The organism is Janthinobacterium sp. LS2A (genome assembly GCF_036543145.1).
GTDB lineage: Bacteria > Pseudomonadota > Gammaproteobacteria > Burkholderiales > Burkholderiaceae_D > Janthinobacterium > Janthinobacterium aestuarii.
On the sequence record NZ_JAZHPB010000002.1, the window covers coordinates 229,327 to 688,800 of the forward strand.

Annotated in this window: 407 protein-coding genes, 5 tRNA genes and 5 pseudogenes (1 of these 417 only partly in view); 179 read left to right on the forward strand and 238 right to left on the reverse strand. The window is 62.7% G+C overall.

Translation table 11 applies throughout. The features are described from left to right. Positions 1 to 57: 57 nt before the first annotated feature. From V3C40_RS06835 to pepN, 3 genes are all read right to left on the reverse strand, one after another. A tRNA-Thr gene (locus V3C40_RS06835) sits at positions 58 to 133 on the reverse strand. A gap of 117 nt (positions 134 to 250) precedes the next feature. Then, complete coding sequence (locus V3C40_RS06840) at positions 251 to 1,252, reverse strand: class 1 fructose-bisphosphatase (protein ID WP_034747152.1); 1,002 nt, start codon at positions 1,250 to 1,252, stop codon at positions 251 to 253. A 142-nt stretch (positions 1,253 to 1,394) separates the two neighbouring features. Beyond that, a complete protein-coding gene (pepN, locus tag V3C40_RS06845; protein WP_331776977.1) occupies positions 1,395 to 4,049 on the reverse strand; it encodes an aminopeptidase N in 2,655 nt (884 codons plus the stop codon). A gap of 197 nt (positions 4,050 to 4,246) precedes the next feature. Between pepN and V3C40_RS06850 the strand changes: the two genes are divergently transcribed. Further along, entirely contained in the window at positions 4,247 to 4,876 is a 630-nt protein-coding gene (locus V3C40_RS06850; protein ID WP_072455660.1) for a DUF4136 domain-containing protein, read from the forward strand. Positions 4,877 to 5,187: 311 nt separating this feature from the next. Here the strand turns inward: V3C40_RS06850 and V3C40_RS06855 are convergent, their stop codons facing one another. The 4 genes from V3C40_RS06855 to V3C40_RS06870 all read right to left on the reverse strand — a co-directional run bounded on the left by V3C40_RS06855 (position 5,188) and on the right by V3C40_RS06870 (position 10,287). Then, positions 5,188 to 6,177, reverse strand: a complete 990-nt coding sequence (locus V3C40_RS06855; protein ID WP_034747141.1) for a quinone oxidoreductase family protein — start codon at positions 6,175 to 6,177, stop codon at positions 5,188 to 5,190. 23 nt (positions 6,178 to 6,200) lie between these two features. Then, positions 6,201 to 6,590: a methylglyoxal synthase gene (locus tag V3C40_RS06860; RefSeq protein WP_092608131.1), complete on the reverse strand. Its 390-nt coding sequence runs from the start codon at positions 6,588 to 6,590 to the stop codon at positions 6,201 to 6,203. A 28-nt stretch (positions 6,591 to 6,618) separates the two neighbouring features. Then, positions 6,619 to 7,539, reverse strand: coding sequence for a DMT family transporter (locus V3C40_RS06865; protein ID WP_319990811.1), 921 nt, complete (start codon positions 7,537 to 7,539; stop codon positions 6,619 to 6,621). 264 nt (positions 7,540 to 7,803) lie between these two features. Beyond that, on the reverse strand, positions 7,804 to 10,287 hold the full coding sequence (locus tag V3C40_RS06870; RefSeq protein ID WP_331776978.1) for an alkaline phosphatase D family protein: 2,484 nt from the start codon (positions 10,285 to 10,287) through the stop codon (positions 7,804 to 7,806). A 143-nt stretch (positions 10,288 to 10,430) separates the two neighbouring features. Between V3C40_RS06870 and V3C40_RS06875 the strand changes: the two genes are divergently transcribed. The 12 genes from V3C40_RS06875 to V3C40_RS06930 all read left to right on the forward strand — a co-directional run bounded on the left by V3C40_RS06875 (position 10,431) and on the right by V3C40_RS06930 (position 21,512). Then, the gene (locus tag V3C40_RS06875) at positions 10,431 to 11,156 is read left to right on the forward strand and encodes a YebC/PmpR family DNA-binding transcriptional regulator (protein ID WP_034747129.1); all 726 of its coding nucleotides are present in this window, start codon (positions 10,431 to 10,433) and stop codon (positions 11,154 to 11,156) included. Positions 11,157 to 11,216: 60 nt separating this feature from the next. After that, positions 11,217 to 12,485 (forward strand): phosphoribosylamine--glycine ligase, encoded by a 1,269-nt coding sequence (gene purD / locus V3C40_RS06880; RefSeq protein WP_046686096.1) that lies wholly within the window; start codon positions 11,217 to 11,219, stop codon positions 12,483 to 12,485. Positions 12,486 to 12,610: 125 nt separating this feature from the next. Continuing rightward, positions 12,611 to 13,420: a hypothetical protein gene (locus V3C40_RS06885; protein ID WP_331776979.1), complete on the forward strand. Its 810-nt coding sequence runs from the start codon at positions 12,611 to 12,613 to the stop codon at positions 13,418 to 13,420. A 70-nt stretch (positions 13,421 to 13,490) separates the two neighbouring features. Further along, on the forward strand, positions 13,491 to 15,041 hold the full coding sequence (locus tag V3C40_RS06890) for a class I SAM-dependent methyltransferase (RefSeq protein ID WP_331776980.1): 1,551 nt from the start codon (positions 13,491 to 13,493) through the stop codon (positions 15,039 to 15,041). Between the two features lie 107 nt (positions 15,042 to 15,148). Beyond that, on the forward strand, positions 15,149 to 16,063 hold the full coding sequence (gene hemF / locus V3C40_RS06895) for an oxygen-dependent coproporphyrinogen oxidase (RefSeq protein ID WP_331776981.1): 915 nt from the start codon (positions 15,149 to 15,151) through the stop codon (positions 16,061 to 16,063). After that, on the forward strand, positions 16,060 to 16,731 hold the full coding sequence (gene nadD / locus V3C40_RS06900; protein WP_302622640.1) for a nicotinate-nucleotide adenylyltransferase: 672 nt from the start codon (positions 16,060 to 16,062) through the stop codon (positions 16,729 to 16,731). Before hemF ends, nadD begins: the two co-directional genes overlap by 4 nt. Next, positions 16,732 to 17,421, forward strand: a complete 690-nt coding sequence (gene rsfS / locus V3C40_RS06905; protein ID WP_058050453.1) for a ribosome silencing factor — start codon at positions 16,732 to 16,734, stop codon at positions 17,419 to 17,421. A gap of 6 nt (positions 17,422 to 17,427) precedes the next feature. Then, a complete protein-coding gene (gene rlmH / locus V3C40_RS06910; protein ID WP_034747108.1) occupies positions 17,428 to 17,898 on the forward strand; it encodes a 23S rRNA (pseudouridine(1915)-N(3))-methyltransferase RlmH in 471 nt (156 codons plus the stop codon). Between the two features lie 8 nt (positions 17,899 to 17,906). Further along, positions 17,907 to 18,527, forward strand: a complete 621-nt coding sequence (locus V3C40_RS06915) for a Maf family protein (protein WP_072455678.1) — start codon at positions 17,907 to 17,909, stop codon at positions 18,525 to 18,527. Between the two features lie 43 nt (positions 18,528 to 18,570). Then, entirely contained in the window at positions 18,571 to 20,034 is a 1,464-nt protein-coding gene (rng, locus tag V3C40_RS06920) for a ribonuclease G (RefSeq protein ID WP_034747098.1), read from the forward strand. 2 nt (positions 20,035 to 20,036) lie between these two features. Beyond that, the gene (locus tag V3C40_RS06925; protein WP_331776982.1) at positions 20,037 to 20,813 is read left to right on the forward strand and encodes an AraC family transcriptional regulator; all 777 of its coding nucleotides are present in this window, start codon (positions 20,037 to 20,039) and stop codon (positions 20,811 to 20,813) included. A gap of 75 nt (positions 20,814 to 20,888) precedes the next feature. Further along, positions 20,889 to 21,512: a LysE family translocator gene (locus tag V3C40_RS06930; protein WP_331776983.1), complete on the forward strand. Its 624-nt coding sequence runs from the start codon at positions 20,889 to 20,891 to the stop codon at positions 21,510 to 21,512. On the opposite strand, the gene V3C40_RS06935 is transcribed toward V3C40_RS06930, so the two are convergent. The 3 genes from V3C40_RS06935 to V3C40_RS06945 all read right to left on the reverse strand — a co-directional run bounded on the left by V3C40_RS06935 (position 21,488) and on the right by V3C40_RS06945 (position 23,708). Further along, positions 21,488 to 22,027 (reverse strand): hypothetical protein, encoded by a 540-nt coding sequence (locus tag V3C40_RS06935; RefSeq protein WP_230518487.1) that lies wholly within the window; start codon positions 22,025 to 22,027, stop codon positions 21,488 to 21,490. The two genes, V3C40_RS06930 and V3C40_RS06935, sit on opposite strands and share 25 nt — an antisense overlap. A gap of 66 nt (positions 22,028 to 22,093) precedes the next feature. Then, positions 22,094 to 22,573 (reverse strand): hypothetical protein, encoded by a 480-nt coding sequence (locus tag V3C40_RS06940; RefSeq protein WP_051990820.1) that lies wholly within the window; start codon positions 22,571 to 22,573, stop codon positions 22,094 to 22,096. Positions 22,574 to 22,682: 109 nt separating this feature from the next. Next, positions 22,683 to 23,708 (reverse strand): LacI family DNA-binding transcriptional regulator, encoded by a 1,026-nt coding sequence (locus V3C40_RS06945; protein WP_051990818.1) that lies wholly within the window; start codon positions 23,706 to 23,708, stop codon positions 22,683 to 22,685. A gap of 207 nt (positions 23,709 to 23,915) precedes the next feature. On the opposite strand from V3C40_RS06945, the pseudogene V3C40_RS06950 reads away from it, so the two are divergent. The 4 genes and pseudogenes from V3C40_RS06950 to V3C40_RS06965 all read left to right on the forward strand — a co-directional run. Next, positions 23,916 to 25,154 (forward strand): annotated as a pseudogene (locus V3C40_RS06950) (malic enzyme-like NAD(P)-binding protein); the annotation flags it as partial. Between the two features lie 252 nt (positions 25,155 to 25,406). Beyond that, positions 25,407 to 26,621 (forward strand): O-antigen ligase family protein, encoded by a 1,215-nt coding sequence (locus V3C40_RS06955; RefSeq protein ID WP_331776984.1) that lies wholly within the window; start codon positions 25,407 to 25,409, stop codon positions 26,619 to 26,621. Positions 26,622 to 26,671: 50 nt separating this feature from the next. Next, positions 26,672 to 28,405 carry a lipid A export permease/ATP-binding protein MsbA gene (gene msbA, locus V3C40_RS06960; protein ID WP_331776985.1) on the forward strand — a complete coding sequence of 578 codons (1,734 nt, stop codon included), beginning with the start codon at positions 26,672 to 26,674 and terminating at the stop codon, positions 28,403 to 28,405. Positions 28,406 to 28,440: 35 nt separating this feature from the next. Beyond that, positions 28,441 to 29,541, forward strand: a complete 1,101-nt coding sequence (locus V3C40_RS06965) for a glycosyltransferase family 9 protein (protein WP_331776986.1) — start codon at positions 28,441 to 28,443, stop codon at positions 29,539 to 29,541. A 15-nt stretch (positions 29,542 to 29,556) separates the two neighbouring features. Here the strand turns inward: V3C40_RS06965 and V3C40_RS06970 are convergent, their stop codons facing one another. The 4 genes from V3C40_RS06970 to V3C40_RS06985 all read right to left on the reverse strand — a co-directional run bounded on the left by V3C40_RS06970 (position 29,557) and on the right by V3C40_RS06985 (position 33,941). After that, entirely contained in the window at positions 29,557 to 30,168 is a 612-nt protein-coding gene (locus tag V3C40_RS06970) for a response regulator transcription factor (RefSeq protein WP_034747069.1), read from the reverse strand. Further along, entirely contained in the window at positions 30,155 to 31,750 is a 1,596-nt protein-coding gene (locus V3C40_RS06975) for an ATP-binding protein (RefSeq protein ID WP_331776987.1), read from the reverse strand. Before V3C40_RS06975 ends, V3C40_RS06970 begins: the two co-directional genes overlap by 14 nt. A gap of 119 nt (positions 31,751 to 31,869) precedes the next feature. Then, the gene (locus V3C40_RS06980; protein WP_331776988.1) at positions 31,870 to 33,258 is read right to left on the reverse strand and encodes an ATP-binding protein; all 1,389 of its coding nucleotides are present in this window, start codon (positions 33,256 to 33,258) and stop codon (positions 31,870 to 31,872) included. Then, a complete protein-coding gene (locus tag V3C40_RS06985; protein ID WP_034747063.1) occupies positions 33,255 to 33,941 on the reverse strand; it encodes a response regulator in 687 nt (228 codons plus the stop codon). The genes V3C40_RS06980 and V3C40_RS06985 overlap by 4 nt, the downstream gene beginning before the upstream one ends. Positions 33,942 to 34,098: 157 nt before the next feature. Between V3C40_RS06985 and V3C40_RS06990 the strand changes: the two genes are divergently transcribed. From V3C40_RS06990 to V3C40_RS07000, 3 genes are all read left to right on the forward strand, one after another. Next, a complete protein-coding gene (locus V3C40_RS06990; RefSeq protein WP_331776989.1) occupies positions 34,099 to 34,920 on the forward strand; it encodes a MipA/OmpV family protein in 822 nt (273 codons plus the stop codon). A 152-nt stretch (positions 34,921 to 35,072) separates the two neighbouring features. Continuing rightward, complete coding sequence (locus tag V3C40_RS06995; RefSeq protein ID WP_331776990.1) at positions 35,073 to 36,074, forward strand: VirK/YbjX family protein; 1,002 nt, start codon at positions 35,073 to 35,075, stop codon at positions 36,072 to 36,074. A 117-nt stretch (positions 36,075 to 36,191) separates the two neighbouring features. Then, complete coding sequence (locus tag V3C40_RS07000) at positions 36,192 to 36,422, forward strand: DUF6139 family protein (RefSeq protein WP_034747058.1); 231 nt, start codon at positions 36,192 to 36,194, stop codon at positions 36,420 to 36,422. 61 nt (positions 36,423 to 36,483) lie between these two features. Here the strand turns inward: V3C40_RS07000 and dnaE are convergent, their stop codons facing one another. After that, entirely contained in the window at positions 36,484 to 40,023 is a 3,540-nt protein-coding gene (dnaE, locus tag V3C40_RS07005) for a DNA polymerase III subunit alpha (RefSeq protein ID WP_070301316.1), read from the reverse strand. 137 nt (positions 40,024 to 40,160) lie between these two features. Here dnaE and V3C40_RS07010 point away from each other — a divergent pair, with 137 nt between their 5' ends. After that, positions 40,161 to 41,057: a sulfurtransferase gene (locus tag V3C40_RS07010; RefSeq protein ID WP_331776991.1), complete on the forward strand. Its 897-nt coding sequence runs from the start codon at positions 40,161 to 40,163 to the stop codon at positions 41,055 to 41,057. 42 nt (positions 41,058 to 41,099) lie between these two features. Here V3C40_RS07010 and V3C40_RS07015 read toward each other — a convergent pair whose 3' ends face one another. The 14 genes from V3C40_RS07015 to rfbB all read right to left on the reverse strand — a co-directional run bounded on the left by V3C40_RS07015 (position 41,100) and on the right by rfbB (position 54,547). Continuing rightward, positions 41,100 to 42,107: a hypothetical protein gene (locus V3C40_RS07015; protein WP_331776992.1), complete on the reverse strand. Its 1,008-nt coding sequence runs from the start codon at positions 42,105 to 42,107 to the stop codon at positions 41,100 to 41,102. Then, entirely contained in the window at positions 42,104 to 42,655 is a 552-nt protein-coding gene (locus V3C40_RS07020; RefSeq protein WP_331776993.1) for a serine O-acetyltransferase, read from the reverse strand. The genes V3C40_RS07015 and V3C40_RS07020 overlap by 4 nt, the downstream gene beginning before the upstream one ends. Next, entirely contained in the window at positions 42,652 to 43,800 is a 1,149-nt protein-coding gene (locus tag V3C40_RS07025; RefSeq protein WP_331776994.1) for an NAD-dependent epimerase/dehydratase family protein, read from the reverse strand. The genes V3C40_RS07020 and V3C40_RS07025 overlap by 4 nt, the downstream gene beginning before the upstream one ends. A 40-nt stretch (positions 43,801 to 43,840) precedes the next feature. Continuing rightward, a complete protein-coding gene (locus V3C40_RS07030; protein ID WP_331776995.1) occupies positions 43,841 to 44,548 on the reverse strand; it encodes a glycosyltransferase family 2 protein in 708 nt (235 codons plus the stop codon). 17 nt (positions 44,549 to 44,565) lie between these two features. Next, positions 44,566 to 45,474, reverse strand: coding sequence for a glycosyltransferase family 2 protein (locus V3C40_RS07035; protein WP_331776996.1), 909 nt, complete (start codon positions 45,472 to 45,474; stop codon positions 44,566 to 44,568). Positions 45,475 to 45,482: 8 nt separating this feature from the next. Further along, the gene (locus V3C40_RS07040; protein WP_139143260.1) at positions 45,483 to 46,562 is read right to left on the reverse strand and encodes an EpsG family protein; all 1,080 of its coding nucleotides are present in this window, start codon (positions 46,560 to 46,562) and stop codon (positions 45,483 to 45,485) included. Continuing rightward, positions 46,490 to 47,590, reverse strand: coding sequence for a glycosyltransferase family 4 protein (locus V3C40_RS07045; RefSeq protein WP_331776997.1), 1,101 nt, complete (start codon positions 47,588 to 47,590; stop codon positions 46,490 to 46,492). The genes V3C40_RS07040 and V3C40_RS07045 overlap by 73 nt, the downstream gene beginning before the upstream one ends. A 114-nt stretch (positions 47,591 to 47,704) precedes the next feature. Then, a complete protein-coding gene (locus V3C40_RS07050) occupies positions 47,705 to 48,955 on the reverse strand; it encodes an O-antigen translocase (RefSeq protein ID WP_070301307.1) in 1,251 nt (416 codons plus the stop codon). Positions 48,956 to 48,962: 7 nt separating this feature from the next. Further along, complete coding sequence (locus V3C40_RS07055; protein ID WP_331776998.1) at positions 48,963 to 50,066, reverse strand: DegT/DnrJ/EryC1/StrS family aminotransferase; 1,104 nt, start codon at positions 50,064 to 50,066, stop codon at positions 48,963 to 48,965. Positions 50,067 to 50,068: 2 nt separating this feature from the next. Beyond that, positions 50,069 to 51,067, reverse strand: a complete 999-nt coding sequence (locus tag V3C40_RS07060; protein WP_070301305.1) for a WxcM-like domain-containing protein — start codon at positions 51,065 to 51,067, stop codon at positions 50,069 to 50,071. Between the two features lie 93 nt (positions 51,068 to 51,160). Next, positions 51,161 to 52,030: a dTDP-4-dehydrorhamnose reductase gene (gene rfbD, locus V3C40_RS07065; RefSeq protein ID WP_331776999.1), complete on the reverse strand. Its 870-nt coding sequence runs from the start codon at positions 52,028 to 52,030 to the stop codon at positions 51,161 to 51,163. Beyond that, the gene (gene rfbC / locus V3C40_RS07070; protein WP_331777000.1) at positions 52,027 to 52,578 is read right to left on the reverse strand and encodes a dTDP-4-dehydrorhamnose 3,5-epimerase; all 552 of its coding nucleotides are present in this window, start codon (positions 52,576 to 52,578) and stop codon (positions 52,027 to 52,029) included. Before rfbC ends, rfbD begins: the two co-directional genes overlap by 4 nt. Before the next feature lie 2 nt (positions 52,579 to 52,580). Next, the gene (gene rfbA / locus V3C40_RS07075; protein ID WP_070301302.1) at positions 52,581 to 53,477 is read right to left on the reverse strand and encodes a glucose-1-phosphate thymidylyltransferase RfbA; all 897 of its coding nucleotides are present in this window, start codon (positions 53,475 to 53,477) and stop codon (positions 52,581 to 52,583) included. Beyond that, entirely contained in the window at positions 53,474 to 54,547 is a 1,074-nt protein-coding gene (gene rfbB / locus V3C40_RS07080) for a dTDP-glucose 4,6-dehydratase (RefSeq protein WP_331777001.1), read from the reverse strand. The genes rfbA and rfbB overlap by 4 nt, the downstream gene beginning before the upstream one ends. Positions 54,548 to 55,568: 1,021 nt before the next feature. Here rfbB and V3C40_RS07085 point away from each other — a divergent pair. Both V3C40_RS07085 and V3C40_RS07090 read left to right on the forward strand, forming a co-directional pair. Then, a complete protein-coding gene (locus V3C40_RS07085; RefSeq protein ID WP_331777002.1) occupies positions 55,569 to 56,675 on the forward strand; it encodes an MraY family glycosyltransferase in 1,107 nt (368 codons plus the stop codon). Positions 56,676 to 56,981: 306 nt separating this feature from the next. Beyond that, positions 56,982 to 58,214 (forward strand): lipopolysaccharide biosynthesis protein, encoded by a 1,233-nt coding sequence (locus tag V3C40_RS07090; RefSeq protein WP_331777003.1) that lies wholly within the window; start codon positions 56,982 to 56,984, stop codon positions 58,212 to 58,214. Between the two features lie 211 nt (positions 58,215 to 58,425). Here the strand turns inward: V3C40_RS07090 and V3C40_RS07095 are convergent, their stop codons facing one another. Continuing rightward, on the reverse strand, positions 58,426 to 59,970 hold the full coding sequence (locus V3C40_RS07095; RefSeq protein WP_331777004.1) for a DEAD/DEAH box helicase: 1,545 nt from the start codon (positions 59,968 to 59,970) through the stop codon (positions 58,426 to 58,428). Positions 59,971 to 60,344: 374 nt separating this feature from the next. On the opposite strand from V3C40_RS07095, the gene V3C40_RS07100 reads away from it, so the two are divergent. Then, positions 60,345 to 60,563 carry an oxidoreductase-like domain-containing protein gene (locus V3C40_RS07100; protein ID WP_331777005.1) on the forward strand — a complete coding sequence of 73 codons (219 nt, stop codon included), beginning with the start codon at positions 60,345 to 60,347 and terminating at the stop codon, positions 60,561 to 60,563. Positions 60,564 to 60,573: 10 nt separating this feature from the next. Here V3C40_RS07100 and V3C40_RS07105 read toward each other — a convergent pair whose 3' ends face one another. Further along, entirely contained in the window at positions 60,574 to 62,259 is a 1,686-nt protein-coding gene (locus tag V3C40_RS07105) for a methyl-accepting chemotaxis protein (RefSeq protein WP_331777006.1), read from the reverse strand. A gap of 480 nt (positions 62,260 to 62,739) precedes the next feature. Between V3C40_RS07105 and V3C40_RS07110 the strand changes: the two genes are divergently transcribed. From V3C40_RS07110 to V3C40_RS07135, 6 genes are all read left to right on the forward strand, one after another. Further along, on the forward strand, positions 62,740 to 63,459 hold the full coding sequence (locus tag V3C40_RS07110; protein WP_034747863.1) for a Crp/Fnr family transcriptional regulator: 720 nt from the start codon (positions 62,740 to 62,742) through the stop codon (positions 63,457 to 63,459). Positions 63,460 to 63,530: 71 nt separating this feature from the next. Beyond that, entirely contained in the window at positions 63,531 to 64,136 is a 606-nt protein-coding gene (locus tag V3C40_RS07115; RefSeq protein ID WP_331777007.1) for a glutathione S-transferase, read from the forward strand. Positions 64,137 to 64,255: 119 nt separating this feature from the next. Further along, entirely contained in the window at positions 64,256 to 64,747 is a 492-nt protein-coding gene (locus tag V3C40_RS07120; RefSeq protein ID WP_331777008.1) for a DUF4265 domain-containing protein, read from the forward strand. Between the two features lie 258 nt (positions 64,748 to 65,005). Then, complete coding sequence (locus tag V3C40_RS07125) at positions 65,006 to 65,398, forward strand: STY0301 family protein (protein ID WP_331777009.1); 393 nt, start codon at positions 65,006 to 65,008, stop codon at positions 65,396 to 65,398. A gap of 158 nt (positions 65,399 to 65,556) precedes the next feature. Then, positions 65,557 to 66,270: a YjjG family noncanonical pyrimidine nucleotidase gene (locus tag V3C40_RS07130; RefSeq protein ID WP_331777010.1), complete on the forward strand. Its 714-nt coding sequence runs from the start codon at positions 65,557 to 65,559 to the stop codon at positions 66,268 to 66,270. 97 nt (positions 66,271 to 66,367) lie between these two features. Continuing rightward, complete coding sequence (locus V3C40_RS07135) at positions 66,368 to 66,844, forward strand: DUF2726 domain-containing protein (RefSeq protein ID WP_331777011.1); 477 nt, start codon at positions 66,368 to 66,370, stop codon at positions 66,842 to 66,844. A gap of 16 nt (positions 66,845 to 66,860) precedes the next feature. On the opposite strand, the gene V3C40_RS07140 is transcribed toward V3C40_RS07135, so the two are convergent. The 12 genes from V3C40_RS07140 to V3C40_RS07195 form a co-directional block, all read right to left on the reverse strand. Next, the gene (locus V3C40_RS07140; protein WP_331777012.1) at positions 66,861 to 67,196 is read right to left on the reverse strand and encodes an FKBP-type peptidyl-prolyl cis-trans isomerase; all 336 of its coding nucleotides are present in this window, start codon (positions 67,194 to 67,196) and stop codon (positions 66,861 to 66,863) included. 817 nt (positions 67,197 to 68,013) lie between these two features. Beyond that, positions 68,014 to 68,577: a hypothetical protein gene (locus V3C40_RS07145; protein ID WP_331777013.1), complete on the reverse strand. Its 564-nt coding sequence runs from the start codon at positions 68,575 to 68,577 to the stop codon at positions 68,014 to 68,016. Positions 68,578 to 69,436: 859 nt separating this feature from the next. Next, positions 69,437 to 69,664 carry a hypothetical protein gene (locus tag V3C40_RS07150; protein WP_331777014.1) on the reverse strand — a complete coding sequence of 76 codons (228 nt, stop codon included), beginning with the start codon at positions 69,662 to 69,664 and terminating at the stop codon, positions 69,437 to 69,439. A gap of 345 nt (positions 69,665 to 70,009) precedes the next feature. Beyond that, entirely contained in the window at positions 70,010 to 71,305 is a 1,296-nt protein-coding gene (locus V3C40_RS07155; protein WP_331777015.1) for a type II secretion system protein GspD, read from the reverse strand. Further along, the gene (locus V3C40_RS07160; RefSeq protein WP_331777016.1) at positions 71,302 to 72,456 is read right to left on the reverse strand and encodes a zonular occludens toxin domain-containing protein; all 1,155 of its coding nucleotides are present in this window, start codon (positions 72,454 to 72,456) and stop codon (positions 71,302 to 71,304) included. The genes V3C40_RS07155 and V3C40_RS07160 overlap by 4 nt, the downstream gene beginning before the upstream one ends. Position 72,457: 1 nt before the next feature. After that, complete coding sequence (locus V3C40_RS07165; RefSeq protein ID WP_070345888.1) at positions 72,458 to 72,760, reverse strand: hypothetical protein; 303 nt, start codon at positions 72,758 to 72,760, stop codon at positions 72,458 to 72,460. Positions 72,761 to 72,770: 10 nt separating this feature from the next. Beyond that, complete coding sequence (locus tag V3C40_RS07170; protein ID WP_331777017.1) at positions 72,771 to 73,202, reverse strand: hypothetical protein; 432 nt, start codon at positions 73,200 to 73,202, stop codon at positions 72,771 to 72,773. Positions 73,203 to 73,204: 2 nt separating this feature from the next. After that, complete coding sequence (locus V3C40_RS07175; RefSeq protein WP_331777018.1) at positions 73,205 to 74,740, reverse strand: hypothetical protein; 1,536 nt, start codon at positions 74,738 to 74,740, stop codon at positions 73,205 to 73,207. Positions 74,741 to 74,807: 67 nt separating this feature from the next. After that, positions 74,808 to 75,023 (reverse strand): major coat protein, encoded by a 216-nt coding sequence (locus V3C40_RS07180; RefSeq protein ID WP_331777019.1) that lies wholly within the window; start codon positions 75,021 to 75,023, stop codon positions 74,808 to 74,810. Positions 75,024 to 75,324: 301 nt separating this feature from the next. Next, positions 75,325 to 75,774, reverse strand: a complete 450-nt coding sequence (locus tag V3C40_RS07185; RefSeq protein ID WP_331777020.1) for a hypothetical protein — start codon at positions 75,772 to 75,774, stop codon at positions 75,325 to 75,327. A 278-nt stretch (positions 75,775 to 76,052) separates the two neighbouring features. Continuing rightward, complete coding sequence (locus V3C40_RS07190) at positions 76,053 to 76,388, reverse strand: hypothetical protein (RefSeq protein ID WP_102294180.1); 336 nt, start codon at positions 76,386 to 76,388, stop codon at positions 76,053 to 76,055. Between the two features lie 22 nt (positions 76,389 to 76,410). Then, positions 76,411 to 77,823, reverse strand: coding sequence for a replication initiation factor domain-containing protein (locus tag V3C40_RS07195; protein WP_331777021.1), 1,413 nt, complete (start codon positions 77,821 to 77,823; stop codon positions 76,411 to 76,413). A 478-nt stretch (positions 77,824 to 78,301) separates the two neighbouring features. Between V3C40_RS07195 and V3C40_RS07200 the strand changes: the two genes are divergently transcribed. Together V3C40_RS07200 and V3C40_RS07205 are read left to right on the forward strand one after the other, a co-directional pair. Continuing rightward, complete coding sequence (locus tag V3C40_RS07200; protein ID WP_331777022.1) at positions 78,302 to 78,856, forward strand: hypothetical protein; 555 nt, start codon at positions 78,302 to 78,304, stop codon at positions 78,854 to 78,856. Next, the gene (locus V3C40_RS07205; protein WP_331777023.1) at positions 78,837 to 79,844 is read left to right on the forward strand and encodes a phage integrase; all 1,008 of its coding nucleotides are present in this window, start codon (positions 78,837 to 78,839) and stop codon (positions 79,842 to 79,844) included. The genes V3C40_RS07200 and V3C40_RS07205 overlap by 20 nt, the downstream gene beginning before the upstream one ends. Positions 79,845 to 79,942: 98 nt before the next feature. Here V3C40_RS07205 and V3C40_RS07210 read toward each other — a convergent pair whose 3' ends face one another. From V3C40_RS07210 to ybiB, 8 genes are all read right to left on the reverse strand, one after another. Next, positions 79,943 to 80,713, reverse strand: coding sequence for a TIR domain-containing protein (locus V3C40_RS07210; RefSeq protein WP_331777024.1), 771 nt, complete (start codon positions 80,711 to 80,713; stop codon positions 79,943 to 79,945). 139 nt (positions 80,714 to 80,852) lie between these two features. Beyond that, positions 80,853 to 80,931, reverse strand: a tRNA-Ile gene (locus tag V3C40_RS07215). Positions 80,932 to 81,040: 109 nt separating this feature from the next. Further along, on the reverse strand, positions 81,041 to 83,281 hold the full coding sequence (gene rpoD / locus V3C40_RS07220; protein WP_034746980.1) for an RNA polymerase sigma factor RpoD: 2,241 nt from the start codon (positions 83,279 to 83,281) through the stop codon (positions 81,041 to 81,043). A 464-nt stretch (positions 83,282 to 83,745) separates the two neighbouring features. Further along, positions 83,746 to 85,542, reverse strand: coding sequence for a DNA primase (gene dnaG / locus V3C40_RS07225; protein ID WP_034746977.1), 1,797 nt, complete (start codon positions 85,540 to 85,542; stop codon positions 83,746 to 83,748). 129 nt (positions 85,543 to 85,671) lie between these two features. Further along, positions 85,672 to 86,124 (reverse strand): GatB/YqeY domain-containing protein, encoded by a 453-nt coding sequence (locus V3C40_RS07230; RefSeq protein ID WP_034746974.1) that lies wholly within the window; start codon positions 86,122 to 86,124, stop codon positions 85,672 to 85,674. A 190-nt stretch (positions 86,125 to 86,314) separates the two neighbouring features. Next, positions 86,315 to 86,527 carry a 30S ribosomal protein S21 gene (rpsU, locus tag V3C40_RS07235; RefSeq protein WP_008451879.1) on the reverse strand — a complete coding sequence of 71 codons (213 nt, stop codon included), beginning with the start codon at positions 86,525 to 86,527 and terminating at the stop codon, positions 86,315 to 86,317. A gap of 183 nt (positions 86,528 to 86,710) precedes the next feature. Next, a complete protein-coding gene (locus tag V3C40_RS07240) occupies positions 86,711 to 87,925 on the reverse strand; it encodes an NAD(P)/FAD-dependent oxidoreductase (RefSeq protein ID WP_072455135.1) in 1,215 nt (404 codons plus the stop codon). A 56-nt stretch (positions 87,926 to 87,981) separates the two neighbouring features. Continuing rightward, a complete protein-coding gene (ybiB, locus tag V3C40_RS07245; RefSeq protein WP_331777025.1) occupies positions 87,982 to 88,974 on the reverse strand; it encodes a DNA-binding protein YbiB in 993 nt (330 codons plus the stop codon). 158 nt (positions 88,975 to 89,132) lie between these two features. Here ybiB and V3C40_RS07250 point away from each other — a divergent pair, with 158 nt between their 5' ends. Beyond that, positions 89,133 to 89,810: a hypothetical protein gene (locus V3C40_RS07250; RefSeq protein WP_319990780.1), complete on the forward strand. Its 678-nt coding sequence runs from the start codon at positions 89,133 to 89,135 to the stop codon at positions 89,808 to 89,810. Positions 89,811 to 89,952: 142 nt separating this feature from the next. Further along, positions 89,953 to 91,014: a 3-deoxy-7-phosphoheptulonate synthase gene (locus tag V3C40_RS07255; RefSeq protein WP_290603517.1), complete on the forward strand. Its 1,062-nt coding sequence runs from the start codon at positions 89,953 to 89,955 to the stop codon at positions 91,012 to 91,014. A 131-nt stretch (positions 91,015 to 91,145) separates the two neighbouring features. Here the strand turns inward: V3C40_RS07255 and V3C40_RS07260 are convergent, their stop codons facing one another. Then, positions 91,146 to 91,553, reverse strand: coding sequence for a nitrite reductase (NAD(P)H) small subunit (locus V3C40_RS07260; RefSeq protein WP_072455133.1), 408 nt, complete (start codon positions 91,551 to 91,553; stop codon positions 91,146 to 91,148). A 210-nt stretch (positions 91,554 to 91,763) separates the two neighbouring features. On the opposite strand from V3C40_RS07260, the gene tsaD reads away from it, so the two are divergent. After that, positions 91,764 to 92,804 (forward strand): tRNA (adenosine(37)-N6)-threonylcarbamoyltransferase complex transferase subunit TsaD, encoded by a 1,041-nt coding sequence (gene tsaD, locus V3C40_RS07265; protein WP_331777026.1) that lies wholly within the window; start codon positions 91,764 to 91,766, stop codon positions 92,802 to 92,804. Here the strand turns inward: tsaD and eutC are convergent, their stop codons facing one another. The 21 genes from eutC to ybaK form a co-directional block, all read right to left on the reverse strand. Then, positions 92,805 to 93,578: an ethanolamine ammonia-lyase subunit EutC gene (gene eutC, locus V3C40_RS07270; protein WP_331777027.1), complete on the reverse strand. Its 774-nt coding sequence runs from the start codon at positions 93,576 to 93,578 to the stop codon at positions 92,805 to 92,807. Positions 93,579 to 93,586: 8 nt separating this feature from the next. Further along, positions 93,587 to 94,975 (reverse strand): ethanolamine ammonia-lyase subunit EutB, encoded by a 1,389-nt coding sequence (locus tag V3C40_RS07275; RefSeq protein ID WP_331777028.1) that lies wholly within the window; start codon positions 94,973 to 94,975, stop codon positions 93,587 to 93,589. 74 nt (positions 94,976 to 95,049) lie between these two features. After that, a complete protein-coding gene (locus V3C40_RS07280) occupies positions 95,050 to 96,513 on the reverse strand; it encodes a TIGR01777 family oxidoreductase (RefSeq protein WP_331777029.1) in 1,464 nt (487 codons plus the stop codon). Continuing rightward, complete coding sequence (locus V3C40_RS07285) at positions 96,510 to 97,151, reverse strand: DUF4166 domain-containing protein (protein WP_331777030.1); 642 nt, start codon at positions 97,149 to 97,151, stop codon at positions 96,510 to 96,512. The genes V3C40_RS07280 and V3C40_RS07285 overlap by 4 nt, the downstream gene beginning before the upstream one ends. Next, the gene (locus tag V3C40_RS07290) at positions 97,148 to 97,702 is read right to left on the reverse strand and encodes a GbsR/MarR family transcriptional regulator (protein WP_034746943.1); all 555 of its coding nucleotides are present in this window, start codon (positions 97,700 to 97,702) and stop codon (positions 97,148 to 97,150) included. Before V3C40_RS07290 ends, V3C40_RS07285 begins: the two co-directional genes overlap by 4 nt. Before the next feature lie 67 nt (positions 97,703 to 97,769). Continuing rightward, on the reverse strand, positions 97,770 to 98,888 hold the full coding sequence (locus tag V3C40_RS07295; protein ID WP_331777031.1) for a fatty acid desaturase family protein: 1,119 nt from the start codon (positions 98,886 to 98,888) through the stop codon (positions 97,770 to 97,772). Continuing rightward, complete coding sequence (locus V3C40_RS07300) at positions 98,885 to 100,000, reverse strand: sterol desaturase family protein (protein ID WP_331777032.1); 1,116 nt, start codon at positions 99,998 to 100,000, stop codon at positions 98,885 to 98,887. The genes V3C40_RS07295 and V3C40_RS07300 overlap by 4 nt, the downstream gene beginning before the upstream one ends. After that, complete coding sequence (locus V3C40_RS07305) at positions 99,997 to 100,620, reverse strand: phosphatase PAP2 family protein (protein WP_331777033.1); 624 nt, start codon at positions 100,618 to 100,620, stop codon at positions 99,997 to 99,999. Before V3C40_RS07305 ends, V3C40_RS07300 begins: the two co-directional genes overlap by 4 nt. 14 nt (positions 100,621 to 100,634) lie before the next feature. Then, the gene (locus V3C40_RS07310) at positions 100,635 to 101,939 is read right to left on the reverse strand and encodes a F390 synthetase-related protein (RefSeq protein WP_331777034.1); all 1,305 of its coding nucleotides are present in this window, start codon (positions 101,937 to 101,939) and stop codon (positions 100,635 to 100,637) included. Next, positions 101,936 to 102,766 carry an MBL fold metallo-hydrolase gene (locus V3C40_RS07315; RefSeq protein WP_331777035.1) on the reverse strand — a complete coding sequence of 277 codons (831 nt, stop codon included), beginning with the start codon at positions 102,764 to 102,766 and terminating at the stop codon, positions 101,936 to 101,938. The genes V3C40_RS07310 and V3C40_RS07315 overlap by 4 nt, the downstream gene beginning before the upstream one ends. After that, positions 102,759 to 103,796, reverse strand: a complete 1,038-nt coding sequence (locus tag V3C40_RS07320; protein WP_331777036.1) for an NAD-dependent epimerase/dehydratase family protein — start codon at positions 103,794 to 103,796, stop codon at positions 102,759 to 102,761. Before V3C40_RS07320 ends, V3C40_RS07315 begins: the two co-directional genes overlap by 8 nt. A 10-nt stretch (positions 103,797 to 103,806) precedes the next feature. Further along, positions 103,807 to 104,787, reverse strand: coding sequence for a 3-oxoacyl-[acyl-carrier-protein] synthase III C-terminal domain-containing protein (locus V3C40_RS07325; protein WP_070301275.1), 981 nt, complete (start codon positions 104,785 to 104,787; stop codon positions 103,807 to 103,809). A 49-nt stretch (positions 104,788 to 104,836) separates the two neighbouring features. Next, the gene (locus tag V3C40_RS07330) at positions 104,837 to 105,745 is read right to left on the reverse strand and encodes an ion transporter (protein ID WP_070301274.1); all 909 of its coding nucleotides are present in this window, start codon (positions 105,743 to 105,745) and stop codon (positions 104,837 to 104,839) included. Between the two features lie 80 nt (positions 105,746 to 105,825). Next, positions 105,826 to 107,577, reverse strand: a complete 1,752-nt coding sequence (locus V3C40_RS07335) for a cation:proton antiporter domain-containing protein (protein WP_034746925.1) — start codon at positions 107,575 to 107,577, stop codon at positions 105,826 to 105,828. Between the two features lie 112 nt (positions 107,578 to 107,689). Next, complete coding sequence (locus V3C40_RS07340; RefSeq protein ID WP_331777037.1) at positions 107,690 to 108,922, reverse strand: metal-dependent hydrolase; 1,233 nt, start codon at positions 108,920 to 108,922, stop codon at positions 107,690 to 107,692. Between the two features lie 102 nt (positions 108,923 to 109,024). Continuing rightward, positions 109,025 to 110,686 carry a GDYXXLXY domain-containing protein gene (locus V3C40_RS07345; protein WP_219327860.1) on the reverse strand — a complete coding sequence of 554 codons (1,662 nt, stop codon included), beginning with the start codon at positions 110,684 to 110,686 and terminating at the stop codon, positions 109,025 to 109,027. Continuing rightward, complete coding sequence (locus V3C40_RS07350; RefSeq protein ID WP_331777038.1) at positions 110,683 to 111,642, reverse strand: DUF2157 domain-containing protein; 960 nt, start codon at positions 111,640 to 111,642, stop codon at positions 110,683 to 110,685. Before V3C40_RS07350 ends, V3C40_RS07345 begins: the two co-directional genes overlap by 4 nt. A 39-nt stretch (positions 111,643 to 111,681) precedes the next feature. Next, a complete protein-coding gene (locus V3C40_RS07355; RefSeq protein WP_034746917.1) occupies positions 111,682 to 111,972 on the reverse strand; it encodes a DUF427 domain-containing protein in 291 nt (96 codons plus the stop codon). A 70-nt stretch (positions 111,973 to 112,042) separates the two neighbouring features. Further along, a complete protein-coding gene (locus V3C40_RS07360; protein WP_034746914.1) occupies positions 112,043 to 112,702 on the reverse strand; it encodes a DsbA family oxidoreductase in 660 nt (219 codons plus the stop codon). 89 nt (positions 112,703 to 112,791) lie between these two features. Beyond that, positions 112,792 to 113,436: a glycerol-3-phosphate 1-O-acyltransferase PlsY gene (gene plsY, locus V3C40_RS07365; protein WP_235194155.1), complete on the reverse strand. Its 645-nt coding sequence runs from the start codon at positions 113,434 to 113,436 to the stop codon at positions 112,792 to 112,794. 97 nt (positions 113,437 to 113,533) lie between these two features. Next, on the reverse strand, positions 113,534 to 114,025 hold the full coding sequence (gene ybaK, locus V3C40_RS07370; protein ID WP_034746908.1) for a Cys-tRNA(Pro) deacylase: 492 nt from the start codon (positions 114,023 to 114,025) through the stop codon (positions 113,534 to 113,536). A gap of 37 nt (positions 114,026 to 114,062) precedes the next feature. Between ybaK and V3C40_RS07375 the strand changes: the two genes are divergently transcribed. Then, positions 114,063 to 115,034: an endonuclease/exonuclease/phosphatase family protein gene (locus V3C40_RS07375; RefSeq protein WP_319990768.1), complete on the forward strand. Its 972-nt coding sequence runs from the start codon at positions 114,063 to 114,065 to the stop codon at positions 115,032 to 115,034. Positions 115,035 to 115,038: 4 nt separating this feature from the next. Here V3C40_RS07375 and V3C40_RS07380 read toward each other — a convergent pair whose 3' ends face one another. Continuing rightward, a complete protein-coding gene (locus tag V3C40_RS07380) occupies positions 115,039 to 117,573 on the reverse strand; it encodes a sensor domain-containing protein (protein WP_331777039.1) in 2,535 nt (844 codons plus the stop codon). Between the two features lie 392 nt (positions 117,574 to 117,965). On the opposite strand from V3C40_RS07380, the gene V3C40_RS07385 reads away from it, so the two are divergent. From V3C40_RS07385 to V3C40_RS07400, 4 genes are all read left to right on the forward strand, one after another. Continuing rightward, entirely contained in the window at positions 117,966 to 119,198 is a 1,233-nt protein-coding gene (locus V3C40_RS07385; protein WP_331777040.1) for an efflux RND transporter periplasmic adaptor subunit, read from the forward strand. A 3-nt stretch (positions 119,199 to 119,201) separates the two neighbouring features. Further along, positions 119,202 to 122,318 carry an efflux RND transporter permease subunit gene (locus tag V3C40_RS07390; protein WP_331777041.1) on the forward strand — a complete coding sequence of 1,039 codons (3,117 nt, stop codon included), beginning with the start codon at positions 119,202 to 119,204 and terminating at the stop codon, positions 122,316 to 122,318. 362 nt (positions 122,319 to 122,680) lie between these two features. Then, positions 122,681 to 123,400 (forward strand): MgtC/SapB family protein, encoded by a 720-nt coding sequence (locus V3C40_RS07395; protein ID WP_205412515.1) that lies wholly within the window; start codon positions 122,681 to 122,683, stop codon positions 123,398 to 123,400. Positions 123,401 to 123,402: 2 nt separating this feature from the next. Beyond that, positions 123,403 to 123,711, forward strand: coding sequence for a hypothetical protein (locus tag V3C40_RS07400; RefSeq protein ID WP_331777042.1), 309 nt, complete (start codon positions 123,403 to 123,405; stop codon positions 123,709 to 123,711). Here V3C40_RS07400 and V3C40_RS07405 read toward each other — a convergent pair. Both V3C40_RS07405 and V3C40_RS07410 read right to left on the reverse strand, forming a co-directional pair. Next, positions 123,703 to 125,100, reverse strand: coding sequence for a sensor histidine kinase (locus V3C40_RS07405; RefSeq protein WP_331777043.1), 1,398 nt, complete (start codon positions 125,098 to 125,100; stop codon positions 123,703 to 123,705). The two genes, V3C40_RS07400 and V3C40_RS07405, sit on opposite strands and share 9 nt — an antisense overlap. Next, entirely contained in the window at positions 125,093 to 125,773 is a 681-nt protein-coding gene (locus V3C40_RS07410) for a response regulator transcription factor (protein ID WP_331777044.1), read from the reverse strand. Before V3C40_RS07410 ends, V3C40_RS07405 begins: the two co-directional genes overlap by 8 nt. A gap of 226 nt (positions 125,774 to 125,999) precedes the next feature. Between V3C40_RS07410 and V3C40_RS07415 the strand changes: the two genes are divergently transcribed. From V3C40_RS07415 to V3C40_RS07425, 3 genes are read left to right on the forward strand one after another with little or no spacing between them, the layout of a single operon-like run. Further along, positions 126,000 to 127,133, forward strand: coding sequence for an efflux RND transporter periplasmic adaptor subunit (locus V3C40_RS07415; RefSeq protein WP_331777045.1), 1,134 nt, complete (start codon positions 126,000 to 126,002; stop codon positions 127,131 to 127,133). After that, positions 127,126 to 130,230: an efflux RND transporter permease subunit gene (locus V3C40_RS07420; RefSeq protein WP_331777046.1), complete on the forward strand. Its 3,105-nt coding sequence runs from the start codon at positions 127,126 to 127,128 to the stop codon at positions 130,228 to 130,230. The genes V3C40_RS07415 and V3C40_RS07420 overlap by 8 nt, the downstream gene beginning before the upstream one ends. Then, positions 130,217 to 131,494, forward strand: coding sequence for a TolC family protein (locus tag V3C40_RS07425; RefSeq protein ID WP_331777047.1), 1,278 nt, complete (start codon positions 130,217 to 130,219; stop codon positions 131,492 to 131,494). The genes V3C40_RS07420 and V3C40_RS07425 overlap by 14 nt, the downstream gene beginning before the upstream one ends. A 69-nt stretch (positions 131,495 to 131,563) precedes the next feature. Here V3C40_RS07425 and V3C40_RS07430 read toward each other — a convergent pair whose 3' ends face one another. From V3C40_RS07430 to V3C40_RS07455, 6 genes are all read right to left on the reverse strand, one after another. Further along, the gene (locus V3C40_RS07430; protein WP_034746874.1) at positions 131,564 to 131,761 is read right to left on the reverse strand and encodes a hypothetical protein; all 198 of its coding nucleotides are present in this window, start codon (positions 131,759 to 131,761) and stop codon (positions 131,564 to 131,566) included. Positions 131,762 to 131,841: 80 nt separating this feature from the next. Then, complete coding sequence (gene xerD, locus V3C40_RS07435) at positions 131,842 to 132,759, reverse strand: site-specific tyrosine recombinase XerD (protein ID WP_442907232.1); 918 nt, start codon at positions 132,757 to 132,759, stop codon at positions 131,842 to 131,844. Then, positions 132,756 to 133,256 (reverse strand): methylated-DNA--[protein]-cysteine S-methyltransferase, encoded by a 501-nt coding sequence (locus V3C40_RS07440; protein ID WP_331777048.1) that lies wholly within the window; start codon positions 133,254 to 133,256, stop codon positions 132,756 to 132,758. Before V3C40_RS07440 ends, xerD begins: the two co-directional genes overlap by 4 nt. 425 nt (positions 133,257 to 133,681) lie before the next feature. Further along, complete coding sequence (locus tag V3C40_RS07445) at positions 133,682 to 134,962, reverse strand: TRAP transporter large permease (RefSeq protein ID WP_034746868.1); 1,281 nt, start codon at positions 134,960 to 134,962, stop codon at positions 133,682 to 133,684. Next, positions 134,959 to 135,531 (reverse strand): TRAP transporter small permease, encoded by a 573-nt coding sequence (locus V3C40_RS07450; RefSeq protein ID WP_034746865.1) that lies wholly within the window; start codon positions 135,529 to 135,531, stop codon positions 134,959 to 134,961. Before V3C40_RS07450 ends, V3C40_RS07445 begins: the two co-directional genes overlap by 4 nt. 116 nt (positions 135,532 to 135,647) lie before the next feature. Then, positions 135,648 to 136,640 carry a TRAP transporter substrate-binding protein gene (locus V3C40_RS07455; protein ID WP_374106839.1) on the reverse strand — a complete coding sequence of 331 codons (993 nt, stop codon included), beginning with the start codon at positions 136,638 to 136,640 and terminating at the stop codon, positions 135,648 to 135,650. A 136-nt stretch (positions 136,641 to 136,776) separates the two neighbouring features. Here V3C40_RS07455 and V3C40_RS07460 point away from each other — a divergent pair, with 136 nt between their 5' ends. Together V3C40_RS07460 and V3C40_RS07465 are read left to right on the forward strand one after the other, a co-directional pair. Beyond that, positions 136,777 to 138,789 carry a sensor histidine kinase gene (locus V3C40_RS07460; RefSeq protein ID WP_331777049.1) on the forward strand — a complete coding sequence of 671 codons (2,013 nt, stop codon included), beginning with the start codon at positions 136,777 to 136,779 and terminating at the stop codon, positions 138,787 to 138,789. 39 nt (positions 138,790 to 138,828) lie between these two features. Further along, positions 138,829 to 139,413, forward strand: coding sequence for a response regulator transcription factor (locus tag V3C40_RS07465; protein WP_070301256.1), 585 nt, complete (start codon positions 138,829 to 138,831; stop codon positions 139,411 to 139,413). Between the two features lie 167 nt (positions 139,414 to 139,580). Here the strand turns inward: V3C40_RS07465 and V3C40_RS07470 are convergent, their stop codons facing one another. From V3C40_RS07470 to V3C40_RS07480, 3 genes are all read right to left on the reverse strand, one after another. After that, positions 139,581 to 140,087: a carboxypeptidase-like regulatory domain-containing protein gene (locus V3C40_RS07470; RefSeq protein WP_072455108.1), complete on the reverse strand. Its 507-nt coding sequence runs from the start codon at positions 140,085 to 140,087 to the stop codon at positions 139,581 to 139,583. 133 nt (positions 140,088 to 140,220) lie between these two features. Continuing rightward, positions 140,221 to 141,048, reverse strand: coding sequence for a siderophore-interacting protein (locus V3C40_RS07475; RefSeq protein WP_331777050.1), 828 nt, complete (start codon positions 141,046 to 141,048; stop codon positions 140,221 to 140,223). Positions 141,049 to 141,070: 22 nt separating this feature from the next. After that, positions 141,071 to 141,724: a PadR family transcriptional regulator gene (locus V3C40_RS07480; RefSeq protein ID WP_331777051.1), complete on the reverse strand. Its 654-nt coding sequence runs from the start codon at positions 141,722 to 141,724 to the stop codon at positions 141,071 to 141,073. Between the two features lie 113 nt (positions 141,725 to 141,837). Between V3C40_RS07480 and V3C40_RS07485 the strand changes: the two genes are divergently transcribed. Continuing rightward, on the forward strand, positions 141,838 to 142,215 hold the full coding sequence (locus tag V3C40_RS07485; protein WP_319990756.1) for a DUF3052 family protein: 378 nt from the start codon (positions 141,838 to 141,840) through the stop codon (positions 142,213 to 142,215). A 7-nt stretch (positions 142,216 to 142,222) separates the two neighbouring features. Here the strand turns inward: V3C40_RS07485 and queG are convergent, their stop codons facing one another. Next, positions 142,223 to 143,314, reverse strand: a complete 1,092-nt coding sequence (gene queG / locus V3C40_RS07490; protein ID WP_331777052.1) for a tRNA epoxyqueuosine(34) reductase QueG — start codon at positions 143,312 to 143,314, stop codon at positions 142,223 to 142,225. Positions 143,315 to 143,392: 78 nt separating this feature from the next. On the opposite strand from queG, the gene tsaE reads away from it, so the two are divergent. Genes tsaE through V3C40_RS07505 form a run of 3 tightly spaced genes read left to right on the forward strand, consistent with a single transcriptional unit; the run spans position 143,393 to position 146,093 of the window. After that, positions 143,393 to 143,881 (forward strand): tRNA (adenosine(37)-N6)-threonylcarbamoyltransferase complex ATPase subunit type 1 TsaE, encoded by a 489-nt coding sequence (gene tsaE, locus V3C40_RS07495; RefSeq protein ID WP_034780043.1) that lies wholly within the window; start codon positions 143,393 to 143,395, stop codon positions 143,879 to 143,881. Beyond that, positions 143,845 to 145,242 carry an N-acetylmuramoyl-L-alanine amidase gene (locus V3C40_RS07500; protein ID WP_331777053.1) on the forward strand — a complete coding sequence of 466 codons (1,398 nt, stop codon included), beginning with the start codon at positions 143,845 to 143,847 and terminating at the stop codon, positions 145,240 to 145,242. The genes tsaE and V3C40_RS07500 overlap by 37 nt, the downstream gene beginning before the upstream one ends. A gap of 14 nt (positions 145,243 to 145,256) precedes the next feature. Next, on the forward strand, positions 145,257 to 146,093 hold the full coding sequence (locus V3C40_RS07505) for a D-hexose-6-phosphate mutarotase (protein WP_331777054.1): 837 nt from the start codon (positions 145,257 to 145,259) through the stop codon (positions 146,091 to 146,093). Here V3C40_RS07505 and V3C40_RS07510 read toward each other — a convergent pair. Both V3C40_RS07510 and V3C40_RS07515 read right to left on the reverse strand, forming a co-directional pair. Beyond that, complete coding sequence (locus V3C40_RS07510) at positions 146,090 to 147,121, reverse strand: carbonic anhydrase (RefSeq protein WP_034746833.1); 1,032 nt, start codon at positions 147,119 to 147,121, stop codon at positions 146,090 to 146,092. The two genes, V3C40_RS07505 and V3C40_RS07510, sit on opposite strands and share 4 nt — an antisense overlap. 157 nt (positions 147,122 to 147,278) lie before the next feature. After that, a complete protein-coding gene (locus V3C40_RS07515) occupies positions 147,279 to 147,929 on the reverse strand; it encodes a VTT domain-containing protein (RefSeq protein ID WP_046686184.1) in 651 nt (216 codons plus the stop codon). 248 nt (positions 147,930 to 148,177) lie between these two features. Between V3C40_RS07515 and V3C40_RS07520 the strand changes: the two genes are divergently transcribed. From V3C40_RS07520 to V3C40_RS07560, 9 genes are all read left to right on the forward strand, one after another. After that, entirely contained in the window at positions 148,178 to 149,116 is a 939-nt protein-coding gene (locus tag V3C40_RS07520) for a peptidylprolyl isomerase (protein WP_331777055.1), read from the forward strand. 69 nt (positions 149,117 to 149,185) lie between these two features. Then, positions 149,186 to 151,093 (forward strand): DNA mismatch repair endonuclease MutL, encoded by a 1,908-nt coding sequence (gene mutL / locus V3C40_RS07525; RefSeq protein WP_331777056.1) that lies wholly within the window; start codon positions 149,186 to 149,188, stop codon positions 151,091 to 151,093. 98 nt (positions 151,094 to 151,191) lie between these two features. After that, positions 151,192 to 152,139, forward strand: coding sequence for a tRNA (adenosine(37)-N6)-dimethylallyltransferase MiaA (miaA, locus tag V3C40_RS07530; RefSeq protein WP_331777057.1), 948 nt, complete (start codon positions 151,192 to 151,194; stop codon positions 152,137 to 152,139). A gap of 365 nt (positions 152,140 to 152,504) precedes the next feature. Further along, positions 152,505 to 152,581 (forward strand) — tRNA-Met (locus V3C40_RS07535). A 59-nt stretch (positions 152,582 to 152,640) separates the two neighbouring features. Continuing rightward, positions 152,641 to 152,717: transfer RNA gene (locus V3C40_RS07540), tRNA-Met, on the forward strand. A gap of 182 nt (positions 152,718 to 152,899) precedes the next feature. Beyond that, on the forward strand, positions 152,900 to 153,427 hold the full coding sequence (locus tag V3C40_RS07545; RefSeq protein WP_319990750.1) for a sigma-70 family RNA polymerase sigma factor: 528 nt from the start codon (positions 152,900 to 152,902) through the stop codon (positions 153,425 to 153,427). Continuing rightward, positions 153,424 to 154,410 carry a FecR family protein gene (locus tag V3C40_RS07550; RefSeq protein WP_331777058.1) on the forward strand — a complete coding sequence of 329 codons (987 nt, stop codon included), beginning with the start codon at positions 153,424 to 153,426 and terminating at the stop codon, positions 154,408 to 154,410. Before V3C40_RS07545 ends, V3C40_RS07550 begins: the two co-directional genes overlap by 4 nt. 79 nt (positions 154,411 to 154,489) lie before the next feature. Continuing rightward, positions 154,490 to 156,970 carry a TonB-dependent siderophore receptor gene (locus tag V3C40_RS07555; RefSeq protein WP_331777059.1) on the forward strand — a complete coding sequence of 827 codons (2,481 nt, stop codon included), beginning with the start codon at positions 154,490 to 154,492 and terminating at the stop codon, positions 156,968 to 156,970. 119 nt (positions 156,971 to 157,089) lie between these two features. Beyond that, positions 157,090 to 158,658 (forward strand): histidine-type phosphatase, encoded by a 1,569-nt coding sequence (locus tag V3C40_RS07560; RefSeq protein WP_331777060.1) that lies wholly within the window; start codon positions 157,090 to 157,092, stop codon positions 158,656 to 158,658. A gap of 60 nt (positions 158,659 to 158,718) precedes the next feature. On the opposite strand, the gene V3C40_RS07565 is transcribed toward V3C40_RS07560, so the two are convergent. From V3C40_RS07565 to V3C40_RS07595, 7 genes are all read right to left on the reverse strand, one after another. After that, on the reverse strand, positions 158,719 to 160,005 hold the full coding sequence (locus V3C40_RS07565) for an MFS transporter (RefSeq protein WP_070301241.1): 1,287 nt from the start codon (positions 160,003 to 160,005) through the stop codon (positions 158,719 to 158,721). Positions 160,006 to 160,560: 555 nt separating this feature from the next. Then, positions 160,561 to 160,884, reverse strand: a complete 324-nt coding sequence (locus tag V3C40_RS07570; RefSeq protein ID WP_331777061.1) for a thioredoxin family protein — start codon at positions 160,882 to 160,884, stop codon at positions 160,561 to 160,563. Positions 160,885 to 160,902: 18 nt separating this feature from the next. Continuing rightward, positions 160,903 to 161,598 carry a fumarylacetoacetate hydrolase family protein gene (locus tag V3C40_RS07575; RefSeq protein ID WP_331777062.1) on the reverse strand — a complete coding sequence of 232 codons (696 nt, stop codon included), beginning with the start codon at positions 161,596 to 161,598 and terminating at the stop codon, positions 160,903 to 160,905. Between the two features lie 77 nt (positions 161,599 to 161,675). Then, entirely contained in the window at positions 161,676 to 162,971 is a 1,296-nt protein-coding gene (locus V3C40_RS07580) for an MFS family transporter (RefSeq protein ID WP_070301475.1), read from the reverse strand. A 153-nt stretch (positions 162,972 to 163,124) separates the two neighbouring features. Beyond that, positions 163,125 to 164,327 carry a 3-oxoadipyl-CoA thiolase gene (gene pcaF, locus V3C40_RS07585; RefSeq protein ID WP_331777063.1) on the reverse strand — a complete coding sequence of 401 codons (1,203 nt, stop codon included), beginning with the start codon at positions 164,325 to 164,327 and terminating at the stop codon, positions 163,125 to 163,127. A 41-nt stretch (positions 164,328 to 164,368) separates the two neighbouring features. Further along, positions 164,369 to 165,010, reverse strand: coding sequence for a 3-oxoacid CoA-transferase subunit B (locus V3C40_RS07590; RefSeq protein ID WP_331777064.1), 642 nt, complete (start codon positions 165,008 to 165,010; stop codon positions 164,369 to 164,371). A gap of 10 nt (positions 165,011 to 165,020) precedes the next feature. After that, positions 165,021 to 165,719 (reverse strand): 3-oxoacid CoA-transferase subunit A, encoded by a 699-nt coding sequence (locus V3C40_RS07595; protein WP_219327888.1) that lies wholly within the window; start codon positions 165,717 to 165,719, stop codon positions 165,021 to 165,023. A gap of 165 nt (positions 165,720 to 165,884) precedes the next feature. Between V3C40_RS07595 and V3C40_RS07600 the strand changes: the two genes are divergently transcribed. Further along, positions 165,885 to 166,712, forward strand: coding sequence for an IclR family transcriptional regulator domain-containing protein (locus tag V3C40_RS07600; protein ID WP_331777065.1), 828 nt, complete (start codon positions 165,885 to 165,887; stop codon positions 166,710 to 166,712). Between the two features lie 16 nt (positions 166,713 to 166,728). Here V3C40_RS07600 and V3C40_RS07605 read toward each other — a convergent pair whose 3' ends face one another. Genes V3C40_RS07605 through V3C40_RS07620 form a run of 4 tightly spaced genes read right to left on the reverse strand, consistent with a single transcriptional unit; the run spans position 166,729 to position 168,844 of the window. Beyond that, entirely contained in the window at positions 166,729 to 167,586 is an 858-nt protein-coding gene (locus V3C40_RS07605; protein WP_331777066.1) for a ChaN family lipoprotein, read from the reverse strand. A gap of 42 nt (positions 167,587 to 167,628) precedes the next feature. Next, positions 167,629 to 168,060, reverse strand: a complete 432-nt coding sequence (locus V3C40_RS07610) for a DUF6691 family protein (RefSeq protein ID WP_072455088.1) — start codon at positions 168,058 to 168,060, stop codon at positions 167,629 to 167,631. Beyond that, complete coding sequence (locus V3C40_RS07615; protein ID WP_331777067.1) at positions 168,057 to 168,482, reverse strand: YeeE/YedE family protein; 426 nt, start codon at positions 168,480 to 168,482, stop codon at positions 168,057 to 168,059. The genes V3C40_RS07610 and V3C40_RS07615 overlap by 4 nt, the downstream gene beginning before the upstream one ends. 8 nt (positions 168,483 to 168,490) lie before the next feature. Further along, a complete protein-coding gene (locus V3C40_RS07620) occupies positions 168,491 to 168,844 on the reverse strand; it encodes an ArsR/SmtB family transcription factor (protein WP_034746789.1) in 354 nt (117 codons plus the stop codon). 334 nt (positions 168,845 to 169,178) lie between these two features. Between V3C40_RS07620 and V3C40_RS07625 the strand changes: the two genes are divergently transcribed. After that, entirely contained in the window at positions 169,179 to 169,586 is a 408-nt protein-coding gene (locus V3C40_RS07625; protein ID WP_331777068.1) for a PEP-CTERM sorting domain-containing protein, read from the forward strand. Positions 169,587 to 169,656: 70 nt separating this feature from the next. Here the strand turns inward: V3C40_RS07625 and V3C40_RS07630 are convergent, their stop codons facing one another. The 4 genes from V3C40_RS07630 to V3C40_RS07645 are packed head-to-tail and all read right to left on the reverse strand — an operon-like array spanning position 169,657 to position 172,400. Beyond that, positions 169,657 to 169,836, reverse strand: a complete 180-nt coding sequence (locus tag V3C40_RS07630; RefSeq protein ID WP_034746783.1) for a hypothetical protein — start codon at positions 169,834 to 169,836, stop codon at positions 169,657 to 169,659. After that, entirely contained in the window at positions 169,833 to 170,234 is a 402-nt protein-coding gene (locus V3C40_RS07635; RefSeq protein WP_072455085.1) for a DUF3224 domain-containing protein, read from the reverse strand. The genes V3C40_RS07630 and V3C40_RS07635 overlap by 4 nt, the downstream gene beginning before the upstream one ends. Further along, positions 170,234 to 170,821 (reverse strand): DUF1697 domain-containing protein, encoded by a 588-nt coding sequence (locus V3C40_RS07640; RefSeq protein WP_331777069.1) that lies wholly within the window; start codon positions 170,819 to 170,821, stop codon positions 170,234 to 170,236. The genes V3C40_RS07635 and V3C40_RS07640 overlap by 1 nt, the downstream gene beginning before the upstream one ends. A gap of 13 nt (positions 170,822 to 170,834) precedes the next feature. Then, entirely contained in the window at positions 170,835 to 172,400 is a 1,566-nt protein-coding gene (locus tag V3C40_RS07645) for a sensor histidine kinase (RefSeq protein ID WP_331777070.1), read from the reverse strand. A 207-nt stretch (positions 172,401 to 172,607) separates the two neighbouring features. On the opposite strand from V3C40_RS07645, the gene V3C40_RS07650 reads away from it, so the two are divergent. Together V3C40_RS07650 and V3C40_RS07655 are read left to right on the forward strand one after the other, a co-directional pair. Beyond that, entirely contained in the window at positions 172,608 to 172,946 is a 339-nt protein-coding gene (locus V3C40_RS07650; RefSeq protein WP_072455083.1) for a hypothetical protein, read from the forward strand. Beyond that, on the forward strand, positions 172,943 to 173,788 hold the full coding sequence (locus tag V3C40_RS07655; protein WP_070301229.1) for an HDOD domain-containing protein: 846 nt from the start codon (positions 172,943 to 172,945) through the stop codon (positions 173,786 to 173,788). The genes V3C40_RS07650 and V3C40_RS07655 overlap by 4 nt, the downstream gene beginning before the upstream one ends. 152 nt (positions 173,789 to 173,940) lie before the next feature. Here the strand turns inward: V3C40_RS07655 and V3C40_RS07660 are convergent, their stop codons facing one another. Next, a complete protein-coding gene (locus tag V3C40_RS07660) occupies positions 173,941 to 174,267 on the reverse strand; it encodes a hypothetical protein (protein WP_034746769.1) in 327 nt (108 codons plus the stop codon). Positions 174,268 to 174,929: 662 nt separating this feature from the next. On the opposite strand from V3C40_RS07660, the gene miaB reads away from it, so the two are divergent. From miaB to V3C40_RS07715, 11 genes are all read left to right on the forward strand, one after another. After that, positions 174,930 to 176,297 (forward strand): tRNA (N6-isopentenyl adenosine(37)-C2)-methylthiotransferase MiaB, encoded by a 1,368-nt coding sequence (gene miaB / locus V3C40_RS07665; protein ID WP_139091229.1) that lies wholly within the window; start codon positions 174,930 to 174,932, stop codon positions 176,295 to 176,297. Beyond that, entirely contained in the window at positions 176,294 to 177,358 is a 1,065-nt protein-coding gene (locus tag V3C40_RS07670; RefSeq protein WP_034746759.1) for a PhoH family protein, read from the forward strand. Before miaB ends, V3C40_RS07670 begins: the two co-directional genes overlap by 4 nt. Continuing rightward, positions 177,342 to 177,806, forward strand: a complete 465-nt coding sequence (ybeY, locus tag V3C40_RS07675) for an rRNA maturation RNase YbeY (protein WP_331777071.1) — start codon at positions 177,342 to 177,344, stop codon at positions 177,804 to 177,806. Before V3C40_RS07670 ends, ybeY begins: the two co-directional genes overlap by 17 nt. Positions 177,807 to 177,810: 4 nt before the next feature. Continuing rightward, positions 177,811 to 178,233, forward strand: a complete 423-nt coding sequence (locus V3C40_RS07680; RefSeq protein ID WP_070301226.1) for a DUF4259 domain-containing protein — start codon at positions 177,811 to 177,813, stop codon at positions 178,231 to 178,233. Between the two features lie 117 nt (positions 178,234 to 178,350). Beyond that, positions 178,351 to 179,229: an HlyC/CorC family transporter gene (locus V3C40_RS07685; protein WP_034746750.1), complete on the forward strand. Its 879-nt coding sequence runs from the start codon at positions 178,351 to 178,353 to the stop codon at positions 179,227 to 179,229. Between the two features lie 16 nt (positions 179,230 to 179,245). After that, on the forward strand, positions 179,246 to 180,826 hold the full coding sequence (gene lnt, locus V3C40_RS07690; RefSeq protein WP_331777072.1) for an apolipoprotein N-acyltransferase: 1,581 nt from the start codon (positions 179,246 to 179,248) through the stop codon (positions 180,824 to 180,826). A 145-nt stretch (positions 180,827 to 180,971) separates the two neighbouring features. Beyond that, on the forward strand, positions 180,972 to 181,889 hold the full coding sequence (gene glyQ / locus V3C40_RS07695; protein ID WP_034746745.1) for a glycine--tRNA ligase subunit alpha: 918 nt from the start codon (positions 180,972 to 180,974) through the stop codon (positions 181,887 to 181,889). Between the two features lie 39 nt (positions 181,890 to 181,928). Continuing rightward, positions 181,929 to 184,031, forward strand: coding sequence for a glycine--tRNA ligase subunit beta (glyS, locus tag V3C40_RS07700; protein ID WP_070301224.1), 2,103 nt, complete (start codon positions 181,929 to 181,931; stop codon positions 184,029 to 184,031). Beyond that, complete coding sequence (gmhB, locus tag V3C40_RS07705) at positions 184,031 to 184,618, forward strand: D-glycero-beta-D-manno-heptose 1,7-bisphosphate 7-phosphatase (protein WP_331777073.1); 588 nt, start codon at positions 184,031 to 184,033, stop codon at positions 184,616 to 184,618. Before glyS ends, gmhB begins: the two co-directional genes overlap by 1 nt. Positions 184,619 to 184,634: 16 nt before the next feature. Continuing rightward, positions 184,635 to 185,375 (forward strand): lysophospholipid acyltransferase family protein, encoded by a 741-nt coding sequence (locus V3C40_RS07710; protein WP_034746739.1) that lies wholly within the window; start codon positions 184,635 to 184,637, stop codon positions 185,373 to 185,375. Between the two features lie 44 nt (positions 185,376 to 185,419). Then, positions 185,420 to 186,343: a M48 family metallopeptidase gene (locus V3C40_RS07715; RefSeq protein WP_034746736.1), complete on the forward strand. Its 924-nt coding sequence runs from the start codon at positions 185,420 to 185,422 to the stop codon at positions 186,341 to 186,343. Between the two features lie 102 nt (positions 186,344 to 186,445). On the opposite strand, the gene waaA is transcribed toward V3C40_RS07715, so the two are convergent. The 4 genes from waaA to V3C40_RS07735 form a co-directional block, all read right to left on the reverse strand. Next, positions 186,446 to 187,720 carry a lipid IV(A) 3-deoxy-D-manno-octulosonic acid transferase gene (gene waaA, locus V3C40_RS07720; RefSeq protein ID WP_331777074.1) on the reverse strand — a complete coding sequence of 425 codons (1,275 nt, stop codon included), beginning with the start codon at positions 187,718 to 187,720 and terminating at the stop codon, positions 186,446 to 186,448. Between the two features lie 18 nt (positions 187,721 to 187,738). After that, a complete protein-coding gene (gene waaC, locus V3C40_RS07725) occupies positions 187,739 to 188,761 on the reverse strand; it encodes a lipopolysaccharide heptosyltransferase I (protein WP_331777075.1) in 1,023 nt (340 codons plus the stop codon). Positions 188,762 to 188,765: 4 nt separating this feature from the next. Then, the gene (locus V3C40_RS07730; RefSeq protein WP_331777076.1) at positions 188,766 to 190,148 is read right to left on the reverse strand and encodes a phosphomannomutase/phosphoglucomutase; all 1,383 of its coding nucleotides are present in this window, start codon (positions 190,146 to 190,148) and stop codon (positions 188,766 to 188,768) included. A gap of 103 nt (positions 190,149 to 190,251) precedes the next feature. Further along, the gene (locus tag V3C40_RS07735; RefSeq protein ID WP_070301219.1) at positions 190,252 to 190,560 is read right to left on the reverse strand and encodes an H-NS histone family protein; all 309 of its coding nucleotides are present in this window, start codon (positions 190,558 to 190,560) and stop codon (positions 190,252 to 190,254) included. Positions 190,561 to 190,741: 181 nt separating this feature from the next. Here V3C40_RS07735 and V3C40_RS07740 point away from each other — a divergent pair, with 181 nt between their 5' ends. From V3C40_RS07740 to V3C40_RS07775, 8 genes are all read left to right on the forward strand, one after another. Further along, positions 190,742 to 190,876, forward strand: a complete 135-nt coding sequence (locus V3C40_RS07740; RefSeq protein ID WP_331777077.1) for a hypothetical protein — start codon at positions 190,742 to 190,744, stop codon at positions 190,874 to 190,876. 124 nt (positions 190,877 to 191,000) lie between these two features. Further along, the gene (locus V3C40_RS07745; RefSeq protein ID WP_331777078.1) at positions 191,001 to 191,840 is read left to right on the forward strand and encodes a symmetrical bis(5'-nucleosyl)-tetraphosphatase; all 840 of its coding nucleotides are present in this window, start codon (positions 191,001 to 191,003) and stop codon (positions 191,838 to 191,840) included. A gap of 93 nt (positions 191,841 to 191,933) precedes the next feature. Further along, positions 191,934 to 192,854, forward strand: a complete 921-nt coding sequence (locus V3C40_RS07750) for an AraC family transcriptional regulator (protein ID WP_331777079.1) — start codon at positions 191,934 to 191,936, stop codon at positions 192,852 to 192,854. Between the two features lie 129 nt (positions 192,855 to 192,983). Then, positions 192,984 to 193,538, forward strand: a complete 555-nt coding sequence (locus V3C40_RS07755) for a carboxymuconolactone decarboxylase family protein (RefSeq protein ID WP_331777080.1) — start codon at positions 192,984 to 192,986, stop codon at positions 193,536 to 193,538. Position 193,539: 1 nt separating this feature from the next. Continuing rightward, entirely contained in the window at positions 193,540 to 194,625 is a 1,086-nt protein-coding gene (locus V3C40_RS07760; protein ID WP_331777081.1) for an acyl-CoA dehydrogenase family protein, read from the forward strand. Then, positions 194,622 to 195,416, forward strand: a complete 795-nt coding sequence (locus V3C40_RS07765; RefSeq protein ID WP_331777082.1) for an ABC transporter ATP-binding protein — start codon at positions 194,622 to 194,624, stop codon at positions 195,414 to 195,416. The genes V3C40_RS07760 and V3C40_RS07765 overlap by 4 nt, the downstream gene beginning before the upstream one ends. 17 nt (positions 195,417 to 195,433) lie before the next feature. Next, complete coding sequence (locus V3C40_RS07770) at positions 195,434 to 196,678, forward strand: ABC transporter substrate-binding protein (RefSeq protein ID WP_034746706.1); 1,245 nt, start codon at positions 195,434 to 195,436, stop codon at positions 196,676 to 196,678. Between the two features lie 2 nt (positions 196,679 to 196,680). Further along, positions 196,681 to 197,445, forward strand: coding sequence for an ABC transporter permease (locus V3C40_RS07775; protein WP_070301214.1), 765 nt, complete (start codon positions 196,681 to 196,683; stop codon positions 197,443 to 197,445). Here the strand turns inward: V3C40_RS07775 and V3C40_RS07780 are convergent. From V3C40_RS07780 to V3C40_RS07805, 6 genes are all read right to left on the reverse strand, one after another. Beyond that, positions 197,442 to 198,188, reverse strand: coding sequence for a lysophospholipid acyltransferase family protein (locus V3C40_RS07780; protein ID WP_331777083.1), 747 nt, complete (start codon positions 198,186 to 198,188; stop codon positions 197,442 to 197,444). The genes V3C40_RS07775 and V3C40_RS07780 overlap by 4 nt on opposite strands. 146 nt (positions 198,189 to 198,334) lie before the next feature. After that, a complete protein-coding gene (locus V3C40_RS07785) occupies positions 198,335 to 199,636 on the reverse strand; it encodes a dihydroorotase (RefSeq protein ID WP_128141937.1) in 1,302 nt (433 codons plus the stop codon). A 24-nt stretch (positions 199,637 to 199,660) separates the two neighbouring features. Beyond that, positions 199,661 to 200,626, reverse strand: coding sequence for an aspartate carbamoyltransferase catalytic subunit (locus V3C40_RS07790; protein WP_034746695.1), 966 nt, complete (start codon positions 200,624 to 200,626; stop codon positions 199,661 to 199,663). Continuing rightward, positions 200,619 to 201,143 carry a bifunctional pyr operon transcriptional regulator/uracil phosphoribosyltransferase PyrR gene (gene pyrR / locus V3C40_RS07795; protein WP_034746692.1) on the reverse strand — a complete coding sequence of 175 codons (525 nt, stop codon included), beginning with the start codon at positions 201,141 to 201,143 and terminating at the stop codon, positions 200,619 to 200,621. The genes V3C40_RS07790 and pyrR overlap by 8 nt, the downstream gene beginning before the upstream one ends. A 39-nt stretch (positions 201,144 to 201,182) precedes the next feature. Then, positions 201,183 to 201,581 carry a Holliday junction resolvase RuvX gene (ruvX, locus tag V3C40_RS07800; RefSeq protein ID WP_257620213.1) on the reverse strand — a complete coding sequence of 133 codons (399 nt, stop codon included), beginning with the start codon at positions 201,579 to 201,581 and terminating at the stop codon, positions 201,183 to 201,185. After that, positions 201,578 to 202,180 carry a YqgE/AlgH family protein gene (locus tag V3C40_RS07805; RefSeq protein WP_034746689.1) on the reverse strand — a complete coding sequence of 201 codons (603 nt, stop codon included), beginning with the start codon at positions 202,178 to 202,180 and terminating at the stop codon, positions 201,578 to 201,580. Before V3C40_RS07805 ends, ruvX begins: the two co-directional genes overlap by 4 nt. A 386-nt stretch (positions 202,181 to 202,566) precedes the next feature. Between V3C40_RS07805 and V3C40_RS07810 the strand changes: the two genes are divergently transcribed. Beyond that, complete coding sequence (locus tag V3C40_RS07810) at positions 202,567 to 204,030, forward strand: cryptochrome/photolyase family protein (protein WP_331777084.1); 1,464 nt, start codon at positions 202,567 to 202,569, stop codon at positions 204,028 to 204,030. Positions 204,031 to 204,095: 65 nt separating this feature from the next. Here the strand turns inward: V3C40_RS07810 and V3C40_RS07815 are convergent, their stop codons facing one another. The 6 genes from V3C40_RS07815 to V3C40_RS07840 all read right to left on the reverse strand — a co-directional run bounded on the left by V3C40_RS07815 (position 204,096) and on the right by V3C40_RS07840 (position 213,363). Continuing rightward, complete coding sequence (locus tag V3C40_RS07815; RefSeq protein WP_331777085.1) at positions 204,096 to 209,381, reverse strand: hybrid sensor histidine kinase/response regulator; 5,286 nt, start codon at positions 209,379 to 209,381, stop codon at positions 204,096 to 204,098. A 41-nt stretch (positions 209,382 to 209,422) separates the two neighbouring features. After that, the gene (locus tag V3C40_RS07820; RefSeq protein WP_331777086.1) at positions 209,423 to 211,660 is read right to left on the reverse strand and encodes a methyl-accepting chemotaxis protein; all 2,238 of its coding nucleotides are present in this window, start codon (positions 211,658 to 211,660) and stop codon (positions 209,423 to 209,425) included. Further along, positions 211,660 to 212,277: a chemotaxis protein CheW gene (locus V3C40_RS07825; RefSeq protein ID WP_331777087.1), complete on the reverse strand. Its 618-nt coding sequence runs from the start codon at positions 212,275 to 212,277 to the stop codon at positions 211,660 to 211,662. The genes V3C40_RS07820 and V3C40_RS07825 overlap by 1 nt, the downstream gene beginning before the upstream one ends. A 26-nt stretch (positions 212,278 to 212,303) precedes the next feature. Beyond that, complete coding sequence (locus V3C40_RS07830; protein ID WP_034746677.1) at positions 212,304 to 212,669, reverse strand: response regulator transcription factor; 366 nt, start codon at positions 212,667 to 212,669, stop codon at positions 212,304 to 212,306. Between the two features lie 34 nt (positions 212,670 to 212,703). Further along, on the reverse strand, positions 212,704 to 213,126 hold the full coding sequence (locus V3C40_RS07835) for a response regulator (RefSeq protein WP_070301208.1): 423 nt from the start codon (positions 213,124 to 213,126) through the stop codon (positions 212,704 to 212,706). Between the two features lie 84 nt (positions 213,127 to 213,210). Next, entirely contained in the window at positions 213,211 to 213,363 is a 153-nt protein-coding gene (locus V3C40_RS07840) for a rubredoxin (protein ID WP_010401308.1), read from the reverse strand. A gap of 96 nt (positions 213,364 to 213,459) precedes the next feature. On the opposite strand from V3C40_RS07840, the gene thiD reads away from it, so the two are divergent. Together thiD and hemL are read left to right on the forward strand one after the other, a co-directional pair. Further along, positions 213,460 to 214,317, forward strand: a complete 858-nt coding sequence (gene thiD, locus V3C40_RS07845; protein WP_034746671.1) for a bifunctional hydroxymethylpyrimidine kinase/phosphomethylpyrimidine kinase — start codon at positions 213,460 to 213,462, stop codon at positions 214,315 to 214,317. Positions 214,318 to 214,362: 45 nt separating this feature from the next. Continuing rightward, positions 214,363 to 215,652: a glutamate-1-semialdehyde 2,1-aminomutase gene (gene hemL / locus V3C40_RS07850; protein WP_331777088.1), complete on the forward strand. Its 1,290-nt coding sequence runs from the start codon at positions 214,363 to 214,365 to the stop codon at positions 215,650 to 215,652. Positions 215,653 to 215,658: 6 nt separating this feature from the next. On the opposite strand, the gene V3C40_RS07855 is transcribed toward hemL, so the two are convergent. The 9 genes from V3C40_RS07855 to mpl form a co-directional block, all read right to left on the reverse strand. Further along, entirely contained in the window at positions 215,659 to 216,375 is a 717-nt protein-coding gene (locus tag V3C40_RS07855; RefSeq protein WP_331777089.1) for an HAD family hydrolase, read from the reverse strand. A 273-nt stretch (positions 216,376 to 216,648) separates the two neighbouring features. Then, complete coding sequence (gene corA, locus V3C40_RS07860) at positions 216,649 to 217,614, reverse strand: magnesium/cobalt transporter CorA (protein ID WP_034746658.1); 966 nt, start codon at positions 217,612 to 217,614, stop codon at positions 216,649 to 216,651. A 222-nt stretch (positions 217,615 to 217,836) separates the two neighbouring features. Then, positions 217,837 to 218,562, reverse strand: a complete 726-nt coding sequence (gene mtgA / locus V3C40_RS07865) for a monofunctional biosynthetic peptidoglycan transglycosylase (RefSeq protein WP_331777090.1) — start codon at positions 218,560 to 218,562, stop codon at positions 217,837 to 217,839. Next, on the reverse strand, positions 218,559 to 219,386 hold the full coding sequence (gene aroE / locus V3C40_RS07870) for a shikimate dehydrogenase (RefSeq protein WP_331777091.1): 828 nt from the start codon (positions 219,384 to 219,386) through the stop codon (positions 218,559 to 218,561). Before aroE ends, mtgA begins: the two co-directional genes overlap by 4 nt. 11 nt (positions 219,387 to 219,397) lie before the next feature. After that, complete coding sequence (locus V3C40_RS07875; protein ID WP_331777338.1) at positions 219,398 to 220,255, reverse strand: energy transducer TonB family protein; 858 nt, start codon at positions 220,253 to 220,255, stop codon at positions 219,398 to 219,400. A 137-nt stretch (positions 220,256 to 220,392) separates the two neighbouring features. After that, the gene (locus V3C40_RS07880) at positions 220,393 to 222,480 is read right to left on the reverse strand and encodes a ribonuclease catalytic domain-containing protein (RefSeq protein WP_331777092.1); all 2,088 of its coding nucleotides are present in this window, start codon (positions 222,478 to 222,480) and stop codon (positions 220,393 to 220,395) included. Between the two features lie 2 nt (positions 222,481 to 222,482). Next, positions 222,483 to 223,097, reverse strand: a complete 615-nt coding sequence (locus tag V3C40_RS07885) for a chorismate--pyruvate lyase family protein (protein ID WP_331777093.1) — start codon at positions 223,095 to 223,097, stop codon at positions 222,483 to 222,485. Continuing rightward, positions 223,094 to 223,678: a YqiA/YcfP family alpha/beta fold hydrolase gene (locus V3C40_RS07890; protein ID WP_331777094.1), complete on the reverse strand. Its 585-nt coding sequence runs from the start codon at positions 223,676 to 223,678 to the stop codon at positions 223,094 to 223,096. The genes V3C40_RS07885 and V3C40_RS07890 overlap by 4 nt, the downstream gene beginning before the upstream one ends. Further along, positions 223,675 to 225,051, reverse strand: coding sequence for a UDP-N-acetylmuramate:L-alanyl-gamma-D-glutamyl-meso-diaminopimelate ligase (gene mpl / locus V3C40_RS07895; RefSeq protein WP_331777095.1), 1,377 nt, complete (start codon positions 225,049 to 225,051; stop codon positions 223,675 to 223,677). Before mpl ends, V3C40_RS07890 begins: the two co-directional genes overlap by 4 nt. A 115-nt stretch (positions 225,052 to 225,166) precedes the next feature. Here mpl and V3C40_RS07900 point away from each other — a divergent pair, with 115 nt between their 5' ends. The 8 genes from V3C40_RS07900 to V3C40_RS07935 all read left to right on the forward strand — a co-directional run bounded on the left by V3C40_RS07900 (position 225,167) and on the right by V3C40_RS07935 (position 232,113). Next, positions 225,167 to 225,805: a hypothetical protein gene (locus V3C40_RS07900; protein WP_072455056.1), complete on the forward strand. Its 639-nt coding sequence runs from the start codon at positions 225,167 to 225,169 to the stop codon at positions 225,803 to 225,805. 19 nt (positions 225,806 to 225,824) lie between these two features. Then, positions 225,825 to 226,379 carry a TlpA family protein disulfide reductase gene (locus V3C40_RS07905; RefSeq protein ID WP_034746631.1) on the forward strand — a complete coding sequence of 185 codons (555 nt, stop codon included), beginning with the start codon at positions 225,825 to 225,827 and terminating at the stop codon, positions 226,377 to 226,379. Positions 226,380 to 226,461: 82 nt separating this feature from the next. After that, on the forward strand, positions 226,462 to 226,899 hold the full coding sequence (aroQ, locus tag V3C40_RS07910) for a type II 3-dehydroquinate dehydratase (protein WP_034746628.1): 438 nt from the start codon (positions 226,462 to 226,464) through the stop codon (positions 226,897 to 226,899). 91 nt (positions 226,900 to 226,990) lie between these two features. Further along, entirely contained in the window at positions 226,991 to 227,455 is a 465-nt protein-coding gene (gene accB / locus V3C40_RS07915; RefSeq protein ID WP_034746625.1) for an acetyl-CoA carboxylase biotin carboxyl carrier protein, read from the forward strand. Positions 227,456 to 227,556: 101 nt separating this feature from the next. Further along, the gene (gene accC / locus V3C40_RS07920; RefSeq protein ID WP_034746622.1) at positions 227,557 to 228,972 is read left to right on the forward strand and encodes an acetyl-CoA carboxylase biotin carboxylase subunit; all 1,416 of its coding nucleotides are present in this window, start codon (positions 227,557 to 227,559) and stop codon (positions 228,970 to 228,972) included. Then, the gene (gene prmA, locus V3C40_RS07925) at positions 228,969 to 229,913 is read left to right on the forward strand and encodes a 50S ribosomal protein L11 methyltransferase (protein WP_058048306.1); all 945 of its coding nucleotides are present in this window, start codon (positions 228,969 to 228,971) and stop codon (positions 229,911 to 229,913) included. The genes accC and prmA overlap by 4 nt, the downstream gene beginning before the upstream one ends. A gap of 8 nt (positions 229,914 to 229,921) precedes the next feature. Then, positions 229,922 to 231,163, forward strand: coding sequence for a DUF3426 domain-containing protein (locus V3C40_RS07930; RefSeq protein WP_331777096.1), 1,242 nt, complete (start codon positions 229,922 to 229,924; stop codon positions 231,161 to 231,163). An 11-nt stretch (positions 231,164 to 231,174) separates the two neighbouring features. Continuing rightward, entirely contained in the window at positions 231,175 to 232,113 is a 939-nt protein-coding gene (locus V3C40_RS07935) for a carbohydrate kinase family protein (protein ID WP_331777097.1), read from the forward strand. Between the two features lie 107 nt (positions 232,114 to 232,220). On the opposite strand, the gene V3C40_RS07940 is transcribed toward V3C40_RS07935, so the two are convergent. Beyond that, positions 232,221 to 232,754, reverse strand: coding sequence for a YggT family protein (locus V3C40_RS07940; RefSeq protein ID WP_034746613.1), 534 nt, complete (start codon positions 232,752 to 232,754; stop codon positions 232,221 to 232,223). A 253-nt stretch (positions 232,755 to 233,007) separates the two neighbouring features. Between V3C40_RS07940 and V3C40_RS07945 the strand changes: the two genes are divergently transcribed. Together V3C40_RS07945 and V3C40_RS07950 are read left to right on the forward strand one after the other, a co-directional pair. Beyond that, positions 233,008 to 233,364, forward strand: a complete 357-nt coding sequence (locus V3C40_RS07945; protein WP_331777098.1) for a hypothetical protein — start codon at positions 233,008 to 233,010, stop codon at positions 233,362 to 233,364. Between the two features lie 32 nt (positions 233,365 to 233,396). Next, the gene (locus tag V3C40_RS07950; RefSeq protein ID WP_331777099.1) at positions 233,397 to 234,131 is read left to right on the forward strand and encodes a hypothetical protein; all 735 of its coding nucleotides are present in this window, start codon (positions 233,397 to 233,399) and stop codon (positions 234,129 to 234,131) included. A gap of 762 nt (positions 234,132 to 234,893) precedes the next feature. Here the strand turns inward: V3C40_RS07950 and V3C40_RS07955 are convergent. Further along, positions 234,894 to 235,814, reverse strand: a complete 921-nt coding sequence (locus V3C40_RS07955) for a LysR family transcriptional regulator (protein ID WP_331777100.1) — start codon at positions 235,812 to 235,814, stop codon at positions 234,894 to 234,896. Positions 235,815 to 235,936: 122 nt separating this feature from the next. Between V3C40_RS07955 and V3C40_RS07960 the strand changes: the two genes are divergently transcribed. After that, a complete protein-coding gene (locus V3C40_RS07960) occupies positions 235,937 to 236,266 on the forward strand; it encodes a nuclear transport factor 2 family protein (RefSeq protein WP_331777101.1) in 330 nt (109 codons plus the stop codon). A gap of 148 nt (positions 236,267 to 236,414) precedes the next feature. Here the strand turns inward: V3C40_RS07960 and V3C40_RS07965 are convergent, their stop codons facing one another. The 6 genes from V3C40_RS07965 to V3C40_RS07990 form a co-directional block, all read right to left on the reverse strand. Continuing rightward, on the reverse strand, positions 236,415 to 237,566 hold the full coding sequence (locus V3C40_RS07965; RefSeq protein WP_034746600.1) for a ribonucleotide-diphosphate reductase subunit beta: 1,152 nt from the start codon (positions 237,564 to 237,566) through the stop codon (positions 236,415 to 236,417). A gap of 224 nt (positions 237,567 to 237,790) precedes the next feature. Beyond that, positions 237,791 to 240,742 (reverse strand): ribonucleoside-diphosphate reductase subunit alpha, encoded by a 2,952-nt coding sequence (locus V3C40_RS07970; RefSeq protein WP_034746597.1) that lies wholly within the window; start codon positions 240,740 to 240,742, stop codon positions 237,791 to 237,793. A 392-nt stretch (positions 240,743 to 241,134) separates the two neighbouring features. Continuing rightward, on the reverse strand, positions 241,135 to 241,746 hold the full coding sequence (gene ampD, locus V3C40_RS07975; protein ID WP_331777339.1) for a 1,6-anhydro-N-acetylmuramyl-L-alanine amidase AmpD: 612 nt from the start codon (positions 241,744 to 241,746) through the stop codon (positions 241,135 to 241,137). Beyond that, on the reverse strand, positions 241,724 to 242,803 hold the full coding sequence (locus V3C40_RS07980) for a sigma-54 dependent transcriptional regulator (protein ID WP_331777102.1): 1,080 nt from the start codon (positions 242,801 to 242,803) through the stop codon (positions 241,724 to 241,726). The genes ampD and V3C40_RS07980 overlap by 23 nt, the downstream gene beginning before the upstream one ends. Positions 242,804 to 242,915: 112 nt before the next feature. Continuing rightward, a complete protein-coding gene (locus tag V3C40_RS07985) occupies positions 242,916 to 243,176 on the reverse strand; it encodes a PP0621 family protein (protein WP_034746591.1) in 261 nt (86 codons plus the stop codon). Continuing rightward, complete coding sequence (locus tag V3C40_RS07990; protein ID WP_046684240.1) at positions 243,173 to 243,976, reverse strand: cytochrome C assembly family protein; 804 nt, start codon at positions 243,974 to 243,976, stop codon at positions 243,173 to 243,175. Before V3C40_RS07990 ends, V3C40_RS07985 begins: the two co-directional genes overlap by 4 nt. A 331-nt stretch (positions 243,977 to 244,307) precedes the next feature. Between V3C40_RS07990 and V3C40_RS07995 the strand changes: the two genes are divergently transcribed. Beyond that, positions 244,308 to 244,847 carry a hypothetical protein gene (locus tag V3C40_RS07995; protein WP_331777103.1) on the forward strand — a complete coding sequence of 180 codons (540 nt, stop codon included), beginning with the start codon at positions 244,308 to 244,310 and terminating at the stop codon, positions 244,845 to 244,847. 69 nt (positions 244,848 to 244,916) lie between these two features. On the opposite strand, the gene V3C40_RS08000 is transcribed toward V3C40_RS07995, so the two are convergent. Then, positions 244,917 to 245,906, reverse strand: a complete 990-nt coding sequence (locus V3C40_RS08000) for an ABC transporter substrate-binding protein (RefSeq protein WP_409929618.1) — start codon at positions 245,904 to 245,906, stop codon at positions 244,917 to 244,919. A gap of 175 nt (positions 245,907 to 246,081) precedes the next feature. Next, positions 246,082 to 246,969, reverse strand: coding sequence for a LysR family transcriptional regulator (locus V3C40_RS08005; RefSeq protein WP_331777104.1), 888 nt, complete (start codon positions 246,967 to 246,969; stop codon positions 246,082 to 246,084). A gap of 133 nt (positions 246,970 to 247,102) precedes the next feature. Between V3C40_RS08005 and V3C40_RS08010 the strand changes: the two genes are divergently transcribed. Then, a complete protein-coding gene (locus V3C40_RS08010; RefSeq protein WP_331777105.1) occupies positions 247,103 to 248,305 on the forward strand; it encodes an MFS transporter in 1,203 nt (400 codons plus the stop codon). Positions 248,306 to 248,358: 53 nt separating this feature from the next. Here V3C40_RS08010 and V3C40_RS08015 read toward each other — a convergent pair whose 3' ends face one another. The 8 genes from V3C40_RS08015 to V3C40_RS08050 form a co-directional block, all read right to left on the reverse strand. After that, on the reverse strand, positions 248,359 to 250,353 hold the full coding sequence (locus V3C40_RS08015) for a MacB family efflux pump subunit (RefSeq protein ID WP_331777340.1): 1,995 nt from the start codon (positions 250,351 to 250,353) through the stop codon (positions 248,359 to 248,361). A 5-nt stretch (positions 250,354 to 250,358) separates the two neighbouring features. Next, complete coding sequence (locus tag V3C40_RS08020; RefSeq protein ID WP_331777106.1) at positions 250,359 to 251,546, reverse strand: efflux RND transporter periplasmic adaptor subunit; 1,188 nt, start codon at positions 251,544 to 251,546, stop codon at positions 250,359 to 250,361. 91 nt (positions 251,547 to 251,637) lie between these two features. Then, positions 251,638 to 251,979 (reverse strand): DUF3325 domain-containing protein, encoded by a 342-nt coding sequence (locus tag V3C40_RS08025; protein WP_331777107.1) that lies wholly within the window; start codon positions 251,977 to 251,979, stop codon positions 251,638 to 251,640. Next, positions 251,976 to 253,679 carry a PepSY-associated TM helix domain-containing protein gene (locus tag V3C40_RS08030; protein ID WP_331777108.1) on the reverse strand — a complete coding sequence of 568 codons (1,704 nt, stop codon included), beginning with the start codon at positions 253,677 to 253,679 and terminating at the stop codon, positions 251,976 to 251,978. The genes V3C40_RS08025 and V3C40_RS08030 overlap by 4 nt, the downstream gene beginning before the upstream one ends. Continuing rightward, complete coding sequence (locus V3C40_RS08035; protein ID WP_331777109.1) at positions 253,676 to 253,939, reverse strand: hypothetical protein; 264 nt, start codon at positions 253,937 to 253,939, stop codon at positions 253,676 to 253,678. The genes V3C40_RS08030 and V3C40_RS08035 overlap by 4 nt, the downstream gene beginning before the upstream one ends. A gap of 128 nt (positions 253,940 to 254,067) precedes the next feature. Then, a complete protein-coding gene (locus tag V3C40_RS08040; protein WP_331777110.1) occupies positions 254,068 to 256,266 on the reverse strand; it encodes a TonB-dependent siderophore receptor in 2,199 nt (732 codons plus the stop codon). 94 nt (positions 256,267 to 256,360) lie between these two features. Next, positions 256,361 to 257,368 carry a FecR domain-containing protein gene (locus V3C40_RS08045; RefSeq protein ID WP_331777111.1) on the reverse strand — a complete coding sequence of 336 codons (1,008 nt, stop codon included), beginning with the start codon at positions 257,366 to 257,368 and terminating at the stop codon, positions 256,361 to 256,363. Further along, positions 257,365 to 257,874, reverse strand: coding sequence for a sigma-70 family RNA polymerase sigma factor (locus tag V3C40_RS08050; RefSeq protein ID WP_331777112.1), 510 nt, complete (start codon positions 257,872 to 257,874; stop codon positions 257,365 to 257,367). The genes V3C40_RS08045 and V3C40_RS08050 overlap by 4 nt, the downstream gene beginning before the upstream one ends. 239 nt (positions 257,875 to 258,113) lie before the next feature. Between V3C40_RS08050 and ffh the strand changes: the two genes are divergently transcribed. Further along, positions 258,114 to 259,481 carry a signal recognition particle protein gene (ffh, locus tag V3C40_RS08055; RefSeq protein ID WP_034746567.1) on the forward strand — a complete coding sequence of 456 codons (1,368 nt, stop codon included), beginning with the start codon at positions 258,114 to 258,116 and terminating at the stop codon, positions 259,479 to 259,481. A gap of 345 nt (positions 259,482 to 259,826) precedes the next feature. Further along, on the forward strand, positions 259,827 to 260,222 hold the full coding sequence (locus V3C40_RS08060; RefSeq protein WP_071650146.1) for an SWIB/MDM2 domain-containing protein: 396 nt from the start codon (positions 259,827 to 259,829) through the stop codon (positions 260,220 to 260,222). Between the two features lie 147 nt (positions 260,223 to 260,369). Here the strand turns inward: V3C40_RS08060 and V3C40_RS08065 are convergent, their stop codons facing one another. Then, positions 260,370 to 260,987: a lytic transglycosylase domain-containing protein gene (locus V3C40_RS08065; RefSeq protein ID WP_070301185.1), complete on the reverse strand. Its 618-nt coding sequence runs from the start codon at positions 260,985 to 260,987 to the stop codon at positions 260,370 to 260,372. After that, positions 260,984 to 262,723: a proline--tRNA ligase gene (locus V3C40_RS08070; protein WP_331777113.1), complete on the reverse strand. Its 1,740-nt coding sequence runs from the start codon at positions 262,721 to 262,723 to the stop codon at positions 260,984 to 260,986. Before V3C40_RS08070 ends, V3C40_RS08065 begins: the two co-directional genes overlap by 4 nt. Before the next feature lie 204 nt (positions 262,724 to 262,927). Between V3C40_RS08070 and V3C40_RS08075 the strand changes: the two genes are divergently transcribed. Continuing rightward, positions 262,928 to 263,560, forward strand: a complete 633-nt coding sequence (locus tag V3C40_RS08075; protein ID WP_034746553.1) for an RNA pyrophosphohydrolase — start codon at positions 262,928 to 262,930, stop codon at positions 263,558 to 263,560. A 100-nt stretch (positions 263,561 to 263,660) separates the two neighbouring features. Here V3C40_RS08075 and mqo read toward each other — a convergent pair whose 3' ends face one another. Further along, complete coding sequence (gene mqo, locus V3C40_RS08080) at positions 263,661 to 265,259, reverse strand: malate dehydrogenase (quinone) (protein WP_070301183.1); 1,599 nt, start codon at positions 265,257 to 265,259, stop codon at positions 263,661 to 263,663. Between the two features lie 442 nt (positions 265,260 to 265,701). Between mqo and V3C40_RS08085 the strand changes: the two genes are divergently transcribed. Then, positions 265,702 to 266,124: a DUF1841 family protein gene (locus tag V3C40_RS08085; protein ID WP_034746547.1), complete on the forward strand. Its 423-nt coding sequence runs from the start codon at positions 265,702 to 265,704 to the stop codon at positions 266,122 to 266,124. Here V3C40_RS08085 and V3C40_RS08090 read toward each other — a convergent pair. From V3C40_RS08090 to nirK, 3 genes are read right to left on the reverse strand one after another with little or no spacing between them, the layout of a single operon-like run. Continuing rightward, a complete protein-coding gene (locus V3C40_RS08090; protein WP_331777114.1) occupies positions 266,121 to 268,400 on the reverse strand; it encodes a nitric-oxide reductase large subunit in 2,280 nt (759 codons plus the stop codon). The two genes, V3C40_RS08085 and V3C40_RS08090, sit on opposite strands and share 4 nt — an antisense overlap. A 14-nt stretch (positions 268,401 to 268,414) precedes the next feature. Next, positions 268,415 to 269,092: an iron-sulfur cluster repair protein YtfE gene (gene ytfE, locus V3C40_RS08095; protein WP_034746535.1), complete on the reverse strand. Its 678-nt coding sequence runs from the start codon at positions 269,090 to 269,092 to the stop codon at positions 268,415 to 268,417. Between the two features lie 26 nt (positions 269,093 to 269,118). Then, complete coding sequence (nirK, locus tag V3C40_RS08100) at positions 269,119 to 270,603, reverse strand: copper-containing nitrite reductase (RefSeq protein WP_331777115.1); 1,485 nt, start codon at positions 270,601 to 270,603, stop codon at positions 269,119 to 269,121. Between the two features lie 150 nt (positions 270,604 to 270,753). Here nirK and norR point away from each other — a divergent pair, with 150 nt between their 5' ends. Then, on the forward strand, positions 270,754 to 272,310 hold the full coding sequence (gene norR, locus V3C40_RS08105; RefSeq protein WP_331777116.1) for a nitric oxide reductase transcriptional regulator NorR: 1,557 nt from the start codon (positions 270,754 to 270,756) through the stop codon (positions 272,308 to 272,310). A gap of 14 nt (positions 272,311 to 272,324) precedes the next feature. On the opposite strand, the gene V3C40_RS08110 is transcribed toward norR, so the two are convergent. Both V3C40_RS08110 and V3C40_RS08115 read right to left on the reverse strand, forming a co-directional pair. Beyond that, positions 272,325 to 272,666, reverse strand: a complete 342-nt coding sequence (locus V3C40_RS08110; protein ID WP_034746527.1) for a c-type cytochrome — start codon at positions 272,664 to 272,666, stop codon at positions 272,325 to 272,327. An 11-nt stretch (positions 272,667 to 272,677) separates the two neighbouring features. Continuing rightward, a complete protein-coding gene (locus V3C40_RS08115) occupies positions 272,678 to 273,007 on the reverse strand; it encodes a c-type cytochrome (protein WP_034746524.1) in 330 nt (109 codons plus the stop codon). Positions 273,008 to 273,240: 233 nt separating this feature from the next. Here V3C40_RS08115 and V3C40_RS08120 point away from each other — a divergent pair, with 233 nt between their 5' ends. From V3C40_RS08120 to V3C40_RS08155, 8 genes and pseudogenes are all read left to right on the forward strand, one after another. Continuing rightward, positions 273,241 to 274,110: an AAA family ATPase gene (locus tag V3C40_RS08120; protein ID WP_034746522.1), complete on the forward strand. Its 870-nt coding sequence runs from the start codon at positions 273,241 to 273,243 to the stop codon at positions 274,108 to 274,110. Between the two features lie 9 nt (positions 274,111 to 274,119). Further along, positions 274,120 to 274,758, forward strand: coding sequence for a GNAT family N-acetyltransferase (locus V3C40_RS08125; protein WP_034746520.1), 639 nt, complete (start codon positions 274,120 to 274,122; stop codon positions 274,756 to 274,758). Beyond that, positions 274,752 to 275,921 carry a vWA domain-containing protein gene (locus V3C40_RS08130; protein ID WP_331777117.1) on the forward strand — a complete coding sequence of 390 codons (1,170 nt, stop codon included), beginning with the start codon at positions 274,752 to 274,754 and terminating at the stop codon, positions 275,919 to 275,921. Before V3C40_RS08125 ends, V3C40_RS08130 begins: the two co-directional genes overlap by 7 nt. Positions 275,922 to 276,234: 313 nt before the next feature. Beyond that, positions 276,235 to 277,422 (forward strand): cation:proton antiporter, encoded by a 1,188-nt coding sequence (locus V3C40_RS08135; RefSeq protein WP_034746513.1) that lies wholly within the window; start codon positions 276,235 to 276,237, stop codon positions 277,420 to 277,422. Next, on the forward strand, positions 277,423 to 278,553 hold the full coding sequence (locus V3C40_RS08140) for a YbdK family carboxylate-amine ligase (protein WP_070301178.1): 1,131 nt from the start codon (positions 277,423 to 277,425) through the stop codon (positions 278,551 to 278,553). 217 nt (positions 278,554 to 278,770) lie between these two features. Beyond that, positions 278,771 to 279,253, forward strand: a pseudogene (locus V3C40_RS08145) (sigma-70 family RNA polymerase sigma factor); the annotation flags it as partial. Positions 279,254 to 279,442: 189 nt separating this feature from the next. Continuing rightward, entirely contained in the window at positions 279,443 to 280,087 is a 645-nt protein-coding gene (locus V3C40_RS08150; RefSeq protein WP_331777342.1) for a FecR domain-containing protein, read from the forward strand. 95 nt (positions 280,088 to 280,182) lie between these two features. Then, the gene (locus tag V3C40_RS08155; RefSeq protein ID WP_331777118.1) at positions 280,183 to 282,654 is read left to right on the forward strand and encodes a TonB-dependent siderophore receptor; all 2,472 of its coding nucleotides are present in this window, start codon (positions 280,183 to 280,185) and stop codon (positions 282,652 to 282,654) included. On the opposite strand, the gene V3C40_RS08160 is transcribed toward V3C40_RS08155, so the two are convergent. Next, entirely contained in the window at positions 282,655 to 283,734 is a 1,080-nt protein-coding gene (locus V3C40_RS08160) for an alginate lyase family protein (RefSeq protein ID WP_331777119.1), read from the reverse strand. Next, a complete protein-coding gene (locus tag V3C40_RS08165; protein ID WP_331777120.1) occupies positions 283,731 to 284,738 on the reverse strand; it encodes a gamma-glutamyl-gamma-aminobutyrate hydrolase family protein in 1,008 nt (335 codons plus the stop codon). Before V3C40_RS08165 ends, V3C40_RS08160 begins: the two co-directional genes overlap by 4 nt. A gap of 219 nt (positions 284,739 to 284,957) precedes the next feature. Here V3C40_RS08165 and V3C40_RS08170 point away from each other — a divergent pair, with 219 nt between their 5' ends. From V3C40_RS08170 to V3C40_RS08180, 3 genes are read left to right on the forward strand one after another with little or no spacing between them, the layout of a single operon-like run. Continuing rightward, positions 284,958 to 285,257 (forward strand): hypothetical protein, encoded by a 300-nt coding sequence (locus tag V3C40_RS08170; RefSeq protein ID WP_235194154.1) that lies wholly within the window; start codon positions 284,958 to 284,960, stop codon positions 285,255 to 285,257. Beyond that, a complete protein-coding gene (gene dapA / locus V3C40_RS08175) occupies positions 285,254 to 286,291 on the forward strand; it encodes a 4-hydroxy-tetrahydrodipicolinate synthase (RefSeq protein WP_331777121.1) in 1,038 nt (345 codons plus the stop codon). The genes V3C40_RS08170 and dapA overlap by 4 nt, the downstream gene beginning before the upstream one ends. After that, positions 286,269 to 286,811 (forward strand): division plane positioning ATPase MipZ, encoded by a 543-nt coding sequence (locus V3C40_RS08180; RefSeq protein ID WP_331777122.1) that lies wholly within the window; start codon positions 286,269 to 286,271, stop codon positions 286,809 to 286,811. Before dapA ends, V3C40_RS08180 begins: the two co-directional genes overlap by 23 nt. 55 nt (positions 286,812 to 286,866) lie before the next feature. On the opposite strand, the gene V3C40_RS08185 is transcribed toward V3C40_RS08180, so the two are convergent. The 7 genes from V3C40_RS08185 to kdpF all read right to left on the reverse strand — a co-directional run bounded on the left by V3C40_RS08185 (position 286,867) and on the right by kdpF (position 295,945). Continuing rightward, positions 286,867 to 287,616: a TorF family putative porin gene (locus tag V3C40_RS08185; RefSeq protein WP_331777123.1), complete on the reverse strand. Its 750-nt coding sequence runs from the start codon at positions 287,614 to 287,616 to the stop codon at positions 286,867 to 286,869. A 132-nt stretch (positions 287,617 to 287,748) separates the two neighbouring features. Further along, positions 287,749 to 288,447 carry a two-component system response regulator KdpE gene (gene kdpE, locus V3C40_RS08190; protein ID WP_331777124.1) on the reverse strand — a complete coding sequence of 233 codons (699 nt, stop codon included), beginning with the start codon at positions 288,445 to 288,447 and terminating at the stop codon, positions 287,749 to 287,751. After that, entirely contained in the window at positions 288,444 to 291,185 is a 2,742-nt protein-coding gene (locus V3C40_RS08195) for a DUF4118 domain-containing protein (RefSeq protein WP_331777125.1), read from the reverse strand. Before V3C40_RS08195 ends, kdpE begins: the two co-directional genes overlap by 4 nt. 185 nt (positions 291,186 to 291,370) lie before the next feature. Beyond that, complete coding sequence (gene kdpC, locus V3C40_RS08200) at positions 291,371 to 291,946, reverse strand: potassium-transporting ATPase subunit KdpC (protein WP_331777126.1); 576 nt, start codon at positions 291,944 to 291,946, stop codon at positions 291,371 to 291,373. Between the two features lie 10 nt (positions 291,947 to 291,956). Continuing rightward, positions 291,957 to 294,041: a potassium-transporting ATPase subunit KdpB gene (gene kdpB / locus V3C40_RS08205; protein ID WP_331777127.1), complete on the reverse strand. Its 2,085-nt coding sequence runs from the start codon at positions 294,039 to 294,041 to the stop codon at positions 291,957 to 291,959. A 9-nt stretch (positions 294,042 to 294,050) separates the two neighbouring features. Continuing rightward, positions 294,051 to 295,856 carry a potassium-transporting ATPase subunit KdpA gene (gene kdpA / locus V3C40_RS08210; protein WP_331777128.1) on the reverse strand — a complete coding sequence of 602 codons (1,806 nt, stop codon included), beginning with the start codon at positions 295,854 to 295,856 and terminating at the stop codon, positions 294,051 to 294,053. Beyond that, entirely contained in the window at positions 295,856 to 295,945 is a 90-nt protein-coding gene (gene kdpF, locus V3C40_RS08215) for a K(+)-transporting ATPase subunit F (protein WP_034746483.1), read from the reverse strand. The genes kdpA and kdpF overlap by 1 nt, the downstream gene beginning before the upstream one ends. A 462-nt stretch (positions 295,946 to 296,407) precedes the next feature. Between kdpF and V3C40_RS08220 the strand changes: the two genes are divergently transcribed. The 5 genes from V3C40_RS08220 to V3C40_RS08240 all read left to right on the forward strand — a co-directional run bounded on the left by V3C40_RS08220 (position 296,408) and on the right by V3C40_RS08240 (position 304,705). Continuing rightward, entirely contained in the window at positions 296,408 to 298,405 is a 1,998-nt protein-coding gene (locus tag V3C40_RS08220) for a DNA topoisomerase IV subunit B (protein ID WP_034746481.1), read from the forward strand. Then, positions 298,405 to 300,114: a molecular chaperone HscC gene (locus V3C40_RS08225; RefSeq protein WP_072455025.1), complete on the forward strand. Its 1,710-nt coding sequence runs from the start codon at positions 298,405 to 298,407 to the stop codon at positions 300,112 to 300,114. The genes V3C40_RS08220 and V3C40_RS08225 overlap by 1 nt, the downstream gene beginning before the upstream one ends. Positions 300,115 to 300,126: 12 nt before the next feature. Then, entirely contained in the window at positions 300,127 to 301,926 is a 1,800-nt protein-coding gene (locus V3C40_RS08230) for a J domain-containing protein (protein ID WP_331777129.1), read from the forward strand. Positions 301,927 to 301,974: 48 nt separating this feature from the next. Further along, positions 301,975 to 304,329, forward strand: a complete 2,355-nt coding sequence (parC, locus tag V3C40_RS08235; RefSeq protein WP_034746475.1) for a DNA topoisomerase IV subunit A — start codon at positions 301,975 to 301,977, stop codon at positions 304,327 to 304,329. Positions 304,330 to 304,516: 187 nt separating this feature from the next. Beyond that, positions 304,517 to 304,705 (forward strand): helix-turn-helix domain-containing protein, encoded by a 189-nt coding sequence (locus V3C40_RS08240; protein ID WP_034746472.1) that lies wholly within the window; start codon positions 304,517 to 304,519, stop codon positions 304,703 to 304,705. On the opposite strand, the gene V3C40_RS08245 is transcribed toward V3C40_RS08240, so the two are convergent. The 13 genes from V3C40_RS08245 to V3C40_RS08305 form a co-directional block, all read right to left on the reverse strand. Then, complete coding sequence (locus tag V3C40_RS08245; RefSeq protein ID WP_331777130.1) at positions 304,702 to 305,049, reverse strand: hypothetical protein; 348 nt, start codon at positions 305,047 to 305,049, stop codon at positions 304,702 to 304,704. The genes V3C40_RS08240 and V3C40_RS08245 overlap by 4 nt on opposite strands. Before the next feature lie 13 nt (positions 305,050 to 305,062). Continuing rightward, entirely contained in the window at positions 305,063 to 307,360 is a 2,298-nt protein-coding gene (locus V3C40_RS08250; protein ID WP_331777131.1) for a M43 family zinc metalloprotease, read from the reverse strand. Between the two features lie 164 nt (positions 307,361 to 307,524). Beyond that, a complete protein-coding gene (locus V3C40_RS08255) occupies positions 307,525 to 308,001 on the reverse strand; it encodes a hypothetical protein (protein WP_070301165.1) in 477 nt (158 codons plus the stop codon). A gap of 214 nt (positions 308,002 to 308,215) precedes the next feature. After that, a complete protein-coding gene (locus V3C40_RS08260; protein ID WP_331777132.1) occupies positions 308,216 to 309,439 on the reverse strand; it encodes an acetate/propionate family kinase in 1,224 nt (407 codons plus the stop codon). Then, positions 309,436 to 310,851, reverse strand: a complete 1,416-nt coding sequence (locus V3C40_RS08265) for a bifunctional enoyl-CoA hydratase/phosphate acetyltransferase (protein WP_331777133.1) — start codon at positions 310,849 to 310,851, stop codon at positions 309,436 to 309,438. The genes V3C40_RS08260 and V3C40_RS08265 overlap by 4 nt, the downstream gene beginning before the upstream one ends. A gap of 9 nt (positions 310,852 to 310,860) precedes the next feature. Then, complete coding sequence (locus tag V3C40_RS08270) at positions 310,861 to 313,125, reverse strand: DUF3141 domain-containing protein (protein ID WP_331777134.1); 2,265 nt, start codon at positions 313,123 to 313,125, stop codon at positions 310,861 to 310,863. Positions 313,126 to 313,172: 47 nt separating this feature from the next. After that, on the reverse strand, positions 313,173 to 314,297 hold the full coding sequence (locus V3C40_RS08275; protein WP_034746452.1) for an ABC transporter permease: 1,125 nt from the start codon (positions 314,295 to 314,297) through the stop codon (positions 313,173 to 313,175). A gap of 1 nt (position 314,298) precedes the next feature. After that, on the reverse strand, positions 314,299 to 317,043 hold the full coding sequence (gene rbbA, locus V3C40_RS08280) for a ribosome-associated ATPase/putative transporter RbbA (protein ID WP_331777135.1): 2,745 nt from the start codon (positions 317,041 to 317,043) through the stop codon (positions 314,299 to 314,301). Between the two features lie 2 nt (positions 317,044 to 317,045). Continuing rightward, positions 317,046 to 318,119 carry an HlyD family secretion protein gene (locus tag V3C40_RS08285; protein ID WP_331777136.1) on the reverse strand — a complete coding sequence of 358 codons (1,074 nt, stop codon included), beginning with the start codon at positions 318,117 to 318,119 and terminating at the stop codon, positions 317,046 to 317,048. An 18-nt stretch (positions 318,120 to 318,137) separates the two neighbouring features. Then, positions 318,138 to 319,586 (reverse strand): efflux transporter outer membrane subunit, encoded by a 1,449-nt coding sequence (locus tag V3C40_RS08290; RefSeq protein ID WP_331777343.1) that lies wholly within the window; start codon positions 319,584 to 319,586, stop codon positions 318,138 to 318,140. A 10-nt stretch (positions 319,587 to 319,596) separates the two neighbouring features. After that, positions 319,597 to 320,379, reverse strand: a complete 783-nt coding sequence (fabI, locus tag V3C40_RS08295) for an enoyl-ACP reductase FabI (RefSeq protein WP_331777137.1) — start codon at positions 320,377 to 320,379, stop codon at positions 319,597 to 319,599. After that, a complete protein-coding gene (locus V3C40_RS08300; RefSeq protein ID WP_139143248.1) occupies positions 320,376 to 320,561 on the reverse strand; it encodes a hypothetical protein in 186 nt (61 codons plus the stop codon). The genes fabI and V3C40_RS08300 overlap by 4 nt, the downstream gene beginning before the upstream one ends. Before the next feature lie 428 nt (positions 320,562 to 320,989). Beyond that, positions 320,990 to 322,432 carry an IgA Peptidase M64 gene (locus V3C40_RS08305; protein ID WP_331777138.1) on the reverse strand — a complete coding sequence of 481 codons (1,443 nt, stop codon included), beginning with the start codon at positions 322,430 to 322,432 and terminating at the stop codon, positions 320,990 to 320,992. A 195-nt stretch (positions 322,433 to 322,627) separates the two neighbouring features. Between V3C40_RS08305 and V3C40_RS08310 the strand changes: the two genes are divergently transcribed. Together V3C40_RS08310 and V3C40_RS08315 are read left to right on the forward strand one after the other, a co-directional pair. After that, positions 322,628 to 323,230, forward strand: a complete 603-nt coding sequence (locus tag V3C40_RS08310) for a TetR/AcrR family transcriptional regulator (protein ID WP_034746440.1) — start codon at positions 322,628 to 322,630, stop codon at positions 323,228 to 323,230. Between the two features lie 8 nt (positions 323,231 to 323,238). Next, positions 323,239 to 324,435, forward strand: coding sequence for a DUF418 domain-containing protein (locus V3C40_RS08315; RefSeq protein WP_331777139.1), 1,197 nt, complete (start codon positions 323,239 to 323,241; stop codon positions 324,433 to 324,435). 8 nt (positions 324,436 to 324,443) lie between these two features. Here the strand turns inward: V3C40_RS08315 and V3C40_RS08320 are convergent, their stop codons facing one another. The 3 genes from V3C40_RS08320 to V3C40_RS08330 all read right to left on the reverse strand — a co-directional run bounded on the left by V3C40_RS08320 (position 324,444) and on the right by V3C40_RS08330 (position 329,637). Continuing rightward, positions 324,444 to 325,697: a cyanophycinase gene (locus V3C40_RS08320; protein ID WP_070301465.1), complete on the reverse strand. Its 1,254-nt coding sequence runs from the start codon at positions 325,695 to 325,697 to the stop codon at positions 324,444 to 324,446. A gap of 149 nt (positions 325,698 to 325,846) precedes the next feature. Beyond that, positions 325,847 to 328,642, reverse strand: a complete 2,796-nt coding sequence (locus tag V3C40_RS08325; RefSeq protein WP_331777140.1) for a TonB-dependent receptor — start codon at positions 328,640 to 328,642, stop codon at positions 325,847 to 325,849. Between the two features lie 32 nt (positions 328,643 to 328,674). Continuing rightward, positions 328,675 to 329,637, reverse strand: coding sequence for a MurR/RpiR family transcriptional regulator (locus tag V3C40_RS08330; RefSeq protein ID WP_219327956.1), 963 nt, complete (start codon positions 329,635 to 329,637; stop codon positions 328,675 to 328,677). A gap of 238 nt (positions 329,638 to 329,875) precedes the next feature. Here V3C40_RS08330 and V3C40_RS08335 point away from each other — a divergent pair, with 238 nt between their 5' ends. Continuing rightward, on the forward strand, positions 329,876 to 331,012 hold the full coding sequence (locus V3C40_RS08335) for a succinylglutamate desuccinylase/aspartoacylase family protein (protein ID WP_331777141.1): 1,137 nt from the start codon (positions 329,876 to 329,878) through the stop codon (positions 331,010 to 331,012). Positions 331,013 to 331,021: 9 nt separating this feature from the next. Continuing rightward, a complete protein-coding gene (locus tag V3C40_RS08340) occupies positions 331,022 to 332,410 on the forward strand; it encodes a YfcC family protein (protein WP_034746426.1) in 1,389 nt (462 codons plus the stop codon). Between the two features lie 132 nt (positions 332,411 to 332,542). On the opposite strand, the gene V3C40_RS08345 is transcribed toward V3C40_RS08340, so the two are convergent. Continuing rightward, positions 332,543 to 333,493 (reverse strand): GSU2403 family nucleotidyltransferase fold protein, encoded by a 951-nt coding sequence (locus tag V3C40_RS08345; RefSeq protein WP_034746423.1) that lies wholly within the window; start codon positions 333,491 to 333,493, stop codon positions 332,543 to 332,545. 343 nt (positions 333,494 to 333,836) lie between these two features. Further along, a complete protein-coding gene (locus V3C40_RS08350; protein WP_034746421.1) occupies positions 333,837 to 334,043 on the reverse strand; it encodes a hypothetical protein in 207 nt (68 codons plus the stop codon). Positions 334,044 to 334,308: 265 nt separating this feature from the next. Here V3C40_RS08350 and argH point away from each other — a divergent pair, with 265 nt between their 5' ends. Next, a complete protein-coding gene (gene argH / locus V3C40_RS08355) occupies positions 334,309 to 335,706 on the forward strand; it encodes an argininosuccinate lyase (protein WP_099376466.1) in 1,398 nt (465 codons plus the stop codon). Between the two features lie 52 nt (positions 335,707 to 335,758). Here argH and V3C40_RS08360 read toward each other — a convergent pair whose 3' ends face one another. Continuing rightward, on the reverse strand, positions 335,759 to 336,415 hold the full coding sequence (locus V3C40_RS08360) for a hypothetical protein (protein WP_034746413.1): 657 nt from the start codon (positions 336,413 to 336,415) through the stop codon (positions 335,759 to 335,761). Positions 336,416 to 337,088: 673 nt separating this feature from the next. Here V3C40_RS08360 and V3C40_RS08365 point away from each other — a divergent pair. From V3C40_RS08365 to V3C40_RS08425, 13 genes are all read left to right on the forward strand, one after another. Beyond that, complete coding sequence (locus tag V3C40_RS08365; RefSeq protein ID WP_331777142.1) at positions 337,089 to 339,620, forward strand: M4 family metallopeptidase; 2,532 nt, start codon at positions 337,089 to 337,091, stop codon at positions 339,618 to 339,620. 248 nt (positions 339,621 to 339,868) lie between these two features. After that, positions 339,869 to 341,062 carry a type II secretion system F family protein gene (locus tag V3C40_RS08370; RefSeq protein ID WP_331777143.1) on the forward strand — a complete coding sequence of 398 codons (1,194 nt, stop codon included), beginning with the start codon at positions 339,869 to 339,871 and terminating at the stop codon, positions 341,060 to 341,062. Between the two features lie 10 nt (positions 341,063 to 341,072). Continuing rightward, on the forward strand, positions 341,073 to 342,770 hold the full coding sequence (locus tag V3C40_RS08375; RefSeq protein WP_331777144.1) for a GspE/PulE family protein: 1,698 nt from the start codon (positions 341,073 to 341,075) through the stop codon (positions 342,768 to 342,770). Further along, positions 342,757 to 343,545 (forward strand): hypothetical protein, encoded by a 789-nt coding sequence (locus tag V3C40_RS08380; RefSeq protein WP_331777145.1) that lies wholly within the window; start codon positions 342,757 to 342,759, stop codon positions 343,543 to 343,545. Before V3C40_RS08375 ends, V3C40_RS08380 begins: the two co-directional genes overlap by 14 nt. After that, entirely contained in the window at positions 343,536 to 344,078 is a 543-nt protein-coding gene (locus tag V3C40_RS08385; protein ID WP_331777146.1) for a hypothetical protein, read from the forward strand. Before V3C40_RS08380 ends, V3C40_RS08385 begins: the two co-directional genes overlap by 10 nt. Then, positions 344,066 to 344,686: a type 4a pilus biogenesis protein PilO gene (gene pilO / locus V3C40_RS08390; RefSeq protein WP_331777147.1), complete on the forward strand. Its 621-nt coding sequence runs from the start codon at positions 344,066 to 344,068 to the stop codon at positions 344,684 to 344,686. Before V3C40_RS08385 ends, pilO begins: the two co-directional genes overlap by 13 nt. Beyond that, complete coding sequence (locus V3C40_RS08395; protein WP_331777148.1) at positions 344,683 to 345,222, forward strand: hypothetical protein; 540 nt, start codon at positions 344,683 to 344,685, stop codon at positions 345,220 to 345,222. Before pilO ends, V3C40_RS08395 begins: the two co-directional genes overlap by 4 nt. Continuing rightward, complete coding sequence (locus V3C40_RS08400; protein ID WP_331777149.1) at positions 345,219 to 347,120, forward strand: secretin and TonB N-terminal domain-containing protein; 1,902 nt, start codon at positions 345,219 to 345,221, stop codon at positions 347,118 to 347,120. The genes V3C40_RS08395 and V3C40_RS08400 overlap by 4 nt, the downstream gene beginning before the upstream one ends. After that, the gene (locus V3C40_RS08405) at positions 347,117 to 347,587 is read left to right on the forward strand and encodes a type II secretion system protein (RefSeq protein WP_331777150.1); all 471 of its coding nucleotides are present in this window, start codon (positions 347,117 to 347,119) and stop codon (positions 347,585 to 347,587) included. The genes V3C40_RS08400 and V3C40_RS08405 overlap by 4 nt, the downstream gene beginning before the upstream one ends. Positions 347,588 to 347,592: 5 nt before the next feature. Next, complete coding sequence (locus V3C40_RS08410) at positions 347,593 to 347,976, forward strand: type II secretion system protein (RefSeq protein WP_331777151.1); 384 nt, start codon at positions 347,593 to 347,595, stop codon at positions 347,974 to 347,976. Beyond that, positions 347,963 to 348,499, forward strand: coding sequence for a type II secretion system protein (locus V3C40_RS08415; protein ID WP_319990651.1), 537 nt, complete (start codon positions 347,963 to 347,965; stop codon positions 348,497 to 348,499). Before V3C40_RS08410 ends, V3C40_RS08415 begins: the two co-directional genes overlap by 14 nt. Positions 348,500 to 348,544: 45 nt before the next feature. Beyond that, complete coding sequence (locus tag V3C40_RS08420) at positions 348,545 to 349,768, forward strand: M24 family metallopeptidase (RefSeq protein WP_331777152.1); 1,224 nt, start codon at positions 348,545 to 348,547, stop codon at positions 349,766 to 349,768. Positions 349,769 to 350,070: 302 nt separating this feature from the next. Then, positions 350,071 to 351,306, forward strand: coding sequence for a glycosyltransferase family 4 protein (locus V3C40_RS08425; RefSeq protein WP_331777153.1), 1,236 nt, complete (start codon positions 350,071 to 350,073; stop codon positions 351,304 to 351,306). Positions 351,307 to 351,322: 16 nt separating this feature from the next. Here V3C40_RS08425 and V3C40_RS08430 read toward each other — a convergent pair. The 18 genes and pseudogenes from V3C40_RS08430 to paaA all read right to left on the reverse strand — a co-directional run. Then, a pseudogene (locus tag V3C40_RS08430) lies at positions 351,323 to 352,267 on the reverse strand (acyltransferase family protein); the annotation flags it as partial. A gap of 119 nt (positions 352,268 to 352,386) precedes the next feature. Further along, entirely contained in the window at positions 352,387 to 354,438 is a 2,052-nt protein-coding gene (gene paaZ / locus V3C40_RS08435) for a phenylacetic acid degradation bifunctional protein PaaZ (protein ID WP_331777154.1), read from the reverse strand. 101 nt (positions 354,439 to 354,539) lie between these two features. Further along, a complete protein-coding gene (paaY, locus tag V3C40_RS08440) occupies positions 354,540 to 355,154 on the reverse strand; it encodes a phenylacetic acid degradation protein PaaY (protein ID WP_034746376.1) in 615 nt (204 codons plus the stop codon). A 77-nt stretch (positions 355,155 to 355,231) separates the two neighbouring features. After that, complete coding sequence (locus V3C40_RS08445) at positions 355,232 to 355,963, reverse strand: ABC transporter ATP-binding protein (protein ID WP_080698401.1); 732 nt, start codon at positions 355,961 to 355,963, stop codon at positions 355,232 to 355,234. Next, entirely contained in the window at positions 355,963 to 356,718 is a 756-nt protein-coding gene (locus tag V3C40_RS08450; RefSeq protein ID WP_331777155.1) for an ABC transporter ATP-binding protein, read from the reverse strand. The genes V3C40_RS08445 and V3C40_RS08450 overlap by 1 nt, the downstream gene beginning before the upstream one ends. Position 356,719: 1 nt before the next feature. Beyond that, the gene (locus V3C40_RS08455; protein ID WP_331777156.1) at positions 356,720 to 357,703 is read right to left on the reverse strand and encodes a branched-chain amino acid ABC transporter permease; all 984 of its coding nucleotides are present in this window, start codon (positions 357,701 to 357,703) and stop codon (positions 356,720 to 356,722) included. Further along, complete coding sequence (locus V3C40_RS08460; RefSeq protein WP_034780386.1) at positions 357,700 to 358,578, reverse strand: branched-chain amino acid ABC transporter permease; 879 nt, start codon at positions 358,576 to 358,578, stop codon at positions 357,700 to 357,702. The genes V3C40_RS08455 and V3C40_RS08460 overlap by 4 nt, the downstream gene beginning before the upstream one ends. Positions 358,579 to 358,663: 85 nt before the next feature. Then, positions 358,664 to 359,815 (reverse strand): ABC transporter substrate-binding protein, encoded by a 1,152-nt coding sequence (locus V3C40_RS08465; protein WP_070301131.1) that lies wholly within the window; start codon positions 359,813 to 359,815, stop codon positions 358,664 to 358,666. A 90-nt stretch (positions 359,816 to 359,905) separates the two neighbouring features. Further along, complete coding sequence (pcaF, locus tag V3C40_RS08470) at positions 359,906 to 361,111, reverse strand: 3-oxoadipyl-CoA thiolase (protein ID WP_331777157.1); 1,206 nt, start codon at positions 361,109 to 361,111, stop codon at positions 359,906 to 359,908. A gap of 22 nt (positions 361,112 to 361,133) precedes the next feature. Then, positions 361,134 to 362,462, reverse strand: coding sequence for a phenylacetate--CoA ligase PaaK (paaK, locus tag V3C40_RS08475; protein WP_034746368.1), 1,329 nt, complete (start codon positions 362,460 to 362,462; stop codon positions 361,134 to 361,136). A gap of 67 nt (positions 362,463 to 362,529) precedes the next feature. Next, positions 362,530 to 362,955, reverse strand: a complete 426-nt coding sequence (paaI, locus tag V3C40_RS08480; RefSeq protein WP_425324010.1) for a hydroxyphenylacetyl-CoA thioesterase PaaI — start codon at positions 362,953 to 362,955, stop codon at positions 362,530 to 362,532. Between the two features lie 22 nt (positions 362,956 to 362,977). After that, the gene (gene paaH, locus V3C40_RS08485) at positions 362,978 to 364,546 is read right to left on the reverse strand and encodes a 3-hydroxyacyl-CoA dehydrogenase PaaH (RefSeq protein ID WP_331777158.1); all 1,569 of its coding nucleotides are present in this window, start codon (positions 364,544 to 364,546) and stop codon (positions 362,978 to 362,980) included. Position 364,547: 1 nt separating this feature from the next. Further along, positions 364,548 to 365,339: a 2-(1,2-epoxy-1,2-dihydrophenyl)acetyl-CoA isomerase PaaG gene (gene paaG / locus V3C40_RS08490; protein ID WP_034746364.1), complete on the reverse strand. Its 792-nt coding sequence runs from the start codon at positions 365,337 to 365,339 to the stop codon at positions 364,548 to 364,550. Positions 365,340 to 365,431: 92 nt separating this feature from the next. Continuing rightward, positions 365,432 to 366,511 carry a 1,2-phenylacetyl-CoA epoxidase subunit PaaE gene (gene paaE, locus V3C40_RS08495; protein ID WP_219327979.1) on the reverse strand — a complete coding sequence of 360 codons (1,080 nt, stop codon included), beginning with the start codon at positions 366,509 to 366,511 and terminating at the stop codon, positions 365,432 to 365,434. Positions 366,512 to 366,552: 41 nt separating this feature from the next. Next, positions 366,553 to 367,086, reverse strand: coding sequence for a 1,2-phenylacetyl-CoA epoxidase subunit PaaD (paaD, locus tag V3C40_RS08500; RefSeq protein ID WP_072454984.1), 534 nt, complete (start codon positions 367,084 to 367,086; stop codon positions 366,553 to 366,555). Beyond that, complete coding sequence (gene paaC, locus V3C40_RS08505; protein ID WP_257620220.1) at positions 367,086 to 367,853, reverse strand: 1,2-phenylacetyl-CoA epoxidase subunit PaaC; 768 nt, start codon at positions 367,851 to 367,853, stop codon at positions 367,086 to 367,088. Before paaC ends, paaD begins: the two co-directional genes overlap by 1 nt. Then, on the reverse strand, positions 367,853 to 368,137 hold the full coding sequence (paaB, locus tag V3C40_RS08510) for a 1,2-phenylacetyl-CoA epoxidase subunit PaaB (protein WP_034746356.1): 285 nt from the start codon (positions 368,135 to 368,137) through the stop codon (positions 367,853 to 367,855). Before paaB ends, paaC begins: the two co-directional genes overlap by 1 nt. 28 nt (positions 368,138 to 368,165) lie before the next feature. Continuing rightward, entirely contained in the window at positions 368,166 to 369,155 is a 990-nt protein-coding gene (gene paaA, locus V3C40_RS08515) for a 1,2-phenylacetyl-CoA epoxidase subunit PaaA (RefSeq protein WP_034746354.1), read from the reverse strand. A gap of 267 nt (positions 369,156 to 369,422) precedes the next feature. On the opposite strand from paaA, the gene paaX reads away from it, so the two are divergent. Further along, positions 369,423 to 370,352: a phenylacetic acid degradation operon negative regulatory protein PaaX gene (paaX, locus tag V3C40_RS08520; protein ID WP_331777159.1), complete on the forward strand. Its 930-nt coding sequence runs from the start codon at positions 369,423 to 369,425 to the stop codon at positions 370,350 to 370,352. 97 nt (positions 370,353 to 370,449) lie between these two features. Here the strand turns inward: paaX and V3C40_RS08525 are convergent, their stop codons facing one another. After that, on the reverse strand, positions 370,450 to 370,704 hold the full coding sequence (locus tag V3C40_RS08525; protein WP_331777160.1) for a hypothetical protein: 255 nt from the start codon (positions 370,702 to 370,704) through the stop codon (positions 370,450 to 370,452). 141 nt (positions 370,705 to 370,845) lie between these two features. Here V3C40_RS08525 and V3C40_RS08530 point away from each other — a divergent pair, with 141 nt between their 5' ends. Together V3C40_RS08530 and V3C40_RS08535 are read left to right on the forward strand one after the other, a co-directional pair. After that, positions 370,846 to 371,970, forward strand: a complete 1,125-nt coding sequence (locus tag V3C40_RS08530; protein ID WP_034746346.1) for a M14 family metallopeptidase — start codon at positions 370,846 to 370,848, stop codon at positions 371,968 to 371,970. A 382-nt stretch (positions 371,971 to 372,352) separates the two neighbouring features. Further along, the gene (locus V3C40_RS08535; RefSeq protein WP_331777161.1) at positions 372,353 to 374,056 is read left to right on the forward strand and encodes a methyl-accepting chemotaxis protein; all 1,704 of its coding nucleotides are present in this window, start codon (positions 372,353 to 372,355) and stop codon (positions 374,054 to 374,056) included. Positions 374,057 to 374,093: 37 nt separating this feature from the next. On the opposite strand, the gene pmbA is transcribed toward V3C40_RS08535, so the two are convergent. Next, positions 374,094 to 375,446 (reverse strand): metalloprotease PmbA, encoded by a 1,353-nt coding sequence (gene pmbA, locus V3C40_RS08540; RefSeq protein ID WP_219327983.1) that lies wholly within the window; start codon positions 375,444 to 375,446, stop codon positions 374,094 to 374,096. Between the two features lie 96 nt (positions 375,447 to 375,542). Here pmbA and yjgA point away from each other — a divergent pair, with 96 nt between their 5' ends. From yjgA to V3C40_RS08555, 3 genes are all read left to right on the forward strand, one after another. Then, complete coding sequence (gene yjgA, locus V3C40_RS08545; RefSeq protein ID WP_034746337.1) at positions 375,543 to 376,142, forward strand: ribosome biogenesis factor YjgA; 600 nt, start codon at positions 375,543 to 375,545, stop codon at positions 376,140 to 376,142. Positions 376,143 to 376,218: 76 nt separating this feature from the next. Next, positions 376,219 to 376,848, forward strand: coding sequence for a molybdopterin adenylyltransferase (gene mog, locus V3C40_RS08550; RefSeq protein WP_058048219.1), 630 nt, complete (start codon positions 376,219 to 376,221; stop codon positions 376,846 to 376,848). Then, positions 376,845 to 377,513 (forward strand): alpha/beta hydrolase, encoded by a 669-nt coding sequence (locus V3C40_RS08555; protein WP_072454978.1) that lies wholly within the window; start codon positions 376,845 to 376,847, stop codon positions 377,511 to 377,513. Before mog ends, V3C40_RS08555 begins: the two co-directional genes overlap by 4 nt. Positions 377,514 to 377,568: 55 nt before the next feature. Here the strand turns inward: V3C40_RS08555 and V3C40_RS08560 are convergent, their stop codons facing one another. The 5 genes from V3C40_RS08560 to V3C40_RS08580 all read right to left on the reverse strand — a co-directional run bounded on the left by V3C40_RS08560 (position 377,569) and on the right by V3C40_RS08580 (position 383,293). Next, positions 377,569 to 379,122 carry a S1C family serine protease gene (locus V3C40_RS08560; RefSeq protein ID WP_331777162.1) on the reverse strand — a complete coding sequence of 518 codons (1,554 nt, stop codon included), beginning with the start codon at positions 379,120 to 379,122 and terminating at the stop codon, positions 377,569 to 377,571. Positions 379,123 to 379,226: 104 nt separating this feature from the next. Continuing rightward, complete coding sequence (locus V3C40_RS08565; protein WP_331777163.1) at positions 379,227 to 379,793, reverse strand: carboxymuconolactone decarboxylase family protein; 567 nt, start codon at positions 379,791 to 379,793, stop codon at positions 379,227 to 379,229. Next, positions 379,793 to 380,641: a fumarylacetoacetate hydrolase family protein gene (locus V3C40_RS08570; protein WP_331777164.1), complete on the reverse strand. Its 849-nt coding sequence runs from the start codon at positions 380,639 to 380,641 to the stop codon at positions 379,793 to 379,795. Before V3C40_RS08570 ends, V3C40_RS08565 begins: the two co-directional genes overlap by 1 nt. After that, positions 380,586 to 381,926: an MFS transporter gene (locus tag V3C40_RS08575; RefSeq protein ID WP_331777165.1), complete on the reverse strand. Its 1,341-nt coding sequence runs from the start codon at positions 381,924 to 381,926 to the stop codon at positions 380,586 to 380,588. The genes V3C40_RS08570 and V3C40_RS08575 overlap by 56 nt, the downstream gene beginning before the upstream one ends. Positions 381,927 to 381,928: 2 nt before the next feature. Next, complete coding sequence (locus V3C40_RS08580; RefSeq protein ID WP_331777166.1) at positions 381,929 to 383,293, reverse strand: KamA family radical SAM protein; 1,365 nt, start codon at positions 383,291 to 383,293, stop codon at positions 381,929 to 381,931. A gap of 282 nt (positions 383,294 to 383,575) precedes the next feature. Between V3C40_RS08580 and V3C40_RS08585 the strand changes: the two genes are divergently transcribed. Continuing rightward, positions 383,576 to 384,034, forward strand: a complete 459-nt coding sequence (locus V3C40_RS08585) for a cache domain-containing protein (protein WP_331777167.1) — start codon at positions 383,576 to 383,578, stop codon at positions 384,032 to 384,034. Between the two features lie 68 nt (positions 384,035 to 384,102). After that, positions 384,103 to 385,797: a methyl-accepting chemotaxis protein gene (locus tag V3C40_RS08590; RefSeq protein WP_331777168.1), complete on the forward strand. Its 1,695-nt coding sequence runs from the start codon at positions 384,103 to 384,105 to the stop codon at positions 385,795 to 385,797. On the opposite strand, the gene V3C40_RS08595 is transcribed toward V3C40_RS08590, so the two are convergent. Continuing rightward, the gene (locus V3C40_RS08595) at positions 385,794 to 386,372 is read right to left on the reverse strand and encodes a DNA-3-methyladenine glycosylase (RefSeq protein WP_331777169.1); all 579 of its coding nucleotides are present in this window, start codon (positions 386,370 to 386,372) and stop codon (positions 385,794 to 385,796) included. The genes V3C40_RS08590 and V3C40_RS08595 overlap by 4 nt on opposite strands. Before the next feature lie 290 nt (positions 386,373 to 386,662). Here V3C40_RS08595 and V3C40_RS08600 point away from each other — a divergent pair, with 290 nt between their 5' ends. Both V3C40_RS08600 and V3C40_RS08605 read left to right on the forward strand, forming a co-directional pair. Then, positions 386,663 to 387,529 carry an HDOD domain-containing protein gene (locus tag V3C40_RS08600; RefSeq protein ID WP_331777170.1) on the forward strand — a complete coding sequence of 289 codons (867 nt, stop codon included), beginning with the start codon at positions 386,663 to 386,665 and terminating at the stop codon, positions 387,527 to 387,529. Between the two features lie 107 nt (positions 387,530 to 387,636). Beyond that, positions 387,637 to 388,851 (forward strand): hypothetical protein, encoded by a 1,215-nt coding sequence (locus V3C40_RS08605; protein ID WP_331777171.1) that lies wholly within the window; start codon positions 387,637 to 387,639, stop codon positions 388,849 to 388,851. A gap of 190 nt (positions 388,852 to 389,041) precedes the next feature. Here the strand turns inward: V3C40_RS08605 and V3C40_RS08610 are convergent, their stop codons facing one another. Together V3C40_RS08610 and V3C40_RS08615 are read right to left on the reverse strand one after the other, a co-directional pair. Continuing rightward, complete coding sequence (locus V3C40_RS08610; RefSeq protein ID WP_331777172.1) at positions 389,042 to 389,461, reverse strand: hypothetical protein; 420 nt, start codon at positions 389,459 to 389,461, stop codon at positions 389,042 to 389,044. A gap of 122 nt (positions 389,462 to 389,583) precedes the next feature. Next, entirely contained in the window at positions 389,584 to 390,084 is a 501-nt protein-coding gene (locus V3C40_RS08615) for a DNA-deoxyinosine glycosylase (protein ID WP_331777344.1), read from the reverse strand. 475 nt (positions 390,085 to 390,559) lie between these two features. Between V3C40_RS08615 and V3C40_RS08620 the strand changes: the two genes are divergently transcribed. The 4 genes from V3C40_RS08620 to V3C40_RS08635 all read left to right on the forward strand — a co-directional run bounded on the left by V3C40_RS08620 (position 390,560) and on the right by V3C40_RS08635 (position 393,341). Next, the gene (locus tag V3C40_RS08620) at positions 390,560 to 390,988 is read left to right on the forward strand and encodes an Mpo1 family 2-hydroxy fatty acid dioxygenase (RefSeq protein ID WP_331777173.1); all 429 of its coding nucleotides are present in this window, start codon (positions 390,560 to 390,562) and stop codon (positions 390,986 to 390,988) included. Between the two features lie 137 nt (positions 390,989 to 391,125). After that, positions 391,126 to 391,575: a glycine zipper 2TM domain-containing protein gene (locus V3C40_RS08625; RefSeq protein WP_034746298.1), complete on the forward strand. Its 450-nt coding sequence runs from the start codon at positions 391,126 to 391,128 to the stop codon at positions 391,573 to 391,575. Positions 391,576 to 391,893: 318 nt separating this feature from the next. Next, positions 391,894 to 392,838: a DMT family transporter gene (locus V3C40_RS08630; protein WP_331777174.1), complete on the forward strand. Its 945-nt coding sequence runs from the start codon at positions 391,894 to 391,896 to the stop codon at positions 392,836 to 392,838. Next, entirely contained in the window at positions 392,835 to 393,341 is a 507-nt protein-coding gene (locus V3C40_RS08635; RefSeq protein ID WP_331777175.1) for a GNAT family N-acetyltransferase, read from the forward strand. The genes V3C40_RS08630 and V3C40_RS08635 overlap by 4 nt, the downstream gene beginning before the upstream one ends. Before the next feature lie 222 nt (positions 393,342 to 393,563). On the opposite strand, the gene V3C40_RS08640 is transcribed toward V3C40_RS08635, so the two are convergent. Further along, positions 393,564 to 393,701, reverse strand: coding sequence for a hypothetical protein (locus V3C40_RS08640; RefSeq protein ID WP_161781466.1), 138 nt, complete (start codon positions 393,699 to 393,701; stop codon positions 393,564 to 393,566). Positions 393,702 to 393,921: 220 nt separating this feature from the next. Between V3C40_RS08640 and V3C40_RS08645 the strand changes: the two genes are divergently transcribed. Then, entirely contained in the window at positions 393,922 to 394,101 is a 180-nt protein-coding gene (locus V3C40_RS08645) for a hypothetical protein (RefSeq protein WP_034746290.1), read from the forward strand. Between the two features lie 11 nt (positions 394,102 to 394,112). On the opposite strand, the gene V3C40_RS08650 is transcribed toward V3C40_RS08645, so the two are convergent. The 12 genes from V3C40_RS08650 to ada form a co-directional block, all read right to left on the reverse strand. After that, the gene (locus tag V3C40_RS08650) at positions 394,113 to 395,558 is read right to left on the reverse strand and encodes a glycine betaine ABC transporter substrate-binding protein (RefSeq protein WP_331777176.1); all 1,446 of its coding nucleotides are present in this window, start codon (positions 395,556 to 395,558) and stop codon (positions 394,113 to 394,115) included. 69 nt (positions 395,559 to 395,627) lie between these two features. Continuing rightward, positions 395,628 to 396,854, reverse strand: coding sequence for an imidazolonepropionase (gene hutI, locus V3C40_RS08655; protein WP_331777177.1), 1,227 nt, complete (start codon positions 396,852 to 396,854; stop codon positions 395,628 to 395,630). A gap of 12 nt (positions 396,855 to 396,866) precedes the next feature. Then, the gene (locus V3C40_RS08660) at positions 396,867 to 397,442 is read right to left on the reverse strand and encodes a HutD/Ves family protein (protein ID WP_319990620.1); all 576 of its coding nucleotides are present in this window, start codon (positions 397,440 to 397,442) and stop codon (positions 396,867 to 396,869) included. After that, entirely contained in the window at positions 397,442 to 398,818 is a 1,377-nt protein-coding gene (locus tag V3C40_RS08665) for a formimidoylglutamate deiminase (RefSeq protein WP_331777178.1), read from the reverse strand. The genes V3C40_RS08660 and V3C40_RS08665 overlap by 1 nt, the downstream gene beginning before the upstream one ends. Further along, the gene (hutG, locus tag V3C40_RS08670; protein ID WP_331777179.1) at positions 398,803 to 399,591 is read right to left on the reverse strand and encodes an N-formylglutamate deformylase; all 789 of its coding nucleotides are present in this window, start codon (positions 399,589 to 399,591) and stop codon (positions 398,803 to 398,805) included. Before hutG ends, V3C40_RS08665 begins: the two co-directional genes overlap by 16 nt. 20 nt (positions 399,592 to 399,611) lie before the next feature. Further along, positions 399,612 to 401,171, reverse strand: coding sequence for a histidine ammonia-lyase (gene hutH / locus V3C40_RS08675; protein ID WP_046684340.1), 1,560 nt, complete (start codon positions 401,169 to 401,171; stop codon positions 399,612 to 399,614). A gap of 8 nt (positions 401,172 to 401,179) precedes the next feature. After that, a complete protein-coding gene (gene hutU / locus V3C40_RS08680) occupies positions 401,180 to 402,889 on the reverse strand; it encodes a urocanate hydratase (protein ID WP_072454965.1) in 1,710 nt (569 codons plus the stop codon). 126 nt (positions 402,890 to 403,015) lie between these two features. After that, positions 403,016 to 404,695, reverse strand: a complete 1,680-nt coding sequence (locus V3C40_RS08685; protein ID WP_442907233.1) for an amidohydrolase — start codon at positions 404,693 to 404,695, stop codon at positions 403,016 to 403,018. 52 nt (positions 404,696 to 404,747) lie between these two features. Beyond that, the gene (locus V3C40_RS08690; RefSeq protein ID WP_072454963.1) at positions 404,748 to 405,374 is read right to left on the reverse strand and encodes a GNAT family N-acetyltransferase; all 627 of its coding nucleotides are present in this window, start codon (positions 405,372 to 405,374) and stop codon (positions 404,748 to 404,750) included. 134 nt (positions 405,375 to 405,508) lie between these two features. Then, positions 405,509 to 407,164: a mechanosensitive ion channel family protein gene (locus tag V3C40_RS08695; protein WP_331777181.1), complete on the reverse strand. Its 1,656-nt coding sequence runs from the start codon at positions 407,162 to 407,164 to the stop codon at positions 405,509 to 405,511. 75 nt (positions 407,165 to 407,239) lie between these two features. Then, positions 407,240 to 407,929 (reverse strand): 2OG-Fe(II) oxygenase, encoded by a 690-nt coding sequence (locus tag V3C40_RS08700; RefSeq protein ID WP_442907234.1) that lies wholly within the window; start codon positions 407,927 to 407,929, stop codon positions 407,240 to 407,242. Next, the gene (gene ada / locus V3C40_RS08705; protein ID WP_034746256.1) at positions 407,926 to 408,981 is read right to left on the reverse strand and encodes a bifunctional DNA-binding transcriptional regulator/O6-methylguanine-DNA methyltransferase Ada; all 1,056 of its coding nucleotides are present in this window, start codon (positions 408,979 to 408,981) and stop codon (positions 407,926 to 407,928) included. Before ada ends, V3C40_RS08700 begins: the two co-directional genes overlap by 4 nt. A gap of 228 nt (positions 408,982 to 409,209) precedes the next feature. On the opposite strand from ada, the gene hutC reads away from it, so the two are divergent. The 9 genes and pseudogenes from hutC to V3C40_RS28340 all read left to right on the forward strand — a co-directional run. After that, a complete protein-coding gene (gene hutC / locus V3C40_RS08710) occupies positions 409,210 to 409,929 on the forward strand; it encodes a histidine utilization repressor (RefSeq protein ID WP_034746253.1) in 720 nt (239 codons plus the stop codon). Between the two features lie 331 nt (positions 409,930 to 410,260). Beyond that, positions 410,261 to 413,584: a PAS domain S-box protein gene (locus V3C40_RS08715; RefSeq protein WP_331777182.1), complete on the forward strand. Its 3,324-nt coding sequence runs from the start codon at positions 410,261 to 410,263 to the stop codon at positions 413,582 to 413,584. A 70-nt stretch (positions 413,585 to 413,654) separates the two neighbouring features. After that, entirely contained in the window at positions 413,655 to 414,113 is a 459-nt protein-coding gene (locus V3C40_RS08720) for a response regulator (RefSeq protein ID WP_051990864.1), read from the forward strand. Positions 414,114 to 414,427: 314 nt separating this feature from the next. Further along, positions 414,428 to 414,754 (forward strand): thioredoxin TrxA, encoded by a 327-nt coding sequence (gene trxA, locus V3C40_RS08725; protein ID WP_034746251.1) that lies wholly within the window; start codon positions 414,428 to 414,430, stop codon positions 414,752 to 414,754. Positions 414,755 to 414,909: 155 nt separating this feature from the next. Further along, positions 414,910 to 416,172 carry a transcription termination factor Rho gene (gene rho, locus V3C40_RS08730; protein WP_034746249.1) on the forward strand — a complete coding sequence of 421 codons (1,263 nt, stop codon included), beginning with the start codon at positions 414,910 to 414,912 and terminating at the stop codon, positions 416,170 to 416,172. A 306-nt stretch (positions 416,173 to 416,478) separates the two neighbouring features. Then, positions 416,479 to 416,748, forward strand: a complete 270-nt coding sequence (locus V3C40_RS08735) for a type B 50S ribosomal protein L31 (protein WP_034746247.1) — start codon at positions 416,479 to 416,481, stop codon at positions 416,746 to 416,748. Between the two features lie 151 nt (positions 416,749 to 416,899). After that, positions 416,900 to 418,624 (forward strand): ArnT family glycosyltransferase, encoded by a 1,725-nt coding sequence (locus V3C40_RS08740; protein ID WP_072454960.1) that lies wholly within the window; start codon positions 416,900 to 416,902, stop codon positions 418,622 to 418,624. Between the two features lie 199 nt (positions 418,625 to 418,823). Further along, positions 418,824 to 419,633, forward strand: a pseudogene (locus V3C40_RS08745) (choice-of-anchor A family protein); the annotation flags it as partial. Between the two features lie 51 nt (positions 419,634 to 419,684). Beyond that, positions 419,685 to 419,804, forward strand: a pseudogene (locus V3C40_RS28340) (PEP-CTERM sorting domain-containing protein); the annotation flags it as partial. 75 nt (positions 419,805 to 419,879) lie between these two features. Here V3C40_RS28340 and V3C40_RS08750 read toward each other — a convergent pair. Beyond that, positions 419,880 to 421,559, reverse strand: a complete 1,680-nt coding sequence (locus V3C40_RS08750; RefSeq protein ID WP_219328003.1) for an AMP-binding protein — start codon at positions 421,557 to 421,559, stop codon at positions 419,880 to 419,882. A 133-nt stretch (positions 421,560 to 421,692) separates the two neighbouring features. Here V3C40_RS08750 and V3C40_RS08755 point away from each other — a divergent pair, with 133 nt between their 5' ends. Together V3C40_RS08755 and V3C40_RS08760 are read left to right on the forward strand one after the other, a co-directional pair. After that, positions 421,693 to 424,050 (forward strand): DNA polymerase II, encoded by a 2,358-nt coding sequence (locus tag V3C40_RS08755; RefSeq protein WP_331777183.1) that lies wholly within the window; start codon positions 421,693 to 421,695, stop codon positions 424,048 to 424,050. Between the two features lie 273 nt (positions 424,051 to 424,323). After that, on the forward strand, positions 424,324 to 425,640 hold the full coding sequence (locus tag V3C40_RS08760; protein ID WP_331777184.1) for an enoyl ACP reductase FabMG family protein: 1,317 nt from the start codon (positions 424,324 to 424,326) through the stop codon (positions 425,638 to 425,640). A 67-nt stretch (positions 425,641 to 425,707) separates the two neighbouring features. Here V3C40_RS08760 and V3C40_RS08765 read toward each other — a convergent pair whose 3' ends face one another. After that, positions 425,708 to 426,472 carry an SDR family oxidoreductase gene (locus V3C40_RS08765; protein ID WP_331777185.1) on the reverse strand — a complete coding sequence of 255 codons (765 nt, stop codon included), beginning with the start codon at positions 426,470 to 426,472 and terminating at the stop codon, positions 425,708 to 425,710. Positions 426,473 to 426,645: 173 nt separating this feature from the next. On the opposite strand from V3C40_RS08765, the gene V3C40_RS08770 reads away from it, so the two are divergent. From V3C40_RS08770 to V3C40_RS08790, 5 genes are all read left to right on the forward strand, one after another. After that, a tRNA-Leu gene (locus V3C40_RS08770) sits at positions 426,646 to 426,732 on the forward strand. 395 nt (positions 426,733 to 427,127) lie between these two features. After that, entirely contained in the window at positions 427,128 to 428,264 is a 1,137-nt protein-coding gene (locus tag V3C40_RS08775) for an acyltransferase family protein (protein WP_139143243.1), read from the forward strand. Between the two features lie 489 nt (positions 428,265 to 428,753). Continuing rightward, the gene (locus tag V3C40_RS08780; protein ID WP_331777186.1) at positions 428,754 to 429,815 is read left to right on the forward strand and encodes a radical SAM protein; all 1,062 of its coding nucleotides are present in this window, start codon (positions 428,754 to 428,756) and stop codon (positions 429,813 to 429,815) included. 4 nt (positions 429,816 to 429,819) lie between these two features. Next, entirely contained in the window at positions 429,820 to 431,250 is a 1,431-nt protein-coding gene (locus V3C40_RS08785) for an MBOAT family O-acyltransferase (protein ID WP_331777187.1), read from the forward strand. Next, complete coding sequence (locus V3C40_RS08790; protein ID WP_331777188.1) at positions 431,237 to 432,286, forward strand: hypothetical protein; 1,050 nt, start codon at positions 431,237 to 431,239, stop codon at positions 432,284 to 432,286. Before V3C40_RS08785 ends, V3C40_RS08790 begins: the two co-directional genes overlap by 14 nt. Before the next feature lie 110 nt (positions 432,287 to 432,396). Here the strand turns inward: V3C40_RS08790 and V3C40_RS08795 are convergent, their stop codons facing one another. Continuing rightward, positions 432,397 to 432,789, reverse strand: a complete 393-nt coding sequence (locus V3C40_RS08795) for an Imm10 family immunity protein (protein ID WP_099376409.1) — start codon at positions 432,787 to 432,789, stop codon at positions 432,397 to 432,399. 128 nt (positions 432,790 to 432,917) lie between these two features. Here V3C40_RS08795 and V3C40_RS08800 point away from each other — a divergent pair, with 128 nt between their 5' ends. The 3 genes from V3C40_RS08800 to V3C40_RS08810 all read left to right on the forward strand — a co-directional run bounded on the left by V3C40_RS08800 (position 432,918) and on the right by V3C40_RS08810 (position 434,645). Further along, positions 432,918 to 433,334 (forward strand): GNAT family N-acetyltransferase, encoded by a 417-nt coding sequence (locus tag V3C40_RS08800; protein ID WP_070301089.1) that lies wholly within the window; start codon positions 432,918 to 432,920, stop codon positions 433,332 to 433,334. Next, the gene (locus V3C40_RS08805; RefSeq protein WP_331777189.1) at positions 433,334 to 434,080 is read left to right on the forward strand and encodes a M56 family metallopeptidase; all 747 of its coding nucleotides are present in this window, start codon (positions 433,334 to 433,336) and stop codon (positions 434,078 to 434,080) included. Before V3C40_RS08800 ends, V3C40_RS08805 begins: the two co-directional genes overlap by 1 nt. Before the next feature lie 64 nt (positions 434,081 to 434,144). Beyond that, the gene (locus V3C40_RS08810; RefSeq protein WP_331777190.1) at positions 434,145 to 434,645 is read left to right on the forward strand and encodes a hypothetical protein; all 501 of its coding nucleotides are present in this window, start codon (positions 434,145 to 434,147) and stop codon (positions 434,643 to 434,645) included. On the opposite strand, the gene V3C40_RS08815 is transcribed toward V3C40_RS08810, so the two are convergent. Next, the gene (locus V3C40_RS08815; RefSeq protein WP_331777191.1) at positions 434,642 to 435,445 is read right to left on the reverse strand and encodes a class I SAM-dependent methyltransferase; all 804 of its coding nucleotides are present in this window, start codon (positions 435,443 to 435,445) and stop codon (positions 434,642 to 434,644) included. The genes V3C40_RS08810 and V3C40_RS08815 overlap by 4 nt on opposite strands. Before the next feature lie 295 nt (positions 435,446 to 435,740). Between V3C40_RS08815 and V3C40_RS08820 the strand changes: the two genes are divergently transcribed. After that, positions 435,741 to 439,088, forward strand: coding sequence for an MHYT domain-containing protein (locus V3C40_RS08820; RefSeq protein ID WP_331777346.1), 3,348 nt, complete (start codon positions 435,741 to 435,743; stop codon positions 439,086 to 439,088). Continuing rightward, a complete protein-coding gene (locus tag V3C40_RS08825) occupies positions 439,085 to 440,098 on the forward strand; it encodes a response regulator (protein ID WP_331777192.1) in 1,014 nt (337 codons plus the stop codon). Before V3C40_RS08820 ends, V3C40_RS08825 begins: the two co-directional genes overlap by 4 nt. A gap of 144 nt (positions 440,099 to 440,242) precedes the next feature. Here V3C40_RS08825 and V3C40_RS08830 read toward each other — a convergent pair whose 3' ends face one another. Continuing rightward, entirely contained in the window at positions 440,243 to 440,425 is a 183-nt protein-coding gene (locus V3C40_RS08830) for a hypothetical protein (protein WP_331777193.1), read from the reverse strand. A 54-nt stretch (positions 440,426 to 440,479) separates the two neighbouring features. Here V3C40_RS08830 and V3C40_RS08835 point away from each other — a divergent pair, with 54 nt between their 5' ends. Beyond that, on the forward strand, positions 440,480 to 441,349 hold the full coding sequence (locus V3C40_RS08835; protein WP_331777194.1) for a hypothetical protein: 870 nt from the start codon (positions 440,480 to 440,482) through the stop codon (positions 441,347 to 441,349). Positions 441,350 to 441,400: 51 nt separating this feature from the next. Here the strand turns inward: V3C40_RS08835 and V3C40_RS08840 are convergent, their stop codons facing one another. From V3C40_RS08840 to V3C40_RS08855, 4 genes are all read right to left on the reverse strand, one after another. Further along, positions 441,401 to 443,719 (reverse strand): NADP-dependent malic enzyme, encoded by a 2,319-nt coding sequence (locus V3C40_RS08840; protein WP_034746204.1) that lies wholly within the window; start codon positions 443,717 to 443,719, stop codon positions 441,401 to 441,403. A 185-nt stretch (positions 443,720 to 443,904) separates the two neighbouring features. Then, on the reverse strand, positions 443,905 to 444,270 hold the full coding sequence (locus V3C40_RS08845; RefSeq protein WP_331777195.1) for a hypothetical protein: 366 nt from the start codon (positions 444,268 to 444,270) through the stop codon (positions 443,905 to 443,907). Continuing rightward, the gene (locus tag V3C40_RS08850; RefSeq protein ID WP_331777196.1) at positions 444,263 to 444,856 is read right to left on the reverse strand and encodes an SMI1/KNR4 family protein; all 594 of its coding nucleotides are present in this window, start codon (positions 444,854 to 444,856) and stop codon (positions 444,263 to 444,265) included. Before V3C40_RS08850 ends, V3C40_RS08845 begins: the two co-directional genes overlap by 8 nt. A 40-nt stretch (positions 444,857 to 444,896) precedes the next feature. Beyond that, positions 444,897 to 446,090, reverse strand: coding sequence for an MFS transporter (locus V3C40_RS08855; protein ID WP_331777197.1), 1,194 nt, complete (start codon positions 446,088 to 446,090; stop codon positions 444,897 to 444,899). Positions 446,091 to 446,210: 120 nt separating this feature from the next. On the opposite strand from V3C40_RS08855, the gene V3C40_RS08860 reads away from it, so the two are divergent. Beyond that, on the forward strand, positions 446,211 to 446,732 hold the full coding sequence (locus V3C40_RS08860; RefSeq protein ID WP_331777198.1) for a MarR family winged helix-turn-helix transcriptional regulator: 522 nt from the start codon (positions 446,211 to 446,213) through the stop codon (positions 446,730 to 446,732). On the opposite strand, the gene V3C40_RS08865 is transcribed toward V3C40_RS08860, so the two are convergent. Continuing rightward, entirely contained in the window at positions 446,729 to 447,334 is a 606-nt protein-coding gene (locus V3C40_RS08865; RefSeq protein WP_331777199.1) for a hypothetical protein, read from the reverse strand. The genes V3C40_RS08860 and V3C40_RS08865 overlap by 4 nt on opposite strands. Positions 447,335 to 447,423: 89 nt before the next feature. Between V3C40_RS08865 and thiL the strand changes: the two genes are divergently transcribed. Continuing rightward, positions 447,424 to 448,404 carry a thiamine-phosphate kinase gene (gene thiL, locus V3C40_RS08870; RefSeq protein ID WP_331777200.1) on the forward strand — a complete coding sequence of 327 codons (981 nt, stop codon included), beginning with the start codon at positions 447,424 to 447,426 and terminating at the stop codon, positions 448,402 to 448,404. Between the two features lies 1 nt (position 448,405). Here thiL and V3C40_RS08875 read toward each other — a convergent pair whose 3' ends face one another. From V3C40_RS08875 to V3C40_RS08885, 3 genes are read right to left on the reverse strand one after another with little or no spacing between them, the layout of a single operon-like run. Then, a complete protein-coding gene (locus V3C40_RS08875) occupies positions 448,406 to 450,994 on the reverse strand; it encodes an EAL domain-containing protein (RefSeq protein ID WP_331777201.1) in 2,589 nt (862 codons plus the stop codon). Next, the gene (locus V3C40_RS08880) at positions 450,991 to 453,021 is read right to left on the reverse strand and encodes an ATP-binding protein (protein WP_331777202.1); all 2,031 of its coding nucleotides are present in this window, start codon (positions 453,019 to 453,021) and stop codon (positions 450,991 to 450,993) included. Before V3C40_RS08880 ends, V3C40_RS08875 begins: the two co-directional genes overlap by 4 nt. After that, the gene (locus tag V3C40_RS08885) at positions 453,022 to 453,639 is read right to left on the reverse strand and encodes a YfiR family protein (RefSeq protein WP_175444472.1); all 618 of its coding nucleotides are present in this window, start codon (positions 453,637 to 453,639) and stop codon (positions 453,022 to 453,024) included. 223 nt (positions 453,640 to 453,862) lie between these two features. On the opposite strand from V3C40_RS08885, the gene V3C40_RS08890 reads away from it, so the two are divergent. Then, the gene (locus tag V3C40_RS08890) at positions 453,863 to 454,345 is read left to right on the forward strand and encodes a CinA family protein (RefSeq protein WP_331777203.1); all 483 of its coding nucleotides are present in this window, start codon (positions 453,863 to 453,865) and stop codon (positions 454,343 to 454,345) included. On the opposite strand, the gene V3C40_RS08895 is transcribed toward V3C40_RS08890, so the two are convergent. Then, complete coding sequence (locus V3C40_RS08895) at positions 454,335 to 456,107, reverse strand: GGDEF domain-containing protein (protein WP_319990591.1); 1,773 nt, start codon at positions 456,105 to 456,107, stop codon at positions 454,335 to 454,337. The two genes, V3C40_RS08890 and V3C40_RS08895, sit on opposite strands and share 11 nt — an antisense overlap. Before the next feature lie 191 nt (positions 456,108 to 456,298). On the opposite strand from V3C40_RS08895, the gene V3C40_RS08900 reads away from it, so the two are divergent. The 3 genes from V3C40_RS08900 to V3C40_RS08910 form a co-directional block, all read left to right on the forward strand. Further along, on the forward strand, positions 456,299 to 457,027 hold the full coding sequence (locus V3C40_RS08900) for a hypothetical protein (protein WP_034746168.1): 729 nt from the start codon (positions 456,299 to 456,301) through the stop codon (positions 457,025 to 457,027). After that, positions 457,028 to 457,369: a hypothetical protein gene (locus V3C40_RS08905; protein WP_331777204.1), complete on the forward strand. Its 342-nt coding sequence runs from the start codon at positions 457,028 to 457,030 to the stop codon at positions 457,367 to 457,369. It abuts the gene before it with no gap. Between the two features lie 90 nt (positions 457,370 to 457,459). Next, positions 457,460 to 459,474: the 5' portion of a M16 family metallopeptidase gene (locus V3C40_RS08910; protein WP_331777205.1), read on the forward strand. 805 nt of this gene lie beyond the right edge of the window; the window shows 2,015 of its 2,820 coding nt (coding positions 1-2,015); its start codon is at positions 457,460 to 457,462; its stop codon lies beyond the right edge, outside the window.

The window sequence follows — 459,474 nt, forward strand, 5'->3', positions numbered from 1 at the left end:
GACAAATAACAAAAAACCCGCTGACTTTTGCAAGTAAGCGGGTTTTCTGATGAAACTTGGTGCCGTTGGCCGGAATCGAACTGGCGACCTTCACATTACGAATGTGCTGCTCTACCAACTGAGCTACAACGGCGAAGACCCACATTCTACAAACAATGCACAAAATTTGCTAGTGTCAACGCGAACTTTTTTGCATTTTTTTAGCGGCCTGGCTGCGGGCCGCTAAAAATCGTGGAAAAGTGCGGTTTTTTTACTCAGCGTGGTAGGCCGTCACGCGGGCCACTTCGTCTTTCGAACCGAGGAAGACGGGCACGCGCTGGTGCAGCTTGTGCGGGGCGATGTCCATGATGCGCTGCTGGCCGTCGGTGGCCGCGCCGCCGGCTTGCTCGACGATGAAGGCCATCGGGTTCGCTTCGTACATCAGGCGCAGCTTGCCCGGCATCGACGTGTCGCGCAGGTCGGCCGGGTACATGAAGATGCCGCCGCGGTTCAGGATGCGGTGCACGTCAGCCACCATCGAGGCGATCCAGCGCATGTTGAAATTGGTGCCGCGCGGGCCAGTGTCGCCGGCCAGCAGTTCGTCGACATAGCGTTTCACGGGCGGATGCCAGTGGCGCGCGTTCGACATGTTGATGGCGAATTCCTTCGTCGTCGGCGGAATCTGCATATTGCTTTGCGTGAGGACCCACGAACCCATTTCGCGGTCCAGGGTGAAGCAGTTCACGCCATTGCCGAAGGTCAGCACCAGCATGGTTTGCGGGCCGTACACGGCGTAGCCGGCCGCCACTTGCTTGCTGCCTGCCTGCATGAAGTCCTGCTCGGTCGGCTGACCCATGCCGTCCGGCGCTTTCAGCACGGAGAAGATGGTGCCGATCGAGACGTTGACGTCGATGTTCGACGAACCATCGAGTGGATCGAACAGCAGCATGTATTCGCCCTTCGGATAGCGGTTCGGGATCGGGTGGATCGATTCCATTTCTTCCGACGCCATGGCCGCCAGGTGGCCGCCCCATTCGTTTGCTTCGAGCAGGATCTCGTTGGAGATGATGTCGAGTTTTTTCTGTACTTCGCCCTGCACGTTTTCCGTGTCGGCAGTGCCCAGCACTTCGCCCAGCGCACCCTTGCCGACGGCGTGGCTGATGGTCTTGCAGGCGCGCGCGACGACTTCGATCAGCAGGCGCAGTTCGGCCGGAATGCTGTTGTTCGAGCGCTGCTCTTCAACCAGGTATTGCGTAAGACTGATGCGTTTCATGAAACCCCTTCGTTAGTTTTAAATACGTCTCGTTCGGTGCCTGTCGGCTTACGCGCCCTGGCGCTAAGCCGACCTACAAATGATGAATGCCCATGCATGCGCGTAGGTCGGATTAGCCCGCAGGGCGTAATCCGACGTGCAATCAATTGGCCAATGCCTTGCTGACCACTTCCATCACGTCATTCGACAAACTGGCCTGGCCGGCGACTTTTTCCAGCGCGTCGCGCATGGGGCTTTGCAGCGCGGGCACGTAACGGCGCCAGCGGTCCATCGAGCGCGCGAGGCGGGCAGCCACTTGCGGGTTCAGGGCGTCGAGCGCGATGACCTGCTCGGCCCAGAAGGCGTAGCCGCTGCCGTCCTGTGCATGGAACTGCGATGGATTGCCGTTGGTGAAATTGAAGATCAGGCTGCGCGCGCGGTTCGGATTTTTCAAGGTGAAGGCCGGATGCGTCATTAACTGGCGCACGGCTTGCACATCGGTCGTGGGCGCGGCCGCCTGCATGGCGAACCACTTGTCGACCACCAGCGCTTCGTTCTCGAAATCGCTATAGAAGCTGGTCAAAGCCGCCTGCGCGTGCGGCTGCGAGCCGGAATGAATCAGCGCCGCCAGCGCTGCTGCCCGGTCCGTCATGTTGCCGGCATTGTCGAACTGCCGCCGCGCCAGGTCCAGCTCCGCCGCTTCGGGTGCGATCAGCAGATACGACAGGGCCAGGTTTTTCAGCGCGCGCTTGCCCGCCGACAGGGCGTCCGGGCTGTACTCGCCCGGCGTCTGGTTGGCGTGGTACTGCGCCAGCAATTCAGGCTTCAGGGCTGCCGCGATGGTGCGGCGCATGAACTGGCGCGCCGCATGGATCGCTTGCGGGTCGACTTGCGCCATGCGCTCGGCGATGATGGTTTCCGACGGCAGGATCAGGGCCAGCTCGCGGAAGGCAGGATCGAGCGTGTCGTCGGCCAGCAAAGCGCGCTGCGCTTCAATGAAGGTGTCGTCCAGCGCCAGGGTCTCGCCGGCGGCGACGGCGCCCGTCAGTTTGAGCAGCCGCTCCATGGCCAGGCGCTGGCCCGCTTCCCAGCGGTTCACGGGATCGCTGTCGTGGCGGAACAGGTGCAGCAGTTCCGCGTCGGTATAGCCGTATTCGAGCACCACGGGCGCGGAAAAATCGCGCAGCAGCGACGGCACGGGCGCTTCCGCCACGTTCGTGAAGCGGAAGGTCTGCGACGCCTGCGTCAATTCCAGCACGACGCTGGTGGCGCCATCAGCTGCCACGCCATCCACGTGCAGCGGCAGATCACTGCCATCGGCAGCCAGCAAGCCGACGGTAACGGGAATGTGGAACGGCAGTTTCTTCGCCTGGCCCGGTGTGGCGGGGCAGCTTTGCGCCAGGGTCAGCTCGAACGTCCGGCTGGCAGCATCGTAGCGCGTGGAAGCGGTGACGATGGGCGTGCCAGCCTGGCTGTACCAGCGCTCGAATTGCATGAAATCGCGGCCATTCGCATCGGCCATGGCGGCACGGAAATCGTCGCACTGGACGGCCTGGCCATCGTGGCGCTCAAAATACAGGTCCATGCCTTTGCGGAAACCGTCGCGGCCCACGAGGGTCTGGTACATGCGCACCACTTCGGCGCCTTTTTCGTAGATGGTGACCGTGTAAAAGTTGTTGATCTCGACAAAGGAGTCGGGACGCACGGGATGGGCCATCGGACCCGCGTCTTCGGGGAACTGCGCCTGGCGCAAGGTGCGCACCTGGTCGATGCGCGTGACGGCGCGGCCCGTGTCCGTGCCGATCATGTCGGCCGAGAATTCCTGGTCGCGGAATACCGTCAAGCCTTCCTTCAGCGACAGCTGGAACCAGTCGCGGCACGTCACGCGGTTGCCGGTCCAGTTATGGAAGTATTCATGACCCACCACCGCTTCGATGCCCGCGTAATCGACGTCGGTGGCAACGCGCGAATTGGCCAGCACGTACTTGGTATTGAAAATATTCAGGCCCTTGTTTTCCATGGCGCCCATGTTGAAGTCGCCCACGGCGACGATCATGAAGCGGTCCAGGTCCAGCTCCAGGCCGAAGCGTTCCTCGTCCCAGCGGATCGAGTTTTTCAGCGACTGCATGGCGTAGTCGGTCTTATCGAGGTTGCCCTCTTCCACCCACACTTGCAGCAGCACTTCGCGGCCCGACTTCAAGGTGTAGCGCTCTTCCTGGCACACCAGGCGCGCGGCGACGAGGGCAAACAGGTACGATGGCTTCTTGAACGGATCTTCCCACTTGGCGTAATGGCGGCCGTCGCCCAGGTCGCCTTCTTCGATCAGGTTGCCATTCGATAGCAGCACAGGATATTGTTCCTTGTCGGCGCGCAGCATGACCGTGTACTTGGCCATCACGTCCGGACGGTCCGGGAAGAAGGTGATGCGGCGGAAGCCTTCCGCTTCGCACTGCGTGAAGAAATTATGGTTCGATACGTACAGGCCCGACAGCGACGTGTTGTCCTGCGGCGCCAGCACGGTCTCGATATCGAGCAGCACCTCGTCCGGCGCCTTGGGGATGGTCAGCATGCCGGCCGTCAGCTTGTACTGCGACGGCTTCAGCACCTTGCCATTCAGGCGTACCATCACCAGTTCGATATGTTCGCCGTGCAATTCAATGCTGCGGCTGGTGCTGGCCGGGTTGTGGCGCATATGGATCCGGCTCGCCACCACTGTGCGGGCGGGATCAAGATCGAAACCAAGTTCGACGCTGTCGACCAGGAAGCTGGGCGGCGTGTAATCTTTGCGGTAAATCGTCTGAGGGCTGTCTGTGCGCATAGGGATTTGGGTGGGAGCGGAGGCAAAAGCCTATTTTACCAACACCAGCCCCCGATAGTCGCGATTCAGCTCAGGAATGTTGGATTCCCTTACACGCCGACATGCTCGGTAACATTCTGTAATAATGAATAGAAACAAATAGAACTATTCTTATAATACTAAGTGATGAATTGTGTCTACTATCTGGAGGTCATGCAATGAAACGTTATCTCACCATCATGATGGCCGCATTGACCGTGTTGTTGACCGGATGCGCCACCACCATACGCAGCGATGTCACCGTCTTTCATGAGTGGCCTGCGCAATTACAGGACAAATCGTATGCGTTTGAAGCGCCAGCGGCGGAAAACGACACGCTGGAATACCGCAGCTACCAGAACCTGGTGCGCGCGGAACTGGCCAAGCACGGCTTTGGCGAAGCTTCCGGCCCTGCGGCAGCCAATTTGCGCGTAGCGATGAATTTCTCCACCGTCGACTATCCTGAGCGCGTGCTGCAGGCCACCGATCCATTCTGGTATGGTCCAGGCTACTGGCCTGGCCGCTATGGCTACCGCTACGGCGCATGGCCAGGCTATGGCCGCTTCGGCTACAACCCCTACTGGTATGGTCCGCTGGACCTCGAAGAAAGCGTGCGCCATAAATACGAACGCGAATTGCGCATCACGATCAATGACCGCAACGGCAAGAAACTGTACGACGTGACCGTGCAATCGACCAGCAACAAGCGCGCCACGTCGCAAGTGATGCCGGCCATGGTGGCAAGCGCCTTTGCCGATTTCCCCGGCCAGAGCGGCGTACCCCGTAAAGTCGAAGTCAAGGTGGACTGAGAGCGCCAGCCAAAACCTACTGCGCGTCGCGATCTACGGCCTGCGATGCTCACTGTACCTTCGTACAGTTGCGCTTCTCGACCGCAGCTCCCTTCCGCTCGCTACGGTTTTGTCAGGCGCGGAAAGTCTGAAGTATGCTTAAAAAAAACCCGGCTTGTGCATTGCTGCATCAGCCGGGTTTTTCATGTCTGCATTTCATTCCTAAGAATAATACGCCTCGGCCGCAAAGGTCAGCGCGCCGATCAGGGCCACGGCCAATAACAGCACGATCAGCAGGCGGCCGAATTTCGGCGTGCCGTCACTGCCGCCGCTCATGGCACGATGATGGTCGAGCCCGTCGTCTTGCGCGCTTCCAGGTCCGTGTGCGCCTGGGCGATATTGTCCAGACTGTAGCGCTGGTTGATCTCGATCTGCACCTCGCCGCTGCTGACGACGCCGAACAGCGAGGTCGCCATCTCTTCCAGGTTCGTGCGGTTCGACGCATAGCTGAACAGGGCTGGACGCGTGAGGAACAGCGAACCGCGCGAGGCCAGTTCGCCGAGGGTAAACGCGGGCACGGGACCGGAAGCGTTGCCGAAGCTGACCATCATGCCCAGCGGCGCCAGGCAGTCAAGCGAGCCCGTAAACGTATCCTTGCCGATGGAATCGTAAACCACCGAGACGCCCTTGCCGCCCGTGATTTCGCGCACGCGCTCGACGAAGTTTTCCGTGTTGTAGTTGATGACGTGGGCCGCGCCGTGCGCCTTGGCCAGCGCCACCTTTTCATCGGAGCCGGCCGTGCCGATCAGGTTCACGCCCAGCACTTTCGCCCACTGGCAGGCGATCAGGCCCACGCCACCCGCGGCCGCGTGAAACAGGATGGTGTCGCCCGCCTTCAGGGCCACCGTGCGGTGGAACAGGTATTGCACCGTCAAGCCTTGCAGCATCATGGCGGCCGCCGTGTCGAAAGCGATACGCTCGGGCAGCACCAGCAGCAGCGCTGCCGGCAGGTTGCGCTGCTGCGCATACGCGCCATTGATGCGCGCCGCATACGCCACCCGGTCGCCGACCTTCACTTCCGTGACACCCTCGCCCACCGCCTCGACGATGCCCGCGCCCTCGACGCCGAGGCCATTGGGCAGCGGCTGCGGGTACAAGCCCGTGCGGAAATACACGTCGATGAAATTGAGGCCGATGGCCTCGTGCCTGACGCGCGCCTCGCCGGGACCGGGCGGCGGCAGTTCCACGTCCACATATTCCATCACTTCCGGGCCGCCCGTGCGCTGCACGCGGATAGCTTTGGTGGTAATCGTTGCACTCATGCTCATCTCCTTGTCTGGGTGAATCAGGCGGCCGCGTTGGCCCGCGCCTGCAGTTGCGACAGCACCAGGTGCGCCGACGACAGATTTGTTGCGCACGCCACGTTGTGCACGTCGCAGGCACGCACCAGGGCGTTGATGTCTGGCTCGTGCGGCTGCGGCGTCATCGGGTCGCGCAGGAAGATCACGCAATCGATCAAGCCTTCCACCAGCAGGGAACCGATCTGCAAGTCACCGCCGAACGGGCCCGAATGCTTGCGCTCGACGGCCAGGCCCAGTTCATTGATCAGGCGCCCGCCCGTCGTGCCCGTGGCCGACAGTTCGCAGCCCTTTAAAAAATCCAGGTATTCGCCCGCCAGGGTAATCATGTCATCTTTTTTCTTGTCGTGGGCAATCAGGGCGATGCGTGTTTTCATGGTGAGGACTTTTCAGTGGGTGGATGAATTATTTCTTTTTCGACAGCAAGTAAATACCGGCCAATACCAGGCTGGTGCCCGCCAGTTGCCAGTTGGTGATCGGTTCATCGAGAATCATGGCGCCCAGGAACAGGGTCGACACGGGGCCGATCATGCCCGCTTGCGAAGCGACGGGCGCGCCGATGCGCTCGACGGCGATCATCGTCATGAAGACGGGCATCACCGTGCAAAAGATGCCATTCAGCAATGACAAACCATACACGGGCATGGGCTGGATCAGCAGTTCGACGGGGCGCAGGATGAAGAATTGGGCGATGCAGGCAAAGCTGGCCACGCACATCGCGTAGGAAACCAGCCGCATCGAGCCGATGCGTTTCACCAGTTCACCCGAGCCCAGCAGATACACGGCATACGAGCAGGCCGAGCCCAGCACCAAAGTGGAACCCAGCGCCACATTGCTGGCGCCGCCCTGCAAGTCATGCACGAACACCAGCACGATGCCGCAGTAGGACGTGAACAAGGCCAGCCACTGCAAGCGGCTGATGCTCTGCTTGAAGTACACGGTGGTAATCAGGAGCACAAACGTGGGTGTGAGGAACAGGATCAATCGCTCGAGTCCCACGGAAATGTATTGCAGGCCCAGGAAATCCAGGTAGCTGGACAGGTAGTAGCCGACGAGGCCCAGCCCGACGAGGCGCAGCCGGTCGCTGTTTGATAACGGCGGCTCCGTGCGCATCTTCCACCAGGCGATGACGGCGAACACGGGCAGCGAAAAAATCATCCTGAAGGCAATCAGGGTGACGGCGTCGATCTGGTAGCGGTACAGCAGCTTGGCGACGATGGCCTTGGTGGAAAACAGCACCGCCCCGCCCACGGCGATGGCCAGGCCACCGAGGTAGACGGAACGGGGAAGCGAAGATGGGGTTGCTTGCGGGGAACTGGAGCTCATGTCCAGATTGTAAGGCAAAAGCCAAAGGCGGCTACAACGCCCATGCCGTTGGTAAAGGTGACGTAGGTCGGGTTAGCCCAAAGGGCGTAACCCGACAACAACCACATAGCAAGCAAACACCACCAACCGCGCCAACCATGTTGTCGGATTACGCGCGGCTTTGCCGCGCTAATCCGACCTACGCTTGCCCCCCAAAAGCGCACAGGTCAGGCGTAGGTCGGGTTAGCCCAAAGGGCTTAACCCGACAACATCCCAGTGCAGCATTTAGGAGACGACTACCGCCGCCGCGCCCGCCGTCACGGTCGCCGTCGTCACCCGTGCAATCACGTTCGCCGGCGCCGCCGTGCCGATCAGTTTATTCACCTGCTTGAACTGCGCCACCAGCTTGCCCGGCGTCAAGGTGACCACCGTGTAGCCCTGCGCATCCGTGTTCAGATGCTTGATCCACGGGTTGTTGCCCAGGCCAGACAATTGCTGCGCCAGGCCCAGCAGGGTCACACTGAAGTCAGTGCTCGCTTTCAAGCCCGCCTGCACGGCAGCGACCGTCGCCTCCAGTTGCGCTTCCGGCACACCCTTGGCGGCCAGGGCGCCGCGCAGCTGCACGCGCAATTGCTCGAGCAGGCTGTCGACGGTGGGCGCCGCCTTGCCCATGGTGTAGTCGAGCAGGTTGACGTCGAGATTGACCGTGCCCAGGCCCGTGATGGGAATGGCCAGCGGGTAGCTGACGAGGGTGCCGATATCGCCCATGCTGCCGGCGGCCGACTTCAGGTAGCTGAAGAAGGAGTCCGAGCTGACGCCGGCCGACACCAGGTCCACCATGACGGGCGTGCCGCCGCCTGCCGCGTCGAAATCGTCGCTGACGGTGCCGGCAAAGAACGAGTGGATATCGCCGGTCAGCGCCACCACGTTGCCGATGGCATTGGTTTTCAGGTGCGACATCAGGTTCTTGCGCTCGCTGTTGTAGCCATCCCACTGGTCGCAATTGAGCAGGAAGCGCGTGAAGAACGGCGCCAGCGCCGCTTGCTGGCCCGATGCGGCGACAAAGCTCGATGCGGCGCCCTTGGCCTGCACATCTGGCTTGATCCAGCCAAAGGCGATCACTTGCGCGGCGGCGGCCGGCGAAGCGCTGTTGTAGGCGGCCACCGTGATGCCGGCCTGGGCCGCGCTCAAGCCGGCGCCCACGGCAGCGGCGCCCTGGGCGCTGGCGTTCGCTGCCGCGCCGGCAATGGCCATGGCCGCCGCTTGCGCCACGTTTTGCGCCGCGCCCGCCGTGGAAGCTGCCACGATGGCGGACGCCAGCGGCACGCTGCCGCCCACCAAAGGAAGGGTGCTGGCGATGGCCTGGCCCACCTTGCTCATGGCGCTCAACGCCAGCAAGGTGGCGATCGCATCCGTGCCATTCAAGCCCATGCGCAGCAAGGACACTTCATTGCCCCACAGTTTCCAGGTCGAGGTCGCCGCCTTCATCTTGCTTTTCCACCAGTCGCGCTGCGTGCTGCCCAGCATGCCGACAGCGGCCAGCGGGTCGGCGCCAGCCTTGGTGGCGGCCGCCATTTTCTGCCCTTCCACGCTGTCGAACAGCGCTTGCGGCACCAGGTAGCGGCTGCCGATGCTGCCCAGCGGCTTGCCCGTGGCCGGGTTGACGGTCGACTCGGCGATCGCATGGTCGGCGCGGTACAGGCGCTCGTCCGTCATCACCAGCTGCATCAGTTTGCCGAACTGGAAATCGCGGTAGATCTGGATGTTCTGGAACGTCGTCGCGGCGCTATCGAACGTGACGTCGGCCGGCATGTATTCGAACCAGGCCTGGTTGGCGCTGCGGCGGCGGGCCGGCTGATGCAGATCGGAGCCGTCGGCGGCCACGATGCCTTCGTAGGTGGAGGCGTCCTGCCAGGCGTCGTCCGTGAATTCATGGTCGTCCCAGATGGCGATGAAGGCAAAGCGCTCGTGCACGGCCTGCAGGCGCGCATCGGTGCGGTATTTCTTGTACAGGTAGCGGTAATCGGCCACCGTGGTTGCGTATTTGGCGCCGGACGCGCCGCTTTTGAAGGTGCCGTCGGGCAGTTTCAGCTGGTCGTGGCGGCTTTCCACGGCGCCGCTCTGGAACGCTTCGCCCACCGTTTCATAGATGTAGTCGCCCAGGTGGACGATGAAATCGAGGCTTTCATTGGCGGCGATGTGCGACAGCGCACCCCAGTGGTTGATGCTCCAGTCCTGGCACGTCAGGTAGGCGAACTGCAACTGCGATACGTCGGCCGTGGCGGCGGGCGCCGTCTTGAAGCGGCCCACGTTCGAGCGCACGTCGCCGGCGATGAACTGGTAAAAATACACCTGGCCCGGCTGCAAGCCCGTCACCTTGTGGCGCAAGGTATTGTCGAAATCGGCTTTCAGGGGCAATTTCGCGTCGACGATGGGCGTGCCCGCCAGGGCCGTGTTGCTGCCCAGGGCGGCCGTATTGTCGCTGGCACTGACGATCAGGCGCACGGCCACGTCGGACTTGCCGGCCACGGCGGGCGCGACGGCGTCGAAACTGGCGGGCACGACGCGCGTCCACAGCATGGCGCTGTCGGCGCGCGGGTCGCCCGACGCGACGCTTTGCGGGAATTTCCAGTCGCCGCCCGAAGCGAGCGGCACGCCAGGATCGCTGTAATCGGTGCTGCCGCAGGCGGCCAGGCCGGCGGTGGCCACGGAGACGGTAATGAAGCCGCCCAATTTCAGAAATTGCCGCCTGTCCATTTGACTTGCCATGATGTCGCGCCCTCGATATGGTGAAAGCGCGTCACTTTAGCAACAGATTATGTCATCCTGATGACGGGGCCATGCCGCTTGCCAGGGGGCCGATATGCTAAAATGTCGGCCACAATTGAACACCCGTCTAAGGAAGATTCGACATGGCAGGACATAGCAAATGGGCCAATATCAAGCATAAAAAGGCTGCCACCGATGCCAAGCGCGGCAAAATCTGGACGCGCCTGATCAAGGAAATCACGGTTGCGGCTCGCATGGGCGGCGCCGACGCCATCACCAATCCGCGCCTGCGCCTGGCGGTCGACAAGGCGGCTGACGCCAATATGCCAAAAGACAACGTCCAGCGCGCGATCAACCGCGGCAGCGGCGGCGTCGATGGCGCCAACTACGAAGAAGTGCGCTACGAAGGCTACGGCGTGGGCGGCGCGGCCGTCATCGTCGAATGCATGACCGACAACAAGGTGCGCACGGTGGCCGAAGTACGCAACGCCTTCAACAAGAACGGCGGCAACATGGGCAACGAAGGCTCGGTCGCCTTCATGTTCCAGCACTGCGGCCAGTTGCTGTTCGCGCCGGGCACCGACGAAGACAAGCTGATGGAAGCGGCCCTGGAAGCGGGTGCCGACGACGTCATCGCCGATGAAGAAGGCGGCTTCGAAGTGGTGACCCCCGTGCACGATTTCGCCACCGTCAAGGAAGCGCTGGAAGCGGCCGGCTTCAAGGCCGAAGTGGCCGAAGTCATCATGAAACCGGCGACGGAAACCGTGTACTCGGGCGACGACGCCATCAAGATGCAAAAGCTGATCGATGCGCTGGAACTGCTGGACGACGTGCAGGAAGTGTTTACCAACGCGCTGATAGAGAATTAATCACTCTGTACTCAAGGGCGGCACCGCCGCCCTGCAACCCACATTGAACGAACGGTCCCTATGAAAATTCTGGTAGTCGGCTCTGGCGGCCGCGAACACGCCCTGGCCTGGAAACTGGCCCAGTCCGAACGCATACAGATGGTGTATGTCGCGCCGGGCAACGGCGGCACCGCGCGCGATGCGCGCCTGGTCAATCTCGACATCAGCGACCCGCAATTGCTGGCCGACTTCGTTCAGCAGGAACACATCGGCCTGACGGTCGTCGGCCCGGAAGTGCCGCTGGCAGCGGGCATCGTCAACCTGTTCCGCTCGCGCGGCCTGAAAATCTTCGGCCCGACCAAGGAAGCGGCGCAGCTGGAATCGTCGAAAGACTTCGCCAAGGCCTTCATGCAGCGCCACGGCATCCCGACGGCCGCCTACCAGACGTTCTCCGACGTCGCTCCCGCGCATGCCTACATCGACGCCATGGGTGCGCCCATCGTCATCAAGGCCGACGGCCTGGCCGCCGGCAAGGGCGTCGTCGTTGCCATGACCCTGGAAGAAGCGCACCAGGCGGTCGACATGATGCTGTCCGATAACCAGTTCGGCGACGCCGGCGCGCGCATCGTCATCGAGGAATTCCTCGCTGGCGAAGAAGCGAGCTTCATCGTCATGTGCGACGGCAAGAACATCCTGCCGCTGGCCACCAGCCAGGATCACAAGCGCCTGAAGGACCACGACCAGGGTCCGAACACGGGCGGCATGGGCGCGTATTCGCCAGCGCCGATCGTCACGCCGGCCATGCATGCGCGCGTCATGCGCGAGATCATCGTGCCGACCATCCAGGGCATGGCCAAGGATGGCATCACGTTCACGGGCTTCCTGTACGCGGGCCTGATGATCGACGACAAGGGCACGCCGAAGACGCTGGAATTCAACTGCCGCATGGGCGACCCGGAAACGCAGCCGATCATGGCGCGCCTGAAGACAGATCTGGTCACCGTCATGGAACACGCCGTCAACGGCACCTTGGACGCCGTGGAACTGGAATGGGACCGCCGCACGGCCGTCGGCGTCGTGATGGCCGCCGCCGGCTACCCGGACGATCCGGTCAAGGGTACGGCGATCGGCGACATCCCGGCCGAAACGCCGGACTCCGTCACCTTCCATGCGGGCACCCGCATCGACGGCGAACGCCTGGTCACCAACGGCGGCCGCGTGCTGTGCGTCGTGGGCCTGGGCGACAGCATCAAGATGGCGCAGAAGCAGGCGTATGAAACCGTGGAAAAAATCCATTTCGACGGCGCGCAATACCGCCGCGACATCGGCTGGCGCGGTTTGAAACACTGATCAGCCCTTTAGCGGCAAACGGCGGGGCCGGCGCGGAAGTCATCCGCCCCGGCCCCGTTTTAATTGGCGCGCCGGGAAAACGGGCTTTGCGCTAAGATTTTGCCTTTCAGACAAAACTGCCACCCATGCCCAGCCCCAGCCACATTCATCCCTCACTCGCCCAGGTACGCCAGCTCGGTCTGATCACGGACGATGAACTCGACGACGCCATCGCCGAACTGGAGATCATCGAACTGCAGCGCAAGCATAACGAGGAAGAAGGCATCGACGTGCCGGAACTGGCCGCTGGCGCGGGGCTTGTCGACACCCTGGCATGGCTGCTGCTCACGGACCTGCTGCCACAGGACGACTTTTTGCAGCGGGTGCGCGACCTGCCGCGCCAGCATGGCGGCGCGGCCCTGCTCGAACGCCAGCAACTGGCCGCCGACGCGCTGCGGCAAGTCAACCGCCAGGCCATCGACACCCTGTACGACGAAGACCTGATCGACCAGTGGCAGCGCGACGCCGCGCACGCCCGCTTGCCGGCGGACCGCCTGCTCGCCTCGCCGGTCGCCGCCCTGCGCGACATGCTACGGCAAGGTATCTTGTCCGCGCCCCAATTCGAGGCGCTGCGCCTGCGCACTCGCCAGCGCGGCTCGGAGCTGGGCCGCATCATCGTCGATGGCGCCGCGCAGCGGGCCCACCGCCCCGCGTATGCGCGCCCGGTGACATGGGTAATGCCCGCGCTGCTGCTGGTGGTGGTATTGGCCGTTGCCGGCCGCGCCATCGTGTCCCGGCAGGCCCCCGCTCCCGCCACCATCGCCGAGCAGGGCGTCGAACGGCCTGAGCTGCAGCAGAACGCCGCGCACGCCGTCGAAAGCGCACGCCTGCCCGGCGCCGGGCCGGACCTGTCCATCACCGTCGTGCAGGACGGCGCCACGCCGCCGGCGCCTTGAACCACAACGCACTTCCCGCGCAGGCGGCCATGATGGCATACTGCCGTTTTGCCACCAATGCGGGGAAGCCATGGCCTGGAATGAAGGATACGTGTCGGATATCGAGTACACCAACGGTTTTTACAGCGACCTGAGTCCACATCACCTCAATTTCAGCTGCATCCTCAACGGCGTCGAACCGGTGCCCCTGGACCAGCCCTACACCTACTTTGAACTGGGCTTCGGCCGTGGCCAGACGCTCAATGTCCTGGCGGCCGCCAATGCCAACGGCCGTTTCTACGGCAACGATTTCAACCCGGCCCATGTCGCTGGCGCACGCGCCCTGGCGGCCAAGGCCCAGTCGAGCAATCTAACCCTGCTGGAAAACAGCTTTGAAGAATTGGCCCAGGGCCACGTGCCCGATCTGCCGCAGTTCGACTTCATTACCCTGCACGGCATCTACACCTGGGTCAACCGCGAGAACCGCCAGCATATCGTCGACTTCATCGCACGCTACCTGAAACCGGGCGGCATCGTTTCGCTCAGTTATAACGCCATGCCTGGCTGGAGTTCCGCCCTGCCCCTGCAGCGCCTGCTGCTGGAGTTTGCCGCCAGCTTCCCCGGCCGCAGCGACTTGCAGATGCAGGCTGGCATCGCCTACGTGCAGCAGCTGCAGAACCTGCAGGCCGGCTACATCGCGGACAATCCCGCACTCGCGCCGCGCCTCAATGCGCTCATCAACAGCGATCCCCATTACAGCGTGCATGAATACCTGAACCAGAACTGGGAGCCGTTGTACCACACGGACGTGATGCGCGATGTGGCGCGCGCCAAGCTCGATTTTGCCGGCTCCGCCGACCTGCCTTTTGCCTTTCCCGCGCTGTATCTGAACGCCGACCAGCAAGCCACCATCGACTTGCTGCCCGACGCCGCCATGCGCGAAATGATGAAGGATTATTTTCTCAATACCAGCTTCCGCAAGGATGTGCTGGTGCGGGGCGCGCGCCGCATGGGGGCCGTGCGCCAGGCCGAGTGCCTCGCCAGCGTGCACCTGGCCATGCTGGTGCCGCGTGAAAAAATGGTCTTTACCTTCCATACCAAGGCGGGCGTCGTGACAGGAAACGAGCAGGTCTACGGCGCCGTCTGCGATGCGCTGGCGACCGGCCCGCATAGTCTGGCCGACCTGGCCGCACTGCCCTCCTTGCCCGGACAGAGCGTGCAAAGCCTGGCGGAGGTGGCGGCCATGCTGGTCACCGGCAGCCAGGTCGTGATGTATTTCCCGGCTGGGGCGCAGGACGGCAGCGGCGACGCGGCCGCGCGCCGCCTGAACCAGGCCATCGGCGCGCAGCTGCGCTACGGCGACGGCAATCGTGTCCTGTGTTCGCCATTGGCAGGCAGCGGCATCGACACGGAATTCATCGACCGGCTGCTGTTTTCGCTGCTCATCCAGGAAGGGGAACAGCCGGATCTGGCCACTTTGCAGGCACAGGCGGCCAGCGCCATGGCGCACTGCGGGCGCCGCCTGCTCAATGAGGGCGCGGCATGCGACGACGAGGCGGCGCACCAGCAGCTGCTCAACGCAGCCATCGAGGAATTCCTGCGTGAGAAACTGCCCGTGCTGCAGCAGTTGCGCATGCTGTAAGGGGCGCTGGCCGCAAAACCACAGCGCCAGCGCCGCCCTATCACAAAAACGCGTAACAGGGTACAATCCGTCCTTACTTTTTTATTTCGGCCTCGTCGGCCCACGCGATGTCGTCAACTCCCTCCCCTTCGGCCGTCAAGGCTTATTTGCTCGATTTGCAAAGCCGTATCGTGCAGGCGCTCGAAGCGCAGGACGGCAAGCCCTTCCTGACCGATACCTGGCAGCGCCCCGAGGGCGGCGGCGGCATTTCGCGGCTGATCGAGGAAGGCAATGTGTTCGAGCGTGGCGGCGTGAATTTTTCGCACGTCACCGGCGCCGCGCTGCCTCCGTCGGCAGCGGCCGCGCGCCCTGAACTCAGTGGCAAGGCATGGGAAGCGATGGGCGTGTCGCTGGTGCTGCATCCGCGCAATCCCTACGCGCCCACGGTGCACATGAATGTACGGTTCTTCAGCACCGTGAATGCCGATGGCGCACCCGTATGGTGGTTCGGCGGCGGCATGGATTTGACGCCGTATTACGGCGACGTGGACGACGTGAAGCATTTCCACCAGGTGTGCCACGATGCGCTGACGCCGTTTGGCGACGAGCTGCATCCGAAATTCAAACAGTGGTGCGACGATTATTTCTACCTGAAGCACCGGCGCGAAGCGCGCGGCGCCGGCGGGATCTTCTTCGACGACTTCAACGCCCTGGGCTTTGACGGCAGTTTCGCCATGATGCGCAGCGCCGGCGACGCCTTCATCGAGGCCTATGTTCCGATCGTGGCGCGCCGCAAGGACACGCCGTATGGCGAACGCGAACGCGATTTCCAGTGCTACCGGCGCGGACGCTATGTCGAGTTCAACCTGGTGTTCGACCGAGGCACCCTGTTCGGCCTGCAGTCGGGCGGACGCACCGAGGCGATCCTGATGTCGATGCCGCCCGTGGTCAAGTGGCGCTACGACTGGCACCCGGAAGCGGGCAGTCCGGAAGCGGCGTTGTATACTGACTTCCTCGTGCATCGCGACTGGCTGCAGGCGTGACCGACGGTAGTACGGCGTGCGTGGCGCTGCTCGGCGGCAGCTACGATCCGGTGCATATGGGCCATGTCGCGCTGGGCACGCATTTTTCCAGCCTGCTGCACGCCGATGAACTGCGCGTGATACCGGCGGGCGCGCCCTGGCAAAAGGGTAGCCTGGGCGCCACCGGCCAGCAGCGCGCCGAGATGGCCGGCCTGGCCTTTGCCGGCCTGCCCCTGCCCGTGGTGATCGACCGCCAGGAAATCGAGCGCAGCGAACATGGCCAGGCCAGCTACACCATCGATACCTTGCGCCAGGTACGCGCCGAGCTGGGACCGCGCGCTTCCATCGTTTTCCTGATGGGCGCCGACCAGCTGCAGCGGCTCGCGACATGGCGCGAATGGCAGCAATTATTTGAATACGCGCATATCTGCGTCGCGGCCCGCCCCGGCTTCGCGCTGAATGACACAGCAGTACCGCAAGTGGTCGCCGACGAATTTTCGCGCCGCCTGGGGTCTCTGGAAAGCATCCGCAACACGCCGCACGGTCTGACTTATCTGGCACAGGACTTCGCGGTGGATATCTCCGCCACCGAAATACGTGCGGCATTACAACGGGGGAATCGGGCAAACTCGCTTGTTTCCCCGCTAGTGCTAGACTATATTGAACAACATAATTTATACAAAAGCTAAATGGACATCAAAAAACTGCAAACCCTCGTCGTTGACGCCCTTGAAGACGTCAAAGGCCAAGACATCGCCGTCTTCGAAACGAGTCACCTGACCAGCCTGTTCGACCGCATCGCGATCGTCTCCGGCACCTCGAACCGTCAAACCAAGGCGCTGGCCGCCTCGGTACGCGACAAGGTCAAGGATGCCGGCGGCCAGATCATCGGCATGGAAGGCGAGGAGACCGGTGAATGGGTGCTGGTCGATCTGGGCGACATGATCGTCCACATCATGCAAGCGCCTATCCGCGCCTACTACCGCCTGGAAGAAATCTGGGGCGACACGCCGGTCAAGCTGGGTGCCGCCAAGCGCGCGCCGAAAAAAGCCGCCGGCGACGAGCCGAAAAAGGTCAGCGGCCATCTGGCGGCAAGCAAGGCCAATGTGGAAGCTTCGCCCGTGATCGAGAAAAAGACACCGGCGAAGAAAGCCACGGCCGCTACCGCCGCAAAGAAAGCCCCGGCGAAAAAAGCCACCGCTTCCAAAGCTGTCGGCAAGACCGTGAAAGTCGCGCCAACCAAGACCGAAGCGGCTGCCGTGAAAGCACTGAAAGCGCTGCCAGAGAAAAAAGTACGCGCCCCACGCGCGGCCAAGCCGGCAGCCGATGCTGCACCGGCAAAAACCGTGATCAAGCGTATCAAAAAAGTCGAAGCGTAAGCCTCGATGCAGCTCATCATCGCTGCGGTCGGCCATAAAATGCCGGCCTGGATAGAGACGGGCTTCGCGGAATACGCGAAGCGCATGCCGCCGGAATTGCGCATCGTGCTGAAAGAAATCAAGCCGGTGGAGCGTTCCGGCAGCAAGACCGCCGCCACGGCGATGGCGCTGGAACGCGAACGCATCGAAGCCGTCCTGCCCAAGGGCGTGCGCATCATCGCCCTCGACGAACGCGGCAAGGACCTGACCAGCGTCGGCCTGTCGCAGCAATTGATGGCGTGGCAGCAGGATGGCCGCGACACCGCCTTTTTGATCGGCGGCGCCGACGGCCTCGATCCGCAACTCAAGGCACGTGCCGAAGGCATGCTGCGCATTTCCAGCATGACCCTGCCGCACGGCGTGGTGCGCGTGATCCTCGCCGAGCAGCTCTACCGCGCCTGGTCGATCACGCAAAACCACCCCTATCACCGCGTCTGAACTCCTCCATGAAAACGGCTGATCACAAGATCTACCTCGCTTCCAAAAGCCCGCGCCGGCGCGAACTGCTGCGCCAGATCGGCGTCGATTTCGAATTGCTGCTGCTGCGCAGCGACGGCCCGCGCGGCGCCGACGTCACCGAGGAAGTCCTCCCCGGCGAATCGGCGCTCGACTATGTCGCCCGCGTGTCGAATGAAAAAGCCGCCTTCGCGTGGGACCTCGTGCGCCGCCGCCACCTGACCCCGCGTCCCGTACTGGCGGCCGACACCACCGTCACCATCGACGGCGCCATCCTCGGCAAACCGGCCGACCGCGCCGAAGCCGTGGCCATGCTGGAGCAGCTGTCGGGCCGCACGCACGAGGTACTCACCTCGATCGCCGTGCACTACAAAAACTTCGCCGAGCAGCGCACGCAGGTATCGCAAGTGCGCTTCGGCGTGCTCTCGCCCGCCTCGATCGCCGCGTATTGCGCTACGCCGGAACCGTACGACAAGGCCGGCGCCTACGGCATCCAGGGCAGCGCCGCCCTGTTCGTCGAGCATATCGAAGGCAGCCATTCCGGCATCATGGGCCTGCCCCTGTACGAAACCGCACAGTTGCTACGACTGGCAGGTTTGCCCCTGCCCTGATCCCGGGTATGATGTCATTCGTTGCCTCCACTCCCGCGCCTCCATGAACGAAGACATCCTGATCAATATCACGCCGCAAGAAACGCGCGTCGCCCTCATCCTGCAGGGCGCCGTGCAGGAATTGCACATCGAGCGCACGCTCACGCGCGGCCTGGCCGGCAATGTGTATTCCGGCAAGGTGGTGCGGGTGTTGCCGGGCATGCAATCGGCCTTCATCGACATCGGCCTGGAGCGCGCCGCCTTCCTGCACGTGGCCGATATCTGGGAAGCGCGCGGCCACGACGGCCAGAACGCCACGCCGGCGCCGATTGAAAAAATTCTCTTCGACGGCCAGGTGCTGACGGTGCAGGTGATCAAGGACCCGATCGGCACCAAGGGCGCGCGCCTGTCGACGCAGATTTCCATCGCCGGGCGCATGCTCGTGTACCTGCCGCAAGACAAGCACATCGGCATCTCGCAGAAGATCGAGAAGGAAGCGGAGCGTGAGCAGTTGCGCGTGCGCCTGCAAAGCCTGCTGCCGCCCGATGAAAAGGGCGGCTACATCGTGCGTACCATGGCCGAGGACGCGTCCGACGCGGACCTGAAGGCGGACGTCGACTACCTGCGCAAGACTTGGAGCACCATCACGCACGGCGCGCGCACGCGCCCCGCCACCAGCCTGCTGCATCAGGACTTGAGCCTGGCGCAGCGCGTGCTGCGCGACTTCGTCGGCGATGAAACGGCCACCATCCAGGTCGATTCGCGCGAAAACTATGTGAAATTGCGCGAATTCGCGGAGATCTACACGCCCAGCGAACTGACACGCTTGCAGCACTACACGGGCGAGCGCCCGCTGTTCGACCTGTATGGCGTGGAAGAAGAGATCTTGCGCGCGCTGGGCCGCAGGGTCGACCTGAAATCGGGCGGCTATCTGATCGTCGATCAGACGGAAGCGATGACCACCATCGACGTCAACACGGGTGGTTTCGTCGGCGGGCGCAATTTTGCCGACACGATTTTCAAGACCAACCTGGAAGCGGCGCACGCGATCGCGCGCCAGCTGCGCCTGCGCAACCTGGGCGGCATCATCATCCTCGACTTCATCGACATGGACAATGCCGAGCACCGCAACGCCGTGCTGGCCGAACTCAAACGCACGCTGTCGCGCGACCGCACCAAGGTTTCGGTGAGCAATTTCTCCCCGCTGGGCCTGGTGGAAATGACGCGCAAGCGCACGCGCGAATCGCTGGCGCACATCCTGTGCGAACCGTGCCCCGCCTGCGCCGGCAAGGGACAAGTCAAGACGTCGCGCACGATCTGCTATGAAATCCTGCGCGAACTGCTGCGCGAGGCAAAACAGTTCAACCCGCGCGAATTTCGCATCCTCGCGTCGCAGGAAGTCGTGGATCTGTTCCTCGAAGAAGAATCGCAGCACCTGGCCATGCTCGGTGATTTCATCGGCAAGAAAATCTCGCTGCAGGTGGAGAATGCCTACCACCAGGAGCAGTACGACGTGATTTTGATGTAGCCATGCCGGGCACCACCGCCTTCTGGCGCGACCCGGCTCTGCCCCACGTGGAAAGCCGGCGCGCCTGCCACAGCCGGGCGTGCTACAAGCCGCACAGTCATCCCACGTTTTCCATCGGCGCCGTCGACGCTGGTGGCAGCGTCTTTACGGGCAGCCAGGACGGCCAGGCCGTGCTCGCCAATGGCAGCCTGGTGCTGGTGCCGGCCGGCTGCGTACATGCCTGCAATCCCCTGCCTGACGCCCTGTGGAGCTACCAGATGCTGCATCTCGATGCACAGTGGCTGCAGGCACACGCGCCGGCGCTCGATGGCGACACGGCGACGGTGCTGCACTGCCCGCTGCTGTATGCGCAGTTTTGCGCCATGAATGCGCTGCTGTTTTCCACGGCCGGTGCGGCGGATAAAGATGCGGCGCTGCTGGCGTTCCTGGACGCTTGCGCCAGCGCCCGTGCAGACTTGCTGCCCTCGGAACGCAAGCCGGTGCCGCAACGGCTGGCGCCCGTACTCGCAACGCTGCAGGCGCGGCCCTCGGCCAGCCTGCGGCAACTGGCGCAAGCGGCAGGCCTGAGCCCGTATCAATTGATCCGCGCCTTTCGCGCCGCCACGGGCATGACGCCGCATGCCTACCAGTTGAACGCGCACGTCAACCGCGCGCGCAGCAGCCTGCAGGCGGGGACGGCGTTGGCGCAACTGGCGCATGAGCTGGGCTTTGCGGACCAGAGCCATTTTCAGCGCGTGTTCAAAGCCCATACGGGCATCACGCCGGGACGCTACCGCTAAGCTGCAATTTTCTTCAATACAGGCTGCCACCTGCCCCTGCATACTCGCGCATCGCCATTGCCGAAGCCGACTTATATGCAGGATTTCCTCTTCATCGCCGCCGCCCACTTTCTTTCCCTGCTGTCGCCCGGTCCCGATTTTTTCCTGATCGCGCGCACTTCGCTGGCCCATGGCTGGCGCGGCGCCGCCGGCACGTGCGTGGGCATTACGGTGGCCAATGCCGTGTTCATCGTGGCGGCGTTTGGCGGACTGTCGGTGCTGAAGGCGGGCAGTACGGCCTTCATGGTGGTGCGGCTGGCGGGATGCGCCTATCTGCTGTACCTGGGCTGGCTGTTCCTGCGCCATGCGGGCAAGAGCCGCCTGGAAGCCGCGCCCGCCACCGGCAAGGCGCGCTGGCGCGGCGGTGTCGTGATGGGGTTTGTCTCGGCCATCCTGAACCCGAAGAATGCGCTGTTCTACGTCAGCCTGGCCACCGTGCTGGCCGCCAGGCAAACGAGCCCCGCCGCGATGGCGGCGTATGGCGCGTGGATGGTCTTTGCCGTGCTGGCGTGGGATATGGCGGTGGCGCTGGCCATCGGCAGCAGCGTCCTGCGGCAGCGCTTTTCCCGCGCGCTGCCGTTGCTGGAACGGCTGTCGGGCGTGATGCTGATTGCGTTGGCGATAGGGCTACTGATTCAGGCCGGCAGCGGATCCAGGTAAAACACGGCATACACCTTCAAGGGCGTCGTTTCCGTCGCTTTTTCCGAGCGTACGACGGAGCAGTCGTCGGCGGCCAGGCTGCGCCAGTTCTGGATGCCGGCCTTGGCGAACATGGCATGCGCGGGCGCGTTCGCGGCCAGGTCCAGCACCAGGCAGGCGTTGCGCGGGCCGGCGCCGTAGTTGACGGCGCGGATCTCGATGCCGAACGTCGTCATCCATGGTTCCCACAGGCCTTTTTCCTTGCCGGCCGCCATGCGGTCGAGCATCTCGCCAAAGGTCAAACCTTTCTTGACAGTATCGCGCAATGCTTGCAGCGATGGCGCCAGGCGAGGATCGGGCTGCTTGTTGCCGGCGCGGATCTCGGCGATCGCCTTCAATTCCTTGATGATGGCCGCATCGCGCTCCGTGTAGTCGCGCATGCGTGCGTAAAACTCGGCGTCGAGGAAGGGATTGACGGTCAGCTTGGCGACGCCCTCTTCGCGGCGTTTTGGGGAAGGCGTGTTGGTTTTGGTCATGGCGGTAGAGGGCAAGAGAAACGATGAGGGGCGCCAGTTTAACATCATGGCGCATCGGCGGCGGCGTTAGCGCCGCTTTAATGTTGCGCCCGGCGGGTGCGGGGCGGCCACCGCGGTGCGCGCGACAGGCCGCATGAAGCCACGCCGTGGCCCGAACAGGAAGACGGCGCCCGCATACAGTCCCGCCAGGGGGAAGCGCACCTCCCTGAGCAACTGCTGGAAAATGGCGATCGACTGCGCGCGGGTGACGGGAATGTCGGCGCGCCACTGGCACAGCACGTCATGCACGAGGCTGGCGTGATAGGTCGCCGGTAAGCCCAGGTGCTGCGCGCCATCGGGCGTGCCCACATAAAACAGGCCGAGCACGCTGATACAGGGCGAACAGCCATCCCAGGCATAGCCGGCGCGGATGCGGATCGCCGATTCGCGGATGGTGACCCACTCGTTTTCAAACTCTATGCCGTCAAGCAAGGGCGAGCAATAGCCATAGTCGCTGTCCAGCGCATAGCGCCAGGCGTTGCCGGGCATGCCGAAATTCTTCGGCATCAGCGGCCTCCCTGCTGTGCTTGCTTGGCTCTCGTCTGCATGGCGTTGCCTTGATCATTATCAATATCAAGATTTAAACATACTCGGCAGAAAGAAGGGCAAGAAGGTGTCAGGCGCGTGGCGCGGCCGTCGATTCGCGCACCACCAGTTCGGGTTTCAGGCGCACGTCAAGCACCGGGGAATCGGGCGAGGCGATGGTTTGCAGGATCAGCCGGGCCGCTTCCGTGCCGATGCCGTGGTGGCGGATGCGGATGGTGGTGAGAGGCGGGCGGATCATGTCCATGTACGGCATATCGTTGTGGCCCACGACGGAAATATCTTCGGGGCAGCTCAAGCCCAGTTCGCGGATGGCGTCGTAGCAGCCGAGGGCCACCAGGTCGCTGCCCGTCACCACGGCCGTCGTTTGCGGCGACTGGCTCAGCAGTTCCAGCAGGGCCGCCTTGCCGCATTCGCGCGAATAGCCGCTGCTTTCAAACACGAACGCTTGCGAAGGAGCGAGTTCGCTGGCCTGGATGGCGGCCAGGAAACCGAGGCGGCGCACGTGGCCGGTGGACAAATTTTCCGGACCCGCGATGTGCGCGATGTGCCGGTGGCCCAGCGCCAGCAAGTGCTCGACGGCCAGGCGCATGCCGACCACGTCGTCGCTGACGACGCAGGACGCCACGCCGTTTTCATCGCTGCGGTTGACGGTCACGACAGGCACGTTCTGGTCGATGCACATCTTGATGACGGGATCGTCGCGGCGCGCCGTGGCCAGGATCAGGCCATCGACCTGCTGCCCCAGCAGGCGATTGATGACGAACAGCTGTTCTTCCTCGTCGGCGCCCACATTGGCGACGATGGCCAGGTAGCCATGTTTGCGCAAGCCTTCCTCGATGCCCAGCAGAATCGGCGGAAAAACCGCGTTGGTAATGTCGGGCAAGACCACGCCGATGATGCGCGACTTGCGCGTAACCAAGGTGGAGGCGGCGCGGTTGGGCCGGTAGCCGAGCCGGCCTGCCTCGGCCAGCACGCGCGCAGCCACCTCGGCGCTGACCATTTGCCGCGTTGCCGGGTTCATCACGCGCGATACGGTGGAAAAGTGTACGCCGCTGGCCCGCGCAACGTCACTTAAGGTGGGGTTCTTGTTTGTCATGGGCTTCCCGGATCGCAATACCGTGATTTTATCGCAAAAAATGCCCATTCCGTCAAAAACCGAGCAAACGCTTGCATTGAAATAATGCCGCTGGCCAAAGCGGTTTTGTTACGCTTAAGTACAATTCAGCCTTGACAGCGTGCAAACGCTTGCATACCATGGCTCGGACTTACCACTCGGGCCATGCATGCCCTTCCCAGAATTCCTATGTCTACTTCGCACAGCAAGCACGCCGAACAGAACGGCGAAACCTTCAACCTGAAAGAAGCCGCCCTCGCCTATCACGCGGAACCCCGCGCAGGCAAGATTTCCGTGACGCCCACCAAACCGCTGGGCGACGCCCGCGCCCTGACCCTGGCGTACTCGCCGGGCGTGGCGTTTGCCTGCGAAGCCATCGTGGAAGATCCGCGCACGGCCGGCATCTACACGTCGCGCAGCAACCTGGTGGCCGTGATCACCAACGGCACGGCCGTGCTGGGCCTGGGCGATATCGGTCCGCTGGCCAGCAAACCGGTCATGGAAGGCAAGGCTTGCCTGTTCAAGCAGTTCGCCGACGTTGATGTGTTCGACATCGAACTGGCCGAGAACGATCCCGACCTGTTCATCGACACCGTGGTGCGCATGGAGCCGACCTTCGGCGGCATCAACCTGGAAGACATCAAGGCGCCAGACTGCTTCTACATCGAACAGCAATTGCGCAAGCGCATGAACATTCCCGTCTTCCACGACGACCAGCACGGCACGGCCATCATCGTCGCGGCCGGCATCCTGAATGGCCTGGAACTGGTGGGCAAGGATATCGGCAACGTCAAGGTAGCCGTGTCGGGCGCGGGCGCGGCTTCGATCGCCTGCCTGGACCTGCTCGTCTCGCTGGGCCTGAACAAGTCGCTGCTGAAAGTGTGCGACAGCCAGGGCGTGATCTACCCGGGCCGCGATGCCAATATGGAAGAGAACAAGGCGCGCTACGCGAACGACACGAGCGACCGCGACCTGGCCGACGCCATGGCCGGCGCCGACATCTTCATCGGCGTCTCGAAGGGCGGCGTGGTCAGCGCGCAAATGGTCGAATCGATGGCCGCCAAGCCGTTGATCTTCGCCCTGGCCAATCCGCATCCGGAAATCGCGCCGGAAAAAGTGCATGCCGTGCGCGACGACGCCATCGTGGCCACGGGCCGCTCGGACTACCCGAACCAGATCAACAACGTGCTGTGCTTCCCGTACATCTTCCGCGGTGCGCTCGACGTGGGCGCCACCACCATCAACGAAGAAATGAAGCTGGCTTGCGTGCGCGCCATTGCCGCGCTGGCCAAGGAGCCGCTGCCGGGCCACGAGAGCAGCGCCCTGACGCCGCTGCAACTGATACCGTCGCCGTTCGACGAACGTCTGCGCAGCTGGGTCGCGCCTGCCGTATCGCAAGCGGCCATCGCCACCGGCGTCGCCACGCGCGTGCCAGCCACCGCCTGAGACGCATGACAGGCCTTGCGGCCTTGGCAAAATAACAGCAAGTTACCATTGCTTACAAAAAAACCATGGCTAAAAACCATGGTTTTTTTCATTCTTCCCCTTGAGACTGCTTAAATAGTTATCGAAGAGCAAATTCCCCCGTGGGCGTTTTTGCAGCCACCTTCGATTACAATGACGCCTACTTTATGTTGCTACAGTTGCCATAATGGCGACACGTGCGTTACCAAGGATATTATGCTCGGCCTGACCTCTGTTTGTGTTTTTCTCTTTTCGGCATTGGCGCTGGCTGTCAACAGCGGATATTCCCTTGGCGCGCTGGTGCTGCTGCTGGCCAGCAGCTGGCTGCTGTGGAAACGCCCCCGTCTGAACCTGCAGCGCCGCGATTATCTGCTGCTGGGCACACTGCTGCTGTACTTCGCCATCTTTACCGCCAATATGCTGTACCACAGCGATCCGGCACGCGAACTCGACATGCCATTGCGGGCATTGCTGGCGGTGCCCGTGCTGCTGCTGCTGCTCGCCTATCCGCCGCGGCCGGCGGCCTGGTGGAGTGGTGTCGCCATTGGCGCAATCGGCGGTGCCGCACTGGCGTTTTGGCAACTCACCGTATTGAATCTGGAACGCCCCCAGGCGGCAACAAGCAACGCCATCCATTACGGCAATGTGAGCATGTTGCTGGGCATGCTATCGCTGTGCGGCCTGGTCTGGGCCCGCGAACAACGCTACTGCGCGGCATGGTCAACACTCTTGCTAGCCGGCGGCCTGGCCGGCATCCTCGGCTCTGTCATCAGCGGCAGCCGCAGCGGCTGGCTGGCCTTGCCTGTTTGCGCTGGCATCATCGCCCTGCATTACGCGAAAAGAGATGGCAAACGCTATATTGCCAGCGCCGCCATCGCGATCATCGCCCTGGGTGCAGTCAGTTATTCCTTGCCTGATTCTCAGATACGCAAGCGCATGCATGCCGCTGTCGAGGAGACCCAGAATTTTGAACATGGCGCCGATCTCAAATGGTCATCCGTCGGACAGCGCCTGGAAATGTGGCGCACTGCCTTGCTTATATCCCGCGACCATTTGATGGTAGGCATCGGCCGTACCGGTTATCTGGAAGCGAAGCGCGTACTGGTGGCGGAAGGCAAGATGAGCAATATCATCAGCGACTACACGAATGCGCATAACGACTATCTCGACACGCTGGTCAAACGCGGCATCACTGGCGTACTGGCACTGCTGGCCCTGTTCCTGGTACCGCTGGTACTCTTCACCCGCATCTTACGGCGCGGTAGCGCTGCGGCGCAGCCCTATGCGCTGGCCGGCGTGGTGCTGTGCACTTGCTATATGATTTTCGGTCTGACGACGAGCTCGCTTACCCTGAATATCGGCATCATCATGCTGGTCTTTCCGATGGTGATACTGTGGGCCATATTGCGCCAGCAAGAGCGCACTGCTTGAGCTTGTTTTCCGCCTGACCGTTTTTGCTGTCCCTGCAAGGAACCATATCGATGCTGACGCCCGACCTGAAGCGCCTCACCGCGCTGCACGCGCCCTATAAGAAACATCTGGCCCTGGCCCTGCTGGCGATGGTCGTCACGGCGGCCACGGAGCCGCTGCTGCCGTATGCGCTCAAGTTGCTACTCGACAATGGTTTTGGCGGCAAGGTGAGTTTTTCCTTCTGGCTCGTGCCGCTGATCGTCATCGGCATCTTTGCCATGCGCGGCGCCTCGACGTTTGCCAGCAGCTACCTGATGAGCTATGTCTCCACGCGCATCCTCAACGAATTGCGGCGCAGGATGTTTGCCAGCATGCTGAACTTGCCCATCGACTTCTACAACACGCACACGGTGGGCAAAGTCATCAACTCCATCATGTTTGAAGTGCAGCAGATTATCGAAATGGTGACCAAGGTATTTACCTCGATCGTGCGCTCCTCGCTCACGGTGCTGGGCCTACTGGCATGGCTGCTGTACCTGAACTGGGTGCTGACCCTGGTGACCCTGGTGCTGCTGCCCCTGCTGACCATCGTCGTGCGCACCACGGGCAAGCGCCTGAAAAAACTCAACCGCGACTCGCTGGCCGTCAATGCCGAGCTGACCCAGGTCATCGAGGAAACCACGCGCGCCCAGCAAGTGATCAAGATCTTCGGCGGCCAGAACTACGAGAAAGCCCGCTTCGAAGAGCGCGCCGAACAATTGCGCCGCTACAGCATGCGCATGACGACGACCTTTTCCGCCACCGTGCCCATCACGCAGGTAATCACGGCCGCGGCCGTGGCCCTGGTCATCGTGATGGCACTGTTCCAGTCGGAACAGGGGCAGATCACGGTCGGCGGCTTCGTTTCCTTCATCACGGCCATGCTGATGCTGCTGACGCCCTTGAAGCAGCTGGCCGAAGTCAACGGCCCCCTGCAGCGCGGCATGGCCGCCGCCGAGGAAGTCTTCCAGCTGATCGACAAGACACCGGAACGCACGGGCGGCAAGCCGCTCGCTGGCCGCAGCAACGGCCGCATCGAGTTCAAGGACGTGAGCTTCGCTTACCCCGGACATCCGGAGCCGGCCCTGCAACACATTGACCTGAGTATCGCGCCCGGACAAACGGTCGCCTTTGTGGGCATGTCCGGCGGCGGCAAATCCACCCTGGTCAGCCTCCTGCCCGGCTTTTACTCGGCCAGCAGCGGTGAAATCTTGCTCGATGGACAGAATATCGATGCCATCGCCCTGACCAGCCTGCGCAGCCAGATCGCCATGGTCAGCCAGCAGGTGGTGTTGTTCGACGATACCCTGGCCGCCAACATCGCGTATGGCGATGCGGCCCCGGACCGCCAGCGCGTCGAAGCGGCCGCAGCAGCCGCCTTCCTGTCGGACGTCATCGACGGTTTGCCCGACGGCCTGGAAACGCGCCTGGGCGATAACGGTTCGCGCCTGTCCGGCGGGCAGCGCCAGCGCGTGGCCATCGCCCGCGCGATCTACAAGGATGCGCCCATCCTGATCCTCGATGAAGCCACCTCGGCACTGGATACGGAGGCGGAACGGGCCGTGCAAGCGGCACTGGAGCACCTGATGCAAGGAAAAACCACCTTAGTTATTGCTCATAGGCTATCAACAATTGAACGTGCGGACCGTATCGTGGTATTGTCACATGGGAAAATAATGGAAACCGGCAGTCACCAGCAATTATTGGATGCCAACGGCGCGTATGCCAATCTGCATCGCCTGCAATTTTCCCAGCAAGTGGTATGACACCATCGAATGAATACCTGAAATCGTACTGATACATGACGCCTTTGATTCCCGCCGAACTTCTACAAAAGTCGGAAAAAATTCTGTTCATCGCCCATCTGGCGCTGGGAGACTTTACCTACCTGCAAAACGGTTTCCGCGCCTTTGCCGCGGCTTACCCGCATATCCAGATCCATCTGTGGGTCGACGAAGTACGCCGCACGTCCGACGCCAAACAATGGGAAAGCTTGCGCACCTATTCGCTGTACGACTGGGTCGAACAGTCGGGCCTGTTTTCCAAGGTGTACCGCAAGACCTACAGCCCGGCGCTATACGAAGAGTCACTGCGCGAAGCCAAGGCAGAGCACTATCCTGTGGTCGTGTCGCTGGCCCACGTACGGCCGCAGCAATATGCGGACCTTGCCCGCGCGATCAGCCCGCACGGGCTCGTGATCGGTACGCGCAAGCCGTTCAGTCCGCTTCGCCCCTGGCATTATCTGGCCTACCGCAAGATCGATGCCGTGCTGGCCTCGTATGCGGGACAGGATGCCGGCGAGCACCATATCAGCAGCGTGTATGCGGACTGGTTCCATCAATTGACGGGACTCGACATTCCCGTGGCCGAACGCTATCCCTTCGTGCACATTCCCGAGCACGCATTGCAGCAGGCGCAGGAGCAACTGGCCGCCTGGGGCTTTGCCCCTCGCCAGGGTCCGCTCGTGCTCTTGAATCCGTTTGCCAAGTCGCACAAGCGCGGCTGGCCGCTGGAGCGCATTGCCGAGCTGATCGCGCGCATGCAGGCGATGCCGAAATGGCAGCATGCGTGCTTCCTGATCAATGCCATGCCGCAGGAACTGGCCAAGGTAAATGCCGTCGTGCAAACGCACAACTTGCCACGCACGCAAGCCTTCAGTGCGGTCGACAACTTTTTCCAGCTGCCGGCCATGCTGGCGCAATGCGACCTGATTATTTCAGTGGAAACATCGATCATGCATCTGGCGAACGCCGTGCATGTGCCCGTGGTGGCATTGATGCGCAAGAAGAATCCGGAATGGGCGCCTTTCGACAGCGCCAACAGCACCGTCATCACGGTGGCGCGGCGCAGCGACTGGGTCAAGGCGATTTCAAGCGATCAGGTATTGCAGACCATCGCCTAGAGAACGCTTCAGTTGCTAACCAGTACCCAGCATGCTGATGCGCACCAGGTCGGCCACATTATCGACGCCCAGCTTGTCCATCAGGCGCGCCTTGTGCACTTCCACGGTACGCACGGAAATCCCCAGCGCCGGGGCGATATCGCGGTTGTGCTGGCCCGTTACCACCAGTTGCATCACTTCGCGCTCGCGCGGCGTCAAGGCGCGCAGCAAGGCCAGCCCGTCCACCTGGCGCTGCAACTGGCCGCGCGCATGCGCCTCGTGCGAAAACGCTTCATCGATAGCGGCCAGCAGCTTGTCGTGATCAAATGGTTTTTCCAGGAAATCGCTGGCTTGCGCCTTGAAGGCCTGGCGTGCCAGCGCCACGTCGCCGTGCCCCGTGATGATGATGATGGGCAGCAGGCATCTGCGCTCCAGCAAGCGGCGCTGCAGGCTCAGGCCATCCATGCCCGACATGCGGATATCGATCAGCAGACAGCCGGCCCACTCGGGCCGCCAGCTGTGCAGGAAATCCTCGCCGCAGGAAAACAGGGCCGTGCGGTAGCCGCGTATGCCCAACAGCAAACCCAGCGCATCGCGCACGGCGGGATCGTCGTCCACGATAAACACCGTCAAATTACTTGTCACCATACTCTCCCGTAGCGCCTGCACCGGCGTGTGCCAGGGGCAGGATAAAACGAAACATGCCATGCTTGCCCACTTCGGCCCAGAGCTGGCCGCCATGCGCTTCGACGATGCTGCGGCTGAGCACCAGGCCCAGCCCCAGGCCGCTGGCCTTGGTCGAGACGAACGGTTCGAACAGGCGCGCGGCCAGGCTGTTGGAAATGCCGGGCCCGCTATCTTTCACGGACAGGCGCAGCCGCCCGCCCTCTAGCGGCTCGGCCGAGACCGTGATCCGGCGCTGGCCGCGCGGCTGGCCCATCACCGCATCCTGTGCATTGGCCAGCAGGTTACGCAATACCAGTTCGATTTGCAGGCGGTCCGCGTTGACGGCCAGCGGCGACGGCGGCGCCAGCGCCAGCTCGATGCCATGCTCATGAAACAGCGGCGTGAACTGGCGTGCCAGGCCCTCGATCAGCTCACTCGCCCGCACCGCCTCGAGCTGCATCGCGCCCGTGCGGAAAAAGTCGCGCAGGCGGCGCACCACGTCCGCGGCGCGTCCCGATTCGACGATCATGTGCCCGATGGCGCCTTGCAGCAAGACGCCGCTCTCGCCCCGTTCCAGCAGGTATTCACACGCCTTGCCATAGGTCGACAAGGCCGTCAGCGGCTGGTTCAGCTCGTGCGCCAGGGCGGCCGCCATTTCGCCGGCGGCAGCCAGGCGCAGCGTGTGTTTCAGTTCGTCGGCCACTTGCCGCATTTCATCGACGACGATACCGATAAAAAAGCCCACCAGCGCCAGCACGGCGTCGAGCAACTGCAATTCATAAAACTGGATATCGACGGCATGCGTCCATTTCACCAGGGTGATGATGCATAGCTGCAATACAAACACGGCCAGCATGGCGCCGTGCAAGCCCTGGCGCGATGCGGCCCAGATGACGGGAAGAAACAGGAAGTAGAAATGCTTGTATTCGGAACGCACGATGGAACCGAAGAGGCTCCACAGCACGAAGCTGGCCAGGGCCAGGTAGGCCAGGGTTTCCCAGCGCCAGACGGCGGCATGCAGGCGCTCGCGCCCGCGCTCACTGAACAGCACCCAGATCAGCGGCATCGACACCAGCATGCCGACCGTGTCGCCAATGCCGAAACGCCAGACGGCCGTGCCCCATTCGCCGGCCGGTATGCGCCCCGTGAGCGACAGCAAGGAAATGTAGCCGAGCGCATTGAGCGCGGTGCCCAGCAGCACGATGAGAACCCAGGCGCTCAGGCGGCGCCGGTTGTCAAAGATGTCGCTGCTGCTGAAACTGCGGCGCAGGACTGCGCCGATACCGCCATAGCCGAGCACCAGCCACGCCGAACAGAGCAGGGTCAGGGGCAGGCCTGCCGGCATGCCGCGCACCAGCACCTCGCCGGCCACCAGGGCGATGAACCATGGCAGCGCCGCCTTGCGACCATGGATCAGCCAAAATACGAGGCCCAGCGCCGGGTCGGGATTCCACGGGGTGATGTTCAGCCCGTACATCGGGTCGATATACGTGGCCCAGTCGAACAGCAGATACAGTCCGACAAAGGCGGGATACGGCAGGTAGCGGGACAGGAATGGACGCATAACGGTGTTTTTTTAACTGTCCCGCATTATGCATCGCAAGCGTGCGCCACGCCATGTCATCTTGCGTTATATGCACATGAAATAATTTTCATGCAATACGACGAGACCTACCGACGCAGTCAGGCTATGGCCAAGGGCAAGCGCACCTCCACCAGCAAGCCCAGGCCACCGTTACCGCTGTGTAGCTGAATCGTACCGCCATGCTGGCGCACGACGGAAGCGACGATGGACAAGCCCAGGCCACTGCCAGGCTGCGCCTGCTGCGGCGCGCGGAAAAAGCGGTCGAACACGCGCTCATACAGCGCCGGCGCGATGCCCGGTCCCTGGTCGGCCACATGCAACACGGCCTGGCCCCGCTCCGCATGCAGCGACACCGTCACGCTGCTGCCGCGCGGGCTGTACTTGATGGCGTTTTCCACCAGGTTGTCGATCAGCGAAACGAGGCTCTCGCGCTGTCCTGGCACGCTGAGCGAGACGCTGGCTTGCAACTCAAGCTCGATATCGCCCGCCTGGGCCAGTCCGGACAGGGCCGCCAGGCGGTCTTGCAGCAAGGTATCGAGCGCCTGCCGCCGCGGCAACTCGCCCGCGCCCGCCTGCACTTCGCTGCGCGTCAGCTGCAGCAGCTGGCCCACCAGGCGCGCGGCCCGGTTGCCGCTATTCAAGATACCGTCCAGCAGCTCTTGCTGGCGCGCATCATGTACCTGGCCCTGCAAGGCCTCGACATTCACGCGCATGGCAGCCAGAGGCGTGCGCAGCTCATGCGTGGCATCGGCGATGAAGCTGCGTTCGCGCGCGGCGCTGGCGTCGACCCGCTGCAGCAGTGCATTGATATTGTCGACCAGTGCCGCCAGTTCGCCATGCGGCGGCTTGAACGCCAGCGGCCGCAAATCCTGCGGCCCGCGCGCCGCCACCTCCTGCGCCAGCTTGCGCCACGGTCGCATGGCAAGGCGGATCGAGAGCCAGGCCGGCACCAGCAGGAACGGCAGACTGATCAGCAACGGCAGCAGGTAGTAACCGCGTGAATTGATCGTGATGAACAATTGCCATGCGCCTCCCGCTTCCAGCACCGTCACGCGCGTGTTGCCCTCGGCCAGGCTGCGGCTGCGCCAGGCCTGGCCCTTGATGTACACCACTTCCATCTGCTCCGGGCCGGCGCTGCGGATACCGCTGGGCGCATCGGGCGACTTGTAGACCAGCTTGCCTTCGCGCCAGACCAGGATGCGCGGCGCCAGTTCCGGCACCTGTCCCGTTTCAAACTCTTCGCGCAAGGCTTCGTCGATGGCGCGCAAGCTTTGTTCCTGGCGCTGCGGCTGCTCGGCCAGGTTATCGGCCACGCTGATAATGGCGTGCAGGACGCCGCGGCTCACATTGCTCGCTTCGTCCGCCCCCTCGACCATCACATACGCCACGGCCAGGCTCCACACCATGGTCAGCATCAGCATTTGCGCCATCATCAGGCGGCGCACCAGGGTAGGCCGGCGCAGCATGGCCCAGAAACGCCCCATCATGCGCCAGCACCTGGCGCGGTGGAAGGTTCGCCCTGCTGGTCGATGACATAACCGACGCCGCGCACGGTACGGATATACCCTTCGCCTATCTTGCGGCGCAGGTTGCCCATGTGCACATCGAGGGTATTGCTGGCATTGGCCAGCCCGCCGGGCAGGATATGTTCTTCCAGCACGCGGCGCGTGATGACCCGGTTGGCGCGCATCAGCAAGGTCTTCAGCAGCGCATATTCACTGGCGGTAAGTTCCACAGGCCGGCCATGCACGCTGACACGGCGCGTGGGTACCTGCAGCAGCAGGCCGCGCAACTCAATGGTGTCGCCGTCAAAGCCATAGCTGCGGCGCGCCAGCGCGCGCACGCGCGACAGCAGCTCGGCCAGCACGAAGGGCTTGACCAGGTAATCGTCGGCGCCGCCGTCGAGGCCGCGCAAGCGCTGTTCCAGCGTGTCGCGGGCGCTGAGGATCAGCACGGGCAGGCGAGCCGCGCGCAGCCGGGCCAGCAAATCGAGGCCATCGCCATCGGGCAAGCCCAGGTCCAGCAGCACCAGCTCGCAACTGTCGTGCTCGATGCTGCGCGCCGCATCCTCGAGGCTGCGCACCCAGACCACTTGCATGCCCTGGTCGCGCAAGGCGATCCGCACGCCGTTGCCCAGGTCCATATCGTCTTCAATCAGCAGTATCTTCATGGTCAGTATTAAACCACCGCAAGCTGAAGAAAGGGTAAAGACGCGCTCTTCATGCAATCTTAATAAAAGGCTCATTTTTCCTTCATGGCAAGGACAGATACTGTCCGCAGTCAATCGAGCCACTCCGGCCTCGGTTCTCCACCTGACGGAAAACTCCATGCACGCATCTACAACCTTGTTGACCTCGCTGGCGCTGGCCTGCGGCCTGAGCTTGAATCCCCTGGCTGCCGCGGCGGCCGAACCGGCTGCGGAAAATGTCTTCACCATCGGCGGCGGTGTCGCCGCCGTGTCCAGCTATTCCGGCGCCGACAAGCTGTCGGCCTCGCCGCTGATCATTCTCGATTACGCCATGGCCAATGGCCTGTTCTTCAGCACGTCGCGCGGCATCGGCTATGGCGGCCAGGCAGGCCCCCTCAGCTACAGCGCGGCGCTGGGCTACCGCGGCAACCGCGAAGACCACAAACGCAATGGCGCCAACGGCTGGGGCGGCAGCGATTATCTGAAGGGCATGGGCGAAGTCAAGGGCAACGCCAGCGCCCTGCTCAGCGTGGGCTATTCGCCATTGCCGGGCCTGTCGCTGAGCGTGTCGAGCGACATTCCCCTGTCGAACCGCGAAAACGGTGCAAACGTGCATTTCGAAGCGACGGGCCAGGTCTACGGCAGGTCCGATGCCAAGGGCGTGCAGAAGGATAGCGTGACCATCGGCGGCCAGTTGGCCTGGGGCGAGCGCAAATACGTGCAGACCATGTATGGCGTCACGGCCACCCAGGCCGCGAACACCTCGTTCAAGCAATATACGCCCAAGGCCGGTTTCTATGAAGCGCAAGCCACCGTCAACTGGGAGCACCGCTTCGATGCGCGCTGGGGCATCAATACCCTGGTCGGCGTCGAGAGCCGCCTGGGCGACGCGGCCAAGAGCCCCATCGTGCAGCGCAAGACCTCGCCAATCGGCGCCGTGTATGTCACCTACCGCTATTAAAACAGGGCTGGCATAAGGGGAACCCGTACGCTGTTTCGCCAATTTACAGGAGGAGATGGCGTGCATAAGATGACATGGTTTTCCGACCATGACCATCCCTCCCATGCATGCGGCACGCCTTGCCTTGCCTTGCCTTGTAACTCCACGCCACGATGATGCCAACTATTACCCTGTCTGACGGCTTGATGGCGATGCCGAGTGGCATGCGCCGCTGGCGCGAACTGCTCAAGCTGCATCTGCGCGCCCGCGTGCAACAGCGCCAGACCCGCCGCTGGCTACAACTGCTGAACTCGCATCCGGTGTTTCATGATCTGGTGCAAGCCTATCCGCACATGATCCACAAGGTCTACCGCCCGTACCTGAGCCTGACCTTGAATTGCCAGCAGCGCGTGGAGTTGCTGGCCGAGCACTACCATTTCATCTTGCAGCAGGGCTGGGGCAAGCTGATGAGCCAAGCGGCGCACGGACCCGTACGCCTGGGCACGGTGGCGGGCAAGTCGGGCGCGCCCTACCATTTGCAACTGTGTTCGCTGCATCCGATGGACCGCGAAGGCGAGATGGTGCTGCAATTGATGGATGACGACGATGTGCTCTATTCGATCGCCTTTTCCTTCTTCGGCAGCCAGCTGCGCGCCACCCTGGGCATGCGCATCGGCTGCCTGCAAGGCCCGAAGGGCGAGGATAGCGCGCACCGCGTGCGCGAGGCAACGCGCGACTTGCACGGCATGCGCCCCAAGACCCTGATGGTGCGCCTGGTGCGCCAGCTGGGATACGAACACGGCTGCCGCAAGATGCTGCTTGTCGGCAATATCAACCGCGCCGTGCACCACTCCGCCAAGAAGGGCCGTTTGTTCGCCGACTACAATGCGCTATGGCAAGAACTGGGCGCGCAAGCGCGCCAGGATGGCGATTTTGAGTTGGCGTGCGAAAATCTGCCCTTGCCGGCTCTGCAGGAAATCCCTTCCAAAAAACGCTCGGAAGCACGCAAGCGCCACGAACTGACACTGGCCATGATCGCCTGCCTGCGCAGCGGCCTCGACGCCCAAAGCAGCCCGCCGCAAGCCGCCACCGCAGGTGCTGCGGCCGCCGCCGGCGGGGTGCGGCAATCGGCCATGCTCGGCGAAGACGACGACTACGCTTCCGCCATCGCCTGAGCACCGCCCCTCCTGCGGCACACGCTACAACCCGTGCACGGCACAATCCTGTTACGCTAGCGCTATCGGCATGCACTGCGGTGCACCGGTTCCCCCAACGCTTACTAGGAGGCATTCATGCGCGTAGACATCTACCGCCGGGCCGAGCACGACGGCATTTTTTCCTACCTCGCCGTGCCGGAAGGAAAGCTCATTCCGGAAGAAGTAACCAATACCGACTGGCAGCTCGAAACACGCGCCAGCGAAGTGGCCGACGATGCCGAGATCTTGCCCGACTACCATATCGAACAGCCGCACCAGCAGATCGCCGCCAAAGGCTATGCGATCACGGGCCTGAAAGACATGTAAACGAAAAAAGCCAAACCAGCATGTCTGCGGTTTGGCTTTGTTGTATGCCGGGCGGTGCCGGTCAGTATTCGACCGCCACCTCTTGTGCGCCCAGCATTTGCTCGAGCGCCATCTGCAATTCATCCGATGGCGCCACTTTCCACTCATCACCAAACTGCAGCACGCAACTGACGCCTTGCGGGCTGACCCGCGCGGCGATCGGCAATCCCGTCTCGGCGCGGTGCGGCATGATCACGTCGCGGATGCGCTTGGCGTCCAGGGTGGCCGGCAAGGTCAGGCCCAGCTGGCGGCCATACTGCACGCGCGCGGCGATGATGTCGAAGGCGCTCTCGGCCGTGATACGCAAGCCGCCCGAAAAACGGTCTTCCGACACCTTGCCCACGACGGCAAGGAATTCATCTTCCTTGAAGATTTTCCTGTTCGAGTCGAACAGTTCGCCATACACCGTCACTTCCACCGTGCCGCTCTTGTCGTCCAGGGTGACGATGAGGATCTTGCCGCGTTGCGTCATCTGCGTACGCAAACCCGTGATGACGCCGGCCATCATGCGCGGTTCGCGCGACGGCGACAATTCCGACAATTTCGTGCGCGCAAAGCGGCGCGCCTCGGGCGCATACGAATCGAACAGGTGGCCGGACAAATAGAAGCCCAGCGCGATCTTTTCTTCCGTCAATCGCTGTTTATCGGTCCACACGGGCACTTTGACGTACTCGGGCGGCGCCACCATGTCGCTGTCGTCGCCGCCGAACAGGCTCACCTGGTTGGCCGCCTTGGCGGCCTGGTCGGCGCATTCCATGGCGAACGCGACGGATGCGAGCAGGATGGCGCGGTCGACCTTCAGGCAATCGAAGGCGCCGCTGCGGATCAGGGACTCGATGGTGCGGCGGTTGATCTGCTTCTTGTCCACGCGCTTGCAGAAATCGAACAGGCTCGTGAACGGCCCGCCCGCCTCGCGCGCGGCGATGATGGCTTCGATGGCGTTCTGGCCCGAGCCCTTCACGGCGCCCAGGCCATAGCGGATCTGCGTGACTTTCTTGCCGCTCACGGACGGCGGCGCGCCGCTCGGCGTAAAGCGGTAATCGGATTCGTTGATATCCGGCGGCAACAGGGTCAGCTTGCAGATTTCGAGCGAGTCTTCCACCAGTATCTTGATCTTGTCCGTGTCATCCATGGCCAGCGACAAGTTGGCTGCCATGAAGGCGGCCGTGTGGTGCGCTTTCAGGTAAGCCGTGTGATACGACAGCAAGGCGTAGGCGGCGGCGTGCGATTTGTTGAAACCGTAGCCGGCGAACTTTTCCATCAAGTCGAAGATCTCGTCGGCCTTTTCCGCCGTCAAGCCATCTTTTGCCGCACCGGCGCGGAAGATCTCGCGGTGCTCGGCCATCTCTTCGGCCTTCTTTTTACCCATGGCGCGGCGCAGCATGTCGGCGCCGCCCAGCGAGTAGCCGCCGACGATCTGCGCCATCTGCATCACCTGCTCCTGATACACCATGATGCCGTAGGTTTCGGACAGAATCGATTCCGTGCGCGGATCGGGATAATCGAAGCGTTCGCCATGCTTGCGCTTGCAGAAATCGGGAATCAGGTCCATCGGGCCCGGACGGTACAAGGCCACGAGCGCAATAATGTCTTCGAAACGGTCGGGACGCGCATCTTTCAGCATGCCCTGCATGCCGCGCGACTCGAGCTGGAACACGGCCACGGTCTTGGCCTTGGTCAGCAAGTCGTACGACGGTTTGTCGTTCAGAGGCAAGGTGGCCAGATCAAAATTGGCTTGCGCGGGATCGAGCTGCTTGATGTAGCGCACGGCGCGGTCGAGAATCGTCAGGGTCGTCAGACCCAAGAAGTCGAACTTCACGAGGCCGACGGCCTCCACGTCATCCTTGTCGTACTGCGACACGACGCCGGAATCGCCGCCCTGCGTGTACAGCGGGCAGAAATCCGTCAGCTTGCCGGGAGCAATCAACACGCCCCCCGCGTGCATGCCGATATTGCGCGTGATGCCTTCGACTTGCTGCGCCAGGTCCAGCAGCTGCTTGACCTCTTCCTCGTTTTCCAGGCGCTCCTTGAGCAGCGGTTCCTCTTCAATGGCGTCGGCGATCGACACGGGTTTGCCCGGCTTGAACGGGATCAGCTTCGAGATGCCGTCGCAGAAGTTGTAGCCGAAATCCATCACGCGGCCCACGTCGCGGATCGCGCCCTTGGCCGCCATGGTACCGAAGGTGGCGATCTGCGAGACCGCCTCCTTGCCATACAAATCCTTGACGTGCTGAATGACGCGGTCGCGCCCCTCCTGGCAAAAGTCGATATCGAAGTCGGGCATCGAGACGCGTTCGGGATTCAAAAAGCGCTCGAACAGCAGGTTGTACTGCAATGGATCGAGGTCGGTAATGAGCAGCGAATACGCGACCAGCGAACCCGCGCCCGAACCGCGGCCCGGGCCGACGGGCACGCCGTTTTCCTTGGCCCACTGGATAAACTCGGCCACGATGAGGAAGTAACCGGGGAATTTCATGTTGCAAATCGTATCCGTCTCGAATTTCAAGCGTGACTCGTAGCGCGGACGCTCCTTTTCACGGCGCTCGGGGTCGGGATACAGCTGCAACAAGCGTTTTTCCAGGCCCGCCTGCGATTCAGCGACGAGGAACTGGTCGATCGTCATGCCGTCCGGCGTGGGGAAGTTCGGCAGTTGCGGCTTGCCCAGGGTCAGGGTCAGATTGCAGCGCTTGGCGATTTCCACGGAATTGGCCAGCGCGGCCGGCAAGTCGGCGAACAGTTCCGCCATGTCGGCCTGCGACAGGAAGCGCTGGCTGTCGTTAAACCGTTTCACGCGCTTGGCATTGGCCAGCATTTCGCCTTCGGCGATACAGGTGCGGGCTTCGTGGGCAATAAATTCTTCAGGGGAAATGAATTGCACGGGATGCGTGGCCACCACTGGCAGGCCCAGCTTGGCCGCCAGGGCCACCGCATGGCGCACCTGCGCTTCCTGGTTGGCCTGGCCGCCGCGCTGGATTTCGATATAGAAATGCCCGGGGAAAATCTCGGCCCAGCGCTGCGCATTGCGCTCGGCCAGGGCCAGGTTGCCATTCTCGATGGCGGTACCGACATCGCCGAAGTGCGCGCCGGACAGCACGATCAAGCCATTGGCCGCGCTTTCGCCCGGGTACAGGTCGTAGGTATTCGTCGCCAGCGCCTGCAGCCACTCGATGCGCAACTCGGCGCGGCCCTTGTACTGGTTCGTCAGCCAGGCCGTCGACAGCAGTTCGCACAGCTGCAGATAGCCCATGCGGTTTTTCGCCAGCAACAGCAAGCGCGACGGTTTTTCGCGGTTATCGTCATTCGTGATCCACACGTCGACGCCGACGATGGGCTTGATGCCCTTGCCGCGCGCTTCCTTGTAGAACTTGACCATGCCAAACAGGTTCGACAGGTCGGTGACGGCCAGCGCCACCTGCTTGTCCTTCGCCGCCGCCTTGACGACGTCGTCGATGCGCACCAGGCCATCGACGATCGAGTACTCCGAGTGCACGCGCAAATGGACGAAAGCAGGACCGGGCTGCATCGCTTGCTGTGAACCTGCCGGAGCGCCGGCCTCTTGCATTACCATTTCCATCCTGTGTACCGTTTCGTGCAAAATTCAATGGGGTCTATTCTACCGCGTCGCGCGTACGGACCGGGTATCCTGCCTGGCCTGTCGGGCTTATAATATCGGCTGTTCAGTCTAAGCCGATCGCCATCATGCAAGCCATCACCCCAGCAACACCCGCCGTTTCCGCCGCCGCCAGCCCGCTGGCCGCCACGTTTGTCAATATCGCCGCGTATAAATTCATCACGCTCGACGATACGGAAGCCATGCGCCCCTTGTATCAGGAGCAATGCCTGGCGCTGGAGCTGAAGGGCACGATCCTGCTGACACCGGAAGGCATCAACATGTTCCTGTCGGGCACGCGCGAGCATATCGACAGCTTCCTCGCCTGGGTGCGCAGCGACGAGCGTCTGGCCGATCTGGAATGGAAGGAAAGCTTGTCGAACGAGCAATCGCACAAGCGCATGCTGGTCAAGCTGAAAAAAGAAATCATCACCATGCGCATGCCGCTGATCAAGCCGGAACTGGGCCGCGCCCCGTCCGTCGACGCGCACACGCTCAAGCGCTGGTTAGATGCCGGCGTCGACGATGCGGGCAAACCCGTGGTCATGATGGAAACGCGCAACGCCTTTGAAGTGGACGTGGGCACGTTCAACAACACGCTCGATTACCGGATCGACAAGTTTACGGAATTCCCTGCCGTGGCCGCCGCCCACAAGGACGAGCTGGAAGGCAAAACCGTCGTCACCTTCTGCACAGGCGGCATCCGCTGCGAAAAGGCCGCGATCCACATGAAGGAAATCGGCTACGACAGCGTGTACCAGCTCGACGGTGGCATCCTCAAGTATTTCGAAGAAGTGGGCGGCGAGCACTACACGGGCGACTGCTTCGTGTTCGACTACCGCACGGCCCTGAACCCGAAACTGGAACCGACGGAAACCGTGCAATGTTTCGTCTGCCGCGCCGTCGTTACCCCGCGCCAGCAACTGGCGCCGGAATATGTGTATGAGGTGTCTTGCCCGCATTGTCACGGGGAAAAGACGAGCTGAGATCGCTACGGCCCCAAGCTGGCCATAGCGATCTTAGCCTGACTAGGCAAAAATTTCAGCTAACCAACTTCTCAGACTATAGCGGCGATACATATCTTCAGGCAAGCGGACGCAGGGCGTGCGCAAGAAATCTACGGGCAAGTCGGTAGCCTGGCGATCCACCACCAAGATATTCTCGGGGCGGTAAAAATCATAACTGACGACATCGGCATTCGTCGTGATCATTTTTTTACCGGCCCCCAGACATTCGATTGTACGCATCGTCAAACCCGTCTGGCCAGGATGATGAATGTCGAGCACGATCTCGCTACGCGAAAACAAGTCGAGAATCTGTTGCTTGTTCAGCGAGTGCCATTGGACATCTTTCCACGGTATGGCGCGAAAATCCCGGTCAAACAATTTTCGGACCGCCATCACCCATTTGCTTTGATAATAAAAATGCGTGTAGACGGGCAGCGTCATGCCCACGCGTTGCGCCGCCGCCACAATGCGCCGGACTACGGCGTAGCGGTCGGAATGCACGGTGCCAAGAAACAGCATGCCAATATCGTTGGTGTTTTTTTCCGCCTGTTTGGCCGCCATCGCTTCATAGACACTGATATAAAACAGAGGCAGGTGCCGCACGTGCCGGATATTGACGGTGTCTAGCCGGTCGAAACTGTATGCCTTGTCAAAGTACGACAGCTTGACTTCGCCATTCTTGAAATTTTTTAAGGAATCCCACGAATAGTAAAGGAAACGTGCTGTTGGTTGGCTTTCGCGCAGCATCCTGAGCCGCTCCGCAGAGATAGCTTCGCCCTTGATGACAAACACGACATCATAGACAATGCCACGTGCGTCATGAATGATACGGTCGAAATAACGGTCGCACATGGTGGCCACCAACTCTGGCCGAAAACGTATCAATGCCTTTACCAGCGGCGTCGATGCTGGACGGTCATCATGCCAGTCGACTTGACAGCCCGCCAGTTCCAATTCAGCCTTGATTTCTTTCTCGTAATCGAACGTCCGCGGAGAAATAAATAAAACGCGCGCTCCCTGTTGAATCATGTGACTTCGCCTTGCCTGAGAATTTTTGCTGGAATACCGCCGACGGTGGCGCCTGCTGGGACATCGGCAAGCACCACGGCATTGGCGCCCACGCGGGCACCATTACCGATCATGATGCCGCCAAGAATCTTGGCGCCGGAACCGACGATCACGTTATCGCCCACCGTGGGACGCGAATGCTCGGAGAAATTCACATCGATTTCTCGCGCACCAAAGGTGACATTATGGTAAATCGTGGCATTTTCACCAATACTGTTTACGCCGATCACCGTGCCCTGCGTGTGCGGCAAATACAATCCCTTGCCGATATTGCAACGGATGGCAATCTCCAGCCCGAACACGACAAAATTCAGCAACGAGAACAGCTTGGCCAGCGGTGACAGCTTATGCTGATAAAACCAGTGGGACAGCCGAAAAATCACCACCGGCGCGAAGCGGGGCGACAGGGCCCCCAGCATCACGCCCATGATGCCCGGCACGCGGCCAGGCTGGCCATTGGCCGCATATTGCCGTGCCAGATCGGCCAGCAAGGTTTTTTTTAACGTCATGGTTGACGGCTGGAGCCCATCAGCCCCTTGTCGGCAAGTTCACTGACCGAACGCGCATAGGCGGCCTTGTCTTCTGCCGGCTGCTGCGAGGCCCAGGTCAGGAAATGCTTCAAGCCATCCTTGAACTGCACACTTGGCGTAAAGCCCAGGACATCAGCGGCAACCGAAACATCAGCGATATTATGGCGAATGTCGCCGACGCGGAATGCGCCAGTGACGGTGATCTCGCTATCGCTGTTAAAGAATTGCTTGATCTCTTGCGCGACGGTCATCACGCTGGTGGCTTGTCCGGAACCGACATTGAGCGCGCCGACAAAAGGGCCAGCGTGGTTGACACTGCGCACCGTTGCTTCAACAACATCGTCGATATACACAAAGTCGCGCGACTCTTCGCCATCTTCATAGATTTCGATCAGCTGATTCTGCCGCGCCAGATTCGAAAACACCGCCAGGATCCCGGTATACGGGTTCTTCAACGACTGGCCCGGGCCATACACATTCTGATAGCGCAGACCAAAACCGTTGATGCCGCGGGTACGCGCAAATAACAGCACGGCCTGTTCCTGTACCTGTTTGGTCAGGCCATACATCGACATCGGCAGGAACGGCGCCGTCTCCGTCGTCGGCAGCAGCGCCACCGGCTTGACGCAGACAGGGCAGACAGGCTCAAACATCCCAGCCGACAGGTGTTCGCGCGTACGCTGGTGCGGGAACACGGTGCCATGCGATGCGCACTGGTAAGCACCTTCTCCGTATACGGCGCGACTCGAGGCGACGACGATGGAACGCAATTCCTTGGCGCAATCTTCGTTCTGGAGCAAATCAAGCATCGTGGCGGTCCCCTGCACGTTGACGCTGAAATAACGGTCGATTTCATACATGGATTGACCGGTGCCTGTTTCCGCAGCCAGGTGCACGATGGCATGGACACCTGTCAGTGCCTGTTTCATCGCATCGCGGTCACGTACGTCGGCCTTGATCAGTTCAACCTTCCCGGCCAGATCGTCAGGCAGTACATCGCTCGCATGAATCTGCGGGCTGAAATTGTCCAGCACGCGCACCTGCATGCCTTGGCCAAGGAAGGTGCGGCACAAGCGTTGTCCGATAAAACCCGCGCCGCCCGTAATGAGTACTGTTTGGTTCATGCCATTCTTCTTTCTTACGTAATGAATCTGATAGTTGGAGTTATGCCCTGCCGAGCACTTTCAACAGGCAATATGCCCGGAACTGCATTTTCTTAAAGAAACTATTATTACTGGCACTACCGCCACTCGAGACGTTTGCACCGTGACGGCGATACAGGATCAACGGCTCCTCAATAAGTTCGACCCGATAATAAAGTTCGGCGACCAGGGTCAGCCACAGGTCGTGCGGGCACAGTTTTCGATTGCCGGGAAAGGGCAGCGCCTTGCGCAGAATGCTACGCTTAAAGGCCATGCAAGCGCCCAGATACCGGGATTTAAACAGATTTTTCCAGAACCCCTGGCCGCCGCCACGCAAGGAAAACAAAGTCGTATCCAGTGGTGTCAATACATCGTCCGTGAACTGCGCGTTGCACACCACCATGTCGCAACGTTCCAGAGCGGCCAACATTTTCTGTACCCGGCCGGCAAGCCAGACATCATCCTGGTCGGACAGAAAAATCACCTCGCCTGTCGCGTGCCGAATGGCATGTTCAAAATTGCCGCTATACCCCTTGTCGAGCTCATTGGCGATCATACGAATGCGTGAATCGCCACATGAGCGGATCTTCTCCAGCGTCAAGTCGGTCGACCCGTCATCCGATACAATCAATTCGTCGTCAGCGGACAGTTGTCCGAGTATCGATTCAATTTGCTCCAGAATATATTTTTCGCCGTTATATACGGCCATGCAAACGCTTATTTTTGGCATACGGCTATCATCTTATTCTAATTTTCAAGCGGTCCCAGGCGGCCAATGACACCATGCGCAAAGCCCCGGCAACAATACACAAGATTTTTCAGATGCTGATCACCAAACATACTGAACGCCACCATATAGCGTAACGATTTGAGAAAAATCCCCAGGCGCACACCCGCTCCCAGATATTTCTTGCCCAATGCAATGGCAATACCATTCCTGACAATATAATAATTGCGCTGCGGTGTATGCAGCGAATACGTCTTCGCTCCCACCTTCACGGCGCCGTCACCCAAGGTATGGCGGATGACCACGTTGCGGCAGCCGATGATACGATAGCCATGCGCACGCGCGCGCCAGCACCACTCAAAATCGACCCAATCGATAAACAGCTCCTCGTCCATCATGCCCACGTGGGCCAGGGCCGCATTATTGATGATCATCCCCGAGGCAATCACCTGCGCAACCTCGACCAAGGACTGGGTAGACGCCACCTTGACCGAGTTGACTCCCTGAAGCTCGAAAAAACCTTCTCCCTCGCCGCTGGCCTTGTTTTCCTCCTGAAAATCCGGGGCAATCGCCCCCAGGCGGTCAGCGTGGCCAAGACCGCGGTAGTTCTCAAGCATGTTTGCCACATAATCATGCGGATAGATAGTGTCCTGGTCGCTCAGCAAGGACAGCTGCGCGCCCTCCTCCATGGCCTTGGCCATGCCCATGTTCTGGGCCTTGGCAATGCCGGCATTACGCTCCAGCAGCAACAGGCGCACATTCGGCACCCTGGTTTCCAGCGCCCGCAATCTGTTGGCCACGTCAGCACTTGCCGAATTATCGACGATATAAACTGTGCGGACCTGGTTTTTTATACTATCCAATGCCTGTTCAAAGACAGAAAAATCCGGCCTATATGTTACAAAGACAGCATCGATATCATAAACCATCGATTTTCCTAAAAATTGAATAATTCATGCAAGATGACATTATTGAAAAATATGGCAAAAAGCCATGCATAAGTAATCAACAACACCTCATTGCGTCCCTTGATCTTGTGCACCAGCGCCGGGATGACAATGACAATCACCACTCCCAGCATTTCCGAGATACGCACAGCGACTACCGGCAGGAAAGACATCGCATAATAAATCCCCAGTGACCAGCCCAGTATTTTTATGCAAAGCACTTCATATTTCGAACTGAATTTATTTATATTAAAAATGCACAAATAATAAACAAAAAGCACGCTCAGGTAGTACAGGCTGAAAAGGTTAATGGGCGCCTTTTCCTCGCTCTCCAATAATGTCAGATAGATCGAAATCTTGTAACCCAGCACTTCCGGCAGCGCCAGCGCGAGAAAAGCCATTGCCTGCAACAGCAAACCATTCACCAGTGAAAATGCCAGCGTGGCCAGCGGCAGAATCGCATACAGCTTGAAGTCGAGCCTGTTCAAGCGGATCAGGTAAAGGGGAACCAGAATAATCGCCGAATAATGGAACAAGGTTGCCATCCCCACCTTGATGAGAAAATCCTTGAGGCGGCGATCCGCAATATCGGGGATCGCCAGCAACAACAGGCCACAAGCGATGCTGGCCCGAATTTGTGTCATGGTATGCAACGGGAAGTACAAAAAGGCAAAGCAAATCAGCGCCATGATGGGATATGGCGAGATTTTCTGGATGGCCTTGACGTTGATCGCCATTCCCAAAACAGCATACGCCAACAGGACCCAGCGGAATCCATCGCCGGGCAACATCTTGGCTATCGCCGTGATCAGCCAGAAGGTTGGCTCCCGGGTCCGCAAGTCAGCGCCCAGCAGTCCTGCAAATTCCTGGTAGCTCTCCAAATATTGCAGGGAATCACGGTCAAATCCCACTTGCCGAAAACCGGCGATGCATACCAGCAAAAATGCAATTCCCAGCAGCAGGCGGATTTGCGATTTGTCCGTCAAACGTATTGGCTTCATTTTTTCGCGTTGTCGCCAAACAGGGTACGCACGAAAATCGCCATCATCTTGGCCGAAACGGCTTTCCACGAAAACGCCTGTGCAGTCAGCAATCCGGCGGCGATCTTCGCCCGGCGCGCGGCGCCATCCCGGACCAATTCCTGTATGCGCTCGACAATGGTTTGCACATCCTTGTTTTTCACAAGCCAGGCAGTATCTTGCGTCGCACCCATATAGCCGGTTGTCACGACGGCCGCGCCCGTTGCCAGTGCCTCCAGCACGGGATAATGCGGCGCGCCATGCTGGACCGTACCAGGAGAAACAAGAATATCGACGCTGCGGTAATAGTCGGCCAGCTCCGCATCGCTTTTTGGCACAACGACTTCACATTTTTCGTGCTGCCATCCTTGTGGCAAATTTCCATACGCTACGCGCAAGCGGAAACGCGGATCGAGTTTCGCCAGTTGCTCAAATGCCCGCAATACGTAAATGGTGCCTTTTTCAGGTTCATGGCGCCCAATACAGCCGATGATGATGGTCTCGGTGCTATCGATATCGCGGGGCGCCGCCAAAGGTTTAAAGACGTCAAGATCCATTCCAGGTGGAACAAAATCGCTGGCCCGCAGATTTTTATAACGAAAATACACCGGCGCATTCACGATTTTCTTGAGTGGCAACTGGTATGACAGGGCGGAAATCGCTGCCAAAACCAGGTCCTTGGCGGTCTTCATGTTGACATAGTATTCCGCCTCATACGCTTGGACGTAGTAGGCCTTCTTGGCGTTGCCGCACGATGCCAGCGCCACGGGCCATGCCGTTAGCGATTGATTAGCCAGAATCAGCTCGTATTCCGCCCCCACGGCCTTCAGTCCCGCATACAGCGCTTGCAAATGATAGCGGCCACTTGGCTTGGCCAGTGGATTGCGCTCGGCCGCAATCTGTCCTTTGTCATTCACCCACAGGATGCGGGCAATGGTGGGAAAGTAGGGGGCGTCGCTACTGTCGGGACACAAGAACGCCACGTCGTTTCCTGATTTGACCCATTCATTCGCCAGCTCGGACAATACCCTGCTACCGCCTGAACGGGCAAAAATCAAAATAGGAATCAGAATCTTCATGTAACTTTCTCAGGGTATATATATACGAACGAATGAAAATGCACTACCTGGTATTACGCTCCAGCGGCGCGGTCTTCGGAACCGTCCGCTTTCAATTGAGCGGCGCAGTGCCTCTCAGCGGGAAAAATTCCGAACGTTTGCCCAGGCAAATATCAGGTAAAAAAAATAGCTGACCGCATAGGCAATGTTTGCGCCATGCGCGCCATATTGGCCAATCAAAAAATAGGACAACACGATAAAAAGCAGGGCAAAAATCACTTCGGCAGCCATGAACCAACGTGTGGCGCCTCTCGATACCATAGGATAGGCATACAGAAAAGACAGTATTTTTAACACGTCGCCGACAAGCTGAATGGCGAAAAGATCACGTGCAGCACGGAATGCTTCGGTAAACAACAAGGAGAGCGCGACATCGCGCAACACATAGACGCTCAGCGCAAGCAGCGCAACGATCGGCATGACGATCTTGGCGGTGCTGCGGATCTCTTTCAAGATGGCATCACTACCGGTGAGTGACACCAGCTTCGGCAAGAAATACGTGCTCAGCGCCATTGTGATCACCCCAAGATACACTTCGGAGATCTTCCACACCGCCTGCCATTGGCCGGCTTGCTCCCATCCCGTTTTGCTGACCAGAATGTTACGTACTACAAGCAAGGCCATCGGCATGGTCAATGCCGTTGTCACCGCCATCACCACATAGGCGCCAATACCACGTAACTCAGCCTTGCTGGCCCGGCCCCACCAGAATCGCAGGCGGCACCATGGCTGCCGTACTACACCGAGCAACATGATAAGGCCGGATATGCCGGAAAATAAAACTGCCGCAATCAGGGCGCCATTCAGGTTCTCGTGTACCACCAGCACAACCATAATCACCGTGGCAATCATCACGGAAACAATGCCCAAGCCCACGTAGCGACGATATTGCTGCTGGCCGTTGAGAATCGACGCGATCAAGGTATTCGCAGCAGAAAATGGCAAAGCCAGGGCCGCCATGATAACCAGCCAGAAATAGCGCGCCTCGCCGAACACCAAGATGGCCAATGGCTGCGCGCACAGGCAAATCACAGGAATCATGACGGCCATCAACAAGCAGATCCAGTTCAGCGCCGCCTTCCACCACGGTGCGCATGCCTGCGGACCAGCTTCATGGTGCTGAGCCGTATAGCGCACGACACCGTTGCCCGCAGGCGCCGCCACCACGCCATTGAGAGCGGCGATGAGGCTTTGAACTTGCCCGAGCATGGCGATGCCGCTCGGTCCTGTGTACACCGCAACAACCTTGGCAATGACAAAACCGCTGGCCATGCGCAGCAACGTCAGCAAGCCACTGAACAAAGTGACCGTCAGTAATTTCTTCACTACTGGATCATTTCAAACTGCTGATCACGGCATCGACGACTTGCTGAACATCCGTTTCCGACATGGTTGGCCCCATGGGCAAGCTGATAATCTGCTGGTGCACCTGTTCCGCGATAGGGAAATCGCCAGTCTTGTAACCCAGCTCGGCATAGGCGGGCTGCAGATGCGGCGGTACCGGGTAATGAATCATGGTGCCGATGGACTCCTCGCCCAATGCCGCTTGCAAGGCGCCGCGTTCTGGCGTGCAAATGACATACAGATGCCAGATGGGGTCGCACCACTCGGGCACATGGGGTAGGACGATGCCGGGAACATCCTTCAATTTGTCATTGTACATGCGGGCAATCTCGCCACGCTTGCTGTTCGACGCATCAAGATCCGGTAATTTGACGCGCAATAGTGCCGCCTGCAACTCATCAAGACGCGAATTGAAGCCCGCCACTTCATTGTGATATTTGATACGCGAGCCGTAGTTCCGATACACGCGCAGATTGTCCGCAAGGACGGCATCATTGGTCGTCACCGCGCCCGCATCGCCCAGCGCGCCGAGATTTTTCCCCGGATAGAAACTGAATGCAGCGGCATCGCCCAGGCTGCCCACACGGCGGCCCTTGTATAACGCGCCATGCGCCTGGGCCGCATCCTCGATCACTTTCAAGTCATGCTTCTGCGCAATGGCATTGATGGCATCCATGTCGGCAGGCTGTCCGTACAGGTGGACGACAATGATGGCCTTGGTATTCGCGGTAATGGCCGCTTCAATTTTCGCCGGATCGATGTTGTAGGTACGCGCGTCCGGCTCGACTGGCACAGGAACGGCGCCACAATGCGTCGCCGCCAGCCAGGTAGCCACATAAGTATTGCTGGGAACGATCACCTCGTCGCCAGGCCCGATGCCGTATGCCTTGAGGATCAGGAAGATGGCATCAAGGCCATTGGCCACGCCGACGGTGTGGTCCGCTTGGCAATAACGAGCAAACTCCTGCTCGAAAGCCTCGACTTCTTTGCCCAGCACATACCAGCCGGAATGCAGCACACGGTGAAATGCGCTTTCAAGTGCTGCTGCGTGTTCAAGATTAATTGCTTTTAAATCAAGGAAGGGGATAGCCATTATTATTTTTTCTGCTCAATCAGTGAAGATATCGGATCCGCACCGGATAAGGATGCGGTAATGCAAAGGAAATCGCTGTAATCGCGAATATAGTCGTCTGCATCATACACATGGGATGCGAAAACCAGTAACACGGCGTCCGGAGAGTATTTGTATTGCACCCCCCACGTCAGCGGCGGTAAATAAATACCCAGGTTGGGAGCGTCCAGCATGTATTCCTGGCGCACATTGCCATCATCTGCGACGACAGCGCAAGACCCATGAACGCAAATGAGGAATTGATGGCATGCATGGTGTGCGTGTTCGCCGCGCAGCTCCTTGCTGGGAACGTCAAAGACAAGGAAATAGCGTGCAGCATCAAAGGGGATTTCCTTCTGGAATTCACCCACCGACAAGGAGCCGCGAATGTCCTTAATCAAAGGAAACTTGTACAGACGCACACCATTGACGTGAGAAGGCGCTCCGTCCTTGGTAAATTCCGACGCGCCAGCGGTGCCAAGCAACGGCGCTTGCACTGCATTCGGACTAGCGTTTGTATATCCGACCACGCGCGCAGGGTTGCCCACAACGATGGCATGGGGCGGGACGTTCTTGGTCACGACCGCACCGGCACCCACCATCGCATTTTCGGCAATGACGATACCTGGCAGGATGACAGCGCCGGCGCCAATGGAGGCGCCACGGCGAATGCTTGTCCGCGCGACTTCTGCCAGATATTGTTTGCTCCTGGGGAATTTATCATTGGCAAAGGTCGCGTTCGGGCCGATGAAGACATCGTCGCCAATGGTGATCCCATCCCATAATTGCACGCCACATTTGATGGTGACCCGATCCCCTAGCACCACGTCATTTTCAATGAACACATGATCGCAGATATTGCACTCGGCACCAATGCGCGCACCGCCCAATACATGCGCAAACGCCCATACATTGGTCGCGGTGCCAATCGACGCTCCTGGCTCGACAATCGCGTGGGAATGGATATGTTTTTTTTCAGTCATTAAAGGCCTTGCAATCATAGTTGTCAAAAATGCCACTTCAATTCGTATCTACCCAATACGGCCGCCACTCGCACGCGGACGGCCTTGTGGGCATCAATGCATGCACAATCTTAGAGCATCGTCCCATGCAGGCAAATCACAAAATGCCTGTTTCAGGCGCTCGCAAGACAAGATAGAGTACGCTGGGCGAGGCGCTGGCAACGGATACGCATCGGTCGTGATTGCCGTGACAACTGGCGACTTGGGCAATGCGGCATTGTTCAGAATTTCCTGTGTAAAACCAGCCCACGTTGTTTGCCCCTGTGCCGTCAGATGATAAACGCCGGAATGCCGCTGCCACCAGGACTGCAGATCGTCACTGGCCTGTGTTTGAGCGAGAATATGCGCTGTCGTATCGGCGATGGAGCGGCACCATGTTGGCGATCCATGCTGGTCGCCAACAATACGCAATTCCTCGCGCTCCTGGGCAAGACGCAGCACGGTCAGCAAAAAATTCTTTCCGCGCATGCCATAGACCCAGCTCGTGCGAAAGATCAAATGGGGGATGCCAGCGGCCTGGATAGCTTGTTCACCAGCAAGCTTGCTGCGTCCGTACACATTAATCGGGCAAGTCGGGTCATCTTCCACGTACGGGCTGCATTTAGTGCCGTCAAAGACATAATCGGTCGAGTAATGGATCATTGCCGCGCCAAGCTTCCTCGCCTCCTGCGCCATGACGGCCGGAGCTTCCGCATTGATGCGCATGGCCAGTTCAACCTCGGTTTCCGCCTTGTCAACCGCAGTATATGCGGCAGGATTGACGATCAACCCAGGCTTTACCGTGCGAATGACATCACGGATCTGGTCGAGATTCGACAAATCAAGTTTGCCGCGGCCCAGGGCTACGATTTCGCCAAGCCCCTGCAAGCTGCGCTCAAGCTCATAGCCCAACTGGCCCGTATTTCCCGTAAGCAAAATCTTCACTCAAATACCTCGGCATCAGCCAACAACTTGCCAAGTTGATCCTTGGCGGACAAGAGAGGAACTTCTCCCTCATGGATTGGCCATACGATGTTCAGTGCAGGATCATTCCATAAAATACAGCGCTCGAACTCAGGTGCCCAGTAATCCGTCGTCTTGTAGAGAAATTCCGCGCTGTCGCTGGTCACCATGAAGCCATGTGCAAAGCCAGCCGGTATCCATAACTGCCGCTTGTTCTCCGCGGACAAGACTACGCCAACAGATTGACCGAAAGTGGGCGAGTTCTTGCGCAGGTCGACTGCAACATCGTAGACGCTGCCCGCCGTCACGCGAACTAGTTTGCCTTGTGGCTGGCGGATTTGGTAATGCAAACCACGCAGTACGTTTTTTGCGGACTTGGAATGATTGTCTTGCACGAAATGGGGCGCAATTCCCGTCAGTTTTTCAAACTGGGCGGCATTGTAGCTCTCGAAGAAGAATCCCCGGTCGTCGCCAAACACCTTGGGTTCAATAATCAGTACATCGGGTATTGCAGTCGTATGGATTTGCATAATCAGAAGATCTTTTCATTTAATAAACGCAAGAGATACTGCCCGTATGCATTTTTCTTGAGGGGCTGGGCAAGCTGAAGCAATTGCTCCGCATCGATATACCCCTTGCGATACGCGATTTCTTCAGGACAAGCCACTTTCAAACCCTGGCGATTTTCGATGGTGGCGATGAATTGGCCCGCTTCCAGCAGGGATTCATGTGTACCGGTATCCAGCCAGGCCATGCCACGTCCCATGCGTTCGACATTGAGCTGGGCGCGTTCCAGATAGACCCGATTGACATCGGTAATTTCCAATTCACCCCGCTCCGACGGCCTGATCTCAGCGGCGATATCACAAATCTGCTTGTCATAAAAATATAAGCCGGTTACCGCATAGGAAGACTTCGGCGCCGTTGGCTTTTCCACAATGCTGATTGCCCGGCGCTGCGCATCAAATTCCACCACGCCGTAGCGCTCCGGATCGTGCACATGGTAGGCAAACACCGTGGCGCCTTCATGACGGTTGCTCGCTGCACACAGCTGCGCCTCAAAATCATGACCATAATAAATATTATCGCCCAATATGAGTGCCGACGGCGCATCGCCGATGAAGTCGCGGCCAATGATGAATGCCTGCGCCAGGCCATCAGGCGTAGGCTGCACCGCATAGCTCAAGCTGATGCCCCACTGGCTGCCATCTCCCAGCAGCTCTTGAAAGCGCGGCGTATCCTGCGGCGTTGAAATGATCAATATTTCTTTAATGCCCGCCAACATCAAGGTGGTCAGCGGATAATAAATCATCGGCTTGTCATAAACAGGCAGTAACTGCTTGGACACGGCCATCGTCACGGGATACAAGCGGGTGCCGGAACCGCCTGCAAGGATAATGCCCTTGCGCGCCAACGCTGGCGCGCTCATGGCGCCTCCTTGCGCGCCGCATAATTCTTTTCCATCCAGTTCAGATAAGCACCCGATTGCACATCGGCCACCCATTCCTGATTAGCCAGATACCACTGCACCGTTTTTTTGATGCCGCTCTCAAACGTTTCCGCCGGCCGCCAACCTAATTCCCGCTCGATTTTACGAGCATCAATGGCATAGCGGCGATCATGGCCGGGACGATCCGCCACATACGTGATTTGCTCCCGGTACGATCCGCCAGCCGCCTTCGGCGACAGCTCATCGAGCATGTCGCATAGAGTATGTACGACATCCAGATTGGCTTTCTCGTTCCATCCGCCAATATTATAAGTCTCCCCCAAACGCCCGTCCTCGAGTACGCGGCGAATGGCGGCACAATGATCACTGACATACAGCCAGTCGCGAATCTGCTGTCCATCACCATAAATCGGCAGGGGTTTGCCTGCCCGCGCATTTGCAATGATCAAGGGAACCAACTTCTCGGGGAAGTGATACGGTCCATAGTTATTCGAACAATTTGTAGTCAGCGTCGGCAAGCCATACGTATGATGATAGGCGCGAACGAGGTGATCCGACGCGGCCTTGGAGGCTGAATAAGGACTATTGGGCGCATACGGGGTCGTCTCGCTGAAGGGCGCATCATCTGGTCCCAGCGTACCGTAGACCTCATCGGTTGAGACGTGCAGAAAGCGGAAAGTGGCACGCTCCTCGTCAGGCAGGCCAGACCAATAGGTGCGTGCGGCTTCGAGCAAGCTGAATGTGCCGTTAATATTTGTATTGATAAACTCACCAGGGCCGAGAATGGACCGATCCACATGGCTTTCTGCAGCGAAATGAACAATGGCGCGCGGCATGTTGTTAAAAAACAACGCCTCGAGCTGAGCGCGATCGCAAATATCGGCTTGCACAAACACGTGCCGGGCATCATCGCTCAGTGCATTTAGATTATTCAAATTTCCTGCATAAGTTAGCTTATCCAGATTAAGAATCGGCTCGTCGCTGAAGGCAAGCCAGTCATTTACGAAATTTGATCCTATAAAGCCAGCACCGCCGGTCACTACAATCATCTCTATACCCCATACGTCAGAAAAATACAACAATTTTAATACATGGAAGTGTCTTTTCAAGCAAAATACTGCGATCTCATGACACCTACTGGAATTACGCCGCCCCCGGACGACTGCAATATTTCCACGGCTTCATCAGGCCCTCTAGGGCCGACCCCACATTTTACGCAGCCACATGGAGTTGCGGCAAATACTTGCGCAGACATGGCCAAAGAAAATGCCACACCCAAAGCAATAATTCCAAAAAGAAAATATACTTACCCTGCAAAAGTACGCTCATTCAGATGAACAGCGATCCTGCGCACAATATCTTGCGGAATCATCCGCAGCAGAACACTTCGCATAGCGTAAAATATATACTTGATCAATCCAGGCGGTTGCTTTTTTCACATCGACGCAATTTACCACCTGATAACTCAAAAAAATTTTACGGAATTTACAACATTTTTAAATAAAATAAAAGCTTGGTTACGTCCAGTAACAACTGTATCCAATTAAATATTTTTAGAAATGAAGAAATAAAATAAATTACACACTATCGGCACTATCTGTTTTACAGTTCTTCTGCTCAACCGTAGAATCGGCTATGATCAGGACTGACTGGGGCATGGTATTTTTTCAATCCCGAACTTCGGATACCAGGCCTGGCGTGGCTGCGCTTTGACTGTTTCCGGGAACAGATCAATCTGTCGCATGCGCCCGAACAGGCAGTCACCGTCATGAACACGCAGGCCCTGGAACCGATGCAGGGAACGAGGCAAACAGATGCGACGTTAGCTACCCATCTCACAGCGCGGGCCTTGCCTACCTCAAGTCAGCTCCCCGCCACAGTCGCAAACTGCGCCGCGTGGCCGGTACGGCAAGCAGATTTATTGATTTAGTCCGCTCCATAAAGTTATAACGCCTGACAAACCGTAGCGTGCAGAGATGTTGCGGTAACAGCGTAACGGAACAAAGGTCCGCAGCAAGTTGCAACAGGCGCTCCCAGCCGGGGTTCTTAGTCATTTTTTAATTGGATATTATGCTTTCAGTTGTAGTCAGTTTCATCACCGCATTCTTTGCAACACTCTTTATTGTTAAGCTATCCAGAAACATGAAGAAGATGCTGGATCATGACCTGGCCAGTGTGCAAAAAATTCATGCCAGACCCGTGCCACGTATCGGTGGGCTGGCAATTTATGCGGCGACACTAACAGGCACTGCGGTCACTTTCTGGAGAACACCAGAGGTGGGCGCATGGGTGTTTCTGTTGGTCCTGTGTGCCAGTCTGGCATTTGGCTGCGGCATTGTCGAAGACTTCACCAAGCAAGTCAGTGCATTCCGCCGGTTGCTGCTGACGATGATATCCGTCGTCATTGGTTATTATGTAATGGATGCGAAGATCGTCCGTATCGACATTCCTCTGGTGGATGCCTGGCTCAAATATGCCTGGATTGCATTGCCGTTGACCGTGCTTGCGGTGGCCGGCATCGCAAATGCCATCAACATCATCGATGGCTTTAATGGCCTGGCAAGTGTCGTGTCGATTTTCATGCTTCTGTCCATGGCGTATGTCGCATTTCTGGTCGGGGACTTTCATGTCATGGCAGCCTGCCTGATACTGATTGGCGCGATTGCAGGCTTCTTCGTCTGGAATTATCCGAACGGACTGATTTTCTTGGGCGATGGGGGTGCGTATTTCATCGGCTTCATGCTCGGCGAACTGGCGGTATTGCTGGTTGTGCGCAACAAAGAAGTTTCTGCATGGTATGCGGTCTTGCTGATGATTTATCCCGTCTTTGAGACCATCTTTTCGATCTACCGCCGAAAATTCATTCGCGGCGTCTCGCCTGGATTACCCGATGGTATCCACCTGCACATGCTGGTATTTAAGCGTCTAGTGCGTTGGACGATAGGCAAGCGCGACGCTCATGCGCTGACGCGTCGCAACTCGTTGACGGCCCCCTACCTGTGGCTGCTGTCACTGACTGCCGTGATCCCTGCTACGCTCTTCTGGCGCTACCAATGGGTACTAGTCGCCTTTTCAATGCTGTTTATCGTCACCTACGTATGGCTGTATACGCAAATTGTGCGTTTTAAATCGCCGCAATGGATGATTCTAAGGCAGAGTTTACGCAAGAAAAAATAAGCCATTTCAGTGGGACATGGCACACCGCACCGCCGAGCTCACCCGGCGGCCTAACAAATCCTCACAATTTGTCATCCTGTCCCTGCCAGCGCCATTTATAATGTGCGCTTGCGGTATCCATGAGTACGTCCATATTGCGCCTCTCACTGCCACGCAGGACTGCGCAGAGCAGTTGTTTGACTGCCAGACTTGGCTCCGACGGGAAATGCCCGCAAGTCAGCAAGGTCGCTGAATGATCATTTTTGCCAACTGTATTGGACCGCTGCGCCCCAGCTCACCTCAAACGTTTTTATTAAAGAAAATTTCATGGACCAATCTTCGCAACTAAGGGAAAAAGGAAATCATCCTGCAGACGAAAGCATTAATTTCAACGATTTCCTGGCTTCCCTGTGGCATTCCCGCCGCATCATTCTTGGCATCACCATATTAAGTGCAACCATTGGGGCTGCCACTGTGTATGCTTTCCCAAAGTACCGCAGCGAAGGATTCTTTCAATTCGGTGGCCCAATCCCCGTTACCGTACAAAAGAGCGTCAAAGATCCAGAACCCAACCCTGGCATCAGCTTGGCGAATTACAAACGCTATGCTGCCGCGTTCAATACCAGCGGACGCTTTATCGAATTTTCGGAAAAAAACAAAACGCTTGATGCGAAGGATTTCGAAAAAATGCGCCGCGTATTTTCTGCGCGCGAAGGCATCAGTCAAATGATCGAACCTGTTTTTCCGTTTACCAAGCTCGATGCCAAGGAATTAGCCGGTGAAGTAAAAGACGGAAATAACAATGTCATCGGCCTGCGGATCAGCGCAATCAACGATACTCCAGAGGGAGCCCAGCGCATGGTTGCGCTGATGGGGCGCTATACGATCGATACGATCATTTACCTGATTTATTCAGATAATTTGCGCTTCAAGCAAACCGAAATTACCACAAAAATCACCAAGCTCGATAACGATATCATCGAGGAAAAAGAACGGCTGGAAAAATTCAAGCGCAAGGGTGGTGACCTGAAGCAGATCGTCAACCGCTATCCCGAGCCTGCCAGTCAGCCATCACGCCAGATCGTCACGATCAATGATGACAATGCCCGCTATCTGTCGCCAGTCACGCAATTAATGACCAGCGAAGTAGAGATTTCAGAGGCCAACGAAGCCATTCTGCAGGCAAAAACGGAACAAAGTAAAAATGTCTTGCTCCTCGAATACTATAAAAAGGCCAAAGACCTGATCGACAACACCCGCTCGGGAGAGGAAGTGCTGCGTGGACTGGAACCCCTGAAAATCGAAGTATTCAAGGGAAAAAATATGGATGACGAAGTGATCAAGCAAGTTTACAACTCCATCACGATCGACAATCAAAATGCACTGAATATTTACTTGGAAAAGAGCCGCTTTATTGCAGGTCCAAGCTTGCCAGAAAATCGTGCCGACCGACTCTCGCATGTCGTCGGCAAGGCCGCACTTTTCGGCCTGCTCCTTTCGCTGGTATTTGTTATTGGCCGCAACTGGTGGCGCGAAAACAACCTCAGTCTGCTCAAGTAAGCGCCCTATGTCATGCCTGTATTCTGCGAGATATACTTAGGCAAAACAGTCGCCGAAAGATGCACAACAGTGCCTCGCTCATGCAGAGGAAATGCGTAAGCTGCCTGATGCATGTAGCTTCCACCCCAGCAAAAAAACAGCCAGGTAAAACCTGGCTGTTCATCATTTCTCCGTAAAACGTTAGTACTTGTCTAACCCCATGCCATCCACGTTAATGTTTGACTAGTCCACCAAGCAAAGCAGCAATTTTCTGCTTCGGCTTGGCCGCGGCAGGCGCCATGCTGGCGGCAGCGGGAGCGGCTGCTTTGGCGGGCTCATATGGCTTCAGGAACCAGGGATCGGCCTTCTCGCGGCGGGCGCCAGGACCAAAGGCGGGACGCGCACCGCGCTCGGCGGAACGGCTGTCGCGGCTCTCGCCGGCATGGCGGCTCTCCGGGGCGCGTGCGGGACGCGCCTCGCCACCTTCGGTGCGGCGCGGTGGGCGGCGCTCGCTATCGCTGCTGCGGGCAGGAGCGGGATTGAAGCCCGTCAATTCGCCGCGCTTGATGCTTTGCTTGATGAGTTTCTCGATATCGGCCAGCAAGCGCTCGTCTTTATCCGAGTAAATCGAGATGGCATCGCCCGAGGCGCCGGCACGGCCCGTGCGGCCGATACGGTGCACATAGTCTTCCGCGTTGTACGGCAAGTCGAAGTTGATGACGCAAGGCAAGTCCGAAATATCCAGGCCGCGCGCCGCCACGTCGGTGGCCACCAGCACGTCGATCTCGCCCTTCTTGAACGATTCCAGCGCCGCCATGCGTTCCTGCTGGCTCTTGTCGCCGTGAATCGCCGTGGCGCTCATGCCTTCCTGTTCCAGCACGCGGGCCAGGCGCGAGGCACCGATCTTGGTGTTCGAGAAGACGATAACCTGCTTCAGGTCGCGCTGGCGTAGCAGATGGGCTACCAGGGCATGCTTCTGGTCTTCCGTCACCTTGTAGACCACTTGCGTGACCTTGTCGGCCGTCTGGTTGCTGCGCGCCACTTCGATCGTCAGCGGATCGTTGAGGAAGGTCGCGGCCAGCTTCTTGATTTCTGGCGAGAACGTCGCCGAGAACATCAGGTTCTGGCGTTGTTTCGGAAGCAAGTTGATGATGCGTTGCAAGTCCGGCAAAAAGCCCATGTCCAGCATGCGGTCCGCCTCATCCATGACCAGCATCTGCACCTGGCTCAGGCTGATGTTCTTTTGCTCGATATGGTCGAGCAGGCGGCCTGGCGTGGCGATGACGATTTCCACGCCGCCGCGCAGGATGACGGTTTGCGGCTTCATGTCCATGCCGCCGAAGACGACGGTCGAACGCAGCGGCGTGTGCTGGGCGTAGGCCTTGACGTTTTCGGCCACCTGCACCGCCAGTTCACGCGTCGGCGTGAGGATCAGCGCACGCACCGGGTGGCGTGCCGGCGACATGCTGCTGCTGGCATGCGCCATCAGCAACTGGATGATCGGCAAGGAAAAACCGGCTGTCTTGCCGGTGCCCGTTTGCGCGGCACCCATCACATCGCGGCCTTGCAGCACGACGGGAATCGCTTGTTCCTGGATCGGTGTCGGATGGGTGTAGCCCTGGTCGGTCAGTGCGCGCTGGATTTCAGGCGCGAGGCCGAAGTCGGCAAAGGTCAGGCTGGGAGCAGCGGATGCGGCAGGTGCTGGTGCAGCGGCGGCGGGCGCCGCTTCAGGGACAATTGCCGGGCTGGGCGTAGGAGTCGATTCGGTTTCAGACATAAATTTTCTGGTGTGCCTCCGCACTGCGGAAGCCATGCTTTCTCAATAAACAACATTTCGGGGCACAGGCAGCTCCGTCTTGCAAGCCATGGATCATTGTTCTTGCGGCACCTCTGTGCTCCGGGACATGCTGGAAGGCGTATGCGGGAGCGTCGAAGAGATGTGCTGCGATGGCGGCGGAGATCGCGCCGGCGGAACATCGCGCGCAGAAGATACAATATCAGTGCTGTAAACGATACCCTAATTCACCGCAACTGTACACGGAAACCGTGATTTTTGAGCAAAAAGCATTCCAGCAATGGCTCGCAGGAATGCCGTATGATGCCGTTCCAATGCCTGCTCCGATCCCTGCCGCTCCATCCCCTGCCCTCACCATGTCCCCCCCGCCCTTAGCCCACGATCCGCAACCGCAGCCCCCCAGTAAACCGGGCAATGACGAGTGCTGCCATAGCGGTTGTACCTTTTGCGTGCTGGAAATGTACCAGGAAGACCTGGCCGCCTACGAAGAAGCCCTGAAGGCCTGGCAACAGCGCCAGCAAGCCGCTGCCGCGCCCGCTGCCCCAGGCGTCAAGAAGCCGCGCAAGCGCGCTTGACTTCATTCACTTAAAAGCTTTCCCACTCATCGACTGGTGCCGCGCGACGCGCCGTGCTGGCCAGTTGACGCGGCGCCGGTACCGGCGTCACGGCTGCCGGCGTCTTGACGGTGACGGGTGCGCGCGGCCGGTTCGCGGCGGCGCTGGCCACGTCAAGCTTGAAGACGCTGACGACGGCGCTCAGGCTGGCAGCCTGTTCCTGCATCGATTCGGCTGCCGCGGCCGCCTCTTCCACCAGGGCCGCATTTTGCTGCGTCACCTGGTCCATCTGGGCAATGGCCTGGTTAACCTGTTCGATACCGGCGCTCTGCTCGCTGCTGGCGGCCGTGATCTCGCTCATGATGTCCGTCACGCGGGTGATGCTGGCAACGATGTCATCCATCGTGCGGCCCGCCTGGTCCACCAGTTTCGATCCCGCCTCGACTTTCTCGACCGAATCGCCGATCAGGACCTTGATATCCTTGGCTGCCGCGGCCGAGCGTTGCGCCAGGTTGCGCACTTCCGTGGCCACGACGGCAAAGCCGCGCCCCTGCTCACCCGCACGCGCCGCCTCGACGGCCGCATTCAGGGCCAGGATATTGGTCTGGAAAGCAATGCCGTCGATGACGGCGATGATGTCGACGATCTTGCGCGACGATTCGTTGATCGACGCCATCGTCCCCACCACTTCGCCGACGACCTTGCCGCCCTCGATGGCGATGCTCGACGAGGTCTGCGCCATGGTGTTGGCCTGGCGCGCATTGTCCGCATTCTGCTTCACGGTCGACGTCAGCTCTTCCATCGACGAAGCTGTTTCTTCCAGCGAACTGGCCTGCTCTTCCGTGCGCGACGACAAATCCTGGTTGCCGGCCGCGATCTGGCTCGACGCCGTGGCGATGGTATCGGTGCCGCTGCGTACCTGGCCCACCAGCTTTTGCAGGCTGGCATTCATGTCTTTCAGGGCCTGCATCAATTGCCCCGTTTCGTCTTGCGATTGCACAACGATATGCGCCGTCAGATCGCCGGCCGCCACCTGGCGCGCCACGCCGACGGCCTCGATCAGCGGACGCGCCACGCTGCGCGCCACCCACAGCGCCAGCAGCATGCCGATGACGACGATGCCCACTACCAAGCCGATCAGGCTGGCGCGCGAGGCCGCATAGGTTGCATCGGCGCTGGCGCTCGAGCGCACGCCGCCGTCCGTGTTAATCGACACCAGTTTATCCAAGGCTGCCATCATGTCCGTCATGACCTTGGCCGACGGCCCCACGGCCAGCGCGCGCGCCTCTTCCTTTTTCATCTCGCGCGACAGGCTCAGCATGGTTGCATGCAGGCGCATGAATTCATCGTTGAGCGCCAGGAAGCGCTCGAACACTTCCTTCTCGCCCGCTGCGGAAATCAGGCTGCGGTACTTGTCGGCATCGGCCTTCAGCTTGGCCTGGGTTTCCGTCATGCGCGTTTCGTTCTGCACCATGTCGGCATCCTGCGCGGCCAGCATGTGCGCCAGCTCCCAGCGGCGGAAATCACTGACATCGCTGCGCATATTCATGGCCGTCAGCACGCTGGGCATCCAGTTGTCGGACAGGTCGGTCGACGCGGTATTGATGCGCGCCATGGACAAGATCGCCGACACGCCCAAGGCCGCCGTCAATAACAGCACGGCGCCAAACGACAAGATCAGCTTGGTGGCAATTTTCAAATCAAAAAACCATTTCATGCGTTGCTTTCCTTCATTAAACGAACGGGACAAAAGTGAGCAGAGATGGAGAGCAAGCTCATACCGGCACACAAATCGAATTTCCGCAATGCAACATTTTATCACCGTCGTACTGCAGCGCAGAGTGGTTTGATCGCGGCGTGCAGCCAAAGTTCTCGCATAGCGGGCAGCACGGCATTTTTTTCCCAGCACGCTTGTTTCCACAAGGAAAAATGCAGTAGCAGGCGTAGGAGTCGGATGACACGAGGCAATGTTCCTAGCCTACATAAGCACGTCGGCTCATCCGATGCCCGCCGGCGCCCCCTGGTTCTATAGTGGATACAAGATTCAGCACAACGCTAGCAAGCCATAAAAGCAGCGCCATCCAACAAAATCAGAAGACGAGGCCCTACCATGTACAAAGCTTATAGCAACCTGACACCAGCAACGAATACCCACGCAGCCGCCCAGCACAACTGGCAAGCCGCGCCCGCCACACCCATGATCAGCATCACGGGCGCGCAACAGAACGAATTGCTGCGTGCCTTGTCGCGCGCCGATCTGGAGCGCCTGTTTTGCCAACTGGAATTGGTCGCTTTGCCTGCCGGCAAGCACCTGTTCGATTGCGGCGGCAAGATTGAATACACGTATTTCCCTACCAATGCCATCGTTTCCCTGCTGTATGTGATGGAAGACGGCGCCACCACCGAGATCGCCGTCGTCGGCCGCGAAGGCGTGGCCGGCGTGGTGCTGTACGAAGCCGAGCGCGCCACCTGCACGGCCATCGTGCAAACGGCCGGCTACGGCTACCGTCTGAAAACGGCCTTCCTGCGCGAAGTGTTCAATGAAGGCGGCGCCCTGGCGCAATTGCTGATGCGCTACACCAGCGCCATGTTTGCGCAAATGGCGCAGAACGTGGTGGGGGGCCGCCATTGCAGCATCGAACAAAAACTGTGCCGCTGGCTGCTGGATCGCCTCGACCGTTCCCTGTCGAACGAGCTGAAGGTGACGCAAGACACCATGGCCAACATGCTGGGCGTGCGCCGCGAAAGCATCACCGTCACGGCCCGCAAGCTGCAGGACGAAGGCTTGATCCAGTACCGCCGCGGCACGGTCGAAGTACTCGACCGCGAAGGCCTGGAAGCGGCCGCCGGCAATTGCTACAAGGCCGCCCGCGCCGGTTTCGAACAATTCCGCAGCGGCATCAGCGCACACAATTAAGCACCATGCTGGCAAACGGGCAGGCAAGCGGGTATCGTAGGCATTCCCGCTGACTTCCCCGGAGACTGGCCATGAAACTGATCGGCATGCTCGACTCGCCCTATGTGCGCAGGGTCGCCATCTGTTTGCAACTGCAGGGCATTAACTACGAGCACTTGCCGCTGTCCGTATTCCGCAACATGGATGCCGTGCGCGAAATCAATCCCGTCATCAAGGTGCCGACCCTGGTCCTGGACGACGGGCAAGTACTGATGGATTCCACCTTGATCCTGCAATATCTGTCGCTGCAGCGCCCCGCCACCTCCCTACCTGACCTCAACGACAGCGTGCACGCACTGCGCCTGACAGGCTTGGCGCTGGCCGCCTATGAAAAAGCCGTGCAAATCGTCTACGAACGCAAGCTGCGTCCGCTCGACAAACAGCACGCGCCATGGCTGGAACGGGTCAGCATGCAACTGCACGCCGCGTGGAACCTGCTGGAGCAGGAATGCGCGCGCCTGCCTCTGCCTGGCGAGACGGGCACCATCGACCAGACGGGCGTGACCATTGCCGTCGGCTGGAGCTTTGCCCTGCTGGAAACGCCCGATATCGTCAAACCGGCCGACTACCCGGCCATCCACGCCTACACGCGCTCGGCGGAAACCCTGCCTGCCTTCCTGGCCACGCCGCCAGTCTGAACCACCGGGCGAACTGCCTGCGCCAGCTGCGGCCCCAGCAGGCACGCACCCGGTACAATATTGGCATTCCCCTATCTGGCGCGCCAACAGCGCGGCGCGCCGGCACCATGAAAGAATGAATGGAAGACATCAATTGCGAAGGCTTGCCGCACATCCGCGTACTGGCAGGCGAAAACACCGACGGCCCCGTGTATGAGACCCTGCCGGCGCGCCAGATCGACGAGCACGTCTACGAACTGCTGGCCTCGCCCGGCCTGACCCTGAATTTGGCGCGCGGCGACATCATCAGCATCGCCGACCCGCTCGCTCCCGCCGAAGTGCTTAAGCGCGGCGGTAACTTCTGCATCCAGATCTATGCCGACGACGTGTCGCAAGAGGCAGTGGACCAGCTCGAACGCGATGTGCAAGAGCAGCTGGGCGGCACCATGGACGGCCAGTACAAGGGCAACCTCACCTTCAGCGTGCCGGGGCACCACGGCATCTACAGCGTCAACGGTCCCTTCGACGCCTTCCGCGAAGCGACGGGCGTCGAATGGTACTTCGCCAACATCTACGTCAACCTCGATGATGACGATGATGAAACCTTGCTCAACTGGTGGGTGGATATGTAAGGTTGCCCGTGCGCCAGGGCCATGACACGCGTCAATGCGTCGTATTGCCCTGGCGCACATCAAGATACTTGCCCGCATCTTGCGTACGCTCTCTCTACCGTCAACCACAGAGAGAACGCTATGCCCTACATTGCGCGTGCCGACTATGCAAAGCAAAAAGAGATCGTAGGAAATGGCGAGTGCGTCACCCTTGCCAGGCACCTCACTGGCGCCCGTGCCTCGTCGCTTTGATCGCCCCGAAATCTATTCGGTGGTCGAATGAAGCCGCTCGCACTGCTGGCATTGGCTATCGCGGTCACGACGATGCAGCCAACTGCAGCAGCCCCTTTTTCTTGCCCGCAAGCAGCTCCATTGACCTGGGACCTGCCAGCCGCCAGGCTCGACAGCGTGCGCGTGCTGTCCTATCCGGCGAATCAGCCGCCAGCGAACGGCGCCGCCTTGCCTATCCTGGCACCAGACAGGGAGTGGACACGTGCCGGCACCTTGTATCAACGCTGGAATATCAATTTCGATGCCCCCCACTATCTGTTTCAGGTGGACTGCCTATATACCGGTACCGAACGCTACCTGCGCATGGATTTGCCGGGAGTCAAACAGTGCACCGCAGCCATTCAACAGCGAACGAAGATAGTAAGTTTTCAGTGCAAATAGTACGCTGGGCCGAATTTCTCATGCATGCTCATGGGGAAAAACGGATTGCGTGTGACAAGTCTGGCAGCGGTTGTGGTGGATCGCCCTCACAGGGCACGGCCAACCGAACTCATCGCTACGTGCTACGATGCAAGACAAGTTCCTTTCAATGACACGCCATGAAATACAAGCTATTCCTGTTTGACCTCGACGATACCCTGCTCGACTTCCGGGCATCCGAAAAACGCTCGTTCCTGCACACCATGCACGAACTGGGCTTGCGCGACAACATCGACGCGCTGTTTTCCCAATACCAGGCGATCAACGTCGACCTGTGGAGACGTTTCGAAACGGGTGACGTGACCAAAGATTTCCTGAAAGTGGAGCGCTTCCGCAAGACGTTTGCGCTGAACGGCATCGCCATCGATCCGGAACTGGCCAGCCGTTTATATCTGGACTCCCTGCCGGACACGGTCGTGCTCATCGATGGCGCCAGAGAAGTGTGCGAAACGCTGTCGCGCATCGGCGAAGTGGGCATCATCACCAACGGCGTCGACTCCATCCAGAACCGCCGCATCGCCGCCTCCGGCCTGAGCGACTACATCTCCTTCGTCGCCACCTCGGAAGCGTGCGGCCACGCCAAGCCGGACGTGCGCTTCTTCGAATATGCCGCCAACATGGCGCGCGCATTCAGCAAGGATACGACCATCATCATCGGCGACCGCCTGGACGCCGACATCCTGGGCGCGAACCGCTACGGCATAGCCAGCTGCTGGTTCAACCCGGACAGCATGGCCAATACCTCGGCCGCCATTCCCACCTATGAAGTGGCCAGCCTGCATGACATCGTGCCGGCGCTGGACGTGATACCGGTGAACTTAAAACAGGCTTGATCGCCAACAAGCGCACCACCTGAAATACGCTGGCAGCGGCACGAAAACGCGCCGCTACTCGCGTACCATCAGGACTCGTCCATATTGGTGCCAGCTTATGCCTTCCTACACCGTCCTGCTCGCCATCGCGGCCTTGATCCTGTTCTTTGCCTTGCTGGTCACGCGTCAGGCGGCCAAGTCGCGCAAGCCGCTGAGGCTGCAAAGAAAACCCGTCATGACAGCGCGCGAACAACAGATGTACCACCTGCTGCATACGGCCTTGCCGGAGTGCACGGTACTGGCACAAGTGGCATTTTCCGCGCTGGTGACGGCGAAGGGATGGGCAAACAGAAACCGTTTTGACCGCAAGGTGGCCGATTTTGTTCTGTGCAGCCAGCAACTGCACGTCATTGCCGTCATCGAGCTCGACGACCGCAGCCACGCCGGCCGCGAACGCCAGGACAGGGAGCGCGACGCCATGCTCAGGCTGGCAGGCTATGTGACCTTGCGCTATCTCACCTTCCCCACCCAGCAGGCGCTGCGCGCCGACATCGAGCAACTGCTGCTGAAAAAGGCCGGCGTCGTATCTGCCTGATGACACCATCCAGGCATCAATCGCGCGTCAGCACTTCCAGCAATTCAATCTCGAAGATCAAATTGGAATGCGGCGGAATCAATCCCACCTGCCGCTCACCATATGCCAGCGCCGCCGGCACCCACAGCTTGCGCGTGCCGCCCACCTGCATGCCGTGCAAACCCAAAATCCAGCCCTGAATCACCTTGTTATTACTCAACACACAGCGGAAAGGCTCGCCCCGCTCGTGCGACGAGTCAAACTCCGTCCCATCTTCCAGCCAGCCCCGGTAGTGAGCAGTCACCAGCGCACCACGCGCCGCCGCCTTGCCATCACCCACCACGATATCTTCCATCTTCACTTCAGCCGTCATCTCGTTTCATCCTTCATCAATCGCTATGCCGCGATTGTACGACAGCACGAAAAAAGCCCCGGCAGTCACCTGTCGGGGCTCGTTCTATTCTTGCTAAATTCTGGTGGGCCTCCCGTGAGTCGAACACGGCACCAACGGATTATGAGTCCCTAAGACTAGGCTGCAATAGACCTGCTTTATCCATAAAATCAATGGCTTACAAAAACCAACCCAGCATTATCTCTGCATTGAACAGCTATGCCGTTGACAGTTAGTTGACGCCCTACGGAAGCCTGTATGGCCGACAAAGAAAGATCAACAATCATCGCTTATGAGTTTTTCCCGCCAAGGCACCCCGCTCAGAATCCAAGGACGACACAGCAAGACCACGTGCAAAAGACTCATGAGTCCGCGTCATGTACTTGCTAACGTTTTCCATATTTTTTTGAGACAGAAACGACCCAGAAGCTGACTTGGAAGCTTGCGAAAGGACTGATGCTGCGTGTGACCTGGATGCCTGTGCAACTACCGATCCCGCAAGTGACTTGGAAGCTTGGGCAAGTGCTGATCCTCCATGTGACTTGGATGCCTGAGCAACTACCGTTCCCGCAAGTGACTTGGAAGCCTGGGCAAATGCAGATCCTGCATGTGACTTGGATGCCTGTGCAACTACCGATCCCGCAAGTGACTTGGAGGCGTGGGCAAGAGCCGATCCTGCAACTGGCTTAGAAGTAACAGAAGTGCCTTTAACGCTATTGGCCTTAAATGCCGGTTTCGATTTCATGATCACCTCCCACTCCAATTCACAATATACCAAATAAGGGCAATACGTCACCCGTCAAGGCGCGACAGATTTTGCCAATCTAACAATTTTCTTACCTTTCGTCACTTCCTTGACGAAGCCAGCAGATTGATAGCGAGCCACAAGCGCGGAGACAGGGGAGTCTATAGCCGCTTCCCTACACCCCAAAGTAAGAGCAAGGACTTCCAAAAAGCGAGTCGCGATTAGAATGACCTTTCCACCTAGCGGGTTCCCTGTTGGGTTGCCTTCCAATAGATGTATGGTTGCCACGACACGACGGTCACTGATGCGCCCCAGTGCAAGCCCGCAGAGCGTATCACCCACCCAAATCGCCAACTCAAGTCTCCTTGAACGGCGACCAAATCGCCGCGCTTCTTTGTACCAATCCCAACCGGGCACATGAGCCAGCCTCCCAACATCACTATACGCCGCGCGCCAGACTTCAGTCGCAGCCAACGCAACGTGATCGATTTCCATCAACCTGACTTCAAGTCCTGTTAGATGCCGGACCTCTGGCTCCAAGGTCGCCATCGCGACCAGTCGCGCCTCACGGTACTTTTCCTCGGATTCGGCTCGACTCTTAGACTTCATATGCGTCATACATTGCCATTAATCAACATGAATGGAAATTCTAACGCACAACCTAGAGCATTTCGGGCTATTTCCGGCAAGCAGCCGTCCTCAACAGAAAATAACTGTATATTCATCCAGCAAAAGCAGTAAAATCCAACAGTCACATCCGTAGCTCTTGCATTCATCCATCTATTAGAAGGAGTAAGAACATGGTAAATAAGGTAACTGCCCCAAAAATCGCCACCAAGGCTTCAGGACTACTTAACAGTTCATCAACTGGAAAGAACACAAAAGCAGCGGCCGGAAGCGCTCTAGCTCAAGTTTCCCCAGCAAAAGTGACATCCGCAAAAGCAGCTACGGCCGCCTCACAGGTCCTGCGCGATGGCCGCACAAGCGCAGCGGCAAAAAGTGCAGCTGGCTCCACGCTAGCTCAGCGGGCGAAAAAGTAACAAGACACCAGCAGTAGGATCAGTATCGAGCACCAAACCGTCTCCGACGGCCCTACCGGGGGTCTCTCGCTTGCGAGGCGGCGGGGGCAGGGGTGAGTCCCCCCTGCCCCACCTAGAGCGTGGATCACTGCGAAGGCGTCAAGGGGCTTTCGCGGCATATCCTCGCCGATGAACCTGGCTGCGGTATTCCACGTCCCCTTGACCCCTTCTACGCTCTTTGCTAGGCGACGGAGCTTCGACAACCTTCAGGGGGTGACCAAAGCCTCCGCCAGCATCTATCTTGAATCTGAACCGCCAAGACTAACACCAAATCCGTCTTCGAGTGCGACGACAGATGTACCGAGGAATTTTCACGCATAAACACTCAGATCGCTAGAGCCGCTCGGGTTTGCCCCTGAAGGGCAGCTCGACTTCAGCGCCAACATCCAAGAATATAATCATGCGCGCAACCCGAGTCGGCGCAACTCAAATTTCAAGGCGACCTGCTGGCCTGACATCAAAACATGCTCTCCTTCGCGCCAATCGCCACAATACACATCGTCAGCATTTACACCAGCGGCGTGTAGCTCATGAGCCAGGTCAAGCAAATCGGAGCGCTCGATCCAACGCCCATCTTCCATCCTGGCGGCGAAACCGGCATCAGTCAGGCGAACATATGTTTTCATTATTTTCCCTTTGATCATTGGTACCGGGCAACGATTCCCCATCGCCTTGCTCGCTTCGGTGTCAGTGCCGACAGCTAGGTATTAGCGACTTTTCACGGCAAATTCTCGTTGATAAAACCGGTCAATGCCTTCAAAGTTTCCTGACGGACGAAGCCCAAAATATGTACGCATAAACACTCAGAAGTCGAGTGCGCGTCGTGATTGAGCCGAGTTGCCATCCTCACTTAGTTGAGCCATTACCCCGTTCAACCATCCCATGATAATCCCAGAATCGCAACAACATACGGCGATGAAACGCTCGTTATCAGCCTGTTGCAGCTGTTGCAAATCGCAACACAATTTACCCTAGTCTTCTAAAACCTTTGCAGATACCACGAGCACTAGATCGGTCTGAGTCTTGCTGTCCGACCCAGCGGACCAGGATGCAGGCAGGAAACTCAACCCAGATTTCGATTCCGACGACTGGGTATCCTGCAATCCTCCCAGCAGCATTACGTCACCATCTTTAAGACCTACGGTGGTGGTCAACTGGCGCAGGATGAGTGTCGGAGACCCGACAAGCCCGCTACTATTTGCTTTAAAGCTACTGATCTGCGCGTCCACGTCCAGGCTAATTTCTCCACTCCCCAAGACGCGAGGCAAGGCGTCAATGATGACCCCGGACGGCGTATACACGATGTTTTGAACCCGATTGCCTGCATTGTCGTTGCCACTACTGGAAACAGTGGCCGTCTTGTCACCCACCGTCAATTTAAGCTTGGTCCTGTCATAGCCAACAAGACGGCTGTTCGTAACCTGTTTGAAACGGGTATCGCTGTTCAGCGCATTGATGACCAGCTCAAAGCGTGTGTTCTTCAGACTAATGACCGAACCCGAATTAGTTGTACCGAGCGAGGCTCCCAGCTTGGCCCCCAGAAAGGAAGCCGCCAATGAAATGCCACGGCCAGAGCCGCTGCTGTTAGTGACTTCAATCCACGATGCCGAGACGTCGACCATCTTGGCGTGGGTGTCGAGACTGCGGCACAACGAAAGCATCTTGGAAACAGCTGCTTTAGAGCCAGTAAGCACCACTAATTCGCCAGCGACGGTGGCAGCCTTAGCACCGAAACCAGCGGCGACAACTGCGCTCACAAATTCGCTGGTCCGGTGAATGGGCGCAAAAAGTTCCGATTCTTCGTCTTCTTTCCGCGTTTGAAAACCTGCGGCATCTTGCACCACGCGACCATCGATGCCAATGGGCGCTATTTGCGGGCTAGTGGGGCTCAATGCCTGACCAGCCGAGTGCGCAGGTAGCTGCTGGCTCGCAATGACATCCTGTGCGCCGCTCTCACGGTTCAGCGACAGGTAGTAGATACCGCCCTTGAGCGTCGTCGCAATTCCTTCGCGCAGCAGCAGGTCTTCAACGAAGCGTGGTAGCTCGGCGACGTCGATGTTCTTTACTTTGATCGTAATTCGTTTGTCGATTCCGATAACGTCGGGTGATACCACGAAGTCCCGATGCATGATCGCCTTAAACATAGCTTCGCCGAACGCCATCAGCGGCGTGGCATCGAAGCTCAATGAAACCGGAGCCGGAGCCGGAGCAGGTGCGGCAAACGCCAAGACCGGGGCAAGGATCAGGGAAGACAGGAAGCGTCTCATTGCGCACCTCCTCTGACCCACAGCCCTGTCTCGATTTCAGCCTCCCAGCCGCTGGCACCAGACTTGAAGTGCAGCGGCGATACAACACGGCCATCGGAAAGAACCACGCTCACCGAACCGGAATTAGTGAGAAACCCTTTGCCGGTAACGGTCTCGGAGAACTTGGCAGGCTTGGCAGCATCGGCCACGGCGGCAGAGGGGGTGAAAAACATCGGTCCAAGGACATGAGAGCCTACGCCCCCGAGTACGAGGCCAAATATTAGAGCGATTGCGAGAAACTTGGTCATGTGCTTGTGCGGTGGTTTGGGAGGAATCGGGCGGACTGCGAGAAGTTCGTAGTCCTGGGGAATACGTACAGGGCCAACGAAGCCAGGACGGATGCCGGTGCGTGACTGCAAGTGCCAGCTAGGCAGCAAGCAATGGATAGCATGCGGGTAGCTGTCCGAGAAAACTTGTGTGGTGTTATAGGCCCGGTTCAGGTCATCACCCCGGAAGTGCCAGCGGTCGGCTACGACGCCATCCGGAGAGCAACCGAGGCGCACCACGCCGATATGCATGCGAGGCAGTGAGCCGTCGCTGAAGCCTGCCGTGATCAGCTTGAAGGCGGCCGAAACAAACGGCACTTTCATCCGGTCGAGGCGGCTCATGCGCACCACGTACTCGAACAGGCTGTCACGCAACTGCTTGTCAATCTGGCTGATGTTCTGGCAGATGAAGTACACATCCCATCCGTACTTACGTGCATGGATCGCCCACTCCAGCAGCTCCTTACGTCCGCCAGCTTGGAAGTCCCGGCTATTCAACCAGGACGCGCATTCGTCGAGGAATAGCGCCCCGTTGTGCGACTCATCGAAACCGGGGAGAAGCTGCGGCGCGGGCGGCGTGTACTCGAACCCATTGGCGGAGTATTTGAGCACAGGCTCGAAGTCGATGAAGCGGTTGCCTGAGCCGATGGCGTACAGGTCCGCCGACGTGGGTTTATCCGGCACGCGAATAACGGTCTGCTTCGACTGCCCCGGCATCATATGCTCCATGAACACGTCACAGTTTGTCGCAACGCGCTTGCCAGCGCGCAGGTAATCGCGCAACAGTTTCATTGCGCCCTTGCCCTTGCCGCTTCCGAGCTTGCCGGTGATAGCGTAAACGGCCATGTCAGATCAGCTTGTCGAGGATGGTCTTCTTGTACGTGTATAGGGCGCATGCTGCCCATACACTGCAATACACGCTGGCGAGCGTGTACGTGACCGGGTTGAATGCAAGCGACAAGCCTACCGCGAAGTTAGGGTGAGACTGGCTAATGCCTTGAATGACGGGACCGCAAACAACGTTTGCGCAGACCTGGCCAGCGGCCCACAACGCTGCGACCATTGCCGTTAGCGTGGTGACGGCCCAAACGCGCATCCCGACTTTGGCGGTGTTCTCAAAGCCGAGATAACCAATAAGAGTTGCCCACATTACGATGCTCCTAATTGACGGCCAGTGCGGCCCGAATTTGCTGGACACAGCCCAGCAGACAGAAGAAAGCCAAGACGCCATTAATGAACGTCTGAAAAGTGGCAAGCGGGGAGCAAATGTCCATCATCACAGCACCAATACCATTGGGGCCGTCGATCATGGGATTGACGCAGGCCGCAGTTGGAATTTTCGGTACAAACGACCAAGTGAAACGGTTCGATGCAACATTTATCTGCGACTGAGAATAAGTATTCCAAGAGCCGATATTGTCCGTGTTCGATTTCGTGTAATCGGTTGTGGCTTGATCGGCAGGTGCAGTGACTTGACAGCGAGGCTGCGAAGAGCCACCACATGCCGTGCTAGTGGTCTGCGCATTGGCCGAGGCTGTCACTGCAAGGCCTACGACAGACAAACCCAGCATTAGGAAAGGAAATCGTCTCATGATCAATCCCGAATGGCAGATTGAATTTGGTTAACACAGCCGTAAACACACAGCACACCAAGCACCGCGTTGATAAAGAACGAGAGACGGTCGAACCAGACGCAAATATCCATGCTCACGGTCACGTTGCCTATCGGACTTTTGAGCGATGGGTTTTTACAGGCTGCCGTGGGTATCGAGGGAATGAAAGACCAGTTGAACTGACTTGAGCTAATCGCATCAAGCTTACCTTTCATGCCTGTGTCGGCAGTCCGGTTGGCGGCGTTGGTATCACTGGACTTGACACTAGTGGCATCGTCGCGTGCAAACTCAACGCTACACGCGCTTTGACCGGGGCCACCACAACCCAAGCCGTTGTCGGGTTTCTCGGGAGGCGTAATGTTGACGTGAACGATGACATAGCCCCCGGTCCCAGGATCGTACACTCCGGTGTCGAGGCCCGTCTTGCTGCCATCCGACTTGGTAATGCTAATGTCGAAACCGTCTCCAGCATTGGCCCCCACTTCAATAGACTGCGAGCCGTCTTGGGATGTAAGCGTCAGATCCGTGGTGTCGGTCAACCCATCACATGCCGGGTTGGCCTTGTCCGTCATGAATGCCTTAGACGCCGGATCGAACAGAACCTCGCAGGTGGTGTCAGCGGGTTTCTTGACCTTGGTGGCGTCGGTAAGGCCGCACTGATAGTTACCACTAATGTCCTGGCCTCGATCCACATAGCCTGGATCGCAGACCAGCGTCACATTCGTGGCCTGATCGTAAAGGTAGGCGATGCTCACATACCGCATCGTCCCGGAGCAACACTCAATAGCTGCGGTATTGATGTACTTATAGCCGTTGAACTGGCCGAGATAGTTCTCGGTGGCCCGCAGAGGCGCAAGACAATCTGTCTTGGCCGCGCAGGTGGTGTGTATGGCGATGAACGGAATAGCCTTTGGCTGAGCCGGTGTCTTCTGCGGCACGACTTCGATACCGGTCACAGGACCGCCACGGGCCACGGAACCATTGTATTGCGCAATCTGAATGGCCGGGTCAACGCCAGCGGCTCCAACGTTGGACTCACGCGGGGCCTGGGTCAGTACGCCGATATCGCCAGGACCTACTGGAACGCCAGGGATACCCTGCGCGCTGGACGGCGGTCCCTTACCCGACGCGGCAATGATGGGCTTCGGCGTCACATCGCGCTTGCCACTACCTGGGGCCGGGTCGGAAAACTTCTTTGGATCAGGATTTTCTCGTTTTGCATCAGGCTTAAGGCTAACGGTGATAGCTGGCTTGGGAGCCTGTGCGGCAGGCATCGATGGAGGCTTGTTATTACACACACTCGTATTGATACTTCCAAACTTATTGCACTCATACCATAAAATTGCAGATATCGAACCAGTCATCCCGGCAACAATATCGCTGATGAGAATAGAACCGTACGTGATCTCTAAAAGCCAGCCCGCAATCAATGGAACAATCGCCTGAGACCGGATTGGCACGAACGCAAGCGTGGCAGATACAAACAGGATGACGACAGTTTTCTTGAACGATGCCATGGAGTGGATGCCATATAGAAACGGCCAGGTGATTAAACGCTGGCCGCAAGATAAATAGGAAAAAAGATTAGCCAGCTTTACCGAAAGCCTTCTTCATCATCTTGATACCCCAGAAGCCACCAGCGACCAGCACGGCGACCGCGAAAGCCGCAGTGATGTAGGTCTGGGCTTGCGCGGACAGCGCAGTAATGGCCTCGACGCCCGGGTCGCCGGCTGCGAAGGCTGCACCGGTAACGGCCATTGCGGAAGCGGCTACCAGTGCCTGTTTGATGATTACTTTCATATGTGACTCTCTAAAAAATGCCGTTAATAAAACCCCGGTTTGGCAACACCGGGGAGTACTACGAAAAATCTACTGTAGTAAGACAAGGGTTCAATCAAGAGCCTCAATAGCTTGACGTGCAATACGTCTAATCGCACCACCCGCATATCCCAAGCCGAATGCGGTAAGACAGTAGCCAACAACTTGATAGATGGTCATTTTTGATCAACGATCCGATGAATAACGTATTTAGCGAGGTACACAAAGGCGACGAAAAGTACGGTCAATAGAAGAATCGGCCAAAGTGATTTTAAGAGAATGCTCATTCGTCCCCCTCTCGGCATCGCGAGAAAACGCCAATTTTCCAACGTGACAAAAAAATAAACCGTGCAAATTTATAAAAAAATATGCCAAGAAGTGCTGCAAGCCAAGAAAATATAATCTGGGAAGCAAAAGCGCTTTTAAACCACTGAATATCAGCAGTCATCATCGTCATCCCAGCAACCCTATCAATCAAAAAAACAAAGATGATGGATACGGCAACAATCCCCAAGAAAAATTTTGGCGAATTAACTTCATAATTTTTCTTGTCATAGATTTCCTGCGCCAATTTCCTTTCCGGCACTGGAAGAGAATCAATACGCATAAATTGAGACATCGATTTTTCATAACGAAAAAAAAATGTACCAAAAAATCCCGCAAAACCAGAAAAAAAGATATTGATACCCATTAATCTATACAAAGCTTCAATTTCGACGGTGCTTATCGTCATCGTTGCCCCCCTGCAATCCAGCCTAGGGAGAAGATGACAACTACGGCAATAGCCAAAAAAAATTCCGGCGTTACTGAATCCACTTACACACCTCCGCACATAGGACCTGCGACACAAAATATCCCTCGTGGCAATTCACAGAGGCTGTATCGCAAGCTTCGTCATACCCGTCAAACTGTCCGGCTTCATGAAGCCAACGGGTAAAGCCTACGTCGCCCTGGATAGGAAGCAAAAAGCATCCAGATTCCTCATCTTGGACTACGTACTTAACCGCAACCTCATGCGGCAACATGCTTAGCACCCGGCGTAGCAGCCTTGGCAGCCTCAACCGGGCGCAGCGAGTGAATTACAGTTTTTTGGAGCTTGCCATTCGTGACGATTTCCATTTCGGCCAACGCCATGAAAGGAAACGCATCGGCGAGGTGCTTGTATTTTTGGTACTCGTCTGCTTTACCGAGGCCGTACTCTGCGCAAGCAGTTCCCATGGCAGAGTCCTTGCTGTTGTCCAGCGCAGTCTCGACATACACCTTGGTGCTGTCGTAAGACTGGCCGTTCTCCATTGTGCCCTTGCTGAACTTCATGCCGGTGACTTTGAGTGTTGAGCTAAATTTCATTGGATATCCTTAGTTTCTTGGCCTATGCAAAACCGTTCGCCCCGTTAGGCCGGAAGACGGGGACGGATTTAATAAAAATAAATTCGGGGATGTTTACCGGTGTTTCCTTATGCATTGGAACCGGTCCACTATCAGCAAAACTGAGAAATGGTTTAAGTCGCTTTGGAAAAGCGTTTTCGTCCTCATTGGTAATAAAATCGAGCGTTTCCTTGTCTCCGAACAACGCCCGAAAAACACGTATATATTTTCCGAACTGGCGCTTTGTAATCGCAATGGAGTCCTCAATCGTAATGCTCTGAGCGCGGGCCTTAACAACCAACCGCACTGGGGTCTGCCTGCTGTCAAACTGTGCCAAACATGGATATAACCCAACAAAGACACTACTTGGATTCAGTAAAACTGCCATGTCTATGATGGTGTTATTATTTTTCAACTCAGCTTCAGCACGCCCCCACAGAGATGACTTGTCACCTTCTTTTTTACCTTTTTCGTAAAAACGGAAATACTTGCTCGAAGTACGCTGACCAATTGTGAGCGTACGGCCCTTGCCACTAGGACGGTCCCAATTTCCAAGCTTCTGAATTTCAGGCGGGCGACCACCTTTTCTAAAGTTAAAACCGCCATCCTTCCACTGTTGATAAGCCCAATCTACGGATAGGTATGAGCCGTCAAAATCATCATGTGCGAGGTCTATACGAGAGATCGACGGACGTACAGCTACCTGCGTTAGGAAGTCATACAGACGCTTCTCCCAACCTGGGATTGCATTCATACAACCCTGGCCCGAAAGCATGATCAACATGGTTCTGTTTTGCTTTCCGAAGCCGACAAACCCCATACCATCGCCAAGTACCCACGAATCTGTATAGAAATTTAGCCTCTGACCACGATGCGTTGTAACGCCAAAACCAAAAATCTTTTCGAAATGACGACTGGCCTCTTCTACGTATTCCTCGTCACTAATCAGTGTTCGTCCAGCAGTCTTTGACCAGGTATCTTCTGATAACGTGAAATTCATCCAATCGATTACGCAGCATTGAGCTGACGATGGACGACGAACCAGCAAAGTCTTCGTTTCGCCTTTGCCAGCCAAAACTAGCTTCACTTCTCCGAAATCTTCATCACAGACGCTTTCCCAAGAGTCAGAATAGGCGCCTTCTAAGTTTTCCCCCATGTTATTTTTGGGGGAACATTCGGTGGCGCTTACATGCGCGATATTCGGCACTAACCCGGCGTTTCCGGCAATCGCGCTGCTCCGCACCGGCAGCGCTGGCGCGCTGTCGGCACGGTCAGCGCGACCTGGCGAAGGTTCGCCGACGCCATGCATTTGTGGCTCAACGACACGAGCTCGCGTCGAACACCCAGAAGCTTCTGCATAAGGGTTGTAGGTGCGATCAGACGCACGCTTTATCAGAGAGTGACGTGGCGGTCTCATGCCTTTGCCTCTTGGTGCGCATTGAAAAAATAGAGAACAAGAGCACGCGTGATCGAACCCAAGTTAGACGAGACGGAACATGCCTTTGCCGCCAAAACGCAGGTACTCAAAGCGAGAACTCCTGGGCACGTTGCGCAGCCAAGGTGCGTACGGCCTCCACGTTCACAAAGACGCGCTTACCGATTGTTATTTGAGGCCAATAGCCTCGTTCACACTGAGCCTTAAAGACACTCAGAGGTAAGCCGATAGCAGCTGAAAATAACTCTCTGGTCATCAAAGGGACCGGAGGAAATGTGGAATTTTGATGATTCATGTGAATAACACCCCAAATAGAGTGCAATACACACTCAATAAGCGAAGGCTATCACCAATAATGTTGAATTACAACTCTTTTTGGTGCATTACACACTAAACAGGTAAGATTGACATACGCAATGCATTCCTGTTGATGCATTAAATACAACAATCGGGGAGTCATATGATCGATACGCTTGCAGGTAGGATGAAATTGATGATCGATGCGCGAGCTGATCGTCGCGGAAAATTTGCGCAGCTCCAAGAGCTAACGGGCATTCCTGCGGAGAATTGGAAGAGCTTCTACTACGACCGCCAACGTCCGAACCCCGACATGATTGAAACAATTTGCCAGGCGTGGCCAGAACACGCCTTATGGCTCACTACGGGAATTACAGACTCCGCGCATGGTCAAATTGGTATTGCCGATGCATATCAGTCAGAAATTAATCTGGTTGAAAAACCAGAACAAATTGCTAGCATGCGGTACATAAAACGCAAGGCGGAAATTTTCAAAAAAATGACAGAAGAGAGTCGAACTACGATCACTAAAGATGAGCTCTCCGAAATCTATGAGTTGCGATGCGCACGTGATACAGAGCGCCTGGGATACCTAACAAGACGTGCCCAGACCAGTGAAGGTGGCATCAAGGGCTATTTCGACTCACGGCTACTACGGCATACTTCATTCAACGAAAATATGGACGGACCTGAAGACGATGGCAATAAGCAAAGCTAATGGTGGCTGGTTAGTAGACATTCAACCAGCTGGAAGGGGTGGGAAGCGCTTTCGAAAAACGCTTAAAACACAAGCGGAGGCCAAGGCACATGAGGCATGGCTAAAGTCCCAAGTAACTCAAAGTGCGGAATGGTTACCCAAGAAGAAGGACTTACGAAAATTATCAGAATTGATCGATCTATGGTATGAGCATCATGGTATAGGTCTAAGTTCTGGACGAGACACCAACCAACGGCTACTTGCAATGGCTGCGGCCATGGGCAACCCTATCGCAAGCTCGTTCTCCGCCAGCATGTTTGCCGAGTACCGAACTCGCCGAATCGAAGCGGGAATTTCGGCGAACAATATGAACCGCGAACACTCATATCTGCGGTCTGTATTCAACGAACTCGAAAGACTCGGCTACTGGAAAGCAGAGAACCCACTTGCCAAACTCCGTCAGTTCAAAATACAGCAAACCGAGCTATCATATTTAACACATGAGCAAATAGCTACGCTTCTTGCAGAACTTCAAACTGCACAAAATCCACACGTGAACCTAATAACACAGGTCTGCCTATGTACTGGGGCCAGGTGGAGTGAGGCAGAAGAATTACGAACGTCTCAAGTACGGGATGGGCAAATTCAATTCGCGAATACAAAATCTGGCAAGGTGCGCTCAGTTCCAATCTCAGATGAACTTCAAAGCGCCCTTAACGATCATTACAAATCCCATGGAACCGGCGCTCGCATATTTGGCTATGCCTACTCAGCGTTTCGAGACGGCCTTGATCGAGCGGGAATCGAGCTCCCGGATGGTCAACTTACACATGCCCTCCGCCACTCTTTCGCAAGTCATTTTATGATGAATGGAGGCAATATATTGGTGTTGCAACGTATCCTAGGCCATGCAAGCCTAACAATGACAATGCGGTATGCTCACTTAGCACCAGAGCATTTACAAGAAGCAAAACATCTAAATCCGCTAGTATTTCGTCAAGCTGCTTGACCCTGAACAGCCATTGTAAGCAAATTGATTCAGGCTGCTAACGTAGCTAGCAAGATCAACTGGATGCCCGTACCGGGCACTCCAGCTTATTGAAAAATTTAAGATGATGCCTTAGTTATGTTACTCGGATCGAGGACAAATCCCGCATTCCTAAGTCGATCAACAAGACGCGGAACCGCCTCTTTGACATGATCATTGAAGCCAAGGTAAAGAATTCCTTGGGCATCCGATGGAACATCGACATGGCCTTTTTTCAAAATAGCCACATTTTTTCGACCAATAGACGAAAGTAGCATACCCATTTCAAGTACAACGTTTTGCCTTGCACGAGGCTGAGCTTTATCTACACCATCAATTTTGGCGTAGCCGAAGTCATCAGGTGTCAGCAATACTATGCCAAATTTAACCTCAGCAGCCCCTGGACCAATTTCCTGCTCCAGCGCCTCGATAATGGTAAGACCAGCACCTCCAGTATTCTGAAGGACAAATGGATCAAGTCCAAGCTTGTGCAAAACTAACTCCAGCTGCTCACGTGACGCCTGATCATGGCCATGCACGACGAATACTTTACCGTTTGCCTCTACCTTCGCCGGTGCAATTTCAATCGAGGGAGGCAGCTTAGAAAAGCCTGTTGCAGTAGATGCAGCTGCAACCGCACCGCCAAGTATCGGTGACAATGCCCCCTCAAGCGCAGTACGAGCTTCTACATCCCCCTGATATTGAATAGTTCCGGTGCCGGGATACCAATTAATAATGGCACCATTTTGCGTTTTAATTTGCACACCCGAACCAATGTCTCTCTCCTCAAGCACATACCCAAGTGATTGAATTTTACTAATCAGATCTTCACGGCTTCCTTTGTATTTCACGACACAAATCTCCCATTCAAATCAAGAAATAAACATTAACTTTCTGAAAAGAAGTATAGCCTAGTTGACCTGCGTTGACACTTTGTTGACACTGCAAATGCAAAAGGACTTAGGTTTTCACCTAAGTCCTTGATTTAATTGGTGGGCCTCCCGTGAGTCGAACACGGCACCAACGGATTATGAGTCCGCTGCTCTAACCAAGCATGAGCTAGAGGCCCAGGGGACTGCGGCGTGGCGGCGCTGTTGATGCCCGCCTCGTGCGGCCGTTTTGGAAACGGACACGCGAGGATAGGGGTATCAGGGGCGTACGTCAAGCCCTATTGGCTTCTAGTTGCCTTCCAAGAAGCTTTTCAGCTTGTCGGAGCGCGATGGGTGGCGCAGCTTGCGCAGCGCCTTGGCTTCGATCTGGCGGATGCGCTCGCGCGTCACGTCAAATTGCTTGCCCACTTCTTCCAGCGTGTGGTCGGTGGACATCTCGATGCCGAAACGCATGCGCAGCACTTTCGCTTCGCGTGGTGTCAGAGAATCGAGCACGTCCTTGACGACGCCCCGCATGGACGCATGCAGGGCCGCGTCGGCCGGCGCCAGGGTGTTGTTGTCCTCGATGAAGTCGCCCAGGTGGGAATCGTCGTCGTCGCCGATCGGCGTTTCCATCGAGATCGGTTCCTTGGCGATTTTCATGATCTTGCGGATCTTGTCCTCGGGCATTTCCATCTTGATCGCCAAGGTGGCCGGATCGGGTTCCGCGCCCGTTTCTTGCAGGATCTGGCGGGAGATGCGGTTCATCTTGTTGATCGTCTCGATCATGTGCACGGGAATACGGATCGTGCGCGCCTGGTCGGCGATCGAGCGCGTGATGGCCTGGCGGATCCACCAGGTCGCATACGTCGAGAACTTGTAGCCGCGGCGGTACTCGAACTTGTCGACGGCCTTCATCAGGCCGATATTGCCTTCCTGGATCAGGTCGAGGAATTGCAGGCCGCGGTTCGTGTATTTCTTGGCGATCGAAATGACCAGGCGCAAGTTAGCCTCCGTCATTTCGCGCTTGGCCTTGCGCGCCTTCATTTCACCGGCCGCCATCTGGCGGTTGATGTTGCGCAAGTCCGGCAGCGGCAAGACGACCCTCGCCTGCAGGTCGATAAGGCGTTGCTGCAGTTCCTTGACGGTCGGAATGTTGCGGCCCAGGATGGCGCTGTACGCGTGTCCTGCGTTGACTTCGCCATCGACCCAGTCGAGGTTGGTTTCATTGCCCGGGAAAACCTTGATGAAGTGGGCGCGCGGCATGCCGCAGCGGTTCACGGCCACGTCGAGGATCTGTTTCTCGATATGGCGCACTTCGTCGACCTGGCCGCGCAGGGTGTCGCACAACTTTTCCACGACCTTGGCCGTGAAGCGGATGCCCAGCAACTCTTGCGAAATGGCTTCCTGCGCCTTGGCGTACGGTTTCGAGTTGTAGCCTTCTTTTTCGAAGGCGCGGCGCATCTTGTCGAACTGCTGCGAAATGATGGCGAATTTTTCCAGCGCCGTGCGTTTCAGGGTTTCCAGCTGTTCGGCCGAGAAACCGGCGGCGCCCGAAGCGCTCGCTTCTTCTTCCTCTTCTTCTTCCTCTTCTTCCGCTTCGCCTTCTTCCTCGTCTTCTTCGACGGGAGCGGCCACGACAGGGGCGGCGGCGACCGGTTCGTTTTCATCGACGAGGCCGTCGACGATTTCGTCGATCTTGATCTCTTCGTTGGCGATGCGGTCGGCGGCAGCGATGATCTCGGCGATCGTCACGGGGCAGGCGGAAATGGCCTGGATCATGTCTTTCAAGCCATCTTCGATGCGCTTGGCAATCTCGATCTCGCCTTCGCGCGTCAGCAGCTCGACCGAGCCCATTTCGCGCATGTACATGCGCACGGGGTCGGTGGTGCGGCCGAAGTCGGAGTCGACGGTCGACAGTGCGGCCTCGGCTGCCGCTTCCGCCTCGTCGTCGCTGGTGACGACGGCAACGTTATCGGACAACAACAACGTTTCCGCATCGGGCGCGTGCTCGTAGACGGCGATGCCCATGTCATTGAAGGTACCGATGATGCCTTCGATGGCTTCCGGATCGACGATGTTTTCGGGCAGGTGGTCGTTGATTTCCGCGTAGGTCAGGAAACCGCGTTCCTTGCCGAACTTGATCAGGGTCTTGAGTTTCTGGCGCCGGCGCTCGAGTTCTTCCTCGCTCGCTTCCGTATCGGACGAGAACGCGTCCTTCAGCAGCGCGCGCTCTTTCGCCTTGCGGTCCTTGGCCTTGGCCTTGTCGACGGCCTTCAGTTCGGCCCGCTCAACGGCATTCAGGGCGGCGACTTCATCATTTTCTGGCTGGAATTCTTTAGGCTTGCGGCCGCGGCGGCCTGGCACTTTTACCGACGGCAAGACATAACCGGACGTATCGATCGCGGCCAGAGTGGCTGCGTCGGTGGTCTGGCTGACCACAGGCGCGCTAGTGACGCGCGCTTCGGGCCGGTCGAGCGCCTTTTCGGCTTTCGTGGTAACTTTAGTGGGCTTTGCAGCCGCTTTGGATTCGGGTTTCTTGATTGGCACAGGCGCTTTCGATTACACAACGACTTGCTTTACGGTGGATTAGGATAAAGTTTGCTGCCAGTTCCCTGTCTACCTGCGGGAACCACCATCTTCGAACCTGCCGACTACGCAAATTCGACACTGTTACGTTACTTACACCTCATCGGCCACGATCCGCGGGAAGCGCAGCAATTCCTGTCCACCGGCTGTTGCCAGCCGCCTCGGCAAAAATTCCTGCATCGACCGCGTTGGGAGCGAGAGCCTGGCGCGGCTTGCCAGCGTCTGCGAGCCTTGCCCGCAACGCCGAAAGCGCCTGTTGGCCCTGGCTGCCGACACGATCCACCGCGCCGATCAAGAGCCTAACTTACTGAAAACAAATACTATTTACGAAACAGAACTAGCTTGCCAAAGCACACAATACTTAGCATTTAATTATAGCACGCGAAAAATGTTTTTCCAGTGCGCGCCATACCCTCAGAGCAAGGTTAGCGATTCACCAACTCGGCATCGCGCTCGCGTTCCAGCGCCCCCTGCTCCTGCATGATTTCGCGGTAGCGTACACCAATTTTCTCCGATGGCAAACCCGAGGCAAACAATTGCTGCAATTCCGCCTTCAAGGCATTCAATTTGATCTCGCGGATGGTGCTCACCAGCCACGACAATTCGCTGTCGTAATCGGATTCCGTACCGGCCGCGATCTCGCCGATGATCTCGTCGTACTCGCTGCCCAGTTCCTTCAACTGCTGCGCCAGCGCGGCAAAACTGCCGTGCTCGCCCAAGGCCTGGCCCACGGCCACCAGCTGCCCCAGGCTGTGCGCCGCGTCCGGCCCCAGGTGCTGGAAGGCGGCCAGGGCGGCCTCGTCGATACGCATCGTCAGCGGCGGATGCGCCACCAGCATGCGCATGATCTTCAATTCCAGCCCGACAGGCACGGGGCGGCCCGATTTCGGCGGCGCCCGGTGCGCCACGGCAACGGGCTTGGCCAGCTCGAACAGGGCTTCGATCTCGGCCGGCGTGGACTGCGTCAGCTGTGCCAGGCCGCGCACGATCTGCAGGCGCAAGGACGACGGCGCCATCAGCTGCAGCAGCGGCTTGGCATCGAACTGCACGCGGGCGCGCCCTTCCGGTTCCGACAGGTCATGCTCGCCCGACACTTCTTTCAGTAAAAATTGCGACAGCGGCATGGCTTCATGCACTTGCTGCTCAAACCCTTCGGCGCCGAATTCGCGGATATAACTGTCCGGATCGTGTTCCGAGGGCAGGAACAGGAATTTGATCGTTTTATTGTCCGACACGTGGGCCAGGCTTGCTTCCAGCGCGCGGCGGGCGGCACGGCGGCCGGCCTTGTCGCCATCGAAGCTGAAAATCACGTTATCGGTCTGGCGCAGCAGTTTTTGCACGTGGGTGGGCGTGCACGCCGTGCCCAGGGTCGCCACTGCTTGCGGGAAACCCATCTGCGCCAGCGCCACCACGTCCATATAGCCTTCCGTCACCAGCACGTAGCCGGCGTCGCGGATAGCCTGGCGCGCCTCGAACAGACCATATAGTTCGAAACCCTTGGAAAACAAGGGGGTTTCCGGCGAGTTCAGGTATTTCGGTTCGCCATGGTCGAGCACGCGGCCGCCAAAGGCGATCACTTGCCCCTTGGTATTGCGGATCGGGAACATGATACGTTCGCGGAAACGGTCATAGCGCTTGCGGTTATTGCCCTCTTCATCGACCTTGTCGATCACGAGGCCGGCTTCGGCCAGGGCTACCACGTCGTATTCGGGGAAGACGGAGCGCAGATTGTCCCAGCCGCCGGGCGCAAAACCCATGCCGAAGCGAGCGGCCACTTCGCCCGTCAAGCCCCGGTTCTTCAGGTAGGCGATGGCTTCGGGCGCGTGGCGCAATTGCCCGCGGTAATAATCGCACGCCTGCGTCATGGCGTCGGACAGGGCCAGGCTTTGCGCCTGGATCTGCGCGCGCTGGGCCGGCGGGATTTTATCGTCCGCTTCCGGCACGACCATGCCCACGTTCTGCGCCAGGTCCTTGACGGCGTCGACAAAGCCCATGCCCGAGTACTCGATCAGGAAGCCGATCGAGGTGCCATGCGCGCCACAGCCGAAGCAATGATAGAACTGCTTGGTGGGGCTGACGGTAAAGCTGGGCGACTTTTCACTGTGGAACGGGCACAAGCCCATGAAATTGGCGCCACCTTTTTTCAGTTGCACATAGCGCCCCACGACATCGACGATATCGACGCGGTTGAGCAAATCGGAAATGAAGGATTGAGGTATCACTGGCTAGGGCGGGTCTTGTTATAGGTCAGACTATACTACCGCACGTGGCCTGAGGTTGAGCCAGGTCAACGTGTGGGCTGTTAACAGGCTGCCAGCGCGACGGCTGGCAGCCCTTGCTACTATTGTTGCTTACGCTGCCGGCGTCAAGGCTTTCTTGACCAGGGCGGACACCACCGTCATGTCGGCGCGGCCAGCCAGCTTCGGCTTGACGATGGCCATGACCTTGCCCATGTCTTGCGGACCGGCGGCGCCCGAGGCGGCCACGGCGGCAGCCACTTCGGCCGCCACTTCTTCGTCCGACAGGCCGGCAGGCATGTAACCCGTCAGGTGTACCAGTTCGGCTTTTTCGATGTCGGCCAGGTCGGCGCGGCCACCGGCTTCGAACTGGGTGATCGAATCCTTGCGCTGCTTGATCATCTTTTCCACGATGGCCGTCACGTGGGCATCCGTCAGTTCGATGCGCTCGTCGACTTCCTTGCGCTTGATTTCCGCCAGCAACAGGCGAATCGTGCCCAGCTTGCCCGCTTCCTTGGCACGCATGGCGTTTTTCATGTCTTCGGTAATTTGTTCTTTCAAGCTCATGGCAATCCTCGTTGGTCAGTAGGTGGGTGCTCGTGCGCGGCTACCATCAGCGGGCCACAAAAGCGAAAACCCGCTGCGGCGAACCGGAGCGGGTATGCGACTCATCTGAAGTATCACTCCAGGCGAATCAAAACAAAACCCGTGGCGAACAATGCGCCGAACTACCCGGGTTGGTTCTGACTGAACAGTCTTAGAATAATTTTTTCGGCAGTTGTTGGCTGCGGATGCGTTTGTAATGACGCTTGACAGCAGCTGCCAGCTTGCGCTTGCGCTCAGCTGTTGGCTTTTCGTAGAATTCGCGAGCGCGCAATTCGGTCAGCAGACCCGTTTTTTCGATGGTGCGTTTGAAGCGACGCATTGCGACTTCGAACGGCTCGTTTTCTTTAAGGCGAATAGTGGTCATGTAAAATTCAAACCGTTGAGGTGGTGTATAGGAAGAGATAGATAGTAGCAGCTTTTATTCGGAAAGGGAAGCCCCTCCCCCACTTGCGTGCGGCATGCAGCCTGCTGTCGCTGCCGGAATGTGGCGTAAACCACGCACCGGGGCGGGCGCACGGGGCGCCAGAACCCCATCCTACAGACTTGCTTACTGCAAGGCAATACCTGCCGCCACGCCCGAAGCCCAGGCCCACTGGAAGTTGTAGCCGCCCAGCCAGCCCGTCACGTCAACCGATTCGCCGATGAAATACAGGCCCGGCACTTTATTGGCCATCATGGTCTGCTGCGACAGTTCGCGCGTATCGATGCCGCCGCGCGTCACTTCGGCCTTGCGGTAGCCTTCGGAACCGTTCGGCACGATGGACCAGGCATTGATGGCCAGCCCCAGCTTGCGCAGCTGCGCATCGGGCATGTCGGCGATGCGTGCATCCGCCGCCAGGCCGTTGACGGCCAGCAAACAGTCGGCCAGGCGCTGCGGCAGCCATTGGGCAACGATATTGCCCAGCTGCTTCTTCAGGGTGCCCTTGCCTTCGATCAAGGTCTGCGCCACGTCCACTTCCGGCAGCAAGTTGATGACGATGGGCTCGCCCGGCAGCCAGTAGCTGGAAATCTGCAGAATTGCCGGGCCCGACAGGCCACGGTGCGTGAACAGCAAGTCTTCGCGGAAACGCGCGCCCGTCGCCTTGCGGCCTTTCAGGCTGCCCGTTTCCACGTCCACTTCCAGGGCGATACCGGACAATTCCGCGAACGGCGCCCAGCTGGCTGCATCGAACGTCAGCGGCACCAGGGCCGGACGCGGTTCGACCATCGTCAAGTCGAATTGCTTGGCGATGCGGTAGGCAAAATCCGTGGCACCGATCTTCGGAATCGACAGGCCGCCCGTGGCGATGACGATGCTGGCCGTCTCGATGTCGCCGCTATCGGTCTGCAGCACGAAACCGCCATCCGCTTGCTGAGCAACATTGTCGATCTTGCACGGCATGCGCCAATGCACGCCGCCAGCGGCGCACTCGTCCTTGAGCATGTCGATGATCTGCTCGGCCGATTCATTGCAAAACAGCTGGCCCTTGTGCTTCTCGTGGTAGCCGATCCGGTATTTTTTCACCAGCGCGAGGAAATCCTGCGGCGTGTAGCGCGACAGCGCGCTCTTGCAGAAATGCGGGTTTTCCGAGAGGAAGTTCTGCGGGGTGGCGTTGATATTGGTGAAATTGCACCGTCCACCACCGGAGATGCGGATCTTTTCGGCCAGCTTGGCCGCGTGATCGATCAATACCACGCGCTTGCCCTGCTGGGCGGCCACCGCCGCACACATCATGCCGGCCGCGCCCGCGCCGATCACTGCCACATCAAATTGTTTTGCCATAAGAATTCCGGTCACCGCTGATTACAAAGACGCCATTGTAAACTGCGGCGACGCGGCTAGCGCGGCCGTGCCGCAATCTGCCGCGATGCCGTCAAGCATTGCGCCACCTGCTCGGCGATCGACGGCGGCACGGGCACCTCGCCGCGCAGCACGGCCGCGATCCAGGCCGCCGTGGTGGCCGCATCGCGCTCGGCCGGCAAATGCGGCAACTCTTCCACCAGCAACTGCTTTTCCACCAGCACCGTACGTTCCACGCCATGGAACCAGTCGATTTGCTGCGCCTTGTTGGCGTTGGCCACCGTCTCGCCCTCCGTGCCACGCATGAGGAAAGCGTCGCCGCGCGCGGGATCAGAGGCGGTGAGGAAATATTCGCCAAGCATTTCCAGGTATTCCGGATGCGTGTACGACACCAGCCGTAGGGCGGGACCGGCGAATGGCTGCATGATTTTCACCAGGGTATGCGTGGAATTGCGTACGCCCAGCACGCGCCGCAGCGACAGCATCCAGGCCAGGCGCGGCGCCAGGGCCTCGATGGGCAGGAAGGCGGCCTCCCCGCGCGCCATGGCGGCCTCGGCTTGCGCATGGTCCGTGGAAGCGGGCACGCCCAGCGCGGCCAGCACTTCGGCCGTCGTGATGCGGCCCGGGTCGCTGGTCACGCCATGCACGAGCACGGGTGCGCCCGCGCGCGCCAGCAGCAGCGCCAGCAAGGCCGTCAGGTTGGCCATCTTGCGCGCGCCGTTGTAGCTGGGAATGATGATCGGGGCAAATTCACCGGCCGGTGCGGCCAGCGGGGCAAATGAGGCTTCGGCAGCGTCGAGAAAGCCGGCGATCTCGTCCACGGACTCGCCCTTGATGCGCATCGACAATAAAATGCCGCCCAGTTCCAGGTCCGACACGCGGCCCTCGAGCATGGCGCGGTACAGGGCGCAGGCGTCGTCGCGCGTCATGCTGCGCGCGCCGTTCTTGCCGCGTCCTATTTCCTTGATGAAACGTGCTGCGGGGAATGGCTCACCGGCCACATCGGTATGGGGTATGGAAACAGTCGTCATGGCGCCAGCTTACACGGATTTTTCCCCTTGCAGACGGGCAGGCAGGCGGCTTAGGCGACTATGCAACAGTCTTTCAAGCTCTTTTTTGAATGAATCCGCATCGCGGCTGCATCCAAACGCGCCACCGCTGCGTATAAGACTGCACAGGGGGACTCATCATGGAACACGCGATCAAACGGGAAACGGCCTTCGTCGGCATCGAAACGAGCAAGCTGCTGCTGAAAGCCGTGCTGCTCTCGGGTAACGAAGTGCTGTGCAAGGTACTGGAAAACGACGTGGCCGGCTACCGCTGGCTACGCAGCTGGCTGCAAAGGAACGACGTGCCCGTCATCGGCTTGCGCGTCTGCATGCGCCTCGATATGCCATACAGCGAGGCGCCCGCCCGCATGCTGGCCGACATGGGCATGGTGGTTTGCGATGCCCAGCCCGCGCAACTGGACGACTATCTGCGCGGCCAGGGCTTGCCCGATGACGCGGCGCACAGCGCCGTGGTGCTGGCCAACTACTGCGCGCACAGGCGCCCCGCGCGCTGGACGCCGCCCTCGCCCGCCTACGTGGAATTGCGCCTGTGGCTGCGCCGCCTGCACGCCATCGAAGGCGTGCGCCAGCAGGAATCGGCGCGCCTGAATGTGCATCTGCAGGCTGGCCAGCATGCGCTGCACGCCTTGCTGCGCCAGCAGATCGCCTGCCTCGACGCGCAGATACGCCAGCACGAAAGCGCCATCCTCGAGCATGTGAAGCGCCATCCCGGCCTGCCCCGGCCGCCCGAGCTGGCCGGCAACTACCAGCGCATCGCCCGCTACAGCGTTGGCGCCAGCCTGGCCGGCGGCCATTGAACGCACAGGGCCGGCAGCGTGCCGGCCCTGCCATAAAAACAACTGAAGCATTGCCGTTTTGGCCCCATCCCCGCCGCCAGGCCGCATTTCCGCTACACTATTGCCTCTTAAAGAACGCAATCGCGAAAGCCGAACCAGAATCATGAATACGCCAGACATCGAAAATATCAACGTCACCTCTTTCGCGCCCATGCCGACACCGGCCGAACTGCACGCCAAGCTGCCCCTGTCGGAGAGCGCCTTCGACACCGTCAGCCGCGGCCGCGAAGCGCTGCGCAACATCATCGACCGCAAGGACCAGCGCCTGTTCGTCGTCGTCGGCCCATGCTCGATCCACGACCCCGTCGCCGGCCTCGATTACGCGCGCCGCCTGAAAGCGCTGCAAGAGGAAGTCAAGGACACGATGCTGCTGGTGATGCGCGTGTATTTCGAAAAACCGCGTACCACCACGGGCTGGAAAGGCTATATCAACGACCCGTACATGGACGATTCGTTCAAGGTCAACGAAGGCATGGAAAAGGCGCGCCAGTTCCTGCTCGACGTGTGCGAACTGGGCCTGCCCACCGCCACCGAAGCGCTGGACCCGATCTCGCCGCAATACCTGGGCGACCTGATCGCCTGGACCGCCATCGGCGCGCGCACGACGGAATCGCAGACGCACCGCGAAATGTCGTCGGGCCTGTCGACACCGGTCGGCTTCAAGAACGGCACCGATGGCGACATCAGCATCGCCGTCAACGCGATTTTGTCGTCGGCGCACCCGCACTCCTTCCTGGGCATTAACGGCGAAGGCAACGTCGCCATCGTGCGCACGCGCGGCAACGCGTATGGCCACGTGGTGCTGCGCGGCGGCGACGGCCGTCCGAACTACGATTCGGTGTCGATCGCCATCGCCGAACAGGCGCTGGCCAAGGCCAAGCTGCCGGCCAACCTGGTGGTCGATTGCTCGCATGCGAACAGCTACAAAAAGCCGGAGCTGCAACCGCTGGTGATGGGCGACGTGATCAACCAGATCCGCCAGGGCAACCGCTCGCTGGTGGGCGTGATGATCGAATCGAACATCGTCGGCGGCAACCAGAAGATCCCGCAAGACCTGTCGCAACTGACCTACGGCTGCTCCGTCACCGACGGCTGCATCGACTGGGACACGACGGCGACCATGCTGCGCGATGCGCATGCGCACCTGCTGAACCGCCCTGCGTAACTATCGTAGTTACTGCCAACAGTATTGTCGGATTACGCGCTTGCGCGCTAATCCGACCTACCCGGCCGGCCGCTTCAATGCGTAGGTCGGCTTAGCGCACAGCGCGTAAGCCGACACCACCACGAGGCATATCACGCCATCTGCACATGCGGCAGCAGCGCAAACGAGCCGGCCAGCGCCTGCTCGGCCTTGCTGGCCGGGACATTGAGCTCCTTCAAGTCCAGGTAGATGCGTCCGTCCAGGATGCGCACGGCGTACATGCGCGCCATGCCCTGCACGGGCGCCACCAGACGGCCCGAATCGAGCTCGATGATCCAGCTGTTCTTCGGCCCCATCAGGTTTTTCTCCATCAGCACCCCATGCGCGAGCGGGCCGCCCAGGCAGGGCACCGTGTCGAGCAGCGCGTACACCGTATCGTCAGCCGCGCGAAACAGCGCCACGCCCGGCAAATCCTGCCACGCCAGGCCCCGCTGCACCATGCGCGCACCCGCCAGCGGCATGTCCTTCAGGCGGCAAATCATTTTCCATTGTTCCGGCATCACTAGCTCCCTCGAGAAAGGTACACGCTTGCATAAGCAAGAGCGGTGCCAGTGCCGGCGCAGGCGGGGAATGGCCAAAATCCAGGAAAAAATAGCACCGCGCCGCACTGCGCAAGTGCACACTGCCGCTGAAATGGTGCACCGGCCGCACGGTGGACTGCCCGGCTTTCCTTTACAATGGCGGATTACTCCTCCCTATTTAGCACCTTCATGATTGTTCTTGGCGTCGAATCCTCCTGTGACGAAACCGGCCTGGCCTTGTACGACACGCAACGCGGCCTGCTGTCGCACGCCCTCTATTCGCAAGTCGCCATGCACGAGCAATATGGCGGCGTGGTGCCGGAACTGGCGTCGCGCGACCATATCCGCCGCGCCATCCCGCTGCTCGAAGAAACCCTGACCAGGGCCGGCATCACCCTGCCAGAGATCGACGCCATCGCCTACACGCAAGGCCCGGGCCTGGCCGGCGCGCTGCTGGTCGGGTCCTCCGTTGCCTGCAGCCTGGGCCTGGCCATCAACAAGCCGGTGCTGGGCATCCACCACCTGGAAGGCCATCTGCTGTCGCCCTTGCTGGCGTCCGAGCCGCCGGAATTCCCCTTCATTGCCCTGCTGGTGTCGGGCGGCCATACGCAGCTGATGCGCGTCGATGGCGTGGGCCAGTACACGATGCTGGGCGAAACGCTGGATGATGCGGCCGGCGAAGCGTTCGACAAGTCGGCCAAGCTGCTGGGACTCGGTTACCCTGGCGGCCCCGCCATTTCGCGCCTGGCCGAATTCGGCGACCCGCTCGCGTATAAACTGCCACGCCCGATGCTGCATTCGAAGGATTTCAATTTCAGCTTTTCCGGCCTGAAGACGGCCGTGCTGACGGTGGTGAAAAACCATGAAGAAAAAGTCATCGCGAATATCTGCGAGCAGGACAAGGCAAATATCGCGCGCGGCTTCGTCGACGCCATCGTCGACGTGCTGACAGCCAAATGCGTGGCTGCCCTCAAGCACACGGGCTTGAAACGCCTGGTGATCGCCGGCGGCGTGGGCGCCAACGCGCAGTTGCGCGCCTCGCTCAACGCGGCCGCCGCCAAGAAGCGCTTCAAAGTGTATTACCCGGAGCTGGAATTCTGTACCGACAACGGCGCCATGATCGCTTTTGCGGGCGCCATGCGCCTGCAAATCAATCCCGACGCCGCCAAGCACGATTACTCGTTCAACGTGCGCCCGCGCTGGCCGCTGGACGAGATCCGCGAAGTCTGATCACTTCAGCAGGAAGTTGCGCGCGCCCGCCAGGGCCGCGCCCTCTTCCACCGTTTCATCCTTCAATCCCACGCCCGATAGCTGCCGGCTGAACGCCTGCGACAGCAAATAATGCAGCCGGTACGCCGCCTGCGCATACGCCAGCCCTTCGGGGCGCACGTTCGAAATGCAGTTGCGGCGCTCGTCCAGCAAGCCCACTGCAGGTGCCCACGTCAGGTACAGGCCCAGGCTGTCTGGGGAACTCAAGCCCGGCCGCTCGCCGATCAGCACCAGCACGGCGCGCGCCTGCAATAATTCCCCCACCTCGTCGCCGACAGCTACCCTTCCCTGCGCAACGATGTGCAGCGGCGACAGCGTCCACGCCTCCAGCGCCAGCCGTTCGCGCAGGGCGGCCAGGAACGGTGCCGCGTGGCGCTGCACGGCCAGCGCCGACAGGCCATCGGCCGCCACCAGCGCCAGGTCAACTCCCGTAGCAGCGGTGGCCAGCCGCGCCCGTGAAGCATCGTCGAGCCGGCGCCCCAGGTCAGGCCGTTGCAGATAGTCGGCGCGCGTGGCGGCCGCGCTGTGCAGTTGCACGCAGTCTTGCCCCTGCGCGGCCAAGTCGCGCGCCAGGGCGTCGCCATCGAGCGCCAGGTGCACGGCGTCGCGCGCCTGCGCGTGGGCCAGCTGGAACGCCAACTGCGCCTTGGTCGGCACGCTGACGCCACGGCGCCCGAGCGCGATGCGCGCCGCCGTATGCGCGCGCAGGGCCTGCCAAGGGTTGGTTTCGTCCATGCGCCCTCCTAGTCGTCCAGGCGCAGCAGGGCCGCCTGGAAAGCCGGCGCCAGCGCTTCGCTCAAGCGGCCCTGCACATCAGTGATCCGCATGCGCGCCAGCCAGGCTTCGAATTCCGGCGCAGGGCGCAAGCCCAGCACTCGGCGCGCATACAGGGCGTCGTGGAACGAGGTGCTCTGGTAGCCGAGCATGATGTCGTCCGCCCCCGGCACGCCCATGATGAAGTTGCAGCCGGCCACGCCCAGCATGGTCAGCAAGGCATCCATGTCGTCCTGGTCCGCTTCCGCATGGTTGGTGTAGCACACGTCGCAGCCCATGGGCAGACCAAGCAGCTTGGCGCAGAAATGGTCTTCCAGCCCCGCGCGCATGATCTGCTTGCCGTCGTACAGATATTCGGGGCCGATGAAGCCGACGACGGAATTGACCAGCAGCGGCTGATACGCGCGCGCCACCGCATACGCGCGTGCCTCGCACGTCTGCTGGTCCATGCCGTGGTGGGCGCCGGCCGACAGCGCGCTGCCCTGCCCCGTTTCGAAATACATGACGTTGTTGCCCACCGTGCCGCGCCCCAGCGACAGGGCCGCCGCCCGCCCCTCGGCCAGCAGCGCCAGGTCGATGCCGAAGCTGCGGTTGGCCGCCTGCGTACCCGCCACCGACTGGAACACGAGGTCGACGGGCGCGCCGCGGCGTATCGCCTCGATGGTATTGGTGATGTGCGTGAGCACGCATGACTGCGTGGGAATCCGGTACTGGTCGATGACGGCGTCGAGCAGGTGCAGCAGCGAGACCACCTGTGCCACATTGTCGGTGGCCGGATTGATGCCGATCACGGCGTCGCCGCTGCCCAGCAGCAGGCCATCGACGACGGAGGCGGCAATGCCTGTGGCGTCGTCCGTCGGGTGGTTCGGCTGCAGCCGCGTGGACAAACGGTTTTCCAGGCCCAGGGTATTGCGAAAGGCCGTGACGACCCGGCACTTGCGGGCCACCAGCACCAGGTCCTGCAAGCGCATGATTTTTGAGACGGCGGCCGCCATTTCCGGTGTGATGCCGGCGGCGACACGCGTCAGCGTTTGCGTATCCGTTGCATCGTCCAGCAGCCAGTCGCGGAAATCGCCCACGCACAGGTGCGCAATCGGCGCAAAGGCGGCGCGCGCGTGCGAGTCGATGATCAGGCGCGTGACCTCGTCCTCCTCGTACGGCACCAGCGCCTCGCTGAGGAATAGCGGCAGCGGCACGTCCGCCAGCGCCAGCTGCGCGGCCACCCGTTCCCGCGCGCTGGCAGCCGCCACGCCGGTCAGCACGTCGCCCGAACGCAGCGGCGTGGCCTTGGCCAGCAGCTCCTTCAGGCTGGCGAACGCATAGGTATGGCTGTCTATCGTATGGCTGAATGAGGACATGGGCGTCTCCTGATGGGGTCAGACCCGGCGGGTCTGACCCCGGAGCATGCCTCATTCTACGCTCAGAACGGCGGCTACAGGCTGCGCAGCGCCCCTTCCAGCTGCGGATAACGGAAGACAAAGCCGTCGGCCAGCAAGCGGCGCGGCGCGACCCTTTGGCCTTCCACCAGCAAGTCGGCCTGCTCGCCCAGCAAGGCTTGCATGACGAAGGCCGGCGTGGGCATGAAGCTGGGGCGGTGCAGCACGGCGCCCGCCACTTGGGCGAAGCGGCGCTGCGCTATGGCTTCCGGCGCGCAGAAGTTATACGCGCCACTGACTGCCTGCTCTTCGCTGCGGCGCGCCAGATGGGCAATACCGCGGATCACGTCGCGCACGTGCACCCACGTGACCCATTGCTTGCCGCTGCCCAGCGGGCCGCCCACGCCGAAGCGGACCGGCAGCAGCATTTGCGGCAGCGAACCCTGGTGGCCAAAGACGAGGCCAAAGCGCATGCAGCCCACCTGCACGCCAAATTTCTCCGCCTGGCGCGCGGCCGCTTCCCACTCCTGGCACAGCTGCGACATGAAGATGGCTTGCGGCGCGCTCTCCTCCGTCAATTCCGTGTCGTCGCCCTGCGGCTGTACACCGTAGTAGCCGATGGCCGACGCCGACAGCAGCACCCGTGGCTTGTGCTGCGCGCGGGCGATCCACGCCACCAGTGCCTGCGTCAGCGCGACGCGGCTGCGGCGCAAGGCGGTCTTGCGCGCCTCCGTCCAGCGCCGCCCGACGATGCGCGCGCCGGCCAGATTGACGACCATGTCGATGCGCTGCGCGTCCGCCAATTCGTCGAACGACTGGATACAGCGCACCTGGCCATCAAAGGTCCACGCGGCCTGCTTCGGCTGGCGCGTCAGCACCGTCACGGCATGGCCGTCGGCCAGCAAGGCGGCAACCAGCTGCTGGCCGATGAAACCCGTGGCGCCCGTCACCAGCACGGATTGCGGCGTGCTGGCAAAGCGCAGGTGCTCCTCTTGCTCTGCCGTCTCTTGGACCTTGCGTCGTCCCAGCTGCCACACGGCATACGCGTCGCGCAGGCCGGACAAGCCCACGCCCACACCGCACAGGGCGAGGAAGACGCTGAGCCAGCCATACGGTTGCCACACGAGGGCCGTCGGCAAGCTCGCCCATTCGCTGCTGTTCAGAGCCAGCAGGGCGATGAAGGCGCCCGCGTTAATCGCCAGCACCGTGTGCGTGACCCGCTCCGTGGCGGGCAAGAGGCGCGTCCGGTCTTCGACGACGAAGTCCCACAAGGTCAATACGATTTCCACGCCAAACACGATCACCAGCACCCAGGCCCAGGCGCCATGCCACTCCCAGGCCGCCAGGCCCACGAACAGCAGGCTGTAGATCAGGGCGCGCGTCGCGTGGATCGTCAATTCGAGGCGCGCCGACGCCTTTTGCGGCAGCGCCTCCGTAATTTCATGGTGGTAGATGGTGTCGAAGGCGCCCAGGCAGCCTTGCGCCGCCATCAGTTGCAGGGCCAGCAGATGCGTATTCATGGTGTCTCCTTCATTTCCGGTGCGGCCGATTCGCGGAACACGCCCGCCTGCGTGAACGTGGTGCCGAACAGCGCGTGGCGAATTTCGATGCGGATGTTGAACTGCTGCGGCGTTTCATTGCGGTGGCACAGAAAGGTCTTGCCGGGCGTGAGCACGCCGGGCAGCGGCATGCGCCAGCCGAAAAGATCCCAAAAATAGCCGTCGCTGGTGAAGTGCAGATTGCCGTCTTCCACGTGCAACACCAGCTTCATGCCCAGGCCCATGCCCACGTATTCGAGCACTTCGCCCTTCGCGCTTTCGGCCATGTAGGAGGTGAAGCGGATCGGCGCGCGGCCATGCAGGCGGTAGGTGCGCTGCTTGAAAATGAACGGGCAGCCGGGGCGTGAATAGACTTCGATATCGACGGGGAAGTCGTGATCGTCATGCGGAATCAGGGCGCCATCGATGAAAGGGCGCGTCAGCCAGCCGAGGAATTTTCCCAGGCGCGAGCTGGTGAGTTCACTGAGTTCACCCCGGTAATACAGGGGCTGGCCCGGCGCGGGATTTTTCTCGAAGCGGCGGCGGATATCGGGGTGCAGCGTGAGCCATTGCGCGCCCATCACCTTCTTGAACAGTTCTCCTTCCGAAGGGCCGTTCATGATTTTGCGCGCTTGCCAGGTTTGTCTTCCGGACTGAGGAACTTGGCCACCTTGCCGCCCATGGACAGCATACGCTGCAAGGTCGCCGGCGGCAAATTCTTGTAATCGCTGTAGGTGCTGCTGAGCATTTCCAGAAACGCCAGCACTTCGCCCATGCGCTCGAGCGTGGCCGGTGGAATGGCCGCATCGTGCTCGCCCTCGATCGCGCATTCGCGCAGCACCGTCAGGGTGGGGTCGATCTCGCGCCGCTTGCGCTCCTCCATGATGACGCGGAAGATTTCCCACACATCCTGCAGGGCGACGAAATGGTCGCGCCGGTCCCCCATCACGTGCGTACTGCGCGCCAGGCCCCAGCTTTGCAATTCCTTCAGGCTGTTGCTGACGTTGGAGCGGGCCACGTTCAGGCTGGCCGCGATGTCTTCCGCCGTCAGCGGTTCATTCGCCAGGAACAGCAGCGCGTGGATTTGCGCCACCGTGCGGTTGACGCCCCAGCGCGTGCCCATTTCACCCCAGTGCAAAATGTACTTCTGCGTGGTCGGACTCAGTTCCATGATTTTCTCTAATTTCTGTCGTTACAGAAATGTAAGACAGAACGGAAACCGAGTCAAGCACGATTCGTCAGGTGCGGGCGGGCGGCTGGCCCATGGCGCGCAGGAATTGCTGCTGCGACTCTTGCAGCTGGCCGTAACCGAGTTCGCGGTAGACGAGGCCGTGGCGCGGCGCCAGTTCGGCCAGGATGCGCGCCAGCGCCGGGTAGTGGCGGTGATTCCAGGTGGGGAACAGGTGATGCGTGAGGTGCAGGTTCAGGCCGCCCAGCCAATAGCCGAGCCAGCGCAGCGCACGCGGTTTCGGCGTCCAGTCGCAGGCCGTATAAAACGTGTGCTGGTACCAGTCGTGCGGCAAGGTGCCGTCCGCGCCCGGCTGGAAGAATTCCACTTCGGCCCAGTGGGTGCCGAGGATCAGCGCCACCAGCGCGCACGAGGCGATCATCTGGCCCAGGAAATACGCGCCCAGCACCACGCCCCAACCTATTCCATGCTGCTGCAGCACCCACATGGGCAGCGCCAGCACCAGCGCCACGTGGCCCAGCTTCCAGCCGAAGAACGACAGCCAGCCGCGCCAGCCCTGCAAGCGGCTATGCGCGGCCACGGGTGTCTTGCCGAAGCGGTCCAGCCAGTCGCCATACCAGTTCAGGTACGGCAGCGACAGAGCCGCCACCACGGGCCAGTACAGGTATTGATAGCGGTACTGGGGCGACCAGCTTTGGTACGGCGTCTGGCGCAGGAAGGGGTTCGGCTCCGTGTCGAGGTCATAGCCTTCCACGTTCGCATACGTGTGATGGAAGTGCACGTGGCGGATGGTCCAGAAATCCGTGTCCACGCCCACGGGCAAGCCCACCAGGCGTATCAGCACGCGGTTCAGGAATCCCCGGCGGAAGATGGCGCTATGGGCCGCATCGTGCAGGGTATTCATGGCCAGCGCCATGGCCGCGACCAGGCAAGCGACATAGCTGGCGACAAACGGCCAGGTGCTGCCAGCATTCAGCGCCAGCGCATACAGGCCCACCGTCAGCGCGGCCAGGAACACGGTTTTCGCATGCAGGCGCGCGTCGCCGAAGCGGTGCGTTCCTTCATCCGCCAGGTAAGCGTCGGCGCGGGCGCGCAATTCGCGGCGGAAGGCGGAATCGCGGGCGGGCTGGAAGCGCAGCGGCGGCAGCGAAGGCACAGGCTGCGTCACGCGCGCGTCCCCGCTGCCGCCGGCCACCACAGGCGGCGCGCGCCATCGAGGCCATGCGCCAGCAGCGCGGCCAGGAAGACCATGCCCCACACGTCGCGCGCGCCATACCAGCCCAGGTAGAGGGCCGGCATGGCCAGCGCGATGGCGACCCAGGCGATGGCGCCCCAGCGGCGCGCATCCGACAGACCGCCCAGCGCCAGGGTGCCGCCAAAGATCAGCGCGAACAGAATGGCCTGCTGCGCACCGGCCAGCACCGCTTCGTGGTTGACGTAATAGATCACGAGGCCGAACAGGATCACGCCGCCGATGCCGATGAACAGCTCGGGCACGTGGAAAGTGCCGCGCGACTGCCAGTGGGGGAAATGCGCGCGCAGCCATTTGAACAATTTCCCGTTGCTGGCCAGCAGCGGGTTGTGCGTGGGTGTCATGCCCTTCACGCCATAGCGCATTTCCACGCCCTCGAGTTCGGGCTGGAAGCTGCCGAACAGCCTGTCCCACAGCAGCAGGGTGCCGCCGAAATTGCGGTTGATATAGCGTTTATCGGTGCCGTGATGCACGCGGTGGTGCGAGGGCGTGACCATGAAACGATCGAGGATGCCGGACTTGTTCACCAGCGCATTGTGGTTGTAGAACTGCACCGTGTAATGCAGCGACGAGACGACAAGGAAGATTTCCAGCGGCACGCCCAGCACAGCCAGGATGGCGATGAAGGGGAAATTCGTCAGCGACGAATACCAGGAATTGCGCACGCCCAGCGACAGGTTGAAATGCTCGCCCTGGTGATGCACCACGTGCACGGCCCACAGCAAGGGGATTTTATGGTGCAGCCGGTGCATCCAGTAAAAGCACAAGTCCCAGGCAAAAAACGCGAAGATCCATTGCGCCGCCACGGGCCACTGGTCGACAACGTGCAGGTTCGCATGGCGCAGCAGCAGGGCGAAGGCCGCCACTTCCACGCCGCGGAACACCCACATCAGGATGTGGCCGGAATTGAGATTGAAGATCACGTCCTTCCACGGCACGGGCGTCTTGCGTACCCATTTGAGTATCAGCAGTTCGGCCAGCACGAAGGCCAGCATGATCAGGAACGACAGGGCAAATGGATTCATCATGGTGCGGTTTTGATGGAAACGGCGCGGCGGGCAGCCAAGGATACCTGCATTTTCGCCAGCATGCCGCCAGCGATGCCAACAAACAGGCCGGCGGCCAGGTCGATGCTCACGTGCCGGCGCAGCGCGATGATGGCGTAGCAGATAGCCACGCCCAGCACCACGGCCAGCGCGGAACGAACCAGGTGGCGTTTGTCGCACAGGGCCCATACGCACAGCAGGGTCAGGGCGCCGTGCAGCGACGGCAGGCAGTTTTGCGTGGAATCCGCCGCCTGCAGCATGCGCAGCGCCTGCGTGCTCCACGCATTGCCCTCGCCCACGGGCGGGTAGGCGAGCGTGGTCGGATACAGCAGGAAGACCACGCCGCACAGGACGGCGGAAAGCGCCATGGCGCGCGCCAGCCAGCGCACGCGGGCCGCATCGGCCGCCAGGTAGGCGTACGGGATCAGGATGAAGAAGGACAGGTACAGCCAGATGGCAGAGTCGCTGTAGGGAATGGCGCGGTCGATGGCCGTTTCGGGCAGCAGTACCCCCTGCCCTTGCAGCAAGTCGCTGGAAAAATACACGAGGCCGACGCTGCCCCAGCCGGCCAGCAAGTGCAGCAGGCGGGAATACAGCGTCATGGTGTCTACAGATTTCATGCGGTGGCAAGGCGCCGGATGCGGCGCCGTTTCATGGTGGGGTCAAAGGAAGGCAGTTCGCCGCTCATCGTCCAGGCCAGACCGTCGGTGGCCACGCCCAGGCCCCGCAGCACCGTTGCCAGGTGCGCGCGCAGGGCGGCCAGGCCCGCATCGTCCAGCGCCGCATGCAGCTGCAAGGCGCTATCGCCCGTTTGCACCAGGCGGTAATCGGCATCGGCCGGCAAGGCTTGCGCAAACGCGCGCGTCAGCACGTCGGCAAACACGGCAACCGGTTCACCGCCGCGCGTGGATGGCAAGAGCAGCATATCGTCGCAGCGCCCTTCGATGCCATCGATGGCGCGCGTGGCGCGGCCGCACGGGCATGGCGTGGCGCGCGCGATCAGGATGTCGTCCAGGCGGTAGCGCACGATGGGCTGCGTGATGCGCGTGAAGTCCGTAATCACGGGTACGAAACGGCGCGGTTCACCGTCTTCCACATCGAGCCACTGCGGTTCGATATGCACGTATTCCTCGTTCAAATGCAGCACGCCATGTTCGCAGCTGCTGGCAAGGAAACCTTCGGTGGCCTGGTAGATTTCATGCACGGCGCCAAACGCCTGCACGATCAGCGCGCGGTCCTGCGCTTCCAGCACTTCGGCTACGGAGATGACTTTTTTCGGCGCCAGCGCCAGGCTGCCGTCGATGACGCGCAGGGCCAGCTGGCGCAGCACCTGGGCCGGCGCGACGATGACGGATGGCCGGTATTGCGCCAGCCGCGCGCACAGTGCGTCGAACGGTTCGAACAGATCGTAAAACGCAAAGGTCAGCCACGGCGAACGCACGGCCGTGTACAGATTGCTGTTCGCGCGCAGAAACAGGGCCACACGCTCGCCGGAAAACAGGCCGTCGGGCAGCGCCTTGGCCAGCATCACGCCCGCCCATTGGGCCTTTTCGCGGGGGCTGACGGTAAACACGGCGCGCCGCGACGAGGTGCCCGACGACAGGCCGACCGTGATGTCGCCCACGGCCGGCGTGAAGTCGCGGCTATGCTCGGCCGCCATGGCCGCGTCCATCGCCTGCGCCAAAGTCACCCCTTCCGTGTTCATGGCATCGAAATGCTCGAGCATCAGCGCTTTGTTCATGGTCGGCCACTGCGCCAGCGGCAAGTTGCGGTATGGGGCAAAGTAGCGGCTGCGCGCGCACAGCACATCGATGAAACGGGCCAGCTGCCGCTGCTGGTAGGCGGCCAGCTGCGTGCGATCCGCAAAGCGCAAGCGGCGCGTGCGCCAGTACGACAGCAACAGCCAGAAAATACGCTTCACGGACGGCCCGCCACTGCAATGTAGTCGACCGTGTCTTCATGCGTGATGCGGATCTGCGCATTGCCCGACCGGTGCAGCTGATGCAGCCGGTTCAGGGTGGCGTAATACGGCGCGCGCTTGTGCTGGATGATGAACGACAGTTCCGACGGTCCGCGCAGCTGCTGGAAACTTTCCGGCACCCAGGCCGCGTCCGACGCCAGCAGGGTCCAGCCGCCGTCCTGCAGCACGAAGGCGCCCAGATGGCCGATGGCGTGGCCGGGCAAGTCGACGATGTAAATCTCGCCCGTGCCGCTGACGTCGCGCCCGTGTGTAAACGGCAGCAGGGCCGCCGGTAGGGACGTCTCGGGCACGCTTTCCACAAAGGCGAGGCGGTCGGCAATGTCGGCAGGCAGCAGCTCGGGCACGAAGGCCTGGCGCACGGCGGCCACACCGGACAGTCCGCGCACGGCGTCCCAGCCCGTCTTGGACGCCATCAGCCGCGCGCCGGGAAAGTCGCGCATGCCGGCGATATGGTCGGCGTGGAAGTGCGACAGCAGCAGGGTGTGGATGTCGCCGGGCGATACGCCATGCGCGCACAGCTGGCCCTGCAGCGACTCGTTCTCGTCGAAGAAAATCGGCGTCACCCATGCATACATGCGGTACACGCCTTTCGACGTGGCGGCGCGGAAGTGTTCGGCGTAACCGGTGTCCCACAGGTACAAGCCCGCGCGCGTCTCGATCAGGTAGGCGCGCGAGGGGAAGCAGCGGCTGGCCAGCCCGCTGCCTTTCAAGACCATGCACGAAGGATGCGTACAATGGCCGACGCGAAACGCGGTGATGCTAGCCATTGCGCTCCTTGCCCACCTTGTGCGCCGCCGCTTCCTGGCGCATCCACTGCGCAGTGCGGGCAATGCCGTCCTGCAGGCTGACGATGGGACGGTAGCCGAGCACCTTGCGCGCCTTGGCGTTATCGAGCGTCATGTCGAAACTGAGCGCGCCGATGCTGTAGGGCGTCAGCGATGGCTCGCGGCGCGTAAAACGCGAGGCGAACTGCATCAGGCGCGCGACCGCCGCCAGCACGCGGTAAGGCACGCTGACGATCTCGAACGGCTGCTGCAGATGGTCGCAGAACAGGGTGCGCAAGATGTCGCACAAGCGCGCCGGCTCGCCATTCGTGATGTTGAAGGCGGCGCCGGAAGCGATGGTCTTGTGCACGGTGGCCAGCCACATCGCATGCACGACGTTGTCGACATAGGTGACGTCGATGGTGGCCGCGCCGCCATTGGGCAGCGGCAGCTTGCCGCCGCGCTCCTGCAGCACCCTCGCCAGGCGCGGGATCAGGACCTGGTCGTGCGGGCCGAAGATGGCGCGCGGTCGCAGGATCACGCACGTCATGCCGCGCTGGCGGTCGACGCACTCCTGCACCAGTTTTTCCGCCATCGCCTTGCTGCGCGCGTAGGCGTTGACGAAGGCGTCGGGGCGGAAGGATTCCGGCACCTCGTAGTGGTTGCGGTAGTCGAAATAGATGGCCGGGGTAGAGATGTGCACGAAGCGCGCCACGTGCAGGCTGGCGGCCGCGCGCAGCAACTGGGCCGTGGCCGTGACGTTGGCGGCGATGAAGTCGCGCTCCGCGCCCCATGGCGACGACAGCGCTGCGCAGTGCCAGACGGTGTCCATGCCGCGCACGAGTTCGTCGACCTGGCGCGGCGTGGCCTGCGCCAGGTCGAGCGCGACGAATTGCGCGCCCATGCGTTCGAGTTCGCGGCCCACGGCGGCGTTGCGGCCCGTGGCGCGCACTTCCACGCCCTGCGCCAGCAGGGTGCGCACGGCATTGCGTCCCAGCCCGCCCGTCGCTCCCGTGACCAGTATCCGCCTCATTGCCCCACCTTCACAGGTCAAGTATCATGCCGCCGATGGTCAGGCCAGCGGCCGTGCCCATCATCAGCAAACGCTGGCCTGCCACGGCACGCCCCGTCATCACCGCCTCGTGCAGGGCGGTGGGCAAGGACGCGGCCACCTGGTTGCCATGCGTTTCAAAGATCTTGATGATTTTAGCATCGGGGACGTCGAGGATGCGCGCCGCATGCGCGAGGCCCAGCGGGCTGGCCTGGTGCGGCACGACGACGTCGACCTTGTCCAGTCCCGCGCCCGACTCCTGCATCAGTTCCGCGAGGAAATCCGGCATCACCTTGACGGCCAGGCGGAACACGGCCTTGCCATCCATGCGGAACAGGTAGTCGCCCGGTTCGCAGCCGTTGCGCGGGTTGCGCTCGGTGCCGCCGCCGCGGATTTCGCAGTAGCGCCGCCCTTCCGGATACGTGCCCATCTTGTAGGCGCGGATGCCGGCGCTGCCGTCGCCCCGCTCGACGATGACGGCGGCGGCGCCGTCGCCAAAGATCATCGACGCTTCCGGCTCGCTCCAGTCGACCCCGCGCGACGCGAGGTCGGACGAGACGATGGCGATGCGCCGATAGGCGCCGCCGGCCAGCATGGACGCGGCCACGCGGAAGGCAGCCATGAAACTGAGGCAGCTGGCGTTGACATCGAAGCTTTGCGTGCCAGGCGGCAAGCCCGCATGTTCGGCCACGAAGCAGGCCGTGTTCGGCAACGCCTGCTCGGGCACGCCGCAGGCGCAGATCAGAAGATCGATGTCGGCTGGACGCAGGCTGGCATTTTTCAGCGCGTCGAGCAGGGCGGCGGCGCCCAGCTGGCTTTGCGATTCGTCGGGCGCGGCGACAAAGCGCGACAGCACGCCGCTCTTGCGCAAGGTGTAGCCGGTCGGATGACCCAGTTTCAGGTCCAGGCTGGCGGAGGTAACGCTGTGCGACGGCACGGCCTTGCCCGTCGCGATCAGGCGAACTGGAATCATGTTGGCCTTAAAAAAGTAAAGTAAAAACGGTGGATGAAGGGTTCAGGCGCTAATCGCGGGCCAGCGGCGGCAATGCGACACCGCAGTTCTTGCAGAAATTGGCATCGTCGTCGAGCCCTTCTTTCAGGCACGTGGGGCAGGTACGCGTGGTGACCAGCTTGGAGCTGCGCTGTACCGTCATCTCGGCGCTGATAATGCCGGTGGGCACTGCCAGGATGCCCCAGCCCAGCAACATCATCAGCGAGGCGATGGTGCGGCCGATGTCGGTCTTCGGCGTGATATCGCCGAAACCCACCGTGGTCATGGTGCTGATGGCCCAGTATATCGACGTGGGGATACTGCTGAAACCGTTTTCCGGCCCTTCCACCACATACATCACTGTGCCCAGCAGAAAGACTACCATCATGACGAACGACAGGAAGATGAGGATCTTGCGCCGGCTGGCCAGCAAGGCCCGCCCCAGCACCGTGTATTCATGCACATACGACGTGAGCTTGAGGATACGGAACATGCGCAGCAGGCGCAAAATGCGCACGTCGATCAGTACGTGCGCGCCCGGCAACAGCAAGCCGATGTAGGTTGGCACGATGGCCAGCAAGTCGATAACGCCGAAGAAACTCTTGGCGTAGCGCACCGGATGCTGCAGGCACGCCAGGCGGGCGAAGTATTCGATGGTGAATAAAATCGTGAAAAACCATTCGAGCGCCGTCAGCCAGGTGCCATAGCGCTCGGCCACAGAGGCGACACTGCTGAGCACGACCACCGTCACGCTGATCAGGATGGCGGCGATCAGCAGCAAATCGAAGGCGCGGCCCGTGCGCGTTTCCGCCTCGAAGATGACGGTGTACACCTTCTCGCGCCAGCCCCGCTCGGGCTTGCCAAATTTTTGCTGCGTTTCCTGCGCCGCCAGCTGCTGCGGCGTCAGGGGCGCCGCTCCGCTTTTCGTCGCGGCTTTCATGTGGTTGATGTGCTCATATACTATTATTGTATAGATAATTGACAAAGCACGGCGACACGCACTGTTGCGCTACGGCAGCACTATGACAGCTTTTTCGCCAGCAGCACGGCATTGCGCCGGTCGCGCTCGGCTTGCACGATGTCCGTCGTGCGCGCTTCCGACAGGCCTACCTCGTGCAATACCGTGGCCGTCAGCTGCAGCGCCGACTCCAGCGCCTCGGGCACGACCAGGGTGGCGCCCGCCAGTATCAGGGCCACGGCATGCGCCTCGTCACGGGCCCGCGCATACACGGGCAGCTGCGGATATTCGCGGCGGATCGATTTCACGGCATGCAGCACGGAGGCCGCATGGTCCATCGTCAGCACGACGGCGGCAGCCCGGTCCGCATTCACCTTTTGCAACAGTTCCGCGCGCGACGCATCGCCGAAATACACGGGGAAACCGCGCGGATGCAGGGTCGTCACCAGGCGCGCGTCGTTTTCAATCGCCACATACGCGATATCCTGCTCCGTCAGCACCTTGGCCAGCAACTGCCCCACCCGGCCGAAACCGGCGATGATGACGGTGCTGCCCTGCGGCGGCAGCGCGCCGTGCGCCAGGTCGGCCAGCTGATGGTGGTGGCGCTGTTCCCACCAGTTGCCGAACGCGCGCGCCGCCTTGGCCAAGGCCGGCGTGGCAAACAGGCTCAGGCCCACCACCAGCATGACGAACTGCGCCACCTGCGGGCCGATCAGCTTGGTGCCGAGCGCATACGCGACGACGATGAAGGCGAATTCGCCGCCCTGACCCAGCAGCACGCCCGTTTCCACGGCGCGCCCCCAGTGAAAGCCGCCGATGCGGAAAATCACGCTGATGACCAAGGTCTTCAGCGCAAACAGGCTCAGCACGGCCAAGGGAATCAGCACGGGCGACTTGAGGATTTCACGCACGTCGATCTGCATGCCCACGGACATGAAGAACAGCCCCATCAGCAAGCCCTTGAAGGGCTCGATCGTCACTTCCACTTCGTGGCGAAATTCCGTTTCCGCCAGCAGCAGGCCGGCCAGCAAGGCGCCCAGCGCCATCGACAGGCCCGCCAGATACGTCAGGCCGGCGATGCCCAGGGTACTGAGCAAGGTCAGGGCCATGAACACGTCGGGCTGGTGCTTCTTGACAAAGAACTGGAACAGCGGGCGGATCACGCGGCGTCCCAGCAGATAGATCAGCAGGATGGCACCCGCCGATTTCACGGCCGCAAAGCTGAGCAGATACGCCAGGTCGTCGCTGCGCCCGCTGGCGAAGACGTCGATCAGGATGAACAGCGGCACCACCATCAAATCCTGGAACATCAAGATGGAAAAGCCCGCCTGCCCGGCCGGCGTCTGCAAGGAACGCTGATCGGTCAGCAACTGCATCACGACGGCCGTCGACGACAGCGACAGCACCAGGCCCAGCACGATGGACGCTTCCAGCGACAGGCCAAAATAATACGCCACGCCGCCGATCAGGCAAGCGCTGACGGCCACCTGCCCCACGCCCGCGCCGAACACCCAGCGCCGCAGCGCCCACAGCCGTTCCGTCGACAGTTCCAGGCCGATCATGAACATCAAGAACATCACGCCCAGCTCGGCCAGGCCGCTCACCTGCTCGGCCCGCACGAACGAGAAATACGTCAGCCACGTAAAATCGCCGGCCCACAGGCCGAAGCCGAACGGGCCGAACAGGGCGCCCACGGCCAGGAAGCCCAGCACCTGGTTGACCTTCAGGCGTTGCAATAGCGGGATAAAAATCCCGGCCAGGGCGAGAAACAGCAGGGTTTCTCGCAAATACGGTAAGGCGTGCTGCTCTTCCAAAATAGTCCTAACTTAATGATATCCATGCCGAATTGGCAATTATTGCATGCTGGGTCGTGGCAAAACAGGCGCACCCGCGATATTTTTTGCCTAAAAGCAACACAGCCGTTCTCTATTTCGGCGGCGCCAGCATGTCCGCGCGGGGACGGTCCCAGCCCGGCACATAGGCGGGGCATGGCCGGCTGCGGAACTGTTGCAATTCGACGGTCGTGAAATTGGGCTGCATGCCAGGATTGAAACGCACGTCCGTCAGCTTGTCCGCATTCAACCTGGGCATGCGCGCAAAGCGGAACCAGGCGTCGACATAGCAATTGTCTTCCTGCAAGGCACGCAAGGCGGCCAGGCTGCCCTCCGCACGGGCGGACACGGCGATGCCGGGCGCCAGTTGCTGCTCCTTCTTGCCCGTCTCGGCCAGCCCGGCCGGGCAGGCGGCGGGCGCCAGCGATGCGGGCAGCAGGCTCAGGGTGCCGCGCCGCAGGGTGTACACGTCCGTCTTGCTGTCGAGCGAGACATAGATCCAGCACAGCGGATTGCTGGGGAAGGCCGTCATCGACACGTCCCACACGCGCGTGCCGGGATCGAGCCGCTGCACGGCCGCCTCGATGCGCGTACGGCCGAGGGCCGACGCCACGCCCTGCGTACCGATGAAGGTGGCGGCCAGCGCGAAAGCCAGCAGCAATGGACCGCGTCCCCGTTCGCCGGCCCGTCCCTGCAGCACGGCCAGGATCACGCCCAGCCCCAGCAGCACGGCCAGCGAGGCGGGCGCCAGATAGGTTTTATAGGTGAAGAAACACAGGGCCGCCGCCAGCCCCGCCAGCAGCACGCTTTTGACGATGCCATAGCGCAAGGACATGATCACTGGCACGCCCAGCAGCACCCAGAACATCGGTTCGACAATGAAGACCATGTCGCCATACAGCCAGCGGCTGTCAAACGGATAGAACGGGTGCAAGCCATAGGAATTGAGGAAATCCATGCTCATGTGCAAGCAGAATCCCAGCAGCAGGCAAGCGGCCAGACCGATGCGGGCGGGCACGCTTTCCTTCAGCAGACGGCGCGCGCCCGGCCATAACAGCCACAGCAAGGCCAGCAAGAGCAGCGCCTGGGGCAAGGCCAGCAGCAAGGTGTGCGTGTGGCCACGGTGGTGCAGCATGTAGCCGAAGGGGCGTGGCAACAACTTGGTCAGCACCAGGTCGAGATCGGGCGCGTTGCTGGCAAACCATGCTGTAAAGAGAAACAGCGCACGCCGGGTGCGCTGTGCGGGGGCTTGCGGCTCGGGCGGCAGGCTGCGGTGTACCAGTTCGCCGACCCCGAGGCCGATGACCGAATGCGTAATATTATCCATCGGGCAATTTTACAGGATGCGGCCACCCCAAGAGCAAAGGCTGGGGTCGTACCCTCAGGTTACGACCCCGGATTCTGCCATTGGGTTTGTTCAATCAAGCGGCTACAGCGCCTGTAAATCTTCCCCGCGCATGCCCACCAGCAAGGCGCGGCCATCGGGCAGCACGCGGAACTCGCCATAGCGCGCCTTTTCCCAGCGCGCCGCTTCGCCTTCCTTGAAGAACCAGGCATCGCTGACCAGCACCCAGTTCCCATCCTTCGGCGTCAGCTCGAGCAGGAATTCGCCGGGTGCCAGCGCTTCTTTGGTGTACGGGCGCAGCAGTTCCGCCACGCCGCGCGCATCGCGCCTGGCCACGACAAACGGCCGGCCGGGCGCCCGCTCCACGCTGGCCAACGTGCTCAGCACGCCAAGGTTGACGAAATTGAGGCGCATGTAGTCGCCCTGCATCAGCGAGCGGGGATCGACGGGTTCCAGCGCCACGAAGATTGCTTCCCCCTTGGCAATCAGCTGCTCTTTTTGCCAGATGCCGCCATTGGCGACGAACAACACCAGCAGCAATCCGCCCAGCACGCCCAGGCGCAAGAAGCGGCGTTCGACCGCCACGCCCGCCGGTTTGCTTTCCACCAGGTGCAGCACGGCGCCGCGCGTGGCCAGCCACGACAGGGCGCACAGCACGGCGCCCGCTATCGCCAGCAGCGCCGCCTTGCTGGCCAGCGGCCAGGCCAGTTGGTAATAAAAGCTGCCGATGATCCACGCCGCCGCCAGCGCGGCTGCCACGGCCACGCGCGAACGCCCGCTCGTCACGCAATACGCAAGGATCAGCAGCACCGGACCCAGCGCCGGCATGAACCACGCCAGCACGATCAGCACCAGCGCCACGCCGATGGCGGGCAACTGGCGCAATGCGGGCCAGCGCCACCCCGTCCAGGCAGCGGCCGCCACGGCCAGCACGAGCGACACGCCATTCAAGGCCTGCGCATACCAGGCAATACCCTGATGCCGGGTCACTTCGCGCGCCACTTCGCCGGCAAAGCCACCGCCCAAGGCACCGCCCAGCATGAAGGTCATGCCCGACCAGAAGACCAGCCCCAGCAAGATCGCCAATACCCACCCCGTCGACAGCGATTCCAGGAAAGCGGCGACGGGCGCGCCGCGGCCATCATTGAACGCTTGCTTCTGCAGCCAGTGGGCGGCCAGCCACAGTGCCAGGGCCAGCATCCAGGCGAAATACAGTTGCGTGGGGTCGTTCTCGAAAATCCAGTCGCGCGTGCTATCGACGATGCCCAGCCCCAGCAAGCCGCAGGCGACCAGTCCCAGCAGCACGCGCAGCCAGTCGCGCGGCAAGGCGGCGGCCACCACCAGGCACGCCAGGCACAGCAGCAGCGACGCCGTCTGCGTGGAATAGTCGCGATACAGGGCATAGCCGAGCAAGCCGCCGCCCACGAGCAGACAGGGCACGGCCAGTTGCTCGACAAACAGCGCCACGCCGCGCGTGCGGATCAGCAGCACGGCCACCACCAGCACGATGGCGGCCACAACATACGCGCCGGGACCGTGGCGCACGATGCTTTCCAGGCCCACGCCCAGCGCAATCATCAGGGGAATGGCGGCCAGCCAGGCGCCGAAGGCCGTCATCAGCACCAGCGGCCACGGCCGAACATCCTGCACGGGGCGGGTGGCGTTGGGCGGCAGCAGGCCGGCGCGCGTGGCGTCGTCGATCAAGGTGGCGAGCGCATCGGTTCGTTGAGTATTGATATTGCTCATGCCGCCTCCCGGCGCGTGCGCCACAGTATGCCTTGCACGGTCAGCGCCAGCAGCACGGCGGCCAGCAAGCCCAGCACGGTCAGCGCGCCGACGCCGTCGCCATGGCCGTTGAACAGCACGTGCGTCAGGCCGCCCACCAGCAAGGTGTTGATACCGAGCGCCACGGCGCTCAGGCCGAACACGTCAAAGAACCGGCCCGTGGCCAGCAGGACGCCGGCGACGAGCAGCAAGCCCAGTCCGGCCCAGTACGGCGACTCGATCTCATTGCCGAACAGGGCGCTGACGGCCGTGCCCGTGATGAGGATGGTGGCCAGCACCAGGCCCAGGCGCAGGGCCCAGCTGCCCGCGCCCGTCCAGCGCGCCAGCAGGGGGGAGACAAACGCACAGGCAAGCAGCACGGCCAGCCAGCCGCTGAGGAAAATGCTCAGGTCGGACGAATCGATGCGCCAGCTATGGCGCACATGGGCCTGCATCCACAGCGTGACGGCCGTCGACAGTACCAGCATCCACGGCGTCCACAGCACATCGCTGCGCGCGACAAAACACAGGGGCAAGGCCAGCACGGCCCACAGGGCGAACAGCTGCCACGGATCGGCGCCCGTCTGGTAGGTCTGGCCGAAATACGCGAACAGGCCGCCGATGGCCAGCAAGGCCAGCAGCAACAAGGGAACGCGCGCCTTGGGCACGGCAAACGCGCCCAAGCAGGCGGCGGCAAACATGCCTTGCAGCAGGGCAAAGCGGCCCATGCGGCCGAAGTCTTCCCAATTGGCGGCCACCCAGCAGATCAGGCCCATGCCCAGCAAGGCGGCGCCCAGCACGGCCACGCCGCGCGGCAGCCAGTAGGCCAGGCGCGCCGGTTCGCGCTGGAAACCGGCCACTTCCTGCAACTGCCGGGTTTGTTGGGCATCGAGCGCATGGGCCGAGGCGAGTTGGTACACGGCGAGGCGTAAATCCATCGTCTGCTTTCTATTGATTTTTAGTATGGAAAGAAAGTGTCAGCGCTCGACGCTGACGCCGCGCCAGAAGGCGACGTGGCCAGCAATTTGCTTGGCGGCATCCTTGGGCTTGGGGTAATACCAGGCCGCGTTGGCATTGACCTGGCCGTCGACGACGAGGTCGTAATAGCTGGCCGTGCCCTTCCATGGGCAAACGCTCGTGTGGCTGCTGGGACGCAGGTAGTCCTGCGTCACCGCAGACAAAGGAAAATATATATTGTTTTCAACGACTTGCACCTGCGCATCGGTCGCTTGCGCGATGACGGCGCCATTCCAGCGGGCTGTTGGCATTTGGCTATCCTCCTTCACTGCGGAGTGTAGCCGAAATTAACCGTCATGGCGCGCGCCATTGGCGCCCGGTTCAAGCGCCGGCGATGATCTGGCGCAAGGCTTGCTCGAACACTTCAGGCGGCTGGCCGCCGGAAATCAAATGGCGCTCGTTGATGATGACGGCCGGCACCGAGTTGATGCCGTTCTGCTGATAGAACTGTTCCTGCGCGCGCACCTCGTCCGCATAGGCGCCGGATGCCAGGACGTCGGCCGCTTTCACGGTGTCAAGCCCCACCTTGCCGGCCACGGCCAGCAGCACCTCGTGCGAGGATGGGTCCTGCCCTTGCGTGAAATAGGCATCGAACAGCGCCATCTTGAGTTCCTTCTGCCGCCCTTCCAGAGCGGCCCAGTGCAACAGACGGTGGGCGTCAAACGTGTTGTAGATGCGGCCACGCTTGTCCATGGCGAAGGTAAAGCCCAGCTGTTCGCCACGCGCGCGGATCGCTTCGCGCGATTGCGCCATCTGTTCCGGAGTGGAACCGTATTTGCGGGCGATGTGTTCGCCGACATCCTCGCCTTCGGGCGGCATGTTGGCGTTCAGCTCGAAAGGCTGGAAGTGGATGTCGGCCTGGACGGTGTCTTGCAGCTTGTCCAGCGCCTGCTCCAGCGATTTCAGGCCGACCACGCACCAGGGGCAGGAAACGTCGGAAACGAAATCGATACGGACGGGAGTGGGAGTGGAAACAGTCATGGTGGGCAGCCTTTGCGCGAGTCGGTGGCGGCCGCACCGCGCGGCGCCGCAAGGTTGGGGTCAGACCCGGCGGGTCTGACCCCGGCATTTTACTTTTTCTTGACGGGCGCCTTGGCCGCATCCTTCTTGCCGCCGATCTTGCTTTCCTTGCCAGAGAGCAAATTCGCGATGTTCTGGCTGTGGCGGTAAGCGAGCAGCACGCTCATGACGATGACGGACAGCAAGATGGGATCGACGCCGAACAGCAAGCCATAGTAAAACGGCGCGAACAGGGCCGCCACCAGCGCTGCCAGCGAAGAATAGCGAAACGCGTAGGCGATGATCAGCCAGGTGGCCAAGGTCGCCAGGCCCAGCCATGGGTTGATGCCCAGCAGCACGCCGAGGGCCGTCGCCACGCCCTTGCCGCCGACGAAGCGGAAGAACACGGGCCACAGATGGCCGAGGAAGACGGCGATGGCCACCAGGGCCACGGCCGTGTCGCCCACGCCCAGCGCGCCGGCAAAATGGTCGGCCAGGAACACGGCCAGCCAGCCCTTGGCGCCATCGCCCAGCAGGGTCATGATGGCGGCGCCCTTGTTGCCGCTGCGCAGCACGTTGGTGGCGCCCGGATTTTTCGAGCCATAGGTGCGCGGATCGGCAATGCCGTAGACCTTGCTCATCACCACGGCAAACGATATCGAGCCGAGCAAGTAAGCGGCCACTGTCATTGCCACGGTTGTGATTACTGGATTCATTTCTTCCCTTTATTGTGTTTATTACACCAACATCGAGGCTGGCGCAGCAGAATATACACCAGCGCCCCGCCTACGGACAGGGCGGGGACTGGTTTTCTTAATCCTGCAAGGCGCACTGCACCGGCTTGGCTTGCAGCAAATCAACAAGCACCTGCGGCGCCAGCGAGACGAGGAAACCGCGCCGCCCGCCATTGATGTAGATGCGCGGCAAGTCCAGGATCGATTGCTCCACGTACACGGGCATGGCCTTCTTCGTACCGAACGGCGACGTGCCGCCGATCATGTAGCCAGAATGGCGCTGCGCCACGTCGGGCTTGCACGGCTCGACGGATTTGCAGCCGATGGAGCGCGCCAGGTTCTTGGTCGACACCTTGCAATCGCCATGCATGAGCACGATCATCGGCTTGGCCGCCTCGTCCTGCATCACCAGGGTCTTGATCACGTCGTGTTCGGGCACGCCAAGTTCGCGCGCCGACACGCTGGTGCCGCCGTGCTCTTCGTACGGATACGGGTGTTCTTCGAAGGAAACTTGATGCTTGCGCAGCAACTGCGTCGCCTGGGTTTCGGAAATATGCTCTTTTTTAGCCATGCGTGATACGCTGATCGTTCAGTGAGGAGTGCTAATTATGCAGGAAGAAATCCGCTTTGCCACATTCAATGTCTGCAACCTTGCCCCCGCCGGGGCGAAATTGTATGACAACCTGGAACCGTTGAGCCCGGCGCAATACGCAGCCAAGGCGGAGTGGACGGCGCGGCAGATCGACCTGCTCGACGCCGACGTGATCGGCTTCCAGGAAATTTTCTCGCAAGCGGCCCTGCGCGACGTGCTGTCGCGCACGCGCCATTACCGCGAAGCCGCCGTGGCCGGTTACGACGCGATGGATATTGCCGGACGCATGCTGCCCACGGTGGCGCTCGTGTCGCGCCTGCCGCTGGTGGGCGCCGGTGTGGCCTGGGCGGACTTTCCCGCCGGCGTGAGCGTCTCCGCCGAGGACAACGCCTGCCGCTTCGCCCGCGCGCCCCTGCACGTGCAGGTCATCTTGCCTGGCGGACAACTCACGGACGTGGTCGTCGTGCACTTGAAATCGCGCCGGCCCGACTACCGCCATGGCGATGGCAACGATGCGGCCGCCTACGCGCTGGCCAACCTGCGCTCGCTGCAGCGGCGCGGCGCGGAGGCCGTGGCCCTGCGCGTGCTGGCAAGCGAACTGGGCCGTAGCGGCCGTCCCCGCATCGTGCTGGGCGACTTCAACGACATCGCCAATGCCGTCACCACGGCCATCGTCATGGGCGCGGGCGCGCCGTGCGAACCGCATGGTGACATGCCGGAAATGCGCGCGCGCCTGTACGACGCCAACGCCATCCAGCTGCGCCAGGATGCCTTGCGCCACGTGGGCTACACGAATATCCACGACAGCGCCTACATGACGATCGACCACATCCTCGTGTCCGAACATTTTCATCCTGCCTCGCCGCGCGCCATCGGCGTGCTGCAGGAAGTGACGTATCTCAACGACCATTTGCTGCTGGGCTTGCCGCATGCCTCCGACCATGGCCAGGTGCTGGCGCGCATCAGGCTGCTGGGAAATGTCCACTAATTAACTAATGCAGCAACCTCGCCAGCGCGCTGCCCTCGACTTGCGCGCTGGCAAAGCGCCCCTGGTATTGCTGGCAGCCCTGCCCCCGCAGATACGCGAGTTGCTGCGCCGTTTCCACGCCTTCGGCGATCACCGTCAATTGCAGCTCGCGCGCCATGGCGATGATGGTGGCGGCGACGGCCGTGTCGGACTCGCCCGCCGCGCCGTCCGCGGCGGCGGGCAGGAACGACGGGTCGATCTTGAGTTTGTCCACCGGGTAATGGCGCAGATTGGCCAGCCGCGAATAGCCGGTGCCGAAATCGTCGATGGCCAGCCTGGCGCCCAGCGCACGCAGCTGCGCCAGCACGCCGGCCAGGCGCGCGCCGCCCTTCATCAGCAACGATTCCGTCACTTCCAGTTCCAGGCTGGCGGCAGGCAAACCGGACACAGCCAGCGCTTCTTGTACACTGAGCAATAAATTATTGTGCAGGCATTGCGCCGGCGACAGATTCACGGCTACGCGCCAGGCATGGCCCGCATCGTGCCAGGCGCGTGCGCGCAGGCAGGCGTGGCGCAGCACCCAGTTACCGATCGACACCATCAAGCCGCATTCCTCGGCCACGGCGATGAAGCGCTCGGGCGGCAGCACGCCCAATTGCGGGTGATGCCAGCGCAGCAGCGCTTCGGCGCCGAGGATCTGCCCGCTGGCAACATCGAGTGCGGGCTGGAACTCGAGCACGAATTCATCACGGCCCAAGGCTTCGCGCAAGCCCTGCTCCAGGCTGGCCCGCTCGACGATTTGCGCATTCATTTCGGCATTGAAAAACTGAAAATTGTTACGCCCGTTTTCCTTCGCGTGGTACATGGCGATGTCGGCGTTGTGCACGAGGGTATCGATGCCGTCGCCATCGCTGGGAAAGATGGCCACGCCGATCGACGTCGACACGTGCAGTTCATATTCGCCCAGCTGGTACACCTGCGTCACGGCATGCAGCAGGCTGGCCGCCACGTGGGCCACCTGGTCGATGCCGCCCACCTCGGCCAGGATAATGACAAACTCGTCGCCGCCATGCCGGCTGACCGTGTCGACGCCGCGCACGCAGCGCACGAGGCGCCGCGCCACTTCCTTGAGCAGCAAGTCACCCACGTGGTGGCCCATGCTGTCGTTGATGTGCTTGAAGTGGTCGAGGTCCAGGTACAGGATGGCCAGCATGCTCAGCTTGCGCCGCGCGGCCGCCAGCGCCAGCGACAGCCGGTCCAGCAGCAGCACCCGGTTCGGCAAATCGGTGAGGAAATCGTGCTCGGCCAGGTGGCGCGTGTGTTCCTCGTTTTTCTTGCGCTCGCTGATATCGCTGAGGATGGCCAGGTAATTGCTCAATTGGCCCTGCGGGTCGCGGATGGCCGTCAGCGACAGCCAGGCCGGGTAGCGCCCACCCGCCTTGCGCTGGCCCAGGATGTCGCCTTGCCAATAGCCGTTCGCCTCGACCTCATCCCACACGTGGTCGAAAAACGCGGGCGCGTCCGGCTCCACGCCGTGCAACACAAAAGGCTTGCCCAACATATCGTCCAGGCTGTCGCCGCTGATCTCGCTGTACGCGGGGTTCATGCTGACGACGCGCTGCTGCGGATCCATCACGACGATGGCTTCGCGCGCATGTTCGACCACCTGTGCCGACAGGTACAGGGCCCGCTCGGCCAGTTTGCGCGAAGAAATATCGCGGATCACGGCATAGAACAGATAGGTGTGGTCGAGCGTGACGGACGTGAGCAGCACTTCGCCCCAGAACAGCTCGCCGGTGCATGTCTGATAGCGCCAGTCGTAGCGGCAGTTGCCGTCGGCATGGGCTTGCGCCGCCAGCTGCGTGCCGCGCAACGAGGACAATGCGCCATCGGGCTGGCGCAAGGGCGAAAAGTCGCTGAGGCGGCGCCCCAGCAACCGTGGCCGGTCTTCGCATCGGAACAGGGCAATGGCGGCCGGATTCGCTTCGGCGATATGCTCGTCGCGCAGCAGCAGGATGGCGTCGGCCGATTTCTCGTACAACTGGCGGAAATTGTCGCCCATCAGCAACAAGGCGCCCTGCGCGGCGCCGTCGTGGCCACCGGCCGTGATGTCGACATCGACACAGACCACTTGCCGCACACGCCCGGATTGAATGACGGGAAACACGGTGGAACAGATGCAGCGCGGCGTGGCCCCGTCTGCAGCGAGCTTCCACAGGCGCGTACTGCGCGCCTTGCCGCTTTCCCACACGGCCGCCAGTTCGCCCGCCGCCGCCTCGGCCACGCTGGCGGCGCCGGGCAGCGCGGCGGCCACTGTGGCCCACGGCTGGCCCAGCGCCAATTCGGCCGCCACGCCATACAGGCGCGCCGCGCCAGCGCTCCAGTAGCGCACCATGCCGTCGCGGTCGATGCCGCGTACGGCCAGGCCGGGCGCCTGTTCGATCGCGGTAACAATGATCGACAGCAAATCGAGCGCCTTGCCGGCCGGCCCCGCCTGCGGTTCGGCCGCGGCCAGCAAACGGCCCGGCGACGGGGCGGCTCCGGCAATCCGATCAGACATCAGGCCCCCTGTGGCGCGGCCGCGCGGCAACCGGCGGGCGTATGGCCTGTCCGGTGGCGCAACCATCCCGACCATTCTTGCGCGCCGGCGAATCGGCTTCTTGAGGATGCGCAAGCATCGTGACGCGCATGGCGCGCATGCTGGCCGTGGTCTCCGGTCGCCGTTTTTTGCATTCCAGCCCCGATTTTGTGCAATCTGTCGCACAGCGATGGCGGCAAGCCTTGAATCTTCCTAAAGTGGCAACATGCGCATCGCCGTGAACGGCCGCAGCGGCAGGCGTGCTGTCTGCGGCCGCCACGGTGATGCGCTACCCGAATTCCCCCGGCCTGCCGCAGGCCGGCCGCACCGAGACCTGGCGCCGAACCCCTGCGCCGCTCCTGACTAAAAAACCTATGAAAAACGAGACCCTGCCCCCCGCCTCCCCCCTTGCCGCCACGCGCCGCCGGCGCTGGCGCACGCCCGTCTTGATCCTCGTCGTGCTGGGCCTGGCCGGCGGCGGCTGGACGGTGATGCAGTCGAAGCAGCAAGCCGCCAAGGCGGCCGAGCAGCAGGCGAGCAAGAAGAAGGAGCAGGAAAAGACGCCCGTGCATGAACTGGCGCAGGGCGACGTGGCCGCCATCGATGCGCGCGCCCTCAGTATCAGCCTGCCCCTGTCCGGCTCGCTGGCGCCCGTGACCCAGGCCACCATCAAGGCCAAGGTTTCCGGCGTGATCGAGGCAACGACCTTGCAGGAAGGCCAGCACGTGGCCAACGGGCAAATCCTCGTGCGCCTGGACGCGGCCGACCAGCGCGCCCGCCTGACGCAGCAGCAAGCCATGCTCGACGAAGCGCAGGCGCGCTTGTCGATGGCCAGCAAGAATGAAGCGAACAGCCAGGCGCTGCTCAAGCAAAAATACATCTCGCAGACGGCCTACGACACGACGCAAAATTCCGTCGACCTGGCGCGCGCCAACGTCAAGTCCGCCGCCGCCATGCTCGACATCGCCCGCATCGCGGTGGCCGACACGGTGATCCGCGCACCGATGGCCGGCATCATCAGCAAGCGCCACCTGCAGGCCGGCGAAAAAGTCTCGCCCGACATGCCCGTCTACACCATCGTCAATTTGGCGCAGCTGACCCTGGAAGCGCCCGTGCCCAGCGCGGAAATCCCCCGCATCAAGCTGGGCCAGGATGTGCACTTCAAGGTCGACGGCTTCGGCGCGCGCGACTTCGCCGGCAAGGTCACGCGCATCAACCCCACCACCGAGAGCGGCTCGCGCGCCATGCTCGTCTACATCGCCGTCGACAATGGCGATGGCGCGCTGCGCGGCGGCATGTTCGCCAAGGGCAGCATCGTCACCGAACGCTCAATCGTGGCGCCGCTGGTGCCCCTGACGGCCGTGCGCAATGAAAAGCAGGGCCCCGTCGTGTATGCGCTGGTGAACAACAAGGTCGTCGCCCAGCCCGTCACTCTGGGCTTGCGCAACGAGGATGAAGGCTATGCGGAAGTGACGTCGGGCCTGGTGCCGGGCGCGAAAGTCATCGTCGCCAAACTCGATGGCGTCAAGCCGGGCCACAGCGTGACCTTCGCCGCACAGCCAGGCGCGCCCGCCGCGCCGGCAGCCGTGCTGGCACGGAAGGATTAAGCCATGTGGATGACCAAAGTCAGTATTCAAAACCCCGTCTTCGCCACCATGGTCATGGTGGCGCTGGTGGTGCTGGGCATCTTCTCCTACCGTGGCCTGGGCGTGGAAAGCATGCCCAGCGTGCAGTTCCCGTTCGCCGCCATTGAAGTGAACTACCCGGGCGCCTCGCCCGAAGCCGTGGAAAACGACATCACGCGCCCCATCGAGGACGCCGTCAACACCGTCAGCGGCATCAAGACCATCCGCGCCAACTCGTGGGAAGGACGCGCCGGCGTCTACCTGGAATTCGAGCTGTCGACGAATATGGACAAGGCCATGCAGGACTTGCGCGACAAGGTGGCCCTGGTGCGTCCGCGCTTCCCGAAAGAAGCCAAGGACCCGTTCATCGCCCGCGCCGAAGGCGACAACGAACGCCCCATCGCCACCATCGTATTGACATCGACCGGACATGACCTGCGCTCGCTGTCGACCATGACGGAGCAAATCATCAGTAAGCGTTTCCAGGGCGTGGCCGGCGTGGGACAAGTCAAGCTGCGCGGCCTGCGCGCGCGCCAGATCCTCATCAGCATGAAGCCGATCGAACTCAATGCCCAGGGCATCGGCGTCGATGAAGTGATCCGCGCCATCCAGGCCACGAATACGAATTTGCCGGCCGGCTCCATCAGCCATGGCGCGGCCGAGCAATTGGTGCGCGTGGAAGGCAAGATCAAGGATGCGCGCGAATTCGGCAAGATCATCGTTGCGCGCCGCGCCGTCGGCCCCGTCTACCTGGACCAGGTAGCCACCGTCGTCGATGGCGAGCAGGAAGAACTGTCGATCTCGCGCATGAACGGCCAGCAGGCAGTGACCATGGAAATCACCAAGGTGCAGGACGCCAACGTGGTGGAAGTAGGCACCGGCATCCTGAAAGTGGCGGCCGACCTGCAAAAGACCTTGCCGCCCGATATCACCCTGCGCGTGCTGGACGACGAATCGGAACGCGTGCAAAGCCAGCTCAATAACGTCAAGCGCACCATCATCGAAGGCGCCGTGCTGACCATGGTGATCGTCTTCCTGTTCCTGCACTCGTGGCGCTCGACCATCATCACGGGCTTGACCCTGCCGATTTCCGTGCTGGCCAGCTTCATCGCCATGAAGGCTTTCGGTTTTACCCTGAACTTTTTGACGCTGATGGCGCTGTCCCTGTGCATCGGCCTGTTGATCGATGACGCCATCGTCGTGCGCGAAAACATCGTGCGCCACCTGGGCATGGGCAAGAACCACTACAAGGCGGCCAACGACGGCACCAATGAAATCGGCCTGGCCGTGATGGCCACTACGTTCGCCATCGTCGCCGTATTCGTGCCCGTCGCCTTCATGGACGGCATCATCGGCCGCTTCTTCCTGCAGTTCGGCATCACCGTGGCGGTCGCCGTGCTCGTGTCGCTGTTCGTCAGCTTCACGCTCGATCCCATGCTGTCGTCCGTCTGGCGCGACCCCGTCAAGGACCGCTTCAAGTACGTGCCGTGGCTGGGCCGCTTCATGGCGTGGATCGAGACGGGCATCGACCGCCTGCACGTCTGGTACGGCAAGGTGCTGGCCCTGGCCCTGCGCTGGCGCAAGACGACCCTGGCCACGGCCGTGGCCCTGTTCGCGGGCAGCCTGATGCTCGTGCCCATGATCGGCGGCGAGATGTTCCCCGAGACGGACCAGGGCTGGGTCAACCTGCGCTTCAAGACGCCCGTCGGCTCCAGCCTCGAATACACGGATAGCAAAGTGCGCCAGATCGAAACGGCCCTGAAGGAATTCCCCGAGATCGACAGCCTGGTGGCCAATATCGGCACGCCCGATGGCCGCAACGCGGCCGAGGTGAACCTGAAACTGACGGACATCAAGACGCACAAGCGCCGCTCGCAGCAGGAACTGGAAAAGCTGATCCGCGAACGCCTGGCGCCGATTGCCGGCATCACCCTGTCCGTCGGCCAGCGTCCCATCTTCATCGCCATCCTCGGCACGGACGAAGGCAAGCTCGATGCGGTGGCGCACACGCTGATGGACAAGATGCGCAACATCAAGGGCCTGGCCGACATGGAATACAGCCAGGAAGGCGCCAATCCGTCGACCACCGTGAAGATCAATAACGAACTGGCCAGCGACCTGGGATTGTCGGTGCAGCAGATCGGCAATGCCCTGCGCCCGTTTGTCGCCGGCGACACGGTCAGCCACTGGCTGGCATCCGACGGGCAGAACTACGACGTCAACGTGCAGCTGCCCAAGTCGGGCCGGCAAAAGGTGGCCGACCTGGCCGACCTGTCGCTGGCGTCCAGCAAGCTTGACGCGAACGGCAAGCCCGTCATGATTCCGCTGCGCCAGGTGGTCGACTTCGTGCCGTCATCGAGCCCGCAAGTGCTCAAACGCCAGGCCTTGCAGCGCCGCGTCGCCATCTATGCGGGCGTGCAGGGCCGCCCTGCCGGCGACGTCGACGCCGACGTGCAAAAGGCCATCAAGTCCATCGATCTGCCGCCGGGCGTGCGCTTCGACGTGGCCGGCAATGCGCAGCAGATGGCCGAAACCATGGGCGGCGCCATGATGGCGCTGGGGATCGCCGTGATCTTCATCTACCTGGTGCTGGCCTCGCAGTTCGGCAGCTTCTTGCAGCCGATCGCCATCATGGTGTCCCTGCCGCTCTCCTTGATCGGTGTGCTGGCCGCGCTGCTGATCACGGGCAGTACCTTGAACATCTTCTCCGTGATCGGTTTCATCATGCTCATGGGCCTCGTCACCAAGAATGCGATTTTGCTGGTCGACTTCACCAACCAGCGCCAGCGCGAAGGCCTGGGGCAGTTCGAGGCGCTGATGGAAGCGGGGCAAGTGCGGCTGCGTCCCATCCTGATGACGACCCTGGCGATGGTCTTCGGCATGCTGCCGATGGCCATCGGCATGGGCGACGGCGGCGAATCGCAGGCGCCGATGGGCCGCGCCGTCATCGGCGGCGTGATCACCTCGACCTTGCTGACCCTGGTGGTGGTGCCCGTCGCCTACACCTACCTCGATAGCCTGGGCAAGCGCGCCGCGCGCTTCTTTGGCGGCGGCGAGCATGCCCACGCCGATGCCGACGACGCCAAGGCACACGCCCACTGATCCACCGGTCGCCTTCACCGTCCCCGCATTGGCGGGGACGACGCGGCGGCTTCCTGAAGAGAGCTTCAGTTGACCAAAGCAGCCCCACTGGCTAGACTGTCCCCGTTATCAATGATATGGAGTGACTCGTGGGTGCTTGTTCCAGTGACAGTAGTCGATTGACCATCGGCGATCGGCCTTAGGCAAGACGCGCGCATTCCGCCCGCCTTGCCCTCGGCAAGGTGCGGCTTTACCAGCGGCAGTACTCTCTCGCCGCCACTTCCCCCCTCATCGTTCCACCGTTGTCGTCTGCTGCCCCAATCCGGGCGGATAGTCTTCGCCTTATGCACTCGCCTGTTCCTCCCCAGCCGGGAGAAATAATGGTGGTATTTGACTTTGCGCTGCGCGTTGCCGCGGCATTGACCCTGGGCGCCATGATCGGCGCCGAACGCCAGCTGCGCCAGCGCATGGCGGGCCTGCGCACGAACGCGCTGGTGTCCGTCGGCGCCTCGCTGTTCGTGATGGTTTCCGTGCTCGAAGGCGATGCCTCTGGCCACATGCGCATCGCCGCGCAGGTGGTGTCGGGCATCGGCTTTCTGGGCGCCGGCGTCATCATGCGCGAAGGCATGACGGTGCGAGGCTTGAACACGGCCGCCACCCTGTGGTGCTCGGCCGCCATCGGCATCCTGTGCGGCCTGGGCTTCGCCCTGGAAGCGGCGATCGGCACGGGCTTCGTGCTGATCGCCAACCTCGTGCTGCGCCATCTGGCCCAGCGCATCAACGCGCACGGCAGCGAAGCGGGCATCGAGACGGAAAGCATCTACCGCGTGACGGCCGTATGCGAGGCGGAGCAGGAAGTCCAGGTGCGCAAGCTGATGCTGCGCTTGATCAGCGGTATGCCGGCCCTGATGCTGCAATCCTTGCACAGCGAGGATGCCGCGCACGCGGGACGCATCGAAGTGCGGGCCGACTTGCTCACGCCCCTGTCCAGCCTGGGATTGCTGGAGCAGATCGTCAGCCAGGTGAGCCTGGAAGGCAGCGTCTCGGCCGTGCGGTGGGCGCTCGTCAACAACGCGGAATTTGTCGCAGAACGGGGAGTGTGATGATGAAAAAATTCTTACATTGGTTTGCCCGGCGCGGTCCCGTCGTGGCCACCTACCGCCTGACCGTCACCTGCCCTGCGGCGCAGGCCGACCACGTCGTGCGCCTGCTGCTGGCCGAACTGAAAGGCGCGGGCCTGGCCCCGTCGCAAATGCTGCGCAGCTGGGACGAAGCGCGGCAAGTGGTGCAGCTGATCGCCACGGTGCTGTGCCAGGCCGTGCAGCGCGTCGTGCTTGTGCGCTTCGTCAACCGCGCCGGCGCCTGGCCGCAAGTGCGGCAAGTGCGCTGGGAAGGTGTCGCGTCCTCAATCTGACGCCGGCAGGCGCATGAGGAACAGCGCGCCGCCTTGCGGGCGGTTCTGCGCCTCGATGCTGCCGCCGTACGCGTGCACGATGGCTTGCGACAGGGCCAGGCCCAGGCCGAAACCGGGCGCCTCGCCCGCGCGCGCCTGGGCGCCACGGTAAAAACGCTCGAACAGATGCGGCAAGTCTTCCACGCCGATGCCCGGCCCCGCGTCCGCCACGCCGACGACTGCATGCGCGCCATCGCGCGCCACGTGCACGGCGATGACGCTGTCGGGCGGCGAAAACTTCACGGCGTTATCGAGCAGGTTGGCCAGCACCAGGTCCACGGGACCGGCCGCCACCCGCGCCTGCACGGCCACACTGTCATCGAAGACGATGCGGATGCCGCGCTGCGCCGCCGCCTTTTCCAGGCGCTGCGCGGCCGCCCGCACGAGGGGATTGAGCGCGATGGTTTCCACGGCATTGCGTTCCTGGCCCACGTCCAGGCGCGTGAGCATCAACAACTCTTCCACCAGGGTCGTCAGGCGCTGCACTTCATCGAGGCAGGACGCCAGCGCATCGACATACTCGGGCGCTTCGCGCGGGCGGCGCAGGGTGATTTCGATTTCCGTGCGCAGGCGCGACAGGGGTGAACGCAATTCGTGCGAGGCGTCGGCCGTGAAGCGGCGCTGCGCATCGTAGCCGTGTTCCAGGCGATCCAGCATGGCGTTCAGGGTGTCGACCAGGCGGCCGATTTCATCGTGCGTGCCGGGATGGGGCAGGCGCTGGTGCAGGCTGGCTTCGCCGATCGAATGGGCCTGGTCCACCACGTCATCGATGGCGCCCAGCACGCGGCGAGTGAGCATTTCGCCGGCCAATCCAACGGCCGCCAGCAAGGCCAGCGCCATGGCGCCAAACAGCACGGTGGCCGCGGCCAGCACGTGGTTGGTGTCGTCGAGCGAACCGGCCACCTGCACCGCCAGGCGCGCGCCGGACGAGGGCACGGGAATCGACACCATGCGCAGCGGCTCTTCGCCAAACTTGGGCAGGGTCTCGAAGACGGTCTCGCCGGCCGCCAAGCGCGTGAGCAGGGCGGCAGGCGCGGGCAGCTGCGCCGCCTCCAGGTTGCGGCTGCGGGCCAGCACGCGGCCTTCGCCATCGATGATCTGCACCAGGCGATCCAGGCGCGTCAACGACGGCGGCGCCAGCCCCGGCGCCACCTCGTGCACTTGCACGGGCTGGCGCGGCGCGGCCGGCAGCATGGCCATTTCCGTTTCGCCCAGCGCCAGCAGGGCCGCATCAAGCTGGCCGTGCACGGCGCGCGACAGGCCCCAGTAGCCGGCCAGCGCCGTGCAGGCGACGATGGCGAGGATGACGGCCAGGTGCACCAGCAACAGGCGTTTGCGAAAGCTAGCCACCGTTGTTTTCCGCCAGACGGAAACCGCGGCCGCGCACCGTGTGGATCAAGGGCGGCGAGCCCGGCGCATCGACCTTGCCCCGCAGGTTGCGCACGTGGACGTCGATCAGGTTATCAATGCCGATCAGGTCCGCCTGCCAGATCTGTTCGGCCAGGCGCGCGCGGCTGACCACCTCGCCCGCCTGGCGCAGCAGGATCAACAGAATCGCGTACTCCTTGGGTGTCAGCACCAGCGGCATGCCGGCCCGCGTGGCCTGGTGGCTGACGGGATCGAGCGTCAAATCGGCCAGCGCCAGCACCAGCGGGCGGCTGATGTCGGAGCGGCGCAGCAAGGCGCGGATGCGCGCCAGCAGTTCCTCGAATTCGAACGGCTTTGTGAGGTAATCGTCGGCGCCCGTGTTCAGGCCCGCCACGCGGTCGGCCGTGGCGTCGCGCGCCGTGAGCATCAGCACGGGCGTCTGGATGCCGCGCGCGCGCAAGTCGCGGCAAAAATCGATGCCCTGCTTGCCCGGCAACATCCAGTCCAGCACGATGGCGTCATAGTCGACGGCGTAGCTTTCATCCTCGCCCTCTTCCGCGCTGTGCGCCACGTCGACAACAAAGCCTTCTTCCTGCAAGCCGCGGGCCAGCAGGCGCGCCGCCTTGCGGTCGTCTTCCACCAGGAGGATTCTCATGCCTGCCTTTCGCGTCGCGCCTTGTTTTCCATGCTGGCATTTTACCGCGCCGCAGCGTGCGCACACGGAACATGAAGAATGATTCAGGCGTTCTTGGGCGCTTCTTCAGGAGCACATTGCTATGCTTTCCCGGCGCTGTACTGATACTGCCCGCGCCCCTCTGACCGCCCGCCTGGGCACGGCATCCACGCATGCCCCATCACCATCAATAACAAGGAAACACGGGATGAACACGACCACCCGCAACGCCCTGGGCGCCAGCTGCGCCCTCGCTCTCGCCTGCTCGGCCCTGGCCGGCTGCGCCAAGCCGACACCGGCGGCCACGCCGCCCGCCCAATCGATACACCTGGATGACGGCAGCATCGCCGTCGACAAGATGTCGCCGCTGCGCCAGCGCCTGCAGATCGCGCCCGTACAGGAACAGGAGATCGCCACGCAAACGGAGGCGCCCGGCAGCATCGAGGCCATGCCGGAAAAACTGGTGAAAATCACGCCGCCGCTGGCAGGCCGAATCACGCGCTTGCAGCGCGCGCTGGGCGACAGCGTGAAGGCGGGAGACCCGCTGTTCACGCTCGATTCGGCGGAACTGAGCGCCGCCTACGCGGACGACAGCAAGGCGCGCTCCGCCCTGCTGCAGGCGCGCCAGGAACTCGAGCGTCAGAAAACGCTGTTCGAAGCGGAAATCGCCGCGCGCAAGGAGTACGAAGCGGCCCAGGCGGCCTACGACCAGGCCGGCAGCGACGCCCGGGCCAGCGCCGACAAGCTGACCCAGTACGGCGCCGGCGCGCGCGGCACACGCCACGCCCGACGCGATTACGTGCTGCGTTCACCGATCGCCGGCACCGTGATCGCCATGGAAGGCGCCCAGGGCGGCTACTGGAACGATATCAACGCACCCGTCATGACGGTGGCAGACCTGTCCACCGTGTGGCTGTCGGCCAGCGTGGCCGAGCGGGACCTGGCTCAGGTGGCCGTGGGACAAACGGCCAGCATCACCGTCGACGCCTGGCCCGGCAAGGCTTTCGAGGGCAAGGTCGCCTATGTCGGCGCCGTGCTCGATCCCGAGACGCGCACGGTGAAGGTGCGCGTGGCCATCGACAACCGCGCCGGCGCCTTCAAGCCGGGCATGTTCGCCCACGCGGGATTCGCCGGCGCCAGCCGCCGCGCCCTGCTCGTGCCCGCGTCCGCCGTGCTGCAAAGCGGACCATCGACGCGCGTGATGGTCGAGCGCAGCCCGCTGGTATTCACGCCGCGCACGGTGCAGGTGGGCGCCAACCATGGAGACCAGGTGGAAATCGTCTCGGGCTTGCGCGCGGGTGAACGCATCGTCGTCAAGGAAGGAGTGCTGCTCAATGATTGACCGTTTCATCGCCACCTGCTGCCAGCGGCGCGGCATCGTCTGGCTCGTGCTGCTGTTCGTCGCCGCCTACGGCGTCTATTGCTGGAAGCAGCTGCCCATCGAAGCCTATCCCGACATCGCCGACGTCAGCTCGCAAATCGTCACGCAGGTGCCGGGGCTGGGCGCCGAGGAAATCGAGCAGCAGATCACGATTCCATTGGAACGGGCCCTGCTCGGTACGCCCGGCATGCACGTGCTGCGCACGCGCAGCCTGTTCGCGCTGTCCTTGATCACGGTCGTGTTCGAGGATGGCAGCGACGGCTACTTCACGCGCGAGCGGCTGCAGGAACGCCTGGCCAGCGTGAACCTGCCCTACGATGCCAAGCCGGGGCTCGATCCCTATACCTCGCCCACGGGCGAGATCTACCGCTATACGCTGGAATCGACAACACGGTCTTTACGCGAACTGTCCGAGCTGCAGTTCTGGACCGTGATCCCGCGCCTGCAGCAGGTGCGCGGCGTGGCGGACGTCAGCAATTTCGGCGGCCTGACAACGCAGTTCATGCTGGAACTCGATCCCGCAAAGCTGGACAGCTACGGCTTCTCGCTGGCGCAGGTCAAGGACGCCATCAATGCCAACAACATCAGCGGCGGCGGCAGCGTGATCGACCGCGGCCAGCAATCGTACGTGGTGCGCGGCGTGGGCTTGCTGCATTCGCTCGACGACATGGGCAACGTCGTCGTCAGCAGCAAGGATGGCGTGCCCGTGCTGGTGAAGGACCTGGGCAAGCTCGCTTACGGCAACGTGGAGCGGCGCGGCATCCTCGGCAAGGACAGCAACCCCGACACCATCGAAGGCATCACCCTGCTGCTCAAGGATTTCAATCCGTCCGAAGCGCTGGCCGGCATCCATGCGGCCGTGGACGACTTGAACGCCCACGTGCTGCCGAAGGACGTCAAGATCGTGCCCTACCTGGACCGCAGCTCGCTGATCGACGCCACCCTGCACACGGTGGGATTTACCCTCGGTGAAGGCATGCTGCTCGTCGCCCTCGTGCTGCTGCTGTACCTGGGCAGCCCGCGCGCGGCCGCCATCGTCGCGCTGACGATCCCGCTGGCCCTGCTGATCGCCTTCATCTTCATGCACCATTTTAGGATTCCCGCCAATTTGCTGTCCTTGGGGGCGATCGACTTCGGCATCCTCGTCGATGGTTCCGTGGTGGTGCTGGAAAACATGCTGCGCCGCCGCGAACGGGAACAGGAACGGCCCCTCAGCCTGCAGGACGCCATCGACGCGACCCTGCAGGTGGCGCGCCCCATCATGTTCGGCATGGCCGTCATCATCGCCGCCTATCTGCCCCTGTTCGCTTTCCAGCGCATCGAATACAAGCTGTTCTCACCCATGGCGTATGCGGTGGGCGCCGCGCTCGTGGGCGCGCTCGTGGTGGCGCTGGTGCTGATCCCGGGCCTGGCCTGGCTGGCCTTGCGCAAGCCGCGCCGCACCTTCCACAACCGCGCGCTGGACACGCTGGCGGGCGCGTATGGCCGCTTCCTCGAGCGCATGGTGGGCAGCAAGCGCTGGGTGGCAATGGTGTGCGCAGGATCGCTCGCAGCGCTTGCCATCCTGGGCGGCAGCATCGGGCGCGACTTTTTACCGTACCTCGATGAGGGCTCCTTGTGGCTGCAGGTGCAGATGCCACCCGGGATCACCTTGGATAAGGCGTCCGAAATGGCCAGCGAACTGCGGCGCGCCGCGCTGGAATTCCCGGAAGTGTCGACCATCGTCACGCAGACGGGGCGCAACGACGACGGCACCGATTACTGGACGCCGTCGCACATCGAAGCGAGCGTGGGGCTGCATCCGTACAAAAGCTGGAAATCGGGCATGAGCAAGCAGCAGCTGATCGCGAAAATGAATGCACGCTTCGCCCGCATGCCTGGCATCACCGTGGCCTTCATGCAGCCGATGATCGATGGCGTGCAGGATAAATTGTCGGGCGCGCACAGCGACCTGACGGTGAAAATCTTCGGCAACGATCTCGATGAAGTGCGCGCCATCGCCGGCAAGGTGGCCAATGTTTTGAAAACCGTCCACGGCGCCTCCGACGTGGCCGTGGACGTGGAGCCGCCCTTGCCCAACCTGAAGGTGGAACTGGACCGCGCCAAGGCGGCCCGCTACGGCATCAACGCGGCCGACGTGGCCGACCTGATTGCCACCGGCATCGGCGGCGCGCCCATCGGCCAGGTGTATGTGGGCGAGAAAAGCTACGACATCGCCGTGCGCTTTCCGCCCGCCACGCGCTCCAGCCCGGACGCCATCGCCAGCTTGAAGCTCACGGCCGCCAACGGCGCGAAGGTCCCGCTGGCGCAGGTGGCCACCATCAGCACCACCTCGGGCGAGAGCGTGATCGTGCGCGAGATGGGGCGGCGCCACATCATCGTGCGCCTCAACGCCCGCGGGCGCGACCTGGCCGGCTTCCTGGCCGAGGCGCGCCCGCTGGTGGCGCAAACCGTAGCAGGCGAGCACCAGCGCATCAGCGTCGAATGGGGCGGCCAGTTCGAAAACCTGCAGCGCGCGCAAAGCCGTTTGGCGCTGATCCTGCCGATGACCCTGGGCGCCATGTTCCTGCTGCTGTTTGGCCAGTTCCGCAACCTGCGCCAGCCCGCGCTGGTCTTGCTGGCCGTGCCGCTGGCCATGCTGGGCGGCCTGGCCGCGCTGCATTTGCGCGGCATGACCTTGAATGTATCGAGCGCCGTCGGCTTCATCGCCCTGTTCGGCGTGGCCGTCCTGAATGCCGTGCTGATGCTGGCGCAGATCAACCGCTTGCGCAGTGAGGAGGGCAAGAGCTTGCGCGACGCCGTGCTCGAAGGCACGCGCGACCGCATGCGCCCCGTGCTGATGACGGCCACCGTGGCCGCCCTGGGCCTGACGCCGGCCATGCTGGCGACGGGCCTGGGCAGCGACGTGCAGCGCCCGCTGGCGACCGTCGTCGTGGGCGGCCTGGTGACGGCGACGGCACTGACCTTGTTGCTGTTGCCGGCCCTGTATTACCTGATCGAGGCGCACCTGCAAAAACGCCAGACGCATACCGAAGGAGAGACCCATGACACGTTTTAATGTATTGCTGGCGGCCTGGCTGATCGCGCCCTTCGCCAGCGCCGCTCCGTTGACTTTCGAGACCTATCTGTGCGCCGTGGAAAGCCACAGCCTGGAGCTGCGGGCGCAGCAGGAAGGCATCGTCTCGGCCAAGGCCGGCATCGGCATCGCCGGCCTGCGTCCCGACCCGGAGTTCACTCTGGGTGCCACGCGCGAAACCGTGCGCAGCGCCGAGCACCGTCCCGTCACGTGGAACCCGGCCATCAGCATGGCCATCGAGACGGGCGGCAAGCGCGCCGCGCGCTTGAAGGCCGCGCACAGCAGTGTCGCGCTGGCCGAGGAAACGGTGGCCGGCTTCAAGAGCGAGCTGTATGGCACGGCCGCCGCCGCGTTCACGGAAGCGTGCCGCACGCGCGACGTCGCAGCGCGCAAGGAGCAGACCATGGCGGCCCTGTCAAAAGTGGTCGAGGCGAACGCCGTGCGGCGCAAGGCGGGCGACGTGGGCGGCATCGAGCTGCTGCAGTCGCGCGTGGAACGCGACCAGTTCCAGGCCGAGCTGGCGCAGGCGCGCAGCGAGGCGGACAGCGCCATGTTGAATTTGTCGCCGCCCTTGGGGCGCCAGTTCGATGCGCTGTTTCCGGACGCGCAGCTGGCCTGCGACTTCGCCGCGCATGCCGACAAGGATGCAAAGGTGCTGGTGCCGCAGGCGCTCGAGGCCCGCAGCGACGTGCGCATCGCCCGCGCCACCGTCGACAATCTGCGCGACGGCGCGGCCCTCGTGCGCGCCAACCGCGCCGTCGATCCGACCGTCACCGTGGGCCTGGCCGCCGCGCGCGGCTACCATGACGGCATCGATGGCAGCGGCAATCCCGTCGAAGGCGCGGCCCGCTCGCGCGCCCTGTCCATCTCGCTGGCCATTCCCATCCCCCTGTCGCGGCGCGACACGGGCGATATCGTGCAGGCGGAAGCAAGTGTCACGCAGGCGATGCTGGCCTTGCGCCAGGCGGAACTGACGGCGGAAACGCAGGTGCGCACGGCGCAGCGGCAATTGCGTTCGGCGCAGGACAGGCTGGCGCGCTACCGCGACGGCGTGCTGGTCGATGCGCAAAAGGTGGTCGATGGCATGCGCCTGTCTTACGTCAAAGGCAATGCGTCGCTGCTGGAATGGCTGGCGGCGCAGCGTTCGGCCGATGAGGCCTACCAGGGCTATGTGCAGGCGCGCGCCGATGCGGCCATCGCCAGCACGCAGCTGCAACTGGCGATCGGCCAGCGGCCGAGCTTGTAGCGGGGAGAAAGTAGAACGAGGAGATACCGGCGCGGCAATGGTGCCGCACCGGTCGTCAAGCATGGGGAATTACTGGGGCTGGGCAGGCGCGTCGGTAGCGTCGTCCGCATCGTCCGCTTCGGGCTCTTCACCCTCGGCACCCTCTTCGCCATCGGCCGGCTTCGGATTGTTCTTCGCTTCCAGCTTGCGCCTGGCTTTTTCCTCGGCTTTCTTCTTCTTTTCCAGCTCTTTTTGCCGTTTTTCGTATTGGAAATTTGTCTTGGCCATTTACTACCTCTTTAGTTTTTAGATGTTACAGATAAGCATATAAGGCACATTATGACGTAGTTGGAGCAAACACCAAATGTTTAGCCGCGCGGATGATGCTGCGCATGCAGCAGTTTCAGCCGTTCGCGGGCCACATGCGTGTAAATCTGCGTGGTGGAAATATCGGAGTGTCCCAGTAACAATTGCACAACACGCAAGTCCGCGCCATGGTTGAGCAAATGGGTGGCGAACGCGTGGCGCAGGGTGTGCGGCGACAGCGGCGCCGTGATGCCGGCGCTCAGCGCATGTTTCTTGATGATGACCCAGAACATTTGCCGCGTCATGGCGCCCCCGCGCCGCGTGACGAACAGCGCGTCGTCCATTTGCCCGTCGAGAATGATGCCGCGCGCCTCCTTCAGGTAGCGCTCGATCCACAGCCGCGCCTGTTCACCGAACGGCACCAGCCGCGTCTTGCTGCCCTTGCCCGTGATGCGCAGCACGCCATCGTTGAGGCTCAGTTCCACGGATTTCAAGTCCACCAGTTCCGACACGCGCAAGCCGCTCGCATACATGAGTTCGAGCATGGTGCGTTCGCGCAGGCCCAGCGGCGTGCTCACGTCGGGCGCCGCCAGCAGCGCTTCCACCTGCGCTTCGCTCAGAGTATGCACGAAGCGCGCGGGCTGCTTGGCCGAGACCATCTTCAGGCACGGGTCCGCGGCGATATGCTTGTGCCGCAGGGCCAGCTGGTAAAACCGCTTGAGCACGGACAGGCGCCGGTTCGACGACGTCGCCTTGCTCTCGCCGTGACGGGCCGCGAAATACGCTTCGATGTCGGCCGTGGAGACTTCGTACAGGCCCTCGCGCCCGGGCCGCGCCACTTCCAGCCAGCGCGCAAACAGCCGCATGTCGCGCCGGTAGGCGTCCAGCGAGTTTTTCGACAGGCCGTCTTCCAGCCACAGGCTGTCGCAGAATTCATCGATCAGGGTAGCGTTGTCGGGCGCCAGCAGGCTGTTCATCATAGGTAAGCCGCCACGCCTTCGTGCGCCAGCAGCCAGCGCTTGACGCCCAGGTGGAAACCCGTCGCATCGTCGTGGTGGGCAAAGCCGCCCAGGCCGCCAGCGGCCGTGACCCGGTGGCAAGGGATCACCACGGGAAACCAGTTGGCGCCGCAAGCCTGGCCCACGGCGCGCGGCGCCGAGCCGATCAGGCGCGCCACGTCGCCATACGTGCGCACCTGGCCGCGCGCAATGCCGCTGATCGCCGTCCACACCCGTTGCTGATAGGCGCTGCCCGAAGCGGCCAGCGGCAGGTCGAAGACGTAATCGGGATCGCGGAAATAGCGCGCCAGTTGCTGGCAGGCCCGCTCGGAGACGGCATCCTGCGCGTCTTTCTCGGCAAAGTGCGGCGGCAGGTAGACCAGTTCGCATATCTGGCCATCCTGCGCGCGCACGCCCATGGCGCCGAATGGCGCGGCCACGATGGCGCTGAACAGTTCACTGCCCTGTTGTTTTTTCATCTGCTGATCATTATTCAAGTGTGGCATATATGCAACCTGCCGGCGCGGGAAGCGGCGCCACGGGAATTATGCACCGACTTTGGGCGTGCCGGCGGACGTTTCCTGCGCACGAAAAAAAAGCGCACCAGTCGGTGCGCTTCAAATATTGCTTCACGTTCCCGGTCATTTGGGTCCGCCGGTGCCGGCTTGTGGCCGCAGACAGCTATGACTCAACAACTTCTGTGAAACGTGTGTCTCCTCAATATATCCCCGGTATCAATACCGTTTTTATAGACCACTCCCCCACTAACCTTGTTGCCAATTCTGTATTTCAGCCTTGCTACCGGGGCGCATATGCATATACGTGTTTCCCCTTAAGGCTGCCCATCATAGCGCATTTATTCGGCCGTATCGACTTTTTTTGCACCATGACGGGGACAACTGTTTTAGTTGTAAATTAAATTTGGCAGCCACAGCGAGATTTGTGGTACGTAGGTGATCAGGCCCAGGAAGGCCAGCATCGTCAGCAGCCATGGCATCACGGCCACGGTCAACTCCGAAATGCCCATCTTCGTGATGCCGGACGCCACATACAGGTTCAAGCCCACGGGCGGATGGCACATGCCCACCTCCATGTTGACCACGATCAGGATGCCGAAATGCACGGGATCGATGCCCAGCTTCATGGCGACAGGGAACAGGATAGGCGCCATGATCAGCACGATGGACGACGGTTCCATGACGTTACCAGCCAACAACAGCAGCACGTTGACCACCAGCAGGAAGCTGATCACGCCCAGGCCCTTGCCCGTGATCCATTCGGCCATCGCTTGCGGGATGTTTTCACTGGTCATCAGGAACGAGAACAGCACGGCATTCGTGATGATGTACAACAACATCGCCGACATGGCGGCCGAATCGAGCAAGACCTTGCCCACTTGCTTGATCTTCAAGTCCTTGTAGACGAAGACGGCGATGATGAAGGCGTACACGGCAGCCATGGCGGCCGCTTCCGTCGGCGTGAAGGCGCCCGAATAGATGCCGCCCATGACGATGACGATCAGCAGCAGGCCCCAGGCGCTCTTCTTGAACGTGACGAAGCGCTCGCCCCAGCTGGCCTTTTTCATGCGCGGATAGTTGTGCTTGCGCGCCAAAAACCACGTGGTCAGGCCCAGCAGCATGGCCAGCATCATGCCGGGAATCACGCCCGCCATGAACAGTTTACCGACCGAGGTATTCGTGCTGACGGAATACATCACCATCACGATCGACGGTGGAATCAAAATGCCCAGCGCGCCCGAGGTGGTGATGACGCCGGCGCCGAAACCGCGCGGATAGCCCTGCTTGACCATGGCCGGCAGGATGATGGAGCCGATCGCCACCACGGTGGCGGGGCTGGAACCGGACACGGCCGCAAACAGCGCGCACGCCATCACGCCGGCCAGCGCCAGGCCGCCATGCCAGTGGCCGACCATGGAGCTGGCGAAGTTGATCATGCGCCGCGCCACCCCGCCATGCGTGAGGAAGTTACCGGCCAAAATGAAGAACGGGATGGCCATGATCTCGAATTTCTCGATGCCCGTGAAAATCTTCAGGGCCACCGATTCGATGGGCACGCTGGTCATGGTAAACAGGAACGTCAGTACCGTCAGGCCCAGCGAAATGGAAATCGGCATGCCGGTCAGCATCAGCGCCAGCAGCAACACAAAAATGATCAGCGCGTTCATGCCTTGGCTCCTTTTTCTTCAGCCGTCAGTTCGTCTTCCAGCCCCTCGACATGCGAGTGGTCGTGTTTCGGCAAGGCGCCCGTCTTGATGAAATGCACCATCACTTGCAGGAAGCGGAAGCACATCAGATAGGAACCGAGCGGCACGGCCAGATAGACCAGCCACATGGGGATTTCCATGTCGGCAGAGGTCTGGTCCGTGTGGCCGATCGACCACACGAAGCTGGCACCCAGGGTCCCCACGATGCCCGTAAACAGGGCGCCGGCACCGAGGCCGAAGACGATGAAGCGGTCGCGCCAGCGCGGGTTCATACGGTTGATCAGCACATCGACACCCACGTGGATGCCCGTGCGCACGCCATATGCGGCGCCGAACTTGGCCATCCAGACGAACATGTAGATACACAGTTCCTGGGCCCAGCTGGTATTGATTTGAATCAGGAAGTCTTGCAGGCCCGGTATCGGCAGGCCCGCCAGGTAGCGGTGCACGACCGCAACGAAGATGATGAAGGTGGCCGCGCCCATCAGGGTCGCGATCAGCCACTCTTCCAGGTGATCCAGAAATTTCATGGTGGACTTTCAAAGAATGCGGGTACGCTGGCACCCGCGCAGGACGCGCAGGTGCCGTTGCTGCAGAAAGACAGGAATATCCCTGACAGCCGCGCCGGGTGGCGCGGCCAGCGCGCTTACTTCGCGCTTTCCTTGTTGATGGCCGAGATCAGATCCTTGCCGATGCGCGCTTCCATGGCCTTTTGCACGGGCGCCAGCGCCTTGCGCCACTCGGCCTGTTCCTGCACCGTCAGCGTATAGATCTGCGTCTTGCCCGCTTTCTTGATGGCGTCGAGGGCCTGGTCGTTGTCGCGCTGGGCGATGGCTTTTTCAAACGTCGTCGCCTCGCGCATGGCTTTTTCCAGCTGGCCGCGGATATCGGGCGGCAAGCCATCCCAGAATTTCTTGTTGACGATGACGGCATAGCCCAGGTAGCCATGGTTCGACACGGTCACGTGCTTTTGCACTTCATGCATCTTTTGCGTGTACATATTCGATGGCGGATTTTCCGTGCCGTCGACCACGCCCGTCTGCAGCGCCTGATACACTTCCGAGAAGGCCAGCACTTGCGGATTGGCGCCCAGCGCGCGCATTTGCGCGTCGAGTACCTTCGACGACTGGATGCGCATTTTCAGGCCCTTGAAGTCGGCCGGCATGTGCAGCGGCTTGTTGGCCGACATCACCTTGAAGCCGTTGTCCCAGTAGGCCAGGCCCGTGATACCCTTGGGTTCCAGTTTTTTCAGCAGGCTCTTGCCGATTTCGCCTTCGGTGACGTTGTACAGCGCCGTCTTGGTGGGGAAGATGTAGGGCAGGTCGAACGCTTCGAATTCCTTCACGCCCAGCGGGCCGAACTTGGCCAGCGACGGCGCCAGCATCTGCACGGCGCCCAGCTGCAACGCTTCGAGTTCTTCCTTGTCCTTGTACAGCTGGCTGTTCGGGTACAGTTCGATCTTGACCTTGCCGTTCGTGGCTTTTTCGGCCAGCTGCTTGAAGCGCTCGGCGGCCTGGCCTTTCGGCGTGTCGGTCGCCACGACGTGGCTGAACTTGATAACGATGGGGGCTTGCGCGTAAGCGTGGACGCCGGCGGTGGCGCCAATGGCCGCGCACAGCGCGACGAACATGGTTTTCATCTGCATTGTTGTCTCCTGAGTGGTTTTTTAAAAAACTTTATTATTTGTCTACTTGAATATTGTGCCAAAGAAACTGCTTCGGCTATTGTGGTTAACCACAATAGCCGGTTCCCGATAAGCCGCTACCCTGCCAGCCATGCCGACTCCCCCCACCCTTGCGCGCCGCTTCAAGCTATCGAGCCCGATGCGCTGGCTGCTGCCCGTCATCCTGCTGCTGCTGTTCCTGTCCATCCTGTTCTGGCTGCCCTGGCAGGCGCGCCAGATGGAGAGCAACGAGCGCCAGGAGCAGCTGATCGCCGATACGCTGTGGGTGGAGCAGACCATCCGCTTCCAGCTGGCGCGCAACGAGGAAAGTCTGTTCAACCTGGGCGTGGACATCGCCAGCGGCTCGCTGGGCGCGGAAAAAGTGCACGAACGGCTGCAGCAGATGTTGCGCAATGGCCGCGAATTGCAGCGCGTGCTGTGGCTCGACACCAGCGGCAAGGTGCTGGCCACCAGCGACAACAGCCTGCCGCACGCGCTGTCGTTTTCGCCGGCCTCGCTGACGGCGGCCGACAATGCGCGCCGTTTGCACCGGGGCCAGTATGCCCAACCTTCGCAGCAGACGGGCTTTCCCGACGCGCCGCCGGGCGCCATGCTGATGGATTACCACCAGCCCCTGTTCGATGGCCAGCGCTATGTGGGCAGCCTGGTGGCCACCTACCAGATCAGCAGCCTGCTCGATGAAATGGTGCCGTGGTGGTTTGCGCAGGATAACCAGATTTCGCTGATCGACCGCGACGACAAGGTGCTGGCGCGGCGCGCCGCCGCCGGCCCCGGCCACGGCGTGTACACGCACAAGCGCGCGCTCGACGTGCCCGGCGCCAGCATCACCCTGTTTACCGACAGCGTGAAAAGCCAGCCCAAGCTGCTGCCCAATCTGCTGGTCGGCTCCGTCATCGCCCTGTCGCTGGGTTTGCTGTGGAGCTTGCTTGCCCTGTGGCGGCATATTTCGCGCCGCCTGGTGGCCGAAGGCGCGCTGCGCCAGCAGATGCTGTTTCGCACGGCGATGGAAAACTCGCTGGTGACGGGCATGCGCGCGCGCGACCTGGAAGGCAGGGTCACGTATGTGAATCCCGCGTTTTGCCAGATCGTCGGCTATCCGCCCGAGGAAATCCTCGGACGCCTGCCGCCCATGCCCTACTGGGTGCCCGAAGCGCTGGAGGAATACCAGCAGCGCTTCGTCAAGGCCCTGGCCGGCAATCCCACGCCGCAGTTCGAAACCTATTTCCAGCGCCCGGACGGCACGCGCGTGCCCGTGCTGATATTCGAGGCGCCCTTGGTGGACAAGAACGGCCAGCAGACGGGCTGGATGGGGTCCGTGCTCGACATCTCGGACCGCAAGCGGGTCGAGGAACTCAATCGCCAGCAGCAGGAAAAGCTGCAAACGAGCTCGCGCCTGGCCACCATGGGCGAGCTGGCGTCGATGCTGGCGCACGAATTGAACCAGCCGCTGGCGGCCATTTCCAGCTACACGACGGGCGCCTTGAATTTGATCCGCCGCGCCATCGACCATGACGCCCCCGTCGATCCGGGCACCTTGAAGCCGGCGCTGGAACAGGCCAGCGCGCAGGCGCAGCGGGCCGGCCAGATCATCCGCAGCGTGCACGATTTCGTGCGCAAGAGCGAGCCGCAGCGCCAGGATATCGCCATCCGCACCCTGATCGACGGCATCCGCGCGCTGATCGACCTGCAGGCGCGCAAATACTATGTCACCATCCAGGAAGAGCTGCCGCCGGACCTGCCGCTGCTGCGCGCCGACCCCGTGATGATCGAACAAGTGCTGCTGAACCTGACGCGCAACGCCATCGAGGCCATGCAGGATGCGGCGCCGGGACGGCGTATCATGCGCCTGCGGGCCAACCACGACGCGCAGCAGGGCATGGTGACGGTGGACGTGATCGACCATGGCCATGGCATTCCCCAGGACGTGGCCGAGCGGCTGTTTTCGCCGTTTTTCTCGACCAAGTCCGAAGGCATGGGCATGGGCCTGAACATCTGCCGCACCGCCATCGAATTTCACGGCGGCGCGCTGACCTTCGGCGCCAACCCCGCCGGAGGAACGATCTTTACCTTCAGCGTGCCGGCCGCGCCAAGCACGCCGCACTAACGAATAACTAATAACGCATAACGACAAGCCGGAGACCCCATGCTACACATCATCGACGACGAAGAGGTCGTACGCGACTCCCTGTCCTGGCTGGCCGCCTCGCGCAGCATCGAGGCGCGCAGCTACGCCAGTGCCCAGCAATTTCTCGATAGCCTGGACGGCAACTTCGACGCCGCCGGCGACTGCGTGCTGCTCGACGTGCGCATGCCCGACATGAACGGCATCGCCATGTTCGACCAGCTGGTCAAGCGCGACCTGACGGCGCGCCTGCCCGTGATCTTCCTCACCGGCCACGGCGACGTGCCGATGGCCGTCGACAGCCTGAAACGGGGCGCATTCGATTTCTTTGAAAAGCCGTTCAACGACAACGACCTGATGGACCGCGTGCAGCAAGGCCTGGCCAACTCGCGCCAGGCCGGCGAACTGGCCGCCGTGCACGCGCGCCTGGCCACCTTGTCGACACGCGAACGCGAAGTGCTGGACCTGATTTTGGCGGGCAAGATGAACAAGGTGGTGGCCGACAAGCTGGGCATCAGCATGCGCACCGTGGAAGTCCACCGCGCGCATATCTTCGACAAGATGCAGGTCAAGACGGCGGTGGAGCTGGCTGGGTTGTTGAAGTAATAGACGCTGATGTTGGATTACGCGGCGCTGGCGCGCCGCTAATCCAACCTACACCACTTGCAAAGCAGGCCGGCGTAGGTCGGCTTAGCGCTCCGCGCGTAAGCCGACACCACCACTCAAGACGAAGGTAAAGCGGGCGCGGTTGTTGGCGACAACGGAAACGGGGCTTACCGCGTCAGCATGACCGTCGAGACCTTGCCATCCGCCACCGTCACTTCGGAGGTCAGCGTACCGCCCTGCTTGCTTTCGACGGGCGTGAAGGCGCCCGGATAGAACACCGACCACGTCACGTTGGTGGTGACGTAATAGGTGCCATCGGGGACTTCCGTGAATTCGAACCGGCCGTCGCTGTCGGCCATGGTCGTGCGGTCATAGTCGCGGATCTTCGGGCTGACGGTGCCGACCACCTGACGCTTGTACAGCGAGGCAGGCAGCATGGCCAGCTTGCGGGCATACTCCGTCTTCGGACGCAAAGTGACCTTCTCGCCACCGGCCTTCTTGAATTCGCCGCCCTTGGTCTTCATGAAGGCCTGGCCTTTGACACCGCCAGTACCGGTTTTTTGCAAGGCGTCATATTCCGCCTGCTGGAATTCCGGCATGACAACGGGTGGACGCGGCGTCGAGCATCCCATCAGCACTGCGGCCAGCACGCTCAAAGACAGTAATTTCAACATTTCCCCCTTGAATATTATTTCTATAAAAAAATATTATATGCAATTGGAAAGTTAAAAACCAGGCAATCGTCTCATGCGCGAAGCGGGCCGCCGGCTGGCGCGGCACATCAGGCGTAAGCCGACACCACCCCTATCACTCATCGTGATGTTCATGATGCTCCGCCGCCCCATGTTTCCAGTAACTGGCCACGTGCAGATGCTGCTTCGGCACCCCGGCGTCGATAAAATGCCCGCGCAAGCCCTGCACCTGCGCATGCTCGCACGCCACCCACACATAGCCGTCGCCTTCTGACGGCAGCGTGACCTGACGCAGCGCGTCCAGCAGCAGCGGCCCCTTGCGGCCATTGCGCGCGACCCAGCGCACGTCCAGCTGCGCCGCGCAATCGAAGGCGATCTGCTCGCCGTCTTCGACGATCTCGATCACGGCAATGGCCCGTGCCGTGGCCGACAGCTGCTCCAGGCGGCGGGCGATGGCCGGCAAGGCCGTCTGGTCGCCCACCAGCACATACCAGTCGAAGTCGAGCGGCACCAGCATCGAGCCGCGCGGACCGCCCACGCCCAGGGTCTGGCCCGGCTGCGCTTGCGCCGCCCAGCTGGCCGCGGGGCCGTCGCCATGCAGCACGAAGTCGATTTCCAGCTCGCGCCGCGCGGCGTCGTAGCGGCGTGGCGTGTAGTTGCGGGCGATGGGACGCGCGCCTTGCGCGTACTGGATGGGATTCGGGCCATTGCCCAGCACGGGGAACACGGGAGTAGTCTGCCCCGGGGCGGGGAAGAACAGTTTCACATGGTCGTCGTGCGCCGGCGAGACAAAGCCATCGAGGTCGCCGCCCGCCAGCGTGATGCGGCGCATGTGCGGCGTGATCTGCTCGGTGCGCACGACGGTGAGCACGCGCAGTTTCAAGTCATGCCGCACGCGTTCGATGGCGTGCGGGCGTGGCGTTGCAGTTGATACAGTAGTCATTGGGTATCCTTGTAAAGTGGGCTCAGTGGCCGTCGACGATGGCGTTGGCCGCCTGTTCCAGCACGGCGGAGACGCGCTCGGCTTCCGCCTCGCTCCAATTGGTCTTGTTCAGCAGCAGCGCATGCTTCAAGGTGTGCATGGCCTGGTGCACGCGCTCGGGCAAGGCCTTGCGCGCCTGGACGCGGGCAAACATGTCGAGGCGGGCCAGGATGCCGTCGACCTGGGCGCGGTTCTCGTCGAGATATGCGCGGCCCAGGTCCGTGATCGTGTAGAGCTTCTTGCCGCTGGCGCTTTCGGACGACGTCACGTGGTCCTGCTCTTCCAGCAGGGTCAAGGTGGGATAGACGGCGCCCGGGCTGGGGGCGTACGCGCCGCCGCAACGCTCTTCGATGGCCTTGATGATTTCATAGCCGTGGCGGGGGCTGATTTCGATCAGCGCCAGCACGATCAGCGGCAAGTCGCCGCGGCCGAAGACGCGCTCGGCCCGCTCGCCGCGTCCACCGCGCCCGCCAGGACCACCGCCCATGCCGTCACCGCGCTCGTCGAAGCCGCGCGGGCCGCGGCCATGCATGGAGTATTCGTGGCGATGCTCGCCATGATGGTGGTGATGCTGGCCGCAATGGCCGTGATGATGATGACCGCCGTGGCCGTGTTCTGTATGGTGTGAGTTTCTCATGTTTTCTCTTTAAAGATATATCGTTAGTAGGTATCGCTATTTTATAACGATATATCGATAAGTCAAGGAGAAATTTGTTATGCTCGTCTTTCCCCACTCCACACGCCGATGCCATGTCCGAAAAAACCTTTGCTGAAAAAATGTATGTGAAAAATGCCACGGCCCTGGCCGTGCTCAATGACGGCGGCGAGCATGAGGCATTGCTGGCGCAGTTGCCGGCCGAGCGGGTGGTACGGGAAGGTGAAAATGCGGACTGGATACTGCTGTTCGCGCGCAGCCGCGCGGAACTGGAGCAATTCCTGCCAGCGGCGCAGGCGCGCCTGGCGCCCGGTGGCGCACTGTGGGTGGCGTACCGCAAGGGTGGAATCAAAGCGGGCAGCGATATCCACCGCGACGATATCCGCGACTTTGCGCAAACCGTGGGGCTCGACAGCGTGGCGATGGTCGCCATCGACGCGGACTGGTCGGCGCTGCGTCTGAAGCAGGTTTAAACGCAGATCAAGCGATGCCGTGCAGCGCCAGCGCCCATTCCACATGTTCGCGCACGATGGCCGACGGGTGCTCGCGGCGCGACAGCAGGGCCGCGACGATGTCGGCCTGGCCTTTGGCCTTGGCGGCCGCATTGCCCATGCCGACGGCCAGGTTGCGCAGCCAGCGCTCGTGGCCGATGCGGCGGATCGCGCTGCCTTCCATGCGGCGGTTGAATTCCTCTTCCGTCCAGGCGAACAGCTCCACCATGCCGGCGCTGCCCAGGCTGTGGCGCTCGTCGAAGTCCGGCACGACGGCGCGCTGGGCGAACTTGTTCCACGGGCAGACGGTCTGGCAATCGTCGCAGCCATACACCTTGTTGCCGATCAGGGGGCGCATCTCGACGGGAATGGCGCCCTTCAATTCGATGGTCAGATACGAGATGCAGCGGCGCGCGTCGAGCTGGTACGGCCCGAGGATGGCTTGCGTCGGGCACACGGTGATGCACGCCGAGCACTGGCCGCAGCGCGGCGTTTCCGGCGGGTCGACGGGCAGCGGCACGTCGATGAGGATCTCGCCGAGAAAAAAGAAGGAGCCGCCCTGGCGGTTGATGAGCAAGGTGTGCTTGCCGCGCCAGCCCAATCCCCCTTTTTGCGCCAGCTCGACTTCCATCACGGGCGCCGAATCGCTGAAGACGCGGTAGCCGAAGTCGCCGATCTCGCCCTTGATGCGGTCGGCCAGCTGCTGCAGGCGCGAACGCATGACCTTGTGGTAGTCGCGGCCGCGCGCATACACGGAAATTACGGCCGCTTCGGGATCGGCGTCGCGCGCCGCCTCATGCGTGCGCCAGTCAGGGCCCAGTGCCGGCGGCAGATAATTCATGCGCGCACTGATGGCGCGCACCGTGCCCGGCACCAGTTCGGCCGGGCGCGCACGCTTCATGCCGTGGCTGGCCATGTAATCCATTTCACCGTGATACCCTGCAGCTAGCCAGGCTTGCAGCGGCGCTTCCATGTGCGACAGGTCGACGTCGGCGATGCGCACCTCGGCAAAACCCAGCTCGCGCCCCCATTCTTTGATGGTGCGCGCCAGGACGGCGAGATCGGTGACGGTGGCGGACATAGGGGACTTTACGGAAAACGGCAGGCGCGCGGGCGGTTACAATGACAGCAGCCTCCATTTTATGCGATACCGAAGATAATGACCGAACACTTCAAAGCCCACCTCCACGACGAAGCTGGCACCGCCGCGCTGGGCGCCGCACTGGCGCGCGCGCTGGCGCCGGGCCTGGCGATCTACCTGCACGGCGACCTCGGTGCCGGCAAGACGGCCCTCACGCGCGCCCTGCTGCACGCGGCCGGCCATGCGGGCCACGTGAAAAGCCCTACCTACACCCTGTCCGAACCGTACACGGTGCAGCTCGATGGCCAGAGCGTCAACGTCATCCATTTCGATCTGTACCGCATGGGCAGTGCCGAGGAATTCCTCGACGCGGGCTTTCGCGAAGACTTCGACGGCCGCAATATCTGCATCGTCGAATGGCCGGAGAAAGCCGAACCGGTGCTGCCGCCGGCCGACCTGAATATTTATTTGAACGTTGCGGGTACAGGACGTGATGTAGAATTGCAAGCGTCTTCTGAATTGGGTCTGTCATGCCTTCACCGTCTCAAATTCGCCCCGAACCTTTGATCTCCTCGCCCATCACCCGGCGCACGGTACTCAAGGCCGGCGGCACCCTGCTGTTGTCCGTGTTCGCGCCCATGTCGGCGATGGCGGCGCAAATTCTCGCCGTGCGCGTCTGGCCGGCCGAGGACTACACGCGCGTCACCCTGGAAAACGACAGCATCCTTAAGGCGACCCACTTCATCGTCAAGGACCCGGAACGGCTGGTGGTCGACATCGAAGGGCTGGAACTCAACCCCACCTTGAAAGGCCTGGTGGCGAAGATCCAGTCGAACGACCCGTACATCAAGCAGGTGCGCGTGGGCCAGAACCGGCCCAACGTCGTGCGCCTGGTGTTCGACCTGAAAGAGGAAGTCACGCCGCAGCTGTTTACCCTGCCGCCGGCCGGCTCCTATAACCACCGCTTGATCTTCGACCTGTATCCCGTGCGCGAACCGGACCTGATCGCGCAGATGATCGAAAAGGGCGACTGGTCGAGCGACCCGGCCAAGCCACCGATGGCCGACACGCACACACCGCCGCCCGCGCTGCCTCTGCCCGAGAGCGGCAAGCCGCCCGTGGCCGCCGTCACACCGGCAACGCCGGTCGTGCCGCCCGTGTCCGACGTACGCCCGGAACAGCGCCCCGAAGCGCGCCCCCAGCCTGGCCAGAAAGTGGTGCGCATGATTACCATCGCGCTCGATCCCGGCCACGGCGGCGAAGACCCGGGCGCCATGGGCAGCCGGGGCAGCCGCGAAAAAGACGTGGTGCTGGCCATCGCCAAGCGCCTCAAGACCAAGCTGGAACTGCAGCCTAACATGCGCGTCATGCTCACGCGCGACGCCGACTTCTTCGTCCCGCTGGGCATGCGCGTGGAAAAAGCGCGCAAGGTGCAGGCCGACCTGTTCGTCTCGATCCACGCCGACGCCTTCATCCAGCCGACGGCGCGCGGCTCGTCCGTCTTCGTGCTGTCCGAAAAAGGCGCCACCTCGACGGCCGCGCGGTGGCTGGCCAACAAGGAAAACCAGGCCGACCTGATCGGCGGCGTGAACGTGAAGAACCACGACAAACAGCTGGCCAGCGTGCTGCTCGACCTGTCGACGACGGCGCAGATCAATGACAGCATGAAGCTGGGCAAGGCCGTGCTGCGCGAAATCGGCGGCATCAACCGCCTGCACAAGGGCTCCGTCGAGCAGGCCGGCTTCGCCGTGCTGAAAGCGCCCGACATCCCTTCCATCCTGATCGAGACGGCTTTTATTTCGAATCCGGAAGAAGAAGCCAAGCTGACCGACAACGGCTACCAGGACCAGATGGCCGACGCCATCGTCACGGGCATCAAGAATTATTTTGCGAAGAATCCGCCGCTGGCGAAAAGCCGCCTGACCTGACATGAAAGCCTAGCATGAGCGAGAGTATCTTTGGCGAGCTGCCGGCCGTGACCATCCGCGCGGCCGATGGTGCGCAGGCGACCGTCACCCTGTACGGCGGCCACCTGGTCTCGTGGCAGACCAGCGATGGCCAGGAGCGCCTGTTCTGCAGCCGCGATTCCGCCCTCGACGGCAGCCGCGCCATCCGCGGCGGCGTACCCGTGATCTTCCCGCAGTTCGGCGCGCGCGGCACGGGCATGCGCCACGGCTTTGCGCGCGTGGCGACGTGGCAGCTGGAATCGAGCGGCGACACCGATGGCGCCGCATGGGCGCAGTTTGTCCTGACCCAGGCCGACTTGCCCGAAGCGATCGCCGCCAGTTGGCCCTGGGCTTTCACCCTGCGCCTGCGCATGGCCGTCAAGGCGCAGGCGCTGGAACTGGACCTGTCCGTGCACAACACGGGCGAGCAGGCGTTTCCGTTTTCGGCCGCCCTGCATACGTATTTTTCGATTGATGATTTGAGCGAAGCGCGCATCAAAGGCTTGCAGCGCGTGCGCTATTCGGACGAGACGCCGCAAGATGCCCTGCAGGCGGAAGAAGTGCTGCAATTTTCAGACAAGCTGGACCGCATCTACTACCAGCTGCCGGGCGCCTTGAGCCTGCAGTCTGGCCGCCACACCCTGCGCCTGGAGCAGCAGGGCTTTACGGACGCCGTCGTGTGGAACCCGGGCGCGCAAGACGCGGCCGCCCTGCCCGACTTGGCCGACGACGAGCAGCCGCGCTTCATCTGCATCGAACCGGCCCTGATCCAGCCCGACCTGCTTGCCGCCGGCGCCGAATGGATCGGGCGCCAGCGCCTCGCATTCGTTTAATTCGATTCCTTGATGATGCGGCCATTGGTCGGCTGAACCGGGCGCGCATTCAAGGGATACAGGCGGCTGAACAGCGCCATCTGCGCCGGCGATGCCTGCACCGGTTGCTTCATCACCATCCACAGCACGCCTTCGCTGCAAGGCGGCTCCGTCATCGATCCCATATACGTGTAGTAGTCGCGCCGCGCCGGCAGCATTTCGGCCGGGTCGAGCAGGATGGTCGGCTGCATGGTCTCGAATTTTTCCAGCGGCAGGTTGTTCCACACGGTCTGGATGGTCGCTTGCGGCGCACCGCGTTCGAGCAGCAGCGCCAGCACGGCTTGCCGGCCTTCCGCGTCTCGGTGCACCAGGTGCACCACCATCTCGAACGCCTTGCCATTGATACGCTCTTCGGACGGGCGGTGGAAATGGAATTGCTGCAGCTCGAACATGCGGTTCTGCACCGTGATGTAATTGCCGCCGCTCACGCCCACCTGCACCGTGTGGCCATTGTCGACCACGTTGAACGACGACGGGCGGTAGTCAAAGCTGATCTGCTCGAGCTCCACCTTCATGCCGTCGCGGATATCGATCGGCGACTGGCGGCTGCCATTGCCGCACTTGCCCCAGTCGACATTGATCTTGCTCCAGTTGGCCGGACCGCTGTCGCCCTCGTACGACCAGTGCGTGCCGCGCGGCACGGGTGGCGGTGGCGGCGGCGCGGCCTTCACCACGGCGGCGCGCTTGGCGCGGGCGGCGGCGCGGGCAGCTTGGGTGGCGCGCATTTCCGCCAGGCGCGCGGCGATGCGTTCGGACAGGTCGACTTCGGCCGCTTCCTCCTTTTCGCGCGCCGTGGGCGCGACGACGACAGGCGCCTTGGCCTCCTTGCCCTTCACCGATTCGGTCAGGGTTTTCATGGCGGCCGCGCGCGCCGACGCCGACATGGGCGCGGATGCGGTGGCGCTCGCCGGGGCGGGGGCATCTTTGGCGCTTGCCATGGCCGTCATCACGGCAAGGCTGCAAGCTAACAGGGCGCTCAAATGTCGCATGGAAATCCAGAAAGTAAGAATACCCTCTGGTTTACGGCTGGAAAGCAACAAAACTTGAATCAGGGCAGGAGCAAAACAGAAGTACCGAAGAGAAAGCGGGATCCAGGGCCAGCTGCGGACGGCGCCGCAGCATGCTTGCCCTGGATCTTTGCAGCAATTACGCCGACTTGCCGACCATGCGCTTGTAGAGTTTCCACATGCCGCCCAGTACCACCGGCACGACAGCGGCGCCGACACCGATCAGCACGATCAAGGTCAGGTGGTCGCGAATCCACGGGATATTGCCGAAGAAGTAACCCGCCGTCACCAGACCAACCACCCACAACAAGGCGCCCGTGATGTTGTACATCTGGAAGCGCGCATGCGTCATGTCGGAAATGCCGGCCACGAACGGGGCGAAGGTGCGCACCACCGGCACGAAACGGGCCAGGATGATGGTCTTGCCGCCGTGCTTTTCAAAAAATTCATGCGTGCGGCGCATGGCGTCCTTGTTGATCCAGCGGTAATCGTGGGTAAACACCCTTTGCCCGATGGCCTCGCCTATCCAGTAATTGAGCGTGTTGCCCGTGACGGCCGCCGTGACGAGCAGGAAGATCAGCAAGCCCAGGTGCATCTGTCCCGTCGCGCAAAACGCGCCGGCGATAAACAGCAAGGTATCTCCAGGGAAGAAAAACAGCACCACGAGGCCTGTCTCGCAAAAAATAATGGCGAACAGCACCGCATACACGAGGGTGCCGTACTGCTCGATCAAGATACCCAACGTCTTGTCGACATGCACGATCATGTCGAGGAATTGCACAAAATCCATATATTTTTCCCTAAAGGTAGCGGCGGAATCATACACCACCCGGCCCGCGCAACGGCAGTCCCCGGGCCGATATTTCTGGATTAATTATGCGGCGCCCTTGCGCGTGTGGCAATTTAAGTAAAGGTTAAGGAAACACCATATCGGCAGGCAACTCTCAGGATTACGGTATGCAATGTTTTTACGACGAAATATTGCCATTCCGGTATACACTTTCTGCACGGCGCAACCCGCGCCGACCAGGAGAAAACATGTATCGACACCCACTGAGCGGCCTGACCATGGCCACCGTACTGGGCCTTGCACAGCTGGCCGCCCACGCGGCGCCCGTCCAGATCAAGGCGTCCGCCGAACTGCCCGCCAAGGCGACCTTGGCCGACGTGATCAAGGCCTCGAAGCCGTCCGACTGGCGTCCGCTGGACCCGGACAACACCCTGTACCTGGACATTCCCGCCGGCCGCGTGGTGATCGAATTGGCGCCCGACTTCGCGCCGAAACACGTGGCCAACATCAAGGCCCTGGTGGCGGAACAGTATTACGACGGCCTGGCCATCACGCGCGCTCAGGACAACTGGGTGGCGCAGTGGGGCGATCCGAACGAGAAGAATCCCAAGCCGATACAGCATGCGCAGCGCACCCTGCCCGGCGAATTCACGGTACCGCTGAAAAATATCAAGAGCTTCACGCGCCTGCCGGACGCCGATGGCTATGCGCCGCAAGTGGGCCATTCAAACGGTTTCCCATCGGCGCGCGATCCGAAAACCGGCACAGCCTGGCTCACGCATTGCTATGCCACCGTCGGCGTGGGCCGCGACAGCGCCAGCGACAGCGGCGGCGGCACGGAGCTGTACGCCGTCATCGGCCAGTCGCCGCGCCACCTGGACCGCGACATCACCGTCGTCGGCAGGGTCGTCTCCGGCATGCCATTGCTGTCCACCCTGCCGCGCGGCACGGGGCCCATGGGCTTTTATGACAGCCCCGAGAAAAACGTGCCGATCAAGGCCATCCGCCTGGCCGCCAGCGTGCCGCCCGAGCAGCGCAGCAAGCTGGAAGTGATGCGCACCGACAGCGCCGCCTACCAGGCCGTGCTGGAAGCCCAGCGCCACCGCGGCGGCCCGTGGAGCAAGGTCACGGCCGGCCACGTCGACGTGTGCAATGCGCCGATACCGGTGCGCGAGGTGGGGAAGTAGGCCAACTTTTAGCCCAAGAGCAAGGGCTGGGGTCAGACCCGACGGGTCTGACCCCGGTATAATTACCGCATGAACGCTCCCATTACGCCCCACCGCCCGATCCAGGCCTTGCCTGACCAGTTGATTTCGCAAATCGCCGCCGGCGAGGTGGTCGAGCGGCCATCGGCTGTCGTCAAGGAACTGCTGGAAAACGCGCTCGACTCGGGCGCCACGCAGATCACGGTGCGGCTGGAAGAAGGGGGCGTGAAACGCATCGCGATTACCGACAACGGCCGCGGCATCGACAAGGATCAGCTGCCGCTGGCCCTGGCGCGCCACGCCACGTCGAAGATCGCCTCGCTGCACGACCTGGAAAACGTGGGCACCCTGGGCTTTCGCGGCGAGGCGCTGGCCTCGATCGCCTCGGTGGCCGCCGTCACCGTGACGTCGCGCACGATGGATGCAGCCCATGCGTGGGAAATCGTCGGCTCGCACAATGGCAGCGTCTCGCCATCGTCGGGCGCGCACGGCACCACGGTCGACGTGCAAGATCTGTACTTCAACACGCCAGCGCGGCGCAAATTCCTCAAATCCGAGCAGACGGAATACGGCCACTGCGCCGAAGTCGTGCGCCGCATCGCGCTGGCGCGGCCGGACGTATCGTTCTCGCTGTCGCACAACGGCCGCACCATCGACCAGTGGAATATCAGCGAACTGGCCAAGCGCAGCGCCCACATCCTCGGCAACGACTTCGCCGAAGCGCGTTTGGCACTGGACGAATCGGCCGGCAGCCTGCGCATACACGGTTTTGCCGGCTTGCCGACGGCATCGAAGGCGCGCGCCGATGGCCAGTTCTTTTATGTCAACGGGCGCTTCGTGCGCGACAAGCTGCTGGTGCACGCCGTGCGCATGGCCTACCAGGACGTGCTGCATGGCGACCGTTTTCCATCGTACGTGCTGGCGCTCGACCTCGACCCGGCCCTGGTCGACGTCAACGTGCACCCGTCGAAGATCGAAGTGCGCTTCCGCGACAGCCGTTCCGTGCACCAGTTCGTCTTCCACGCCGTGCAGCGCGCGCTGGCACAGACGTCGGCCACAGCGTTTGGCAGCGTGCCGGCGCCTTTGCCAGCTGCTTCCAGCCTGGGCGGCGATACCGCCAGCGCGGGCTTGGGTGGCCCCGGCATCTGGCGCCGCGAGCAGACGCAAACGTCGTTCGGCGCGCAATTCACGAATACCTTTGCGCCCGCCTCGCCCGGCGCGAACCTTCCCTTCTTTGCCGACGCGCCGGGCGTGGCCCAGGACACGGCGGCCTATGGCTCCCTGTTCGGCGGCGGTGCTGCATCCTCGCCGATCACGCAGGTGGAGCCGTACATCGCCTCGCCCGAAGCGATGGCGCGCGAAGAGTATCCGCTGGGCTTTGCCCTGGCCCAGCTGCATGGCATCTACATCCTGGCACAGAACACCAAGGGCCTGGTGCTGGTCGACATGCATGCGGCGCACGAGCGCATCCTGTACGAGCAGCTGAAAAACGCGCTGCAGGCGCAGGTCTCCGGCCAGGACATGCAGGTGCAATCCTTGCTGATCCCCGTCACCTTCTATGCGGACGCCATCGAAGTATCGACGGCGAATGAAAACCAGGACACGTTGAAAGCGCTGGGCTTCGATATCGCCGCCCTGTCGCCCACCACTCTGGCCGTGCGCAGCGTGCCGACCCTGCTCAAGAACGCGGACGCGCAAACCCTGGCGCGCGACGTGCTGCGCGACGTGCGCGAATACGGCGGCTCGCGCGTGCTGATCGAGCGCCAGAACGAATTGCTGGGCACCCTGGCCTGCCACACGGCCGTGCGCGCGAACCGGATCTTGTCGGTGCAGGAAATGAACGCCCTGCTGCGCCAGATGGAGAGCACGGAACGCGCCGACCAGTGCAACCATGGCCGGCCGACGTGGGTGCAGGTCGAGATCAACGCGCTCGATAAATTATTCCTGCGCGGCCAGTAGGTCGGATTAGCGCAGCGTAATCCGACACTGCAGCGGCGGCATCACGTCGGATTACGCTTGCGCTAATCCGACCTACGCATCACCTTACACGAGTCAACATGCAAAACATCTCCTCCCTCCCCTTGGCCGTCGCCATCATGGGCCCCACGGCCAGCGGCAAGACGGCCAGTGCGCTGGCCATCGCGCAAGCGATTCCGTCCGAGATCATCTCCGTCGATTCCGCCCTCGTCTACCGCGGCATGGACATCGGCACGGCCAAGCCGTCGAAGGAAGAACTGGCCGCCGTACCGCATCATCTGATCGACATCATCGACCCGCTCGACGCCTATTCCGTGGCGCAGTTCCGCAACGACACCCTGCGCCTGGTAAGCGAAATTTCCGCACGCGGCAAGCTGCCGCTGCTCGTCGGCGGCACCATGTTGTACTTCAAGGGCCTGGCCGATGGCCTCGACGATCTGCCCGGCGCCGATCCCGTGCTGCGCGCCCAGCTGGAAGAAGATGCGGCCGCCATCGGCTGGCCCGCCATGCATGCGCGCCTGGCGCAGCAAGATCCCGTCACGGCCGCGCGCCTGGCGCCGCAGGACGCGCAGCGCATCGGCCGCGCGCTGGAAATCATCGCCCTGTCCGGCCAGCCCATGTCAGCCCTGCTGGACCGCCGCGAAAAGACCGTGCTGCCGTTTCAATTGCAATCGTTCGCGCTGGAACCGTCGGACCGCGCCGTGCTGCACGCGCGCATTGCCGCGCGTTTCGACCTGATGCTGAAAAACGACGCCCTGCTCGATGAAGTGGATGGGTTGCGCCGGCGCGGCGACCTGCACCCGGGCCTGCCGTCGATGCGCTGCGTGGGCTACCGCCAGGCATGGGACTACCTCGATGGCCGAATCGACCGCGCCGCCTTGCGCGAGACGAGCATCATCGCCACGCGCCAGCTTGCCAAACGACAGCTGACCTGGCTGCGGGCTATGCCGGAACGCATCGTCATCGACTGCCTGGGCCCTGAACCGGCCGCGTCCATGCTGGCGCAGATCGTCCCTTTGCTGAAATAAGCATCGCCACACACCCACTGGCCAAGCGCTAGGCTCGACTTAGGTTGCGCTCCATGCCCGAACGCATCGTCATCGACTGCCTGGGCCCTGATCCGGCCGCGGCCATGCTGGCACAAATTGTCCCTTTGCTGAAATAAGCATCGCCACACAACAACTGGCCAAGCGCTAGGCTCGACTTAGGCTACGCTCAATGTCGGAACGCATCGTTATCGACTGCCTGGGCCCTGATCCGGCCTCGGCCATGCTGGCACAGATCCAGCCGTTATTGAAATAATCATGCCTGCGCCGGCGCGTGAAAAAACCGCACATTTTTTTGCGCCGGCATTGACAAGGAAATGGGAAGACTGGATAATGCTCGGCTGTTGGGTGATATAGCTCAGTTGGTTAGAGCACAGCATTCATAATGCTGGGGTCGGTGGTTCAAGTCCACCTATCACCACCAAAGAACATCGATCAGGTTTCCCCTGGTCAAAACGAGCATCCGGTCTGACCGGTCTGTTTGGTGATATAGCTCAGTTGGTTAGAGCACAGCATTCATAATGCTGGGGTCGGTGGTTCAAGTCCACCTATCACCACCAAGAATTTGCAATATGAAGAACCCGCCCCTGCCCCGTGCAGCGGCGGGTTTTTTCATTTCCGGCAGCACCACGCATGCGGCCTGCGCGCAACACCAGCCCCATCCACATGCAATCGGGGATTGTGACAAGTCGCCTCTGCCGCTTACAATGAGAATAATTCTCATTTATATTATTCATCCCCCATGTCCGCCATCCAGCCCAGCCTGCAACAGCAAGTGCACACGCTCTACAGCGAGCATCACGGCTGGCTGGTGGGCTGGCTGCGCAAGAAACTCAGCTGCCCGCATGGCGCGGCCGACGTGGCGCAAGACACTTTTTTACGCATCATCGCCTCGCGCGACGCCCTGTTCGGCATGCGCGAGCCGCGCGCCTATCTGTCGACGACGGCCAAGCGCTTGCTGCTCGACCGCGCGCGCCGGCAAGTACTCGAACGCAGCTACCTGGCGGAACTGGCCCTGCTGGCCGACAGCCTGCCCGGTGCGCCCTCGCCGGACGAGATCCTGATGGCCGTACAGGCGCTCGGGCAGATCGCCACAGCGCTGGACGGAATATCCGCCAAGGCGCGCGAGGCCTTTTTGCTGCACTACCTGGAAGAACAGCCGCAGGCCGCCGTCGCCGCGCAGCTGAACGTCTCCACGCGCATGGTGCAAAAATACTTGGTGCAAGCCTTGCTGGCCTGCCGCCACGCCTGCCCGGCCATGGCGGCATGAGCGGCACGCGCACCGATATCGCCGCCGAGCAGGCCGCCCGCTGGATCGTGCAGCTGAGCGCCGACGACACGGCCGAGCGCGACATGGCGCGGGCCGGCTTCGCCGCGTGGAAGGCGGCCGATCCACTGCACGCGACAGTGGCCGCCGGCATGGAAAACCTGCTGCGCCAATTGCATGCCGTGCGCGAGCCGGCCGGCGGCGACCATCGCCCCGCGCGCGCCGCCCTGGCCGCCATCGCGCCCAAGCGCCAGCGTCTGCGCCAGCTGGCCGCGGCCAGCGCCGTGGCCGTGCTGGTGCTGACCGGCGCGCTGGTCCTCGGCGAGCGCCCCGCCTATCTGCTGGCCGACCTGCGCAGCCCCACGGGGCAATGGCAGACGCACACCCTGGCCGATGGCAGCCGCCTGACCCTGGCCGGCGACAGCGCCGTCAACGTGCGCTTCAATGCGGGTGAACGGCATGTAGAACTGGTGCAGGGCGACATTCTCGTCGACGTGGCCAAGGATGCGCAGCGCCCCTTCATCGTCGACAGCAAGCAGGCGGCGATCCGCGCGCTGGGCACGCGTTTTGCCGTGCGCAGGGAAGACGGTGCCACCATCCTCAGCATGCTGGAATCCAAGGTGCTGGCGCAGGTGCCGCAGCATCGGGCCGTCTTGGTGCAGGCAGGCCAGCGCACGCGCATCACCGACGATGGCGTGGGCCCCATCACGGCCATCGATGCGGCCAGCGTGCAGCAAGCGTGGCGCGCGCACCAGCTGGTGGTCGACGACTTGCCGCTGGCCGACGTGCTCGACGAGCTGGCCCGCCACCGCCCCGGCCAGCTGCATTACGACCGCGCACAGATCGCCGGCATCCGCGTGGCGGCCGTGCTGCCGCTGGACGACACGGACAAGGCGCTGCAGCTGCTGATCGACAATTTCCCCCAGCTGCGCATCCGCATGCTGACGCGCTACCTGGTGATGGTGGACGCCCCCGCCAAAAAGTAAATATTTTTTGCATTCGCGATTCCACTTTGCGCATCTCGTGCGTCAAGGCAGCTGAGATCAATCAAAAAAGGCTGTCACCATGTCCGCTCGTATCCTTACCGTTTCCTCGCCGCGCGCGCTGCGCACGCGGCTCCATCCCCTGGCCCTGGCCGCCCTGCTGCTCGCTGGCGCCGGCATGCACGTCCAGGCAGCCGCCCAGGCACAGGCCAGCCTTGCCACCGCCAGCTACGCCATTCCCGCCGGCCCGCTGGCCGGCGCCCTGAACCGCTATGCGCAGCAGGCGGGCGTGTCCATCGTCATCGACGCGTCCAAGGTGCAGGGACTGCAGACGGCCGGCCTGCAGGGCAGCTACGCCATCGACGACGGCTTTGCCGTGCTGCTGCGCGGCAGCGGCTATGCCATCGGCAAGACGGCGACCGGCTATGTGCTGGTGGCCGCGCCGGCATCCGCCCCCACGGCAGCGGCAAGCGCCGCCTCGGCGGCCGAGCGCACCATGCCCTCGATTACCATCGTCGGCCAGGCCGAGCAAGGCGCCACCACGGAAGGCAGCGGCTCCTACACGGCGCGCAAGATCACCCTCGGCAAGGGCGAGCAGTCGATGAAGGACATGCCGCAATCGGTCAGCGTGCTGACGCGCCAGCGCCTGGACGACCAGGGCATCACGGACTTGCGCGAAGCCGTCAACAACGTCACCGGCGTGGTCGGCGTGCATGGCGTGGGCGCGGGCGTGGTGATCACCTCGCGCGGCTTCCAGATCGACCAGTGGCAGTACGATGGCGTGCCGATCGACCGCAACACCTATGCGCTGGGTAACTGGGGCCAGGAAAACATGGTCATCTACGATCGCCTGGAAGTGCTGCGCGGCGCATCGAGCCTGCTCGAAGGCACGGGCAGCCCGGGCGGCTCCGTCAACCTGGTGCGCAAGCGCCCGCTGGCGACGCGCCAGGTCGCACTCACGGGCCGCGCCGGTTCGTGGGACCACTACGGCGCCCAGCTCGACGTCAGCACGCCGCTGAATGCGCAAGGCACTTTGCGTGGGCGCGCCATCATCGATGAAGACGACAGCCACTCCTTCATCGACCAGGTCTGGAGCAAGAACCGCACCGTGTATGCGGCGCTCGACTACGACCTCGGTCCCGCCACCACCGTGGGCCTGGCCGTGAGCAACGTCAATGGGCGCGGCCGCCCGATGTTCATCGGCCTGGCGCGCTACGCCGACGGCAGCGAACTGGGATTGCCCCGCTCGACCTATACGGGCGCCGACTGGAACCGCAGCAAGGTGGAACAAACCACCGTCAACCTGGACCTCGAGCACCACTTCAACAGCCGGTGGACCTTCAAGACGGCCGCGCTGGGCGTCAATGAACGCACCAATTCGACCCACCAGCGCATGGCCGGCACCATCAAGGCCGATGGCAGCGGTTCCATGTACGGCGACTTCTCCACCGATTTCAAGAACCAGAAGCGCGGCATCGACGCCTTCGTGCGCGGCAAATTCGATGGCCTGGGCATCGCGCAGGAAGTCGTCATGGGCGCCAGCTATGTGAAGTTCCACTCCGACGACCGCTATGCGCGCGCCTGGACGCAAGGCGCGCAGATCTTCAATATCAACCACCACCGTCCATGGCAGGACTTCGACACCATCGCCGCGCGCGGCGTGAGCTCCAGCAGCACCTACGACATGCGCCAGAAAGGCCTGTACGGCACCTGGAACGGCCAGCTGACCAGCAACCTGAAAGCCCTGCTGGGCGGGCGTTTCAGCTGGTATGACTTCGAGTATGCACCCAAGGGCGGCACGGCGGACAGCACCAGGGTCACGGCCAAGTTCACGCCATCGGCGGCCCTGATGTATGCGCTGACGCCGCAATGGTCCACCTACGCCAGCTATGCGGGCGTGTTCCAGCCGCAGACGAACCGCAACGCGGCGGGCCAGGTCCTGAAACCGGTCACGGGCGACAGCTATGAAGCCGGTGTCAAGGGCGAGCTGCTGGACGGCAAAGTCAACACCTCGCTGGCCGTCTTCCGCTACGAGCACAAGGACCGCGCCGTCAACGACTACGCCGCCGGTTTCGCCTGCGACGGCTGGTACTGCTCGCGCGCCTCGGGCAAGGTGCGCAGCCAGGGCCTGGAAGCGGAAGTGTCCGGCGAAGTGGCGCGCGGACTGCAACTGTCGGCCGGCTATGCCTACACGACGACGACCTACCTCGACGACCCGGACAATAAGGGCGAGGTCTTCTCGACGTGGACGCCGAAGCACATGCTGCGCCTGTGGTCCGGCTATACCCTGCCCGGCGAGTGGAGCAAGTTCAGCGTCGGCGCCGGCGTGAACATGCAAAGCCACACGCTGGACTTCGGCCGCTCGTTCGACGTGGCCGGCTTCTCGCTGTGGAACGCGCGCCTGGCCTGGCAAGCCACGCCGCAGCTGTCGCTGGCCGTCAACGTCAACAACCTGTTCGACAAGCGCTACGTGATCCCGTCGTATAACGACACGGGCGGCAATAACCACTTCGGCGACCCGCGCAACGTGCAGCTGACCCTGAAGTACACGCCGAAGTGGTAGGCTGACGCGCTGCGCTGACAGCACAGGCGGGCCGGCATTCAGCCGTGCCCGCCTTTTTTTCCGCTTTTTTTCGTTCAGTGCTAGGCTGGCGTACGAGAAATATTCACCACGAAAAAACCATGCCCTTACTGCTACCCCTGTCCAGCACTGCGCTGGCCCTTGCCCTGTACGCCAGTCCCGTCCTGGCCATCGAAGGCCATTACCAGACCAAGACGCCATATGCGCCGCAGCAGGACCCGGCCACCTATGCCGCGCCGCCGGCCGGCTTCCAGCCCATCTACACGCAACTGGTGGCGCGCCACGGCTCGCGCGGCTTGACCGGCATGAAGAGCAACGCGGCCATGTATGCGATGTGGCAGCAGGCCGCCGCGCAGGATGCGCTCACGCCGTTGGGGCGCGAACTGGGTCCCGACATCCTGGCCCTGATGAAGGCCAACGCGCTGCTTGGTTATGGCGTGGCCGGCATCGAGAAACCCGGCTACGGCAATCTGTCGCAGACGGGCATCGAGGAACATCGGCAGCTGGCCGTGCGCATGCTGGCGCGCCTGCCCGCCCTGTTTGCGCAAGTGGGCCAGGACGCGGCGACGGCGCCGCGCCAGCTCGTCACCATCGATTCCGGCGTGGACCGCGCGCGCGACAGCGCCCGCTTTTTCACGCAGTCGCTGCTCGAGCACGCGCCCGCGCTGGCGCCCTTGCTCTACCTGCCGCCCGCGCCGGCGCCGTATCCGCAGGGACGCAAGGCGGTACCGCAAGCGGATGGCGTCAACCGTTTCCTGCTGTACGCGCACAAGCTGGCGCCGCAGACGGATCTTGTCGCCGATCGCGCCAACCCGTATTACGCCACCTACGCCGCCAGCCAGGCCTACCAGTACTACGAAAGAACCAAGCAGCTGCACGCGCTGATGGATGCTCCCGCCAGGCTGCCTGCGGCGGCTGCGCATGCGCGCCACGTGCTCGAACGCCTGTTTGCACCCGTCTTCCTCGACCAGCTCGAGCGCGGCGCCGCCAGCTATGCGGACACGGGCAGCTACACCTTCACCAGCGCGGACGGCCAGCTCACGCGCACCATGACGGGCAGCGGCAAGACCGCCATCCGCAGCCTGAATGCGGCCGCGACAAAACTATATGAACTGTATGCGATCGCCGCCGGCATGCGCCATGAAGTGCCGGCCGATTTCAGCCGCTACATGCCCGCCGAGGATGCGCGCTACTACGCCGATATCGCCGACCACGAGGATTTTTACCAGAAAGGACCGGGCAGCACGGCCAGCGCAGGCGTGACCTGGCGCTTCGCGCTGGCTTTGCGCGACGATTTTTTCAAGGAAGTCGATGCGCTGGCCAACGGAGATGTGCGCCACGCGGCCAAGCTGCGCTTCACGCACGCCGAAATGATCATCCCGCTCGCTTCGGCCATGGGCTTGAAAGAGGCGCTGGCACCGCTGCCGGCATCGGCCGGCGACAGCCATGACGGCCCTCGATGGCGCGGCCAGAGCATCTCGCCGCTGGCAGCCAATATGCAGTGGGATGTGTACCGCAACGGTACAGGACAGCTGATCGTGCGCCTGCTGTACAACGAAAAGGAAACCGATTTCCAGGCCGCTTGCGACGGCGCGCGCATCGCGCCCGGCAGCGTCTTCTACGACTATGCGGGACTGAAAGCCTGCTACGGCCACGTGGCAACGCCGTAGGCACAAAAAAAGCCGCCAGCTTATGCAACTGGCGGCTTTCGAGCATCGTGTAGCAAGCAGTTACTGCCAGGCTTCCTTGCCCTCGCGCGGCTTGCCCACCATCAGCAGCGCGCCCAGGGTCAGCACGGCCGCCAGCGACAGGTAGTAGCCCACGTATTGCAAGCCGTAGTTGGTGGCCAGCCAGGTGGCGATGTACGGCGCCAGCGAGGCACCGAGGATGCCGGCCAGGTTGAACGTCAGCGAAGCGCCCGTATAGCGCACTTCCGGCGGGAACAGCTCGGACAACATCGTACCCAGCGGTCCGTAGGTCATGCCCATCAGGCCCAGGCCGACGGCCATGAAGACGGTCACTTCCCACGTCACGCCCGAACCGAACATCGGCGCGAGCACCAGGCCGAAGATGGCGATGGCGACAGAGACCCAGATCAGGGTGGCACGGCGGCCACGGCGGTCGGCCAGCACGGCCGAGAATGGAATCGTCAGCGCGAAGAACAGCACGGCAAACAGCTGCACGATGAGGAATTCCTTGCGCGTGAAGCCCAGCTTGGTCGTGCCCCAGCTCAGCGCGAACACCGTCATCAGATAGAACAGCACAAAGGTGGCCAGGGCGATGATGGTGCCCAGGAACAGCATGCGGCCATGCTGGCGGAACACGGTGGCGACAGGCAGCTTGACGACTTCGTTCTTGTCGATGACTTTCTGGAAGTCCGGCGTTTCCGTGATCTTCAGACGCACGTACAGGCCGACGATGACCAGCAGTGCGCTGGCCAGGAACGGGATGCGCCAGCCGTAGCTGAAGAACTGCTCATCGGTCATGGTTTCGCTGAGCAGCAGGAAGATACCACCCGACAGGAAGAAGCCGATCGGCGCGCCCAGCTGCGGGAACATGCCGTACCAGGCGCGTTTGCCCGGTGGCGCGTTTTCCGTGGCCAGCAGCACCGCGCCGCCCCACTCGCCGCCCAGGCCCAGGCCCTGGCCGAAACGGCACAGCGCCAGCAGCAGCGGCGCCAGGGTGCCGATGGCGGCATACGTCGGCAGCAAGCCGATGATGACGGTGGAGATACCCATGGTCAGCAAGGCTGCGACCAGGGTGGCCTTGCGGCCAATGCGGTCGCCGAAGTGGCCGAACACGGCCGAACCGATGGGGCGGGCGAAGAAGGCGATGGCGAACGTGGCCAGCGACTGCAGCACGGCGGCCGACGGATCGCCGGCGGGGAAGAACAGTTTCGGGAACACCAGCACGGCGGCGGTGGCGTAGATATAAAAGTCGAAGAACTCGATGGTGGTGCCGATCAGGCTGGCGAACAGCACCGTGCCGGGGGAATTTTTCTTGGGGGGGGTGCTCATTTACTGCGCTCCTTGGGGAGGGTGTCTAAAGGCCATTCTCTGGATGTTTTTTCAGGCAGCAGCACAGCACGTTGTCTAGGCGCGCGGTTCACATATCATAGCTGTGCTCAGGCGTAATTGCTGCGAATTTGCTATTAAATTCGCAAACAAATTCCACGCCGCAACACGCCGTTGTTAACGGCAGACAACGGTGTACCAACGCGCGCTATCGCGCCGCGATCAGTGCTGATTTAGAGAAACAACGGTCGTGCGCCATCCGGTTACCCGGGGCACGGCAGGAAAGGCGTCAGGGGGTGGGCGACGTGTATCAGGCCCGGCGTATCGCCAGGCATTCCGTACCAGACCCGCGCGTCGGCATCGCGGCATCGGTCATTTGTGGTGAGTCCTTGCCTGCGGCCCCTCCGGGTGGAGCGGGCCGGCGATCATCGCGCTGCATCACTCAGGATGCGGTTGATCTTGCTGTAAGCGGCTTATGATACGCGCAGTGGTGCGGTGCGGCAAGAAGTTGTGATGGAGCATGTGCGGTGGTGTCGGCTTACGCTGCGCTAAGCCGACCTACGCATCAATCAATGCAAAAGCCTGCTCAATCTCGCGGCTGTCGAGCGGGCGCACGAGGCGCGCCACTTCCTGGCCATCCTTCAAAAAAACCAGGGTTGGCCACAGCTTCACCTTGAACGAACGCCCCAGGGCGCGGCCGGGGCCGTCTTCGACGCGCAGGTGCGGCACGCCGGGATGCTGCGCAAACGCGGCGGCCAGCGGCGCCTGGGTGGCGCGGCAGTGACCGCACCAGCCCGTGCCGAATTCCAGCAAGGCCGGCCCGGTCAAGGCGTCGATCTCGGCGCGCGTCGGTTGTGTTACGGAATACGTGTCGTTCATCATGTCAGTCTCCTTGAGAACTTAGACCACTTTCACGCGCAAGGTGCCCAGGCCATCGATGGCGCCCACCAGCTCGTCGCCGCGCTGCACGGCCGCCACGCCGGCCGGCGTACCCGTGTAGATCAGGTCGCCCGGCTGCAAAGTGAAATAGGTCGACAGGTCGGCGATGGTTTCAGCCACGTTCCAGATCAGCATGTCGATGGTGCTTGCCTGGCGCAGCTCGCCGTTCACGTGCAGGGTGATGGCGGCATGGTTGACGTCGCCCGCCTGCGCGGCCGGGGTGATGGGGCCGATGGGCGCCGAGTGCTCGAAAGCCTTGCCCGTGTCCCATGGACGGCCCAGTTTTTTCGCCGCGCCCTGCACGTCGCGGCGCGTCATATCCAGGCCGATCGCATAGCCCCACACGTGGCTCAGCGCATCGGCCACGCCGATGTCGCTGCCGCCCTTGCCGATGGCCACCACCAGTTCCATCTCGTGCTGGAAATCCTGCGTCTGCGCCGGATACGGCAGTTCGCCCGTCGTGCCGGCAGGCACGGGCAGCACGGCATCGTTTGGTTTCATGAAGAAAAACGGCGCCTCGCGGCCCGTGTGGCCCATTTCCTTGGCGTGGTCGACGTAGTTGCGGCCCACGCAATAGATGTGGTGGACGGGAAAGCTGTCGGCGCTGCCCGTGACGGGAACGCTGGGCTGGATCGGTGCGGGAATGACATACGACATGAAAACTCCTGATCGGCACGATAAAAAAGCGGTGATGAAAAAGGGACACCGCAGTGTCCCCCCATTTTACGACAACGTTACTTCAGCAGTCCCGAGCGGCTCGGGTCCGGCATGCGGATGGCGACGATGAAGGAAATCAGGCACATGACGGTCACGTACCAATAGAAATACTCTTCCACGTGCCAGGCCTTGAACTGCAGCGCCACGTACTCGGCCGAACCGCCGAACATGGCGTTGGCGACCGCATACGACAGGCCCACGCCCAGCGCGCGCACTTCGACGGGGAACATTTCCGCCTTGATCAAGCCGCTGATCGACGTGTAGAAGCTGATGATGGCCAAGGCGATGACGATCAGGCCAAACGCCGCGTACGGGCTGGTGATGTCTTTCAAGGCATGCATGATGGGCAGCACGCACAGGGTGGCCAGGCCGCCGAAGAACAGCATCGAGGTACGGCGGCCGATGCGGTCGGACAAGGCGCCGAACACCGGTTGCAGAATCATGTAGACGAGCAGAGCGCAGGTCATGACGGCGCTGGCCGTCTTGGTGTCCATGCCGGCCGTGTTGACCAGGTATTTCTGCATGTAGGTGGTAAACGTGTAGAACACGAGCGAGCCGCCGGCCGTAAAGCCCAACACCGTGATAAAGGCGCGCTTGTGCTTGAGCAAGCCGCGCAAGCTGCCCGCATCCTTGTCCTTGCGCTCGCTGGCGGTAGTCGTTTCCGTCAGGGATTTACGCAGGTTCAGCGACACGAGGGCCGCCAGGGCGCCGAAGACGAACGGAATGCGCCAGCCCCAGGCACGCAGCTCTTCCAGGGTCAGCAGTTGCTGCAAGACCACCAGCACCAGCAAGGCCAGCAGCTGGCCGCCGATCAGGGTCACGTACTGGAACGAGGCGAAGAAGCCGCGCTTGCCCGATTCCGACACTTCGCTCATGTAAGTGGCGCTGGTACCGTATTCGCCGCCCACGGACAGGCCCTGGAACAGACGCGCCACGAGCAGCAGGAACGGGGCGAAGGCGCCGATGGTTTCATAGGTCGGCAGCACGGCGATCATCAGGGAACCGCCGCACATCATCAGCACGGAAATCATCATCGACTGGCGGCGGCCGTATTTGTCGGCGATGCGGCCGAACAGCCAGCCCCCCACGGGACGCATGAGGAAGCCGGCGGCGAAGATGCCTGCCGTCTGCAGCAGCTGCGTCGTCGGGTTACCGGACGGGAAAAAGGCGTGCGAGAAGTACAGCGCGCAGAACGAGTAAATATAGAAGTCGAACCATTCGACCAGGTTACCGGAGGAAGCGCCAATGATGGCCTTGATGCGCTGCTGGGAAGTCAGCTGCGCAACGTCATGCGGAGTATCGTGGGATGTCATATCAGTCTTCTTGTTCGTGTGAAAAAGCCAACGCCGGCCCGGTTTCCCGGGCTGGTTTTGCATCATACGCCCTTGATCAGTGTCAAAAAGCCGCCCGGCATACGGGTTAATACGTATCGCCCGCAACTATTTTTCGTCTGCGGGCCTGCGGAATCAGACCCGTTCCAGCACCAGCGCAATGCCCTGCCCCACGCCGATGCACATGGTGCAGAGCGCATAGCGGCCGCCCGTGCGGTGCAGCTGGTTGACGGCCGTCATGGCCAGGCGCGCGCCCGAGGCGCCCAGCGGGTGGCCGAGGGCGATGGCGCCGCCGTTCGGATTCACGCGCGCATCGTCGTCGGGTAAACCCAGCTGGCGCAGCACGGCCAGGCCCTGGGCGGCAAACGCTTCGTTCAGTTCGATGACGTCGAAGTCGGCCAGGGTCAAACCCGTCATGGCCAGCACTTTCAGGGTGGCGGGCGCGGGGCCGATGCCCATGATGCGCGGCGCCACGCCGGCCGTCGCCATGGCCACGACACGGGCCCGCGGCGTCAGGCCAAAACGGGCCGCGTTCGCCTCGTCGGCCAGCAGCAGCGCCGCCGCGCCATCGTTGACGCCCGATGCGTTACCGGCGGTAATCGTGCCGTCCGCCCGCACGACAGGCTTCAATTTGGCCAGGGTGTCCAGCGTGGTGGCGCGCGGGTGCTCGTCACGGGCGACAACGATGGGATCGCCCTTCTTTTGCGCGATGCTGACGGGACAGATTTCACTGTCGAACACGCCCGCCTGCTGCGCCGCCAGCGCCTTGACCTGGCTGGCCAGCGCGAACGCATCCTGGTCCGCGCGGCTGATGCCGAAGTCGGACGCCACGTTTTCCGCCGTTTCCGGCATCGAATCGACACCGTACTGCGCCTTCATCAACGGATTGATGAAGCGCCAGCCGATGGTCGTGTCTTCCATTTTCATGCCGCGCGAAAAAGCGCTGTCGGCCTTGCCCATGACGAATGGCGCGCGGCTCATGCTTTCCACGCCGCCGGCGATCATCAATCCCGTTTCGCCGCTCTTGATGAAGCGCGCGGCGCTGCCGATGGCGTCCAGGCCCGAGCCGCACAGGCGGTTCAGGGTGGCGCCCGGCACACTGTCGGGCAAGCCGGCCAGCAGGGCGGCCATGCGCGCCACGTTGCGGTTGTCCTCGCCCGCCTGGTTGGCGCAGCCGTACAGCACGTCGGTAACGGCAGTCCAGTCCACGTCGGGATTGCGCGCCATCAAGGCACGGATGGGCACGGCGCCCAGGTCGTCGGCGCGCACGCCGGCAAGTCCGCCGCCATAGCGGCCAAACGGCGTACGCTGGGCGTCGCAGATATAAGCGTGAGTCATGTTCTTTCCTCCAAGAAAGTCGTTTGCGTATTGATGGTGAATTAACGTCCGTCCGTCAGCGGCACGGCCGTCAACGCTTGCAGCTGTTCAAAACTCAAGCCATCGACCAGTTCGACCACCACGGCCCCGGTGGGCGACAAATCGAGCACGGCCAGGTCGCTGTAGATGCGGCTGACGCAGCCGATACCGGTGAGCGGATAGGTGCAGGCCTGCACCAGCTTGCTTTCACCGGTCTTGGTCAGCAATTCCATCATGACCCAGGTTTTTTTCGCGCCGATGGCCAGGTCCATGGCCCCGCCCACGGCGGGAATGGCGTCCGGCGCGCCCGTGTGCCAGTTGGCCAGGTCGCCCGTAGCGGACACTTGAAACGCACCCAGCACGCAGATGTCCAGGTGGCCGCCGCGCATCATGGCGAAACTGTCGGCATGGTGAAAATAGCTGCCACCGGGCAGCAGGGTGACGGGCTGCTTGCCCGCGTTGATCAGGTCGTAGTCTTCCTCGCCGGGCGCCGGTGCGGGGCCCATGCCGATCACGCCGTTTTCGCTGTGCAGGATGATGTCCGCGCCAGCCGGCAAGTGGTTCGCCACCAGGGTCGGCAAGCCGATACCGAGGTTGACGGCACTGCCTTCATGGATGTCGGCCGCCACGCGGGCCGCCATCTGATCTCGATTCCATTTGTTCACTTGATACTCCTCAGGCTGCTTTGAAGCCGGCGGGGCCGGTGGCCGTGCGCGGCACTTGCACGATGCGCTGCACGAACAGGCCCGGCGTGACGACGTGCTCGGGGTCGATGCTGCCCAAGTCAAGCACCTCGTGCACGGAAGCAATGCTGACTTTCGCGGCCATGGCCATGATCGGACCGAAGTTGCGCGCCGTCTTGCGGTAAGTCAGGTTGCCCCAGCGGTCGCCCTGCTCCGCCTTGATCAGCGCGAAATCGGCGTGGATCGGCGACTCGAACACATACATGCGGCCATCGATCTCGCGCGTTTCCTTGCCCTTGGCCAAGTCCGTGCCATAGCCGGTCGGCGTGAAAAAGCCGCCGATGCCGGCGCCGGCGGCGCGGATGCGCTCGGCCAGGTTGCCCTGTGGCACCAGTTCCAGTTCCAGCTTGCCCGCGCGGTACAGGGCGTCGAACACGTGCGAATCGGCCTGGCGCGGGAACGAGCAGATGATCTTGCGCACTTGCCCGTTTTTCAGCAGGGCGGCCAGGCCCGTGTCGCCATTGCCCGCGTTGTTGTTGACGATGACGAGGTCGCGCGCGCCCTGGGCGATCAAGCCGTCGATCAGCTCGGCCGGCTGGCCCGCGCCGCCAAAGCCGCCAATCATGACGGTGGCGCCATCGTGGATATCGGCCAGCGCATCAAGCACGCTGGAACGCAGTTTGTCGATCATTGCGGTCTCCTTCACATCAAATCCGTCTGCCATTTGTTCGCATAACGAACAAATATTCGTATTTAGAACTTATTCGTGAGAATATGCCTGATCGGGGCACTTGTCAATTTGCCGTTTTCGCCAGCGCCATGGCTATAATTGCCACCTTGACCAATTGGAATTGCCATGACCGCACGCAGCAGCACCTCCGTTCCCGCCGAAGAAACCGTCGATGCCGACGGCGCGCCGCGTCCCGGCGACAGCTATGTGCAATCGTTCGCGCGAGGTCTGGCCGTGCTGCGCAGCTTTGGCGCGGACGCGCCGCAGCAGACCCTGAGCGAAGTGGCGGAACGGGCGCAGCTGACGCGCGCCGGCGCGCGGCGCATCCTGCACACCTTGCTGCATCTCGGTTACGTGGAAGCGGATGGGCGGCTGTTCCGTTTGACGCCGAAGGTGCTCGACCTCGGTTACGCCTATCTGTCATCCTTGCCCGTGTGGACGCAGGCGCAGCCGCTGCTGGAAGAATTGATGCAGACCTTGCGCCAGTCGTGCTCGGCCACAGTGCTCGACGGCGACGACATCGTGTATGTCGTGCGCCTGTCCGCGCACCGCACCATGTCGATCAACCTGGGCATCGGCAGCCGCCTGCCCGCCTACTGCACCTCGATGGGCAGAGTGTTGCTATCGGGTCTGGCGCCGGACGTGCTGCGCGAACGGCTGTCGAAGATGGCGCTGCTGAAAATCACGCCGGCGACCAAGGTCGATATCGACGTCTTGATGGAAGAGATTGCGCAAGTGCGGCGCCAGGGCTGGTGCCTGGTGCAGGAAGAGCTGGAACAGGGCTTGATCGCCCTGGCCGCGCCCGTGTTCGACCGGGCCGGCAAGGTGGTGGCGGCGATCAACGTCAGCGGCCAGACGGCGGGGCCGTCCGTGGCGCACCTGCTGGAACACAGCTTGCCGAAACTGCTCGATACGGCAAGCCGGGTCAGCGCCCTGGTGCGGGTGCAGCAGTAGGCTTATTTCTTGAACCTTATTTCTTGAACTTGGCGCAAGGATCCGGGCGCGGCTGCGCCGGCATTGTTTGCGTCAGGTCGAACGTGCCCTTGTAGCCGGTGGTCCCCTGCTCCAGGTAGCCGATGCTGCGCACGTTCAGTTGCGGGTCGGCCAGCTTCAGCCAGCGGGGCACACCGATGTCCTTGCGCACATGTTCATTGCCGGCGATCAGCACCACGTCGCGCGGCGCCTGGTCGCGGATCAGCTTGGCCATCCAGATATCGCGCGCCACCTGGGCGTTGACGACGCCACCCACCATCATGTCGGGCAGCATATTGCAGCGGGCCGCCTGGACTTCCTTCTTTTGCCCTTCCAGGATATCGGCCGGCACGGGCGCGGCCAGGTACGTGGCCACCATGGCGGGCGGCATCGACCACTGGATGCCGTCGCGCACGATGCGCGAGGCATCGGCCGGCGACAAATTGCCGGCGACCAGGGTCAGCTGGTAGCTGATGACGAGGTCCAGCACGGGCCGGTACACGCTCCAGTCCCAGCGCGGCTGTTCCATCACGCGGATGATGCAATCGGGGTCGGCGCATTCGCGCGCGGCGCGCGTCAGCAAGGCCTGGTTTTCGCGGTCGAACTGCTCCATGATGATCACGGGACGCCAGCCGGCCGCCAGCCGGCGGCGCAATTCCTCGACCCGCAGGCGCTGGCCTTGCGCATTGTCAGGGACTTCACCAAGCAGCAGCACTTGCGGATTGGGCAAGGCGTCGGCCACGGGCGGGGGTGGGGGCGGCGCCTCCTTCTTCAGCAGGCTGCCGCAGGCGGCCAGCGCCAGCATGCTGCACAGCAGGGCGGCGCGCGCGCCGGCACGGAAAATCACGGTGGTCATGTAAGCGGTATCCAAAGTGGCGATGCGCCAGATTGTACCGTCTCAGGCCGGCGCGGGCAGCTTGCGGCGCTCCAGCACTTCAAACACGGCCATGCCTGCCAGCATGGCGCCGGCAAACATCCACGCCTTCGGCTGGCCCGCCAGCAGCGACACGAGGGCGGGACCGGGACAGAAACCGGCGATGCCCCAGCCCGCGCCAAAGGCCAGGCTGCCCAGCAGCAAGCGCCGGTCGATGCGCCGCGATACCGGCAATTGCATGGCTTCGCCCAGCAGCGACCTGGTGCGCCGCCGCGCCAGCCAGAAGGCGGGCAAGGCCACGCCGATGGCGCCGCCCATCACCAGCGCCAGCGACGGATCCCAGGCTCCGGCCAGGTCGAGGAAAGCGAGCACCTTGGCTGGATTGGACATGCCGGAGACGATCAGGCCCAAGCCAAAGACAAGGCCGCTTAACAGGGAAAGAATCAGTTTGTTCATAGGTGGCGCAACAGATAGACGGTGAGGAAGCCGGCCGCCATGAAAGCGCAAGTGGCCGCCAGCGAGCGCGGGGACAGGCGCGACAGCCCGCACACGCCGTGGCCGCTGGTGCAGCCGGCGCCATAGCGCACCCCGACACCCACCAGCAAGCCCGCCACGATCAGGGCCGGTGTGCCCGCGTCGATCTGCACGGACGGCAAGGCTTGCCACAACGGGTACAGCAAGGGCGTGCCGATCAGGCCGGCAAGAAAGGCGATGCGCCAGCCGAGGTCGCCACTGCGCGGACGCAGCAGGCCGCCGACGATGCCGCTGATGCCGGCGATGCGGCCATTGAACAGGATCAATAGCGCAGCCGCCAGGCCGATCAGCATGCCGCCGGCCAGCGAGGCCCACGGCGTGAAGTGCTGCCAGTCTATCGTCATGGCAGGGTTCAGTCCGCTTCGTCGTTGAACGGGGCGCGCGGCGCGCAAAATTGCGCGTACAACACTTGCAGCACGGCCAGCACGGGCGCGCTGGCGACGCGGTAATAAATCTGCTTGCCGTCGCGCCGCGTGGCCACCAGCATCTCTTCGCGCAGCACGCCCAGCTGCTGCGACAGGGTCGGCTGGCCGATGCCCACTTTTTGCTCGAGGTCGCTGACGCAATGCTCGCCCTGCGACAGCTGGCACAGCAGCATCAACCGGTCGGCATTGCCCATGGCCTTGAGCAGCGAGCTGGCCTTGTAGGCCGAGCCACGCATGGCGTCGAGGTTGTATTCGGCGTGTTGTGTTGCGACTGTCTCCATCTTGCCCTCCCACAGGCGGTCATGTTGAATAGCGTGCGATAAACAATATACTAATCAATATATTGTTTTCGTGCTGACGATTCGCACAAAAAAACAACAGTGTTTTTTCGCCGATAGCGTGCTTATGCAAAGTGTGCGGCAGCGATCACGTTTACGCTATCAAAATGACAAATATTCGTAATAAAGAGGAAATAAGCGTATCAAAATTGTCACGATCTATGCTGTAATGGGAGAACAGCAGAAAAACCATGATACGCCCCCGTACAGGCGAATTGTCCGTCCATGCGCTAGCCGGTTTCGGCTGCGCCGCGCGGTGAACAACAGGGAGAGCACGATGAGAATCTATCAGTCGCTATGCATGGCCTTGCTGGCGCTGTCGGCCAGCACATGGAGCATGGCGGCAGTCAGCGACACGACAGCCGGCAAGCTGCACGAAGCCGGCGAACGCGTGATGATCGATGAAAGCATCAGCTTGAATAATAATCCCGGCTGGGAAACGCCGGACTTGCCGTATGCACGCCTGCTGGCCAGCAGCAGCGCGACGGCGGCACCGCACTGGAGCACCAGTGGCGCGCGCCATGTGGCCCTGGCGCCGCCGAGGCCCATGACGGCCGCACCCGCACAGCAAGCCAACGTACCGGCCCCCGTGCCTGAAGCGAGCATGTACTCGATGTTGCTGGTGGGATTGGGCCTGGTGGCCTTGAGCCTGCACGGCGAAAAACAGGAAAAATTCGATAACTGACGGCGCCTGCACTGGCAAGGTGCTGCTGAAGAACATTCCGCCTGGTGCGGAATGTTTTGTTATGGCGCCATCATTTGTCGAGCAGGCGGCAGACCCGTTCGATGTTCCCCACCGGAATGCCGGACTTCAGGGCCCGCGCGATGCAGCCCGCCTTGTCCGGGCCCGAGGCGGAAATAAGCACGAAGGCCGTCACCACCACGCTGATGGCGACGAGGACAATCAGGACACCCTTGACGATATCCCAGTTCATTGCGTCTCAACAATGTCATACGTGAAATCATAATAATGCTTGCCGTCCTCGATGCGGATGGCCAGGCTGCCCCTGAGTCCTTGCAACTGCTCCGTCCCCGTATCGGGCACCACCGTCACCGACAAGGCGGGCGCGCCGCGCGTCATCGTGCCGCTGTGCTGCAAATAAAAACTGCCGCGGCGTCCGTCCAGAGTACCCTCCACCCGTTCCAGCGCCACATAGCCTGCCGAGCCGCTCACGCTGGCGCGCGCGCTCAGCATCTCGCCCTGCGCGCTGGCCTCGAGCGCGCCGTGGTAGCGCTTGTCGAGCGACAAGCGTCCCAGTCCCGATTGCGCGGCCGTGTCCGACAAGGTTTCCGGGGTGATGGTGACGTCGAAGGTACCGGTAATGGAAGGCATCAGTGCTCCTTGGAAAATGAAGATGTGGCTGGCGCATCGGGTTCGCTCAGCAGCGCATGCAGTTTTTGCATGGTGGCCCAGTTGCGCGAGGTGACGCCGTCGCCCAGCAGCACGCCCAGCGCCGCCACCACCTTGCTGGCCAGCACGCCATCGGGACACCACGCATATGCGGCCCAGCGCCCCAACGCCAGCGCTTCGGGCTGCCACGACTGCTGCAAGAGCGGCGCCAGGCGCTGGACGTCGGCCGGATTGTTCAGCACCAGGGTCAGCAGACGGGCCGCATCGGCCGCCGGCGCCAAGGTGTTTTGTTCGACCAGCTCGGCAAACTGGCTGGCCGACAGCACCGTCACCCTGGCCGCCACGCCCAGTTTCAGCACCAGCGCTTCCTCGATGCTGGCAGCGGCCTCGGCCGGCGCTACCTTGCCCCCGTCATACACGACGTTGCCGCTGTTGAGCACGGTGCGCACGTGCGCAAAACCCAGGTCGCCCAGCAGCTTGCGCAGGTCGGCCATGGCCACGCGCTTGGCGCGGCCCACATTAATCCCGCGCAACAGCGCCACTTGCTGACTGTTTTCTATCTGTGCCATGCTGTCTCCTTGCCTATGCCTGGCTGTTGCTGCTTTCCGGCAACGGCGTCACCGTGGGCAGGCGCAGCAGGAACGCCGCACCCTGCCCCAAGGTGCTGCTGACCGTGATGGTGCCGCCAAACTGCTTGGCAATCAAGTTGAACACGATATTCAAGCCCAGTCCCGTGCCGCCCTGCCCGCGCCGCGTGGTGACAAACGGGTCGAACACGCGGTCGAGCATGTCTGGCGCGATGCCGCGGCCGTTGTCGCGCACCTGCATGGCGATCGCGTCCCCATCGCGGCGCACGCCGATATGGATGTTACCGGCCGTGTCCGCATCAAACGCATGCTCGACGCAGTTCAACACCAGGTTGGTCAGCACCTGCGCCAATGCGCCCGGATAACTGTCGAGCATGATGTCAGACGGGCAATCGATATCGATGCTGATGCGCGTCTTTTTCAGGGTCGGCTGCAGGCTCGAGATCACCTCGCCGATATAGTCGCGCAATTCGAACAAACGGCGCGCCTCGCTGACCTGGTCGACGGCGATCTGCTTGAAGCTGTGGATCAGATGGGCGGCGCGGTAGGCATTGTTCATGATCAGCCGCGCGCTTTCGCCGGCCGTTTCCAGGTAGCGCACGATGTCGGTCTTCTTCACGCTGCCGCCGGCCACGGCCGCGCTGATGTCATCGGTGGCTTCCTTCAGCACCGAGGCGCTGGTCAGCGCGATGCCGACCGGGGTGTTGATTTCATGCGCCACGCCGGCCACCAGGCTGCCCAGCGAAGCGAGGCGCTCCGATTGCAGCAACGATTCCTGCGTGCGGCGCAGCTCGTCCATGGCCTGCGCCGTTGCCTGCTGCGAACGGCGCGCCATGTCTTCCGCCTCGCGGCTGCCCTCGATGATGGACTTGAGCTTGCGCTGCACGGCATTGAAGCCGCGGATCACGTCGCCCAGTTCGTCGCGCCGATTCTCCGGCAGCTCTTCGACCTCGTCGCTGCCGCGCGTGGCCAGGTCGAACAAGCCGTCGCGCAACTGTTTCAGTGGCTCGAAGACGATGCGCAGGCTCAGCGCCAGGGCGCCCACAAGGATGATGTCAAGCAGCAACACTTCCAGCACCTTGCGCCGCACTTCGGCATGCAGGGCCGCATCGATCTGCGCGCGGCTGAAATTGACGATGACCTTGCCGACGATCACTGGCTTGCCTCCCGTGGCCGCCGCCACGGCATCGCGGAACACCAGCGGCGCCTCGACGGGCGTGCCGCCCATGGCCACGTCGGCGCTCAAAGGCACCAGGGTGCCGCCCGCGTCGCGCACTTCGCCCGCGAACAGGCCGACCGACGCGTCGTAGACGCGGATGCCGACCAGTTCCGGCGGCAGCATTTCAGCCGCGACGATGCTGTCGACCTTGGATTTATCGAGGTCCCACAGGGCCGAAGGCAAGCTGGTCTGCAAGCGCGTCAGCACGCCGCTGCGCAGGCGCGCGCTGCCCGATTCGAGTTCTTGGCTCAGTGTATATTGGGTATAGCTGCCGGAAATGCCCAGCACCAAGGTGACGATCACGACAAAAAGCAGGGTCAGCCGGACTTGGATACTCGCCATCAATCAACACTCCCCGGGCCAGGCCTGCCGCCGGCCCGCGGCGCGGGCGCAGATACGTCGGCAATACAAGGGCCTGAATCAAATGTACGGTATGACATGCTTATTGGCAAGATTTACAGTATTTCCACTTTCGATAGGGACTTTGATGCAGGTTGAGACATTGCGGCATGGCAATGGTAATATCCCGCAATCATCTAAGGAGTCGTCATGGCGGTCACGCATCAACATCTACCCCTGGAACAAGTTCGTCCCGGCATGATCTTGTCGGATGTCTTGCTCGATGCGCATGGACAAGTGCTGTTGCCGCAAGGCGCCGTATTGACGGAAAACATGCTGGCCCTGATGCCCCGCCACAACATCGACATGCTGCCGATCCAGGCGCCGCCCCCTACTCCGGAAGCCATCGCCGCGCAGCAGGCGGCCGACAGCGAACGGCTGGCCTACCTGTTCCGCAAGCATGATCCCGACGATCCCCTGGACGCGGCCACCACCTTGCTGCGCAGCTATGTCACGGCGTACCGCCTGGGCACGGGAGAGGCCGCATGAGCACGCAGCTGACGCTCGACGATATCGTCGCCCATCTCGATGACCTGCCTTCCTTGCCCGCCGTCGTCATGGAGCTGCTCAACAGCATCGATCAGGAAGATGTCGATATTTCCGTGCTGGCCAAAAAAGTGTCGTACGACCAGGCATTGACGGCGAAAACCCTGCGCCTGGCCAATTCATCCCACTATGGCTTGCAAGTGAAGGCCACCACCATCCAGCAGGCGATCACGTACCTGGGCTTCCAGACGACGCGCAGCCTGATCACGTCGGCCGCCATCACCGGTTGCTTCCCGGAAGGACGCTGCCCCGGTTTCGACGACAAGGCCTTCTGGCGCCATTCGGTCGCGACGGCCGCCTGCGCCAAGGTGCTGGCGCGGCAGATCCGTTTCAACCAGGATTACGCGTTCACGGCCGGCTTGCTGCACAACATCGGCCGCCTGGTGCTGGTCAGCAGCTTTCCCGCCCACTACGCGCAAGCCATCGCGCACCAGGCCGCGCACGATTGCAGCCTGCTCGAAGCGGAACAGGCCGTGCTTGGCGTGGACCACGTGCAGGCGGGCGTGGCCCTGGCCGAACACTGGAATTTTTCCGACACCATGCGCCTGGCGCTGGGCAACTATCTGCAGCCGGAAACGCCGGGGGCAGGCTTTCTCGCATCGCTGATCCACGTGGCCAATGCGGTTGTTTGCGCGCTCGACCTGGCGCAGGCGGGCGACGATATGGTGCCGCGCGTCTCGCCGGTGGCCTGGGATGCGCTGGGCCTGGGCGAAGACGCGTATCTGCAGCTGTTCCGCGAAACGGAGCTGCGCTACGACGAAATCACCTCGGCACTGCTGAGCTAAGCAATATCCTCACAATGCCGCAAACGCAAACGGCCCTCGCTGGGAAGCGAAAGCCGTTAGGGGTATGACGGTACGTCCATGCTGCCCGGTCCACGCCAGCCTGTTGCCGCCAGTAGCTACGCAAGCGGCACAGTCAGCGTACAACCGCCACATCAGTGCGCGTAATTCGATTCTTGCGCATCGCCGCGGTCTTCCGCTTTTGGACGGCCCTGGGCGTCGGACAGACGGTACTTGGTGCGGCGATCGCCCATCAAGTCGCGCAGGTCGCGGATGCTCATGCCCGTTACTTCGTGCATGCGGATCAGCAGCGAGGCGCCGACCGGCAAGCGGTGGTGGCGGATCTTGCTGATGACCGGTGGCGCCACTTCAAGCAGACGCGACAGGGCTGCATCGTTCTTCAGCTGCATCTTGCTCAGCAGAATATCCAGCAGGTGGTTCGGGTTGTAACTCTCTTGCGATGCTAATGCATGATGTGCCATGATTTTTCCTCGTCTGGTGAATGTAGAAAATAATGCCGATACGAACTTAAGGCTGGCTTAGAGTGTTTAAATAAACGTCTTTCCCACTGATTCAGCCTTCCCCCGCCCTTCCTCCTTATCGCACTGCCCGCACAGGACTCGCACAGCCACGCCCAGCCAACGTACGCAACTTGCCGCGTGAGTAAACAGCACTGCAACCCACCACAATGAATTGCATATAAGACAATATACTAGCCCAAACACGCGGCATCTGCGCCTCGCGCAAACTTCCTGATTGTTAAATATCAATCACGCTGCTGGTTGGCTTGGCAACGATGCTATTTCAACACATTAGGATGCCAGCGGGCGCACACAAGGCTTTGCAGCAACTTGTTACAAATCAATGGTGACGTACGGCAATAAATGCTTTTGAGCATCACGACACATGGCGGCATATACAAGCGGCAACCTTGTCGGCAAGGTCAGCACGACATGGCCCGTGCCCGCGATTTACGCTAAACTATGGCCTGAACTTGCAGCGAGCCTGCCACCGGGCAGCCAGAGGCGCCCGGCCGGTCATCCACCGCCTCCCGCCCCGAGCGGCGCACGGCGCAAGCCGCCTGCCCAGCTTATTTTCCGCCACACTTATTTGCAGCCACATTTACCGATAAGCGCCTGACTCCATGCAGAAAAAAGTATTCATTAAAACCTTCGGCTGCCAGATGAACGAGTACGACTCGGACAAGATGGCCGACGTGCTGGGCGCCTCCGATGGCCTGGTGCGCACCGACACGCCGGAAGACGCCGATGTGATCCTGCTCAATACCTGCTCCGTGCGCGAAAAGGCGCAGGAAAAAGTGTTTTCCGACCTGGGCCGGCTGCGCGAGCTGAAACTGGCCAAGCCGCACCTGTTGATCGGCGTGGGCGGCTGCGTGGCGTCGCAGGAAGGCGACGCCATCGTCAAGCGCGCGCCGTATGTCGACATGGTCTTCGGCCCGCAAACGCTGCACCGCCTGCCGCAGATGATCGAACTGCGCCGTGCCAGCGGCGATGCGCAAGTGGACATCAGCTTCCCGGAAATCGAAAAGTTCGACCACATGCCGCCAGCCAAGGTGGAAGGCGCTTCGGCGTTTGTCTCCATCATGGAAGGCTGCAGCAAATACTGCAGCTACTGCGTCGTGCCCTACACGCGCGGCGAGGAAGTGTCGCGCCGCTTCGAGGACGTGCTGACGGAAGTGGCGGGCCTGGCCGCCCAGGGCGTCAAGGAAATCACCCTGCTGGGGCAAAACGTGAACGCCTACCGGGGCGCGATGGAAGGCGGCGAGATCGCCGACTTCGCCCTGCTGCTCGAATACGTGGCCGACATTCCCGGCATCGAACGCATGCGCTTCGTCACCAGCCACCCGAAGGAATTCACGCAGCGGCTGATCGACGCCTACGCGAAGATCCCCCAGCTGGTCGACCATTTATATCTGCCGGCGCAACACGGCTCCGACAAGGTGCTGGGCGCCATGAAGCGCGGCTACACGGGCCTCGAATACAAGTCCATCATCCGCCGCATCCGCGCCGTGCGCCCGAACATGGCCATTTCGTCCGACTTCATCGTGGGTTTCCCCGGCGAGACCCAGGCTGACTTCGACGCCATGATGAAGCTGATCGCGGACGTGGGCTTTGACAACAGCTACAGCTTCATCTTCAGCAAGCGCCCCGGCACGCCGGCCGCCAGCCTGGAAGACGACACGCCGCACGAGGTGAAACTGGCCCGGCTGCAGCAGCTGCAGGCGGCCATCGACGCCAACACGCGCAAGTACAGCCTGGCCATGGTGGGCACGGTGCAAACCATCCTCGTCGAAGGCCGCTCCAAAAAGGACACCGATGACAGTGAACTGCAAGGCCGCACCGAGAACAACCGCGTCGTCAATTTCGACGCGGGCCCGGACGCGCTGCAGCTGGTCGGCCAGCTGGTCGACGTACGCATCACCGAAAGCCATTCCTACACCCTGCGCGGCGAATTGGTCGCCAGCGCACCCGCATTGAAAAGAGCCAGTTGAAAACCAAAGCCCCGATACAGCCGCATTACTTCATCCCCGAGCCGCTCGATAACACGCGCCTGGCGCACCTGTGCGGACCGCTCGATGAAAACCTGCGCCAGATTTCCGCCGCCCTCGACGTGACGATTTTCCGCCGCGGCGAGAAATTCATCGTCGGCGGCAGCAATGCCGAACGCGCCGTGGAAATCCTCGAGCAGTTCTACGCCATCGCCAACAAGGTCGTGCCGCTCGAAGAAGTGCAGCTGGCCCTGGTGGAACAGCGCGCGGGCCTGTCCGCCGCCTCCGAACACCACGCCAACGCGCCCGCCAGCACCTTTGTCGAACCGGACATCGCCAGCCCCGTGCTGAAAACACGGCGCTCCGACCTGCGCGGGCGCACGCCGCACCAGATCGCCTACCTGCGCGACATCCTCGAACACGACATCAGCTTCGGCGTCGGTCCTGCCGGCACGGGCAAAACCTATCTGGCCGTCGCCTGCGCCGTCGACGCGCTCGAAAGGGACGCCGTCAAGCGCATCATTTTGACGCGCCCCGCCGTCGAAGCGGGCGAGCGCCTGGGCTTCTTGCCGGGCGACCTGGCGCAAAAGGTCGACCCGTATTTGCGTCCCCTGTACGACGCGCTGTACGACTTGCTGGGTTTTGACCGCACGCAGAAGCTGTTCGAGAAACAGGTGATCGAGATCGCCCCGCTGGCCTATATGCGCGGACGCACCTTGAACCACGCCTTCGTCATCCTCGATGAAGCGCAGAACACCACCGTCGAACAAATGAAGATGTTTTTGACGCGCATCGGCTTTGGCAGCAAGGCCGTGGTGACGGGCGACGTGACGCAAGTCGACCTGCACAAGAGCCAGACGAGCGGCTTGATCGACGCCGTGCACGTGTTGAAAGATGTGCGCGGCATCGGCTTCACGCAATTTAACAGCACCGACGTGGTGCGCCATCCGCTGGTCGCACGCATCGTCGACGCCTATGAAACGGCGCAGGCGGCCAATGCCGATGCCGCCCACTTGCCCTCCTTATTGAAACCAGCTGCCGCCAAAAATGTCCGAAAAAAATAAACTGTCCTTGTCCGTGCAATACCCGGACACCCGCCTGGAAACCCTGATCACGCGCCCGAAAGTTCGCCGCTGGGTCAAGGCGGCCCTGTTCGCGCCGGCCGAATTCACGATCCGCTTCGTCGACGCGGAAGAAGGCCGCACCCTGAACCGCGACTACCGCGAAAAGGACTACGCCACCAACGTGTTGACGTTCGCCTACAACGAAGGCGAAGAACTGGGCGACGACGAGCCGACGCGCGCCGACATCATCCTGTGCACGGACGTGCTGGAAAAGGAAGCGGCGGAACAAAAGAAAAGCGTGGAAGAGCACACGGCCCATTTGATCGTCCACGGCGTGCTGCATGCGCAGGGCTACGACCACATGGATGACGAGGAAGCCACCGAGATGGAGGGCCTGGAAACGGACATCCTCGCAAAACTCGGCATTACCGACCCGTACAAGGAGTAAGCGCATGGGAACCTGGGCCACCGACGCCTTCGGCAACGACTACGCCATGGATTGGGCGCAGGATTTGCACGAATATAAAACCCTGGAACTGGTCGAGACGACGCTCGACAACGTCATCGACAGCCAGGAAGCGGAACTCGAGGCGCCGTTCGCCGCCGAAGCGCTGGCCGCGCTGGACGTGATCGCGCGCCTCCTGGGCAAGCCGGGAGAAAACGACCCGGCCACCGCGGAAGTAGACGAATGGGTGGCCGCCTGCAAGAAGAAAGTCACGCCGCCGCTGCTGGAAAAAGCGCGCCTGGCCTTCGAACGCATCACGGCCGAAGCGTCGGAACTGCGCCAGCTGTGGCAAGACAGCGAGCATTTCGCCGACTGGCAGGCCGACGTGGCGGCCTTGCGCGCGCGCGTGCTGGGCCCGGAAGCGGCGTAAAAGATCGCGCAACGGCGCACTTCAACGTATTAAATTTGCATCAAAAGCGGGGAAATCCGGTATTACCCCACTTTTGGTGTATCCTATATCCCTTCGCAACAACGGCTCACGCCTCCTATGCCCGAGCACCCTAGTGGCGTCAGAACTGACGTCAAGCCCCACCGGTCACTGTTTGAACGCCTGACCGCACTCATTTCCCCCGAGCCAGAGAACCGTGCAGAATTGCTCGAAGTTCTACACGATGCGCATGAACGCAAGCTGATCGACGCCGACGCCCTGTCGATGATCGAAGGCGTGTTCCAGGTATCGGATCTCTGCGCGCGCGACATCATGATTCCCCGTTCGCAAATGGATGTCATCGACATCAGCAAGCCGATCGAGGAATGGATGCCGGAAGTCCTGTCGACCGCCCACTCGCGCTTCCCCGCGATCGAAGGCGAGCGCGACAAGGTCATCGGCATCTTGCTGGCGAAAGACTTGCTGCGTTATTACGCAGAAGAAACTTTCGACGTGCGCGACATGCTTCGCCCCGCCATCTTCATCCCCGAATCGAAACGCCTGAATGTGCTGCTGCGCGATTTCCGCGCCAACCACAATCACATGGCCATCGTCGTCGATGAATACAGCGGCGTCGCCGGCCTGATCACCATCGAAGACGTGCTGGAACAGATCGTCGGCGACATCGAGGATGAATACGACTTCGACGAAGCCGAGGACAATATCCTCTCGCTCAAGGAAGGCCAGTTCGGCCCCCGCTGGCGTGTCAAGGCATTGACCGAGATCGAACAGTTCAACGAAGAAGTGGGCAGCCATCTGGTCGACGACGACGTCGACACCATCGGCGGCCTCGTGTCGAAGTATCTGGGCCGCATGGCGCACAAGGGCGATATTTTCGACCTGGGCAATCTGCGCTTCGAGGTACTGCGCGCCGATGCGCGCCAGGTGCACGTGCTGCTCGTCGAGCGCCTGCCCAACGTGCCGGAACTGGAACTCTGACATGCGCGTGCTGTAAATGCGTTTCAGACGCGCCGACCCCAACGCCCCCGCCAAACCGCCCCGCAGCACGTGGGCGCGCATGCTGACTGCAGCCATCGCCGGCGCCGTCGCGGTGCTGGCGTTCGCCCCTTTCGGCTACTGGCCCCTGCAAATCCTCAGCTTGGGCGTGCTGTTCTACCAAGTGCTGCGCGCGGCGAACGTCAAGGCCGGCGCGCTGATCGGCTGGGCCTACGGCTTCGGCTGGTGCGCGGCCGGCACGCACTGGCTGTATATCTCCATGCACCGCTATGGCGACATGGCCGCACCGATCGCCGCCATCGCCGTGGCCCTGCTGGCCCTCTTGATGGCCATCTACGTGGCCCTGGCCATGGGTGCGGCCGCCTGGCTGCGCCAGCGCTGGGTGCTGTCCCTGCCCGCCATGACCTTGCTGGTGCTGCCCGCCACGTGGACCCTGTTCGAATGGACGCGCGGCTGGCTGTTTACGGGTTTCCCGTGGCTGGCCACCGGCTACGCCCACAATACCAGCCCGCTGGGCGGCTTTGCCCCCATCGTCGGCTCGTATGGCCTGGGCTGGCTGGCGGCGCTGTCGGCCGGCGCCCTGCTCTTGCTGACGCACCGCACGCGCTGGTTTGCGCTGGGTGGCGTCATCGCGCTGTACGCGGCCGGCATCGGCTTGCAGTACGTGGCGTGGACCCACCCTGTCGGACGCCCGATCACCGTGCGCCTGCTGCAAGGGAACGTGCCGCAGCAGCAGAAATTCGACCCCGGCTTCGTGCTGGGCGCCCTGCAGATGTACCAGAGCGCCATCACCAGCGCGCCGGCCGACCTGATCGCCACACCGGAAACGGCCGTCACCGTGCTGCCGCACCAGCTGCCGCCAGGCTATCTCGATAGCCTGGGCACCTATGCACAGCAGACGGGCAGCACGATTTTGGTCGGCATGCCCGTGCTCGACGAGCAGCAGCGCTTCTACAATGCGGCCGTGGGCATCACGCCCAACGGCACGCCGGGACCGTACTACCAGTACCGCAAGCACCATCTGGTGCCGTTCGGCGAATTCGTGCCGCCCGGCCTGCACTGGTTTGTCGCCATGATGGCCATCCCGCTGGGCGACATGGGCCGCGGCGCGGAAGTACAAGCGCCTTTGCCCGTGCGCGACCAGCTGGTGCTGCCGAATATCTGCTACGAAGACTTGTTTGGCGAAGAAATCGCCGGCCAGCTGGCCAGCGCTCACCGCCATGGCAAGCAGTCGGCATCCGTGCTGCTCAATATCTCGAACCTGGCCTGGTTTGGCGACTCGATCGCCATCCCGCAGCATCTGCAGATTTCGCAGATGCGCAGCCTGGAAACGGGCCGCCCCATGCTGCGCTCGACGAACACGGGCGCCACCGCCGTCATCGACGGCAAGGGCGTCGTGCAAAGCCTGCTGCCGCCGGAGCAGCAAGCCACGCTGGCGGCCAAGGTGCAAGGCATGGGCGGCATGACGCCATACATTCTGTACGGCAATAAACTGGTGCTGGCCCTGGCCGCGCTGGCCCTGCTGACGGCCTTCCTGCTGGCGCGCGCCGCCCGCCGTGGCCGCGCCGCGCAGCAATAAGCGGCCGATATTGCCCGAAGAGTCACAGTGGGCCCGTAAAAACCGCTAAAATTAGCAAAACCCCGGCCCGGACGCTTGAACAACAGCGTCCGGGCTTCAAGCAAACCTTAACAAAGCGCAGCCTCCCGCGCGGCGAACTCATACGATGCTCACATTTCAACAAATTATCCTGACCTTGCAAACCTATTGGGACAAGCAAGGTTGCGCCCTGCTCCAGCCTTACGACATGGAAGTCGGCGCCGGCACTTTCCACACCGGCACCTTCCTGCGCGCGATCGGCCCGGAACCTTGGCGCGCCGCGTATGTGCAGCCGTCGCGCCGCCCGAAAGATGGCCGCTATGGCGAAAACCCGAACCGCATGCAGCATTACTATCAGTACCAGGTGGTGTTGAAGCCGGCGCCGGAAAACATCCTCGACCTGTATCTGGGTTCGCTGGCCGCGCTGGGCCTGGACTTGAAGCAGAATGACGTGCGCTTCGTCGAAGACGACTGGGAAAGCCCGACCCTGGGCGCCTGGGGCCTGGGCTGGGAAGTCTGGCTGAACGGCATGGAAGTGACCCAATTCACCTACTTCCAGCAAGTGGGCGGCCTCGATTGCAAGCCCGTGCTGGGCGAGATCACCTACGGCATCGAACGCCTGGCCATGTATCTGCAAGGCGTGGAAAACGTGTATGACCTGGTGTGGACCGAGTGGGAAGAGAACGGCACTACGAAAAAACTGACCTACGGCGACGTCTTCCACCAGAACGAAGTGGAGCAATCGACCTACAACTTCGAGCACGCGAATACGGACCTGCTGTTCGAACAGTTCGGCAACTACGAAGCGGAAGCGAAGCGTTTGATCGAGCTGCAACTGACCCTGCCCGCCTACGAGAAAATCATGAAAGCGTCGCACAGCTTCAATATGCTCGATGCGCGCGGTGCCATCTCGGTGACGGAACGCGCCGCCTACATCGGCCGCGTGCGCACCCTGTCGCGCCTGGTGGCGCAAGCGTATTACGACTCGCGCGAACGCCTCGGTTTCCCGATGCTGCCCGCCGCAGACCAACCCGCCGCCGCTTGATCGCCTAGCTCATACACCGCCGTACCAGACAAGAACACCATGAACCAAACACTGCTCATCGAACTGCTGACCGAAGAACTGCCGCCGAAAGCGCTGGCCAAACTGGGCGCCGCCTTCACGGCCGGCATCGTCAACGGCCTGAAAGCGCGCGACTTCCTCGAAGCCGACAGCGTCGCCACCAGCTACGCCTCGCCGCGCCGCCTGGCCGTCTCCATCACCAATGTGCGCGAAGTCTCGCCCGATAAATCGATCCGCGAAAAAGTCTTGCCCGTCTCCGTGGCGCTGGACGCGAACGGCAACGGCACGCCGCCGCTGGCCAAGAAACTGGCCGCGCTGGGCTTCCCCGACCTGACGGTAGCCGAGCTGGAACGCGCCGCCGACGGCAAGGCTGAAAGCTTCTTCTACACGTACACGGCGCCAGGCAGCCAGCTCGCCGCCGGCGCGCAAGCTGCGTTGACCGAATCGGCCGCCAAGCTGCCGATTCCAAAACTGATGAGCTATCAGCGCCCGGACGGCACCACCGTGCAATTCGTGCGCCCTGCCCACAGCCTGATCGCCCTGCACGGCATCAATATCCTGCCCCTGACCCTGCTGGGCCTCACGGCCGGCCGCACCACACTGGGCCACCGCTTCCTGACCGACGGCGAGCCGATCGCCATCGCGCACGCGGAAAACTACGCGCCATCGCTGATCCTCAACGCCAGCGTCATCGCCAGCAACGAAGAACGCAAGGAACGCATCCGCGCCCAGCTGCTGGACAAGGCCGGCGCCGACCAGGTGCTGATGCCCGAAGCGCTGCTCGACGAAGTCACCGCCCTGGTCGAATGGCCGGTCGTGTATGAATGCCACTTCGAGGAAGAATTCCTGGCCGTGCCGCAGGAATGCCTGATCCTCACCATGCAGACGAACCAGAAGTATTTCGCGCTGACCGACAGCGAAGGCAAGCTGCGCTCGCGCTTCCTGATCGTCTCGAACATCGAGACGGACACGCCCGAGCACATCATCGGCGGCAACGAGCGCGTCGTGCGTCCGCGCCTGTCCGACGCCAAGTTCTTCTTCGAGCAGGACAAGAAGAAAACCCTGGCATCGCGCCTGCCGCTGCTGGCTAACGTCGTCTACCACAACAAGCTGGGCACGCAAGCGGCACGCACAGAGCGCGTCAAGTCGCTGGCCGGCGCCATCGCCGCCAAGCTGCAGTACGACGTGGCACTGGCCGAACGGGGCGCCCTGCTGGCCAAGGCCGATCTGCTGACCGACATGGTGGGCGAATTCCCCGAACTGCAAGGCATCATGGGTACGTACTACGCGCGCCATGACGGCGAGCCGGAAGAAGTGGCCTTGGCCGCCTCCGAACACTACCAGCCGCGCTTTGCCGGCGACGCCCTGCCGTCGACCGCCACCGGCACCGCCGTGGCCCTGGCCGACAAGCTGGAAACCCTGGTCGGCATCTGGGCCATCGGCCTGGCGCCGACGGGCGACAAGGATCCGTTCGCGCTGCGCCGCCATGCGCTGGGCGTGCTGCGCATGCTGTTGGAAAAACGTTTGCCATTGTCGATCCAGGGCTTGCTGGCGGATGCGGCAGCGCAGTTCGCAGCGGTGCCCGGCTTCAAGGACCCGGTCGCGGACGTCACCACCTTCATGCTGGACCGCCTGCGCGGCATCCTGCGCGAGCGTGGCTTCTCGCCGAATGAAATCGAAGCCGTCGTGGCACAGAATCCGGACCGCCTGGACGACATCGTGCAGCGCCTGGAAGCCGTGCAGGCGTTTGCCGCCCTGCCGGAAAGCTCCTCGCTGGCAGCTGCCAACAAGCGCATCACGAACATCCTGAAAAAGAACGAGGAAGCCCTGAGCCAGGTCGCCGCCGGCGGCGTCAACGTGGCGCTGCTGCAGGACGAAGCGGAGAAAAAACTGGCCGCCGCCGTCTCTCGCGTGCAGCCGGAAGTCGACGCGGCCTTTGCCAAGGGCGACTTCACCAGCACCCTGCAAACGCTGGCGCAGCTGCGCGACGACGTCGATGGCTTCTTCAATGACGTGATGGTGATGGCCGAGGATGTCGCCCTGCGCAACAACCGCCTGGCCTTGCTCTCGTCCCTGCACGGCATGATGAACCGCGTGGCCGACATTTCCAAGCTGGCGGCATAATGGGTACTCCGGCGCTGAAACTGATTATTCTCGACCGCGACGGCGTCATTAATCATGACTCGCCGGACTTCATCAAGTCGCCGGCCGAATGGCTGCCGATCCCAGGCTCGCTCGAAGCGATCGCCCGCCTGAACCAGGCTGGCTATCGCGTGGTGATCGCCTCGAACCAGTCGGGCATCGCGCGCGAATACTTCGACATGACGGTCCTGAACGCGATCCACCAGAAGATGCACACGCTGGCGCAGCAGGTGGGCGCCGATATCGACGCCATCTTCTTTTGCCCGCACGCGGGCGCGGACAATTGCGACTGCCGCAAGCCGAAACCGGGCATGTTCCATGAAATCTCGCAGCGCTACAACACCAGCCTGAAAGGCGTGCCCACGGTCGGCGATTCGCTGCGCGACCTGCAGGCCGGTTTCATCAGCGGCTGCGTGCCCTACCTGGTATTGACGGGCAAGGGCGACAAAACCAACGAGACGGGTGGCCTGCCGCCTGGCACCCAGGTCTTCCCCGACCTGGCGGCCGTCGTCAGCCACCTGCTCAAGGCGCCAGCCACACCGGCGCCCACCGTAGCATTCAGTATCTAATCTTCGGAGAACCGCATTGCGTAATATTTCCCTGTTCCTGCGATCACTGCTGTTCATGATCATCATGATCGTGGCCACCATCGTCTGGGCCTGCGTGTGCTTTTTTGCCGCGCCATTGAGCTACAACAAGCGCTATTGGGTCACCTCGCGCTGGAACGTGTTTATCCTGTGGTGCGCCAAGGTCATTTGCGGCATCCGCTATGAAGTCAAGGGCGCCGAGAACTTCCCCGACGCGCCGGCCATCGTGCTGTCGAAACACCAGTCGGCATGGGAAACCATCTTCTTGCTTCCCAGCCTGCCACGCCCGCTCGTGTATGTGTTCAAGAAGGAAATCCTGTACATCCCCTTCTTCGGCTGGGCCATGGCGCTGCTGCGCATGATCCCCATCGACCGCAAACAGGGCAAGCATGCGTTCAAGAGCGTCGTCGCGCATGGCAAGCGCCGGCTGGCCGATGGCCAATGGATTATCATGTTCCCTGAAGGGACCCGCATTCCCGTGGGCCAGGCGGGCAAGTACAAGAGCGGCGGCACGCGTTTGGCCATTGCCACGGGCGCCGTGGTGGTGCCGATTGCGCACAATTCAGGCGAGTGCTGGCCCAAGCAGTCATTCCTCAAACGCCCGGGACTGATCACCGTCTCGATAGGCAAACCGATTTCGCCGGAAGGGCAAACCCCGGACAGCATGATGCAACAGGTGGAAAATTGGATAGAATCAGAAATGCGCGTCATTTCGCCTCACGCCTACAACGCTGGCTAGACGGCATCAGCGCGGTCATCCAGGAGCCGACACTGCGCCAGCAGATGAAGACCATCAAGGTCGGCGACCAGCAACTGGATTTGTTCGCGCATGACGTCTCGACCAGCACGCCCCCGGCGGTGCGCCCCACGGCACCGCCAGCGCCGCCCGTGGCGCCACCGGTAGTGGCGCCCGCGCCGCCCATCGTTCGTCCTGCCCCGCCTCCCCTGCCTTCCCCGCCACGCACCGCCGATGGCCCGCCATTGCGCCAGCTGCAGCTGGGCAGTCACCTGGTCGAATTCGCGCTGCGCCGCTCCACGCGCCGTTCCATCGGCTTCATGATCGACGATAACGGCTTGCGCGTCACGGCCCCCAAGCGCGTCACCCTGGCCGAAATCGACAACGCCATCCGCGCCAAGCAAAGCTGGATCGTCTCGAAGCTGCTGGAACGGGGCGAGCGCAAGGTGCAGCGCCAGCAACGCCCGCCCGTGGCCTGGGTCGATGGCGCCGTGCTGCCCTACCTTGGTGGCGAGATCACCTTGCGGTTGCACCAGGCGCCGCGCCACCGCGCCAGCTTCCAGCGCGAGACGAATGAGCTGCACGTATGGGTCACGCCCACGGGCAGCGAACAGCAATTGAAGGAAAAAGTGAAGGGCTGGTTCCAGCACGAAGCGCGCCAGCTGTTCGAGGCGCGCCTGGACGTATATGCGGACAAGCTGGGCGTGCGCTACGATTCGCTGTCGCTATCGTCGGCCGGCACGCGCTGGGGCAGCTGCACCATCGAGCGCAAGATCCGCCTGAACTGGCGCCTGATCCACTTCGCTTTGCCGCTGATCGACTACGTGGTGGCGCACGAGCTGTCGCACCTGCTGGAAATGAACCACAGCCCCCGCTTCTGGGCCACCGTGGAATCGATTTATCCCGATTACGATGGCGCCAAGCAGGCGCTCAGAAAGCGCTCGCAAGAGCTGCCGGTGCTGTTTACGTAGGCGCCTGTCGGATTACGCTCTACAAGCTAATCCGACCTACAGCCACGTAGGTCGGATTAGCGCAGCGCGCGTAATCCGACGCCATTGTTGGCCGCGCGCCCATCACGGCAGCAAAGGCTTGATGGCCGCGATGGTCCGTGGCGTGGCCCCCCGGTGCTGGTTGGCAAACGCCAGCGCTTTTTCTCCCATCAACGATAAACGCGACGGATCCTGCAGCAAGGCCGACGCCTGCGCCATCAGTGCATCGGCGTCCGCCACCAGCGCGGCGCCGCCGGACGTAATCGCCTGCTCGGTGACCAGCGCGAAATTGAAGGTGTGGGGACCGATCAGCACGGGCTTGCCCAGCGCCGCCGGCTCGATCAGGTTTTGCCCGCCCAGCGGCAGCAGGCTGCCACCGACGAAGGCGCAATCACAGGCCGCGTAATACGCAAACATCTCGCCCATCGAGTCGCCCAGCAGCACCTGCGTGCCCGCCGCAACGTCGTCGCCTTGCTGCAAAGCCGATCTGCGCTGCATGGCCAGGCCCTGCGCCGCGATCAATTTTTCCACCTCGTCGAAGCGCTGCGGATGGCGCGGCACGATCAGCAGCAAGGCATTCGCGGGCAGGCCCGAGCGGATATACGCATCGAGGATCAGCTGCTCTTCCCCTTCGCGCGTGCTGGCGCACAGCAGCACCGGGCGCTGGCCGATGGCGCTGCGCAGCGCCGCCCCCGTCGCCAGCGCCGCTTCGGGCACAACGACGTCGAACTTGATGCTGCCCGTGACGACCACGTCCCGCACGCCCAGCTGGCGCACGCGATCGGCGTCGTCCTGCGTCTGCGCCGCCACCAGGGTGATGCCGCGCGCCGCGTCGGCAATGAGTTTGCCCAGTCGCTGCGCCTTGCCCAGCGAGCGCTGCGACAGGCGTGCATTGGCCAGCACCACGGGCACTTTGTAGCGATTGCATTGGTGGATCAGATTCGGCCACACTTCCGTCTCCATCAGGATGCAGATGCGCGGCGCGAAATGGCGGATGAAACGGGCCGGCATGGCGCCCGTGTCGTAGGGCAGATAGCTTTGCACGAGGCGCGCGCCGTGTTTGGCGAACAGGGATTTACCCGTGGCGCGCCCCGTCGGCGTCATGTGCGTGAGGACGATGCGGCACGCGGGCCAGGCGGCCAGCAGCGCATCGATCAGCGGCTCGGCCGCGCGCGTCTCGCCGACGGAGACGGCGTGCAGCCAGATGGTGTTTGTAGCAGACGCCGGCTGGCGCCCGTAAAAGCCCAGGCGCTCGCCCCAGTGCTGGCGGTAGCCGGGTTCCTGGCGTCCGCGCAGCCACAGCCGCGCCAGCACCAGGGGCAAGGCCAGCCACCAGGCGAGGGTATAAAGAAGTCGCATGTCTATTGAATGTTAAAGTCAGGCGGGAGGATAGTCTGCCAGCAGGCGCCGTGCCGCGGCCAGCACTTCCGGCACGCCGGGCGGCGCACCCTTGTCGCCCAGGTTGATGATTTTCGGCGACCAGTTGCCTTCCGTTTTCCACAGCGGCGAATCGGCATAGATTTCCACCGTCGGGCGCACGAAGGCGGCCGCAATGTGCGTCAAGCCCGTGTCGACGCCGACCACCAGCGCCGCATGGCTCGCCAGCAGGGTGGCGTCGCCCATCGACAGTTTCGGCAGCAGGCGCGCGTTCGGCAGGCCGGCCGCCAGCACTTCCGCTTCCGCCTTTTCCTTGGGCGAACCCCAGGGCAGCAAAATCGGCATCGGTGCCAGTGCCTGGCCCAGGGCGATCCAGTTTTCCGGCGCCCATTTCTTGGCGTCGCGCGCCGTGCCGTGGAAATACACGCAGTAGGGCGCTTCGCCCATCCAGTCCGGGCGCGGCTCGCTACGCGACACTTCCGGCAAGCCGAAATCGGCCGGCGTGTCGACCGTGTAGCCGAGCGCCGCGGCGGCCACCAGGCGGCCGCGCGCTACTGCATGCGTGCGCGGATCGAGAGGAATGCTTTGCGTGTGAAAAATGCGCGAGATGCCTTCGTATCCCGAGCCTTCGCTGCCATTGGCCAGGCCGACCTTCTGTCCTCCCGGCGCCAGGCGCGCGGCGCCCATGATGATGCCCGTCTTGAGCAAGCCCTGGGTATCGAACACATAATCGTAGTGCGTCTGGCGCAGGCTGCGGAAGAAGGCGGCGATTTCCGCGCGCGTCTCTTTCTTGCCCAGGCTCTTGCGCCAGCGCCGCAGCGCGAACGGGAAGATGGTGTTTACACGCGGGTTCAGGCGCACCAGGCTGGTGTAGCCCTCTTCGACCACCCAATCGATGGTCGCGTTCGGGAAATGGCGGGCGATGTCCGCCACCATCGGCAGGTTATGCAGCACATCGCCCAGCGAAGACACCCGCACCAGCAGGATTTTCAAGGGCGCCTGTGCGCCAGGTTGACCGGCCATGCTATCAGAACGGCAAGACGGCGTCAGGCTTGGCGGCCAGGATCACGCTCTTGAACTGGCCCTGGATGCGCGCCAGCGCTGCCGGCGTTTCCGCTTCGAAGCGCATGACGATCACCGGCGTGGTGTTCGACGAACGGGCCAGGCCGAAGCCGTCCGCGTATTCCACGCGCAAGCCGTCGATGGTGATGATCTGTTCATTGCCGGGGAAGACGGCGTCGCGGCGCAGCATGTCCATCAGCGCGACGTTCTCGCCTTCCTTCAGTTCCAGGTGCAGTTCCGGCGTGCTGTCGGACTGCGGCAGGGAGTTCAGCAGGCTTGAGGGATCCGCTTCGCGCGTGAGGATTTCCAGCAGGCGCGCGGCCGAATACAGGCCGTCGTCGAAACCGTACCAGCGGTCCTTGAAGAAGATATGGCCGCTCATTTCGCCGCCCAGCGGTGCACCCGTTTCGCGCAGCTTGGCTTTCACCAGCGAGTGGCCCGTCTTGTACATCAGCGGCACGCCGCCATGCTTGCTGATCCACGGCGCCAGGTGGCGCGTGCATTTGACGTCATACAAAATCTGCGCGCCAGGGTGGCGGGTCAGCACGTCAGCGGCAAACAACATCATCTGGCGGTCAGGGTAGATGATCTGGCCATCCTTGGTGACCACGCCCAGGCGATCGCCGTCGCCGTCGAAAGCGATGCCGATTTCCGCATCCGTCTCGGCCAGGCAGCGGATCAGGTCTTGCAGGTTTTCTGGATGCGCCGGGTCCGGATGGTGGTTCGGGAAATTGCCATCGACTTCGCAGAACAGTTCGATGACTTCGCAGCCCATGCCGCGGAACAGGTCGCCCGCGAATGCGCCGGCCACGCCATTGCCGCAGTCGACGGCGATCTTGATCGGGCGCGCCAGCTTGACGTCGCCCAGGATGCGCTCGATGTAGGCGGCGCGGATATCGTGCGTGGCATAGGTGCCCGGCGTGGCGCTGGCGCTGCCGTCGTGCGCGACGATGCTGTGGTACAGCGCCTGGATCGCTTCGCCGTGGATCGCTTCGCCGGCCAGCACCATCTTGAAGCCGTTGTAGTCGGGTGGATTGTGGCTGCCCGTGACCATGATGCCGGAGCGCGTATCGAGCACATTCGTGCCGAAGTAGACCATCGGCGTGGCCACCACGCCCAGGTCGATCACGTCGACGCCTGCCGCTTGCAAGCCCTGCGCCAGCGCCGCCGTCAATTCCGGTCCCGACAAACGGCCATCGCGGCCGATCACGACCCGCTGCTCGCCCTTGGCCAGGGCGGCCTGGCCAAATGCCTGGCCGATCTTGTGCGCCACGCTGGCATCGAGGGTTTTAGCGATGATGCCGCGAATATCGTAGGCCTTGAAGATCGTTCTGGACAATGGAAGCATGGTGTGGGCGGTATAAGTAAGGGGCGAATAAGGAATAAATAGGGTGCCTGGCAAGGTGCAGCGTGCGGCTGGCAGCTTGCTACTGCGCCAAGAGTATACCGAATTATACGCGCAGCAGATCGATCGACTTGCCCGATTCCACCCACTGCCTGACCCACAGCGGCTGGCGGCCGCGGCCTGTCCATTGTTCAGCGGTATTGTCAGGATGGCGGTAACGTACCGCGACTTTGCCCGTGCGCGGGTGCAAACCATCGAGTATCAGCTGTTTCAGCGGAATGCCCGCCTGCTGCGCGATGGCCATGATCTGTTCGCGCGCCTTGTTCAAGTCTTCGCGCTCGCGGCTGTTCAATTCCTGTTTGACATTATCTTCCAGTTTGCGCAATTCCAGCATCGTCATCGTAGACAGATCCATTGGTACATCCTTTATATTAATTTAAATAATAAAATCACGTGGAATATACTACATTGCATAAACATTTGCGCACCATTGCATAATCCGTCGCCAATTGAATCACGGCTCCCGGCTTATTTAGCGGCCCAACATTAAGATTAAATGAAGAATATAACGGAAGCGCGCATGGAGGTGAATAAACATGAATGAAATGGCATTCCGGCATGCCGGCAAGGCTGGCGTGGCGCGGCGATTCATTCCGGCAGCCGTGCCGGCGGATTATGAGCGGTATATGACCGCAGGGAATGCGGCCAATTCAAATCCCCATCCAACATAATCGGCACCGGCTTTTTTCTTCCCGCCCGCCATGCGCGCAATCAGTCATCTGCCGGCAATGTCCCAACATCAAAGGGCAGGCATGCTTATAATGCAGGCGCGTAGTCCACTTCACCCCGGCACATATGAAAACTTACTTTATCGGCGATCTGCAAGGCTGCCATGACCAAACCGTTGAACTGATCGAACGGATCCAGGCGGCGGCGGATGGTCCGTACCGCCTGCTGTTCGCGGGCGACTTGATCAATCGCGGCCCGGCCTCGCTGGCCACCTTGCGCCACATTCATGCGCTGGCGCGGCAGGGCCTGGCCGACAGCGTCCTGGGCAACCATGACTTGCACCTGCTGGCCGTGGCCAACGGCATCCGGCCCGAGCATGCGTCCGACACCCTCGCCGAAATCCTCGCTGCCCCCGACCGTGAGGAGCTGATCGACTGGCTGCGCCAGCGGCCACTGGCACTGGAACATGACGGCCATGTGCTCGTGCATGCGGGCCTACTGCCGCAATGGAGCGCGGCCCAGGCCCTGTCCCTGAGCGGGGAAGTGTCCAGCATGCTGCGCAGCGATGATTGGGTGGCCTTCCTGCGCACCATGTACGGCAACGAGCCGGCCGCCTGGCGCGACGACCTGCAGGGCGCCGACCGGCTGCGCTGCATCGTCAACGCCATGACGCGGCTGCGCTTTTGCACGCCGGACGGCGTGATGGACTTCAAGATGAAGGAAAGCGGCAGCCCGCCGCCCGGCTCCGGTCTGCTGCCCTGGTTCGACGTGCCGGGACGGCGCAGCGCCGGCGACACCATCGTCTTCGGCCACTGGTCGGCGCTGGGACTGCAATTGCGGCCGCACCTGATCGGCCTCGATAGCGGCTGCGTGTGGGGCGGAAAACTGTCGGCCGTGTGTCTGCAAGACCGCTCGCTGCTGCAAGTCGACTGCCCCACGTTCCAGCAGCACAGCGGCAAACGCTAAGTGGCAAGCGCGGCGCGCATATGCTTAGTCGAAATCGGTCGTTGGCCTTGCCGCGCCTGGCCCGTATGATGGAGCTTTTGCCTTTGCCATCCCATGCATCCTGATACCGACAGACTGGCGCGCTGGCTGCTCGGCAGCCTGGAACTCGACACCGCCGTCCTGCATGTGGGCCAGTACTGCGGCCGCTGGCGCGCGTCCACGGCGGGCCGGGAACTGGGCAGCTTTCATCTGGTGCTCGATGGCCACTGCTATCTGCACCTCGATGGCGCAGCGCCGATTGCGCTCGGCCCGCGCGACGGCGTCTTCCTGCTGCGCGACTTGCCGCATTTTCTCAGCCCCCACAGCGACCCGCTGCAGGCGGTCAGCGCGCAAGCGATGCTGCCGCTGCAAACGCCCACGGAGCAGCCGGCGACGGCGCTGGCCTGCGGCTTCTTTCAATTTCGCGGCGCCCTCTCCGCGCTGATCGTCGACTCGTTTCCGCCGTATCTGCTGATACGCGGCGACGCGCCCGCCTTCAGCGCGGCCGCCGCGTTGTTCGACCTGATCCTGGCGGAGGCCGGCGGCGATCCGGAGCAGCCGTCGCCGCTGATCGCGCGCCTGGTCGAGTTGCTGTTCTTTTACCTGATCCGCCATGTGGCGCAGGGCGAGCAGGTGGCGGCCGGCCTGCTGTCGCTGCTGCACCAGCCCGCATTTTCGCCGCTGCTCGAACGCATGCTCGACACGCCCGCCGCCGACTGGTCGATCGAGAACATGGCCAAGGCGGCGTGCATGTCGCGCGCCAGCTTCTGCAAGCATTTCGCCAGCGCCAGCGGCCACTCGCCCGCCCAGTTCCTGCTCCTGCTGCGCATGAAGATCGCCGCGCGCCGGCTGCACGACGGCGTCTCCGTCGAACGCGCGGCCGAACTGGTGGGCTACCGCTCGCACGCCGCCTTTACGCGCGCCTTCAAAAGGGTCACGGGCGAGCAGCCGGGCGCCTACCGGCGCGACCAGCGATTGCGCCAGCTGGCCAGCTAAGCGCCTGCCGAAATCAAGGATCACACAATCGCAGACGAACGAGCACAAAAGGACGACGCTGACGTCTGTTGCGTGCACGGCATGGCCGATATAATGGCCGGGTGACTTACTAACTTAGCAAGGTACCCCATGTCCCGTCTGACGCTGCACACTCTCGATACCGCCCCGGCCGATAGCCGCCCCTTCGTGGAAAAGGCCATCGCCAACAATGGCTTCCTGCCCAACCTGATCGGCGTTCTGGCCAATGCCCCGCTGGCACTGGAAACCTATCTGACCGTCTCCGGCATCAATGCGCGCGCCAGCCTGACGTTAATGGAACGCGAAGTGGTGCAGATCACGGCCGCGCGCATCCACGGCTGCGATTTCTGCATCGCAGGCCATAGCGCCATCTCGCTGAAAAAAGCGGGCCAGACACCCGACACGGTACGCGCCCTGCAGCACGGCCAGCCGACGAACGACGCCAAGCTGGACGCCGTCGCCGCCTTCGCCACGGCAGTCATCGCCACGCGCGGCGCCCTCAGCGACGTGGAATATCAAGCCTTCCTGGCCGCCGGCTACAACGAGCAGCAGGCGCTGGAAGTCGTGCTGGGCATCAGCCTGGCCACCCTGTGCAATTTCTCCAACAGCCTGGCCGGCACGCCCGTCAATCCGCAATTGACGCCCTACCTGCCTGGCGCCGTCTGACATGGCGAACCTCACTCACTGGCTGCACATGCATGCCGACCAGCTCGACCAATCGCCGGAGCTGGCTGAAACCGTATTACCGGCCCTCGCTGGCGACAAGCTGCTGGCTATCGGCGTGCAGCAGGAACACGGCGGCGCGGGCGGCGACGTGCGCGACGCCATCGACGCCATCGCCAAAGTGGCCGAGCAATCGGTGACGGCGGCCTTTGTCTTCTGGGGCCAGCGCTGCTTCATCGAATTCCTGCTGCAAAGCGAAAACCGCGCGCTGGCCGAGCGCCGCTTGCCCGGTCTGCTGGCCGGCACGCAGGCAGGCGCCAGCGGTTTGTCGAACGCCATGAAATTCTTGTCCGGCATCGAGCAGCTGCAAATCACGGGCGCGCGTCACGGCGACGGCTTGCTCGTCGACGGCGGCCTGGCGTGGGTGACGAACTTGCGCAAGGCGGGCTTTGTCGCGGCAGCGGCCGTGGCGCCGGACGACGGCGCGCCCCCCGTCATCATCGCCTTCGACAGCGGCACGGCGGGCGTCACGCGCAGCGACGACCTGGACCTGATCGCCCTGCGCGGCAGCAATACGGCCTCCGTCAAGCTGGCGCAGGTGCACATCCCCGCCGCGGACATCATCAGCGACAATGCGCCCGCCTGGCTGCCGCAGGTACGCCCATCGTTCCTCGGCATGCAGTGCGGCCTGTCGATCGGCCTGGCGCGCGCCAGCCTGGCAAAGGCGGCGCAAATTTCCGCCGGCTCGCGCAACCAGCTCACGCCACGCATCGAAGCGCTGCAAGCGACACTGGAAAACGCCGTCGCCACCCTGCTGGCCGGCGTGCACGATGGCCGCTTCAAGACGCAGGCGCCAGCCATGTTCCGCCTGCGCATACAGCTGGCCGATGTGCTGCAGCAGGCCCTGATGCTGGAACTGCAGGCGATGGGCGGACGCGCCTACCTGAACGCCGAGCAGCAGGGCTTTGCCCGCCGCTGGCGCGAATCGTCGTTCATCCCCATCGTCACGCCCAGCCTGACGCAATTGCAGGCGGCCTTGCAGCTGTTCGACAGCCAGCAGGCGGCCAAGGCGGCGGGAGCGCAAGCATGAGCGTTGCCGATTGGGCCCTGCAGGCGCAGGATCTGAGCTTCTCGTATGCTGGCGCCGCACCCGTTTTCCAGCACGTCTCGCTGGGCGTGCGCAAGCGTGAAATCGTCTGCCTGCTGGGAGGCAGCGGCTGCGGCAAATCGAGCCTGCTGCGCGTGCTGGCCGGCTTGCAGCCGCCGTCCACGGGCGAGATTCAGTTCCTCGACGCTCCCATGCGCGAACCGGACCCGCGCAGCGCCCTCGTCTTCCAGCAGGCCAGCCTCTTGCCCTGGCTGAACGTCACGGGCAACGCCGGCTTCGGCCTGGACTTCAAGCACCAGCCGCAGCTGACGCGCGAGGCGCATCAGGCGCGCGTGGCGCAAGCCATCGAAGCGGTGGGCTTGAAGGGCCGTGAAAAGCTGTATCCATCCGCGCTGTCGGGCGGCATGGCGCAGCGCGTGGCCCTGGCCCGTGCGCTGGCGCGCGAACCGGAACTGCTGTTCGCCGACGAACCGTTTTCCGCCCTTGATGCCATCACGCGCGCCGAGATGCAATCATTGCTGGTCGACGTGGTGCACCGCTGGCACACGGCCGTGCTGCTCGTCACGCACGATATCGACGAAGCGATCCTCGTGGCCGACCGCATCTTGCTCATGGGCGGCAAGCCGGGCAACATCGTGCGCGAATGGCCCGTCGCCATCGACCAGCCACGCATCGGCCACAGCGCCGAGGTGATCGCCCTGAAGATAGACATTCTCGACGCCCTGCAGGCGCTGCAAAAGCAGGATCAAGCGCCCGCCTTTGCTCCCCATTAATTGACCGGAACATTCCCATGACATTCGAAGACCACAACAAACCCCTGCACATCTGCGCCTCGTCCGATTGCGACTGCGGCCTGACGCGGCGCGACTTCCTGCGCATGTCGGCCCTGGCCACGGCCAGCGTCGCCTCGCCGCTGCTGTTCGCCGGCGACGCCATGGCCCAGCAAGGCCCGAAAGGCGACGACCAGCCCGTAAAGATCGGCTACCTGCCGATCACCGACGCCACCCCGCTGCTCGTCGCCCACGCCCGCAAGCTGTTCGAAGCGGAAGGCTTGCAGGCGGAAACGCCGCGGCTGTTCCGCAGCTGGGCGCAGATCATCGAAGCGTTCGTCGCCGGCCAGGTCAACGTGATCCACCTGCTGTCGCCGGCCACCCTGTGGGTGCGCTACGGTGCCAAGTTCCCCGCGAAAGTCGTCGCCTGGAACCACGTCAACGGGTCCGCGCTGACGGTGGCCAACGAGATCAACAAGGTCTCCGACCTGGGCGGACGCACGGTCGCGATCCCGTTCTGGTACTCGATCCACAACATCCTGCTGCAGCAGATTCTGTCCTCGAATGGCTTGACGCCGGTCACGCGCGCGCGCAACGCCGCCATCAAGCCGAATGAAGTCAACCTGATCGTGCTGGCGCCGGCCGAAATGGTCTCGGCCCTGGCCAGCAAGTCGATCGCCGGCTACATCGTGGCAGAGCCGTTCAATGCGGCGGCGGAAAACGCCGGCATCGGCAAGATCCTGCGCTTCTCTGGCGACGTGTGGAAGAACCACGCGTGCTGCGTCACCTTCCTGTCCGAGCGCGACATCAACACGCGTCCGGAATGGGCGCAAAAGGTCACCAATGCCATCGTCAAGGCGCAGCTGTGGACGCGCACGAACCAGGTCGACACGGCCAAGCTGCTGTCGAACGTGGGCGAGCACCGCTACACGCCGCATCCGCTGCAGGTGCTGACCAAGGTGCTGGCCACCACCGATTACGCCGGCTACGAAAAGCAGGGCCTGATCGTGCACAAGAACTGGCAGCAGCGCCGCATCGACTTCCAGCCGTATCCGTTTGCCTCGTACACGGAAGAACTGGTGCGCGCCATCGGCCGTACCAAGGTCGAAGGCGATACGCGCTTCCTGGCCAACCTCGATCCGAAGTTCGCCGCGCGCGACCTGGTCGATGACCGCTTCGTGCGCAAGGCCATCACGGCGGTCGGCGGCCCTGCCGCCTTCGGCTTGCCGGCCAACCTGCTGCGCAGCGAAACCGTGGCGGTCTGACAATGGCGAGCAAGTTGTTCACGAAGTTCGGCCTGCCCCTCGTGGGGCTGGCCTGTGCCTTGCTGCTGTGGTCGATGGGCGTGACGGCGCTGGAGAAATCCACGCCCATCGCCACCGCTTTTGCGCCCTTGCCCACGGCGTTGGCGTTCCAGGAGATGGTGGGCGGTACGGATATCTGGCTGCACGTGGTATTGAGCCTGCAACGGGTGGCCGTGGGCCTGGGACTGGCCATCGTCATCGGCGTGCCGCTCGGTGTGCTGGTGGCCATGTCGAAGAGCTTTTCCGGCGCGGCCATGCCGCTGTTCCAGCTGCTGCGCATGATTTCGCCGCTGTCGTGGATGCCGATTGCCGTGATGGTGCTCGGCGTCGGTGACGCGCCCGTATACTTCCTGCTGGCGTTTGCGGCCGTCTGGCCGATTTTGCTCAATACGGCGGCCGGCGTGGCGCGGCTCGATCCGAACTGGCTGCTGCTGGCGCGCAGCCTGTCGGCCACGCGCAGCGAAATCGTCTTCAAGGTGATTTTGCCGGGCATCACGGCCGACATTTTGACGGGCGTGCGCCTGGCCATCGGCATCATCTGGATCGTGCTGGTGCCGGCGGAAATGCTGGGCGTATCGGCGGGCCTCGGCTACTTCATCCTCGATACGCGCGACCGCCTCGCGTATTCGGAGCTGATGGCCGCCATCGTGCTGATCGGGATTTTAGGCTTTATCCTCGACTACCTGGCCCGCGCCGCGCATGCGCGCTGGCTGCATGTGAAGAATTAAGCGGCCTTCTCCAGCGGCAGCGTAGCGGCCACGGCCGCCTGCGTTGCCGCCGCCAGTTCGCGGCGGTGCGCGTCCAGCGTCGCCACTGGCGCCAGGCAGGTCAGGCGCGCCGTGATGGGCGGGCCGCTCAAGATCGCCACCATGCTTTGCGCAAAGCTCATGTCGCCGATGAAATCGACGGCGTGATGCAAGGCCCCCTTGCCATCCACATACACGAGCGCAAACGGCTGCACCGGCACTTGCGCGTCGATGGCCGCCTCGAACAGGTTGGCGTGGAACGGCAGGATCTGACCTTGCGCGGCGGTCGTCCCTTCGGGGAAGAACGCAATGCGCTCGCCCGCCGTCAATTTATCCACCAGACCCTGGAAGATCAAGCGCAGATCGCGCTTGCTGCCGCGCGAAATGAAGATGGTGCCCGCACGTCCCGCCAGCCAGCCCAGGATCGGCCAGGCGCGGATTTCCGCCTTGGCGACGAAACGGCACGGGTGGACGGCATTGATGACGAAGATGTCGAGCCACGAAACGTGGTTCGCCACCACCATCGCATGGTCGAGGGCCGGCACGCTGTCGGCCGGCTGCGCCACGTGCACGCCGCAAATGTCGAGCAGCTGCGTCGACCAGCGGCGGATGCGCCGGTTGCGTCCCTCCAGGTCCAGCCAGGGAAAGAGCACGGCGCTCTTGGCCATGCCGCAGCTCAGGTGAATGGCGATGCGCGCGAGGCGGTAGGTAAGCAGAAGTTTCAAATGACACCAAGGTTGGAAGCAGATCCATACAGCCGCGTAGGTCGGCTTAGCTGCGCCGGCGAGGCGCTGCGTAAGCCGACAGGAGCCGCCATGGACTTGTCGGATTACGCGTAGCGCTAATCCGACCTACGGCTCCGATACAACAATTAACGCTGAAACGCCACCTGTCCGGCAACGATGGTCGCCTTGACGATGCCGCTCAGCTCATAGCCGAGGAAAGGCGTGTGCTTGCCCTGGCTGGCCAGCGACGCCGACGACACGGTCCAGCGCGCGGCGGGATCGAAGACGCAGATGTCGGCCGCTTCGCCCACGGCCAGGCTGCCGGCCGGGATGCCGGCGACACGGGCCGCGTCGGCCGTGACCTTGGCCACGGCGCGCGCCAGCGGACGTGCGCCCGCTTGCGGCTGCTCCAGTGCGTAGTCGTCGGCCCATTTCAGGGCCAGCGACAGCAGCAGTTCCAGGCCCGTGGCGCCGGGCGACGCTTCGCCGAACGGCAGCAGTTTTTCATCGTCGTCGACGGGCGTATGGTCCGAGCACATGGCGTCAACCGTGCCATCAAACAGGCCGGCACGGATCGCATCGCGGTCGCGCTGGCTGCGGAATGGCGGCGTAACCCTGGCGTTCGGATCGAAAAAGCCGATGTCGGCGTCCGTCAGGTGCACATGGTGCACGCCCACGTCGCAGGTGACGGGAAGACCTTCGGCTTTGGCCGCGCGGATCAGTTCCAGGCCCGCCGCCGACGAGATGCGGCACAGGTGCACGCGCGCGCGGCTGGCGCGCATCAGTTCGAAAATCGTGTGCAGGGCGATGGTTTCGGACATCACGGGCACGCCGGACAAGCCCAGGCGCGACGCCAGCGGGCCGCTGTGGGCGATGCCGCCACGGCCGATGTGCGGGTCTTGCGGGCGCAGCCAGACCGTGTAGCCGAAGGTGTTCGCGTACTGCATGGCGCGCAGCAGCACGGTCGTGTCTTCGATCGGCTCCTCCGCCTGCGCGAAGCCGATGCAGCCCGCTTCCGTCAGTTCCGCCATTTCCGTCAGCGACTTGCCCTTCAAGCCCATGGTCAGTGCGCCCAGCGGATGCACGTGGGCCTTGTTCTGCGTCTTGGCGCGGTATTTCAGCATCTCCACCAGGCCCGGCTCGTCCAGCACGGGATCGGTGTCGGGCGGGCAGACCAGGCTCGTGACGCCGCCTTGCAGCGCCGCCTGCAGTTCCGATTCCAGGGTCGCCTTGTATTCGTAGCCCGGCTCGCGCAGGCGCGCGGACAGGTCGACCAGGCCGGGGGAAACCACCAGGCCGGCCGCGTCGAACGTCGTGTCGGCCTTGAAGCCGGCCGGGGCGCTGCCCACGGCCAGCACCTTGCCATCGGCGATAAACAGGTCTTGCAAGCCATCGATGCCGTTGGCAGGGTCGATCAGGTGGCCGTTCTTGATATGTAGTGTCGTCATGCTCGCTTACTCGTCCTTGGGCTATCAGCCCTGATTACCAGCCAAAATACTCATCACCGCCATGCGCACGGCGATACCGAACGTCACCTGCGGCAAGATCACCGCCTGCGGACCGTCGGCCACGGCCGAATCGATTTCCACGCCGCGGTTCATCGGGCCCGGATGCATGACGATGGCGTCCGGTTTCGCCAGCGCCAGGCGCTCGGGCGTCAAGCCGTAGCTCTTGAAATATTCCTGCGCCGACGGCAGCAGCGCGCCGCTCATGCGTTCATTTTGCAGGCGCAGCATGATGATCACATCGACGCCTTTCAAGCCTTCATCCATGTTGGTGAAGGTGCGTACGCCCATCTGTTCCAGGCCGCCCGGCAGCAAGGTGTGCGGGCCGATGGCGCGCACTTCCGGCACGCCCAGAGTGGTCAGCGCGTGGATGTCGGAACGGGCCACGCGGCTGTGCAGGATGTCGCCCACGATGGCCACCGTCAGGTTGGTGAAATCCTTCTTGTAGTGGCGGATCGTGTACATGTCGAGCAAGCCCTGGGTCGGGTGCGCATGGCGTCCGTCGCCCGCGTTGACGACGTGGACGTGCGGCTGCTTGGTGTCGATCAGGTGCTTGGCGATCAGGTAGGGCGCGCCCGACTGCGCGTGGCGCACGACGAACATGTCGGCATGCATGGCCGACAGGTTGTCGATGGTGTCGAGCAGCGACTCGCCCTTGCTGGCCGACGAGGCCTGGATGTTCAGGTTGATGACGTCGGCCGACAGGCGCTTCGAGGCGATCTCGAAGGTGGTGCGGGTGCGCGTGGAGTTTTCAAAGAACAGGTTGAAAACGCTTTTGCCGCGCATCAGCGGCACCTTTTTCACGTCGCGGTCGGAAATGCCGACGAACGAGGAAGCCGTGTCGAGAATGTGGTTGACGATAGACTTCGGCAAGCCTTCAATCGTCAGCAGATGTTGCAGTTCGCCGTGTTTATTCAGTTGCGGATTAAGCATGGTGGGTATCTATGGTGAGCGTGAATTTTCCATCGTCGGCTTGCTTCAGGACCAGGGCCTGGCCCGGCGGCACGGCAGTGAAGGCGGCCACGAAATCGGCGGCCACCGGCAACTGGCGTTCGCCGCGGTCGACCAGGGCGGCCAGCATGATCTTGGCCGGGCGGCCATAGTCGAACAATTCATTGATGGCCGCGCGCGTCGTGCGGCCCGTGTACAGCACGTCGTCGACCAGCAGGATGGTGGCGCCGGCCACGTCAAAGCTGATCTGCGTCGGCTTGACGTCCGCATGCAGGCCCTTCTGGGCGAAGTCGTCGCGGTAGAACGAGACGTCGAGCACGCCCAGGCGGTCGAGCAGATTCAGGTCGCGCGCCAGGCGTTCGGCCAGCCAGGCGCCGCCCGAATGGATGCCGACGATGGCCACGTTGGGGATGCCCGCCAGGCCGCTTTGCACTTGCTGCAGCAAGACCCCGTACAGGGCCTCGGCGTCGAGTTGGGATGGATTCGTAGGATGCGGCATAGAGTTCTTAATCATTCAGGGAGGGAGTCTAGGGTCAGATTAATAATTCGCGTCGAAATACTGTTGCAGGATGATGGCGGCGGCGCGGTCGTCGATGACTTCGCCGCGCTTGGCGGCGATGACGGCCGAGGAATAGCGCTCGTCGACCAGCTCCACGGGCAGGTTGAAGCGGCCATGCATCTGGTTGGCGAAACGGCGGCAGCGCGCGCTCATCTCGTGTTCCGTGCCATCGGGATGGCTGGGCAAGCCCACCACGATGCGGCTGGCGCCCCACTCCTTGATCAGGCTATCGATGGCGGCAAACTTCGGCTCGTTTGCCGTGGCCGTGATCACGCTGAGCGGCTTGGCCTGGCAAATCATGGTATTGCCGATGGCAACGCCGATGCGTTTCAAGCCGAAATCGAAGGCGAGGATGGTGTCGATGGCGTCACCGCTCATGCGTGGCCAGCCTCGCTCGCCAGCATGAGGGGATCGATACCGAGCAATTTGATGGCGGCCACGTAGCGCTGCTCGATGGGGAAATCGAACAGGATGTCGGCCGAGGCGCCGACCGTCAGCCAGCCATTGCGGCCGATCTCGTCTTCCAGCTGGCCCGGGCTCCAGCCCGAGTAGCCGATCGAGACGAGCATGCGCTCGGGACCATCGCCCTTGGCGACGGCTTCGAGCACGTCGATCGAGGTGGTAAACGCCACTTCATCGGTCACCGTCAGCGACGAGGAATAGCGCGCGCCCGGCGTATGCAGCACGAAGCCGCGGTCATCCTGCACGGGGCCGCCGAACATGATCGGTTCATTGATGATGGGCGTGTCGCTGCCGGCCGCCAGTTTCAGGTCGATGCGGTCGAACAGCACTTCCATGGTCATGTCGGTGGGCTTGTTGATGACGACGCCGAGCACGCCGTTTTCATTGTGTTCACACACGTACACGACCGTGCCGCCGAAGATCGGATCTTGCATGGCCGGCATCGCAATGAGGAAATGGTTGGCCAGATTCAGGGTGGAGGAACCGGTCGCGGCCGGTTCTCCCACACCCTGCATCAGACGATGTCCTGGTAGAGTCTGGTCGATTTTACTCTTTTTCATACGCGATGCTCTCTCTGTGGGCTTGCTGGCAAGTCTCGCTTACCCCGCTATCGTACGCCTGGCGCAAGCTGCCGCGAATCTTGGGCGGCACGCACCGTGGTGCCAGGCGTTATTCTTGTTATCTTATAAATTAATGATCAATTCGCTATGCCTGCCGGCGCATTTCGATGCCAATTGTAAAATTGATTGCAAAATCGCTGTCGCACATAAAGTACCGCGAACATACCCGGTAGTTTACACTGAATTGCCGCCGCAGCGACGCCAAAGGCGCGACGCGAGCGGCCATAAAGCCCTGTTGGCGGCAAAAAATCGCCTATCTTTGACCCTGAACACGCGAAATAATGACAATCAAGACTTCCCTGGTGTGGTTCCGGCGCGATCTGCGCGCGTTTGACCATGCTGCACTGCATCACGCCCTGCGCCAGAGTCAGGCCGTGCATTGCGTCTTCGTCTACGACACCGCCATCCTGGCTGCGCTGCCGCGCCGAGACCGGCGGGTCGATTTCATCCATGCCAGCGTGGCCGAGCTGGCCGCCGAGCTGCGCCAGCTCGGCGGCGACCTGATCGTGCTGCATGCGGACGCGGCCGAAGCCATCCCGCGCCTGGCCGCCGAATTGAACGCCGACGCCGTCTTTGCCAACCACGACTACGAGCCGCAAGCGATCGCCCGCGACGCCACCGTGGCCGCAGCGCTCACGCATGACGCACGCCTGTGGTTCAGCTTCAAGGACCAGGTGATCTTTGAAAAGGACGAGGTGCTGACCTTGTCGGCCAAGCCGTACACCGTCTACACGCCGTACAAGAATGCCTGGCTGAAGAAAATGCGCGCGGAACCCGCCTGCCTGGCGCCGTTCGATATCGAGCCGCATGCGGCCAGCCTGGCGCCGCCGCGCGCCGGCACGCCCGCGCCCCTGCCCACCTTGGACGAACTAGGTTTCGAGGCCAGCAACCTGGCCGAACTGGCCATCCCCACCGGCATGTCGGGCGCCAGCCAACTGTTCGAGGATTTTTTGCCGCGCGTGGACCGCTATGACGTGGCGCGCGATTTCCCCGCCCTGAAGGGACCGTCGTATTTGTCCATGCATCTGCGTTTCGGCACCGTCTCGTTGCGCTACCTGGTCCGCACCATCGTCGACCTGATGGACCGGGGCGGTGGCGGCGATGGCGCGCCCGTCTGGCTGGCGGAACTGATCTGGCGCGATTTCTACGCCATGATTTTGTACCAGAACCCGCACGTGGAAGGCGGCGCCTTCAAACCGGCCTACGATGCCATCGCCTGGGAAACCGGGCCTGACGCCGATGCCGCGTTTGCCGCCTGGTGCGAAGGGCGCACCGGCTATCCGCTGGTGGACGCGGCCATGGCGCAGCTGAACCAGACGGGCTATATGCACAACCGCCTGCGCATGGTCACGGCCTGCTTTTTGATCAAGGACATGGGTATTGACTGGCGCCGCGGCGAAGCGTATTTCGCGCTGCACCTGAACGACTTCGACCTGGCTTCGAACAACGGCGGCTGGCAATGGGCTTCGTCGTCGGGCTGCGACGCGCAGCCCTACTTCCGCATCTTCAATCCCATTACGCAGTCGGAAAAATTCGATGCCAGCGGGCGCTTCATCCGCCGCTACCTGCCGCAGTTGAAGGCGCTGGGCGACAAGGAAATCCACGCGCCCTGGCTGGTGCCGCGCATGCTGCTCGATCAAAAAAACATCGTGCTGGGACGCGATTATCCGGAACCGCTGGTGCAGCACGACGAGGCGCGCAAGGAGACCCTGGAGCGCTATGCCGTGGTGAAGGTGGTGGCGTAATCGGGCCCGTGGTGGCGTCGGGTTACGCGCTTTGCGCTAACCCGACCTACCCGATCTATCCCGACCTACGCCACGCCGTCGCCCAACAACCGCCCCACCTCCGCCAGCAATTCCTCCTCCTGGAACGGCTTGCCGAAATACGCATTCACGCCTAGCTCGAACGCGTGCGCGCGGTGCTTGTCGGCGCTGCGCGAGGTGATCATGATGACGGGGATGGCGCGCGTCTTGTCGTCGCTGCGCACATTGCGCGTCAAATCGAAACCATCCATGCGCGGCATTTCCACGTCGACCAGCAGCAGGGCCGGCATGGCGGCCGGTTCCAGCGCATGCAGCTGTTCCAGCGCATCGAGGCCATCCTTGGCCAGCAGCACCTGGTAGCCTTCACGCTCGAACAAGCGCTGCATCACGCGGCGCACCGTCAGCGAATCGTCGACCACCATCACGCGCACGGCCGGCGTGGCCAGCGCGCTGGAAGCGGCATGCTGCTCGCTGCTGGCCAGCGCATATTGCGACAGCAGTTCCGGATGGTGTTCCAAGTGCTGCGCCAGCGCCACCGGGTTCAGGATCAGCACGATATCGCCCGTGCCCAGCACCGTGGCGCCGGCGATGCCCGGCATGCGCGCCAGTTGCGGGCCCACGTGCTTGACCACGACTTCGCGGTTGCCCACCACGTCATCGACCTGCAGCGCCAGCCTGTCATTGCCATTTCGCAGCAGGAGCACGGGCGCATAACGCTGCGTGGCCTGCGCCGCCGGCGTCTCGCCCAGCATGGCCGACAGGTGGTGCAGCGCCAGCGACTGTCCGTGCGACTCGATGCGTCCGGCCGCCCGCACCTGCTCCAGCTGTTCGCCTTTCAGGTGCAGCACCTGCTCCACCAGCACCGATGGCAAGGCATACGTCCTGCCGTTCGCCGCCAGCAGCACCACTTGCGTGACGGCCAGGGTCAGCGGCAGGTGAATGGTGAAGCGCATGCCCAGGCCAGCCTGCGTCAGCGTTTCCACGCGCCCGCCCAGGGCCAGCGCTTCGGAGCGCACGATGTCCATGCCAAAACCGCGACCGGCCAGTTCCGTCAGGCTGTCGGCGGTGGAAAAACCGGGCGTGAAAATCAGTTCGGCCGCCTGCGCGTCGGTCAATGGCGCATCCGTCGCCACCAGGCCGGCGCCGTGCGCCTTGGCGCGGATGCGTTCCAGGTCCAGGCCCGCGCCATCGTCGGAAAAGGCGATCGCCACTTCATTGCCCTGCTGGTTGACCTGCACCAGCAGCTCGCCCGTCTCGCTCTTGCCTGCGGCCAGGCGCGCGTCGCGCGGCTCGACGCCATGCACGATGGCGTTGCGCAGCAAATGCTCGAAGGGCGCGGCCATGCGTTCGAGCACGCTGCGGTCGATTTCCACGCCACCGCCGCGGATGTCGAGGTTGACGCGCTTGTCGACTTCCTTGGCGCTTTGCCGCGCCACGCGGAACAGCCGTTCGGCGATGCTGGCAAACGGCACCATTCGTATCTGCATCAGGTCGCGCTGCAGCTCGCGCGTCAGGCGTGCCTGCAGCACCAGGTCGTCCGTCACCGCATCGACGCTGTGACTGAGGTTTTCATGGAACGACGCCACGTCGTTGACGCTTTCGGCCATCATGCGCGTAAGTTCCTGCAGGCGCGTAAAGCGGTCGAATTCGAGCGGGTCGAATTCGCGCTCGCTGCCGACGGCCATGCGCGAGGCGATCTGCGATTCGGCCTGCATTTCCACTTCGCGCAGCTGGCGCCGCAAGCGCGTCAGGTTGTCGGAAAACTCGGACAGCGAAGCGCCGAGCACGCCCACTTCATTTTCCATTTTGGAACGCGTGATCGACACTTCGCCAGCCTGGTTGACCAGGCGGTCGAGGATATCGGCGCGCACGCGCACCAGCGCCGCCTTCGGTTCGGCGGGCGGCGTGTCTTCCATGCCCGGCAAGGGCAGCAACGGTTGCTGCAGCTGCTCGAACAAGTGCAGCGCATGGTCGTAATGGGCCAGCAATTCCTCGAAGGCCTGCGGCGTGGCGGTGCCCGCGTGCAACATGTTTTCGATGTGCGTCTCGATTTCATGCGCATGCTGGCCCAGGCGCATGGCGCCGGCCATGCGCGCGCTACCCTTGACCGTATGCAGGGTACGCAGCAGCATCTGCGCCTGGCCGCTGTCGTGCGGCTGCTGCTGCCAGCTGCGCAACGCCTCGCCGATCTGCGGCAGCAAGTCGGCCCCCTCCTCTAGGAAGACGGACAAGAGATCGAGGTCAAGTTCATCGCTGATGCCGGCGCTGGCCGCCAGCAGCGCGGCCGCATCGGCCGGCATGATGGCGGGCGCCGGCGCTTCCGGCGCCGCATGCTCCAATGGCGGCGCGTGTTCGAAACCAGCGTCGAACAGGTCGTCGCTGGCGCCAGTGTCCTGCGCTGGCGACGGTGCCGGCACGTCGGCGGCCTCCGGCTGCAGCGCGTCGGCGACGATGCTTGCATACGTCGCTTCGAACAGGGTCTCGAGCTGGGGCAGCGGGACTTTAGCGATCGGTTCGGCAGGCCGCGCCAGCGCGCCGACGATGCTGGCGTAAGCTTCCGCGAACAGGGCGTCGAGGCGCTCTTCCTTGCTCTCGCCGGGCGGCGCCGTCAAGGCGCGCCACAAGGTGTTGAGCGCTTCGATCATGTCCGGCTGCGTTGGCGCCAGGTCGCCCAGCGCGAATGCCTGCAGCATTTGCCCGATGCGCTGCGTGGCCTGTTCCAGCACGTCGTGCTGTTCGGCGCGCAAGCCGGCCAGCGGCGGCACTACCGTTTCGATGACCGTTTCCAGCGCATGCGCCAAGTCGCGCAAGGACTGGAAGCCGACCGTGCCCGACGTCCCCGCCAGGGTATGCACGGCTTGCAGCGCCTCAGCGCTGACGGCACGCTGTTCATGGCGCCATTCGCCAAAGTCGCGCGTGAGCACGCGCAGCAGTTCATCCGTCTCGGCCAGGTAGATGTTGTACAAGGGAAGGCTGATGCGCAGTTCGCCCACGTGCTTGAGGTGATCGTCCGGCGCTTCGTGGAGCGTCGGTGCCGTGGCCAAGGGAAGTCCGATCACATTGCCATTGCTGGCCACGGGCGCGGCCGATGCCGGGCGAGGCTTGCGCAGTTCGAACGGGCCGCCTTCGCGCACGCGCTCGGCCGCCAGCAGCAGCATGCCGGCCTCGCGCTCGCGCCCCGCGCCGGCTTCCAGTTCGGCCACCCATTCGCTGAGCTGGTACCAGCCGTAATTGAGCAAGGTAAACAAGTCGTCGCTGACGGGGCGCGATTCGGCCAGCCAGGTATTCATGACGCGTTCGATGGCGCCAGCCGCTTCGGCAAACTGCGCCAGGCCGATCATGCGGCTGCTGCCTTTCAGGGTGTGGAACGAGCGGCGCAGCATGGCCAGGTGGTCGCCGCTGGCGGCCTGCTCGCGCGGCAAGGCCAGGGTGGTGTCGATGAAGGCCAGCACTTCGCGCGCTTCAGCGATGAAGATGTCGAGCATCTCCGCGTCGACATCGGTCACCGCCGGCGCGGCATCCATGCCGGCGGGCGCGGCGGGCGCCAGGGCCTGGTCGAGCAAGGGCACGGGGCCGGCGGCGGCGACTTTTTCAAATGGCAGCGCGCGGAAGGTGCCGGCGGCCGCATCGAAATGGAAACGCCCGCTGGCCGCCTGCGCGTTGCGGCCCAGCATATCGGCAAAAAAGCCCAGCGCGCTGACATTTTGCGCGATCTCGTCGAGCGCCTCGGCGCGCGCCTCCGCATTGGCATCCGCCTTGGCGTCGGCACCGGCCAGCTGCCGCACGGCCGCATCGACCTGCAGCACGGCGGCGCGCGCATCTTCCTGTTCCAGCCCGGCCAGCTGCTGCTGCAACTGCTCCAGCACGGGCGCGACGCCATTGAGGGCTCCCGTCCCCGTACCCGCCGCATCCGCGTAATATGCGTTGAGCACCTTTTCCACCTGGCGCAAGCCCGTCTTCATTTCCTCGGCCAGCGCGGCCACCGTCTGGCCCTGTTCGATCTGACGCGACAGCTCGCCCGCCGTGACAGGCGGCGGCGCTTCGCCAGCCAGCAGCGCCTGCAGGCGCGCGGCGATGGTTTCCGCGTTGCCCGCGAAATCGTCGGGCAGGCGGCGCAGCTGCTCCAGGCCCGTGTCGGCAAACAGCAGCGCCATGCCGATTTCATTTTCCAGGGCCGCGCTGCGCCCGCTGGCCACGGCTTGCCGCGCCACGGCCGCGCATTCGCGCAGCAGGCTGGCCAGGGCCGGCTGCTTCAGCGTATCCACATATACGGCCACCTGTTGCAGCGACGCGTCGAAATCCGTGGCCAGGGCTGGATCGAGGTCGGCTTGCGCCAGCCGGCTCCAGCTGGCGCGCGCCTGCGCCAGGGCCGCGCGGGCGCCTTGCAAGGTGTCCTGGTCGACCTGGCCGTAGCGCCGCGTTTCCACGTCGACGGGCAGCATGCCTTCCAGGGCGAAAGCGGCGCGCAACTGGCGTGCCTCCGGCGTCGGCTCGCGTGCGGCGGCGATGAAGAACAGGGCGTCGCGCAGCATCGCTTCGGGCAGGCTGGCCGTCCCCTGTGCCAGGCGGCGCAATTGCAGGTTAATCAGGCCGAACAGCTGCTTGACGTTGAGCGTGCCCATGCCTTCGCCGCTGGCCGCCAGTCCCGCAAACGCCTGCATGGCGAACCAGAAGGTGCGCGCGGGAGCGTCCTGCTGCGCGTCGGCCACCAGGGTCAAGGTGGCGTGCAAGTCGCCCGCATGCTGGCGCCGCGCCGCGTCATCCTGCGCCTTCAGGAAGGGCAGCAAAGATTTTTCAAAGCGCCCGCGCCAGGCCGGGTAATCGGGCACCGGGGGTGCTTCCGCCAGCGCGATGGCGTGCCCTTCCAGCGTCGACGCCGGAGGTAAAAACAGGTCGGCCGGGTGGATGCGCTCGGCGCCCAGCATGGTTTGCAGGTCGCGGTAATAGGGGAACAAGCGCGCCGGCTGCGGCGGCGTGCCGGCCACCAGGTCTTCCAGGTATTCGCTCAAAGCTTGATACAGTTCGGCGACGACTTGCGCATGGTCCAGCGTGTATTCGAGGCTGCCGTCGCGAAAGCGCGCCAGTGCCTGTTCCGCAGCGTCCGTCAGCAGGCTGGCGCCGGCCACGTCCACCATCACCAGCGCGCCATGCGCCTGGTGCAAGTGCGAGCGCGCATGCTGCAGCGCCGTGGCGCGTTCCTCGCGCTCGCGGCCACCCGCTTCGAACAGGGCTGTTTTCGAGCGGCCCAGCGCTTCGCGGATTTCCACCATCACCCACGACAAAGGCTCGCTGTCGAACGGCTTGGACTGCTGTGGACTATCTGGTGTGCTCATGCATGCCTCGGTAAAGAATTCGCCCTGGACTGGCGCGGCGTTCAGGGGGCGACGCGGAAGCGCGACACCGAGTTTTTCAGTTCCTGCGCCAGCATCGACAGTTTATGGATCGACTGCGCCGTTTGCTGCGTGCCGTCCTGGGTCTGCTCCGTCACGCTCAGGATATGCTGGATATTCAAGGCCACGCCGCTGGCCGAACCGGCCTGCGTGCCGGTGGCGAACGAGATGCCCTGGATCAGTTCCGCCAGATGTTTCGATACCTGGCTGATGTCGTTCAAGGCCGCGCCGGCCGCGTCGGACAGGCGAGCGCCCTCGACCACGCCCTGCGTGGACGTTTCCATCGCCCGCGTCGCATCCTGGGTATCGGCCTGGATGGTGCGCACCAGCGCGCCGATCTGCTTGGCGGCGGCGGCCGAGCGTTCGGCCAGGCGCTGCACTTCCTCGGCGACGACGGAAAAGCCCCGTCCCGCCTCGCCGGCCGATGCGGCCTGGATGGCGGCGTTCAGCGCCAGCACGTTGGTCTGCTCGGTGATGTCGGAAATGAGCTCGGTGATTTCGCCGATCTCCTGCGACGATTCGCCCAGGCGCTTGATGCGCTTGGACGTATCCTGGATCTGCTCGCGGATTTCATGCATGCCCTTGATGGCGTTTTCCACGGCCGTCGAACCCTGCTGCGCCGCCGCCACCGACTGGCGCGCCACGTCGGCCGAGACGCTGGCCGACTTCGACACGTCGGTAATCGCATTGGCCATCTTGACGACGGTGGCGCTGACGCCCTGGATTTCGCGCGACTGCTGCTGCGACGCGATCAGCAGCTTGCTCGAGATGCTTTGCGCCTGCGTCGAGGCGCGGTTGACCTGTTCGGCCGTCGCCGTCACCCGCCCCACCAGGCCGCGCAATTCCTCGACCGTGTAGTTGACGGAATCGGCGATGGCGCCCGTGATGTCTTCCGACACGGTGGCCTGCACCGTCAGGTCGCCGTCGGCGACCTTCTGCAATTCGTTCATCAGGCGCAGGATGGCCGCCTGGTTCTGCTCATTCCTGGCCTTCGCCACTTCCTCTTTCTCCTGCGACTGCAGGCGCCGGATTTCCGCTTCCTGGCGCCGCCGCTCGGCGTCGCGCGTGCGGTTGACGGAGTCCTGCAGCAGCACCCTGCCGATGCCGGCCGCCGCGATCAGGGTCAGCAACACGCCGCCGACCATCATCCAGAAGGCGATGCCCAGGGTTTCCTGGTTCGCGTGGTACATCTGCTGCAGCAGGGTCAAGCGCTGGCGCAGGTCTTCGTTCTCGTTGAAGATCAGCTGTTCGGCGCTTTTCGCCGAACTGAATTTATCCAGGCGGTCGAGTATCGAGGAGACCAGCTTCTGGTACGTGTCGAAACTGGCTTTCAACGCCACCATCCGGTCGCGCAGTTCGGCGTCGCGCGTGGGCGCCAGCTGCAGCGACACGCTACCGTTGAGCAAGCCTTCGACGGCGGTGCGGAAATACGTCGTGTCGCGCCCCAGCGAAAACGCCGTTTCCGAGCTGATGCTGCCCGACGAGAGGAACTCGCTGGCGCTGCGGCTCATGCGCTGGCTCAGCATCATCAGGCGGCCGATGACGGCCAGGTCGCGCGCATTGCCGCCGCGCTGCACCTTCAGGGCCGCGATTTCCTCGGTCTGCGCCAGCAGCGCCGGCGACAGCGCGTTCAATTGCTGCAAGGTCTTGTCGAATTCGCCCAGCTCCGGCTTCAGGCGCAAGATGGTGCTGGCCGCGCGGTCGCTGCTGGCCCATTTTTTACGCGCGTCGGCCACCGCCGCCAGCAGGGCGGCACGCGACTCGCCGATATCGCGGCCGTGATACGTTCCGCCGCGCAGCATCAGGCGGAAATCCTGGTTCAGTTCATTGCGGCTTTCCTCAAGCTGGCGGAACGCTTCCGGATTGCCCTGCACGGCGTTCGGCGCGGCCTTGCCGATGCGCTGCGAATGCATCAGCGCATCGCTGGCCAGCTGCGTCTGCGCTGAGGCGATATTGCCGCTGCGTGTATTGAGACCGACGAACAGCAGGCTGGCGGCCAGGCTCAGGGCCATCACCGTCGACAGGATGCTCAATTGTTTTTGCAGCGGGAAATGGCCGATCAGCGGCAGCCGCAAGTCGCTGACCGGCGCGCTGGCCAGCGACTTGCGCCGTCCCAGCGCATCGCGCAGGCGCAGCGGCAGGTCGGCCGCCGACGCCGGCTCGCCGGGCGCGTGCTCCGCTTCGGGCATGCCAGCGGCCAGGATGGGAGAATTGGCGCCCATCAGCCAATATCCTTGTGGACGGCAAGGCCGCCAAAGCCGGCATCGAGGAAGCGTTCCGATTGCGCCAGCTGCGCCAGGTCCAGGCGCAGCCACTGCTGCCCTTCGCTGTCGCGCAGCGCCTGCGCCGCCCACGATGGGAGCACACCGTGCGCCGCATCCTGAACGGGCACCGATTGCATCGCGCGCAGCTGGCGCAAGCCCAGTACGCGCTCGACCAGCAGTGCGCAATTGAGGCCCAGACGCGGAGAAAACGTGATGATGCGGCAGTGATTGCCGGGCGTGCAAGCCGGTTCGCCCATGTAGCGGGCCAGGTCGACGACCCCCGTCAGGCGCCCGCGCATGGCCGCCAGGCCCAGGTACCAGTCCTGCGCCAGCGGCACGCCCTGGATCTGCACACCGGCGGCAATGACGATTTCACCGAGCTGCGTCAGGTCGAGCAGGCACGGGCGGCCAGCGAGCATCACGCCCAGTTCCTTGCGCGCCGCCAGCGCGCCGCTGCGCGCGGCCTGTATCCGCTCGATCAATTGCAGCTGATACTGGCGCAAGCGCCCCTGTCGCGCGCCCGTCTCGAAAGATGGCATGGCGGCAGCGGCGGGCGGAAAGGCCGCTGTAGGCACGCCGTGACCTGGCATCGTGTGCATGCTCAGGAAAGCGCGGCGATCTTGGCCAGCAGCTCGGCTTCCACCACCGGCTTGACCAGGTAATCGCGCGCGCCCTGGCGCAAGCCCCAGATGCGATCCGTTTCCTGGCTCTTGCTCGAGCAGATAATCACCGGCACGTCCTGCAGTTCCGGATCGCGGGCGATGGCGCGCGTGATCTGGAAGCCATTCGCACCGGGCATCACCACGTCCATCAGGATCAGGTCGGGCCTGGCCTGCTTCAGCTGCGCCAACGCGTCGGCACCGTCCTGCGCCGTGAGGACGGCATAACCGGCACGCACCAGCATCTCGCTCAGGTAGTAGCGTTCTGTCGGCGAGTCATCGACGATCAGAATTGTGTGTATGGCCATCTGCTTCCTTGCTGCGTTGTCAATCAATAAATCACTACTCAAAATGCCCGGCCAGGTGCAGCCGCACGGCCTCCAGCAGCGCCTCGCGCGCCAGCGGCTTGACCAGGCAGGCGCTGGCGCCTGCCATGGCGCCGCGCGCGCGGTCGAACAAACCTTCCTTCGACGACAGCATCAGCACCGGCGTGGCGTGATACGCGGCGCTGGCCTTGATCAGCGCGCAGGTGCGGTAGCCGTCCAGGCGCGGCATCACGATGTCGCACACGATCAGCGCCGGCTGGCAGTCGGCGATCTTGGCCAGGGCCTCGAAGCCATTTTCCGCCACCACCACGCGATAGCCGGCCTCGCCGAGTATCTTCGCGGCCGCGCTGCGTATCGTCGCGCTGTCGTCGATGACGAGTATCGTGACGCTCACGCACACGGCATCGGATGGCGTCTCGGGCAAAAAAGGACGCGTCATGTGATTATTCGACAATTTTTCATACCATAGCACAGGCAGCCGCGATACCTGTGTGCGGCAGCGGCATCCCGTGGGCCTGATTGATTACAGCGCGACCATCTCGAAATCGTCCTTGCGCGCGCCGCATTCAGGGCAGGTCCAGTTCATCGGAACATCGGCCCAACGCGTGCCGGGAGCGATGTCTTCGTCGGGCAAGCCGGCCGCTTCATCATAAACCCAGCCGCAAATAAGACACATCCACGTTTGGAATTGCTGCGTTGTTTCGTTGCTACTCACGTTCTGCCACCCTTCAATCAAGTAAAATGCTGAATTAGGTATCTTAATCTACCCGCCGTGCAAAACCAAACTTCTCCCCTCATATTAAGCTTCGGCGTGTCCGATCCGGTCGGCGCGATCGGTATCCAGGCCGACCTGGCCACCTTTTCAGCCTTCGGCTGCCACGGCCTGTCCGTCACCACGGGCCTCTTGATCAGCGATACGGCCCGCGTGGAAGACGTGCAGGCGGTCGACCCGGACTGGGTTTCCGACCAGGCGCGCGTGCTGCTGGAAGACATGTCCGTGGCCGCCATCAAGATCGGCGCGCTGGGCAGCGTGGAAAACGTCACGGCCATCGCCGAAATCGTCTCCGACTATCCGGACGTGCCACTGATCCTCGATCCATTCATTTCGGCGCTGCCGGAACAGGGCATGGACGACGAAGACATCCTCACGGCCGTGCGCCAGCTCCTGATCCCGCAAACGACACTGCTGGTGCTCTCGCCGGTGGAACTGGAACGCCTGGCCGAGACCTGGCGCGACGCCGATCCGGACGACACCCTGCAAAACGACGTCGACTACCTGGTGGCCCTGGGCTGCGAATACGTGCTCGTCACCGGCATGCCGGCCGACGCCAGCAAGTCCGGCACGGCCGAAGGAAAGTTGCGCGCCAATACCCTGTTCGGCGAAGACGGCGTGGTGCGCCACGACGAATGGCAGCATCTGCCCGGCATCTTCAACGGCGCCGGCAGCACCCTGTCGGCGGCGGCCACCGCCCTGCTGGCCCTGGCGGAAAACGAAGACGATGTGCCGCAGGTGGTCGTGGCGGCGCAGGAATTCACGGCCGGTGCGCTGGCCCACGCGCAGCGCCACGGCATGGGCAAGCTGGTGCCGAACCGGCTGTTCCGGCAGCAGCGCCAGCGCGGCGCACAATAAGACCAGACGACACAGACAACGATCCACTTTCAAGGCACGATTATCATGACGACGACTTCACAGAACGACATCCTGTTTGCCCGCGCACAAAAAACCACGCCAGGCGGCGTCAATTCGCCCGTGCGCGCCTTCCGCTCCGTGGGCGGCACGCCGCGCTTCATCACGCGCGCCGAAGGCCCGTACTTCTGGGACGCGGACGGCAAGCGCTATATCGACTACATCGGCTCCTGGGGCCCGGCCATCGTTGGCCACGCCCATCCGGAAGTAGTGAAAGCGGTGCAGGATGCGGCCGCGCTGGGCCTGTCGTTCGGCGCGCCGACGGAAGGCGAAGTGCTGATGGCCGAGGAAATCACGCGTTTGGTACCGTCGATCGAGCAGGTGCGCCTGGTGTCGTCGGGCACGGAAGCGACCATGAGCGCCCTGCGCCTGGCGCGCGGCGCCACGGGACGCGACAAGATCGTCAAGTTCGAAGGCTGCTACCACGGCCACGCCGATTCGCTGCTGGTGAAAGCGGGCAGCGGCCTGCTCACCTTCGGCAACCCGACGTCGGCCGGCGTGCCGGAAGACTTCGTCAAGCACACGCTGGTGCTCGACTATAACAACGTCGAGCAGCTGAAAGACGCCTTCGACAGCTTCGGCGCGGACATCGCCTGCGTCATCGTCGAACCGGTGGCCGGCAATATGAACCTGGTGAAAGCGACGCCGGAATTCCTGCAGGCGATGCGCGAACTGTGCACGCAGCACGGCGCCCTGCTCATTTTCGATGAAGTCATGTGCGGCTTGCGCGTGGCTCTGGGCGGCGCGCAGGCGCTGTACGGCATCAAGCCGGACCTGACGGCGCTGGGCAAGGTGATCGGCGGCGGCATGCCGGTGGCGGCCTTCGGCGGCAGTGCGGCGCTGATGCACAACATGGCGCCGCTGGGCGCCGTCTACCAGGCCGGTACCTTGTCGGGCAACCCGGTCGCCGTGGCGGCCGGCATGGCCACCTTGAAACTGATCCAGCAGCCGGGCTTCTACGAGCAGCTGGGCGCCACGGCCAAGCGCCTGGCCGAAGCCCTGACCGCCGCCGCCAAAGAAGCGGGCGTGGTCTTCTGCGCCGACTACATCGGCGGCATGTTCGGCATTTATTTCAGCGAAACGCCACCGACCAGCTATGCGGAAATGATGGCCGGCGACCGCGGCAAGTTCAACGCCTTCTTCCACGCCATGCTCGACGAAGGCGTGTACTTCGCGCCCGCCGCCTTCGAAGCGGGTTTCGTCTCGGCGCAGCACGACGATGCCGTCATCGACGCCACCATCGCCGCCGCGCGCAAGGTGTTTGCTAAGTTAGCCTAAACGCAGTCAGACAGTCGCGGTGTCCATCACCGCGGCCACCAGCGCCGGCAAACTGGCCATGTCGCTGAACACGACATGCGCGCCGGCCGCCTTCAGACGCGCTTCCTGGCCGGGCGCGATATGCCCGCCGCCGATGAATCCCAATACCGTCATGCCCGCCGCCACGGCGGCCGTCACGCCCGTGACGCTGTCTTCCAGCACCAGGCACTGACTTGGCGGCACGCCAAAGGCGGCTGCCGCCGCCAGGTAGACGCCCGGATGTGGCTTGGCGTGGCCGACCAGGTCCGGCGTGAACACGCGCTTGTCGAACAGCGGCGCCATGCCAGTGCGCTCGAGCGCCGACAGCACGCGCGCGCTGACGCTGTTCGAGGCCACAGCCTTGGGCAGCGGAATGGCTGCCAGCGCCTGCGCCACGCCGGGCACGGCGCGCAATTGCGCATCGCAAGCCGCATCGACGGCATTGCCGATGGCCATGATCTCGTCGGCCGGCAATTGCGGCAAACCCAGTTCCTTGTAGATATCCTGCATCAGCGGCACCAGGCGCTGGCCCAGGCGCGGCTCGATCAAGCCTTGCAGGGTGACGCCGTCGGGCAGGTTCGGCAGGCGCGGCCCCAGCAACTCCAGCAGCGCTTGCAGGGCCACGGCTTCACTGTCGATCAGCACGCCATCGCAGTCGCTGATCAGATGGGTAAAGCGCGGTGGGGTGGTGGCGGTATCAGGCATGGACTCTCCAGAAATCAATAGTGACGGGAAATGCGGCGGCCAGCCGGCCAAGGCCGGCATCGTAACGATCATAGGTGGAACAGGCGGACGCTACCACGCAGAAAATGTCCGAATGACGATACTTTTCTGCACAGCAGGCGGCAGGCATCAATCGGCAAATACACAATACCAATTCAATACCACGCAATACCAGTGATTATCGCCGATTTTTGAAATTGCTGCGCTCGTCCTGAAACCGGGGCGCGGAGCACCCCGGCGATACTGCGATACGGCTTATTTCAGCCAGCCGCGGTGGCGGAAGTACAGGAACGGTGCGATGGCGCTGGTGATCATGAGGCCCCAGGCCCATGGATAGCCGAATGACCATTCCAGTTCCGGCATCAGCTTGAAGTTCATGCCGTAGACGCTGGCGATCAGGGTCGGCGGCAGGAAGGCCACGCTGGCCACCGAGAAGATCTTGATGATCTTGTTCTGGTTGATGTTGATGAAACCGACGGTGGCATCCATCAGGAAGTTGATCTTGTCGAACAGGAAAGAGGTGTGACCGTCCAGCGATTCGATGTCGCGCAAAATCTGCCGCGCTTCCTCGAACTGCTCGGAATTGAGCAAGCGGCCGCGCATCAGAAAGCTCACGGCGCGGCGCGTATCCATCATGTTGCGGCGGATACGGCCATTCAAATCTTCCTCGTGGGCAATCGCATTCAGCGCTTCGGCCGCGTGCGCATCGGTAAATTCCTTTTGCAGCACGCGCGTGCTGACTTCTTCCAGGTTCTGGTAGATGCCTTCGAGCACGTCGGCCGAATATTCGGCATCGGTGGCATACAGGTCGAGCAGCACGTCCATGTAGTCGGCAATCGAGCCTGGCCGCGAACGGGCGCGCATGCGCACCAGGCGGAACACGGGCAGGTCGTCCGTATGCATGGAAAACAAAATCTTGCGGGCAAGGATGAAAGCCACGGTGATGACGCGCGACGGGCCGTCGTCCTCTTCGCGCAGGAAATCCGTGCGCAGGTGCAAGTCGCCGTTTTCCGCTTCGTAATAGCGGGCCGACGCTTCGATATCCTTGACTTCGTCTTCGCCCGGCAGGGTGACGTTGTAGATGGCCTTGACCCAGGCCCGTTCATCATCGGTAGGGTCGGTCAGGTCGACCCACACCGGTTCGGCATTTTCGAGGTCTGCGCGGCTGTCGATCGGCACCTGGTTGAGCCGGCCATTCTGTAATACAAAGACATTGATCATGCGCGCTCTCAGCCGGATGTGGGGTTATCGTGATGTGCTGGCGCTGGCGCCAAAAATGAAAACAGCGCAAGTGTACCCGCAAAGGCCTTTTCACGACCACCCCCGGCACCGCTTTTTCACGGAAAAAGTGCGGCGTTGCACCAAGCGGGGCCGATTAAGATGCTGCGCCGCAATAGTGCCAATCAGGCAGCTTTAACTTTATGAAAAGAAAGCCCGCTGCCCTCAGGGCAATTCCGCCGCCCCCATGCGGCGCAGGATCACGCCCGTGCGCCGGTTTAGGTAGCCCGTATCGCGGTGACGGTCGTAAAAGCGGGGATTCGGCAGCATCACGGCCAGTTTCGCCGCCTGTCCCGCACTCAGGCCCACCGCGCTGACCCGGTAATAGTGGCGCGCGGCCGCTTCGGCGCCAAAGGTGCCCGTGCCAAACTCCACCACGTTCAGATAAATCTCGAAAATGCGCTCTTTTTCCATCAGGTTTTCCAGCATATACGTGATGATCAGTTCCTGGCCCTTGCGCACATAGCTGCGCGAACCGGACAGGAACAGATTCTTCGCCAGCTGCTGCGTGATGGTGGAGCCGCCCGCCACGACCTTCTGCTTCTTGCTATTCTTTTCATATGCCTTTTGCAAGGCTTCCCAATCCACGCCTTCGTGCTCGGAGAAATTCGCGTCTTCCGAGGCGATGATGGCCCGCTTCAGGTTGTTCGAGATGCGGTTGTACGGCACCCACGTGTGCTTGATCGTGGCGTTCGGGTTCTTCTCCTGCAAGACCGACAGCTGTTCGCGCATGAAGGCCGTGCTGGACGGGTTATGGTCGACCCACCACCAGATTTGCAGGAAGAAATACAGTTGCACGACGATAAAGGCCAGCACGGGCACGATGAACAGCCACTTGATCCAGCCGTAGCGGCCACCGCTTTTGCGGGCGCCCTTCTTGCCGGCGCTCACAGGGCACTGCGCAGCTGCGCCAGCAAGTCCTGCGTCTGCGGCCGCACGCCGCGCCACACGTAAAACGCTTCAGCCGCCTGCTCCACCAGCATGCCCAGGCCGTCGCGCACCTGCGCGCCATGCTGTACGGCAAAGTCCATGAAGACGGTGGGCTGGGCGCCATACATCATGTCCAGCGCCAGGGTATGGCTACCGAAGATACCGGGCGGCACGGGCGGCAAGTCGCCCGCCAGGCTGGCCGAGGTGGCGTTGATGACGATATCGAAGACGTCATCGGGCTGCGCGAAGCCGCCGGCGCGCAACTGGCCGGGGTGCGCCAGCGCATCGGCAAACTGCGCCACCAGCGCCTCGGCCGTGGCCACGGTGCGGTTGGCAATGAAGATTTCCTGCGGTCCCTGTTCCAGCAAGGGCAGCACGACGCCGCGCGCGGCACCGCCCGCGCCCAGCAGCAGGACGCGCTTGCCGGCGATGGCCACGCCCGCGTTGCGCACGATGTCGGCCACCAGGCCCGCGCCATCGGTATTGTCGCCAAGAATGGTGTCACCATCGAAACGCAAAGTGTTGACGGCGCCGGCCGCCTGTGCGCGCGGCGTCAGCTCGGTGGCCAGCGCGCACGCGTCCAGCTTGAAGGGCACCGTCACGTTCGCGCCCTTGCCGCCCTCGGCAGCAAACGTACGGGCCGCCAGCGCAAAGCCGTCGAGCGGCGCCAGCCGGCGGTCATAGACGATGGGCTCGCCCGTCTGCAGGGCAAACGCGGCGTGGATCAGGGGGGACTTGCTGTGGGCGATGGGATTGCCGAAGACACAATATTGATCGGGATTCATTGCTTGCTTGTTCAATTGCTGCCGCCAGTCAGGTTAGCTTCCATTTTTTCTTCGCGCGTAAATTTGAAGCGGGTAATCACCACCCACAGGTCATCCTTGTCACTCGACAACATGTTCGGTGGGAAACGGCCAAACGGCGCCGCGCGGCGCACGATGGCCAGGGCCGCCGCATCGAGAGCCGGATTGCCCGAACTTTTTTCCACGCGGGCGCCGCCTTCCTTCTGGTAAATCGTGCCGTCCTGGAAGATGGGGATGTAGACGACCAGTTCGCCATACATCTTGCGGCCATTCTGTTGCGGGAAATTCAGAGTGCCGATTTCCTCGATACGCTTTTGCAAGGTCTTGTAATACATGGCATAGCCGACCTCTTGCGTACTGGGTGTAATGAAGGTCTTGCGCGGACGCTTGTTCTGGTCTTCCACGGTCTGGCTGATCTCGGCCGCCATGCGGGCAATGGCCTTGCTGCTTTCCATCAAGTCCGAGCCGGTGGCCAGGGGATTGGGCTCGTCCTTTTCCGTGACGGGCGCGGCGCTGTAAGGCGTCGGCCTGGCCGCCTGCGTCAGCAGTTCCTGCTGTTTTTGTTCCAGTTCGGCGATGCGCCGGGCGCTGGCCTTGACGCTGTCGCCCTCTTCCACCTTGCGCATGTCGGGCAAGGGCGACTTGGCGCGGCCCTTGTCGGCTTGTCCGCCACCGTCGAGGTTGGCTTGCGCCAGAGCGTCGGCCTTCAGCGGCTTGTTCGCATGCTTGGCGTTGACCAGGATCACTTCCAGGCCGGGATCGGTGGCCACGGCCCGCTGCGGGGCAGGGGCGACAAAATGCATCGCCAGCAAGGCGCCGTGCGCCAGCAGCGATACCGCCACGGCTATCATCAGGAAACGATTCTCTCGGAAAGACTTCACGCGCAACCCAGTTCGCAACAAGCACACCATACAAGATGGCTGAATTCTACGTCAAAGGCGGTGCCGGCAACAGTTTTCAGCACCGCCTGGATGACGTGAGGAACGCCTTACTTGACCTCGGGCTCGCTGACCACGTCTTCGCTGGCCAGTTCCGCCACTTCCGCATCGGCGTCGCTGACCTGGTTCGCCGCGTCCGGCGATGGCTCGGCCGCCACGTCGCCCTCGTCGGCAGCATCGTCGCCCGCCTCTTCTTCGTAGTCGAGCTCGGCATCGGCCGCCGCATCGGGCACGGCGGCAATTTCCAGCAGGCGCGCTTCGATGCTCAGGTCGACTTCATCCCAGCGCAGCAAGTCCAGTTTCACCTGGGCGCCGCGCGCCACCGACGGCATGCCCGGCAGCTTGATGACCAGCGGAATGTCGACCAGGCGCAGGATTTCGTCTTTCAGCACGACGGCGTCGACCTGGCGCGCATTTTCCTGGTGCAGCCAGCGCAAGCACCAGTAACGTTCCATGTTCGACTGGAAATCGCCATACGCGGCATACGCGGCGTCAAACGCTGAAACGATGGCGAACAAGTTCGCGTCGCGCGGCTTGAACGGCGCCACCAGCGGCGCCGTCACGCCATGCTCGGCGCAGGCAATGATTTGCCACTGGTTCACCAGATCGGTATAGCGGCGCAGGGGCGAAGTGCTCCACGCGTATTGATCGACGCCCAGGCCCTGGTGCGGCGCCGCATGGGTAACCATGCGCACCTGCATCTTTGCCGCCCAGCTATTGCCGCTGCCGCCGCCCTGGCTGCGGTAGATGCCGGGCACGCCATGGTCGTGCAGCATCTTGCCCCAGGTACTGTTGGCAAAAATCATCAGCTCGGCGACGATCTTGTCGAGCGGTGCGCCACGCTTGCGGCGCGCCACGGTGACGATGTCGTTTTCCACATAGAAGTTGAAATCGACACGGTTATTCTGTTCCGGCTTCAGGCCAAACGCTTCGCGTTTCTTCATGCGGCCCTGTTCCAGCTGCTGCGCCCATTGCCACAGCACGGCAAAATCGGCCTTGTGCGGGTACTCGCCTTCGCCGCTGGCCAGGGTTTCCTCGTTGACCAGGTCGTCGAGCTGGTTATGGCGCAAGTTGCTGGCAATCGGCACCAGCTCGGCGCGCGTCTGCGTGTTGACTACGGCCCAGTCCGCTTTCGGGTCCAGGGTCGCGTACAGCGACAGGGCCGGGCACGTCGTGCCTTCCGCCAGCGTAAACGCGTTGACGATTTCGTCCGGCAGCATGGTGATCTTGTCGCCCGGCATGTAGACGGTCGACATGCGCTGGCGCGCCATCTTGTCGATCACGTCTTCCGGACGGATGCCCAGGCCCGGCGCGGCGATGTGGATACCCACTTTCACGGTGCCATCGGGCAAGGGTTGCACGGAGAAGGCATCGTCGATCTCGGTCGTGGTCACGTCGTCGATCGAGAAGGCGGCCACGTCGGCCAGCGGCAACTTGGCCGTCACGGACGGCACGGGCACGTTCGGGAAACCGGCGCCTTTCGGGAAATTTTCAAACAGGAACTTCGACAGGTGCAAGTCTTTCGGCGAAGCAATACCACCGACGGCCAGCATCAAGCGCGGCGGCGTCGTGTGCAACTCCGTACACGCCGCTTCCAGCGCCTTGTATTCAATCGTGTTCTTGTCCGGCTTGAACAGCAGTTGCAGCACCATGGGCTGCATCGAGGCGGGCAAGCGGTTCTGTTTCAGCTCTTCCACATAGCCTGCCTGCACCAGCGCCTGCTGCTTTTTCTTTTCGATACCGGCCAGAGCCGCCTTCAAGGACGCTTCCGGCGCCGCCTTGTAGCGGCCACGGCCCTTCTTGTAGAAATACACGGGCGCCGAATGCAGGGCCAGGATCAGGCCGGCCGCTTCCGGCGGCAACGGTGCGTGGCCGAAATACTCGGCGCCCAGCTCGGCAAAGCCGAACTCGTCTTCGCCCGCCACTTCCCACAGGAAATCGAGGTCGATCTCGGCGGCAACCGCCTTGGCCTGTTCCAGCAGCTCGGCCGGGGCCGGCTTTTCATACTGCAGCAGCACGTCCTTGACCTTGACCTTGGTGCGCTTGCCGCTGGCCATTTCGACCTGGTACGCTTCACCCGCTTGCGACAGGACCGTGCCGACCTTGAAATCGCCGGATTCTTCAAAAAATAGATTCATTGTTATGCTTTGTTTATTAATGTGTCGGTTGCAACGGTGCGAGTGACGGGCGTCAACTCCAGCACCGCCGGCAAAAATACTTCCGTTACCAGCAGCAATCCCTGGTGACGCTGATACAGGCAGCGGCGGGCAAAAAACAGCGCCTGCCCATCGGCGCGCCGCCCTTCCCGCGCCAGCGCCGCCTGCGCCCGCTGCACTAGCGGGTGGCCGGCGCGCAAGCGGGCAAATTCCAGTTCACCGCGGCGCACCATGCGGTCGCCAAACAGGGTCGTGCCCAGCGAACGCTCGCCCAGCGCGGAAAACAAGGGCCAGTCCGTGGCCGTCGCCTGCATGGGCACGACGGTATGGCCAAACACGGCCGGTCTGTCATCACAACGCAACAGCACTTCACGTTCCCACACGCGGCCCGCGCGGTGCAAACCAATGATGGCAGCCTCGTCGCTCAAGCAACGTGCCGTTTCCTGATGCAAACATTGCACGCGAAATGCCTGGCTATGCACTTTCAGCTTGGCCGTCAGCGAACCGCCGCCCGTGAGCCAGTGGCGCAAGGCCGGCGGCGCATTGACGGCATTTACGTGCGCATGCCATTGCGCCTGCCGCAGCGAACCCGGCCTCACTGGGCAGCGTCCGCATCGATGCCGCAAAAGGCCAGCACGGGCGCCACATAATCGGCAAATTCGCTGATGCCATGGTCGCTGCCGTCGATGACCAACTGCCGCGCCCCCTGATAATGCGCCACCATGTCGCGGTAGTCGAGCACTTCATCGCCGGTGGCGGCAATCAGGAAATAGCGTTGCGACTCAGTAATTTTCTCTACGGCAAACGTGCGCAGCTCGTCGATGTACTCGCGCTTGAACTCGAACGGCTTGTCCGAATGGAATTCCGTCGTCACGCCCACATGCTGTTCCAAGTCGATCAGGGGAACGATGGCAGGATTGAGCAATACGGCGCGGCAACCGAGCTGCTCGGCCAGCCAGGTGGCGTAATAGCCACCCAGCGAGGAGCCGATTATCGTCAGGTCAGCCGCCGCCACGTCCTTGACCAGCGACAGGGCGAGCTCAATCGCCAGTTTCGGCGAAGCCGGCAATTGCGGGCACAGCCACTGTCCTTCGCGGCCCAGCGCCTGCATCTGCGCGGCCAGCAGGCGCGACTTCATCGACAGGGGCGACGAGCGGAATCCATGCAGGTACAGAATCATCGGCCCAGGGCCTCCAGCAATTTCTGGTGCACGCCGCCAAAGCCGCCATTGCTCATGACCACGATCTGGTCGCCGGGACGCGCGCTGGCCGCCACGGCCGCCACCAGGGTATCGATGTCTTCGTAGGCGCTGGCAATCTTGCCCAGCGGCGCCAGCGCGTCGCCCAGGCTCCAACCCAGCGCTTGCTGGCTGCCGAAACCGAAGACGAGGTCCGCATCCTTGAGGCTGCCCGGCAGCGCATCTTTCATGGCGCCCAGCTTCATCGTATTCGAGCGCGGTTCCAGCACGGCCAGGATGCGGGCGCTGTTGCCTATCTTCTGGCGCAGGCCGCCCACGGTGGTGGCAATGGCCGTCGGGTGGTGCGCGAAATCGTCGTACACGGTGATGTCGTTGACGACGCCGCGCACTTCCATGCGGCGCTTGACGCTCTCGAACGTGGCCAGCGAGGCGCACGCCTGGGCAATGGGCACGCCCACGTGGCGCGCGGCGGCGATGGCCGCCAGCGCATTGCTGCGGTTGTGCTTGCCCGTGAGCGCCCACGCCACATGGCCTTCCTGCTTGCCATTGAAGAACACGTCGAAGCTGCCATCGGCCTGTTCTTGCAGTTGCCAGTTGGCATCTTGACCAAAACTTTCCTTTTCGCTCCAGCAACCGCGCGCCAGCACGCGCTGCAGCGATGCTTCATTGCCGTTGAACACGAGACGGCCAATGCCGGGCACGGTGCGCACCAGGTGGTGGAATTGCGTCTCGATCGCGTGCAGATCGGGGAAGATGTCGGCGTGATCATATTCCAGGTTATTCATGATGGCCGTCTTCGCGTGGTAATGCACGAACTTGCTGCGCTTGTCGAAGAAGGCCGTGTCGTATTCGTCCGCTTCGATGACGAAGAAGTCCGATTCGGCGCTCTTGCCGTCGATTGTGCCGCTGAGGCGGGCGGAAATGCCAAAGTTCATCGGCACGCCGCCGATCAGGAAGCCTGGCGCGTAGCCCGCATCTTCAAGTATCCAGGCCAGCATGGCCGACGTGGTCGTCTTGCCATGCGTGCCGGCCACGGCCAGTACCCACTTGTTGCGCAAGATATGTTCGCCGATCCATTGCGGGCCGGACACATACGGCAGGCTGCGGTTGAGGATCTCTTCCACCAGCGGGTTGCCGCGCGAGACCACATTGCCAATCACATACAAATCCGGGTTCAGCTTGGTCTGTTCCGGATCGAAACCCTGGATCAGTTCGATTCCCTGCGATTCCAGCTGGGTGCTCATCGGCGGATACACGTTGGCATCGCAACCGGTAACTTTATGGCCGGCTTCCTTGGCCAGGACAGCCAGGCCGCCCATGAAGGTACCGCAAATGCCGAGAATATGAATATGCATGTGATCAGTGCGAAAGGCGCACGCTTAAGTAAGTAAGACGGTGAGATAAAAAACAGCAAGTGCAGGATTTTACCTGACGCCATGACTTTTTCCGCTTCGGAGTATCATCTCGCTCATGACGAACGATGCATTTGACGATAGCGCGCAGTTGCGCCTGGAAATCGCCGCCGCTGCCGCGCGCCTCGTGGCGCAGGACGGGGCCGACTATGGCAGCGCCAAGCGCAAGGCGGCGCGGCAAGTCCTGGGCGACGCGCCGAACCGGCCCAACATCCTGCCTGACAACGACATGATCGAGGAGCAGGTGCGGCAATACAATGCCCTGTTCCTGGCCGACAGCCAGCCGGCGCGGCTGTTCCAGCTGCGCACGATCGCGCTGCAGGTGATGGAAGCGTTGCAACAATTTCATCCCCTGCTCAGCGGTCCCGTGCTCAATGGCACGGCCGGCCCGCACGACGAGATCTATTTGCAGCTGTTTGCCGAGAGCGCCAAGGAAATCCACATCTTCCTGCTGAATAAAAATGTCGTGCTCGACATGTCGGAAAGCCCGCATTTCAAGGGGGCGCGTTATGATGCGGTCGAGACCGCCAGTTTCTTGTGGAAAAACGAAGGCGTGCACGCGGCCATGTATGAGCTCGACGATATGCGCGGCGCGCTGAAAGCCAAGGCGGATGGCAAGGTGCTGCGCACCGACATCGCCGGGCTGCGCAGCCTGCTGGCCGCCAGCCTCGCCGATGGTATGCCGGCTGCCGACTAACATTGATATAGATAAAGTTATGACAAAAAAGAATTGGATCGCGTGCGCCATCGTGGCGCTGATGTTTGGCGGCATGGGCGCTTACGTCGGTTTGAGCAAGGAAAAAGCCAAAGCAGCAGGGCCGCTGACGACCACCATCGCGCCGGGCGCGACGGGCCCCGTCACCGAGCTGTATGCGCTGTCCCTGCCGGACGCGGCCGGCGCCACGCAAGCGTTGTCGCAATGGAAAGGCAAGAATGTGCTGGTCAATTTCTGGGCGCCGTGGTGCCCGCCTTGCGTGGAAGAAATGCCGGAGTTATCCGAAGTGCAAGGCCACTATGCGGCGAAAAACCTGCAGGTGATCGGCATCGGCATCGATTCGGCCAGCAATATTGCCACCTTTGCCAGCAAGTTCAAGATCGCCTATCCCGTGTATGTCTCCGGCATGAGCGGTACCGACCTGTCGCGCCATTTTGGCAATGCCACGGGCGGTTTGCCCTTTACGGTGCTGATCGGCGCCGATGGCGAAGTCAAAAAGACCTATCTTGGCCGCTTGAAATTTGATCAATTGCGCGCCGATCTGGATAAATTGTAAATTCGGAGCGTGCTTTTTTCTCTTGCCAATGCGTATCTTTGGCGGCAAAATGCGGAACTTTCGCTAAAACGGTCTTCCATACATGGCAAAAAACCTCCTTCTGCTCAACGGTCCCAACCTGAATTTGCTGGGAACGCGCGAGCCTGAGGTCTACGGCGCCAGCACCTTGGCCGATATCGAACAGGCAGCAATGGCGCAAGCCATGGCGGCCGGCGCCGACCTGGTCTGCTTTCAAAGCAACCACGAAGGCGCGCTGATCGACCGCATCCATGCCGCGCGAGCGGAAGGGATCGATGCCATCGTCATCAATCCGGGCGGCCTGACCCATACCAGCGTTGCCTTGCGCGATGCGCTGGCCGGGGTCGCCATCCCGTTCGTGGAAGTCCATATCTCGAATATTTATCAACGCGAGACGTTTCGACATCACTCATTTCTCAGCGCGATCGCGCAGGGGACGATCTGCGGGCTGGGTATCGATGGATATCGGTTTGCCATCGACTTTGCGCTTAAAAAACGTTAATCTACGCGATCTGCACGCATTTAGCGCGGCGATAGGTTCTTGGACATCACCGCATCACTCAAAAAACAAACTACATTCCTAGGGGTTTTACATGGATCTACGAAAACTCAAGACCTTGATCGACCTGGTCGCCGAATCGGATATCGCAGAGCTGGAAGTTACCGAAGGCGAAAGCAAGGTTCGCATCGTCAAATCGTCGGCCATGCCGCAAAACCAGATGGTCATGATGCAGCCGCAAGGCATGCAAGCCCAATACCAGCCAGCCGCGCCAGCCGCCGCTCCCGCTGCGGCAGCCGCCGTCGTGGTCGCCGCCGAGCCAACGGGCTATGTGGTCAAGTCGCCGATGGTCGGTACCTTCTACCGCTCGTCCGCTCCTGGCAGCGCCGCCTATGTTGAAGTGGGCGCTACCGTCAAGGAAGGTGATACCCTGTGCATCATCGAAGCGATGAAGCTCCTGAATGAAATCGACTCCGACAAAGCCGGTGTCGTGACCCAGATCCTGGTCGAAAACGGCCAACCGGTCGAATTCGGTCAACCCTTGTTTGTGATCGGCTAAAACCCAGTCCACACGGCCGGCAACGGCCGTTTGCAGTTTTAGCCCCTCACACTTGTTGTTTCGCCGGCTCGCCGGCTCTCACAGACATACGCGAACCTACCATGTTTGAAAAAATCCTGATTGCCAACCGTGGTGAAATTGCCCTCCGTATTCAGCGCGCCTGCCGCGAAATGGGCATTAAAACGGTTGTAGTCCACTCCGAAGCCGACAAGGACGCGAAATACGTCAAGCTGGCCGACGAATCCGTTTGTATCGGCCCGGCACAGTCGTCCCTGAGCTACCTGAACATGCCCGCCATCATCAGCGCCGCTGAAGTGACGGATGCGCAAGCGATTCACCCAGGCTATGGCTTCCTGTCGGAAAATGCCGACTTCGCCGAACGCGTCGAGAAATCGGGCTTCGTCTTCATCGGCCCCCGCTCCGAATCGATCCGTTTGATGGGCGATAAAGTATCGGCCAAGCAAACCATGATCAAGGCTGGCGTACCGTGCGTACCGGGCTCGGAAGGCGCGTTGCCCGACGATCCGAAAGCGATCGTGCAAATTGCCCGCAAAATCGGCTACCCAGTCATCATCAAGGCCGCCGGTGGCGGTGGCGGACGCGGCATGCGCGTCGTGCACACGGAAGCGGCCCTGATCAACGCCGTGGCGATGACCAAGACGGAAGCCGGCACGGCTTTCGGCAACCCTGAAGTGTATATGGAGAAGTACCTGGAAAATCCGCGCCACGTGGAAATCCAGATCCTCGCCGACGAACACAAGAACGCCGTCTGGCTGGGCGAGCGCGACTGCTCCATGCAGCGCCGCCACCAGAAAGTGATCGAAGAAGCACCAGCGCCGGGCATCCCGCGCAAGCTGATCGAGAAAATTGGCGACCGTTGCGCCGAAGCTTGCCGCAAGATCGGCTACCGCGGAGCCGGCACGTTTGAGTTCCTGTACGAAAACGGCGAGTTCTATTTCATTGAAATGAATACCCGCGTGCAGGTGGAACATCCGGTCACCGAGATGATCACCGGCATCGACATCGTGCAAGAGCAGATCCGCATCGCCGCCGGCGAAAAACTGCGTTTCCGCCAGCGCGACGTCTTGCTGTCTGGCCACGCCATCGAGTGCCGCATCAACGCCGAAGATCCATTCAAGTTCACGCCATCGCCAGGCAAGATCGTGTCGTGGCATGCACCGGGTGGCCCTGGCATCCGCGTCGATTCGCACGCCTACGCCGGCTACTACGTGCCGCCGCACTACGACTCGATGATCGGCAAAGTGATCGCTTACGGCGCCACGCGCGAACAAGCGATCCGCCGCATGCAGATCGCCCTGTCCGAAATGGTGGTCGAAGGCATCAACACGAACATCGCCCTGCACCGCGAACTGATGATCGACGCGCGCTTCATCGAAGGCGGCACCAACATTCACTATCTGGAACAGAAACTGGCCGACATGCCGGATCTGGGCAAGAACCTGAATGGAGGCAGCCCCAGCATCGCCAAGAAGTCCGAAATCAAGGCGGGCGCATGAGCTGGACGGAAATCGTCATCGAAATCGCCCGTGACAACGCCGAGGCCATGTCCGACGCGTTGATGGAAGCGGGCGCCCTGTCGGTGTCGGTGGAAGACGCCGATGAAGGCACGGATGCCGAGCAGCCCCTGTTTGGCGAGCCCGGCATGGAACCGAAGGAAGCGGCGTGGGAACGCAGCCGCGTGGTGGCGCTGACCGACGTCGATGCCGACCAGGCCGCCATCGTGGCCGCCGCAGCCCAGGCTGTCGGCATGACGGAAGTGCCCGCCTTTACCATGCGCCCCGTGGAAGAGCAGGACTGGGTGCGCCTGACCCAATCGCAATTCGCACCGATTCACATCGGCAAGAATATCTGGGTCGTGCCCAGCTGGCACGAGGCACCGGATCCTGACGGTCTGATCCTGGAACTGGACCCTGGCCTGGCCTTCGGCACGGGCAGCCATCCGACCACGCGTCTATGCATGGAATGGCTGGAAGCGAACCCCGCTCCAGGCAAGACCGTGCTCGACTACGGTTGCGGTTCCGGCATCCTGGCCATGGTGGCCAAGAAACTGGGCGCACAAACGGTGGCCGGCGTCGACATCGACCCGCAGGCGATCGAATCGGCGCGCGACAATGCCGAACGCAACCAGTGCGACATCGAATATTTCTTGCCAGACACGTTTGCCACGTCGGCACACGCCACGGCCAAGTTTGACATCGTCGTCGCCAACATCCTGTCGAGCCCATTGAAGCTGATGGCGCCGATGCTGTCGGGCCGTGTCGCCGATGGCGGCGCGCTGATCCTGTCCGGCGTGCTGGCACGCCAGGCCGAAGAAGTGGCCGCTGCGTACGCACCGTTCATCGAGCTCGGTGTGTGGGCCGAGCAAGACGGCTGGGTGGCGCTGCATGGCCGCCTGGGCAGCACGCAAGCGCCTGCGCCCCGCGCGGAAGGTGCATAAGCACAGCAATGGCCCTCGCCACCAAATGCCCCCATTGCAACACGATATTTCGGGTCGCTGCTGACCAATTGAAGTTACGTGGGGGCATCGTACGCTGTGGCACGTGCAGAGAAGTGTTTGACGGCAATGCCGCGCTGGTCGATCCAGCTGCGGCATCGCCGTTTTTAACATCGGCCCCCGGCACTGCCGCCCCGCTGCCAGACAGTTACCCTGCCGACAACAGCCTGCCGTCCGCCACGGACGACGAACCCATCTATTCCCTCGACTTCGACACTTCGTTCGACCCGTTCGGCATCTTGCCGGAAACGGCGCAGCTCAAGGACGATGAAGACGATGGCGAGCACATCGAGCTGGACCTCGACGTGGCCCTGCCCGAAGAGGTACCGGCCGCCACACCACTCGACATACCGCTCGATATACCTGAACCTGAAGAAACACCGGCGGAACTGCCCGAACAGCCCCTGCCCCAGCCGATGGCGCCTTTCAAGCGCCGCCAGGTCGATGACGTGCCCGCCTTCGCCACGTATTTGCGCGACAGCCGCCGCGAACCGAACCTGGAAGCAGCGGCAGCCCCAATAGTCCCAGCCGAAAAAGTCAGCCTGGACAAGCCCGCGCCCGCGCGCCGTGAACCGACGCTGGCCGACCACTCGTTCGAAGCGCTGCCCGCCGCCCACGTCGCGCCGGAACCAGCCGAAGAGCAGGAAGAACCTGTCCTGCCGCCAGCCGACGACGAGCCGGCCTTTGTGACCTTGGGACGGCGCCGCGAACAGAGCGGCAAGGCCTTGCGCATGGCCATGGCCGCCGGCTCGGCAGTACTGCTGCTGCTATTATTCCTGCAAGTAATGACCACCTTCCGCAACCCGCTGGCGGCGCAATTCCCGCAGTGGAAGCCGACCCTGGTCGCGCTGTGCAAGCTCAGCGGCTGCCAGGTCGACTTGCCTGCGCAGATCGAGGCGCTGGCCATCGAGCAAGGCGAATTGCAAACCATCAAGGACCAAACCTTTTCCTACGTCTCGCTGCTGCGCAACCAGAGCCGCAGCATGCAAGCCTGGCCCAGCATCGAACTGATCCTCAACGACGCCAACGACAAGCCCGTCTTGCGCCGCGTGATCGCGCCGCGCGACTACCTGCCAGCCAATATCGACGTGAGCAAGGGGTTTGCGCCGCGCTCGGAACAAACCATCAAACTGTATTTTGCATTAGACCAGCTCACGGCGTCTGGCTACCATATCGCCATCTTTTACCCTTAACAGACACTATCATGACCAAAACATCGCTGATCTGCGGCTCGCTTGCCACCGACACCATCATGCAATTCCCCGGCCGCTTCGGCGAATCCCTGCTGGCCGACCAGTTGCACAAGGTGAACGTGTCCTTCCTCGTGCCAACCATGCGCACGGAGTTCGGCGGCTGCTCGGGCAATATCGCCTACAGCCTGAAAATGCTGGGCGGCGACCCGCGCATCGTCGGCGTCATGGGGCAAGACAGCGCCGCCTACCTGGAGCGCCTGCAAAAGCTGGGCATTTCCACCGCCAACATCCTGATCAAGGCCGACAGCTACAACGCGCAGTGCTTCGTCACGGCCGACGCGGACAATAACCAGATCAACGCCTTCCACCCGGGCGCCATGTCGTTTGCGCATGAAAACCCGATCGCCAACGCAGGCCCGGCCAAGGTCGCCATCATTTCGCCGGACGGCGACCAGGGCATGCTCAAGCACGCCGCCGACCTGGCCGAGCTGGGCATCCCCTTCATGTTCGACCCGGGCCAGCAGTTGCCACGTTTCAATGGCGAACAGTTGATCGACTTCATCAACAAAGCCACGTATGTGTCGGCCAACGATTATGAGATGGAAATGTTGATGGAACGCACGGGCTTGACCCTGCAGGACATCGCCAGCCGCCTGGAAGCGCTGATCGTCACGCGTGGCGAAAAAGGATCGGAAATCTATACGGACGGCAAGCGCATCGACATTCCTGTCGTGACCGCCAAGGAAGTGCTGGACCCGACCGGCTGCGGCGACGCCTACCGTGCCGGCTTGCTGTTCGGCATCACCAACGACCTGGGCTGGGAAACCAGCGGCCGTCTGGCCAGCCTGCTGGGCGCCATCAAGATCGCCACCCAGGGCGCGCAAAACCATGTGTTTACGTCTGAGAGCATCGCCGACCAGTTCGAAGCGGCGTTCGGTTACCGCTATTAATATGCAGGTCGGATGTGCGCGGCGCGGCCGCGCGTCATCCGACAACATCATTGGCATGGCAAGTGCTGATGCCGGGTTACGCTACGCTAACCCGACCTACGCCACCATCATCGCACCACGATAATCATCCCCACCAGCACTTGCGCGATCTGCAGCAGGATCAGCGCGACCAGCAACGACAGATCCAGGCTGCCGATCAACGGCACGACCTTGCGGATCGGACGCAGCAGCGGCTCGTTCAGGGCCCGCACGAACGGCGCCAGCGGCGCATGCGGATTGACCCAGCTGAAGATGGCTTCGATGATCAGCAAGGCCATGAAACCGTAGAGTATCCATTGCAGGAAGCGTTGCAGCGACTTGAGCAGCACCACTTCGACGGGATAGCCGGAAATAAACAGCACCGAGCTGGCCAGCAGCACGATCAGGAAGGCGCCGATCAGGCTGGCCCAGTCATACCCGCCCACGCCCGGCACCACGCGGCGCAGGGGGCGCACCAGCCAGTCGGACAATTGAAACGTGAATTGCGCCACCGACGAGGGCGGCCGCACGCGCACCGCCTGCATCCAGAAGCGCAGCAGCAACACGCCGCCCAGCAAGGTAGCGATGGTATCAACGATCAATGTAAGGATAACGATCAGCACGACTAATTCTCCAAAAAAAAACCGCTGTGTGATTGAGTCACACAGCGGCGTGTTGCCTCATCCAGGCACCCGTATCGTGGAAATTACGATGGGCGGGTGCTGGTTGGGAATGGCCAGGCTGCAGCCGGTGCCAACACGGTTTTTGCTACAGGTGCGATAGGTGCCGATGGCTTGGCGACAGGAGCTGCCTTCTTCGGTGCGGCCTTTTTAGGCGCGGCCTTCTTGGCGGCTGGCTTGGCGGCCACGGCGGCTGGTGCCGCTGGAGCTGCTGCCGGCGCTGCGGCTGGTGCGGCTGCCACGACTGGCGCTGCGGCTGGCTTGGCGGCAGGTTTCGCTGCTGCTTTCGCTGCCGGCTTCGCTGCGACCTTGGCGGCTGGCTTTGCTGCGACCTTGGCGGCTGGCTTCGCTGCAGCTTTTGCTGCTGGCTTGGCTGCCGGTTTTGCTGCGACCTTGGCAGCAGGTTTCGCTGCTGGCTTGGCTGCCGCTTTGGCTGCTGGCTTCGCTGCTACCTTGGCTGCTGGCTTCGCTGCTGCCTTGGCCGCTGGCTTCGCTGCTGCTTTTGCTGCCGGCTTCGCTGCTACCTTGGCCGCTGGCTTGGCTGCCGCCTTAGTTGCTGGCTTGGCTGCTACCTTGGCTGCTGGCTTGGCTGCCGCTTTGGCCGCTGGCTTCGCCGCAGCTTTTGCTGCTGGCTTGGCTGCCGCTTTGGCTGCTGGCTTCGCTGCTGCCTTGGCGACGACTTTTTTCGCTGCTGGCTTGGCTGCCGCTTTGGCGGCCGGTTTCGCTGCTGCCTTGGCTGCAGGTTTCGCTGCGGCTTTTTTCACTGCTGGCTTGGCTGCAGCTTTTGCTGCTGGCTTCGCTGCTGCTTTGGCGGCCGGCTTGGCTGCCGGTTTTGCTGCGGCTTTTTTAGCTGCTGGCTTGACTGCTGCCTTGGCGGCAGGTTTCGCTGCGGCTTTTTTCACTGCTGGCTTGGCTGCTGCTTTGGCGGCTGGTTTTGCTGCGGCTTTTGCCGCTGGCTTGGCGGCCGGTTTGGCTGCGGCTTTTTTCGCGACAGGCTTGGCTGCTGCCTTGGCGGCCGGTTTCGCTGCGGCTTTCGCTGCTGGCTTGGCTGCCGGCTTGGCTGCAGGTTTCGCTGCTGCCTTGGCCGCTGGTTTCGCTGCGGCTTTCGCTACTGGCTTGGCAGCCACTTTTGCTGCAGGCTTGGCTGCGGCTTTGGCGGCTGGTTTTGCTGCTGGTTTCGCTGCGGCTTTGGCAGCTGGTTTAGCGGCAACCGTCTTCGCTGCGGCTGCCGGCTTCTTCGCGGCAGGAGCAGCCTTGGCGGCTGGTTTCTTTACTTCTGATTTCTTAGCGGCTGTTGCCATTTGTCTCTCCTTCATCTGAGATGAGAAATTTAAGCTACAAGATTTAAACCCGTCCGACCCACCACAGGGATAGGCCAGGCGAATTATTCATCGGCGCAAACGGTCGTTTGCGCTAATGAATTCGGCACCAGCTGAACTGCTGCAACTCCTCACGTTTGCAGCACTTCAGCCATCGTCGGTGCCACCCTGCTTTATCTCGCAGCTGGTGGCAAAGTCTGAATTCGGTCATTCGTTTTCGATGCCGTGCGTTTTTTCGCTCCTCGCATCGCGCTCGCCACAACACCGATACGTCAAATAAAAAACCGCCATGCCTGAAAAAATTCGGGCACGGCGGCAGACGAAAACGGTGTGGTTTTGTGCATATCCGTGTAAATCTGTATCCCTGTTTTGCGAGGTTTTTTCGCTACCGCGCTGGTTAAAAAACCCCGCATTCTAACGCTCGCATTTGCAATCTCATAAAGTACACGAAAACCTTGTCAATGCGCAACCGGCACGACACGTTTTCGTCCGCTTTTTTGCACGATACGCGTGCTATCGCACAATCGCGCGGCAAATGCCGCCGCCAGCGTGTGCGGAAACGATATTTACACCCCGCCCCGCGCGCATTGGCGCCATCAAAAAAATGCGTCGCGGCGTGCGCGATGCGGCAAAAAAATGGCCGCACTTTTCTGCGCCGCCGCGCCACTGCGCGCCATGAAAAAGCAGTGCGAAAAAAACGCGGCAGGCGATGCCGCAGCCGGTCTCCAGGATGATGGCGGCAGGCTGGAAAAAGCAGGCGAGGCTAGCGCGTGTCGCCGGAAGACGCAGGCCGGGAAAGCGCCAGCGCCGTATCGATGAAGGCGCGCAGTTTGGGCTGGCTTTGGGTACGGGCGGGAAAATACAGGAACAATCCGCTCGTCGGCGGCACGTAGTTTTCCAGCACCCGCAGCAAGCTGCCGCTGGCCAGGTCAGCTTCGATTTCCACGTCGGGCATATACGCCAGGCCCAGACCCGAGCGCGCGAAATCGGCGATCAGCGTGGTGTCATTGACGACCAGGGGCGCGCCGGTTTCCACCAGAAACTCCTCGCCATCGCGCATGAAGCGCCAGCGGTGCAAGGCACCGGAAGTGTGGAAGCGGTAGGCCAGCGTGTCGTGGCGCATCAGGTCTTCCGGAATCAGCGGCCGCCCTTTCCGCTCGAAGTAGCCGGGCGCGCCAACCACGGACCAGCGCAAGTCCCCCGTCAGGCGTACGGCCACCATCTCCTGCTCCACCGACTGTCCCAGGCGGATACCCGCATCGTAACCGTGCGCCAGCAGATCAACGGCGCCATCGTCGAGCGACAGGTCGATGGTCACGTCAGGATAGCTGCCGCGAAAACGCGGTATCAATGCGCGCATCACCAGCGCGCCCAGCGCGCGCGGCACCGTCAGCCGCAAATGGCCGGCGGGCCGGTCGCGAAACATGGTCAGCGCGGCGAAGGCGTCATCGATCTGCCGGGTGGCGCCGGCCAGGCTGGCGTACAGGCCCGCGCCGGCTTCGGTGAAGGCGACATTGCGCGTATTGCGCTTGAAGAGCGGCACGCCATGCTGGCGCTCCATCACCTTGACCGCCTTGCTGACGGCCGTCACCGTCACGCCAAGCTGCAGTGCCGCGGCGCTGAAACTTTTACGCTCGGCGACCGCAAGAAAGGTACGGATGCCATCGAGAGAGTTATTTTTCATGCGCGATCACGCCGCCAATAATGAACCTGAAGTGTAAAGCCTATCAACCCTACTCTACTTTTTCTCTGCAATTGAAGGCCATATGATGGTCGTTCCCTGCCTCTCCACCGAAAGGAAGCACCATGTCTCTCCTCATGCCGGCCATCATCGGCGATTACTTTAGCGCCGACAACCATCACGATAGCAAGGCCGTGGCGCAATGCTTCGCCGCCGATGGCGTCGTTCACGACGAAGGCCGGACCCACGCGGGCCATGCCGCCATCCAGGCCTGGAAAGAAGCTGGCAGCCAGCAGTACGGCGCCACCGTCAGCCCCATCGCGGCCGACACCCAGGGCGCGCGCTGCGTGGTCACCGGCAGCGTCAGCGGCAGTTTCCCCGGCAGCCCGCTGGCGCTGCGCTTTGCCTTCACGCTCGCCAGCAATCGCATCCAGACCCTGGAGATCGGCGCATGAATACCGATTTCAAGGACAAGCGCGTGCTGATCACGGGCCGCACCATCCCGACCGTGTGAGCCCGATGCAATAAGCTCGCCAGATAGCAAAAGGCCCCGCATTTGCGAGGCCTTTGTTACATACATGACTTGTGACGCTATCGGCTGGCTTATTCCCAGTTCAGCGCGCCGCCGGTCTGGTATTCCGTCACCCGCGTCTCGAAGAAGTTACGTTCCTTCTTCATGTCGATCATTTCGCTCATCCACGGGAATGGATTTTCTTCCTGGGCGAACAGCGGCTCGATGCCGATCTGCTGCGCGCGGCGGTTGGCGATGAAGCGCAAATAGCCCTTGAACATCGGCGCGTTCAGACCCAGCACGCCGCGCGGCATGGTGTCTTCCGCGTACGCGTATTCCAGTTCCACGGCCTGCATGAACAACACTTTAATCTCTTCGCGGAATTCGGCCGTCCACAGCTGCGGGTTTTCCATCTTGATCGTGTTGATCAAGTCGATGCCGAAGTTGCAGTGCATCGATTCGTCGCGCAGGATGTACTGGTACTGCTCGGCCGCGCCCATCATCTTGTTCTGGCGGCCCAGCGCCAGGATCTGCGTGAAGCCGACGTAGAAGAACAGGCCTTCCATCAGGCAGGCAAACACGATCAGGGATTTGAGCAGCTTCTGGTCGTTTTCCACCGTACCGGTGACGAACGCAGGGTCGGTCAGGGTGTTGATGAACGGGATCAGGAATTCATCCTTGTCGCGGATCGACTTGACTTCATTGTAGGCGTTGAAGATCTCGCCTTCGTCCAGGCCCAGCGATTCGACGATGTACTGGTAGGCGTGCGTGTGGATCGCTTCCTCGAACGCCTGGCGCAGCAGGTACTGGCGGCACTCGGGCGCCGTGATGTGGCGGTAGGTGCCCAGCACGATGTTGTTGGCGGCCAGCGAGTCGGCCGTCACGAAGAAGCCCAGGTTGCGCTTGACCAGGCGGCGCTCGTCGTCCGTCAGGCCGTTCGGATTCTTCCACAGCTCGATATCGCGCTGCATGTTCACTTCCTGCGGCATCCAGTGGTTGGCGCAGCCGGCCAGGTATTTGTCCCATGCCCATTTGTACTTGAACGGCACCAGCTGGTTGACGTCCGTCTTGCCATTGATGATGCGCTTGTCGTCGGCATTCACGCGGCGCGCCACTTGCTCGGCGTTCGCTTCGGACGGCTCGGCACCTGCCGGCAGGTTCAATTCGGTATTTCCCAATGGCGCTTGCTGCGCCGGACGCGGCACAGCTGCCGACGTGGTTTCATCATCCCAGGACAACGACATATTCTTCTTCCTTTCCATGCCGGCGAGCCGGCGATCCGCAACAGGCCCGTTGAATCGGACAATGCGGATATTGACAACATTGAATCAGCCCAGACGCTCTGGGCTGACAACTTTAAATTTTTTAAAAACCGTCGCGAGCAAGCCCGATATCGGGTCGAGTAGCGCAGCCGTACTTTAGTACGGTGAGCAACACAGAACCCGAGAGGGGGCTGCGCAGCAGGTTTTTACTGGCAGGCTTCGCACTCTTCAAAGCCGTCATCACCTGGGCGCAGGTAGCAAGCTTCGCCATCGGCGTCGTCCGCTGCCGCTGCCACCACTGGCGCCACGGCCACCGCTGCTGCCGCCACGACCGCTGCCTGGGCGCTTTGCGCGCTGGCCGACATGCCGCCGTCGACTGCCACGGCATTCAGGGCGCCCGTCTTGGAGGTCGATTTCTCCATGTGGGTAGCAGCGATGGTACGCAGGTAGTACGTGGTTTTCAGGCCACGCAGCCATGCCAGCTTGTAGGTTTCGTCCAGTTTCTTGCCCGATGCGCCAGCCATGTAGATGTTCAGCGACTGGGCCTGGTCGATCCACTTCTGGCGACGCGAAGCCGCTTCCACCAGCCAGCTTGGCGACACTTCAAAGGCGGTGGCGTAGATATCGCGCAGGTCTTGCGGGATGCGGTCGATCTTCACCAGCGAGCCGTCGAAGTACTTCAGGTCGGAGATCATGACTTCATCCCACAGGTCGCGCGCCTTCAGGTCGCGCACCAGGTAGCCGTTGATCTCGGTGAATTCGCCCGACAGGTTCGACTTCACGTACAGGTTCTGGAACGTCGGCTCGATACAGGCCGACACGCCGATGATGTTCGAGATCGTCGCCGTCGGGGCGATCGCCACGCAGTTCGAGTTGCGCATGCCGAACTTGGCGATGCGTTCGCGCACCGGGGTCCAGTCCATGGCCGACGAGGAATCGACTTCCAGGTAGCCGCCGCGCTCTTCGGCCAGCAGTTTCACCGAATCCTGCGGCAGGATGCCGCGGTCCCACAGCGAACCGGCGTACGATTCATAGCGGCCGCGCTCTTCGGCCAGTTCCGTCGACGCCAGGTAGGCGTAGTAGCAGACGGCTTCCATCGAGGTGTCGGCAAACGACACGGCGGCGTCCGAGGCGAACGGCACGCGCATCATGTGCAGGCAGTCCTGGAAGCCCATCACGCCCATGCCGACCGGACGGTGGCGCATGTTCGAATTGCGCGCCTTGTCGACGGCGTAGTAATTGATGTCGATGACGTTGTCGAGCATGCGCATGGCGGTGCGGATGGTCTTGGCCAGCTTGACGTGATCGAGCTTGCCTTCCTTCATGTGCGCCGGCATGTTGACGGAACCGAGGTTGCAGACGGCGATTTCGTCAGGGCCCGTGTTCAGCGTGATTTCCGTGCACAGGTTGGAGCTGTGGACGACGCCGACATGCGACTGCGGGCTGCGGATGTTGCAAGGATCCTTGAACGTGATCCATGGGTGGCCCGTTTCAAACAGCATCGACAGCATCTTGCGCCACAGGTCCAGCGCGGCGATCTTTTTGAAGACGCGGATTTCGCCAGCGGCGGCCTTGGCTTCGTAGCCCAGGTACGCCTGTTCAAAAGCCTTGCCGACCTTGTCGTGCAGGTCTGGCGTGTCCGATGGCGAGAACAGGGTCCAATCGCCTTTTTCCATGACGCGCTTCATGAACATGTCGGGAATCCAGTTCGCCGTGTTCATGTCGTGCGTGCGGCGGCGGTCGTCGCCCGTGTTCTTGCGCAGGTCGAGGAATTCCTCGATGTCCATGTGCCAGGTTTCCAGGTAGGCGCAGACGGCGCCCTTGCGCTTGCCGCCCTGGTTGACTGCCACGGCCGTGTCGTTGACCACTTTCAGGAACGGCACCACGCCTTGCGACTTGCCGTTGGTGCCCTTGATGTGGGCGCCCAGGGCGCGCACTGGCGTCCAGTCGTTGCCCAGGCCGCCGGCGAACTTGGCCAGCAGCGCATTGTCCTTAATGGCGTCGTAGATGCCTTCCAGGTCATCCGAGACGGTGCTCAGGTAGCACGACGACAGCTGCGAGCGCAGGGTGCCCGAATTGAACAGGGTTGGCGTCGAGCTCATGAAGTCGAACGAGGACAGCAGGCTGTAGAACTCGATGGCGCGCGCTTCGCGGTCCGCTTCGTTCAGCGCCAGGCCCATGGCCACGCGCATATAGAACGCCTGCGGCATTTCGATGCGCACGTCCTGGATGTGCAGGAAGTAGCGGTCATACAGGGTTTGCAGGCCGATGTAGCCGAACTGCAAGTCGCGGTCGGCGACGATGGCTTTGGCCAGGCGCTCCAGGTCGAAGCTGGCAAGTACCGGGTTCAGCAGCTCAGCGGCGATACCCTTGGCAATGTATTGCGGGAAATACGTCAGGTATTCGGCGGCAGCGGCCGCTTGCGGCACTTCCTTGCCGAACACTTCCTTGCGCACCGTGTGCAGCAGGATGCGGGCCGTGACCTGGCTGTAGGCCGGATCTTTTTCCATCAGCGCGCGCGCCGCCAGGATGGCCGACTTGTGCAGCTCTTCGACAGGCACGCCGTCGTACAGGTTTTTCACGGTTTCAGCCAGGATGGCGTCGGCATCGACGTGCTTTTCCAGGCCGGCGCAGGCGGCGTTGATCAGGTCGCGCACTTCCTGCATGTCCAGCAGGCGGCGCACGCCGTTGTCGGTGACGTTCAGCTGGGGCGCGGTCACTTGCGCGGACGCGCCTTGCGCTTCCTTCTGCAGGCGGCGCTCTTCCATGTGCTTGGCGCGGTACAGCACGTAGGCACGCGCCACGTCGTGCTCGCCCGAACGCATCAGCGACAGTTCCACCTGGTCTTGCACGTCTTCGATATGGAAGGTGCCGCCGCCCGGATGGCGGCGCACCAGCGCGGCGACGACGCCGTCGGTCAGCTGTTCCACCAGTTCGCGGATGCGTGCCGAGGCTGCGCCCTGGCCGCCGTTAACGGCCAAAAACGCCTTGGTCATGGCGATGGCGATCTTCGAAGGCTCAAATGCCACCACCGCACCGTTGCGGCGGATGATGCGATAGTCGCCCAATGCCGCGCCCGTGCTCGCCACGCTGTTGGCCGCGCCTGGCGCTGGCGATACTGGCGTTGGATGGATGGAAATATCTTGTGGTGATTGCATTGAAGCTCCCGTTGTCAGCTAAAGTCAGCCTGCAGTTTTGCTGCCGCGTGTGTTGTTGAATAGAACGCCCGATGGTCAGGGTTTCTTCAGGTATTTGTTGCTAAATAGTAAATTCTTAATGCATAAAACAGAGTCAGACGCCATATCGCCACACCGTACTGCCCGGCTGGCGCGAAACACGATCAAGGGTGATAAACCGCCAGTTCCAGTGCTTTATCAGCAATCCGGGTAGCTTTGACAATAATTCTGAAAACGTCTGTGATGGCACTAGATATAGTCTTTACATCCAACTTCTGCACTAATTGTAGTACCCATCGGAGGGTGATGCAATAGTTTTCCGGCATCCGCCAGCGTAATTTTTTGTATTTTCATATACGATTTCGGTTGACTTTTCAGGGTGTGGATGGAAAGCCCAATCCCCGCGAAGTAAGCGCTAACGCAGGCTGCACGCGCAAGGTTTCCAGCCAGCATTTTTGATAAAAATGCCAGTCAAAAAACGGCCCCGGATCCGTCTTCCTCCCCGGCGCGATATGCTCGTGGCCGCGCACCTGCGACAGCCCGTAGCGCGCCACCAGCGCCGCCGTCAGCGCCGCCAGCACATGGTATTGCCGCCGCTGGAAGGGCACATCGTCCGCGCCTTCCATTTCGATACCGATGGAATAGCCATTGCACTGCGGGCGTCCTTCGAACATGGACGCGCCCGCATGCCAGGCACGTTGATCAGTAGAAACATATTGCAACAACGCACCATCGCGCCGCACAAAAAAGTGCGCCGACACCTGCACGCCACGCAGGTCGGCGAAAGAAGGATCGGCATTATAATCTACCCGGCCCGTAAACAAGTCCGACACATGCGGCCCGCCAAAATGGCCGCCCGGCAAGCTGATGTTATGGATCACCAGCAAGTCGACTTGCACATCATCCGGGCGCGCATCGTGGTGCGGCGAGTCGTAGCGCAGCGCGCCGTCGCACCAGCCGTCTTCATCTATCGTCCATCCGCTCATCAAGTAAAGCTTCCTGTATCGTCAATTTCTGCATGCGGTAACGCAACTGGCGCACGCTCAAGCCCAGCTGGCGCGCCGCCCTTGCGCGGTGGTAGCGCGCCTGTGCCAGCGCCAGCATGATCATGTCGCGCTCGGCCTGGCGCAAATACACGTCCAGCGGCAGGACGGGGGCCACGCCATGCGCGGCCATGCCGGGCAGGCACAGTTGCCGCTCCGGCAAGTCCGGCAATGCCGGCGCCTCCCGCAAGGGCATGCCGCCCGCCGTGGATGGCAAGGCCAGCCCGTCGAGCGCGATCACGCCGCCGTCGGCAAACGCCAGCGCCCGCTCCAGCACGTTTTCCAGTTCGCGCACATTGCCGGGAAACGCATACGCACCCAGGGCCGCCAGCACCGGCGGCGCCAGGCTCACGGTCCGGCGTGGCGACAGGCGCGCGAGGATCACCTCACATAATACCTGCAGATCGCCGCGCCGCTCGCGCAGCGGCGGCAACGCCAGCTCGATCACGTTGAGCCGGTAAAACAGGTCCTGGCGGAACGTGCCGGCGGCCACGCCGCGCGCCAGGCCATGCTGGCTCGCGCACAGGATGCGCACGTCGACGGCTTCGTCATTATTGCCGCCCAGCTTGCGCACGCGGCGCTCCTGCAGCACGCGCAACAGCTTTACCTGCATGGCCAGCGGCAGGTCGTCGACTTCATCGAGCAACAAACTGCCGCCATGGGCCGCCTGGAACAAACCCTGGCGTTCGTGCAGCGCGCCCGTATAAGCGCCCGGGCGGCAGCCAAAGAATTCCGCTTCCATCAGCGCTTCGGGAATAGCGCCGCAGTTGACGGCGATAAACGGGAAGCTGGCGCGCGCGCCCTGGGCATGGATGGCGCGCGCCGCCAGTTCCTTGCCCGTACCCGATTCGCCGCGGATGGCCACCGGCGCGCCACAGCGGGCGATGCGGCCGATCTGCGCGCGCAGCGCCTGCATGGGCAGCGAGTTGCCGCTCAGTTGCGGCGCCGGCGGCATGCCGGTGGCGGTCACGGTATCCGGACCAGGATTGGGACGGGACATGGAAGCGCGCCTTTCCGCAATGGCGGCGGCGAACCGCCTCTTGCAGATGCTACGCCGGACGGAGGCCGGAGGACGTTACGATACGGATGAGCAACGGCGCGCCGGCCCGCCCTTACAAGGTGGCGTGCGCGTGGCTGCAGTAATCGTGGCCCTTGGCCTGCACGTTTTCGGAGGCCGGGTAGTACACGCCGCAGTGGGCGCAGCACAGCATCAGCTCGGCATCAGGCAATTCCTGCGGCCGGCCGGGCGGCGCAAACGGATTCGGCTGCTGTTGTTGCTGCGCGCGGGCGCGCTGCTGCATGCCACGGATCTTGCTGCGGATCGCAAACAGCACCAGGAACACCAGCGCCAGCCAGAATAAAACACGTGTCATGCGAATCCTCGGTGTAAAACCACTTCCAGTACAAAACGGCTGCCGACATAGGCCAGCAGCAAGGTGGCGAAACCGGCCAGGGTAAAGCTCAGGGCCGTCTTGCCGCGCCAGCCGCGGAAGCGCCGGCCTGCCAGCAGCGAGGCAAACAGCAGCCACGACAGCATGGTAAACACGGATTTGTGATCCCAGTTGAGGGCCTTGCCGAACAGTTGCTCAGAAAACACGATGCCCGACAGCACGGTCAGGCTGAGCAAAATAAAACCCAGGCCGATCATGCGGAACAGCAGTTTTTCCATCGTCAGCAGGGCTGGCAGCTGGTCCAGCGCCGTGCCGATGAAGCCGCGGCTTTCGCTGCGCGTATGCAGACGCGATTCCTGCAACGCCATCAGCACGGCGTGAAAAGCGGCAATCGTCAGGGTGCTGTAGGCGAGCACGGCCACGGCAATATGCCAGCCGAAGACGGCCGACTTGCCTTCCATGCTGACCTGGCTGCCAGGAAAGGCCCAGGCCAGGCCAATGGCGAGGACGGCGCTGGGCATGACCATGCGGCGCAGTCCGTCCAGGCTGAAATTGCGGTTCTCTATCCAGTAGGCGCCCACGGAAACCCACAGCGCGGCCGACAGCATGGCGGAAAAACCGAAGCGCAAGGTGCCCGGCGCCATCAGGTCGAACCACAGGGTGGCGGCGTGCGCCAGCCAGGCGACGCCGGTCAGGCCGGCAATGAGCCGGGCACGGGACGAGGGAAGCACCGCGCACGCCGCATACAACAGGGCGGCGATGAAAAAGAAATAGATCTGCATAGTTTAAGTTTACACCATAGCCGGCAAGCGCGATTCAAGCGACAGTATGGGCTGCAGGCAATTCGCCGCCAGCCGACACCGCAAGCCTGCCATGATATCGCGCCTCGGCCACGACAGGGTGGCGCACCCTCAAGATTTCAGCAATCTTTCCTGCGGCGCACTGCCGCCGCGTCACGGCCACGTTGCCATCTGGATGAGCCAGCCCTATAATTATGTCCATAGAGCAACAATCTTTCACTTTTCGCCACTCGCCCCCACCGCCATGTTTTCTTTCAAAAAAATTTCCTGGACCTGTCTCCTGCTGGCCGCCTGCACCGTATTAAGCGGTTGCATGAAAGATGCGCCCTCGCAATCCACGTACGAGGAGTATTTCCGCACGTCCATCCAAAGCTATGACCTGTACAAGGAGTACTTCGACATCGCGAAGCTGGAAAAGCTGAACGGCTGGAAAGAGAACGAACAATACGAAATCAAGGGCTCGGCCGTGCTGCGCGCCAAGGTGGGCTACCTGGAATTGCTGGCCGACGTGGCCGACAAGCTCGAGGCTGAGGCGAAAACGGACGGCACCGTGGGCATGACCATGGGCCTGGGCCTGATGGCGCGCGGCATGGGCGGCGAAAACAAGGTCTTCCGCGAATTCTGGGTGCGGCAGCAGGAAAAGAAGGCGATTCCCGCACCGCTGCTGGCGCGCCAGGCGGCGATGACGGCCGAGCGTTTCGACAACCTGATGCAATGGTCGGACCAGCTCGTGCAAGACAATTACGGCGCCATCATCAGCCGCCAGCTGAAGAAAGGCGATGAACTGACCCGCATCTACACGCTGAGCTTCCGCCAGACGGAAAAAGGCTGGATGGGTTTTAACGCCCGCTAAGGCCACCCTGCCATAAAAAAAACCTCCGCGCCATCGCTGGTGCGGAGGTTTTTTTCATGGTTGCCTGATTTACTTCACGTTCAGGCTCTTTTTCGCCTGCTCCAGCAAGTCCGTCTTGACCCAGTCCTTGGCCACAGGCGGTTTCGTCATGCGGCCCACGCCCGTTTTCACCATCACGTCCGTGGTGATCTGGATATGCTCGGGCGAGATGTCATACGAGTACGGCGAATTGCTGATCGCGTCGTCGAAGTCATCCTTCGTGATCTGGCCGCGGAACACGACTTCGCGCACATATTTTTCCGCCGTCGCCTTGTTGTCGATAAAGGTCTTGGTCGCTTCGACGAAGCAGCGCATGAATTTTTCCGCCACGGGACGGCGTTCCTTGTAAAACTTTTCCGTCATCACCATGGTCCGTACGGGTTCGCCGATCGGCGTATCGTACGGTTTGATGACTTCGGTGCCAAAACCCTTGTTGATGGCCTGCGACGATTGCGGCTCGGACTGCATCATGGCGTCGATATTCTTGCCCATCAGCGCCTGATTCAAGTCGGCGTAGGCGAGGAATACCAGTTGCACATCCTTGCCCTTGGTTTCGGAATACGTCAGGCCCGCCTGCGACAGCTCGGCCAGCAGCAGCACTTCCTGGATGCCGCCGCGCGTCACGCCCACGCGCTTGCCCTTGAGTTCCTTGACGCTGGTGATCTTTTGCCCCGCCCCGCCCACCAGGCGCGCGCCGCCCTTGGCAAAGCCGGCCACCACGTAGATGGGCGCGCCGCCAGCACGGCCGGAAATGGCCGCCTCGGACGCCGTCGCGCCAACGTCCAGCTCGCCCGCGATAATCGCCTGCATCACGTCGAGGCCCTTGGCAAAGATATGCTCTTCGACCTTGATGCCGCACTTGGGCGCGATTTCCTTGATGTACGACACGGCACCGTAATGGGCGAATTTCAAATTGCCCAGGCGCACGACTTCCTGCGCCTGCGCCTGGACGGCGCCCATGCCGAAGGCCAGCATGAGGGCGGCGGCGATACCGGTCTTCAAAGTTGATTTTTTCTGCATCGGGTTCTCCTGTGGTGGTTGGTGTGTGCCCGCAAGGGCACGCGAAACACTGCTTTTTTATTATGGGAAGATAGTACCGTGTGTTGAGCCAGGAGCAATCTTTTTTATTTCACGATGCTACATATACCCAGTATGGCGACATACATAAAGCACTGCACATCACGCAATGCCACCGTCAAAGCGGAAACAAGTTCTGCGCGATGAAGTCCACGAACACCCTGAGCTTCGGCGACAGATGTTTGCTGGAGGGCCACAATATGCGGAATGTGGTGCAGTCCTGGTTGTATTCGTCCAACACAGTGACGAGCCGGCCGTCGTCCAGCTGACGACGCACGGCGATATCAGGCACGCAAGCAATACCGAGGCCTTGTTCGGCAAAGCAGATCTGCGGGTCCAGCGAATTCGTGACCATGCTGCCCGGCAGATCCATGGAGAGGGGCTGACCGTTCCTGCTCAACGGCCATGCGTCCATTTTGCCCGTCGTGGGATAGCGGTACAGCAGGCAGGCGTGGCTGGCCAGGTCTTCAGGGTGCTGCGGAAGTCCAGCCCGTTGGAAGTAGCTGGGAGCACCGACGATGACTCGTCGATAAGCGCCCAGCGTGCGTGCCATCAAGCGGGAATCGCTGGGCTCTCCGGTACGGATCACGGCATCGAAGCCTTCTTCGATCACGTCCACCAGGCGATCCGAGCAGTCGATGTCCAGCGCGACAGCGGGATAGCACCGCTGAAAGGCCGCCAGCTTGGGCATGAACAAGGTGCCGAGCGATGGCAGACTGATGCGCAGCTTGCCATGCGGGGCGCTTTGCGTTTGCAAGAGTTCGGCTTCGGCCAGCTCCACCTCGCAAAGGATACGGCGGCAGCGCTCCAGGAACAACGTGCCTTCCGATGTCAGGCTGATGGTGCGCGTGGAGCGGTGGAACAGACGAACCCCCAGGCGTTCTTCCAGCCGCGCGATAGCCTTGCTGACGGCAGATGCGGAAATGCCCAGCTGCTGCCCGGCCGCAGTGAAGCTGCGGGCCTCCCCCGCGCGTACAAAGAGGTCGAGAGAACCAAGATTTTCCATTGAAGCCCGTCGATTAATGACTGCTATGTCACATATATTGTTCACTGTAGCCTATTTTTCTTTTGTTGGTCAGCAGGCAGCATACGTACTGATACTCCACACCAGAACGACTTCAACTTGAGGAACCTAGTTTATGCATCAGACAACAGCATCTGCTCGACACAAGAGCGCCGAGCGATTGCCCTTGGGTGGGCTGCTTGCCTTGGCAATGGCAGCCTTTGTCACGCTGCTGACCGAGATCATGCCGGCCGGCCTGCTTTCTTCCATTGCGCAAGGCTTGAGCGTCTCTGAAAGCCTGGCGGGCCAGTTCATTACCGCCTACGCAGTCGGTGCACTGGTCGCCGCTATTCCGGTCACCATGCTTACGCAAGGCATACGGCGGCGTCCATTGCTATTGACGGCGATCTTCGGCTTTGCGCTTGTCAATCTCGTCACCGCGCTGTCCGATAGCTATGGCGTCTCTCTGGTGGCGCGCTTCTTCGCCGGTGTCTTCGGCGGAATCGTCTGGACGCTGCTGGCTGGCTATGCGGTGCGCATGTCGCCGTCGCATCTCGGCGGACGGGCGATTGCGATATCCGGTGCCGGCGCGACCATCGCCTTGGTGCTCGGTGTACCGCTGGGAGCGCTGCTCGGCCGCGCCATCGGCTGGCAAGGCGCGTTTGGCCTGATGAGTGCCCTGGCACTCTTGCTCATGCTGTGGGTCATTGCCATCGTTCCCGACTTCCCTGGCCAGAGCAAGGGGCAGCGCCAAGCTCTTTCCAGCATATTTTTCAAGACCGGTATTCGCGCCGTGCTGTTCGTGGTCTTCACCTTCGTTGTTGCCCACAACATTCTCTACATCTATATCGAGCCATTGCTCGCGCCTTCGGGCTTGTCGGCGAATGTGGAGACCGTCCTGTTCGTCTTCGGACTCGGTTCGATCCTCGGCCTATGGGTCGTCGGTGCGATGGTCGATAGGCGGCTGCAGTTTCTTGCCGTGGCAAGCGTCATGGTCTTCGCCGTCGCATCCACGCTGCTGGGTCTTTGGGGCGACCTGTCGCAGGTGGTCTACCCCTCCGTGGCGGTATGGGGCCTCGCTGTGGGCGGCTTTGCCACGATCACTCAAACGGCATTGTCCCGCTTTGCCGGCGAGTCGGTTGATGTGGCGCAATCGATGTACACGACGGGCTGGAACACGGCGGTGGCCAGCGGCGGCGTTGTCGGCGGCATTTTGCTTGATCGCTCAGACGTGGCGTCGTTCGCATGGACCGTTATCGGCTTTCTCGCCGTCTCGTTGCTGGCTACAGTCTTCGCCATGAACAAGGCGCTGGCATTCAGGAGTGAAAGCCGAGGTTGATACCTGTAGCCCCGCAGCCCGCCCTTGGCGCCGGCGTTTTTACAACAGCCGGCTTACTGTCCAGCCAGCGCCACCACCGGATCCAGGCCCGACGCCTTGCGCGCCGGCATGAAGCCAAACACCAGCCCCGTCACCACGGCGCAGGCAAACGCGCCGGCGATGGCGCTCAGGGAAAAAATCACGGGCACGTCCCATACCAGCAGCAAGCCGGCCACCGTCACCCCGACCACGATGCCGGCCACGCCGCCCACCACCGACACCAGCACGGCTTCCGTGAGGAACTGGCGCAGGATATCGCGCCGGCGCGCCCCCGTCGCCATGCGGATGCCGATTTCACGCGTGCGCTCGCGCACCGTCATCAGCATCACGTTCATGACGCCGATGCCGCCCACCACCAGCGAGACGGCGGCGATCAGGCTGAGCATCATGGTCATGTTGTCCTGCGTCTTGGCTTCGGCGGCGATCGACGCGGCCGCGTTGCTGATGCCGTAGTCGCGGATGCGGTGGCGCTCGAACATGGTGGCGTCGACGGCCGCCTCCACCTCCGTCACGCGCTTAACGTCGTCCACCGCCATGACGGTGTACGTGGGCTCGCGCTGGCCGAAGACGCGGATGCCGGCCGTGGAAAACGGCAGCAGCAGCACGTCGTCTTCATCCTTCTCGCCCGTCAGCGCGCCCTTCGCGCTCATCACGCCGATCACCTGGAACGGCACGTTGCCGATCAGGATGCTTTGCCCCACGGGATTGGGCACGTCGGGCATCAGCTTTTCGGCCAGGTGCGCACCCAGCACGGCCACGGTGGCCATCTCGCGCTCGTCTTCCTCCGTAAAGAAGCCGCCCTTGGCCACGGGCCAGGTCTGAATCTGCGGCAGGGCCGGCCCCGTGCCGCGCACATAGGTCTGCACGTCGAGGTTGCCGTGGCGTATCACCTTGTTGCCCGTGACATTCGGCAGCACGTGGGAAATGCCCGGCACGTCCTTGAGCGCATCGAGGTCGGCCAGGGTGATGCTGCGCCCGGGGATGCGCGAGCTTTCGCCGCGCGACGCCATGTACAGCAGATTCGAGCCGAACGCCCCCAATTGCGCCATCACCTGCTGGCGCGTGCCCAGGCCGATGGCCAGCATGACGATGACCGAAGCGACGCCGATGACGATGCCGAGCAGGGTCAATCCCGTGCGGAAGCGGTTGATCCACAGCACGCGCCAGGCCGCGCGCGCCGCGTCGAGCAATTCCGTGCCCAGCGCCGCGCCCGTATCGTGGGCGGCACGCGACATGTCCAGCGGCGGCAGAGCCGTCGACGTGGCGGGAATGGCGATGGCGCCCGAGTCTGCGACGATTTCGCCATCGCTGATCTCGATCACGCGGCGCGCCTGGGCCGCCACCTTGCGGTCATGCGTAATGAGGATAATGGTGTGGCCCGCGTCGGCCAGCTCGCCCAGCAGGGCCATGACTTCGGCGCCGCTGCTGCTATCTAACGCCCCCGTCGGTTCATCGGCGAGGATGATGCGCCCGCCATTCATCAGCGCGCGCGCGATCGACACGCGCTGCTGCTGCCCGCCCGACAACTGGTTCGGCCGGTGGTCGAGCCGCTCACCGAGGCCCAGGCGCTTGAGCAGCGCTTCCGAGCGCGCATGGCGGGCGGCGGCCGGCATGCCCGCGTACAGGGCCGGCACTTCCACGTTTTCGCGCGCCGATTCGGTGGCGATCAGGTGATAGCCCTGGAAGACGAAGCCGAACGCTTCACGCCGCAGCCACGCCAGTTCATCAGGGTTCAGGCTGGCCACGTCCTGGCCGGCGAAGCGATAAGTACCGTCGCTGGGCCGGTCCAGGCATCCAAGAAGATGCATCAGGGTCGACTTGCCGGAACCGGACGCGCCCACGATGGCGACGAATTCGCCGGCGCCAATCGACAAGGTCAGGCCGCGCAGCACTTCCACGGCCGGCGCGCCATCGTGGCCGCCGTAGCGCTTGCGGATACCCTCCAGTTCAATCAGTGGCGCCGGCTGGCCAGATTTTCCGGGTTGCCCCAGCGACGCGGCCTCGCTCATCGCGCTCACAGCTGGAACCTGCTGCTGCCGCTGCCCGCCGGCTGCTCGCCCGTGACCAGCAATTCGCCTTCGCGCAAGCCTTGCAGCACTTCCGCGCTAAGGCGGTTGCGCACGCCGACGGTGACGGCGCGCGTATCGACCTTGCCGTCCGCATCCATCACGCGGGCCGTGAACTGCCCCGGCTTCGCGCCTTCTTCCGTCGACGGTTTCAGGGCCGGCAAGGGCACGGCCAGCACATTGTTCGCCGCGGCCGTGACAAACACCACTTGCGCCGTCATCTGCGGCATCAGTTCGCCGTCCGCGTTATCGACGTCGAACAGCACTGTATACAAGATCACCTTGCTGGTCGACGGCGCCAGGGCCGTGCCGGCGGCGGAACCGCCGGGCACTGGCGGCGCCGGCAGCACTTGGCGCACCTTGCCGCTCCAGCGCCGCTGGTCACCGCCCAGGGTGGTGAAGTACACGGGCATGTCCGGGCGCACGCGGCGCACGTCCGCTTCCGACACTTCCGTCCATACCGTCATGGCCGACAGGTCGGCGATGCGCAGGATGTTCGGCGTCTGGTACGTGGCGTTCAAGGTTTGCCCTTCCTTCGCGTCCAGGCCCACCACCTTGCCGGCCATCGGCGCATAAATGCGCGTGTAGCCAAGGCGCGCCTCGTCCGCCTTCAGGCTGGCCTGGGTCTGGTCGATCTGCGCCTTCAGGTGGTCGATCTTGGCGCCGGCCGATGCCAGGGTGGCTTCGGCCGTTTCCAGGTCGGCCAAAGGCGTCGAGTCAAACTTGGCCATCTGCTTCTGGCGCACGTGCTGCTGGCCCGCCAGGCGGTGCTGCGCCTGCTGGTCGGCCAGCTGCGCGCGCAAGCCCGCCAGCGCGGCGCGTCCCGCATCGACCGTGGCTTGCTGCACGCTGGGGTCGATCTCGGCCAGCAGCTGGCCTTTATCGACGTCGCTGCCCGGCTGCACGTGCAAACGCGTGATCTGGCCCGACACCTGCGCGCCCACGTCGACATAGGTTTGCGGCTGCAAGGTGCCGATGGCCGTGACGCTCGCTTCGATATTGCCGCGCTTGACGGGCGCCGTGTCGAACACGGTTTTCGGGCCGCGCGTGGCCCACAGTGCGCCGGCACCGAACAGCACCAGCAAGACCACGCAGCCCAGGATGCGGGCGCGGCGGGTAGGCAGGCGGGCCGCCATCAGGCAGCCGCTTTCAATACATTCAAAACATCAATCTGTGTCGCCAGGCGTGAAAAGTGCATCGGTCTATCCTTGAAAATGGCGGTGAATATCACCGCAGGAACGTCACAAGACCTGCCAGCGCGGCGACGGCTGCCAGCAGGGAACTACGAAACAGCAAGCGGGGCGCATACGGCAGCAGCAGGGCCACCAGCAGCGCGCCGGCCGATATGAAACCGAGCCAGGCGACGACGCCGACGGTAGCGCTCCAGCCGGCCACGCAGGGCCAGATGGCCAGCGCCAGCAGGACGGTACCTGCCAATTGCAGCGCGCGCCGCACGTTCGGCGCCGCGTCCCTGCCCCAGACCTGCCCATGGTGGCGGTCCATCGCCAGCGAGAGGCTGGCCATGCCCGCATACGACAGGCCCAGCGCACAGAGGATGGTAGGGATCATGACTGTCCCTCGGTATTGATTTGCAGGCTGGCCGTGGGCGCAGCGCTTTCCCTGGCCGCGGCCTTTTTCACGGGTTTTTCCTTGCGCTTGTGGACTTTCCACGCGCCCCAGGCGGCCAGCAGGCCGAAGGCCATGCTGCACAGTTCCACGCCGGCGCTTTCCCAGTCGCCGCGCGCGACCTGCACCGCCAGGTTGTCGCCCGTGCTCAGTACATTGAGGACGGGCAGCAGCAGGCACAGGGCGGACAGCAAGCCCAGTTGCTCGACCCACGCGCGCTTTTCCGCGCGCAGGCAGGCGTGCAGCAGCATCACAAACCACACGCCAAAGAAGGCGCGCAATTCCCAGCCGGCGCGATGCTCGATGCCGACGGGGATCAAGCGGTTGGCCCACAGGAAGCCCACGCAGGCGATGGACAGGCCGGCAATGGCCGCCACGTTCAGGCAAGCGACGGTGCGGTACACGCGCTGCGTGTAGGCGCCGAACTCGCCGCCAGACTTCTGGCGGCGCTTGACCATGAACAGGATGGCGCCCGTGCCCATCATAGCCGTGCCGGCCAGGCCGCAGAAGAAATACAACCAGCGCATGGGCGTGCCGCCAAAGCCCACCATGTGCAGGTTCGACATGACGGCGCGCGTCAGGCCCGCGCCGCCCGTATCCGACTCGCCAGGTCGGCGCAAGGCGACCTGTTCGCCCGTGGCCAGCGCATAGCAAGCCTTGCCCGTGTTGGCGCTGATGCGTTCCATCGTGTCCGTCTCTTCATTCCAGCCATACATGCACACGCGCATGGAGGCGTCGTTCGGGTTGTCCAGCACCACGGCGCGGATTTCCTGGCCGATGGCCTGTTCGGCCCGCAGCGCGAACGGTTCCAGCGCGGGAATGGCCAGCGGCTGGCCAGTCTTGACGGGCTTGCCCACATCGTTCCAGTCGGCCAGGAAGGCCTTCTTGGCATTGTCCATGCCGTATTGCGCCACCACGGGGGCCGGCACATAGTCATCGCTGAAGAAGGCCAGGCCCGTGTAGGCGATCATGAACTGGAACGGCAGCGTCAGCACGGCCACCGCGTTGTGCGCGTCGAGCCACGAACGCTGGCCCTTGGTCGGGCGGAAGGTGAAGAAATCCTTGAAGATACGCTTGTGCGTGATGACGCCGCTCACCAGCGCCACCAGCATGATCATGGTGGTGATGGCGACGATCCACACGCCGATGCGTCCCGCGTGCAGCTCGTAGTGGAAATCGACGAAATGGTGGCCGCCGATGGTGTCGCGCTGCGTTGCCTCGCGCGCATGTTCGATGACGGCACCCGTCAGCGGGTCGAGGTCCGCCGAGCCATAGCCGCCGGCGGGCTGGAACCAGTAGGCGGACAGGCCGTGACCGGGACGCTGCACGGGCCAGATTTCCCACATGTCCGCCTTCGGGTGCTCCTTCGCCATGAAGTCGAGCGCCAGTTCCAGGCGGTGCCCACGATCCGTCACCTTCGGCAGCGGCGGATCGTTCGCATGCGCCGCCTCTTCCAGTGCATGTTCAGGCGTCATCCAGTGGGTGATCGGTTCGTCGAAGACGGCCAGGGTACCGGTGAGGAAAATGGCGAACAGCAGCCAGGAAATCCACAGCCCGCTCCACGTGTGCAGCCAGGCCATCGCCTGGCGCAAGCCGCCCTGCTGCGACGTCTTGATCACTTTGTCTACCTTGACGGCGTTCATGCGGCCCCCCGCGACAGCAACAGGCCAAGGCCGCCGCAGACGATGGCCGGCAACAGCATGCCGAGCCAGGCGCGGCGCAGGTCTTGCACGGCAAAGACCCAGATCACGGCGCAGGTGTAGACGACGAAGGCGCTCAGGGTGGCCGTCAGCACGGCTTCGGCGCGCGACAGCGGCAGCACGGCCGACAGCAGCACGGCCACGCCGGACGTCAGTGCATAGCCGCCAAAGATGGCGGCGAGCACGCGAGAGAACAACATCATGTGGGCCGATTTCATCATCGCGGCGCTCCCTGCGGCATACGCTGGCACGCGCCATCGCGGGCCAGATTCAACTGCACTTCCATAAGCCATGCATCCTTCATCAAGATAGATCATTCAAAAGCGATTATTTACAGTGTGTAGTTCAAGGTCAGCATCAGGTTGCGCGGCGTGCCCACCATGTTGCCGAAGACATCGGAATAGATGCTCTGGTAGTAGTGCTTGTCGAGCGCATTGTTCACGTTCAGGCGCAGCTCGGCGCGGCTGTCGATCTGCCACGCCGCGTTCAAGCCCACGATCGCGTAGCGGCCCTGGCGCAGATGATAGGTACCGTCGTTCGACTCCGTCGCGCCCTGCCCGTACACGGAAGCGCCGACGCGCCAGCCCTGCGCCGCGCCGGACAGCCGGTAACTGGTGGCCAGCTTGAGCTGCTGGCGCGGATAGCGGCTGTTGAAATCCTTGCCGATATTGGCCGGATCGCTGTCGCGCTTGAATTGCGCCTTCACATAGGTAAAACCGGCCGACAGCTGCCAGTCGGGCGTCAGCGCGCCCGCCACGTCCAGCTCCACGCCTTCGCTGCGCACTTCGCCCGACGCGCGCTGGCAATAACCCCACGTGCTGCCGGGGCAGGGGTTCGGACCGGCCAGGTCGTCCACGCCCCGGTTTTGCTGGCGGATCTGGAACACGGCCGCGCTGGCATTGAGGGCGCCGCCGAAGTATTCGCCCTTCACACCCGCTTCATAGTTGGTGCCGCTGATCGGCTTCAGAGGCTGCGCATGGGCGTCGGTGGACGCCTGCGGCTGGAAGATCTCGGTCCAGCTGGCGTACACGGAATGCTGCTTGTCGAGGTCATACACGACACCGGCGTACGGCGTGAATTCGCGCGCCACCGAGTAGCCGGCATCGTCCTTGTACCAGCTCACACGCCCGCCCAGCACCAGCGACAGCGGATCGGCCAGGCGCATGCGCGTGCCCGCATACACGCCGCTTTGCTCGGTGATGCTGGCCGTGCGCCACTGCGCGTAGTTGATGACGGGGCGCGCCACGCTGCCCGCATCCCAGTTGAATGGGTCGAGCACGGGCGCCGCCGCGCCCCAGCTGTATGGCGCCCAGCCGCCATAGCTGTTTTTCGACGAACGGCGGTGGCTGGCGCCGACCGTCAGCTCGTGCTGGCGGCCGAACAGGCTGTAGCTGCCGCTCGCATACGCGTCATAGCTGGTGTTGGCCAGCTCGGCGCGGTAGCTTTGCGAATTGAAACGCAGTGTGTCGCCGCGGCGGCTGATGCCGGAAAACGTCGTGTCGATCTCGGGCGTCTTGCGCGTGGCCGCCAGCTTGGCCTTCCAGCCATTGGCAAAGCGGTGTTCCAGTTCGGCGAAAATGGTTTTATCCGTCTGACGCCAGCCGTCGAAGTCGGTACCCAGGTAAGTCGAGCGGGGCAAATTCAAAAAACGGCCGTCGGCGGCCGTCACCACGCCCGTCGAGACGCCGTCGTTGTCCGTCTTGCGGTAGTGGGCGCCCACGGTCAAGGTGGTATCGGGACGCAGGTCCGCTTCGATGATGCCGTACAACTGGTGGTTGCGGCCATGCAGCACGTCGACAAAATCCTTCTTGTCCTGCACCGTCACGACGATGCGCCCGCGCAGGGTCTTCGCTTCGTTGAGCGCGTTGGCCGCATCGGCTTCCAGGCGGTAGTTGTTCCAGCTGCCCACGCTGGCCGAGAATGACGCTTGCGGCGTGGCCGTCGGGCGCTTGCGCACCATGTTGATGGCGGCGCTGGGCGTGCCGCTGCCCGTCGTCAAGCCCGTGGCGCCGCGCACCACCTCGATACGGTCATAGATGGCCAGGTCGTCATTGTCGCCATTGAAGGTGCCGTTCGCGCCCAGGCTGGTAGGCAAGCCGTCGAACAGGATGTTATCGACAGGGAAACCGCGTGCGCTGAAACTGCCCGAATCGCCCGTAAAATTACCTTTTTGCATGACCAGCCCCGTGATCGACTGCACCGCGTCGTCCAAGGTCGTGATGCCCAGATCATCGATCTGCTGGCGCGTCAGCACGCTGACCGACTGCGGCGTCTCGCGCAAAGACATGTTCAGCTTGGTTGCCGTGTTGCTCACGCCCGTCGTATACGAGCCGCTGCCCTCTGTTGTCGCATCGCGCCCCGCCGTGACGGACACGCCGAGCATGGTCTGTTCGGTGGCAGGGGTGGCTGGCGCCTGCTGCGCGATGGCCGGCAGGCTGGCGGCCAGGCACAGGACCGCAGCCGCTTGCGCCAGCGGACGCAATGCGCAGTGATGAGATGGCAAACTGACAAAATTCAAAGCGTGAGACATGCAAGTTCCTGATAGTAGTGGCGTCATCAGACGGTGAAAAACAGGCGCCCTACTCTGTAGGTGCCGCGAAAACAAAAAACGGGCAGCCGGATGGCTAAATATTTTTTAATGACATGGCCGGCTCGACCGTCACCCAGTAGCGCGTGCGGCTGCGCACCTGCACGGGCAGGGAGTTGGGCAGCATGTTCAAAATGCGCTGGGTGTCGGCCAGCGGGAATACGCCCGACAGGCGCAGCTGGGCCACTTGCGGCGCGCAGTCGATCACGCCGGGGCGGTAGCGGGCCAGATCGGCCAGGAAATCGCCCAAGGTCACGTCGTCGACGATCAGCTGCCCGCGCGACCAGGCGTCCGCATACGCACCGATGGCGTGCGGCGCGTCCAGCGCGTGGCGGGAAAATGCCACGCCGCGCCCGGCCGCCAGCAGCAAGGGTGCGCCGCCGCCGTCGCGGGGACGGATTTCAACGGCGCTGTCAAACACGTCCACGGTGCTGTAGTCATCCTGCTGGCGCACGGCAAAGCGCGTGCCCAGCGCGCGCACCAGGCCTTCGTGCGTGGCCACCACCAAAGGCGCGTCGCTGCCGATGCCATGGCCGCTGGTGACGAGGATTTCGCCAGCCAGCAGCTCGATCAGGCGGTGGCTGGCATCGAAATGCACGTTCACGGCCGATCCTGTATTCAGGCTGAGCACACTGCCATCGTCCAGCACCACCTCGCGCCGCTCGCCCGTGGCCGTGCGGTAGTCGGCGCGCAGGACGCGCACGCCATCCCAGGCATCCGTCTGCGCGGCCAGCATGCCGCCGCCGGCCGCCACGCCCAGCCACGCCAGCAACTGGCGCCGCTTGCCGCTGACGGCTTTCTGCTGCGTGCCGGCCAGCGCCTGCGCAGCCGCACCGCGGTGCAAGCCGTTGAAGCGCTGCGACACGGCTTCGATATGCCGCCAGGCCCGCTCATGTTCCGGGTCCGCCTCGCGCCAGCGCTGCCAGGCGGCCTGTTGCGCCGCGTCCATCTCGCCCGACATCAGCATGGTCAGCCATTCGGCCGCCTGCTGCTGCACGTCCTCGCGGATGGCCGCCGGGGCCGCAGCATTGCCCACCTTGCTCATGCCGGCAGCGAGAAAAACACCTGGCGGTTGGCGCGCGTCAGGTATTGCTTGACCGAGCTGGCCGACACGTTCAGGCGCGCGGCGATCTCGGCATAGCTGAGCCCTTCCAGTTGCGCCAGCAGGAACGCCGTGCGCACGGGCGCGGGCAGGCCCTCGAGGGCCGCATCGATTTCCTGCAAGGCTTCCAGCGCCAGCAGCCGCTCTTCCGGCGCGGGCGCCACTTCGGGCGGCAGGCAGGCCAGCGCTTCCAGATAGGCGTCTTCCAGCACTTGCCGGCGGTGGCGGTGCGCCACCAGGCGGCGCGCGATGGTGGCCAGGAAAGGCCGCGCTTCACGGATCTGCGGCGCGGTATCGGCCGTCAGCACGCTGACGAAGGTGTCTTGCGCCAGGTCCGCCGCCTCGCCCGCATTGCCCAGCTTATGCCGCAGCCAGCCCTGCAGCCAGCCGTGATGGCTGCTGTAGAGCGCGTGCAGGTCTTGTTGCTGTGCAAAATCGGCGGCCGACATGGCATCCCTTTCCGCCCGGACGTGCGGCGCCCGAGAATGTAAATAAGAATTATTCTCATTCTAACCGCGTTCCTGCCATTCATGCAATCGCGGCATTGCCAGAAATACCAACTAATTCAAACGCCGGCCAACCGCCAGGCGGTGCAGCGCGGGACCGCCAGCCACCCGCGATGGGGTAAAATGGCGCCCATCGTCCGGCTTTCGCCGCCCACTCCCAAGCTTTTCATTGCAGGTTCATCATGCTAGATAATCTCACCCAACGGCTTGCCAAAGTCGTCAAGACCATGCGCGGCGAGGCGCGCCTGACCGAAGCGAACACCGCCGACATGCTGCGCGAAGTGCGCCTGGCGCTGCTCGAAGCCGACGTCGCCCTGCCCGCCGTGCGCGAATTCATCGCCAAAGTCAAAGAAAAAGCCATGGGCGAGGATGTCATTTCCTCGCTCACGCCAGGCCAGGCCCTGGTGGGCGTGGTGCAGCGCGAGCTGGCCGCCCTGATGGGCGCCGACCTGGGACCGGAAGCGTCGCAGATCAGCTTTGCGCAGCAGCCGCCCGCCATCATCCTGATGGCCGGTCTGCAGGGTGTGGGTAAAACCACCACCGTCGGCAAGCTGGCGAAATACCTGAAGGAAGAAAAGAAGAAGAAAGTGCTGACCGTCTCGGCCGACGTGTACCGTCCAGCCGCGATCGCCCAGCTGCAATCGGTCACCGCCCAGGTGGGCGCCGACTTCTTCCCGTCCACCAGCACGGACAAGCCGGTCGATATCGCGCTGGCCGCGCTGGACTGGGCGAAAAAGCATTACCACGACGTGCTGATCATCGATACGGCGGGCCGTCTAGGTATCGACGAAGAGATGATGCGCGAAATCGCCGCCGTCCACGGCGCCGTGAAACCGATCGAAACCCTGTTTGTCGTCGACGCCATGCTGGGCCAGGACGCCATCAACACGGCCAAAGCCTTTAACGATGCGCTGCCGCTGACCGGTATCGTGCTGACCAAGCTCGATGGCGATGCGCGCGGCGGTGCGGCCCTGTCCGTGCGCCACATCACGGGCAAACCGATCAAGTTTGCCGGTGTCTCGGAAAAACTCGACGGCCTGGAAGCGTTCGACCCGACCCGCATGGCCAACCGCATCCTGGGCATGGGCGACATCCTCGCCCTGGTGGAAGAAGCGCGCAAGGGCGTCGACAGCAAGGCGGCGGCCGATCTGGCGCAGAAGATCAAGGTTGGCGGCAAGTTCGACATGAACGACTTCAAGGCGCAACTGGGCCAGATGAAGAAAATGGGCGGCATGGCCAACCTGATGGACAAGCTGCCGGCCCAGTTCCAGCAGGCGGCAGGCGGCAAGAACATGGATCAAGCCGATAAACAGGTGCGCCGCATGTGCGGCATCATCGACTCGATGACGCCGCAGGAACGCGCCAAGCCTGAACTGATCAAGGCCACGCGCAAGCGCCGCATCGCCGCCGGCGCCGGCGTGCAGGTGCAGGAAGTAAACCGCATGCTGACGCAATTCGAGCAAATGCAGACGATGATGAAGAAATTGTCGGGCGGCGGCATGATGAAGATGATGCGCTCCATGAAGGGCATGATGCCTGGGATGAGGTAAGGCGTCGAAGTCCCCGCTCGCGGGGACTTCGACGGCATTCATTACGCCGCACACCCAAGTAAAAACATCGTTCTAAATAATGCCGGATTGCATTTTCATGTGTCCGGCATCCTTTCTTCCCTCCCTCCGCAGCGCCCCTCCCCGCATAGCCAGCAACCATGCCATTTACGGGCAAAAACGCCAATCCGCGCCCCCAAGCGGTGCGCCCGGGCGACAGCATTGCCATTTCCCTGCTTTTTCCTCGTGAAAACGTGAAAAACACTTGCATACTAGGTAAATCCACACCAATATTAGCCGTGCGATTAATTGCGCAATTTCCCATGTGTTTGTTAAGGAGGCTCGAAGATGGCAACAGCCAAAAAAACCCCAGTAGCAGCGCCAGCCAAAGCAGCAGCAGCCAAGCCTGCAGCCGCCAAGAAAGCAGCACCCGCAGCCAAGGCAGCAGCTAAACCAGCAGCGGCGAAGAAAGCGGCAGCACCGGCAACACCACGCAAGCCAAACGCAGCATTCATGAAAGCAATGACGCCATCGAAAGATCTGGCCGCCGTTGTTGGCGCAGCACCACTGCCGCGCACGGAAGTGACCAAAAAGGTATGGGATTACATCAAAAAACTCGATCTGCAAGATCCGGCCAACCGCCGCATGATCAATGCGGACGACAAGCTGAAAGCAGTTTTCGGCGGCAAAGCCCAAGTCTCCATGTTTGAAATGACCAAACTGATCTCCGATCATTTGAAATAATCAGATACGCACAGGGCGTCTACGCCGTGTGAGTGCCCCGCCGCTTTACTGCGAGCGGGGCATTTTTTCTAGCATTTTGGGGTCAGACCCTCAACACCGTTAACACAGAGCTCTGCGCCAACGCTGCCGGGGGTCTGACCCCAGCCTTCATTTGAATTCCCACTGCCGCCAAGCCGCCCGCACGGCATTCGGATACTCGGCCCTGCCCCGGCTGCCGTTATACCGCCCCAGCGCCAGGTACAAATCGCCCTTTTCCATGTCCAGGTACATGCGCAGGATCGCGCAGCCGTAGCGCAGATTCGTCTGCATATGAAACAGCTTGCTGCGGTCATGGTCGCCGATGACGCCCGTCCAGAATGGCATCACCTGCATGTAGCCGCGCGCGCCGGCCAGCGAGACGGCGTATTTGCGGTAGGCCGACTCCACCTGGATCAGGCCCAGCACGAGGGCCGGCTCGAGGCCCGCGCGGCGCGATTCGTACCATACGGTTTCCAGGAATTCCGTGCGCAGCTGGGCGTCCGGCAGCTTGCGCTGCAGGCGCGACGACATCTGCGCCAGCCATTGCTGGTAGCGCTGCAAGTCGGCGGGCGTGGCAAATTTTGGTTGCGGCGGGCGTTCGTCGCGGATCGCGTGCGACAGGGCCAGGCGGACGGAGTCGGCCAGCGCCTCCTCCTTCTGGTTGCCGGCCTGCGCCGGAGAGACGCAGGCCAGGCAGGCGGCCAGCGCGAGCGCGCCAGCCGTCTTGCTTACGGATAGACGCTTCACTGCGCCATTTGGCCCTGGATGAAGGCGACGATCTCTTCTGGCGCCACGCCAGTTGCTTCCGCGTCGCGGCGGCCCTGATATTCCAGCTTGCCTTCTTTCAGGCCGCGCTCGCCGATGACGATGCGGTGCGGCACGCCGATCAGCTCCCAGTCGGCGAACATGGCGCCTGGACGCAAGCCGCGGTCGTCGACGATGACGTCCACGCCAGCGCCTTGCAGGGCCGCGTACAGCTTCTCCGTCTCTTCCTTGACCAGTTCGCTGCGATCCATGCCCATCGGGCACAGCACGACCTCGAACGGCGCGATCGACGCGGGCCAGATGATGCCCTTGTCGTCGAAGTTCTGTTCGATGGCGGCGCCCAGGATGCGCGTCACGCCGATGCCGTAGCAGCCCATCTGCAACGGCGCAGGCTTGCCGTTTTCGTCGAGGAAGGTGGCTTTCATGCTTTCCGAGTACGCCGTACCCAGCTGGAACACGTGGCCCACTTCGATGCCGCGCTCGATCGCCAGTGCGCCCTGGCCGTCCGGCGAAGCGTCGCCGGCGACGACATTGCGCAAGTCGGCCACGATGGCAGGTTCGGCCACGTCGCGCCCCCAGTTGGCGCCCGTGTAGTGGAAACCGGCGTCATTCGCGCCGCACACGAAGTCGCTCATGTGGGCAACCGTGCGGTCCGCCACGACGGTGACGGGGGCCTTGGTGCCGATCGGGCCCAGGTAGCCGGGAATCGTGCCGTAGACTTCCATGATTTCCGCTTCCGTCGAGAAACGGTGACCGGCCAGGCCGGCAACCTTGCCCACCTTGATCTCGTTCAATTCATGGTCGCCGCGCAGCAGCAGCATGAAATGCTGTTTCGTGACTTTCTCGTCCTTGCCCGTCGTTTCCACCGTCAGGGCGATGGTTTTCACGGTGCGCGACAGCTCGATACCCAGCAGGGTAGCCACGGTTTCGCACTTGACGGTGTCCGGCGTGGCCGTTTTCGTCAGTGCCTGGGCGGCGGCCGGGCGCTCGCCCGCTGGCGGCAGCGCTTCGGCCGCTTCCATGTTGGCCGCGTAGTCGGACGTCGGGCAGTACACGAGCGCGTCTTCACCCGTGTAGGCGATGACGTGGAATTCGTGCGAACCGGAACCGCCGATGGCGCCGTTATCGGCTGCCACGGCGCGGAATTTCAGGCCGAAACGCGTGAAGATGCGCGTGTAGGCGTCAAACATGACCTTGTACGACGCTTGCATGCCGGCCAGGTCGCGGTCGAACGAGTAGGCGTCCTTCATCGTGAATTCGCGGCCGCGCATCAGGCCGAAGCGTGGGCGGCGCTCGTCGCGGAACTTGGTCTGGATATGATAAAAGTTCAACGGCAGCTGGCGGTAGGACTTGATTTCCGTGCGCACGACGTCCGTGATGACTTCTTCCGACGTCGGCTGAATCGCGTATTCGCGGCCGTGGCGGTCTTTCACGCGCATCAGTTCGTCGCCCATCTTGGTCCAGCGGCCCGTCTCTTGCCACAGTTCGGCCGGCTGCACGAGCGGCATCAGCAGTTCGATACCGGCGGCTTTGTTCATCTCGTCACGGATGATGGCTTCCACCTTGCGGATCACGCGCAAGCCCATCGGCATGTAGGTATAGATGCCGGAACCGAGGCGTTTGATCATGCCTGCACGCATCATCAATTGGTGGCTGACGATTTCCGCGTCAGAAGGTGCATCTTTAAGTGTGGAAATAAAAAAACGGGAGGCGCGCATAACGGTGAATTCTTTTTAAAAAGAGAGGGTTATAATCAACCTAATTTTAAAGGATTAGCTGGCTGATGCGTCCATACTTTACACAAATGCGCTCAATTGGTGCGATTCCGGCGCTTTTCGCACCCCGAAAAGGTCACCGGCTTGCGAAGTTGTGGGTAATTATGTAAAAAAGGACGCACTGTCGCAGAAAGTTTGAGGTGCATTATGCTCGACCGTGAAGGGTTTCGGCCCAACGTCGGCATCATCCTGCTAAACGCCCAGAACGAGGTGTGGTGGGGCAAGCGGGTGCGCGAGCACTCATGGCAGTTTCCGCAAGGCGGTATCAAATATGGCGAAACACCGGAACAAGCCATGTTTCGCGAACTTGAAGAGGAAATCGGACTCAGACAGGAACACGTCAAAATTGTCGGCCGCACCCGCGACTGGCTGCGCTATGAAGTGCCAGACCACTTCATCAAGCGCGAGATTCGCGGCCATTACCGTGGCCAGAAGCAGATTTGGTTTCTGCTGAGAATGTGCGCGCGCGATAACGACGTCAATCTGCGCCTGACCGACCATCCCGAGTTCGACGCCTGGCGCTGGCATGAATACTGGGTCCCGCTCGATGTCGTCATTGAATTTAAACGCGATGTGTACCAGCGCGCCTTGCAGGAGCTGTCCCGCTTCCTGACCTGGCCCGTGCATGGCAACGCACAGCAAGCGCACCGCCACACGTCGCGCTACCTGCGCCAGCCCCATGCGCCGCGGGCACAGGACGGTACGGCTGTGGCCAAGCCTTGCGACGGCATTGCCGCCGAAGGGTGTACGCCGGAGCTGATTCTGCCGGGCAAGGAGTAGTCCGCCGCAATGAACGCACTCTCCCACGCAAAAGGGGCAGCCTGAACAGGCTGCCCCTTTTTTCATGCCGGCAGGAAACTCCCCTGCCGGTCAGGCTGGCTTAGTTTGCTGCAGTAACTGGCGCAGCGGCGGGAACATCCAGGGTGATGGCTTTGAGGCCCAGGATATTGCTGCTGTAGTGGCGGATCTTGTTGGCCAGGGCCGGGTCGTTGTTCAGCTTTTGACCGTACGACGGCACCATTTCCACCATCTTCGCTTGCCATTCCGGCGTGGCCAGGCGGCTCTTGAATGCCGTTTGCAGCACCTTGATCATGATCGGCGGCGCGGTCGAGGCGCCTGGCGAGGCGCCCAGCAGGGCAACGATGCTGCCATCGGCGGCGCCGACGACTTCCGTGCCGAACTGCAGCAAGCCGCCTTTGACAGGGTCATCCTTGACGATCTGCACGCGCTGGCCGGCGTTTTGCAGGGTCCAGTCTTCCATCTTGGCGTTCGGCAGGTATTCGCGCAGGGTCTTCAAACGGTCTTCCGGCGTGTTCATGACCTGCTCGACCAGGTATTTCGTCAGCGGAATATTGTCGTAGCCGGCTTGCAGCATCGGTTTCACGTTGCCCGTGCCGATCGAGGCAGGCAAGTCGATCCACGAACCGTTTTTCAGGAACTTGGTCGAGAAGGTGGCAAACGGGCCAAACAGCAGGGCTTTCTTGCCATCGATGATGCGCGTGTCCAGATGCGGCACGGACATCGGCGGCGAACCGACGGAGGCCTTGCCATAGACCTTGGCCGCATGCGCCGCCACCAGTTCAGGATTGGTCGTCACCAGCCATTGGCCGCCGACCGGCACGCCGCCGTAGCCCTTGGCTTCAGGAATGCCCGATTTTTCCAGCAGCGGCAGCGAACCGCCGCCGGCGCCGATGAAGACGAACTTGGCGCGCATGGTCTTTTCCTTGCCTGCGTTCAAGTCTTTCACCGTCACGTTCCACACGCCATCGGCGCCGCGCTGGATGTCTTCCACCTGGTGGCGCAGGTGCAGGACCATGCCGTGGCTGTCCGTCAGGTATTTCACGAGACCGCGCGTGAGGTTGCCGAAATTGACGTCGGTACCGATTTCCATGCGCGTCGCGGCCACTTTCTGGCCCTTGTCACGGCCTTGCATGACGAGCGGCGCCCACTGCTCGATCTGCGCCTGGTCTTCCGAGAACAGCATGCCCTTGAACAGGTTTTCCTTTTGCAGCGCGGCATAGCGCTTCTTCAAAAAGGAAATATTGTCGTCGCCCCAGACAAAGGCCATGTGCGGCACATTGTTGATGAAGGTTTGCGGCGCGCCCAGGTGCTTGTTGGCCACCTGATAGGCCCAGAATTGCTTGGAGATTTCGAATTGCTCGTTGATGGCAACGGCTTTCTTGGTCTCGATGCTGCCATCGGCCGCTTCCGGCGTGTAGTTCAATTCGGCGAATGCCGAGTGGCCCGTGCCGGCGTTGTTCATCGCGTCCGAGCTTTCGGCGGCCACCGAATCGAGGCGCTCGACCATTTCCATCGTCAGCGACGGATCGAGTTCCTTGAGCATGCTGCCCAGGGTGGCGCTCATGGTGCCGGCGCCGATCAGCAGCACGTCGACCGGTTTTTCGGACGAGGCCGGAGGGGTCTTGTTACATGCCGCCAGGATCAGGCACGACATCAAAAGTAATAGCGATTTACGCATACGTAACTCCGTTTATGAATACTGAAGGATGATTCTTGCGCGCCACCGTGGCGGCACCATCGCTGTATGGAATGCAAACAGCCCGCCAGCCGGAACGCCAGGGCGGCCGGACAGCTCAATGTCGATGGTGATAGGCATGCTGCCGCGCTCCGGGATAAACCAGGAGCAAGATCTGGTGGCAAAGGTGCGGGCAATGGAAGCACGGAGTGACAACAAAATCGTCATCGTGTCCAGAGCAAATATCAAGAGCGGCGATTTTATCACCGTTATTTGGCGCCGCCGGGCCATGGCGGTAGTGGATAATACTTACTGCAGGGTATTAAATTTCGGTGACTATCGGGTCATGAAAGCGGGCGCCAGACGGCAAAAAGGGCATCCTCGATGCCCTTCGTTGACGTACGCGGTACAATGCTGGCTGCCCTTTAGCCATAGCCATTCAGCCATGTTCAACCCTTCTTCCGACGACGTGCGCCGCTTCTTTTGCGACACCTTGCGCAAGCACCGCGCCCATGAAATCCTCACGCCGATGGAAGCCATCGCGCTCGACTGGATACTTGAACACCCCGAGTATGAAAACGAGCTCTCCGACGTCGAAGCGGCGCTGGCACGCGACTACTCCGTCGAAGGGGGCCAGGCCAACCCCTTCCTGCACCTGTCCATGCATCTGTCGATCACGGAGCAGGTGCAGGTGGACCAGCCGCGCGGCATTCGCCCGGCCGTCCAGCAGCTGACCCAGCGCCTCGATTCGGCCCATGCGGCCCAGCACGAAGTGATGGAATGCCTGGGCCAGATGATCTGGGCTTCGCAGCGCTCGGGCTTGCCGCCGGATACAGAGGCATATATCGACTGCGTGCGACGCCGTTAACCGGGCTGCACCGCCTGCGGCTGCAGTACAGGAGCTTTCGGCGCCTTGTCCATCAAGCCCAGCACCACCTGCAGCGCCATGGCGATGGCGCCGCCGATGAAGACCACGTCGCCAAAGGTGCGTATCCAGCGCAGGTTCTGCAACAGCGGCTGCTGCATGAATTCCTCGCTGCGCGCATACCACAGGCCTTCCGTCACGCTGGCGTGGAACTGGATAATGCCTATCGGCAGCAAGCTGGTAAAGATCATCAGCACCAGGCCCACATTCAAGCCCCAGAACGCCGTCTTCATCAAGGCAGGACTGAAGCGGTAGCCGGGACGCAGATAGCGCAGCACCAGCAAGGTAAAGCCCAGCGCCAGGAAGCCATACACGCCGAACAGCGCCGCATGCGCATGCACGGGGGTCGTGTTCAAGCCCTGGATGTAGTACAAGGCCACGGGCGGATTGATCATGAAGCCCAGCACACCGGCGCCCAGCATATTCCAGAAGGCGACGGCGACAAAGCACATCATGGGCCAGCGCAGGTTTTCCATCCATGGCGCGCGCTCCTTCAGGCGCCAGTTTTCCCACGCTTCATGCCCCAGCACGATCAGCGGCACCACTTCCAGCGCGCTGAAGCTCGCGCCGATGGCCATCACGGGCGTGGTGGTGCCGGCGAAGTACAGGTGGTGGAAAGTGCCGGGTATCCCGCCCAGCATGAACAGCGAGGCAGAGGCCAGGCTGGCCGCCGTGGCCATGCGCACCGACACCAGGCCCAGGGTCGAGAAGATGAAGGCCAGCGCCGTCGTGGCGAACACTTCAAAGAAACCTTCCACCCACAGATGCACCACCCACCAGCGCCAGTACTCCATCACGGACAAGTGCGTGCGTTCGCCGTAGAACAGGCCGGCGCCGTAGAACAGGCCGATGGCGCCCACGGATGCGGTCAAGAGCGCTAGCAAATTCTTGTCGCCGCCCGGCTTGCGCAGGGCCGGCACGACGCCGCGCAGCATCAGCACGAGCCACAGCAGGATGCCGATGTATTTACCGATCTGCCACAAGCGTCCCAGGTCAACATACTCATAACCCTGGTGGCCGAGCCAGAAATTCCACTCGGGCGGCATCACTTGCGCGATGGCCAGGTAATTGCCGATGAAGGAGCCGACCACCACGGCGACGAGGGCCCAGAACAGCACGTCGACACCGAGGCGCTGCCACTTGGGATCCTTGCCGCCATTGATCAGGGGCGCGAGGAACAGGCCGGCGGCCAGGAAGCCGGTGGCGATCCAGAACAGCGCGGCCTGGATATGCCAGGTGCGCGTGAGCGCATACGGGAACCAGCGCGACACGTCAATGCCATAGAACTGCTGCCCTTCCACCGTGTAGTGCGCCGTGAAGCCGCCGATGAAGACCTGGAAGATGAACAGCGCCACCACGAGGAACAGATATTTTCCCAGTCCCCGCTGCGAAGGCGTCAGCGCGAACGTGGTGAGCGGGTCGCGCGGACCGGCCGCCGGCAGCGCTTCGTCATGGTCGCGCAAGAAGGCCCAGCCCCAGACGAGGAAGCCCACGCCGGCCAGCAGCACCACCACGCTGGCAACCGACCAGACGAGGTTTTCGCCGCTGGGCTGGTTGCCGATCAGCGGTTCATGCGGCCAGTTGTTCGTATAGGTCACTTTCTGGCCAGGACGTTCCGTCGCGGCAGCCCACGCCGTCCAGAAGAAGAACTGCGTCATCTGCGCGCGCCGCTCGGCGCTGGGCAGGGTGTTTTCCTTCATGGCGAAATGCTCGCGGCTTTTTTGCAGCGCCGGCGCGTCGGAGAACAGCTGGTCGTAATAATGCGCCGTGTTGGCGATCGCTCGCACGCGGCGCGGCGACAGGCGCAGCACTTGCGCATCATCGGTGCGGTTGCCGCGGTATTCAAGCTTGAGCGCTTCGCGCAGCGCCGCCTGCGCGGGGCCGTCGAGCGCCGCGTAGGCCTTGCCATGCTGCTCTTGCGCGGCCAGTTCCAGCCAGGCCGTCAGTTCGCGGTGCAGCCAGTCGGCCGTCCAGTCGGGCGCCTGGTAGGCGCCGTGGCCCCAGATGGAGCCCAGCTGCATGCCGCCGACCGATTGCCAGGCCGTCTGGCCATCGAGGATGCCCTCGCGGTCGAACAGTTGCCGGCCATCCTGCGCCAGCACTTGCGCGGGGATGGGCGGCGCCTGCCGGTACACTTCGGCGCCGTAGTAGCCGAGCAGCGAAAACGTCACGATCAGCACACCGATCAGGGTGAACCAGAGTTTTTTGTAGGGACCCATGGGTCTTTCCTTTGTCAGTGCACCACGGCCGGCGCAAAGCGCTCGAACAGGATATTGTTTTCAGTATGGATGTGCGCCATTAGGTCTTCGCGGAAGGTGCGCAAGCCCGTGTACAGCGCGCGCCAGGTGGTGCAGGCGCCGGCCGGCGCGGTGATGTCGTTCGTCATTTCCTCCATCGCGCGCAAGGCCACGCCATGGTCGTCATGCTCCATGCGCATCACGTTGATGGGCGCGCCGGCCCGGGGGCCCTGGCCACGCACTATCATGGGGAACAGCACGTCTTCTTCCTTGCGCATATGGCTTTCCAGTTCCTGCGCCATGGCCGACAGGTGTTCCGCCAGCCCGTGCGGACAGTCGGCGCGGTCGCCATGCACCTGCTCGACCTTGCGCGCCAGGCGTATCAGCTCGGGCAGCTGCTCGCGGTGCACGGCGTGGTAGCGCGACAGGATGTGTTCCACCAGCTCGGTGGCCGAAGCTTCCTGCCAGTCACGCTCGCCGCTGGCGTCAGTCCGTCCTGCCAGCACTTGCAGTTCCTTGACGATGGGCGCCGTGTCCACGCCGGCCGCTTCGGCCGCCGCGCGCAGGGTCTTGTTGCCGCCGCAGCAGAAATCCAGGCGGTGGGCATCGAACAGGCGCGTGGCGCCAGGGATGCGGCGGGCCAGCTGGCCCAGGGATTGGTCGATCATTTCCATAATGGTTCCTTGAGGATGAATGGGGTTTATTGATGGGCGCCAGCGTGATAGACGCCGGGCACGGGTTCGCCAGTCACTTCCAGCACGCCCACGGCGCCCTTGCCTGCGCGCGACAGCGCATGGTCGACCAGCAGATAGCTGCCAGGATGCTGTACCTTGAGTTCGACGATGGTCGCGCCGCCCGGTGCCACCAGGGTGGTTTGCACGTCGTGTTTCGGGCTGCTGATCGAGCCTTCGCTGTACACCTTGTCGAAGATCTCGCCGATGATGTGGAACGATGAAATCTTGTTCGGACCGCCGACGCCGAAATAGATGCGCACCGTCTCGCCGACTTTCGCCTGCAGTTTGTGCGTTTTGCTCAGGGCGCCCACTTCGCCGTTGAAGACGTAGTAGTCGGGCAGCTCATTGGCCATTTTTTCCAGGTTCGCTTCCTGGTGCACGGGTGCGCCGTGCGGACGGCCCGTGTACATCTCGCCCTGCATCACGTAATACTCGCGGTCGACTTTTGACAAGCCGCCTTCCGGTTCGACCAGGATCATGCCGTACATGCCGGCCGCGATATGCTGCGGCACCAGCGGCGTGGCGCAGTGGTACACGAACAGGCCGGGATTGAGCGCCTTGAAGGTGACGGTTTTTTCCTGGCCAGGCGCCACCTGCGTGTGCTGTCCGCCGCCATGGCCACCCGTCACGGCATGCAAGTCGATCGAGTGGATCATCTTGCTGTCCTTGGCGTTGAACAGGGTCAGTTCCACCGTGTCACCCACCTTCGCGCGCAGCATGGGGCCGGGCACCTGGCGGTTGAAGGTCCAGTAGGTAAAACTGGTGCCGTCATCGAGCTTGCCCGGCAATTCCACCGTCTCCATCCTGTATTTCAGGGTTTGCGGCGCACGCGCGCCGATGGCGGTCGGCACGGAGGCGGGGTTGGCCGCCACGTTGACGGCCGAGGGATCGGGGCCGCGCATCGGCGATGGCGCGGGCGTGTACAGGGCCAGCGCCGCGGCCTGGCTCGATTCGCTGGCAGCGCTGCCGGTGCCAGCAGCCTTCGGCGCGCCGGCTTCGGCCAGCGAGGTACCGCTCACTTCCAGCTTGCCTTCCATGCCGATCTGGCGGTGGCCGGGGATCGAGCAGTAATAGGTGAACGTGCCGGCGCGCGTGACCTTGAAGCGTACGGTGGTGCTGCCGCTGTTGGCGCTGAACTTGGCCGAGGCCACATTCAGTTCCGGGATCAGCAGATCGTGCTCGGCGCCTTCGCCGCTTTTCAGCACCAGTTCCACCGTGTCGTCCACCTTGGCCGCCAGCACGGGGTTGACCTGGCCCTTGGCGTCGATGAACACCATCTTGCCGTCGACGATATTGGTTTGCAGTTCATAGCGCTTGACCGCGGCGACGGCCGGTTTGGCGGCGGTGGCGGCGGCGCTGGCAGGGAGGCTCACCTGGGCTTGCACGGACAGGGGCATGGCCAGTACGCAGACGGCGGCGGCGATGGCGCGGAGGGAGGGAGTCGTTTTCATCAAGCTTTCCTTGGTCTTGTATGCCGGTTCGGCACCCTTACCTAGGCAATCCGTGTGCCAGGAAAAACTTGTTTTAAATCAACGATTTGAAAAATGCAGGGTCGGTTTGACCCTCTTTCGACGTGGTCCGTTGTACCCTGCATGGTACTTATGACCACCACTGCCATCCACCTGCTGTTACTCACCGACCTGGTCGCCGACCTGCCCGTGGCCGTGCGCCTGCAGCGCCTCGTCGGCAGCCTGCGCGCCCACTTCGGCTGCGAGGCCGTGGCCTTGCTGAAAATCGATGGCGAGCATTTGCGCCCCGTGGCGATGGCCGGCCTGGCCAACGACGCGCTGGGACGCCGCTTCGCCGTCGCCGACCATCCGCGCCTGGCCGCCATCCTGCAGCGGCGCGGCGTGCTGTGCTTCCATCACGACAGCTCGCTGCCCGATCCCTACGATGGCCTGATCGCCGAGCGGGCCGGCGAGCCGCTGCCCGTGCACGACTGCATGGGCATGGCGCTGGACCTGGAAGGCGAACGCTGGGGCGTGATCACGCTCGACGCGCTGCAGGTGGGCACCTTCGATACGCAGGCGCAGCGCGACCTGGGCGAACTGGCCTGCGCCATCGAGGCGGCCGTGCGCGTGACGCGCCTGGAAACGGAAATCCGCGCCCTGCGCCTGTCGGGCGGCGCCATGCTGGCCGATGCCCAAGTGCCGCGCGAGGAACACGATTTCGTGGGCCAGAGCAGCGCCATCACGCACTTGCTGCACGAATTGCAGGTGGTCGCCGATTCCGAACTGCCCGTGCTGCTGCTGGGAGAGACGGGCGTGGGCAAGGAATTGTGCGCGCACCGCCTGCACCGGCTGTCGCGCCGCGCGGGCAAGCCTTTGATCCACGTCAATTGCGCGGCTTTGCCGGAATCCTTAGCAGAAAGCGAATTGTTCGGCCATGTGCGCGGTGCGTTTTCCGGCGCCGTCAGCGACCGGCCCGGGCGTTTCGAGGCGGCCGAAGGGGGCACCCTGTTTCTCGATGAAGTGGGCGAATTGCCATTGTCGATACAGGCCAAGCTGCTGCGCACCTTGCAAAATGGGGAAATCCAGCGCCTGGGCGCGGACCGGCCGCGCCGGGTCAACGTGCGCGTGATCGCCGCCACCAACCGAAGCTTGCGCGAACATGTGCGCGACGGCTCGTTCCGCGCCGATCTGTATCATCGTTTATCCGTGTATCCCGTGCCGATTCCGCCGCTGCGCGAGCGGGGCAATGACGTGCTGCTGCTGGCCGGCGGATTCTTGGAACTGAACCGCGCGCGCCTGGGCTTGCGCAGCCTGCGCCTGTCCGCCGCGGCGGAAAACGCCTTGTGCCATTACCGCTGGCCGGGCAATGTGCGCGAACTGGAACATGTGATCAGCCGGGCCGCGCTGAAAGCCGTGATACGCGGCGCGGACCGCAAGGACATCGTGACCCTGGAAACGGATATGCTCGACCTCGATGCGCTGGAAGCGCCGGCCGGCACGGACGCGCTGCCGCTGGCGCCAGCCGCGTGCGGCACGCCGGCGGCGCCGCTGCTATCGATGCATCAGATCGTCGAAGCGAGCCAGCGCCAGGCCATCCGGCAAGCGCTGGTCCTGCATCAGGATAACTGGGCCGCTGCGGCGCGGCAGTTGGGACTCGATGCCAGTAACTTGCACAAGCTGGCGCGCCGCGTCGGCTTGAAGGCCTGAGCCGGCGTTACCGCTCAGCGGTGAGTGACCAGGCTGCTCGGCAAGCTGTGCAGGTAGGCGGCCAGGTCCTTGATGTCCTGGTTGCTCAGCGGTTTTACCTGGCCCGTCATGATGGCGTTGTTGCGGCCGTTGGCCTTGTCGCCCCGTTTATACGCGGTCAACGCATGTTCCAGGTAATCCTTGTGCTGGCCCGCCAGTTTCGGGTACGACGGGTCGATGGGCGAACTGTAATCCTTGCCGTGGCAGGTGGCGCAGCTGTATTTTTCGGCCAGGGCCTTGCCCGTATTGATATTGCCGGCGGCGCTGGCGGAAAACGAGACGGTGGCGCAAACGAGGGCGGCGAGTAGTTTTTTCATCGGGCTGGTCCTCAGTTCGTCTTGGCTTGTTGCGCATAATACGCGGCGACATCGGCGATATCCTGGTCCGACAGGCTGCTGGCGATGCCCTTCATGCTGGGGTGCTTGCGGTCGCCCTTCTTGTAGGCTTGCAGCGCATTCTCGATATATTTTGCCGGCTGGCCGCCGATCATCGGCACCTGGAATACTTCAGGGAAGGTTGCCTTGTAACCGGGAATGCCGTGGCAGCCGATACACATTTCCACCTTGGCAGGGGCTGCCTTGGCGTTTCCTACAATGTCAGCCGCTGTGACGGCATTTGCTATGCCGGCAAGCACGAGAAGTGCAAATATTTTTTTCATAGTGGCAATGTGAACAAAGGTAATCGGAGAAACGCCAGAGCTGGTTTTTTTTGATTTTATGTGTTGACAATTAAGGTTGCCAATTAATCTGCTGCTTGCCGATTCTAGCCAAGATATTCTTGCAAGTCCACCTATAAAACCCGCATTGTAGGCACGCAGGCACAGGCCGTCCGCGTGACGCTGGGCCACAGTTCTGTTTATACTCACCATTTCCCCACTTTGGCAGACCGCTCATGCAAGCACAGCACACCCAGCAAGGCCAACGCTTCGAAGGTTCCGACAGCTATGTCGCCACCGCCGACCTGAAACTGGCCGTGAATGCGGCGCTGACCCTGCAACGCCCGCTGCTGATCAAGGGAGAACCGGGCACGGGCAAGACCATGCTGGCCGAGGAAGTGGCCGCCGCGCTGAACATGCCGCTGATGCAATGGCATATCAAATCGACCACCAAGGCGCAGCAGGGCCTGTACGAATACGACGCCGTCTCGCGCCTGCGCGATTCGCAGCTCGGCGACGAGCGCGTGCGCGACATCCAGAACTACATCGTCAAGGGCGTGCTGTGGCAGGCCTTCACGGCGCCCGAACCGGTGGTGCTCTTGATCGATGAAATCGACAAGGCCGACATCGAATTCCCGAACGACCTGCTGCGCGAACTGGACCGCATGGAATTCTACGTGTACGAGACGCGCGAAATGGTCACGGCGCGCCACCGCCCGCTCGTCATCATCACCTCGAACAACGAGAAGGAATTGCCGGACGCCTTTTTGCGCCGCTGCTTCTTCCACTACATCAAATTCCCGGACAAGGACACGATGGAGCAGATCGTCGCCGTCCACTACCCGCACCTGAAACAGGAATTGCTGGCACAGGCGCTGCAAACCTTCTATGAAGTGCGCGACGTGCCGGGCCTGAAGAAAAAACCGTCGACGTCGGAATTCCTCGACTGGCTGAAACTCCTGCTGGCCGAGGACATCCCAGCCGAAGCCTTGCGCAGCAAGGACAACAAGGCCGTCGTGCCGCCGCTGCACGGGGCGCTGCTGAAAAACGAGCAAGACGTGCACCTGTTCGAGCGCCTGATGTTCATGTCGCGCACCAACCGCTAAGGAGCGCCGGTGAACGACATCAGCCCCGACAAGGTCTTCGTCCCCCTGGAACTGCACGGCATCCGCCTCGAAGCGCTGGCGCCGCACCATGCGGCCGGCCTGCGCGCGGCGGCCATGGATGGCGAACTGTGGAATCTGCGCGTCACCTCCGTGCCCGAACCGGACCAGGTGGACCAGTACATTTTCAAGGGCATCGAGATGCGCCCCACGCGCTTCGCCTTTGCCGTCGTCGACGCGGCCAGCGGCGAGGTGCTCGGCACCACCAGCTACCACGACGTGGTGCCGGCCATCGGGCGCCTGGAAATCGGCTACACCTGGTATGCGAAGCGCTGCCAGCGCAGCCACGTCAACACCACCTGCAAATTGCTGCTGCTGGCGCACGCCTTCGACACGCTCGGCTGCGCGCTGGTGGGCCTGCGCACCGATAATTTCAACCACGCCTCGCAGGCGGCCATCGAACGCCTGGGCGCGAAAAAGGATGGCGTGCTGCGCCACCATGCGCTGCGCCGCGACGGCACCGTGCGCGACACCGTCATGTACAGCATCACGCGCGGCGAGTGGCCCGAGATTGCCGCCCATCTGCGCTACAAGCTGGCGCAGCGCCCCATCGCCGCACTGCCCCGTGCGGGAGAGCGGTCGCCATGCTGATCGATTTCTTCTTCACGCTCAAGGACGCGAAGATTCCCGTCTCGATCAAGGAATTTCTGACCTTGCTCGATGCGCTGCAAAAGAACGTCATCGGCGCCTCGATGGACGATTTTTACTATCTGTCGCGCCTGACCCTGGTCAAGGATGAAGCCCATTTCGACAAGTTCGACCGCGCGTTTGCCCAGTATTTCAAGGGCGTCAACGCGGCCTTCGACACGAACGCGGCGATACCGCTCGACTGGCTGCTCAAGCGCATGCAGCGCGAGCTGTCCAAGGAACAGAAGGCGCAGCTGGAAAAATTCGGCTACGACAAGCTGATGGACCGTCTCAATGAGCTGCTGAAGGAACAGAAGGAGCGCCACGAGGGCGGCAGCAAGTGGATAGGCACGGGTGGCACCTCGCCGTTCGGCAATGGCGGCACGAACCCGGAAGGCATCCGCATCGGCGGCAAGGGCGGCAACCGCACGGCCGTCAAGGTATGGGAAGCGCGCAGCTACAAGGATTACGACGGCGAGCGCGAACTGGGCACGCGCAACATCAAGGTGGCGCTGCGCCGCCTGCGCAAGTTCGCGCGCGAAGGCGCGGAAGACGAACTGGCGCTGGACGCCACCATCGCCGCCACGGCGAACAACGCGGGCTACCTCGACATCAGGATGCGGCCCGAGCGCAAGAACCGCATCAAGGTGCTGATGCTGTTGGATGTGGGCGGCAGCATGGACGACCATATCGAGCGCACCGAGGAACTGTTCTCGGCGGCGAAGACGGAATTCAAGAACATGGAGTTCTTTTACTTCCATAACTGCGTCTACGACTATTTGTGGAAGAACAACCGGCGCCGCAACGCCGAGCGTTTTCCCACCTGGGACGTGCTGCGCAAATACCCGCCCGACACCAAGCTGATCTTCGTCGGCGACGCCACCATGAGTCCCTATGAAATCCTGCAGCCGGGCGGCAGCGTCGAATACAACAACGAGGAAGCGGGGTCGACGTGGCTGGCGCGCTTTACCCAGGCGTTCCCGAAATTCATCTGGTTCAATCCAGAGTCCGAGGGCTTGTGGCAGTACCGCCAGTCGATCGGCGTGATGCGGCAGTTGATGAACGACCGCATGTTCCCCCTGTCGATCGACGGGCTGGAGCGGGGCATGCGCCTGCTCAGTAAATAAAAGCGCCTAACAAAAAGTCCATGGCGGCAGGGGGCCGCCATGCCGTACACTGCGACACGGCACTACCGTGCGGAGCATCTCCGCCGCGGGCGGGTACCATACGCTGGTACCAGTCCTGCCCTACCCTGCTGCATCCTGTGCGCGGCCGCCATGGCCGCGACACTGTTCGATTGCGCACATCGTGCGCGCCTTCTGCTCCGGTAGAATCGGCGCATCGCTCTGCGCAAACAATGCACCATCGCTGCACCACGACATTGCCGCGCCAGCCCCCGTGCTGCCGGCCGGTGCCAGCGCCATTTTCAAAGGAATGAGCATGCAAAGTCTGATCTCGATCGCCGCCGACCTGTCCTGGCCGTTCGCCATTACCCTGGCCTGGGTAGTGGGCGAATTCGGCCACCGCTGGACGGGCCTGCCGCGCATCAGTTTTTACGGCGTGATCGGCTTCGTCCTCGCGCAGACGCAGGTGGGCATCCTGCCGCAGACGGACGCCGGCCCCATGCTGGTGCTGGCCGACGTGGCCTTCGGCCTGATCCTGTTCGAGGTGGGCTACCGCATCAACCTGCGGTGGCTGAAGAACAACCCGTGGATCGCCGTCACGGGCCTGGTCGAGTCCCTGCTGACCTTTACCGTCGTCTACTTCATCGGCATCGAATTCGGCAGCACTTCGATGACGGCGCTGCTGCTTGCGTCGCTGGCCATGTCCACCTCGCCGGCCACCATCATGCGCGTCATCAACGAGGAACGCAGCTCGGGCCAGGTCACGGAACGCATCGTCCACCTCACGGCCTTGAATTGCGTGCTGGCCGTCTTCACGTTCAACATCATCGTCGGCTTCTGGATGTTCCAGAGCTCCACCGATTTGATCGAGGCGAGCAGCAGCAGCGCCGCCGTGCTGGCCGCCTCGGTGGCCGCCGGCACCGTCTTCGGCATTGTCGTGCCGGCCATGCTGCGCCGCCTGGGCAATATGGCGCAGGACGCCACCGTGGCGTTCGCGCTGTCGGTGATGCTACTCGTCGCCCTGACCTACACCACCAGCCTGTCGCCGCTGCTGGCCACGCTCACCTTCGGCCTGGTGGCGCGCCACCGCCGTGTCGCCTTCAGCCAGGCGCAGCGCAATTTCGGCGCCATGGGCGAGCTGCTGACGGTGCTGCTGTTCGTGTATGCCGCCTCGACCCTGGAATGGGCCAGCGTGACGGCCGGCGCGGGCCTGGCCCTGGCCGTCGTCGGCGGACGCTTGCTGACGAAGGTCGCCGGCGTGGCCGCGTTTTCGCACGTGAGCGGCATTTCCTGGCGCAAGGGCGTGCTGACGGGCGTGGCGCTGACGCCCGTTTCCGTCTTCATCATCCTGCTGCTCGAACACGCGCGCCAGCACGGCGTGAACTTCGGCGACGAATTGAACGCCCTGGCCGCCATCACCCTGGGCCTGGAACTGGTCGGCCCCGTGCTGGTGCAGCGCGTGCTGATGCTGGCCAAAGAAACCCATGAAATCAAGGAGCGCTAAATGCCGCTGGAACCCTTTGGCCAATCGGCCGCGCTGACCTTCGGCGTCGAACTCGAACTGCAACTGGTGAACCTGTCGGACTATGACTTGACGGCCGCCAGCCCCGACCTGCTGCATCTGCTGAATAAAAAGCCGTTCCCCGGCAACGTCACGCCGGAAATCACCGAGAGCATGATCGAGATTAACTCGAGCGTGCACACGCATCACGGCCCCCTGCTGGCGCAGTTGCAGGAAATCCGTGACACCTTGATCACGGCCGGCGACAAGCTCAATATCGGCATCGCGGGCGGCGGCACGCACCCGTTCCAGCAATGGTCGTCGCAAAAGATCTTTTCCAAGCCCCGCTTCCAGGAAATCTCGGAGCTGTACGGCTACCTGGCCAAGCAGTTCACCATCTTCGGCCAGCACGTGCACATCGGCTGCGCCTCGGGCGATGACGCCATGTTTTTGCTGCATTCGCTGAACCGCTACATCCCCCACTTCATCGCCCTGTCGGCTTCCTCGCCCTACGTGCAGGGGCGCGACACCCTGTTCGACTCGGCCCGCCTGAACTCCGTGTTCGCGTTTCCCATGAGCGGGCGCGCGCCGTTCACCCTGAGCTGGGACCAGTTCTCCAACGAGTATTTCGCCAAGATGGAGAACACGGGCATCATCAAGAGCATGAAGGATTTTTACTGGGATATCCGTCCCAAGCCGGAATTCGGCACCATCGAACTGCGCGTGTGCGACACGCCGCTGACGGTGGAGCGTGCCGCCGCGCTGGCCGCCTACCTGCAGGCCCTGTGCCGCTACCTGCTCGAACGCAAGGAGGTGCCGCCGGTCGAAGACGATTACCTCGTGTATAACTACAACCGCTTCCAGGCTTGCCGCTTCGGCCTCGATGGCGCCATCACGCATCCGAAAACCTACGAGACGATGTCGCTGCGCGAAGACATCATGACCACCCTGCGCAAGATGGAACCGCACGCCGAGGCGCTGGGCAGCACGCCGGCCCTGAAACACCTGTCGGACGTGGCCAAGCAATGGAGCGACGCGCAATATCTGCGCAAGCAGCACAGCTTGCAGGGCAGCGCCGAGGGCATGGTCGATTCGGCGATCCGCTGCTTCCGTGGCGAAGCGATGAACTACTAAGGACTAGCCCGTCCAACCCAACACCTGAACTTCCGGGGTCGGACCCTGCAGGGTCCGACCCCAGATCTTGCTTCTGGGGTTTAAACAACGCCAGCAACGCGCTAAAAAACCACACCCCACATTTACACCTTATCCCCCGCTTGCTACAATAGTTGAGAATGATTCCTATTAACTAAATTGATCTGGCTGGCCCGGTCACGCTTGCAAGGGGAATGCGATGCCGCTGGCAAAGCCGTTACAACGCCAGGACATCGCGACACTGTATGCCGACCACCACGGCTGGCTGCAGGGCTGGCTGCGCAAGAAACTGGGCAGCACGGCGTGCGCGGCCGATGTGGCGCAGGACACCTTCATGCGCCTGCTCGACCGCGAAGACGCCGTCGCCGCGCGCGAGCCGCGCGCCTTTCTCGCCACCGTCGCCCAGCGCGTGCTGTTCAACCATTACCGCCGCCAGAAACTGGAACAGGCTTATCTCGACGTGCTGGCGCAGCTGCCGCCCCTGCATGCGCCGTCGCCCGAGGATCGGGCGCTGCTGCTGGCCACCGTGTTTGAACTCGACCGCATGCTCGACGGCTTGCCGCCTCCCGTGAAACGGGCTTTTTTGCTACGCCAGCTTGACGAACTGCCGCAGGAAGACATCGCGCGCCAGCTCGGCATCTCGCTGGCCACCGTGAAACGCCATCTGCAGCGCGCCGGCAGCGCCACGCAGGCGTGGCAGCAGCTGCAAACGCAGCACGAACACCTGCCGTCCGCCGTGCACGCGACCCTGCTGCGCGCCTGCGTGCAAGCGAACGCGCCGCGCCGCCACGCCGTCAAGACCCTGGCACTGCTGCTGGCCTGCGGTGCCTCGCTGTATGCGTTCGAACGCCGCAGCCCATGGCGCGGCTGGATGGCCGACTACCGCACGGCCGTCAACCAGCGCCGCGTGGTGACCCTCGATGACGGCACGCAGCTCACACTCAATACCAATAGCGCAGTCAATATCGCTTACGACGGCGCACAGCGCCGCATCGAACTGCTGGCCGGTGAAATCTTCATCGCCACCGGCAAGGATGCGGTGCAGCGCCCCTTCTTCGTCGGTACGCCGCACGGCAGCCTGCAGGCGCTGGGCACGCGTTTCACCGTGCGCCTGCACGAGCAATACACCAGCGCCGGCGTGCTCGAAGGGGCCGTCGCCGTGCTGGCCGATGATGGCGCGCAGCGCCTGGTGCTGCGTCCCGGCGAAGGCGCCCATTTCGACGGCACGGGCGTGCACCGCCAGGCCCTGGCGCCGTATGGCGGCGCGTGGCTCAATGGCATGCTGGTGGCGCGCGACATGCGCCTGGCCGATTTCCTCGCCGAGCTGTCGCGCTACAGCGACCATCCATTGAGCTGCGCGCCCGCCATCGCCGGCCTGCGCGTCTCCGGCTCCTACCCGCTGGCCGATGTCGATGCCATCCTCGACGCCGTCGGCGCCAGCCTGCAGCTGCGGCGCCATACCGTCACGCGCTTCTGGGGTCATCAAGTCGTCAGGATAGAACTGGCGGCCCGCTGAAAAATATTTTCTGCAAAGTGAGCTGTTTCGCCGTGCTTGCGTGACCTGGAAGATAGGCAGTCTCCATCTTGCGCATCCACGAAAGGTTTTATTCCATGCACCACGCTTCGCGTTCCCTCCTTACCCGCACCGTCCTCGCCTGCGCCCTGTCGCAGATCGGCATGACCCTGGCCCTGCCGGCAGCGGCCCAGGCGCAAACCCGGCAAGTGCGCACCTACAGCATTCCCGCCGGTGCGCTGGGCGACGTGCTGACGCGCTTCGGCAGCGACAGCGCCATTTTATTGTCGTTCTCCAGCGATGCCACGCAAGGCTTGCGCAGCGCCGGCCTGCAAGGCAGCTATGGCGTGCACGATGGTTTCCGCGTGCTGCTGGCCGGCAGCGGCCTGCAAGCCGTGCCGCAGGCGAATGGCGGCTACCTGCTGCAGAAAATCCCCGCCAGCGCCGGCGCCCCTTCGGCGAACAGCCGCGGCGTGGCCGTCATGGGCGGCGTCACCGTGGTGGCGGCAGCCGAACGCAGCGCCGTCACCAGCGGCACGGGCAGCTATACGGGCGGCCCCGCCAGCGGCGCCACGGGCCTGGCCCTGACGCAGCGCGAAACGCCGCAATCGCTGACCATCGTCACGCGCCAGCAGATGGATGACCAGAACAGCAATGCCGTCTCCGACGTCATGAAGAACGTCAATGGCGTCAACGTGCAAAACTATGACAGCGACCGCTGGAGCTTCTGGGCGCGCGGCTTTGCCGTCACCAATTTCCAGTATGACGGCGTGTCGGCCATCTATGACGGCGTCTACGACTGGGGCACGACGAACAGCGACATGGCCATCTACGACCGCATCGAAGTGCTCAAGGGTGCAACGGGCTTGATGAGCGGCTCGGGCGACCCGTCGGCCACCGTCAACATGGTGCGCAAGCGCCCTACCGCAGCCTTCGAGGGCTCGGCCACCCTGGGCGCGGGATCCTGGGACAACTACCGCGGCGAAGCCGATGTTTCCGGCCCGCTCAACGACAGCCGCACGGTGCGCGGCCGCCTGGTGGGCGCCTACCAGGACAAGCATTCCCACCTGGACCGCTACACGCAGCAGAAGTCCATCGCCTACGGCATCATCGAAGCGGACCTGACACCCGTCACCCTGCTGACGGCCGGCTTCACGCACCAGGACTACAAGCCGCGCGGCTCGACCTGGACCGGTTTCCCCGTGCTGCTGGCCGACGGCTCGCGCACGGATTTCCCCACCTCGTGGAACCCGGCCACGGACTGGAGCCGCCGCGACATGCAGAACACCACGCTGTTCTCGTCGCTCGAACATACGTTCGCCAACGAGTGGAAACTGAAATTGAGCGCCAACCAGCTGCGCAGCAAGCATGACAGCGTGCTCGGTTCGGCCAGCGGCGGCAATCCCGATCCCGTCACGGGCGAAGGCGCCTACTTCTTCATGGGAAAATACAAGGGTAACCGCCGCCAGACCACCGTCAACGTCGACGCCAGCGGACCATTTACGGCCTTCGGCCGCCGCCACGAAGCGATGATCGGCTATTCCCACTCCAGCGCGAAGCAGGACGGTCCCGTCTACGAATCCGTCTACCCGCCGGTGGAAGGCAGCTACTTCGACTGGCGCGGCCAGTACGCGGAACCGGCGTTCACGCGCCTGGGCAACGACAACGACAAGACACGCCAGAGCGGCCTGTATGGCGCGCTGCGCCTGCGTCCCCTGGAGGCGCTGTCCGTCATCGTCGGCGCGCGCGTCAGCAACTACAAGCAGGACCAGGACCGTATCTTCTTCGACAGCGGCACAGCGCGCATCACCTCGCGTATCGACGAAAGCAATGTCATCACGCCGTATGCGGGCGTCGTGTATGACCTGGACAAAACCTATTCCCTCTTCGGCAGCTACACGAGCATCTTCGCGCCGCAAAGCAACCGCGACAGGAACCGCAACTTCCTCGCCCCCGTGCGCGGCAAGGGTTTCGAGGCGGGCGTGAAAGCCGAATTCCTGGAAGGTAAAGTCAACGCCAGCGCCTCGCTGTACCAGATCCGCCAGAGCAACGTGGCCAACTATGTGGGCGAGGTCAATGGCGAGGAAGCGTATGAAGGCATCGACGGCATCAGCAGCCGCGGCCTGGAAATGGAAGTGACCGGCGAAGTGCTGAACGATGTGAAACTGAGCGCCGGCTATACCTATACGCGTATCCGCGACAAGGATGGACAGGAAGTGTTTTCCACCATGCTGCAAACGACGCAGCCGCCGCACCTGCTGCGCGTGCAGGGGACATGGCGCCTGCCGGCCAGCCTGAATAAAATCACCGTGGGAGGTGGCGTCAACTGGCAAAGCGGCTTCTACGGCCATATCTGGAACCCGGCCGCCAATGACTATGCGCGCATTGAACAAGGCGGCTTTGCCCTGGTCAACCTGTTGGCCCGCTACGAAATCAGCAAGAACACAACGGCCAGCCTGAACGTGAACAACCTGACGGGTAAAAAGTACTTCACGGGCCTGGGCCTGTTCCAGACGGGCTTTTACGGCGAACCGCGCAATGTCATGCTGACCTTGCGCACGAAGTTTTAATCAGTTGCCGTACAGCGCCAGCGCCCAGGCTGGCGGACGCAGTTCCAGCGCCAGGGACAGGTAAGCGGGATCGAAGCGCGCCGCCAGCAAATACACATTGGCGGCGCCCTTCGGTTCCCAATTCCCCGTAAAGCCCTTTTCGCCGGCCGCCACGCGCTTGCGGTCGAAGGGCACGGCGCTTTTCGCGAATTCCTCGTGCGTCTTTCTACCCTGCGCATACGGTGACAGCCAGGCCAGCGCCTCGGCAAGGCGCTTCGCTTCCGGCGCGCCATACCAGTCGTCGCCATGCGCCTGCGCCATCAGGGCCGTCGTCAGCAGCGGCTCCAGGCTGTAGGTGGTGTAATGGAGGGCGTCGCGCTGCTCGAAGTCGAAGGGCACGCCGCCGGCGCCGATATTGCGCGGCACGTGCGCCAGGAAGCGCTCCTTCGCGCGCGCGATCAGCAAGGCGTCGCCCGTGACATACGCGGCGGCCGTGCCGATCTTGATGCGGTGGCTGTGCCAGTTATTGCGCGCCGTGGACGGGCCGCCCACCTTGATGGGGTCATTCAGATACCCGTTCGCCAGGGTGCGGCAAAACGCCTGCACCTGTTCGCGTTCGACGCCGTTCAAGCGTTCCTGCACCAGGTCAAATCCCATCAGCAAGCTGGCCAGCTCCGTCTCGTCGACGGGACTGAACGAAGGCTGATAACTGCCGCTCCAGGCCAGCAGCAGCTGGCGCGCCGCCTCGAAATGCGCCATCTCGCCAGACAGCCGCCAGGCCAGGGCCTGCAAACGCGCCTGGCGCCAGTCTTCCTGCGCCTGCTGGCTGGTCTCGCGCCCGCCCTCGCCCTTCAGCAAGCCGCCCGTGCGCACTTCGGCCATCAGATGCACGGGCCGCGCCGCATCCTTGCGCGCCGCCTTGAGCACCTGTTCCGCGATGGCCGGCGCCACCTTCGCCTTGAGCATGCGCGCCCGCGCGGCGGAGGTCAACGCAAACGGCAGCGGGCCGTCATGCGGACGCGGCGCCGCGCGCAAGCCCGCCAGGGGCAGCGCCAGCAGGCCGGCCAGTACCATGCGCCGGCGCATCAGGTGCTTACTCAAAACCGCGTCTCCCGCGCCGCGCGCAAGAAATTATCGAGGATAGGCGTGCAATCGAGCAGCTCGACGCCGCCCGCCGAATGGAATTCCGGGTGCCACTGCAAGCCCATGACGAAACGCGCCCGCTGGTAGCGGATGGCTTCGACGATGTTGTCCCCTTGCGAATACGCTTCCACGGTGACGTCGCGCCCCAGGTCCTTGACCGACTGGTGGTGGATAGAATTGACGAGCGCCTCCCCCGCCTTCGGGAACATGCCGGCCAGCGACGAGCCTTTCGGGAAGACGATGGTGTGGCGGTGGCGGTCATACAGGTCGTTGACGTGCGAGGTGGCGCCTTCCACGTCCGAAGCGATGTCCTGGTACAGGGTGCCGCCAAAACCCACGTTGATCAGTTGGCAGCCGCGGCAAATTCCCAGCACGGGTTTGCCCGCGTCGACGAATTCGTGCAGCAGTTCCAGTTCGTACAGGTCGCGCGCGCGGTCGCCGTTCCATTCCGGCCGCGTGGCCGCCTCGGAATACGTCTGCGGCGAGACGTCGGCGCCGCCCTGCAGCACCAGGCCGTCCAGGTGGCGTGCATAGTGGCGCAGGGTGATGTTACTCGGGTGTAGCTGGCCGCTCGTATTGACGGTCGGGATCATGAACACCAGCACGTCGCGCGACATGACCCACTGCGCGATCGACTCTTCCAGGTATTGCAGGTTCTTGCTGCGCAGCCCAGTGGCGCCCGGCTCGGGGTGGAAAATACGCGCCGAGATGCCGATGCGCAGGGTGCGCCGCATGAAATCGCGGCTGGCCTTGTCGCGCATGGAGCGGTAGCGCGACGAGATCACCCGCCAGGCCAGCGCCAGCGGCGTATCGTTATCCTTCAGGTAGCGGGGGGCGGCGTCGCGCGCGCGGTGCTCGTCATCGGGTGCCCGGCGGCCGACCCGGTCGGGCCGCGCCGGTGCTGGCTCTGGCGGCGCTGGGTCGGTGGACGGGGACTGCTGGGGATCTTTTTCGTCTGACATGGCGGGGCTGACTGAAAGCGGAGAACGGTTTCAATATAAACCCCTGCCTTCAAAAGCACGATTCAATTTTGTAACAAAAGCATACCTACGGTGCGTCCACGCAACACGCCGGCGGCAAACGCATACGCCCCGTTTACGCCGGCGGCCCCGCTTTTTAGAGAATCTTTACGCCCCCGCTGCTAATCTTGAACGTACCTCAACCACCGCTGCAAAGCCACCATGGAACCCCATTCACGCCTGTCCGCACGTCAAGCCCTGCCCCACCGCCACCCGCGCCTGCCCACTTTCCTCATGCATATCACGGTCGACAAAGCCTGCCTGGCCGAGCTGCGCCAGCTGGTCGTCAGGACGTGCGGCGGCATGCTGTCGTTCATGCGCGTCGAGGCGGTCGACCACGCCGAGCGCATGAAAGTCTGGCTGTGCGTGACGGAACCGGCCCTGCGCCTGACGATGGACGCCGTCATGCGCCTGCTGCCAGCGGCGGAATTTGGCCGCATCAGCCAGGGGAAATCGCTATGAACCAGTATTCCTGCGAGCAGGCGATGTCCTCGATGCGCATCACCGCGCACTTTCAGGGCATCTGGGTGCCGATGGTCACGCCCTTCCGCGATGGCGACGGCGACATCGACTTCGACGCGGCCCAGCAGCTCGCGTGCGAACTGGCCGCCAGCGGCATCGACGGCCTCGTGGTGTGCGGCACCACGGGCGAAGCGGCCATGCTGAGCGCCGCCGAACAGACCATGCTGCTCGATAGCGTGCTCGAAGCCGTCGGCCCCCGCTTCCCCGTCGTGATGGGGATAGGCGGCAGCGATACGCGCAATGTCGTCGCCACGGTGCAGCGCTACAACGACCATCCGCTGGCGGGCCTGCTGGTCTCCGCCCCCGCCTATGTGCGCCCGTCGCAGGACGGCATCGTGCGCCACTTCCAGGCCATCGCCGGCGCCACCGACCAGTCCATCGTGCTGTACAACGTGCCGGCCCGCACGGGCGTCAATATCGAACCGCAGACGGCCGCCCTGCTGGCGCGCGACTCGCACTTCGTCGCCATCAAGGAAGCGGGCGGCAAGCTGCAGCAGCTGGGCGAACTGCTGCTCGACACGCGCCTGGACGTGCTGTGCGGCGACGATGCGCTGCTGCTGGCCAGCCTGTCCATGGGCGGCCATGGCGCCATGTCGGCCGCCGCCCAAGTGCGCCCCGACCTGTATGCGCAGCTGTACCACCTCGTCAGGCAGGGCCGCCACGGCGCCGCCGGCGCCCTGTTCAAGACCATGCTGCCCGTCATCCGCCTGCTGTTTGCCGAACCGAATCCCGCGCCCGTCAAGGCAGCGCTGGCCATGCAAGGCAAGGTGTGCAACGCCTTGCGCCTGCCGATGATGCCCATGTCGGCCGCCGGCCAGGCCGCCCTGGCCGCGGCCCTCGAGCCCCTGCTGGAACTGCCCGTATGGACGGCCAGCGACAGGGACGAGCCGCGCGAAGGCTGTCTGCTGCAGCTGGTTTCCCCTGCCAACATCATGCCAGCCGTGCGCCAAGATGATCATCGCCATCACGGATGAACGCGGAGGGATGGAGAAATCCATCGTGGCCGGGCGGCTGGCCGCTTCGCGCGCGCTGGCCGGACGCAAGGTATTGCTGCTCGATGCCGATCCGCGCCAGGGCGCCATGGCGCAGGCCAGGAACATGCACGACGGCGCCATGCACGGCAGCCTGACGCGGCCGCGCCTGATGGCGCGCGCCATCAGCGCCAAGGGTTTGCAGCCGGAGCTGGAACACCTGGTGCACTGCTACCACGACATCGTCATCGACAGCGAAGGCCGCGACTCCATGGGCAGCCGTTCGGCCCTGGTCGCCGCGCGCGTACTGGTGGTGCCGCTCGACGGTGTCGTCAACGCCGCCGCGCAATCGGGCCTGGCGCGCCGCATCGCACATGCGCGCAGCATCAATCCGGGCCTGCGCGTGCTGCTGGCAGCGGACACGCAAGCGGTGCCCGCCCATGCCCTGGCCGCGCAGATCCCGGCCGCCCGCGTGGTCAGCCTGGGGCAGCTGTACTGCGCCGTTTTCAGCCTGCCCGCCTAGCCGGGCCGGGCACGCAAAAAAAGGCGGCGCATGCGCCGCCTCTCTTCTCTGTCAATTAAAACGTCTTGCTGACCGTCAGTTGCAGCGCCGTCTTGCCCATGAATTTGCCATTCACGGGCGAGGCATAGGCCGATTTTCCCGCGTTCGTGCCGATCACGGCCAGCGCGCCCGAAACAATGCCGAAGTCGCGCGTGACGCCCACTTTCCAGTCCGTATAGCGCGATGCATCATTGTTCTTGACCTTCTGGTGGCCCGCGTGCAGGTTGCCGGTCCAGCCGTTCGTCAGGTCGATATTCGCGCCGATGTCCAGGTAGCCGCTGTTCTTGCTGTTGACGATGCCGAACAGGTTCGAGACGGCGTGCGAATACTTGACGTAGGCAGGGCCATACGACAGCTGGCCGTAGACTTCCTGCGTGTCCGCGTCGGCCAGGCCGGCGACGTGCTTCAAGCCGTTGTCCGCATACACATAGGCGAGCACGCCCACGTCATAGCCAACATCGCTGCTCAACTGGCCGCGCTTGCCCGCATACAGGTCCACTTCCACGTCGCCGCTGCCGCCCGCGTCCTTGGTCCACTTGATGGTGGAAGCCCAGGCGCCTGCATACAGGCCCGTCGGATTGTTGACGTAGTCGACGCCGCCCTGCAGCGCCGGTTTCAAGCGCGTCTGCGAGATGCCGCGGTAGCGGTAGTCGGATACGCCGGCCACGTTGAAGCTCACTTCATTATCGGGCTTGGCCTCGTCTGCGTGGGCCAGGCTGCCCGTCAAGGCTGTGGCGACGGCAAGTGCAAGTAGCATTTTGTTCATGGTTGTTCTTCTTCATTGGTGGTATGGGCCTTTGCCAACATGGCGCAGCTGGCCCGCCGCTGCAAAAATTTTAAGTAAAGCATCCCCCTGGCGCGCGCGGCGCCTGTTTTCAAACAGGGGATATAAAGTTGGCTAGAGCGGCAGCAGCAGCCGGTAGCCGACGGCCGTTTCCGTCAGCAGGTACTGCGGCTGGGCCGGATCGGCTTCCAGCTTCTGGCGCAGATGGCCCATGTAGATACGCAGGTAGTGGCCGTTTTCGCTGTTCGACGGTCCCCACACTTCACGCAGCAGTTGCGGATTGGTGACCACCCTGCCCGCGTTTTTCACCAGCACGGACAGCAAGCGGAATTCCGTCGGTGTCATGTGCACCAGCTGCTTGTTGCGCGTGACCAGCCGGTCCTTCAGGTCGACGCGCACGTCGCCGAACTGCACCACGCCATCGTCGCTGGTGGCGGGCTGGCGCTGGCGGCGCAAGGTGGCGCGCACGCGGGCCAGCAATTCGCCCACGCCGAACGGCTTGGTCAGATAATCGTCGGCGCCCGCGTCGAGCGCGCGGATCTTGTCCTGCTCGTCGACCCGCGCCGACAGCACGATGATGGGCACGGCCGACCATTTGCGGATGTCGGCGATGAAATCGATGCCATCACCATCGGGCAGTCCCAGGTCCAGCACAATCAGGTCGGGCCGGCGCGTGCCCGCATCGATCAAGCCCCGCTGCATGGTGGCGGACTCGAAAATCTGCCAGCCCTCGTCTTCCAGCGCGGCGCGCACGAAGCGGCGGATTTGCGGCTCATCCTCGACCAGCAAGGCGGTGGCGGAAGGTTCGTTCATATTGATTTTCCTGTTTCACGGTCGTTGGCGTCATCGAACTCGAGCTCGGGCGGCGCCGGCGGCGTACCCAGCGGCAGGCTGAAGACGATGGAGGCCCCCTGTCCCGGCACGTGCGGCTGTGCATGGATGGTGCCGCCGTGGGCTTCGACGATGGCGCGGCAAATGGCCAGCCCCAGGCCGACGCCAGGCTTGTTCGATTCGCGTTCGCCGCGCGTGAATTTTTCAAAGATGGCTTCTTCGCGGCCGGGCGGCAAGCCCGGGCCATCGTCCAGCACCGTCACCTGCAGGAACTGGCCGTGCACTCCAGCCGCGACCGTGATGGTGCTGCCGGGCGGCGTGTACTTGGCCGCGTTTTCCAGCAGGTTGCACAGCACACGCTCGACCAGCACGGCGTCGTAGCGCACCAGCGGCAAGCCCGGTGCCAGCTGCGTCTGCACGGCATGCTGCTGCAATTGCGGGCCGCTGGCGCGCAGCGCGCTGCCCACCACTTCTTCCAGCGCCTGCCATTGCAGGTTCAGGCGCACCTGGCCGCTCTCGATGCGCGCCATGTCCAGCAAGTTCGCCACCAGGGCGCTCATGCGCACGGTTTCGGACTGCAGCGAGCGCGCCATGTCCAGCTGCGCGGGCGACAGCGCGGGCCGCGACAAGGCCAGCGATTCGGCCAGGCCCACCAGCGACGTCAAGGGCGTGCGCAAGTCGTGCGACAGGGCCGCCAGCAGCGAATTGCGCAGCCGCTCGGACTCCATCTGCAGCAGCGCGCCCTGGGCCACGTCGATGTAGTGCACGCGCTCGAGGGCGATGGCTGCCAGAGCGGCAAAGGTATCGAGGTGCTGGCGCTGTTCCGGCACCAGCAGCCAGCGTCCGCGCTGCGCGCCCTCGAGCGGCAGCAGCGCCAACACGCCGCGCGTGCGCATCGGTGCGATCAGCGGCAGGTAGAAAATGGGTGACGCCGGCAAGGTGTCGGTACCCGTGCCTGCCGCCTGCGCATGGTCGAAGGCCCACTGGGCGATGCCGATATCGAGCGCCTCGCCGCCGTTCGCAGCTTGCAAGCTGCCTTCGTCATCGGGCAGCAGCAAGGTGGCACGTGCGCGGAAAGCCCGTTCGATGGCGCTTTTCGTGATGTCGAAAATCTGCTCCGTCTGCAGCACGCCGGACAACTCGCGCGAAAATTCGTACAGGGCGCGGGCGCGCGCTTCGCGGTGCGAGGCCACGCGCGCCTGGAAGCGCAGGCCGGCCGTCAGGTGGCCCGTGATCAGGCCCACGGCCAGCATCACGCCAAACGTGATCACATACTGGAAATCGCCCACGGCAAACGAGAAACGGGGCGGCACGAAGATGAAATCGAAGCTGGCCACGCCCACCAGGCTGGCCAGCGCCGCCGGCCCGCGCCCCAGGCGCACGGCCACCAGCACCACCGTCAGCAGGGACAGCATGGCGATATTGGCCAGGTCAAGATAAGGCTGTAATGGAACCGAGGCGAGGGCCGTGGCCAGGCTGACGCCGGCGGCCACGATGTAGCGCCAATGGCGCGAGGACCGGCGCGGCGCTTCCGCATCGTCGCCGCTTGCGCGCCGGGGCGCCGCATCGGCTGGCGGCAAGCCCACCTCGATCAGATCGATATCGGGCGCCAGACTGGCCATGCGCGCGGCCGGCGGCGCCTGCCACAGGCGCGCCAGCACACCAGCGCGGCCACGGCCCACGATGACTTTGGAGATATTCGCGCTGCGCGCATACTCGACCACGGCGCCGGCGATGTCGGCGGACGGCACAATGGCCGTGCGCGCGCCCAGGTCCTGCGCCAGTTTCAGGGTTTTCAAAATACGTTCGCGCTGGCCCGCCGGCAGGCGCTGCAAACGCGGCGTTTCCACGTACAGCGCATGCCATTCCGCATTCAGCTGGCTGGCCAGGCGCGCCGTGCTGCGGATTACGTGTTCGCCCCCCGCGTGCGGTCCCACGCAGGCCAGCAGCGCGGCGCCCGTCTTCCATACGGGGTTGATCGATTTCTCGACGCGGTAGGCCTGCACGTCGTCCTGCACCCGGTCCGCCGTGCGGCGCAAGGCCAGTTCGCGCAGGGCGATCAGATTGCCCTTGCGGAAAAAATGCTGCGACGCCCGCTCGGCCTGCAACGGCTGATACACCTTGCCCTGCTTCAGGCGGCGCAGCAGTTCATCGGCGGGGATATCGACGAGCACCACTTCGTCGGCGCGGTCGAACACCGTGTCGGGCAGGGTTTCGGCCACGCGCACGCCCGTGATCCCCCCCACCACGTCATTGAGGCTTTCCAGGTGCTGCACGTTGACGGTCGACAGCACGTCGATGCCGGCGGCCAGCAATTCCTCGACATCCTGCCAGCGCTTCGGATGGCGCGATCCGGCCACGTTCGAGTGGGCCAGTTCATCCATCAGTATCAAAGACGGCGCGCGGCGCAGCGCTTCGTCGAGGTCGAACTCGTACAAGGTCTTGCCCCGGTACTCGATGGCCTTCAGGGGCAGCACGGGCAGCCCGTCAAGCTGGGCCGCCGTATCCTGGCGCCCATGCGTCTCCACCACGCCCACCAGCAAGTCCTGGCCATCGGCCAGCAATTTGCGCGCGGCCGCCAGCATCGCATAGGTCTTGCCGACGCCAGCCGAGGCGCCAAAATAGATGCGCAGCCGGCCGCGCGCGGCTTTCTTTTCCTGCGCCTGCACTTGCGCCAGCAGGGCATCAGGGTCGGGGCGTTGGCTGTCGTTGGGGAGCATGTTGTATTTTAATCTTCTTGCGTAATGCTATCTTGTTATTTTGCCGTGGCGTCAAGCGGCGACGTAAGCACGTAGGTCGGATTAGCGCTTGCGCGTAATCCGACGACATTGTTGGCCTGGCTGGTGGTGGTGTCGGCTTACGCTGCGCCAAGCCGACCTACGCCGACCTACGCATCTTCGCCAGCTTACTTCGCCATCGCATCGAGCGCCAGGTTCAGTTCCAGCACATTCACGCGCGGTTCACCGAAAAAGCCGATATACGCGGTTTTCTGCACCTTGGCGATGGCGTTTTCCACCTGCGCCAGCGGCATGGCGCGCACGCGGGCCACGCGCGGCGCCTGGTACAGGGCGCCGGCCAGGCTGATTTCCGGATCCAGACCGCTGCCCGACGCCGTTACCAGGTCGACGGGAATGGCGCGCGTGTTGCCGGGATCCGCTTCCTTCAGGGCGGCGATGCGCGCCTTGACGGCGTCCGCCAGGGCCGGATTGGTCGGCCCCTGGTTCGAGCCGCCCGAACCGGCGCCGTTATTGGCCATCGGCGCGGTGGCCGATGGACGGCCCCAGAAATACTTGGGCGAGGTGAAGGACTGGCCGATCAGGGTCGAGCCGACGGGTTTTCCGCCACGTTCGACGATGCTGCCGTTGACTTCATCGCTGAAAGCCAGCTGGCCGATGCCGGCCGTGGCGAATGGATAGACGACGCCGCAGATCACTGTCAGCGCGGCAAACAGGACCAGGGCGGGACGTACGATGGTGCTCATGATGGTTCCTTTAGACTAAATTGAGTGCGGACAGCAGCATGTCGATCAGCTTGATGCCGATGAAGGGCAGGACGATGCCGCCCAGGCCATAGATCAGCAAATTGCGGCGCAACAGGCTGGCCGCGCCGATGGCCCGGTATTGCACGCCTTTCAGGGCCAGCGGAATCAGCACGACGATGATCAGGGCATTGAAGATCACGGCCGACATAATGGCCGACGCGGGGCTGGCCAGGTGCATGATGTCCAGCGCCTTCAGCTGTGGATAGGTGCCCACGAAGGCGGCCGGAATGATGGCGAAGTACTTGGCGATGTCGTTCGAAATCGAGAACGTCGTCAGCGAGCCGCGCGTCATCAGCATCTGCTTGCCGATTTCAACGATTTCCAGCAGCTTGGTCGGATTCGAGTCCAGGTCGACCATATTGCCCGCTTCCTTGGCCGCCTGCGTGCCTGAATTCATGGCCACGGCCACGTCGGCCTGTGCCAGCGCCGGGGCATCGTTGGTGCCGTCGCCCGTCATTGCCACCAGGCGGCCTTCGGACTGGTAGCTGCGTATCAGTTTGAGCTTGTCTTCCGGCGTCGCTTCGGCGAGGAAATCGTCCACGCCCGCCTCGGCCGCAATCGCGGCAGCCGTCAGCTTGTTGTCGCCCGTGATCATGACGGTCTTGATGCCCATGCGGCGCAATTCCGCGAAGCGCTCCTTGATGCCGCCCTTGACGATATCCTTGAGTTCCACGGCGCCCATGACCTTGCCATCGTCGACCACCACCAGCGGCGTACTGCCGCGGCGCGCGATGTCGTCGACGGCACGCGCCACTTCATCGGGATACGGCTGGCCCAGCGCTTCCACATACTTTTTCATGGAATCGGCCGCGCCCTTGCGCAACTGGCGCACCTGCTGTTCGCCCGCGATATCGACGCCGCTCATGCGCGTTTGCGCCGTGAACGGTACGAAGGTAGCGTGCAGGCTGGCCATCTCGCGTTCGCGGATGTTGAACTTCTGCTTGGCCAGCACGACGATGCTGCGCCCTTCCGGCGTTTCATCGGCCAGCGAGGCCAGTTGCGCCGCGTCGGCCAGCTGCTGCTCCGTCACGCCGGGCGCAGGCACGAAGCTCGACGCCTGGCGGTTGCCCAGGGTGATGGTGCCCGTTTTATCGAGCAGCAGCACGTCCACGTCGCCGGCCGCTTCCACGGCGCGGCCCGACGTGGCGATCACATTGGCCTGCATCATGCGGCTCATGCCGGCCACGCCGATGGCGGACAGCAAACCGCCGATGGTGGTCGGAATCAAGCACACGAGCAGCGCGATCAGCACCGTGATCGTCACGGGCGTGCCGCTGCCGGCCGCCGCCACGGAAAACAGCGAATACGGCAGCAGGGTCACGGTGACGATCAGGAAGACGATCGACAGGGCCACGAGCAGAATCGTCAGGGCGATCTCGTTCGGCGTCTTCTGGCGCTTGGCGCCTTCGACCATGGCGATCATGCGGTCGATGAAGGCTTCGCCGGGGTTGACGGAGACGCGCACCAGCAGCCAGTCGGACAGCACGCGGGTGCCACCCGTCACGGCGGAAAAGTCGCCGCCCGATTCGCGGATGACGGGCGCCGATTCGCCCGTGATGGCGCTTTCATCGACGGAAGCCACGCCGGCCGTCACTTCGCCGTCGGCGGGAATCACGTCACCCGCTTCGACCAGCACCGTCATGCCCTTGCGCAGGTCGGTGGCCGGCGTGGGCAGCCAGGAAGTGCCGTATTTCGGCGTTTGCATTTTCTTTGCCATCACCGTTTGCTTCAGGGCGCGCAGCGAGGCCGCCTGCGCCTTGCTGCGGCCTTCGGCCAGCGCTTCGGCGAAGTTCGCGAACAGCACGGTAAACCACAGCCACACGGCGACGGCGACGATGAAGCCGAATGGCGCTTCGCCCTGGCCGCCGCTGATCCCGGCCTGGGTCGCCAGCAGGCTCGTGATGATGCTGCCGACATAGACGACGAACATCACGGGGCTGCGCCACTGCGTGCGCGGGTCGAGTTTTTTGAACGCATCGACGACGGCGGGGCCAATCAGTGCGGAATCGAACAAAGTCAGGCTTGTGCGTGACATGGTAGCCTCTTATTTGATGAAAAGTTGCAGGTGTTCGACGATCGGGCCCAGGGCCAGCGCGGGAACGTAATTCAATACACCGACGAGCACGACGACGCCGATCAGCAGGCCGATGAACATGGGGCCGTGCGTGGGCATGGTGCCGGCATTGGCCGACAGGCGCTGCTTGGCCGCCAGCGAACCGGCCACCGCCAGCACGGGCACGATCACGCCGAAGCGGCCGAACCACATGGCGATCGCCAGCATCACGTTATAGAACGGCGTGTTGGCGGACAGGCCGGCAAACGCGCTGCCGTTGTTGTTGGCGGCCGATGTGAACGCGTACAGGATTTCGGAAAAACCATGCGCGCCCGGATTGGCCACGCCGATCTTGCCCGGTTCGACCATCACGGCGATCGCCGTGCCCGTCAAGACCAGGGCTGGCGTGATCAGGATGGCCAGCGAGACCATCTTCATTTCATAGGCCTGGATTTTCTTGCCCAGGTATTCAGGCGTGCGGCCTATCATCAGGCCGGCGATGAAGACAGCCAGGATGGCGAACATCAGCATGCCGTACAGACCCGTGCCCACGCCGCCGAAAATCACTTCGCCGAACTGCATCAGCAGCAGCGGCACCATCCCGCCCAAAGGCATGTAGGAGTCGTGCATGGAATTGACGGCGCCGCACGATGCGGCCGTCGTCACGGCCGCGAACAGGGTCGAGGAGCTGATGCCGAAGCGCGTTTCCTTGCCTTCCATATTGCCGCCCGATTGCAGGCTGCTGGCCTGCTGGTCCACGCCCAGCGCTTGCAAGGATGGATTGGCTTGCTGCTCGGCGCTCATCACGCCGGCCGTCATGACGACAAAGATCACGGTCATGGCGGCCAGCACGGCCCAGCCCTGGCGCATGTCGCCCACCATGCTGCCAAAGGTGAAGCACAGGCCGGCGGGAATGATGAAGATGGCCAGCATCTGCAGGAAGTTCGACAGGACGGTCGGGTTTTCATACGGGTGCGAGGAATTGGCGTTGAAGAAGCCGCCGCCATTCGTGCCCAGCAGCTTGATCGATTCCTGCGACGCGACGGGACCCATGGCGATCGTCTGCGTCGTCGCCACTTGCGCTTCCATCACAGGCTTGCCGGCCGCATCCAGCACGGGCTGGCCGTCGGCCGTCATTTTCGGCGTTTCATACGCCACGTGGTCGAGCAGGGTCACTTCCTTGTAGGCGGAAAAATTCTGGATCATGCCTTCGCCCATGAAGACGACGGACAGGGCCAGCGACAACGGCAGCAGGATGTACAGGGTCGAGCGCACGAGGTCGACCCAGAAATTGCCGATCGATTTGCCCGAGCGCGAGGCGAAGCCGCGCACCAGCGCGAAGATCACGGCGATGCCGGTGGCCGCCGAAAAGAAGTTCTGGCATGCCATGCCCAGCATCTGGGTCAGGTAGCTCATGGTCTGTTCGCCGCCATAGCCCTGCCAGTTGGTATTGGCGACGAAGCTGACGGTGGTATTGAACGAGGAATCGGGGCTGACGGCGCCCAGGCCCTGTGGATTCAACGGTAAAAAGCCCTGCAGGCGCTGCAGGCCGTAGACGAAGACGGCGCCCACGGTATTGAAGACGATCAGGGCGATGGCATAGCTTTTCCAGCCCATGGCCTTGTCGGCGGGCAGGCCGGACCAGCGGTACAGCAGGTTTTCCAGCTTTTGCAGCCAGCCCAGGCCGCGCACGGGCGCATCGCCGGCCACCTTGGCCATGTACAGGCCCAGCGGATAGCCGGCGGCCAGCAGCACGGCCAGGAAAGCCACCAATAACAGTATCGATTGCGTCGTCATCACAGTTCCTCCGCCTTCAGCAGCGCCACCAGCAGGTAGACGAGCAAACCAGCCGAGACGACGGCGCCCAGCACATAAAACGCGTTCATTTGACGCTCCCTAATTTGTCGCAGGCGACGGCGAAGCCGGCCGCCAGGACGAAAAACACGGCAATCAAGCCGAGATACACGAGATCCATTCCCACCCTCATTCAGGTTTGTTTTGATAGTGAGCAGATTAGCCAAAAGGGTCTAAAAAATTCGTAAAGACTGGGGAGGCGCATGTAAACAAGATGTAAAAACGGGGGCTTTACCGCATAAAATCCAGCACAATTGGCGCAAAACCACGCCTGAGGCGCACTGTTGTTGCCCTGGAGTAGCGCTATTGCTCGCGGGACAAGATAGAATGCGCGAGCGTCCGCACAAGGACGCTTGGCCTGCCGCACTGCCCTCCCCCAGTGACGCTGGACGGGATATACTGTATATTCATACAGTTATCGCCGCCGCTGTCATTGCGCCCGCAGTGCCCTGGCCTGGCGTTCCAACCACTGTCTTTACTTAGCTTGAACACGTATGGCCACTAAAAAACCAGCATCCGACTACAGCGAATCATCCATCCGTGTCCTGAAGGGACTGGAACCCGTCAAGCAGCGCCCGGGGATGTACACCCGCACTGAAAATCCGCTGCACATCATTCAGGAAGTGATCGACAATGCCTCCGACGAGGCACTGGGCGGTCATTGCACGCACATCGCCGTCACGCAAAACACGGATGGCAGCATCACCGTGGAAGACAATGGCCGCGGCATTCCCGTCGGCCTGCACCCGGAAGAAGGCGTGCCGACCGTGGAAATCGTGTTTACAAGGCTGCACGCGGGCGGCAAGTTTGACAAGGGTTCGGGCGGCGCCTACGCGTTCTCGGGCGGCTTGCACGGTGTCGGCGTGTCCGTCACCAATGCGCTGTCGACGCGCCTGGAAATCACCGTCTGGCGCAAGGAAAGCGACGGCAACGGCTTGCACCACATGGTGTTTGCGAATGGCGATGTGATCGAGCCCTTGAATTCCCGCCCCGCCCCACGCGACGGCAAGAAGTCCGGCACGCGCGTCACGGCCTGGCCCGATGCAAAATACTTTGATTCGCCGAACATCTCGCAAACGGAGCTGCAACGCCTGCTGCGCTCGAAAGCCGTGCTGCTGCCGGGCGTCACCGTCACCCTCACCAACGCGAAAACGGGCGACACGCAGACGTGGCAGTACGCGGAAGGCTTGCGCGGCTACCTGACCGAAACGCTGGCGCAGGTATCGAATGGCGAAACCCTGATTCCCCTGTTCGAGGGCGCGCAATACGCGGGTCCAGACTCGGAAGGCTTTGCCGAAGGCGAAGGCGCGGCGTGGGTGGTGGCGTGGACGGAAGAAGGCGCCATCGTGCGCGAATCGTACGTCAATCTGATCCCCACCTCGAATGGCGGCACGCACGAATCGGGCTTGCGCGACGGCCTGTTCGGCGCCGTGAAAAACTTCGTCGAAATGCACTCGCTGCTGCCGAAAGGCGTGAAGCTGCTGCCGGAAGACGTATTCGCGCGCGCCTCGTTCGTGTTGTCGGCCAAGGTGCTGGACCCGCAATTCCAGGGCCAGATCAAGGAGCGCCTGAACTCGCGCGACGCCGTGCGCCTCGTGTCGACCTTCACCAAGCCGCCGCTGGAACTGTGGCTGAACCAGCACGTCGACTACGGCAAGAAGCTGGCCGAGCTGGTGATCAAGCAGGCGCAGTCGCGCCAGCGCTCGCTGCAAAAAGTGGAAAAGAAAAAATCGTCGGGCGTCGCCGTCCTGCCCGGCAAGCTGACCGACTGCGAATCGTCCGACATCGCGCGCAATGAACTGTTCCTCGTCGAGGGCGATTCGGCGGGCGGTTCGGCCAAGATGGGCCGCGACAAGGAATTCCAGGCGATTCTGCCCCTGCGCGGCAAAGTCTTGAACTCGTGGGAGACCGACCGCGACCGCCTGTTCGCCAATAACGAGATCCACGATATCGCCGTGGCCATCGGCGTCGATCCGCACAGCGTGGGCGATACACCCGACCTGTCCGGCCTGCGCTACGGCAAAATCTGCATCCTGTCCGATGCGGACGTGGATGGCTCGCACATCCAGGTACTGCTGCTGACCTTATTCTTCAAGCACTTCCCGGTCCTGATCAACAAGGGCCACATCTGCATCGCCCGCCCGCCTTTGTACCGGGTCGATGCGCCCGCGCGCGGCAAGAAGCCGATCCAGAAAATCTACGCGCTCGACGACGGCGAACTGGTGGCTATCGAGGACAAGCTGCGCAAGGAAGGCGTGAAACAGGGCGCCTGGTCGATCTCGCGCTTCAAGGGCCTGGGCGAGATGAACGCCGAGCAGCTGTGGGAAACGACGATGAACCCGGACACGCGCCGTTTGCTGCCCGTGACCTTGGGTGAAGTCGACCACATGGCCTCGGCCTTGCGCTTCAATATGTTGATGGGCAAGGGCGAAGCGGCCGGACGCCGCGCCTGGATCGAAGAACACGGCAATGAGGCGGAGGCGGATATCTGATGATCATCGGCATCGACCTGGGCACCACCAACAGCCTGGTCGCCATCTGGCGCGACGGCAAGGCTTCCATCATCCCGAATGCGCTCGGTGAACACCTGACGCCATCATGCGTGAGCATCGATGACGACGGCACTGTGCTCGTGGGCCGAGCGGCGCGCGAGCGCCTGCAGACGCACCCGCAGCTGACGGCAGCCGTCTTCAAGCGCTACATGGGCAGCGAAAAGAAGATCGCCCTCGGCACGCAGCAATTCCGCCCGGAAGAACTGTCGTCGATGGTGCTGCGCGCGCTGAAGGAAGATGCCGAAGCCTTCCTCGGCCACAAGGTCGAGGAAGCAATCATCACCGTGCCCGCGTATTTCAGCGATGCGCAGCGCAAGGCCACGCGCATCGCGGGCCAGCTGGCGGGCTTGCGCGTGGAGCGCCTGCTCAACGAGCCGACGGCCGCCGCGCTGGCCTACGGCATCCGCGACAAGGAACAGGAAAGCAAATTCCTCGTCTTCGACCTGGGCGGCGGCACGTTCGACGTGTCGATTCTCGAGTTGTTCGAAGGCGTGATGGAAGTGCGCGCCTCGGCCGGCGACAATTTCCTCGGCGGTGAAGACTTCGTCACCGTGCTGGTCGACGCCTTCCTGGAAGGCAGCGGCCTGCGCGACGCCGTCGGCAGCCGCCTGCTCGACCCGCGCCAGCAGCAGTTGCTGCGTGATGAGGCCGAGCGCGTCAAGCGCCTGCTGTCGGAGCAGCCGTCCGTGCGCATGGCCACGCGCTACCAGGACAAAGAATACAGCTGGGAGATCGGCGAAGACAAGCTGGCGCAATTGTGCGAGCCGCTGCTGGCGCGCCTGCGCCTGCCCGTGGAACGGGCGCTGCGCGACGCAACCATCCGCGCCGCGGAATTGAATGAAGTGGTGCTGGCCGGCGGCGCCACGCGCATGCCGCTGGTGCGCAAACTCGTGTCGCGCATGTTCGGCCGCTTCCCCGCCATCCACCTGGACCCGGACGAAGCCGTGGCGCTGGGCGCCGCCGTGCAGGCGGGCCTGAAAATGCGCGACGCGGCCCTCGACGAAGTGGTCATGACGGACGTGGCGCCATACTCGCTGGGCATTTCCATTTCGCGCCAGGTCGGTGCGAACCAGTATGAAGGCGGCCATTACCTGCCCATCATCGAGCGCAATTCCGTGGTGCCCGTCTCGCGCACGGAAAACATCACCACCATCTACGACAACCAGAAGGAAATCAACGTGGCGATCTTCCAGGGCGAATCGCGCCTGGTGGCCGACAACGTCTTCCTTGGCAAGATCAGCTTCCCGATCCCCGCGAAAAAAGCGGGCGAGATCGGTATCGACGTGCGCTTCACCTATGACATCAGCGGCGTGCTGGAAGCGGAAGTGACGGTGCTGGCCACGCAGGAACGCCACAAGATGATCATCAGCGACAACGCGGGCGTGATGACGCCGGAACAGATCGAGCAGCGCTTTGCGGAACTGGCCGACCTGAAGATCCACCCGCGCGAGCAGCTGGAAAACCGCACCCTGGTCACGCGCGCCGACCGCCTGTACGAACAGTCGCTGGGCGACGTGCGCCAGTATCTGGCTGCGCACACGGCCAACTTCCAGGCCGCGCTGGAAACGCAGGACCCGAACACCATCCGCAAGGCCCGCCAGGCATTGGATGACGTGTTGCGCCAGGTCGAGAGCGAGAGCTTCCTGTAAATGGACGGCGGCATGGACAACGGACAGCGCAGCCTGTGGACAATCCTGGGCACGGAGCCGACGGGCGACGAGCGCGCGCTGAAGCGCGCGTATGCGAAGCGCCTGAAGGTGACGCGCCCCGAAGACGATCCTGCCGCCTTCCAGGAACTGCGCGACGCGTATGAATACGCGCTGCGCCATGCGCACCTGTTTGCCGAGGAATTTCCGGAACCGCAAGAGGTCGAAGCGCCAGAAGCGCCGGCCATCGAAGCGGCCGAGCTGTGGGGCGTCATCGACGAACCCGCGCAGGAAGCGCAGGAGCCGCCTGCGGAACTGTGGGGCGTCATTGCCCAGGAGCCCGCACCGCCGCCGGAACTATGGGGCGTGGTCGCCATCGATCCGGCGCAGGAAGCGGCCAGCCTGTGGCAGGCATTCCTGGAACAGTCTCGGCACACGGATGGCGGTGAGGTAGTGGCCGGCATCCTGCAGGACGACGCCATGCTCAACCTCGACGTGCGCGAGGAATTCGACTTGTGCGCGCTGCGCTACTGCGCCAGCGCCGGCTATGACATGGCGCTGCGCCAGGCCCTGTTCGAGCAGCTGGGCTGGGACCACGATTTTTCCTATCTGGCGCGCAGCCATGGGGATCTGGTGCGCAGCGCCGTGCAGCGCTACCGGGCCGACCGCTCGTTCGCCCACTTCAGCGATAACCGCGACAGCTACCCGGGCCTCGATTGCATCATGTCGCAGCAGCCGCCTTCGGCCTACGCGCGCCAGCTGTTCGACCAAAAATTCACGCTGCAGCTGCGCGAACTGCTGCACACGATACGCTGGCAGCACGGCGAGATGCTGGCCTGGAAGCTCGATACGGACCTGTTCGAGCAATGGGAACACGCCGTCCATGCCAAGCGCTACTTCAAGCAGACGGCGCTGGCCTCGGGCGGCCTCGGTTTCGTGCTGCACTTCATGCTCGCGGGCGTGCTCGATGCGGCCGGCTTCAAGCTCGGCGACACGGCGGCCTATGCCAGCCTGCTGGGCTTCCAGGCGCTGGCCTTTTCCCTGCTGGCCATGCATGCCTTGCGCTGGCCGGCGGCCCTGTTCACGCGGCTCGACTCGCTGCAGGAAGCGCTGCAGGAACGCCTGCCCGCGCTGTGGCAGCGGCCCGGCTTGCGGCAACTGGGCTGGATCGCGCCCTACCTCGTGCTGGCCTTGCTGCTGTTCCTGCCCGAACGCAGCGACACCATGCGCCTCGTCACCGCGGCCGGCTTGTGCGCGTCGGCCCTGCTCGCGTATGCGATGAACCGCCAGCTGCTGCATGGCATGCTGCTGCTCCTGTGTCTGGGCCTGTCGCTGTTCGCGGCCATGTTCATGAGCGGCAAAGGCCCGTCGGCGCTGGCCATCGGCGATGCCATGCCGATGATGTTTTGCCTGGCGGCGCTGGCCCTGCGCAGCGCCACCGGCCTGTATGGCGATTGCGGCTTCCCCGAGGCGCTCTTGCCCCGCCTGCGCGCCGCATGGCTGATCGGCTGCGCAGGCTTGCTGTTACAACTGTATTTGCAATTGCTGCCGGCCGCCCTCGTCGGCGCCGCGCTGTATGCCTGGTCGTGCGCCGGCTTGCTGTTTTCCCCCACCGATTTCAAATGGAAGACGATCTGGCCGGTGGTGCTGGTGCCGTCCCTCGCCAGCGTCGTGCTGGCCGGCCACGCCCCGGCCATCCGCGCCATGCCGATGATGCATCACAGCGTCGAACTGGCCCTGGCCGTGCTGTATCTGACCTTGCGCTATATGTATCTGACGTACGGCAAGTCCTTTTCCAAATCCCGGCTGTCATAATCAGCCCCACGAATTCAACCGCAACCACTCAACACCGAAACAAGCGCCATGTCCACACAAACGAATTTATTTGACGATGCCCAGCCTGAGCCGATCGAGCCGGATGAACCGGTATTCGACGGCGAAGCGCTGACCCTGTCCACCTTTGCCGAGCGCGCCTATCTCGATTACGCCATCTCCGTCGTCAAGGGCCGCGCCCTGCCCGACGTGTGCGACGGCCAGAAGCCCGTGCAGCGCCGCATCCTGTATGCGATGAACGAGCTGGGCCTGAACTCCACGGCGAAGCCGCGCAAATCGGCGGCCGTGGTCGGCGACGTGCTCGGTAAATTGCATCCGCACGGCGACCAGTCCGTGTACGACGCGCTGGTGCGCATGGCGCAGGATTTCTCCTTGCGCTACCCGCTGATCGACGGCCAGGGCAACTTCGGCTCGCGCGATGGCGACGGCGCGGCGGCCATGCGCTACACGGAAGCGCGTCTGACACCGATCGCCAAGCTGCTGATGGATGAAATCGGCATGGGCACGGTGGATTTCCAGCCCAACTACGACGGTTCGACGGAAGAACCGAAGCTGCTGCCGGCGCGCCTGCCGATGGTGCTGCTGAACGGCGCCTCCGGCATCGCCGTGGGGCTGGCGACAGAAATCCCGTCGCACAATCTGGCGGAAGTGGCGAAAGCGGCCGTCGCCATGATCCGCGATCCGAAGATGACGCACGCCGAGCTGATGGCCATCATTCCCGGCCCCGACTTCCCCGGCGGCGGCCAGATCATCACGCCGCCATCGCAGATCCAGGACATGTACGCGAGCGGCCGTGGCAGCATGAAGGTGCGCGCGCGCTGGAAGATCGAAGAGCTGGCGCGCGGCCAGTGGCAAGCCGTCGTAACGGAACTGCCGCCCGGTACTTCCTCGCAAAAGGTGCTGGAAGAAATCGAGGAGTTGACGAATCCGAAGATCAAACTGGGCAAGAAGGCGCTGTCGCCGGACCAGGTGGCCCTGAAAGCGCTGATCCTCAATTCGCTCGACACCATCCGCGACGAATCGGGCCGTGCCGCCCCCGTGCGCCTCGTATTCGAACCGAAGTCGAAGAACCAGGACCAGACGGAATTCATGCTGATGCTGCTGGCGCATACGTCGCTGGAATCGTCGACCTCGATCAACCTGGTGATGATAGGCGGCGACGGCCGTCCGCGCCAAAAGGGCCTGGGCGACATCCTGCGCGAGTGGATCGACTTCCGCTTCGAGACCGTCACGCGCCGCACCGGCTACAAACTGGGCAAGGTCAAGGACCGCATCCATATCCTGGAAGGGCGCGAAGCGATCCTGCTCAATATCGACAAGGTGATCCAGATCATCCGCAATTCGGATGAACCGAAAGCGGCCCTGATCGACGCGTTCAAACTGTCCGAACGCCAGGCCGACGACATCCTGGAAATCCGCTTGCGCCAGCTGGCGCGCCTGGAAACGATCAAGATCCAGCAGGAGCTGGCCGAGCTGCGCAAGGAAGAAAAGTCGCTGCAAGACCTGCTCGACAATCCGGGCTCGATGAAGCGCGCCATCATCCGCGAAATCGAAGCGGACGCCAAGCAGTTCGGCGACGCACGCCGCACCCTGATCGAGGAAGCGCAAAAAGCCGTGGCGGAACAAAAGGTCGTCGATGAACCGGTCACCGTCATCATTTCGGAAAAAGGCTGGGTGCGCGCGCGTACCGGTATCGGCCACGATGCGGCGCAATTCACGTTCAAGGCGGGCGACAGCCTGCATGGCGCCTTCGAGTGCCGCACGGTCGACACCCTGCTGGGCTTTGGCAACAACGGCAAGATTTACTCGGTTCCCGTTTCGGCGCTGCCCAACGCGCGCGGCGACGGTGTGCCGATCACGACCTTGTGCGACCTGAGCGGCGGTACCCCGGGCAATGCCGTGCGCATCTTGCACTACTTTGCGGGCAATGGCGCCACCAATTTGCTGCTGGCGTCGAGCGCCGGCTACGGCTTCATCGCCAAGGCGGGCGACATGGTCAGCCGTCTGAAAGGCGGCAAGGCCTTCATCACCCTCGATGACGGCGACGTGCCGCTCGAACCGAAGGTCATCGCCGAAGCGGCCAGCGCCCTGGCCTGCCTGACGGAAGGCGCGCGCCTGCTGGTGTTCGGCCTCGATGAAATGAAAACCCTGTCCAAGGGCGGCACCGGTGTCAAGCTGATCGACCTCGATGCCAAGGACAAGCTGCTGGCCGTGCAGCCGATCACCCAGCGTGGCGTGGTCGTCTCCGGCATCGGCCGGGCGTCGAAACCGCAGGATGCGTCGCTGGGCGCCACGGCCCTGGCCGACCACTTCGGCAAGCGCGCCAAGAAAGGCAAGGCGCTGGCGGCCAAGCTGAAACCGGTGTCAATGGCGGCCATCGGCTGATCACCATCGCGCCACACGAAAAGACAGGTTCGCCTGTCTTTTTTTTCGTCTATCGCAGCGTATCGAAGCAGGAAAAATAGTTTTACAGATACGCCCCGTGCTCCCGTTATCCCTGCAGGCATGCCACCGGCATGCCGCCCACGGACAGGAGAACAGCGATGACAAACAACGTTTCAGGCAGGCCGCCATGCAGCGTTTGACACCGGCCGAGCGGCTGGTCGCGGCCATGGCGGCCGAAGGCTTGCCCTACAAAAGCATCGCCAGGGAACTGGGCAAGTCGCCGGCCACCGTGCGCAACCAGCTGCACGCGATTTATCAGAAGCTGGACGTGGGTAACCGCACGGCGCTTGCGCACAAGCTGCGCGGCCAGCCTTAGCGCCGCGACAGGCGCAGCACGTCGGGCGTCGCTTCGACGATATCGATCACGTCCTGTGCCCCGGCGCCATCACCGAGCGCATAGCGGCCCATGCCCAGGGGTACAAGCCGGGTCACGGGGCCGGCGCGGGGCCGGTCGTCGGGGCCGGGCACCATCGGCGTCAAGGTCGCCGCCCCTTGCGCCATGGCGCCGGCGGGCGCGCCGAATTCGAGCACCTTGCGCCCCTTGCGGCTGGGAGGAAAGACGAACGTGGCCGTGGGCCGGTACACCTCGATGCCGTCCGCATCCTCCTCGAACGAGTGCGTCCAGCTGCCGCTGGGCAGTGCCGTTGTCATGCCATGCATGGCGATCCCTCCCTCAAAAGCACGATACCACGCCGCCCAGGTTTTCATAGCCCGTCACGGAGGGCGACCAGGCCGTGCCGTTCCACGCCTTGTGGAACAGCGCGCCATTCGTGCCCGTGACAAACACGTCGAGGCGGTCCGACGCCCAGGCCGTGGCGCGCGGACGCGAAGTACACACGCCGCCCAGGTTATCAAAGCCGCTCAGGGAAGGCGACCAGGCCGTGCCATTCCAGGCCTTGTGATACAGGGCGCTGTCCGTGCCGATGACGAACAGGTCGAGCCGGTCCGGCGCCCACGACACGGCTTCCACCTCGCCCACGCAGATACCGCCCAGGCGCTCGAAACCATCGTTGGAAGGCCCCCATTTCGCGCCATCCCACCATTTATGGTACAGCGCGCCGTCGGTACCCGTGACAAAGACGTCGAGGCGGTCCGGTCCCCACGCCACGGCCTTCGGCGACGAGGTGCAGATGCCGCCCAGCCGTTCATAGCCCGTCAGCGACGGTCCCCAGGCCGTGCCGTCCCACCACTTGTGGTACAGGGCCCGGTCCATGCCGACGACGAAGACATCGAGGCGGTTCGGCCCCCAGGCCACAGCTTCCGGCTGGCCCAGGCAGATGCCGCCCATGGCTTCGTACCCGGTCAGCGACGGCCCCCAGGCCGATCCGTTCCACCATTTGTGATACAGGCCGCGGTCCGTGCCGACGACAAACACGTCGAGGCGGTTCGGCCCCCAGGCCACGGCGCGCGGGTCGCCCACGCACAGGCCGCCCATCGCTTCATAGCCGGTCAGTGACGGTCCCCAGGCCGTGCCGTTCCACCACTTATGGAACAAGCCGCTGTCGGTGCCCGTGACGAACACGTCGAGCCGGTTCGGCCCCCACGACACCACTTGCGGCGCACTGGTGCAAATGCCGCCCTGGGCTTCATAGCCGCTGACGGATGGCGCCCAGGCCGTGCCATTCCAGGCCTTGTGATACAGGGCGCGGTCCATGCCAACGACGAAGACATCGAGGCGGCTTGCCCCCCAGGCCACGACGGGAGAGGAGCTTTGGCGCGGCGTGGCGCCTGCGCCAGTACCGCCCGTGCCGATGCTGGCGCGCGGGCCATCGAGGCAAGCCTGCATACGCGCCACCTGGCCCGCCGTGAACATGAACATGGCGGGATCGTCGACGTAATCCATGTAGTTCATGAACATGTCGCCATTCGGTCCGTTATTGCACGACACCTGGGGAAATGAAGGCTGGCCCGTGTTCGGCCCGCCCTGGTTCGGCGTGTCGGCCACGTTGTCCGTGCCCGAGCATCCGGTGCCGTCGTCGCCCCAGATATGGTTCAGGTTCAGCCAGTGGCCGATTTCATGCGTTGCCGTGCGCCCCAGGTGGAACGGCGGCGCCGCCGTGCCCGTCGTGCCAAAGGCCGATTGCAGGATCACCACGCCGTCGGTGGCGGCCGGGCCGCCGGGAAACTGCGCGTAACCGAGCAAGCCGCCACCCAACTGGCATACCCAGATATTCAGGTAACTGTCGGCCGGCCAGGCATCCATGCCACCCGTCGCCTGCGACTTGACGGCATCGTTCGCGCCAAACGAGGCTACCGTCGTCTGGCGCCGCTCGATGCCGCTGGTGGCCGCGCCATGCGGATCGGTCGTGGCCAGCGCAAACTCCACGCGCGCATCGGCCGTCAGCGGCAGGAATGGCGCCGGCGTGCTGTTGACATCGGGATTCACGCGCCGGAAGTCGCGATTGAGCACATCGATCTGGCTGGCGATCTGCGCATCCGAGATATTCTGCTCGGCCGTATTCCACACCACGTGCACCACCACCGGAATGTGCGTCACGCCGGAACGCCCGGCAATGCTGGCGTCGCCCTCGTACAGTCCCGCCAGGTTTTCAATATCGGCGCGCACGTTCGCGTATGCCGGATCTTCGGTGAGCAGGCGGCGATGCACGTCCATCGTGGCGCAGGTGCGCTTCTGCGGAGTGCCGCCCCCCTGCCCGCCGCCCTGTCCTCCATCACCGCCCATGCCGCCACCATCGCCTCCCATGCCGCCGCCAACGCCCACCTGCATGCAACTGGCGCCCGCCATGCCCTGCGATGGCTGCTGCATGCCGCCGCCCGGCATGGCACCGGCATACACGGCTGCCGCGCCCTGGGTGAGCGCCGCCTGGTCCGCGTACGACACGCCCAGGCGCGACCCCGGCAAGGCATCCGCCGCCTGGGCATCGGCCTGCACATCGCCCTCGACCGGCATGGCTGGCATGCTTTCGGCCGAACTGGTGGCCGGCGTTTTTTTCGTTTTAGCGGTGCTCATGATGTCTCCTTCGTCTATGTGCCAATTCACTATGGCACGGCGAAAAGAGGAGCACTTGCGCGAGATCAAGACTGGCAAGCGGTGCCAGGCAAAAGTGGCGGACGAAAAAAAAGACAGCCGAAGCTGTCTTTTTGGCTTGCAGGCCATGGCCTGCAAACGGTGCATTACTTGGCGGCGGCGGCCTTGACTTCAGCGTCGGCCTTAGCCTTGACTTCTTCCGTCTTGGTGGCGGCGATGGCTTTATCCTGGTTCGCTTCCACTTTTTCCTTGGCGACCTTGGCGTCCGCTTTCACGGCGGTTTTACCCGCTTTCGCATCGGCCTTGGCGGCGGCCTTGTCAGCCTTGGCTTGCGCCTTCATCTTGTCTTCCGGATCGGCGTCGACCACTTTGTCGTGAGCCTTGGCCTTGGTTTTATTTGCCTTGTGCTGGGCGTCGGCTTTCTTTTCGTCGGCCTTCATTTCAGCCTTGGCGACGTTGGCGTCAGCTTTGGCATCGACTTTGGCTTCCTTGTTGGCAGCCTTGTTGATGTCATGCTGCGCAGACGCCTGGGCGCTGGCAACGGCTGGGGTAGTTGGCGCCGTTTGCGCGATGGCAGCGGTGGCAAACAGGGTAGCGATCAGGGTGGCGAGTAATTTGTTCATGATGAGACCTTTCAATATGGTTTAATTTTATTCTTACTAAAGGCGGGCAAAATGCTCAAAATTTGCCAGGCATCGCGCTGTTTCTTGATGTAGCGCAATGGCATGACTTCATAGTAAAGATATCCGGCAAACCACACAGTGCGTTAGCGCACTCAACGGAAAATATGTGCAAATCAGCAAATTTCCCATTGGGTGCGATGCAGGTCTCAGTTCCTCATGCGCCCACGGCCAGGGCCAGGGCCGCGTGGCGGGCAGCCACCCACTCTTCGTTGGCAGGCTCCACACCCACGACGATGCGGCTGGCATCGGTGGAGATACGGCTGGCACTGCGCGCATTCGCCTCCCCGTCAAGCACGGGGCCGATAAACCCCAGCTCGTCGCAGATGCGCTGGCGCAGCTCGGCGCTGTGCTCGCCGATACCGGCCGTAAACACCAGCATGTCCAGCCCACCGAGCACGGCCGTCAAGGCGCCGATCTCGCGTACGATGCGGCGGATATACAAGGCCAGCGCGGCGCGGATGCGCTCGCCCGTGGCATCCTGCCGGTCCTGCTGCGCCAGCAAGACCGGCGGGTCGGCCGACACGCCCGATACGCCCAGCAAGCCCGACTCGTGGTACAGCACGTGCGCCACTTTTTCCAGCGACAGTTTTTCGATCTCCATCAGGTAGATGACGGCGCCCGGATCGAGCGAACCGCAGCGCGTGCCCATCATCAGGCCATCGAGCGCCGAAAAGCCCATGGTGGTGGCCACGCTGTGCAAATTATCCATCGCGCACAGGCTGGCGCCGCTGCCCAGGTGGGCCACGATGACCTTGCCGCGCGCGGCACTGCCAAAACGCTGCTCCAACACCAGCGACTGGTATTCGTACGACAGGCCGTGGAAACCGTAGCGGCGCAAGCCCCGCTCCCACGCATCGTAAGGCAGGGCCAGCATCTGCTCGACCTGCGGCACCGTGTGGTGGAAGGCCGTGTCGAAGCACGCCACCTGGGCGATGTCAGGCCGCGATTCGAGCAGCACCTCGATGGCTTCCAGCGCGAACGGCTGGTGCAGGGGCGCGAGCGGCACATAACTTTTCAGGTCGGCCAGCACGGCAAAATCGATGCGCACGGGGGCGAAATATTTGCTGCCGCCATGCACCACGCGGTGCGCCACGGCGCGCAAGGGGCGCCCGTCCAGCTGCGCCACCACTTGTGCACGGATGTATTCGAGCGCCGCGTGATGCGGCTGCTGCGGATCGAGCTGCAGGGCGACGGCAGGCAGGCCGCTGGCGCGGTAGGTGGCGTTTTCGCGGCCGATGCCTTCGACCTTGCCGCTCCATTGCGCCTGCTGCGGCAGCACGCCGCCCGCCTGCTCAAACAGGGCGAACTTGATGCTCGACGAACCGCAATTGAGCACCAGGATCAGGGCGCCATCGGCATGTGTGATTGGTGCGTTCATGGCGGCGTGCTCCGGTAATGGTTGGCCAGCATCACGGCGATGGCGCACGAGGCGATGCGGCTGGCGCGCGAGTCGGCGCGGCTGGTGAGGATGACGGGAATTTTCGCGCCCAGCACGATGCCGGCGCTGTCCGCGTCGCCCATGTATTCGAGCTGCTTGGCCAGCATGTTGCCGCTTTCCAGGTCGGGCACCAGCAGGATATCGGCGCGGCCCGCCACTTCCGAGACGATGCCCTTGACGGTGGCGGCGGCGATCGACACGGCATTGTCAAAAGCCAGCGGGCCATCGAGGATGGCGCCCGTGATCTGGCCACGGTCGGCCATCTTGCACAGGGCGGCCGCGTCCAGGGTGGCGGGCATGTCCGCATTCACCGTTTCCACGGCAGCCAGGATGGCCACGCGCGGACAGGCCACGCCGATCACGTGGGCCAGGTCAATGGCGTTGCGCACGATGTCGGCCTTCATGGCCAGGTTGGGCGCGATATTGATGGCCGCATCCGTGATGATGAAGGGACGCGGATACGCGGGCGTCTGCATCAGGAAGCAGTGGCTGATGCGCCGCTTGGTGCGCAGGCCGGCACTGGCCGACAGCACGGCCGACATCAGTTCATCCGTGTGCAGGCTGCCCTTCATCAAGGCTTCCACTTCGCCCTTGCCCGCCAGTTCGGCGCCGCGCGCGGCGGCCGCATGGCTATGCTCGACGTCCTCGATGGCAATGCCGTCCAGGCTCAGGCCCGCTTCGGCCGCCACCGCTTCCAGGCGCGCGCGCGGCGCCACCAGCACGGGCGTGATCAGGCCGGCCGCATGCGCGTCGAGCGCGCCGGACAGGCTCAGTTCATCGCAAGGATGGATCACGGCCACCCTGATCGGTCCCAGAGTGCGCGCGTGCTCGAGCAGGCGCCGCGTACCGTCGCCGTTATGCAGGCGTACTTCGGGCAAGGTGGCGCGCGCCCGCTCGATCTGCTCGGCGGGCGCGATCACCTGCGCCTCGCCTTCTAGCACCACGGCGCCATGCTGGTTGACGCAGCGGCAAGCCAGGGTCACGTGGCGGCTGCGCGGTTCCAGCACCGTGACGGTGACGCTGATGGCCAGCGTATCGCCCACGCGCACCGGTTGCAAAAAGCGCAGGGTCTGGCCCGTGTAGACGGTGCCGGCGCCGGGCAGGCGTGTGCCCAGCACGGCGGAAATGAGGGACGCGCCCCACATGCCGTGCGCGATCACGCCCTGGTAGCGGGTGGCGGCGGCAAATTCCGTATCGAGGTGCTGCGGGTTGTCATCGCCCGACATCACCGCGAACAGGGCGATATCGTCCATGCTCAGGGTGCGCGCGATACTGGCCGTGTCGCCGATAGCGATCTGGTCGAAGGTGCGGTTGCGTACGATATTCAGCTCATCGTCTTGGGAAGTAGTCATCGTGGTCTTCTATACAGGGGTAATGTGTTTGGCCGGTTTGGCTTTGGGGCCGGGAGCGGATGTGCGCGCGTCCGGCGGCAGCGCCTTCGTTTGCGCCTTGACCGCCCGGTCGAAGACGTCCAGCATCTGCTGCAGGCTCGCTTCCTCGTCCGGCGTCGGCGCCTCGGGCACTTGCAGCACCTGCTGCAGCCACGCGGCCAGTGCACCGATGTCGTCCGGGTCGGCGCGCGACAGCAAGGCCGGCAAGGCGGCGATGGCCGCGTCGAAATCATGCAGCATCAAGCGCGCCTGCTGGCGCACGATACCGCGGAACTCCTCCATGCCGACGTCCTGCCGGTATTGCGGCTTGATCAGTTTGAGGGCCAGGTTGACCCTGCGCTCGTCGGCGATCATGCGGAAGCGGTAGATATAGAACAGCGCGCGCACGGCCGCTTCCACCAGGCCGCCCCGCTGCATGTCCTCGTCCATCTTGCGCGTTTCGCAGCGCACGTATTCGCAATGCTCGGGCGAGATGCCGGGATGGGGGCGCGGCGGTGTCGTATCGCCGATCGCTTGTCCCGTCAGCGCCTGCACCAGCGGCGAACCGTACACCAGGTCGAAGGTCGTTTCCTGCACCGTATCGCGCCAGTCGCGCCAGCCGTTCAAGCCGGCCGTGATGGCGCCGGAAATGGCTTCCTGCATGGCCAGCAGCGGGTTGTCGGGCGCCACCGGCTGGCGTTGGGCGCGCACTTTTTCCGCCTCCTTGGCCACCAGGCTGGCCAGAGGATTATGGTCGGTCCAGCGCTCGTACGACACGCGCAGCGGGTGTGCCAGCTGCAGGAAGCGCGCCGTCTGCGGCGTGACCATGGCGCGCACCCACGGCTGCGCAAACGTGCGGTACAGGGCCAGGTTCACTTCGGACACGCGCGCGGCGGCGGCAAACTTGCGGTCGTTTTCCACGCTCGGCTGCACGATGGCGCGCACGTCGTCGATGCCGCGGTGCTCGACCTGCAGCACGTAGTCGCCGCTGGCCAGGTCCGCGTTCGGCGTATCGGGCGTCTTGTCGACGATCCGCGCTTCGTAGATACCGGCCGGCAGCAGGTTGATCAAGTCGATATTACTGGCGAATTTCTGGTGTTCCTTGTGCCCCACCTTGGCCGATACAAAGATGCCCAGGTGGCCAATGCTGTCATGCACGGCGTAGACGATGGTCTGGTCGTGCATCAGTACGTCCTTGTCGTCGCGGTACAGGTCCGTGATCCAGCCCAGCGCCTGCGGCGGCGGCGTGATGTTGTCGCCATTCGAGCAGAACACGACGATGGGCGAACGGATATTGCGCAAGTCCAGGCGCACGCCGTCGGAGGTGATCAATTCGGCCGTGGCCAGGCGGTTGCCGATGAACAGATTGTCGACGATGTACTGCATCTCGACGTCGTTGAGGAAGACGTGGCCGCCCCAGTATTTTTCAAATTCCAGGTAACGGGGCGCTTCCGTATCAATGTTCGCGTACAAGTTGTACTGCTTGCTCCACAGCGTGTTGGCCGGGTTGAGCTTCTCGAAATTTTGCACCAGGCTGGCGCCGTCGAAGCGGCCGTTGCCCAGGTCGCCCGCCAGCGCCGTGGCCCAGCTGCCGCCCATCAGGCCGCCCGCGTAGCGCATCGGATTGCGGCCATGCCAGCCGGCCCAGTACGAGACGGGCGCGCCTGCCACGATGATGGGACCGAACAATTCCGGGCGCATGGCCGCCGTCATGAGGATTTGCCAGCCCGCCTGGCAATTGCCGATGACGACGGGTTTCCCCTCGCTGTGCGGATGCAGGGCGATGACTTTTTCCAGGAAGGCCGCCTCGGCGTGCATCACGTCTTCCACCGTCTGTCCCGGCACGGGATCGGGCAGGAAGCCGATGAAGTAGCATGGATGGCCTGCGCGCAGGGCCACGCCGATCTCGCTCTCGGCCTTGAAGCCGCCGATGCCGGGACCATGGCCGGCGCGCGGATCGACGACGACGAAGGGCCGCTTCGATGGATCAGGTTCGGGCGCATCGGGCGTCAGGATGCGCGCCAGGCCGTAGTTGACGGGACGCGCCAGTTCCAGGCCCGACATCACCAGTTCGGCGGGGAAGTCGAGCACGTTCGGCACTTCCTCGGCCATGTGTTCCTGGTACTGGTTGCCGCGCCGGCGCATCACGTCCGCGTACAGCACGATGCGCTGCCACGAATCGCGCGCATAGTCGCCCAGCACGCCCAGCGACGGCAAGCCGCCAGTGGAGAAAAATGGTGCAGCTTCGGTTTTCATGGCTATCCTTTTCATGCAAAAAACGCCGGACCATTCCGGCGCGGGAGCTACGCCATCTGGCTGATGGTCTTGCGAAAACGGGCAAGGGCAAACGTGAACAGGGCCGTGCCGATGGCCAGCAGGGCCAGGAACGGTTTCCACACCACGTCGATGCCGGCGCCCCGGTACAGGATCGCCTGGCTCAATTCGACGAAATGCGTGGTCGGGGCGATCAGCATGATGTTCTGCACCAGTTCAGGCATGCTTTCGCGCGGCGTGCTGCCGCCCGAGAGCATCTGCAGCGGCAGCAGCACGAGGATCAGGAGCATGCCGAACTGCGGCATGCTGCGCGCCACGGTGGCGAGGAAAATACCCATCGACGTGGTGGCGAACAGGTGCAGCGCGGCGCCGCACAGGAACAGCGCGATCGAGCCTTCGATGGGCACGTGCAGCATGCCGCGCACCACGAGGTTCAGCGACAAGGCGGCGGCCAGCAGCACCACGAGGCCCATCGACCATACCTTGCCCAGCATGATTTCGGCAGGCGTCACGGGCATCACCAGCAAGTGCTCGATGGTACCGTGTTCGCGCTCGCGGATCAGCGCCGCGCCCGTCAAAATGATCGACAGCATCGTCACCTGGTTGATGAGCTCCATCAGCGAGCCAAACCAGGCCTGGCTCAGCGACGGGTTGAAGCGCGCGCGCATCACCAGCTCCACGGGCGAGACGGTTGCGCCCCGGTAGCGCTTGGCGAATTCCGATATCTCGCCGGCGACGATCTGCTGGATGTAGCCGCTGCCGCTGAAAGCCTGGCTCATGCGCGTGGCGTCCACGTTCAGCTGCAGCTCCGCCTGGCGTCCGCCCAGCACGTCGGCCTGCAGCTTGGGCGGGATCGTCAGCACGAAGGTGTACTGGCCCGCGTCGAGGCCCGCATCGACCTGGCTCTGGTTGATCATGGCCGGCGGCGTAAACTGGGGCGGGAAGAAGGCCGAGGCGATGCGCCCGGACAGCGGCGAACCATCCTCGTCGACGATGGCGATCGACGCCATGTGCAGCGTTTCCGGCTTGGCCGTGGCGGCCACGTAGATGGCTAACGTGAACGTGTACAGGATCAGGATCAGCATCATCGGGTCGCGGATCAGGCTCCAGATTTCCTTCACGCCCAGGCGGTAGATATTTTCAAGGTGGCGCATATCAGCTCTCCTGCTTCTTCAGCAGCGCCACGGTCACGCCGAGGATCACGGGGATGGCGATGATCAATGGCCAGAACGAGGCGTGCAGGTCGCTCAGTCCCAGCGCCTTGTTGAACACGCCGCGGCTGATATTGAGCATGTGCGTGGCCGGGTACATCAGGCCGATCGCCTTGCCCACGCCTTCCATCGACGAAACGGGATTGAGCAGGCCTGAAAACTGGATGGCCGGGATCATGGTGCCGATCATGGTCACGAACAGCGCCGCGATCTGGCTGCGCGTAAACGTCGAGGCGAACAGGCCGATGCCGGTAGCGCAGATATTGAAGATGAAGGTGGCGCCGATCAGGGTCGCCAAGCTGCCCTTGACCGGCACGCCAAAGGCGGTGACGGCCAGCAGCGCCATGAGAAGGAAGTTGAACATGGCCAGCACGACGTAGGGCACCTGCTTGCCAAGCAAGAATTCCAGGCGCGTGACGGGCGTCACGTACAGGTTGATGATGGAACCCAGTTCCTTTTCGCGCACGACGGACAGCGCCGCCAGCATGGCCGGCAGCATCAGCAGCAGCAAGGGAATCACGGCCGGCACCATGGCGGGCAGGCTTTTCACGTCGGGGTTGTAGCGGTAGCGCGTCTGGATGGCGACGGGGTTGCTCATCGTGATGCCATAGCGGTGCAAGGCCTGGTCGGCCAGCCACAGCTGATGCATGCCCTGCACGTAGCCTTGCACGGTTTCCGCGCGCATCGGCATGGCGCCGTCAATCCACGCGCCCACCTGGGCCGGCGCGCCGCGCTGCACGTCGCGCGCGAAGCCGGGCGGGATCTCGATGGCCAGCGACAACTCTCCGCTGCGCATGCGCTTGTCGATATCGGCATAGTCGCGCAGCGGCGGGCGTTCGATGAAATAGCGCGAGCCGGCCAGGTTGTTCGTGTAATTCTGGCTCAACGTCGTCTGGTCGTGGTCGAGCACCGCGTAACTCAAGTCTTCCACATCGAGGCTGATGCCGAAGCCGATGACGAATAGCAGCAGCACGGAGCCGCCCAGCGCCAGGGTCAGACGCACGGGATCGCGGCGCAATTCCAGCGTTTCGCGCCACATGTAGCTGAGCATGCGGCCCAGGCTGAAACGGCTGCGCCTACGCTCCTGTTGCGGTGCGACCGCTTCCGCCTTCTGCACGGGCGCCTCGCTTTCCTGCGCCGCCGGCGCCGTGCCGCCGCCCGCCTCTTCCAGGTAGGCGATGAAAGCCGCTTCCAGCGAGGGCGCGCCCTTCTTGCGCACCAGTTCGGCCGGCGCATCGCTGACCAGCACTTTCCCCGCATGCATCAGCGAGATACGGTCGCAGCGCTCGGCCTCGTTCATGAAGTGGGTGGAAATGAAGATGGTGACGTGGTCGCGCCGCGCCAGCTCGATCATCAGGCGCCAGAAATTGTCGCGCGCGATCGGGTCGACGCCGGACGTCGGTTCGTCGAGGATCAGCATTTCCGGCTTGTGCACCATGGCCACTGCCAAGGACAACCGCTGGCGTATGCCCAGCGGCAGGCTATCGGGCAAGTCGTCCATCACAGCGCGCAAGTCGAAGCGCTGCGCCATCTCGTCGATGCGCGCAGGTATCTCGCCCTCTGGCACGTGGAACAGGCGCGCGTGCAGCACGAGGTTCTGGCGTACCGTCAGTTCGCTGTACAGCGAGAACGCCTGCGACATGTAGCCGACCCGGCGGCGCGTATCGATGTCGCTGGAATCGACCTGCTTGCCGAATAGCCAGGCCTTGCCCTCGGTCGCCGGCAGCAAGCCCGTGAGCATCTTCATGGTGGTCGACTTGCCGCAGCCGTTCGAGCCCAGAAAGCCGAAGATTTCGCCGCGGCCGATGCGGAAATTCACATGGTCGACGGCCGTAAAATCGCCGAAGCGCATGGTCAGGTCCTGCGCCTCGATGGCGACATCCTGCGCGCTGGCGGCATCGAGCGGCGTGATGACGACGGGCTGGTGGCCCGCGCGCTTCGCTTCCGGCAGCAGCTTGATGAAGGCCGCTTCCAGGTTGCCGCTGTCCGTGCGCGCCAGCAGTTCGGCCGGCGTGCCCGTATCGAGCACCCTGCCGTCATCCATGGCGACCAGCCAATCGAAGCGCTGCGCCTCGTCCATGTAGGCCGTGGCCACCATCACGCTCATTTGCGGGCGCTGCACGCGGATGCCGGCGATCAGGTCCCAGAACTGGGCGCGCGCCAGCGGATCGACGCCGGTGGTCGGCTCGTCGAGAATCAGCAGGTCGGGATCGTGGATCAGCGCGCAGCACAGGCCCAGCTTCTGCTTCATGCCGCCCGACAGCTTGCCAGCCGGGCGCGCGAGGAACGGTTGCAAGCCCGTGCTGCGGGTCAGCTGGTCGATGCGGCGGCGGCGCTCGGCCGCGTCGTGGCCGAACAGGCGCGCGAAAAACTGCAGGTTTTCCTCGACCGACAGGGTCGGATACAGATTCTTGCCCAGGCCTTGCGGCATGTAGGCGATGCGGGGGCAAACGTCGTCGCGGTGGCGCGCATCGCGCATGTCGCCACCGAGCGCCATCACTGTGCCCTGCTGCACGGCGCGCGCGCCCGCCACCAGCGACAGCAAGCTCGATTTGCCCACGCCATCGGGACCGATCAAGCCCACCATGCGGCCGGCCGGCACATCGAGGTCGATGCCGTCCAGCGCCACCGTCTTGCCGTAATGCTGGCTGACGCCGCGGATGCTGACGACAGGGGAAGTGGAAGCCACAGTCACTGCGGAACCTTCGCCGTCAATTCAGCGGGCCAGGCCTGCTTGGTATCGAGACGCACCCAGGCCACGCCGGGCAAGCCCACTTTGACGAGGGCCAGATGCTTTTGCAGCAGCTCCCGGCTGATCTGCGCTTTCACGCGGAACATCAGCTTCTGGCGTTCGCTGGCCGTTTCCACGGTCTTCGGCGTGAACTGCGCGCTGGCGGCGACAAACGAGATCGTCGCGGGAATCACGTACTGGGGCGCCGCGTCGAGGATGATGCGCACTTCACCGCCCAGCGCCACCTTGCCGGCCGCCGTCTCGGGCAGGAAGAAGGTCATGTAGACGTCCGACAGGTCGACCAGGTTGAGCACCTTGCCGCCACCCGCCAGCACTTCGCCCTGCTGCGCCACCAGATATTGCACGCGGCCGTCGCGCGGCGCCGCCAGCTGGCCATCGGCCAGGTCGGCATCGATGCGCGCCGTCGTCGCCTCGGCCGCCACGACGGCGGAACGCGAACCGACCACCTGCGCCTTGGCCGCGTCGATGGCCGCCTGCGCCGCCGTCACTTGCGCCCTGGCCGCATTCAGGGCGGCGGCCACGCTGCGCACGCGGGCACGGTCGTCGTCGAGTTCCTGCACCGAGGAAGCGCCTTCTTCCGACAGGGTCTCGGAGCGGACCAGGCGGCGCTTGGCCGCATCGAGTTCGCTTTCGCGCTGCGCCACCATGGCCAGCGCGGCCGCCTTGTCGCTCTCGCGCACGGCCACCTGCGCCTGCGCGCCGACCACCGCATCGGATGCCTGCTGCTGGCGCGCGCGCGCCTCGTCGCGCTGGGCCGCCAGCGAGTCCACCTGCATGGTGGCCAGCGGCTGGCCCGCCTTGACGAAGTCGCCCTCGCGCACAAGGATCTCCTTGACCCGGCCGGCCAGCTTGGTGGCGACGTCGATTTCCGTCGCTTCGATGCGGCCATTGCCGCTGACAAAACCTTCGCCAGGACCCGTGGGACGCATTTTTTGCCAGGCCACATAGCCCAGCACGAGAACGGCCACGACGAGTGCCGCGGGGATGAGTTTTTTCTTCAGTTGAGCATTCATGGTATCGGGGCGATCAAATTAGTGGGTGGAAGCGACGGCGGAGGCGACGGGCGCGCCGCCGCCCAGGGCCGCATACAGGCTGACTTGGCTCGAGAGCAGAGCGCGGCGCGTCTGCACCAGCTGCTGCTCCACCGTCAGCAGGTCGCGCTGCGCGTCGAGCACTTCCAGGTAGGGCGCGGCGCCATTGTCGTAGCGCAGCTTGGCCAGGCGTGCCCGTTCGCTCTGCGCGGCCAACGTCGTCTTGCCGATGTCGACCTGCAGCGCCAGCCAGCGCCGGTTCGACAGCGCGTCGGCCACTTCGCGGAACGCGCCCTGCACGCTCTTTTCGTAATTGGCCACGGCCACGTCGCGGCGCACTTCGGCCAAGTCCATATTGGCGCGCAGGCGGCCCGCGTCAAAGATAGGCAGCACCAGGCGCGGCGCGAGATTCCAGGCGCCGCTGCCCGAATCGAACAAACCGCTCAATTCCGCGCTGGCCGTGCCGTAGGCGGCCGTCAGCGAAATCGTCGGGAAGAAGGCGGCGCGCGCGGCGCCGATATTGGCTTGCGCGGCGCGCAACTGGTGTTCGGCCGCGATCAGGTCGGGGCGCTGCGTGAGCAAGGCCGAGGGCAAGCCCGCATGCAGCGGCTGCAGCACGCTGGCGTCGTCGAAGCGGCGCACCTCACCAGCCACCGGCGTCAGATCGACGGGGCCGCCCACCAACTGGGCCAGTGCGTGCGCCTGCACGGCGCGTGCCTGTTCCAGCTGGGCCGACAGCGAGAGGGCCTGGCTGAGCAGGGTTTCCACCTGCGTCAGGTCCAGCTTGGAAATCGATCCCACTTCAAAGCGGCGCGTGAAGATGCGCAGCGATTCGGCGCGGCTGTCGACGGTGGCGCGCGCCAGTTCCACGCGCTCATCGAGTTCGCGCAAGCCCAGGTAGCCATTGACCACCTGCGCCACGAGGGCCACGCCGACGGCGCGGCGCGCCTCGTCGCTGGCCAGCAGGGTTTGCAGCGCGCTGTCTTTCAGGCTGCGTACCCTGCCCCAGAAATCGAGTTCCCACGCGCTCACGTTCAAGCCCGCCTGGTACTGCGCGCTCGTCATGGCGCGACCCGTCGGACTCAAGTCATCTGGCACGCGTGCACGGCTGCCCGAGGCGCCCAGCGCGATGGTGGGAAATTGCTCCGCGCGCTGGATGCCATACGCGGCGCGCGCCTCTTCCACGCGCAACGCGGCAATCCGGATGTCGCGGTTGCTGGCCAGCGCCTGCGCAATGAGCGCCTGCAGGCGCGGATCGGCAAAGTAGCTTTGCCAGGCGACGTCAGGCGCGTGCGCGCCGGCCGGATCGGTTTCCGGGTACTGCACCGCCACGGGCAGCGGCGGGGGCGCATACGGCGGCGCCATCGAGGCGCAGCCGGCCAGGGCCAGCGTGGCTGCCAGTGCGGCCAGCATGGCGCGGTGTGGCAAGGTAAAAACAGCCATGGTCATCATCTTCCAGTCAATTCAGGATGTTGTAGCCGCCATCGACGTACAGGGTGCCGCCCGTGATGGCGCGCGCGCCGTCGCCGGCGAGGAAGGCGCACAGCGCGCCCACGTCCTCGATGGTGGCCAGGCGGCGCATGGGCGAACGTTCGATGGCGTCGGCCATCAGGCGGTCGAAATGGGCGATGCCGGAAGCGGCCCGCGTTTCCAGTGGCCCCGGCGAAATGGCGTTGACTCTGATGCCTTGCGGGCCCAGTTCGGCGGCCAGGTAACGTACGGACGCTTCCAGCGCCGCCTTCACGGGCCCCATCAGGCCGTAGTCGGCGATGACTTCCTCGGCGCCCAGATAACTCATGGTCATCAAGCTGCCGCCGTCCGGCATCAGCGGTTCGGCCAGTTTCGCCATGCGCATGAAGGAGTGGCAGGAGACATCCATCGCCTGCGCAAAGCCGTCGGCGGAACTGTCCGTCACGCGACCATGCAAATCGTGTTTCGGCGCATAGGCGATGGAATGGACGACGAAGTCGATGCGTCCCCACTGCCGTTCGATCTGCGCGAACAGCGCCTCCAATTGCCCCGGCACGGCCACGTCGAGCGGCGCCATGATCGACGCCTGCACTTGCTGCGCCAGCGGTTTCACGTGCGTTCTCGCCTTGTCATTGAGCCAGGTGACGGCCAGTTCCGCGCCGGCCGCGCGCAGGGCGTTGGCACAGCCCCAGGCGATGCTTTGCGCGTTGGCGATGCCCACCACCAGCCCCAGCTTGCCCTGCAAGGGCAGGTGCGGCAAGGGGGCCGTCATGCCGGCACTGGACGCAGGGCGGGCCACGGCGTGGCCGCCTGAACGCAGCGCACGGCGCCCGCATGCATGGCGGCGGCGCACATGGCCAGCGTAACGCCGCCGGCGCGCGCATACGGCAAGGCAATCGGAGTGTGGGGATGGAGGGTACTGCACGCGTCAGGCGCGGGGGTCTGCATCTTCATGAATCTGGCTTCCGTCACTGAAATTCGAGGCCGGCACCAGTGCATTCTCGGGGAACTGGTACAGGGCGAAAATTACTCTACAGCATTTAGATACGTGATTCGCGATGAGTCCGGTCCGCATGCTTATCGTTTTGAGCTAGGTCAACTATAAGTGCGATTGCGGCAATGCAACATTGATATACATCAAATTCTACATCAATATTATTTAAATGAACTAATTGACAAGCAAGCGAATCGCGGTACCTTTTTGATAACTCCGTGGGGCTGGCGCACAGAAAAGCAGCCGTGCAAAAAGAAAGGGGGATTGCCTGGAAAACAAGCGGTGGGGCGACTTGGCGCGAGGCGCCAGGCGGGGAGCGGGAAAAATCGGGGCCATGCTATTGCGATGCAACATGGCCCCATGCACTACTGGAATGACAGGAGCGGCCTTATTTGCCTGGCGCCGGGGCCGGACGCGAATACAGGTCGATGATGGTGCTGATACCATCCTGGCAAACGGAGCAGAACGTCTCGCTGCGGTCGAACATGATGCACTGCATCTCGGGCCGGTAGTAGCCGGACGACTCGTAGTGCGCGCCTTCGAAGGCGCCCACCGCATGGCGCTGCGGCGCTTTCGAGAACAGCTGCTGCGTGTACGCCAGGTCGGCCTTGAACAAGGTGCTCATTTCGCTTTCCGGGCGGTTGGCCGCGCGCAAAGCCGCGCGCTGCTTCTGGTATTCGCGCGCATGGCTGTCGTACGCTTCCTTCGGCCATGGCGTCGGCAGCGGCGTGCCCGCCTTCACATGGTTTTTCCATTTCAGCTTGGCCGGATCGCGCAGCGCCGTGGCGTTCGGTTCCCACGGTTCCTGGCGCTCGCCATTCGATTGATAGGCCACGGGCGAAGTGTAGTACTCGTCGGCCAGGCCGGCGAAATGGTGGCCGAATTCGTGCACGAACAGGTAGTTGGCCCAGTCGCTGTTGGCCGCCGCCGTGCTGAACTGGCCGAAGATGCCGCCACCGCCGTAGGTATCGTTATTGACGAGGATTTCGATGAATTCATACGGCGCGTACTGCGCCAGGTCGCGCAATGCGCGGTTGTCCGTCGTCAGCACATAACGCTCGCTGCCGAAGATGTCGTAGCGCGTGCCCAAGGGCGAAGCGTGGTGCACGCCCGTCGATGGACGCGACACGCCCGACTCCGGCGTCGGCGCGGCCATGGCCCACACATTGAAGTCATTGGCCCGCTCGCGGAACGGCGACACCGTGAAAAGATGCTCGGCCAATTTGCGCGCCGTCGCTTCGAACTTGCCCATTTCGGCTGCCGTATAGCCATCGCCCATGATCAAGAGGTCGACCTTGTCGCTGGAAGGTCCACTGATGCGGATCGGGATCGGCTTGACGGGCGCCGGCGGCTGCTTGCGGATCACGTCCTGCGCGGCCGGATCAACGTCCGTGCTCCACACAATGGAAAACAGGCCGCGCTCGTCGCGCTTGAGAATGCGCACGCGCACGGGCTGCTCGGGCTGCGGGAAGCGCACGGATTCCTGGAACGCGCGCGTGGTGGTTTTCGCTTCATCCGTGCTGGCCCATTCGCCGAAGATGGTGGAAAAACCGCGCGAATACAGCACCTTGCCCGACTTGATGTCGACCACTTCCAGCATATTGTTGCCGCGGTTGCTGTCATCGATGGGGCGCGCCAGGTTGCCCGCCCATGGCAGGGGCTCGACCAGCACGCGCTCGACCGCATAATGCTCGCCCAGCGCATTGCCGCTGTGCTGGTAATCGAGGCGCATGGTGGCCGGCTGGGCGGCACTGGCCGCTTGCGCGGCAGGGGCGATGCCGGCGGCCAGCGCCAGCGCGCAGAGGAAGGATCGAATCGGGGTCTGCTGCATGTCATTCCTAAAACGGTAGAAAAACAGGTGAAGGGAACGGTTTTCCAAACAATCGGCGGGCCTGCCGCCAGGCGCTGAAAAAAACCGCTGCGACACATTGTAGCGACAGGAAGGGGACGTGCAAAGTGGCCAGCTTGACCCGGCAAGGCAATCGGTTTATATTAGACTGACCAGTCGATTAATTAAAAGTAAGTCATGCGCACCATCGATCCCGATAAACACGCGGCACGCCGCGACGCCATTCTCGCCGCCGCGCGCCACTGCTTCGCGCACAAGGGCTTTCACCAGACCAGCACCGCCGCCATCTGTGCGCAGGCGGGCATGAGCCCCGGCAACCTGTTTCATTACTTCCCCACCAAGCAAGCCATCATCGCCGCCATCGTCGACCAGGAAGGCAGCGAGACGGCCGCCTATTTCGCGGGCGTGCAAGGCAGCGCCGATGCCTACGGCGCCCTGCTCGACTTCATGGACGTGGTGCTGGCGCTGGCGGCCGACGCGGACTTTGCGGGACTGGCGCTGGACATCGCCGCCGAAGCGATGCGCGATACGGACATCGCGGCCAGGGTGGCGCGCAACGACGCCAGCCTGCGCGGCGGCGTGCAAACCTTGCTCGAAGAGGCGGCCGCGCAGGGCCAGGTCGACGCCGCGCTGGACCCCGCGCAAACGGCCGGCTGGATCGCCGCGCTGATCGATGGCATCTTCAACCGCGTCGCCGTCGATCCCGATTACGCGCCGCTGGCGCAGCGGGCAAGCCTGCACCTGTTATTGGCGCGCTTCCTGCGCCCTGCCCTGGCATGAGCGGCACCATGAGCCGCTCACCGAGTACGCCGCCCGCGCGCATCGCCGACGTCGACGCCCTGCGCGGCTGCGCCCTGTTCGGCATTTTGGTCGTCAATATCGGCGCCTTCGCCACGCCCTGGTTCGGCCTGGGCCTGACCGATCCCGCCTTCCACGGCGGCGTGGACCGCGCCACGCACTTTCTCGTCGCGCTGCTGTTCGAAACCAAGTTCTACCTGCTGTTTTCCTTCTTGTTCGGCTATAGCTTCACCTTGCAGATACAGGCGGCCGCGCGCGCCGAGGCGCCGTTCGTGCCGCGCATGCTGCGCCGGCAAGCGGGCCTGTGGCTGATCGGCGCCCTGCATGCCGTGCTCCTGTTTCATGGCGACATACTGACCACCTACGCTCTGCTGGGCATCGTGCTGCTGGCGCTGCACCGCTGCGGCGAACGCCAGGCATTGTCCCTGGCGTTGACGCTCGTCGCCGTCTGCGTGGCGTTCTGGGCAGGCATGGCATGGTTGCAAAGCCTGCAGCCGGCCGGCGACGACGCGCAGCTGGCCGTGGACATGGCGCAAAAAGCGGCAAGCGCGCTGGCCGCCTACCGCGCCACGCCGGCCGCCGTCATCCATCAGCATCTGCGCGAACTCAGTGACATCTGGCTCGTCCTGCTGCTGGTGCAGGCCCCGTGCGCGCTGGCCATGTTCCTGTGCGGCCTGGCCGCCGGCAAGCGCGAGATGCTGCTGCATGCGAGCGACTATCTGCCGCTGCGCCGCCGCCTGCTGCGGGCCGGCACGCTGGCGGGATTGCCCGGCGCCACCTTCTATGCGTGGACCTCCGTGTATGGCGACAGCCAGGCATGGCAGGTGGCGGGACTGGCCGTGGGCCTGGCCACCGCGCCGCTGCTGGCGGGCGCCTACCTGGCATTGGCGCTATCTCTGTTCGAGCGTCTGCGCGACGGCACGCTGTTTGCGCTGCTGGCCGACACGGGCCGCATGGCCCTGTCGAACTACCTGCTGCAGTCAGCCATCTGCGCCGTGCTGTTCCTCGCGTATGGCGCGCGGCTGATGGGCAGCGTCTCGCCGCTGGGCGCCCTGGCGCTGGCCGCCATCATCTTTGGCGCGCAGCTGCCATTGAGCCGCTGGTGGCTGCGCGGCCACGCTTATGGCCCTGTCGAGTGGCTGCTGCGGGCCCTGACGGTCGCCGCGTGGCCGCGCTGGCGGCGCTAACGCGCCGCTTACTTGTAGCGGTACAGGGGCTGGCGCAGCTGGATCGGGCGGATATCGAGGCGCAGCTTCAGCACCGAGTACGCTTCCGCCTCGGTCGAGCTGTAGCCGACGCTGTTGACGGTTTTACTGAAGCGGAACTCGAAGCCCAGGTCCGGGTACGGGTCGCGCGGATTGCCGAAGGCGATGCCGATGGCTTCCTGCTGGGCGTTGTCGATCAAATTGCCCATCAGGTCGAGTACGGCGTTGTTGCCGAGGATATCGTTGGTGAAGACAGGTTCGCGCATGTCGGGCTGGTTCGGATCGAGCTTGTTGTCGGCCTTGTCCGGCGACGGCGTAAACACGCGCGTGACAAGATTGAATTTGTCGCCACGGTCCAGATAGCTGATGGCCGCGTTGCTGATATTGAAATTTTTTACGCCACGGTCGCTGATGGCGCCCGACAGGTCGATCAGCAGGGCGCCGCTGTAGCCGATGACTTCCACGTCGCGCATGGCGTCGACCACCATGGCGCTGTTTTCATCGATGCCCAGTCCCAGGTGATAGCCTTTTTTCAGCATCACGGGAATCATGCGGGCAAAACGCCCACGCACCAGCAGATGCTGGTCCACAAAAACGTCGCTGCCGATGAAGCCCAGGCCCGGCGCGATCTCGCGGCCATCCGTCACGCCCATCTTGAGCATGTCGAGCACGGGTTTGGCGTCGTAGAACATGGTCGTGCTCATGATGGCCGCGCCGGCGCTGGAACCGGCGATCACGCCGCCGTTGCGATAGACCGACCAGATGGCTTCCAGCGCGGCCGTGCGGCTGCCGTCCGGGCGCAGCAGGGCTTGCGTGATGCGTCCCTGATCGCCGCCGGCAAAATAGATGCCGGTGGCCGACTTGATCTGCGTGACGATGGCAGGGTCTTCGGCCGCCTTGCGGTAATCGCGATTGGCCAGCTTGACGGCCAGCGGCACGAAAAAGGCCTCGGCGCCATATTGATTGAGTTTCTTGATGATGTTTTCACCGGATTTTTCCGGGTTCATCGCGGCCGACGCCAGCACGGCGATGCGCGCGCCCGGCCCGCCCGACAGCTTGACGATACGTTGCCAGACTTCGGCATTGTCGGCGCGCAGGCCGCCGCCGATGATGACGAGAGTGCCCTGCGGCGCGCTGCCGATGGCACTGCCGGCCGGCGCCGCCACGGCATGGACGCTGCACAATGCCAGCACGAACAGCAGCGCGGCGCGGAAGGTGTGGTACAGGCTTGAAGATGATTTCATGGTGCCTTTCGAATACAAGAAAAGTGGCGCGCACTTGTCGATACCGGCGCGCGCCCTTGCTGCCAAACTGCTGCTTGCAACCCGACTCCAGCGAACGACGATACTACCTGCCGCATATGACAGCGTTGTTGCGGCATCCCCGACTTTTTTTACTTGAAGCTGTAATTGGCGCTCGCATAGAAGCGCCGGCCGCGCGGGTCCGTGTAGCTGGGATCATAGCCGGACAGGAAAAAATAGGCCTGGTTCGAATATGGCGGACTGGTATTGAACAGATTCTGTATGCCCGCGCGCAGCTTGAACTGCTGGCTCACCGCATAGGCCGCCGACATGTCCCACAAGGTGTACGCCTTCACCCGGTTCGGCTTGACCACGCTGCCGTCATCGATGTTGATGGCCGAGTTCTGATCCCGGTAGCCGCTCGAATACGTGTTCGACAGGCTGGCCGAATACGGGCCGCTATCCCAATCGAGGGTGATCGTGTGGCGCCAGCGCTGCACCACGCCGTCCGTGACGAAGCGATTGAGATTGCTGATGAAATCGTCGCCGGGACTGGTCTGGATTTTTGAGCCCAGCACATACGTGCCGCTCAGGTGGCCGCCAAAGCGTCCCCACGCCGTTTGCACGCCATGCAGGTCTGCCGTGATATCGATGCCCGCAGCTTTTTGCGCACCGCGGTTTTCCTTGCGCAGCTCGATATAGTCGATTTCATTGTCCTCGTTGCGGTGCACGAGGTTGCCGTACTTGGCCAGGTTGCCCAGGATGATGTCGTCGCCGATTTCGCTGATCAGGTTCGTGCGCCTGATGTTCCAGTAATCGGCACTGAAGGTCCAGTGCTGGCTCGGTTCGAGCACCAGGCCCACCGAGAACTGGCGGCTGCGTTCCGGTTTCAGCTTGTCGTTGCTGTAGCGGCGCGTATCCCAGTCTTGCGCGCAATCGGCATAATTGTTGTCCACGGTGGCGCACAGCACGGGATCGGGCAGGGTCGCCGTACTGCTGTAGACGGTAGGACGGTGCAAGTCCGACATCGACGGCGCGCGGAAACCCTTGCCGGCCGAAGCGCGCAGCAGCACCTGCTTGCTGGGCATGTAGGTCAGGCCGACCTTGGGACTGAGGGCGCCGCCCACCTGCTCGTAATGGTCGTAGCGGCCTGACAACTGCGCCTGCCATTGCCTGGTCAACGGCAGCAGCAATTCGCCATAGACGGCTTGTACATTGCGGCTGTCGCTGGTACCCCTGCCTCCTTCCGGCGCCGCATCGTTGCTGATGTTGTCGCTCATGAGCAGCGCCGACGGACGGAACTCGGTGCGTTCGCGCCGCACTTCGCCGCCCACGGCCAGCGCCATGTCGCCGCCGCCCATGGGCATCAAGGCGCGCGACACCTTGAAATCGAGCGAGTCCATGACGCCGCGCGCATGGCGCACCTCGTCGTCGACCTGGATGCTGTCGAGCAGCGCCCGGCCTTTCGCGCTGGAGGGCCCGAAGGGATTGATGTCGCCGGCCGCGATCCCTGCCTGCAGCTTGTCGTACAAGACGTAGCCGTGGGTATCGCGGTCTTTCACCACATTGACGCTGTGATTGAAGCCCACGTCGTAATCCCAGCCGGCGAGCGTGCCGGTGGCGCCCACGACGTAGCGCTGGCTCTCGCTGGTCAGCTGGCTGGTGCGCATGCCCGCCTCGTTCAGCCGCATGCGCAGTTCCAGTTCGCGCTCCACCTGCTTGCCATCGTCATCGAGCAGCGTGTCGAAACCCGCATTGGCCAGCTGCGGCACCTTGCTGTAATCGAGGTAGCCGATCACGCGCGCCGACGACCCCACGTAATGGCTGCGCGAGCGGCTCAGCGCCACTTCCGCATACAGCTGGTGATCGTTATTCAATTTCAGCACGCCGCGCGTGAGCAGGTTCTGCTTGTCCGTCTTCGGATACAGCTCCGTGTCGCCCATATAGTTATAGGTACAGGCATCGACGCCACCCGTGCCCGCCGGCAGGTACAAATTGGCCGGCGGCGCGCAGTTCGGAATGCCAAAATTGATCTGGCGGTTGGTGATCGGCTGGCCATTGAGCAGGAAGCCGTTGTCCTGCAGGTGCTCGCGCTGGGCGCTGGACAGGCGGATATTCGCCGGGCTGGTAAAGTTCGACAGCAAATGCCCGAGGCGCTGCGGAATCTGCAGGTTCGGGATGAACTTGCGCTGCGAGGAGCGCAAGCCGTCCGTTTTTTGCAGGTCGACCACGGCGAAGATATTGTAGCCATCCGCAGCCAGGTCGCCCGTGCCGGCCGTGATGCTGGCCGTGCGCTTGCCCGCGCCGCCTTCATCGGTGCGGCTGCCGTAGACGTTCAGCTCCACGCCCTGGTAATCCTTGCGCGTAATAAAATTGATGACGCCGCCGATGGCGTCCGTGCCGTACAGGGCCGAGGCGCCATCGAGCAGCACTTCCACGCGCTGCAGGGCGGCGGCCGGGATGTTGTTCAGGTCCACGCCCGCATCGTCGCCGGGCGAGGCAAAGTTGGCCATGCGCCGGCCATTGAGCAGCACCAGGGTCGACGAAGTGCCCACGCCGCGCAGGTTGGCGCTGTTGAAGCCGCGCTGGTCGCCGCCCACGTTGATGCTGGCGCCGTCCGTCAGGCCGCCCACGTTGGCCGACACGCGCGCCATCAGCTCGGCCGCCGTCGTCACGCCTGCCTTTTCGATTGCGGCGCGCGTGATGATCTGCACGGGCAGCGCCGTTTCCGATTCCAGGCGCTTGATGGCCGACCCCGTGATCTCCACGCGCTGCATTTTTTTCGGTGCAGGTTCTGTCTCCTGCTCCTGCTCCTGCTCCTGCGCCTGCGCACCATTGCCCAGCATGCCCAGCGCCGCCGTCACGCTCAGGGCGCCCAGCGCCACGCGCACGCCTTGCGCCAGCACCGACTCGCGTGGCAAGGCGCCGTCCTGTCTTTTCATGTGCATTGTCACTCTCCCCTGATGTTGATGCCTGATTCTTATAATGATTTTGGCACTGCCTTGCGCTGCTTCGCCGCTGTTTTTCGTGGGCCCTGCACGCCATGTTCGCCGCCATACAGATAGGCGGCGATGACGTCGCTCAAGCGGGCCGCTTTTTCTACGTTCTTTTTGTTCGATACCATCAGCGCCACGGCCAGCGCCTCGATCATGGCCAGCGCCGTGCTGGCGCTGCTGGGCAGGACAGGATGCGTGCTTTGCGCGTACAGCGCGTGGTCGGCCAGTTCGGCCAGCGGCGACGCGGGCGAGTCGGTGAGCGCCACGATGCAGGCGCCGCGGTCGCGCGCGAAGCTGGCCAGGCCGATGCAGTCGAGCGTATAGCGGGGAAACGCGATCACCACCAGCACGTCGTGCGCCGTCAGGTTGACCAGGTGGCCGGCCGCTACTTCCGAGCCGCCGATGCCCACCACTTCCACCACATGCGGGCAAAACGGCTGCAGGTGCTGCACCAGCATGCCCGCCAGGTTGGCCGACAGGCCAAAACCCATCACATACACCACCCTGGCGCGCGTCAGTCGGCGCACCACGGCCTGCATGGCGGGCGGCGACAGGGCATCGGACGTGGCGGCGATATTCGCGGCCGCATATTCGAGGCTTTGCGTGATGGGCGAGGTGGCGCGCGCGCGCCGTTCTATCGTGCGGCGCAGTTTGTCGACCGGCTGCAACAGCGATTGCAGGGTTTCGGCCATGGCGCCGCGCATGGCAGAATAATTCTTCTGGCCGATATCGCGTGCGAAGCGGCTGATGGTGGCCGTCGACACCTGGCAGCTGTCGGCCAGTTCCTCGATGCCCAGCGCCGTCACGCGCATCTGGTTGCGCAGCAGGTAATCGGCGATCTGCCGCTGCGAAGCCGAGCCGCCAGCCAGCACGTGCAGCAGCGCCTGCCCCAGCGGCGATTGCGCGAACGCGGCATCGGGCGACGCCAGCGTGGTGGCAAATGGCATGGGGGCGTTGCTTCTGGCAGGACTGGCGGATGCTCTCATATCACTGGCGGCCTGTATTCTTGGGCACTGCGGATCACTGGCGGAAGGCGAAATCGGGTCGCTGGAACTTACTGTACTCATATCAAAAAGAAAACTCAACAAATATTTGTAAAAGGATTTTCATTGATTTACTTCGTGAAAATATTGCTACATAATCGACCGGAATCCATCAACCATGCACCTTTCCGGGGCGCCCACCATGCAAGTACAACAGCATCCCATCTCCACCGCGCACGCCGGCATGTCCTGCCAATTGAGCAGCTTCCACTTCGGCGCCGCGGCCGCCACTAGCCGCAGCGGCAAGAAGGTGTATATCCAGGCGGCCCTGCACGCGGACGAGGTGCCGGGCATGCTGGTGTCGCAGTTTTTGCGCCGCGAACTGCTGGCGCTGGAAGCGGCGGGCAAGATCCACGGCGAAATCATCCTGGTGCCGGCCGCCAACCCGATCGGCCTGGCGCAAGCCATCCATGGCGCGCCGTTCGGCCGCTTCGACCTGACCACCGGCATCAACTTCAACCGCGCCTACCGCCACGTGGCCGATGAACTGAAAACCACGCTGGCTGGCCAGCTGGGACAGGATGCGCAAGCCAACGTGGGGCTGATACGCGAGCATGCGCGCGCCGCCGTCGCCGCCTGGCGGCCGGGCACGGATGCGGAAACCTTGAAGAAAACCCTGCTGGGCATGGCCATCGACGCCGACATCGTGCTCGACCTGCACTGCGATAACGAGGCCGCCCTGCACATCTATACGGGCACGCCGCTGGCGGCGCAGATCGCGCCCCTGTCCGCGCTCCTGGGCGCGCGCGCCGTGCTGCTGGAACTGGCGGCCGGCGAAGAGCCGTTCGACGAAGCCTGCAGCCGCTTGTGGTGGGATCTCGACGCGCACTTCGGCGGCCGCTATCCGATTCCCGCCGCCTGCCTGTCGACCACCGTCGAACTGCGCGGCGAAGTGGAAGTGAGCTACGCCCTGGCCGAACGCGACGCCGCCGCCCTGCTGCGCTTTCTCGCCATCGAGGGCGTACTGGAAATCGATGGTGCAGGCGACGACCTGCCCGCGCCGCAATGCGAGCCGACGCCGCTGGCCGGCGTGGAGCCGATCCTCGCGCCGCATCACGGTGTGCTGGTCTACCTGCGCGAAATGGGCGAGGTGCTGGCCGCCGGCGATGCGGTGGCCGACCTGATCGACCCCGTCAGCGGCGAGACGACGACCTTGCGCTGCACGGTCGCCGGTGTCTTTTTTGCGCGCAGCGCCCATCGCCACGTCCTGCGCGGCATGAACGTCGGCAAGGTCGCCGGAGCCGTCGCCTACCGCGGCGGCAGCCTGCTGAGCCAATAAGTGACACCCATGAGAAAATTCAAGCTCCCCAATACCTTCGTCCTGCTGTGCGGCATCCTGGCCATGATCGCCGTGGCCACGTGGCTGGTGCCGGGCGGGAAATTCGACACCCAGCTGGTGAACGGCAAGCAGTTGATCATCCCCGGCACGTTTCACTATGTCGACAACAAGCCGCAAGGCTTGGCCGCGCTGATGATGGCGCCCATCAAGGGCTTCGTCGACGCCAGCCTGATCATCGGCTTCGTGCTGATCGTCGGCGGCGCCTTCGCCGTGCTGCAAAAAACGGAAGCCTTCGATTCGCTGATCAAGGCCATCGCCAAGGCGCACACCAGTTCGCGCTTCGTGCGCGCCGCCATCATCCCCGTCTTTTTCACCATGTTCTCGCTGGGAGGCGCCACCTTCGGCATGAACGAGGAAGCGATCCCCTTCATCCTGATCTTCGTGCCGCTGGCCCTGGCCCTGGGCTATGACACCATCACGGGCGTGTCGATTCCCTTCATCGGCTCGCAGGTGGGCTTTTCCGCCGCCTTTTTGAACCCGTTCAACGTCGGCATCGCGCAAGGTATCGCGGGCGTGCCGATCTTTTCCGGCATCGGCTATCGCCTGATCGTGTGGGCCATCGCCACGGCGGTCAGCATCGTGTTCTTGATGTGGTACGCGGCGCGCATCAAGCGCCATCCGGAGAAAAGCCCGACCTACCTGCTCGATATCGAGAAGCGCAGCGAGCACTCGATGGACCTGGACAGCTTTGCCGGCATGACGCGCACGCACCGCGCCGTGCTGTGGATCTTCATGGCGACCTTGCTGACGATGGTCGTCGGCGTCGTCAAGTACGACTGGTTCATCGATGAAATCGCCGCCCTGTTCCTGGTGATGGCCATCGTCGTCGGCCTGGTCGGCCGGCTCGACATGGACAGTCTGGTGGCGTCGTTCGTACAGGGTGCGCGCGACATGGTCAGCGTGGCGCTGGTCATCGCGCTGGCGCGCGGCACCATGATCCTGGCGCGCGATGCGCAGATTATCGACACCATGCTGCATGCATTGACGCCGCTGGTGGCCTCGTCGAGCCCCGTCTTCGCCGCGCAAAAGATGTTCTTCATGCAGTCGGTGATCAACTTCTTCATCCATTCCGGCAGCGGCCAGGCGGCGCTGACCATGCCCATCATGGCTCCGCTGGCCGATCTGGTGGGCGTGACCCGCCAGACGGCCATTCTGGCCTTCCAGTTCGGCGAATTCACCACGCCGATGATCCCCACCTCCGGCATCACCGTCGGCGTGCTGGCGCTGGCGCGCGTGCCGTGGATCACGTGGGCCAAGTGGATGATCCCGCTGCAGCTGATCTACCTGGTGCTGGCGCTGCTGTTATTGATACCACCGTGCCTGATGCACTGGCAGTAAAACGGAACACGCCATTGACCAATGCCGATGGCGAGTTGAAAAATGTTGTGGATGGCCCACCGTCTCCACCGGATTGCGATGATCAGCGTCGATGCCAGACGCCCTGCCCTACTGCGCGCATACATTGCCAACTCAGTTCTGGCTCCACTGCGGTAGGTACTCTTGCACAACATCCTCGACTGAACTCGCCTGCAGTGCATCGCGGCGACGCTTGAGCGGATCGCGCTCGGGCAATGCACTCATCCATTGTTTGAAACGGACAAAGGCCATCGGCTCGAGCGTATTCATCCTGGCCATAGCACCGTTGGTGGCGACGATGACCGCAGAGAATTGCGCCGAATCGAGCAACTCCTGGGCACGCGGTGCTTGCGCCACCCAGAAATCGTCGTCCTCATCGCTTAAGCGAATGGGATGCGGATCATCACCGACCTGCACGCGGCGGATAATATCCACTTCGAATCCATCTTTATTGACGGCGGTATATTTCTGCGCGTCCCGGATCCGGAACGTCGGGTCCACTTTCTGAAGCACGCCCAGCATGGAAACGTCAACTTTGCTCAAGGCGGTAGCGAATGCGACGCGTTTTCGTACATCCCACAGCAGATCAATATCGCGTGTTGCTACCGCATCGTCTTCAAAGGTCATGCCGGCAGCCGATTCATAGGCATACAGCGCGTGCGTACCAACCACGCGAAAGTGCTCACCGAGCCTGGTAGCGGCCAGGCGGTTCAAAATATCCACAATAATCGGCGCGACGCGTCCAACGCGAAGTGCACGGTTCATGCGTTTATGCTTGAGCAATGAAGCCTTCAGACCATCTCGCCGCTCGGCAGCCATTTCCTTTCTCTGACGGAAACTGGCGTACATTGCTTCCGTTTCCGGCGAGCGCCGCCCCAGACTTTTCTCACTGCCGGAGGCACTGGTACGTACCAGATAGGCATCGTCAGGCGCTGAGGCAGGCCCCTTATGCCAATACATACCCCCTCGCACTTTGGCGGCCTCGGCAAGAGCATCTTCATAGGCCTCAAAAGTGGCGACCGCATCAATATATTGTCGCGTGGCGTCGGCAGGCCGTTCTCGCATGACTAGGCTCCTCGGTACATTTATCTATTTTTTGATTTTATGCCGAAAAAATATAATAATCAATTACTTACAAAGCAATATTCGGGTGTTGATATTTTATAGAACCTGAAAAGAACACTAGCACCAGAACACAAGCGATGGTTGATCGCACGCTGCACGGATGCCAACGGGATGCCCATGCCACCGAGCCGTGCTGATGGTGCAAGGGACAATGCTCGCTGTATTGACGTTGCTGTCACGTGGGCTGGCAAGAAGCGGGGTGACTGCCGATGATGCTGTATTGCTGAAGCTGATGGCGCTACTGGTATGGCTTACTGATACTGCAGACAATGCATGGCCGCGCTTACAGGGCGGCTTTTTCTTCGGCATTCAAACGCTTGGCGCTGACGTACACGGTGTGCATGGTGGCCTGATCGGCGCTGGCGACAAGGGCGGCGGAAGCGGCTGGAGCGGCACGGAACTTCGGCACGGCGGCGGTGGCCAGGCTGGTGGCAGCGGCGACGGCGATGATGGCAACGAAGATGGCTTCCATGTTTTTGGCGATGTTCATGATGGTGTCCTTTGGGTGGCTGGTTGTGTGCTGCGATGATTGAACTGTAGGCCGATCCCCCCTGAACTGCCATCGGATTGCGACCAAACGCACGATTTGCGGGACAGAATACAAACAGCCCGGATGAAACGCGCAACGGGCCATCGCCGTGGCATTTGACGCTTGCCGGCCCCATTCCTGGCCATTTCAGCGCCTTGCAAGCCCCTAAAAGCCCTACCGCCGGCCAACCTTGTTTATAATCGCCGTACACTAAAGGACTTCTTTCATGACTGATCAATTCTCCAAAAAGGGCGAAGCCTGGTCGGCCCGGTTTTCCGAACCGGTCTCGGACCTCGTCAAGCGCTACACAGCTTCTGTATTTTTTGACAAGCGCCTGGCGCTGTTCGACATCGAAGGTTCGCTGGCCCATGCGGAAATGCTGCATGCGCAAGCCATCATCAGCCCGGCCGACTACGCGGAAATCCAGCGCGGCATGGCGCAAATCTCGCAGGAAATCGCCGCCGGCCAGTTCGAATGGCTGCTGGACCTGGAAGACGTCCACCTGAATATTGAAAAACGCCTGACCGAACTGGTAGGCGATGCGGGCAAGCGATTGCACACGGGCCGTTCGCGCAACGACCAGGTGGCCACCGACATCCGCCTGTATGTGCGCTCCGCCATCGATGACATCACCGCCCTGCTGGCGACCTTCCGCAGCGCGCTGACGGACCTGGCCGAGCAGCATGCCGACACCATCATGCCGGGCTTTACCCACATGCAGGTAGCCCAGCCGATCACCTTCGGCCACCACATGCTGGCGTATGTCGAAATGTTCGGCCGCGATGCCGAACGCATGGCCGACTGCCGCAAGCGCGTCAACCGCCTGCCGCTGGGCGCCGCCGCCCTGGCCGGCACCACCTTCCCGATCGACCGCCTGCGCGTGGCAAAAACGCTGGGCTTTGACGACGTGTGCCACAACTCGCTCGACGCCGTGTCGGACCGCGACTTCGCCATCGAATTTTGCGCCGCCTCCGCCGTGCTGATGATGCACGTGTCGCGCATGGCCGAAGAACTGGTGATCTGGATGAGCCCACGCATCGGCTTCATCGACATCGCCGACCGCTTCTGCACCGGCTCGTCGATCATGCCGCAAAAGAAAAACCCGGACGTGCCGGAACTGGCGCGTGGCAAGACGGGCCGCGTCTACGGTCACCTGACTGGCCTCTTGACCCTGATGAAAGGCCAGCCGCTGGCCTACAACAAGGACAACCAGGAAGACAAGGAACCGCTGTTCGACACCGTCGACACCGTCATTGACACCTTGCGCATCTTCGCCGACATGGCTGGCGGCATCACGGTGAAACCGGAAGCGATGCGCGCGGCCGCCCTGCAGGGCTACGCCACGGCGACCGACCTGGCCGACTACCTGGTCAAGAAGGGTTTGCCTTTCCGCGACGCCCATGAAGCGGTGGCCCTGGCCGTGCGCGCCTGCGTCGACGCCGGCTGCGACCTGGCCGACCTGTCGCTCGAGCAGCTGCGCGCGTTTTCCCCGTTGACGGACGAAGACGTGTTTGCCGTGCTGACCCTGGAAGGCTCCGTTGCCGCGCGTGACCACGTGGGCGGCACTGCGCCGCGCCAGGTACGCGCCGCTATCGCCCGCGTGCGTACGCAGCTGGAAAAATAAACGGCGCCTGCGCCTTCGGACGCCCCGCTGCATCGCTGCAGCGGGGCGTTTTTCATTGCGCGACGATTTTCGACAGCACGGAAAAAGCCGCCCCCGTCTGCGACGCTTCCAGCAGCAAGGTCAGTTCCGTATACGTGCAGATGATGTTGATCAGGTTAATCCGCTCCCACGCCAGGCGCTTGAGGATGGCGTGATACACGCCCGGCGTATAGCAGGTCTCTGGCGCCAGGTGCAGAGTCACGGCCGTCACGCGCTCCAGGCGCGCCAGTTCCTGCTCTTCGCCGAACACCTCTTCCACCAGCGCATGCAGCGAACGGCTGCAGATCACCATCACCTCGTTGACGCCGCGCGTGACCGTGATGAACGTGCCGCGCTGGGGCGCCGCAAGCGCCAGCAACTGGCGCTGGCAGTCATAGGTCTGGTCGGAATAACGGTAGGTAAAAATCATCAATTCGCTGCGTGTGGAGAGCTCTCCCGCGCGGTGCGCCAGCACGATCTCGCCGCTTTTCTGCTGCGGCATCCGTTCGGCCAGCCGGCGCAGCGCCATCACTACGGCGGCCTGCCCCACCGGTTTCCACAAGTCGGTCTGCAATTGCGGTTGCAGCTGGCGCGCCAGTTCCGACAGGTTCAGCAAACCACGGCCCAATCCCTCGCTGAGAAAGGCCGATTCCATCACGATCTGTTCCACTTTGGTCGCTATCGAAAGCATAGTTCTTCGGGCCGGTGATTCCGGTGCACGCACCAGGAGCCGGCAACCCTTCCTGAAAAAAGGATGCACTGCGCCAGCGGCCACGCCGGGCGGCGCGGTCGGACTCGCGGAAAAGATCCCCCTCGCGGGGGAAGAGCCGGCTGGCGGCGGCTAGGAAGGCGGATGCAGCATGAATGCCGCTCCAGAGGGGAAATGGCTGAAACCCACAGCAGAAAACAGAATTGACGTCATGTGAAACTCCCGATTTTTTTCCCGATGCGCTGTATCTGGACGCGGTCATTGCCGCGTGCGCTTTTTTTGTCTTCGCGTGGTCCGCAGGGAACAACGCGAAGAGCTAGTGTAGATCGCAACATTTAGAAAAGGCAACAGTGTTTTTCCAACAGAACGCTCCATTAGGGGAAGTAGTCCATAACAAAAGTTGCAGCTTGTGGTAGATCAAACTTTCCAACGATACGACGCCGATAAATGTTCAATTCTTAACAAAAAATCGCGGAGTGACCCATTTCTTGAATTTTTTGACATGGCGATCTCGACAAGTTTAGTGTCCCCCTACCCGGCGTCATGCCACTACAAAACGGCAGGCTATCCGCCCGCCGCCAGGCACGCCGGGGTGGCCATCAGGCATCGCGGCCAGCTCATTCACCATTTCCTTAACCGATACCCTGGAGCAGAAATGAATTTACGTTTGACAATAGTTGCCGCATCCATCGCCGCCCTGCCGCTGATGGCCACCACGGCAGACGCCGCCACGCCGCTGCCACAGACCCTGATGGCCGCCCCGGTCGCCCTGGCTTCTCCACAAGAGACCGCCAGCCTGGTCAACAAGCTGGCCGCGCAGGCGCGCAGCCGTGGCCTGAATACCGAACATGGCTTTGCCGTCGGCGCCCAGCATCCTGGCGTCAGCGGCACGCGCGTGAGCCGCGTACAGCACACCTACAAGGGCTTGCCCGTCTTCGGTTCCGAAACGGTCGTGGTCAGCAACAGCGCCGGCGACATCGTCAGCGAATCCGTGTCGGACCGCGCGTCCGGCCTCGGTAGCGGCGGCGTCAATTCCGTCACCCGCAGCGCCACCACCGATATCGACACCACGCCCGCCATCAGCGCGGCAGCCGCCATCGCCGCCGCCGTGAATAACATCGGCGTGCGGGCCGTCGACCACGTGCCGCCGCATGCGCAGCTGCTGATCTATCCCGTCATGAAAACCGTGCGCGTGGCCGGCGCCGAGAACAAGTCGGAAGCCGCGCTGAACGCCCTCGACGTGCAGGACGTGGTCGACCATTACGAGCTGGCCTACCTGGTGCAGACGCGCATGATCAGCGGTAACAAGCCGGTCTACTACGATACCGTCGTCAGCGCCAAGGATGGCCGCATCCTGCGTCAATGGAAAGCCCTGAAAACCGTGGCCGGCATCGGCAACAGCCAGTACAACGGCCAGGTGCCGCTCAACACCACGCTCACGGGCAGCACCTACACCATGAAGGACCCGAGCCGCGGCACGGGCGGCAGCTTCGGCGGCATGGCCATCACGAATGCCAACCACGGCACCAGTTCGGGCAGCGTGTACAGCAGCACCAGCAATACCTGGGGCGACGGACAGCAATACATCAACGGCGGCAGCACCACCAACGCCAACGGCCAGACGGCGGCCGTGAACGCGATGTGGGGCTTGATGAATACCTACGACACTCACAAGAATGTGCTGGGCTGGTCCAGCCTGGACGGCAACAACACGGCCACCCACATCGCCGCCCACGTCAACACGGCCTACGACAACGCCTATTACGACAGCAGCTGCAAGTGCATGTACATCGGCGATGGCGGCAGCTCGTTCAACAACCTCGGTTCCATCGACGTGATCGGCCACGAAATGGGCCACGGCATCACGGACGCCACCTCGGGCCTGATCTACTCGCAGGAGTCGGGCGGCTTGAACGAATCGAGCTCGGACATCGCCGGCGAAATGGTGGAAGCGTATGCGCGCGCCGGTGGCACGGGCACCACGATTCCCAACACGGGCAACGATTGGATGACGGGCAAGGAAATCGCCAAGAATGGCCAGCCGCTGCGTTGGCTGTACAAACCGAGCAAGGATGGCAGCAGCCCGAATGCGTGGAGCAGCACCATCAAGAACCTCGACGTCCACTACAGCAGCGGCCCGAACAACCGCATGTTCTACTTCCTGTCGCAAGGTTCGAACTCCACGTCCAGCAGCGACTACTACAGCTCCTACCTGAACAAAAGCCCGCTGGCCATGACCGGTATCGGCAGCGACAAGGCCTACCGCATCTGGTTCAAGGCAGCCACCACCAAGTTCACCTCGTCGACCAACTACGCCGACGCGCGCAACAAGGTGCTGCAGGCAGCCGAGGAACTGTATGGCGTGGGCAGCGCCGAGGCGACCGCCGTCAAGCGCGCGTATGCGGCCATCAACGTGGGCGCCGACGTCGATGAATCGACCACGGGCGGTGCGGTGACCATCACCAGCCAGCCGGCCAGCATCACCGTCGCACCGGGCGCCACCGCCTCGTTCGCCGTGGGCGCGGGCGGCGGCACGGCACCGTACACCTACAAGTGGTTCCGCAACGGCGCCGTGATCAGCGGCGCCACGTCGCCGGCCTACAGCTTCACGGCCGTGGCGGCCGACAGCGGCGCCGTCTTCAAGGCCACGGTGACGGATTCCTCGTCGCCCGCCGTGCCGGCCACGTCGAACAATGCCACCCTGACGGTCGGCACGAGCAGCGCCACCGAGCGCGTGACGAACGGCGGCTTCGAGTCCGGCGCCACGGGCTGGAGCGGCACCACGGGCGCCATCGGCACCTTCACGGGCCAAACCGCGTACGAAGGCACGAAGTACGCCTGGCTGGGCGGCAATGGCACCACGGCCAGCGAATCGCTGACGCAAAGCGTGGCCATTCCGGCCGCCGCCACGTCCGCCAGCTTGAGCTTCGCGCTGCATATCGACACGGCAGAAACGGGCAGCACCGTGTACGACAAGCTGGTCGTCACTGTGAAGAACAGTGCAGGTACGGTGCTGGGTACCCTGGCTTCGTACTCGAACGTGAACAAGGCTGCCGGCTACCAGATCCGCACCTTCGACCTGATCGCCTACAAGGGCCAGACCGTGCAGATCTCGTTTGCCGCGACCGAGGATGCATCGCTGCAAACCTCGTTCGTGATCGACAAGGTCAGCCTGGTCACCCAGTAAGCGGCTGAATTGCGGGCAAGCCATCGATACAAGGCTTGCCCGCACGGCACGATTGATTTCCTGGCAATTCCAGTCTACCCTGAGGCAGTGATTGCCTCTTGCCTGCTGCCGGTACCCGCGACGAATTGAACTTTTTTTGGATTGTTCCTGACCGATGCCTACTTCGACCTTGTCCGCACGCGCTGTCCCCTTTTCACATCACCCCATTTTCACGCCCCAGGCCATCACCATGCTCGCCTGAGCCGACGATGCAGTTCCACCTCCAGGTGCAGGGCCCGGCGGGCAGGCAGGCGCTGGCCATCGACGCCGCCAGCGAGGCTGAGGCGATCCGCGCGGCCGTGCGCGGCGGCTGGCGCGTGCTGGCCGTCGACGCTGGCGCCACGTCAGACACGGGCGCCGAGCTGCGTCCCGGCAAGCAGGGCCTGCCCCTGCTGCAATTCAGCCAGGAGCTGCTGGCCCTGCTCGAAGCGGGCCTGAACCTGGGCGAGGCCATGGCCACCTTGCACAACAAGGAAACGCGCGCGGGCGCCAAGGCAACCCTGGCCGCCATCGTGCTCACCCTGCAGCAGGGCCTATGCTTTTCCGACACCCTGGCCGGTTTTCCCGACATCTTCCCCGATATTTACATCGCCACCGTGCACGCGGCCGAACGCTCGGGCAACCTGCCCGAGGCGCTGGCGCGCTTCGTCGCCTACCAGCTGCAGTTCGACGCCATCCGCAAAAAACTCATTTCCGCCGCCATCTATCCGTGCATGCTGCTCGTCGTCGGCGGCCTCGTGACCCTGTTCCTGCTCGGCTACGTGGTGCCCAAGTTCAGCGTCGTCTACGAAAGCTCGGGCCGCGAGATCCCGTGGATGTCGCAAATGCTGCTCGGCTTTGGCCAGACCCTGGCCGCGCATCCGCTGCTGTGCGCCGGCGCGCTGGCCGCCGTGGTCGGCGCCGTGGTCTTCGGCATCGCCAACCGCGCCATGCGCATGGCGCTGGTGCTGCGCCTGTTGCGCCTGCCCGTGCTGGCCGGGAAGGCGGCGGAATTCCGCCTGGCCCGCTTCTACCGTGCCCTCAGCCTGCTGCTGCACGCCGGCATCCCCCTCCACAAGGCGCTGGCCATGGTCGGCCCCATGCTGCTGCCGGCGCAGCAGGAGCAGCTGGCGCAGGCGCGCCGCGCGGTGCAGGAAGGCATGCCGTTTTCCACCGCCTTGGAACACGCCGGCATGGCCACGCCGGTGGCGCAATCGCTGCTGAAAGTAGGAGAGAACACGGGCCGCCTGGGCGACATGCTGGAACGCTCGGCCAAGTTCCACGACGAGGAATTCGCCCGCTGGGTGGACTGGGCGTCGCGCCTGCTCGAACCGCTCTTGATGACCATCATCGGCGTCGTCATCGGCGGCGTGGTGGTGCTGATGTATATGCCGATCTTTGAACTGGCCGGGAGCTTATCGTGAGGAGCATGCCATGAACGCACGCGACGGAGAACGGGCCGTGCTCGATGCCGCCATGCTGCGCCGCGCCCACGCCAGCGCGCTGGAACAGGGCCGCCCGCAGATGGCCGTGCTGCAGGAAACGGCGGCCCTGCCGCCCGAAGTCTTTTTGCGCCAGCTGGCCGTCCTGTTCCGCTACCCGGCCTGGACGATGGCCGAGCTGCAGGCCGCCTTGCCCGCCTTTGGCCTGCTGCCCTACACGGATTGCGCCCAGCGCGACTGCGTGCTGCTGCAGCCTGGCGTTCCCGGCGCGCCGCCCGTGCTCGTCATCGGCAACCCGTTTGCCGAAGACTTGCTGCAGTGGGCCGACTTCGCCCTGTCCACGTCCTTTACGGTGGCGCTGGCGCACCCGGACGACCTGGCCGCCTATTTGCTGCAGCAGGAAAGCGTGCAGCAGGCGATGCAGGAAATGCAGCATGGGGACGATGTGCCTGGCCTGGACCAGAGCATCGAAGACATCTCGCTGATCCGCATCAGCGAGGACAGCAGCCCGGTGGTCAAACTGGTGAACTCCACCATCTACGACGCCCTGAAATTCCAGGCCAGCGACATCCACCTCGAATGCGACGTGGCCAGCCTGGTCATCAAATACCGCGTCGACGGCGTGCTGGTGCAGGCGGGCCAGGTGCAGGGGCTGGCGATGGCCGAGCAGATCATCTCGCGCATCAAGGTCATGGCCGATCTCGACATCGCCGAGCGCCGGATCCCCCAGGATGGCCGCTTCAAGGTGCGAGTGAAAGGGGCGGAGATCGATTTTCGCGTTTCCATCATGCCCAATATCTTTGGCGAGGACGCCGTATTGCGCCTGCTGGACCGGCGCGCGCTGACGGAGGCGGCGCAGGCGCTGCGCCTGGAAAGCCTGGGTTTGAACGAGGACGCCATCGAGCAGATCCGCCGCCTGGCCGCCAAGCCCCACGGCATGCTGCTGGTGACGGGGCCCACGGGTTCCGGCAAGACCACCACCCTGTACGCGGCCATCACGGAAATCAACACGGGGCGCGACAAGATCGTCACCATCGAAGACCCCGTCGAATATCGCTTGCCGCGCGTGCTGCAGATCCCCGTCAACGAAAAGAAGGGACTGACGTTTGCGCGCGGCCTGCGTTCCATCCTGCGCCACGACCCCGACAAGATCATGATCGGCGAAATCCGCGACGATGAAACGGCGCAGATCGCCGTGCAGGCCGCGCTCACGGGCCACCTGGTGTTTACCACCGTGCACGCGAACAACGTCTTTGATGTGGTCGGCCGCTTCCTGCACATGGGCGTCGATGCCTACAGCTTTGCGGCCGCCCTGAACGGCATCGTGGCGCAGCGCCTGCTGCGCCTCAATTGCGCCCATTGCGCCGTCGACGCCAGCGCCGAAGTGCTGGCCGATGCGCAGCAGCTGCGCGACAGCGGCCTGGCCCTGCATCAGGTGCAGGACTGGCAATTCATGGCCGGCAAGGGCTGCGGCCACTGCCGCGGCACCGGCTACAAGGGGCGCAAGGCCGTCGCCGAAGTCTTGATGCTCAGCGACGCAATGCGCGAAATGATCTGCACGCGCGCCCCCCTGAGCCAGATGAAGGAAGAAGCGGCACGCAACGGCTTTCGCCTGGCGCGCGAAGCGGGCCTGGATCTGGTGCGGCGCGGGGAAACCACTTTAGCGGAGCTCAATCGTGTCACTTATTGAACACCTTGCCCGCGCCACCGTGTGCCTGCACCTGGCCCCGCACGGGCTGCACGGCGTGCTGCGCCGCGCCGGTCGTCCCGTGGCGGACAGCGCCTTCCACCTGCCCATTGCGAATCCCGACGCCAGCTGGGAAGTGGCGCTGGCCGCCCTGCGTGGCTGGCTCGAACAGCATAGTGAAAAAAAACTGCCGCTGGCCGTCAGCCTGGCCAGCCGCTGGTGCGCCATGCAAGTGGTGCCGTGGAGCGGAGCACTGCTCGACCGGGCCAGCGCACAGCGCTTCCTGCATAGCCAGTTCGCCGCCGTCTACGGCGATGGCGCGCGCGCCTGGCGCCTGGCCGCCGACGACGCGCCCTATTGCAAGCCGCGCCTGGCCTGCGGCATCGATGCGGCCCTGCTGCAAGGCGTGCAGGATGCGGCGGCCGCGCATGGCCGGCGCTGCCTGTCCATCGAACCGATCGCCGGGCCGGCCTGGCGCAGCATCGCCGGTGCCAAGCCCGACGCCTTCGCCCTGGTGGAAGCGGGACGGCTGCTGCTGGCAACGGCGAGCGGCGGGCGCATCACGGCCCTGCACAGCCAGTCCTGCGCCACGGACTGGGGCGATGAACTGGACCGGGCCTGGCGGCGCTGGAACTTGCGTGCGCCACAGCTCGACGCCATCGACCAGGTGGCGTTGATCGACTTGAGCGGCGTGCCGCAAGCGAACGTGCCGGAACGCTTCGTGCCCGTCGCCGTGGTCAGCGGCGCCCACCTGATGCGGGAGGCCGCATGGGCCTGAGCCGCCTGGAGTTCCTGCCGCCTGGAGCGGCGCAAACCTTCAAGGGCTGGCGCCTGGCCCTGTGCCTGGCGGGCGGCTTGCTGCTGCTGCCGGCCGCCGTGTACTGGCTGGTGCAGGCGCAGGAAACGCGGCGCCTGGAAGCGCAACTGGCGCAGCTGCAGCCCACGCGTCCCGTGCGCGCGCCCCTCTCGGCGAGCCAGCAGCGCGAACGCGACCTCGAACTGAAACAGGTGGCTGCCGCCGTGCGCCAGCTCAACCTGCCCGTCACGCGCCTGGTCAAGACGGTGCAGGCGCCTCGCGACGTGCGCGTGGCCCTGCTGGGGCTGGACCTGAACGCGCAGCAGGGACAGGATGGCGCCAGCGTCCTGAAGATCGCCGCCGAAGCGGAAACGCCGCAGGACATGCTCAATTACCTGGCCTTCCTGAACCAGCAGCCCATGTTCAGCTCCGTGTATCTGCTCAAGCACGAGATGAACGCGAACACTCCCGAACACCCTTACCGTTTTCAGCTGGAGGCGCAATGGCGGCAATAAAACCCGTGTTAAAAGCCGGCACGCCCGTGGCCCGAGCGCGTCTGCAGCTGCACGTGCCGCCGCGGCTGGCGTGGGAAGCCGCGCGTCTGTGGCGCATGCTGGGCTGGCCCAGCGCCATCGGTGCGGCCTGCCTCGCGCTGGCCGCTTTCGCCGTGCGGCAGGGCGATGCCCTGGCCGAGCGCCAGGTGCAATTGCGCGCGCAGCTGGCCATGATGGCAAAACAGGCGGCGCTGCCGCCGTCACCCGTCACGCTCGATGCGGATGCCGACAGCCTGGCCGCCTTTCACGCCTACCTGCCCGCGCATGACAGCATTCCCGACCAGCTGAAGGCCTTGCTGGAAGTGGCGCAAAAGAGCGGCGTCACCCTGGCCAAGGCCGACTACAAGCCGCAGGAAGACGGCAACACGGCCTTTTTGCGCTACCAGATCACCCTGCCCGTCAAGGCCGAATACGCGCAGCTGCAAACCTTTATCGTCGACGCCCTGCAGGCGCTGCCCACCCTGACCTTGGACTCCGTGCTCTTCAAGCGCGAGCAGATCGAGGCGGGCGAGATCGACGCGCGCATCCAGTTCATCCTGCTGGTGAAGAAGGCGGAGGTGCGCCGATGAAAAAAGCCGTACTGGGAGGCGCCGCCGTGGCGACCTTGCTGGCCGCCCTGTTCGCGCCAGAGGACGAAGGCAGCATCGTGGGACCGGCCACGGCCACGCCGCGCCAGGTGGAGCGGGTGGCGCCAGCTCCCATCGCTGCCGCCACTGCAACTCCGCAAACCAATCGCGCGCTGGCCATCGAACCGCGCCGTGGACTCGACGACGAGGAAGCGGCCAGCCTGTTCGCCAAGCAAAGCTGGCAACCTGAGACGCCGAAAAAAATCATGCTCGACCAGCAGGCGGCCCAGGCCGCGCTGCCCGCCGCCCGCGTCGATGCGAATGCGCCGCCACCGCTGCCATTTCAATTCCTCGGCCGCTTTGTCGATGAAGGCAAGGCGGCCTACTTCCTGCAAGCGGGCGAACGCAACGTGGTGGCGCGCCCCGGCGACACGCTCGAAGAGCGTTACCGCTTCGACGGCGTGGTGCAAGGCGCCCTGCAATTTACCTATCTGCCGCTCAACCAGAAACAGACACTCGCCGTAGGGGACCTCAATTGAAACGATGCGCCGCACGTATTTCTCGTAATCTCATCACCCTGCTGCCGGTGCTGTCCTTGCTGGCCGCCTGCGCCGGCAACCAGGCCTACAACGATGGCCAGGCCATGCTGGGCGCGGGCCGCACGGAACAGGGACTGGCCCTGCTGGAACAGGCGGCGCAGGCCGAACCGACCAACGCCAAGTACCGCATCGCCGTCACGAATGGCAGGATGCGCGCGCTGAACAATCTGAATCGCCGCGCCGAGGCGTTGCGCCAGCAGGGCAAGCTGCCCGAAGCGCAAGCGCTGTACCAGCAGGCACTGGCACTGGACGCCAGCAACGACGTGGCGCAGCGGGGCCTGGCCGGCGTGGCGCAGGATGAACGGCACCGCAAGCTGGTGCAGGAAGCGCAGGCCAGCTACCTGCGCGGTGGCGAAGCGAATGTCGCACAGGCGCAGGAAGCCTTGCGCCAGGTGCTGCAGGAACGCCCCGCGCAGCGCGAGGCGCTGGCCCTGAAAAGCCGCATCGGCGAAGCGCAGTCGAAAAGCCTGCCGGCCGGCGGCAAGCTGGCGGCCGCCTACAGGAAACCCGTCACCCTCGAGTTTCGCGACGCGCCGCTGCGCTCCGTGTTCGATTTCATCAGCAAGGTGTCGGGCCTGAACTTCGTCTTCGACAAGGAAGTCGACCCGGCCCTGCGCGCCACCATCTCCGTGCGCGACACCAGCATCGAAGAGGCGATTGCCATGCTGCTGGGCGCGAACCAGCTGGAACAAAGCGTCACCAGCGACAAATCGATCACGATCTATCCGAACACGCCGCAAAAGGTGAAGGATTACCAGCAGCTCGTCGTGCGCACTTTTTTCCTCGCCAATGCCGACGTCAAGACGGTGGCGTTTTCCATCAAGACCCTGCTCAAGGCCAAGGACGTCGTCACCGATGAACGCCTGGGCATCATCATGCTGCGCGATACGCCGGAAATGGTGCGCATGGCCGAGCGCATTATCAATGTGCAGGACCTGGCCGATCCGGAAGTGATGCTGGAAGTCGAGGTGCTGGAAGTCAAACGCACGCGCCTGATGGAGCTGGGCGTGCGCTGGCCGGACCAGGCCAGCCTGACCTTGGCCGGCGTTGCAGGCAGCACGGGAGGCCTGGGCGGCCTGAAAGTGGCGGACCTGCACCGCATCAATGGCGACAATATCAACCTGGGCATCGGCGGCGTCACCCTGAATGCCAACAAGACGGACAGCGACAGCAATATCCTCGCCAACCCGCGCATCCGCGTGCGCAACAAGGAAAAAGCCAAGATCCTCATCGGCGACCGCGTGCCCGTCATTACCGTCACAACGAATAACGGCGTCAGCTCCGACAGCGTCAACTACATCGACGTGGGCCTGAAGCTCGACGTGGAACCGAACGTCTATCTGGACGACGAAGTGGCCATCAAGATCAACCTGGAAGTGTCAAACGTCGTCAAGGAAGTGATCAGCAAGACGGGCACGCAGGCTTACCAGATCGGCACGCGCAGCGCGTCCACCGTGCTGCGCCTGAAGGATGGCGAGACCCAGGTGCTGGCCGGCCTGATCAGCGATGAAGACCGGGGCACGGCCAACAAGGTGCCGGGCGTGGGCGAACTGCCCGTGCTGAACCGCCTGTTTGGCAGCCAGAAGGACGACGCCATGCGCAGCGAGATCGTGCTGTCGATCACGCCGCGCCTGCTGCGCAGCATCCGCCGCCCGGACCTGATGACGGCCGAATTCAACTCGGGCACCGAGGCATCCGTGGGCGGACGCGCCAGCGTGGGCGGCTCTCCCGAGGCCATCGCCGCGCCCGAGCAGGCAGCGCCGCGCACCGGCTCGCCCATGACGGGCGGCGACGAGGCGCCCGCCGCCGGCGAAAAATCAGGCAAAGGTGGCCAGTGAAGCCAAGGGGATTTACCTTCATCGAGCTGATGATCACCCTGGCCATCATGGCGACCCTGGCCACGGTGGCCGTGCCGATGGCGCAGGTGGCCTTGCAACGGGCGAAGGAGCAGCAGTTGCGCAGCGCCCTGATCGAGATGCGCGAAGCGATCGATGCCTACAAGCGCGCTTCGGACAATGGCCGCATCAAGCTGTCGCTGGGCGCCTCCGGCTATCCGAAAAAACTCGAGGAACTGGTCGAGGGCGTGCCCGACCAGCGCAGCCCGTCCAAGCAAAACATCTATTTCCTTCGCCGCTTGCCGCGCGACCCGTTCCAGCCCAGGGAAGAAGGCAGCGCCGCCGACAGCTGGAGCAAGCGCGCCTATGCCTCGCCGCCCGACAATCCCAGCGAAGGCGAGGACGTGTTCGATGTCGCCTCGCGCTCGACCAAGGTGGGCCTGAACGGCGTGCCGCTCAATCAATGGTGAACCCCATGCCTGCCTCCTCTCGACGTCGCGGCTTCACCCTGGTCGAACTGCTGGTGGTGCTGGCGATCATCTCGCTGCTGCTGACGATCGCCATCCCCCGCTATTTCGGTTCCGTGGAAAAATCGAAGGAAGTCGCGCTGAAGGAAAACCTGCAAGTACTCAGGAGCGGCCTCGATAAATACTATGCCGACAAGGGCGAGTATCCGGCCGCGCTGGCCGACCTGGTGACCCACCATTATTTCCGCAGCGTGCCGCTCGACCCCGTCACGGAGTCCGCCGCCACCTGGCAGCTGATCCCTTCGCCCAATGGCGAGATCGGCGGCGTGGCCGACGTGCGCAGCGGCGCCAAGGGCAAGACGCGCGAGGGCATCCCCTTTGAGCAGCTCTAGTTTTCAACGCCGCGCACAGGGCTTCGCGTATATCTGGACCCTGATGCTGGTGGCCTTCATGGGCGTGGGCCTGGTACTGGCCAGCGAATTGCATGCCACGGCCGCGCGGCGCGACAAGGAGCGCGAGCTGCTGTTCATCGGCCATGAATTCCGCAATGCGCTGGGCCGCTACTACGACAGCACGCCGGGCGACGGGCGGCCCCGCTATCCATTGACCCTGCAGGAACTGCTGCGCGACCCGCGCTTTGCCAACGCCCGGCGGCATCTGCGCCGCCTGTATGCGGATCCCGTCACGGGCAAGGCGGAATGGGGGCTGCTGCGCCAGGAGGGACGCATCGTCGGCATCCATTCGCTGTCGCCGCAGTTGCCCATCAAGCAGGACAATTTTCTCGATGAAGACGCGAGCCTGCGTCGCAAGCAGCGCTACGCGGACTGGCACTTCACGTATCCGCACGACCTGGTGCTGGCCCCGCCCGATGCGGCCGGCGGCGCGCCCGGGCTCAAGCCGAAAGGCGCGAACTGATATCATGCCCGCATTCCATATTCAGCATCGAGCAAAGGAGCAGGCATGAGCATAGGTGGCACTTCCATCGAACAGGCATTGGCATCGCTGTCGGACATGACGGGCGGCATGGTCGCCATCGGCAAGGACGAACATGCGCAACGCATCGCCAAGGCGCAAGCGTTCATGCGCCAGCAGGGCATCGCCGCGATCTACCTGAACGCGGGCGCCAACCTCACCTATTTCACGGGCACCAAATGGTATGCCAGCGAACGCATGGTGGGCGCCCTCCTGCCGGCCAGCGGCGACATCGAATACATCGCTCCCGCGTTCGAGGAAAGCACCTTGCAAGGCTTCATGCTCATCGAAGGCCGTGTCAATTGCTGGGAAGAGCATGAAAGCCCGTACCAGCTGTTCGCCGACGTGCTGGCGCGCATGGGGATAACCCAGGATACGGCCGCGCCGCCGCGCGTGGGCATCTGCGAAAGCGCCGCCTTCTTCATCTACGATGGCATCAAGCCGCTGGCCCCCGGCTATACGCTGGAAAACGCGCGCGCCGTCACGGCCTACTGCCGCAGCCGCAAGTCTCCGGCGGAAATCGCCCTGATGCAGCGCGTGATGGACATGACCCTGGCCGTGCACGTGGCCACGGCCAGCATGCTGTACGAAGGCATCACGACAGTGGAAGTGGAAGAATTCATCCAGCGCGCGCACCGCAAGGTCGGCGCGCCCCGCTCGTATTTCTGCATCGTGCTGTTCGGCGAGGCGACGGCCTATCCGCATGGCGTCAACTACGTGCAAACCCTGAAAGCGGGCGACACGGTACTGATCGACACGGGCTGCCAGGTGATGAACTACATCTCCGACATCACGCGCACCTATGTGTTTGGACAGATCAGCGAGCGCCAGCGCTCCGTATGGAACAGCGAAAAGGCAGCGCAGGCCGCCGCGTTCGCGGCCGCGCAGCTGGGCGTGCCCTGCGGTGACGTCGACCGCGCCGCGCGCGTGTCGCTGGAAGCCGACGGCTACGGTCCCGGCTACAAGCTGCCGGGCCTGCCGCACCGCACGGGCCACGGCATTGGCCTCGATATCCACGAGTGGCCCTACCTGGTGGGCAATGACACGACGCCGCTCGACGTGGGCATGTGTTTCTCGAACGAGCCGATGATCTGCATCCCCGGCGAATTCGGCATTCGCCACGAAGACCATTTTTACATGACGGAAAACGGTCCGCGCTGGTTCACGCAGCCCGCGCACAGCATCGACGATCCGTTCGGGCTGCGGGCTTAAGCAGCCTTCGTTAACGCCAGCCGCCGTGCCGCCGGCACGGTGGCAGCCACTGGCGCGCCTCCCCGCGCCAAGTTGCGCACTTCGGATGCCACCGCGGCATATCCGGCATCGAATTCCCCGCCCAGCTACGCGTCATGCTCATGCTGGCCGGGAATGGCTGCAAAGACGGCCAGTTTTTCATGCAGCTTGACGGCCTGCCGCCTCCTGGTGCGGCGATATTACCAATAAATATAAATTAACTTTCAAATAATTAATTTACATTTTTACCACATTCTGATGTAATGGCCATCCAGGGAGGAAATATGGCCAAGATACGCGTGATTCAATTTCATCCTTATGATCCAACCCACCCCAATGTGGGCGGCATAGGCAGCATTATTCGCGCACTGATTAAATTTGCACCGCACGACTTCGATATCTATTTCGTCGGCGTCAGCGTCGATATTCAGCTCCACCCGGTCGGCCGCTGGCAACAGTTGGAACTGGATGGACGCAGCTTTCATTTCCTCCCGGTGATGGAGGCCCCTATCGGCCGGCGCGAAAAGATACCGCGCACGCTGAAATTCGCCTGGGCCTTGTGGCGTCATCGCGCGCAAATTGATTTGCACGGCGCCCTGCTGGAATTTCACCGGATCGAGCCCAGCGCCGTATTCTGGCTGGCGTCCAACCATAAAATTCTGTTCCTGCACGGCCATCACGGGAAAGACTATTACAATCCAAAATCAGAAGTGAAATGGTCACGCTTCCCGGCCATCTATTTTTGGCTCGAACGCCATTTGATCGCACGGATCAAGCAGGTCTATATCGTCAGAGCCGACGCGGTCACGCATTACCAACAACATTATCCGGCCATGCGCGATTGCATTCAATTCATTCCCACCTGGGTCGATGAGACGGTCTTCCATCCGTTGCCGGTGAGCGGACGCCGGCAGTTGAAACAGCAATTCGCCCGCCAGCACCAATTTGACCGGGGCAAAAAAATACTGCTGTTCGTGGGGCGCTTTGTCGGTCAAAAAAATCCGCTGTTATTGTTACAGGCATACCAGGAATTCAAACGCCATCGCGACGACACCATTCTGATCATGATAGGTGTGGGCGAGCTGGAATCGGACATGCGACGCTTTATCCTCGAGCAAGGGCTGGGGGCAGACGTTCGCATACTCGCTCCCCGTTCCCATCAGCAGATTTCAGAATGGATGAATGCCGTTGATTGCCTTTGCCTGTCATCGGCCTTCGAGGGTATGCCAGTGGTTCTCCTGGAAGCCCTCTATTGCGGCGTGCCGGTGGTCAGCACCGATGCTGGCGAGGCAGCCCGCCTGATTCCCAACGACAACATCGGGCGCCTCGTGCGCGAGCACGCACCCCTACCCTTCATGCTGGCGATCATGCAGATTTTGTCGCAGCCGTCGAATCCTTGGGCCTGTCAGCAGCAGGCAGCTCCGTACACGGCCCAGACGATACTGCATAGGCTACACTCGCGCTACCGCGAGCTGGTTGAAAGCGTCGGCGCAAAGCCGCCGTCAGCGGCCGCTCGATAAGCAGGTACGCCACATACCCCAGACCGATGGCACCCAGCAGTACCAGCAGATAGGTGCAGCGGGGGCCGAGCAGCGCCGCCAATTGGCTCTTGATCAGCAGCTTCAGCAGCAAGCCCTGGAGCTGCTCGTGGATCAGGTAAATGGTATACGAGGCATTTCCCAGCGCGACCAGGACGGTTGGCACGCGGATATATTGTGCCGTCTCTAGCTTGGCCGCGCCGGCCAGCAAGAAAGCAAAGCCCAGTATCAGTAGCAGATACGATAATTCGTGGGGCAGTGGCGCGACCAATAATGCGGCTGCCGATATCCCGCTCCCCACCGCCAGCTCGATCCAGCCGCGCCCGCCGCGCCGGTATAGGTAGAAGGCCCCCATGCCGAACAGGAAATACAAATTATAGGCAGCAGTATAAACATTGCCCGCGCTGCGCTGCGCTACAGCCGGATAGTTATAGTAAATAACGCTGAACAGGGCGACCGCTGCAAATCCCGCCATGCCCAGGCGCCGGTTAAGAATCAACAGCGAAAACATCGCATAAAAAGCCACTTCATGAAACAAACTCCAAGCCACCGTCAATGGCGGCACGGCAGCGGTGAATCGTATCAAGGTCAATGATGTTAGCCAATCGGCCCAGCCAGAGGGAATGCGCGCATCGGTGCCCAGGCCGGCAGCCACCAGCAGGCAAAATGGGACGGTATATAGCCAATAAATGGGATACAGCCGAATAAAGCGCCGGAAGATAAAGGGCCGCCACGCCGACGGCTGGCCTATCTCGTGGTAATGGGCAAATAGAATAATAAAGCCGGAAAGGACAAAGAAAAACCGTACCCCGCCGATGTGGCGTGTCCATTCATAAAAAACCGGCTCGCCACCGTAACGCGGCACTCCCATGGCGATCGACAGATGAAAGGCGGCGACACTGATGGCCGCCAGCGCCCTCCCAGCTTGTAGTATTTTTAGCATTCCATAATATTAACATTTAATATTTTTAAATCATCTGTAAATCGCCGTGCGCGAAAAAAAAGCGCCGCCCGCGCGAAGATCGCGGGCGGCGCCGTTCACACCAGTGCTGCGGCAGATGCTTACTCGCGCTTCGACACCAGGGTCAGGATGTCGTAGCTGGCCACCAGTTCCTCATTCTGGTTCGTCACCTGCACGTCCCACGCGACCACGCCCTGGCCTACGCCAAACACGTCCTTGCGGTTGCGGTCGACCTTGCGCTTGCACGTCAGGCGGGCGCGAATGGTGTCGCCAATGGCGACGGGCGCGACGAAGCGCAGGTTGTCCAGGCCATAGTTGGCCAGCACGGGACCGACGCCGGGCGAGACGAACAGGCCGGCGGCAGCCGACAGCACGAAGTAGCCGTGGGCGATGCGCTTGCCGAACTGCGACTCTTTCGCCGCGATTTCATCGAAGTGCATGTAGAAGAAGTCGCCCGAGATGCCGCCGAAGGCGACGATGTCCGCTTCGCTGACGGTGCGGCGGTGCGTGAGCAGCGAGTCGCCCGTCTTCAAGTCCTCGAAGTGCTTGCGGAACGGGTGGATTGGGCTTTCGTTGACGTCCGCGCCGCGCACGTATTCACCGGTGATCGCCGCCAGCATGGTCGGCGAGCCTTGCACGGCCGCCCGCTGCAGGTAGTGGCGCACGGCACGCACGCCGCCCAGCTCCTCGCCACCGCCCGCGCGGCCAGGGCCGCCGTGCTTCAGTTGCGGCAGGGGCGAGCCATGGCCCGTCGAATCGACGGAAGCGACGCGCTCGAGCACGTGGACGCGGCCATGCGTGGCCGCCACTTGCGGCACCACGCGCGCGGCGATCTTCGGATCGCGCGTCACCAGGGTGCTCACCAGGCTGCCCTTGCCGCGCGCGGCCAGGGCCAGCGCCTCGTCGATATCGTGGTAGCCCATCATGGTGCTGACGGGGCCAAACGCTTCCACGTCATGCACGGCGTCGTTGCCAAACGCATCGCGGCACATCAGCAAGGTCGGCGAGAAGAAGCTGCCGTCGATGGCGCCATCGCCGAGCGGATTGAAACCGTCGGCCGCGCCGAACACCACTTCATTACCCTGCGACAGGGTGGCGACACGTTCGGCCACGTCGTTCTGCTGCTCTTTCGACGCCAGCGCGCCCATGCGCACGCCTTCGATGGACGGATCGCCCACCACCACCTTGGCCAGGCGCTCGCGCAGGCGCGTGCCGACGGCGTCCATCAGGTGCTCGGGCACGATGATGCGGCGAATCGCCGTGCACTTCTGGCCCGACTTGCCCGTCATCTCGCGCACGACTTCCCTGACGAACAGGTCGAATTCCACATCGTCTGGCGTGACGTCCGGTGCCAGGATGGCGCAATTGAGCGAATCGGCTTCGCCGTTGAAGGGCACGGACTGGGCGATCAGGTTCGGATTCGTGCGCAACTTGGCGGCCGTCGCGGCCGAACCCGTGAATGTCACGAAATCCTGGCCGTTCAGGCGGTCCAGCAAGTCGCCCGTGGAGCCGATCACCAGCTGCAAACTGCCGGCCGGCAGCAAGCCCGATTCATGCATCATGCGCACGACGGCCTGCGTCAGATAGCTCGTCGCCGTGGCCGGCTTGGCGATGCAGGGCATGGCCGCCAGGAAGCTGGGCGCGAATTTTTCCAGCAAGCCCCAGATGGGGAAGTTGAAGGCGTTGATATGCACGGCCAGGCCGCCGCGCGGCACCAGGATGTGCGTGCCGGCGAAACCGCCCTTCTTGCCTAGCGCGATGGCCGGGCCTTCGTGCAGCACGTTCGACGACGGCAGCTCGTTGCTGCCCATGCTGGCATAGGCGAACAGGGTGCCCGTGCCGCCTTCGATATCGACCCAGCTGTCGGCGCGCGTGGCGCCCGACAGATGCGAGATCGCATACAGCTCTTCCTTGCGCTCGACCAGGTACAGCGCCAGCGCCTTCAGGCGCGCGGCGCGCTGCTGGAAGTCCAGCGCCATCAGGCCCGGCACGCCCGTCTTGCGCGCATAGGTGACGGCTTCGTCGAAGTCGATCTTTTCCGCATGCGTGTGATAGATGACGCGGTTGTTCAAGGCGCTGTGCAGGGGCACGGCGGCGCTTTCGCCCAGCCAGCGGCCGGCGATCAGGCTTTGCAGGGTGGATATTTGAGCCATGTGGTTTCTCCGTTAGGGGTCAGACCCGTCGGGGGAATGGATGCCAATGGCATCTATTCCGATCCTGAAAGGACTGACCCCAGCATTTAAAGGGTTAAAGGTTACTGCGCCGCTGCGTTCTTGTGCAGGTGCAGCGGCAAGGCGGATTCGAAATTCAGGCGCTGGCGGTTCGCCTCGACTTGCGTCAGGGCTTCCACTTCGCGCATCGTCTGCATGGAGCGCACGGCCAGTTCGTGGTACTGGCCCGTGCCCGAGCTTTTCCATTTGATTTCATCGTCGGTCAGTGCGCGGATGATCTTGGCGGGCGTGCCGACGACCATGCTGCGCGGCGCGACGATCATGCCCGCTTTCACAAAACTCATGGCGGCGACGATGGATTCCTCGCCGATGACGGCGTTGTCCATCACCACGGAGTTCATGCCGACGAGCGCATTGCGGCCGATGCGGCAGCCGTGCAGCACGGCGCCGTGGCCGACATGGCCGTCGACTTCGACCACCGTGTCGCAGCCGGGAAAGCCGTGCATGACGCAGGTGTCCTGCAGGTTGGCACCTTCTTCCAGTATCAGGCGGCCGAAGTCGCCGCGGATCGATGCCAGCGGGCCGATATAGCAGCGCGGGCCGATGATCACGTCGCCGATCAGCACCGCCGACGGATGCACGTAGGCGCTGGGGTGGACGACGGGGGTGACGCCGTTGATTTCGTAGACTTTGACCATATTGCTCTCCAAAACATTATTGCCAGCCGTAGCGGCTGATGTCGGATTACGCGCAAGCGCTAATCCGACCTACGTCATCACATACCCAAGTAGGCGCTCTGCACCTGCTCGTTATGCAGCAATTCAGGACCGGGCCCGGACAAGGTGATGGCGCCCGTCTCGATCACATAACCCACGTCGGCGATCGACAGGGCGGCGTGCGCGTTCTGCTCGACGAGGAAGATGGTGATGCCCTGGTCGCGCAGTTCAGCCACGATGCGGAAGATTTCCGCGATCAGGAGCGGCGCCAGGCCCATGCTCGGCTCGTCGAGCAGCAGCAGTTGCGGACGGCCCATCAGCGCGCGCGCCATGGCCAGCATCTGCTGCTGTCCGCCCGATAGCGTCCCGGCCAGCAGCAGGCGCTTTTCCTTCAGGATCGGGAACAGGCCGTACATGCGCTCCATGTCACCGGCCACGTCTTGCGGCGGACGTGTAAACGCGCCGAGGCGCAGGTTGTCTTCCACCGTCATGGGGCCGAACACTTGGCGCCCTTCCGGCACCTGGCAGATGCCGCTGCGCACGCGCTTGTCGGCGCTCATGCGGCTGACGTCCTGGCCGGCGAAGGTGATGCTGCCGGCGCTGATCGGCTGCACGCCGGAGATCGCCCGCAGCAGGGTCGTCTTGCCGGCGCCATTCGCGCCCACCAGCGCCACCAGCTGGCCCTGGCGCACTTGCAGGTCGATGCCGTGCAGGGCCTGGATGCGGCCGTAATGGCTGGTCAAGCCGGCGATATCGAGCACCAGCGGTGCCTGGGGTTTTTCCATCTTCATCATGCCGCCACTCCCAGATAGGCCGCCACCACGTCGGGGTTTGCGCGCACTTCGGCGGCGGTCCCTTCGGCCAGCTTCTTGCCATAGTCGAGCACCAGGATATGGTCCGACAGATTCATCACCAGTTTCATGTCATGCTCGACCAGCACCACCGTTACGCCCGATTGCGCCACCTTGCGGATCAGGGCTTCGATCTCGCCCGTCTCCGTATGGTTCAAGCCGGCCGCCGGCTCATCGAGCAGCAGCACCTTCGGCTTGGCCGCCAGCGCGCGGGCGATTTCCAGGCGTTTCAAGGCGCCATACGACATCTGCCCCGCCTCGTCATCGATATGCCGGCCCACGCCGACAAACTCCATCAGGCTGGCCGCCTCGTCGCGGCAAGCCGCATCGGCGCGGCGCACGGACGGCAAACGCAACATGGAAGCGAACAGGTTCTGGTTCAGGCGCAGGTGCGCGCCCACCATCACGTTATCGATGGCCGTCATGTTCATGCACACTTGCAGGTTCTGGAAGGTGCGGCTCATGCCGCGCCGCGCCAGCGCATCGGGCGACATGGCGGCCACGTTCTCGCCATTGAGCAAAATCTCGCCCTTTGTTGGCGTGTAGACGCCGGTGATCAGGTTGAACAGAGTCGTCTTGCCTGCGCCGTTCGGCCCGATCACGGAGTGGATATTGCCTTCCTTGACCGTAAAACTGACGTCCTGCACCGCGTGCACGCCGCCGAAGCTCTTGCTCAGCTTGTTAATTGTCAGCATCTCAGACCTCCTGTGCAGATTTAGGCGGTGCTTTCGGCGTGGCTGCCCGCTTGCGCGAACGGCTGGCCAGGCTCGGTACCAGGCCTTTCGGCATGAAGATCATGGTGGCCATCAGGATCACGCCAAACACCACCGTTTCCCAGCCTTCAAAACTGGACAGCAGCTGCGGCAGAATCGTCAGCAGTGCCGCACCGATGATGGAACCGAAGATCGACGCCATGCCGCCCACCACCACCATCGTCACCAGCTCGATCGAGTGGAAGAAGCCGGCCAGGTTGGGCGTGATGAAACCGATGTAATGGGCGCTGATACTGCCCGCGATGCTGGCAATGACGGCCGACAGCACGAACACGCGCACCTTGAAGCGCGTCGTATCGACGCCGACGACGCGGGCCGCCACTTCCGAACCGTGAATCGCCTGCAGCGCGCGGCCGACGGGCGAATCGATCAGGTTCAGGGCCAGCCAGGTGACCAGCAACAGCAGCACGGCGCACACCAGGTACCACGATTTTTCACCGGCGATCTCCAGGCCGGCGACACCGAAGGCGGAGACGCCGATGCCGTCCGGGCCGCCCGTCCACTGCGTCTCGTTGTTGATGACGATGGAAATGATGATGCCCAGGCCCAGGGTCGCCATGGCCAAGGTATGGCCCTTGAGCTTCAAGACGGGGCGCGCCAGCAGCAGTGCCAGCAGACCCGTGGCGACGGCACCGGCGGCCAGGGCGGCCAGCGGCGGCCAGCCATAGTGCGTGGTCAGCACGGCCGACGCATACGCGCCCAGGCCATAGAAACCCGCGTGACCGAGGCTGATCTGGCCCGTGTAGCCCATCAGCAGATTAAGGCCGACGACGACGATGGCGTTCAGCGCAATGCGGATCGCCACGTCATAGTAGAACGCATTGCTGAGGAACAGGGGCAGGATGGCCAGGATCAACGCCAGCACCAGCAGGCCGCCATGGCGCGAGCGGGTAAATAAATTCTTCATACACGCTCCGAATTTTTAGCGCCGAACAAGCCTTGCGGCAGGAAAAACAGGATCAGCAGGATCAGCACGAAAGGCACCGCGTCTTTATACGCCGACGAGATGTAACCGGCCGTCATGGCTTCGGCAATACCGAGGATCAGGCCACCGGCAATCGCGCCCGCGCCGCCACCGAGGCCACCGAGAACAGCGGCGACAAAGCCTTTCAGGCCCAGCATGATGCCAGCGTCGTAGGACGTGTAAGTGATCGGTGCGACGAGGATGCCGCCGGCAGCACCCAGCAGGGCCGACAGGCCGAACGAGAACAGCAGTACCTTGCGCGTGTTGATACCCACCAGTTGCGCGGCCAGCTTGTTGTGCGACGTGGCCAGCATGGCCTTGCCCATCAGGGTGCGGCCGAAGAACCAACCCAGCACCAGCACGATGACGACCGTCACGCCCAGCACCCACAGGCTTTGTGGCAGCAGGCTGGCGCCCAAAAATTCGATCGGCGCGTCGCCGGAAAACGCTGGCAGCGAGTGCGTATCCTTGCCCAGCCAGATTTGCACAAGGCCGCGCAGCACGAGAGAGGCGCCGATGGTGATGATCAGCAGCGTGATGACCTGCGCATTTTGCGCCGGCTCGATCACGGTTTTTTCCATCAGCAGGCCAACGATACCGGTGGCGATGACGGCCAGGATGATGGCCAGCGGCAGCGGCACGCCGGCGGCCGACATCACGGCGGCCAGCATCCCGCCCAGCATGATGAATTCGCCCTGGGCGAAGTTGATCACGCCGCTGGTGTTGTAGATGATGGTAAAGCCCAGCGCCGCCAGCGCATAGGCGGAACCGACCGTCATCCCGGAATACAGAAATTGTAGAAATTGTGCGACTTCCATGGTGTCTCCAATATGTTCGGCGATGCGCGGGCCGCCTTCGAGGGCGGCCTCGCGCAGGTACTTCCGGCTTACCTTGTTTCGAACATCACTTCGACAATTGCCATTCGCCGTTCTTCACTTCGACCATGCGGAACGCCGACAGATCCAGGCCCATGTGGTCTTTGGCCGACATGTTGAAGACACCGGTGGTGCCCACAAAACCCTTGGTCGATTCCAGCGCCGCGCGCACTTTTTCGCGGTCCGTGCCGCCGGCGCGCTTGATGGCGTCGACCGACAGGTTCAGGGCGTCGAGCGCATAGCCGCCGAAGGTCGACGGATCGATCTTGTAGCGGTCTTTATACGTCTTGTCGTAGCCGACGACGACGGCCTTCTGTGCATCGCTGTCTGGCAGCATGGCGCCGATCAACAGGGCAGGTGTTGGCAGGCGCACGCCTTCGGCGGACTTGCCCGACAGTTTCAAATACTCGTCCGACGCCACGCCATGCGACTGGTACAGCGGCAGCGCGGCCATACCCAGCTGGCCATAGTTCTTCGTCACGACGGCCGGCCCCTGGCCCAGGCCGAAAACGAACACGGCTTGCACACCCTTGGTGTTCTTGATGCGGGTCAGCTGCGCCGTGATGTCCGTATCTTTCGGGCCGTAGGTTTCATCGGCTACCAGGGTGATGCCGTATTTCGATGCGACGATTTGCGACTCCTTGCGACCCGAGGCGCCAAAGCCGCTCGTTTCCGACAGCAGGCCCACCTTGCTGATGCCGCGCTTCTTCATGTCCTCGAACACCTTCTCGGCCGCCATGCGATCCGTGTGCGGCGTCTTGAAGACCCATTTCTTGACCGGGTCGATGATCACCACGGCGCCCGCCAGCGAGATGAACGGCATGCTGGCGCGCTCCACCAGCGGCGCCATCGCCATCGTCGCACCCGTGGTCGTGCCGCCGATCAGCACATCGACCTTGTCGGACTCGATCAACCGCTTGGTAAAGCCGTTGGCCTTGGCCGCATCGCTGCCGTCGTCGTAATGCACGAGTTCCAGCTTGCGTCCCAGGACGCCGCCGGCTGCGTTGATCTTCTCGATATACAGCTGCAGGGTTTTCAGTTCAGGGTCGCCCAGGAAGGCGGCAGGTCCCGTGACGGACAGCACGGAACCGATCTTGATGTTCTCGGCCGCATACGCACCCGCTGCGGACATGGCCAGCACGCCGGCGATCAGGGTTTTCTTGAAGATATTGGCAATCATTATGGTCTCCACCAGGTTGGCACTACGGTCAATTTTGGTTGGCGCTTTTTTACAAGCCTGCGCCTTTTGTTTTTACTTTGTTATACGCGTTTATACGCGTTCGATCACGACAGCAATCCCCTGCCCCACGCCGATGCACATGGTGCACAGCGCATAGCGCCCGCCCGTGCGTTCCAGCTGGTTCAGGGCCGCCAGCACCAGGCGCGCGCCCGATGCGCCCAGCGGGTGGCCGATGGCGATCGCGCCGCCATTCGGATTCACGTGGGCCGCATCGTCAGCCAGACCCAGGTCGCGCGTGACGGCCAGGGCCTGCGCCGCAAACGCCTCATTGAGTTCGATGACGTCCATCTGCTCGATGGTCAATCCCGTCTGCGCCAGCACCTTGCGCGACGCGGGCGAAGGGCCAAAGCCCATGATGCGCGGCGCCAGGCCGGCCGTGGCCATGCCCAGCACTTTTGCACGCGGCGTCAGCTTGTATTTGTCGACGGCGGCGGCGGACGCCAGCAGGATGGCGCAAGCGCCGTCGTTCAAGCCCGAGGCATTGCCGGCCGTGACCGTGCCATCCGGCTTGACCACGCCCTTGAGCTTTGCCAGCATCTCCAGCGAGGTATCGGGACGCGGATGTTCGTCACTGGTGACCATCTTAGGATCGCCCTTTTTCTGCGGCACGGCGACGGGCACGATTTCGCGCTCGAACACGCCGACAGCATGGGCGGCGGCCCAGCGCTGCTGGCTGCGCAAGGCTAGACCATCCTGGTCGGCGCGGCTGATGCCGAACTCCACGGCCACGTTTTCCGCCGTTTCCGGCATGGTGTCGATACCGTACTGCGCCTTCATCTTGCCGTTCACAAAACGCCAGCCCAGGGTCGTGTCTTCGATTTTCGCCGCGCGCGAAAACGCGCTGTCGGCCTTGCCCATCACGAACGGCGCGCGCGTCATGCTTTCCACGCCGCCGGCGATGATCAGCTCAGCTTCGCCCGCCTTGATCGAGCGCGCCGCCAGGCCCACGGCATCCAGGCTGGAGCCGCACAGGCGATTGATGGTATTGGCCGGCACGTCGACCGGCAAGCCGGCCAGCAGCGCGGCCATGCGGCCCACGTTGCGGTTGTCTTCGCCCGCTTGGTTGGCGCAGCCGTAGAACACGTCGTCGATGGCGGACCAGTCGACGGACGGGTTGCGGGCGATCAGCGCGGCGATCGGCAGCGCGCCCAGGTCATCAGCGCGTACGCTGGACAGCGCGCCGCCGTAGCGGCCAAACGGGGTACGTACGGCGTCACAGATAAAGGCTTCGTTCATGTCTGCTTCCTTGTTCGGGCTATCAGGAGAAAATCTTCGGGCGCTGGTCGACCACGCGGCGGGCCTTGCCCGTCAAGGTGCGCTCGATGCCGGCGGCGGCCACCAGGCGCACGCGGGTGCTCACGCCCACGTGGGTCTTGATGCGGTGTTCCAGCTCGCGCGCCAGCGCGTCCGTTTCGCTGGCCGAGATGGTGGCGGTCAGGTCGATACGCAATTCGGCGATCACTTCCAGTTTGTCGAGGTGGCCGTCGCGCGTCACCACCAGCTGGTATTGCGGCGCCAGGCGCGGCATCTTGAGGATCAGCTCTTCGATCTGTGTGGGGAAGACGTTCACGCCGCGGATGATCAGCATGTCGTCCGAGCGGCCCGTGATCTTGCCGATGCGGCGCATCGAGCGCGACGTCGGCGGCAGCAAACGGGTCAGGTCGCGCGTGCGGTAGCGGATGATGGGCAACGCTTCTTTCGACAAAGAGGTAAACACCAGTTCGCCCTCTTCGCCGTCCGGCAGCACTTCGCCCGTTTCCGGGTCGATGATCTCCGGGTAGAAATGGTCTTCCCAGATGACGGGACCGTCCTTGCTTTCGATGCACTCGGATGCCACGCCAGGACCCATTACTTCGGACAGGCCGTAGATATCGACGGCGTCGATGCCGGCGCGCGCTTCGATCTCCGAACGCATGGCGTCCGTCCACGGCTCGGCGCCGAAGATGCCCACCTTCAGCGACGATTCCGCCGGGTCCAGGCCCTGGCGCGTGAATTCCTCGATGATGTTGAGCATGTACGATGGCGTGACCATGATGATCGAAGGCTTGAAATCCTGGATCAGCTGCACCTGCTTTTCCGTCTGCCCGCCGGACATCGGGATGACCGTGCAGCCCAAACGCTCAGCGCCATAGTGCGCACCCAGGCCGCCCGTGAACAGGCCGTAGCCGTAGGAGATATGCACCATGTCGCCGGCGCGCCCGCCGCCTGCACGGATCGAACGCGCCACCACGTTGGCCCAGGTATCGATGTCGTTCTGCGTGTAGCCGACCACCGTGGCCTTGCCCGTGGTACCGCTCGACGCGTGGATGCGCACCACTTGCTCGCGTGGCACGGCGAACAGGCCGAACGGGTAATTGTCGCGCAAGACCTTCTTATCGGTGAACGGGAATTTGGCCAGGTCCGCCAGGGATTTGAGGTCGTCCGGATGCACGCCCGCTTCGTCAAAAGCGGCGCGGTAATGGGGCACGTTGTCATACGCGTGCTTGAGCGTCCATTTCATGCGTTCGAGCTGCAGCGCCTGCAGTTCATCCTTGCTGGCGCGCTCGATCGGCTCGAGGTCATTCGGGGAAGGCGTACGTTGGACCATCATTGTCTCCTGTTTAATTCTTTAACTGTTCAATCGGTACTGGCAGTTCAAACCTGCTCTTGTCACTTCAATTGCTGATCACTTCACCGGCCACGCGGATCGACTTGCCGCGGAAGAGCGCAATGGCGCGGCCTTCCTGATTGCTGACCTTGACGTCATAAACGCCGCTCTTGCCGGCCAGCGCCTGTTCGACGGCGTGCGCCGTCAGCACGTCGCCTTCGCGGCCCGGCGCCAGATAGTCGATGGTGCAGCCGGCGCCCACGGTATTCATGTTGTAGCTGTTGCAGGCAAAGGCGAAGGCGCTGTCGGCCAGGGCGAAGATGAAACCGCCGTGGCAGGTCTGGTGGCCGTTGAGCATGTCGGCGCGCACCGTCATCGTCATGCGCGCATGGCCGGGCCCCACGCCGGCCAGGGAGATGCCCATGGCGGCGGTGGCGTTATCGCGCGACAGCATCGAGGCGGCGGCCGCTTCGGCCAGGGCTTGCGCGGTCATGTTGTGGTCCTTATTTGACATATCATTCGGCATGAAACGGTACTCCATTGGCGAGTTTGCGGCGCAGCAGCGGCGAGACCCGGTAGCGGTCTTCGCCATAGCCCAGCGCCAGGTGCTGCAATACGTTCACGATGTGCTGGACGCCGACGGCATCGGCCCAGGCCAGCGGTCCGCGCGGATAGTTGACGCCCTTCTGCATGGCGATATCGACGGCGGCCACCGTGCATACGCCCTGGTTGACGGCGTCGGCCGCTTCGTTGGCCAGCATGGCGACCGTGCGCATGACGGCCAGGCCAGGCACGTCGTCCAGGCGCGTGACGATGAAACCGGCCGCCTGGAACAGGCCGACGACGGCCGCGTAGGCGGCGTCGCTGCACTGGTCGGCACGGGCCACGGCGATGCGTTTGGCACCGGCGTAATCGAGCGCCAGGTCGAACAGCACCGTATCCGGATGCTGGTTGTCGTGCGCGCGCTGGGTGGCGCTGCGGCCATCGGTCAGGTAAATCGCGGCGCCATGGCAATGCAGGGCCGGCGCTTCGTCGTGCGATTGCCCTTCCTGCATCACGCGGCGGCTGACGGTGATGCCCGCCTGCTCCAGGCGCTGCACCAGGCTGTGGATGATGCCGCTGTGGCCACGGCCATCGCCGCCGATGGCGGCCGACAGGGCGACGAATTCGGGCTTCGGCTGCGCGCTTTCCGCCTGCGCCACAGGCGCGCTGGCGCCTTCGCCATACGGGTAGAAGCCGCGGCCCGATTTGCGGCCGAGAAAACCGGCGTTGACCATTTCCTGTTGCAGCACGGATGGCGTGAAACGCGGGTCGTTGAAATAGGCGCCGAACACGGATTGCGTGACGGAGAAATTCACGTCGTGGCCAATCAGGTCCATCAATTCGAAGGGCCCCATGCGGAAACCGCCCGCTTCGCGCAGCACCGCGTCGATGGTGGCGGCATCGCCCGCCTGCTCGTTCAACAGGCGCCAGCCTTCCGCGTAAAACGGACGGGCGACACGGTTGACGATGAAGCCGGGCGTCGATTTCGCATGCACGGGGTTCTTGCCCCAGGCGATGGACGTGTCGTAGACGGTGGCGGCCACCTGCTCGCTGGTGGCCAGGCCACTGATCACTTCGACCAGCGCCATCAGGGGCACGGGATTAAAGAAATGCATGCCGACCAGGCGTTCCGGGCGGCGCAGTTTGGCGGCAATCGCCGTGACGGAAATCGACGAGGTGTTCGTCGCCAGGATGCAGTCGTCGCCGACCAGCGCTTCGAGTTCGGCGAACAGGCCGCGCTTGACGTCGAGGTTTTCCACGATGGCTTCCACCACCAGGGCGCAATCGCTCACATCGGCCAGGCTGCCGGCCGCCTGCAGGCGCGCCGTGGCGGCCGTGGCTTCGTCTGCCGTCATGCGCCCCTTCTCGGCCAGCTTCGCGTACATCTTGCCGATGTCGAGCAAGGCCTTGCTGACGGCTTCCGCGCGCGTATCGTACAGTTTGACGCGATAGCCGGCGGCGGCCGCCACCTGCGCGATGCCGGCGCCCATGGCGCCGCTGCCGATGACGGCGACGATACTGTTGTTGTCCAGAGCTGCCATATCAATGTCCCTTGAATTGCGGTGCGCGCTTTTCCATGAAGGCGGCCACGCCTTCGCGGTAATCGTCGCTGTTACCGAGATCGCTCATCATGCGCGCTTCCAGCGCCAGCTGCTGCGGCAAGGTATTGGCGCCGCTGGCGGCCAGCGCCTGCTTGGTGTAGGCCAGGCCCTTGGTCGGCGCCGTGGAAAAGTGCACGGCCAGCTTGCGCGTTTCCTGCGCCAGTTCTGCATCCTCGACGCATTTCCAGATCAGGCCCCAGTCTTCCGCTTTTTCCGCCGTCAGTTTTTCACCGAGCATGGCCAGTCCCATGGCGCGCGCCGAACCGATCAAACGTGGCAGGAAGAAGGTGCCGCCCGTGTCCGGGATCAGGCCCAGCTTGCAGAACACTTCGACGAAACTGGCCGACTTGCCGGCGATGACGATGTCGCAGGCCAGCGCCAGGTTGGCGCCCGCGCCGGCAGCCACGCCGTTGACGGCGCAGATCACGGGCATGGGCAAAGCCTTCAAGGCCAGCACCAGCGGCGCATAGTTCTTTTCCACCGATTCGCCCAGGTCCACGCCCTTCGAACCCGGCTCCACGGCGCGGTCGGACAAATCCTGACCCGCGCAAAAGCCGCGGCCCGCGCCCGTCAATACGAACACGCGCACAGTGCTGTCCGCATTGACTTTCGCAATCGCGTCGCGCACTTCCTCGTGCATGGCTTGCGTAAAGCTATTGAGCTTGTCGGGACGGTTCAGGGTCAGGGTGGCGATGCCCTGCTCGATGGTGAAGAGGATGTTTTGGTAGGTCATGGCGTGTCTCGTCTACGTTTATTTTTAACCCAGGTGCCAGTGCCGGGGTCAGACCTTAAGGTCTGACCCCAGATGTTGTTTGGGGTCTGCGTTTACTCTGCCTGGTCGAAATCGACAATCACCTTGTCGGTGACAGGAAAACTCTGGCAGCTGAGGACAAAACCGCGCGCCACTTCGTAGTCTTCCAGCGCGTAGTTGACGTCCATTTCGACCTTGCCGTCGAGGATCTTGCAGCGGCAGGTCGAGCATACGCCGCCCTTGCACGAGTAGCGCATGTCCAGCCCGGCGCGCAGGCCCGCGTCGAGGATGGATTCCTTGTCCTTGTCCATCGTGAAGGTGGTGTGGTTGCCGTCCATGATGACGGTCACTTCCGTTTCCTGCACGGCGTCGGCGGCCAACTGGGCGCGCGGCTTGTGGGCATTTTTCGGGATGCTGGCGGCGAACAGTTCGATCTTGATGTTCTGCTTGGGCATGCCGGCCGCCTGCAGGGCGGCGGAGACGCCCAGCATCATGTCTTCCGGGCCGCAGATAAACGCATTGTCGTAGTCTTCGACCTTGATCCAGTGCTGCAGGAATTGCTCGCATTTTTCCTGGGTGATGCGGCCGTTGAACAATTCGATGTCCTGCTGCTCGCGGCTCATCACGTACACGAGGTTCAGACGCTCGAGGTAGACATCCTTCAAGTCCGTCAATTCTTCCTTGAAGATGACGGACGACGAGGCGCGGTTACCGTAGAACAAAGTGAAGCGGCTCAGGGGTTCCGTCAGCAGGGTCGTCTTGATGATGGAGAGGATGGGCGTGATGCCGCTGCCGGCCGCAAAGGCCAGGTAGTGCTTGCGGTTGACACAATCGAGCGGCACGTTGAAGTGCCCCATGGGCGGCATCACCTCGATGGTGGCGCCAGCTTTCAGGGTGTCGTTCGCCCAGGTCGAGAAGGCGCCGCCGGGCGTGCGCTTGATGGCCACGCGCAGGGTGCCGTCCTGCACCGCCGAACAGATCGAGTACGAGCGGCGCACGTCTTCCGCATTGATATTGGCGCGCAGGGTCAGGTGCTGGCCCTGCTGGAAACGGAACTGCTGCTGCAGCTCGGCAGGCACGTCGAACGTGACGGCGATGGTGTCGCGCGTTTCGTTGCGCACGTTGGCCACGGACAGCGGATAAAATTTACTCATGCTTCATCTCCAGTTTCTTCGGAACGTGTGCCTGATTTTTTTTAGTGGCACTTGAAGTAGTCAAACGGTTCGCGGCAATCGATGCATTTGTACAGGGCCTTGCACGGCGTGGAGCCGAACTGGCTGGTCAGCTGTGTGTGCGTCGAGCCGCAGTTCGGGCAGATCACGTCCAGTTTCGGCATGGCCTGGCGCTTGACGCCGCCACGCAGGCCGCTGATATCGATCACCTGCTGCTGCGGCGGGGCGATGCCATAGCCTTTCAGCTTGGCCTTGCCCGATTCGCTCATCCAATCCGTCGTCCAGGCGGGCGCCAGCTGGTTCACCAAGGTCACCTTGGCCACGCCATGGCTGCGCAAGGCCTCCGTGACGGCGTCGGCGATCACCTGCATCGCCGGACAGCCCGAATACGTGGGCGTGATCGTCACGATGCACGCATCGCTATCCGTGACTTCGACGGCGCGCACGATGCCCAGGTCCACCACCGAAATGACGGGGATTTCCGGGTCCGGCACGTCGCCGAGCCAGGCCCAAACCTGGGCGGCGTCCAGCGCCGCGGCGCCAGCGACCGTGTTCATTACCACTCCGCCCCGGGATAGGCGCGCTGCAGGAACTGCATCTCGGCCAGAATAAAACCCAGGTGTTCCGTGTGCGTGCCCTGCTTGCCGCCTTTTTGCATCCAGGCGTCGGGCGCCGGCATGGTCAAGGTAGCTTCGGCGAAGATCTCGGCCACGTGTTCGAGGAAAGCGCGGCGCAGCACGTCCGATGGCGGCGCGATGCCGGCGGCGACCATGGCCTGGTCGACGGCGTCGTACGTGAACATCTCGCCCGTGTACATCCACAGCTTGTCGGCGGCGGCCTGCGTCTTCGCGTGGCTGTCGGCCGTGCCATCGCCGAGGCGCACGATCAGGTCGCCGCTACGGCGCAAGTGATAAGTGACTTCCTTGATCGACTTTTGCGCCACTTCGACGATGCGTGCATCCGCTGATTTCGTCAGTTCCAGCAGCTGGAAGTAATGCCAGCTGTCGAAAAAGAACTGGCGCATCATGGTGTCGGCGTAATTGCCGTTCGGCTGTTCGGCCAGCAGGCAGTTCTTGAAGTCGTGGGCGTCGCGCAAAAAGGCGATGTCGTCCTCGTCGCGGCCCGCGTTTTCCAGTTCGGCCGCATAGCTGAACCACAAGCGCGTCTGGCCCAGCAAGTCCAGCGCCACATTGGTCAGCGCCATGTCTTCTTCCAGCGCCGGCCCCTTGCCGCACAGCTGCGACAGCTGCTGGCTGAGGATCAGGGCGTTATCGCCCAGGCGCAAGAGGTAATTGACCTTGTCATCCATTGCAGGCGCTCCCATCACAGGTTCTTGACTTCTTCCGGCATCGGGAAGAAGGTGGGATGGCGGTACACCTTGCTGTTCGACGGTTCGAACAGGGCGCCCTTGTCGCCGGGGCTGCTGGCGACGATATCGGCCGCGCGCACCACCCAGATGCTCACGCCTTCATTGCGGCGCGTGTAGACGTCGCGCGCATGGTTGACCGCCATGGTGGCGTCGGACGCGTGCAGGCTACCCACATGCTTGTGCGCCAGGCCGTGCTGGCTGCGGATGAAAACTTCCCACAATGGCCATTCTTTGCTCATGTTGCTATCCCCTATCTGTCTTATGTATTTACGCTGCCGCTTTGTTAGCAGCTTGCTTGTCTGCATACGCGACCAAGGCATCGCGGAACCATGCGCCGTCTTCATACGCTTTGACGCGCGTTTGCAGGCGTTCGCGGTTGCACGGGCCATTGCCCTTCAGGACGTTGTTGAACTCGGACCAGTCGATCTCGCCGAATTCATAGTGGCCCGTCTCCGCATTGAACTTCAGGTCGGGATCGGGCACGGTCAAGCCCAGGTATTCGATTTGCGGCACGGTCTGGTCGACCATGCGCTGGCGCAGTTCATCGTTCGAAAACAGCTTGATACGCCATTGCGCCGACTGGGCGCTGTTGACGGAGGCGGCGTCCGACGGGCCGAACATCATCAGGGATGGCCACCACCAGCGGTTCAGCGCATCCTGCGCCATGGCTTTCTGCTCGGGCGTGCCCTTGCACAGCGACATCATGATGTCGTAGCCCTGGCGCGCATGGAACGATTCTTCCTTGCACACGCGAATCATGGCGCGCGCATATGGACCGTATGAGCAGCGGCACAGGGGAATCTGGTTGATGATGGCGGAGCCGTCAACGAGCCAGCCGATGGCGCCCATGTCGGCCCACGACAGGGTCGGATAGTTGAAGATGCTCGAATATTTGGCTTTGCCCGAGTGCAAGGCGGCCAGCAAGTCGTCGCGCGATACGCCTAACGTTTCCGCAGCGCTGTACAGGTACAGGCCATGGCCCGCTTCGTCCTGGATCTTCGCCAGCAGGATCGACTTGCGTTTCAGGGTCGGCGCGCGCGTGACCCAGTTACCTTCGGGCAATTGGCCGACGATTTCCGAGTGCGCGTGCTGCGAAATCTGGCGGATCAGGGTCTTGCGGTAGGCGTCCGGCATCCAGTCCTTGGCCTCGATCTTGATGCCTTCGTCGATGCGCGCCTGGAAAGCGCGCTCTTCTTGACCCATGTCGTCGAGGGAACGGACGTTCTTGAGGCCGGTTTCAACCATTTGTGCGTACATGATGTGTCTCCCATGTCTTTGATTTTGCGCAGCAACGCGGTGCGATGAACAGATAATACGATACAAAAAACGATTTGCATACACTTGATATGAATCATTTTAAAATTTCGTATCTTGTGCAGCTTTTTTGTGCGTATGATATTGCTTATGAGAAAACACTATGGAGCGCCACCAGCGCTTCCGGCAAATTATTGCCGCGCTACCCGCGCAGCCAAGTAAACTGCTGCTTTTATTGATTCGACCGCAACACGGCCAGACCGGAACCACATGAAGAACACCCGCTGCACGGCATGGATAGCCGATTTCCTGGAAAGCGACCCACCGCGCTCGAAGTCCCTGGTGATGACCATCTTTGGCGACGCCATCGTGCCACGCGGCGGCGCCATCTGGCTGGGCAGCCTGATCGAACTGCTGGCGCCATTCGGCGTCAATGACCGCTTATTGCGCACCAGCGTGTTCCGCCTGGCGCAGGAAGGCTGGCTCAGCTCGCAGCGCGATGGCCGCCGCAGTGCCTATACGATACGCCCGGAGGCGCTGGCCCGCTTCGAACGTGCCTACCGCCGCATCTATGCGCCGCTGGTCGTGCATTGGGATGGCAGCTGGACCCTGGTGATCGGACCGGCCGGCAGCATCGGCGCGGCCGAGCGGGGAGCGCTGCGCAAGGAATTATTGTGGGCCGGCTATGGTTTGATTTCTCCCGGCATCTTTGGCCACCCCGCCAGCAATGCGGAAGCGCTGGAAGATATCCTCGTGCGCAACGAGGTGCAGGGCAAGCTGTACGTCTGCCACACCACGGAATTGCCGGGCGTGAGCACGCGCCCCCTGCGCGACATGGTGGGCGACTGCTGGGACTTGTCGGAAGTGATGGCTGGCTACGAAAAATTCATCGCCAGCTTCCAGCCGCTGCTGACCCTGCTGCAGGAAGAACCCGTGTTCGACGCGGAGCAGGCGTTCGTCATCCGCTCGCTGCTGACGCACGCCTACCGCCGCGTGCAGTTGCACGACCCGCAAATGCCCGTCGAACTGCTGCCCGAACCATGGCCCGGCACGCAAGCGTATACGCTGGCGCGCGACCTGTACCGCATCACGTATGCGGCGGCCGAGGAACATATCCTGGCCACCTTGCGGCGCGAGGATGCGCAGGCGCCGGACGTCGAGCCGTGGTTTTTTGAACGTTTCGGCGGCCTGACTACTTGAACGTCTGAAAAATGTTCAGGGCCAGGCGCGTGGCCACAGGCAGTACGACTAGTACGCCAAGGCAACGCAACGCCGCCATGGACATTTGCTCAGGCGTTCACTGCTTCGCCACTACTTGCTTGGCCCCTGCCAGCAAATCCTGCCCCAGCTTTTCCAGCGCGTTGGCCTGCACCAGCATGGTGTCGAGGATGGCGACGTTGAACGTGTATTCGGCCGGCGTCGTATAGCCGGGGAAACGTATGATGCGCAGCAATTCCTGCAAGGTCGTGCCCTTGCCCAGGTGCGCCAGGGCGTCGCTGAGGGCGCTGACTTTCTTTTCCAGTTCGCGTATGTGTTTGCCGTTGTCATCCATGATGATCTCCCCGTGTTGGAGCTTCCACGTTAGCAAAGCACGTCCGTCATCGCTTGCGCCAGCACAAAGGCCACCGCAAAACAGGTATCATCGCGCCATTGCACACGATGCAAAACCCATACGTTTTTATCAGGAACACTCATGACCATTAAAATCAGCCAGCAATTCGACGCCGGCGCGATCGAGGTGCTGCGCGCCGACGATGCCCAATCCATCGAGCTGAACATCCGCAAGGATTCCCACGCCGACATCACGCAGTGGTTTTACTTCCGCCTGCAAGGCGCGCAAGGCGAGGCGTGCACGATCCGCTTCATGAACGCAGGCAAGTCGGCCTACCCGGACGGCTGGAAAGATTACCAGGCCGTCGCCAGCTACGACCGCGAAACCTGGTTCCGCGTGCCGACCAGCTTTGACGGCACCGTGATGACGATCGAACATACGCCCGAAGAAGAAAGCGTGTACTACGCCTATTTCGAGCCGTACCCATGGGACCGCCACCTGGCCCTGATCGACAGCGCGCAAGCGTCGCCGCTGGTGCGCCTGATCGACCTGGGCAGCACCGTCGAAGGCCGCGATATGAATCTGCTGGTGGTCGGCGACGCCGATGCCGAGAAAAAAGTCTGGGTCATCGCGCGCCAGCATCCCGGTGAAACGATGGCCGAATGGTTTGTCGAAGGCATGCTCGAAGCCTTGCTGGACCAGGCCAATCCGTTTGCCCGCCAGTGCCTGCAGGACGCCGTCTTCTACGTGGTGCCGAACATGAACCCGGACGGTTCCGTGCATGGCAACCTGCGCACCAACGCGGCCGGCGCCAACCTGAACCGCGAATGGATGACGCCGACGATGGAGCGCAGCCCGGAAGTATTCCTGGTGAAACAGAAAATGCATGAAATCGGCTGCGACCTGTTCCTCGACGTGCATGGCGACGAAGGTTTGCCTTACGTCTTCGTGGCCGGCAGCGATGCGCTGGAAAATTTCACGCCAGCACAAAAGGCCGAGCAAGACCGCTTCATCGCCGACTTCAAGGTGGCCAGCCCCGACTTCCAGGATGAGCACGGCTACGAAGACGGCCCGTTCACGCCGGAAGTGCTGACCATGGGTTCGCCCCATATCACGCACGCCTTCGGCTGCCTGTCGCTGACCCTGGAATTGCCGTTCAAGGACAATGCCAACGATCCCGACCCGCAAACGGGCTGGAGCGGCGCCCGCAGCGCCGCCCTGGGTGCGGCCGTGCTGCAGCCTATCCTGTCCACCTTGCGCGCCTGAACGCCAGGGCTAGACCGGCCCGCTTGATCCCATGCCCCGCTCGCCGGGGCATTTTTTTGCCCGCGCGGCAAGCGTTGCTGGTCCGGTGATTTTTTGCGCGAACATCTTGCCTGTCAGAAATTATCGTCCTACACTGGACAACAAAATCGGACCGTGCCCTTCTGCGCGGCCCCTCAAGAATACGCCGCTGGCCACCTCGCCGGCGCCCTGCAGTGCGCATCCATGGCATTGCCCTTGACATCACGGCCCCATACCTGCCGAGCTAGCTCTCTGTAACGCACACTGACCGCATCAGCATCAGCATCGTCACGGACGGACGCCGCCTGTCCGCAGGACGATGCCCAGCGCACGCTTTCCGCTTTCCGCCAAGGATGAATACCCTATGTCCAAGCTTAAAATCAGTACCCGCCTGGCCTTCAGTTTCGGCCTGATCATTGTCCTGCTTATCATGGTGGCATTTGTTTCAATCAGCCGCATCCGCAATATCAATGCCTCGACGGAAAAAATCCTCAATGACCGCTATGCCAAGGTCATGCTGTCCAATGCGATACAGTCCGAGGTCAATATCCAGGCTCGCCTCCTGAGCATCGCCATCATCGGCGCCAACGATGCCGATGAAGTCAGCAGTTCCGTGGCCAAGGTACAGGCGTCGGTCAAAAAGAACGTGGAACTGCTGGCGCGCCTGAAAGTCCTGGTCAACACGCCCAAGGGGCAGGAGCTGTTCCAGGCCGTGGCGAACGGCCACGAAGGCTATGGCAAGACGCGCGATGCGAATATCAAGCTGTTACAAGAAGGCAAATCGGAAACGGCGGGCATTTTCCTGCTGACGCAGCTGCGTTATCCGCAAGAAAAATTCCTGACGGCACTGGCGGCCATGGCCAGCTTCCAGGAATCGCTGATGGAAAGCGAAGGCAAGCAAGCCGGCGCCGATGGGCGCATGGCCATCATCCTGAGCCTGTCCCTGTCGAGCGCCGCGACGGCCATTGCCATCGCGCTGGCCATCCTGATCAGCCGCTCGATCAGCCGCCCCATAGCCGAAGCCGTCAAGGTGGCGCAACGGGTGGCTGCCGGCGACTTGTCGGTCACCATCGACGCGCGCGGCAACGATGAAACGGGCCTGCTGCTGCGGGCCTTGAAAGAGATGAATGACAATCTGCAAGGCATCGTGGCGCGGGTGCGCCATGGCACGGATGCCATCGCCCACGGCTCGCGTGAAATCGCCTCCGGCAATATGGACCTGTCGTCGCGCACGGAACAGCAAGCCAGCTCGCTGGAAGAAACGGCCTCGTCGATGGAGGAACTGACGTCCACCGTCAAGCAGAATGGCGAAAACGCGCGCCAGGCCAACCAGATGGCGCAATCGGCCTCCAGCGTGGCCAGCAAGGGCGGTCAGGTAGTGGCGGAAGTGATCACGACCATGGACTCCATCAATGCCTCGTCGAAGAAAATCGTCGACATCATCGGTGTCATCGACGGCATTGCTTTCCAGACCAATATCCTGGCCCTGAATGCGGCCGTGGAAGCGGCCAGGGCGGGCGAGCAGGGACGGGGCTTTGCCGTGGTCGCCACGGAAGTGCGCAACCTGGCCCACCGCTCTGCCTCCGCCGCGAAGGAAATCAAGATCCTCATCGACAACTCCGTGCACCAGGTCAACCTAGGCAGCAGCCTCGTGAACCAGGCGGGCAGCACCATGGAAGAGATCGTCAGCAGCGTGCGGCGCGTCACGGACATCATGGCCGAGATCACGTCCGCCAGCAACGAGCAGGAAACGGGCATTGAACAGATCAACCAGGCCATCACGGAAATGGATGCGGTGACACAGCAAAATGCGGCCCTCGTGGAAGAGGCCGCCGCCGCGTCCGAAGCCCTGCAGGATCAGGCGGGCATCCTGGCCGAAGCCGTCAGCGTGTTCAAGCTCGACGGCACGCAGGCGCTGCCGCCGGCGCAGGTGCAAGCCATCCGCGCTCCGGCCCGCGCGCCAGCCAAGCCGGCCGCCGCGCCGCGCGTTACGGCAGCGCTCGCGAGGAAAGCAGGCAAGGCGGGCACCCTGGCCGTGGTCGCCGATGCCGAGTGGGAACAGTACTAAGGCAGGACCTGCCGCAAGGCATACATCAGCCTGCGCCTCAGCCGCCCGCCACCACCATGCTCTCGATGAGGATGGACCCCGTCTCTTTGGTGCCGCGGCGCAAGGCGTCGGCGCCCACGGCCACGATGTTGCGCAGCATGTCCTTCATGTTGCCGGCGATGGTGATTTCTTCCACCGGGTATTGAATGACGCCGTTTTCGACCCAGAAACCGGAGGCGCCGCGCGAATAGTCGCCCGTCACGTAATTGGTTCCTTGCCCCATCAGTTCCGTCACCAGCAAGCCCGTGCCCAACTTTTTCAGCATGGCGACAAAATCGTCGCTGGCGGCCGTCAGCTTGGAGGTCAGGTACAGATTGTGCGAACCGCCCGCGTTGCCCGTCGTCTGCATGCCCAGCTTGCGGGCCGTGTAAGTCGACAGGAAATAGCCTTGCACCAGGCCATCCTTGACGACGTCGCGGCTGACGGTTTTCACGCCCTCTTCATCGAACGGCGCCGAACCGACGCCGCCGATCACGTGCGGGTCTTCGAAGATCTGCACATGCGACGGCAGCACTTGCGTGCCCAGCGAGTCGTTCAGAAACGTGGACTTGCGGTACAGGGCGCCGCCCGAGGTCGCTTGCACATAAGTACCGAGCAAACCGGCCGCCAGCGGCGCCTCGAACAGCACGGGGCAAGTACGCGTGCCGAGTTTACGCGCATTCAGGCGCGACAGGGCGCGCTCGGCGGCGTAGCGGCCGATGGCTTCCGGGCTCGACATTTTGGACGCGTCGCGCACGGATGAATACCAGTCGTCGCGCTGCATCTTGGCGCCCTTGCCGGCGATGGGCGCCACGGACAGGGTGTGGCGCGAAAACGGGTAGCCGCCGATGAAGCCGCGCGAATTGGCGGACACAAAGTGCGATTGCTGCACGTGCACGCTGGCGCCCTCGCTGTTGGTGATGCGCGGGTCGACGGCGAACGCGGCCGCTTCGGCCCGCTGGGCCAGTGCGACGGCTTCCTCGGTGGAAATGAGCCACGGATAGAACAGTTGCAAGTCGCGGGGGGACATTTCCAGCATGTCCGCGTCGGCCAGGCCCGCGCAATCGTCCTCGGCCGTGAAGCGGGCGATGTTGTAGGCCGCGTCCACCGTGGCGCGCAGGGCGGACGGCGAAAAGTCGGAGGTGCTGGCATTGCCGCGCTTCTTGCCGACAAACACGGTCACGCCCATGCCCTTGTCCTTGTTTTGCTCGATCGTCTCGATCTTGCCTTTTCGTACAGAAACGGACAGGCCACCGCCTTCGCTGACTTCGACGGCAGCGTCGGTGCCGCCCGCTTCCCGCGCAAAAGACAACACATCACGGGCCAGTTGCTGCAATTGCTCTTGACTATGGGTAAATACGGAGTCGTTCATGCGCTGTTTTCTTCGGAAAGCCGCTAAAAAGGTTATCATAGCAGTCGTTTACAGTTTACAGGAGCGGTCCACAAGTCCTCTCCCGCCTTATATATCATGCCAAATCCAAACCGGGGAGCTTGCGGCTTCCAATCGACCGAATTCGAACAGGAATATGAACGTCCGTCGAAATCGGAACTCAAACGCCAGATGACCGTCCTGCAAAAGCTGGGCGAAGAACTCGTCAATGAAGCACGCGACCGCGTCAAGCGCGTCCCGATGCCGGAAGACGTGCGCGACGCCATTCTCGAATGCCAGCAAATCAAGGATCACGAAGGCCGCCGCCGCCAGCTGCAATACGTGGGCAAGAAGATGCGCACTCTGGATGAAGAAGAAGTTGCCGCCATCCAACGCACCATCGATAGCTGGAAAGGCTTGTCGAAAGCCGACACGGCCAATATGCACGCGATGGAACGCCGCCGCGACAAGCTGTTGACGGACGACAAGGCGTTGACCGTCTTGCTGTCGGAAAACCCGGAACTGGACGTGCAGCACCTGCGCACCCTGATCCGCAATGCCCGCAAGGAGCAAGCCGAGAACAAGCCGCCAAAAGCCTACCGTGAAATCTTCCAGATTTTGAAAGAGATCGCCAAGAAGAAAAACGGCGGCAAGAAAGATGCCGACGAAGATGACGTTGAAGGCGAAGACGACGAGTAAAAAACTGGGGTCTGACCCCAGCATTGACGAAAAACCGGGATCAGCCCGGTTTTTTTACGACATAGACAGGTGCCCCATGACCACGATAGAAGACGAATTGATTATCGGCCTCGTGTCGATCTCGGACCGCGCCAGCGGCGGCGTATATGAAGACCTGGGCATCCCGGCCCTGGAAAGCTGGCTGTCCGCCGCCATCCGCACGCCTTTCCGACTGGAAAAGCGGTTGATCCCGGACGAGCGCTCGCAGATTGAAAACACCCTGATCGACATGGTCGACCTGAGCCACTGCCATCTGATCCTGACGACGGGTGGCACGGGACCGGCGCGGCGCGACGTCACGCCGGACGCCACCTTGTCCGTCGGGACCAAGGAAATGCCCGGTTTCGGCGAACAGATGCGCCAGATCAGCCTGCAATTCGTGCCGACGGCGATCCTGTCGCGCCAGGTGGCCGTGATCCGCGAAACGCCCGAGCGCGCCGCCCTGATCATGAACTTGCCGGGCCAGCCGAAAGCCATCAAGGAAACCCTGGAAGGCTTGAAAGACGCCGCTGGCGTGCAACTGGTGAACGGCATCTTTGCCGCCGTGCCATATTGCATCGACCTCATCGGTGGCCCCTACATGGAAACCGATCCGGCCATCTGCAAGGCCTTCCGCCCCAAATCGGCGCTGCGTCCGGCGCAACCATTACCAGAGGAAAACACATGAGCAACTTGCTGGAAACCATAGAACTCGACAGCGCACCGAATCCTACCGTCGCCATCATCTGGATGCACGGCCTGGGCGCAGACGGCAACGACTTCGTTCCTCTGGTAAAAGAACTCGATTTGCGCGGCTGCCCCGCCATCCGCTTCATTTTCCCCAGCGCCGGCACCATGCCCGTCACCATCAACAACGGTTATGTGATGCGCGCCTGGTACGACATTCTCGTGAACGACCTCGTGCGCCGCGAAGATGAGGCTGGCTTGCGTGCCTCGCAGGCGCAGATCGAAGCGCTGATCGCGCGCGAAAAGGCGCGCGGCATTCCCGCCAGCCGCATCATCCTGGCCGGCTTCTCGCAAGGCTGCGCCATGACCTTGCAAACGGGCTTGCGCCACGCGGAACCGCTGGCCGGCCTGATGTGCCTGTCCGGCTATCTGCCGCTGGCCGACAAGACGGCAGCCGAGCGCACGCCGGCAAGCCTGCAGACGCCGGTCTTCATGGCGCACGGCACGGCCGACCCCGTGGTACCGGTAGCCCGCGCACAGCAGTCGCGCGACTTGCTCACCGGCATGGGTTACAAGGTGGAGTGGCGCGAGTACATGATGCAGCACTCGCTGTGCCAGGAAGAAATCGACGCCATCGGCGCGTGGCTGAAAAAAGTGCTGGCCTAAAATAAACAGGCGCGGTGTGCGCCGCGCCTGTTGTCTTGCGAAACGCCGGGAACGATCAGTTCGCCGGCGTTTTTTCATTCCATATTTTCAACATGTCGGGCGACGCTTCCGAGCGGATGCCGTTGTCCGTCAGTATCGATTCCGTCGCTGCCAGCATGTCCTTGCGGGGCACGACGACCATTTCCGCATCGCGCTGCTGGAAGCGGAACGTCAGCAAGTCATCGGTCTGGTCGCGCAGCAAAGCCACCAGGTGCGCCAGGCTGCGCACGCGCACGCCATTGACGGAATCGACGACCGAGAAGAAACGGGTACTGTAGCCATTCATCAGCTTGTGCGGGAAGAATGGCGCGGCGATCACCACCAGCTCTTCGCGCTCGCTATCGGGCGCATCGCCGCGCCGCGTGGCCAGCGGATTGCCGGCAAACGCCATGCCGCCCAGGATCGCCGGGTTGCCATTCGGCGCCGCCATGAATTCCGTGGTGGCGCGCGAAAACACCATCGGGCCGAAGATGAAATAGGACGGGTAATTGCCCTGCAGCCCGGCGATCAGCATCGGATGCGCGGCCGAGACGGGTACCTTGATTTTCAGGGGCGCGCCCTGGCGCACCACCGTCAGCGGCAATTCGCCGTCTTTCGCCAGCTGCTGCACCCGGTACTGGAAGCGCACGCGGCTATTGGCATTCAGCTTGACCATGCCCTGGTTGTCGATGGGGAAATCGCCGATATGCGTGATAACATCCCATTCCTTGAGCGGATAGCCGGCATCCTTGCTGGCCGGCGACATCACGACGGCCCCCTCGACGCCCTTGGCCAGCTTCAGATAGGTGCGCAGCGCGGGATTTTCCAGCGTTTGCGTCACGTCGCGCATGGCCGGCTTGCCCTTGGGCGCGCCACTCTCCTGGTCGCGCAGGAACAGCTCGATTTCCTCGTTGGGAATGATGTAGCCGATGTTTTGCGCATTGAGCATGCCGGCAAAGGCCAGGCCGATCATCTTGTCGCCGGCAATCACGGGGCCGCCGCTATTGCCCGGGTTGATGGCCGCATCGATCTGGATGCGCAGGCCGGAGACGGGGAAGTTGTAGCGCACGAATTCGATGCGCGAGACGATGCCCTTGGTGATCGATAGCGACGTGCCGCCCGTCGGATAGCCATACGCGAGCACGGCATCGCGCACGTCGGGCAAGACATTGGCGCGCGGCACGGCTTTGTGGCTGGCGAAAAAACTGTCGTCGTCGATTTGCAGCAAGGCCAGGTCCATGCCGCGCGAGATGGCCAGCACGGTCGCCGGGATCTTGTCGCCGGCGCCGTTGGCCTGGATCTGCACCTGGCTGGCATAGCCGACCACGTGCGCATTGGTGAGGATGCGGCGGCCTTCGATGACAACCCCGGAGCCCGTCACCTCTTGCGGCGCGGCCTTGCTCCACGGCTTGTACGGATCAGGCCCGCGCAGGGTGGAAAACACCTTGACGACGGAGTTTTCCAGGGCGGAAGCACTGGCGCTGGCAGCCGTCTCGGCGGCAAGCGCACGCACCGTCATCAAGGGGCAAAAAGAAAGGGCCAGCGCCAGGAAGGCGCGGCCCATCAGGGTGAAGCACGGACGAGTTTTCATTGAGCTTGTTGGCAATGGAAGGGAAGTAAAATTATATATTGAATAATTGCAACTTCATTACACTTTGTCCATCTTTGCCGAAGAACTCCTCTAAACTCCTCTCATCAGGCGGGCATGGGCGGCACGCCCAACGCCGGCACGGCCGTCTGCGCCCCATTCATCACCATGGCCAGGAAGGTGTAGTAGCCATTGATGCCCATCAAGTCGACTACGCCGTGCTCGCCGAACAGCGCCAGCGCCCGCGCATAGGTAGCGTCGCTGATCCGCTTGTTCTGCTGCAGCTCGATGCAAAAGTCGTGCACGGCTTGCTCGTCTTCTTTCAGGGCAAGCGGTACGCGCCGTTCAGCAATGGCGTCCACGGCCGCTTGCGCAATGCCGTTCTGCACGGCCAGCGGCGCATGGATGGCCCACTCGACTTGCTGATCCCACTGGCGCGCCGTCACGAGGATCGCCAGTTCCGACAACCGCGTGCCGATGGCGCTGCGGTAGCGCAAGTATTCACCCATGCGCTGCGCCGTTTCCATCAGCTCGGGGCTGCGGATCAGCGGCACGAAGGGGCCGTACAGCGCCCCGCGCGGGCCATCGATGATCGCTTGCGCGGCCGCGCGCTGCTGTGAGTCCAGCTGGTCCAGCGGCAGCGGCGGCAAACGGTCGATATCGCAACCGGCCATCAGGCGGTCCAGGCGACCACGTCCTGCTGCTGTTCGCCGAGGCCGGCGATACCCAGGCGCATGCTGTCGCCTTTTTTGAGGAAGCGCTGCGGCTTGCGGCCTTGGCCCACGCCCGGCGGCGTGCCCGTGGCGATGACGTCGCCCGGTTCCAGGGTCATGAATTGCGACAAATAGCTGACGATCTGCGCCACCGTGAAGATCATGGTTTGCGTATTGCCGGTCTGCATGCGCTTGCCGTTGACTTCCAGGTACAGGTCCAGGTCCTGCTCGTCGATGACTTCATCGCGCGTCACCAGCCACGGGCCGACAGGGCCGAAAGTGTCGCAACCCTTGCCTTTATCCCACTGGCCGCCCCGCTCCAGCTGGAACGAACGCTCGGAAATGTCGTTGACGACGCAATAGCCGGCCACGTATTTCAAGGCGTCCTCTTCGCTCACGTATTGCGCGCGCGTACCGATGACCACGCCCAGTTCCACTTCCCAATCCGTCTTTTTCGCACCTTTTGGCAACACGACATTGTCGTCCGGGCCATTCAGGCAAGTAATGGCCTTCATGAACACGATCGGTTCAGCCGGAATCGGCATGCCGGACTCGGCCGCGTGATCCGCATAATTGAGGCCGATGCCGATGAACTTGCCGACTTTCGCCAGCGGCACGCCGAAGCGTGGATTGCCGCGCACCAAAGGCAAGGTCTTTTCGTCGAGCTTGGCCAGCTTGCGCAGGGCCTTGTCGGACAGTTGTGCGCCGTCAATATCGGCAATCACACCGGACAGGTCGCGCAGTTTGCCTTCTTCATCGATCAGGCCCGGTTTTTCCTTGCCTGGACGTCCATAACGAACGAGTTTCATAGTCTTCCTTGGAGTTGATCATTGCCGCTGTGCAGGCTGCCATTTTACCGGATGGCCCGGCACGCCTGTAGCGGTCAATGAAAAACATCGCAAGTCCCGGCAGTTGCAAGGCCGCCAGCACGCCAAACGCCGCCTGGTAGGCCTGCGGCGGATACTGCTGCTGGCTGTTCAGGGGCCAGCAGCCAAGGATCAGGCCAAAGCCCGCCTGCACCAGGAAGGCGCCCGTGAAAATGAGCAAATTCAGGCAGGTGGCCGCCCTGCCCGTCAGGCTGGCCGGCATGCTTTGCGCGACGATCGCATACTCGAGGCCCGTCACCGTGCCCAGCAAGGTAAACAGCACGGACAGCAAAGGCAGGCTGGGCACCACATTGCAGGCCATCGCCACTTGCACGCCGACAAACAGGACGATGCCGGCGCCCGCCACCTGCATTGGTTCAATCGCGCGCCGCCCGGCCCACTCCGTCAGCATGCCCATGCCGATGGCGCCGAAGATGACGGCCGCCATGCCCAAGTACAACAAATACGCGACGTTATCGTCAGACAAGCCGCCCACGTCGGCCAGCCAGCGGCCTATCCACAAGCCCTGCACGCCAAAGAACACCGTGTGCGGCAGCAGGATCAGCGCGATGGTGCGGCGAAAACCGGGATCGCGGTACACGCTCCAGACGCTGACCTTGCTCTTGGCTGCGGCAGGCGCGGGCAGGGCCGGTGACAGCAGGCGGATCAGCAAGCCGATGGCGAGCGCCGCCAGCGCCAGGCCCAGGAAGACGCCACGCCAATCCGTGTAGTGCAGGGCCAGCTTGACGGGCGTGGTGGCCGTGGCTGCACCAAGGCCGCCCACGGCGATCAGATAGCCGTGCACGGACGGCAGGCGCGATGGTGCTATGGCGCACGAGACCGCTTTCACGGCGGCCATGAAACAGCCGCCCAGCCCCGCGCCCATCAAGGCGCGCGCCCACATCAGCTCGGCGAAGCTGTGGCCCCGGCTGAACAGCCACACGCCCAGGGCCGCCAGCGCCAGCAGCCACAGTTGCACCGTGCGGGGACCGTAGCGGTCGAGCGCCATGCCGATCGGCAGTTGCACCAGCGCAAAGGCGAGAAAAAAGGCGCTGGTTAGCAGGCCCAGCTGGGCTGGCGTCAGGGCGAAGGCGCCCAGCAGCTCGGCCGTCAGCACGGCATTGACGCCTCGCAGCAGGCACGAAAGGTAATGCCCGAGCGCAAACGGCAGGAACACCAGGCAAAACACGGCCACGCCGGAGCGGGCAGGTGCAACGGCCGCGTGCATGCTCAGGCGGCCTGTGCCAGGCGGATGATTTTATGCGGCAGCTGCGGGACGGGCTCATCCATTTCAAAGAAAAACTTGTCGTGGCCAAATGCGGGTTTCAAATGGTCCAGCCATGTCGCTTCCGCGTCGAACTTGGCATAAAACGGCCGGCGCACCCAGTCGGGGTTACGTGCCTGCAAAAATTGCAGGGCAAACAGTTTTTCGCCATTGATGGTGACGATGCCGTCGATGACGACCTTGCCGGGGAAGGCGCTCATGGACGGTCCGCGCACCGTGCGCGACAGGCCCGACACCATCTGGTAGGCGGCCTGGAAAATCTCGTGCGCCTTTGCCAAAGGCAACTCGAAATAGCCGCGCGGACCCGTGTCCCGTTCGACAAACATGTAATAGGGAATCGCCCCCAGGCGCGTGCCCGTCTGCCACAGCTCGGCCCAGCTTGCCGGGTCTTCATTGATGTGACGGATCAGCGGCCCCTGCATGCGCAAGGTGGCGCCCGTGGAGACGATGCGTTTTACGGCTTGCTGGGCAATGTTCTGGCGCAACTCGACGGCATGACTGTAATGGCCCATCACGGCCAGGTTCTTGCCCGCCTTGACGATGCGCTCGAACAGGCGCATCAAGTCATCCGCATCGCGGTCGGAGACAAAGCGCTGCGGCCAATACGCCACCGCCTTGGTGCCGATGCGAATGTTCTGGATGTGTTCCAGGCCCGGCGCCAGCAGCGGCTCCAGGTAGGCGGTCAGTTGCCGCGTGTTCATGATCATCGGGTCGCCGCCCGTGATCAGCACGTCCGTCACTTCCGGATGCAGTTTCAGGTAAGCAACCAGCTCATGCGACTCGCGCGCATCGAACTTCATGTCGTCCATGCCGACGAACTGGGGCCAGCGGAAGCAGAAAGTGCAATACGCGTGGCAGGTCTGGCCCGCGCTGGGGAAGAACAGCACTGTTTGCGCATATTTATGCTGCAGGCCGCGCACGGGCGCGTCGTTGACCCGGGGCACGTTATGCGTCATCTGCCCAGCAGGATGAGGATTCATGCCCAGGCGCAAACCATGCACATAGGCATCAATGGCCGCCTTGTCGCGCTGCACCAGCACCAGGTCGCGCAGGTGCGCGTACTGCTCGGGTGGCAGCATGTCGCGATGGGGAAAGACGAGGCGGTAGATGGGGTCGTCAGGGATGTTGTTCCAGTCGATCAGTTGATCAAGCACATATTCATTGGTGCGAAACGGCAAGACGTGCGACACCACTTGCACGGCTACACGCTGCTCTTCCGGCAGCCATTCCCACTGCCGCGCCTGCTGAATGGTTTGCCGCGTATACGGCTTGAACTTGGGTGAAAACGGCTCGGTAATGAGTGCGGACACGATCGGCTCCTTGCCTGTAAATAGCGATAACTTTCATGAAATTGACCGTATATCGGCCAATCCCAGCCTTTTTCTCCCGCATGCCAGGCCACCCCGACATGCTGTGAAAGTAATCATAATTCTTGCCATTAGGAATCAAATTGCTGCATATCAACAAGCCGTCGATACGTTGCATGCTGCCTACAAGCAACACCTTAGTTTGTTCCAACGCAAGCTGAGACGAACTTCGGCGACGTAAATTACGTCTTGGCAACACTTCCCTCGATATCACAAGGAGATTTCATGAAACGCTTATTCACGGGCAGCCTGCTGTGCCTGGCATTTGCCGGCGGCAGCGTCGGTGCCGCGGTCGAACCAACGGAAAAAGATGCGATCGCCATGGCCGAACGGGGCGCCGCCTTCATGAAGGCGCATGGCAAGGAAGAAATGATGAAGAAAATCACGGCGAAAGACCCGGACTTCGTGCAGGGCTCGCTGTATGTGGACATGCGCGACATCAAGACGGGCATTGTGCTGGCCCATCCCATCAATCCTTCCATCGTGGGCAAGGATTTGACGGATGTGCCCGATGCGAACGGCAAGAAATATCGCCGTGAAATCATTGAACTGGCACAAAAACAGGGCAAGGGCTGGGTCGATTACCAGTACAAGAATCCCGTCAGCGGCAAGATCGAGCCGAAGACCACCTACATTCTGCGCGTCAACGATGTGGTACTGGAAGCGGGCATCTACAAAAAATAAGACGGGGGCGGCGCGCACGCACGCCGTGCGCCGCCTGCGGTTTGAACAGCCATCGCCAGGAGTCAAGCATGCTCAATCAATTACGCATCGGACCAAAATTATTGCTGGCGCCCACCCTGGTCTTGCTGCTGCTGATACTCAGCTCGAGCGGCGCCTGGTATGGCATGGTGCGGCAAAATGCCTCGCTGGAAAACATGGTGCGGGTGCGCATCACGCATTTGAAGGCGGCCGCCGACGTACTAGGAGAGGCCAGGCAAGTACACGGCAATATGTACCAGTTGCTGTCGTGGACGAATGGCAGCTTTGCCAAGGCCCGCCTCGATGCATTGGAGCAACAGATCAAGACGCGCCATGCAGCCATCGGCGCCCAGCTGGCCACGCTGCGCGCCACGGCCACAGGCGCCGAGCGCACCTTGGTCGATGCGGCCATCACGGCGCTGGCCGGCTATCGCAAGGCTGTGCTGGAAACCATGGAAATGGCGCAGATGGACCAGTCGATCGCCACCAATTCCATGCTCAAGGCGGAAACCCAATTCGTCCAGTTCAATACGCAGCTGGCGCAACTGTCGGCCCTGGAAACAAGCCTCAGCAGCGAAGCCCATGCGACGGCCAGCGCCGAGTTCCGCAGCCTGGGCTGGAGCCTGCTGCTGACGGTGCTGCTGTCTATCCTCGTTTCCATCGTCGTGACCATGCTGGTGCGGCGCGCCATGCTGGTGGAAATCCGCGGCATTGCCGACGCCGTGCAAGACCTGGCTGCGGGCAAGCTGACGGCCGGCGCGCCCAAGCAGGGCAATGACGAAATCGCCGGCACGTCACGCGTGCTGGACCAGACTATCGCCCACCTGAACCAGACCTTGCGCACCATCATGGACGCCGTGCAATCGATCGACACGGCCTCGCGCGAAATTGCCACCGGCAACCTGGACTTATCGGCGCGCACGGAAATGCAAGCAAGTTCGCTGGAAGAAACGTCGAGCGCCATGGAAGCGCTGACGCAAGCCGTCAATGACAACGCCGACAACGCCCAGCTGGCCTGCGAGCTGGCGGAGCAAGCATCGACCCTGGCCGTGCAAGGAGGTGCGTCGATGCAGCAAGCGGTGACGACGATGGCGACAATACGCGCCAATTCGCGTCAGATCGTGGATATTATCGGCGTGATCGACGGCATTTCCTTCCAGACCAATATCCTCGCGCTGAACGCGGCGGTGGAAGCGGCGCGCGCAGGAGAACAAGGCCGCGGCTTTGCCGTCGTCGCGTCCGAAGTGCGCACCCTGGCGCAGCGCTCGGCCCAGGCCGCCAAGGAAATCAAGACCCTGATCGCCACCTCGGTCACCACCATCGATGGCGGCAGCGTGGCCGTGCAGCAAGCGGGCGACAGCATGGGCGCCATCGTGGCCTCGGTGCAGCAAGTCAATGAAATCATCCAGCGCGTGAAAGAAGCGAGCGCGGAGCAGGCGTCCGGCATCACGGAAGTGAATCAGGCCGTCACGCAAATGGATGACGTCACCCAGCAAAATGCGGCCCTCGTGGAGCAGGCGGCGGCAGCGGCGGCCAGTTTGCAGGACCAGGCCGTCAAATTGTCGGCGGCCGTGGCCGTGTTCACCCTCGACCCGCTGGCGTCCGCGCAGCCCGCCTCGCCGGACGAGGAAGCGTTCCGGCATCCGGCCAGTGCGCAGCAGGAGCGGCGCGCACTGCATAGCCCGCTGCGCGGCATGCCCGGCTTGCACGGCGCAAACACGACGCCACAGCGCCGGCGCAGCTAGCTGGCCGGCGCGCGCATCGGTTTGCTCAAGTGAGGCGAACCGGCCAGCACGAAACGCCACGGCGTCTCCATCGCTTTGGAAATACCGATGCGCGGGCCAGCGTGTACCGTCACCTCTTCCTCACGCGCCAGTAGCATAAATGGTGGCGCATCGAGCGCCAGCCGGTTATGCATATGCGTGACACCGAGCGCCTGGCAAACCTTGCCCGGCCCCGAGCACAGCAGCCGCGCATCCTCGACGCCGCGCCGCTCGCGCATGACATCGAGTCCCACGAGCGGCTCGATGGCGCGGATCAGCACGCCCGCGCCATGGCCCGCTTCGCGGCACACAAAGTTCAGGCACCAGTGGATGCCGTACGAGCGGTAGACATAGGCGTGCGCGGGCGGGCCGAACATGGCCGCATTGCGCGGCGTCATGCCGCCATACGTGTGCGAGGCCGGGTCCAGCCGGTCATACGCTTCCGTTTCCACGATGCGTCCGCCCACGCCGTCGACCAGCACGGTCACGCCGATCAGCTGGCGCGCCACGCTGCTGGAATCGTCCGCAAAATCGATACCCACGAGGATTTTTTTCATCCGGCAATTGTACTGCTGCGCATCGCGCCGCACGCCTTGAAGCATCTTAGAAACAAATAAAACTTGATTTTTTAATCATGGATGACGGGATGGCCAACGTCGTAAAATGACGAAAATTGCAGCTGAAGCAAGCCAAAACGGGGATTTTTGCGACAAAATATTGCAGAGATGAACTATTGCCGTGCATAAACAGCGATAATCGTCGGGCACTGCGCCAGACGCTCATGCAGCGGGCAGCGGCAGCGCACGACAGAATAAGCACCGGGCACAAAAATGATGATGAAAGCGTGATGATGAGAGCGGCAGCGCAAAAGCAGGTAATGCAGGAAGATCCGGTTGACGCCCTGATGCGTTCCATCCGTATCCCGCCGCGTCCCAGCCTGCTGGTCGACTTGCAGCGCGAACTGGCGGAACAGGATCCGTCGCCGCGCCGCATCGCGCGCATCATCGCCGATGACGTCGGCATGTCCGGCGCCCTGCTGAAATTGGCCAACTCGCCATTCTATGGCGCCGCGCGCAAGGCCAAGTCCGTCGAGCAAGGCATCAACTTTCTTGGGATCAACCAGTGCAGCGCCATGATGACGGGCTTGCTGGCACGCCAGGCGCTGGAAGCGGAAGGCGTGGAACTGACCAACTTCTGGGATGTGTCGGCCAAGCGCGCGCGCGCCCTGGTATTTACTTCGCGCAAGCTGCGCATCGCCCCGCCCGATATCGCCCACACCTTCGGCCTGTTCTGCGACATCGGCGTGCCCCTGCTGATGAACCGCTTCCCCGACTACGTCAACACGTACGCGGCGGCGGCCAACGATGCGCACAATTGCTTTACAGCACTAGAAGACGCGCGCCACCAGACCAACCACGCGGCCATCGGCTGCCTGCTGGCGCGCAACTGGGGCCTGTCCTCCGATGTCTCCTGGGCGATTTTGCACCACCACGACTACACAGTGCTGGCCGACCCGTCCACGGACGACGCCATCCGCTCGCTCGTCGCCCTGTCGCTGCTGGCCGAAAAGGGCATTCAGCGCTACCATGGCAACAGTACCTCGCTCGAGTGGGACAAGGGCGGCGAACTTGCCTGCCAGCATCTCGGCCTGTCGCAGGAAGAAGCCGCCGACCTGCTCGACGAATTGCACGAGATGTTCGATACCGACCATTGAGGTATCAGGCGGCCGCGTCCGCCTGTATGATCTGTCCCGGCACCTGGCCTGAGCCATGGCGCCTGTTTCCGTTTGCCTGACCCGTATTTCTTAACCTGTTGATCGCCATGCCCAAAAATAAGCGCCCTGTCCCCCGTAAATCCGCCAACACGCCCGAAGACAAGGACGAGTCCGTCACGCGCATGCTGTGCACGATGGCCCTGAACCTGGCGGAGCAGGAAGACAGCGAATCGCAGGGCACGGTGCTGGCCGAGCAAGCCGTCGAGTTCGGCCGCCTGATCCGCAAGGCCTTGAATCAAAAGAAGGATGAAATCCTGTACGACGCCATCGAGCGTTCGAAATACGAAGACGTGGGCGCCTACCAGTACCTGCGCAGCCATATCGAGGAAGCGGCATCCATTTCCGTGATCCGCCGCGACAACGCGCCGGCCATGGAAATCAACGCCTTCGTCGTGCCCCTGCTGGTGCAAAGCACGGGCGGCTTGAAGGAAGCGGACAGCTTCCAGGACCAGGACGCTTTCGAAGCGCTGGTGAAAAGTTTCCAACAGGCAGAACTGGAAAGCGCCAAGGCCAAGGTGGTCCTGATGAGCCATGCCTACGACCTCGATGAAATCGACCGCATCACCTACAGCCATTTGCACGAGATGGTGCGCGATGCGTATAGCTCGATGACGGACAAGAAAATCGTCGCCACGCCGGGCCTGGAAAGCAGCATCGTCGGCTGGAGCGAAACGGCCTTCGGCCCGCAGGACACGGCCGTCGAACTGCGCTTCCTGCTGGGCTTTGCCTTGAAACGCGTGGACGACCCGTTCTATGCGGAACCGAAGGACGAAGCGGCGCTCGACGCCTGGTTCGACGCGCGCATGGCCCGCTACCAGCAGTGGACGACGGAAGTGGGCGAGCTCGTCAAGCGCTGCCTGGCGCCGGCCGGCAGCGTCCTGGAAGTGAGCTTCCTCTATCAGGATCTGTTCCACGACGGCAAGGAACAAGGCATGAGCGAGTACGCGATGCTGCAGATGATGTCCGGCATCAACCATGCACTGGCGGAAAACAAGGTAGACGCCGGCGACGTCTCGGTGGTCGTCGGCCCGGCCGATGAACATGGCGAAATGCTGTTGCGCGTCAACGTCAGCACGGCGGCTGGCGAACTGCTGCACAGCGCCGACAAGCCGCTGGACCTGGCCGCCGACTTGCAGGACGAAGTCGACGACATCTGCGACGCACTGGCCACCATCGGCGTGACGCAACTGTCCGTGGCGCTGAAATTCGATGCCAAGGGACAGCCGCTGGAAGCGCAGCCGTACGCGTCTAAATTGGGTTAATCCCTGTTGTTTTTAAAAACTACGCTTGCAGATCAACAACCATTCATTGGCTGCAGGCGCATTTTTCAGCATGCAACTCTTATTAAAATAATACCGAATTTCAATTAAAAGAAGCTACGCCAACTAAAATATACCTCACAAAAAATTTCCGGAAAACCCATACATCCAGGCAGAAATTAAACATTGGAAATTAAGTACTCATTTTGTTAGCAGTTGCTATTGCCGAAACAAAAACCCCTGCCAAAGTGCACTCAATAGTGAGCATAACAAACATTCCCTCAAGAAAAACCAAACCATTCTTTCGGAAATAAATTAAATTTATATTTAGTTTATTAACACCACTTCTGGCACCAATCAGCCTCACTCCTCGATTAAATCTTTTAATTGGATAAAATTTTTCCATATACAGACTTATATTTACGTAAGCAGCAAGGCCAAACAATAACAAAAAGAAAAAGAATGCAAGGGTTGACGTTAAATTATTAAAGTCAAATTTTGCAAAGTCCAACTTTCCTCCCAAAAGAAAAGCCAATGATAGCAAAAGTATTTGTGGCGTCAGATTTCGGAGAAATTCAAGAAAAAAAGCACGCCCATCCTTTAAAATAAACAAATCAAGACCTCTCTGAAAATTAATTATATTGATTCAAAAAGACAATATGGGATTAATACACCCATCAAAAAAACACCAATCACATATAAAAATTTTTTTATATTAAAGTATTTCCAATAAAATTAATTAGTCGCAACAATTAACTGATGCCAAGCATGTAGTTTCTCTACATATGCCAGCGTGTAAGCCGGGCTGCTCGACGGCAAGCTGACGATGCGGTAGCGCTGCGCGTGTTCGCCCAGCACCTTAATACCCAGCTTTGCCGCCGTGCCGCCGTTGAAGGCGATCGTGTGCAACTTCGGCAGGCTGGCGGCCAGGGCCACGAGGTCGTTGTCGTCGCGCGCACGGATATTGCTGTCCAGGCTGCCCGCACGCTGCGCCTGCGCCACCACGTCCCACAAGCCCACGCCGTGCGCCAGCAAGGTCGCCAGACGTTCCTCATAGGGCTGGCTTTTCAAATCCACGCCCAGCACCTCGCCCAGCAGCATCCAGAACTTGTTTTGCGGATGCGCATAGTACTGGCTGTGCGCCAGCGATTTTTCGCCGGGCAGGCTGCCCAGTATCAGCAAGCGCGTGTTGGCGTCGACGACGGGATCGAAGCAGCGCTTGCGGATGTCCGGCATGGACAGTTCAACAGACGATATGCGGGTCAAAAGCGGCATCCTGTGGGAGTGGTGGCAGCGCTTATTTTACTGTGGCCATTGCACGGGCACGGATATGATGCTCTTGCCATCCCATACCACCACCTGTGCCGTATGAAACCTGCCTTGCGGTGTGACGGCATTGCCGACGCCGTTGACATGGAATTGGTAGCCGGGTCCATAGCGCTGCGCCACTATCGTGCGCGCTTGCCGAGCCGTCTCGCCACGCAAAGCCGCCACCCGGACAAGGCTTGCTGCAGGGATATCATGGAATAGCGCTGGTAATCAGGGTGGCTGGCTGGCGATGTCACGGATGCCTTTGAAATGAACGGAAATATTTCCAATGGGAAATAATAACGCGAAATTACTAATTAGACAATTACGCCGCAGAATGGTGCGTTCGGCGGCTTGCGTTCCGGTGTAGAATTTCCAGCAAGAACACCACAAGAGACCGCCCATGCGCACCATCGACACCCTGCTGGCCCAGTATGGCGAAAGCCACCGCAACCACGTCAATGAGTGGGTACACATCGTGTGCGTGCCGCTAATCGTTTTCAGCTTGCTGGGGCTGCTGTGGAGCGTGCATCCCAGCGTGGCGCTGCTCGGCAGTATTCTCGCCTTATACTATTATTACAAGCTGTCGCGCCCGTTTGCGGTGGGCATGCTGGCGATGCTGGCCGCCATGCTGGGTCTGCTCTTGCTCATGCCGCCGCTGACCATCCTGCCCGTGTCGCTGGCGCTGTTTGTGCTGGCCTGGATAGGCCAGTTCATCGGCCACCAGATCGAAGGCAAGAAACCATCGTTCCTGGACGACTTGCGCTTTTTGCTGGTGGGACCGCTGTTCGTGCTGGGATTTTTGTACCGGCACCTGCGGCTGGCGTATTGAGCGGCAAGCGGTTATGCGAAAGCAGTAACAGATTTTTACTATTCGCAACTAGTTATCTGAGGCAAGTGTCCTTATGATAAGTCATCATCTGCCGGTCGACGCAATCGGCAACCAACTTTTGTCCAAGGGAGTCCCACATGAAAGCACCAATTATTGCAGTGGCATTGCTCGCCACCCTGGCCGGCTGCGCCGTACAACCGAATTCGGCAAATGTCTACAATGCCCGCCAGGCGCAGAACGAACAATCGGTTCGCATGGGCACGGTTGAATCCGTGCGCCAGGTAACCATCGACAAGGGCGAAACGGGCACAGGCGTGCTGGCTGGCGCGGCGCTGGGCGGCGTGGCCGGCTCGACAGTCGGTGGCGGCAAGGGCGCCATCGCGGCCAGCATCCTCGGTGCCGTCGCTGGCGGCATGGCCGGCAAGAGCATCGAAGCGAATGCCTCGAACAAGGCCGGTCTGGAAATCACCGTACGCCTGGACAATGGCGACATGCGCGCCATCGTGCAAGACGCCGACGAGCTGTTCCGCCCGGGCGAGCGTGTGCGCCTGCTGTCGGACGGCCGCAAGACCCGCGTCACGCACTGATCCGCTTGCTGGCGCACGCGCTCAGCCGAATGCGCCGGCAGCGAGCAAGACTGAAGGGTGCAGCCAGATGGCAATCACCGCCGTCACGACGACATACACAAGCACGCTCCATACTTTGATCTGCAGTGAGGCTGGCATGGCGGTCCCCTTCAAAGATGCAATCGGGAAAATATTTACTTGATAATAAAGTAAATATTTTCATAAATTCAACATTTTCCAGAAGCACTGCGCTGGCTCAATCCTGGCTGTCTCCTGACGGCACATTGAGCAAACTCGACCGCACTCGCCATCCCCGCGCGATGCCCGTATACTTGCGCGATGTCATCTCCTCTCCTGTTCATCATTGCCTGCCTGATCTGGGGCTCCACTTTCTGGGCCATCACCTTGCAGCTGGGCGATGTCGCCCCCGCCGTTTCCGTGGTCTACCGCTTCGGCCTCGCGTCCGCCACCCTGTTTGCCTGGTGCGCCGTGCGCGGCGACCGCTTGCGCCTGCCCTGGCGCGCGCAAAAATGGATGTTGCTGCAGGGACTGGCCTCGTTTGCCCTCAGCTATGTGTGCACGTATAGTTCCGAACAGTATCTGGTGTCGGCCCTCGTCAGCGTGCTGTTTGCGCTGATGGTCTTCTGGACGCCGTTGCTCAACCGCATCGCCTTCGGCACACCGATCACCTTGAGCACCTGCTGCGCGGCATTCGTCGCTATCTGCGGCATCGTGCTGCTGTTTTACCAGTCCATCGGTGCGGCGCTGCAAGATATTCTGGGCGGCGGCAATGGCCATTTTCTGCTCGGTTTTATCCTGGCGCTGGTGGCTACCGTGTCGAGCACGGCAGGCAACGCCCTCGTCATGAAAGTGCGCGAACATTCGGGCAACGTGATGCTGACCATGGCCTGGACCATGCTGTGGGGCACCTTGATGGTGGCCGCCTGGGCCATCGCCACGGGCCAGTCCTGGCAATTGCCGACGCGCCCCAGTTACTGGATGGGATTGGTGTACCTGGCCATCTTCGGTTCGGTGATCGCATTCAGCGCGTATTTCACGTTAATCGCCCGCATCGGCACGCAAAAGACCGTGTATATCGGCGTCGTCACGCCCGTCATTTCCGTGCTGCTGTCGGTGCAGTTCGAACACTACCGGCCTGCCGCCATCGAATGGGTGGGCATGGTGCTGTGCCTGTCCAGCGTGGCCTGGGCCCTGACGTCGGGCGCGCGCAAGACGAGTACCATCGCTTCCCTTTCCACCACTCCATCAGCAAAGGCAACATGAGCACCTTTTCCTCCCTCGCCATCCGTCCCGCGGCCGCATCCGACGTGGCCGCCATCTTCGGCATGATCCATGAATTGGCCGTGTTTGAAAAACTCGAACACATGATGATCGCCAAGGAATCCATGCTGCACGACAGCCTGTTCGGCGCCCATCCCGCGTGCGAAGCGCTGGTCGGCGAGGAAAATGGTGAAGTCGTGACCTTCGCCCTGTTCTTCCATAATTTTTCCACCTTCCTGTGCCGCAAGGGCCTGTACCTGGAAGACCTGTACGTGAAGCAATCGGTGCGCGGCAAGGGTTATGGCAAGCAGATGCTGGTGGCGCTGGCGCAACTGGCCGTCGAACGCGATTGCGGCCGCTTCGAATGGTCGGTGCTGGACTGGAATGAAAACGCGATCAACTTCTACAAGGGCATGGGCGCGGACGTGATGCCGGACTGGCGCATCTGCCGGGTCGCTGGCGATGCCTTGACGCAATTGTCGGCGGGCACGCCAACATCGGCCTGATGGGGTAACTGTAAGAGTAAGTTCCAAAAAAAATCCCCGCGGGCTAGCGGCACCGCGGGGCAGAACCCATTGTCAAGTGGGAGGGGGAGAATGCAATCAACGGTTATCAATATAAACGCTGCCGCTTGCGATGGCGCAGACCTTTACATTTGCTTACCGGGCCTTACATTTGACTTAAATCCGCTAACCAAGTGTCACCCAGTGTCGCTCGGATGCCACTGATTATTTCCGTGGCTCAATCAATGTGCCGTGCAAGCCGATATGTTGTTGCGCAACCCCACTGCCACCCTGCGATTTTTTATAGATTTGGTACACTGTCAGGCAGGCGATGCAGCCAGCAACCACGGCAAAAATGACCATGCGACGCTCCTTGAGTATGCTTGAGGAATCAGGCCTGCGGCTGATGATGACCAGGCGAGCAGGGAAAATTCAGTGTGGCATCTTCGGCCTGGGGGACATTGCGGAAGATCAAACGCGCCAAAGTGACAGCACGCTGGCGTTTGATGCGACGCAAAATGGCGGCAATGCGCTCACACACAATGAACGAATCAATGAACGAATCGCATACGGGAGCCACATCATGAATGTTTCTGCCAAACCGCTCGTCATGAAAATCTACCGCGCCTACCTTCGCTCCCGCCTGGAGCGCTACACGCGCGACTTGCAAGCCATCGCCGAACAGCGCGAGAACGACTTCCAGGCCGAACGCATCCTGCACCAGGCCGTCGTCTCGGTGCGCTCGAAACTGCACTCGCTGTAACCGTGATGCCGTCAGCGCTGCCGGCCGGCAACGGCCCAGCGCTCCACCAGCTCGAACAAGCCCTGCGTCAGCAAGGCCAGCACGGCTGCGGGGATCGCGCCGGCCAGCAGCATGTCATTGTCATTGAGCGCCAGGCCGATGGTGATGCGTTCGCCGTAGCCGCCCGCACCGATGAAGGCGGCGATGGTGGCCGTGCCCACGCTCATCACGGCCGCCGTTTTCACGCCCGCCAGCATCACGGGCAAGGCCAGCGGCAAGTCCACGTGCAGCAGGCGGTCGCGCTTGCTCAAGCCCAGCGCCAGCGCCGCCATGCGCAAACCTTGCGGCACCTGCAAGATGCCCGTGCACGTGTTGCGCACGATGGGCAGCAACGCGTACACGAATAGCGCCACCAGCGCCGGCACGGTGCCGATCATGCCCAGCAAGGGGATCAATATCGCCAGCAGGGCCAGCGAGGGCACCGTCTGCAGCACGCCGACGAAGGCCAGCACCGTCTGGCGCAGCGGCGCCGAAAACGCCGCCAGCACGCCCAGCGGAATGCCGATCAGGCACGCCAATGCCACCGACAGCAGCACCAGGGTCAGATGCTGGCGCGTCAGGGTCCACAGGTCGTCGCCGATGATTTTATCGAGCAGCTTGCCGCGCGCCGCGGCCGGCTTGTTCGCCTGCGTGCCGGAAGCCAACCACTGCCGCGCCACCTCGGAAAAACGCTTGCCATCGATTTCCACGGCCGCATTCATGGCGATCATGTCGCTCTCGCTGATGCGTCCCTGCAGCCCTTGCAACGCCAGCCAGGCGGCGGGAAAACGCTGCGGCACGTCGAGCCGGTACAACAGCATGGCGTCGTAGCGGGGAAAGTACTGCTGCGTGTCGGCCAGCACGCGCAAACCGTACTGGCGGATCTTCGCATCCGTCGAGTAAATATCGATCACGTCCACCTGGCGCTGCGCCAGCGCTTCATAGGCGATGCCGTGATCGAGTCCGCGCGGGCGCTGCGGCAAGCCATAGCGGGCGGCCAGGCCCGGCCAGCCATCGACACGGCCGATGAATTCATGCGACAGGCCGAATGTCAGGGCCGGGTATTGGGCCAGTTGCGCCAGGCTGGCGATGGATTTTTCATCATGGCGCACTGCCAGCGCATAGGTATTGTTAAAGCCCAGCGGCACGGCCACGCCCAGGCCCAGCGCCGCCAGCTCGCGCCGCATCTGCGCCAGATCGATGGCCTTGTCGTGCTTGAGGATTTCGCTGCCGATGGTGCCCATGTATTCGGCATACACGTCAATGCTGCCCGCCTGCAGCGCGGCGAGCACGATGGCCGTGTTGCCCAGGCCCTGGCGGTGCTGCGCCTTGACGTGCGGCGCGGCGCTCTGCTGGAGGATTTCGCCGAGGATGTACGATTCCGTGAAGCGCTTCGAGCCCACCTTCAGGGTGCCGCCATCCTGGGCAAGGGAGGACATGGGCGCGGCGCCAAAAACAAGCAACAACAACAGGTAAACAACACGCACGCGGCGCTCCAGGGCGGATGATCAATCCGGCAAGCTTACCACCGGCGCGCGCCAGACACCGCCATGCACCACGCCCGCGCACGGGTTCAGGCCCAGCGCATACGCCAGGTCGGCCGGACGCGCGATGCGCCACAGGGCGAAATCGGCGCGCTTGCCCACCACCAGGCTGCCCGTCCGATCCTGCAAACCCAGCGCGCGCGCCGCGTGGATCGTGCAGCCGGCCAGCGCTTCCTGCGGCGTCAAGCGCCACAGGGTACACGCCATGTTCATCGCCAGCAGCAGGGACGTCATCGGCGACGTGCCCGGGTTGCAATCGGTGGACACGGCCATCGGCACGCCGGCCGCGCGCAATGCCGCGACAGGCGGCGGCTGCGTCTCACGCAAAAAATAATACGCGCCCGGCAGCAGCACGGCCACCGTGCCGTGTTGCGCCATGGCGGCGACGCCCTCTTCCGACAGAAATTCCAGGTGGTCGGCCGACAGGCCATCGTAGCGCGCCACCAGCGCCGCGCCGCCCAGGTCCGACAACTGCTCCGCATGTAATTTGACGGGCAGGCCCAGCGCCTGTGCCGCCTCGAACACCCGCTGCGTTTGCGCCGGCGTAAAGCCGATGCGCTCGCAAAACGCGTCGACGGCGTCGACCAGTCCATCGCCCGCCAACTGGGGCAGCATCCGCGCGCACAGCAGCTCGATATAAGAGTCGGCCTGGCCAGCATATTCGGGCGGCAGCGCGTGCGCGCCGAGGAAGGTGGTGCGCACAGTGACCGGCAGCTGTTCCCCTATCCTGCGCGCGACACGCAGCATCTTCGCCTCGCTATCCGCGTCAAGACCGTAGCCGGACTTGATCTCCAGGGTCGTCACACCCTCGGCCAGCAGCGCCAGCACGCGGGGCAGGCTTTGCCGCAGCAATTCGTCGTCGCTGGCCGCGCGCGTGGCGCGCACGGTGGACATGATGCCGCCGCCGGCGCGGCTGATGTCTTCATAGCTGGCGCCATTCAGGCGCGCCTCGAATTCGTCGCTGCGGTTGCCCGCGTGGACGATGTGCGTATGGCAGTCGATCAGGCCTGGCGTCAGCCAGCAGCCCTGGCCGTCGTGCAGCACCGCGCCGCTGGCCGGCAGCTCGTCGCCGGGGCCGAACCACGCGATGCGGCCATCCTTGACGGCGATGGCCGCGTCGAGCAGCTCGCCATAGCCATGCTCCATCGTGGCCAGGTGGACGTTGTGGATGACCATATCCCAGTCTTGCATATGTGTTCCTTCCTAGATGAACAGGTCGACGCGGAGCACGGCCGTGCGCTGCAAGGCGTCGAGCCGCCAGTCCGGTGCATCGTCGGCGTCGAGCAGCAGCGCGTCATGGCGGGCCAGCGCGAACTGCTGCTCGCCACCGCGTGCCAGCACGTGGCCTTCACCGGCGACGAACAGCAGGGTCGCCGCGCTGCGCCGCGCCAGCTTGCCCGGCGCCGTGATTTTTTCCAGCTGGTGGCGGCAGCGGTCGCGCCGCGTCATCACATTGAAATCCGTCGTCGGCCCCTTGACCTGCGCAACCACGGCCGCTTCGCCGGGAAACCACAGCATCGGTTGCGCCGCGCTCAAGGTCACCTTGCGCGCGCCATCGAGCGTCAGCTGCACACTGTCGCCATCGACCAGCATCAGACTGCGGTCGATACCGGGAAAGCTGGAAAATGGCCCGCTGGCCGTGATCGTCGCCAGGCTGATGCGCCAGTCGAAATCGTCGAAGCCGGCACCCGGGGGAGCAATCGCAATTTCCGTCGTGCTGCCGCCGCCGTTTTTCCACGGCGCGGCGCGCAGGTATTCCTGCGGGATGAAGGTTGCCATCAGAGTGCCCTCAGTTGCGCCAGGGTGCGCTTGTAGGCGGTGGCAATGGCGTCCTGCGCCACGTGGCGCCCATCGCGCACCTGCCACTGGCCGCCGCACAGCACGTCACGCACCAGATTGTCGTTGCCGCAAAATAGTACGCTGCCCAGCACATCAGCGATGGCCACGCCGCACAGGTTCACATGCGCGTCGTCGAGCACCAGCAAGTCGGCACGGCAGCCGGGCGCCAGGGCACCGAGCTTGCGCCCGGCCGCCTGCGCGCCGCCCCGCAAGGCCGTTTGCCACAGGTAGTCGCCCACATGGCGTTCTTCGGGCGTAGCGGCCACATTGCGCTGCTGGCGCTGCAAGCGCTGGCCATATTCGAGCCAGCGCAATTCCTCCACCGGCGACTGCGACACGTGGCTGTCGCTGCCGACGCCGAAACGCCCGCCGGCGGCAATGAATTCAGCCAGCGGGAACAGGCCGTCACCCAGGTTCGCTTCCGTCGTCGGGCACAGGCCCGCGACGGCGCCGCTGGCCGCCATCAACGCCACTTCATCGGGCTGCACATGCGTGGCATGCACGAGACACCAGCGCGCACCGACGTCGATTTGATCGTACAAATACTGCACCGGGCGCAGGCCGGTGACATCGAGACTCTGGCGCACTTCGCCCTGCTGCTCGGCGATATGGATGTGGATGGGGCGGTCCACGGGCAGCGCTTGCGCCACTTCACGGATCTGCGCCACGCCGGCCGCGCGCAGGGAATGGGGCGCAAAGCCCACCTCCACCTGCCCGCCGCGCTGCGGCGCCAGCGCTTCGACGATGCGCAGCACGTCATCCGCACCGGTGCGAAAGCGCGCCTGCTCGGGTTTGAGGGGCTGTGCGCCGAAACCCGCATGGCTGTACAGCACGGGCAGCATGGTCACGCCGATGCCACTGAGGCGCGCCGCGGCCAGCACCCGTTCCGCCGTTTCCGCAGGGCGTGCATACAGCGCGCCGGCCGCATCGCGCTGCAGATAGTGGAATTCGCACACGGCCGTGTAGCCATGGCGCAGGCATTCGGCAAACAGCTGTGCGGCGATGGTTTCCATCTGCTGCGGCGTGATGTGATGCGCGAAACGGTACATCAGGTCGCGCCAGGTCCAGAAGCTGTCAGTGCCATCACCTGCAATCTCCGTCATACCGCCCAGCGCCCGCTGGAACGCGTGCGAATGCAGGTTGACCATGCCGGGCAAGACGTATTCGGCCACTTCCGCGCCGGGCGGCGGCGCGGCGTTGTCCGCCACCGCCGTCAGATCGCCGGCCGCGTCCCATTCCAGCAGCACGTCGCGGCGCCAGCCTTGCGGCAGCAGCGCGTGGCGGGCAAACAAGCAGCCGCTCAACGCGCCACCCATGCCACGGCCGCTTCCATCATCTGACGCAGCAGCGGCTGCACCTGCGCCGCCAGGTCGGGCCGGTAGCCAAACGGCGCCGTCTCGTCCATGTACAGGCACTGGCACATCTCCAGCTGGATCGCATGCACGCGGCTGTCCGGCTGGCCGTAATGGCGCGTGATGTGGCCGCCTTTGAAGCGGCCATTCAGCGCAACCGTAAATTGATCCTGCGCGCGCGCGATATCGACCACGGCCGACGTCAGGCCGCCATCGCAGCTGGCCCCATCGGCCGTGCCGAAGTTCAGGTCGGGCAGCTTGCCGTCAAAGAAGCGCGGCACATGCGAGGCGATGGAATGGGCATCCCACAGCACCACGGCGCCGTGCACGCGCAGCAGCCGGTCCAGTTCCGCGCGCAGCTGCGCGTGATACGGCGCCCAGTAGCGCTGCAGCCGGCGCTGCACATCGGCCGCATCGGGTTCCTTGCCGGCCAGGTACAGCGGCTCACGGTGGAAGGTATCGTTGGGCAGCAAGCCCGTCGTATCCTGGCCCGGATACAGATTCGTGTCTTCCTGCGGGCGGTTCAAGTCGATGGCGTAGCGCGACCAGCGCGCCGACAGCACGGACGCATCCATCTCCTGCAAAAAACCATACAGTTCGCGCAAATGCCAGTCCGTATCGGCCTTGACCAGGGCCTGGGGCGTCATGCGCGCGGCGATATCGTCGGGTATATCGGTGCCCACGTGGGGCATCGACACGAGCAGCGGGATGCTGCCTTCGTTGAAGCGGAAATCCATGCTTGTCTCCTTGCGCCCGCTCAGGCGTACAGCGGGGCGAACAAATTCTTGCACTTGCTGCTCAACTCACCCTGCAGCACCATCTGCTTGGCCGCTTCGATATCGGGCGCGAAGAAGCGGTCGGCGTCGAAGAACGGCACTTTCTGGCGCAGCTGTTGATGCACGTGCTCGAGGTGCGGCGAGGTTTTCAGCGGACGGTGGAAATCGATGCCCTGCGCGGCGGCCAGCAGCTCGATGCCGACGATGACGGCCGTGTTGTGCGCCATGTCGTCCAGGCGGCGCCCGGCGAACGTGGCCATGCTCACGTGGTCTTCCTGGTTGGCGGAAGTGGGCAGGCTGTCGACGCTGGCCGGATGGGCAAGCGACTTGTTTTCCGACGCCAGCGCGGCCGCCGTCACATGGGCGATCATGAAACCGGAATTGACGCCTGGGTCGCGCACGAGGAAGGGCGGCAGGCCGGAGAGCGTGGCGTCGATCAGCAGCGCGATGCGGCGCTCAGCCAGCGCGCCGATTTCAGCAATCGCCAGCGCCAGGGTGTCGGCCGCAAAGGCCACCGGCTCGGCGTGGAAATTGCCGCCCGAGACGATCTCCGCCTGCCCGTTCGGGCCATCCTGGAAGATCAGCGGATTGTCCGTGACGGCATTGGCTTCGATCAGCAGGGTGCGGCCGACGTTACCGATCAGGTCCAGGCAGGCGCCCATGACTTGCGGCTGGCAGCGCAGGCTGTACGGGTCCTGCACGCGCTCGTCGCCTTCCAGGTGCGAGGCGCGAATGGCGCTGTGCGCCACCAACTGGCGGTACATCTGCGCGGCCAGGATCTGCCCCGGCTGTCCGCGCACGGCATGCACACGCGCGTCGAATGGCGAGTCGCTCCCCTTGGCCGCATCGAGCGACAGCGCGCCCGTGACCATGGCCGCTTCCAGCAGGCGTTCGGCCATGAACAGACCATGCAGCGCCAGCGCGTTCGACACCTGCGTGCCGTTGATCAGCGCCAGGCCCTCTTTCGCCGCCAGCACGACGGGCGCGATGCCCGCCTGCGCCAGCGCTTCGGGCGCCGCCATCAATTCGCCGTTGACGCGCACCTCGCCCACGCCCAGCATGGCCAAAGTCATGTGCGACAGCGGCGCCAGGTCGCCCGAGGCGCCGACGGAACCCTTGGCGGGAATGGCCGGCATGATGCCCGCGTTGTACAGCGCGATCAGGGTGTCGACGATCAGCGGGCGCACGCCGGAAAAGCCGCGCGCCAGGCTGCCGATCTTCATCAGCATGATCAGACGCACGACGGCGTCCGACAGCAGTTCGCCCGTGCCGACCGAGTGCGACAGGATCAGGTTGCGCTGCAATTGCTCGAGCTTTTCATCGGGGATGCGCGTCTTGGCCAGCAGGCCGAAACCCGTGTTGATGCCGTAGGCCGCATCGCCCTTGGCGACGATGGCTTGCACGGCGGCGGCCGATGCTTCGATGACGGGATAGGCCTCGGCGGCAAGGATCAGTTTCGCGGGTGCGGCCCACACGGCGCGCAGGTCGCCCAGGGTCATCGCGCCCGGTTTCAGGGTCCAACTTTTGGAGTGCTGTGTCATGTTTGCTTTCACTTCGTATTAAGCATCGGCAGGTTCAGGTTGTTGCGCTTGGCGCAGGCGGCCGCTGTTTCGTAGCCGGCATCGGCATGGCGCATCACGCCCGAGCCGCTGTCGTTGACCAGCACCCTGGCCAGGCGTTTCGCCGCGCTTTCCGTGCCATCGGCCACGATGACCATGCCCGCATGCTGAGAATACCCCATTCCCACGCCGCCGCCATGGTGCAGCGAGACCCAGGTGGCGCCGCCGGCCGTGTTGAGCATGGCGTTGAGCAGCGGCCAGTCGGAAACGGCGTCCGTGCCGTCCTTCATGCTTTCCGTCTCGCGGTTCGGGCTGGCGACGGAGCCCGTATCGAGGTGGTCGCGGCCGATGACAATGGGGGCCTTCAGCTCGCCCGTGCGCACCATCTCGTTGAAGGCCAGGCCGGCGATGTGGCGCTCGCCCAGTCCCAGCCAGCAGATGCGCGCCGGCAGGCCCTGGAAGGCGATGCGCTCGCGCGCCATGTCCAGCCAGTGGTGCACCTGCTTGTGGTGCGGGAACAGCTCCTTGATCTTCGCATCCGTTTTATAGATGTCTTCCGGGTCGCCCGACAGAGCCACCCAGCGGAACGGCCCGCGCCCTTCGCAAAATTGCGGGCGGATGTAGACGGGCACGAAGCCGGGGAAATCGAAGGCGTTCTGCACACCCTGGTCGAACGCCACCTGGCGGATGTTGTTGCCATAGTCGACCGTGTGCACGCCCATGGCGTGGAAATCGAGCATGGCTTGCACGTGGGCGGCGCAGGAATCGGCGGCCGCCACCGTCAGGCGCGCATGGCGCTGCGGATCCTGCTGCGCCGCCTTCCAGTCCGACACGCTCCAGCCGCGCGGCAGATAGCCGTTGACCAGGTCATGCGCGGACGTCTGGTCCGTCACCAGGTCCGGTACCAGGCCGCCCGCTTTCGCGCGGCGCACCAGTTCCGGCAGCACTTCGGCCGCGTTGCCCAAGAGGCCAATGGAGATCGCTTCCTTGCGTTCGGTATGATATTTGACCAGTTCCAGGGCTTCGTCCAGGCTGGCCGCCTGCTTGTCCAGGTAGCGCGTGCGCAGACGGAAGTCGATGCTGCTTTGCTGGCATTCGATATTGAGCGAGACAGCGCCCGCCATGGTGGCGGCCAGCGGCTGCGCGCCGCCCATGCCGCCCAGGCCCGCCGTCAGAATCCAGCGCCCGCCCCAGTCACCGCCGAAATGCTGGCGGCCCGCCTCTGCGAAGGTTTCATACGTGCCTTGCACGATGCCCTGCGTGCCGATATAGATCCAGCTGCCGGCCGTCATCTGGCCGTACATGAACAGGCCTTGCCGATCGAGTTCGTTGAAGTGTTCCCAGTTCGCCCATTTCGGCACCAGGTTGGAGTTCGCGATCAGCACGCGCGGCGCATCCGCGTGGGTCTGGAACACGCCCACCGGTTTGCCGGACTGGATCAGCAAGGTCTGGTCGTCTTCCAGTTCGCGCAGCGAGGCGAGGATCTGGTCGAAACAGGCCCAGTTGCGGGCGGCGCGGCCGATGCCGCCGTAGACGACCAGATGCTGCGGATTTTCCGCCACTTCCGGGTCCAGATTATTTTGCAACATGCGGTAGGCCGCCTCGGCCTGCCAACTCTTGCAAGCCATGACCGTGCCGCGCGGGGCGCGGATGGTACGGCTGGCATCAAAGCGTGGATCGGTGTCCATTGTGCTGTTCATGCTGTCTCCTCGTAGGGTGCGAGCGGACATGCGTGGTCCGCTCTGGTACTCCCAGCATAGGTTGTCTATACAACCAAGTCAACAGGTTTTCTTTGGGGTCAGACCCGGCGGGTCTGACCCCAGCCTTTATTTTTTCTCGAACACGCGCTTGCCCGCCACCCACGTCTGCAGCACCCGCGTCTTGCCAATCGCCGCTGGAGCCACGGTGAACAGGTCCTGGTCGACGACGATAAAGTCCGCCCATTTTCCCGCTTCCAGGGTGCCGATGACCTTTTCCTGGTGCGCCGCCCACGCCGCGTCGAGGGTGAAACAGCGCAGCGCTTCCGTCACCGTCATGGCTTGCTGCGGGTACCAGCCGCCAGCCGGGAATCCTTCGCTGTTTTGCCGCGTCACGGCCGCGTGGATGCCCTCGAACGGGTTTGGCGACTCGATGGGGAAGTCCGATCCGCAGGCGATGCGCGAACCTTGCTTGAGGAAGGTGCGCCATGCATACGCACCCTTGATGCGCTCGTGCCCCACGCGCTGCTCCGCCATGTTCTGGTCCGAGGTGGCGTGCGTCGGCTGCATCGACGGCACGATGCCCAGCGCCTTGAAACGGGGGATGTCGCTCAATTGCACCACCTGCGCGTGTTCCATGCGGTGACGCAGGCCCACGCTGCGGTATTGCGCGGTCAAGGCTGCATAGCCGTCGAGGATTTGATGGTTGCCCGCGTCGCCGATGGCGTGCACGTTCACCTGGTAGCCGGCGCGCATGGCTTTTTCCATCTTCGCGCGCATGGCGGCGTCCGGGTAGAACAGCAGGCCGCTGGTAGAGGGATCGTCGCTGTACGGCGCCAGCAAGGCAGCGCCGCGGCTGCCCAGGGCGCCGTCGGACAGCAGTTTCACGGCGCGCAAGGCGTACATATCGCGCGCATAGCTGGTCAAGGGACCATTTTTCGCCAGCGCGTCGAAGTCTTCCGTCGTATCGGCAATCATGCCGTACACGCGCACCGTCAGCTTGCCATGGTCCGCATAGTCGCGGAACAGCCGGTCCTGCATCTGGCCGATGCCCGCATCGTGCACGCTGGTCAGGCCCACTTGCGACAGCTGCGCCAGCGCGCCATCGAGGGCGGCGCGGTTTTCCACGTCGCCCGGCTTGGGCAGCACGGCATCCATCAAGTCCATGGCGCTGTCGACCAGCACACCGGTGGCGTTGCCCTGTGCATCGCGTTCGATCTTGCCGCCGGCAGGATCCGGCGTATCGCGCGTGATGCCGGCCAGCGCCAGCGCGCGGCTGTTGGCCCAGCCCGCGTGGCCATCGACCCTGCGCAGCCACACGGGCCGCGCGCTTTCCGCCGCATCGAGTTCCGCCGCCGTGGGGAAGCGCCCCAGCTTCCATATTTCCTGATTCCAGCCATTGCCGACGACCCAGCTGCGTTCGGGGTGCACCTTGGCGAAGTCGCCCACGGCCTGCACGGCGGCCGCCAGCGACGCGGAACCGTACAGCATGACGCCACTGGCAATCGTCCCCAGGCCGAACACGTGGCCATGTGCGTCGATCAGGCCAGGCAGCACGGTTTTTCCCTGCACGTCGACGTGGGTCGCGCCCTTGGCCGCCTTGCGTTTCACCTGCGCGGCGCTGCCGACGGCGAGCAGCTTGCCCGCATCGTCAAAGGCCAGCGCCGTGAAGCGCACCACCTTGCCATGTGCATCGAGCGTGTAGCCGTGGGCGTTATCGATGACGGTATCGGCGTGGGCGTAAACGTGGGTCAGGGCGCCCAGGCAGGCGAGAACGAGCAAGGTACGGCGCGGGATCGGCATTTCCATCTCCAAGTCTTGAATGAAAAGACGAGTGTATAGAAATTGGCAAAATGGTCAATCAGGCAGCGTGAGGTTCCCGTACCATCAGCCAGTAATCGCAGCCCGTGACGGCTTCCTCATACCGCCCCGCCACCACGAAGCCCAGATGGGCGTAGAACGGCAGGCTGCGTTCGTTGTACGTCTCCAGGAAGCACGCGGCACCGGCCGCATCGACGGCCGCCAGGCCAGGCGCCAGCACGGATGCGCCCAGTCCCCGGCCCTGTGCGGCGGGATCGATGCCGGCGATCGACAGATACCACGCATCCTGCAGACCATACGGCGCCAGCGCGTGTTCCATATTCTCGACGATGGCCGTGAAATGCGCGAAGCCGCACTCCCCCAGCAGCGCGCGCAAAGCTGCTTCGCGCTGCGCATACGCAGCCTGGCGCAGGGCCGCCGGCGTGTCCGTCGTCCAGATCGCGGCACCATTGCCGACCTCATTGCACACATCGCCGGCCAGGTCTACACGGCCCGCTTGCTCCCCCTCGGCCAGCGCCAGCGCGAAGTACGCTTCCAGCATCGCCAGACGCGCCGCTTCGTCCTCGCCGCACGCCACCGTGACGGTGCGGTAGAAAGGGTCGCCGATCAGGGCGGCGGCCAGGCTGCGGGCGGTGCGGGAGGTTTCGGCAGGAAATGGGCTGGACATGGTTCTCTTTCTTTTTTTGGAAACGCCCGGCATCTTAGCGCAAGCGCGCAGGCCTTGCGCCTGGCCAATATCACCACAGGCCTGCACTGGTATTTCATGTGGAGCAGCATGGCCGAGCACCATGTCACGCGACCTTACCTGGCCCCGTCCTCCGGCTTTTGCGCCGGCGCCCTGAACCATTCCTCCGGCGGCACCACCTGCGACTCTTTCGGGTCATCGATGTAGTGCGGCGACGTGATCTGCACCTCGAACTCGTTGAAGACGTCGATGATGTTCTGGTGCAAGCGGTTCAGCACTTCGGCGCGCTGGCGGGGGACTTCGGCGCTGGCGTAGGCGACAAGGCGGTATTGCACATAATAGTCTTGCAGGGCCAGTTGCATCACGTACGGTTTTGGCGAAGTGGACAGTTCCGGCGTGCGCGAGGCCGCCAATTCCAGCATGGCGTGCACTTGCCGCCACGGCGTGGCGTAGCCGATGGTGACGGTGGAGTCGAGCACGAAGCCGCCGCCGGGCTGGGCGCGCGAATAGTTCTTTGTCGTTTGCGACATCACCCACGCGTTCGGCAAGGCCACCTCTTCGCCCAGGCCCGTGCGCAAGCGCGTCTCGAACATGCCCACGTCGACCACCGTGCCTTCGCTGTCGCCCACGCGCACATATTCTCCTTTGCGCAGGGCGCGCGTGTACATCAGGATCAGGCCGCTGGCGCCCTGGCCCACGATGCTCGACGCGCCGATCGACACCATCAGGCCGACCAGCACGGACAGGCCCTGGAAGGCGGCCGTGTGCGAGCCGGGCAGATACGGATACGCCATGGCAAGCGCGAACAGCCAGATCACCACGCTGGCGATGCGGCGCGTTGGCAGGGCCGTGTCCTTGTCCAGCCAGCCGATTTGCAGTTCGCCGCTTTCCACGCGCTTGAACAGCGAGGCGGCCGTGGCGGCGATCAGGCGCGCGATGGCAAAGATCACGCACACCAGCACCAGCCCCGGCAAGGCGCCGATGATGGCGTGGAAGACGTCGGCCGCCACGTCGAACAGATAGCCGTTCAGGCTTTCGCCCCAGGAACGCGTGTAGGGCAAGCGACCCAGCACGAAGGCGGCCCACAGATACGTGGCCATCAGACGCAAGCCCCACAGCACGGCGCTCAGCAGTTGATACGCAAAGGCGATGTAGTGTTCGGCATCGAGCACGCGCACATTCTTCAGGCGCACGTCGCGCAGGCGCGAGGCCAGCAGGATGCCGCTGCGGCGCTTGGCCCAGCGATAGAAGCGCGTCAAGCCCATCCATACCAGCCAGAACACAAGCGTGGCGGCCGCGCACACGGCGGCGGCGATGGCCAGGTAGCGCCAGCTGCTCTGCTCGCGATAGTCAAACACAGCCTTGCTCAGTTCGCCGGCCGCCGTTTTCGCCACGCTTTCCGTCGTGTCGCCGGCCAGCAGGTTGACGTCGCCGGGCACGACGACGAACAGCTGCACGCCATCGAGCAGCACCTGCGTACCTTCGGAAATCGTGCGCGTGCTCGCCTGCAAGGGGCCGTTTTTTGCCAGCACGCCTTCCAGGCGGCGCTGCGCCCCGATGGCCCGCTCATCGGGCGGATAGCCGGCCAGCGCGGCGCGGAAGACGAATACCTTGCGGTTGGCAAACATCAGCGGCGCCGTCCTGGCTGCGGCTTGCGACGGCGCCACGACGGTCCCGGCCTCCGCAACGAGCGCGGGCACGCCATCGTCCGCATAGGCTGAGGGCAGCAGGAAAATGGTCAACAGGCACAACAGGCGGAGCAGCGCGGACATGGCGGAAATGAAAGAGTGACAAGGAGTAGCCATCATGCCATGTAATCCTGGAAACTCAAGGATCACACGTACTGCTCAGCTCGCATCATGGAAAATGATGCCCAGGGTGTGGCGCAAGCCCGAACGCAGGCGCGACACGCCATGGCGCATGTTCACGCGGTAAGTGCCGCGCGTGCCGTTCACGGGGCGCAGCGCGACGGGAAAGAGGACGGCGTCGCCCTGCGCCAGCGGCACCACTTCGGCGCGCGACTGCATGCGCGGGCGCTGCTCCGTCAGCACGAACTCGCCGCCCGTGAAATCGTCTTGCGGGCGCGACAGCAGCACGGCCAGTTGCAGCGGAAACACGTGCTCGCCATACAAGTCCTGGTGCAGGCAGTTGTAATCGCCTTCACGGTAGCGCAGCAGCAGAGGCGTGGGCCGGGTTTGCCCGGCCGCATGGCAGCGCGCGAGGAAATCGGCGTGGCTGGATGGAAAACGCGTTTCGATGCCCATGGCGGCGTGCCAGCGGTTGGCAATCGCCGCCAAGGGTGAATACAAGCCCGTGCGCAAGGCGGCCACCACGTCCGGCAATGGATGCGCCCAATACTGGTACTCGCCCTGCCCAAAACCGTGGCGCTGCATCACGACCTTGCTGCGAAAGCGCGACGCGTCGTCGTATTGCGCCGCCAGCGCCGCGCACTGCGCGGGATCGAGCAAGCCCGGCACGACGGCGCAGCCATGCGCATTCAGCTCATCCTCGATCCGCTGCCAATCGAGCGCCCTCACCGCTCGCCCTCGCGTTCCAGCAATGCCTGCTTGCGCTCCACGCCCCAGCGGTAGCCGGACAGCGCGCCATCGTTGCGCACCACCCGGTGGCAGGGAATGGCGACGGCCAGCGCATTGGCGGCGCAGGCACCGGCCACGGCGCGCGCGCCCTGCGGGGCGCCGATGCGGCGGGCCAGCTCGGCATAGCTGACCGTGCTGCCGGCGGGAATCTCGCGCAGGGCTTGCCACACGCGCTGCTGGAACACCGTGCCGCGCACGTCGAGCGGCAAGTCCAGTCCCAGGCCCGGCGCCTCGACCAGGCCGACGACTTGCGCCACCGTCTGTTCATAGTCGGCTTCCGCGCCGCGCAGCTCGGCTTGCGGAAAGCGGTCCTGCAAGTCGCGCAGCAGCACTTCCGGGTCGTCGTCGATGAGGATGGCGCAAATGCCCTTGTCCGTGCTGGCCACGAGGATGGCGCCCAGCGAGCAGGCGCCGATCGCAAAACGGATCACGGCGCCGCTGCCGCCGGCGCGAAAAGCGCCCGGCGTCATGCCCAGCAAGCCGGGCGTGGCCGCATACAGGCGGCCGCTGGAATTGAAGCCGGCCGCATACAAGGTTTCCGTAACGTTCGCTTCGCCCTGCAAACCGGCCTTGAGGCGCTCGCCGCGCCGCGCCGCCGCGTACGCTTTCGGCGTGATGCCCGTGTGCGCCTTGAAGACGCGGTGGAAGTGAAAGCGGCTCATGCCGGCGGCCTGTGCCAGGCTGTCCAGGTCAGGCAGCTCGTCGCTGGCGTCGATCAGCCGGCAGATGTCGGCCACGATGGCCGCCTGGCGCTGGGCCAGTGGCGGCAGGTTCGGCTTGCAGCGCAAACAGGGGCGAAAGCCGGCCGCCTCCGCCTGTTCGCAACTGGCGTGGAAAGCCACGTTGCGGCGCAAGGCGGGACGCGCGGCGCAGGAAGGCCGGCAATACACGCCCGTCGTGCGCACAGAATAATAAAAGACGCCGTCGGCATCGAGGGCGCGCCGCTGCAGGGCATCCCAGCGTTCATCGTCAGTCAGGTAAGCGTGTTCCATGGCGAACTCCGTGCAAGTCAATAGTAAGAGCCTCTCCCAGTAGATGAATACATCCCCTGCTGGGATAGTCTCCAAGTCACCAGCATAGCCAGCACCCGCGCGCACCACACTCCGGCGCTTGCTTTTGAATTCAAAAAAGGCTGGCGGCAGGCATCGTGCTCGGTGCTAAAATCGGCCATCGCGCCTCCAGCCGGCGGCGTGCCCTGCCCGCGCCTCGGAGAAACCGCATTGGACGATCACAATACACAAGAAAATACGCCCATTTTCCAGCGCATCAAGGATTTTCTGCTGGCCGGTATCGCCGCCGGACGCTGGAAGGAAGGCGACGTGATTCCATCCGAGCAAGCACTGGTAAAACAATTCGGCGTCTCGCGCATGACGGTCAACCGCGCCGTGCGCGAACTGACGAGCGAACAGGTGCTGACCCGGCGCCAGGGTTCCGGCACCTATGTGGCGCAGCAAAAATACCAGGCGACACTGTTGGAAATCAAGAGTATCGCCGATGAAGTGCGGGCGCGCGGACATATCCACCGCAGCAGCTTGCAATTGCTGGAACGCACCAAGGCGTCCGACTTGCTGGCCAAGCAATTCGGCCTGCCGCCCGAGCACCCGCTGTTCCACTCGCTGATCGTACATTTTGAAAACGGCGTGCCGATCCAGGTGGAAGACCGCTGGGTCAATCCCGAGTGCGCGCCCGACTACATGACGCAGGATTTTTCCAGCATCACGCCGAACGAATACCTGATGGCGGCCGCGCCCCTGCAAGGCGCCACCTACAGCATCGAAGCGCTGTCGGCGCCGCGCGACATCGCCGAAATGCTGGCCATCGACACGAAACAGCCATGCCTGGTGCTGCGCCGCCAGACGCGCTCGGGCGGCAAGATCGCCTCGATCGCCACCATGTGGCATCCCGGACACCGCTATCAGTTCGCCGGCAGTTTTACCTGAGGTCATACAACGCCATTCCGTAGCACGATTTCGCGCCAACTTTCTCTCAAATTCTCACCAAATCGCGAAAAAAACTGCCATTCCGGGGCAAAAAAAATCCCGTTCTGGCCGTTTCTGAACTTAACTACTGCGAGCAAATATTCGATGCTATAGTTGCCGCCAGAAAGCGCCGCAGGCGTTTATTTGAGCGCGCATCATGCACTGTCAGCCCAGTTCCATCATGCCCCAGAAAGGGATGCATTTGTCGTATTGCAGCCACACGAGTTTCAGCGCACCACGCCCTCGGCGCCCTGCGCTGCACCGGCTCGCTCATACGATGCTGGCAGCAGGCATGGCGCTTTCGTTGCCGGTGCAGGCGGCGGTACACGGCATGGCTCCAACAGTGCTGTGGCCGTACGCTGCCGCCAGCGCCACCGCCCTGGCGGGAGTGGCTTGCTGGCAAGCATGGCGGCTGCGGCAACAGTTGCGCCGCCTGCTCCTGCCCGCGCACGCCCTGGCCGAACAGGATGCGGGGCAAGCCTTGCGCGGCGCGGCCTTGGCAGGCTGGACCTGGCGGCGCCAGTCCGGGCGGCTGCAGTTCGCGCCCCAGTACCAGGACGTGCTGGGCGACAAGAGCGCCAAGCTCGACCATACACTGGACGAGTGGCTGGCCGAAGTGCACCGCGACGACCGCGCGCGCCTGAGCCTGGCATTTCGCCAGCATCTGGACGGCCAGGCGCCCGGCACCTTCAATTGCGAATTCCGTTTGCGCCACAGCGACGGCCACTGGCGCTGGCTGCTGGCGCGCGGCGCCGTGCTGACACGCGCTTCGGATGGCGCCGCCACGCAGGCCAGCGGCATCATCTGCGATATCAGCGAACGCAAGCAGGACGAGCAATCGCGCATGCGCTCGATGCTGGAAGCGGCGCCCGAAGCCATGCTGGTGGCCGATGTCGAGGGCAAGGTGCATTACGCCAACCAGATCGGGGCGCGCTGCTTCGGCTATCCACTGGCCGAATTGACGGGCATGTCGCTGGAACAATTGGTGCCGGAAAGCACGGCCAGCCATTCCGTGGGCGACCCGCAAGCACGGCACAGCCTGCCGGGCCGGGTGATGATGGCGCGCCGCCGCGACGGCACGCATTTTCCTGCCAAGGTCAGCCTGTCGCCGCTGCGCATGGCCGGCCAGGTATTTTCCATCGTCTCGCTGCGCGACATGACGCAGCGGCAACGCGCCGAGGAAGCACTACACGCCAGTTCGGAACGCTACCGCCTGATCGTGCAGACGGCCGCCGAAGGCATCTGGATGACGGGTGCGGACGGCAAGACCACCTTCGTCAACCCGAAGATGGCGCACATGCTCGGCTACACGGTGCAGGAAATGCTGGGCCGTCCCCTGCTCGACTTCATGGACCGCGACAGCCAGCTGCTGATGCAGCGCCGCCTGGCCAGCCATGGCAGCTTCGCCAGCCAGCCGGACCAGGTCGATTTCCGCTTCTTCCGCAAGGATCAGTCCAGCCTGTGGGGCTTGCTGTCGAGCACCAGCATCCAGTCGGACAACGGCGAGCCGGGCGGTACCCTGGCGATGATCACCGACATCACGGAACGGCGCCAGGCGTCGATCGCGCTGTCGAACTCGAGCCAGCGCATGGCGTCCGTGTTTGGCGCCGTGACGAATGGCCTGGTGGTGCAGGACAGCCACGGCCACATTCTGGAAAGCAACGCCGCCGCCGAGCGCATGCTGGCGGCCAGTCCTGCCGGCAACAGCCTGTGGCAAGCCATCCATGAGGACGGTTCCCCCTTCGACCAGCGCAGCCATCCCGTGCACATCACCCTGTCGACGGGTGTCGCCATGCGCGACGTGCTGATGGGCGTGCAGCAGCCCGACGGCAGCCTGTCGTGGCTGTCCGTAAATACCGAGGCCATCCGCGATGAGTACGGCAAGGTGGGCATGGTGGTGGCCAGCCTGACGGACATCACGTATCACAAGCGCAGCGAAAGCGCCTTGCGCGAACTCAATGAACATCTGGAAGAGCGCGTGGCGCAGCGCACCGAACAGCTCGACCAGGCCAAGCAGGTGGCCGAAGAAGCGAGCCTGGCAAAGGGGCAATTCCTGGCCAACATGAGCCATGAAATCCGCACGCCGATGAATGGCGTGATCGGCATGGCGTATCTGGCCCTCAAAACGGATCTGGAACCGCGCCAGCGCGATTACCTGGAAAAAATCCGCTTTGCCGGAGAACACTTGCTGGGCATCATCGACGACATCCTCGACATTTCGAAAATCGAGGCGGGCAAGCTGGAGATCGAGCGCGTCAACTTCAGTTTCGACCATGTCGTGCAAACCCTGATGACGGTGGTGGCGCCGCGCGCCGCCGGCAAGAATCTGGAATTGCTGTTTGAAATCGACCCGCAATTGCCAGCCGTGCTCGTGGGCGACCCGCTGCGCCTGGGGCAAGTGCTGATCAACTACGCCAATAACGCCATCAAGTTCAGCGAACAGGGCAGCATTACCGTGAAAGTGCGCAAGGTGGTGGCGGATGCCAAGCACTGCCTGGTGCGCTTTGAAGTGTGCGACCACGGCATCGGCCTGTCGCAGGATGAAATGAGCAAGCTTTTCCAGTCCTTCCAGCAGGCCGACACCTCCACCACGCGCGAATATGGCGGCACGGGCCTGGGCCTGGCCATCTGCAAGCAGCTGGCGCAGCTGATGGGCGGCGACGTCGGTGTCGACAGCCGTCCCGGCGCCGGCAGCACCTTCTGGTTCACGGCCAACCTGGGCATTTCCGACCAGGCGGCACCGGCCATGCTCGACAGCATGGTGCAGACGGCGGCCGCCATGCGCGCCAGCGCCGATGCGGCCTTGGTGATGCGCACGCTCAAGCATGCGCGCATCCTGCTGGTGGAGGACAATACCTTCAACCAGCAAGTGGCGCTGGAATTGCTGGAAGAAGCGGGCGCCTCCGTCTGCCTGGCCAACAATGGCGAAGAAGCGCTCGATTTGCTGCGCCAGACGCAGTTCGACTGCGTGCTGATGGACGTGCAGATGCCGCTGATGGATGGCTTGCAAGCGACGCGCCACATCCGCGCCGACCCGCAGCTGGCGCATTTGCGCGTGCTGGCCATGACGGCCACGGCCACCAGCGAAGACCGCGTGCGCTGCCTGGACGCGGGCATGGACGATTTCATTTCCAAGCCTATCCAGCCGGCCATGATGTACCAGACCATCGCCAGCTGGCTGCCGGCCCGCGACACGCCGCCGCCACCGGCGCGCAGCCGCGCCGCGCCCGCCTTCAAGACCACCTTGGCCGGCGACCCGCAAGTGATCGACCTGTCCATCCTGGCCAAGTTGCTGGGCTACAACCCGGAAAAGGTGCGCAAGTTCGCCTTCAAGTTCCTGCAGACGACGCAGGATGGCTTTGGCGACATCGATGCGGCCCTGGCGCGCGGCGACGTACACCAGGTGCGCGAACTGGGGCACCGCATCAAGTCGTCGGCGCGTACCGTGGGCGCCCTGGGATTGGCCGACCTGTGCCACAACCTGGAAACCCTGGCGCCGGGCGAACCGGCCGACGAGGCGGAGCGGGCACGGCGCATCGTGGCGCGCCTGTGGCCACTGCTGGAACAGATTACCGAACAAATCATGAATAACACCAGCTTTGCCAATGACGATTAGCTACCGCCAAATTACGCTATGGCAAGGTATCGGCATCGACAGCGATGCATATCAACAGAAAGACATGACGATGAACACTGTATCAAACCAAGCAAGCCAGGAACACAATGAAGCAGGCCTGGCGCCGTTGCGCGTGCTGCTGCTGGACGACGACGTTTTCATGCTCGACGTGCTCAGCGACATGCTCGAGCAGATGGGCCCGTTCGACATCCGCTGCGAGTCGCACAGCGAACAGGCGCTGTCGACCCTGAAGCAGCACCAGCCCGACCTGCTGATCTGCGACCTGTCCATGCCCGACATCGACGGCATCGAATTCTTGCGCATGGCGGCTGAAAACGGCTTCCGCGGCGGCGTGGTCCTGCTGTCGGGCCTGCATTCGGCCGTGCGCCTGGCGGCCGAGCGCCTGGCCATGGCCAACGGCCTGCATATATTGGGCACCTTCCGCAAGCCGATGGAAAGCGCGGAATTGCAGCTGATGGTGAACTTGCAACTGCAACACACGGCGCGTCAAGCCAACGCCCAAGCCTGATCTCAAGGCCAGGCCGAAGAGGAGGGCATGGCGCCGCAGGCCAGCAGGCATGCGGCTTTGCCACCCTGCAAGCACGCGCGGAAGCGATATGCTGGCGATATGCCTCAAGTTTTTCTGCAATAATCGCCACGCTTTGAAAAAATGGGTTATTATTTCAGCCATCCCCGCCTGCATACCTCTGGTCGCACCTTCCAAGAACATTGAATTCGTGCCCATTGTCCCCATCTTCTCATTGCATTCCAGGAAGCATGGATGGCGAACCAGCGTATGGTTAATTCCAGGCATTATTGATCCCACCCTCATTTGAGGAAAATATGAGCGAAAATATCAAACACATTAGCGATGCATCTTTTGAAGCAGACGTCCTGCAATCCGAGTTGCCAGTACTGGTCGACTTCTGGGCAGAATGGTGCGGTCCCTGCAAGGCCATCGCTCCGATCCTGGAAGAAGTGGCCAAGGAATACGCCGGCCGCATCCAGATCGCCAAGATGGACGTGGACGCCAACCAGGCAGTACCTGCCAAGTTCGGCATCCGCGGCATCCCGACCCTGATCCTGTTCAAGGATGGTGTTGCAGCTGCTCAAAAAGTGGGCGCCATGGCCAAGGGCCAGTTGACCGCTTTCGTCGACAGCAACATTTAATGTATGATGGGCAGCGCTGCGCCCGCAGCGCCGCCTGACTGAACAACCGGGAAGCGGCTTTGCCCTCATTCGTGCACAGCCTTCCCCAATAATTAATCAACGCCACGCAGTCCCCTCCCCTACCTTTACATCCCGTCTCGGGACACTCAACACATATGCATTTATCCGAACTAAAGGCCCTACACGTATCCGCCCTGCTTGAGATGGCGATCGGTCTTGACATTGACAACGCAGCCCGCTTGCGCAAACAGGAGCTGATGTTCGCTATCCTGAAAAAACGCGCCAAGTCCGGCGAACAGATTTTTGGCGATGGCGCCCTGGAAGTGCTGCCTGACGGCTTCGGCTTCCTGCGCTCGCCCGACGCCAGCTACATGGCGTCCACCGACGACATTTACATCTCCCCTTCGCAAATCCGCCGCTTCAATCTGCACACCGGCGATTCGATCGAAGGCGAGGTACGGACCCCGAAAGATGGCGAACGCTATTTCGCATTGGTCAAAGTCGACAAGGTCAACGGCGAATCGCCGGAGATGTCGAAACACCGCATCCTGTTTGAAAACCTGACGCCGCTGCACCCGAACGAGCCGCTGCGCCTGGAACGTGAAATGAATGGCCAGGAAAACATCACCGGCCGCATCATCGACCTGATCGCCCCGATCGGCAAAGGCCAGCGCGGCTTGCTGGTGGCGTCGCCGAAATCCGGTAAATCCGTGATCCTGCAGCACATCGCGCATGCGATCACGGCCAATCACCCGGACATCACGCTGATCGTGCTGCTGATCGACGAACGTCCGGAAGAAGTGACCGAAATGCAACGCTCCGTGCGCGGCGAAGTCGTCGCCTCGACCTTCGACGAGCCGGCCACGCGCCACGTGCAAGTGGCCGAGATGGTGCTGGAAAAAGCCAAGCGCCTGGTCGAAATGAAAAAAGACGTGGTCATCCTGCTCGACTCGATCACCCGTCTGGCCCGCGCCTACAACACCGTCATCCCTGCCTCGGGCAAGGTCCTGACCGGTGGTGTCGACGCGAACGCGCTGCAACGTCCAAAACGCTTCTTCGGCGCCGCGCGCAATATCGAAGAAGGCGGCTCGCTGACCATCATCGCCACGGCGCTGATCGAAACGGGTTCGCGCATGGATGACGTGATCTTTGAAGAATTCAAGGGTACCGGCAACATGGAAGTGCATCTGGAGCGCCGTCTGGCCGAAAAACGCGTCTACCCGGCAATCAACCTGAACAAATCGGGTACCCGCCGCGAAGAACTGCTGATCAAGCCGAACGAACTGCAAAAAATCTGGATCCTGCGCAAGTTGCTGTACTCGATGGACGAGATCGAGGCGATGGAGTTCATTCTCGACAAGATGAAAGCCACGAAGAATAACGCTGAATTCTTCGACATGATGCGCCGGGGCGGGTAAATTCGCCTGTCATATATCGTAGGTCGGATTAGGCCCGCAGGGCCGTAATCCGACAACATTGTTGGCGAAGGCGGTGGTGTTGTCGGATTACGCGCTCGCGCGCTAATCCGACCTACGTTGCGCCACGCCGACCACACGCGACCATGCAAAGCCGCTCATTGATCGGCTTTTTTATTGCCGCCGGCCCGAAAGCGCTATATAATCGACGGTTGCATTATTTTAAACCCTGGCAAGTGATCGGCAATCGGGTCAAGAAGCAAGACGACCGACGAAGTGCTGTTTGGCTACCTACTTAGAGAGAATCCCATGAAAGTCGATACCCATCCAGAATACCGCGAAGTTGTTTTCCACGATCTGTCGTGCGATTTCAAATTCGTTACCCGCTCGACCATCCAAACCCGCGAAAAAATCACCCACGACGGTAAAGAATACCCACTGGTGAAGATCGAGGTTTCGGCTGAATCGCACCCATTCTTCACGGGCAAGCACAAAATCGTCGATACCGCTGGTCGCGTCGAGAAGTTCCGTCAGAAGTTCGGTTCGGTTGGTTCGAAAACCGCAGTCGCAGCAGGCTAATTTTTGCCGCATTGCGGCAAAAAAGGGCAGCTTCGGCTACCAGAGAAAAGGCAGCCACGGCTGCCTTTTTTGTCTTTGGCCGCTTTACTTTATACTCGCGCATACCCGACGCCATTCGTCGCGTCTTGCCACTATTCTGATACAACTATCGATGAAGCCAGTCCGCCTTCCCGCCGCTGCCACACTCGCGCTGCCACGATGGGCCTTGTTTGCACTTGGCCTGCTGTACATCCTGCCTGGCCTGATCGGCCGCGAACCGTGGAAGAACGATGACGCCGCCAGTTTCGGCATCATGTGGACCATGGCGCATGGCGGCCTGAACGACTGGCTGTGGCCCAATATCGCCGGCCTGTCGCTGCCCGATGAGGGCCCGCTGGCCTTCTGGCTGGGCGCCATCTTCATCAAGCTGTTCGGCTGGATCGACGGCGACGTCTTCGGCGCGCGCATGTCAACCATTGGCATCTTCGTCGTCAGCACCCTGTCCGTCTGGTACACGGCCTTCAACCTGGGCCGCCGCAACGACGCCCAGCCGCTGCGCCTGGCCTTCGGCGGCCAGCCCGAGCCGGACGACTTCGGCCGCACCCTGGCCGATGCCGCCGTCCTCATCTATCTGGGCTGCCTGGGTCTGCTGCAGCACAGCCACGACATCACGGCCGAAGCGCTGTACGTGTCCCTGATGGCCTATCTGCTGTACCGCGCCGTGCGCTACGTGGAAGGCCCTTCCGTGCGCAATGCGGCCCTGCTGGGCCTGGCGCTGGGCGGCCTGACCCTCGCGCGCGGCTGGATCACGCCGGCGGCGCTGAGCATCGCCTTGCTGCTGTGCACCGTCTTCCTGCGCCTGCCGCTGCTGCGCAGCGTGCGCCACCTGGCGCTGGCCATCGTGATCGGCGCCGCGCTGACCCTCGTCTGGCTGCTGCCGGGCGAATGGCTGCGTCCGTACGGCCATTCACCGCTGCAGGCATGGATGGAATGGAATTGCCGCCAGTTCAGCGCCCCGAGCCTGAAAAGCCTGCAGTATTTCTTGCGTGTCGGCATCTGGTTCTTCTGGCCCGCGTGGCCGTTCGCCGCCTGGGCCGTGTATGCCTGGCGCCGCCAGCATCACGTGCTGCACATCGTCGTGCCGCTGACCTTTGTCGCCATGCTGGCCATCCTGGGCCTGTGCCATCCCGATCCGGACCCGAGCCAGCTGCTGCCGCTGCTGCCGCCGCTGGCCGTCATGGCCGCGTTCGGCTTGCTGACCATGAAACGGGGCGCCATCAACGCCATCGACTGGTTCTCCGTGATGGTGCTGACCATCTGCGCCCTCGCGCTGTGGCTGTTCTGGTTCGCCATCCTGACGGGCTGGCCGCCGAAACTGTCGCATAACGCCCTGAAACTCATGCCAGGCTTCAAGCCCGAGCTGGACTTGCTGGCCTTCTTTGTCGCCGCCTGCGCCAGCGCAGGCTGGGTGGCGCTCGTGCACTGGCGCATCTCGCGCCAGCCAGCCGTGCTGTGGCGCGCCGTGGTGCTGTCGTCCGGCGGCCTGATCCTGATCTGGGTACTGATCATGACCTTGTTCCTGCCGCCGCTGAACTACAGCAAGAGCTACGCCAGCGTGGCGCACCAGATTTCCGTCCACCTGCCGCCAGGCAGCAAGTGCATCAACAGCAATGTCGGCGCCGCCCAGCGCGCCTCGTTCGCCTACTTCGGCCACCTGCCGTTTGCCAGCGTGGGGCAGCAGCAGTGCGATGTGTTCTTGTTACAAGACAGCATCAAGGTTCCCGACAACAAGGAACAACTGCCAGAACATCACGGCGCGGACTGGATCAAGCTGTGGGAAGGGCGCCGTCCCACGGATGACGTGGAACGTTTCCGCCTGTACCAGCGCGTCAGGTAAGCAGCAAAAAAAAACCGGGCCAGCCCGGTTTTTTTATGCCCGCCAGACAATTGCTGCCCGTAGGAAAAGTGTTGCTTTAAAATATAGTTAATTACCTAAATTGAACTAGAATTGCTTTTTATATTATAATAGCGGACTGCGCGATGGCGGTGTCTTGCTTTCCCGCCCTAATCGTCCCCAATTTACTATGAGATTGTCCATGAAATTATTTGCTACCCGCACCTTGCCGCTCATCAGCGCTGCCCTGTTCGCTTTCTCCTTCAGCGCGTCGGCCCAGGCCACCGTGGTTGACCTTGGCGTCGCCAATGGCTACTCGGCCTTCATCTTCGGCAACATCGGCAGCAGCGGCGCCAGCGGCTTTACCAGCGTCGGTGGCAGCATTGCCGCTGGCGGCAATATCTACCTGGACAACTACAACGTTGGCACGAACAAAAAGCCAGGCAGCGCGGTCAATTCCGTCGTTGCTGGCGGCAACCTGAACACTGGCTGGGGCACGCTCGGCGGTTCGGCCGTGTACGGCGTCAGCAACCCCAACGCCACGCTGACGGCGCCACAATGGTTCCCAACCAACAACATCAGCAAAGGCAACGCGTCCACCCTGGACTTCGCGGGCGCCAAGCAACAATTGACGACCCTGTCGGGCGACGTGGCCAAGTTGCAGTCGAACGGCACCGTGATCTCGCAATACGGCAACATGACCCTGGTGGGCAACGTCAACGCCGATGTGAACATTTTCAACATCGATGCGTCGAACCTGCATAACCTGACCCTGGACCTGTCCTCGCTGAAAAGCACGGCCAGCATCATCATCAACGGCACGGCCAGCAACATCACCCTGAGCGGCGGCTTCGACAATTTCGCCAGCTTCGCCAACCGCACGCTGTTCAACTTCGCCAACGCCACCACCACCAACCTGCAGAACGTCGGCATCAACGGCAGCATCCTGGCGCCGAACAGCGCGTTCTCGGGTTCGGGCGACATGAACGGCACCCTGATCGCCAATTCCGTCAGCTCGATCAATTATGGCCACGTGGCGATGAACGGCGCCGGCTTCAACACGGTCAACGTGTCGGCCGTGCCGGAACCAGGCACCTACGCCATGCTGCTGGCCGGCCTGGGCTTGCTGGCCTTCATGCGCCGCCGTACGCCAGCGCGCGCACCGCAAGCCGCGATGGCCTGAGCTTTACGCTGAATCAATGCAAAACACCGGGCCGCGCGAGCGTCCCGGTGTTTTTTTATGAGCTGGGCGAAAACCCTATTCCGTGCTCAAACCCAGATCCGTCGCCACCTGCTTGCGCAAGACATATTTCTGGATCTTGCCCGTCACCGTCATGGGAAATTCCTCGACGAAACGCACGTAGCGGGGAATCTTGTAATAGGCGATCTGCCCATCGCAAAAGGCGCGGATGTCGTCGCTGGTGGCCTGCGTGCCGGGCCGCAAGATGATGCAGGCGCATAACTCTTCGCCATACTTGGCATCGGGTACGCCCACGCATTGCACGTCGAGCACGCTCGGGTGGCGGTACAGGAATTCCTCGACTTCGCGCGGGTAGATGTTTTCGCCGCCGCGTATCACCATATCCTTCGAGCGCCCGACGATGCTGCAAAAGCCGTTGTCATCGATCACGGCCAGGTCGCCCGTGTGCATCCAGCGCGCCGCGTCGATGGCTTCGCTGGTTTTTTCAGGGTCGCCCCAGTAGCCCTGCATCACGGAATAGCCGCGCGTGAGCAATTCGCCCTTTTCGCCGCGCGGCACGATCCGGCCTTCCGCATCGATGATTTTCACTTCCAGGTGCGGGTGGACACGGCCGATGGACGACACGCGCATTTCGCGCGGATCGTCGATCGACGTCTGGAAGCTGACGGGCGACGTTTCCGTCATGCCATAGGCAATCGTGATCTCCGCCATGTGCATCAATTCGATGACCCGCGTCATGACTTCCATCGGGCACGGCGAGCCGGCCATGATGCCGGTGCGCAAGTTCGACAGATCGTATTGCTTGAAGTCGGGATGGTCGAGGATGGCGATGAACATCGTCGGCACGCCGTGCAAGCCCGTGCAGCGCTCGGCTTGCACGGTTTCCAGCACGGCTTTCGGATCGAAGCCTTCGCCGGGAAACACCATGGCTGCGCCATGCGTGACGCAGGCCAAGTTGCCCAGCACCATGCCGAAGCAGTGGTACAGGGGCACGGGAATGCACAACCGGTCCCGTTCAGTGAGGCGCATGGCTTCGCCAATGAAAAAGCCGTTGTTCAGGATATTGTGGTGCGTCAAGGTGGCGCCTTTCGGCGCGCCTGTCGTACCGGACGTGAACTGAATGTTGACGGCGTCGTCAAACTGCAAGCCAGCGCTCACTTCTTCCAGGTGCGCCAAGTCGGCATCCATAATGCCGTCCATCAAGGTGTCGAAGTTGTGCATGCCCGGCGTGGCCGCCGCGCCCAGGCGGATGACGTGGCGCAATTGCGGCAGGCGTGGCGACTGCAGCGCGCCGGCCCGCGAACGGGCGATGTCCGGCACCACGTCTTGCACGATGGCCAGATAGTCGCTGGACTTGAAGCTGGGCGACAGGATCAGCGCGCTGCATTGCACCTTGTCGAGCACGTATTCGAGTTCCGAGCGCCGGTAGGCGGGGTTGATGTTGACCATAATCAAGCCGGCTTTCGCCGTGGCAAACTGGGTCAATACCCATTCGGCGCAGTTCTGCGACCAGATGCCGACCCGGTCACCCGGTTGCAAGCCCAGTTTCAGCAAGCCGGCGGCCAGCCGATGCACGCGCTGCTGGAACTCAAGATAGGTCCAGCGCACGTTCTGGTGCGCCACGATGAGGGCGTCATGCTGGCCGTAGCGGGCGGCAATGCCGTCCAGGTAGGCGCCGATGGTAGCACCGATCAACGGCGTCTCGTGGGCGCCGTGTACATAACTGATTGCTTGCATGCTGTCTCCGGGGTGGGTGGCGCGGCGCGCTCTTGTTATCGTCTTCGATGCAGAAAATTATAGCCGCAACCGCCCCCGCCCTGCGTCAGCTTGCTGTAATGTGCAGGCCAGCACATCCGACACTCACGGCACCATGACAGGCAACACCGAGCACACGCCCGAACAGGGCTTCATCCTGACCCGCCACTGGCGCGACACGAGCGCCGGCACGGAAGTCGATTTCTGGCTGGCAACGGATGCCGGGCCCCGCCACGTGCGCCTGCCCGTGCAGACGGCCGTCGCCTTCCTTCCCATGGAGCAGCAGGAACAGGCGCAACAGCTGCTGCGCGGCGAGCGCCATGCGGAGCTGCGTCCCCTGTCGCTGTGCGATTTTCACCACCGCCCCGTGCTGGGTCTGTACTGCAAGCAATACCGGCATTTGCTGAAGCTGGAAAAGCAGCTGCGCGCGCAAGGCGTTGACGTGTACGAAGCCGATATCCGTCCGCCGGAGCGCTACCTGATGGAGCGTTTCATCACGGCACCGGTATCGTTCAGTGGAGAAACGGAAGTACAGCTGAAACCGGCGCCCGGCTACCGCCCCACATTAAAACTGGTGTCGCTCGATATCGAGACGACGGCCCATGGCGAGCTGTATTCGCTGGCCCTGGAAGGCTGCGGCCAGCGCCAGGTCTACATGCTGGGGCCGCCAAACGGCGGCGATGACGCCTTGGACTTCGACCTCGAATACTGCGACACGCGCGCACAGATCCTCGAACGCCTGAACACCTGGATGGAGCGCCACGACCCGGACGCCATCATCGGCTGGAACCTGGTGCAATTCGACTTGCGCGTACTGCGCCAACACGCCGAGCGCTACCAGGTACCGTTGAAGCTGGGACGCGGCGGCGCCGTCATGGAATGGCGCGAACACGGCGGCAAGCAGGAACACTATTTTGCGGCCGCGGCGGGGCGTCTGATCATCGACGGCATCGAAGCCTTGAAATCGGCGACATGGAATTTTTCCTCGTTCAGCCTGGAAAACGTGGCGCAGACGCTCCTGGGCGAAGGCAAGTCCATCGACAATCCCTACCAGCGCATGGCCGAGATCGACCGGCGTTTCCGCGAAGACAAGCCGGCGCTGGCCCGCTACAACCTCAAGGATTGCGAGCTGGTCACGCGCATCTTCGCCAAGACCGAGCTGCTGACCTTCTTGCTGGAACGGGCCAGCGTGACGGGCCTGGCGGCCGACCGCAGCGGCGGCTCCGTGGCCGCCTTCGAACATCTGTATTTGCCGCTGATGCACCGGCAAGGTTACGTGGCGCCCAACCTGGGCGACGTCTCCGGCGAAAACAGCCCGGGCGGCTTCGTCATGGATTCCCAGTCGGGCCTGTACGATTCCGTGCTCGTGCTCGACTACAAAAGCCTGTATCCGTCCATCATCCGCACCTTCCTCATCGATCCCGTGGGCCTGGTGGTGGGCACGAGCGGCGACGAGGCCGATACCGTGCCCGGCTACCGGGGCGCGCAATTTTCAAGGGTCAAACATTGCCTGCCCGCCATCGTAAAGCAGGTGTGGCAGGGGCGCGAGACGGCCAAGCGCGAACGCAACGCGCCTCTGTCGCAAGCCTTAAAAATCATCATGAACGCGTTCTATGGCGTGCTGGGATCGAGCGGCTGCCGCTTTTTCGATCCGCGCCTGGCGTCGTCGATCACCTTGCGCGGCCACGACATCATGCACCGCACGCGCGAGCTGATCACCGAGCAGGGCTATCAAGTGATCTACGGCGACACGGATTCCACCTTCGTGTGGCTGAAAACGGCGCATACGGATGAAGAGGCGGGCAAGATCGGCCGCTCCCTGGTGGCGCATGTGAATGCCTGGTGGAATACCTATCTGCGCGATGAGTTCGGCCTCGAGAATGCGCTGGAACTCGAGTTCGAGACGCATTACCGGCGTTTCCTGATGCCCACCATCCGCGGCTCGGAAGAAGGCAGCAAGAAGCGCTATGCGGGCCTGGTCGGCAAACCCGACGGCAGCGAGGACATGGTCTACAAGGGCCTGGAAACCGTGCGCAGCGACTGGACGCCGCTGGCGCAGCAATTCCAGCAGGACTTGTACCGCCGCATCTTCCAGCGCGCCGCCTACCAGGACTATGTGCGCGACTACGTGGCGCGTACCGTACGCGGCGAGTTCGACGCCATGCTGGTCTACCGCAAGCGATTGCGCCGTCCGCTCGACGATTACCAGCGCAACGTGCCGCCCCACGTGCGCGCGGCGCGCACGGCCGACGCCTATAACCTGGCGCAGGGCCGGCCGCTGCAGTACCAGAACGGCGGCTGGATCAGCTATGTGATCACGGTGGCGGGGCCGGAACCGCTGGAAACGCAGCGCTCGCCCATCGACTACCACCATTACCTGACGCGCCAGCTGCAGCCGGTGGCCGACGCGATCCTGCCCTTCCTCGGCGACGATTTTTCGCGCCTCGTGTCGGGCCAGCAGGATTTGTTTTAGATCAATTTTGCTGACCTGGGCGGCCAAGCTGAGGTAATATCGGCGCCTTCCGGGCTTATCTGACCCTGTCCGCGGGCGCTGTGCGCCGTGGCAGCGTAAAATACGCCATGGCGAAAGAATAAGAGCTGCATGCAGAAGAAGATGCCATTCCAGACGAGAATCGTTCGCAACAGAATTTTCCTCGCTGAAATGGCGCATAATTTACAACTATGTTGAACCAGCGGGCAGTCGCACCAGCCATCTGCCCTGCTAATTTTAGAATGAATTGACACCATGACCGAGATCACGTCCTTAAGAGACATCCCGCAAAAAAATATCTTCCGCAAGGGCGACACCTTTGTGCTGTTCGGCGAGCTGTTCGGCCGCGGCTATGTGAATGGCTTGCTGGACGAAGCGCGCAAGGCGGGCATGAATATCGTCGGCATGACGGTCGGCCGCCGCGATGAAAACATGGCACTGCGCCCGCTGAACGCGGAAGAGCTGGCCGAAGCCGAAGCCAACCTGGGCGGCCGCATCATCAACGTGCCGCTGATGGCCGGTTTCGACCTCGACGCGCCAGCCGGCGAACCGACGCCGACGGCCCTGCTGGCCGATATGACCCTGAAGAGCTGGCAGGAAGACAAGCTGGACTGGGCGCAGATCGAGCGCTGCCGCGAAGCCGGCATCGCCCGCTTCAGCGCTTCCGTGGCCAAAGCCATGGCCGAGCTGGACAGCCTGATTCCTGACGGCAGCAATGTGTATTTCGCCCACACCATGGCTGGCGGCATTCCGAAAGTCAAAGTCTTCCTGGCCATTGCCAACCGCATCTACAAAGGCCGCGGCGAGCGCTTCATGTCCTCGCGCGCCCTGCTCGACAGCGACCTGGGCAAGCTTATCCTGATGAACTTCGACGAAGTCACGGCCAACACCCTGCAGCACCTGATCGACGGCAGCGCCGCCATCCGCGCCCGCATCGAGCAAACGGGCGGCCAGGTGCGCTACAGCGCCTACGGCTACCACGGCACCGAGATTCTGATCGACGGCAAGTACCAGTGGCAAACCTACAGCAACTACACGCAAGGCCTGGCGAAGATGCGCCTGGAAAACGTGGCCAAGGCCGCGTGGGACAAAGGCATCAAGGCCACCGTCTTCAATTGCCCGGAAATCCGCACGAACTCGTCCGACATCTTCGTCGGCGTGGAACTGTCCCTGTTCCCGCTGCTCGACGCGCTGAAAAAAGAAAGCGGCAGCGCCTGGGCCGAAGAGCAATGGAAAATCTGCCAGGGCTTGCTGGAAGACGGCGTTTCGCTGCAAGACTTGCTCGACCGTATCGCCGCCTACAATGGCGACGCGACCAGCGTGCAATTCCGCAACTTCGCCGCCTGGCCGATGGACAACACGCCAGAGCTGGCCGAGGTCATGATCGGTACCTCGGACGACATCACCAAGCTGCACAAGGACCGCAAGGAACTGATCACCGACCACCTGAGCTCGCTGGTACTGGAAGGCACGGGCCCGCTGATGTTCCACACCATGTCGGAACCGCCGGCACCGGTCGTCTGGCTCAACCACGACATCATCGCGCGCCAGCTGAACTCGGCTCACAACTGAGCTTGATGTAGCAGTACAGCACCGACGGCCCGGCTCATCCCCGGGCCGTCGGCGTTTCAACACCCCCTTATGCCCGTACGATGGATACGCCGCCGTCGGCCAGCAGCGCCGTACCGGTGGTAAAGCTCGATGCATCGGAGGCCAGATACAGCGCCGAGCGGGCGATCTCGTCCGGCGTGGCCAGGCGTTTCAATGCGTGCAGTCCGGCCACGAAGGCCTGCGCCTCGGGCGTATTGGCCACTTGCCGCCCCAACGGTGTATCGGTACCGCCCGGCAACAAGGCATTCACGCGGATGCCCGCCGCGCCATACTCGGCCGCCAGAGCCTTCGTCAAGCCGATCACACCCGCCTTGCTGGCCGCATACGCCGCCATGCCGGGCATGCCCAAGGTATGGCCGACAAAGGTCGAGGTAAAAATCAGCGAGCCGCCGCCGCGCGCCGCCATGGCAGGCAACTGGTACTTGGCCGCCAGGAAGGCGCTCGTGAGATTGGTATCGACCGTCGCCCGCCAGTCTTCCAGGGCAACTTCCTGCGTGGGCCCCATGGGCCCCAGGGTGCCCGCATTATTAAAAGCGATATCGAGGCCGCCAAAGCGTTGCAGCGCCAGCGCCACGGCCCCTTGCGCGCACGCCGCGTCGCCCACATCGCCCACGCAAGCCACGGCTTGCGCGCCACCGTCCGCCAGTTGCGCCACGAGCGCATCGAGCTCCTTCCGCCGCTGCGCCACCAGCACCAGCCGCGCGCCATGGCGGGCAAACAGCCGCGCCGCCGCATGACCGATGCCCGAGCTGGCGCCCGTGATGATGGCGACCTTGTTTTCCAGTTGCTTCATGGGATATCCCTCCAGGTGAATGAAGGGACACGATAGGACGGCAGGCCAGGCGCGGCACTCCGCTTCTTGCGCTGGAATCGGCGCGTTCAAAGACTTTCAACGCTTGTGCAAAACACACGCCAAGCATAAAACTTGCCAGATTGTGACAAATCAGTGATAATGCGTCTCGCGTTGCCGGGATGGCGGAATAGGTAGACGCACGGGACTCAAAATCCCGCGCTGGAAACAGCGTGCCGGTTCGATTCCGGCTCCCGGCACCACAGAACAATTCAAAGTAGTACAGGTAAAGCCATTAAATCAAAAGGATTTAGTGGCTTTTTTTTTGTCCAACCGATCCGTACTTTCTCGATAAAAAGCAATAAGTGTTACCGGGGCGGAAGCACGCGAAGCACGCCAAGCCTCGGGGCAACGCGGTAGATATTCTGGTTGAGCCGGACTGGAGCGATCAAGTTGCTGCCATCGAGCCCCACAGGCGGCTTTCAATCTGCACCCCAGGGATCGGAAGATAGCCAGCGCACGCATAAGAAACGACATATGCTTGCTAGAAATTGCCTCAGACTATCAAGTGCAGTAAGCTCCTCAGCAAGCAACACTAGCATGCATTTTTACGATACGCCTGCAAGTAGTCCACCATCCCCATATCCTGGATTGAATTTTGAAGAAAATTACCGAATTAACAGGCTTGAGATGCCTGGCCGTCATGATGGTTGTGATTGGTCATGCCCAACAAACAATCCAAGGAGGATATAGTGGATGGTTATCGCCACTAAAACCATTTGCAAACGGGTATCAGGGGGTTTTAATATTTTTTGTTTTGAGCGGCTTCTTAATTACAAACATATTAAAATCAGAATATACGCTATCCGGGAAAATTGATTACGCACGGTTTTATTACCGTAGAGCGTTAAGAATCTGGCCGGCCTCTTATGCCGTCATCCTGGTCATCGTAATTTTTTCGGCGATTGGATTCATTAATGTCGCATGGCAGCAGTCAATATTTGCAGCCCTTCACTTATGGAACTATTCTGGCCCCTTGGGTTTAAAAGAAATACATGCATCGCATCCAGATGGCGTGTGGTACTTCGGCCACTTTTGGAGTCTTGCATTAGAAGAGCAGTTCTATTGGGTCTGGCCTCCCTTGCTGATCTTTTTGCTACGCCGTAAGAATGATCAAATTTTACCGGCTCTCATTATCACAATCCCCCTTGTGCGCATGGGAACCTATGTACTGTTCCCCGGCCTTCGTGACTACTTGGGCATGATGTTACACACCAGTGTAGATGCGATGCTGATTGGCTGTTATGTCGCCATGAAGAAAGATAAAATAAATAGCATCATGGACTCTTCAAAATATACTTCCACCATTTGCACCATCTCAATTTTCATCTTGCTGTTTGCCATCCCACCAATTGCAAATAATTATGGAGGCTACTGGAACGCGACTTATGGAAGAACAATTGAAGCAATACTTGCAAGCATACTCATGTTGTCAGTTATCAACATTAAAGATTTTTGGCTATCAAAAATCCTGAGAACTCGCATATTCATATTCATTGGAACAATTTCATTTAGCCTATATCTTTGGCAACAAATTTTCCTTGGCATTAATTCGCCGTTTGCATTTAAATTTCCATTCAATATAATGCAAGCTATTGCTGCAGCAAGCCTGAGCTACTGGTTGATAGAAATGCCCTTCCTAAGAATAAAAAGTAAAATGAAATCAAAAATTAATATCTCAAATATAGACACATCCCTTCAGGGTGAATTGAAAACCAAAGAAAAAGCTACCTGACATGATGAGGTGAGCGGCCAAAACAAGGACCGCTCACCATGTTCAGCGCCCACGACAGGTGGCAGAATGAGCGCGGCCAGTGATCTGCCGCAAGCCGCGCTTTTTGAAATGCACCCATTGCCTGCACGTTCCCAGGTTCAGGTCGCTACCGTACAAGGTAGGCAACCAGAAGCACACTACGCCTCCCATGAATCTCGGCTTTTCGCCACAGCCCCAGCCATCGAGGTCCTCGCGATCCTCGCAGTTGATACAAAACGGCATATTTCATGCTGTCAAGAAAATCTTGCACTAGGCTAAAACTATGTGGCGGAAAAGTTAACTAATTTAAAGCCAATATTTCATTTTGCCTGTGTACGCGGCATACTAGCGCCACAGGCAATTGTCCACTTTACGGCTTGCGCCTGAGTATACAAGCTGCTGTCATGCCTGTTCGCGCAGGATGCGTTATCCAATGTTCAGTAATATTTTCACTCTTACCTTCCGGTGCTTATGAATTCCCTATCTGAACTTGCATCCGCCACCAGGCAAGATGACTTTGCTTATTTTCGTGAGCTGAACGCACGACTGGGTACCCTCAAGGCGGCTAATTATGACGTGGCGTCAAAATGCAATTTACGCTGTGAGGGCTGCCTGTTCTTTGAAGGCGAGGAAAACGAGGGACACGAAGATAGCCGTTCGCTTGCCGAGTGGGATGCCCTGTTTGCCGCCGATGCGGCGCGTGGCGTCACGCTGGCCTACATGGCGGGCGCGGAACCGAGCCTGGTGCCCGACAGGCTGCGCGCGGCCCAAAAATACATCCCACATGGCATTGTGTTTACCAATGGCACGATACGCTTGCCGGACGATATCTTTTATCGTATCCATATCTCCTCTTGGGGAGTCGATGAAATCGGTAGCTCATTGCGCGCCGGCGACGTGCTGACCAAGGCAATGAACAATTATCGCAACGACCCTCGTGCCGTCTGCGTATTTACCATTACATCCCTGAATATCAATCAGATCATGATCATGGCAGAGCTTGCCAATAACCATGGATTACCGCTCACCTTCAGCTATTTCAGTCCGACCACCCGCTATCTGGAGAAGCTGGAAAAAAAGGTGGATAACGACAAGGCATATTTCCGCATCAGTAGCGCCACACAAAGCCTGGCCTTGACGCAAACCGATTTTGCCCATGCGCGCGCGGAAATTATGCGCGCCATGCTGGCCTATCCGGAAACGGTGCAATATTCCCTGCACTATGACGACTGGGTCACGGGCGACAAGCTCTACGACATCGATCCCGTTACCAAGATCGCCAAGAACTGCGGTTTCCGCGTTACCAAGCAAGTACATGTCCATGTCGATCATCAGCCGGGCAAGGGCAAGTGCTGCAGTTCGAATATCGATTGCAGCAACTGTCGCGCTTATGCCATGGGACAGTCGACCTATCTGTCGCGCATCCGCGAAGCCGTTAGAAAACCGGACGAACTCGCCAAATGGCTGGAAGTAAGGGAAATCTGGGCCAAGCTGTTTTTAAACGCCAACAACTCGGCCAAGGCACGCCTGTAATACGATGAGTTTTACCTCGTACTGGTTTGTCCTTGCCTTCCTGCCCCTGTCCGCGTACAGCTATCGCCAATTGCTGTCAACAAGCCATTTCAGGCTACTGCTGCCGCTGCTGATTTCACTGGTTTTTTATTACCTCAATGATGCGCACAACCTGCTGCTGTTTTGCGCATCGATGGGCGCCAACTGGCTGCTCGCAGGCGTAATTGGCCGGCACCGCGAGAAAACCCGCTACCTGGCGCTGGCCATTGCGGGGAATTTATGTTTTCTCGCGTTTTATAAATATGCGACATTCTTCGCCGTGCCCGGCACGGCGATTCCCGCCCTCCCTCTGGGTATCTCGTATTTCACATTTACGCAAATCGCCTTCCTGATCGATACGGCGCGGGGGCAAGCCCGCAGCACCAACCCACTCGAATATGCGCTCTTCGTGGCCTGGTTTCCCCACCTTCCATCGGGCCCCCTGCTTTCCCACAAGGACATGCTGCCGCAATTCCTGGCCGCGCCAGTCATATCATCCACCTTGCGTCCGGCACCGCGCGACTACGCCGTCGGCCTCACCCTGTTCACCATGGGTCTGTTTAAAAAATCCTGCATCGCCCCCATTTTTCACTATGCCCAAGGCGACGTTTTCCTGCGCGCAGGACAAGGCGACCCCATCGGCCTGGTCGAGACCTGGATCGCCTGCCTGGGCTTCCTGTTTGAGACGTACTACGATTTTTGCGGCTATTCGGAAATGGCCATGGGCATCAGCCGCATGTTCGGCATTCACCTGCCCGTCAATTTCCACGCCCCCTTCAAGTCTTCCAGCCCGGTCGAATTCTGGACACGCTGGCATGTGACGCTGGGCGCTTTCATGCGCGACTATCTGTATCGTCCCCTGACAAAAAAACGCCAGGTATGGCGGCATTACGCGGCCCTGTTCGTGGTGATGATGGCAGTCGCCATCTGGCATGGCGCCACCATTCCCCTCCTGGTCTTCGGCATCTATCAGGGCCTGCTGGTCACGGGCAATCACGCCTTGCGGCGCTGGAATCTCGTATCACGCAAAGGCGGCAAGCTGCAGCACTGGGCTGGCAGAGTTTTTACACTGGCCGCCATCACCTTTTCCGTCAGCCTGTGGGCCACGCCAGACTGGCATGAAGCCATCCACATTATCCGTGGCTTGTTGGGTGCCGGCCATGCTCCAGCCTGGCCAGCTGGCCTCTTTGGCATGACGGCCATCCTCGCGGCCATTGCTTTCAACTGGTCTGCCCCTTCCCTGATCGACCTGGTGGCAAAGGAACTCCCCGCCTGGAGCGTACAGTTGAAAAAATCGGCTACCAGCAAGCTGGCATGGAAACCCAGCCTGGCATGGGCGACAGCGGTGGCCTTGGGCCTTGGTCTGGCGCTCATCAATTTATCCGCTGTCAAAGAGTTCAAATATGCAGGGTTTTAATCAAGAAATCCCCGTCGCGCGCTTTTTCACCTGCATTTTTTTCATTGCGATCGCATTGCTGCTCCTGACTGCCGGATTCGTATTTATCGTGGATCCATATGCCATCTGGCGGCAGGAAAGCCACAAGATCAATGCCATCAAACTGGAACCCCCATCTGCCAGCCAGCGAGGCTCGGCGGTATTGCGCAGCGCGCTGCACACACCTGACGTGCTGATTCTTGGCTCCTCGCGGGTGCGGCGCGGTTTCAACGAGCGTCTCGCCTCCCGCTTATACCGCAGCGACGTCCAAGTCGTTGGCGTCGACGCCTTGCCCCTATCAAATGCAAGGGATCTGTTTTTTGCCATCAGCCAACAGGGACGAATTAAAAGACTGTATCTGGAAGTCAGTTACCTGACATCCAATGCCTGCGAAGCGAAAAATGACGATGAAACAGGGAAAAACAAACTCGCCTTTCCATTCGATTATCTTTCGCCCAAGGATGCCGTCAAGCAAAGCTTAAAAACGCTGAAAACAAATCTGTTGCATATAAGCTCTTACGACAGCTACTTTGACGCGCAAGGACGTTTCCATGACCAGGTCGTTAACGGGACTACGCATGCTGGAGGAGCCGAAATAGATGAACCGCGCTACAACCGTATCATCCAGACGAGGATAGGCGCTTGCAAAGGTCGCGCAGCCAATGCCGCCGACATCAAGGACTTGACAGACATGTTTCAGCGGGCGAAAGCCGAAGAAACGGAAGTCATTTTGCTGATTTTACCTGTCACGGCAAGATGGCAAGCACGCATCCTGCAAGTGGGGCTGTCAGCACGTGCGGCACAATGGAAAACGGAGATCACTGGGCTCGCATCACAATTTCACGTGCAAATACTCGATTATGAACAGCGTAACGACTTGAGCACCCTCGCTGAAAACAGCAACCATGCCATGCCCATGTTTTGGGATGAAATCCATTTCTCCAACCGCTTGGGAGACCATATATTGAACGACATGGCATACGCCAGCCCTGTAGGCAGGGTTCCCCACACGCGCTAGGGCATCGTGGTCATGCTCATGTTCCACGACTGGCCTTCGGCGGCCGCTCGCATGAACAGCAAGCCGGCCAGCTGGCCGCGCTAGCCTGGCTGCATCGCATGATTTACGCGTCAGCGTTCCTCGCGATAATAATCGCAACCCTCGAACGTGGTGCGCAGCGCCTGCTGCAGCTGGGCGTAGCGCTCTGGCGTCAAATTGAAACGCACGTCGATCTGGCCATCGTCATCCATCTGCATGGCGGCCTCGGCATCCATCTGCACGGACAATCGGTTCGGATGCAAAATCACGGCGTGCATGTGGCCATACCAGGCGAATTCCTGGCCGCAGTATTCGATGTAGGGCTCGTCCATGCCCATGGCCACGTCCTGCTCGTCATATTCTTCGGCGCGCTGCAGCATCAGGTAGACGGGTTCGCCTTTGCCGGCTGGCGCGGCCAGGGTGGTGATCAGGGCGTCGTCTTCATTAATGACGGACAACTCGGTGGCGGTAAATCCTGCGGACATGGCGTGCTTTCAACAAATGGATGGATGACGCCACCATAGCGCAAAAGCGTCCCGGACAACATAGCGCGCGGCGAATAAAGCGTGCCGCCTATAATGGCCATTCCATCCATATTGCACAGGAGACCGCCTTGACCGCAGCATCGTCCTACACCACCCGCCTGGCCATCCCCTCCAGCGCCACCTACCAGCACCTGCGCGTCGCCGCCGGCATGAGCGCGAAAAGCACGGCGGCGGCGGCCAAGGGCTTGCCGAACTCGCTGTTTGCCGTGCAAATCCTGCATGGCGACGAGGTGGTGGGTATCGGCCGCGTCATCGGCGATGGCGGCTGCTTCTTCCAGGTCACCGATATCGCCGTGCTGCCGGCCCACCAAGGCAAGGGCCTGGGCAAGCGCATCATGGGCGAGATCATGCAATTCATCGAGACGGAGGTACCGGAAAGCGCGTACGTCAGCCTGATCGCCGATGGCCAGGCGCAAGACTTGTATGCGCAATTCGGTTTCAAGCACACGGCGCCCGCCTCGGTCGGCATGGCGCTGACACGCTAGTGCCAGTCTGGCTGGTTTGCAGCATGGCGCTGGCGCTGCTGTTGAGCGCTGCCGCCTGCGGCGCCGAGCGCCTGCTGCAGCGGCGCGGACGAACGACGCGCTGGCTGTGGCTGGCGGCCATCGCCGCGTCCGTCCTCTTGCCGCTGGCATGGCTGCCCGGCGTGCTGGCGGTCATGCCGGCAGAACAGGCGCAGCTGAAGCTGGGCTGGTTTGTCTTGTCGATGGGCATGCTGTTGATATTGGCGCTGCGCAGCATCTGGCTGCTGTCGCACCAGCGCCGCTGGCAAAAGAGCACCTTGCTGGGCACGCCGGTATTTTTGAGCGGCGGCATCGGCCCCTGCGTGGCGGGACTGCTGCGGCCCCGCATCGTGATGCCCGTCTGGCTGCGATTGATTCTGCCGCAGCAACAAGCGCTGCTGCTGGCGCACGAGCAATGCCGGCTGGCTGCGCGCGATCCGCTGCTGCTGGCCGTGGCGTACGCATTGATTATTCTCATGCCGTGGAACCTGCCCCTGTGGTGGCAACTGCACCGGCTGCGCTTTGCCATCGAGGTCGATTGCGACGCGCGCATGCTGGCGCACGGCCACGCGCTGCGCGATTACGCCATCGTGCTGCGCCAGCACGGCCAGTATTATTCGGGGCTGACTGGCGCCTCGCCCATCGTGCTGAGCGACCCGCTGGCACTGCGGCGCCGGCGGCAAATCATGGGCAGATTTACGCGGGACCAGGCGGCGAACTTGCTATAGTAGCGGCAACGCCGCGCGGCGCGCCCGCGATCCCGGCTTCCCCCTTCGAAATCAGAGAGATACCATGCTTTACCTGCTTGCCATCGTGATCGTCATCGCCCTGCTGTACTACGTCTTCAGTGGCCGCACGCCCGTCAAACCGCTGCACAAGCCGCTCGTCTCAGTGCGCCAGTACGTGCCGGCGATTCCTGCGGGGGAACCCGCGCACCACTGGAGCGATGAGGGCCGCTTTGCGTCGGAAGTGGAAAACGAATCGATGTACCAGCCCGCCATCGCCAAGCTGGCTGGCGAGCACGGTCCCGGCAATGCGGAAGAGAAATGCCTGGCCCTGCTCGTCTGCGACGATGCCAACCCGTTCCAGGACAAAGCCATCGCCGTCTTCATCGATGGCCTGCTGGTCGGCTACCTGTCGCACAACGACGCCCTGCGCCTGCGCCGCAACCTCGGTCGCATGGACCTAGTGGGCCAGCTGACCTCATGCGACGCCGTCATCCGCGGCGGCGGCCTGTGGAATGGCAAGCGCCTGTCGTACGCCGTATGGCTCGATCTGCAGCCCTACAATTAAGCTAACGCGCGCGCCAGCCTGACGGCGCGCGTGGCGATAAAGCTGGGCAGGTATTTTTCAATTTCAAAGCGCGGCTGGGGATGCATTTCCTCGTGGTAGCCTGCCAGCACGAACCCCGCCGCCAGCTGGCCGCCGATCTGGCTGTCCAGGCCGTGGCCGAAGATCAGCGCCTCGCCCCTGTCCATGCGGGCCGCCAGCGCATCGGCTGGCATATCCTCCACATCCGAATACGGCAGCACAAAACGGGGACGTATCAAGCCCTGTTTTGCCCATTGCGGATCGCGGTCGCCGATGAACACGGCCGGATTGAAGAAACTGCTCAGCAGCACGCCGCCGTCCGCCAGCACGCGCGCGCATTCGCGCCACACGGGAGCAATGTCGGGCACGTACTGGTTCGACACGGGGTGCACGATGAGGTCGAAACTGGCGTCGGCAAAGCGGCGCAGGTCGCGCATGTCACCCTGCACAGTGGCCAGGTGCAAGCCGTCGCGTTCAGCCACCATGCGGTCTTTCGCCAGTTGCTGCCCAGATAAATCGAAGACGGTCACGTGTGCGCCGGCCGCGGCCAGCACGGGCGCCTGCTGCCCGCCGGCACCGGCCAGGCACAGGATACGCTTGCCTTGCACATCGCCCAGCCAGCCAGCCGGCAAGGGGCCGGGCGTCAAATGGATTTGCCACTGCCCGGCGCGCGCCGCGGCGATGGTGGCGCGGTCGACAGGCTGCGACCATGGGCTGTTCTGTACAGCCTGGGCATCCCAGGCTTGCTGATTATGCCGCAAGAAGTTGTCACTTGAAGGCATCGTCATCCTTTCAGAAAAAACAGGACGCGAATGTAGCATGACACCAGGCAAGGCGTCGCACCTTGCAAAAAAACCACACAATTCTTGATGGCAACTTCCTCGCCGGCATCGCCATTCCACGGGCACGACAAGCCCGCGACCCACCTATCCCGCTCGGGAATAGCTTGCACGACAGGGAAAATAATTACAATTAAGATATTTGTTTCCTGAAATCTGGTAAGGTAATTCGCATCGATCACCCGCAGTGGCGGCAGGCGCCCACGCCAGCGCCAAACGCGTCACCTGTTTGCCTACGATGATACCTGCCAGCGTCCAGCATCTGTTCCACCTTCCCGCCGACCCGGCCCAGCTGCACCACGGCCAACATGCGCCTGGCCTCGTGCTGCTGTCGCTCGTGATCGCCATTTTCACGTCGTGGATGGCTTTCCAGATGACGGCGTACAGCCGCGCGCAGGCGAGCATCAGCCGCCGCTTGCACTTGCTGTGCCTGCTGGCCGGCAGCCTGGCGCTGGGCTGCGGCGTGTGGGCCATGCATTTCATCGGCATGCTGGCCTTCGAGCTGAGCACCAGCGTTGCCTACGATCCGGGCCTGACCTTGCTGTCCATCGTGCCCAGCGTGGCGGCCTCGTTCGTGGCCCTGGCCACCATCAGCCGGCGCGCCGTCACGGCGCCGCTGCTGCTGCGCAGCGGCTTGCTGGTGGGCTTGGGCATCGGCGCCATGCATTACACGGGCATGCAGGCCATGCGTGTGGGCCTGTCGCTGCGCTACGATCCGCTGCTGTTCGCGCTGTCGCTCGTCGTTGCCGTGGCGCTGGCCACCCTGGCCCTGTGGATACGTTTCGGCTTGCGCGGCTGGAGCAGCCGCGTGCCCTCGTCGCAGCGCACGCTGATCAGCGCCTGCGTCATGGGTTGCGCGATTACCGGGATGCATTACATGGGCATGCAGGCGGCGCGCTTCGTGGGTACGATCCCCCCGGGCAATGATGCCGATGCCAACCGGCCCATGCTGGTGATCAGCGTGACCCTGCTGACCATTGCCCTGACGATCCTGGTCGCCTCGGCCGTAGGCATCTTGCGCTACCGCGAACTGTTTCGTCACCTGAACCAGAGCGAACACTGGACCCGTTCGCTGCTGACGAGCACAGTCGACGGCGTCATCACGATCGACCGGCACGGCAGCATTATCGACTTCAACGGCGCGGCCGAGCGCATCCTCGGCTGGCGGTCGGCGGAAATTGTCGGTCGCCATGTCAGTGTGCTGGTCAGCGACGTGCGCCAGTCGGAACAGCACGGCCTGCTGCATTACCTGCGCACGGGCGAGGCTGGCGCTTTCCAGTCCAGCGAGGAAATCGTCTACCTGCGCAAGGATGGCGTGCCGGTCGCCGTGCAGCGTTCGGTGGCCAGCGCGCGTCTGGCCGACCAGGATTTATATGTGCTGTTCATTACGGACATCAGCGAACGGCGCGCCATGCTGGCCGCCCTGCGCGAAAGCGAGCAACAGCTGCGCTCGCTGATCGGCAATATTCCGGGCATCGCCTTTCGCTGCACCACGGCGGAAAACCAGCCCATGCTGTTCATCAGCGATGGCGTGGAAGCCGTCACCGGCTATCCGCCCGCCGACTTTCTCGGCGCCGCACCGCGCCGCAGCATCACGGGCCTGATCGCCAGCGAAGAGCGCGCCTACGTCGTCGACGTCTTCAACCGCAGCGTGGCCAGCGGCGAGCCCTACCTGCTGGAATACCGGCTGCTGCATGCCGACGGCACGGCGCGCTGGCTATGGGAGCGTGGCACCGTCGTGCACGATGCGGCGGGCGCCGTACGCTGGGTCGACGGCGTCATCCTCGATATCAGCGAACGGCGGCAGATGGAGGAAGACTTGCGCAAGGCCAAGGAAAAAGCGGAGCTGGCGGCCGCCACGCGGGCCAGCTTTGTCGCCAACATGAGCCATGAAATCCGCACGCCGATGAACTCCATCCTCGGCTTCACCGATGTGCTGCTCGACTCGCCGCTGGCGCCGGAGCAGCGGCGCCACCTCAACACCGTGCGCCAGTCCGGCCGCTCGCTGTTGCGCCTGCTCAACGAAGTGCTCGATACGGCCAAGCTGGACAAGGGCGCCGTGGCGCTGGAAATGCGCGACTACAGCCTGCTGGCGCTGGTCGATGAACTGGCGTCCACGTATGGCATCCATGCGCGCAACAAGGGTTTGCGCATGGAGGTGCAGTACGACCCGCAACTGCCGGCCGTGTTGCATGGCGACGAATTGCGCATGCGGCAAGTGCTGGGCAACCTGCTCGACAACGCCATCAAGTTCACGCCCAGCGGCGCTGTCAGCCTGACGGCGCGCCGCGACGACGGCCAGCTGCACCTGCTGGTGCGGGACAGCGGCATCGGCATCCCCGCGGAACGGCGCGACGCCATTTTTGATCCGTTCGTGCAGGCGGACGCTTCGACCACGCGGCGCTTTGGCGGCACGGGCCTGGGCACCACCATCAGCAGGCAGTTGGTGACCCTGATGCAGGGGCGCATCTGGGCCGACGCCAGCGTGCCGCACGGCAGCGTATTCCACGTCATGCTGCCCTTGCTGCCGGCACGCCAGGCGGCGCTGCCCGCCAGCGAACGCCGCAGCGTGCGCCTGCCGCCCCTGCGCGTGCTGGCCGCCGACGACGTGCCGCAAAACCTGGAACTGCTGAGCCTGCTGCTGGGCAAGCGCGGCCACACGGTGATCACGGCAGGCGATGGCGTGGAAGCCTTGCAGCTGACGCAGCAGGACGACTTCGACATTCTGCTGCTGGACTTGCAAATGCCGCGCATGGATGGCCTGGCCGCCACGCAAGCCATCCGCGCCGCCGCCCTGCGCGATGGCCGCCCGCGCGTGCCCGTGATCGCCATGACGGCCAGCGTGCTCGATGCGCACCGCAAGGCGGCGCGGGCGGCCGGCATGGACGGTTTCGCCACCAAGCCCGTCGAGTGGCAGGCGCTGTCGCGGGAAATCGCCCGCGTGCTGGGCCTGGCGGCGGAGCCGGCCGATGACAGCCCCGCGCCCGCTGGAGGAAGAGTGCTGCACCATGCGGGCGCCCTGCAGCGCTGGGCCGGCAACGACAGCGCCTACCGCGCGGCGCTGGCCCGCTTTGGACACGAGCATCCGCGCGTGCCGCCTGCCCTGCAGGCCGCCATCGAAGCACGCGACCACGCGGTGCTCCTGCCGCAAAGTCACCGGCTGCGCGGCGCGGCGGCCAACCTCGGCCTGGAACAGCTGGCCGCCAGCCTGGCGGCACTGGAACAAGCGTGCGCCAGTCCCGCCCTCGCCACGGCGCCGCAGCTCGATGAGACGCTGGGCAAGCTGCTGACGCAATGGCCAGCGGCCCTGGCCGCCATCGCCCGGCTGGCACCGCCTGCATTGCCGGCGGCAACGACGACGAGCGCCATCGACGCGCCCGCCGCCCGGCAAGCGGCCAGCGCCCTGCTGCAGGCCTTGCAGCGCGGCGAACTCGATGACGCGGCGCAAGCCCAATTGCAGCACGCCATGGGCGCGCAAGCGGATGCGCTGGCGCCGCTGCTGCACGCCATCGACGACTTTGATTTTCCCCTGGCGCAGTCGCTCCTGCACGGCCTGCTGCCCACCTTCGCCCCGGAGTCCCCATGAATGCACAAGCCAGGCCCGTGATTCTCGTCGTCGACGATGAAGCGGCCAATTTGCAATTGCTGCGCCAGATCTTGCAAAACGACTACGCGCTGCTGTTCGCCAAGGATGGCGCGCGGGCCCTGGAACTGGCGCAGCAGGAACGCCCGGCCCTGATCCTGCTCGACGTGATGATGCCGGGCATGAGCGGCCACGACACCTGCCGCCAGCTGAAAGCTGCGCCGCTGACGGCCGCCATCCCCGTCATTTTCGTCACGGCCCTGAACGACATGCGCGATGAACTGAGCGGTTTTGAAGCGGGCGCCGTCGACTACATCACCAAGCCGCTCAGCCCCGCCATCGTGCGGGCCCGCGTGCGCACGCATCTGTCGCTGGTGCGCATCGACGAACTGAAGGAAACGCGGCTACAGATTGTCCAGCGCCTGGGCCTGGCGGCCGAATACAAGGACAATGAAACGGGCTTGCACGTGATCCGCATGAGCCATTACGCGCGCCTGCTGGGCGTGGCCGCCGGCATGGACGAGGCCGCCGCGGACGACCTGCTGCACACGGCGCCCATGCACGACGTGGGCAAGATCGGCATCCCCGACCGCATCCTGCAAAAGCCGGGCAAGCTCGACGCCGACGAATGGGTCGTCATGCAGACGCACGCGCGCATCGGCGCCGACATCATCGGCGAACATGCCGCAGGCGGCATGCTGGCGCTGGCGCGCGAGATCGCCCTGTCGCACCATGAAAAATGGGATGGCAGCGGCTACCCGAACGGCTTGGCGGGCGAGGCGATCCCGCTGGCGGGACGCATCATCGCCGTGGCCGACGTCTTCGACGCACTGACCTCGGTGCGCCCGTACAAGCGCGCGTGGTCGGTGACGGACGCCGTGGCCTATTTACAAGCGCAACAAGGCAGCCATTTCGATGCGCGGCTGGTCGAGCTGTTTGTCAAGGAACTGCCCGCCATCGACGCCATCCGGCTGCGCTGGGCAGAGAAAGAGGAAAGCCATGCGGACGCTTGAAAAGTGAACTCCCGCCACGGCCAGCGTTGTTGCGTCACACAAAACAGTGCCGGACAGATGACGCCGGCGCCGATGCAGACCACTGGAAGGGCAAGGAGCTCGATGCCATTATGGCCGGCAGCGGGCCAAGCATTTTGATGCACATCAAATAACTTGCACTTTCCTGGTGATAGCCTTGCAGATGACCATGACCCGTGTTTTTTTGACCCACATCAAGCCCAGCACGGCGAAGCCGCTGCCCGGCGCCATGAGCGACCTGGTGCCCAAACGGTGCTGCGCCAGATGACGGTACCGGTGCTGATCGCGCATTGAGGTCAAGCGCGCCATATCTATTTGTTAAATAGCTATAATTGCCTGATTACTTACTTTAAGGCAATGTACATGAAGCAACAACTGGTCAATTGGGGCAGCACCCTGGCACCATTCGGCAGCGACCTGCTGTGGACAGTCCTGCCGTGGGTGCTGCTGTATGGCGTGATCGGCTTTGTGCTGGCGCTCGGCATCTGCTACCAGCTGGCCAGAAAATGCCTGCTGGTGCGCCGTCCGCCCGCCTGGCATGTGGCGGCCAAGCTCAGCTATGTGTTGATCCTGGTCGCGCTGCCGCTGCTCGGTGGCGGGTTTGGCGCCGTACACAGCGCGCACCGCGTGGTCAACCAGGCCCTTGAGCGCGACCTGCAGCCGGTGGTCGAAGCGCAGATGCCGGCGCTGCGCGTCTACCTGGAACAGCAGGTCAAGCTGATCGCCCCTGGCCAGCCAATCAGCATGCGCAGCCTGATCGAGCCCTTCGTGCAAGACATGTATTACCGGCCCACCTCGGGCAGTTACTGGGAACGCAGCAAGGCCCGCTGGATCAATGAATTCATTCTGCGCCGCGGCAGCGTGCTGCTGACGCAGGTGCTGCAGGAACAGCTGATCGCCAGGGCAAGCGTGTTGGGCGAAGCGCTCAAGGGAGCCGGCTTCCGTGGCCAGGCGACGGGCGAACTGGCCAGTCTGGGCACCGACCTGGCCGTGCGCCTGACCACTGATGTGGCACGCCAGGCCGACTTCAGCAAACTCGACAAATCAGTGCCGATGATTTTCATCGACGCCATCAAACGCCAGGCCAGCGCGTATTTCAATTCGCTCAAGATCACGCTGGGCCTGCTCGCGCTGGTGGCGCTGCTGCTGGTGTGGGGGGAGGTCTTGCTGTACCGCCACTATTACCTGCGGCGCCATCCGGCCGCCACGGCCCTGCCCATGCCACCCATGTAAAAAAGCCGCCCCTCCTTGCGGACGGGGCGGCTTTTCATGCGCAGCTAACGCTTAGACTTTACGCTGAGCGACGGCGTCAACAACACACAGCGCCGTCATGTTGACGATGCGGCGCACGGTGGCCGATGGCGTCAGAATGTGCACGGGCTTGGCGCAGCCGAGCAGGATCGGGCCCACGGCGATGCCGTTGCCGGCGGCCGTTTTCACCAGGTTGTAGGCGATGTTGGCCGACTCGATGTTCGGCATGACGAGCAGGTTGGCGTCGTTCTTCAGTGCCGAATTGGGCATCAGTTTTTGACGCAGCTTGCTGTCGAGGGCCGTATCGCCGTGCATTTCGCCGTCGATTTCCAGGTCCGGCGCGCGTTCCTTGACGATGGCCAGGGCGGCGCGCATCTTTTGCGCCGAGGCGCTGTCGCTGGAACCGAAGTTCGAGTGCGACAGCAGGGCCGCGCGCGGCGACAGGCCGAAACGGGTCATCTCTTCGGCGGCCATGATGGTGATCTCGGCCAGCTGCTCGGCGTCCGGGTTTTCATTGACGTGCGTGTCGACCATCACCAGCTGGCGCTCCGGCATGATCAGCACGTTCATGGCGGCGTAGACATTGCTGCCGGCGCGCTTGCCCAGCACCTGGTCGATGTATTTCAGGTGCAGCTGGGTGGTGCCGAAGGTGCCGCAGATCATGCCGTCGGCGTCGCCCTTGTGTATCATCATCGAACCGATCAGGGTATGGCGGCGGCGCATTTCCAGCTTCGCGTATTCCTCGGTGACGCCCTTGCGGCTCGTCATCGCGTAATACGTGTTCCAGTAATCGCGATAGCGCTCGTCGAAGTCCGGGTTGATGACGTCGAAGTCGACGCCTTGCTTGAGGCGCAGGCCGAACTTCTGGATGCGCGCTTCGAGCACCGGTGGACGGCCGACCAGGATAGGACGCGCCAGTTTTTCATCGACCACCACTTGCACGGCGCGCAGCACGCGCTCTTCTTCGCCTTCGGCGTAGACGATGCGTTTGAGTTCGGCCGGCGTGGATTTGGCCATCAGGAACAACGGCTTCATGAAGGTGCCGCTGCGGTAGACGAATTGCTGCAGGCTGTCCGCGTACGCTTGCAAGTCCTTGATCGGACGCGTGGCGACGCCGGAATCCTCGGCCGCCTTGGCAACGGCCGGCGCGATCTTGATCAGCAGACGCGGATCGAACGGCATCGGGATCAGGTATTCGGGACCGAACGACAGGTTGCTGATGCCGTACGTGGTGGCCACGATGTCGGACTGCTCCGCATGCGCCAGGTCGGCGATCGCGTGCACGACGGCGATTTCCATTTCACGCGTGATCGTCGTCGCGCCGCAATCGAGGGCGCCGCGGAAGATGTACGGGAAGCACAGCACGTTGTTGACCTGGTTCGGATAGTCCGAACGGCCCGTGGCGATGATGGCGTCGCTGCGCACGGCCTTGACTTCTTCCGGCAGGATTTCCGGATTCGGGTTGGCCAGCGCCAGGATCAGCGGGTTCGGCGCCATCTTGCGCACCATGTCTTGCTTCAGCACGCCGCCGGCGGAGACGCCGAGGAAAATGTCGGCGTCCGGGATGATCTCGGCCAGGGTACGCAGCGGCGTGTCTTGCGCGAAGCGTTCCTTGTCCGGGTCCATCAGTTCCGTGCGGCCCTTGTAGACGACGCCGGCCAGGTCGGTGACGTAGATGTTTTTGAGCGGGAAGCCCAGGTCGACGATCAGGTCCAGGCAGGCCAGCGCCGCGGCGCCCGCGCCCGAGACGACCAGTTTGCAGTCCTCGATTTTCTTGCCGACGGCTTTCAGGCCGTTCAGGATGGCCGCGCCGACGATGATGGCGGTGCCGTGCTGGTCGTCATGGAAGACGGGAATCTTCATGCGGTCGCGCAGCTGGCGCTCGATGTAGAAGCACTCGGGCGCCTTGATGTCTTCCAGGTTCACGCCGCCGAAGGTCGGTTCCAGCGAAGCGATGATGTCGACCAGTTTATCGGGATCCATCTCGTTGATCTCGATGTCGAAGACGTCGATGCCGGCGAATTTCTTGAACAGCACGCCCTTGCCTTCCATCACCGGCTTGGCGGCCAGCGGGCCGATATTACCCAGTCCCAGCACGGCCGTGCCGTTGGTGATGACGGCCACCAGGTTGCCGCGCGCCGTATATTTATAGGCATTGGCCGGATCGATGACGATTTCTTCGCACGGTGCCGCCACGCCTGGCGAGTAGGCCAGTGCCAGGTCGCGCTGGTTGGTCAGTTGTTTGGTCGGCGTCACGCTGATTTTGCCGGGGCGCGGGCACTCGTGATACTCGAGTGCGGCCAAGCGCAATTGTTGACGCAATTCTTCTTTTTTATCAGATGACGAATCCATGCTGTGCTGCCTTCCTGTTTGGTCGATCGGGTGTTCCGGATTTTATCAGACCGATTCTTTCAATTAGCTAGGTATTTTCCGCTAGCCACAGTCTGATATCACGAAAACGCATAACCTAGCATTGTAAGGCCGTCCGGCGGCACAAACGTCCTCAACAGGAAAAACTATCGAATTTTACATTTCAATTAGTTTTTGTGATCACTGACCGGAGCGCGCCACAGCGGCAGCGCGGCGACGGCGCGCTCGATATCGTCCATATCATCCGCGCCCAGGGTGTCGTCGAAGGGCGCGGACAGGATGCGGCGCATCAGCGCCAGGCGCGTCGTCGCCTGCTGCGCGTCGATGAAGCGCGTCGTCTCGGCGCAATACTGCGCACGGCGCTGGGCATCGGCGCCGTCATCATCGCCGTCGGGATAATAATGGCGGCCGATGTTATTGAGCGACATTAACAAAAATTCGATCTCGCGCAGGATGCGCAGCGCATCCTCGCCGGACAGCACGATGCGGCGGTTGGCGGGCAGCAGGGATGGCGGCGTGGCGCGACTATTCAAAATAGTCCTCGATCAGGAATGCATAATCGCCATCGATCAGCATTTGCAGATAAGCGTCGAAGCTGTCGGCGATGACCTGGTAATTGTCGGGGTCATGCAGGAAGCGCACGACCTGCCCGACCTTGCCCGACGCCGTGGGCGTGAAATCGATATACAGCCGCGAAGAGCCGCCGTTGTTCATGCAATGCGAAAAACACAGGCGCTGGCCTTGCTGGATACCGGCGTCGATGCGGGCGTCGACGATGCCGGGATCTTCCTCCAGGTAATGGCCATAGATATCGGCGATGCTGCGCTGGTTCGCCTGCCCGTCCTGCAGGATCTGCTCGACGGAACTCAGGTAATACGGATACTCGAACACGTCCGAGCCCAGCATGTACACCAGCACCATGCCGCCCGCGTACTCCTGATAATAGGTGCCGTTGTACTGGCCCAGCAAGCGCAGCAGGCTGTCCGGGCACAGCGGATACGTGTCACGCAAGCTGGCCAGTTGTGCCGCGCTGGCGCCGCTGGCCAGCGCCAGCTCCGCCAGCGGCTCCGGTGGCAAGGCCTGGCGCAATCCTGCCAAATAGTGGTCGACGATGTGCATGGGCGAAATATATCAGCTGCCGGCACACGGCACGCGCACCTTAGCGGGCATTGGCCAGCCGCGCCCCGGGCGCGAAGCGCACGGCGATCAGCAGCAGCACCACGACGCCGGCCGCCATCACCATCCACGCCTGGGCCAGGCTGGACGAGTGCTGGCGTATCAGGCCGGCGATGAACGGCATGCTGCTGGCGATGATGTAGCCTCCGCCCTGCACGAAACCGAGCAGTGCGCCGGCGCCGGCCGGCTCAACCACGTGGTCCATGCTGACGATCAGCGACAAGGGGAACAAAGCGCCGATGCCGCAGCCCAGTAATATCACGGCGGGCAACGCCAGTTGCGCGGGCGCCACAATCAGGCAGGCCAGGCCGCCCAGCACGGCCAGCAGCACCGACAGCAACAGGATGCGGCGGTCGGGAAAACGGTGGATGATGCTGGAAATTACCAGTCCCGCCAGCACCTCCACGAGGGTCAGGCCGCCGAGCAGCAAGCCGCTGTCGGCCGCGCTCCAGCCCAGCTCCGTGTAAAACGGCGGCAGCCAGGCCAGCACCAAGGTGTACGCGCCCGTGCCGATGCCAAAGAACACCATCAGCAACCAGGCGCGGCCACTGCCCACGGGCAGGCTGGCGCCCGCGCCGCTGGATACCTCCACGCGCGAAGCGGCTGCCCGGCGCCACAGCAGCGCGGCGGCCACGGCCGGCAGCGCCCACAGGGCCAGCAGCGCCTGCCAGCCCAGCGATTGCGCCAACGGTGAAGCGGACGCGGCGGCAATGGCGGCGCCGCCCATGATGCCCGTCGTATAAAAGCCCATCAGCTGGCCTGCCCGCTCGGGGAAATGGCGTTTGATGAAGGCGGGCAGCAAGGCTTGCACCAGCGCGATGCCCAGGCCGCCCAGGGCCGCCGTGGCGATCAGGCCGCCGCTGCCATGCAAGGGCCAGCGCAGCGCGCAGGCGGCAGCGATGATGGCGATGCCCAGCGAGATGCCGCGCGCCACGCCCAGCCGGCGCTGCAGCTGCGCGCCCGCCAGCGCGCACAGGCCCATGGCGAACACGGGCACGGTGGTCAGCAAGCCCGCATCGGCATTGCTGAGGCCCGTGCCGGCCTGAATACTGTCGAGCAAGGGGCCGATGGCGGCCAGGATGGGCCGCAGGTTCAAGCCCAGCAGGATGACGGCAGCCACCAGCAGGGCCGAAGAAGCTGAAGCAGAAAGGGATGCGGCAGGTCGGGCGGAAGGCATGGGATAGTCCTTGCCTCGCTGGGAGGCACATGGTTTAATGCGTCATCAAATATGACTCGATGAAAAGTATCTTAACATAAAGATAGAAATCTATCTTGAGGTCAAGATAAATGGATGCCCATGACAACTACCCCGCAAGAACACACGCGCGCGCAATTTGCCGCCGCACAATGGCAGCGCGAACTGCCGCAGATGGACACGCGCGCCATGCAGCTGGTGGGCCAGCTGGGCACGGTGGCGCAGCTGATGGCGCGCGACTGGCTCAATCCGCTGTTCGCGGAACACGGCTTGCAGCCGGGCGAATTCGACGTGCTGGCGACCTTGCGCCGCTCGGGCGCGCCCTACAGCCTGACGCCGACGGCCCTGTACGAAGCGGCCATGCTGTCCTCGGGCGGCATGACCAACCGCATCGACCGGCTGGAAGCGGCCGGCTGGATCGAGCGCCAGAAGCACCCGACGGACCGGCGCGGCGTGCTGGTGGCCCTGACACAAAGGGGATTGGAATTGATAGAAAAGCTCGTGCTGCTGCACGTGGAGAACGAGCGCGCCATGCTGTCGGCGCTCAGCGCGGACGAGCAGCGCCAGCTCGACCAGTTGCTGGCCAAGCTGCTGCACGGCATGGCGCAGGCGAAGAAAGCCTAGGCGAGCAGACTCGCCAATTCGCGCAGCGCCGCATTGCCGCGCCGGGCCAGGCGCCGCAGTTCGGCAGGGTCGCGGCTGTCGTAGATGGCCTGGACATGGCGCGCGCTGGCCGCGCGCAAGTCGATATCGCTGTCGCGGTCCGGCAGCTGGGCATCGGCCACATGCCCCTCGACGAGGGTCAGGTAGTAATGACGGGGCTTGCCGCGCAAGTTGGCGCAAAACTGCAGCACCAGGCCATTCTCGAACAGCAAGGCGCCGCTGCGGCCACCTTGTTCCAGCAGCACGCGACACGCCGGCAAGGGCTGCCGCGCCGCGCGCAGAAAACCGGCCAGGTGCACCTGATAACCGAGTTCCAGGCCATTCGCGCCCAGCTGGCCGCGCTGCAGATACACCTTGAACGACGCCGGCACGGGCCGGCCGGCGCGGCGGAACAGGCGCGCATCTTCGTACAGGCACAGCTGGTCGCCGTCGCTGATGGCGTCGAAGCCGCTCGTCGCCAGCTCCTGCGCCTCGAAGGTGTGCAAGCCGACGGCTTGCGGGTCGCGCAGCCAGCCGTGGTCGAGCCAGGATTGCAGTAAGACGTGAATATCGGGGAGGGGCATGGCAAGCTGTTCGGCAGTGGCAAAGGCGCCTATTGTATGCCAGCCTATAATAGCCGGGCCACACCCTCATTCAACGAACTGACCACGCCATGGCCCCACACGACGCGCTTTCCGAATTCGACCTGATCAAACAATATTTCGTGCGCCAGCGCCCCGGCCGCGCCACACTGGGCATCGGCGACGATTGCGCGCTGATCACGCCCGGCGCCGGCAAGCAGATCGCCATCTCGTCGGACATGCTGGTCGAGGACCGGCACTTCTTTGCCGGCGCCGACGCCCGCATGCTCGGCCACAAAAGCCTGGCCGTGAATTTGTCCGACCTGGCCGCCATGGGCGCGCGCCCCGTGGCATTTACCCTGGCCCTGGCCCTGCCGCAAGCGGAGCGCGCCTGGCTGGCCGGCTTTGCCGACGGCCTGTTTGCGCTGGCCGACGCCTTCGGCTGCGAATTGATCGGCGGCGACACCACCAAGGGCCCTTTGAATATCTGCATCACCGTGTTCGGCGAGCTGGCGCCGGGCCAGGCCTTGCGCCGCAGCGCGGCCGTGGCGGGTGACGACATCTGGGTCAGCGGCACCCTGGGCGACGCGCGCCTGGCCTTGGCCGGCTACCGCAGGGAACAGGCATTGTCGCCAGCCGACCTGGCCATGGCAGGCGCGCGCATGCACACGCCGACGCCGCGCGTGGCGCTCGGCTGCGCGCTGGCCGAAGCGGGCCTCGCGCATGCGGCCATCGACATCTCGGACGGCCTGGTGGGAGACCTCGGCCACATCTTGAAAGCTTCGCAGGTGGGCGCCACGCTCGACGTCGACGCCCTGCCTGCCGGCCCCGTGCTGGCGCAGCAGGAAACAGGCTTGCGCCGCCGCTACACGGCCGCCGGCGGCGACGATTATGAATTGTGCTTCACGGCGCCCGCTGCCTCGCGCGACGCCATCGCCGCCCTGGCGGCCAGCTGCGGCACACCAGCCACGCGCGTGGGCAGCATCGAGGCCAAAGCGGGCTTGCGGCTGGTGGATGCGGCAGGGCAGCCGCTCGATCTGCAGCTGTCTTCCTTCGACCACTTCACCGATTGAGCTAGCGCACCGCCACCCGCGCCAGCCCCGGCTGGTTCACCATCCAGTAGTGCTGGAAGGCCAGGCGGATGTTGTCGCGCAGCTGGGTGTCGTCCCACGGTTTCGTATAGAAACGGTAGATGGCGCCACGGTTGATCGAGTCGAGCACGGCTTCCAGGCCCGTGTAGCCGGACAGGATGATGCGGATGGTTTCCGGGTACAGCTCCTTCACCTTGCTGAGGAATTCCGTGCCGCTCATGCTCGGCATGCGCTGGTCGCAGACGATCACGTGCACCCTGTGCAGGGCCAGCATTTCAAACCCTTCGGCCGGCGTGCTGGCCGTCAGGATCTGGTAACCCTCGGGACGGAACAGGCGGTGCAGCGACGACAGCACGTTGACGTCGTCGTCGACGATGAGCAGCGTCTGCGCGGGCTGCGCGGCCGGGTCGTGGCCGGGCGGCAGGCCGGCGCCGGCGACGATCATCTGCCCCAGTTCCAGCGCCGGCAGGGCGCGGCTGAAATAAAAGCCCTGGATCTCGTCGCAGCGGTTGCGCCGCAGGTATTCGAGCTGCGGACGCGATTCCACGCCCTCGGCCACGACACTCAGCTTCAGGCTGTGCGCCATGCTGACGATGGCCAGCGCGATGGCCGCGTCGTTCGGGTTGCTGGTGATGTTGCGCACAAAGGCGATGTCGATCTTCAGCTTGTCGATGGGGAAGCGCTGCAGATACGCGAGGCTCGAATAACCGGTGCCGAAATCGTCGATGGCCACCTTCACGCCGATTTTTTTCAATTTTCCCAGCACGACGATGGTGCGCTCGGCGTTCGACATCAGCGCCGTTTCCGTCAATTCCAGTTCCAGCAATTCCGGCGCCACGTTGTGATGCGCCAGCGCGCGCGTCACTTCGCCTTCCAGGTCGCCTTCGGCAAACTGGCGGCTCGACACATTCACGGCCACGTGCACGGGCCCCACTTCGCTGTCGCGCCACTCGGCGATCTGGCGGCAGGCAGCCTGGATCACCCAGGCACCCACGCGCACGATCAACCCCGTGTCTTCCAGCACGGGCACGAATTCGGCGGGCGCCACCAGGCCGTAGCCGGGACGGCGCCAGCGCAGCAGCGCTTCCACGCCGCTGATGCGGCCCGTGCGCAAATCCACCTTGGGCTGGTAGTACAGGATGAATTGATCGTGTTCGAGCGCATGGCGCAGCGCCAGTTCCAGGTCCAGGCGCGCCAGCACCTGCACGTTCATGCCGGCCGTGAAAAAGCGGTAGCCGTCGCGACCCGCCTGCTTGGCGCCGCCCATGGCCGTATTCGCGTATTTGATCAGGGTTTCCGGGTCGGTGGCGTCGTCCGGATACATGGCGATGCCGATGCTGGCCGTCAGGGTGGCCGCGTGGCCGCGCAAGTCGAATGGCGCGCGCAAGGCTTCACGCACCTGGTTGGCCACGGCGACGGCTTCCTGCTGGTTGCGGCTCATCGTCAATATCAGCGCGAATTCGTCGTTGCCCAATCGACCCACCGTGTCGCGCAGGCGCACGCATTCGACGAGGCGGTTGCTGAACTGGCGCAGCAGCTCGTCGCCCAGCGCCGCGCCCAGGGTGTCGTTGATGCTTTTAAAACGGTCGAGCGCGATGAACAGCACCACGATGCGCCAGCTTTTCTCTTGCGCCAGTTCCACGGCCTGGGCCAGGGTCTGGTAGAACAGGCTGCGGTTCGGCAGTCCCGTCAAGCCATCGTAATGGGCCAGGTGCTTGAGGCGCTCCTGCGCCTGGCGCCGCTCGCTGATGTCGCGCGCCACGGCGATCAGCAGCAGGCCGCCCGCGCCAGGGGTGCCAGAATAGCCGCCCGTCACGGGCGCTTGCGCATACCAGTGCCAGCCCAGTTCCACGGGGATCAGGCTCAGGTCGTGCCGCACCAGTTCGCACTCCGTCACTTCCGTGGCCAGATGGGCCGCGCCGCCCGGCAGCGCGGCCAGCGGCGGGGCCGGCGGCGATGGCAGCAAGGTGCCCGGCGCCAGCGCCAGCAGTTCGGTGCGCGCATAGCCAAGCAAACGGCAAGCGCCGTCGTTGACGTCGACCAGCGTCATGCCCAGCACGTCGACGAGGAAGATGGCGTCCGTGGTGGCATCCATGGCGCCGCGAAAGCGCTGCAGTTCGGCCGTGCGCTGGCCCACCGTGCGTTCGAGCAGGGTGTTGTAGTGGCGCGCGGCGCGGTGCAGCAGACGCACTTCGAGCATGTTGCGGATGCGCGTGAGTACCTCGAGCGCGTCGAAGGGCTTGCTGATGAAGTCGCGCGCGCCCGCTTCCAGCGCCGCCAACTTGGCGTCCGGGTCAGCGGCGATCACCAGCACGGGCAGGTAGCCTTCCAGCTCCAGCGGACGCAGGGCATCCATCACCTCGTAGCCGCTCATGCCGGGCATCACCAGGTCGAGGATGATCAGGTCGAACTGGTGGCGCTGGTGCAGGCCGGCCACGGCGCGCGCGTCGAGGGTACTGGTGATGGCCGTGTAGCCGCCGCTTTGCAGCAAATGCTCGAGCAGGCGCAGATTGACTTCCTGGTCGTCGACGAGGAGAATTTTCGCCGCGTAGATATCGGCCTGGCTGATCATGGCGCGCCCGTTCCCTTCTGCCGGCGCTGCTGCGCCACATAGGCCAGGGTGCTGTTGATCGCCTCGGTAAATTCATCGAGGTTGATCGGCTTGGTCAGATAGCGGTAGAACCCCAGCGCCATGCTGCGCTCGACGTCGCCCGGCATGGCGTTGGCCGTCAGGGCGATGACGGGAATGTGCGCCGTGCGCGGATCGGCGCGCAGCAGTTTCAGCGCGTCCGTGCCATTCACGTTCGGCAGATTGATGTCCATCAGGATCAGCTGCGGCAGGTGCGTGCGCGCCATTTCCACGCCCAGGCGGCCATCGGTGGCCGTCAACAGCTGCAATTGCGGGCAGTAGCGCACGATTTCCTCGACCAGGGTCAGGTTGGCGGGATTGTCTTCCACGTACAGCAAGGTCACGGGGGCGCTGTGATCGAGCAGCGCCCCGGCCAGGTCCGGCCGCGGCAAGGCGGGGGCCGCAGGCATGGGCAAGGCGTCGACCACGCGCAGCTCGATCCAGAAGGTGCTGCCCTCGCCGGGTGCGCTGGTCACGCCGATGCTGCCATCCATCAGCTCCACCAGGCGCTTGGTGACCACCAGGCCGATGCCGCTGCCTTCTTCCGTGCCGCCCTCCTGCCCCAGCCGGTTGAACGGCTGGAACAGCAGCGCCACCTGCTCGCCGTCGAGGCCCACTCCCGTATCGCGCACGCTGATGCGCACCCGGCCGCCCGCCTGCGGCGCGCAATCGATGGCCACCTGCCCCTGCTCGCGGTTGTACTTGAGCGCATTCGATAACAGGTTCAACAGGATTTGCTTGAGGCGCGTGCGGTCGGCCAGCACGTTCAGGGGGCAGGCGTCGGGGAAGGTCATGCCGATGCCGCGCTGGCTGGCCAGCGGCGCGATCATGTCGCGGCATTCCTGCAAGATGGCGTCCAGACCCACCGGTTCCAGCGACAGGCTGACCGTGCCTGACTCCACCTTGGCCAGGTCGAGGATTTCATTGATCAGTGTCAGCAGGTGGCGCCCCGATTTCAGGATATGGCCGGCGAACTCCTTCTTTTGTTCCAGGGTCGACGGCAGGCGGTCGGAACTGAGGATTTGTGCGAAGCCCAGGATGGCGTTGAGCGGCGTGCGCAATTCATGGCTCATCGACGACAAAAACGCCGACTTGGCGTAGTTGGCGCTGCGCGCCTCTTCCATCGCCATGGCCAATTCGCCATTCGTCATTTCCAGCTGCATCGTGCGCTCGTGCACGCGCACTTCCAGTTCCTGGTTCAGGCGCATGACTTCCTGCTGCGCCTCGGTGCGCTGCTCGGCTTCGCTCGCCAGCTCGCCGTTCGAGCGCTCCAGCGCCTGCGTGCGCAGCTCGATCTCGGCCAGCATCTTGTTGAAGGAATCGACCAGCTGCGCCACTTCGTCGACGCTGAGCTTGCGCGCGCGGCGCGAATAATCGCCCGTCTCGATCACTTCGCGCGCCACGTCGGCGATGTCGAGGATCGGCTGCGTGATGACGAAATCGAGGCGGCGCAGCAGCAGCAAGGCCACCAGCAGCGCCAGCACCGTCACGCCCAGCGCGATGGCCAGGTAATCGGCCGTGCGGCCGGCCAGCTCGTAATCGGCGCGCAGATACACGGTGCCCAGCAGTTCGCCATTGTCGACGATGGGTTTGAACAATTCGACGGATTTGCCCGCGATGCTGACGCCTTCCTGGCCCGCCTTCGCCGGCAGTTCGCCCACGTGCTGATGCGCGCGGTAGCTGGCAAACAGGCTGCCGTCGGCCTTGTACAGGGCGCCGGCCGTCACGCGCGGGCGGATGCGCATCAAATTGAGGTTTTCCAGCGCCAGGCGTTCGTCGTCGAAGGCCAGCGCGGCCGAACTCATATGCCCGAGCAGCTCGGCCTGGGTACTGATGTCGGCCACCAGGTTGCGGTGGTAGGCGCGCAAGTCGTAGACGACGATGGTGCCCAGCGAAATGACGAGCGCCACCAGGGTGGTCAGCAAGACCACCGACATCAGCTTGTGGCGGATGGAACGCAGTCTGATCATCTAGGCGCCTCCCGTCTGCACGCGGTAGGCGGCCAGCAGCATGCGCGCGCTGATGCGGATATGCGCCTGCGCCACGGGTTTCAAGGCCACGTCGAAGCGGACCTTGTCTTCGGCCATCACAAAATTGATCATGCTGCCCATCGCGTAGACCTCATCCGAATCGGACACCGTCAGCAACGCCAGGCCACGGCTGGCGGCCAGCATTTCCTGCAGCGCCGTTTTCTCCAGCGCCCCCAGGTACAGCACGTGCAGCCCGGCCAGCGCTTCGCCGCGGCGTACTTTCTTCACCTGCACGGCGCGGCCGTTGACGCTATGCCCGGCCACGCTCTGTTCGAGCTGCTCGGCCAGCGCATCGGCGCCCGCCACGCCGATCACCAGCGGCGAGTCGGGCCGGGCAAAGCTGCCGTCGGGCCATTCGACATAGCCGGCGAACTTGTACAGATATCCGGCCTTGACCTGGCGTTCCAGTTCCCCCGGCACCTGCGATCGCGCATCGGCGCACAGCACGCCCAAAAGCAGCAATAGCCAGCCCCAGCGCAGGGAACGGCAAGCGGCACCGCGCGCGGGGCGGCGCAAGGGGCCAGGATGACGCCACCAGGTCCAGTTCAGAATTACCATGACAACCGAGTAAAGATAATGCATACGAAGGCGCGGCACCATGCCGCTTGCCTGTTCGAGCGATGCGCACCTGGGTGGCGTAGCGACAGAGCGCCTGCCGGCCCGAAGTGGTAGCAAATGTATAAAAGAGTGTACGCATTTTCGCTGGTACCGGGGAAAGTTTCTTTTGCCGTCGGCCATGCTACAGTCTTGCCACCATTTTCACCGCATGCAGGAGTCATCCATGAGCAAGGAACTCGTCCCCCTCTCCACCGCAGTCGGCCTGGCATTGCAGGCGAAAGGCCTGCTGCTGGCCACGGCCGAATCGTGCACGGGCGGCGGCGTGGCGCAGGCCGTCACCGATATCCCGGGCTCGAGCGCCTGGTTCGAACGGGGTTTCGTTACGTACTCCAACGGGGCCAAGAGCGGCATGCTGGGCGTGCCTGCCGAACTGATCGCCGCACACGGCGCCGTCAGCGAGGAAGTGGCCGCCGCCATGGCGCAAGGCAGCCTGGTCCACAGCGAAGCCCAGGTGGCCGTCTCGACCACGGGCATCGCCGGCCCCACGGGCGGCGTGCCGGGCAAGCCCGTCGGCACTGTCTGCTTCGGCTGGGCCATGGACGGGCGCGTGCAGACGCAGCGGCTGGTATTTTCGGGTGACCGCCAGGCCGTGCGCGAGCAGGCCGTGGCGCACGCGCTGCGCGAACTGCTGCGCTTTATCCAGTAGCGTCGGCGATGCAGGCGCGGTCGCGGCCCGCCTGCTTGGCCGCATACAGCGCGCTGTCGGCGCGCATCAGCAATTCGTGGCGGCCGGCGCCGTGGCGCGGATATTCGGCGATGCCGGCCGAAAAGGTACAGCCCGTCAAGCTGTGCGGCGCCTGCTGGATCAGCAGCTGGCGGTAGCGCGCGGCGATATCGTCGATCTTGTGCGCCGCGATGAGGCTGTCGGCTTCGCGCAACAGCAGGCAGAATTCCTCGCCGCCATAGCGGCAGACCATATCGGTGCCGCGCAGCTGGCCTTCCACCAGGCGCGCGAACTGGATCAGCACTTCGTCGCCAAAGTTGTGCCCGTAGGTATCGTTGACGCGCTTGAAAAAGTCCAGGTCGATGATGGCGATGGCCACGGGCGCATCCGCATCGGCCTCGTGCAGGATGGCATTGAGGCAGGTTTCAAAATGGCGGCGGTTGTACAAGCCCGTCAGGTGGTCGCGCATGGCCTGTTCCTTCAGGCTGTCCTGCAGGGAATTGACGTGCAGGATCTGGTGCGCCAGTTCGCGGTTCAGGTGTTCGAGCTTGACGTTTTCCGATTCGCGCGCCGCCTGCAGCTCCAGTGCCTTGTCGCGCTCGGCTTTCAGGCTATGCATTTCCTTTTCCAGATTGCGCATCAGGCTGCGCGACGCGCGCGCCGACTTGCTGCTGGCCTCGTACGCGGCCTGGTATTGCTGCAGGAAACCATACGCGGCCTGCCATTCGCCCAGCTGGGCATTGATGTCGGACAAGCCGCGCAGGATCTGCTGCTGGTGAAACGGATTGCGCGTCCAGCTCAGCAGGCTGTGCGCCTGCGTCAGCGACGCCAGCGCCTGCGCCGTCTGGCCCGCGTGCAAGTCGAGCTTGCCGCGCACCAGCCACGCATGCATCTGCTCTTCCAGGTCCTGACCCCGGCGCGCGTACTCTTCGGCCCGCAACAGCAATTGCAGGGCACTATCGGGCTGGCGCAGCAGGATCGCGGCGTGGGCGGCGATGCAGAAAAGAAAGGCGCGCACGGCCAGGTCTTCTTCCGGCCACTCGTAAAACGGTTCCACCAGCGCCAGCGCCTCGGCCGGCTTGCCCGTGGCCAATAAACACATGGCCAGGTTGGCCGACACGATGGTTTGCTGATATTTGAGCTTTTGCGTGCCGATGATCTCGAGCGCCTCGACCAGCAGGGGAATCGCGTCTTCATCGTTGCCCAGGTCATGCTGCGACGACGCCAGGTTCGACAGGCTGTTGACCCGGTGCGCGGGGCTGCCGAAGCGCTCGGCGATGTCGAGCGCCAGCAGGAAGTTGCGCGGGCCGTCCTGCGTATCGCCACGATTCAAGGCATCGACGCCCAGGCGCGCGTACAGCATGAATTTGTGCAGCGAGTCGGGTATCTGCGCGGCCTGGCTGCGCGCCTGCAGGAAATGCTGCTCGGCATCGGCAAAATCGCCGCGCCGGCTCGCATACGCGCCCTGCAGGGCGGCCACTTCCATGCCCCCTTCCAGGTCGCCGCTGTGCTGGAAATACGCGCCCAGGCGCTCGCATGACGGTTCGGCCTCGCCCGCGTAATACGCGAGCCAGCAATGATTGAGTTCCGCATACGCGCCGCCGCGCGCATACTGTTGTCGTTGCGCGGCCGCCAGCGCCATCTGCGCCAGCCGGCGCGCCTGGCGGCGGTTGCCGACCAGGCAAGACAGGGCTTGCTGATTCAGACGGTCAATGTCGGCTTTATCGAGACTGGAGATCGGCACTGCGTCCTCGTTCACACTCTTGGGTGGATTTTTCACACAAAACTTGCTCTACATCAATGGTATCCTGATTAACATCATAACCAGATTCGCTGTTCCGCATGGCATATTTGCAAAGGATTGTGGTAAAAATGCCAGTCGCCGCTGTCACGGATCTTTGATTGTCACTGACGCAACAACTTGGAGTAGTCGCAATGCAAAACACGGTACATTTCATCCTGCAGGGCAAGGGCGGCATCGGCAAGACCCTCGTCTCGACCCTGCTGGCCCAGTGGATAGGCGGCAAGGACGACACGCCTTTGCGCTGCTATGACACCGATCAGGAAAACGCCACGTTCTCGCGCTACAAGGCGATGAACGTCAAGCACGTGCCCGTGATGACGGATGCGCGCAACATCGACCCGAAACGCTTCGACGCGCTGATGATCGACATTCTCGACACGGACGGCAACTGCGTGATCGACAATGGCGCGAACACGTTTTCGCCGCTGATGGGCTACTTGCTGGAAAACGACTGTTTTTCGCTGCTGGAAGAATCGGGCCGCAAGGTCTACATCCACACCATCGTCGGCGGCGGCGATACCTTGCACGACACGGCCACGGGTTTTGTCGCGACAGCCCAATCGACGAAGGTGCCGCTGGTGCTGTGGCAAAACGAACACTTCGGCCTGCTGCAATCGGCGTCCGGCAAGCAATTCGTCGAATCGCAGTCGTACAGCGACAACCGCGCGCGCGTGAAAGGCAGCATCACCCTGAGCCAGCGCAATCCCGACACCTTTGGCGCGGACGTCAAGAAAATGAACACGGCGCGCCTGACGATGCAGGAAGTGCTGCAGAACGACAAGTTCAACATCATGGAAAAGCAGCGCATCAAGGTCGTCTACCGCGACATCTTCGAACAGCTCGACAAGGTGCAGTGGTAGATGGACCGGCACAAACTGCGCAGCCACGTGTTCGACAAGACGGGCATCAAGGTCGATGTCGATGACCCGATATTCGCCCTCGTGGCGCTGAACGAAGCCGTGCTGGCGGAAACCGTCGAGCGCCAGCTAGCCCTGCTCGACGCCGCCACGCAGGCGCTGGCGGCCCAGGCGCGCGCGGCGGGCGGCTTGCCTGCGGCCGTGCCCCAGCCTGCGCCGCAAGCGCCGCTGTCCGCCGCTTGGTTTTCTCCGCGCGAATGGCGCTTGCTGGGCGCGGCGGCCATCGTCTCCGTCGCCTGCGCGCTGCTGGTGCTCGGCGGCGCGGCCCTGCTGTATACACTGTAGCACCGACCGTAGTAACGACCGTAGCACCGTCGCGCTGCGCCAGCCACGAGCGAGCCGCAGCGTCTTCTCCACCCATCCCTGGAAGCATGCATGAAACCGATCAAACTGCTGGCCCTACCCGCCCTGCTGCTGTCGCTGTACGGCGCCCCGCTCACCCTCGCCCACGCCGCCGATGCCGCCGTCACGACAGGTGCGACGTCCGTGCCCCATATCGCCTACGAAAAATACACTTTGCCGAACGGCCTCGACGTCATTCTCGTGGAAGACCATAAATTGCCCGTCACGGCCGTCAACATCTGGTACCACGTGGGACCGGCCAATGAAGCGCCGGGCCTGACGGGCTTTGCGCATTTGTTCGAGCACATGATGTTTGCCGCCACCAAGCACGTGCCGCGCGGCATGGCCGACCAGTTGCTCGAAGGCGCGGGCGCCACCGATTCCAACGGCAGCACGGATTTCGACCGCACCAATTATTTCGACACGGTGCCGTCGAACCAGCTGGAACTGGCCCTGTGGACGCATTCCGACCGCATGGGCTATCTGCTCGACGTGCTCGATCAGACGGCGCTGACGAACCAGCAGGACGTGGTGCGCAACGAGCGCCGCCAAAGCGTGGAGAATGCGCCGTACGGCATCGTGCAGGAAGCGCTGTACCACCAGCTGTTTCCCAAGACCCACCCGTATTACGCCAGCGTCATCGGTTCGCACGCGGACATCCAGAACGCGAAGCTGGCCGACATCAAGGATTTCTTCACCAAATACTATGGTCCTAACAACGCCAGCCTCGTGATCGCGGGCGACATCGACAAGGCGAAGACCAAGGAACTGGTCAATAAATACTTCGGCAGCTTCAAGAGCGGCCCGGCCGTGCCGAAACCGAATGTCGTGACGCCGCCCATCACGCAGGAACGCCGCATCGTGGTACAGGACCGGGTCGAGTTGCCGCGCGTCTTCATGGCCTGGCTGACGCCGTCCGCCTACACCAGGGACGACGCGGAACTGTCGATGGCCGCGCACATCCTGGCCGGCGGCAAGTCCAGCCGTTTATATAAATCCCTGGTGTACGACAAGCAGATCGCGCAGGACGTGGGCGCCAGCCAGGGCTCGAACGCTCTCACGTCGATTTTCACCATCGACGCGACGGCGCGCCCGGGCCGCAAGCCCGAGGAAATCGAGCAAGCCTTGCAGGCGGAGCTGGAACAATTGCGCGCCAAGGGCCCGACCGAGAAGGAACTGGAACGCGCGCGCAACAGCATCGAGACGAGCATGCTGAGCCAGGTGGAAAAAATGGGCGGCCACGGCGTGGCCAACTTGCTCAACGAATACAACCAGTACGTGGGCGACCCCGGCTACCTGGCCAAGGATATCGAACGCTACCGCCAGGTGACGGCGGCCGGCGTGCAGCGCGCCGTCGACCAGTACCTGAAGAACCAGTCGCGCGTGGTCGTCTACGGCGTGCCCGGCACGCCGGACCTGGGCGCGGAAGTGCCGACGCCGGCGCCTGGCAAGGTCAAGCCTGCGCCCGGCACGGCCATCAATGCGGACGAACCCTGGCGCAATGCCGTGCCGAAGGCCGGTCCCGCACCGAAGATTGTTTTACCGCAAGGAAAATCGTTCACCCTGGCGAACGGCCTGACCGTGATCCACCACTACAACGGGGCCGTGCCGCTCGTGTCCAGCCAGCTCGTGGTGAAAAGCGGCTCGGGCGCCAATCCGCTGGCGCAGCCGGGCTTGTCGAGCTTTACGGCGCAATTGCTGCAGGAAGGCACGGCCACGCGCAGCGCGCCACAGATCGCCGACGACGTGGCGCAGCTGGGCGCGCTGCTCAATACCGGCTCCGGCGTGGACGCGTCGTTCGCCCAGCTGACGTCGCTCAAAGCCACGTTCCCGCAAGCGCTCGACGTGCTGGCCGACGTGGTGCTGCATCCGCAATTCCCCCAGGAAGAAGTCGAGCGCCAGCGCGCCAGCCGCATCGGCGAACTGGCGCAGCAGCGCGAAAACGCGGGCGCGGTGGCGGCCCGCGTGGAAGCGGCGGCCCTGTACGGCCCGCAGCATCCATATGGCTACATCCAGCTGGGCACGGAAGCAGCCTTGAAAGCGGCCAG

Coding starts and splice junctions, on each gene's coding strand:
- V3C40_RS06840 (WP_034747152.1), bottom strand. CDS start 1,252: ATGAAACGCATCAGTCTTACGCAATACCTGGTTGAAGAGCAGCGCTCG.
- pepN (WP_331776977.1), bottom strand. CDS start 4,049: ATGCGCACAGACAGCCCTCAGACGATTTACCGCAAAGATTACACGCCG.
- V3C40_RS06850 (WP_072455660.1), top strand. CDS start 4,247: ATGAAACGTTATCTCACCATCATGATGGCCGCATTGACCGTGTTGTTG.
- V3C40_RS06855 (WP_034747141.1), bottom strand. CDS start 6,177: ATGAGTGCAACGATTACCACCAAAGCTATCCGCGTGCAGCGCACGGGC.
- V3C40_RS06860 (WP_092608131.1), bottom strand. CDS start 6,590: ATGAAAACACGCATCGCCCTGATTGCCCACGACAAGAAAAAAGATGAC.
- V3C40_RS06865 (WP_319990811.1), bottom strand. CDS start 7,539: ATGAGCTCCAGTTCCCCGCAAGCAACCCCATCTTCGCTTCCCCGTTCC.
- V3C40_RS06870 (WP_331776978.1), bottom strand. CDS start 10,287: ATGGCAAGTCAAATGGACAGGCGGCAATTTCTGAAATTGGGCGGCTTC.
- V3C40_RS06875 (WP_034747129.1), top strand. CDS start 10,431: ATGGCAGGACATAGCAAATGGGCCAATATCAAGCATAAAAAGGCTGCC.
- purD (WP_046686096.1), top strand. CDS start 11,217: ATGAAAATTCTGGTAGTCGGCTCTGGCGGCCGCGAACACGCCCTGGCC.
- V3C40_RS06885 (WP_331776979.1), top strand. CDS start 12,611: ATGCCCAGCCCCAGCCACATTCATCCCTCACTCGCCCAGGTACGCCAG.
- V3C40_RS06890 (WP_331776980.1), top strand. CDS start 13,491: ATGGCCTGGAATGAAGGATACGTGTCGGATATCGAGTACACCAACGGT.
- hemF (WP_331776981.1), top strand. CDS start 15,149: ATGTCGTCAACTCCCTCCCCTTCGGCCGTCAAGGCTTATTTGCTCGAT.
- rsfS (WP_058050453.1), top strand. CDS start 16,732: ATGGACATCAAAAAACTGCAAACCCTCGTCGTTGACGCCCTTGAAGAC.
- rlmH (WP_034747108.1), top strand. CDS start 17,428: ATGCAGCTCATCATCGCTGCGGTCGGCCATAAAATGCCGGCCTGGATA.
- V3C40_RS06915 (WP_072455678.1), top strand. CDS start 17,907: ATGAAAACGGCTGATCACAAGATCTACCTCGCTTCCAAAAGCCCGCGC.
- rng (WP_034747098.1), top strand. CDS start 18,571: ATGAACGAAGACATCCTGATCAATATCACGCCGCAAGAAACGCGCGTC.
- V3C40_RS06925 (WP_331776982.1), top strand. CDS start 20,037: ATGCCGGGCACCACCGCCTTCTGGCGCGACCCGGCTCTGCCCCACGTG.
- V3C40_RS06930 (WP_331776983.1), top strand. CDS start 20,889: ATGCAGGATTTCCTCTTCATCGCCGCCGCCCACTTTCTTTCCCTGCTG.
- V3C40_RS06935 (WP_230518487.1), bottom strand. CDS start 22,027: ATGACCAAAACCAACACGCCTTCCCCAAAACGCCGCGAAGAGGGCGTC.
- V3C40_RS06940 (WP_051990820.1), bottom strand. CDS start 22,573: ATGCCGAAGAATTTCGGCATGCCCGGCAACGCCTGGCGCTATGCGCTG.
- V3C40_RS06945 (WP_051990818.1), bottom strand. CDS start 23,708: ATGACAAACAAGAACCCCACCTTAAGTGACGTTGCGCGGGCCAGCGGC.
- V3C40_RS06955 (WP_331776984.1), top strand. CDS start 25,407: ATGCTCGGCCTGACCTCTGTTTGTGTTTTTCTCTTTTCGGCATTGGCG.
- msbA (WP_331776985.1), top strand. CDS start 26,672: ATGCTGACGCCCGACCTGAAGCGCCTCACCGCGCTGCACGCGCCCTAT.
- V3C40_RS06965 (WP_331776986.1), top strand. CDS start 28,441: ATGACGCCTTTGATTCCCGCCGAACTTCTACAAAAGTCGGAAAAAATT.
- V3C40_RS06970 (WP_034747069.1), bottom strand. CDS start 30,168: ATGGTGACAAGTAATTTGACGGTGTTTATCGTGGACGACGATCCCGCC.
- V3C40_RS06975 (WP_331776987.1), bottom strand. CDS start 31,750: ATGCGTCCATTCCTGTCCCGCTACCTGCCGTATCCCGCCTTTGTCGGA.
- V3C40_RS06980 (WP_331776988.1), bottom strand. CDS start 33,258: ATGATGGGGCGTTTCTGGGCCATGCTGCGCCGGCCTACCCTGGTGCGC.
- V3C40_RS06985 (WP_034747063.1), bottom strand. CDS start 33,941: ATGAAGATACTGCTGATTGAAGACGATATGGACCTGGGCAACGGCGTG.
- V3C40_RS06990 (WP_331776989.1), top strand. CDS start 34,099: ATGCACGCATCTACAACCTTGTTGACCTCGCTGGCGCTGGCCTGCGGC.
- V3C40_RS06995 (WP_331776990.1), top strand. CDS start 35,073: ATGATGCCAACTATTACCCTGTCTGACGGCTTGATGGCGATGCCGAGT.
- V3C40_RS07000 (WP_034747058.1), top strand. CDS start 36,192: ATGCGCGTAGACATCTACCGCCGGGCCGAGCACGACGGCATTTTTTCC.
- dnaE (WP_070301316.1), bottom strand. CDS start 40,023: ATGCAAGAGGCCGGCGCTCCGGCAGGTTCACAGCAAGCGATGCAGCCC.
- V3C40_RS07010 (WP_331776991.1), top strand. CDS start 40,161: ATGCAAGCCATCACCCCAGCAACACCCGCCGTTTCCGCCGCCGCCAGC.
- V3C40_RS07015 (WP_331776992.1), bottom strand. CDS start 42,107: ATGATTCAACAGGGAGCGCGCGTTTTATTTATTTCTCCGCGGACGTTC.
- V3C40_RS07020 (WP_331776993.1), bottom strand. CDS start 42,655: ATGACGTTAAAAAAAACCTTGCTGGCCGATCTGGCACGGCAATATGCG.
- V3C40_RS07025 (WP_331776994.1), bottom strand. CDS start 43,800: ATGAACCAAACAGTACTCATTACGGGCGGCGCGGGTTTTATCGGACAA.
- V3C40_RS07030 (WP_331776995.1), bottom strand. CDS start 44,548: ATGCCAAAAATAAGCGTTTGCATGGCCGTATATAACGGCGAAAAATAT.
- V3C40_RS07035 (WP_331776996.1), bottom strand. CDS start 45,474: ATGGTTTATGATATCGATGCTGTCTTTGTAACATATAGGCCGGATTTT.
- V3C40_RS07045 (WP_331776997.1), bottom strand. CDS start 47,590: ATGAAGATTCTGATTCCTATTTTGATTTTTGCCCGTTCAGGCGGTAGC.
- V3C40_RS07055 (WP_331776998.1), bottom strand. CDS start 50,066: ATGGCTATCCCCTTCCTTGATTTAAAAGCAATTAATCTTGAACACGCA.
- V3C40_RS07060 (WP_070301305.1), bottom strand. CDS start 51,067: ATGACTGAAAAAAAACATATCCATTCCCACGCGATTGTCGAGCCAGGA.
- rfbC (WP_331777000.1), bottom strand. CDS start 52,578: ATGCAAATCCATACGACTGCAATACCCGATGTACTGATTATTGAACCC.
- rfbA (WP_070301302.1), bottom strand. CDS start 53,477: ATGAGCGCGCCAGCGTTGGCGCGCAAGGGCATTATCCTTGCAGGCGGT.
- rfbB (WP_331777001.1), bottom strand. CDS start 54,547: ATGATTGTAGTGACCGGCGGTGCTGGCTTTATAGGATCAAATTTCGTA.
- V3C40_RS07085 (WP_331777002.1), top strand. CDS start 55,569: ATGCTTTCAGTTGTAGTCAGTTTCATCACCGCATTCTTTGCAACACTC.
- V3C40_RS07090 (WP_331777003.1), top strand. CDS start 56,982: ATGGACCAATCTTCGCAACTAAGGGAAAAAGGAAATCATCCTGCAGAC.
- V3C40_RS07095 (WP_331777004.1), bottom strand. CDS start 59,970: ATGTCTGAAACCGAATCGACTCCTACGCCCAGCCCGGCAATTGTCCCT.
- V3C40_RS07100 (WP_331777005.1), top strand. CDS start 60,345: ATGTCCCCCCCGCCCTTAGCCCACGATCCGCAACCGCAGCCCCCCAGT.
- V3C40_RS07105 (WP_331777006.1), bottom strand. CDS start 62,259: ATGAAATGGTTTTTTGATTTGAAAATTGCCACCAAGCTGATCTTGTCG.
- V3C40_RS07110 (WP_034747863.1), top strand. CDS start 62,740: ATGATCAGCATCACGGGCGCGCAACAGAACGAATTGCTGCGTGCCTTG.
- V3C40_RS07115 (WP_331777007.1), top strand. CDS start 63,531: ATGAAACTGATCGGCATGCTCGACTCGCCCTATGTGCGCAGGGTCGCC.
- V3C40_RS07120 (WP_331777008.1), top strand. CDS start 64,256: ATGGAAGACATCAATTGCGAAGGCTTGCCGCACATCCGCGTACTGGCA.
- V3C40_RS07125 (WP_331777009.1), top strand. CDS start 65,006: ATGAAGCCGCTCGCACTGCTGGCATTGGCTATCGCGGTCACGACGATG.
- V3C40_RS07130 (WP_331777010.1), top strand. CDS start 65,557: ATGAAATACAAGCTATTCCTGTTTGACCTCGACGATACCCTGCTCGAC.
- V3C40_RS07135 (WP_331777011.1), top strand. CDS start 66,368: ATGCCTTCCTACACCGTCCTGCTCGCCATCGCGGCCTTGATCCTGTTC.
- V3C40_RS07140 (WP_331777012.1), bottom strand. CDS start 67,196: ATGACGGCTGAAGTGAAGATGGAAGATATCGTGGTGGGTGATGGCAAG.
- V3C40_RS07145 (WP_331777013.1), bottom strand. CDS start 68,577: ATGACGCATATGAAGTCTAAGAGTCGAGCCGAATCCGAGGAAAAGTAC.
- V3C40_RS07150 (WP_331777014.1), bottom strand. CDS start 69,664: ATGAAAACATATGTTCGCCTGACTGATGCCGGTTTCGCCGCCAGGATG.
- V3C40_RS07155 (WP_331777015.1), bottom strand. CDS start 71,305: ATGAGACGCTTCCTGTCTTCCCTGATCCTTGCCCCGGTCTTGGCGTTT.
- V3C40_RS07160 (WP_331777016.1), bottom strand. CDS start 72,456: ATGGCCGTTTACGCTATCACCGGCAAGCTCGGAAGCGGCAAGGGCAAG.
- V3C40_RS07165 (WP_070345888.1), bottom strand. CDS start 72,760: ATGTGGGCAACTCTTATTGGTTATCTCGGCTTTGAGAACACCGCCAAA.
- V3C40_RS07170 (WP_331777017.1), bottom strand. CDS start 73,202: ATGAGACGATTTCCTTTCCTAATGCTGGGTTTGTCTGTCGTAGGCCTT.
- V3C40_RS07175 (WP_331777018.1), bottom strand. CDS start 74,740: ATGGCATCGTTCAAGAAAACTGTCGTCATCCTGTTTGTATCTGCCACG.
- V3C40_RS07180 (WP_331777019.1), bottom strand. CDS start 75,023: ATGAAAGTAATCATCAAACAGGCACTGGTAGCCGCTTCCGCAATGGCC.
- V3C40_RS07185 (WP_331777020.1), bottom strand. CDS start 75,774: ATGACGATAAGCACCGTCGAAATTGAAGCTTTGTATAGATTAATGGGT.
- V3C40_RS07190 (WP_102294180.1), bottom strand. CDS start 76,388: ATGAAATTTAGCTCAACACTCAAAGTCACCGGCATGAAGTTCAGCAAG.
- V3C40_RS07195 (WP_331777021.1), bottom strand. CDS start 77,823: ATGAGACCGCCACGTCACTCTCTGATAAAGCGTGCGTCTGATCGCACC.
- V3C40_RS07200 (WP_331777022.1), top strand. CDS start 78,302: ATGATCGATACGCTTGCAGGTAGGATGAAATTGATGATCGATGCGCGA.
- V3C40_RS07205 (WP_331777023.1), top strand. CDS start 78,837: ATGGCAATAAGCAAAGCTAATGGTGGCTGGTTAGTAGACATTCAACCA.
- V3C40_RS07230 (WP_034746974.1), bottom strand. CDS start 86,124: ATGAGCTTGAAAGAACAAATTACCGAAGACATGAAAAACGCCATGCGT.
- rpsU (WP_008451879.1), bottom strand. CDS start 86,527: ATGACCACTATTCGCCTTAAAGAAAACGAGCCGTTCGAAGTCGCAATG.
- V3C40_RS07240 (WP_072455135.1), bottom strand. CDS start 87,925: ATGGCAAAACAATTTGATGTGGCAGTGATCGGCGCGGGCGCGGCCGGC.
- ybiB (WP_331777025.1), bottom strand. CDS start 88,974: ATGACGACTGTTTCCATACCCCATACCGATGTGGCCGGTGAGCCATTC.
- V3C40_RS07250 (WP_319990780.1), top strand. CDS start 89,133: ATGGAACACGCGATCAAACGGGAAACGGCCTTCGTCGGCATCGAAACG.
- V3C40_RS07255 (WP_290603517.1), top strand. CDS start 89,953: ATGAATACGCCAGACATCGAAAATATCAACGTCACCTCTTTCGCGCCC.
- V3C40_RS07260 (WP_072455133.1), bottom strand. CDS start 91,553: ATGCCGGAACAATGGAAAATGATTTGCCGCCTGAAGGACATGCCGCTG.
- tsaD (WP_331777026.1), top strand. CDS start 91,764: ATGATTGTTCTTGGCGTCGAATCCTCCTGTGACGAAACCGGCCTGGCC.
- eutC (WP_331777027.1), bottom strand. CDS start 93,578: ATGGACGAAACCAACCCTTGGCAGGCCCTGCGCGCGCATACGGCGGCG.
- V3C40_RS07275 (WP_331777028.1), bottom strand. CDS start 94,975: ATGTCCTCATTCAGCCATACGATAGACAGCCATACCTATGCGTTCGCC.
- V3C40_RS07280 (WP_331777029.1), bottom strand. CDS start 96,513: ATGAATACGCATCTGCTGGCCCTGCAACTGATGGCGGCGCAAGGCTGC.
- V3C40_RS07285 (WP_331777030.1), bottom strand. CDS start 97,151: ATGAACGGCCCTTCGGAAGGAGAACTGTTCAAGAAGGTGATGGGCGCG.
- V3C40_RS07290 (WP_034746943.1), bottom strand. CDS start 97,702: ATGGAACTGAGTCCGACCACGCAGAAGTACATTTTGCACTGGGGTGAA.
- V3C40_RS07300 (WP_331777032.1), bottom strand. CDS start 100,000: ATGATGAATCCATTTGCCCTGTCGTTCCTGATCATGCTGGCCTTCGTG.
- V3C40_RS07305 (WP_331777033.1), bottom strand. CDS start 100,620: ATGACGCTGTATTCCCGCCTGCTGCACTTGCTGGCCGGCTGGGGCAGC.
- V3C40_RS07315 (WP_331777035.1), bottom strand. CDS start 102,766: ATGGCTAGCATCACCGCGTTTCGCGTCGGCCATTGTACGCATCCTTCG.
- V3C40_RS07320 (WP_331777036.1), bottom strand. CDS start 103,796: ATGAGGCGGATACTGGTCACGGGAGCGACGGGCGGGCTGGGACGCAAT.
- V3C40_RS07325 (WP_070301275.1), bottom strand. CDS start 104,787: ATGATTCCAGTTCGCCTGATCGCGACGGGCAAGGCCGTGCCGTCGCAC.
- V3C40_RS07330 (WP_070301274.1), bottom strand. CDS start 105,745: ATGAAAGCCGCGACGAAAAGCGGAGCGGCGCCCCTGACGCCGCAGCAG.
- V3C40_RS07340 (WP_331777037.1), bottom strand. CDS start 108,922: ATGGATAATATTACGCATTCGGTCATCGGCCTCGGGGTCGGCGAACTG.
- V3C40_RS07345 (WP_219327860.1), bottom strand. CDS start 110,686: ATGAGCAATATCAATACTCAACGAACCGATGCGCTCGCCACCTTGATC.
- V3C40_RS07350 (WP_331777038.1), bottom strand. CDS start 111,642: ATGGATTTACGCCTCGCCGTGTACCAACTCGCCTCGGCCCATGCGCTC.
- V3C40_RS07355 (WP_034746917.1), bottom strand. CDS start 111,972: ATGCCAACAGCCCGCTGGAATGGCGCCGTCATCGCGCAAGCGACCGAT.
- V3C40_RS07360 (WP_034746914.1), bottom strand. CDS start 112,702: ATGACTGTTTCCACTCCCACTCCCGTCCGTATCGATTTCGTTTCCGAC.
- plsY (WP_235194155.1), bottom strand. CDS start 113,436: ATGAATCCAGTAATCACAACCGTGGCAATGACAGTGGCCGCTTACTTG.
- ybaK (WP_034746908.1), bottom strand. CDS start 114,025: ATGGCTAAAAAAGAGCATATTTCCGAAACCCAGGCGACGCAGTTGCTG.
- V3C40_RS07375 (WP_319990768.1), top strand. CDS start 114,063: ATGCAGGAAGAAATCCGCTTTGCCACATTCAATGTCTGCAACCTTGCC.
- V3C40_RS07380 (WP_331777039.1), bottom strand. CDS start 117,573: ATGTCTGATCGGATTGCCGGAGCCGCCCCGTCGCCGGGCCGTTTGCTG.
- V3C40_RS07385 (WP_331777040.1), top strand. CDS start 117,966: ATGAAAAACGAGACCCTGCCCCCCGCCTCCCCCCTTGCCGCCACGCGC.
- V3C40_RS07390 (WP_331777041.1), top strand. CDS start 119,202: ATGTGGATGACCAAAGTCAGTATTCAAAACCCCGTCTTCGCCACCATG.
- V3C40_RS07400 (WP_331777042.1), top strand. CDS start 123,403: ATGAAAAAATTCTTACATTGGTTTGCCCGGCGCGGTCCCGTCGTGGCC.
- V3C40_RS07410 (WP_331777044.1), bottom strand. CDS start 125,773: ATGAGAATCCTCCTGGTGGAAGACGACCGCAAGGCGGCGCGCCTGCTG.
- V3C40_RS07415 (WP_331777045.1), top strand. CDS start 126,000: ATGAACACGACCACCCGCAACGCCCTGGGCGCCAGCTGCGCCCTCGCT.
- V3C40_RS07420 (WP_331777046.1), top strand. CDS start 127,126: ATGATTGACCGTTTCATCGCCACCTGCTGCCAGCGGCGCGGCATCGTC.
- V3C40_RS07425 (WP_331777047.1), top strand. CDS start 130,217: ATGACACGTTTTAATGTATTGCTGGCGGCCTGGCTGATCGCGCCCTTC.
- V3C40_RS07430 (WP_034746874.1), bottom strand. CDS start 131,761: ATGGCCAAGACAAATTTCCAATACGAAAAACGGCAAAAAGAGCTGGAA.
- xerD (WP_442907232.1), bottom strand. CDS start 132,759: ATGATGAACAGCCTGCTGGCGCCCGACAACGCTACCCTGATCGATGAA.
- V3C40_RS07440 (WP_331777048.1), bottom strand. CDS start 133,256: ATGAAAAAACAACAGGGCAGTGAACTGTTCAGCGCCATCGTGGCCGCG.
- V3C40_RS07445 (WP_034746868.1), bottom strand. CDS start 134,962: ATGAACGCGCTGATCATTTTTGTGTTGCTGCTGGCGCTGATGCTGACC.
- V3C40_RS07450 (WP_034746865.1), bottom strand. CDS start 135,531: ATGAAATTTCTGGATCACCTGGAAGAGTGGCTGATCGCGACCCTGATG.
- V3C40_RS07455 (WP_374106839.1), bottom strand. CDS start 136,640: ATGAAAACCATGTTCGTCGCGCTGTGCGCGGCCATTGGCGCCACCGCC.
- V3C40_RS07460 (WP_331777049.1), top strand. CDS start 136,777: ATGCCGACTCCCCCCACCCTTGCGCGCCGCTTCAAGCTATCGAGCCCG.
- V3C40_RS07465 (WP_070301256.1), top strand. CDS start 138,829: ATGCTACACATCATCGACGACGAAGAGGTCGTACGCGACTCCCTGTCC.
- V3C40_RS07470 (WP_072455108.1), bottom strand. CDS start 140,087: ATGTTGAAATTACTGTCTTTGAGCGTGCTGGCCGCAGTGCTGATGGGA.
- V3C40_RS07475 (WP_331777050.1), bottom strand. CDS start 141,048: ATGACTACTGTATCAACTGCAACGCCACGCCCGCACGCCATCGAACGC.
- V3C40_RS07480 (WP_331777051.1), bottom strand. CDS start 141,724: ATGAGAAACTCACACCATACAGAACACGGCCACGGCGGTCATCATCAT.
- V3C40_RS07485 (WP_319990756.1), top strand. CDS start 141,838: ATGTCCGAAAAAACCTTTGCTGAAAAAATGTATGTGAAAAATGCCACG.
- queG (WP_331777052.1), bottom strand. CDS start 143,314: ATGTCCGCCACCGTCACCGATCTCGCCGTCCTGGCGCGCACCATCAAA.
- tsaE (WP_034780043.1), top strand. CDS start 143,393: ATGACCGAACACTTCAAAGCCCACCTCCACGACGAAGCTGGCACCGCC.
- V3C40_RS07500 (WP_331777053.1), top strand. CDS start 143,845: ATGCCTTCACCGTCTCAAATTCGCCCCGAACCTTTGATCTCCTCGCCC.
- V3C40_RS07505 (WP_331777054.1), top strand. CDS start 145,257: ATGAGCGAGAGTATCTTTGGCGAGCTGCCGGCCGTGACCATCCGCGCG.
- V3C40_RS07510 (WP_034746833.1), bottom strand. CDS start 147,121: ATGCGACATTTGAGCGCCCTGTTAGCTTGCAGCCTTGCCGTGATGACG.
- V3C40_RS07515 (WP_046686184.1), bottom strand. CDS start 147,929: ATGGATTTTGTGCAATTCCTCGACATGATCGTGCATGTCGACAAGACG.
- V3C40_RS07520 (WP_331777055.1), top strand. CDS start 148,178: ATGTATCGACACCCACTGAGCGGCCTGACCATGGCCACCGTACTGGGC.
- mutL (WP_331777056.1), top strand. CDS start 149,186: ATGAACGCTCCCATTACGCCCCACCGCCCGATCCAGGCCTTGCCTGAC.
- miaA (WP_331777057.1), top strand. CDS start 151,192: ATGCAAAACATCTCCTCCCTCCCCTTGGCCGTCGCCATCATGGGCCCC.
- V3C40_RS07545 (WP_319990750.1), top strand. CDS start 152,900: ATGTCCGCCATCCAGCCCAGCCTGCAACAGCAAGTGCACACGCTCTAC.
- V3C40_RS07550 (WP_331777058.1), top strand. CDS start 153,424: ATGAGCGGCACGCGCACCGATATCGCCGCCGAGCAGGCCGCCCGCTGG.
- V3C40_RS07555 (WP_331777059.1), top strand. CDS start 154,490: ATGTCCGCTCGTATCCTTACCGTTTCCTCGCCGCGCGCGCTGCGCACG.
- V3C40_RS07560 (WP_331777060.1), top strand. CDS start 157,090: ATGCCCTTACTGCTACCCCTGTCCAGCACTGCGCTGGCCCTTGCCCTG.
- V3C40_RS07565 (WP_070301241.1), bottom strand. CDS start 160,005: ATGAGCACCCCCCCCAAGAAAAATTCCCCCGGCACGGTGCTGTTCGCC.
- V3C40_RS07570 (WP_331777061.1), bottom strand. CDS start 160,884: ATGATGAACGACACGTATTCCGTAACACAACCGACGCGCGCCGAGATC.
- V3C40_RS07575 (WP_331777062.1), bottom strand. CDS start 161,598: ATGTCGTATGTCATTCCCGCACCGATCCAGCCCAGCGTTCCCGTCACG.
- V3C40_RS07580 (WP_070301475.1), bottom strand. CDS start 162,971: ATGACATCCCACGATACTCCGCATGACGTTGCGCAGCTGACTTCCCAG.
- pcaF (WP_331777063.1), bottom strand. CDS start 164,327: ATGACTCACGCTTATATCTGCGACGCCCAGCGTACGCCGTTTGGCCGC.
- V3C40_RS07595 (WP_219327888.1), bottom strand. CDS start 165,719: ATGATCGACAAACTGCGTTCCAGCGTGCTTGATGCGCTGGCCGATATC.
- V3C40_RS07600 (WP_331777065.1), top strand. CDS start 165,885: ATGACCGCACGCAGCAGCACCTCCGTTCCCGCCGAAGAAACCGTCGAT.
- V3C40_RS07605 (WP_331777066.1), bottom strand. CDS start 167,586: ATGACCACCGTGATTTTCCGTGCCGGCGCGCGCGCCGCCCTGCTGTGC.
- V3C40_RS07610 (WP_072455088.1), bottom strand. CDS start 168,060: ATGAACAAACTGATTCTTTCCCTGTTAAGCGGCCTTGTCTTTGGCTTG.
- V3C40_RS07615 (WP_331777067.1), bottom strand. CDS start 168,482: ATGACGATAGACTGGCAGCACTTCACGCCGTGGGCCTCGCTGGCCGGC.
- V3C40_RS07620 (WP_034746789.1), bottom strand. CDS start 168,844: ATGGAGACAGTCGCAACACAACACGCCGAATACAACCTCGACGCCATG.
- V3C40_RS07625 (WP_331777068.1), top strand. CDS start 169,179: ATGAGAATCTATCAGTCGCTATGCATGGCCTTGCTGGCGCTGTCGGCC.
- V3C40_RS07630 (WP_034746783.1), bottom strand. CDS start 169,836: ATGAACTGGGATATCGTCAAGGGTGTCCTGATTGTCCTCGTCGCCATC.
- V3C40_RS07635 (WP_072455085.1), bottom strand. CDS start 170,234: ATGCCTTCCATTACCGGTACCTTCGACGTCACCATCACCCCGGAAACC.
- V3C40_RS07640 (WP_331777069.1), bottom strand. CDS start 170,821: ATGGCACAGATAGAAAACAGTCAGCAAGTGGCGCTGTTGCGCGGGATT.
- V3C40_RS07645 (WP_331777070.1), bottom strand. CDS start 172,400: ATGGCGAGTATCCAAGTCCGGCTGACCCTGCTTTTTGTCGTGATCGTC.
- V3C40_RS07650 (WP_072455083.1), top strand. CDS start 172,608: ATGGCGGTCACGCATCAACATCTACCCCTGGAACAAGTTCGTCCCGGC.
- V3C40_RS07655 (WP_070301229.1), top strand. CDS start 172,943: ATGAGCACGCAGCTGACGCTCGACGATATCGTCGCCCATCTCGATGAC.
- V3C40_RS07660 (WP_034746769.1), bottom strand. CDS start 174,267: ATGGCACATCATGCATTAGCATCGCAAGAGAGTTACAACCCGAACCAC.
- miaB (WP_139091229.1), top strand. CDS start 174,930: ATGCAGAAAAAAGTATTCATTAAAACCTTCGGCTGCCAGATGAACGAG.
- ybeY (WP_331777071.1), top strand. CDS start 177,342: ATGTCCGAAAAAAATAAACTGTCCTTGTCCGTGCAATACCCGGACACC.
- V3C40_RS07680 (WP_070301226.1), top strand. CDS start 177,811: ATGGGAACCTGGGCCACCGACGCCTTCGGCAACGACTACGCCATGGAT.
- V3C40_RS07685 (WP_034746750.1), top strand. CDS start 178,351: ATGCCCGAGCACCCTAGTGGCGTCAGAACTGACGTCAAGCCCCACCGG.
- lnt (WP_331777072.1), top strand. CDS start 179,246: ATGCGTTTCAGACGCGCCGACCCCAACGCCCCCGCCAAACCGCCCCGC.
- glyQ (WP_034746745.1), top strand. CDS start 180,972: ATGCTCACATTTCAACAAATTATCCTGACCTTGCAAACCTATTGGGAC.
- glyS (WP_070301224.1), top strand. CDS start 181,929: ATGAACCAAACACTGCTCATCGAACTGCTGACCGAAGAACTGCCGCCG.
- gmhB (WP_331777073.1), top strand. CDS start 184,031: ATGGGTACTCCGGCGCTGAAACTGATTATTCTCGACCGCGACGGCGTC.
- V3C40_RS07715 (WP_034746736.1), top strand. CDS start 185,420: ATGAAGACCATCAAGGTCGGCGACCAGCAACTGGATTTGTTCGCGCAT.
- waaA (WP_331777074.1), bottom strand. CDS start 187,720: ATGCGACTTCTTTATACCCTCGCCTGGTGGCTGGCCTTGCCCCTGGTG.
- waaC (WP_331777075.1), bottom strand. CDS start 188,761: ATGGCCGGTCAACCTGGCGCACAGGCGCCCTTGAAAATCCTGCTGGTG.
- V3C40_RS07730 (WP_331777076.1), bottom strand. CDS start 190,148: ATGCTTCCATTGTCCAGAACGATCTTCAAGGCCTACGATATTCGCGGC.
- V3C40_RS07735 (WP_070301219.1), bottom strand. CDS start 190,560: ATGGATCTGTCTACGATGACGATGCTGGAATTGCGCAAACTGGAAGAT.
- V3C40_RS07740 (WP_331777077.1), top strand. CDS start 190,742: ATGAATGAAATGGCATTCCGGCATGCCGGCAAGGCTGGCGTGGCGCGG.
- V3C40_RS07745 (WP_331777078.1), top strand. CDS start 191,001: ATGAAAACTTACTTTATCGGCGATCTGCAAGGCTGCCATGACCAAACC.
- V3C40_RS07750 (WP_331777079.1), top strand. CDS start 191,934: ATGCATCCTGATACCGACAGACTGGCGCGCTGGCTGCTCGGCAGCCTG.
- V3C40_RS07755 (WP_331777080.1), top strand. CDS start 192,984: ATGTCCCGTCTGACGCTGCACACTCTCGATACCGCCCCGGCCGATAGC.
- V3C40_RS07760 (WP_331777081.1), top strand. CDS start 193,540: ATGGCGAACCTCACTCACTGGCTGCACATGCATGCCGACCAGCTCGAC.
- V3C40_RS07765 (WP_331777082.1), top strand. CDS start 194,622: ATGAGCGTTGCCGATTGGGCCCTGCAGGCGCAGGATCTGAGCTTCTCG.
- V3C40_RS07770 (WP_034746706.1), top strand. CDS start 195,434: ATGACATTCGAAGACCACAACAAACCCCTGCACATCTGCGCCTCGTCC.
- V3C40_RS07775 (WP_070301214.1), top strand. CDS start 196,681: ATGGCGAGCAAGTTGTTCACGAAGTTCGGCCTGCCCCTCGTGGGGCTG.
- V3C40_RS07785 (WP_128141937.1), bottom strand. CDS start 199,636: ATGACGACACTACATATCAAGAACGGCCACCTGATCGACCCTGCCAAC.
- V3C40_RS07790 (WP_034746695.1), bottom strand. CDS start 200,626: ATGCTTAATCCGCAACTGAATAAACACGGCGAACTGCAACATCTGCTG.
- pyrR (WP_034746692.1), bottom strand. CDS start 201,143: ATGCCGCATCCTACGAATCCATCCCAACTCGACGCCGAGGCCCTGTAC.
- ruvX (WP_257620213.1), bottom strand. CDS start 201,581: ATGAGCGGTGACGCCATCGACACCATCCTCGCCTTCGATTTCGGCTTG.
- V3C40_RS07805 (WP_034746689.1), bottom strand. CDS start 202,180: ATGCAGGGTGTGGGAGAACCGGCCGCGACCGGTTCCTCCACCCTGAAT.
- V3C40_RS07810 (WP_331777084.1), top strand. CDS start 202,567: ATGACAATCAAGACTTCCCTGGTGTGGTTCCGGCGCGATCTGCGCGCG.
- V3C40_RS07815 (WP_331777085.1), bottom strand. CDS start 209,381: ATGAGCACACCAGATAGTCCACAGCAGTCCAAGCCGTTCGACAGCGAG.
- V3C40_RS07820 (WP_331777086.1), bottom strand. CDS start 211,660: ATGGGCGCCAATTCTCCCATCCTGGCCGCTGGCATGCCCGAAGCGGAG.
- V3C40_RS07830 (WP_034746677.1), bottom strand. CDS start 212,669: ATGGCCATACACACAATTCTGATCGTCGATGACTCGCCGACAGAACGC.
- V3C40_RS07835 (WP_070301208.1), bottom strand. CDS start 213,126: ATGACGCGTCCTTTTTTGCCCGAGACGCCATCCGATGCCGTGTGCGTG.
- V3C40_RS07840 (WP_010401308.1), bottom strand. CDS start 213,363: ATGTGTCTTATTTGCGGCTGGGTTTATGATGAAGCGGCCGGCTTGCCC.
- hemL (WP_331777088.1), top strand. CDS start 214,363: ATGACGACGACTTCACAGAACGACATCCTGTTTGCCCGCGCACAAAAA.
- V3C40_RS07855 (WP_331777089.1), bottom strand. CDS start 216,375: ATGCCTGATACCGCCACCACCCCACCGCGCTTTACCCATCTGATCAGC.
- corA (WP_034746658.1), bottom strand. CDS start 217,614: ATGATCAATGTCTTTGTATTACAGAATGGCCGGCTCAACCAGGTGCCG.
- aroE (WP_331777091.1), bottom strand. CDS start 219,386: ATGAATCCCGATCAATATTGTGTCTTCGGCAATCCCATCGCCCACAGC.
- V3C40_RS07875 (WP_331777338.1), bottom strand. CDS start 220,255: ATGATAGCCGTGGCGGTATCGCTGCTGGCGCACGGCGCCTTGCTGGCG.
- V3C40_RS07880 (WP_331777092.1), bottom strand. CDS start 222,480: ATGAATCTATTTTTTGAAGAATCCGGCGATTTCAAGGTCGGCACGGTC.
- V3C40_RS07890 (WP_331777094.1), bottom strand. CDS start 223,678: ATGATTCTGTACCTGCATGGATTCCGCTCGTCGCCCCTGTCGATGAAG.
- mpl (WP_331777095.1), bottom strand. CDS start 225,051: ATGCATATTCATATTCTCGGCATTTGCGGTACCTTCATGGGCGGCCTG.
- V3C40_RS07900 (WP_072455056.1), top strand. CDS start 225,167: ATGACGAACGATGCATTTGACGATAGCGCGCAGTTGCGCCTGGAAATC.
- V3C40_RS07905 (WP_034746631.1), top strand. CDS start 225,825: ATGACAAAAAAGAATTGGATCGCGTGCGCCATCGTGGCGCTGATGTTT.
- aroQ (WP_034746628.1), top strand. CDS start 226,462: ATGGCAAAAAACCTCCTTCTGCTCAACGGTCCCAACCTGAATTTGCTG.
- accB (WP_034746625.1), top strand. CDS start 226,991: ATGGATCTACGAAAACTCAAGACCTTGATCGACCTGGTCGCCGAATCG.
- accC (WP_034746622.1), top strand. CDS start 227,557: ATGTTTGAAAAAATCCTGATTGCCAACCGTGGTGAAATTGCCCTCCGT.
- prmA (WP_058048306.1), top strand. CDS start 228,969: ATGAGCTGGACGGAAATCGTCATCGAAATCGCCCGTGACAACGCCGAG.
- V3C40_RS07930 (WP_331777096.1), top strand. CDS start 229,922: ATGGCCCTCGCCACCAAATGCCCCCATTGCAACACGATATTTCGGGTC.
- V3C40_RS07935 (WP_331777097.1), top strand. CDS start 231,175: ATGACCAAAACATCGCTGATCTGCGGCTCGCTTGCCACCGACACCATC.
- V3C40_RS07955 (WP_331777100.1), bottom strand. CDS start 235,814: ATGAAAAATAACTCTCTCGATGGCATCCGTACCTTTCTTGCGGTCGCC.
- V3C40_RS07960 (WP_331777101.1), top strand. CDS start 235,937: ATGTCTCTCCTCATGCCGGCCATCATCGGCGATTACTTTAGCGCCGAC.
- V3C40_RS07965 (WP_034746600.1), bottom strand. CDS start 237,566: ATGTCGTTGTCCTGGGATGATGAAACCACGTCGGCAGCTGTGCCGCGT.
- V3C40_RS07970 (WP_034746597.1), bottom strand. CDS start 240,742: ATGCAATCACCACAAGATATTTCCATCCATCCAACGCCAGTATCGCCA.
- ampD (WP_331777339.1), bottom strand. CDS start 241,746: ATGAGCGGATGGACGATAGATGAAGACGGCTGGTGCGACGGCGCGCTG.
- V3C40_RS07980 (WP_331777102.1), bottom strand. CDS start 242,803: ATGTCCCGTCCCAATCCTGGTCCGGATACCGTGACCGCCACCGGCATG.
- V3C40_RS07985 (WP_034746591.1), bottom strand. CDS start 243,176: ATGACACGTGTTTTATTCTGGCTGGCGCTGGTGTTCCTGGTGCTGTTT.
- V3C40_RS07990 (WP_046684240.1), bottom strand. CDS start 243,976: ATGCAGATCTATTTCTTTTTCATCGCCGCCCTGTTGTATGCGGCGTGC.
- V3C40_RS07995 (WP_331777103.1), top strand. CDS start 244,308: ATGAAAGATGCGCCCTCGCAATCCACGTACGAGGAGTATTTCCGCACG.
- V3C40_RS08000 (WP_409929618.1), bottom strand. CDS start 245,906: ATGCAGAAAAAATCAACTTTGAAGACCGGTATCGCCGCCGCCCTCATG.
- V3C40_RS08005 (WP_331777104.1), bottom strand. CDS start 246,969: ATGGAAAATCTTGGTTCTCTCGACCTCTTTGTACGCGCGGGGGAGGCC.
- V3C40_RS08010 (WP_331777105.1), top strand. CDS start 247,103: ATGCATCAGACAACAGCATCTGCTCGACACAAGAGCGCCGAGCGATTG.
- V3C40_RS08015 (WP_331777340.1), bottom strand. CDS start 250,353: ATGAGCGAGGCCGCGTCGCTGGGGCAACCCGGAAAATCTGGCCAGCCG.
- V3C40_RS08020 (WP_331777106.1), bottom strand. CDS start 251,546: ATGGCGGCCCGCCTGCCTACCCGCCGCGCCCGCATCCTGGGCTGCGTG.
- V3C40_RS08025 (WP_331777107.1), bottom strand. CDS start 251,979: ATGATCCCTACCATCCTCTGTGCGCTGGGCCTGTCGTATGCGGGCATG.
- V3C40_RS08030 (WP_331777108.1), bottom strand. CDS start 253,679: ATGAACGCCGTCAAGGTAGACAAAGTGATCAAGACGTCGCAGCAGGGC.
- V3C40_RS08035 (WP_331777109.1), bottom strand. CDS start 253,939: ATGATGTTGTTCTCTCGCGTGCTCGCCGCCATCTTTGGCGGCTATGCA.
- V3C40_RS08040 (WP_331777110.1), bottom strand. CDS start 256,266: ATGTCTCACGCTTTGAATTTTGTCAGTTTGCCATCTCATCACTGCGCA.
- V3C40_RS08045 (WP_331777111.1), bottom strand. CDS start 257,368: ATGAGCAAGGTGGGCAATGCTGCGGCCCCGGCGGCCATCCGCGAGGAC.
- V3C40_RS08050 (WP_331777112.1), bottom strand. CDS start 257,874: ATGTCGGCCGCCGATTTTGCACAGCAACAAGACCTGCACGCGCTCTAC.
- ffh (WP_034746567.1), top strand. CDS start 258,114: ATGCTAGATAATCTCACCCAACGGCTTGCCAAAGTCGTCAAGACCATG.
- V3C40_RS08060 (WP_071650146.1), top strand. CDS start 259,827: ATGGCAACAGCCAAAAAAACCCCAGTAGCAGCGCCAGCCAAAGCAGCA.
- V3C40_RS08070 (WP_331777113.1), bottom strand. CDS start 262,723: ATGCGCGCCTCCCGTTTTTTTATTTCCACACTTAAAGATGCACCTTCT.
- V3C40_RS08075 (WP_034746553.1), top strand. CDS start 262,928: ATGCTCGACCGTGAAGGGTTTCGGCCCAACGTCGGCATCATCCTGCTA.
- mqo (WP_070301183.1), bottom strand. CDS start 265,259: ATGCGTAAATCGCTATTACTTTTGATGTCGTGCCTGATCCTGGCGGCA.
- V3C40_RS08085 (WP_034746547.1), top strand. CDS start 265,702: ATGTTCAACCCTTCTTCCGACGACGTGCGCCGCTTCTTTTGCGACACC.
- V3C40_RS08090 (WP_331777114.1), bottom strand. CDS start 268,400: ATGGGTCCCTACAAAAAACTCTGGTTCACCCTGATCGGTGTGCTGATC.
- ytfE (WP_034746535.1), bottom strand. CDS start 269,092: ATGGAAATGATCGACCAATCCCTGGGCCAGCTGGCCCGCCGCATCCCT.
- nirK (WP_331777115.1), bottom strand. CDS start 270,603: ATGAAAACGACTCCCTCCCTCCGCGCCATCGCCGCCGCCGTCTGCGTA.
- norR (WP_331777116.1), top strand. CDS start 270,754: ATGACCACCACTGCCATCCACCTGCTGTTACTCACCGACCTGGTCGCC.
- V3C40_RS08110 (WP_034746527.1), bottom strand. CDS start 272,666: ATGAAAAAACTACTCGCCGCCCTCGTTTGCGCCACCGTCTCGTTTTCC.
- V3C40_RS08115 (WP_034746524.1), bottom strand. CDS start 273,007: ATGAAAAAAATATTTGCACTTCTCGTGCTTGCCGGCATAGCAAATGCC.
- V3C40_RS08120 (WP_034746522.1), top strand. CDS start 273,241: ATGCAAGCACAGCACACCCAGCAAGGCCAACGCTTCGAAGGTTCCGAC.
- V3C40_RS08130 (WP_331777117.1), top strand. CDS start 274,752: ATGCTGATCGATTTCTTCTTCACGCTCAAGGACGCGAAGATTCCCGTC.
- V3C40_RS08135 (WP_034746513.1), top strand. CDS start 276,235: ATGCAAAGTCTGATCTCGATCGCCGCCGACCTGTCCTGGCCGTTCGCC.
- V3C40_RS08140 (WP_070301178.1), top strand. CDS start 277,423: ATGCCGCTGGAACCCTTTGGCCAATCGGCCGCGCTGACCTTCGGCGTC.
- V3C40_RS08150 (WP_331777342.1), top strand. CDS start 279,443: ATGGCCGACTACCGCACGGCCGTCAACCAGCGCCGCGTGGTGACCCTC.
- V3C40_RS08155 (WP_331777118.1), top strand. CDS start 280,183: ATGCACCACGCTTCGCGTTCCCTCCTTACCCGCACCGTCCTCGCCTGC.
- V3C40_RS08165 (WP_331777120.1), bottom strand. CDS start 284,738: ATGTCAGACGAAAAAGATCCCCAGCAGTCCCCGTCCACCGACCCAGCG.
- V3C40_RS08170 (WP_235194154.1), top strand. CDS start 284,958: ATGGAACCCCATTCACGCCTGTCCGCACGTCAAGCCCTGCCCCACCGC.
- dapA (WP_331777121.1), top strand. CDS start 285,254: ATGAACCAGTATTCCTGCGAGCAGGCGATGTCCTCGATGCGCATCACC.
- V3C40_RS08180 (WP_331777122.1), top strand. CDS start 286,269: ATGATCATCGCCATCACGGATGAACGCGGAGGGATGGAGAAATCCATC.
- V3C40_RS08185 (WP_331777123.1), bottom strand. CDS start 287,616: ATGAACAAAATGCTACTTGCACTTGCCGTCGCCACAGCCTTGACGGGC.
- kdpE (WP_331777124.1), bottom strand. CDS start 288,447: ATGAACGAACCTTCCGCCACCGCCTTGCTGGTCGAGGATGAGCCGCAA.
- V3C40_RS08195 (WP_331777125.1), bottom strand. CDS start 291,185: ATGCTCCCCAACGACAGCCAACGCCCCGACCCTGATGCCCTGCTGGCG.
- kdpC (WP_331777126.1), bottom strand. CDS start 291,946: ATGAGCACCATCGTACGTCCCGCCCTGGTCCTGTTTGCCGCGCTGACA.
- kdpB (WP_331777127.1), bottom strand. CDS start 294,041: ATGTCACGCACAAGCCTGACTTTGTTCGATTCCGCACTGATTGGCCCC.
- kdpA (WP_331777128.1), bottom strand. CDS start 295,856: ATGACGACGCAATCGATACTGTTATTGGTGGCTTTCCTGGCCGTGCTG.
- kdpF (WP_034746483.1), bottom strand. CDS start 295,945: ATGAACGCGTTTTATGTGCTGGGCGCCGTCGTCTCGGCTGGTTTGCTC.
- V3C40_RS08220 (WP_034746481.1), top strand. CDS start 296,408: ATGGCCACTAAAAAACCAGCATCCGACTACAGCGAATCATCCATCCGT.
- V3C40_RS08225 (WP_072455025.1), top strand. CDS start 298,405: ATGATCATCGGCATCGACCTGGGCACCACCAACAGCCTGGTCGCCATC.
- V3C40_RS08230 (WP_331777129.1), top strand. CDS start 300,127: ATGGACAACGGACAGCGCAGCCTGTGGACAATCCTGGGCACGGAGCCG.
- parC (WP_034746475.1), top strand. CDS start 301,975: ATGTCCACACAAACGAATTTATTTGACGATGCCCAGCCTGAGCCGATC.
- V3C40_RS08240 (WP_034746472.1), top strand. CDS start 304,517: ATGCAGCGTTTGACACCGGCCGAGCGGCTGGTCGCGGCCATGGCGGCC.
- V3C40_RS08245 (WP_331777130.1), bottom strand. CDS start 305,049: ATGCATGGCATGACAACGGCACTGCCCAGCGGCAGCTGGACGCACTCG.
- V3C40_RS08250 (WP_331777131.1), bottom strand. CDS start 307,360: ATGAGCACCGCTAAAACGAAAAAAACGCCGGCCACCAGTTCGGCCGAA.
- V3C40_RS08255 (WP_070301165.1), bottom strand. CDS start 308,001: ATGAACAAATTACTCGCCACCCTGATCGCTACCCTGTTTGCCACCGCT.
- V3C40_RS08260 (WP_331777132.1), bottom strand. CDS start 309,439: ATGAACGCACCAATCACACATGCCGATGGCGCCCTGATCCTGGTGCTC.
- V3C40_RS08265 (WP_331777133.1), bottom strand. CDS start 310,851: ATGACTACTTCCCAAGACGATGAGCTGAATATCGTACGCAACCGCACC.
- V3C40_RS08270 (WP_331777134.1), bottom strand. CDS start 313,125: ATGAAAACCGAAGCTGCACCATTTTTCTCCACTGGCGGCTTGCCGTCG.
- V3C40_RS08275 (WP_034746452.1), bottom strand. CDS start 314,297: ATGCGCCACCTTGAAAATATCTACCGCCTGGGCGTGAAGGAAATCTGG.
- V3C40_RS08285 (WP_331777136.1), bottom strand. CDS start 318,119: ATGAATGCTCAACTGAAGAAAAAACTCATCCCCGCGGCACTCGTCGTG.
- V3C40_RS08290 (WP_331777343.1), bottom strand. CDS start 319,586: ATGACCATGGCTGTTTTTACCTTGCCACACCGCGCCATGCTGGCCGCA.
- fabI (WP_331777137.1), bottom strand. CDS start 320,379: ATGACGGCCCCCTTGCCGCACCTGCCCTTGCAGGGCAAGCTGGGGCTG.
- V3C40_RS08300 (WP_139143248.1), bottom strand. CDS start 320,561: ATGAAGATGCAGACCCCCGCGCCTGACGCGTGCAGTACCCTCCATCCC.
- V3C40_RS08305 (WP_331777138.1), bottom strand. CDS start 322,432: ATGCAGCAGACCCCGATTCGATCCTTCCTCTGCGCGCTGGCGCTGGCC.
- V3C40_RS08310 (WP_034746440.1), top strand. CDS start 322,628: ATGCGCACCATCGATCCCGATAAACACGCGGCACGCCGCGACGCCATT.
- V3C40_RS08315 (WP_331777139.1), top strand. CDS start 323,239: ATGAGCCGCTCACCGAGTACGCCGCCCGCGCGCATCGCCGACGTCGAC.
- V3C40_RS08320 (WP_070301465.1), bottom strand. CDS start 325,697: ATGAAATCATCTTCAAGCCTGTACCACACCTTCCGCGCCGCGCTGCTG.
- V3C40_RS08325 (WP_331777140.1), bottom strand. CDS start 328,642: ATGCACATGAAAAGACAGGACGGCGCCTTGCCACGCGAGTCGGTGCTG.
- V3C40_RS08330 (WP_219327956.1), bottom strand. CDS start 329,637: ATGCCATTTGCCACCACGCTGGCGTCGCCCGATGCCGCGTTCGCGCAA.
- V3C40_RS08335 (WP_331777141.1), top strand. CDS start 329,876: ATGCAAGTACAACAGCATCCCATCTCCACCGCGCACGCCGGCATGTCC.
- V3C40_RS08340 (WP_034746426.1), top strand. CDS start 331,022: ATGAGAAAATTCAAGCTCCCCAATACCTTCGTCCTGCTGTGCGGCATC.
- V3C40_RS08345 (WP_034746423.1), bottom strand. CDS start 333,493: ATGCGAGAACGGCCTGCCGACGCCACGCGACAATATATTGATGCGGTC.
- V3C40_RS08350 (WP_034746421.1), bottom strand. CDS start 334,043: ATGAACATCGCCAAAAACATGGAAGCCATCTTCGTTGCCATCATCGCC.
- argH (WP_099376466.1), top strand. CDS start 334,309: ATGACTGATCAATTCTCCAAAAAGGGCGAAGCCTGGTCGGCCCGGTTT.
- V3C40_RS08360 (WP_034746413.1), bottom strand. CDS start 336,415: ATGCTTTCGATAGCGACCAAAGTGGAACAGATCGTGATGGAATCGGCC.
- V3C40_RS08365 (WP_331777142.1), top strand. CDS start 337,089: ATGAATTTACGTTTGACAATAGTTGCCGCATCCATCGCCGCCCTGCCG.
- V3C40_RS08370 (WP_331777143.1), top strand. CDS start 339,869: ATGCAGTTCCACCTCCAGGTGCAGGGCCCGGCGGGCAGGCAGGCGCTG.
- V3C40_RS08375 (WP_331777144.1), top strand. CDS start 341,073: ATGAACGCACGCGACGGAGAACGGGCCGTGCTCGATGCCGCCATGCTG.
- V3C40_RS08385 (WP_331777146.1), top strand. CDS start 343,536: ATGGGCCTGAGCCGCCTGGAGTTCCTGCCGCCTGGAGCGGCGCAAACC.
- pilO (WP_331777147.1), top strand. CDS start 344,066: ATGGCGGCAATAAAACCCGTGTTAAAAGCCGGCACGCCCGTGGCCCGA.
- V3C40_RS08395 (WP_331777148.1), top strand. CDS start 344,683: ATGAAAAAAGCCGTACTGGGAGGCGCCGCCGTGGCGACCTTGCTGGCC.
- V3C40_RS08410 (WP_331777151.1), top strand. CDS start 347,593: ATGCCTGCCTCCTCTCGACGTCGCGGCTTCACCCTGGTCGAACTGCTG.
- V3C40_RS08420 (WP_331777152.1), top strand. CDS start 348,545: ATGAGCATAGGTGGCACTTCCATCGAACAGGCATTGGCATCGCTGTCG.
- V3C40_RS08425 (WP_331777153.1), top strand. CDS start 350,071: ATGGCCAAGATACGCGTGATTCAATTTCATCCTTATGATCCAACCCAC.
- paaZ (WP_331777154.1), bottom strand. CDS start 354,438: ATGGCTCAAATATCCACCCTGCAAAGCCTGATCGCCGGCCGCTGGCTG.
- paaY (WP_034746376.1), bottom strand. CDS start 355,154: ATGGTCAAAGTCTACGAAATCAACGGCGTCACCCCCGTCGTCCACCCC.
- V3C40_RS08445 (WP_080698401.1), bottom strand. CDS start 355,963: ATGAAGATGGAAAAACCCCAGGCACCGCTGGTGCTCGATATCGCCGGC.
- V3C40_RS08450 (WP_331777155.1), bottom strand. CDS start 356,718: ATGCTGACAATTAACAAGCTGAGCAAGAGCTTCGGCGGCGTGCACGCG.
- V3C40_RS08455 (WP_331777156.1), bottom strand. CDS start 357,703: ATGAAGAATTTATTTACCCGCTCGCGCCATGGCGGCCTGCTGGTGCTG.
- V3C40_RS08460 (WP_034780386.1), bottom strand. CDS start 358,578: ATGGAAGTCGCACAATTTCTACAATTTCTGTATTCCGGGATGACGGTC.
- V3C40_RS08465 (WP_070301131.1), bottom strand. CDS start 359,815: ATGATTGCCAATATCTTCAAGAAAACCCTGATCGCCGGCGTGCTGGCC.
- pcaF (WP_331777157.1), bottom strand. CDS start 361,111: ATGAACGAAGCCTTTATCTGTGACGCCGTACGTACCCCGTTTGGCCGC.
- paaK (WP_034746368.1), bottom strand. CDS start 362,462: ATGGTCCAACGTACGCCTTCCCCGAATGACCTCGAGCCGATCGAGCGC.
- paaI (WP_425324010.1), bottom strand. CDS start 362,955: ATGACCGCGCAAGCCCTGGCCGAAGCGGCCGCCGCCTCGATGCTGTCG.
- paaH (WP_331777158.1), bottom strand. CDS start 364,546: ATGGCAGCTCTGGACAACAACAGTATCGTCGCCGTCATCGGCAGCGGC.
- paaG (WP_034746364.1), bottom strand. CDS start 365,339: ATGACCTACCAAAACATCCTCTTCACCATCGAGCAGGGCATCGCCACC.
- paaE (WP_219327979.1), bottom strand. CDS start 366,511: ATGAGTAAATTTTATCCGCTGTCCGTGGCCAACGTGCGCAACGAAACG.
- paaD (WP_072454984.1), bottom strand. CDS start 367,086: ATGAACACGGTCGCTGGCGCCGCGGCGCTGGACGCCGCCCAGGTTTGG.
- paaC (WP_257620220.1), bottom strand. CDS start 367,853: ATGGGAGCGCCTGCAATGGATGACAAGGTCAATTACCTCTTGCGCCTG.
- paaB (WP_034746356.1), bottom strand. CDS start 368,137: ATGAGCAAAGAATGGCCATTGTGGGAAGTTTTCATCCGCAGCCAGCAC.
- paaA (WP_034746354.1), bottom strand. CDS start 369,155: ATGTACGCACAAATGGTTGAAACCGGCCTCAAGAACGTCCGTTCCCTC.
- paaX (WP_331777159.1), top strand. CDS start 369,423: ATGAAGAACACCCGCTGCACGGCATGGATAGCCGATTTCCTGGAAAGC.
- V3C40_RS08525 (WP_331777160.1), bottom strand. CDS start 370,704: ATGGATGACAACGGCAAACACATACGCGAACTGGAAAAGAAAGTCAGC.
- V3C40_RS08530 (WP_034746346.1), top strand. CDS start 370,846: ATGACCATTAAAATCAGCCAGCAATTCGACGCCGGCGCGATCGAGGTG.
- V3C40_RS08535 (WP_331777161.1), top strand. CDS start 372,353: ATGTCCAAGCTTAAAATCAGTACCCGCCTGGCCTTCAGTTTCGGCCTG.
- pmbA (WP_219327983.1), bottom strand. CDS start 375,446: ATGAACGACTCCGTATTTACCCATAGTCAAGAGCAATTGCAGCAACTG.
- yjgA (WP_034746337.1), top strand. CDS start 375,543: ATGCCAAATCCAAACCGGGGAGCTTGCGGCTTCCAATCGACCGAATTC.
- mog (WP_058048219.1), top strand. CDS start 376,219: ATGACCACGATAGAAGACGAATTGATTATCGGCCTCGTGTCGATCTCG.
- V3C40_RS08555 (WP_072454978.1), top strand. CDS start 376,845: ATGAGCAACTTGCTGGAAACCATAGAACTCGACAGCGCACCGAATCCT.
- V3C40_RS08560 (WP_331777162.1), bottom strand. CDS start 379,122: ATGAAAACTCGTCCGTGCTTCACCCTGATGGGCCGCGCCTTCCTGGCG.
- V3C40_RS08565 (WP_331777163.1), bottom strand. CDS start 379,793: ATGGCCGGTTGCGATATCGACCGTTTGCCGCCGCTGCCGCTGGACCAG.
- V3C40_RS08570 (WP_331777164.1), bottom strand. CDS start 380,641: ATGAAACTCGTTCGTTATGGACGTCCAGGCAAGGAAAAACCGGGCCTG.
- V3C40_RS08575 (WP_331777165.1), bottom strand. CDS start 381,926: ATGCACGCGGCCGTTGCACCTGCCCGCTCCGGCGTGGCCGTGTTTTGC.
- V3C40_RS08585 (WP_331777167.1), top strand. CDS start 383,576: ATGAAACGCTTATTCACGGGCAGCCTGCTGTGCCTGGCATTTGCCGGC.
- V3C40_RS08590 (WP_331777168.1), top strand. CDS start 384,103: ATGCTCAATCAATTACGCATCGGACCAAAATTATTGCTGGCGCCCACC.
- V3C40_RS08595 (WP_331777169.1), bottom strand. CDS start 386,372: ATGAAAAAAATCCTCGTGGGTATCGATTTTGCGGACGATTCCAGCAGC.
- V3C40_RS08600 (WP_331777170.1), top strand. CDS start 386,663: ATGATGAGAGCGGCAGCGCAAAAGCAGGTAATGCAGGAAGATCCGGTT.
- V3C40_RS08605 (WP_331777171.1), top strand. CDS start 387,637: ATGCCCAAAAATAAGCGCCCTGTCCCCCGTAAATCCGCCAACACGCCC.
- V3C40_RS08615 (WP_331777344.1), bottom strand. CDS start 390,084: ATGCCGGACATCCGCAAGCGCTGCTTCGATCCCGTCGTCGACGCCAAC.
- V3C40_RS08620 (WP_331777173.1), top strand. CDS start 390,560: ATGCGCACCATCGACACCCTGCTGGCCCAGTATGGCGAAAGCCACCGC.
- V3C40_RS08625 (WP_034746298.1), top strand. CDS start 391,126: ATGAAAGCACCAATTATTGCAGTGGCATTGCTCGCCACCCTGGCCGGC.
- V3C40_RS08630 (WP_331777174.1), top strand. CDS start 391,894: ATGTCATCTCCTCTCCTGTTCATCATTGCCTGCCTGATCTGGGGCTCC.
- V3C40_RS08635 (WP_331777175.1), top strand. CDS start 392,835: ATGAGCACCTTTTCCTCCCTCGCCATCCGTCCCGCGGCCGCATCCGAC.
- V3C40_RS08640 (WP_161781466.1), bottom strand. CDS start 393,701: ATGGTCATTTTTGCCGTGGTTGCTGGCTGCATCGCCTGCCTGACAGTG.
- V3C40_RS08645 (WP_034746290.1), top strand. CDS start 393,922: ATGAATGTTTCTGCCAAACCGCTCGTCATGAAAATCTACCGCGCCTAC.
- V3C40_RS08650 (WP_331777176.1), bottom strand. CDS start 395,558: ATGTCCTCCCTTGCCCAGGATGGCGGCACCCTGAAGGTGGGCTCGAAG.
- hutI (WP_331777177.1), bottom strand. CDS start 396,854: ATGCAAGACTGGGATATGGTCATCCACAACGTCCACCTGGCCACGATG.
- V3C40_RS08660 (WP_319990620.1), bottom strand. CDS start 397,442: ATGGCAACCTTCATCCCGCAGGAATACCTGCGCGCCGCGCCGTGGAAA.
- V3C40_RS08665 (WP_331777178.1), bottom strand. CDS start 398,818: ATGGGTGGCGCGTTGAGCGGCTGCTTGTTTGCCCGCCACGCGCTGCTG.
- hutG (WP_331777179.1), bottom strand. CDS start 399,591: ATGGATTTCCGCTTCAACGAAGGCAGCATCCCGCTGCTCGTGTCGATG.
- hutH (WP_046684340.1), bottom strand. CDS start 401,171: ATGACACAGCACTCCAAAAGTTGGACCCTGAAACCGGGCGCGATGACC.
- hutU (WP_072454965.1), bottom strand. CDS start 402,889: ATGAACAGCACAATGGACACCGATCCACGCTTTGATGCCAGCCGTACC.
- V3C40_RS08685 (WP_442907233.1), bottom strand. CDS start 404,695: ATGGAAATGCCGATCCCGCGCCGTACCTTGCTCGTTCTCGCCTGCCTG.
- V3C40_RS08690 (WP_072454963.1), bottom strand. CDS start 405,374: ATGTCCAGCCCATTTCCTGCCGAAACCTCCCGCACCGCCCGCAGCCTG.
- V3C40_RS08695 (WP_331777181.1), bottom strand. CDS start 407,164: ATGTCCGCGCTGCTCCGCCTGTTGTGCCTGTTGACCATTTTCCTGCTG.
- ada (WP_034746256.1), bottom strand. CDS start 408,981: ATGGAACACGCTTACCTGACTGACGATGAACGCTGGGATGCCCTGCAG.
- V3C40_RS08715 (WP_331777182.1), top strand. CDS start 410,261: ATGGCGCTTTCGTTGCCGGTGCAGGCGGCGGTACACGGCATGGCTCCA.
- V3C40_RS08720 (WP_051990864.1), top strand. CDS start 413,655: ATGAACACTGTATCAAACCAAGCAAGCCAGGAACACAATGAAGCAGGC.
- trxA (WP_034746251.1), top strand. CDS start 414,428: ATGAGCGAAAATATCAAACACATTAGCGATGCATCTTTTGAAGCAGAC.
- rho (WP_034746249.1), top strand. CDS start 414,910: ATGCATTTATCCGAACTAAAGGCCCTACACGTATCCGCCCTGCTTGAG.
- V3C40_RS08735 (WP_034746247.1), top strand. CDS start 416,479: ATGAAAGTCGATACCCATCCAGAATACCGCGAAGTTGTTTTCCACGAT.
- V3C40_RS08740 (WP_072454960.1), top strand. CDS start 416,900: ATGAAGCCAGTCCGCCTTCCCGCCGCTGCCACACTCGCGCTGCCACGA.
- V3C40_RS08750 (WP_219328003.1), bottom strand. CDS start 421,559: ATGCAAGCAATCAGTTATGTACACGGCGCCCACGAGACGCCGTTGATC.
- V3C40_RS08755 (WP_331777183.1), top strand. CDS start 421,693: ATGACAGGCAACACCGAGCACACGCCCGAACAGGGCTTCATCCTGACC.
- V3C40_RS08760 (WP_331777184.1), top strand. CDS start 424,324: ATGACCGAGATCACGTCCTTAAGAGACATCCCGCAAAAAAATATCTTC.
- V3C40_RS08765 (WP_331777185.1), bottom strand. CDS start 426,472: ATGAAGCAACTGGAAAACAAGGTCGCCATCATCACGGGCGCCAGCTCG.
- V3C40_RS08780 (WP_331777186.1), top strand. CDS start 428,754: ATGAATTCCCTATCTGAACTTGCATCCGCCACCAGGCAAGATGACTTT.
- V3C40_RS08785 (WP_331777187.1), top strand. CDS start 429,820: ATGAGTTTTACCTCGTACTGGTTTGTCCTTGCCTTCCTGCCCCTGTCC.
- V3C40_RS08790 (WP_331777188.1), top strand. CDS start 431,237: ATGCAGGGTTTTAATCAAGAAATCCCCGTCGCGCGCTTTTTCACCTGC.
- V3C40_RS08795 (WP_099376409.1), bottom strand. CDS start 432,789: ATGTCCGCAGGATTTACCGCCACCGAGTTGTCCGTCATTAATGAAGAC.
- V3C40_RS08810 (WP_331777190.1), top strand. CDS start 434,145: ATGCTTTACCTGCTTGCCATCGTGATCGTCATCGCCCTGCTGTACTAC.
- V3C40_RS08815 (WP_331777191.1), bottom strand. CDS start 435,445: ATGCCTTCAAGTGACAACTTCTTGCGGCATAATCAGCAAGCCTGGGAT.
- V3C40_RS08820 (WP_331777346.1), top strand. CDS start 435,741: ATGATACCTGCCAGCGTCCAGCATCTGTTCCACCTTCCCGCCGACCCG.
- V3C40_RS08825 (WP_331777192.1), top strand. CDS start 439,085: ATGAATGCACAAGCCAGGCCCGTGATTCTCGTCGTCGACGATGAAGCG.
- V3C40_RS08830 (WP_331777193.1), bottom strand. CDS start 440,425: ATGGCGCGCTTGACCTCAATGCGCGATCAGCACCGGTACCGTCATCTG.
- V3C40_RS08835 (WP_331777194.1), top strand. CDS start 440,480: ATGAAGCAACAACTGGTCAATTGGGGCAGCACCCTGGCACCATTCGGC.
- V3C40_RS08840 (WP_034746204.1), bottom strand. CDS start 443,719: ATGGATTCGTCATCTGATAAAAAAGAAGAATTGCGTCAACAATTGCGC.
- V3C40_RS08850 (WP_331777196.1), bottom strand. CDS start 444,856: ATGCACATCGTCGACCACTATTTGGCAGGATTGCGCCAGGCCTTGCCA.
- V3C40_RS08855 (WP_331777197.1), bottom strand. CDS start 446,090: ATGCCTTCCGCCCGACCTGCCGCATCCCTTTCTGCTTCAGCTTCTTCG.
- V3C40_RS08860 (WP_331777198.1), top strand. CDS start 446,211: ATGACAACTACCCCGCAAGAACACACGCGCGCGCAATTTGCCGCCGCA.
- V3C40_RS08865 (WP_331777199.1), bottom strand. CDS start 447,334: ATGCCCCTCCCCGATATTCACGTCTTACTGCAATCCTGGCTCGACCAC.
- thiL (WP_331777200.1), top strand. CDS start 447,424: ATGGCCCCACACGACGCGCTTTCCGAATTCGACCTGATCAAACAATAT.
- V3C40_RS08875 (WP_331777201.1), bottom strand. CDS start 450,994: ATGATCAGCCAGGCCGATATCTACGCGGCGAAAATTCTCCTCGTCGAC.
- V3C40_RS08880 (WP_331777202.1), bottom strand. CDS start 453,021: ATGATCAGACTGCGTTCCATCCGCCACAAGCTGATGTCGGTGGTCTTG.
- V3C40_RS08885 (WP_175444472.1), bottom strand. CDS start 453,639: ATGGTAATTCTGAACTGGACCTGGTGGCGTCATCCTGGCCCCTTGCGC.
- V3C40_RS08890 (WP_331777203.1), top strand. CDS start 453,863: ATGAGCAAGGAACTCGTCCCCCTCTCCACCGCAGTCGGCCTGGCATTG.
- V3C40_RS08900 (WP_034746168.1), top strand. CDS start 456,299: ATGCAAAACACGGTACATTTCATCCTGCAGGGCAAGGGCGGCATCGGC.
- V3C40_RS08905 (WP_331777204.1), top strand. CDS start 457,028: ATGGACCGGCACAAACTGCGCAGCCACGTGTTCGACAAGACGGGCATC.